The sequence below is a fragment of the Ligilactobacillus agilis genome, assembly GCF_025311475.1.
In the GTDB taxonomy this organism is placed as follows: Bacteria; Bacillota; Bacilli; order Lactobacillales; family Lactobacillaceae; genus Ligilactobacillus; species Ligilactobacillus agilis.
Window position 1 is genome coordinate 579,097 of the sequence record NZ_CP104397.1, and the last position, 461,373, is coordinate 1,040,469.

The 461,373-nt window shown below is 41.4% G+C and carries 446 protein-coding genes, 24 tRNA genes, 3 rRNA genes, 1 other RNA gene, 6 pseudogenes, 1 riboswitch and 3 other annotated features (2 of these 484 cut by a window edge); of the genes and pseudogenes, 404 read left to right on the forward strand and 76 right to left on the reverse strand.

Annotated features, from left to right (window positions below; genetic code table 11):
• From holB to N4597_RS02860, 10 genes are all read left to right on the forward strand, one after another.
• Window positions 1-989, forward strand: partial view of a DNA polymerase III subunit delta' gene (holB, locus tag N4597_RS02815; protein ID WP_202021785.1) — the 3' portion only. 7 nt of this gene lie to the left of the window's left edge; only the last 989 of its 996 coding nucleotides appear in the window; its start codon lies off the left edge, out of view; it ends in the stop codon at window positions 987-989.
• An 11-nt stretch (window positions 990-1,000) separates the two neighbouring features.
• Entirely contained in the window at window positions 1,001-1,333 is a 333-nt protein-coding gene (locus N4597_RS02820; RefSeq protein WP_050611651.1) for a DNA replication initiation control protein YabA, read from the forward strand.
• Window positions 1,333-2,217 (forward strand): 16S rRNA (cytidine(1402)-2'-O)-methyltransferase, encoded by an 885-nt coding sequence (gene rsmI / locus N4597_RS02825; RefSeq protein ID WP_260904521.1) that lies wholly within the window; start codon window positions 1,333-1,335, stop codon window positions 2,215-2,217. Before N4597_RS02820 ends, rsmI begins: the two co-directional genes overlap by 1 nt.
• 11 nt (window positions 2,218-2,228) lie before the next feature.
• Entirely contained in the window at window positions 2,229-2,957 is a 729-nt protein-coding gene (locus N4597_RS02830) for an acyl-[acyl-carrier-protein] thioesterase (protein WP_167589159.1), read from the forward strand.
• Between the two features lie 518 nt (window positions 2,958-3,475).
• Complete coding sequence (locus N4597_RS02835; protein WP_260904523.1) at window positions 3,476-10,198, forward strand: MucBP domain-containing protein; 6,723 nt, start codon at window positions 3,476-3,478, stop codon at window positions 10,196-10,198.
• A 595-nt stretch (window positions 10,199-10,793) separates the two neighbouring features.
• Window positions 10,794-11,195: a YSIRK-type signal peptide-containing protein gene (locus N4597_RS02840; RefSeq protein ID WP_260904526.1), complete on the forward strand. Its 402-nt coding sequence runs from the start codon at window positions 10,794-10,796 to the stop codon at window positions 11,193-11,195.
• 42 nt (window positions 11,196-11,237) lie between these two features.
• The gene (locus N4597_RS02845) at window positions 11,238-15,101 is read left to right on the forward strand and encodes a MucBP domain-containing protein (protein ID WP_260904530.1); all 3,864 of its coding nucleotides are present in this window, start codon (window positions 11,238-11,240) and stop codon (window positions 15,099-15,101) included.
• A gap of 199 nt (window positions 15,102-15,300) precedes the next feature.
• Window positions 15,301-16,326: a helix-turn-helix domain-containing protein gene (locus N4597_RS02850; RefSeq protein ID WP_260904531.1), complete on the forward strand. Its 1,026-nt coding sequence runs from the start codon at window positions 15,301-15,303 to the stop codon at window positions 16,324-16,326.
• Window positions 16,327-16,429: 103 nt separating this feature from the next.
• Window positions 16,430-16,576: a hypothetical protein gene (locus tag N4597_RS02855; protein ID WP_156313899.1), complete on the forward strand. Its 147-nt coding sequence runs from the start codon at window positions 16,430-16,432 to the stop codon at window positions 16,574-16,576.
• Window positions 16,577-16,601: 25 nt separating this feature from the next.
• Window positions 16,602-17,288: a PD-(D/E)XK nuclease family transposase gene (locus tag N4597_RS02860; protein WP_260904532.1), complete on the forward strand. Its 687-nt coding sequence runs from the start codon at window positions 16,602-16,604 to the stop codon at window positions 17,286-17,288.
• Window positions 17,289-17,354: 66 nt separating this feature from the next.
• Here N4597_RS02860 and N4597_RS02865 read toward each other — a convergent pair whose 3' ends face one another.
• The gene (locus N4597_RS02865) at window positions 17,355-19,994 is read right to left on the reverse strand and encodes an HAD-IC family P-type ATPase (protein WP_260904533.1); all 2,640 of its coding nucleotides are present in this window, start codon (window positions 19,992-19,994) and stop codon (window positions 17,355-17,357) included.
• Window positions 19,995-20,278: 284 nt separating this feature from the next.
• The gene (locus N4597_RS02870; protein WP_056976167.1) at window positions 20,279-21,256 is read right to left on the reverse strand and encodes an asparaginase; all 978 of its coding nucleotides are present in this window, start codon (window positions 21,254-21,256) and stop codon (window positions 20,279-20,281) included.
• Window positions 21,257-21,415: 159 nt separating this feature from the next.
• Here N4597_RS02870 and tsaB point away from each other — a divergent pair, with 159 nt between their 5' ends.
• Genes tsaB through tsaD form a run of 3 tightly spaced genes read left to right on the forward strand, consistent with a single transcriptional unit; the run spans window position 21,416 to window position 23,722 of the window.
• On the forward strand, window positions 21,416-22,141 hold the full coding sequence (gene tsaB, locus N4597_RS02875) for a tRNA (adenosine(37)-N6)-threonylcarbamoyltransferase complex dimerization subunit type 1 TsaB (RefSeq protein WP_089143917.1): 726 nt from the start codon (window positions 21,416-21,418) through the stop codon (window positions 22,139-22,141).
• Entirely contained in the window at window positions 22,116-22,697 is a 582-nt protein-coding gene (gene rimI, locus N4597_RS02880; protein WP_089143918.1) for a ribosomal protein S18-alanine N-acetyltransferase, read from the forward strand. The genes tsaB and rimI overlap by 26 nt, the downstream gene beginning before the upstream one ends.
• A 2-nt stretch (window positions 22,698-22,699) precedes the next feature.
• Window positions 22,700-23,722, forward strand: coding sequence for a tRNA (adenosine(37)-N6)-threonylcarbamoyltransferase complex transferase subunit TsaD (gene tsaD / locus N4597_RS02885; RefSeq protein WP_089143919.1), 1,023 nt, complete (start codon window positions 22,700-22,702; stop codon window positions 23,720-23,722).
• Between the two features lie 111 nt (window positions 23,723-23,833).
• On the opposite strand, the gene N4597_RS02890 is transcribed toward tsaD, so the two are convergent.
• Complete coding sequence (locus N4597_RS02890) at window positions 23,834-24,424, reverse strand: sugar O-acetyltransferase (protein ID WP_101812050.1); 591 nt, start codon at window positions 24,422-24,424, stop codon at window positions 23,834-23,836.
• A gap of 127 nt (window positions 24,425-24,551) precedes the next feature.
• Here N4597_RS02890 and N4597_RS02895 point away from each other — a divergent pair, with 127 nt between their 5' ends.
• The 4 genes and pseudogenes from N4597_RS02895 to N4597_RS02910 all read left to right on the forward strand — a co-directional run bounded on the left by N4597_RS02895 (window position 24,552) and on the right by N4597_RS02910 (window position 26,277).
• Entirely contained in the window at window positions 24,552-24,758 is a 207-nt protein-coding gene (locus N4597_RS02895) for a hypothetical protein (RefSeq protein WP_089143921.1), read from the forward strand.
• Window positions 24,759-24,766: 8 nt separating this feature from the next.
• Window positions 24,767-24,850: pseudogene (locus N4597_RS02900) on the forward strand (PLP-dependent transferase); the annotation flags it as partial.
• Window positions 24,851-24,947: 97 nt separating this feature from the next.
• A complete protein-coding gene (psiE, locus tag N4597_RS02905; protein ID WP_202021864.1) occupies window positions 24,948-25,376 on the forward strand; it encodes a phosphate-starvation-inducible protein PsiE in 429 nt (142 codons plus the stop codon).
• Between the two features lie 16 nt (window positions 25,377-25,392).
• Entirely contained in the window at window positions 25,393-26,277 is an 885-nt protein-coding gene (locus tag N4597_RS02910) for a YihY/virulence factor BrkB family protein (RefSeq protein ID WP_225440921.1), read from the forward strand.
• A 12-nt stretch (window positions 26,278-26,289) separates the two neighbouring features.
• Here N4597_RS02910 and recX read toward each other — a convergent pair whose 3' ends face one another.
• Window positions 26,290-27,081: a recombination regulator RecX gene (gene recX, locus N4597_RS02915; RefSeq protein WP_179211210.1), complete on the reverse strand. Its 792-nt coding sequence runs from the start codon at window positions 27,079-27,081 to the stop codon at window positions 26,290-26,292.
• A 117-nt stretch (window positions 27,082-27,198) separates the two neighbouring features.
• On the opposite strand from recX, the gene rlmD reads away from it, so the two are divergent.
• The 11 genes from rlmD (at window position 27,199) to pflA (ending at window position 40,493) form a co-directional block, all read left to right on the forward strand.
• Window positions 27,199-28,572 (forward strand): 23S rRNA (uracil(1939)-C(5))-methyltransferase RlmD, encoded by a 1,374-nt coding sequence (gene rlmD, locus N4597_RS02920; RefSeq protein WP_172586537.1) that lies wholly within the window; start codon window positions 27,199-27,201, stop codon window positions 28,570-28,572.
• A 106-nt stretch (window positions 28,573-28,678) separates the two neighbouring features.
• Entirely contained in the window at window positions 28,679-29,224 is a 546-nt protein-coding gene (locus N4597_RS02925) for a DUF402 domain-containing protein (protein ID WP_050610800.1), read from the forward strand.
• Between the two features lie 99 nt (window positions 29,225-29,323).
• Window positions 29,324-30,463 (forward strand): AI-2E family transporter, encoded by a 1,140-nt coding sequence (locus N4597_RS02930; RefSeq protein ID WP_050610799.1) that lies wholly within the window; start codon window positions 29,324-29,326, stop codon window positions 30,461-30,463.
• A gap of 58 nt (window positions 30,464-30,521) precedes the next feature.
• The gene (locus tag N4597_RS02935) at window positions 30,522-31,532 is read left to right on the forward strand and encodes an NAD(P)H-dependent glycerol-3-phosphate dehydrogenase (RefSeq protein WP_094127999.1); all 1,011 of its coding nucleotides are present in this window, start codon (window positions 30,522-30,524) and stop codon (window positions 31,530-31,532) included.
• Window positions 31,533-31,543: 11 nt separating this feature from the next.
• The gene (gene tagD / locus N4597_RS02940) at window positions 31,544-31,942 is read left to right on the forward strand and encodes a glycerol-3-phosphate cytidylyltransferase (protein ID WP_056976195.1); all 399 of its coding nucleotides are present in this window, start codon (window positions 31,544-31,546) and stop codon (window positions 31,940-31,942) included.
• 27 nt (window positions 31,943-31,969) lie between these two features.
• Entirely contained in the window at window positions 31,970-32,560 is a 591-nt protein-coding gene (gene lepB, locus N4597_RS02945) for a signal peptidase I (RefSeq protein ID WP_260904540.1), read from the forward strand.
• Between the two features lie 121 nt (window positions 32,561-32,681).
• Complete coding sequence (locus tag N4597_RS02950) at window positions 32,682-34,097, forward strand: ATP-binding cassette domain-containing protein (protein ID WP_192944344.1); 1,416 nt, start codon at window positions 32,682-32,684, stop codon at window positions 34,095-34,097.
• A 16-nt stretch (window positions 34,098-34,113) separates the two neighbouring features.
• The gene (locus N4597_RS02955) at window positions 34,114-35,427 is read left to right on the forward strand and encodes a hemolysin family protein (protein ID WP_089143927.1); all 1,314 of its coding nucleotides are present in this window, start codon (window positions 34,114-34,116) and stop codon (window positions 35,425-35,427) included.
• 10 nt (window positions 35,428-35,437) lie between these two features.
• Complete coding sequence (locus tag N4597_RS02960) at window positions 35,438-37,015, forward strand: peptide chain release factor 3 (protein WP_192944343.1); 1,578 nt, start codon at window positions 35,438-35,440, stop codon at window positions 37,013-37,015.
• Window positions 37,016-37,302: 287 nt separating this feature from the next.
• Window positions 37,303-39,561 (forward strand): formate C-acetyltransferase, encoded by a 2,259-nt coding sequence (pflB, locus tag N4597_RS02965; protein WP_089143928.1) that lies wholly within the window; start codon window positions 37,303-37,305, stop codon window positions 39,559-39,561.
• A gap of 140 nt (window positions 39,562-39,701) precedes the next feature.
• The gene (pflA, locus tag N4597_RS02970) at window positions 39,702-40,493 is read left to right on the forward strand and encodes a pyruvate formate-lyase-activating protein (protein ID WP_094131297.1); all 792 of its coding nucleotides are present in this window, start codon (window positions 39,702-39,704) and stop codon (window positions 40,491-40,493) included.
• A gap of 49 nt (window positions 40,494-40,542) precedes the next feature.
• Here the strand turns inward: pflA and N4597_RS02975 are convergent, their stop codons facing one another.
• Window positions 40,543-41,019: a hypothetical protein gene (locus tag N4597_RS02975; protein WP_239460440.1), complete on the reverse strand. Its 477-nt coding sequence runs from the start codon at window positions 41,017-41,019 to the stop codon at window positions 40,543-40,545.
• A 95-nt stretch (window positions 41,020-41,114) separates the two neighbouring features.
• On the opposite strand from N4597_RS02975, the gene N4597_RS02980 reads away from it, so the two are divergent.
• The 9 genes from N4597_RS02980 to fba all read left to right on the forward strand — a co-directional run bounded on the left by N4597_RS02980 (window position 41,115) and on the right by fba (window position 48,482).
• On the forward strand, window positions 41,115-41,864 hold the full coding sequence (locus tag N4597_RS02980; protein ID WP_260904546.1) for a CPBP family intramembrane glutamic endopeptidase: 750 nt from the start codon (window positions 41,115-41,117) through the stop codon (window positions 41,862-41,864).
• 50 nt (window positions 41,865-41,914) lie between these two features.
• A complete protein-coding gene (locus tag N4597_RS02985) occupies window positions 41,915-42,409 on the forward strand; it encodes a DUF1440 domain-containing protein (protein ID WP_204773069.1) in 495 nt (164 codons plus the stop codon).
• A 134-nt stretch (window positions 42,410-42,543) separates the two neighbouring features.
• Window positions 42,544-43,377, forward strand: coding sequence for a phosphate ABC transporter substrate-binding protein (locus N4597_RS02990; RefSeq protein ID WP_260904549.1), 834 nt, complete (start codon window positions 42,544-42,546; stop codon window positions 43,375-43,377).
• A 14-nt stretch (window positions 43,378-43,391) separates the two neighbouring features.
• Complete coding sequence (pstC, locus tag N4597_RS02995) at window positions 43,392-44,309, forward strand: phosphate ABC transporter permease subunit PstC (protein WP_089143932.1); 918 nt, start codon at window positions 43,392-43,394, stop codon at window positions 44,307-44,309.
• The gene (gene pstA, locus N4597_RS03000; RefSeq protein WP_056976209.1) at window positions 44,309-45,202 is read left to right on the forward strand and encodes a phosphate ABC transporter permease PstA; all 894 of its coding nucleotides are present in this window, start codon (window positions 44,309-44,311) and stop codon (window positions 45,200-45,202) included. The genes pstC and pstA overlap by 1 nt, the downstream gene beginning before the upstream one ends.
• A gap of 12 nt (window positions 45,203-45,214) precedes the next feature.
• Window positions 45,215-46,018 (forward strand): phosphate ABC transporter ATP-binding protein PstB, encoded by an 804-nt coding sequence (pstB, locus tag N4597_RS03005; RefSeq protein WP_191997410.1) that lies wholly within the window; start codon window positions 45,215-45,217, stop codon window positions 46,016-46,018.
• 12 nt (window positions 46,019-46,030) lie between these two features.
• Window positions 46,031-46,786 (forward strand): phosphate ABC transporter ATP-binding protein PstB, encoded by a 756-nt coding sequence (gene pstB / locus N4597_RS03010; protein ID WP_056976211.1) that lies wholly within the window; start codon window positions 46,031-46,033, stop codon window positions 46,784-46,786.
• A 19-nt stretch (window positions 46,787-46,805) separates the two neighbouring features.
• The gene (gene phoU / locus N4597_RS03015) at window positions 46,806-47,471 is read left to right on the forward strand and encodes a phosphate signaling complex protein PhoU (protein WP_094128017.1); all 666 of its coding nucleotides are present in this window, start codon (window positions 46,806-46,808) and stop codon (window positions 47,469-47,471) included.
• Between the two features lie 147 nt (window positions 47,472-47,618).
• Window positions 47,619-48,482, forward strand: a complete 864-nt coding sequence (gene fba, locus N4597_RS03020; RefSeq protein WP_050610789.1) for a class II fructose-1,6-bisphosphate aldolase — start codon at window positions 47,619-47,621, stop codon at window positions 48,480-48,482.
• 61 nt (window positions 48,483-48,543) lie between these two features.
• Here fba and N4597_RS03025 read toward each other — a convergent pair whose 3' ends face one another.
• Both N4597_RS03025 and N4597_RS03030 read right to left on the reverse strand, forming a co-directional pair.
• On the reverse strand, window positions 48,544-49,068 hold the full coding sequence (locus tag N4597_RS03025; RefSeq protein ID WP_082174156.1) for a DUF1836 domain-containing protein: 525 nt from the start codon (window positions 49,066-49,068) through the stop codon (window positions 48,544-48,546).
• 192 nt (window positions 49,069-49,260) lie between these two features.
• The gene (locus N4597_RS03030; protein ID WP_260904550.1) at window positions 49,261-50,412 is read right to left on the reverse strand and encodes an RNA-guided endonuclease InsQ/TnpB family protein; all 1,152 of its coding nucleotides are present in this window, start codon (window positions 50,410-50,412) and stop codon (window positions 49,261-49,263) included.
• Between the two features lie 451 nt (window positions 50,413-50,863).
• Here N4597_RS03030 and N4597_RS03035 point away from each other — a divergent pair, with 451 nt between their 5' ends.
• The 3 genes from N4597_RS03035 (at window position 50,864) to N4597_RS03045 (ending at window position 53,372) form a co-directional block, all read left to right on the forward strand.
• Complete coding sequence (locus N4597_RS03035; protein ID WP_260904554.1) at window positions 50,864-52,015, forward strand: RNA-guided endonuclease InsQ/TnpB family protein; 1,152 nt, start codon at window positions 50,864-50,866, stop codon at window positions 52,013-52,015.
• 195 nt (window positions 52,016-52,210) lie between these two features.
• On the forward strand, window positions 52,211-52,840 hold the full coding sequence (gene trhA, locus N4597_RS03040) for a PAQR family membrane homeostasis protein TrhA (RefSeq protein WP_167589665.1): 630 nt from the start codon (window positions 52,211-52,213) through the stop codon (window positions 52,838-52,840).
• Window positions 52,841-53,033: 193 nt separating this feature from the next.
• Window positions 53,034-53,372, forward strand: coding sequence for an ArsR/SmtB family transcription factor (locus tag N4597_RS03045; RefSeq protein WP_050610787.1), 339 nt, complete (start codon window positions 53,034-53,036; stop codon window positions 53,370-53,372).
• A gap of 129 nt (window positions 53,373-53,501) precedes the next feature.
• Here N4597_RS03045 and N4597_RS03050 read toward each other — a convergent pair whose 3' ends face one another.
• The 4 genes from N4597_RS03050 to trpX are packed head-to-tail and all read right to left on the reverse strand — an operon-like array spanning window position 53,502 to window position 56,858.
• Window positions 53,502-54,167, reverse strand: a complete 666-nt coding sequence (locus tag N4597_RS03050) for a ribonuclease H family protein (protein WP_260905201.1) — start codon at window positions 54,165-54,167, stop codon at window positions 53,502-53,504.
• Between the two features lie 38 nt (window positions 54,168-54,205).
• The gene (locus tag N4597_RS03055) at window positions 54,206-54,970 is read right to left on the reverse strand and encodes an ABC transporter ATP-binding protein (protein WP_260904557.1); all 765 of its coding nucleotides are present in this window, start codon (window positions 54,968-54,970) and stop codon (window positions 54,206-54,208) included.
• Window positions 54,967-55,863, reverse strand: coding sequence for an ABC transporter permease (locus tag N4597_RS03060; RefSeq protein ID WP_260904558.1), 897 nt, complete (start codon window positions 55,861-55,863; stop codon window positions 54,967-54,969). Before N4597_RS03060 ends, N4597_RS03055 begins: the two co-directional genes overlap by 4 nt.
• Window positions 55,860-56,858, reverse strand: coding sequence for a tryptophan ABC transporter substrate-binding protein (trpX, locus tag N4597_RS03065; protein WP_260904559.1), 999 nt, complete (start codon window positions 56,856-56,858; stop codon window positions 55,860-55,862). Before trpX ends, N4597_RS03060 begins: the two co-directional genes overlap by 4 nt.
• A gap of 399 nt (window positions 56,859-57,257) precedes the next feature.
• Between trpX and N4597_RS03070 the strand changes: the two genes are divergently transcribed.
• The 7 genes from N4597_RS03070 to N4597_RS03100 all read left to right on the forward strand — a co-directional run bounded on the left by N4597_RS03070 (window position 57,258) and on the right by N4597_RS03100 (window position 65,377).
• On the forward strand, window positions 57,258-58,103 hold the full coding sequence (locus N4597_RS03070; protein WP_260904560.1) for a PRD domain-containing protein: 846 nt from the start codon (window positions 57,258-57,260) through the stop codon (window positions 58,101-58,103).
• A gap of 53 nt (window positions 58,104-58,156) precedes the next feature.
• Entirely contained in the window at window positions 58,157-59,560 is a 1,404-nt protein-coding gene (locus N4597_RS03075; protein ID WP_260904561.1) for a L,D-transpeptidase, read from the forward strand.
• Window positions 59,561-59,661: 101 nt separating this feature from the next.
• Window positions 59,662-60,025: a transfer-messenger RNA gene (ssrA, locus tag N4597_RS03080) on the forward strand.
• A 465-nt stretch (window positions 60,026-60,490) separates the two neighbouring features.
• Window positions 60,491-61,879, forward strand: a complete 1,389-nt coding sequence (locus tag N4597_RS03085) for an amino acid permease (RefSeq protein WP_056976225.1) — start codon at window positions 60,491-60,493, stop codon at window positions 61,877-61,879.
• 106 nt (window positions 61,880-61,985) lie between these two features.
• Window positions 61,986-63,074 (forward strand): M42 family metallopeptidase, encoded by a 1,089-nt coding sequence (locus N4597_RS03090; RefSeq protein ID WP_260904563.1) that lies wholly within the window; start codon window positions 61,986-61,988, stop codon window positions 63,072-63,074.
• 75 nt (window positions 63,075-63,149) lie between these two features.
• Entirely contained in the window at window positions 63,150-63,875 is a 726-nt protein-coding gene (locus tag N4597_RS03095) for a response regulator transcription factor (RefSeq protein ID WP_167589668.1), read from the forward strand.
• Window positions 63,872-65,377, forward strand: a complete 1,506-nt coding sequence (locus N4597_RS03100; RefSeq protein WP_101811306.1) for a sensor histidine kinase — start codon at window positions 63,872-63,874, stop codon at window positions 65,375-65,377. Before N4597_RS03095 ends, N4597_RS03100 begins: the two co-directional genes overlap by 4 nt.
• A gap of 58 nt (window positions 65,378-65,435) precedes the next feature.
• Here the strand turns inward: N4597_RS03100 and N4597_RS03105 are convergent, their stop codons facing one another.
• On the reverse strand, window positions 65,436-67,586 hold the full coding sequence (locus N4597_RS03105) for an LTA synthase family protein (protein WP_260904566.1): 2,151 nt from the start codon (window positions 67,584-67,586) through the stop codon (window positions 65,436-65,438).
• A gap of 360 nt (window positions 67,587-67,946) precedes the next feature.
• Here N4597_RS03105 and N4597_RS03110 point away from each other — a divergent pair, with 360 nt between their 5' ends.
• From N4597_RS03110 to N4597_RS03120, 3 genes are all read left to right on the forward strand, one after another.
• Window positions 67,947-68,810 (forward strand): GRP family sugar transporter, encoded by an 864-nt coding sequence (locus N4597_RS03110; protein ID WP_089143956.1) that lies wholly within the window; start codon window positions 67,947-67,949, stop codon window positions 68,808-68,810.
• Between the two features lie 159 nt (window positions 68,811-68,969).
• Window positions 68,970-70,322 carry a glucose-6-phosphate isomerase gene (locus N4597_RS03115; protein WP_050610774.1) on the forward strand — a complete coding sequence of 451 codons (1,353 nt, stop codon included), beginning with the start codon at window positions 68,970-68,972 and terminating at the stop codon, window positions 70,320-70,322.
• Window positions 70,323-70,472: 150 nt separating this feature from the next.
• Complete coding sequence (locus tag N4597_RS03120; protein WP_094128069.1) at window positions 70,473-71,441, forward strand: Gfo/Idh/MocA family protein; 969 nt, start codon at window positions 70,473-70,475, stop codon at window positions 71,439-71,441.
• A 61-nt stretch (window positions 71,442-71,502) separates the two neighbouring features.
• Here N4597_RS03120 and N4597_RS03125 read toward each other — a convergent pair whose 3' ends face one another.
• Window positions 71,503-72,240: an MIP/aquaporin family protein gene (locus N4597_RS03125; protein WP_089144625.1), complete on the reverse strand. Its 738-nt coding sequence runs from the start codon at window positions 72,238-72,240 to the stop codon at window positions 71,503-71,505.
• A gap of 256 nt (window positions 72,241-72,496) precedes the next feature.
• Between N4597_RS03125 and cbpB the strand changes: the two genes are divergently transcribed.
• Genes cbpB through N4597_RS03140 form a run of 3 tightly spaced genes read left to right on the forward strand, consistent with a single transcriptional unit; the run spans window position 72,497 to window position 74,953 of the window.
• Complete coding sequence (gene cbpB, locus N4597_RS03130) at window positions 72,497-73,051, forward strand: cyclic-di-AMP-binding protein CbpB (protein ID WP_260904570.1); 555 nt, start codon at window positions 72,497-72,499, stop codon at window positions 73,049-73,051.
• Entirely contained in the window at window positions 73,032-73,742 is a 711-nt protein-coding gene (gene dapD, locus N4597_RS03135) for a 2,3,4,5-tetrahydropyridine-2,6-dicarboxylate N-acetyltransferase (protein ID WP_260904572.1), read from the forward strand. Before cbpB ends, dapD begins: the two co-directional genes overlap by 20 nt.
• A 56-nt stretch (window positions 73,743-73,798) precedes the next feature.
• Complete coding sequence (locus N4597_RS03140) at window positions 73,799-74,953, forward strand: N-acetyldiaminopimelate deacetylase (RefSeq protein WP_056976246.1); 1,155 nt, start codon at window positions 73,799-73,801, stop codon at window positions 74,951-74,953.
• A gap of 48 nt (window positions 74,954-75,001) precedes the next feature.
• On the opposite strand, the gene N4597_RS03145 is transcribed toward N4597_RS03140, so the two are convergent.
• On the reverse strand, window positions 75,002-75,910 hold the full coding sequence (locus tag N4597_RS03145; protein ID WP_056976248.1) for a mechanosensitive ion channel family protein: 909 nt from the start codon (window positions 75,908-75,910) through the stop codon (window positions 75,002-75,004).
• Between the two features lie 162 nt (window positions 75,911-76,072).
• On the opposite strand from N4597_RS03145, the gene N4597_RS03150 reads away from it, so the two are divergent.
• The gene (locus tag N4597_RS03150) at window positions 76,073-76,489 is read left to right on the forward strand and encodes a DUF948 domain-containing protein (RefSeq protein WP_050610812.1); all 417 of its coding nucleotides are present in this window, start codon (window positions 76,073-76,075) and stop codon (window positions 76,487-76,489) included.
• 15 nt (window positions 76,490-76,504) lie between these two features.
• On the forward strand, window positions 76,505-76,984 hold the full coding sequence (locus tag N4597_RS03155) for a hypothetical protein (protein ID WP_225363587.1): 480 nt from the start codon (window positions 76,505-76,507) through the stop codon (window positions 76,982-76,984).
• 49 nt (window positions 76,985-77,033) lie between these two features.
• On the opposite strand, the pseudogene N4597_RS03160 reads toward N4597_RS03155, so the two are convergent.
• A pseudogene (locus N4597_RS03160) lies at window positions 77,034-77,598 on the reverse strand (NADPH-dependent FMN reductase).
• 156 nt (window positions 77,599-77,754) lie between these two features.
• On the opposite strand from N4597_RS03160, the gene N4597_RS03165 reads away from it, so the two are divergent.
• Window positions 77,755-78,972 carry a transposase gene (locus N4597_RS03165; RefSeq protein ID WP_260904575.1) on the forward strand — a complete coding sequence of 406 codons (1,218 nt, stop codon included), beginning with the start codon at window positions 77,755-77,757 and terminating at the stop codon, window positions 78,970-78,972.
• Between the two features lie 141 nt (window positions 78,973-79,113).
• Here the strand turns inward: N4597_RS03165 and N4597_RS03170 are convergent, their stop codons facing one another.
• Both N4597_RS03170 and N4597_RS03175 read right to left on the reverse strand, forming a co-directional pair.
• A complete protein-coding gene (locus N4597_RS03170) occupies window positions 79,114-80,175 on the reverse strand; it encodes an LLM class flavin-dependent oxidoreductase (RefSeq protein WP_260904576.1) in 1,062 nt (353 codons plus the stop codon).
• A gap of 137 nt (window positions 80,176-80,312) precedes the next feature.
• Window positions 80,313-81,416: a M24 family metallopeptidase gene (locus tag N4597_RS03175; RefSeq protein WP_050610764.1), complete on the reverse strand. Its 1,104-nt coding sequence runs from the start codon at window positions 81,414-81,416 to the stop codon at window positions 80,313-80,315.
• A 210-nt stretch (window positions 81,417-81,626) separates the two neighbouring features.
• Between N4597_RS03175 and ccpA the strand changes: the two genes are divergently transcribed.
• The 7 genes from ccpA to N4597_RS03210 all read left to right on the forward strand — a co-directional run bounded on the left by ccpA (window position 81,627) and on the right by N4597_RS03210 (window position 88,314).
• Complete coding sequence (gene ccpA / locus N4597_RS03180; protein WP_050610763.1) at window positions 81,627-82,628, forward strand: catabolite control protein A; 1,002 nt, start codon at window positions 81,627-81,629, stop codon at window positions 82,626-82,628.
• A gap of 262 nt (window positions 82,629-82,890) precedes the next feature.
• Entirely contained in the window at window positions 82,891-83,697 is an 807-nt protein-coding gene (locus N4597_RS03185) for a (Fe-S)-binding protein (protein WP_089144478.1), read from the forward strand.
• Window positions 83,698-85,215 (forward strand): LutB/LldF family L-lactate oxidation iron-sulfur protein, encoded by a 1,518-nt coding sequence (locus N4597_RS03190; protein ID WP_050610761.1) that lies wholly within the window; start codon window positions 83,698-83,700, stop codon window positions 85,213-85,215. It abuts the gene before it with no gap.
• Window positions 85,208-85,939: a LutC/YkgG family protein gene (locus N4597_RS03195; protein ID WP_172577140.1), complete on the forward strand. Its 732-nt coding sequence runs from the start codon at window positions 85,208-85,210 to the stop codon at window positions 85,937-85,939. Before N4597_RS03190 ends, N4597_RS03195 begins: the two co-directional genes overlap by 8 nt.
• Before the next feature lie 122 nt (window positions 85,940-86,061).
• Window positions 86,062-86,937 carry a helix-turn-helix domain-containing protein gene (locus N4597_RS03200; protein ID WP_094128099.1) on the forward strand — a complete coding sequence of 292 codons (876 nt, stop codon included), beginning with the start codon at window positions 86,062-86,064 and terminating at the stop codon, window positions 86,935-86,937.
• 34 nt (window positions 86,938-86,971) lie between these two features.
• A complete protein-coding gene (locus tag N4597_RS03205; RefSeq protein WP_167589677.1) occupies window positions 86,972-87,502 on the forward strand; it encodes a VanZ family protein in 531 nt (176 codons plus the stop codon).
• Between the two features lie 83 nt (window positions 87,503-87,585).
• A complete protein-coding gene (locus N4597_RS03210; RefSeq protein ID WP_050610757.1) occupies window positions 87,586-88,314 on the forward strand; it encodes a YebC/PmpR family DNA-binding transcriptional regulator in 729 nt (242 codons plus the stop codon).
• Between the two features lie 161 nt (window positions 88,315-88,475).
• Here the strand turns inward: N4597_RS03210 and N4597_RS03215 are convergent, their stop codons facing one another.
• The 3 genes from N4597_RS03215 to N4597_RS03225 all read right to left on the reverse strand — a co-directional run bounded on the left by N4597_RS03215 (window position 88,476) and on the right by N4597_RS03225 (window position 90,883).
• The gene (locus N4597_RS03215; RefSeq protein WP_260904584.1) at window positions 88,476-89,633 is read right to left on the reverse strand and encodes a site-specific integrase; all 1,158 of its coding nucleotides are present in this window, start codon (window positions 89,631-89,633) and stop codon (window positions 88,476-88,478) included.
• Window positions 89,634-90,105: 472 nt separating this feature from the next.
• Entirely contained in the window at window positions 90,106-90,531 is a 426-nt protein-coding gene (locus tag N4597_RS03220) for an ImmA/IrrE family metallo-endopeptidase (RefSeq protein ID WP_260904586.1), read from the reverse strand.
• A 16-nt stretch (window positions 90,532-90,547) separates the two neighbouring features.
• Window positions 90,548-90,883 (reverse strand): helix-turn-helix domain-containing protein, encoded by a 336-nt coding sequence (locus tag N4597_RS03225; protein ID WP_260904588.1) that lies wholly within the window; start codon window positions 90,881-90,883, stop codon window positions 90,548-90,550.
• 214 nt (window positions 90,884-91,097) lie between these two features.
• Here N4597_RS03225 and N4597_RS03230 point away from each other — a divergent pair, with 214 nt between their 5' ends.
• The 13 genes from N4597_RS03230 to rbsK (N4597_RS03290) all read left to right on the forward strand — a co-directional run bounded on the left by N4597_RS03230 (window position 91,098) and on the right by rbsK (N4597_RS03290) (window position 99,268).
• Window positions 91,098-91,286, forward strand: coding sequence for a helix-turn-helix domain-containing protein (locus N4597_RS03230; protein ID WP_170092231.1), 189 nt, complete (start codon window positions 91,098-91,100; stop codon window positions 91,284-91,286).
• Between the two features lie 12 nt (window positions 91,287-91,298).
• Entirely contained in the window at window positions 91,299-91,448 is a 150-nt protein-coding gene (locus N4597_RS03235; protein ID WP_260904591.1) for a hypothetical protein, read from the forward strand.
• 3 nt (window positions 91,449-91,451) lie between these two features.
• On the forward strand, window positions 91,452-91,616 hold the full coding sequence (locus N4597_RS03240; RefSeq protein WP_204783747.1) for a hypothetical protein: 165 nt from the start codon (window positions 91,452-91,454) through the stop codon (window positions 91,614-91,616).
• 82 nt (window positions 91,617-91,698) lie between these two features.
• Window positions 91,699-92,055, forward strand: coding sequence for a hypothetical protein (locus N4597_RS03245; protein WP_260904595.1), 357 nt, complete (start codon window positions 91,699-91,701; stop codon window positions 92,053-92,055).
• Between the two features lie 3 nt (window positions 92,056-92,058).
• Complete coding sequence (locus N4597_RS03250; protein ID WP_260904597.1) at window positions 92,059-92,280, forward strand: hypothetical protein; 222 nt, start codon at window positions 92,059-92,061, stop codon at window positions 92,278-92,280.
• On the forward strand, window positions 92,273-92,569 hold the full coding sequence (locus N4597_RS03255; RefSeq protein ID WP_260904600.1) for a hypothetical protein: 297 nt from the start codon (window positions 92,273-92,275) through the stop codon (window positions 92,567-92,569). Before N4597_RS03250 ends, N4597_RS03255 begins: the two co-directional genes overlap by 8 nt.
• 124 nt (window positions 92,570-92,693) lie before the next feature.
• On the forward strand, window positions 92,694-93,185 hold the full coding sequence (locus tag N4597_RS03260; protein WP_260904603.1) for a hypothetical protein: 492 nt from the start codon (window positions 92,694-92,696) through the stop codon (window positions 93,183-93,185).
• A gap of 32 nt (window positions 93,186-93,217) precedes the next feature.
• Window positions 93,218-94,123: a primase alpha helix C-terminal domain-containing protein gene (locus tag N4597_RS03265; RefSeq protein WP_260904605.1), complete on the forward strand. Its 906-nt coding sequence runs from the start codon at window positions 93,218-93,220 to the stop codon at window positions 94,121-94,123.
• Complete coding sequence (locus N4597_RS03270; protein ID WP_260904607.1) at window positions 94,116-95,804, forward strand: phage/plasmid primase, P4 family; 1,689 nt, start codon at window positions 94,116-94,118, stop codon at window positions 95,802-95,804. Before N4597_RS03265 ends, N4597_RS03270 begins: the two co-directional genes overlap by 8 nt.
• Before the next feature lie 311 nt (window positions 95,805-96,115).
• Window positions 96,116-96,334, forward strand: coding sequence for a hypothetical protein (locus tag N4597_RS03275; RefSeq protein WP_260904608.1), 219 nt, complete (start codon window positions 96,116-96,118; stop codon window positions 96,332-96,334).
• Window position 96,335: 1 nt separating this feature from the next.
• Window positions 96,336-96,677 (forward strand): hypothetical protein, encoded by a 342-nt coding sequence (locus N4597_RS03280; protein ID WP_260904610.1) that lies wholly within the window; start codon window positions 96,336-96,338, stop codon window positions 96,675-96,677.
• A 95-nt stretch (window positions 96,678-96,772) separates the two neighbouring features.
• Complete coding sequence (locus N4597_RS03285) at window positions 96,773-97,165, forward strand: ArpU family phage packaging/lysis transcriptional regulator (RefSeq protein ID WP_260904612.1); 393 nt, start codon at window positions 96,773-96,775, stop codon at window positions 97,163-97,165.
• Window positions 97,166-98,359: 1,194 nt separating this feature from the next.
• Window positions 98,360-99,268: a ribokinase gene (gene rbsK, locus N4597_RS03290; RefSeq protein ID WP_260904614.1), complete on the forward strand. Its 909-nt coding sequence runs from the start codon at window positions 98,360-98,362 to the stop codon at window positions 99,266-99,268.
• Window positions 99,269-99,343: 75 nt separating this feature from the next.
• Here the strand turns inward: rbsK (N4597_RS03290) and N4597_RS03295 are convergent, their stop codons facing one another.
• Together N4597_RS03295 and N4597_RS03300 are read right to left on the reverse strand one after the other, a co-directional pair.
• Window positions 99,344-100,306 carry a sugar ABC transporter substrate-binding protein gene (locus tag N4597_RS03295; protein WP_050610755.1) on the reverse strand — a complete coding sequence of 321 codons (963 nt, stop codon included), beginning with the start codon at window positions 100,304-100,306 and terminating at the stop codon, window positions 99,344-99,346.
• 15 nt (window positions 100,307-100,321) lie between these two features.
• A complete protein-coding gene (locus N4597_RS03300) occupies window positions 100,322-102,298 on the reverse strand; it encodes a methyl-accepting chemotaxis protein (protein ID WP_225439723.1) in 1,977 nt (658 codons plus the stop codon).
• A 176-nt stretch (window positions 102,299-102,474) separates the two neighbouring features.
• Here N4597_RS03300 and comGA point away from each other — a divergent pair, with 176 nt between their 5' ends.
• The 12 genes from comGA (at window position 102,475) to N4597_RS03360 (ending at window position 110,810) form a co-directional block, all read left to right on the forward strand.
• The gene (gene comGA / locus N4597_RS03305) at window positions 102,475-103,443 is read left to right on the forward strand and encodes a competence type IV pilus ATPase ComGA (protein ID WP_089144486.1); all 969 of its coding nucleotides are present in this window, start codon (window positions 102,475-102,477) and stop codon (window positions 103,441-103,443) included.
• Window positions 103,379-104,446 carry a competence type IV pilus assembly protein ComGB gene (gene comGB, locus N4597_RS03310; protein WP_225439721.1) on the forward strand — a complete coding sequence of 356 codons (1,068 nt, stop codon included), beginning with the start codon at window positions 103,379-103,381 and terminating at the stop codon, window positions 104,444-104,446. The genes comGA and comGB overlap by 65 nt, the downstream gene beginning before the upstream one ends.
• A complete protein-coding gene (locus tag N4597_RS03315; protein WP_050610752.1) occupies window positions 104,443-104,733 on the forward strand; it encodes a prepilin-type N-terminal cleavage/methylation domain-containing protein in 291 nt (96 codons plus the stop codon). The genes comGB and N4597_RS03315 overlap by 4 nt, the downstream gene beginning before the upstream one ends.
• The gene (locus tag N4597_RS03320; RefSeq protein ID WP_056976152.1) at window positions 104,723-105,181 is read left to right on the forward strand and encodes a prepilin-type N-terminal cleavage/methylation domain-containing protein; all 459 of its coding nucleotides are present in this window, start codon (window positions 104,723-104,725) and stop codon (window positions 105,179-105,181) included. The genes N4597_RS03315 and N4597_RS03320 overlap by 11 nt, the downstream gene beginning before the upstream one ends.
• The gene (locus N4597_RS03325) at window positions 105,165-105,413 is read left to right on the forward strand and encodes a hypothetical protein (protein ID WP_167589680.1); all 249 of its coding nucleotides are present in this window, start codon (window positions 105,165-105,167) and stop codon (window positions 105,411-105,413) included. The genes N4597_RS03320 and N4597_RS03325 overlap by 17 nt, the downstream gene beginning before the upstream one ends.
• 13 nt (window positions 105,414-105,426) lie before the next feature.
• Window positions 105,427-105,867: a hypothetical protein gene (locus N4597_RS03330; protein ID WP_172576316.1), complete on the forward strand. Its 441-nt coding sequence runs from the start codon at window positions 105,427-105,429 to the stop codon at window positions 105,865-105,867.
• Complete coding sequence (locus N4597_RS03335) at window positions 105,857-106,132, forward strand: hypothetical protein (RefSeq protein WP_056976147.1); 276 nt, start codon at window positions 105,857-105,859, stop codon at window positions 106,130-106,132. The genes N4597_RS03330 and N4597_RS03335 overlap by 11 nt, the downstream gene beginning before the upstream one ends.
• A gap of 70 nt (window positions 106,133-106,202) precedes the next feature.
• The gene (locus tag N4597_RS03340) at window positions 106,203-107,213 is read left to right on the forward strand and encodes a class I SAM-dependent methyltransferase (protein ID WP_167589682.1); all 1,011 of its coding nucleotides are present in this window, start codon (window positions 106,203-106,205) and stop codon (window positions 107,211-107,213) included.
• A 146-nt stretch (window positions 107,214-107,359) separates the two neighbouring features.
• Window positions 107,360-108,721: an amino acid permease gene (locus N4597_RS03345; protein WP_056976143.1), complete on the forward strand. Its 1,362-nt coding sequence runs from the start codon at window positions 107,360-107,362 to the stop codon at window positions 108,719-108,721.
• A 100-nt stretch (window positions 108,722-108,821) separates the two neighbouring features.
• A complete protein-coding gene (locus N4597_RS03350; protein ID WP_260904624.1) occupies window positions 108,822-109,397 on the forward strand; it encodes a YutD family protein in 576 nt (191 codons plus the stop codon).
• Between the two features lie 11 nt (window positions 109,398-109,408).
• A complete protein-coding gene (locus N4597_RS03355) occupies window positions 109,409-110,185 on the forward strand; it encodes a TIGR01457 family HAD-type hydrolase (protein ID WP_260904626.1) in 777 nt (258 codons plus the stop codon).
• Entirely contained in the window at window positions 110,178-110,810 is a 633-nt protein-coding gene (locus N4597_RS03360; protein ID WP_172585959.1) for a TIGR01906 family membrane protein, read from the forward strand. Before N4597_RS03355 ends, N4597_RS03360 begins: the two co-directional genes overlap by 8 nt.
• A 46-nt stretch (window positions 110,811-110,856) precedes the next feature.
• On the opposite strand, the gene N4597_RS03365 is transcribed toward N4597_RS03360, so the two are convergent.
• The gene (locus tag N4597_RS03365) at window positions 110,857-111,501 is read right to left on the reverse strand and encodes a VTT domain-containing protein (protein WP_260905204.1); all 645 of its coding nucleotides are present in this window, start codon (window positions 111,499-111,501) and stop codon (window positions 110,857-110,859) included.
• A 98-nt stretch (window positions 111,502-111,599) separates the two neighbouring features.
• The gene (locus N4597_RS03370) at window positions 111,600-112,610 is read right to left on the reverse strand and encodes an NAD(P)/FAD-dependent oxidoreductase (protein ID WP_172585864.1); all 1,011 of its coding nucleotides are present in this window, start codon (window positions 112,608-112,610) and stop codon (window positions 111,600-111,602) included.
• A 124-nt stretch (window positions 112,611-112,734) separates the two neighbouring features.
• Between N4597_RS03370 and N4597_RS03375 the strand changes: the two genes are divergently transcribed.
• The 29 genes from N4597_RS03375 to leuS all read left to right on the forward strand — a co-directional run bounded on the left by N4597_RS03375 (window position 112,735) and on the right by leuS (window position 127,818).
• On the forward strand, window positions 112,735-113,316 hold the full coding sequence (locus tag N4597_RS03375) for a peptidylprolyl isomerase (protein WP_260904630.1): 582 nt from the start codon (window positions 112,735-112,737) through the stop codon (window positions 113,314-113,316).
• 120 nt (window positions 113,317-113,436) lie between these two features.
• The gene (locus N4597_RS03380; protein WP_050610740.1) at window positions 113,437-113,826 is read left to right on the forward strand and encodes a CvfD/Ygs/GSP13 family RNA-binding post-transcriptional regulator; all 390 of its coding nucleotides are present in this window, start codon (window positions 113,437-113,439) and stop codon (window positions 113,824-113,826) included.
• Between the two features lie 352 nt (window positions 113,827-114,178).
• Window positions 114,179-115,741, forward strand: a 16S ribosomal RNA gene (locus tag N4597_RS03385).
• Between the two features lie 71 nt (window positions 115,742-115,812).
• A tRNA-Ala gene (locus N4597_RS03390) sits at window positions 115,813-115,885 on the forward strand.
• 151 nt (window positions 115,886-116,036) lie between these two features.
• Window positions 116,037-118,954, forward strand: a 23S ribosomal RNA gene (locus N4597_RS03395).
• Window positions 118,955-119,037: 83 nt separating this feature from the next.
• Window positions 119,038-119,154: ribosomal RNA gene (gene rrf, locus N4597_RS03400) — 5S ribosomal RNA — on the forward strand.
• Together the 16S, 23S and 5S rRNA genes with 21 tRNA genes alongside form the textbook arrangement of a ribosomal RNA operon.
• A 7-nt stretch (window positions 119,155-119,161) precedes the next feature.
• Window positions 119,162-119,234 (forward strand) — tRNA-Asn (locus N4597_RS03405).
• 5 nt (window positions 119,235-119,239) lie between these two features.
• Window positions 119,240-119,311, forward strand: a tRNA-Glu gene (locus N4597_RS03410).
• 5 nt (window positions 119,312-119,316) lie between these two features.
• Window positions 119,317-119,389 (forward strand) — tRNA-Val (locus N4597_RS03415).
• Window positions 119,390-119,393: 4 nt separating this feature from the next.
• A tRNA-Lys gene (locus N4597_RS03420) sits at window positions 119,394-119,466 on the forward strand.
• 67 nt (window positions 119,467-119,533) lie between these two features.
• A tRNA-Thr gene (locus N4597_RS03425) sits at window positions 119,534-119,606 on the forward strand.
• A 3-nt stretch (window positions 119,607-119,609) separates the two neighbouring features.
• Window positions 119,610-119,681 (forward strand) — tRNA-Gly (locus N4597_RS03430).
• Between the two features lie 10 nt (window positions 119,682-119,691).
• Window positions 119,692-119,777, forward strand: a tRNA-Leu gene (locus N4597_RS03435).
• A gap of 17 nt (window positions 119,778-119,794) precedes the next feature.
• Window positions 119,795-119,868: transfer RNA gene (locus N4597_RS03440), tRNA-Arg, on the forward strand.
• 5 nt (window positions 119,869-119,873) lie between these two features.
• Window positions 119,874-119,947 (forward strand) — tRNA-Pro (locus N4597_RS03445).
• 19 nt (window positions 119,948-119,966) lie between these two features.
• Window positions 119,967-120,040 (forward strand) — tRNA-Met (locus N4597_RS03450).
• 15 nt (window positions 120,041-120,055) lie between these two features.
• Window positions 120,056-120,129: transfer RNA gene (locus N4597_RS03455), tRNA-Ile, on the forward strand.
• A gap of 21 nt (window positions 120,130-120,150) precedes the next feature.
• A tRNA-Ser gene (locus N4597_RS03460) sits at window positions 120,151-120,240 on the forward strand.
• A gap of 9 nt (window positions 120,241-120,249) precedes the next feature.
• Window positions 120,250-120,323 (forward strand) — tRNA-Met (locus tag N4597_RS03465).
• Window positions 120,324-120,337: 14 nt separating this feature from the next.
• Window positions 120,338-120,410, forward strand: a tRNA-Asp gene (locus N4597_RS03470).
• 83 nt (window positions 120,411-120,493) lie between these two features.
• Window positions 120,494-120,564, forward strand: a tRNA-Gly gene (locus N4597_RS03475).
• Between the two features lie 6 nt (window positions 120,565-120,570).
• A tRNA-Ile gene (locus tag N4597_RS03480) sits at window positions 120,571-120,644 on the forward strand.
• A 6-nt stretch (window positions 120,645-120,650) separates the two neighbouring features.
• A tRNA-Ser gene (locus tag N4597_RS03485) sits at window positions 120,651-120,738 on the forward strand.
• A 3-nt stretch (window positions 120,739-120,741) separates the two neighbouring features.
• Window positions 120,742-120,813 (forward strand) — tRNA-Glu (locus tag N4597_RS03490).
• An 11-nt stretch (window positions 120,814-120,824) separates the two neighbouring features.
• Window positions 120,825-120,898: transfer RNA gene (locus N4597_RS03495), tRNA-Met, on the forward strand.
• A gap of 14 nt (window positions 120,899-120,912) precedes the next feature.
• Window positions 120,913-120,985 (forward strand) — tRNA-Asp (locus N4597_RS03500).
• Between the two features lie 81 nt (window positions 120,986-121,066).
• Window positions 121,067-121,158: riboswitch (SMK box riboswitch) on the forward strand.
• Window positions 121,156-122,343 (forward strand): methionine adenosyltransferase, encoded by a 1,188-nt coding sequence (gene metK / locus N4597_RS03505; protein ID WP_260904634.1) that lies wholly within the window; start codon window positions 121,156-121,158, stop codon window positions 122,341-122,343. (Overlaps the previous riboswitch by 3 nt.)
• Before the next feature lie 227 nt (window positions 122,344-122,570).
• Entirely contained in the window at window positions 122,571-125,078 is a 2,508-nt protein-coding gene (locus N4597_RS03510) for a LysM peptidoglycan-binding domain-containing protein (protein ID WP_260904636.1), read from the forward strand.
• 38 nt (window positions 125,079-125,116) lie between these two features.
• Window positions 125,117-125,325 (forward strand) — a binding site (T-box leader).
• 75 nt (window positions 125,326-125,400) lie between these two features.
• Window positions 125,401-127,818, forward strand: a complete 2,418-nt coding sequence (gene leuS / locus N4597_RS03515) for a leucine--tRNA ligase (RefSeq protein ID WP_260904638.1) — start codon at window positions 125,401-125,403, stop codon at window positions 127,816-127,818.
• A gap of 61 nt (window positions 127,819-127,879) precedes the next feature.
• On the opposite strand, the gene N4597_RS03520 is transcribed toward leuS, so the two are convergent.
• Entirely contained in the window at window positions 127,880-128,176 is a 297-nt protein-coding gene (locus tag N4597_RS03520) for a hypothetical protein (protein ID WP_260904640.1), read from the reverse strand.
• Window positions 128,177-128,228: 52 nt separating this feature from the next.
• Entirely contained in the window at window positions 128,229-128,603 is a 375-nt protein-coding gene (locus N4597_RS03525; protein WP_260904642.1) for a TetR/AcrR family transcriptional regulator, read from the reverse strand.
• A gap of 208 nt (window positions 128,604-128,811) precedes the next feature.
• Here N4597_RS03525 and N4597_RS03530 point away from each other — a divergent pair, with 208 nt between their 5' ends.
• The 3 genes from N4597_RS03530 (at window position 128,812) to N4597_RS03540 (ending at window position 132,630) form a co-directional block, all read left to right on the forward strand.
• Window positions 128,812-130,152, forward strand: a complete 1,341-nt coding sequence (locus tag N4597_RS03530; protein WP_260904644.1) for an amino acid permease — start codon at window positions 128,812-128,814, stop codon at window positions 130,150-130,152.
• Between the two features lie 134 nt (window positions 130,153-130,286).
• Window positions 130,287-131,909 (forward strand): putative polysaccharide biosynthesis protein, encoded by a 1,623-nt coding sequence (locus tag N4597_RS03535; RefSeq protein ID WP_260904646.1) that lies wholly within the window; start codon window positions 130,287-130,289, stop codon window positions 131,907-131,909.
• Window positions 131,910-131,916: 7 nt separating this feature from the next.
• Window positions 131,917-132,630: a pseudouridine synthase gene (locus N4597_RS03540; RefSeq protein ID WP_260904648.1), complete on the forward strand. Its 714-nt coding sequence runs from the start codon at window positions 131,917-131,919 to the stop codon at window positions 132,628-132,630.
• A gap of 53 nt (window positions 132,631-132,683) precedes the next feature.
• Here the strand turns inward: N4597_RS03540 and N4597_RS03545 are convergent, their stop codons facing one another.
• A complete protein-coding gene (locus N4597_RS03545) occupies window positions 132,684-133,532 on the reverse strand; it encodes an NAD(P)H-hydrate dehydratase (RefSeq protein WP_260904649.1) in 849 nt (282 codons plus the stop codon).
• A gap of 100 nt (window positions 133,533-133,632) precedes the next feature.
• On the opposite strand from N4597_RS03545, the gene pepV reads away from it, so the two are divergent.
• Window positions 133,633-135,033 (forward strand): dipeptidase PepV, encoded by a 1,401-nt coding sequence (pepV, locus tag N4597_RS03550; protein WP_260904651.1) that lies wholly within the window; start codon window positions 133,633-133,635, stop codon window positions 135,031-135,033.
• 41 nt (window positions 135,034-135,074) lie between these two features.
• A complete protein-coding gene (locus tag N4597_RS03555) occupies window positions 135,075-135,389 on the forward strand; it encodes a hypothetical protein (protein WP_050611834.1) in 315 nt (104 codons plus the stop codon).
• A 327-nt stretch (window positions 135,390-135,716) separates the two neighbouring features.
• Here the strand turns inward: N4597_RS03555 and N4597_RS03560 are convergent.
• Together N4597_RS03560 and N4597_RS03565 are read right to left on the reverse strand one after the other, a co-directional pair.
• Window positions 135,717-135,801, reverse strand: a tRNA-Leu gene (locus N4597_RS03560).
• Window positions 135,802-135,872: 71 nt separating this feature from the next.
• Window positions 135,873-136,157, reverse strand: a complete 285-nt coding sequence (locus N4597_RS03565; protein WP_050611878.1) for a hypothetical protein — start codon at window positions 136,155-136,157, stop codon at window positions 135,873-135,875.
• A 185-nt stretch (window positions 136,158-136,342) separates the two neighbouring features.
• Here N4597_RS03565 and N4597_RS03570 point away from each other — a divergent pair, with 185 nt between their 5' ends.
• The 6 genes from N4597_RS03570 to N4597_RS03595 all read left to right on the forward strand — a co-directional run bounded on the left by N4597_RS03570 (window position 136,343) and on the right by N4597_RS03595 (window position 140,272).
• The gene (locus N4597_RS03570; protein WP_050611879.1) at window positions 136,343-136,633 is read left to right on the forward strand and encodes a hypothetical protein; all 291 of its coding nucleotides are present in this window, start codon (window positions 136,343-136,345) and stop codon (window positions 136,631-136,633) included.
• A gap of 66 nt (window positions 136,634-136,699) precedes the next feature.
• Window positions 136,700-137,149, forward strand: a complete 450-nt coding sequence (locus N4597_RS03575; RefSeq protein WP_056977288.1) for a universal stress protein — start codon at window positions 136,700-136,702, stop codon at window positions 137,147-137,149.
• 103 nt (window positions 137,150-137,252) lie between these two features.
• Window positions 137,253-137,594: a hypothetical protein gene (locus N4597_RS03580; protein WP_056977286.1), complete on the forward strand. Its 342-nt coding sequence runs from the start codon at window positions 137,253-137,255 to the stop codon at window positions 137,592-137,594.
• Window positions 137,595-137,630: 36 nt separating this feature from the next.
• Entirely contained in the window at window positions 137,631-138,029 is a 399-nt protein-coding gene (locus N4597_RS03585; RefSeq protein WP_260904656.1) for a hypothetical protein, read from the forward strand.
• A complete protein-coding gene (locus tag N4597_RS03590; RefSeq protein ID WP_260904658.1) occupies window positions 138,029-138,610 on the forward strand; it encodes an LOG family protein in 582 nt (193 codons plus the stop codon). The genes N4597_RS03585 and N4597_RS03590 overlap by 1 nt, the downstream gene beginning before the upstream one ends.
• Before the next feature lie 228 nt (window positions 138,611-138,838).
• The gene (locus N4597_RS03595) at window positions 138,839-140,272 is read left to right on the forward strand and encodes an APC family permease (protein WP_260904660.1); all 1,434 of its coding nucleotides are present in this window, start codon (window positions 138,839-138,841) and stop codon (window positions 140,270-140,272) included.
• Window positions 140,273-140,346: 74 nt separating this feature from the next.
• On the opposite strand, the gene N4597_RS03600 is transcribed toward N4597_RS03595, so the two are convergent.
• On the reverse strand, window positions 140,347-140,904 hold the full coding sequence (locus N4597_RS03600; RefSeq protein ID WP_167589411.1) for a nucleotidyltransferase family protein: 558 nt from the start codon (window positions 140,902-140,904) through the stop codon (window positions 140,347-140,349).
• A 259-nt stretch (window positions 140,905-141,163) separates the two neighbouring features.
• Here N4597_RS03600 and N4597_RS03605 point away from each other — a divergent pair, with 259 nt between their 5' ends.
• The 3 genes from N4597_RS03605 (at window position 141,164) to N4597_RS03615 (ending at window position 143,809) form a co-directional block, all read left to right on the forward strand.
• Entirely contained in the window at window positions 141,164-142,357 is a 1,194-nt protein-coding gene (locus tag N4597_RS03605; RefSeq protein WP_172584523.1) for an acetate/propionate family kinase, read from the forward strand.
• 164 nt (window positions 142,358-142,521) lie between these two features.
• Window positions 142,522-142,983, forward strand: coding sequence for a universal stress protein (locus N4597_RS03610; protein ID WP_050611887.1), 462 nt, complete (start codon window positions 142,522-142,524; stop codon window positions 142,981-142,983).
• Between the two features lie 22 nt (window positions 142,984-143,005).
• Entirely contained in the window at window positions 143,006-143,809 is an 804-nt protein-coding gene (locus N4597_RS03615) for a LicD family protein (protein WP_050611888.1), read from the forward strand.
• 44 nt (window positions 143,810-143,853) lie between these two features.
• Here the strand turns inward: N4597_RS03615 and N4597_RS03620 are convergent, their stop codons facing one another.
• Window positions 143,854-144,579 carry a deoxynucleoside kinase gene (locus N4597_RS03620; protein ID WP_167589413.1) on the reverse strand — a complete coding sequence of 242 codons (726 nt, stop codon included), beginning with the start codon at window positions 144,577-144,579 and terminating at the stop codon, window positions 143,854-143,856.
• A 268-nt stretch (window positions 144,580-144,847) separates the two neighbouring features.
• Between N4597_RS03620 and purE the strand changes: the two genes are divergently transcribed.
• The 15 genes from purE to purD all read left to right on the forward strand — a co-directional run bounded on the left by purE (window position 144,848) and on the right by purD (window position 160,938).
• Window positions 144,848-145,312: a 5-(carboxyamino)imidazole ribonucleotide mutase gene (gene purE, locus N4597_RS03625; protein ID WP_260905206.1), complete on the forward strand. Its 465-nt coding sequence runs from the start codon at window positions 144,848-144,850 to the stop codon at window positions 145,310-145,312.
• Window positions 145,305-146,432, forward strand: a complete 1,128-nt coding sequence (gene purK / locus N4597_RS03630; protein ID WP_167589414.1) for a 5-(carboxyamino)imidazole ribonucleotide synthase — start codon at window positions 145,305-145,307, stop codon at window positions 146,430-146,432. Before purE ends, purK begins: the two co-directional genes overlap by 8 nt.
• A gap of 9 nt (window positions 146,433-146,441) precedes the next feature.
• The gene (gene purB, locus N4597_RS03635) at window positions 146,442-147,737 is read left to right on the forward strand and encodes an adenylosuccinate lyase (RefSeq protein WP_056977268.1); all 1,296 of its coding nucleotides are present in this window, start codon (window positions 146,442-146,444) and stop codon (window positions 147,735-147,737) included.
• 82 nt (window positions 147,738-147,819) lie between these two features.
• A complete protein-coding gene (locus tag N4597_RS03640) occupies window positions 147,820-148,701 on the forward strand; it encodes an alpha/beta hydrolase (protein WP_260904668.1) in 882 nt (293 codons plus the stop codon).
• A 129-nt stretch (window positions 148,702-148,830) separates the two neighbouring features.
• Window positions 148,831-150,219, forward strand: a complete 1,389-nt coding sequence (locus N4597_RS03645) for a TrkH family potassium uptake protein (protein ID WP_089143993.1) — start codon at window positions 148,831-148,833, stop codon at window positions 150,217-150,219.
• Window positions 150,220-150,238: 19 nt separating this feature from the next.
• Window positions 150,239-150,889, forward strand: coding sequence for a potassium channel family protein (locus N4597_RS03650; RefSeq protein ID WP_050611899.1), 651 nt, complete (start codon window positions 150,239-150,241; stop codon window positions 150,887-150,889).
• 291 nt (window positions 150,890-151,180) lie between these two features.
• On the forward strand, window positions 151,181-151,903 hold the full coding sequence (gene purC / locus N4597_RS03655) for a phosphoribosylaminoimidazolesuccinocarboxamide synthase (RefSeq protein WP_094128395.1): 723 nt from the start codon (window positions 151,181-151,183) through the stop codon (window positions 151,901-151,903).
• Window positions 151,904-151,905: 2 nt separating this feature from the next.
• Window positions 151,906-152,154: a phosphoribosylformylglycinamidine synthase subunit PurS gene (purS, locus tag N4597_RS03660; RefSeq protein ID WP_050611901.1), complete on the forward strand. Its 249-nt coding sequence runs from the start codon at window positions 151,906-151,908 to the stop codon at window positions 152,152-152,154.
• On the forward strand, window positions 152,154-152,840 hold the full coding sequence (gene purQ, locus N4597_RS03665; RefSeq protein WP_260904674.1) for a phosphoribosylformylglycinamidine synthase subunit PurQ: 687 nt from the start codon (window positions 152,154-152,156) through the stop codon (window positions 152,838-152,840). Before purS ends, purQ begins: the two co-directional genes overlap by 1 nt.
• Window positions 152,833-155,055 (forward strand): phosphoribosylformylglycinamidine synthase subunit PurL, encoded by a 2,223-nt coding sequence (gene purL, locus N4597_RS03670; protein WP_260904676.1) that lies wholly within the window; start codon window positions 152,833-152,835, stop codon window positions 155,053-155,055. Before purQ ends, purL begins: the two co-directional genes overlap by 8 nt.
• Window positions 155,031-156,467, forward strand: coding sequence for an amidophosphoribosyltransferase (purF, locus tag N4597_RS03675; RefSeq protein ID WP_089143989.1), 1,437 nt, complete (start codon window positions 155,031-155,033; stop codon window positions 156,465-156,467). The genes purL and purF overlap by 25 nt, the downstream gene beginning before the upstream one ends.
• A 13-nt stretch (window positions 156,468-156,480) precedes the next feature.
• A complete protein-coding gene (gene purM, locus N4597_RS03680) occupies window positions 156,481-157,527 on the forward strand; it encodes a phosphoribosylformylglycinamidine cyclo-ligase (RefSeq protein WP_167589419.1) in 1,047 nt (348 codons plus the stop codon).
• Between the two features lie 4 nt (window positions 157,528-157,531).
• Window positions 157,532-158,107, forward strand: a complete 576-nt coding sequence (gene purN, locus N4597_RS03685; RefSeq protein WP_094128412.1) for a phosphoribosylglycinamide formyltransferase — start codon at window positions 157,532-157,534, stop codon at window positions 158,105-158,107.
• 14 nt (window positions 158,108-158,121) lie between these two features.
• Complete coding sequence (purH, locus tag N4597_RS03690; RefSeq protein WP_094128415.1) at window positions 158,122-159,660, forward strand: bifunctional phosphoribosylaminoimidazolecarboxamide formyltransferase/IMP cyclohydrolase; 1,539 nt, start codon at window positions 158,122-158,124, stop codon at window positions 159,658-159,660.
• A gap of 12 nt (window positions 159,661-159,672) precedes the next feature.
• Entirely contained in the window at window positions 159,673-160,938 is a 1,266-nt protein-coding gene (gene purD / locus N4597_RS03695) for a phosphoribosylamine--glycine ligase (RefSeq protein WP_260904681.1), read from the forward strand.
• Between the two features lie 72 nt (window positions 160,939-161,010).
• On the opposite strand, the gene N4597_RS03700 is transcribed toward purD, so the two are convergent.
• Entirely contained in the window at window positions 161,011-161,850 is an 840-nt protein-coding gene (locus N4597_RS03700; RefSeq protein ID WP_260904683.1) for an aldo/keto reductase, read from the reverse strand.
• A 139-nt stretch (window positions 161,851-161,989) separates the two neighbouring features.
• Between N4597_RS03700 and N4597_RS03705 the strand changes: the two genes are divergently transcribed.
• From N4597_RS03705 to rihC, 13 genes are all read left to right on the forward strand, one after another.
• Window positions 161,990-162,868 carry a LysR family transcriptional regulator gene (locus N4597_RS03705; protein ID WP_050611910.1) on the forward strand — a complete coding sequence of 293 codons (879 nt, stop codon included), beginning with the start codon at window positions 161,990-161,992 and terminating at the stop codon, window positions 162,866-162,868.
• Window positions 162,869-162,985: 117 nt separating this feature from the next.
• Window positions 162,986-163,195 (forward strand): hypothetical protein, encoded by a 210-nt coding sequence (locus tag N4597_RS03710; RefSeq protein WP_056977243.1) that lies wholly within the window; start codon window positions 162,986-162,988, stop codon window positions 163,193-163,195.
• Window positions 163,196-163,250: 55 nt separating this feature from the next.
• Window positions 163,251-163,321, forward strand: a tRNA-Gly gene (locus N4597_RS03715).
• 257 nt (window positions 163,322-163,578) lie between these two features.
• Window positions 163,579-165,276: an arginine--tRNA ligase gene (argS, locus tag N4597_RS03720; protein ID WP_260904687.1), complete on the forward strand. Its 1,698-nt coding sequence runs from the start codon at window positions 163,579-163,581 to the stop codon at window positions 165,274-165,276.
• A 1,007-nt stretch (window positions 165,277-166,283) separates the two neighbouring features.
• Window positions 166,284-167,201, forward strand: a complete 918-nt coding sequence (rbsK, locus tag N4597_RS03725; protein ID WP_260904689.1) for a ribokinase — start codon at window positions 166,284-166,286, stop codon at window positions 167,199-167,201.
• 170 nt (window positions 167,202-167,371) lie between these two features.
• On the forward strand, window positions 167,372-168,019 hold the full coding sequence (gene deoC, locus N4597_RS03730; protein WP_089143981.1) for a deoxyribose-phosphate aldolase: 648 nt from the start codon (window positions 167,372-167,374) through the stop codon (window positions 168,017-168,019).
• A gap of 17 nt (window positions 168,020-168,036) precedes the next feature.
• On the forward strand, window positions 168,037-169,224 hold the full coding sequence (locus N4597_RS03735) for a phosphopentomutase (RefSeq protein ID WP_260904692.1): 1,188 nt from the start codon (window positions 168,037-168,039) through the stop codon (window positions 169,222-169,224).
• 13 nt (window positions 169,225-169,237) lie between these two features.
• Complete coding sequence (gene deoD, locus N4597_RS03740; RefSeq protein ID WP_089143979.1) at window positions 169,238-169,939, forward strand: purine-nucleoside phosphorylase; 702 nt, start codon at window positions 169,238-169,240, stop codon at window positions 169,937-169,939.
• A 14-nt stretch (window positions 169,940-169,953) separates the two neighbouring features.
• On the forward strand, window positions 169,954-171,174 hold the full coding sequence (locus N4597_RS03745; RefSeq protein ID WP_089143978.1) for a NupC/NupG family nucleoside CNT transporter: 1,221 nt from the start codon (window positions 169,954-169,956) through the stop codon (window positions 171,172-171,174).
• Between the two features lie 5 nt (window positions 171,175-171,179).
• A complete protein-coding gene (locus N4597_RS03750) occupies window positions 171,180-172,460 on the forward strand; it encodes an NCS2 family permease (protein ID WP_260904696.1) in 1,281 nt (426 codons plus the stop codon).
• 14 nt (window positions 172,461-172,474) lie between these two features.
• Window positions 172,475-173,416, forward strand: coding sequence for a sugar-binding transcriptional regulator (locus N4597_RS03755; RefSeq protein ID WP_260904699.1), 942 nt, complete (start codon window positions 172,475-172,477; stop codon window positions 173,414-173,416).
• Window positions 173,417-173,449: 33 nt separating this feature from the next.
• Window positions 173,450-174,748, forward strand: coding sequence for a pyrimidine-nucleoside phosphorylase (locus N4597_RS03760; protein ID WP_260905207.1), 1,299 nt, complete (start codon window positions 173,450-173,452; stop codon window positions 174,746-174,748).
• A 14-nt stretch (window positions 174,749-174,762) separates the two neighbouring features.
• Window positions 174,763-175,668 carry a ribonucleoside hydrolase RihC gene (rihC, locus tag N4597_RS03765; RefSeq protein WP_260904701.1) on the forward strand — a complete coding sequence of 302 codons (906 nt, stop codon included), beginning with the start codon at window positions 174,763-174,765 and terminating at the stop codon, window positions 175,666-175,668.
• A 112-nt stretch (window positions 175,669-175,780) separates the two neighbouring features.
• On the opposite strand, the gene N4597_RS03770 is transcribed toward rihC, so the two are convergent.
• Complete coding sequence (locus N4597_RS03770; protein ID WP_260904703.1) at window positions 175,781-176,893, reverse strand: transposase; 1,113 nt, start codon at window positions 176,891-176,893, stop codon at window positions 175,781-175,783.
• A gap of 869 nt (window positions 176,894-177,762) precedes the next feature.
• On the opposite strand from N4597_RS03770, the gene N4597_RS03775 reads away from it, so the two are divergent.
• A complete protein-coding gene (locus N4597_RS03775; RefSeq protein WP_260904705.1) occupies window positions 177,763-179,172 on the forward strand; it encodes a C69 family dipeptidase in 1,410 nt (469 codons plus the stop codon).
• Window positions 179,173-179,255: 83 nt separating this feature from the next.
• A complete protein-coding gene (locus N4597_RS03780; RefSeq protein WP_260904707.1) occupies window positions 179,256-179,678 on the forward strand; it encodes a nuclear transport factor 2 family protein in 423 nt (140 codons plus the stop codon).
• Between the two features lie 104 nt (window positions 179,679-179,782).
• Here the strand turns inward: N4597_RS03780 and N4597_RS03785 are convergent, their stop codons facing one another.
• Window positions 179,783-180,604 (reverse strand): hypothetical protein, encoded by an 822-nt coding sequence (locus N4597_RS03785; RefSeq protein WP_260904709.1) that lies wholly within the window; start codon window positions 180,602-180,604, stop codon window positions 179,783-179,785.
• A 242-nt stretch (window positions 180,605-180,846) separates the two neighbouring features.
• Here N4597_RS03785 and pnuC point away from each other — a divergent pair, with 242 nt between their 5' ends.
• Entirely contained in the window at window positions 180,847-181,605 is a 759-nt protein-coding gene (gene pnuC, locus N4597_RS03790) for a nicotinamide riboside transporter PnuC (protein WP_089144467.1), read from the forward strand.
• Between the two features lie 54 nt (window positions 181,606-181,659).
• Here pnuC and N4597_RS03795 read toward each other — a convergent pair whose 3' ends face one another.
• The 3 genes from N4597_RS03795 to N4597_RS03805 form a co-directional block, all read right to left on the reverse strand.
• Complete coding sequence (locus N4597_RS03795; protein WP_172578835.1) at window positions 181,660-182,166, reverse strand: nucleoside 2-deoxyribosyltransferase; 507 nt, start codon at window positions 182,164-182,166, stop codon at window positions 181,660-181,662.
• An 81-nt stretch (window positions 182,167-182,247) separates the two neighbouring features.
• Entirely contained in the window at window positions 182,248-182,868 is a 621-nt protein-coding gene (locus tag N4597_RS03800; RefSeq protein WP_260904712.1) for an NAD-dependent epimerase/dehydratase family protein, read from the reverse strand.
• A gap of 18 nt (window positions 182,869-182,886) precedes the next feature.
• Window positions 182,887-183,717, reverse strand: coding sequence for an AraC family transcriptional regulator (locus tag N4597_RS03805; protein WP_094128479.1), 831 nt, complete (start codon window positions 183,715-183,717; stop codon window positions 182,887-182,889).
• 239 nt (window positions 183,718-183,956) lie between these two features.
• On the opposite strand from N4597_RS03805, the gene N4597_RS03810 reads away from it, so the two are divergent.
• The 10 genes from N4597_RS03810 (at window position 183,957) to N4597_RS03855 (ending at window position 195,627) form a co-directional block, all read left to right on the forward strand.
• The gene (locus N4597_RS03810) at window positions 183,957-185,888 is read left to right on the forward strand and encodes a PTS sugar transporter subunit IIA (RefSeq protein ID WP_260904715.1); all 1,932 of its coding nucleotides are present in this window, start codon (window positions 183,957-183,959) and stop codon (window positions 185,886-185,888) included.
• Entirely contained in the window at window positions 185,888-188,092 is a 2,205-nt protein-coding gene (locus N4597_RS03815; RefSeq protein WP_260904717.1) for an alpha-galactosidase, read from the forward strand. Before N4597_RS03810 ends, N4597_RS03815 begins: the two co-directional genes overlap by 1 nt.
• 4 nt (window positions 188,093-188,096) lie before the next feature.
• Window positions 188,097-189,539, forward strand: a complete 1,443-nt coding sequence (gene gtfA / locus N4597_RS03820) for a sucrose phosphorylase (protein ID WP_260904719.1) — start codon at window positions 188,097-188,099, stop codon at window positions 189,537-189,539.
• 105 nt (window positions 189,540-189,644) lie between these two features.
• Window positions 189,645-190,307, forward strand: a complete 663-nt coding sequence (locus N4597_RS03825; protein ID WP_260904722.1) for a DNA alkylation repair protein — start codon at window positions 189,645-189,647, stop codon at window positions 190,305-190,307.
• A 75-nt stretch (window positions 190,308-190,382) separates the two neighbouring features.
• Window positions 190,383-190,455 (forward strand) — tRNA-Gln (locus N4597_RS03830).
• Between the two features lie 385 nt (window positions 190,456-190,840).
• Window positions 190,841-192,295: an amino acid ABC transporter substrate-binding protein/permease gene (locus N4597_RS03835; RefSeq protein ID WP_260904724.1), complete on the forward strand. Its 1,455-nt coding sequence runs from the start codon at window positions 190,841-190,843 to the stop codon at window positions 192,293-192,295.
• Window positions 192,295-193,035, forward strand: a complete 741-nt coding sequence (locus tag N4597_RS03840) for an amino acid ABC transporter ATP-binding protein (protein ID WP_050611970.1) — start codon at window positions 192,295-192,297, stop codon at window positions 193,033-193,035. Before N4597_RS03835 ends, N4597_RS03840 begins: the two co-directional genes overlap by 1 nt.
• Window positions 193,036-193,093: 58 nt before the next feature.
• Entirely contained in the window at window positions 193,094-193,357 is a 264-nt protein-coding gene (locus N4597_RS03845; protein WP_056976570.1) for a hypothetical protein, read from the forward strand.
• 110 nt (window positions 193,358-193,467) lie between these two features.
• Window positions 193,468-194,685: an MFS transporter gene (locus tag N4597_RS03850; RefSeq protein WP_172579914.1), complete on the forward strand. Its 1,218-nt coding sequence runs from the start codon at window positions 193,468-193,470 to the stop codon at window positions 194,683-194,685.
• A gap of 102 nt (window positions 194,686-194,787) precedes the next feature.
• Window positions 194,788-195,627: a YitT family protein gene (locus N4597_RS03855; RefSeq protein WP_260904726.1), complete on the forward strand. Its 840-nt coding sequence runs from the start codon at window positions 194,788-194,790 to the stop codon at window positions 195,625-195,627.
• A gap of 81 nt (window positions 195,628-195,708) precedes the next feature.
• Here the strand turns inward: N4597_RS03855 and N4597_RS03860 are convergent, their stop codons facing one another.
• Window positions 195,709-196,038, reverse strand: a complete 330-nt coding sequence (locus N4597_RS03860; RefSeq protein ID WP_089145214.1) for a hypothetical protein — start codon at window positions 196,036-196,038, stop codon at window positions 195,709-195,711.
• Window positions 196,039-196,194: 156 nt separating this feature from the next.
• Between N4597_RS03860 and N4597_RS03865 the strand changes: the two genes are divergently transcribed.
• The 4 genes from N4597_RS03865 to N4597_RS03880 are packed head-to-tail and all read left to right on the forward strand — an operon-like array spanning window position 196,195 to window position 199,826.
• A complete protein-coding gene (locus N4597_RS03865) occupies window positions 196,195-196,884 on the forward strand; it encodes a histidine phosphatase family protein (RefSeq protein ID WP_050611975.1) in 690 nt (229 codons plus the stop codon).
• Window positions 196,871-197,899 carry a serine hydrolase domain-containing protein gene (locus N4597_RS03870; RefSeq protein WP_260904727.1) on the forward strand — a complete coding sequence of 343 codons (1,029 nt, stop codon included), beginning with the start codon at window positions 196,871-196,873 and terminating at the stop codon, window positions 197,897-197,899. Before N4597_RS03865 ends, N4597_RS03870 begins: the two co-directional genes overlap by 14 nt.
• The gene (gene manA, locus N4597_RS03875) at window positions 197,896-198,864 is read left to right on the forward strand and encodes a mannose-6-phosphate isomerase, class I (protein WP_260904728.1); all 969 of its coding nucleotides are present in this window, start codon (window positions 197,896-197,898) and stop codon (window positions 198,862-198,864) included. Before N4597_RS03870 ends, manA begins: the two co-directional genes overlap by 4 nt.
• Window positions 198,865-198,887: 23 nt before the next feature.
• Window positions 198,888-199,826 carry a nucleoside hydrolase gene (locus N4597_RS03880; protein WP_056976575.1) on the forward strand — a complete coding sequence of 313 codons (939 nt, stop codon included), beginning with the start codon at window positions 198,888-198,890 and terminating at the stop codon, window positions 199,824-199,826.
• Window positions 199,827-199,872: 46 nt separating this feature from the next.
• On the opposite strand, the gene N4597_RS03885 is transcribed toward N4597_RS03880, so the two are convergent.
• The 3 genes from N4597_RS03885 to N4597_RS03895 form a co-directional block, all read right to left on the reverse strand.
• Window positions 199,873-200,277 (reverse strand): NUDIX hydrolase, encoded by a 405-nt coding sequence (locus N4597_RS03885; protein WP_172579916.1) that lies wholly within the window; start codon window positions 200,275-200,277, stop codon window positions 199,873-199,875.
• 121 nt (window positions 200,278-200,398) lie between these two features.
• A complete protein-coding gene (locus tag N4597_RS03890) occupies window positions 200,399-201,100 on the reverse strand; it encodes a type 1 glutamine amidotransferase (RefSeq protein WP_172573370.1) in 702 nt (233 codons plus the stop codon).
• Window positions 201,100-202,449, reverse strand: coding sequence for a Mur ligase family protein (locus tag N4597_RS03895; RefSeq protein WP_260904732.1), 1,350 nt, complete (start codon window positions 202,447-202,449; stop codon window positions 201,100-201,102). The genes N4597_RS03890 and N4597_RS03895 overlap by 1 nt, the downstream gene beginning before the upstream one ends.
• Before the next feature lie 189 nt (window positions 202,450-202,638).
• Here N4597_RS03895 and N4597_RS03900 point away from each other — a divergent pair, with 189 nt between their 5' ends.
• From N4597_RS03900 to N4597_RS04005, 22 genes are all read left to right on the forward strand, one after another.
• On the forward strand, window positions 202,639-203,229 hold the full coding sequence (locus tag N4597_RS03900; RefSeq protein WP_172584355.1) for a thymidine kinase: 591 nt from the start codon (window positions 202,639-202,641) through the stop codon (window positions 203,227-203,229).
• A gap of 1 nt (window position 203,230) precedes the next feature.
• A complete protein-coding gene (gene prfA, locus N4597_RS03905) occupies window positions 203,231-204,316 on the forward strand; it encodes a peptide chain release factor 1 (protein WP_260904735.1) in 1,086 nt (361 codons plus the stop codon).
• Window positions 204,309-205,148 (forward strand): peptide chain release factor N(5)-glutamine methyltransferase, encoded by an 840-nt coding sequence (gene prmC / locus N4597_RS03910; RefSeq protein WP_260904737.1) that lies wholly within the window; start codon window positions 204,309-204,311, stop codon window positions 205,146-205,148. The genes prfA and prmC overlap by 8 nt, the downstream gene beginning before the upstream one ends.
• Window positions 205,149-205,162: 14 nt before the next feature.
• A complete protein-coding gene (locus tag N4597_RS03915) occupies window positions 205,163-206,173 on the forward strand; it encodes an L-threonylcarbamoyladenylate synthase (protein ID WP_170091548.1) in 1,011 nt (336 codons plus the stop codon).
• A gap of 80 nt (window positions 206,174-206,253) precedes the next feature.
• Window positions 206,254-206,883 carry a uracil phosphoribosyltransferase gene (upp, locus tag N4597_RS03920; RefSeq protein WP_050611985.1) on the forward strand — a complete coding sequence of 210 codons (630 nt, stop codon included), beginning with the start codon at window positions 206,254-206,256 and terminating at the stop codon, window positions 206,881-206,883.
• 516 nt (window positions 206,884-207,399) lie between these two features.
• A complete protein-coding gene (atpB, locus tag N4597_RS03925) occupies window positions 207,400-208,110 on the forward strand; it encodes a F0F1 ATP synthase subunit A (RefSeq protein WP_089145204.1) in 711 nt (236 codons plus the stop codon).
• A 16-nt stretch (window positions 208,111-208,126) separates the two neighbouring features.
• Window positions 208,127-208,348: a F0F1 ATP synthase subunit C gene (gene atpE, locus N4597_RS03930; protein WP_089145203.1), complete on the forward strand. Its 222-nt coding sequence runs from the start codon at window positions 208,127-208,129 to the stop codon at window positions 208,346-208,348.
• A 44-nt stretch (window positions 208,349-208,392) separates the two neighbouring features.
• Window positions 208,393-208,920, forward strand: a complete 528-nt coding sequence (gene atpF, locus N4597_RS03935; RefSeq protein ID WP_056976583.1) for a F0F1 ATP synthase subunit B — start codon at window positions 208,393-208,395, stop codon at window positions 208,918-208,920.
• Window positions 208,907-209,449, forward strand: coding sequence for an ATP synthase F1 subunit delta (gene atpH, locus N4597_RS03940; RefSeq protein WP_260904743.1), 543 nt, complete (start codon window positions 208,907-208,909; stop codon window positions 209,447-209,449). The genes atpF and atpH overlap by 14 nt, the downstream gene beginning before the upstream one ends.
• 26 nt (window positions 209,450-209,475) lie before the next feature.
• Window positions 209,476-210,987 carry a F0F1 ATP synthase subunit alpha gene (atpA, locus tag N4597_RS03945; RefSeq protein ID WP_089145201.1) on the forward strand — a complete coding sequence of 504 codons (1,512 nt, stop codon included), beginning with the start codon at window positions 209,476-209,478 and terminating at the stop codon, window positions 210,985-210,987.
• Window positions 210,988-211,005: 18 nt separating this feature from the next.
• The gene (locus tag N4597_RS03950) at window positions 211,006-211,944 is read left to right on the forward strand and encodes a F0F1 ATP synthase subunit gamma (RefSeq protein ID WP_089145200.1); all 939 of its coding nucleotides are present in this window, start codon (window positions 211,006-211,008) and stop codon (window positions 211,942-211,944) included.
• 24 nt (window positions 211,945-211,968) lie between these two features.
• Window positions 211,969-213,372: a F0F1 ATP synthase subunit beta gene (gene atpD, locus N4597_RS03955; RefSeq protein ID WP_260904747.1), complete on the forward strand. Its 1,404-nt coding sequence runs from the start codon at window positions 211,969-211,971 to the stop codon at window positions 213,370-213,372.
• A 15-nt stretch (window positions 213,373-213,387) separates the two neighbouring features.
• Complete coding sequence (locus N4597_RS03960) at window positions 213,388-213,810, forward strand: F0F1 ATP synthase subunit epsilon (RefSeq protein WP_089145199.1); 423 nt, start codon at window positions 213,388-213,390, stop codon at window positions 213,808-213,810.
• 136 nt (window positions 213,811-213,946) lie between these two features.
• Complete coding sequence (locus N4597_RS03965; RefSeq protein ID WP_050611997.1) at window positions 213,947-214,180, forward strand: DUF1146 family protein; 234 nt, start codon at window positions 213,947-213,949, stop codon at window positions 214,178-214,180.
• A gap of 75 nt (window positions 214,181-214,255) precedes the next feature.
• A complete protein-coding gene (murA, locus tag N4597_RS03970) occupies window positions 214,256-215,563 on the forward strand; it encodes a UDP-N-acetylglucosamine 1-carboxyvinyltransferase (protein ID WP_056976589.1) in 1,308 nt (435 codons plus the stop codon).
• A gap of 164 nt (window positions 215,564-215,727) precedes the next feature.
• Window positions 215,728-216,714, forward strand: coding sequence for a rod shape-determining protein (gene mreB, locus N4597_RS03975; protein WP_050611999.1), 987 nt, complete (start codon window positions 215,728-215,730; stop codon window positions 216,712-216,714).
• Complete coding sequence (yidD, locus tag N4597_RS03980; RefSeq protein WP_089144869.1) at window positions 216,711-217,001, forward strand: membrane protein insertion efficiency factor YidD; 291 nt, start codon at window positions 216,711-216,713, stop codon at window positions 216,999-217,001. Before mreB ends, yidD begins: the two co-directional genes overlap by 4 nt.
• 4 nt (window positions 217,002-217,005) lie before the next feature.
• On the forward strand, window positions 217,006-217,227 hold the full coding sequence (locus N4597_RS03985) for a DUF2969 domain-containing protein (RefSeq protein ID WP_050612001.1): 222 nt from the start codon (window positions 217,006-217,008) through the stop codon (window positions 217,225-217,227).
• A gap of 99 nt (window positions 217,228-217,326) precedes the next feature.
• Window positions 217,327-218,535 carry an FtsW/RodA/SpoVE family cell cycle protein gene (locus tag N4597_RS03990; RefSeq protein ID WP_094128557.1) on the forward strand — a complete coding sequence of 403 codons (1,209 nt, stop codon included), beginning with the start codon at window positions 217,327-217,329 and terminating at the stop codon, window positions 218,533-218,535.
• A 123-nt stretch (window positions 218,536-218,658) separates the two neighbouring features.
• On the forward strand, window positions 218,659-219,924 hold the full coding sequence (locus tag N4597_RS03995; protein ID WP_260904755.1) for a sensor histidine kinase: 1,266 nt from the start codon (window positions 218,659-218,661) through the stop codon (window positions 219,922-219,924).
• 1 nt (window position 219,925) lies between these two features.
• Window positions 219,926-220,663 carry a LytR/AlgR family response regulator transcription factor gene (locus tag N4597_RS04000; RefSeq protein WP_094128563.1) on the forward strand — a complete coding sequence of 246 codons (738 nt, stop codon included), beginning with the start codon at window positions 219,926-219,928 and terminating at the stop codon, window positions 220,661-220,663.
• 110 nt (window positions 220,664-220,773) lie between these two features.
• A complete protein-coding gene (locus N4597_RS04005; protein WP_260904758.1) occupies window positions 220,774-222,231 on the forward strand; it encodes a Cys-Gln thioester bond-forming surface protein in 1,458 nt (485 codons plus the stop codon).
• A gap of 147 nt (window positions 222,232-222,378) precedes the next feature.
• Here N4597_RS04005 and N4597_RS04010 read toward each other — a convergent pair whose 3' ends face one another.
• Entirely contained in the window at window positions 222,379-223,221 is an 843-nt protein-coding gene (locus N4597_RS04010; RefSeq protein WP_167589475.1) for a MurR/RpiR family transcriptional regulator, read from the reverse strand.
• Window positions 223,222-223,428: 207 nt separating this feature from the next.
• On the opposite strand from N4597_RS04010, the gene N4597_RS04015 reads away from it, so the two are divergent.
• The 5 genes from N4597_RS04015 (at window position 223,429) to N4597_RS04035 (ending at window position 228,840) form a co-directional block, all read left to right on the forward strand.
• On the forward strand, window positions 223,429-224,091 hold the full coding sequence (locus tag N4597_RS04015) for a ribose-5-phosphate isomerase A (protein WP_167589476.1): 663 nt from the start codon (window positions 223,429-223,431) through the stop codon (window positions 224,089-224,091).
• 5 nt (window positions 224,092-224,096) lie between these two features.
• Window positions 224,097-225,080: a Gfo/Idh/MocA family protein gene (locus N4597_RS04020; RefSeq protein ID WP_094128574.1), complete on the forward strand. Its 984-nt coding sequence runs from the start codon at window positions 224,097-224,099 to the stop codon at window positions 225,078-225,080.
• Between the two features lie 79 nt (window positions 225,081-225,159).
• Window positions 225,160-225,516, forward strand: a complete 357-nt coding sequence (locus tag N4597_RS04025; protein ID WP_050612003.1) for an arsenate reductase family protein — start codon at window positions 225,160-225,162, stop codon at window positions 225,514-225,516.
• A complete protein-coding gene (locus N4597_RS04030) occupies window positions 225,504-226,655 on the forward strand; it encodes a hypothetical protein (RefSeq protein WP_167589478.1) in 1,152 nt (383 codons plus the stop codon). Before N4597_RS04025 ends, N4597_RS04030 begins: the two co-directional genes overlap by 13 nt.
• Before the next feature lie 112 nt (window positions 226,656-226,767).
• A complete protein-coding gene (locus N4597_RS04035) occupies window positions 226,768-228,840 on the forward strand; it encodes a methyl-accepting chemotaxis protein (protein ID WP_167589479.1) in 2,073 nt (690 codons plus the stop codon).
• 58 nt (window positions 228,841-228,898) lie between these two features.
• Here N4597_RS04035 and N4597_RS04040 read toward each other — a convergent pair whose 3' ends face one another.
• The gene (locus N4597_RS04040) at window positions 228,899-229,624 is read right to left on the reverse strand and encodes a gamma-glutamyl-gamma-aminobutyrate hydrolase family protein (RefSeq protein WP_089144873.1); all 726 of its coding nucleotides are present in this window, start codon (window positions 229,622-229,624) and stop codon (window positions 228,899-228,901) included.
• 270 nt (window positions 229,625-229,894) lie between these two features.
• Between N4597_RS04040 and sufC the strand changes: the two genes are divergently transcribed.
• The 5 genes from sufC to sufB are packed head-to-tail and all read left to right on the forward strand — an operon-like array spanning window position 229,895 to window position 235,035.
• The gene (sufC, locus tag N4597_RS04045; RefSeq protein ID WP_050612007.1) at window positions 229,895-230,674 is read left to right on the forward strand and encodes a Fe-S cluster assembly ATPase SufC; all 780 of its coding nucleotides are present in this window, start codon (window positions 229,895-229,897) and stop codon (window positions 230,672-230,674) included.
• 13 nt (window positions 230,675-230,687) lie between these two features.
• On the forward strand, window positions 230,688-231,968 hold the full coding sequence (gene sufD, locus N4597_RS04050) for a Fe-S cluster assembly protein SufD (RefSeq protein ID WP_204783371.1): 1,281 nt from the start codon (window positions 230,688-230,690) through the stop codon (window positions 231,966-231,968).
• Entirely contained in the window at window positions 231,949-233,187 is a 1,239-nt protein-coding gene (locus N4597_RS04055; protein WP_260904772.1) for a cysteine desulfurase, read from the forward strand. Before sufD ends, N4597_RS04055 begins: the two co-directional genes overlap by 20 nt.
• Window positions 233,174-233,620 carry a Fe-S cluster assembly sulfur transfer protein SufU gene (sufU, locus tag N4597_RS04060; RefSeq protein WP_050612010.1) on the forward strand — a complete coding sequence of 149 codons (447 nt, stop codon included), beginning with the start codon at window positions 233,174-233,176 and terminating at the stop codon, window positions 233,618-233,620. Before N4597_RS04055 ends, sufU begins: the two co-directional genes overlap by 14 nt.
• On the forward strand, window positions 233,620-235,035 hold the full coding sequence (gene sufB, locus N4597_RS04065; protein WP_162258666.1) for a Fe-S cluster assembly protein SufB: 1,416 nt from the start codon (window positions 233,620-233,622) through the stop codon (window positions 235,033-235,035). The genes sufU and sufB overlap by 1 nt, the downstream gene beginning before the upstream one ends.
• Before the next feature lie 96 nt (window positions 235,036-235,131).
• Here sufB and N4597_RS04070 read toward each other — a convergent pair.
• A pseudogene (locus N4597_RS04070) lies at window positions 235,132-235,449 on the reverse strand (tyrosine-type recombinase/integrase); the annotation flags it as partial.
• 592 nt (window positions 235,450-236,041) lie between these two features.
• On the opposite strand from N4597_RS04070, the gene N4597_RS10720 reads away from it, so the two are divergent.
• From N4597_RS10720 to tpx, 19 genes and pseudogenes are all read left to right on the forward strand, one after another.
• Entirely contained in the window at window positions 236,042-236,329 is a 288-nt protein-coding gene (locus N4597_RS10720; protein WP_313958051.1) for a site-specific DNA-methyltransferase, read from the forward strand.
• The gene (locus N4597_RS04075) at window positions 236,274-237,893 is read left to right on the forward strand and encodes a site-specific DNA-methyltransferase (protein WP_313958052.1); all 1,620 of its coding nucleotides are present in this window, start codon (window positions 236,274-236,276) and stop codon (window positions 237,891-237,893) included. Before N4597_RS10720 ends, N4597_RS04075 begins: the two co-directional genes overlap by 56 nt.
• Window positions 237,886-240,597: pseudogene (locus N4597_RS10740) on the forward strand (DEAD/DEAH box helicase family protein). Before N4597_RS04075 ends, N4597_RS10740 begins: the two are co-directional and overlap by 8 nt.
• A 115-nt stretch (window positions 240,598-240,712) precedes the next feature.
• Complete coding sequence (locus N4597_RS04085; RefSeq protein WP_050612017.1) at window positions 240,713-241,126, forward strand: hypothetical protein; 414 nt, start codon at window positions 240,713-240,715, stop codon at window positions 241,124-241,126.
• A gap of 40 nt (window positions 241,127-241,166) precedes the next feature.
• Window positions 241,167-242,006 (forward strand): ATP-binding protein, encoded by an 840-nt coding sequence (locus N4597_RS04090; RefSeq protein ID WP_260905208.1) that lies wholly within the window; start codon window positions 241,167-241,169, stop codon window positions 242,004-242,006.
• Window positions 242,007-242,063: 57 nt separating this feature from the next.
• On the forward strand, window positions 242,064-242,942 hold the full coding sequence (locus tag N4597_RS04095; protein WP_260904777.1) for an IS982 family transposase: 879 nt from the start codon (window positions 242,064-242,066) through the stop codon (window positions 242,940-242,942).
• A 993-nt stretch (window positions 242,943-243,935) separates the two neighbouring features.
• The gene (locus N4597_RS04100) at window positions 243,936-245,138 is read left to right on the forward strand and encodes an ISLre2 family transposase (protein WP_260904779.1); all 1,203 of its coding nucleotides are present in this window, start codon (window positions 243,936-243,938) and stop codon (window positions 245,136-245,138) included.
• Window positions 245,139-245,465: 327 nt separating this feature from the next.
• Window positions 245,466-246,212 (forward strand): esterase family protein, encoded by a 747-nt coding sequence (locus N4597_RS04105; RefSeq protein ID WP_260904780.1) that lies wholly within the window; start codon window positions 245,466-245,468, stop codon window positions 246,210-246,212.
• 18 nt (window positions 246,213-246,230) lie between these two features.
• Window positions 246,231-247,409 (forward strand): ATP-grasp domain-containing protein, encoded by a 1,179-nt coding sequence (locus tag N4597_RS04110; protein ID WP_260904781.1) that lies wholly within the window; start codon window positions 246,231-246,233, stop codon window positions 247,407-247,409.
• 11 nt (window positions 247,410-247,420) lie between these two features.
• Window positions 247,421-248,146 carry a gamma-glutamyl-gamma-aminobutyrate hydrolase family protein gene (locus N4597_RS04115; RefSeq protein WP_089144879.1) on the forward strand — a complete coding sequence of 242 codons (726 nt, stop codon included), beginning with the start codon at window positions 247,421-247,423 and terminating at the stop codon, window positions 248,144-248,146.
• A 202-nt stretch (window positions 248,147-248,348) separates the two neighbouring features.
• The gene (locus tag N4597_RS04120) at window positions 248,349-249,746 is read left to right on the forward strand and encodes an RNA-guided endonuclease TnpB family protein (RefSeq protein WP_260904782.1); all 1,398 of its coding nucleotides are present in this window, start codon (window positions 248,349-248,351) and stop codon (window positions 249,744-249,746) included.
• A 227-nt stretch (window positions 249,747-249,973) separates the two neighbouring features.
• A pseudogene (locus tag N4597_RS04125) lies at window positions 249,974-251,322 on the forward strand (glutamate--cysteine ligase); the annotation flags it as partial.
• 148 nt (window positions 251,323-251,470) lie between these two features.
• Window positions 251,471-253,084, forward strand: a complete 1,614-nt coding sequence (locus tag N4597_RS04130) for an amino acid permease (RefSeq protein ID WP_050612024.1) — start codon at window positions 251,471-251,473, stop codon at window positions 253,082-253,084.
• Window positions 253,085-253,134: 50 nt separating this feature from the next.
• Entirely contained in the window at window positions 253,135-253,971 is an 837-nt protein-coding gene (locus tag N4597_RS04135; RefSeq protein ID WP_260904783.1) for an alpha/beta hydrolase, read from the forward strand.
• A gap of 71 nt (window positions 253,972-254,042) precedes the next feature.
• Window positions 254,043-254,927 carry a DMT family transporter gene (locus N4597_RS04140; protein ID WP_260904784.1) on the forward strand — a complete coding sequence of 295 codons (885 nt, stop codon included), beginning with the start codon at window positions 254,043-254,045 and terminating at the stop codon, window positions 254,925-254,927.
• A gap of 119 nt (window positions 254,928-255,046) precedes the next feature.
• Window positions 255,047-255,892: an aminoglycoside phosphotransferase family protein gene (locus tag N4597_RS04145; protein ID WP_172579932.1), complete on the forward strand. Its 846-nt coding sequence runs from the start codon at window positions 255,047-255,049 to the stop codon at window positions 255,890-255,892.
• Between the two features lie 158 nt (window positions 255,893-256,050).
• The gene (locus N4597_RS04150) at window positions 256,051-257,205 is read left to right on the forward strand and encodes a D-alanine--D-alanine ligase family protein (RefSeq protein ID WP_050612028.1); all 1,155 of its coding nucleotides are present in this window, start codon (window positions 256,051-256,053) and stop codon (window positions 257,203-257,205) included.
• Window positions 257,206-257,309: 104 nt separating this feature from the next.
• Window positions 257,310-258,476, forward strand: coding sequence for a hypothetical protein (locus tag N4597_RS04155; RefSeq protein ID WP_167589302.1), 1,167 nt, complete (start codon window positions 257,310-257,312; stop codon window positions 258,474-258,476).
• A 117-nt stretch (window positions 258,477-258,593) separates the two neighbouring features.
• The gene (tpx, locus tag N4597_RS04160; RefSeq protein WP_050612030.1) at window positions 258,594-259,088 is read left to right on the forward strand and encodes a thiol peroxidase; all 495 of its coding nucleotides are present in this window, start codon (window positions 258,594-258,596) and stop codon (window positions 259,086-259,088) included.
• Between the two features lie 85 nt (window positions 259,089-259,173).
• On the opposite strand, the gene N4597_RS04165 is transcribed toward tpx, so the two are convergent.
• Complete coding sequence (locus tag N4597_RS04165; RefSeq protein ID WP_260904787.1) at window positions 259,174-261,705, reverse strand: M1 family metallopeptidase; 2,532 nt, start codon at window positions 261,703-261,705, stop codon at window positions 259,174-259,176.
• Window positions 261,706-262,121: 416 nt separating this feature from the next.
• Between N4597_RS04165 and N4597_RS04170 the strand changes: the two genes are divergently transcribed.
• The 10 genes from N4597_RS04170 (at window position 262,122) to N4597_RS04215 (ending at window position 271,439) form a co-directional block, all read left to right on the forward strand.
• A complete protein-coding gene (locus tag N4597_RS04170) occupies window positions 262,122-263,318 on the forward strand; it encodes an MFS transporter (protein WP_260904789.1) in 1,197 nt (398 codons plus the stop codon).
• Window position 263,319: 1 nt separating this feature from the next.
• The gene (locus N4597_RS04175; RefSeq protein WP_260904792.1) at window positions 263,320-263,583 is read left to right on the forward strand and encodes a chorismate mutase; all 264 of its coding nucleotides are present in this window, start codon (window positions 263,320-263,322) and stop codon (window positions 263,581-263,583) included.
• Window positions 263,580-264,749: a chorismate synthase gene (gene aroC / locus N4597_RS04180; protein WP_260904794.1), complete on the forward strand. Its 1,170-nt coding sequence runs from the start codon at window positions 263,580-263,582 to the stop codon at window positions 264,747-264,749. The genes N4597_RS04175 and aroC overlap by 4 nt, the downstream gene beginning before the upstream one ends.
• Entirely contained in the window at window positions 264,749-265,285 is a 537-nt protein-coding gene (locus tag N4597_RS04185; RefSeq protein ID WP_172586163.1) for a hypothetical protein, read from the forward strand. Before aroC ends, N4597_RS04185 begins: the two co-directional genes overlap by 1 nt.
• A 2-nt stretch (window positions 265,286-265,287) precedes the next feature.
• Window positions 265,288-266,592 carry a 3-phosphoshikimate 1-carboxyvinyltransferase gene (gene aroA / locus N4597_RS04190; RefSeq protein ID WP_260904798.1) on the forward strand — a complete coding sequence of 435 codons (1,305 nt, stop codon included), beginning with the start codon at window positions 265,288-265,290 and terminating at the stop codon, window positions 266,590-266,592.
• Window positions 266,593-266,596: 4 nt separating this feature from the next.
• Window positions 266,597-267,688, forward strand: a complete 1,092-nt coding sequence (locus tag N4597_RS04195) for a prephenate dehydrogenase (RefSeq protein ID WP_260904800.1) — start codon at window positions 266,597-266,599, stop codon at window positions 267,686-267,688.
• Window positions 267,689-267,693: 5 nt separating this feature from the next.
• Window positions 267,694-268,200, forward strand: coding sequence for a shikimate kinase (locus N4597_RS04200; protein ID WP_089144359.1), 507 nt, complete (start codon window positions 267,694-267,696; stop codon window positions 268,198-268,200).
• A gap of 42 nt (window positions 268,201-268,242) precedes the next feature.
• Window positions 268,243-269,715 carry a glycerophosphodiester phosphodiesterase family protein gene (locus N4597_RS04205; protein WP_260904802.1) on the forward strand — a complete coding sequence of 491 codons (1,473 nt, stop codon included), beginning with the start codon at window positions 268,243-268,245 and terminating at the stop codon, window positions 269,713-269,715.
• A gap of 17 nt (window positions 269,716-269,732) precedes the next feature.
• Window positions 269,733-270,278 carry a DNA-3-methyladenine glycosylase I gene (locus N4597_RS04210; RefSeq protein WP_225439471.1) on the forward strand — a complete coding sequence of 182 codons (546 nt, stop codon included), beginning with the start codon at window positions 269,733-269,735 and terminating at the stop codon, window positions 270,276-270,278.
• 156 nt (window positions 270,279-270,434) lie between these two features.
• Window positions 270,435-271,439 carry an Abi family protein gene (locus N4597_RS04215; protein WP_260904805.1) on the forward strand — a complete coding sequence of 335 codons (1,005 nt, stop codon included), beginning with the start codon at window positions 270,435-270,437 and terminating at the stop codon, window positions 271,437-271,439.
• Window positions 271,440-271,528: 89 nt separating this feature from the next.
• On the opposite strand, the gene N4597_RS04220 is transcribed toward N4597_RS04215, so the two are convergent.
• The 3 genes from N4597_RS04220 to N4597_RS04230 form a co-directional block, all read right to left on the reverse strand.
• Window positions 271,529-272,032 (reverse strand): universal stress protein, encoded by a 504-nt coding sequence (locus tag N4597_RS04220; RefSeq protein WP_170091558.1) that lies wholly within the window; start codon window positions 272,030-272,032, stop codon window positions 271,529-271,531.
• A 96-nt stretch (window positions 272,033-272,128) separates the two neighbouring features.
• A complete protein-coding gene (locus N4597_RS04225) occupies window positions 272,129-272,413 on the reverse strand; it encodes a hypothetical protein (RefSeq protein ID WP_260904807.1) in 285 nt (94 codons plus the stop codon).
• 291 nt (window positions 272,414-272,704) lie between these two features.
• Window positions 272,705-273,985 (reverse strand): replication-associated recombination protein A, encoded by a 1,281-nt coding sequence (locus N4597_RS04230; protein ID WP_260904810.1) that lies wholly within the window; start codon window positions 273,983-273,985, stop codon window positions 272,705-272,707.
• A 128-nt stretch (window positions 273,986-274,113) separates the two neighbouring features.
• Here N4597_RS04230 and N4597_RS04235 point away from each other — a divergent pair, with 128 nt between their 5' ends.
• Window positions 274,114-276,156: a hypothetical protein gene (locus tag N4597_RS04235; protein WP_260904812.1), complete on the forward strand. Its 2,043-nt coding sequence runs from the start codon at window positions 274,114-274,116 to the stop codon at window positions 276,154-276,156.
• A gap of 36 nt (window positions 276,157-276,192) precedes the next feature.
• On the opposite strand, the gene N4597_RS04240 is transcribed toward N4597_RS04235, so the two are convergent.
• The 3 genes from N4597_RS04240 to N4597_RS04250 all read right to left on the reverse strand — a co-directional run bounded on the left by N4597_RS04240 (window position 276,193) and on the right by N4597_RS04250 (window position 277,966).
• Window positions 276,193-276,636 carry a YueI family protein gene (locus N4597_RS04240; protein WP_260904814.1) on the reverse strand — a complete coding sequence of 148 codons (444 nt, stop codon included), beginning with the start codon at window positions 276,634-276,636 and terminating at the stop codon, window positions 276,193-276,195.
• 62 nt (window positions 276,637-276,698) lie between these two features.
• Window positions 276,699-277,307: a 30S ribosomal protein S4 gene (rpsD, locus tag N4597_RS04245; protein ID WP_050612044.1), complete on the reverse strand. Its 609-nt coding sequence runs from the start codon at window positions 277,305-277,307 to the stop codon at window positions 276,699-276,701.
• Between the two features lie 206 nt (window positions 277,308-277,513).
• Complete coding sequence (locus tag N4597_RS04250) at window positions 277,514-277,966, reverse strand: GAF domain-containing protein (protein ID WP_170091561.1); 453 nt, start codon at window positions 277,964-277,966, stop codon at window positions 277,514-277,516.
• Between the two features lie 142 nt (window positions 277,967-278,108).
• Here N4597_RS04250 and N4597_RS04255 point away from each other — a divergent pair, with 142 nt between their 5' ends.
• The 5 genes from N4597_RS04255 (at window position 278,109) to N4597_RS04275 (ending at window position 285,679) form a co-directional block, all read left to right on the forward strand.
• Window positions 278,109-279,809: a septation ring formation regulator EzrA gene (locus tag N4597_RS04255; protein ID WP_260905209.1), complete on the forward strand. Its 1,701-nt coding sequence runs from the start codon at window positions 278,109-278,111 to the stop codon at window positions 279,807-279,809.
• A gap of 5 nt (window positions 279,810-279,814) precedes the next feature.
• Window positions 279,815-280,231 carry an arsenate reductase ArsC gene (locus tag N4597_RS04260; RefSeq protein WP_260904817.1) on the forward strand — a complete coding sequence of 139 codons (417 nt, stop codon included), beginning with the start codon at window positions 279,815-279,817 and terminating at the stop codon, window positions 280,229-280,231.
• Window positions 280,232-280,346: 115 nt separating this feature from the next.
• Complete coding sequence (locus N4597_RS04265; protein ID WP_260904819.1) at window positions 280,347-281,495, forward strand: cysteine desulfurase family protein; 1,149 nt, start codon at window positions 280,347-280,349, stop codon at window positions 281,493-281,495.
• 17 nt (window positions 281,496-281,512) lie between these two features.
• The gene (thiI, locus tag N4597_RS04270) at window positions 281,513-282,730 is read left to right on the forward strand and encodes a tRNA uracil 4-sulfurtransferase ThiI (protein WP_260904821.1); all 1,218 of its coding nucleotides are present in this window, start codon (window positions 281,513-281,515) and stop codon (window positions 282,728-282,730) included.
• 37 nt (window positions 282,731-282,767) lie between these two features.
• Window positions 282,768-282,978: a binding site (T-box leader), on the forward strand.
• A 46-nt stretch (window positions 282,979-283,024) separates the two neighbouring features.
• Window positions 283,025-285,679, forward strand: a complete 2,655-nt coding sequence (locus tag N4597_RS04275) for a valine--tRNA ligase (protein WP_260904823.1) — start codon at window positions 283,025-283,027, stop codon at window positions 285,677-285,679.
• 57 nt (window positions 285,680-285,736) lie between these two features.
• Here N4597_RS04275 and N4597_RS04280 read toward each other — a convergent pair whose 3' ends face one another.
• Genes N4597_RS04280 through N4597_RS04290 form a run of 3 tightly spaced genes read right to left on the reverse strand, consistent with a single transcriptional unit; the run spans window position 285,737 to window position 286,950 of the window.
• Window positions 285,737-286,030: a hypothetical protein gene (locus N4597_RS04280; protein ID WP_056977723.1), complete on the reverse strand. Its 294-nt coding sequence runs from the start codon at window positions 286,028-286,030 to the stop codon at window positions 285,737-285,739.
• Between the two features lie 57 nt (window positions 286,031-286,087).
• Window positions 286,088-286,630, reverse strand: coding sequence for a biotin transporter BioY (locus tag N4597_RS04285; protein ID WP_390892652.1), 543 nt, complete (start codon window positions 286,628-286,630; stop codon window positions 286,088-286,090).
• A 14-nt stretch (window positions 286,631-286,644) separates the two neighbouring features.
• Window positions 286,645-286,950: a CHY zinc finger protein gene (locus N4597_RS04290; RefSeq protein ID WP_202021444.1), complete on the reverse strand. Its 306-nt coding sequence runs from the start codon at window positions 286,948-286,950 to the stop codon at window positions 286,645-286,647.
• A 158-nt stretch (window positions 286,951-287,108) separates the two neighbouring features.
• On the opposite strand from N4597_RS04290, the gene N4597_RS04295 reads away from it, so the two are divergent.
• From N4597_RS04295 to addA, 4 genes are read left to right on the forward strand one after another with little or no spacing between them, the layout of a single operon-like run.
• The gene (locus N4597_RS04295; RefSeq protein WP_260904831.1) at window positions 287,109-288,248 is read left to right on the forward strand and encodes an exonuclease SbcCD subunit D; all 1,140 of its coding nucleotides are present in this window, start codon (window positions 287,109-287,111) and stop codon (window positions 288,246-288,248) included.
• Window positions 288,248-291,337: an AAA family ATPase gene (locus tag N4597_RS04300; protein ID WP_260904833.1), complete on the forward strand. Its 3,090-nt coding sequence runs from the start codon at window positions 288,248-288,250 to the stop codon at window positions 291,335-291,337. The genes N4597_RS04295 and N4597_RS04300 overlap by 1 nt, the downstream gene beginning before the upstream one ends.
• A 12-nt stretch (window positions 291,338-291,349) precedes the next feature.
• Window positions 291,350-295,090, forward strand: coding sequence for a PD-(D/E)XK nuclease family protein (locus N4597_RS04305; RefSeq protein ID WP_260904835.1), 3,741 nt, complete (start codon window positions 291,350-291,352; stop codon window positions 295,088-295,090).
• Window positions 295,091-295,093: 3 nt separating this feature from the next.
• Window positions 295,094-299,176 carry a helicase-exonuclease AddAB subunit AddA gene (gene addA / locus N4597_RS04310; protein WP_260904837.1) on the forward strand — a complete coding sequence of 1,361 codons (4,083 nt, stop codon included), beginning with the start codon at window positions 295,094-295,096 and terminating at the stop codon, window positions 299,174-299,176.
• A 78-nt stretch (window positions 299,177-299,254) separates the two neighbouring features.
• Here the strand turns inward: addA and N4597_RS04315 are convergent, their stop codons facing one another.
• On the reverse strand, window positions 299,255-299,380 hold the full coding sequence (locus N4597_RS04315; protein ID WP_260905329.1) for a hypothetical protein: 126 nt from the start codon (window positions 299,378-299,380) through the stop codon (window positions 299,255-299,257).
• Between N4597_RS04315 and N4597_RS04320 the strand changes: the two genes are divergently transcribed.
• The 16 genes from N4597_RS04320 to N4597_RS04395 all read left to right on the forward strand — a co-directional run bounded on the left by N4597_RS04320 (window position 299,354) and on the right by N4597_RS04395 (window position 314,238).
• Complete coding sequence (locus N4597_RS04320; protein ID WP_260904840.1) at window positions 299,354-299,683, forward strand: helicase-related protein; 330 nt, start codon at window positions 299,354-299,356, stop codon at window positions 299,681-299,683. The genes N4597_RS04315 and N4597_RS04320 overlap by 27 nt on opposite strands.
• A 191-nt stretch (window positions 299,684-299,874) precedes the next feature.
• On the forward strand, window positions 299,875-300,084 hold the full coding sequence (locus tag N4597_RS04325) for a hypothetical protein (RefSeq protein WP_260904842.1): 210 nt from the start codon (window positions 299,875-299,877) through the stop codon (window positions 300,082-300,084).
• Window positions 300,085-300,232: 148 nt separating this feature from the next.
• A complete protein-coding gene (locus N4597_RS04330; RefSeq protein ID WP_260904844.1) occupies window positions 300,233-301,384 on the forward strand; it encodes an RNA-guided endonuclease InsQ/TnpB family protein in 1,152 nt (383 codons plus the stop codon).
• A gap of 194 nt (window positions 301,385-301,578) precedes the next feature.
• Window positions 301,579-301,818, forward strand: coding sequence for a hypothetical protein (locus tag N4597_RS04335; protein WP_260904847.1), 240 nt, complete (start codon window positions 301,579-301,581; stop codon window positions 301,816-301,818).
• 21 nt (window positions 301,819-301,839) lie between these two features.
• On the forward strand, window positions 301,840-302,439 hold the full coding sequence (locus tag N4597_RS04340) for a hypothetical protein (protein WP_260904848.1): 600 nt from the start codon (window positions 301,840-301,842) through the stop codon (window positions 302,437-302,439).
• Between the two features lie 172 nt (window positions 302,440-302,611).
• Complete coding sequence (locus N4597_RS04345; RefSeq protein ID WP_260904850.1) at window positions 302,612-303,187, forward strand: restriction endonuclease subunit S domain-containing protein; 576 nt, start codon at window positions 302,612-302,614, stop codon at window positions 303,185-303,187.
• A complete protein-coding gene (locus tag N4597_RS04350; RefSeq protein WP_260904852.1) occupies window positions 303,180-306,383 on the forward strand; it encodes a type I restriction endonuclease subunit R in 3,204 nt (1,067 codons plus the stop codon). The genes N4597_RS04345 and N4597_RS04350 overlap by 8 nt, the downstream gene beginning before the upstream one ends.
• Before the next feature lie 71 nt (window positions 306,384-306,454).
• Window positions 306,455-307,648: a restriction endonuclease subunit S gene (locus N4597_RS04355; protein ID WP_260904854.1), complete on the forward strand. Its 1,194-nt coding sequence runs from the start codon at window positions 306,455-306,457 to the stop codon at window positions 307,646-307,648.
• A gap of 34 nt (window positions 307,649-307,682) precedes the next feature.
• Window positions 307,683-309,278, forward strand: coding sequence for a type I restriction-modification system subunit M (locus tag N4597_RS04360; RefSeq protein WP_204773341.1), 1,596 nt, complete (start codon window positions 307,683-307,685; stop codon window positions 309,276-309,278).
• A 119-nt stretch (window positions 309,279-309,397) separates the two neighbouring features.
• Window positions 309,398-309,820: a restriction endonuclease subunit S gene (locus N4597_RS04365; RefSeq protein ID WP_260904857.1), complete on the forward strand. Its 423-nt coding sequence runs from the start codon at window positions 309,398-309,400 to the stop codon at window positions 309,818-309,820.
• A 159-nt stretch (window positions 309,821-309,979) separates the two neighbouring features.
• A complete protein-coding gene (locus N4597_RS04370) occupies window positions 309,980-310,786 on the forward strand; it encodes a hypothetical protein (RefSeq protein WP_260904859.1) in 807 nt (268 codons plus the stop codon).
• The gene (locus N4597_RS04375; RefSeq protein ID WP_260904861.1) at window positions 310,776-311,540 is read left to right on the forward strand and encodes a hypothetical protein; all 765 of its coding nucleotides are present in this window, start codon (window positions 310,776-310,778) and stop codon (window positions 311,538-311,540) included. Before N4597_RS04370 ends, N4597_RS04375 begins: the two co-directional genes overlap by 11 nt.
• A gap of 10 nt (window positions 311,541-311,550) precedes the next feature.
• The gene (locus tag N4597_RS04380) at window positions 311,551-312,213 is read left to right on the forward strand and encodes a hypothetical protein (RefSeq protein WP_260904863.1); all 663 of its coding nucleotides are present in this window, start codon (window positions 311,551-311,553) and stop codon (window positions 312,211-312,213) included.
• A gap of 5 nt (window positions 312,214-312,218) precedes the next feature.
• Complete coding sequence (locus N4597_RS04385) at window positions 312,219-312,545, forward strand: type II toxin-antitoxin system RelB/DinJ family antitoxin (protein WP_239460505.1); 327 nt, start codon at window positions 312,219-312,221, stop codon at window positions 312,543-312,545.
• 228 nt (window positions 312,546-312,773) lie between these two features.
• Complete coding sequence (locus N4597_RS04390) at window positions 312,774-313,307, forward strand: restriction endonuclease subunit S (RefSeq protein ID WP_260904866.1); 534 nt, start codon at window positions 312,774-312,776, stop codon at window positions 313,305-313,307.
• Between the two features lies 1 nt (window position 313,308).
• On the forward strand, window positions 313,309-314,238 hold the full coding sequence (locus N4597_RS04395; protein ID WP_204773481.1) for a site-specific integrase: 930 nt from the start codon (window positions 313,309-313,311) through the stop codon (window positions 314,236-314,238).
• Here the strand turns inward: N4597_RS04395 and N4597_RS04400 are convergent.
• The 4 genes and pseudogenes from N4597_RS04400 to N4597_RS04415 form a co-directional block, all read right to left on the reverse strand.
• Window positions 314,239-314,742 (reverse strand): annotated as a pseudogene (locus N4597_RS04400) (restriction endonuclease subunit S); the annotation flags it as partial.
• A 136-nt stretch (window positions 314,743-314,878) separates the two neighbouring features.
• Window positions 314,879-315,655, reverse strand: a complete 777-nt coding sequence (locus tag N4597_RS04405) for a helix-turn-helix domain-containing protein (protein ID WP_260904869.1) — start codon at window positions 315,653-315,655, stop codon at window positions 314,879-314,881.
• Window positions 315,656-316,194: 539 nt separating this feature from the next.
• Complete coding sequence (locus N4597_RS04410) at window positions 316,195-316,458, reverse strand: DUF2922 domain-containing protein (protein ID WP_260904871.1); 264 nt, start codon at window positions 316,456-316,458, stop codon at window positions 316,195-316,197.
• Window positions 316,459-316,479: 21 nt separating this feature from the next.
• Window positions 316,480-316,680, reverse strand: coding sequence for a DUF1659 domain-containing protein (locus N4597_RS04415; RefSeq protein WP_056977747.1), 201 nt, complete (start codon window positions 316,678-316,680; stop codon window positions 316,480-316,482).
• A gap of 244 nt (window positions 316,681-316,924) precedes the next feature.
• Between N4597_RS04415 and N4597_RS04420 the strand changes: the two genes are divergently transcribed.
• The 5 genes from N4597_RS04420 (at window position 316,925) to N4597_RS04440 (ending at window position 321,233) form a co-directional block, all read left to right on the forward strand.
• Window positions 316,925-317,251 (forward strand): hypothetical protein, encoded by a 327-nt coding sequence (locus N4597_RS04420; RefSeq protein ID WP_094128704.1) that lies wholly within the window; start codon window positions 316,925-316,927, stop codon window positions 317,249-317,251.
• A gap of 6 nt (window positions 317,252-317,257) precedes the next feature.
• Window positions 317,258-318,487 (forward strand): DnaB helicase C-terminal domain-containing protein, encoded by a 1,230-nt coding sequence (locus tag N4597_RS04425; protein ID WP_260904876.1) that lies wholly within the window; start codon window positions 317,258-317,260, stop codon window positions 318,485-318,487.
• Window positions 318,480-318,971 (forward strand): hypothetical protein, encoded by a 492-nt coding sequence (locus N4597_RS04430; RefSeq protein ID WP_056977753.1) that lies wholly within the window; start codon window positions 318,480-318,482, stop codon window positions 318,969-318,971. Before N4597_RS04425 ends, N4597_RS04430 begins: the two co-directional genes overlap by 8 nt.
• 482 nt (window positions 318,972-319,453) lie before the next feature.
• Window positions 319,454-320,182: an IspD/TarI family cytidylyltransferase gene (locus N4597_RS04435; RefSeq protein WP_172573426.1), complete on the forward strand. Its 729-nt coding sequence runs from the start codon at window positions 319,454-319,456 to the stop codon at window positions 320,180-320,182.
• Window positions 320,183-320,186: 4 nt separating this feature from the next.
• The gene (locus tag N4597_RS04440) at window positions 320,187-321,233 is read left to right on the forward strand and encodes an NAD-dependent epimerase/dehydratase family protein (RefSeq protein WP_260904879.1); all 1,047 of its coding nucleotides are present in this window, start codon (window positions 320,187-320,189) and stop codon (window positions 321,231-321,233) included.
• Window positions 321,234-321,641: 408 nt separating this feature from the next.
• On the opposite strand, the gene N4597_RS04445 is transcribed toward N4597_RS04440, so the two are convergent.
• On the reverse strand, window positions 321,642-322,823 hold the full coding sequence (locus N4597_RS04445) for an MFS transporter (RefSeq protein ID WP_242073293.1): 1,182 nt from the start codon (window positions 322,821-322,823) through the stop codon (window positions 321,642-321,644).
• A 132-nt stretch (window positions 322,824-322,955) separates the two neighbouring features.
• Between N4597_RS04445 and N4597_RS04450 the strand changes: the two genes are divergently transcribed.
• From N4597_RS04450 to N4597_RS04490, 9 genes are all read left to right on the forward strand, one after another.
• On the forward strand, window positions 322,956-323,732 hold the full coding sequence (locus N4597_RS04450; RefSeq protein WP_260904884.1) for a TrmH family RNA methyltransferase: 777 nt from the start codon (window positions 322,956-322,958) through the stop codon (window positions 323,730-323,732).
• Window positions 323,733-323,852: 120 nt separating this feature from the next.
• Window positions 323,853-324,362 carry an HD domain-containing protein gene (locus N4597_RS04455; RefSeq protein WP_204783410.1) on the forward strand — a complete coding sequence of 170 codons (510 nt, stop codon included), beginning with the start codon at window positions 323,853-323,855 and terminating at the stop codon, window positions 324,360-324,362.
• A 90-nt stretch (window positions 324,363-324,452) separates the two neighbouring features.
• Window positions 324,453-324,800, forward strand: coding sequence for a winged helix-turn-helix transcriptional regulator (locus tag N4597_RS04460; protein ID WP_056977769.1), 348 nt, complete (start codon window positions 324,453-324,455; stop codon window positions 324,798-324,800).
• Between the two features lie 44 nt (window positions 324,801-324,844).
• Window positions 324,845-325,038: a binding site (T-box leader), on the forward strand.
• A gap of 46 nt (window positions 325,039-325,084) precedes the next feature.
• A complete protein-coding gene (gene pheS / locus N4597_RS04465; RefSeq protein WP_094128734.1) occupies window positions 325,085-326,131 on the forward strand; it encodes a phenylalanine--tRNA ligase subunit alpha in 1,047 nt (348 codons plus the stop codon).
• Between the two features lie 6 nt (window positions 326,132-326,137).
• Complete coding sequence (pheT, locus tag N4597_RS04470; RefSeq protein WP_260904889.1) at window positions 326,138-328,549, forward strand: phenylalanine--tRNA ligase subunit beta; 2,412 nt, start codon at window positions 326,138-326,140, stop codon at window positions 328,547-328,549.
• Between the two features lie 84 nt (window positions 328,550-328,633).
• Window positions 328,634-329,812: an endolytic transglycosylase MltG gene (gene mltG / locus N4597_RS04475; protein ID WP_192944162.1), complete on the forward strand. Its 1,179-nt coding sequence runs from the start codon at window positions 328,634-328,636 to the stop codon at window positions 329,810-329,812.
• Between the two features lie 21 nt (window positions 329,813-329,833).
• Window positions 329,834-330,478 (forward strand): uridine kinase, encoded by a 645-nt coding sequence (gene udk / locus N4597_RS04480; protein ID WP_094128742.1) that lies wholly within the window; start codon window positions 329,834-329,836, stop codon window positions 330,476-330,478.
• A gap of 12 nt (window positions 330,479-330,490) precedes the next feature.
• A complete protein-coding gene (gene greA / locus N4597_RS04485) occupies window positions 330,491-330,961 on the forward strand; it encodes a transcription elongation factor GreA (protein ID WP_050612076.1) in 471 nt (156 codons plus the stop codon).
• A gap of 82 nt (window positions 330,962-331,043) precedes the next feature.
• On the forward strand, window positions 331,044-331,802 hold the full coding sequence (locus N4597_RS04490) for an NADPH-dependent oxidoreductase (protein WP_094128750.1): 759 nt from the start codon (window positions 331,044-331,046) through the stop codon (window positions 331,800-331,802).
• A gap of 71 nt (window positions 331,803-331,873) precedes the next feature.
• Here N4597_RS04490 and N4597_RS04495 read toward each other — a convergent pair whose 3' ends face one another.
• Window positions 331,874-334,180, reverse strand: coding sequence for a transglycosylase domain-containing protein (locus tag N4597_RS04495; RefSeq protein WP_260904896.1), 2,307 nt, complete (start codon window positions 334,178-334,180; stop codon window positions 331,874-331,876).
• Between the two features lie 172 nt (window positions 334,181-334,352).
• Between N4597_RS04495 and motA the strand changes: the two genes are divergently transcribed.
• The 3 genes from motA to N4597_RS04510 are packed head-to-tail and all read left to right on the forward strand — an operon-like array spanning window position 334,353 to window position 338,079.
• Window positions 334,353-335,120, forward strand: coding sequence for a flagellar motor stator protein MotA (motA, locus tag N4597_RS04500; RefSeq protein ID WP_050612079.1), 768 nt, complete (start codon window positions 334,353-334,355; stop codon window positions 335,118-335,120).
• Window positions 335,121-335,132: 12 nt separating this feature from the next.
• Window positions 335,133-335,975, forward strand: a complete 843-nt coding sequence (locus N4597_RS04505) for an OmpA/MotB family protein (RefSeq protein WP_202021685.1) — start codon at window positions 335,133-335,135, stop codon at window positions 335,973-335,975.
• A gap of 52 nt (window positions 335,976-336,027) precedes the next feature.
• A complete protein-coding gene (locus tag N4597_RS04510) occupies window positions 336,028-338,079 on the forward strand; it encodes a methyl-accepting chemotaxis protein (protein WP_260905212.1) in 2,052 nt (683 codons plus the stop codon).
• Window positions 338,080-338,143: 64 nt separating this feature from the next.
• Here N4597_RS04510 and N4597_RS04515 read toward each other — a convergent pair whose 3' ends face one another.
• Both N4597_RS04515 and N4597_RS04520 read right to left on the reverse strand, forming a co-directional pair.
• The gene (locus tag N4597_RS04515) at window positions 338,144-338,731 is read right to left on the reverse strand and encodes a LysM peptidoglycan-binding domain-containing protein (protein ID WP_056977791.1); all 588 of its coding nucleotides are present in this window, start codon (window positions 338,729-338,731) and stop codon (window positions 338,144-338,146) included.
• 70 nt (window positions 338,732-338,801) lie between these two features.
• Window positions 338,802-339,914: a hypothetical protein gene (locus N4597_RS04520; protein WP_260904899.1), complete on the reverse strand. Its 1,113-nt coding sequence runs from the start codon at window positions 339,912-339,914 to the stop codon at window positions 338,802-338,804.
• 477 nt (window positions 339,915-340,391) lie between these two features.
• Here N4597_RS04520 and flgB point away from each other — a divergent pair, with 477 nt between their 5' ends.
• The 44 genes from flgB to N4597_RS04740 all read left to right on the forward strand — a co-directional run bounded on the left by flgB (window position 340,392) and on the right by N4597_RS04740 (window position 377,127).
• Window positions 340,392-340,775 (forward strand): flagellar basal body rod protein FlgB, encoded by a 384-nt coding sequence (gene flgB / locus N4597_RS04525; RefSeq protein ID WP_056977795.1) that lies wholly within the window; start codon window positions 340,392-340,394, stop codon window positions 340,773-340,775.
• Between the two features lie 12 nt (window positions 340,776-340,787).
• Window positions 340,788-341,204, forward strand: a complete 417-nt coding sequence (gene flgC, locus N4597_RS04530; protein ID WP_260904904.1) for a flagellar basal body rod protein FlgC — start codon at window positions 340,788-340,790, stop codon at window positions 341,202-341,204.
• A 13-nt stretch (window positions 341,205-341,217) separates the two neighbouring features.
• Window positions 341,218-341,532 carry a flagellar hook-basal body complex protein FliE gene (gene fliE / locus N4597_RS04535; RefSeq protein ID WP_050612086.1) on the forward strand — a complete coding sequence of 105 codons (315 nt, stop codon included), beginning with the start codon at window positions 341,218-341,220 and terminating at the stop codon, window positions 341,530-341,532.
• A 20-nt stretch (window positions 341,533-341,552) separates the two neighbouring features.
• Window positions 341,553-343,172 (forward strand): flagellar basal-body MS-ring/collar protein FliF, encoded by a 1,620-nt coding sequence (fliF, locus tag N4597_RS04540; RefSeq protein ID WP_260904907.1) that lies wholly within the window; start codon window positions 341,553-341,555, stop codon window positions 343,170-343,172.
• Entirely contained in the window at window positions 343,172-344,173 is a 1,002-nt protein-coding gene (gene fliG / locus N4597_RS04545; protein ID WP_260904909.1) for a flagellar motor switch protein FliG, read from the forward strand. The genes fliF and fliG overlap by 1 nt, the downstream gene beginning before the upstream one ends.
• Window positions 344,160-344,915: a FliH/SctL family protein gene (locus tag N4597_RS04550; RefSeq protein ID WP_260904911.1), complete on the forward strand. Its 756-nt coding sequence runs from the start codon at window positions 344,160-344,162 to the stop codon at window positions 344,913-344,915. Before fliG ends, N4597_RS04550 begins: the two co-directional genes overlap by 14 nt.
• On the forward strand, window positions 344,905-346,230 hold the full coding sequence (fliI, locus tag N4597_RS04555) for a flagellar protein export ATPase FliI (RefSeq protein WP_260904913.1): 1,326 nt from the start codon (window positions 344,905-344,907) through the stop codon (window positions 346,228-346,230). Before N4597_RS04550 ends, fliI begins: the two co-directional genes overlap by 11 nt.
• 18 nt (window positions 346,231-346,248) lie before the next feature.
• Entirely contained in the window at window positions 346,249-346,671 is a 423-nt protein-coding gene (fliJ, locus tag N4597_RS04560; protein WP_094128793.1) for a flagellar export protein FliJ, read from the forward strand.
• Window positions 346,672-346,683: 12 nt separating this feature from the next.
• Entirely contained in the window at window positions 346,684-347,868 is a 1,185-nt protein-coding gene (locus N4597_RS04565) for a flagellar hook-length control protein FliK (RefSeq protein WP_260904916.1), read from the forward strand.
• Window positions 347,869-347,889: 21 nt separating this feature from the next.
• The gene (locus tag N4597_RS04570) at window positions 347,890-348,348 is read left to right on the forward strand and encodes a flagellar hook capping FlgD N-terminal domain-containing protein (RefSeq protein WP_260904918.1); all 459 of its coding nucleotides are present in this window, start codon (window positions 347,890-347,892) and stop codon (window positions 348,346-348,348) included.
• Between the two features lie 39 nt (window positions 348,349-348,387).
• A complete protein-coding gene (locus tag N4597_RS04575) occupies window positions 348,388-349,305 on the forward strand; it encodes a flagellar hook-basal body complex protein (RefSeq protein WP_050612094.1) in 918 nt (305 codons plus the stop codon).
• 16 nt (window positions 349,306-349,321) lie between these two features.
• The gene (locus tag N4597_RS04580) at window positions 349,322-349,540 is read left to right on the forward strand and encodes a flagellar FlbD family protein (protein WP_172579433.1); all 219 of its coding nucleotides are present in this window, start codon (window positions 349,322-349,324) and stop codon (window positions 349,538-349,540) included.
• Window position 349,541: 1 nt separating this feature from the next.
• Window positions 349,542-350,048, forward strand: coding sequence for a flagellar basal body-associated FliL family protein (locus N4597_RS04585; protein WP_172579432.1), 507 nt, complete (start codon window positions 349,542-349,544; stop codon window positions 350,046-350,048).
• 17 nt (window positions 350,049-350,065) lie between these two features.
• On the forward strand, window positions 350,066-350,440 hold the full coding sequence (locus N4597_RS04590; RefSeq protein ID WP_094128805.1) for a flagellar biosynthetic protein FliO: 375 nt from the start codon (window positions 350,066-350,068) through the stop codon (window positions 350,438-350,440).
• Window positions 350,430-351,212, forward strand: a complete 783-nt coding sequence (gene fliP, locus N4597_RS04595) for a flagellar type III secretion system pore protein FliP (RefSeq protein WP_371864167.1) — start codon at window positions 350,430-350,432, stop codon at window positions 351,210-351,212. The genes N4597_RS04590 and fliP overlap by 11 nt, the downstream gene beginning before the upstream one ends.
• Window positions 351,213-351,230: 18 nt before the next feature.
• Window positions 351,231-351,494, forward strand: coding sequence for a flagellar biosynthesis protein FliQ (fliQ, locus tag N4597_RS04600; protein ID WP_050612098.1), 264 nt, complete (start codon window positions 351,231-351,233; stop codon window positions 351,492-351,494).
• A gap of 4 nt (window positions 351,495-351,498) precedes the next feature.
• The gene (fliR, locus tag N4597_RS04605) at window positions 351,499-352,260 is read left to right on the forward strand and encodes a flagellar biosynthetic protein FliR (protein WP_167589354.1); all 762 of its coding nucleotides are present in this window, start codon (window positions 351,499-351,501) and stop codon (window positions 352,258-352,260) included.
• 4 nt (window positions 352,261-352,264) lie between these two features.
• The gene (locus N4597_RS04610; RefSeq protein ID WP_260904924.1) at window positions 352,265-353,335 is read left to right on the forward strand and encodes an EscU/YscU/HrcU family type III secretion system export apparatus switch protein; all 1,071 of its coding nucleotides are present in this window, start codon (window positions 352,265-352,267) and stop codon (window positions 353,333-353,335) included.
• Window positions 353,336-353,351: 16 nt separating this feature from the next.
• Window positions 353,352-355,433 (forward strand): flagellar biosynthesis protein FlhA, encoded by a 2,082-nt coding sequence (flhA, locus tag N4597_RS04615; protein WP_056977821.1) that lies wholly within the window; start codon window positions 353,352-353,354, stop codon window positions 355,431-355,433.
• A 12-nt stretch (window positions 355,434-355,445) separates the two neighbouring features.
• Complete coding sequence (locus N4597_RS04620; protein ID WP_260904928.1) at window positions 355,446-356,162, forward strand: sigma-70 family RNA polymerase sigma factor; 717 nt, start codon at window positions 355,446-355,448, stop codon at window positions 356,160-356,162.
• Complete coding sequence (locus tag N4597_RS04625; RefSeq protein ID WP_172579430.1) at window positions 356,155-356,862, forward strand: flagellar hook-basal body complex protein; 708 nt, start codon at window positions 356,155-356,157, stop codon at window positions 356,860-356,862. Before N4597_RS04620 ends, N4597_RS04625 begins: the two co-directional genes overlap by 8 nt.
• 6 nt (window positions 356,863-356,868) lie before the next feature.
• On the forward strand, window positions 356,869-357,642 hold the full coding sequence (locus tag N4597_RS04630) for a flagellar hook-basal body protein (protein ID WP_172579429.1): 774 nt from the start codon (window positions 356,869-356,871) through the stop codon (window positions 357,640-357,642).
• A gap of 26 nt (window positions 357,643-357,668) precedes the next feature.
• Window positions 357,669-358,376, forward strand: a complete 708-nt coding sequence (locus N4597_RS04635) for a cell division ATP-binding protein FtsE (protein WP_260904931.1) — start codon at window positions 357,669-357,671, stop codon at window positions 358,374-358,376.
• Between the two features lie 121 nt (window positions 358,377-358,497).
• The gene (locus tag N4597_RS04640; protein WP_172576029.1) at window positions 358,498-359,787 is read left to right on the forward strand and encodes a methyl-accepting chemotaxis protein; all 1,290 of its coding nucleotides are present in this window, start codon (window positions 358,498-358,500) and stop codon (window positions 359,785-359,787) included.
• 18 nt (window positions 359,788-359,805) lie between these two features.
• Window positions 359,806-360,312, forward strand: coding sequence for a chemotaxis protein CheW (locus tag N4597_RS04645; protein WP_260904934.1), 507 nt, complete (start codon window positions 359,806-359,808; stop codon window positions 360,310-360,312).
• Window positions 360,302-360,793 (forward strand): chemotaxis protein CheD, encoded by a 492-nt coding sequence (locus tag N4597_RS04650; protein WP_056977835.1) that lies wholly within the window; start codon window positions 360,302-360,304, stop codon window positions 360,791-360,793. The genes N4597_RS04645 and N4597_RS04650 overlap by 11 nt, the downstream gene beginning before the upstream one ends.
• A 15-nt stretch (window positions 360,794-360,808) precedes the next feature.
• Window positions 360,809-361,837, forward strand: coding sequence for a protein-glutamate methylesterase/protein-glutamine glutaminase (locus N4597_RS04655; protein WP_260904937.1), 1,029 nt, complete (start codon window positions 360,809-360,811; stop codon window positions 361,835-361,837).
• 6 nt (window positions 361,838-361,843) lie between these two features.
• On the forward strand, window positions 361,844-362,614 hold the full coding sequence (locus N4597_RS04660; protein ID WP_167589362.1) for a CheR family methyltransferase: 771 nt from the start codon (window positions 361,844-361,846) through the stop codon (window positions 362,612-362,614).
• A gap of 18 nt (window positions 362,615-362,632) precedes the next feature.
• Window positions 362,633-364,696, forward strand: coding sequence for a chemotaxis protein CheA (locus N4597_RS04665; RefSeq protein ID WP_260904938.1), 2,064 nt, complete (start codon window positions 362,633-362,635; stop codon window positions 364,694-364,696).
• On the forward strand, window positions 364,696-365,286 hold the full coding sequence (locus tag N4597_RS04670) for a chemotaxis protein CheC (protein ID WP_094128835.1): 591 nt from the start codon (window positions 364,696-364,698) through the stop codon (window positions 365,284-365,286). The genes N4597_RS04665 and N4597_RS04670 overlap by 1 nt, the downstream gene beginning before the upstream one ends.
• Before the next feature lie 14 nt (window positions 365,287-365,300).
• Entirely contained in the window at window positions 365,301-365,663 is a 363-nt protein-coding gene (locus N4597_RS04675) for a response regulator (protein WP_050612113.1), read from the forward strand.
• An 18-nt stretch (window positions 365,664-365,681) separates the two neighbouring features.
• A complete protein-coding gene (locus N4597_RS04680; RefSeq protein ID WP_056977845.1) occupies window positions 365,682-366,074 on the forward strand; it encodes a chemotaxis protein CheW in 393 nt (130 codons plus the stop codon).
• A 38-nt stretch (window positions 366,075-366,112) separates the two neighbouring features.
• Window positions 366,113-367,129 (forward strand): flagellar motor switch protein FliM, encoded by a 1,017-nt coding sequence (fliM, locus tag N4597_RS04685; RefSeq protein ID WP_094128838.1) that lies wholly within the window; start codon window positions 366,113-366,115, stop codon window positions 367,127-367,129.
• Entirely contained in the window at window positions 367,129-368,349 is a 1,221-nt protein-coding gene (fliY, locus tag N4597_RS04690; RefSeq protein ID WP_172579427.1) for a flagellar motor switch phosphatase FliY, read from the forward strand. The genes fliM and fliY overlap by 1 nt, the downstream gene beginning before the upstream one ends.
• 122 nt (window positions 368,350-368,471) lie before the next feature.
• Window positions 368,472-368,756 (forward strand): flagellar biosynthesis anti-sigma factor FlgM, encoded by a 285-nt coding sequence (gene flgM / locus N4597_RS04695; RefSeq protein ID WP_056977851.1) that lies wholly within the window; start codon window positions 368,472-368,474, stop codon window positions 368,754-368,756.
• A gap of 2 nt (window positions 368,757-368,758) precedes the next feature.
• Window positions 368,759-369,133: a hypothetical protein gene (locus N4597_RS04700; protein ID WP_056977853.1), complete on the forward strand. Its 375-nt coding sequence runs from the start codon at window positions 368,759-368,761 to the stop codon at window positions 369,131-369,133.
• Window positions 369,134-369,143: 10 nt separating this feature from the next.
• Window positions 369,144-370,715: a flagellar hook-associated protein FlgK gene (flgK, locus tag N4597_RS04705; RefSeq protein ID WP_260904941.1), complete on the forward strand. Its 1,572-nt coding sequence runs from the start codon at window positions 369,144-369,146 to the stop codon at window positions 370,713-370,715.
• A 5-nt stretch (window positions 370,716-370,720) separates the two neighbouring features.
• Entirely contained in the window at window positions 370,721-371,659 is a 939-nt protein-coding gene (gene flgL / locus N4597_RS04710; RefSeq protein ID WP_172576024.1) for a flagellar hook-associated protein FlgL, read from the forward strand.
• Window positions 371,660-371,734: 75 nt separating this feature from the next.
• Window positions 371,735-372,193 carry a hypothetical protein gene (locus N4597_RS04715; RefSeq protein WP_056977860.1) on the forward strand — a complete coding sequence of 153 codons (459 nt, stop codon included), beginning with the start codon at window positions 371,735-371,737 and terminating at the stop codon, window positions 372,191-372,193.
• A gap of 5 nt (window positions 372,194-372,198) precedes the next feature.
• On the forward strand, window positions 372,199-373,824 hold the full coding sequence (gene fliD, locus N4597_RS04720; protein WP_260904944.1) for a flagellar filament capping protein FliD: 1,626 nt from the start codon (window positions 372,199-372,201) through the stop codon (window positions 373,822-373,824).
• 16 nt (window positions 373,825-373,840) lie between these two features.
• On the forward strand, window positions 373,841-374,149 hold the full coding sequence (locus N4597_RS04725; protein ID WP_094128853.1) for a hypothetical protein: 309 nt from the start codon (window positions 373,841-373,843) through the stop codon (window positions 374,147-374,149).
• A 15-nt stretch (window positions 374,150-374,164) separates the two neighbouring features.
• Window positions 374,165-374,545, forward strand: a complete 381-nt coding sequence (fliS, locus tag N4597_RS04730; RefSeq protein ID WP_094128856.1) for a flagellar export chaperone FliS — start codon at window positions 374,165-374,167, stop codon at window positions 374,543-374,545.
• A gap of 15 nt (window positions 374,546-374,560) precedes the next feature.
• Entirely contained in the window at window positions 374,561-375,592 is a 1,032-nt protein-coding gene (locus N4597_RS04735) for a glycosyltransferase (protein WP_094128859.1), read from the forward strand.
• 17 nt (window positions 375,593-375,609) lie between these two features.
• Window positions 375,610-377,127 carry a CDP-glycerol glycerophosphotransferase family protein gene (locus tag N4597_RS04740; protein ID WP_260904950.1) on the forward strand — a complete coding sequence of 506 codons (1,518 nt, stop codon included), beginning with the start codon at window positions 375,610-375,612 and terminating at the stop codon, window positions 377,125-377,127.
• Between the two features lie 68 nt (window positions 377,128-377,195).
• On the opposite strand, the gene N4597_RS04745 is transcribed toward N4597_RS04740, so the two are convergent.
• The 5 genes from N4597_RS04745 to N4597_RS04765 all read right to left on the reverse strand — a co-directional run bounded on the left by N4597_RS04745 (window position 377,196) and on the right by N4597_RS04765 (window position 381,251).
• Window positions 377,196-378,353 carry a site-specific integrase gene (locus N4597_RS04745; protein WP_192944142.1) on the reverse strand — a complete coding sequence of 386 codons (1,158 nt, stop codon included), beginning with the start codon at window positions 378,351-378,353 and terminating at the stop codon, window positions 377,196-377,198.
• A gap of 90 nt (window positions 378,354-378,443) precedes the next feature.
• Window positions 378,444-379,901 (reverse strand): TerB N-terminal domain-containing protein, encoded by a 1,458-nt coding sequence (locus N4597_RS04750; RefSeq protein WP_192944141.1) that lies wholly within the window; start codon window positions 379,899-379,901, stop codon window positions 378,444-378,446.
• A 67-nt stretch (window positions 379,902-379,968) separates the two neighbouring features.
• The gene (locus tag N4597_RS04755; RefSeq protein ID WP_260904954.1) at window positions 379,969-380,460 is read right to left on the reverse strand and encodes a hypothetical protein; all 492 of its coding nucleotides are present in this window, start codon (window positions 380,458-380,460) and stop codon (window positions 379,969-379,971) included.
• A gap of 12 nt (window positions 380,461-380,472) precedes the next feature.
• Window positions 380,473-380,931, reverse strand: a complete 459-nt coding sequence (locus N4597_RS04760) for an ImmA/IrrE family metallo-endopeptidase (RefSeq protein ID WP_260904956.1) — start codon at window positions 380,929-380,931, stop codon at window positions 380,473-380,475.
• A 5-nt stretch (window positions 380,932-380,936) separates the two neighbouring features.
• Window positions 380,937-381,251, reverse strand: coding sequence for a helix-turn-helix domain-containing protein (locus tag N4597_RS04765; RefSeq protein WP_260904959.1), 315 nt, complete (start codon window positions 381,249-381,251; stop codon window positions 380,937-380,939).
• 228 nt (window positions 381,252-381,479) lie between these two features.
• Here N4597_RS04765 and N4597_RS04770 point away from each other — a divergent pair, with 228 nt between their 5' ends.
• From N4597_RS04770 to N4597_RS05000, 47 genes are all read left to right on the forward strand, one after another.
• Window positions 381,480-381,689, forward strand: a complete 210-nt coding sequence (locus tag N4597_RS04770) for an XRE family transcriptional regulator (RefSeq protein WP_192944137.1) — start codon at window positions 381,480-381,482, stop codon at window positions 381,687-381,689.
• A 15-nt stretch (window positions 381,690-381,704) separates the two neighbouring features.
• Complete coding sequence (locus N4597_RS04775) at window positions 381,705-382,430, forward strand: phage antirepressor KilAC domain-containing protein (RefSeq protein WP_260904962.1); 726 nt, start codon at window positions 381,705-381,707, stop codon at window positions 382,428-382,430.
• A 12-nt stretch (window positions 382,431-382,442) separates the two neighbouring features.
• A complete protein-coding gene (locus N4597_RS04780) occupies window positions 382,443-382,724 on the forward strand; it encodes a hypothetical protein (RefSeq protein ID WP_242073439.1) in 282 nt (93 codons plus the stop codon).
• 2 nt (window positions 382,725-382,726) lie between these two features.
• Window positions 382,727-382,885 carry a hypothetical protein gene (locus tag N4597_RS04785; RefSeq protein ID WP_260904965.1) on the forward strand — a complete coding sequence of 53 codons (159 nt, stop codon included), beginning with the start codon at window positions 382,727-382,729 and terminating at the stop codon, window positions 382,883-382,885.
• A complete protein-coding gene (locus N4597_RS04790; RefSeq protein WP_260904966.1) occupies window positions 382,878-383,189 on the forward strand; it encodes a hypothetical protein in 312 nt (103 codons plus the stop codon). Before N4597_RS04785 ends, N4597_RS04790 begins: the two co-directional genes overlap by 8 nt.
• 169 nt (window positions 383,190-383,358) lie before the next feature.
• Entirely contained in the window at window positions 383,359-383,616 is a 258-nt protein-coding gene (locus N4597_RS04795; RefSeq protein WP_094075271.1) for a hypothetical protein, read from the forward strand.
• 15 nt (window positions 383,617-383,631) lie between these two features.
• Window positions 383,632-384,522: a phage recombination protein Bet gene (gene bet / locus N4597_RS04800; RefSeq protein WP_260904970.1), complete on the forward strand. Its 891-nt coding sequence runs from the start codon at window positions 383,632-383,634 to the stop codon at window positions 384,520-384,522.
• Between the two features lie 3 nt (window positions 384,523-384,525).
• Window positions 384,526-385,377: a PD-(D/E)XK nuclease-like domain-containing protein gene (locus tag N4597_RS04805; protein ID WP_260904972.1), complete on the forward strand. Its 852-nt coding sequence runs from the start codon at window positions 384,526-384,528 to the stop codon at window positions 385,375-385,377.
• Window positions 385,378-385,440: 63 nt separating this feature from the next.
• Window positions 385,441-386,379, forward strand: a complete 939-nt coding sequence (locus N4597_RS04810; protein ID WP_260904974.1) for a DnaD domain-containing protein — start codon at window positions 385,441-385,443, stop codon at window positions 386,377-386,379.
• 1 nt (window position 386,380) lies between these two features.
• On the forward strand, window positions 386,381-386,524 hold the full coding sequence (locus N4597_RS04815; RefSeq protein ID WP_260904976.1) for a hypothetical protein: 144 nt from the start codon (window positions 386,381-386,383) through the stop codon (window positions 386,522-386,524).
• A gap of 11 nt (window positions 386,525-386,535) precedes the next feature.
• Window positions 386,536-386,754 carry a hypothetical protein gene (locus N4597_RS04820; RefSeq protein WP_260904977.1) on the forward strand — a complete coding sequence of 73 codons (219 nt, stop codon included), beginning with the start codon at window positions 386,536-386,538 and terminating at the stop codon, window positions 386,752-386,754.
• On the forward strand, window positions 386,755-386,913 hold the full coding sequence (locus N4597_RS04825) for a hypothetical protein (RefSeq protein ID WP_260904979.1): 159 nt from the start codon (window positions 386,755-386,757) through the stop codon (window positions 386,911-386,913). It abuts the gene before it with no gap.
• 3 nt (window positions 386,914-386,916) lie between these two features.
• Window positions 386,917-387,117 carry a hypothetical protein gene (locus tag N4597_RS04830; protein ID WP_260904981.1) on the forward strand — a complete coding sequence of 67 codons (201 nt, stop codon included), beginning with the start codon at window positions 386,917-386,919 and terminating at the stop codon, window positions 387,115-387,117.
• A 13-nt stretch (window positions 387,118-387,130) separates the two neighbouring features.
• Window positions 387,131-387,592 (forward strand): hypothetical protein, encoded by a 462-nt coding sequence (locus tag N4597_RS04835; RefSeq protein ID WP_094075280.1) that lies wholly within the window; start codon window positions 387,131-387,133, stop codon window positions 387,590-387,592.
• Window positions 387,585-387,833, forward strand: a complete 249-nt coding sequence (locus tag N4597_RS04840; RefSeq protein WP_172577015.1) for a hypothetical protein — start codon at window positions 387,585-387,587, stop codon at window positions 387,831-387,833. The genes N4597_RS04835 and N4597_RS04840 overlap by 8 nt, the downstream gene beginning before the upstream one ends.
• Window positions 387,802-388,260: a DUF1064 domain-containing protein gene (locus N4597_RS04845; RefSeq protein WP_260904984.1), complete on the forward strand. Its 459-nt coding sequence runs from the start codon at window positions 387,802-387,804 to the stop codon at window positions 388,258-388,260. Before N4597_RS04840 ends, N4597_RS04845 begins: the two co-directional genes overlap by 32 nt.
• Before the next feature lie 278 nt (window positions 388,261-388,538).
• Window positions 388,539-388,667 carry a hypothetical protein gene (locus tag N4597_RS04850; RefSeq protein ID WP_260904987.1) on the forward strand — a complete coding sequence of 43 codons (129 nt, stop codon included), beginning with the start codon at window positions 388,539-388,541 and terminating at the stop codon, window positions 388,665-388,667.
• Window positions 388,668-388,745: 78 nt separating this feature from the next.
• Window positions 388,746-389,201 (forward strand): ArpU family phage packaging/lysis transcriptional regulator, encoded by a 456-nt coding sequence (locus N4597_RS04855; protein ID WP_260904989.1) that lies wholly within the window; start codon window positions 388,746-388,748, stop codon window positions 389,199-389,201.
• A gap of 320 nt (window positions 389,202-389,521) precedes the next feature.
• Window positions 389,522-390,031: a Panacea domain-containing protein gene (locus N4597_RS04860; RefSeq protein ID WP_260904991.1), complete on the forward strand. Its 510-nt coding sequence runs from the start codon at window positions 389,522-389,524 to the stop codon at window positions 390,029-390,031.
• Window positions 390,032-390,034: 3 nt separating this feature from the next.
• Entirely contained in the window at window positions 390,035-390,661 is a 627-nt protein-coding gene (locus N4597_RS04865) for a hypothetical protein (RefSeq protein ID WP_260904993.1), read from the forward strand.
• A 563-nt stretch (window positions 390,662-391,224) separates the two neighbouring features.
• Complete coding sequence (locus N4597_RS04870) at window positions 391,225-391,866, forward strand: DUF4417 domain-containing protein (protein WP_260904995.1); 642 nt, start codon at window positions 391,225-391,227, stop codon at window positions 391,864-391,866.
• A complete protein-coding gene (locus N4597_RS04875; protein ID WP_204759764.1) occupies window positions 391,856-392,257 on the forward strand; it encodes a hypothetical protein in 402 nt (133 codons plus the stop codon). The genes N4597_RS04870 and N4597_RS04875 overlap by 11 nt, the downstream gene beginning before the upstream one ends.
• Window positions 392,258-392,410: 153 nt before the next feature.
• A complete protein-coding gene (locus N4597_RS04880; RefSeq protein ID WP_260905000.1) occupies window positions 392,411-392,905 on the forward strand; it encodes a helix-turn-helix domain-containing protein in 495 nt (164 codons plus the stop codon).
• Entirely contained in the window at window positions 392,898-394,205 is a 1,308-nt protein-coding gene (locus N4597_RS04885) for a PBSX family phage terminase large subunit (RefSeq protein ID WP_260905002.1), read from the forward strand. Before N4597_RS04880 ends, N4597_RS04885 begins: the two co-directional genes overlap by 8 nt.
• Before the next feature lie 12 nt (window positions 394,206-394,217).
• Entirely contained in the window at window positions 394,218-395,759 is a 1,542-nt protein-coding gene (locus N4597_RS04890; protein ID WP_260905004.1) for a phage portal protein, read from the forward strand.
• A 6-nt stretch (window positions 395,760-395,765) separates the two neighbouring features.
• On the forward strand, window positions 395,766-397,412 hold the full coding sequence (locus N4597_RS04895; RefSeq protein ID WP_260905006.1) for a phage minor capsid protein: 1,647 nt from the start codon (window positions 395,766-395,768) through the stop codon (window positions 397,410-397,412).
• Between the two features lie 5 nt (window positions 397,413-397,417).
• Complete coding sequence (locus tag N4597_RS04900; RefSeq protein ID WP_260905008.1) at window positions 397,418-397,699, forward strand: hypothetical protein; 282 nt, start codon at window positions 397,418-397,420, stop codon at window positions 397,697-397,699.
• Window positions 397,686-398,021, forward strand: a complete 336-nt coding sequence (locus N4597_RS04905; protein WP_390892656.1) for a YjcQ family protein — start codon at window positions 397,686-397,688, stop codon at window positions 398,019-398,021. Before N4597_RS04900 ends, N4597_RS04905 begins: the two co-directional genes overlap by 14 nt.
• 122 nt (window positions 398,022-398,143) lie before the next feature.
• Window positions 398,144-398,710 (forward strand): phage scaffolding protein, encoded by a 567-nt coding sequence (locus tag N4597_RS04910; RefSeq protein ID WP_260905010.1) that lies wholly within the window; start codon window positions 398,144-398,146, stop codon window positions 398,708-398,710.
• A gap of 17 nt (window positions 398,711-398,727) precedes the next feature.
• Entirely contained in the window at window positions 398,728-399,600 is an 873-nt protein-coding gene (locus N4597_RS04915) for a capsid protein (protein WP_260905012.1), read from the forward strand.
• Window positions 399,601-399,611: 11 nt separating this feature from the next.
• The gene (locus N4597_RS04920) at window positions 399,612-399,998 is read left to right on the forward strand and encodes a head-tail connector protein (RefSeq protein ID WP_260905014.1); all 387 of its coding nucleotides are present in this window, start codon (window positions 399,612-399,614) and stop codon (window positions 399,996-399,998) included.
• Entirely contained in the window at window positions 399,995-400,342 is a 348-nt protein-coding gene (locus tag N4597_RS04925) for a minor capsid protein (RefSeq protein WP_260905016.1), read from the forward strand. The genes N4597_RS04920 and N4597_RS04925 overlap by 4 nt, the downstream gene beginning before the upstream one ends.
• Entirely contained in the window at window positions 400,342-400,758 is a 417-nt protein-coding gene (locus tag N4597_RS04930) for a minor capsid protein (RefSeq protein WP_260905019.1), read from the forward strand. The genes N4597_RS04925 and N4597_RS04930 overlap by 1 nt, the downstream gene beginning before the upstream one ends.
• The gene (locus N4597_RS04935) at window positions 400,718-401,146 is read left to right on the forward strand and encodes a minor capsid protein (protein WP_260905021.1); all 429 of its coding nucleotides are present in this window, start codon (window positions 400,718-400,720) and stop codon (window positions 401,144-401,146) included. The genes N4597_RS04930 and N4597_RS04935 overlap by 41 nt, the downstream gene beginning before the upstream one ends.
• 2 nt (window positions 401,147-401,148) lie before the next feature.
• Complete coding sequence (locus N4597_RS04940) at window positions 401,149-401,655, forward strand: phage tail tube protein (protein ID WP_034983055.1); 507 nt, start codon at window positions 401,149-401,151, stop codon at window positions 401,653-401,655.
• A 47-nt stretch (window positions 401,656-401,702) separates the two neighbouring features.
• On the forward strand, window positions 401,703-402,137 hold the full coding sequence (locus N4597_RS04945) for a hypothetical protein (RefSeq protein ID WP_260905025.1): 435 nt from the start codon (window positions 401,703-401,705) through the stop codon (window positions 402,135-402,137).
• A 2-nt stretch (window positions 402,138-402,139) separates the two neighbouring features.
• Window positions 402,140-402,751, forward strand: a complete 612-nt coding sequence (locus N4597_RS04950; RefSeq protein ID WP_260905027.1) for a bacteriophage Gp15 family protein — start codon at window positions 402,140-402,142, stop codon at window positions 402,749-402,751.
• A 16-nt stretch (window positions 402,752-402,767) separates the two neighbouring features.
• Entirely contained in the window at window positions 402,768-407,078 is a 4,311-nt protein-coding gene (locus N4597_RS04955; RefSeq protein WP_260905029.1) for a tape measure protein, read from the forward strand.
• Window positions 407,065-407,778 (forward strand): distal tail protein Dit, encoded by a 714-nt coding sequence (locus N4597_RS04960; RefSeq protein WP_260905031.1) that lies wholly within the window; start codon window positions 407,065-407,067, stop codon window positions 407,776-407,778. Before N4597_RS04955 ends, N4597_RS04960 begins: the two co-directional genes overlap by 14 nt.
• Window positions 407,778-409,889, forward strand: coding sequence for a phage tail spike protein (locus N4597_RS04965; RefSeq protein WP_260905033.1), 2,112 nt, complete (start codon window positions 407,778-407,780; stop codon window positions 409,887-409,889). The genes N4597_RS04960 and N4597_RS04965 overlap by 1 nt, the downstream gene beginning before the upstream one ends.
• Before the next feature lie 50 nt (window positions 409,890-409,939).
• Entirely contained in the window at window positions 409,940-412,414 is a 2,475-nt protein-coding gene (locus N4597_RS04970) for an SGNH/GDSL hydrolase family protein (protein WP_260905036.1), read from the forward strand.
• Between the two features lie 68 nt (window positions 412,415-412,482).
• Window positions 412,483-412,794 (forward strand): hypothetical protein, encoded by a 312-nt coding sequence (locus tag N4597_RS04975; RefSeq protein ID WP_260905038.1) that lies wholly within the window; start codon window positions 412,483-412,485, stop codon window positions 412,792-412,794.
• A 3-nt stretch (window positions 412,795-412,797) separates the two neighbouring features.
• Window positions 412,798-413,094, forward strand: coding sequence for a hypothetical protein (locus tag N4597_RS04980; protein WP_260905040.1), 297 nt, complete (start codon window positions 412,798-412,800; stop codon window positions 413,092-413,094).
• A complete protein-coding gene (locus N4597_RS04985) occupies window positions 413,087-414,367 on the forward strand; it encodes a LysM peptidoglycan-binding domain-containing protein (protein WP_260905043.1) in 1,281 nt (426 codons plus the stop codon). Before N4597_RS04980 ends, N4597_RS04985 begins: the two co-directional genes overlap by 8 nt.
• Before the next feature lie 345 nt (window positions 414,368-414,712).
• Window positions 414,713-415,456 (forward strand): NTP transferase domain-containing protein, encoded by a 744-nt coding sequence (locus N4597_RS04990; protein ID WP_260905045.1) that lies wholly within the window; start codon window positions 414,713-414,715, stop codon window positions 415,454-415,456.
• 140 nt (window positions 415,457-415,596) lie between these two features.
• A complete protein-coding gene (locus tag N4597_RS04995) occupies window positions 415,597-415,842 on the forward strand; it encodes a Rossmann-fold NAD(P)-binding domain-containing protein (RefSeq protein ID WP_313958055.1) in 246 nt (81 codons plus the stop codon).
• 248 nt (window positions 415,843-416,090) lie between these two features.
• Window positions 416,091-416,657, forward strand: coding sequence for an NAD/NADP octopine/nopaline dehydrogenase family protein (locus tag N4597_RS05000; protein ID WP_172579419.1), 567 nt, complete (start codon window positions 416,091-416,093; stop codon window positions 416,655-416,657).
• Between the two features lie 162 nt (window positions 416,658-416,819).
• Here the strand turns inward: N4597_RS05000 and N4597_RS05005 are convergent, their stop codons facing one another.
• From N4597_RS05005 to N4597_RS05015, 3 genes are all read right to left on the reverse strand, one after another.
• Window positions 416,820-418,526, reverse strand: a complete 1,707-nt coding sequence (locus N4597_RS05005) for a hypothetical protein (protein ID WP_260905050.1) — start codon at window positions 418,524-418,526, stop codon at window positions 416,820-416,822.
• Between the two features lie 189 nt (window positions 418,527-418,715).
• Window positions 418,716-419,459, reverse strand: a complete 744-nt coding sequence (locus N4597_RS05010) for a hypothetical protein (protein WP_172576993.1) — start codon at window positions 419,457-419,459, stop codon at window positions 418,716-418,718.
• Window positions 419,446-420,567: a glycosyltransferase family 4 protein gene (locus N4597_RS05015; RefSeq protein ID WP_172579417.1), complete on the reverse strand. Its 1,122-nt coding sequence runs from the start codon at window positions 420,565-420,567 to the stop codon at window positions 419,446-419,448. The genes N4597_RS05010 and N4597_RS05015 overlap by 14 nt, the downstream gene beginning before the upstream one ends.
• A gap of 126 nt (window positions 420,568-420,693) precedes the next feature.
• Between N4597_RS05015 and N4597_RS05020 the strand changes: the two genes are divergently transcribed.
• From N4597_RS05020 to N4597_RS05055, 8 genes are all read left to right on the forward strand, one after another.
• Window positions 420,694-422,193 carry a glycosyltransferase gene (locus tag N4597_RS05020; protein WP_172579416.1) on the forward strand — a complete coding sequence of 500 codons (1,500 nt, stop codon included), beginning with the start codon at window positions 420,694-420,696 and terminating at the stop codon, window positions 422,191-422,193.
• Window positions 422,194-422,197: 4 nt separating this feature from the next.
• Window positions 422,198-424,105, forward strand: a complete 1,908-nt coding sequence (locus N4597_RS05025) for a tetratricopeptide repeat-containing glycosyltransferase (protein WP_172579415.1) — start codon at window positions 422,198-422,200, stop codon at window positions 424,103-424,105.
• A 12-nt stretch (window positions 424,106-424,117) separates the two neighbouring features.
• Window positions 424,118-426,346, forward strand: coding sequence for a tetratricopeptide repeat-containing glycosyltransferase family 2 protein (locus tag N4597_RS05030; RefSeq protein WP_225436899.1), 2,229 nt, complete (start codon window positions 424,118-424,120; stop codon window positions 426,344-426,346).
• Window positions 426,347-426,457: 111 nt separating this feature from the next.
• A complete protein-coding gene (locus N4597_RS05035; RefSeq protein WP_172576007.1) occupies window positions 426,458-427,357 on the forward strand; it encodes a flagellin N-terminal helical domain-containing protein in 900 nt (299 codons plus the stop codon).
• Between the two features lie 235 nt (window positions 427,358-427,592).
• A complete protein-coding gene (locus N4597_RS05040) occupies window positions 427,593-428,480 on the forward strand; it encodes a flagellin N-terminal helical domain-containing protein (protein ID WP_056977890.1) in 888 nt (295 codons plus the stop codon).
• Between the two features lie 111 nt (window positions 428,481-428,591).
• On the forward strand, window positions 428,592-430,556 hold the full coding sequence (locus tag N4597_RS05045) for an ROK family protein (protein WP_260905061.1): 1,965 nt from the start codon (window positions 428,592-428,594) through the stop codon (window positions 430,554-430,556).
• A complete protein-coding gene (locus tag N4597_RS05050; RefSeq protein ID WP_172579413.1) occupies window positions 430,553-431,608 on the forward strand; it encodes a tetratricopeptide repeat-containing glycosyltransferase family 2 protein in 1,056 nt (351 codons plus the stop codon). Before N4597_RS05045 ends, N4597_RS05050 begins: the two co-directional genes overlap by 4 nt.
• An 11-nt stretch (window positions 431,609-431,619) precedes the next feature.
• A complete protein-coding gene (locus N4597_RS05055) occupies window positions 431,620-432,171 on the forward strand; it encodes a helix-turn-helix domain-containing protein (RefSeq protein ID WP_167589394.1) in 552 nt (183 codons plus the stop codon).
• 133 nt (window positions 432,172-432,304) lie between these two features.
• Here the strand turns inward: N4597_RS05055 and N4597_RS05060 are convergent, their stop codons facing one another.
• The gene (locus N4597_RS05060) at window positions 432,305-434,266 is read right to left on the reverse strand and encodes a transglycosylase domain-containing protein (RefSeq protein WP_260905065.1); all 1,962 of its coding nucleotides are present in this window, start codon (window positions 434,264-434,266) and stop codon (window positions 432,305-432,307) included.
• A gap of 130 nt (window positions 434,267-434,396) precedes the next feature.
• Between N4597_RS05060 and lspA the strand changes: the two genes are divergently transcribed.
• From lspA to pyrE, 11 genes are all read left to right on the forward strand, one after another.
• Complete coding sequence (lspA, locus tag N4597_RS05065) at window positions 434,397-434,846, forward strand: signal peptidase II (protein ID WP_260905067.1); 450 nt, start codon at window positions 434,397-434,399, stop codon at window positions 434,844-434,846.
• Window positions 434,839-435,744: an RluA family pseudouridine synthase gene (locus N4597_RS05070; RefSeq protein WP_056977901.1), complete on the forward strand. Its 906-nt coding sequence runs from the start codon at window positions 434,839-434,841 to the stop codon at window positions 435,742-435,744. The genes lspA and N4597_RS05070 overlap by 8 nt, the downstream gene beginning before the upstream one ends.
• 172 nt (window positions 435,745-435,916) lie before the next feature.
• Window positions 435,917-436,456: a bifunctional pyr operon transcriptional regulator/uracil phosphoribosyltransferase PyrR gene (gene pyrR, locus N4597_RS05075; protein WP_050612151.1), complete on the forward strand. Its 540-nt coding sequence runs from the start codon at window positions 435,917-435,919 to the stop codon at window positions 436,454-436,456.
• A gap of 137 nt (window positions 436,457-436,593) precedes the next feature.
• A complete protein-coding gene (locus N4597_RS05080) occupies window positions 436,594-437,883 on the forward strand; it encodes a solute carrier family 23 protein (protein ID WP_056977903.1) in 1,290 nt (429 codons plus the stop codon).
• A 6-nt stretch (window positions 437,884-437,889) separates the two neighbouring features.
• Window positions 437,890-438,834 carry an aspartate carbamoyltransferase catalytic subunit gene (locus N4597_RS05085; protein WP_167589402.1) on the forward strand — a complete coding sequence of 315 codons (945 nt, stop codon included), beginning with the start codon at window positions 437,890-437,892 and terminating at the stop codon, window positions 438,832-438,834.
• On the forward strand, window positions 438,834-440,117 hold the full coding sequence (locus N4597_RS05090) for a dihydroorotase (RefSeq protein ID WP_260905072.1): 1,284 nt from the start codon (window positions 438,834-438,836) through the stop codon (window positions 440,115-440,117). The genes N4597_RS05085 and N4597_RS05090 overlap by 1 nt, the downstream gene beginning before the upstream one ends.
• Window positions 440,118-440,119: 2 nt before the next feature.
• The gene (locus N4597_RS05095; RefSeq protein ID WP_050612154.1) at window positions 440,120-441,208 is read left to right on the forward strand and encodes a carbamoyl phosphate synthase small subunit; all 1,089 of its coding nucleotides are present in this window, start codon (window positions 440,120-440,122) and stop codon (window positions 441,206-441,208) included.
• Complete coding sequence (gene carB / locus N4597_RS05100; RefSeq protein WP_056977911.1) at window positions 441,201-444,386, forward strand: carbamoyl-phosphate synthase large subunit; 3,186 nt, start codon at window positions 441,201-441,203, stop codon at window positions 444,384-444,386. The genes N4597_RS05095 and carB overlap by 8 nt, the downstream gene beginning before the upstream one ends.
• Before the next feature lie 12 nt (window positions 444,387-444,398).
• The gene (locus tag N4597_RS05105) at window positions 444,399-445,334 is read left to right on the forward strand and encodes a dihydroorotate dehydrogenase (RefSeq protein ID WP_050612156.1); all 936 of its coding nucleotides are present in this window, start codon (window positions 444,399-444,401) and stop codon (window positions 445,332-445,334) included.
• The gene (pyrF, locus tag N4597_RS05110) at window positions 445,324-446,040 is read left to right on the forward strand and encodes an orotidine-5'-phosphate decarboxylase (protein ID WP_094129076.1); all 717 of its coding nucleotides are present in this window, start codon (window positions 445,324-445,326) and stop codon (window positions 446,038-446,040) included. The genes N4597_RS05105 and pyrF overlap by 11 nt, the downstream gene beginning before the upstream one ends.
• Window positions 446,040-446,663, forward strand: a complete 624-nt coding sequence (gene pyrE / locus N4597_RS05115) for an orotate phosphoribosyltransferase (protein WP_089144767.1) — start codon at window positions 446,040-446,042, stop codon at window positions 446,661-446,663. Before pyrF ends, pyrE begins: the two co-directional genes overlap by 1 nt.
• A 196-nt stretch (window positions 446,664-446,859) precedes the next feature.
• Here the strand turns inward: pyrE and N4597_RS05120 are convergent, their stop codons facing one another.
• Both N4597_RS05120 and N4597_RS05125 read right to left on the reverse strand, forming a co-directional pair.
• On the reverse strand, window positions 446,860-447,702 hold the full coding sequence (locus tag N4597_RS05120; protein ID WP_260905078.1) for a pyruvate, water dikinase regulatory protein: 843 nt from the start codon (window positions 447,700-447,702) through the stop codon (window positions 446,860-446,862).
• A 105-nt stretch (window positions 447,703-447,807) separates the two neighbouring features.
• Window positions 447,808-448,002, reverse strand: a complete 195-nt coding sequence (locus tag N4597_RS05125) for a hypothetical protein (protein WP_260905080.1) — start codon at window positions 448,000-448,002, stop codon at window positions 447,808-447,810.
• 217 nt (window positions 448,003-448,219) lie between these two features.
• On the opposite strand from N4597_RS05125, the gene N4597_RS05130 reads away from it, so the two are divergent.
• A complete protein-coding gene (locus N4597_RS05130; protein ID WP_089144765.1) occupies window positions 448,220-448,441 on the forward strand; it encodes a type II toxin-antitoxin system Phd/YefM family antitoxin in 222 nt (73 codons plus the stop codon).
• Window positions 448,442-448,517: 76 nt separating this feature from the next.
• On the opposite strand, the gene tnpA is transcribed toward N4597_RS05130, so the two are convergent.
• Window positions 448,518-448,958 (reverse strand): IS200/IS605 family transposase, encoded by a 441-nt coding sequence (gene tnpA / locus N4597_RS05135; protein ID WP_094051126.1) that lies wholly within the window; start codon window positions 448,956-448,958, stop codon window positions 448,518-448,520.
• A 65-nt stretch (window positions 448,959-449,023) separates the two neighbouring features.
• Here tnpA and N4597_RS05140 point away from each other — a divergent pair, with 65 nt between their 5' ends.
• The 11 genes from N4597_RS05140 to N4597_RS05190 all read left to right on the forward strand — a co-directional run bounded on the left by N4597_RS05140 (window position 449,024) and on the right by N4597_RS05190 (window position 458,728).
• A complete protein-coding gene (locus N4597_RS05140) occupies window positions 449,024-450,370 on the forward strand; it encodes an RNA-guided endonuclease InsQ/TnpB family protein (RefSeq protein WP_260905083.1) in 1,347 nt (448 codons plus the stop codon).
• 283 nt (window positions 450,371-450,653) lie between these two features.
• Window positions 450,654-451,016 (forward strand): PIN domain-containing protein, encoded by a 363-nt coding sequence (locus tag N4597_RS05145; RefSeq protein WP_260905220.1) that lies wholly within the window; start codon window positions 450,654-450,656, stop codon window positions 451,014-451,016.
• A gap of 227 nt (window positions 451,017-451,243) precedes the next feature.
• Complete coding sequence (rpsU, locus tag N4597_RS05150) at window positions 451,244-451,429, forward strand: 30S ribosomal protein S21 (protein WP_003694124.1); 186 nt, start codon at window positions 451,244-451,246, stop codon at window positions 451,427-451,429.
• A 21-nt stretch (window positions 451,430-451,450) separates the two neighbouring features.
• Entirely contained in the window at window positions 451,451-451,894 is a 444-nt protein-coding gene (locus N4597_RS05155; protein WP_170091919.1) for a GatB/YqeY domain-containing protein, read from the forward strand.
• Between the two features lie 111 nt (window positions 451,895-452,005).
• Window positions 452,006-452,992 (forward strand): PhoH family protein, encoded by a 987-nt coding sequence (locus tag N4597_RS05160; RefSeq protein WP_089144763.1) that lies wholly within the window; start codon window positions 452,006-452,008, stop codon window positions 452,990-452,992.
• A gap of 6 nt (window positions 452,993-452,998) precedes the next feature.
• The gene (gene ybeY / locus N4597_RS05165; RefSeq protein WP_056977924.1) at window positions 452,999-453,478 is read left to right on the forward strand and encodes an rRNA maturation RNase YbeY; all 480 of its coding nucleotides are present in this window, start codon (window positions 452,999-453,001) and stop codon (window positions 453,476-453,478) included.
• Window positions 453,462-453,857, forward strand: a complete 396-nt coding sequence (locus tag N4597_RS05170; RefSeq protein ID WP_101812427.1) for a diacylglycerol kinase family protein — start codon at window positions 453,462-453,464, stop codon at window positions 453,855-453,857. Before ybeY ends, N4597_RS05170 begins: the two co-directional genes overlap by 17 nt.
• Before the next feature lie 18 nt (window positions 453,858-453,875).
• On the forward strand, window positions 453,876-454,778 hold the full coding sequence (gene era / locus N4597_RS05175) for a GTPase Era (protein ID WP_050612166.1): 903 nt from the start codon (window positions 453,876-453,878) through the stop codon (window positions 454,776-454,778).
• A gap of 14 nt (window positions 454,779-454,792) precedes the next feature.
• Window positions 454,793-455,551: a DNA repair protein RecO gene (gene recO, locus N4597_RS05180; protein WP_167588790.1), complete on the forward strand. Its 759-nt coding sequence runs from the start codon at window positions 454,793-454,795 to the stop codon at window positions 455,549-455,551.
• 78 nt (window positions 455,552-455,629) lie between these two features.
• On the forward strand, window positions 455,630-458,227 hold the full coding sequence (gene clpB, locus N4597_RS05185) for an ATP-dependent chaperone ClpB (protein ID WP_260905114.1): 2,598 nt from the start codon (window positions 455,630-455,632) through the stop codon (window positions 458,225-458,227).
• A gap of 129 nt (window positions 458,228-458,356) precedes the next feature.
• On the forward strand, window positions 458,357-458,728 hold the full coding sequence (locus tag N4597_RS05190; RefSeq protein ID WP_167588788.1) for a type II toxin-antitoxin system PemK/MazF family toxin: 372 nt from the start codon (window positions 458,357-458,359) through the stop codon (window positions 458,726-458,728).
• A gap of 73 nt (window positions 458,729-458,801) precedes the next feature.
• Here the strand turns inward: N4597_RS05190 and N4597_RS05195 are convergent, their stop codons facing one another.
• Window positions 458,802-459,782: an AraC family transcriptional regulator gene (locus N4597_RS05195; RefSeq protein ID WP_260905116.1), complete on the reverse strand. Its 981-nt coding sequence runs from the start codon at window positions 459,780-459,782 to the stop codon at window positions 458,802-458,804.
• A gap of 115 nt (window positions 459,783-459,897) precedes the next feature.
• On the opposite strand from N4597_RS05195, the gene rhaB reads away from it, so the two are divergent.
• Complete coding sequence (rhaB, locus tag N4597_RS05200) at window positions 459,898-461,352, forward strand: rhamnulokinase (RefSeq protein WP_260905118.1); 1,455 nt, start codon at window positions 459,898-459,900, stop codon at window positions 461,350-461,352.
• Window positions 461,349-461,373, forward strand: the 5' portion of a protein-coding gene (locus N4597_RS05205; RefSeq protein ID WP_260905120.1) for an L-rhamnose isomerase. 1,244 nt of this gene lie beyond the right edge of the window; 25 of the gene's 1,269 nt are visible here — the first part of the coding sequence; its start codon is at window positions 461,349-461,351; its stop codon lies beyond the right edge, outside the window. The genes rhaB and N4597_RS05205 overlap by 4 nt, the downstream gene beginning before the upstream one ends.

Genomic DNA, 461,373 nt, shown 5'->3' on the forward strand with positions numbered 1-461,373 from the left:
TAGAAGTAAGAAAAACGCAAACCCAATTAGTAGAGCACTTTACTAAGCTGGTGGCTAAACAACAGCTAGTGCATGCTTATTTATTTTCCGGGCCAGCCGGAGTCGGTAAGATGCAGCTGGCTTTGTATGTGGCCCAAGCGGTTTTTTGCCAGCAAAAGGAGGCAGGCAAGCCCTGTCTTAAGTGCCCAGAGTGTCGGCGGATTGCGGAAAATAACCACCCGGATGTGGTCCGAATTATTCCCGAGGGCTTGTCGATAAAAGTTGAACAGATTCGCTACCTTAAGACCGAGTTTTCTAAAAGTGGGGTTGAAGGTAAGCAAAAAATCTTTATTATCCAAGATGCTGATAAGATGACGGTTGGGGCTGCCAATAGTTTACTAAAGTTCTTGGAAGAACCTAGTGGTCAGGTGACAGCCTTCTTACTGACTAGTCATCTAAACCAAATTCTACCCACCATTATTTCCCGCTGTCAGTTAGTAGAGCTGTCGGCGTTGACGGTTAAACAACTGACAGCCAAGTTGGTAGAACAAGGACTGCCGCCAGACAAAGCACAGTTACTCGCGCACTTAACGGGCGACTTAAAGCTGGCTAAGCAATTAGCGGAGGACGATGCCTTTAACCAAGTCATTCAGAGCGTGTGGGAATGGTACCGCCTCATCTTAAAAAACGATTTACAGGCATTTGTACTTGTGCAAACTAAGTTAATGACTTATGCTGAAACTAGGGCCGAACAAGAAGTGTTGTTGCAGCTATTGGTATTGATTGTTAGGGATGCCATGTTATTGCATTATCAGCGCGATGATGAAGTGGCATTTAGCATGTACAAAACAGAATTGAGTCAACAAATTCTGCCATTAAGCGCGACTAAGTTGGTAGCGGCAATGGAACTGGTGTTAAAGTCCTGGCCCGAAATGGCGCTTAATGTTGCTTTTCAAAATATTTTAGAAGAATTAACCTTGAATTTGTGTAATTGTTACCATCAGCGATAAGGGGTGATTTTGTGGATAAACGTGAGATTTATGACAGTTTTGAAAAAATGGAACAACAAACCCGCACTGTCAGTGAGATGTTAAGTAAGATAAAGGAAGAACTTACTCAAGTTTTGGAAAAAAATGCGGAATTAGAAATTGAAAATCAACACTTACGCGAACGCCTGCAAGAAATAGAACTGCCCCAACATAAAGAGGAACCGGGCTTATCTAAATCACGCCAAAACTTAGAAAAACTCTATAAGGAAGGATTTCATGTCTGCAATGATATGTATGGTTCACGGCGGGTTAACGATGAACCATGTATTTTTTGCCAGGATGTGATTTACGGTGAAAGGCATTAATGTTGATTGAAAGGACAAGTAGCTTTAAAGGGGTAACCACTAGTGGCCGCTTATACCTAGTACCGACACCTATCGGTAACCTAGGTGATATGTCTCCCCGGGCGGTAACGACCCTTCAAGAAGTGGATTTAATTGCGGCCGAAGATACCCGTAACACAGCTAAATTATTAAATTATTTCGAGATTAAAACGCCCCAAATCAGCTTTCACGAACATAATACCGTGGAGCGGATTCCGTTGTTGGTAGATAAGCTACTGGCAGGGCAAAATCTCGCTCAAGTTAGTGATGCGGGGATGCCGTCAATTAGTGATCCAGGCCAAGAACTAGTCAAGGCTTGTATAGAAAAGCAAATTCCGGTTGTACCCTTACCTGGGCCTAATGCCGCTTTGACCGCCTTAATTGCTTCGGGAATTACCCCCCAGCCCTTTACCTTTTATGGGTTCTTGCCCCGTAAAAACAAGGACCTAAAGGCAGAACTAGCGACGTTAGCTAATGAGCGCTATACCTTGATTTTTTATGAAGCACCGCACCGCTTGAAAAAGACCCTTAAGGCATTACTCGAGGCCTTCGGTGGGGATCGTCAGGTTGTTTTATGCCGGGAGTTAACTAAGCAGTACGAGGAATTCTTACGGGGGGATTTACAAGCTGCTTATGATTTTAGCTCTACCGAGGAAGTTCGGGGGGAATTTGTCTTAATTGTTGCGGGTAATTCGATGCCTAACCAAGCTGAGCAAGTAGAACAAGACACAAATTTAAGTTTAAAGGCACAGGTAGAAGCATTGGTGGCAACTGGTTTGAAGCCCAACGCCGCCATCAAAGAGGTTGCTAAACGCAATAACTTAAAAAAACAGGTTGTCTATAACGACTACCATGAAATTGATTAGGGGTGAACTAAGTGGCACAAGAGTTTAGTGAACAACACCGGGTTGTTTATTACGACACTGAGGTAACCGGGGAAATGGGAATCGGTAAGCTAGTCGATATGATGATGCTAGCTTCAGAAGATCACAGCGACTCAGTTGGGGTTACCACCCAAAAAGTCTTGGGTTTAGGTCTAGGCTGGGTAATTACCCAACACCTATTAGAAGTTAAACGACTGCCCAAGACCAATGAAGTGGTCACGGTAAGCACCAAGGCAGCCAGTTATAATCCGTATTTTTGTTACCGGGACTTTTGGGTAGAGGCAGCTGATGGTGAAATGTTAGCCAAGATGCACACGGTCTTCGTCTTAATGGATCAAGCCAAGCGCAAGATTACCCGGATTTTACCCGAATTAGTAGCTCCATTTGAATCGGAATACACTAAGAAAATTGAGCGCAATCCCCTACCTATGGCCCCTAAACAACCAACTGCGAGCCATGATTATGGGGTCCGCTTTATGGATATTGACAGTAACCACCACGTCAATAACGTTCACTACTTTGACTGGATGCTAGACGTTTTGGGAGCTGACTTCCTAACTAGTCACCGGCTCAAAAAGATGAACATTCAATATAAACAAGAGGTTCGTTATGGTCAGGTAGCTACCAGTGAGGTAGAAATAGCAGACCTAACTAGCTACCATCAAATTAAGGTCGGGCAAGACCTCTCCTGCGTAGCCCAATGTGAATGGGACTTACGTTAATAAGTAAGTAATAATCGGTTTATCTAAGTAGATAGACCGATTTTTTTATAAAAATGGGTCAAAGTCTAAAAAGTGTCTCTTTTTCAAATTATATTTTGATTAAAAATACAAGGTATATACAAGTTATTTTACCTAAGATAAAGTGTTTATAAATGAAGGTTTTGGAAAATGATATTTTTTTAATTTTACGAAAAAGAATACAAGTTGGATAGATTTTGGACAATTTTTATTGCAGTCTTGACTTGTCTTAGTTATAATAACAACTGTTGTTAGGTTATATAGCTTGTTTGCTTTTATGAGGGTAAAAGTGACGGCTAATTAGGATTTTTCTAAATAAGAGTAGTAACTACTCTATGCATTAGTAACAATTTAATCGTATAAGGTGAATAAGACCAAGCAACTCCTATTACTCATCTATTACAATTGAATCAAGCTGATACATAGGGTCTTTTTTCACGCTTATTTTAATATTTTTATTATTAATTTGATAAGTTATTTATTATTGAGGTTTAGAAGGGATGGAAAGTATGTTTAGGGATAAGTCAAATAAGGACTTAAAGTTTGCGATTAGGAAAAAGAAAAACGGTGGCGGCGCGGCCTCCTTTATCATCGGCAGTGTTGTGCTTGGTGGGTTAATGGTTTCGGGCATCACTAATGCCAGTGCTGATACAACCACTACGCCAGACAGCACTTCAGCTAGCACAACTAGTGCGGCGAGTTCAAGTGCAACTGATAAAAACGAGGTTACTTTAAATAGCACTGCGACCCCAGCAACCGCCAGCTCAGAAGAAACTAGTGCAGCCGAAACGACGACTGCTGCGCCAGCTAGCGAAGTAACACCTGATTCAAGTGTAGCTACGACTGCAACTGATACTAGCGCTTCTTCGGCTACCGCTACTTCAGAAGAAGCCCCAGTTGAAGAAGGGAAAGTGGTTGTTAAGTACGTTGATGAAAGTGGTAACCAAGTGGGGATGCCTAAATTGTTGGCAGGCAACGTTGGTGAAAGCTATGACACCACCGCCGTTGAATTACCATCTGGTTATGCTCTAGCCGGTAGCACGAGCGTTGAAAATGCTACGGGTACATATACTAAGGACCCAATTACTGTAACTTACACAGTTAAAAAGATTTCTAATACTGAAGCGGCTACACAAGCCTTAGATAGGGTGGCAGCTGTTTCGGCTGACCAATTAGCGACTAACAAGGTTTCAATCAGTAACGTCCACTTTAATAAGAGTGTGGTTAAAGAATCACAGGGCTTAGACATTGACTATGCTTACGACTGGACAGGTAAAGGCTTAGTCAAGGGTGATACCCTAGTTTCTGAAATGCCAGCTGCATTCACTTCCATCACCAAGTTAGTAGAAACGCCATTTTATTCCGGCAACGATGAAATTGGGGTCTTAGTGTTAGATTATACTAACCACAAGATTTACACCCGTTTTACCGGGGAAATGGACCCTAACAAGATTTACAACGGTAGCATCAACATTGCTACTTTCGTAGACCGTAATCACTTCAAAGAAGTTGAAAATGATGAAATGGTTCAGTTACAAATGCCAGATGGGACAACGGTTGAACGGCCACTGCACGTTACTTTTGACGCAGCAGTAAATAGTCCGCAATTAACCTTAGTGTCTGTTTATGCTAACGAATCAAAGGATAATCCAGACAAATCAATGGATGTTAAGTGGGCTACAACGATTAACAAGGCTGGGATTGACTTAAACGAAGCCGTGGTTTACCTAAGTCCAGATACGGTTTTAGGAATCAACCCAGAGTTTACCAAGAAAGTCTATGACCGTGAAGGAAATCTAATTGGGGATCCAAGTTCCTCATACAAGGCTATCAACCCCGAATACGATGGTAACGCTTTATATAAAATCAATAAGGATAGTATTGAGGTTTATGAGGCTAACATCCATGACAGTATGGGCTACGAAGTCACTAAGAAGTTAGTAGCCGGAACGGACTATAAGCTTGTTGAAGATAGCTCCAGCCCCAATGCCTATGTAATCGAATTTATCGGAGATTATGTTAAGACTAACAAGTCCTTTGTGATTACTTACGATGGGCGGGTAGCTGATAGTAGCAGTGACCGGGTAGCTATTAACCAAGCGGTAACTGATTCTCTCCTAGCTTACTACGAAGGTCCATATAATAAATATACAAAAATGTATGATGCTCCTTTCAATGCCACTTGGAATGAAGCTGCAATTACGGTTAACAATTCATCCGTTAAAGGTGGAGCTCAAGACATTACTGGGTCCGTAACTGTAGTTCACATTGACGCAAGTACGGGGAAAGTCTTGAAGACTGAAGACTATGCCAAGACTACGGATGGTCAAGTTGCTCATGACGCTAAGCAAGGTACGGGCTACGTTACTGCCCCAGAAGAATTTGCCGGCTACAAGTACACAACGATGGGCTACCAATCTGCCCCAGCGGAAGGAATTGTTAAGCAAGGAATCCAACGGGTGGTTTACCTCTACGTTCCAGCCGACAAGAAGGGATCAGTTGACGTTGTTCACAAGACCACAGACGGTCAAATTTTGGCTGACGTTAAACCGGTGGTGACAGACGTTAACGTTGGGACTGCCTATGACACTGAAAAAGGTAACTTTAACGGTTATCACTTTGTTGGCATGGCTGAAGATTCAGCAGCTGCTGACGGAGTAGTTTCAGAAGGAATCAAGCACGTTATCTACCTTTACGAAAAGGACGTTACTCCAGAAGTGAAGAAAGGTAACGTAGATGTAACATATGTTGCCGAAGACGGTACGGTTCTAGAAGCAACTAGTGACGTAGTTAAGGACGGGGAAATTGGTTCAAACTACGAAACAAGCGAAAAAACTTTTGATGGTTACCACTTCGTGCGGATGGGTGAATTCTCAGCCGACAAGACTGGTCAAGTAGAAGAAGGAACTAAACACGTTGTTTATGTTTACGCTAAGGACCCAGAAGAAAAGAAGGGCTCCGTAGATGTTAAGTACATCACTACTGATGGCAAAGTGCTTGAAGATGTAGCTTCAGTTAAGGATAACGCTCCAGTCGGTGAAGATTATACAACTGAAGAAAAGAGCTTCGATGGTTACCACTTTATTGGGATGGACAAGACTTCTGATCCAGCAACAGGTGTAGTAGCGGAAGGTACCAAGCACGTAATCTACGTTTACGAAAAGGACGTTACTCCAGAAGTGAAGAAAGGTAACGTAGATGTAACATATGTTGCGGAAGATGGCAAAGTTTTAGAAGCAACTAGTGACGTAGTTAAGGACGGGGAAATTGGTTCAAACTACGAAACGACAGAAAAGAGCTTCGAAGGTTATCACTTTGTACGGATGGGTGAATTCTCAGCCGACAAGACTGGCCAAGTAGAAGAAGGAACTAAACACGTTGTTTATGTTTACGCTAAGGACCCAGAAGAAAAGAAGGGCTCCGTAGATGTTAAGTACATCACTACTGATGGCAAAGTGCTTGAAGATGTAGCTTCAGTTAAGGATAACGCTCCAGTCGGTGAAGATTATACAACTGAAGAAAAGAGCTTCGATGGTTACCACTTTATTGGGATGGACAAGACTTCTGATCCAGCAACAGGTGTAGTAGCGGAAGGTACCAAGCACGTAATCTACGTTTACGAAAAGGACGTTACTCCAGAAGTGAAGAAAGGTAACGTAGATGTAACATATGTTGCCGAAGACGGTACGGTTCTAGAAGCAACTAGTGACGTAGTTAAGGACGGGGAAATTGGTTCAAACTACGAAACGACAGAAAAGAGCTTCGAAGGTTATCACTTTGTACGGATGGGTGAATTCTCAGCCGACAAGACTGGCCAAGTAGAAGAAGGCACTAAACACGTTATTTATGTTTACGCTAAGGACCCAGAAGAAAAGAAGGGCTCCGTAGATGTTAAGTACATCACTACTGATGGCAAAGTGCTTGAAGATGTAAGCTCAGTTAAGGACAACGCCCCAGTCGGCGAAGACTACACAACTGAAGAAAAGAGCTTCGATGGTTACCACTTTGTAGGGATGGATAAGACTTCTGATCCAGCAACAGGTGTAGTAGCGGAAGGCATTAAGCATGTCATCTATGTTTACGAAAAGGATGTTACTCCAGAAGTAAAGAAGGGTAACGTTGACGTAACATACTTGGCTGAAGACGGTACAGTTTTAGAAGCAACTAGTGACGTAGTTAAGGACGGAGAAATCGGCTCAAACTACGAAACAACTCAAAAGAGCTTTGACGGTTACCACTTCGTGCGGATGGGTGAATTCTCAGCTGACGCTACAGGTAATGTAGAAGAAGGCACTAAACACGTTGTTTATGTTTACGCAAAGAACCCAGAAACACCAGCAGAAAAGAAGGGTAACGTAGATGTTAAGTACATCACTAAGGATGGCAAAGTGCTTGAAGATGTAGCTTCAGTTAAGGATAACGCCCCAGTCGGCGAAGACTACACAACTGAAGAAAAGAGCTTCGATGGTTACCACTTTGTAGGGATGGATAAGAGTTCTGATCCAGCAACAGGTGTAGTAGCGGAAGGTACAAAGCACGTTATCTATGTTTACGAAAAGGATGTTACCCCAGAAGTGAAGAATGGTAATGTTGACGTAACATATGTTGCGGAAGATGGCAAAGTTTTAGAAGCAACTAGTGACGTAGTTAAGGACGGGGAAATTGGTTCAAACTACGAAACGACAGAAAAGAGCTTCGACGGCTACCACTTTGTGCGGATGGGTGAATTCTCAGCCGACGCAACAGGTAATGTAGAAGAAGGAACTAAGCACGTTGTTTACGTATATGCTAAGAACCCAGAAACACCAGTAGAAAAGAAGGGCTCCGTGGACGTTAAGTACATCACTAAGGATGGCGAAGTGCTTGAAGATGTAACTTCAGTTAAGGACAACGCCCCAGTCGGTGAAGACTACACGACCGAAGAAAAGAGCTTCGATGGATATCACTTTGTAGGGATGGATAAGAGCTCAGATCCAGCTACTGGATTAGTAGCAGAAGGCACAAAGCACGTCATCTATGTTTACGAAAAAGATGTTACCCCAGAAGTGAAGAAGGGTAACGTTGACGTAACATACTTGGCCGAAGATGGTACTGTCTTAGAAGCAACTAGTGACGTAGTTAAGGACGGAGAAGTTGGATCAAACTACGCTACCGAAGAAAAGAGTTTCGAAGGTTACCACTTTGTACGGATGGGTGAATTCTCAGCTGATGCAACAGGTAAGGTAGAAGAAGGAACTAAGCATGTTGTTTACGTATATGCTAAGAACCCGGTAACACCAGAAGTGAAGAAGGGCTCCGTGGACGTTAAGTACATCACTAAGGATGGTGAAGTACTTGAAGATGTAAGCTCAATTAAGGACAACGCTCCAATTGGTGAAGACTACACAACTGAAGAAAAGAGCTTTGACGGTTATCACTTTGTAGGGATGGACAAGACTTCTGACCCAGCAACAGGTGTAGTAGCGGAAGGCACCAAGCATGTCATCTATGTTTACGAAAAGGATGTTACCCCAGAAGTGAAGAAGGGTAATGTTGACGTTAAGTACATCACTAAGGATGGCGAAGTACTTGAAGATGTAGCTTCAGTTAAGGATAACGCTCCAGTCGGTGAAGATTATACAACTGAAGAAAAGAGCTTCGATGGTTACCACTTTGTAGGGATGGATAAGACTTCTGATCCAGCTACCGGTTTAGTTGCAGAAGGCACCAAGCATGTCATCTACGTTTACGAAAAGGATGTTACTCCAGAAGTAAAGAAGGGTAACGTAGACGTAACATATGTTGCGGAAGATGGCAAAGTTTTAGAAACAACTAGTGACGTAGTTAAGGACGGAGAAATCGGCTCAAACTACGAAACAACTCAAAAGAGCTTTGACGGTTACCACTTCGTGCGGATGGGAGAATTCTCAGCCGACAAGACTGGTCAAGTAGCAGAAGGCACTAAACACGTTGTTTATGTTTACGCAAAGAACCCAGAAACACCAGAAGTAGAAAAGGGTTCAGTAGATGTAGTTTACGTAGATGAACAAGGTAATGTCTTACCAGGCGGTGAATTAGCAAGCATTAAGAAGGATGCCCCAGTTGGTGAATCCTATACTACTGACCAAAAGACCTTTGAAGGTTACACATTTAACCGGATGGGGACTGGTTCGGCAGATGCTGAGGGTAAGGTAACTGAAGGTGTTCAACATGTCGTTTATGTTTACACTAAGAATCCAGAAGTAACACGTGGAACAGTAACTGTAACTTACGTAGATAAGAACGGTAACCCACTGCCAGGCGGTGAAAAGACAACCGTTAAGAACGACGTGCCGGTTAGAGAAGACTACACGACAGAAGAAAAGACTTTTGACGGTTACCACTTCGTAGGGATGGATAAGAATTCTAATCCTTTCGAAGGTAAAGTAACAGAAGGTACTAAGAACGTTATCTATGTCTACGAAAAAGATCCTGTGAAGAAGGGGTCAGTGGATGTTAAGTACGTAACTGTAGATGGTGAAGTACTTAGCGACACTACTCCAGTAGTTACTGACGTAGAAGTAGGAACAGACTACAGTACACTTCAACTAGACTTCAACGGCTATAAGTTCGTGAAAATGGCAGAAGGTTCTGCGCAAGCAAACGGCCAAGTAGTTGAAGGGAACCAACATGTTGTTTATGTTTACACACGTCTAATCAATACCTTACCAAGTAAGGATGAAGAAACACCAACTCCAACAGAAGCGAAGAAAGGTTCAGTAGACGTTAAGTATGTAACAACTGATGGGACTGTCTTGCAAGATGTAACTTCTGTTAAAGAAAATGCCGAAGTTGGTACAAACTACGAAACAACGGCATTAGAATTTGCCGGCTACAAATTAGTTGGTGTGGCAAAAGATTCTGACAGTACTTCTGGTCAAGTGACTGAAGGTGCTAAGCACGTCGTTTACGTTTACGAAAAAGTAACGCCAGTCTTAACTGATAAGCACGAAGATAAAGAAACACCAAGTACTTCAACTCAAACAGAGCAAAAACCAGTTAAGGAAGCACCAGCAACTCCAGTTGCAGCTAAGTTAGTAACTAAGAAGCAAGTAGCTTCAAAACAAGCAGACACTAACAAGCAAGCCTTACCACAAACAGGTGAAACTCAATCTGAAACTAATGCAACTGTTTTAGGAGCATTGGCATTAGGATTAGCTGGTATCTTTGGTTTAGGTGCTAAGAAGAAAGAAGATAGAGACTAATTGAATAGATGATGTCTTAAGTAGGATTTAAGCTAGTAAAGTGGCTTAAATCCTACTTTTTTATATTTGTAATCAAAATGTAATATTTTTAGCGAAAATCTGTCTAGGCAAGTGTTGAAAAAGTGGAAAATACTTTTATATAAACCTAAAAAAACTTATCTATTTTTTGAAACGTTTACATAGCGCAAAATCAATATTTCTAAGTGTTTTTTAAGCAGAAATACTTAGACAGTAAATTTTTTGACTTGTATAGATAACTTGTCTGTTTTTCTACAAACATAGCTAGACAAGTTGCTGATTCTTTACCTTTAAAAAGTAAGGATTTCGTATTTTTAAACATTTTATAAACGATTATAAAAGGATTTACTTGTTGATTTTACGGTTTTTAAAATAATAGACTTTAACAACAATTACCATTCACATATATTGATATTAAAAGTTGAAAAAGCTTACTTACACATGTACAATGACCTTGTTGATAAGTTAAATTAGATAGTTAATTAGGTATCGCCGAAAAAACTTTAAGAACAGTTCTGCAGAGTGTGCTACGGGACTTTTAATTTAATGATTAGGGTATATATTGAAAGGAATGAATATGATGTTTAGGGACGAGTCAGAAAAGCAGTTGAAATATGCTATCAGGAAAAAGAAAACAGGTGGGGGTGCAGCCTCATTTGTAATCGGCAGTGTTATCTTTGGTGGGATGATGTTGGGGACTATGACCGCTAATGCTGACACGGTAGCTACTAATGATACTAGTAACGATGCTGTTACTAACCAAACGGGGACAGATTCTACAGCTGACGCAACGACTACTTTAAAAGCTACAACTACCCCGGTGGCAACTGCTAGTTCGGAAGGTAACTTAGAAAGCACAGCTGCTGCTGCAACTGACGAAAACACAACCAGTACGAAGCCAGTGAATACAGCTACAACTAGTGAGGCTACTAGTAAGGTAGAGACTGCAAGTTCAACGAGTGAGGTAGCTTCAAGTTAAGCCGATAGCACAAGCACCGCAAGTGAAGAAGCTTCGAGTGCGGTGGCTAATACTAACGATAAATTACAAGCCAGTGAAACAAGCACCCCACAAGCAAGTGGGACTGATTTGACTAGGAGAGCAATCGCCGCTGAAAATACCGAGACTAACGTAAATAACAAAGTTAATATTACCAATGTGACTTTCAATAAAGATGAAGTAGTAGAGTCTGAAGGAACTGATATTAACATCTCCTTTGATTGGGAAGCCCAAGGGTTACATAAGGGAGACACTATGGTTGTGCCAATGTTTGAGGGGTTTGACTCTATTACTAAGGAAGTTAAATACAACTTTAGTAGCGATTCACTTTCAAATATGGGGACTTTAGTTTTAAACTACAATGAACATAAGATTTACGTTGAATACACTGGCGACATTGATCCTAATAAGATTTATCGGGGAACAATGAATATTGGGACTTTTGTAAGTAGAAATTATTTCAAAAATGAAAAAAATGAGGCACAAATTAATATTCCGCTTCCTGATGGAACCAGTATTAGCAAAACTTTAAAGGTTAACTTTGACCAGGCTAAGGAATGGGATGATGCCTATGCGGCAGCTATCAATGAGACTTTGTCAGAGGATAAGACCCGTGCTGATGTTAGTTGGGTTGTAGAAGTTAACCCTAAAAAGAAGGCAATGCAATCAACGGCGGTTTATATCACTCCTGACAATATCGATGATGTAAAACCATTTTATGTTGATGGTAAGTTACAGTCAGCAAGTATTTACTATACTTCAGCACAAAATCCGTACACTTTAGATCCTGATTCAATTATGGTTTATGAGGCAAACATTACTCCAAGTTTAGGTTATACTAAGGGAAAGAAACTGGTCTTAGGTACTGATTATGAAATCTTGCGTGGAGCATATGATGCCAATACTAGGAGTCAGAAAGATAATGTGTGGATTGTCCGTTTCAAAGGAAAGTATGACGTAATCAACGGTGATCAATTTGTAATTGAGTATAATACTCACTATGATAATTTGGACCCAACTCTTGAGTCCACTACTGGTGACCGAGCAGTAGCGATTGGTACTGACGTTGAAGCCAATAATTTGATTAGATATTTTGATCCAAATAATTCAGTAATGAACTTTAAGGGCGGGATTATTTATGCCAAGGTTAGACTAATTGATTCTAGTATGACTAGTGTAGAAGGTGAAAACATCACTGGGTCTGTCATCGTGGCTCATATTAATGGAAAAACTGGTGAATACTTAAAACCGGAAGCATATGTTATTAATGGGGGTACTACTCTAAAAGACGTAAAGCAGGGTACACCTTATACAACTAGCCCAGAAACTTTTGATGGTTTTACTTTTACAAGGATGGGATATGATTCAGCTCCTGCAACTGGGACAGTCAATAACTCCGTACAAAGAGTAGTTTATGTTTACATGCCCGATGAATTAAAGGGTTCTGTAGACGTTAAGTACGTAGACCGTACAACTGGTGAAGTATTGCCATTTGCTGATGCAGCTTTAACAACAGTTAAAGATAATGCTCCAGCGGGAGAAAAATACGACACAGATAAGAAAGACTTTGCCGGCTATACTTTTGTTGGGATGACTGAAGACTCAGCTGCGGCTGATGGCAACGTTGAAGCAAATAAGACCTTACACGTAATCTACGCTTACGACAAGAACCCAGAACCAGTAGTGGAAAAAGGCTCGGTTGATGTAGTTTATGTGGATGAACAAGGCAATGTTTTACCAGGTGGTGAATTAACAGATGTTAAGACGGATGCCCCAGTTGGCGAAAAATACACCACTGAACAAAAGGCCTTTGATGGTTACACATTCAAGCGGATGGGTACAGGTTCAGCTAAAGCCAATGGTGAAGTCACTAAGGGTGTTCAACACGTAATCTATGTCTACACTAAGGACGAAATACCAGAAGTGAAGAAAGGTAACGTGGACGTAACCTATGTAACTGAAGACGGCAAGACTTTGAAGGCAACCGAATTAGTCTTCAAGGACGCACAAGCAGTAGGTACTGATTACAAGACTGAACAAAAAGAATTCACAGGTTACCACTTTGTGCGGATGGGTGAATTCTCAGCTACTAGAAATGGTAAAGTAACCGAAAACCTTCAACACGTCGTTTACGTATATGTTGCGGACCCAGTAGAAAAGAAGGGTTCGGTAGATGTTAAGTACGTAGACCGTGCAACTGGTGAAGTATTACCATTTGCTGATGCAGCTTTAACAACAGTTAAAGATAATGCTCCGGCGGGAGAAAAATACAACACAGATAAGAAAGACTTTGCCGGCTATACTTTTGTTGGGATGACTGAAGATTCAGCTGCAGCTGATGGTAACGTTGAAGCAAATAAGACTTTACACGTAATCTACGCTTACGATAAGAACCCAGAACCAGTAGTGGAAAAAGGCTCGGTTGATGTAGTTTATGTGGATGAACAAGGTAATGTTTTACCAGGTGGTGAATTAACAGACGTTAAGAAAGACGCGCCAGTCGGCGAAAAATACACTACTGAACAAAAGGCCTTTGATGGTTACACGTTCAAGCGGATGGGTACAGGTTCAGCTAAAGCTAATGGTGAAGTCACTAAGGGTGTTCAACACGTAATTTATGTTTACACTAAGAACCCAGAAGCACCAAAGACAGGTTCAGTAGACGTTAAGTTTGTTGATAAGACAACTGGCGAAATGATTACAGGTACTAGTGTTGAAACTGTTAAGGACGGCGCTCCAGTGGGTGAAGGTTACTTCACCACACCAAAGGACTTAACTAAGCAAGGTTATCAATACGTAGGTGTTCGTGAAGGTTCAGATGACCCAGCCGGATTAGTCGCAGAAGGCACTAAGCACGTCGTTTACGAATATGAAAAGATTCCAGCACCAATCGTGAAGAAGGGTTCGGTAACGGTAACGTACGTAGACAAAGATGGCAATCCACTCCCAGGTGGTGAGGAAACCACAGTCAAGCATGACGTTCCAGTTGGCGAAGACTACACAACGGAAGAAAAAGACTTCCCAGGCTACCACTTCGTAGGGATGGACAAGACCTCAGACCCAGCTAATGGTAAGGTAACAGAAGGAACTAAGCACGTAATCTACATCTACGAAAAGAATCCAACTCCAACGGTAGCAACTGATAAAGAGGAAGAACAAAAGGGTTCAGTAACGGTAACGTACGTAGACAAAGATGGCAATCCACTCCCAGGTGGTGAGAAAACCACAGTCAAGCATGACGTTCCAGTTGGCGAAGACTACACAACGGAAGAAAAAGACTTCCCAGGTTACCACTTCGTAGGGATGGACAAGACCTCAGACCCAGCTAACGGTAAGGTAACAGAAGGGACTAAACATGTAATCTACGTCTACGAAAAGGACCCAACCCCAACGGTAGCAACTGATAAGTCCGAAGAAAAGAAGGGCTCAGTTGATGTTAAATACGTTGATACTGAGGGGAATGTTCTTGAAGGACCTAACTCAGTAGTTAAGGATGGGTTAGTAGGTAGTGACTACAATACTAGTGGCAAGACATTTGCTGGCTACAAACTAATCGGGATGGAATTAGGCTCAGCAAGTGCTAATGGCAAGGTAATTGAAGGTACGCTTCATGTTATCTACCTCTACCAAAAGGTAACGGCTGATGTACCTACAACACCAACAGCTACTTCTGAAACTCCAACTGTAAATAAGGTTCAACCAAGTGTGACTGCAAGTGTTACTCCATCTGCGGCTCAAACTAAGCTTGAAAAGCAAAGTGCTACTCAAGAAGCTTTACCACAAACTGGTGAGACTAAGCAAAATTCATCCATGTTAGGTGTAATTGCTTTAGGGTTAGCAGGTATGTTAGGATTAGGTTTCAAAAAAGAAGAAAAAGAGAACAAGTAATTAAGCTTAGAAGCTAAGTTGCCTCTCGAAAAGACAGACTTTAATTAAAGGTCTGTCTTTTTTTTGTGCTTAAAAAATCATGAGAAAAAATTCACCGAAAATTTAGCTAAAAAAAGAATTAATTGGGCAAGTTTTTGCGAATCATATATATAGAGGGGTAACTTTACCCACAATCAAAACTAAAACGAGGAATCTAGATATGACTAAGATTTTAAAACGAGAAGCCGATTATCCAATTACAATTCCAGCCAAGGTCCGCTTTGACTTGCGCTTAACTGCTAACGAGAAATTACTTTATGGGGAATTATATACTTTTGGTGGGATGGCAGGAACTTTTACGGTTTCCAACCAGCGCTTAGCAGCTTTATACCACGTGACGGTCAGGTCAATTTCAGCTTGGCTCAATAAGTTGGCTAAGTGTGGTTACATTGAACTTGCCAATTCTTTGGATAAAAACGAGCGGATTATCAGCTTTGTACCAGGAGTTGATCCGTTGGATAGGGATGGCTACCTTTATGATGAAGTAGCAGGGCGTAAAGAAGTAGTTGAAGCCGTGGCGGAACCATGTGATAAGTATGATTACACGGTTGATACTAAGGTTGATCCGGAAGTGATTGAAGCAGAGATGACCGAACGGTTTGGAGCCATACCTGACCATGTGACACCAGAACAAAGAGAACAGTTATTGATGGTAAGGGAGTCGCTTTATTACAAGCTCCATTCAAAGAATAGGCAACCTTATAATCAAATCCAAAATGTAGAATTGCGCCGGTCTATGTTCATTGATAGTGAAGTTAAAAAGGAATTCGACAAGTTAAAGAATCAAGGAGTTAAATTGACCATGGATGAAGAATACGTGGTAATAGACAAAGTGACTGCGAGAGCAACTAAACAATTTAATCAAGAACATGGCATTAATTGTGAGAAGGAAACTTCTATGGAAGAAAATTTCTACCCCCTAGAGAAGAAATCTTCTAGGGTAGAAGCAAACTTCCAGCAAGAAGATAATTTCCAGGGGTTAGAAAATGCTGATAATACTAGGGTAGAAGAAAATTTCATGGGGAAGAATACTTCTAGGGTAGAAAATAATTTCCAGTCTAAGTTAGATAATATTAATTCAATAGTGGATAAGATTATTGTCGGCTTCGCCGACATAATTAAAAATATAAATAAACTAAGTGATTTAAGAACTACTAAGAATTTAATTTCTAATCAATCGGCGTAAGCCGATTAATAATAACCACTCTTTAAGTAAAGTGGAATATCTAGGCTAGAAGAAATTTTCGTAGGTAGGACAGGAAAAATTTTTCCACTGGGGAGGAAGTAAAATGCAAGCAGCAGAAAAGTGGGCGCAAGCAACAATTACAGACAATATTATTTTTGGGTGGATTTTTAGTGAGCATCCAGAGTTGTTGGAAAAATTACTAAAGATTTGCTTGCCTGGCTTTAAAGTCAGGCAAAATAGTGAGGGTTAATCGAGAAGAGGTTACGAAAAAAGATTTGGTTTATTATGGTCCTAGGTTTGATATTTACGCCGAAGATGAGTTTGGCACGATTTATGATTTAGAAATGCAAAATAGTGATAAAGGCGATTTAGCAGAACGGATGTCAATGTATCAAGCGAGCCTGGAACGTGATGCACTCTTAGCAGGTGAGGATTTTAGGAAGAGGCGGCGGACGGTAGTAATTTTTATCTGTAATTTTGATGCATTCAAGAAAAGGTTGGCTGCTTATTACATCGGTTCTAAGGTACTCAACTGTTTAGAGCTTAAATTTGACAACAAAGAAACAAATGCTATAGTAAATTTAAAAGGTGAGTTAAGTGCTGAAAATACTGCCAGACAGGCACTTAATGCGTATTTTACAAAGCAAATTGTAAGTGATGAGTTTACAGCGCAAATAGATCAAGCCGTGCGAGCATTAAAGCAAGATTCGAAAAGGGGTGCAATCTACATGGAAGCAAAAGAATGGGTAGCAAGAGAAGTAGCGCGCGTTCGAACAGACAGTCTTGAGAAAGGCCGTGAGGATGGTATGAACCTCGCTTTGACGATAATGGCTACTATCCCTAAGCTAATAGCAGCTAATAAAACTCATGAAGAAATAATAACCACCTTAGTGACTAAGTACAACATAGATCAGGCCCAGGCGGAAAGCTATTATGAGCAAGTGATGGCGCTTAGGGCCTAATAAGTAGATTAGTAGTGAAAAACCCTCTTTTCTTGTACCTAAGCAAGAAAAGAGGGTTAAGCTAGATTAACGGTGAGATTTTAAAAATTTTTTTAGTTCAGCTAGGAGAAGAATTAGGGCTGAAAAGCCGCCAATTACACTCCATTCGAGTAGAGATAAGGCTGTAACCTTAAAGGCTGTCTGCATAAAGGGCACGTAAGTTAAGAAGAGTTGGAAAGCTAACATGAGGGCGATGATTGCCCAGGCAGGTTTATTTTCTAAACTAGCCTTGCTGAAAGCTGGTTTGGGGGTTCTAATACTAAAGAAGTAGCAAATTTTACTAATGACAATCGTATTGACAACCATGGTGGAAGCACTAAGTTCACTAACTCCTAGTCGTAAGAACCATTCGTAGCCAATTAAGGCGAAGATAGCCATTAGACTGGAAACAAAGGCAATCTGCCATAAATCGGCCTTGGAAAACATTTTTTGAGTTCGTGAACGAGGGGGCTGATTCATTAGCCCACTTTCTGCTTGCTCAAAAACAAAGGCAAATTGAATGGTGATGGCAGAAACAAGGTTAATCCATAACAGTTGTGCTGGTTGGAGGGGAACTTCTTGGCCGGTTAGTATCGAAAAGGCAACGATTAGTCCTTCGGCAAAGGAGGTCGGAAGTAAGAAGAGAATACTCTTCTTGATATTGGTGTAAATTTTGCGGCCTTCCTTGATAACCGTGGCCATTGTAGCAAAGTTGTCGTCTGCCAAAATCATATCGGCTGCATCCTTGGCAACGTCGGTTCCCTTGATTCCCATTGCAATACCGATGTCTGCCTTTTTTAGGGCGGGGGCATCATTGATTCCGTCGCCCGTCATTGCGGTTACTTGGCCTTGCTCTTGCAGGGCCGAAATAATCTCTAATTTATTTTGAGGAGTCGTTCGTGCGAACACTTGGTGGTCTAAGGCAGCTTGTTGTTTTTCTTCTTGGGAAAGGCAGTCCCACTCGGCTCCCGTGAGGGCTTTGATTTTGCCTGGTGCTAGCCCCAATTGTTGTCCAATCGCTTGAGCCGTTTTGGGGTGGTCACCAGTAATCATCTTCACGGCCACTCCGGCTTGATTCATTTTTTTAAGGGCGGTGACTACTTCTGGGCGCGGAGGATCTTGTAAGGCAGCCAAGCCTAACCAGGTAATTCCGGCTGCAAGCTGCTCATGGGTAACCTGTTTTTGCTTAGTAACTGACTTGTAGCCCAGGGCGATAACCCGTTTGCCTTTTTGGGACCAGGCGTTAGCACGTTTGGTCCACAGTGCTTGGTCAAAGTTTGAATTGCCTTTTTGCGCCATGGGAATTAGTTTGTCGGGGGAGCCCTTAACGAAAATCAGCTGTTCTTTTTGAGAATTTTCAACCAGGCGGGCGATGTAACGGTAATCCGAGTCAAACGGCAATAAATCTAGGCTGTGGTAAGTAGGAGCTGAGCTTTTTAACTTATGGTAAAGGGTTAAAAAGGCCCCGTCAGTTGCTTCCCCATTAATCGTCCAGCCGGATTCAGTTTGCTTGAGGATGGTGTCGTTGGCCTGGTAACCAGCTGCCAGCAGTAATTCCAAATTAGGGGTAAGTTGCGCTTTTGTTCCAGCGTGCAGAAGTTGTCCCTCTGGAGCGTAACCACTACCAGTTACTTGATACTGATTATCATCAACCCACAGGTCGGTAACGGTCATTTCATTTTTAGTTAGGGTCCCCGTTTTATCGGTGGCAATGACGTTAACTGAGCCTAAGGTTTCAACGGCCGGCATGGACTTAATGATGGTTTTTTGCTCTTTAGCGAGTTTGCTAACCCCAAAGGCCAGGATAACTGAAGTTGTAGCGGGCAGTCCTTCCGGGATGGCCCCCACAAGCATTGCCACTACGGCCAAGGCTAGGGCAGGGAGCGAGTAGATTTTCAGCATCAACCCGATGACAAAAACCACTAGGGAAATAATAATTGAGAGGTAGGAGACTACTTTACCTACCCCATCAATTTCTTTGATAAGTGGGGTTTTACTACTTTTAATTTGGGCTACTTCTTGAGAAATCTGCCCGATTTCGGTTTCATTAGCCGTAGCGACTACAATGCCAAGGCCACTCCCGGTGATGACGGAGGTTGAGGCAAAGGCCATGTTAGTTCGCTCCGCTAGGGGGACATTATTTGCGCTTAAAGCTAGCGGTGTTTTAGTAACCGCGGTTGTTTCACCAGTTAGACTGGCCTCTTCAATGCGCAAATTGTCTGCTTCCACAATCCTTAAGTCAGCGGGAACGTTGTCACCAGCTTCTAAGAAGACAACGTCACCTTTGACTAAGTCGCTGGCAGCAACGTCTTGACGGGTGTGGTCACGATAAACCGTTGCATTTTGGGCTAGCAGTTCCTTAATTTTAGCTAAGGCGTTAGCGGCGCTGGTTTCTTGAAAGTAACCGATTAGAGAGTTGATGATGACCACTGCTAAAATCACCACGGCATCGGTGTAATGGCCAATCATTAGGGTCAGCAAAGATGATAGGAGGAGAATATAAATTACGATGTTGTTAAATTGGCGTAAGAATATTTTCCACTTAGGTGTTTGTTTGCTTACTAACACGTTAGGACCATCAGCGGTTAATTTACTGTGAGCTTGGGCAGAAGTCAAGCCGGCCCTGAAATTTTCTTGCTCATAGTTAGTAGCTAGTTGCTTGATATCGACTTGGTAAATTTTTTTCATTAGTGAGTTCAACCTTTCAAAATTTAATCAGTGTGACAGTCAATTAGGTGAACTCACTCACGTTGAGAATAAAAACAAAGTTTAGGATTCGTTTTTAATTTAGACAACCTCTCTTTCTAAGTAATTTAACTAAATTAATTGTAGCATCTTTTTTTAAAAACGAATGGTATTTATAACTTTTTTAAAAGATAGTTAAGGATAAATTAACTAAGTTACTTAGCAAAAAAAGTAACAGCGCTGAAAGCCAAATGGTTTCAACGCTGTTAAAATTAGTTATTAAGTTTTTAGCTAACTGCATCACTAACGAAGTGCTTTAAGGCACTGCCAGCTAAGCCGGCGCTTAATCCGACTAACAGTTTAATTCGGGCTTTTTGACCGTTAAGACCGTGACAGAAGGTAACGCCTAGCTTCTTTAGCTGAACGCCACCCCCTTCGTAGTCATAAACGTCCTGGGCGACTCCGTTAAAGCAACGGGACACTAGGACGACCGGAATGTTTTGGTCTAACAATTTTTGGAGGCTAGGTAAGACCTTAGGCGGAAGGTTACCGGCACCTAAGGCCTCAATTACAACCCCCTTGGTGGTGGCTTGGCTTGCTAAAAAGTCTAAGAAATCAGGCTCCATTCCGGCGTAGGCCTTGACTAAAAAGACTTGTTCACAGACATGGTCAATCGGCAGGGCAGTGTGGCGGAGGAGTTGTTCGAAGAAACGCACCTTGTGCTTAAAGACTAGTCCGATTGGCCCAAAAGTAGGGGTTCTAAAAGTGGCCACGTTAGTTGTGTGGGTCTTAGTAACGTAGCGGGCGGTATGAATTTCATCGTTCATAACCACTAAGACACCCTTGCCCACCGCCTCGTCACTGGCTGCAGTTAGGATAGCCGTTTGGAAGTTATGGAGGCCGTCGGAACCAATTTCGTTAGCTGAACGCATTGCCCCAGTTACAACCACGGGAATGTCGCTCGTAACGGTTAAATCGAGGAAGTAAGCTGTTTCTTCTAAGGTATCCGTTCCGTGAGTAATGACTACCCCAAAGAAGTTGTTGTTAGCCGCGTCGTTAATTCTTTGAGCAAGGCTAAGCATTTCTTTAGGACTCATGTGGGGTGAGGGAAGGTTAAAGGGATTTTCAACCACCAAGTCTAATTGGTCGGTGAAGGCTTCGCTAAATTTATTAAGGGGATTTTCTGCTCCAGGAGCAACGGCACCATGTTCATCTTCTGACATGGCAATGGTACCGCCAGTGTGTAAAACTAAGATTTTTTTCACAAAAAATTCCGCCCTTTCTTAATGGATTTTCATAAACAAAATTATACTCAGAAACTGAATGATTGTCGATGAAAATTGTCATTTTTGCCGGTACAAACTTAATGCTAAGTATGTTAAGATAATGATTGAAATTTGATAGTATAGAAGGAATTTTTTACAATGAAAATATTGGCGATAGATACTTCCAATAAGCCACTGAGTGTGGCGGTGTTGGAAGATCAAGAGCTGTTAGCAGAAATAACAACTAATGCACAAAGAAATCACAGTATCACCTTGATGCCCTTAATCAAGGAAGTGTTACAACGAGCAAACATTAAGGTAGCAGACCTGGACCGAATTGCGGTTGCTCAAGGTCCTGGTTCTTATACTGGCTTAAGAATTGGGGTTACAACAGCTAAGACCTTAGCCTTTACCTTAAACAAGGAATTGGTTGGGGTTTCCAGTTTGAAAACTCTAGCGGCGGCTTATCCTAACACCGAGGCGTTACTAGTCCCTGTGTTTGATGCCCGCAGAGAAAATGTATTTGCGGCTGCCTATCAATGGCAAGCAGGTCATTTGGTTGAGGTGATAGCGGAAGGTCACTATGCCTTTGCTAACCTCTGCCAACGCTTAGCTGACTTTAACCAAAAAGTAATCTTTATTGGAAGAGATAGTCAAAATTTTGCGTCTAATTTAAAGGCTAGTGACTTGGATTACCAGCTAGCAAGTTCTAATTTTGCTTACCCACGTGCAATGGAGGTTGCCTTGCTGGGTCAAGTTGCCACGCCAGTAGCCATTCAAACTTTTGTCCCTAATTATCTACGGTTAACGCAAGCGGAAATGCAATGGTTAGAAAAACATCCGGAAGGGAAAGCACACGATGAGTCCTATGTTGAAAAAGTTTAAACGGTTAGTAACCAAGGTTTTATACGGTGAAAGTGAACAGGTGGTGGAGTTTAACAGTCGGACGGATGAAGTAGAAGGAATACACTACTTGATTTGCCGTGCGATTGTCCCCGATATTCCCGAGATGTTAGCTATCGAAAAATCTGTGTATGAGGGCAATACCCCTTGGGATTTCGAGACCTTTAAGGCTGAGTTAAGCAAACGTAAAACCACTTTATACTTAGTCGCTCGTTATGAAGACGAATTGGTAGGTTTTGCTGGGGTGGACTTTAAACGGGCTAACGGTGAAGCTCACATAACTAATGTAGCAGTTACACCCGAGCACCAAAATCGGGGCTTAGGAAGCAAGTTGTTACGGGTCTTAATCGAAAGCGCCCGGAAACAAGAGTGTCAAAACATTGTCTTAGAAGTTAAGGCAAGTAACGATAACGCCCAAAAGGTTTACCAGGATTTAGGCTTTAAGATATTAAACCGCAAGAAGAATTATTATACTGAGGAACAAGAAGACGCGTTAACCATGCGCCTTGATTTAGTTCCAGCAATGGGAAGAGGATAGAAATGGCAGAGAGAAATTTAATTTTGGCCTTTGAATCAAGCTGTGATGAAACCAGTGTGGCCGTAATTGAAAATGGATCTAAAATTCTAGCAAATATTGTGGCTACCCAGATTAATAGCCATAAGCGCTTTGGAGGGGTGGTCCCAGAAGTTGCTAGTCGGCATCATATCGAAGCAATTACCCTCTGTGTGGCTGACGCTTTAGAGCAAGCTCAGGTTAGCTATGAGGACCTCGATGCGGTGGCGGTTACTTATGGTCCCGGCTTGGTGGGGGCTTTGTTGGTAGGGGTAGCTGCAGCTAAAGCAGTGGCCTTTGCCCATAATTTGCCCTTAATTCCTGTTAACCATATGGCGGGTCACATTTATGCCGCCCGCTTTGTTAGCCCCCTAAAGTTTCCAGCCTTAGCGCTGTTGGTTTCTGGGGGGCACACGGAGTTAGTTTACCTAGCGGGGCCAACCGATTTTAAGATTATCGGTGAAACACGGGACGACGCTGCCGGCGAAGCCTACGACAAGGTGGGCCGCGTCTTAGGGTTGAGTTACCCATCCGGTAAAGAAATTGATGAGTTAGCCCACCAAGGGCACGATAGCTTCCATTTTCCCCGGGCAATGGAAAATGAAGACAATTTCGACTTTAGCTTCAGTGGCTTAAAGAGTGCCTTCATCAACACCGTTCACCACGCAGATCAGGTGGGAGAAAGTTTAGATAAGGCTGACTTGGCAGCTAGTTTCCAGGCTAGTGTGGTTGACGTATTGGCCCATAAGACTGTCAAAGCGTTGAGAAAGTTTGACGTTAAGCAGCTAATTTTAGCCGGGGGTGTAGCTGCTAACAAGGGATTGAGAGCACGCTTAGACCAAGAATTAACTGCCTTTCCCGAGGTGGAATTGATTAAAGCTCCCTTGAAATTATGTGGCGATAACGCGGCTATGATTGGGGCAGCCGGTTATGAAGCTTATCAGGCCGGGATTAGGGCGGACCTAGACTTAAACGCCGAACCAAGCTTAGAATTTGAATGGCTTGACTAATTAGCTTTTGAATAGCACATAAAGATGGAGGAGTCCACGAAGACTAACACTTCGTGGGCTCCTCCATTTTCCTATAGGGTGAGATAATCTAAAATATTGAATAAGATGCTTTTATAGCCGGTCATACGAGCGAGTCTTATCTGCCTCAGTAATAGGGCGAATGACCTTGCAAGGGTTGCCGACTGCCACACAGTTGTCGGGGATGTCTTTGGTTACAACGCTGCCTCCGCCGATAACGACGTTAGAGCCAATCGTAACCCCAGGCATTACCTGCACCCCGCCCCCAATCCAAACATTATCGCCCACGGTGATTGGGTAAGCATATTCAAGGCCGGCGTTTCTGCGCTCGTAATCAAGTGGGTGGCCAGCCGTGTAAAAACCACAGTTAGGGGCAACAAAAACATTGTCGCCAAAGGTAACCTTTGCCCCGTCAAGGATGACCAAGTTATGGTTAGCGTAGAAATTTTCCCCCAATTCGATGTTATAACCGTAGTCGCACCAAAATGGGGCGGTGATGGTGTAGTTGTCCTTAGTTTTGCCTAGCAATTTTTGCAAGAGTTGCTTACGTTCAGCCCGTTGGCTAGGGCGCAAGTGGTTATAATCGTAACAAAGTTCCTTGGCAAAGGTGCGCTCTTTAATTAGTTCGGGAGCATAGTTAGCATCGTAGAGTTGTTGGTTAAGCATTTTTTCTTTTTCGGACATAGGAGTAGCCTTCTTTCGTTTTAGTTTAAAAACATTATACCAAAACGTTTTCAAGCAAGATAGTTGGTCTTTTTTTATTAAAATAGTATAATTATTTTCAAAAAGAACATTAAGTGGTGATCTTATTATGGAAAGGAAAAAGTTTAGGGACAGTAAGATTTATCAGTTGTTTGTTAAGTTGAATTCGAAAGATTTTGGTAACTTATTGGATCAAGTCAAGATTCAAAGGTATGAACAAGAAGAACTTAGAAAAAAGGGTGGTTTGCGCCTTCACTTTGAAAAAGAGTATATTGACGCTTTTAACGGGATACGGGAGCGGCGTAAAAGAGATTAAAAAAAATTGATGAATTAATCAGGCTTTCAGTAGGAATTGAGGCTAAAGAGGACTTATTAGCAGATTTAAAGCAAGCCCTCGCTCACAGTTAATAATGACAGGCGTTTCCAAAAAGGGGACGCCTTTTTTGTCGTCACCTAGTCGAAGTGGTAAAATTAAGGCACAAGCTGTTAGTGAGGTGAAAATTAAATGAAGAAATTGGCCGAAAGATTTGAGCAGTTGACCCAAATGCTTGCCCAATTTTTTAATGGGCTAAGCGTGATTGTGATTGCCTTATTAGGGTTAATTCTCTTAGTGCGAATTGGCTTGGAACTTAAGGTGTTAGTGAGTTTGTCTTTGAAGTTAGATGCCGCCAATAACTTTTATCTAATTATGGATAAGATTGTGGCCTTCTTTATTTTGTTTGAATTTTTTGCTATGATTATCAGTGCTTTAAAAAATAAGGGCCACGTCTCAATTACCTTGCTGATGGGCTTGGGACTGACGGCTTTGTTACGGAACTTACTAATTATTCATGATGACTACCTAGACATTATCTTAAACGTGGTGGGTATCTTGTTGTTAGTGGTCGGAATGGCTATCTATCGGCATTACGTTCACCAAGATAGTGATCAGTAGTAGAATTGAGGTTTATGTGACTAAGATAAATTCATTTTTTAAATTATTTTTTGAAAGGTTTGTGGATAGTAATATCAATAACGCCGCCATTGTGATTGCTTATAACGCCTTGTTGGCCATTTTTCCCACGGTGATTTTGGTAGGGAACCTCTTACCCTTATTAAACCTAAAGGCGGATACGATTATGAGTTACCTACAAACCGCCGTGCCACCGACGATTTATAAGACCTTAAACCCGCTAGTGCGGACCTTTTTGACTTCTGGTTCTGGGGGAATTGCCTCAGTCAGTGCCTTAGTTGCCATTTGGGCCGCTAGTCGGGGGATAAACGCCCTCAAACGGGCAATCAATGATGCCTACGGGGTTGATAGTCAAAGTGCCTTTATGACCCGGATTGTTTCGATTGCAATTATTTTTGTCTTCGCCATTTTTTTAGTGGCACTCTTTATTTTCTTTAGTTTCGGGCAGCTGGCCTTAGAAAAATTAAGCCCCATCCTAAACCTGCCCCTGTCCTGGTTAGATACTTTTCGGAGCGTGAAGTGGCCGACAACAATCCTGGGGATTTTTGCCATCCTGTGTTTAATTTACCGCTTCTTGCCCAATGCCAAGGTGCACTGGCGCTGTATCTTTCCCGGGGCGGTGTTAGGGACTGCGGGTTGGATGTTAATCACCCAAGGTTTTTCGATTTACGTTTACTACTTTGCCCAAAGGGTTTTATCCTATGGGGCTTTAGGAACCTTTATCGTCTTATTGTTTTGGCTCAACTATTCGGGCTGGACAATCCTATTAGGGGCGGTTGTTAATGCCAGTTTGGAATACTGCCTGTACGGTAAGGTTACTCCGCGCCGGCCAACCTTTAGAAGAATTTTAGATAACGTTATTCCTAAAAAAGACAACAGCTAGTGTTGTCTTTTTTTATTCGGCTAACTCAGCCAGGACTTTGTCAATTTCATCCAGGTTAAAGCCCTTGCGATAGAGGGCCTGCTTGGTCTTTAGTTGGCGGGTTTTAAGGTCAAAGCGTTGGTAACGGCGCCAAGCTTTTTTGGCTTGGGTGGTTAAGGCTGCTAGTTCTTGGTTAGGATCAACCTGTAAGTCGAGCTGTTCAAGGGCTGAGTTGGCAACGCTAGCGCTAAACCCCTTGGTCATGATGCCAGTGATAATTTTATTTTGCCGGATTTTTAGGGGACTTGCTTGGTGTCTTTTAGCCAGCTTTTGGCCTAGTTTTTTGGCGTTGGCAACCTGGGCTTCCAGCGGAAATTCAAGCAAGGCCCGGTCGATTAGGTTTTCGCCAATGCCTTTTTGGCGGAGTTTTTGGCGGATGACCGTTGGGCCCTTGTCGGAAAGGTTAGCTTGGGTCCGGACGAAACTGTTGGCATAGACCTGGTCGTCTAATAGCCGCAAGTCGAGCAGCTTAGTGAGCACTTCTTTGATGGTAGGTTCATCGATTCCTAATTCTTTAAGGTGGTCGCTAAGCTCCTTTTGGGTCCGGAGTTGGTGACTGAGGTAGTCTAACGCCTTGTTATAAGCTTTGGCTTGTAAGTCAGCACTGGTAATTTGGCTGAGCAGTTGTTTATCGATTTCCATCCCCTTAGCCAGTTGATACTTGATGAGGACGGACTCGGCTACGGGAAAAGCGTAGGTTCCATCGAGGTAGATATTGTAGCGGCCAGCCTTTTTTTGAGCTTGAATTAAAGTGATTTTAGGCAAAATAAAACCTCCGTTCGTCTTTTGCTCTTATTATAAAAGGCTAGGCCCCTAATGTGCAAGGAAAATTAGTCCATGCTATAATTTTGTTAAGCATTTTAGACGAGAGGAATTTTTACTTTGGAGAAAAAACAAGTTGTAGTGAAAACGGGCCAAAAGGTAGTGTTAACCATTAAACGCCTCGGAATTAATGGGGAAGGTATTGGCTATTACAAGCGCAAGATTACCTTTGTTAAGGGGGCCTTACCAGGAGAGGTAATCGTCGCCAAGGTCACCAAGGTCCACCCTAAGTATTTAGAGGCTAGTTTGGTTAAAATCGAAAAGCCAAGTCAAGACCGGGTGGAACCGGTGGATAAGTACGATGTCGGCGGGATTGAATTAGAACATTTGGCTTACCCGGCGCAATTAGCCTTTAAAGAAGATGTGATTAGGCAGGCCCTAGAAAAATTCAAGCCTAAGGGTTATCAAGACTATGAATTACGACCAACCTTAGGGATGGATTACCCCTATGCTTATAGAAATAAGGCGGCCTTTCAGGTTAGAAAAACCAAGTCAGGCCAGGTAATCGCCGGCCTCTATCAGGAGGGCAGTCACCGCTTAGTCGATTTGCCGACCTTTAGTAGCCAGATGCCGTTAACGATGAAAATCATGCGGACCTTAGTAGATTTACTAGCCAAATGGCAAGTACCTCTTTACCAAGAACGCCAACACACCGGAATTTTAAAGACAATTATTGTGCGCGAGTCCGTGGCTAAGCAGAACGCCCAGGTGGTGTTAGTTACACGGACAAGTAAGTTTCCGCAGTTAAATAACCTGGTGGCAGACATTAAGAGTCAACTGCCCGAGGTGGTGTCCATCATGCAAAATATCAATCCGCAAAAAACCTCCTTGTTGTGGGGCGAACAAACGCTAAAGATTTACGGCCAAGACTATTTAGAAGAGCGGTTAGGTGAAGTGGAATTTAGGCTGTCTGCCCGGGCCTTCTTCCAGTTAAATCCGAGCCAAACCAAGGTCTTGTACGATCAAGTGAAACAGGCTTTGGACTTACAAGCTGACGAAAGCCTAATTGATGCCTACTGTGGGGTTGGGACGATTGGCTTGTACGTAGCGCCGGCAGCCAAAGCGGTTTACGGGGTGGATATTATCCCCGAGGCCATTGAAGATGCCCGCCAAAACGCAGCCTTATCTAACCGGTCAAACGTAAACTACGAGGTTGGGGCAGCTGAAAAGGTTATCCCAGCCTGGGTTAAGCAGGGGGTTAAACCGGACGCGCTAGTGGTCGATCCACCACGGACAGGACTAGATGCCCAGTTGATAAAAACTATTTTGCAAGTTAAACCGGCAAAATTTGTCTACGTCTCCTGTAATCCATCTACCTTAGCGCGCGACTTAGTGGCCCTAAGCAAGGTTTATCAGGTTGACTACATCCAATCGGTCGATATGTTTCCGCAGACGGCCCGGGTTGAAGCGGTTGTAAAACTAAGTAAGCGTTAATATTTGATTTGCGCCAAGATTTCTTTAGGCAATTTAAAAGATGTTTGGTATAATAAAACTGATATCGGTGTAACTTACACCTGTGTTTATAGAAAGCAGGGGTTATATGCGTCATTCAAATGGACCTAGAGAAGGCGAATTTATTACCATTAAGAGTTATAAACACGACGGTAGTTTACATCGAACGTGGCGAGATACAATGGTTCTCAAAACTAGTGAAAATGCACTGATTGGCTTAAATGACCATACCTTGGTGACTGAGGCCGATGGAAGAAGATGGGTGACCCGCGAACCTGCTTTGGTTTATTTTCATAAACATTATTGGTTTAACATTGTGACGATGATTAGGGATAATGGGATTTCTTATTATTGTAATTTGGCGTCGCCCGCTTACTTAGATCGAGAAGCATTGAAATATATAGATTATGATTTAGATGTCAAAGTCTTTCCGAATGGCGAAAAGAGATTATTAGACGTTGACGAGTACGAGGAACATGGTGCTAAGTGGCACTATTCTACTAAAACGGATAAAATTTTGAAGCATAACGTTCGGACGCTAGTGGACTGGATCGACCACGGGAAAGGGCCGTTCTCAAAAGAATATGTTGAGATTTGGTACAACCGCTACTTAGAATTGTCGCGTCGACAGTAATGCCGGTTTATAACAAGATGACTCGTAATAATGGTAATTAGTTGTTGGTAATTATTGTTATTACGAGTTTTTTATTAGCAGAAGGGAGTAGTTAGTTTGATGTTTGATAAGAAGAAAAAAGCCCGCCTAATGTATTGGTCATTAGAATTATTATTAGTAGCGGGTTTGATTTTCATGTGTAGTCGATTAGATTTTTTATTTAAACCGATTGGGACCTTTATTTCGACCCTATTTGCGCCGATTATTATTTCAGGGTTCTTGTTTTATCTCTTGAACCCAATTGTAAATTTATTAATGAAGGTGCGCTTTAAACGGTTTAAGGTGGGACGAACGTTAGCGGTGGCGGTGGTCTTTTTGCTATTGATTGCCCTAATCGTGCTCTTGTCTGCGTCGGTAATGCCTAAAATTATCGGCCAGTTCCAAGAGTTGATTGCTAAAGTCCCAGCCTATATTAAGGAAGCGCAGAAGCTAATTTTAAGTCTTAATCAACAAGAAAATTTACCAACCTGGTTAAAGAATTTAGACCTAGATAGTTATATGAAGCAGTTAGAAGGTTCGCTGTCAGAAATGATTAAGAAGTTTGCCTTCTCATTAACCAGTGGCATCGGCTCTGTCATCGGAGCGGTGGCCAACGTGGCGGTGACCTTAGTGACCGTGCCGTTTATCGTCTTTTACATGTTAAAGGATGGGCCTAAATTACTGCCAAATATCAAGAAGGTCTTTAGCCCTAGACATGCTGATGCAATCGAAAACTTATTGGGACAAATGAGTGCGACAATTGCTAAGTATATTTCTGGGCAAGCAATCGAATGTTTAGCCGTTGGAACGATGAGCGTGATTGGTTATGGGTTAATCGGCCTGCCTTACGCCTTAATTATCGGGATATTTGCGGGGATAACTAATATTATTCCTTACCTGGGTCCATATATTGGCTTAATTCCCGCTTTATTTATTGCCAGCACCCATTCACTTAAGTTATTAATCTTAGTGGTGATTGTTTGTGTGGTGGTCCAACAGATTGATGGTAACTTAGTTTATCCAAACGTAATTGGCAAGTCGCTAGAAATTCATCCCCTAACAATTATTTTGCTACTGTTAGTGGCCGGTAATTTGGCCGGCTTGTTAGGAATGATTTTAGGGGTGCCGGTTTATGCGGTGGCTAAGGTCATTATTAAGTATTTTTATGACATTTACCGCTTACGGACAAGCGAAGACACTAAGTCTCAAAACATGGATTAATTCAATATGTTATAATAGGCAAGAAATAAAATATCTTTAAAATAGTAGGTGTAGTAAAATGACAGAAAAAATTGCGGTTTTAGGAGCAGGTTCATGGGGTAGTGTCCTCGCTAAGGTTTTGGTAGAAAATGGACATGAAGTGGCTCTTTGGTCTAACTCCCAAGCTCAAGTTGATGAGTTAAACCAACAGCACACCAACGCTAAGTATTTACCTGATTTAATTTATCCAGAAGCTTTAAAGGCAACCACTGACTTAAAGGCAGCGGTTAAGGATGCCGGCACAGTTTTATTTGTAGTGCCAACTAAGGTCATCCGCTTGGTGGCCCAACAATTAATCGAAGTTTTAGAAGAATTGGGCACTAAGCCTTTGATTGTACACGCAAGTAAGGGCTTGGAATTAGGCAGTCACAAACGGATTTCAGAAGTGATTGCCGAAGAAATTCCTACTAAGTATCGCAGTGGGATGGTAGTCTTATCAGGCCCAAGTCACGCTGAAGAAGTAGCTCGTCAAGATATTACATTAATTACCGCGGCCAGTGAAGATTTAGCCAATGCTAAGAAGGTGCAAGCCTTATTTATGAATGATTACCTCAGAATTTATACCAACAGTGACGTGGTGGGGGTTGAAACTGGGGCGGCCTTTAAAAACGTAATCGCAATCGGAGCCGGGGCTTTACACGGTTTAGGTTATGGTGATGATGCCAAGGCGGCCTTAATGACCCGGGGCTTAGCAGAAATCAGTCGCCTGGGGGTAAGTTTTGGCGCCGATCCTTTGACCTTCATCGGTTTATCTGGTGTAGGTGATTTGATTGTAACTTGTACCAGTGTCCACTCACGCAACTGGCGTGCCGGTGATCAGTTAGGTCAAGGCAAGTCCTTAGAAGACGTAATTGCTAACATGGGGATGGTTATCGAGGGAATTAATACCTGCAAGGCTGCCTACGAGTTAGCACAACAAAAGGGAATTGAGATGCCAATCACCCAAGCAATCTACAATGTTTTATATAAACAAGCTGACATTAAGTCAGAAATTGCTAACCTCATGCAACGTGAAGGCAAAACCGAATAGGTGGTGTCTAAGTGAAGAAGGTATTAACTTATGGAACCTTTGACCTCCTACATCGGGGCCACGTACGCTTATTGAAGCGGGCGGCTGCCTTAGGTGATTACTTAATCGTTGGGTTGTCTACTGATGAGTTCAATGCCATCAAGGGAAAAAAGGCCTATACGAGTTATGCAGATCGTAAGTACATCTTAGAGGCAATTCGCTATGTTGATGAGGTTATCCCCGAACGTGACTGGGAACAAAAGGTAAAAGATGTTCAGGCAAATCAGGTTGATATTTTTGTGATGGGTGACGACTGGCAGGGGAAATTTGATTTTCTGAAGGACTACTGTCAGGTGGTTTACCTACCACGTACCCAGGGAATTTCGACTACTAAGATAAAAGAAGACTTAGAGAAAAAAGGTCGTGGATAAGACTATTAGCGGGACAAAGGGGATTTTATGATTAAAATTAAAGAAATAGTCGCAACGCTCATCCCAATTATAATAGGTGGTCTGATTGCCTTAGTAATCAAAACGTTTCTAGTAACGGCAATTAGTGTGGATGGCAGTTCGATGGCCCCTAATTTATATGCCAATGAAACGGTGGTCTTGTTGCGTCATGCGCAGGTTAAAAGAAATCAGATTGTGGTTTTTAAAGCCGCTGGGGTAGATAAAAATAACCACTACCTAAAGCCCAATACGCTGTATATCAAGCGGGTAATTGGGATGCCGGGTGACCGTATTAGGTACAGTAAGCAGGGTAACCTTTATATTAACGGCAAGTATCAGGCCCAAAGCTACATCAGCCCCTTACAACGCAAACTGGGAACGACCTTACTAAACCCGGGGATTAAACCAGCTAAGGGAATTCGCTTGGGGTCTAACCGGACTTTTAAGGTGCCGGCTAAAACCTACTTTGTATTAGGGGATAATCGGACCATTTCTAACGACAGTCGTTACTATGGCTTTGTTCCCGCTGAAAAAATTCAAGGGGTGGCTAAGGCCCTCCCCTGGTCGCGGAATCATCAATTAGTTAATAGTTATAAATAAGAAGCAAAAGGTGGGGCAAGTTTGTCTCACTTTTTTGGCTTAATGATGATTAATTGACCATAGCTAAAAAGCTTGGTAGTATTAGAAAGATAATGAATTAGAAGATAATCAGGTGAATTCAATGGCAAAATTAGAAATAAAATACATTACTAAAAGTGCCCCGATGTTAACTGATAGTAAGGATAATAAAGGTGCTCCCGTTAAGTTTTGGGAACTGCGGGGAATTAGGATGGATATTTCAGCCGGGGAAGCCGTGGGCTTAATCGGGATGAATACCGCTAGCAAGTCCTTGTTGCTCCAAATTATTGCGGGTAACGTTAAGCAAACCACAGGCTTTATCACGACTAAGCACCCCATTAACCTTGCTAGTTTAAGTGAAATTGATAACAGTCTTTCTGGCTTAGAAAATATTCGCAAGGTCATTAAGCAAAAAGAAGTGGACGAATTGAAGGGCAACCACCTAACCAACGCGGTGATTAACTTTATCGACTTTGGTCAGTGGCTCTACCAACCGGCAAGCAGCTATTCTTTAGGAATGAAGGCGCGCTTGGCCTTAGGGTTAGCACTGTTTATTGAGCCTAAGGTAGTCTTGATTGACGAAGTATTAGGCTTATTAGACCGGCCGTTTTTCAATAAAGTCGCCCAAAAAATCCAAGACCTTAAAGATGTGGGCTGTTCTTTTATCATCGCTGACACTAAGCAACTGTATATGGAACAGTTTTGTGAACGAACTATGTGGCTCCAATTTGGGCAGGTCCAAGACTTTGGGCCCACTAAGGAAGTCTTAGAACAATTTACCTTTGCCCAAGAATGGTTTAACTCTTTAAGTTTGCCCGAACAAAATGAATACTTGGCAGATAAGCAGTTCGAGCAGGTTCAATTTGACGTTAATAAGGTTTACGAAGAATTCAAGGTAGAACAATTTAAACACGGCTATACCCGTAAGGACGAACCCCGGATGCGTAAGGCCTTCTTTGTGGAACGGGGGTTAGACCCAGTCGTGGTTGAACAAGATCAAAAGGACAAACAAGTACAGTCTAAGCAACCTAAAACAAGCTCTAATTTTACGGCCTGGGCTTTAGGAGCGCTAGTAATTTTAATCTTGGCTGGGGGGACCACTTACTGGTGGCATGCACACCAAAGTACCTCTACCAGTCAAGTTGCTAAAAGTAAGCAGAGTAGCTCTAAGTCAAGCAAGCTGACGTCATCACAGTTAGCGGCCTCTCGCAAAGCGGCTTCTTCTGTTAAAGCTGCCGAGGAAGCTTCTAAGCAAAAGGCTTCAGCCAGTCAAGCACAAGCAGCTGCCAAAAAATCTTCCGAAGATGCAGCTAAGGCGGCTTCTTCGGCGGCAGCGGCTTCCTCGTCATCACTAGCAGCTAAGCGTGCCAACGCCCAAACCATTGAGGTAGTCGATGGCGATACACTGGAAAGTCTAGCTGAAAAGTATGCGACGACGGTGTCTGAGATTCAAAGCCTCAATGACTTAGGTTCAAGTAATACGATTAAGACTGGCGACACCTTGTATGTGCCTAAATAATCTGTGAGGTGACAAAATGATATCTGACTTCGCGAGAATAGCGTTGGCGCTGTTTGCAATTATCTGGTCCTTTCTGGCACATGCGACTGTTAAGGCCAGCCAACTCCTAGACGCGCATAACCAAGATTCACTGAGGGTATTAGCGGATAAATTTCCTAAAAAGCAAGCCAAACTAGCTAGGCTAGCTGATAATTTGGCTGACTATAGCCTGCGCTTATTTGTAGCCAAGGGCTTTCTTTACCTTTTAGGGGTGGTGCTAGTTGCTTCACTAGCGGCCAGTTACGTAGGCTTTAATGTTTGGTGGGTGCTCGCAATTACCTTAGTTGAAACCTACTATTTTGTTTGGCAAGATGGCCGGGCTCAGGCACTAATTTCCGAGCGGTTTAAAAATTACGTCGGGTTTGCCTACTACTTGGGTCTGCTGTTTGCGCCGTTAACTTGGCTAGTGGAACTCTTATTGCCTAAAATCAAGGTACCAGTCGAAAGTAAAACTAATTCTTGGAAGGAAATTGTTCACCAAATTGAGCTAGGTCACAATAGTGGTGAGCTAGACAATGATGAATTTGAGATGATTGACGGGGTTATCTCCATGCACGAAAAGATGGCTAAAGAAGTCATGGTGCCAAGAATCGATGCCTTCATGATTGACATCACTAACGATAACGAACGAAGCATCGACAATATCATCGAAATGAATTACTCCCGGGTCCCAGTTTACCATGAGGATAAGGATAATATTGTTGGGGTAATTCACATCAAAAAACTCCTCAAGGCGGCTAGACGCTATGGCTTTGACCACATTACGATTAGACAGGTGATGCAACCTGCCTTCTTTGTGCCAGAAACAATCATGATTGATGAATTACTGTTTCAGATGAAGAAGTCGCAAAACCAATTGGCAATTCTCCTTGATGAATACGGTGGGGTCGTAGGGCTGGTAACACTGGAGGATTTATTGGAAGAAATTGTTGGTGAAATTGAAGATGAGACCGATGAACCGACTGAAACGGTTAAGCAGTTAAGTGAAACCGAGTTTTTAATTGATGGCAAGATGCCGGTAGATGATTTTAACGATGAGTTTGCCGCCCACCTCGAAACGACGACCGCCGATACCATCGCGGGTTATGTTATTGAGCAACTGGGCTTCTTCCCTGAAGAGGGGCAGGTTTTAAATGTGCGCACACCGGAAGGCATTATTTTAGAAACTCACCAGGTGATTGATGGCACTAGGATTGCCGAGATTAAGCTCAGGCTGCCCCAACAGTTAGCCAAGCTTTACGATAAACGGATTTTAGAACAGGCCAAATTAGATGAAAAATTAGGAAATTAGTGAGGTAATAATGGATACACAAACTTTAAAACAAGCAGTTGAAAAACGCCGGACCTTTGCGATTATTTCGCACCCCGATGCGGGGAAAACAACCATTACTGAACAGCTCTTGCTCTTTGGGGGAGTTGTTCGCCAAGCCGGGACGGTTAAGGCCAAAAAGTCGGGGAACTTTGCAAAGTCCGACTGGATGGAAATCGAAAAGAAGCGGGGAATTTCGGTTACTAGTTCCGTAATGCAATTTGATTATGCCGGCAAGCGGGTTAACATCTTGGATACCCCCGGGCACGAAGATTTTTCTGAAGATACTTACCGGACGCTCATGGCCGTTGACTCAGCCGTGATGGTAATCGACTCTGCCAAGGGGATTGAGCCCCAAACCAAGAAGCTCTTCAAGATTTGTAAGATGCGGGGAATTCCTATTTTTACCTTCATCAACAAGTTGGACCGGGATGGACGCGACCCAATGGATCTAGTGGCAGAATTAGAAGAGGTCTTAGGCATTGAAGGTTACGCGATGAACTGGCCAATCGGGATGGGCAAGGGTCTCAAGGGCTTGTATGATATTTACAATAACAGAATTGAGCTTTACCGGACAGAAGACAAGGGGGAATCATTCTTGCCTTTAGACGAAGACGGTAAGCTAGCTGTTGCTAACCCCTTGGAAGAAGAAAGTATCTACCAACAAGTGTTAGAAGAAGTTGAATTAATTAAGGGCGCCGGAAGTGAATTTGACGCTGATAAGATTGCTCACGGTGAGTTGACCCCAGTCTTTTTCGGCTCGGCCTTGACTAATTTCGGGGTAAAAACTTTCTTAGATGCTTACCTACAGTTTGCCCCTGCTCCAAGTGCACATAAAACGGAGGCAGGCACTGAGGTAGCTCCTACTAGCGAGAATTTTTCCGGCTTTATCTTTAAAATTCAAGCCAATATGAATCCTAACCACCGTGACCGGATTGCCTTTGTCAGAATCTGTTCCGGTGAATTCGAACGGGGAATGGACGTTGTCTTAAACCGGACTGGTAAAAAGATGCGCCTATCTAACTCAACTCAATTTATGGCTGATAGCCGGGAAACAGTTGAAACCGCGGTGGCCGGTGATATTATCGGTCTGTATGATACTGGTAATTTCCAAATTGGGGATACGATTTATACGGGTAAAAAGGCACTTCAATACGAAAAGCTACCACAATTTACCCCCGAACTCTTTATGCGGGTTACGGCTAAAAACGTAATGAAGCAAAAGTCATTCCATAAAGGGATTCAACAATTAGTGCAAGAAGGAGCAGTCCAACTTTACCAAAGTTACAGTACGGGTGACTATATCTTAGGGGCCGTTGGGCAACTACAATTTGAAGTCTTTCAATTCAGAATGGCTAATGAATACAATTCGGAAGTTCTTATGACTCCGATGGGGCATAAGACGGCCCGTTGGATCAATCCAGACCAATTGGATGAGAAAATGTCCAGTTCAAGAAACCTATTGGTCAAGGATCGTTATGGGGCACCGCTATTCTTATTTGAGAATGACTTTGCCGAAAGATGGTTTAAGGATAAGTATCCTGACGTAGAGTTAACAAGTAAATTGTAAGCAATATAAAAACTTTTTAGACAAAAACAACCTCCAAAGTGGGGTTGTTTTTCTTTTGGAATAAAGTTTGGTTAGTATGCCAATTTAGGAATAGTATAAGTTTTAAGATTAGAAAGGTTAAAGCAAAATTTAATAATTTCAAGAAAGCGCTTTAGGTCGGGCTTGAGCGCCTCTTTAAAGATTGTGAAAGATTTAATTGTTATAATTTTTATTGAAAAAAACTAGTAAAAGGTATAGTATAAATCTTGTAAGAAAACGCTTTATTTTTGATTTGGAGGTAATCACATATGTTAAAAGTTGACGAGAGATTAGACAATAAAGCATGGGACGGTTTTAAAGGCGGCGATTGGCAAACAGAAATCGACGTTCGTGACTTTATCCAAAATAACTTTACTCAATATAATGGTGACCAATCCTTCTTGGAAGGTCCAACCGAAGCAACCACTAAGTTAAACGATCAATTAGTTGATTTGAAACTTAAGGAACGGGCTGCTGGTGGCGTTTTAGAAGCAGATACCAAGATTGTGTCAACTATCACCTCCCACAAACCAGGCTACTTAGACAAGAGCCTTGAAAAGATTGTGGGTGTTCAAACAGATAAGCCAATGAAGAAAGCCTTAATGCCATTTGGTGGGATTCGGATGGCTAAGGATGCTTTGGAAGCTTACGGTTTGAAGTTAGACCCAGAAGTTGAATACATCTTTACTGAATTGTCCAAGACGCACAACCAAGGGGTCTTCGATGCTTACAATGCTGACATTCGCCGGGCACGTCACAACAAGATTATTACTGGTTTACCAGATGCTTATGGTCGTGGTCGGATTGTCGCTGACTTCCCACGGGTAGCTTTATACGGGATTGACCGCTTGATTGCCGCTAAGATTGAAGATTTAAACAACTACGGCGACGGTGAAATGACTGATGACGTAATCCGGATGCGGGAAGAAATTTCTGACCAAATCAAAGCCTTAAAAGATATGAAGAAGATGGCCGAATCATACGGTTATGACATTTCTCAACCAGCTCAAAATGCGCAAGAAGCAATCCAATGGTTATACTTTGGTTACTTAGCAGCTATTAAGCAACAAAACGGGGCTGCAATGTCAATCGGTCGGATTGATGCCTTCATCGATATCTACATTGAACGTGACTTAGAACGGGGCGTATTAACTGAAAAAGAAGCCCAAGAATTAATCGACCAATTCACAATGAAGTTACGGATGGTAACCTTTGCACGGACACCTGAATACAACTCCCTCTTCTCTGGTAACCCAATTTGGGCAACCCTATCATTAGCAGGGATGGGCTTAGATGGTCGTCACCATGTTACTAAGACAGCCTTCCGCTTCTTGAACACATTACACAACATGGGAGCTGCTCCTGAACCAAACATTACTTTACTTTGGTCAGAAAACCTACCTGAAACCTTCAAGAAGTATGCAGCTAGTGTTTCCATCGATAGTTCAACCATTCAATACGAAAATGATGATTTAATGGTTAAGACTTGGGGAACAGACTACTATGGTATTGCTTGCTGTGTTTCTGCACAACCAATCAAAGATGGGGTTCAATTCTTCGGTGCCCGGGCAAACTTAGCTAAGACAGTTCTTTATGCTATCAACGGTGGTAAGGATGAATTAACTAAGCAACAAGTTGGTCCTAAGTATGAACCAATTACATCTGAATACATTGACTATGATGAATTTATGGCTAAGTTCGATGACATGTTAGAATGGGTTGCCGATGTTTATGTAAACGCCTTGAATGCAATTCACTACATGCACGACAAGTATTACTATGAATCAGCTCAATTAGCCTTGAAGGATACCCGCTTAGACCGGACCTTTGCTACCGGGATTTCAGGTTTATCAGTAGCCGCTGACTCAATTTCTGCTATCAAGTACGGTCACGTTAAGGTTATCCGTGATGAAGATGGCATGGCAGTTGACTTCGTTGCTGAAAATGACTTCCCACGTTATGGTAATAACGATGATAGGGTAGATGACATTGCTAAATTCTTAGTTAAGGATCTTTACACTAAGATGAACAAGCATCACCTATACAGAGGGGCTAAGTTATCAACATCTGTTTTGACTATTACTTCTAATGTTGTTTATGGTAAGAATACTGGTTCTACTCCTAACGGCCGGAAAGCCGGCGAACCATTTGCCCCAGGTGCTAACCCAGCATACGGTGCAGATACATCCGGTGCCTTAGCTTCATTACTTTCTGTTGCTAAGATTCCTTATCGTTACGCAACCGATGGTATTTCTTACACATTCGCCGTAACCCCACAAACATTAGGTCATGACGAAGCTGCCAAGGAAAATACCTTAGTAAATATGATTAGTGGTTACATGAAGAACGATGGTCACCACTTGAACATCAACGTCTTCAACCGTGACACATTGCTAGATGCTCAAGCACATCCAGAAAAATACCCAACGTTAACAATCCGTGTTTCTGGTTACTGCGTATACTTCGCTGATTTAACTAAGGAACAACAAGACGATGTTATCGCAAGAACATTCCACTCATCACTTTAAGATGAAAGGTAACGTTGGCTGATAATTAAGGACAACGAATGGTGAGTTTGTTCATCATTCGTTGTTTTTGTAAGAAGGAAACTAGATTTATGAGGGTGGTATAAGTGAGAGAAAAAAATCCATTATTAAAGCCAGTGCCAATGCGGGACGGGCAAGTTGAAGGTTATGTTCATTCAATCGAAACCTTTGGGGCAGTCGATGGGCCCGGAATTAGGTTTGTGGTCTTTATGCAGGGTTGTCATATGCGCTGTAAGTTCTGCCACAACCCAGACACTTGGAAGACCAACGTTGGTACTAAGATGACTTCTGATGAAGTCTTAGAACAAGCCTTACCTTATAAGGCCTTCTGGGGTGATCAGGGGGGGATTACCTTGTCAGGGGGGGAAATCCTCTTGCAGATTGACTTTGCCTTAGAACTATTTACCAAGTGCAAGGAACTAGGAATCAGCACTTGCTTGGATACTTGTGGGCAACCATTTACTAGACGGCAACCTTGGTTTGATAAGTTCCAAAAGCTAATGGATGTCACCGACATTTTGTTGGTAGATATTAAACATATCAACTCGGATGAACACAAGCGGTTAACAGGTTTTCCAAACGAAAATATCTTAGACTTAACCCGTTATCTATCAGATATCGGCAAACCGGTTTGGATTCGGCACGTCCTAATTCCGGGTATCACCGACGTTGATAAGTACCTAATGGAACTCGATGCTTATATCAAGACCCTCCATAACGTTGAAAAGGTAGAAATTTTACCTTACCATACCATGGGTGTTCATAAGTATCATGAAATGGGAATTAAGTACCGCTTGGAGGGGGTAGAACCTCCTACCGAAGACCGGGTCAAAAACGCCCAAGAACTCCTGCACTGTGATGATTACCGGGGCTATCTCTCCTGGCGTCCAGGGATTAAGACCTTTAATCCTTAAGCAACATTAAAAAACTGCCTCCACTAGTTTAGTGGGGGCAGTTTTTTGGTTAGTGCTTAGATGAAGCTAATTTACGCTTGCTGTAATGGTAAAGCCAAAAGCAAGGTCCGGCTAGTAAAAAGAGGATGCTCATAAGCAAGGCCTTACATAAATTGTAGGCCCAATTTAAGGCATTGTCATAGGACATAGTGTAAGGCGACAGGTACTCGTAGGGGTTAACGTTAACCCCATCAGATGACCACTTTTTTCGCTTTGAGTGAGCCGCTAAATCTTGGTGGTAAAAATCTAAGGCCCTAGTCTTATAAGACTTGAAATTTTCCGGCTGGGAAATAAAAACTAGTGGGTGAAGTAACCGAAACCACGGTAGTAATAACAGGTTAAACCCAAAGTAAAGTTGACTGAGCCTAAAATGATAAGACAAATCGGTAAAGTCAAGTTCGCGCCGATAAATAAGGATGGCTAAGAAGGCCAAGCAACCAGTTAAAAGATAGGCTAATAATCTCAGTGATAAAAATAAGTATTTCATACGATGTCCCCTTTAATTAAAATAAAAAAACAATTATACTAGTGATTGTTAATTATTTTATAATTTAATTATAACAAATTAAGGGGTGTGATTAAATGGGAGAAAATCGGTGGTCGTTTGGAAGACAGTTATACTGGGGGCTAATCTTTTTTCTAGGCTTTGTTTTTTTAAGTCTTTTTTTCTTTGACGAAAGTGAGCGGTTTAAAAATTTGTTTGAACTAAGTTTAGGCTTACTAGCGGTGTTAGTGGCCTGTTACAGTAAGCGGGGCTTGAAAATTTTAAAGTACAGGCCAAGCTTTGGACGTCAAACTAGGTGGTTACAATGGTTAGGCCTAGGGTGTTTGCTTTACATGATGCTAGTCGGACATGTCTTTAGCAGCATTTACGCCCTCTTTTTTGACCGTCACTTCTTAGATGATACGTTAATTGCCCTGGGGGCAGCTACCTTGGAAGAAGGAATTTGCCGGGGCTTTTTACTGAGTGGCTTTTTGGGCTTAGCGGTTTATTATGGCTTTAAACGGAAGTTAGTCTGGGCTAGTTTTGCTGCGGCAGTGACTTTTAGTGGCTTTCACTTAATTAATTTATTGGGCACACCGGTTACGGTTGTTAGCCAGCAATTATTTTATAGTCTAGCGATGGGGGTCTTTTTAGCGGCTAGTTATTTTGCGACCAATAATTTGCTAGTTCCGCTTGGAATCCACTTCTTACTGGATTGGGGGCCTAGTTATAATTACCAGCCCCAGCCAAGTTCCTGGCTGACCTTACTGGCGGTCTTTTTACCCTTGCTGCTAGTTTCAAGTTGGTATCTGGTTGTTTTAGATCGGCAAGTCAGTGATTACTTCTAGTTAGTAAACTTGTTATAATAGGGGTAGCAAATCTAGAAAGGGGCATAGCTATGCAAAAGAGTCTAAAAAATACCTTGGTGGCCGGGTTAGCGGCGGGGTTGATTTCTGGTTTAGTTAAATTAGGCTGGGAAAATATCTTGCCACCAAGAACGCCGCAACGTGATGCCGTTAACCCACCGCAAACATTTTTACAACAATTAGGGATTCCAGCCAAGGTCACCCAGTCGACTTACAGCTACTCTGGCCACCAAATGCCTTGGGCTAGCTTTTTAGTTCACTTCGGTTTTTCGGTAACCTTTGCGACCACTTATGCACTCGCATTGGAAAAGAAGGTGACCTGGTTAACCAAAAAGCAGGGACTACCCTTTGGGGTGGCAATGTGGATTGCCTTTCACTTGGTAATCATGCCGGCAATGAAGACTATTCCGGCTGCTAAGCGCCAACCGCTAGCAGAACACGTCTCGGAAATCTTAGGCCACATGTTTTGGATGTACACCAACCACGAGGTGGCTAAGGAAATTCTTGACCGCTTGGATAGAAAATAAGGACTTAATAAACAGCCGTAAGAGGCTGTTTATTTTTTTTGCGTAAATTTTCTTTACATAATCTTTACACAAGCCCCCAAGAGCCTTTACATAAGTCAGGTATGATGAAGGTGACAAAGAAAGGAAGAAGGCTCATGAAAAAAATAGTGCAAATTACAGCGCTTAGCCTGTTTTTAGGGCTTTTTTTAAGCGCTTGTGGTAACGAAAATAAGATTAAACAAGTAACGATTGTGGGGTCGACGGCTTTACAACCGATGGTAGAAGTGGCTGCAGAAGAATATCAAACTCATAATGAAGGAATCAGTATTACCGTTCAAGGTGGTGGCTCTGGAACTGGTTTGAGCCAAGTCCAAGCCGGGGCGGTAACGATTGGTAACTCTGATATTTACGCAGCCGAACAGCCGGGGATTAAAGCAGATAAGCTAGTTGATCATAAGGTAGCTGTTGTAGGGATTGGCCCAATTGTCCACAAGGGGGTTGGGGTAAAAAACGTCAGCATGGAGCAGCTGGCTGGAATCTTCACAGGTAAATATACTAACTGGAAACAGTTAGGCGGCAAAGACCAGGAAATTATTGTTATCAACCGGGCACAAGGAAGCGGAACCCGGGCCGCCTTTGAAGGTAAGGTGCTGCCTAAACAAAAGGCCCTTAACGCCCAAGAACAAGAGTCAAGTGGAACCGTAGCCAAAATGGTGGCGGCTACTCCGGGCGCAATCAGTTACGTGGCCTTTTCTTATTTTAAGGACAACGTGACGGCGCTAGCGGTTAACGGGATAAAGCCAACGGACCAAAACGTGATGACTAATACGTGGAAAATTTGGGCTTATGAGCATATGTATACCAAGGGTCAGCCTGATTTACAAACAAAAAAGTTCTTAGATTACATGCTCTCAAAAGAAATTCAAACGAAGGTAGTTAAAAAACTTGGTTATATTTCCATCAACGAGATGAAAGTTAAAGCAGACTAGGGGTGAGGATGAAGATGGACAAGATTAAAGAAAAAATTACCAGTAACTCAAAGGAAACTCGGCAAGAATTGCGGGGCAAAATCTTAACTTATAGTGCCATTGGCCTAATTATTTTAGTAGTATTAGCAATTTTTATCTTTGTAGCTTCTAAGGGGTTAGCGACCTTTATCCAAGATAAGGCTAGTTTAAAGACCTTTTTAACGACGACTACCTGGAACCCTAATGTCTTAGGGGCAGACGGCAAACCCTTAGTCGGAGCTTTACCAATGATTGCCGGTTCATTTGGGGTTACCATTTTAGCCGCCTTATTGGCAACCCCTTTTGCGGTGGGAACTGCTTTGTATATGACGGAGCTTGCCGGCAAACGGGGACGGGACTTCTTGCAGGTCGTAATTGAATTATTGGTCGGCATTCCTTCGGTTGTCTATGGTTTTATCGGCTTAAACGTAGTCGTTCCCTTCGTTAGAAATCATTTTGGCGGTTCGGGCTACGGAATTTTAGCCGGGGCGGTGGTACTGTTTGTAATGATTTTGCCAACGGTAACCTCGATGACAGTCGATGCCTTAAAGGCGGTTCCCAAGCACTATAAGTCAGCCTCCTTGGCCTTGGGTGCCACCCAGTGGCAAACCATCTATAAGGTGTTATTACGTGCAAGTATCCCCGGAATTTTGACGGCGGTAATTTTTGGAATGGCGCGGGCCTTTGGGGAAGCTTTGGCGGTACAAATGGTAATCGGTAACGCCTCCTTACTACCAACCAGTTTGTTGAACCCAGCTTCGACTCTAACTAGTGTCTTGACAATGGGAATTGGTAATACCGTCATGGGGACAACTGCTAATAATGCCTTGTGGTCCCTAGCCTTAGTGCTCTTGTTAATGTCACTACTATTCAATGTCTTAGTTCGCTGGGTCGTTAGAAAGAGGAAGATGTAATGAATGCAAAACTACAAAATAAAATTGCTTTAACCATTATTAAATTAATCGCAGGAATTGTGGTCTTAATCTTGGCCTTTTTAATCGGCAAGATTTTACTCGAGGGGCTCCCCCACATTTCTTGGCAATTCTTGACTTCACCTGCCAAGGCCTTTGAAGCCGGGGGTGGGGTTGGAATTCAGCTCTTTAATTCCTTTTACCTCTTGGTGTTAACCCTCTTAATTTCTTTTCCGATTTCACTAGGGGCAGGGATTTACCTTTCCGAGTATGCCCCTAAAAATGCCGTGACTGCTACGGTGCGGATGGCCATCGAAGTCTTGAGTTCCCTTCCTTCCGTGGTGGTTGGCTTGTTTGGCTTCTTGTTATTTGTGGTCCAATTTAAATTTGGCTACTCAATTTTATCCGGGGCAATTGCCTTGACCTTTTTTAACTTGCCACTACTAACTAGAAATATTGAGGAATCTTTACAAGCAGTGCCTAACCTCCAGCGGGAAGCGGGGTTAGCCCTTGGTTTGTCAAAGTGGCGGACGGTCAACAAGATTATTTTGCCTGAGGCTTTACCTGGAATTGTAACTGGGATTGTTCTTAGTGCTGGTCGAATCTTCGGTGAAGCGGCTGCCTTAATCTTTACCGCCGGGCAGAGTGCAACTAACGTTGATTTTACAAATTGGAATCCATTTGCCTCAAATAGTCCCCTTAATTTGATGCGACCAGCGGAAACTTTGGCAGTGCACATTTGGAAAATTAATTCGGAAGGGATTATGCCCGATGCCGACGCTGTTTCCGCGGGTGCTTCCGCAGTCTTGATTATTGCAGTGCTAGTCTTTAACCTGGGGGCCCGATTCTTGGGCAATTACCTCTATAAGAAGTTGACAGCAGCGGCTAGCAAGTAAGGAGTGATTTTTTTGAATCAATATGACTTAAAGCAAAACTATATTTTACCTTTACCAGAGCCAGAACATGAAATTGCCTTAGAAACCAAGAACTTAGAGGTTTTTTACGGAGCTAAGCAGGCCTTTTTTGAAGGCAACCTAAAGTTTGAACGCTATAAAATTACTTCCTTAATTGGAGCTTCGGGCTGTGGCAAGTCGACTTACTTACGGTCACTAAACCGGATGAACGATGGCATCGGTACGGTAAAGGGACAGATTTTATACCGGGATTTAGATATCAACGGTCCAGACATTAATGTTTACGAGTTAAGAAAGCACATTGGGATGGTTTTCCAACGGCCTAACCCCTTTTCTAAATCAATCAAGGAAAATATTACCTTCGCCTTGAAGGAAAATGGCCTCAAAGATAAGGAAAAGTTGGCGGAAATTGTAGAAGAGAGTCTTAAAAAAGCCGCTTTGTGGGATGAGGTCAAAGATGATTTAAATAAGAGCGCGCTTGCACTGTCAGGGGGCCAACAACAACGCCTCTGCATTGCGCGGGCAATCGCGATGTCACCAGATATCTTGCTGATGGACGAACCGTGCTCAGCTTTAGACCCGATTTCAACCTTGAAGGTAGAAGAAACAATGTTGGAACTAAAGAAGAACTACACCATCATTATCGTGACCCACAATATGCAACAGGCCTCGCGGGTGAGTGATTACACGGCCTTCTTTCACATGGGCCACGTCCTAGAGTTTGATAAGACCAAGAAAATTTTCACTAATCCAACCATTCAAGCGACTGATGATTACGTTTCAGGGAATTTTGGTTAGAAGGGATAGCAAATGACAGAATTAATTACAACCCAAGACGTGCACCTCTACTATGGAAAAAAAGAGGCGCTCAAAGGAATTGATTTAAATTTTCCAGATAAAGGAATTCATGCCTTAATCGGACCGTCTGGTTGCGGTAAGTCGACCTACCTACGGTGTCTAAACCGGATGAATGATTTAATTGAAAATGTTAAAATTACCGGGAGCTTTAAATTAGCCGGCCAAGATATTTATGGGCCTAAGACGGACTTAGTTGAACTGCGAAAGCAGGTGGGGATGGTCTTTCAACAGCCTAATCCCTTCCCATTTTCAATTTACGAAAACGTTACTTATGGTTTGAGGTTAGCCGGGATTAAGGATAAGCAACTCCTAGATGAACGGGTAGAAACAAGCTTGAAGCAAGCTGCCGTTTGGGATGAAGTTAAGGATAACCTTAATAAAAGTGCCTTAGCGCTCTCAGGGGGGCAGCAACAACGGGTCTGCATTGCCCGCGTGTTAGCCGTAAAACCCCAGGTGATTCTACTAGACGAGCCGACTAGTGCACTTGACCCGGTGTCCAGCAATTTAATCGAAGACATGTTGTTAACTATTAAGGATGACTACACTATCATTATTGTGACCCACAATATGCAACAGGCTTCTAGAATCTCGGATACAACCTCCTTCTTCTTAAACGGGGAGTTAATTGAAACAGGCAAGACCAAGCATGTCTTTTTAAATCCTAAAAAACAGGCAACAAATGATTATCTCAGTGGGCGCTTTGGCTAAATAGAAAGGAACTAAGTAGATGAGACGGATGTTAGATCAACAGATTGATAATTTAAAAAAAGAATTTACGACCATGAGCTTGAATGTAGAGGCTGCCATTAAAAACAGCCTGTTAGCTTTTGCGGAGCAAGACTTAGAATTGGTGCAAGAGGTGATTGCTAACGATGAGACCATCAATGCCCAGGAAATTCACTTAGAAAAGCAATGCACCCAGGTAATCGCCCTCCAACAACCTGTGGCTAGTGATTTGCGGTTAATTATTGCCATGCTAAAAGCCAGCTCTGACTTAGAACGGTTAGGCGACCATGCAATCAGCATTGCTAAGGCTACCAACCATTTTGAAAATGAACAGCGTGATGAAGCTATCGACGCGACGGTAATCGAAATGGGGCAAGCAATCCAAGCGATGCTGGCTAAAATTATTCGCGCCTATGAAAATTTAGACACTAAGCAGGCAATCGAAATTGCTAATCAAGACAACGAAATCAATGACTACTTCAAACGAATTAGAAAGTTATCGCTAACGGAAATTCACAACGACACTGACTTTGCCGAAAGTGGGATTGATTACCTAAATGTGGCTAACCACCTCGAAAGAATGGGCGATTACATCATTAACCTGGCTGAATGGATTTTTTATGCGACTGAGGGTAAGATTACCGAATTAGGGCGTAACGATTTGTAAGGGGTTTGACTTTCAAATTAAAAATGAAAAAATGACAAAAATAGAGAAAAACTTATAAAAATGGTACGTTCACTTACAAAAATGTGTTAAAATAAAGACGTGCTCATAAGAGTAATTTTAGATGTAAACTTTTTAGGAGGCTGTTTTATGTCATTCGTAAACGGTAACGAAATCTTTACTGCTGCCCGTCAAGGTCACTATGCAGTAGGTGCTTTTAACACAAACAACTTGGAATGGACACGCGCTATCTTAAAGGCTGCCCAAGAAAAGAACACACCTGTTTTAATTCAAGTTTCAATGGGTGCTGCTAAGTACATGGGTGACTACAAGTTAGTTAAGACTTTAGTTGAAGAAGAAATGCGTGTAATGGGTATCACTGTTCCTGTTGTTATGCACTTAGACCATGGTAACTACGAAGCTGCTAAGGCATGTATCGAAGCTGGTTACACATCAGTTATGTTTGATGGCCACGACTTACCATTCGAAGAAAACTTGGCTAAGACAAAGGAAATTGTTGAATTAGCACACGCTAAGGGTATTTCTGTTGAAGCTGAAGTTGGTTCAATCGGTGGTGAAGAAGACGGTATCATCGGTGCCGGTGAATTAGCTGACGTTGAAGAAGCTAAGCAAATTGCTGCTTTAGGCGTTGACTACTTAGCATGTGGGATTGGTAACATCCACGGTAAGTACCCAGAAAACTGGCAAGGTTTAAACTTTGACCGTTTGAAGGAACTTGCAGACGCTATCGACACACCACTTGTATTACACGGTGGTTCCGGTATCCCTCAAGAACAAGTTGTTAAGGCAATCAAGATGGGTGTTTCAAAGGTTAACATCAACACAGAATGCCAATTAGCATTTGCTGACGCAACTCGTAAGTATGTTGAAGCAGGTAAGGACTTAGAAGGTAAAGGTTACGATCCTCGTAAATTACTTGCACCTGGTACACAAGCAATCGTTGACACTGTTAAGGAAATCATCGACTGGCTTGGTACACCAGCAGTTAAATAATTAAGATTTAACTGATTAAAAATTGCCCCGGTTAGTAGCGCTACTAGCCGGGGCAATTTTTTTATTCACGCTGGTGTTGCTGATGCTGAAGTTCGATTAGGCGGCTAGAGATTAATTTATAAATCACCGCCCGGACAGCGAATTGGACCGTGAAATTAATCACGCTGTCACTGGCATCAACCTGGAGAATCTTTTCTTCTTGCTGTCTGACCTGAATTAAAGTGCTATTAAAAACAGACGCAAAGTGATTGTAGGCCTCCTTTACCGTGCTTTGTGCGATGACCTCCCGAATGCTTTTTTTAATAATTTCAAGCGAGTAAACATTTTTTAAGAGGCTAATTACAATTAACTCCGCGATGTGTTCGGGTTGGTACTTTTTCTTGATGGGGCGGGCCATCAAACCTTTTTTGACATAGCTATTAACCATTGATGAGGTAATGGGACTATCTGTAAGGTTGTCTAAATAACGATTACCCAAGCTAACCAGTTGATCCATATAAAGTTCAAAGTCTGGAAACTCCTCCCAGGTCGGTAGGTTGGGCGCTTGAAAATTTTTAAGCCAGTTGGCTAACATAACTGTATCCATAAGAATTTCTGCTACATAAAATGTGAACAAATATAATCAAATATAGCAAATGATTATATCTGAGAAAGAATATAGTTTTCCTTTCCTAATTTTATTTACTACCGTCAACACCAGTATTCCCATATCCCAACTCGGGGGTAATGACAGTGACTGACTCTTGTAGCTTAAGGGTGTAGCCCACCCCGTTAATTTTTATAGTAAGGCAAGTAAATTTCTCACGGCATTTTCGTCTCTGTCCATAACTGCCCCGCAGTCATAACAAATATACTCGTTATGTTTGGTTTTGTGTTTCTTGTTGCCGTCAAGTCCGACTTTATCTTTACCGGTCTTGACATGGCCACAAGCAGAACAACGCTGAGTACTTGGATAGTAACGGTTTGCTAGGATTAGCTCCTTGCCATACCATTTACACTTATATTTTAAAACTTGCTTGAAATAGCCAAACATTGATCGGTGTAAGCCTTTAGACGCAACGTGACTCATTTGCATCTGCTTAACTGCTAAATCTTCGATGGCAATTCGGTCATAATTATCGACTAGCATGGTGGTAAACTTTTGGACAATATCATGTTGGATATTGGCAACTTTGCGATAATCACGTTGTAACTTGGCTTTCGTCTTAACGTAATTATTTGCTTGGGTTGCTTTCTTTCCGTTTGCCACCCGTTTTCTAGCTAAGAGGCGTTGGTAATGCTTAATGCGTTTGTACAAAGCCTTTAAGTTGTTAGGCAAAGTTTTGACTTGGCCTTCGGTATAGTCAAAGTGACCAACATTAGCGTCAACGGCTGTCTTTTGTCCGGTCTTAGTTTTCTTCGTCACCTTAACTTCAAAGGGTAAGCTCGCCCAGTACTTACCGTTTTCACGATAAATCGAGACGACTTTTAAATCACCATTTAAGTCGTCAGCGCCCTTAAAACTAATATCAGCCCAGGCTTTAATCCCCTGCGGCTTATCCAACCGTAACTTACCGTTAACAATCTGAGCCCGGTCCGTCTTAAAACCCTGGCGGGCTGTCTTTTTAGACTTAAACTTTGGTTTGCCCCAATCCGGTAATGACTTTTTAAAAAAGTTTTGCCAAGCTTTACCTAAGTCAGAAATAGCTAGCTGTAAACACCGGGCCGACAGTTGATACTGCCAATCTTCCTTGTTGGCAACTAATTCATCGCGAACCTTGTGGGCGCTTGGCCGAAGCTTTTTATCGTCTAAAATTAACGAAGCGTCATATATGTCATTCCATAAAGATAAGCCTTGATTCCAACAATACCTGCGATAGTCACATAAATCATCGAGGACTTGCTTCATAGTTTGATTAGGATATAGCCTAACCTTTTGTACGCATAGCATAAACTCACCTCCTATTACAGAGATGATAACACTTTCTTAGCTAAACTTCAAAACATAAGTTCTAGAACGTATCAATCCCACATTTTTACTTTCTGATTGATTATATTAGCCGTTATTTGATTATGTTTTAATATATTTTTATTAACAGTTGAACCCTCCCGTAAGTTTACTTAAGTAAAGTATACCATAAAATCACCTTTATAAAGATTTAAACTTTATATCTAGACTAATAGTCTAGGTTATATTGAATTTAGATTTAATTTGTTTTAAAATAAAGGCAGTAAGAGGACGGGAGGAGTTTAACTGTTACCAAAAATATAGAATATTGTAGAAAACAATAGAATTATAGTCAATCAGAAAATAAAAAATGTAGGATTGATAGGTTCTAGAACTTATGTTTTGAATTTTATTTAAGAAAGTGCTATCATCTCTGTAACAGGAGGTGAGTTTAATGCTACGTGTACAAAAAGTTAGGCTGTATCCTAACGAAATCATGAAACAAGTGCTTGGTGATTTATGTGATTATCGCAGATATTGTTGGAATCAAGGCTTAGCTTTATGGAATGATATGTATGATGCCTCCTTAGTTTTAGGAGATAAAGAATTACGTCCAAGTGAACGTAAAGTCCGGGACGAATTAGTTGCTAACAAGGAAGATTGGCAGTACCAACTGTCAGCTCGTTGTTTACAGCTAGCCATTTCTGATTTAGGTAAAGCTTGGCAAAACTTCTTTAAGAAGTCATTACCGGATTGGGGAAAACCAAAGTTTAAGTCTAAAAAGACGGCCTGTCAGGGTTTTAAGACGGATCGGGCTCAGATTGTTAATGGTAAGTTACGGTTGGATAAGCCGCAGGGGGTTAAAGCCTGGGCTGATATTAGATTTAAAGGCGCTAATGATTTAAATGGCGAGTTAAAAGTCGTCTCGATTTACCGTGAAAACGGTAAGTACTGGGCTAGTTTACCCTTTGAAGTTAAGGTGACGAAAAAAGCTAAGACCGGACAAAAGACAGCCGTTGACGTTAATGTTGGTCACTTTGACTATCCTGAAGGTCAAGTCAAGACCTTGCCTAACAATTTAAAAGCTTTGTACAAACGCATTAAGCATTACCAACGCCTCTTAGCTAGAAAACGAGTGGCAAACGGAAAGAAAGCGACCCAAGCAAATAATTACGTTAAGACGAGAGCCAAGTTACAACGTGATTATCGCAAAGTCGCTAGTATTCAACATGATATTGTTCAAAAGTTTACCACCATGCTAGTCAATAATTATGATCGCATTGCCATTGAAGATTTAGCTGTTAAGCAGATGCAGATGAGTCACGTCGCGTCTAAAGGCTTACACCGGTCAATGTTTGGCTATTTTAAGCAAGCTTTAAAATATAAGTGTGAATGGTATGGCAAGGAGTTAATCTTAGCGGACCCTTACTATCCAAGTACCCAGCGCTGTTCTCAGTGTGGTCATGTCAAGACCGGCGCAGATAAAGTCGAGCTTGACGGCAACAAGAAACACGGGACGAAACATAACGAGTATGTTTGTTATGAGTGCGGGGCAGTTATGGAGCGAGACGAAAATGCCGTGAGAAACTTACTTGTTTTACTGTAAAAATAAACGGGGTGGGCTACACCCTTAAGCTACAAGAGTCAGTCACTGTCATTACCCCCGAGTTGGGATATGGGAATACTGGTGTTGACGGTAGTAAATAAAATTAAGAAAGGAAAAACTATATTCTTTCTAATAATGTAGAAGAAGCGACACTTTCTTCTATGTTATTCTACATTTTATATAGCAGGTTTTATAATGGATCGAAAATCGCAAATTATCAATGAAGTTTTAAGTGCAGTTTCACATGGAATTGGGGTGGGGTTAAGCATTGCCGGCCTAGTCTTTTTGATTATTAAGGGGGTAGCATCAAACAGTGGTCAAGCCTTGTTTGCCTACCTAGTTTATGGTATCTCCTTATTAGGCTTGTACAGCTTTTCGATGCTCTTTCACAGCCTCTATTTCACCCGGGCGCGGCGCTTATTTCAGATTTTTGACCACTGTGGGATTTTCCTCTTAATTGCTGGGACCTACACTCCATATTGCTTATTAGCAATCAAGGGGAACTTGGGTTTAGGTTTACTGATCATTATTTGGTTACTAGCTATCTTTGGAATTATTTACCATATCTTAGCTAAAAAAAGGTTGCAGTGGATAGAAACCTTAACCTTTGTGATTATGGGTTGGCTGTGCCTAATCGGGGCGCGGCCACTAGCCCAGGCTTTAGGCAGCCATGGCTTAACCTTATTAGTATTCGGGGGGATTGTCTTTACCTTAGGGGCGCTAGTTTATAGCATAAAGGGAGTCAAGTATGCCCACGTTTACTGGCACTTCTTTGTGATGCTGGGGTCCTTGTTGATGTTCTTTTCAATATATTACTATATTTAATATTAGTGTTATCATTTCCATAAACTTAGTTGCAAAAAAGATAATTAATTATTGATTGATTATTTTAAAAGCTTGGTAGTTGCATAAAAATTTTGCAAAATATTTATATTTACGAATGTAAACGCTTGCCATCGAATTGGAAATATGCTAGGCTAAACTTAAAGTTAGGTAGCTCTGAGAGGAGATGGGGTCAATGCCAGTAGTAAAGCTGACAGCAAAACAGGAAACTGTTTTAGATCGTTTTGTAAATGAAATCAATGTTTTGAATGCATTAGCTGACGTTAAGCGGCAGCAAATTATTGTTATTTTGTGTAAACATGAAAAGGAAGGCTTGACCGTAACAGATATTACCAACCAGATGGAGATTACTCAGCCAGCTGTTTCACATCATCTGAAGATTTTACGGGAAGCAGGGTTAGTATCATTTAGAAAAAATGGCCTACAAAGTGTCTACTATCTAACGGTCAGTGAACCACTTAAGAATTTGGAAGAGGTAGTACACGCTTTGAGAACCGAGATTGTAGAAGCCTAAATTTGCTACCTAATAAAAAAGCCAGGACATGACTTATCAGCTAAGGTTGATAGTGATGTCCTTTTTTAAGCACACAAAAAAGAGTCAAGCTAGTTAAAAGCTATCAGCTAACTAACTAACTTGACTCTTTTACATTTGATCCATAGTCTGATTTAATAAATAATCAACCCGATTATTTCCCGGGTTATTTGCATGGCCCTTAGTCCAAGTATAATAAGGGGTGGAGAAGTTAGGTAATAAGGTGGCAACCTCTTGCCAAAGCTCCTTATTTAGGACTGCATTTCCGTCTGCTTTGCGCCAATTCCGGCGTTGCCAAGAAGTAAGCCACCCCTTAGTGAGACTGTCTAATACGTAGCGAGAATCTAAGACAAATTCCAACGGTTCATGATTCAGCCCCAGCGCTAGTAATTTTTTAAGGGCTTGGAGAAAGGCCATGATTTCCATCCGGTTATTGGTGCTACCATACTCACCGCCGCTTTCCTCATAGCTTCCCGTTGGGGTGTTAATCAAGTAGGCCCAAGCAGCCTTATCATCTACCTTAACATGCTGGCCTAATTTGTTGCCATGGTTACGTGAGCCTCCGTCCGTATAAACTTGAATCGCCGCCTTTTTAAGGCTAGTGGATGGTTGGGTAGTGCTTGACTCCGCATTTAGCCAGTTAAGTGCAGCAGTTTTATCAGTAAACCCCTTAAAGCGGGCATTAGGGAAGCCGCTTACCTGTTTTTGACAGTCAGGCCAGCTGGTAAAAATCCCAGTTTGCCGTCCACGTTTGACCGCGTAAAATTTCCCCACGATAATCTTCCTTTCACTTTATAAGATAAATATATTATACCTTAAAGGTCAGTGAAATAGGAAAGGACTTCTTGTTCACTTAGTTTGGCCCGGGCTGCTCCGGCAACATCTAAGACAACCTGACCGTTGTTTAAAATGATGGTACGGTTACCATACTTCAGGGCATCCTTAAGCTGGTGGGTAATCATGATACAAGTTAACTTTTCGGCTTGTACCACCTCATCTGTTAAGGCTAGTAACTGTTTTGAGGTGTTAGGATCGAGGGCAGCTGTGTGTTCGTCTAACAATAATAACTCCGGCCGGTTAAGGGTGGCCATCAAGAAGCTCAGTGTTTGTCTTTGCCCACCAGAAAGCGAACCGGTAGCGGTGTTTAAGTGTTCGCTCAGTCCGTTTGGCAACTTAGCCGTCAAGCTTTCAAACTCTTGGCGGTGTTGTTTGAGGTGGCGGAGGCGTAAAGTTCGTTTTTGGCCCCGCTTATAGGCCAGCAGGAGGTTTTCTGCGACAGTCATTCTAGGGGCGGTTCCCATTTTAGGGTCTTGAAAAACCTGGGCAATGTATTGGGCACGTTTTACCTCGTTGAGTTTAGTCAAATCCTGACCCTTGAGGCTAATGGAACCCTGATCTGGACTTAGGGCCCCGTTGATTACGTTTAAGAGGGTCGACTTACCGGCCCCGTTGGTACCTAAGAGGGTGATAAAGTCCCCTTGATTTACTTGTAGCGAAAGATTTTTTAGGATCTGGCGTTCTTCACTAGTTCCCTTGTTGACAATGGTGGAAATATTATTTAACTCCAATAATGCTGTCATGGCTTTTTAACCCCCTTAGAAATAAGACCAGTTAGATTTAGTTTACGTTCAATTAATGGTAGCATTAAGCACAGTGCTAAGACTAGGGCTGAAAGTAGCTTAAAGTCGTTAGTGCTAAAGCCGAGTTGCAAGACGATTAGGAGGACAAACCGGTAGAAGATACTACCAATCACAACGGCAATTAGGCGGGCCGTTAAGGAGAGTTCATCAAAGGCGACTTCCCCAATAATGATTGCCGCTAAGCCGATAACGATTGTTCCAATCCCCATGTTAACATCAGCGTAGCCGTTATTTTGCGCGATTAGCCCACCGGCTAAACTAATCAGGGCATTAGAAATCATCAACCCTAAGATTTTCATGGCGTCGGTGCTAATCCCTAAGGAGCGCGCCATCTTTTCGTTATCGCCGGTAGCGATGAAAGCTTGTCCTAAATCGGTGTTTAAGAAGAGGGCTAACAGGCTGATAACAATCAAAACAACGATAATCCCTAAAAAGACGCTGTTAAATCCTTCTGGCAGTGAGTTGAAGAAGCTGATTGTTAAAATAGTTGGCTTATTTAAAAGACCAACCGTGGCTTTACCCAGGATGCGTAAGTTAATTGAATAAATTCCGGTCATTACCAAAATTCCGGCTAGTAAGATAGGAATCTTTCCCTTAGTGTAAAGCAAGCCGGTAACTAAGCCGGTGAGTAGGCCCGCGCAAAGGGATAGTAAGGTAGCAGTTAGTGGTGAAGCCCCGTGGATTAGGGATGCGACACAGACACTAGCTCCAAAAGGAAAGGTCCCTTCAACGGTCATATCGGGGAAGTTGAGGATACGGAAGGTTAAGAACAGTCCCAAGCCTAAGATACCCCAGATTAGGCCTTGACCGATAGCTGATACAATTAATGTCATTTATAGATTACCCCTTTCTTTTCTGCTTGCTTGATTAAGTCTTGTGGAATATTGATGCCAAATCTTTGAGCCTGGCTGAGGTTAAAGGCGTAGTCACCTTGGGTTACGTGTTGAATTGGCATTTGGTTGGGCTTTTTGCCCTTAAGGATTTGGGCAACTAACTTACCAGTCAAGCGGCCAATATCGTATTGACTCACACTGTAGGTTGCGACCGCGCCGGATTTAACCATGGTTGCTACTGAGGCAAAAACTGGAATTTTAGCAGCGTTGGTATTTTTCAAAAGGGCTTGGATTCCAGAAGCAACCGTGTTATCAGTTGGGACGTAAACGGCTTGCACTTCGTGGGCCATAGTGGCAGCAACCTGATCAATATCGTTGGTGGAAGTGATGGTATAAGTTTTAACCTCGATGCCGGCTTTTTGGGCTAGCTGTTTGAATTCCTTAAATTCTGCGGTAGAAGAATCATCGCTAGAAGTATAAATTCCCCCGATAGTTTTTAGGTTAGGCATTAACTTCTTAATCAACTTTACTTGTTGAGCAACAGGTTCAATATGTTGGGTCCCAGTAATATTGCCATTATCGCTAGGGTTTGTCAGGCTTTTGACTAAGCCGGAACCAACTGGGTCACTAATTGCCCCCATAACAATTGGGGTCTTAGTTGTGACGTGAGCTAATGATTGGGCGGAAGGCGTGGCGATTCCGACCATCACGTTGACTTTTTCGTTGGCGAAGCAGTCGCTCATAGACTTAAGGTTACTTTGATCACCTTGAGCGTTTTGGTAATCAATTTTTAGATTTTTACCAACCACATAGCCATTTTCCTTTAGGCCAGCGATGATACCTTTATGGATAGAATCCAAGGCTGGGTGGGTCATTAATTGTAAGATCCCTACGGTGGGGGTCTTAGCTGCCTGGGTGGCTATCTTTTGTTCATGGAAGAAAGCAAAGGTTAAGAACGCTACCAAGGCGATAATTGTAGTAATTAAACGTTTCATAGAAATTCTCCTTTGTCATAGTATTAAAAAAGAGCGCCCCCGTTGCTACGGGAACGCCCTGTTTGTTCCCCGCACATCGGACTGTGCGGGTTTAGTGAAAAGTTAACCAGCACAGATACGCTCTGAAAAGGTCGTATCCGTACTGAGACGAAAACAACCTACTGCTGGTTTTGCCAACGAGTATTCAAATTTTGCTTAAAGTTGTTTAACATCATAACTCTTCTCCTCCGTTACTTGATACTGTAATCATAAAAGGCAGACTAAAAATTGTCAAGCACTAAAATTAAAACAACCTAAAAATTATCATTTGTTAGTCATAAAAAGTGTTAGTTACCGCTATCATAGCTACTTTTCTATGGTAAAATAGTAGGTAACTATTAAATTGATTGGGAGGACATGATGGATTTTATTAAAAATTTCAATAATAATGCCGCCTTGGTGGCTGATCAGGCTGGCAACGAGTGGATTGTCCTTGGTAAGGGGGTGGGCTTTGGTCAAAAGCTAGGCCAACCTATTGATGAAGCTAAAATTGAAAGGCGTTTCAAAGCGGCGGGTTCTGACGATACTACGCTCGCAACGATTAAAAGCGTTAGTCCGCTAACCCTAGAAGCAACGAGTGCGGCAATTAAGTTGATTGAGGCAGAGTCGTCAATTAGATTTGATAACTTTCAATACCTGGCCTTAGCCGATCACATTGACTTTGCAATTATTCGCTCGGAAGGCGGAATTGACATGGAAGACCGCGCTTTACGCTGGGAGGTAAAACGTCTATTTAAGCAAGAATATAGCCTAGCTAAACGGGTGGTTAAACTAATTAACGGCCTAACGGGGGCGTCTTTACCGGCAAGTGAAGAGGTGTTGATGACCTATCACCTGGTTAATGCAGAATCCGATGGGGCTAAGGTTCAAGATACGATGAAGATTACCAAGCTAATAGTTGGCATTGTAGATATTGTCCAATATCAGTATGGGCTGACCTTGGATGTGGAGTCTTTTAATTACACCCGCTTTATCGGTCATTTGCGGGCCTTTATGGTCCAAAGGTTAAGTAACGCACGTCCATACGGGGCAGAGTTAGACGGTGAATTGTTAGCCTTAATGGAACAAAAATACCCCCAGGCAGCTGTTACGGTTACCCGCATTGATAATTTTTTACAGACTAAGATGGGGTGGACCCTTAACCCAGATGATCGGGTCTATTTAATTTTACATGTTTGGCGGGTAACACATAGGCAAGAACAGTGATTAGAACGCTTGTTTATTTTGTAAAAATATTGTAACATATGGGGTAGCTACTAATGCTAAAGAGGGTGGAGATTATTAATAAGAAAGTTAAAGTTATTGGTGCTAGTATAGTTGCTTTAGTTGTACTTGCTCTAGGGGGCCTAACTTGGTACCAGCACACTCATTTTAATTCACAAGTTACAATCAACGGCACGAAAGTGGGGGGCTTAACGGCTGACGCTGCCTTAAAGAAGTTACGCTCGGTTTCATTGACGAATGCGATTTATCTAGATGGTAAGTTGTTTTATCAAGGCCAAAAGACGGCGGCCGGGTTTACCGCCAGTGATTTAGGGGCGGTCAAAAAGGTCTTAAAAAAGCAGGTAACTTTGTTTCCAACTAAGGCGGCTAAAGACTATGAAATAGCTCCAAGCAAGATTAGTAATTACCGCAAGGTTACTTTAAAACAAGAGCTTAAGGCAAAGTTAGAAAGTGAAAATTTAAAGCGGACTAAGGCTCAAGATGCTTATGCAATCCTAAAAGACGGCAAGGTTTCGGTGGTGCCAGCTAAAAAGGGAAATCAATATGATGTTGCCAAGATTTTAAAGGAATACGACCGTATTAGTTACAGTTCCGACTTAAAATTGCGGGTGCAATACCTACAGCCACTCAGTGCTAAGAGTCAGGAAGTAAAGACCGAACAAACTAAGTTAGCTGAATTAGCTGGGCGCAAAGTGGACTACCAGGTGCAAGATAAGCATTATGAATTGAAGGCTAACGAAATGTTAACCTCAGCTCGCTATGTTGATGGGAAGTATCAATTTGATACAGCCGCGTTAAAGAATAAGGTTAATGAGATTAACCAAGCCCAGGCTACTTTAGGAAAGACCTTTACCTTTACCACCAGCACGGGCAAGACGATTCAGGTGCCGGGTAAGACTTACGGCTGGGCCTTACGGGATAGCGATGCAATCGCAAGTATTACCAAGGCTTATGAAACCGGCAAGACGAGTTTAAATGCCGTTAATGATATTTATGGAATCGGCTACCTGACCTATGGGACGGGGTATGATACCACCCTTAACGGGGGCTTAGGTAATACCTACGCCGAGGTGTCTATTGCAGATCAACACGTTTGGTTATATAAGAACGGCCAACAAGTGGCATCCATTGACGTAGTTACAGGTAAGAAGTCGACCGGCGAAGACACTCCGACAGGTGTTTGGTACATTATGTACAAGCAATCACCATCTGTTTTACGCGGAAGCAGTGCCGGTTCTGGTTCTTACGAAGTAAAGGTTAACTACTGGGCACAATTTACAAATTCTGGCTGTGGTTTTCACGATGCTAGTTGGCGGAAAAATTGGGCTAAAGATGCCTATATTAGCGATGGTTCCGGTGGTTGTGTGAACGTAAAGCCAAGCGAGATGCCTAATATCTATAATAATCTCAGCCAAAAAGAAGCTGTAATTATTTACTAAGTTAAACACTAGGACTTAACAGATTATGTTGAGTCCTATTTTTGTGCTAGGGCTTTTTAGTTGCATTCCGTGCTAATTAGGGTATAATAACTACTTGTAACGGGGATGTTTTGGATTCGACAGGTATAGGTCGAGCTTAAACTGCGTTTGGTTTTGCACACCTAATGTGCTCAGTTAAAATATAACTGCAAAAAATAACACAAACTCTTACGCTTTAGCTGCCTAATCGCAGTTGCGTAAATCCACCTGCCATCGTCCATGTGTCAGTGTTGGGTTTTATAATTAGTGGACTTACGCTTAATGCTCCCACCTGAAGTGTTGAGAAGAGTTTAATCAGGTTAGCTTTTAATGTTAGCCCTGTTGCTTGGCGGAATTAAGGGTGAAGCTTAAATGAAGTAACTATGAGCGTAGACGTTTAAGTGGCGATATGCTTGGACGCGGGTTCAATTCCCGCCATCTCCATTTTAGAGGTTTGAGACGTTCTAAACGTTGTTATATCAAGCTTTAGGTTTTATAAACGTTTGGTAATGTAATGCTTTTTTAGGAAAAAGTATGCCAAAAGTATCCTAACAATTATAATAACTTGCCCTGGTGAGGACCGTATGTTTTAGGTACGGTCCTTTTTTGTTAGTCAGCCTTGTTATGACTTTATAGTTGGCTGAGAAAAAATAATTCTTGCAGCCATTACATTTTAATGTTATTCTAATAAGGTATTCAAAGTAACGGAGGTTGTGCAAATGTCATATCGCTATAAAGTTAAAGTTAATACAACCACCACCTCAACCACAATTTAAGGCTGGTTGAGTTATTTTGGAGTTTAGATTTTAAATAGAAATTACCAAGTCAACGAAAACCGCCAAGGAAAGTTAATTAAGTGGAGGTTTTGGTTGGCTTTTTTGTATTTCAACTTAGAGAAATGAGGAATTATCTATGAGTAAGGATAAAAAGGTCGCTAACCATAGCGGCTTAAATCGGTCTTTATCTTCGGGCCAGATGGAAATGATTGCGCTCGGGGGAACAATCGGGGTAGGTTTATTTATGGGCTCGACTTCGACAATCAAGTGGACGGGACCGTCAGTGCTATTAGCCTATGCGGTAGTCGGAGTGGTCTTGTATGCAGTGATGCGCGCCTTGGGAGAAATGATTTATATTAGCCCTGGTACAGGTTCATTTGCCGATTATGCTACCCACTATATCCACCCGTTAGCCGGTTATTTGACCAAGTGGAGCAATATTTTTCAGTACGTGGTGGTCGGTATCAGTGAGGTAATCGCGGTTACTCAGTATCTGAATTATTGGTGGCCAAACTTGCCTGACTGGGTTTCCGGGCTGGTGGTTGTCGTAACTTTGACCTTGGCTAACCTAGCTTCAGCTAAGGCCTACGGGACCTTGGAATTTTACTTTGCGATGATTAAGGTGGTTACGATTGTCTTAATGATTATCCTGGGCCTATTGGTTATCTTCTTAGGGTTGGGAAATGGCTGGCATCCAGTCGGGTTGGCTAACCTATGGCAACATGGTGGCTTCTTTACCGGTGGCTTTAAGGGCTTTATGTTCTCCTTGTCAATCATTGTTGGTTCTTATCAAGGAATTGAATTATTAGGGATTACTGCTGGTGAGGCGCAAAATCCTAAGCATGCCATCGTGGCTTCAGTTAAATCGATTGTCTGGCGGATTTTGATCTTTTATATTGGGGCAATTTTTGTAATCGTAACTATCTATCCGTGGAACCAGCTAGCCGCGGTGGGTTCACCGTTTGTAGAAACTTTCACTAAAGTCGGGATTGCCGGAGCGGCCGGGATTATCAACTTTGTGGTACTAACAGCGGCTATGTCAGGGGCCAACTCAGGGATTTATAGTTCCAGCCGAATGCTTTATAAGCTAGCCCTTGATAAGGAGGCACCGGGAGTATTTGCTAAATTATCTAAGCATATCGTTCCTAACGTAGCAATCTTAACCATTTCTGGCGGGATTTTGATTGGCTTTGTCCTCAACATTGTATTGTCGTTACTAAGCAAGTCATCTGAAAACCTCTTTGTGATTGTTTATAGTTCCAGCGTGTTACCAGGGTTAGTGCCATGGTTTGTAATTTTACTGTCTGAATTACGGTTTAGACGCCAAAATCAGGCTAGTCTAGTGGATCATCCTTTCAAGATGCCACTTTATCCCTGCTCTAACTACTTAGCGATTATTTTCTTATTGGTAATCGTACTCTTTATGTTTATTAACCCAGATACCCGGGTGTCTGTTTCCGTCGGGGCGGTCTTTTTATTAGGCTTATCATTGCTTTACTATGTTAAGCATGGCCGGCAAAAATAACTAAGTTTGAATGAACCTCTTGCATTTTGAGCGGAGGTTCATTTTTTGCTTAAGTTTCTTCATGGTATAATTTAGGTGACTTAATTTAAAAGTGAGGTTTTTGCAAATGGAAAAAGCAGCTCAAATTCAAATGTTAACGGACTTTTCAAATGCTAATGCCGTTCCTGGTTTTGAACATGAATTTGTTAAGATGTTTGTTGACCGCATCGAACCCTATGCAGATATCGAAATTGACGGCATGCTTAACGTCTATGCCAGCAAGAAGGAAAATCAAGGCAAGCGGCCGGTAATCCAGCTAGATGCCCACTCGGATGCGGTCGGGTTTATGACCCAAGCCGTACGTCCTAACGGCTTATTGAAATTTGTCCCCCTAGGTGGTTGGGTAAAGTACAATATTCCTGGGACTAAGGTTAAGGTTAGAAATAAAGAGGGCGTCTATATTCCGGGGGTAGTGGCCACTAAGCCACCGCATTTTATGGCGGCCGGAGAGGGGGATAAGGTTCCAGAGATTGCGGAAATGCAAATCGATGTCGGTTCGTCGTCGCGCAAAGAAACGCTGGAAGTCTTCAAGATTGATACTGGCTGTCCAATCTTTGTGGACGTCGACTGCCAATACAACGAACAAACCGAAGTCTTTTTTGGTAAGGACTTCGATGATCGCTTTGGGGCAGCCGTCATGGTTAATTTATTGGCGGAACTTCAAGGTAAGCAAACCAACCTAGATGTAGTTTGTGCACTTTCCTCCCAAGAAGAAGTCGGGTTACGAGGAGCTTACGTAACCGCTCGAAAGATTAAGCCGGACGTAGCCATTGTGCTAGAATCATGCCCAGCTGACGATACCTTTGAGCCAGACTGGCTATCACAAACGGGAATGAAACGGGGGCCAATGTTAAGGGACATGGATAAAACCTTTATCCCTAACCCGATTTTCCAACAGTATGTGTGTGAGCTAGCGGACCAAAGAAAAATTCCTTACACCCGGTCTGTAAGAACTGGGGGCGGTCAAGATGGAGCGGCCATTTATTACGAAAATGGAGCACCTACGATTGTAATTGGGATTCCGGTTCGCTATGAACACTCACCATATTGCTTTGCTTCTTATCAGGATTATCAAGCTTCGCTGGCCTTGGCCTTAGCAATCGTTGAGGATTTGACGGTTGAGAAGTTAGCCAGTTTTAAACAACCACGGTTGTAAAATTTCCTAAAAAAGACATATATTTTTAATAATTTTTGGCTAAAATAAGCTAGATAGAGAAGAGAGGGGACGTTTATGAAATTATTAATGGTCGAAGATAATAAGTCTGTTTCTGAAATGATGTCGATGTTTTTTAAAAAGGAACAATGGGATGTTGAGTACGCCTATGATGGCGAAGAAGCAGTCGAAAAGTTTAAGCAGGATCCAGATAGTTGGGACATGATTACGCTTGACCTAAACTTACCTAAAAAAGACGGGATGCAAGTGAACGCTGAAATTCGGGCAATTTCCAAAACGGTTCCGATTATTATTTTGACTGCCCGTGATTCGGAAAGTGACCAAGTTTTAGGCTTGGAAATGGGGGCTGATGATTATGTAGTCAAACCCTTCTCACCGATTACCTTAATTGCGCGGATTAAGGCTTTACACCGGCGGGCTGAAATTCCTAGTGTCAAAGTGGCTAACGTTCTTAATGACACCGAGGTTTACGACGTGGTCACAGATCACTTTAAGCTTAATACGAAGACGCGTGAAGCTTTTTTGTTTGATAAACAGATTAATGATTTAACACCCAAAGAATTTGATTTATTAAAGACCTTAGCCCAAAAACCAAGACAGGTCTTCTCCCGCGAACAGCTATTACAATTGGTCTGGGATTATGAGTACTATGGGGATGAACGGACCGTTGATGCCCACATTAAGAAATTACGGCAGAAGTTAGAAAAGGTTGGTCCACAGGTAATCCAAACCGTCTGGGGGGTCGGTTATAAATTCGATGATTCTGAGGTAAAACTTAAATGAAATTAATCTATCAACAAATGTTGGCCTTCTTTGTGGTCATTATTACTTTGTTGGTAATTTTAGGGGCCTCATTTTTCCATTTAATGAGAGAAAATGTCTACCAATCTACTTGGCAACAAATGGAGACCTACGCTTATAGTCTGAAGAGTACTTCCTTGAAGTTAGTCGACACTTCTAAGGGTGAACAAATCGCCCTAAATGTTAGCAACTTGGAAATCAGTGAGTTACTCCTTCAAAACCAAAAGGTTCACTTCACAATCTACACCGGACGTGATAAGGTCCTGTACCCTTTGGACGGGTTTCAGTCAGTGATTTCTAAAACTGATTGGCAAAAACTGCAGGCGGGGCAAATTTTGCGGCGGCGCAAGGATATTGGGGATCGAAAAAAGGTTAACCAAAAACAGTTGAGCACGTCCCAAAAGAAACTGAGTTCTGCCCAAAAACAGCTCCCTAATTGGGGTAAGCAAGTTATCACAACCGATGTCTTCGTACCCTGTTTTAACTCGCAAGGTAAGTTAGTGGCAGTTATTTCAGTCGGGGCAATGGTTTCTAATATCGAATCAAGTATTAAGGAAATCCAAAAGAGCTTGATTTATGCCCTGCTAGTTTCGGCGCTTCTAGGGATTTTAATTAGTTATATCCTGGCTCACTATAGTACCAAACGGATTAGCCGCTTACGTAAGGCCAGTCACCAGATTGCCGGGGGTAATTTTGACGTTCAGATTGAAAATAACGGCCGTGATGAGCTTGATTATTTGGCCGCCGATTTCAATAAAATGGCTAGCTCATTAAAGGAGTCGCAAGAAGAAATTAAGCGGCAAGAAGAACGGCGGCGCCAGTTTATGGCTGACGCGGCCCATGAAATGCGGACCCCACTAACTACGATTAACGGTCTCCTAGAAGGATTAGCTTACGATGCCATTCCTGAAGAAAGCAAGGGTCAGAGTATCGAGTTGATGCGCAATGAAACCAAGCGCTTAATTAGGCTAGTTAACGAAAATTTAGATTATGAAAAGATTCGGAGTGGGGCGATTAGCCTATCGAAATCTAAATTTGATGCGGTTACCGTAATTCATAACCTGGTTGAGCAGTTACAACAAAAGGCCCAAGAAAGTAATGATCGCTTTGAGTTAGCCTTGCCTAAGCAGTTAGAGGTCTACGCTGATTATGACCGCTTCGTGCAAATTTTATTTAACGTGATGCAAAATGCGGTCCAGTTTACCGATGATGGGGTGATTAATATTAGCGCTGAACGTGGCTTTAATGAAGTCATAATCCGGATTGCTGATACTGGAATTGGAATGAGCCAAGAGCAGTTGCGCAATATCTGGGAGCGTTATTACAAGGCTGACCCATCACGTAATAATACCAAGTATGGAGAATCCGGCTTGGGCTTAGCGATTGTTCACCAGCTAATGCAGTTACACCAAGGTAAAATCGAGGTAACTAGTCAAGAGGGAAAGGGGACGACCTTTAGCTTAACTTTCCCTAGTCCTAAGTAATTAGGCAATCAAAAAAGAAGGAATTCTAAGAGCAATTCTTAGGATTCCTTCTTTTTACTTATTGTGCAGCAGCCTGACTGCTAGCAGTGGAGGCGCTAGCGTCAGTACTAGTGTCGCTTGCTTCTTGATCAGTGGTCTTTAACTCGGGGGCATCAGAGTTATAAAGGTTGGCAGTAGTTTGGTTGCCCTTTTGGCTCCAAAGGCTGGTAGAGTTATTACCTAGGATTTGTTGGAGCTTTTCGAGTTGGCTTAACTGCTTTTTATAGTTGTAATTTTGCGGATTTACTGGGGTAAAACCTGCTGGAACATAGAAGCGCAGTAGGTTTTTGTTATTGAGCGAATCAGACAAAGCTAACTCAGTGCGGACCTTTTGTTTATCGGCCTTGAGCTCCTGTTTAAGTTTATTGGTAGGGTGGGTGATTACGGTCCCACTCCCATTTTGATAAATGGTAGAGCCAACAACTGTGTACTTAGGGGTGACAAAAGTCCCGCTTCTAAAGGCTACTACTTGATCATGGTTTGGTGAGAATAAGTCGGTTCCAAATTGGACGTACTTCGAACTGTCAATTCCTAGGAGGTGGAGAAGGGTTGGTAGTACGTCAATTTCGCCCCCGTATTGCTCTTGAATTCCTCCGGTAGTGATACCAGGAATATGAATCATAAATGGTACGCGTTGCATTTGGGCATCGTCATAGTCGGACCAGGTGGTGGCAGACTTGCCTAGTAGTGGGGCCAGTTTTAGGTTGCGGGAATCAGAAATGCCGTAGTGGTCTCCGTAAATAACGATGATGGAGTTATTGTAGAGGCCTGATTCCTTTAGGTAGTTAAAGAACTCGTTTACAGCTTGATCTAGATAATGGGCCGTTACAAAGTAATTATCAACCGTGCTATCCCCGGTGTTAGCTGCTTTGAAGCTAGTGTTTTTCTTGTCTAATTCAAACGGGAAGTGGTTTGAAACGGTAATGAACTTAGCATAGAAAGGTTGTTGCAATCTTTCTAAGTATTTAACCGAGTCGTGGAAGAGCAGTTTATCTTTGAGACCATACTCAGTGAGGTTATTAGAATTAGTATTGTAATAAGAGGCATCAAAGAAATATTGGTAGCCCATGTTCTTATAGGTATTGTCCCGATTCCAAAATGAACCCACATTACCATGGAAAACGGCGGAACTGTAGTTACCCTCTTGGTTTAAAATCGCTGGGGCTGCTTGGAAGGTGTTATCACTACCGAGGGTGGTAAATAAGGAGCCTTGTGGCAGCCCGTAGGTGCTAGTTTCAAGCATATTTTCGGCATCGGAAGTTTTTCCCTGCCCCACTTGGTTAAAGAAGTTGGCAAAACTATAAGTTTCGTTGCCGTTGTAGAGGCTGTTTAAGAAAGGAGTAACCTCTTTGCCATCTAACTTATAGTTGATTAAAAATTGCTGGAAGCTTTCTAAGTGGATGACAATCACGTTTTTTCCCCGGGCAATGCCAAACAAGTCCGGGTTAGGTTTGGCGTAATGTTCCTTAGTAAAAGTTAAAACCTTATTTAAATCGGCACTCTCTGCGTCGCTTCTAGCTTGGTTGGTCTTAACGGTTTTAAGGCCATCGTAAACCGTGTAGGCGTCAAGGCCCAGGTACTTAACGAGGTAAACCCGGTCAAAGGTCCGTCCTAATAGCTGGGGCCGCGAGATCTCGGCCAAAGTCAAGTTGAAAAAAAACATTAGACAACCCAAGGAACTGATAGCCACGGCCGTCTTGCGTGCTACGGGCTGAGGGTCGAGTTTGATTTTCTTGGTAATTAATGCCCCTAAAATCAACACTAAATCTAAAATTAAGATAAGGTCAGCCGGTTCCAGTAAAGCTAGTGAACTAGTACTCAGCCCATTTGAAACTGACGAGTAACCGAAAATAACGTTAAAGGTCATAAAGTCGGTAAATTCGCGGTAATAAATCACATTAAAAATGATGAGGGCGCTGTTGGCAATGTAAATTAAAACCATGGTTAGGTACGAAAGTAAGGTTCGGTGTACATACAAAGCCAATCCGAATAACAGCATGGTGGTTGCAAGGGGGTTGATTAAAAGGACCAACCATTGGTAGGGAGTAGCTACCCCTAACTTAAAGTCCATACAGTAAACAATGATGGTTTTTAACCAAAAAAGTCCGACTAGGAAGGTAAAAAAGCCCTTGCGCGTATTTAGAAATTCACTAATTTTTTTTAAACGCACGGTTATAAACCGTCCTTTCCAAAAGAATGTCACCTAATTTTAAACCAAAAAAGAATTTTAAGTCAATTAAGCTTGGGGGACTTACTGAAGTCTTAAAAAATTAGCGATGAAAACAAATGATAAATTTTCATTTTGCGGGTCGATTTAAATAAATGTGAATTAGTCACAAGAAATGACAGTTGGTAAACTAGGGCTATTTAAAACGCTTGTGAAGAAAGTTCTTGAAAATACTTTCTTGTGCGTCATTAAAGCGTTAAAGCGGTAAATTTAAGACTTGAAATTAGGGGGCAGAAACTGATAAAATATTTTTTTGTTATGACAAGAGAGAATGCATAAGAAGAGAAAAGAGAGGAACTTAATATGTTAATTGCGCTAATTCCAGCTTTAGCTTGGGGAAGTGTTGGCTTAATTTCCGGTAAATTAGGTGGAAATGCCAACCAACAAACACTTGGAATGACTTGGGGGGCTTTGGTCTTCTCAATTTTAATGACGCTATTTTCCTGGCAACACTTTATTAGTAGTAATAGTTTAAAACTATGGTTGGTCGGAATTGTTTCAGGTTTATTTTGGAGTTTAGGTCAAAACCAACAATTCCACGCGATGAAGGCGGTCGGAATTTCTAAGGCTGTGCCAATTTCAACGGGGGCCCAGTTAGTGTCTAACGCCTTGGCCGGGGCTTTGTTGTTCCATGAATGGACAACCGGCCGGCAACTATCGCTAGGGACAATCGCCTTAGTGGTATTGGTATTAGGGGCAACGTTAACAGCCTTAAAGGATAAGAGTGTCGCAACTGATAATACCGTTAAAGAAAATTGGGCTTTAGGTAGCCGGGCGTTAGTCCTATCTACCCTTGGTTATTTGGGTTATACAGTAGTAGTAACTTGGGCAAGCGTTGATACTCAGGCAATGGTGTTACCACAGGCTTTAGGGATGGTTGCTGGTGCTTCGGTCTTTGCTTTAGGTAAAGATGCCTTCGAAGTGGCTACCTTCAAAAATATTATTACCGGTTTAGTTTGGGGAACAGGGAACTTCTTCATGTTCATGGCGACTGCGGCCGTCGGGTTAGCAATTAGTTTTTCCTTCTCCCAAATGGGAATCGTCATTTCCACCTTCGGTTCAATCCTCCTATTAGGTGAACATAAGACGAAAAAAGAATGGCTATACGTATGTCTAGGCTCAATTCTAGTAATTGCCGGTGGGATTATCTTAGGACAATTGAAATAAAGTTGCAGAACTCCGCTCAAGTGTAGCGGGGTTCTTTTTTCTTAGTTGTTAAGTATTTTTAAGGAAAAATAATAATTTATCGTCAATTTGTGCTTTAAAAATTGTGGGTATAATTGTATAATTACTTCTGTAGATAACATTTACTAAGGAGAGATCTAAATGGCTCATATTTCATTTGATAGCTCAAATTTAACTAAGTTTGTTAACCCTAACGAACTTGGTGAAATGCAAGCTTTAGTTACAGCAGTTGATAAAGAATTACGTGAAGGTACTGGTGCAGGTAACGACTTCCGTGGTTTCTTAAACTTACCAGTTGACTACGATAAGGAAGAATTTGCACGGATTAAAGAAGCGGCTAAGAAGATTCAATCAGACTCAGATGTTTTGGTTGTAATCGGTATCGGTGGCTCATACTTAGGTGCCCGGGCAGCAATTGAATTCTTACACCACTCATTTTATAACTACTTACCAGCTGAAAAGCGGAATGCACCACAAATCTTCTTTGCTGGTAACTCAATTTCATCATCATATGTTCATGACTTATTAGACTTAATCGGGGACCGTGACTTCTCAGTTAACGTAATCTCCAAGTCTGGTACAACTACTGAACCTTCAATCGCTTTCCGTGTCTTTAAGGAAAAATTGGTTGAAAAGTATGGTCAAGAAGGTGCACGCGAACGGATCTATGCTACAACAGACCGGGCACGTGGAGCTTTGAAGACCGAAGCTGACGCAGAAGGTTACCAAACATTTGTCATTCCTGATGATGTTGGTGGTCGTTTCTCTGTATTGACACCAGTTGGGTTATTACCAATTGCTGTTTCAGGCGCAGATATTGATAAATTAATGGCTGGGGCAGCCCAAGCTCGTGAAGACTACGCTGATGCTGACTTAGAAAAGAACGAAGCATACCAATACGCAGCTTTACGTAACATCTTATACCGCAAGGGTTACACTACTGAAATCCTTGAAAACTACGAACCATCCTTACAATACTTCTCAGAATGGTGGAAGCAATTGATGGGTGAATCAGAAGGTAAGGATCAAAAAGGTATCTACCCTTCATCAGCTAACTTCTCAACAGACTTACACTCATTAGGTCAATACATCCAAGAAGGACGTCGGAACTTAATGGAAACTGTTGTTAAAGTTGGTAAGCCAAACCATGACGTGGCTATTCCTAAGGAAGAAGAAAACTTGGATGGTTTAGGTTACTTAGAAGGTAAGTCAATGGACTTCGTTAATACTAAGGCCTTCCAAGGGGTTGTTTTAGCTCACACTGACGGTGATGTTCCTAACATGATCGTTAATATTCCTGACCAAACAGCTTTCACTTTAGGTTACACAATCTACTTCTTTGAAATTGCTGTTGCTATTTCAGGTTACTTAAATGGCATCAACCCATTCAACCAACCAGGGGTTGAAGCTTACAAGAAGAACATGTTTGCTTTACTTGGTCGCCCAGGTTATGAAGAATTAACTGCAGAATTGACTAAGCGTTTAGAAAAATAAGCTGCTTTTAAAGCTCAAGCTAAAGGTCCTCAGGCTTTTGGCTTGGGCTTTTTTTAGTTGACCTGGCAAAGAAAAGACTTGAAATTACTAGGCTTTTAGCGATTAGCTTGGTACAATAGAGATTAATAAAGGATTATAGAGGTGACGAGAATGGCACAAATTTCTTATGGCATTTTAGGTGCAAGCCAGCCGGCAACAGAATTTGTCAAGGCAATCGAACAAGTTGAAGAAGCTAAAGTGGTAGCCATTGCCGGCCGGAGTCTTGCCGATGCGCAAAAACAAGCTGAGAGGTTGGGACTTGAGCGAGCATATGGTAGTTATGAAGAGTTATGTGAAGTAAGTGATGTAGATGTAATCTACATTCCTAAGTATAACCGGGCCCACTACGCTTGTGCTAAGTATGCGCTCGAGCATGGTAAGCATGTTTTGATGGCACAACCCTTTACTAGACACAAGGTGGGGGCCGGAGAATTATTCCAGCTAGCTGCCAATAAGAATTTGCTATTGATGGAAGAACAAAGTGTACTCTTCTTGCCGTTAATGCAACGGATTAAGGCGGAAGTGGCTAAGGGGACGATTGGTAAACTGCGGTTTATCGAAATTAAACGTTACCTTAAGCTCGCTAACAATAACGACTGGCTCCAAGACTTAGCGGCTGGTGGTGGGGCTTTAAATGTAGGTGGGAGTAACCCCTTAGAACTGGCGGCCTACTTAACTGATGGTGAAGTATCAGAGTGGGCTGGGTTTGCTGAAAATAATATTGGTGAAGCCGACCGCTCCGCCAGCTTGACTTTTAAGGTAGCTGACTTGTTAGTCAATGCCTTTGTCACCACCGAATTAACCGGTGAAGATAAGCTAACCTTGGTGGGAACAGACGGAAAGATTACCGTTCCTAATTATACTGAAGCTAAGGTTGCTACAGTTGAAACAACTAGTGGGACAAACCAGTTAGTAGATCAAAACTACCAGTCAGGCTTAGCTTACCTATTAGCTCACTTCAATGAGTGTTTAGCTAAGGGATTAGTTGCTAGTCCACTTGTAACGCCTGCTCAAACTATTAAGGCATTAACAGTCATCGAAGACCTCTATCAAAGATGGTACGGTGATCCTTTAAACTAGGATAAATAAAAGGCCCACGCTAATTTCTAGCGTGGGCCTTTTAGTAGGTTAAATTAAAATCTTAAAGACCAAAAACAGCCTTGTAAAGTAAAGCGGCACTAATACCGGCACAAATAGGTGCAAGCACTGGTACCCATGAGTAATCCCATTGGGAAGAACCTTTGTGCTTCAGTGGAAGTAAGGCGTGCACAATCCGGGGACCAAGGTCACGAGCAGGGTTTAAGGCTGGACCAGTAGGACCACCGAATGAAGTAACTAATACCATCACTAATAGACCGATGCCGATGAAGCCTGCACCTTGGTTACCGTGAGCAAAAATTGGTGAGTGGGTAATTGCTAAGGCAGCAAAAACTAATGTGAAAGTCCCAAAGTATTCGTTCACAAACCCATTTAAGCGGCTCTTAGAAGCGTCGATAGTTGAGAAAGTTCCTAAGATAGCTTCAGGATTTTCTGTGAGGTCGTAGTGAGGTTTAAAGCAAGCAACAATAACTAATTGGCCGACCATTGCCCCTAAGAACTGAACGGCGATGTAAGGAAGAACTTCGGACCAAGGGAAGTCGCCGGCAAAAGCTAACCCTAAAGTAAAGGCAGGGTTGATGTGGTTACCAGAAACAGATCCAAACATTAAAGCGGGAATCATAACCGCAAACCCGTAACCAACAGCGATTGTCATCCAACCACTCCTGGAACCCTTAGTACCATTTAATTCAACGTTGGCAACAGAACCGTTACCTAAAATAACCATGATAGCTGTCCCAAAGAATTCGGCAGCTAATCTTGCTGTTAATGCGAAATGCATATGAGCCTCCTATATAAATATGTATAAACTTGATAATTATGTAACAATGAAATAATTACTCATACTATCATAATAAGGGACTTAGTTAATGTCAATAAGCTTTCTAAATTATTTGCAAAGTTTTTCGAGAAAAAGTTAACATTTTCACAAAAAACTTTGAAAAAGATCTTGTTAACATAGAAAAGCAAGGTGTTTAGACTTGTAATTTTATTTAAATACCATAGAATATAAAGTAGTAGCCTAAGGGGGTTTTTAGATGATAGCGAAAGCGGTAGAAGAAATGTTCAGCCAGCGCAAGGGAGGATATTTAATCCCGGCTGAAATAGTGGCTAATGTTTCTGAAACTAATAATTTAAATCATGCTTTATTGGTATTAACCAAGGTGAAGTATGCAAAGATTCCGGTTTTAGATAAAGAGCAACGGGTTACGGGCTTGCTTTCCTTAGCGATGATAACCGAGACCATGCTAGGCTTAAATGGGATTGACCCTAGCCGGCTAAACCGGATGACTGTTAAAGAAATAATGCAGACCGATTTTCCTAAGATTCAGGCGCCATATGATATTGAAGAAATTCTGCACCTGTTGGTGGATCAACCCTTCTTAACGGTAGTTGATCAGGCGGGCGTTTTTTTAGGAATTATTACCCGGCGGGAAATTATGAAGGAAGTCAATTACTTTGCTCATGATTTAGAAAAGCAATATCTAATTGAACCTAAGGCAGGCTATCTAGAGGAAACAAAAAACACGGGGACTAAGGTAAAACTAGTTGTTCCCAAGAGGAGGAGTTCTAGTGCCAAAGTTAGACGCTAATGAAATTATTCGGACGATTGCGGAATCTAAAAAGCAAACGCCGGTTAAGGTTTTTGTTAAGGGCAAATTAAATGAATTAGAGGTACCAGCAAGCATCGATGCTTATCTAAACGATAAAGCTGGGGTCTTATTTGGGGATTGGCAAGAAGTTGAAGCCTTTTTAAAGGCTAACCAAGCTAAGATTACTAATTACCGGGTTGAAAATGATGGGCGCAACACTGGGGTGCCTATGATTGATAAAAAGCAATTTAATGCCCGGATTGAACCAGGTGCAATTATCCGTGACCAAGTTGAAATCGGAGATAACGCCGTGATTATGATGGGGGCCGTTATCAACATTGGGGCCGAAGTCGGTGAAGGTTCAATGATTGATATGGGGGCTATCCTTGGTGGCCGGGCCCTAGTTGGTAAGCACTGCCACATTGGGGCCGGCACGGTCTTAGCTGGCGTGGTAGAACCACCTTCTGCCCAACCAGTTACAATCGAAGATGATGTTTTAATTGGGGCTAACGCAGTAGTCCTAGAAGGTGTTCGGGTCGGAAAGGGTGCAATTGTTGCCGCTGGTGCAGTTGTTACTAAAGACGTTGAACCTCACACTGTGGTTGCAGGTACTCCTGCTCGTAAGATTAAGGATGTTAAAGACGTTGCCGGCGATAAGAAGGAAATCGTTGACGACTTACGGAAACTTTAAGACTAGAAGTGGGATGTTAAGCAGTCCCACTTTTTTTAAATAAAGAAGGGTTAATGATGGCATTTACAGCTGAAGAACTAATTAAAATTAGACGACAACTACACCAAATTCCAGAAATTGGGATGGAAGAATTTGAAACTTCCGCTAAGTTAATGGCAATCATCAAGTCATTGCCACAAACTTTTTTGGAAATTAAGACTTGGAAGACCGCAATCTTAGTTCATGTTCAAGGAAAGAATCCTAGCAAGACGATTGGCTATCGGACTGATATTGATGGGCTACCAGTGACAGAACAAACCGGCTTGCCATACGCTTCCAAACACGCAGGCCGAATGCACGCGTGTGGTCATGACATCCACATGACGGTGGCGCTTGGGATTTTAAGCCACTTTGCGGAGGTTCAACCAGAATGTAACCTAACTTTTCTTTTCCAACCATCCGAAGAAATTTTAAGTGGTGGTAAGCAGGTTTATGAAAGTGGGGTCATGGATGAATGGATGCCTGATGAAATCTATGCCTTTCACGATAACCCCCAATTACCTGCGGGGACAATCGGTTGTCGGTTGGGCACCTTGTTTGCAGGCACTTGTGAAATTCATGCCACTTTTACCGGCAAGAGTGGTCATGCTGCTTACCCACACATGGCTAATGATATGGTTGTTGCTGGGGCACAATTTGTCAACCAAATTCAGACAATCGTTAGCCGCAATGTTGATCCAATTCAAGCCGGGGTGGTGACTCTCGGCCACTTTGAAGCTGGGACAACTGGTAACGTGATAGCTGGTAAGTGCCAAATTGATGGGACGATTAGGGCGCTGACCCAAGTAAATAATCGCTTGATTCAAAAGCGAGTAGAAGCAATTGCCAAGGGGGTTGCCCAAGCCTTTGACTGCCAATTGGATTTGAAATTAGAACAAGGTGGCTATTATCCGGTTGAAAATAATGACCAGACGACTAAGGCTTTTATCGACTTTATGCAAGCCAACCCAGAGGTCGACTTTGTGGAAACCCAACCGGCTATGACCGGGGAAGATTTTGGCTTTTTACTCTCTAAAATTCCGGGAACCATGTTTTGGCTAGGGGTGGATAGTCCTTACTCACTTCATTCTGAATACTTGGCTCCTAAGGAAGAGGCAATTTTTGCAGGGGTAAAGGCAATGGTGGCTTACATTGAACACCGCCAAACCGAAGTTTTTGCGGCCAAATACTAGGCTATAAAAAATCTGACCCATCCTCATTGTGGGGATGGGTCAGGTTTTTTATTTACCGGCTAAGTTTAAGGGGCTAGTGGGAATTACAAAGCCATTGCTTCTTAACACTTCTAGATAGCGCTCTAAAAAGGCACTTTGAATTGCAAACTGGGCGCCATTTTTAGTATAAATGGCAATTCTTAAGACCATGCGCCCGTTGCCGCTGTCAAAGGTGCCTAAAATGTTAGGACCACTGGTAATGTCAGGGTAGTTAGGCTTTAATTCCTCATTCACCTTGGTTACTAAGGCAATCATTTCCTTAATTTCTTTTTTAGGATCAAGTCCAATTTCAATTAAAGCCCGCATATCGTTACGCGAGAGGTTACTGATGATGGTAATGCTACGGTTAGGAATAAAGTTCAAAGTACCGTCATAGCCTAAGATCTGGGTAGTTCTTAGCCCCACTGAGTGAACGGTACCTTCGATGGTTCCAATCTTAACGCTATCTCCGACCGCTAGTTGTTGTTCTAGGAGAATAAAAGCCCCAGTAATTACGTCGCTGACGAATCCTTGGGCCCCTAAACCTAAGGCAACTGATAAAATTCCAGCCCCGGCTAGGAGGGTTCCGACAGGGACACCTAGAATTGATAGGATTGCGTAGAGATAAAAGAAGAGAATCGTATAGTGGAAAATATTGCGGGTCAACGAATAGACCGTTTCGATACGATTGCTAGCCAGGTTTTGGACAAAACGGGTGTGTCTAAAACTTCGTTTAATAATGCTTTTGCCAATGAGGTTAAGCAAGATGAAGAGTAACGAAACTAGCAGTAGCGCGATGGTAGTAGAGACGACTTTTCCAATAATAGCGTCCCAATCAATATTAGCAACATACCGAGAAAGAATGTTGGTTTGCTTACTAACTTGTTTACTAACGTCGCTAGTTACTCCGGCTGTTAAGAGAATAGTATTAAGTTGCACAAATGACACCTGCCTAAAAATAATCTTAATTCTAATGATAGCAAATCTAAGGGCGAGAAGAAACATTAAGAATTTGAGAAACTAACTGGCTGCAATTTGAAGTTTTAGGGTAAGAATGATATCCTAAAATAGGTAAATAAAATGCGGAAAGTGGGAAAAAGTATGGTTTTAACATTTGGACAATTAGCAGGTTTAATTGCTGCAGGAGCATTTTTAATACTAGTAATCGCCTTATGCTTTGTGCTCAAAGGTTTAATTAAGACCCTGGAAGAAACAACTAAAAGCATTGGGGCGGTGACCGAGGATATTAACGGCATCTCTAAAGAGTTGGAACAGTTAGTAAATAAAACTAATACTTTGATGGATGATGTTAATCAAAAAAGTGCCAAGCTAGATCCACTTTTTGAAACAATGGCAGAATTAAGCGAATCTGTTTCAGATTTAAATGCTGCTAGCCGGAATGTGGCTGAAAGGGTAAGTGGTTCGGCTAAGGCTGCGACCCAGGCTTCAATGGCTTTTAGACTAGGAAAGCAAGCACTTAAGTTTTATAATAAACATAAGAAGAATCCGACAGACTAGAAGTGGAGGTAATTGATGATGAAGAAAACTTTCTTACTAGGTTTAGGTGCGGTTGCAGGTGCATCTTTTTTACTTTCTAAAAAGGTTACGGAAGAACAACGTGAAAAGATTGCCCTAAAACTGGATGAAGCATTGCTAGATGGACGAGAAAAAGCGCTCAAGTACGATCGCTATTTGCGCGACTTCTTACAAGCTAACAGCTTAGATTTTGCTCCTTTAAAAGATAAGGTTTTGGCCAAGACTGATGCTTTAAAGGAAAATGAGAAAATGACGGACGCAATTACTTCTTTGAAGCAAGCAACTACTGAATTGCGCGAACATTTAAGAGCTGCTAAGGAAGAGTTAGCAGAGGAAGACTTAGCAGAGGATATGCAAGACGACATCATAATCGATGGTCGTTCAGCTTTTGGAGAAGCTAAAGATGTTGCTGATTTTGAAAGCGAGCACCCAACCGAGGTCTTTTATCCTAAAAAGAGTACTGAAGTAACAGACTAAGTGAATTAAAAAGAGCACGTTTACTGATTGCAGTAAGCGTGCTTCTTTTTTAAAAGAGGGCATCCTCTTGTTTTTGGCGGAGGCTTTTAAAGGTCTCCACCATCAAGACAGTATCTTCTACCAATTTATCCAGTCTGAAGATAATATCATGGTTGATAATTTCATTCCGGTAGAGATCTTGGCCTTCTACAAACACAATCTCAGGTAAAACCTGGGCTTTCATGTAGGATAGAATTGGCTTTAATTGCATTTCAGCTACTAGGTAGTGTTTAGGAGAGCCGGCTGTAATGACTAGGGAGACAACTTTATCCCTAAGGGCTTTTTCAGGTAGGAGGTCAAAAATATTTTTGACGGAGCCGGGGATAGCAGCTTGAAAAATAGGACTGCCAATAATTAAAGCGTCTGCGGCCATAATCTTAGTGGTAACTTCTAGGGTGTCGCCACTGTACTCTAAGTAGTTACGACCGTCACTAAATTGGATATCTTTTTTAGCGAGCTCGATTAGCTCAAAGTCAATTTCACTAAAATCAGTGGCCATTTTTTTTGGCGACGTAGTTCATGACCGTTAAAGTTTTTTTACCAACGACTGAACCAGCAAGGGCTACAATTTTCATTAATTTAGGGCGGGATACCAGTGGTTTTAACCACTGGAGGGATAGCCCTCACTTTAGATTCGTTAGAATCTACTTTTTACCCTTTCGCCTCCTTATGATGTGTATTTACCGAACAAAAGTGCTATAATTATTAGTGAAGAAAGTGAGGTGAACCTAATGGAAACACAAGTTACTGTTAAAGTAAAATTAAATCTTGCCAATGCAGATATTGCTTCGAGTTTTACTAACACGATGGAGCAATATCGCTTGGCTTGTAATTACGTTTCTGATTACATTTTTAATCATGATTTTGATATGAAACAAAGCCAATTAAACAAAGTTTTGTATACTAATTTACGTAGTCTATTTATGCTTAAATCGCAAATGGCTCAATCTGTAATTAGAACCGTAATTACCCGTTATAAAACAGTTAAAACTCAAATGATACGTAACCCTTATAAGTACCAAGATATTAATACTGGTGAATGGTATCGTGAAACGCGAGATTTAACCTGGTTACAAAAACCAATCGCCTTTAACCGACCTCAAGTAGATTTACAACGTAATCGCGATTGGTCCTATTTGAGTAGCGGTCAGTTATCGATTAACACCCTTGATGGTCGGGTTAAAGTTAACCCGATTTGTCACGGCTTTGACCAATACTTTGATGGCACTTGGAGCTTTGGTTTAGCCAAGTTACTTAAAACTGGTGGTAAGTGGTATTTACACATTTCAGCTACTAAAACGGTGGCTGATTTTGATAACCAAACTGTAAAGCACGTAGTTGGTATTGACCGTGGTTTACGCTTTTTAGCTACTACTTATGACGAACAAGGTCAAACTGCCTTTTTTGACGGCAAGGCTGTGATGCGTAAACGGGCTAAATATCAAAAGTTACGGGCTAAATTACAAGCTAAAGGCACTAAGTCAGCTAAACGGCGTTTAAAGAAATTATCCGGACGAGAGAACCGTTGGATGACCGATGCTAATCATCGGCTGTCTAAGACACTGGTCCAAAAAGTTGGTGCTAACACCTTATTTGTCTTAGAAGATTTAACAGGTGTTTCTTTTGAACGCACTGATTTACCTAAAGCTTTACGTAATCAAAATAAATCTTGGGCTTTTTACCAATTAGCACAATTCTTGACTTACAAAGCTCACTTAAATAATAGTGAAGTGATTGAAGTTTCGGCTAAGTATACTTCCCAACGTTGTCCTAAATGCGGAACGATTAAAAAAACTAACCGGAATCACGATTTACATGAATATCACTGCTCTAATTGTGGTTATCGCTCTAATGATGACCGCTTAGGCGCAATGAATATCCAATTATTGGGTACGCAATATATTAGTGGGCAAGAACAACCTAAATTTGAATTAACAACTAACGCGTAAACGTGTTAGTTAAGTGGGTGCTGTCAACCACCCAATGATGTAGTCACGCATAGTGTGGGAGCAATCAATTGCGTTATGACCACTGACCGTAAGGTCGTGAACTACAAGCCTCTCACTTTAGTGAGGGGTAGTTGACTTTAATCACTTCCTCGTATATTTCTTGATGGCAGGTAGGATGTCCTTACCAATAATTTCAATATTTTTCATAACTTTTTCAAAGGGAAGACCACCAAAATCAATTTGAGCCATGTAACGTTGGTGTCCAAATTGTTCATATTGGTAGAGAATTTTTTCAATAATGGCTTGGGGACTACCGATAGCCATTACATCTTGAATTTTAGCTCCGTTAGCAAATAGGCGCTTGTTAAAGCCGGTTCCATTAGCGAGGGTAATGCCCTTATCAACGTAAGGGTAAAATTCGCGTAAGGCGGTCTTGGTGTCTGCGGCCGCGTAGAAAAGTCCGGTGGTAGCAACCGGAAAATCGGTTGGTTGATAACCACTAAGGCGCAAGCTTTGGCGGTAAGCATCAACGGAGCGTTTAAAGATGGCAACAGGTCCGCCTAACATTGCGATGGCCATAGGCACGCCCTGCATCCCTGCTTTAATGGCGCTTTCTGCCGGCCCACCGACTGCCCGCCAGATAGGGAGTTTGTCGTTTAACGGGCGTGGTAGAATTTCTGCATCATGGAGTGGTGCGCGAAAATTACCTTTCCAAGTAACCTTCTTTTCTTGATTTATCTTTAGTAATAATTCAAATTTTTCTTCAAACAATTCTTCGTAATCACTAACGTTGTAGCCTAACAGTTCAAATAAGCCTAAACGCGAGGCCCGGCCACCGATAATCTCGGCCCGTCCGTTAGATAAAAGGTCGATGGTTGCAAAGTTCTCATAGATTCTTACCGGATCTGAAGTTGACACGATAGTAGCAGCTGAACCAAGCTTAATTTTAGAGGTAGCTTGAGCGACTGCCCCTAATAAAACGGCATGAGCTTGGCCCACAAAATATTGTTGGTGACTTTCGCCGATACTAAAAAAATCAAGGCCAGCGTCTTCTGCCAACTTGGCTTCTTGGATAATTTGATTAACCCTTTCTTTAGCTGAAACCCGCTCGCCGGTGAGCGCATCAGGCATGTGATCACCTAGAGAATAAAGGCCAAATTCCAGTCCAGTTTTGGGGTTAATACGATAGTCAGTCATGGACATGCTAATCCCTCATTTCTTTTACTTACTTTTTGTAAGTATTATACCAAATGATTTGTGTTTGTAAAGGGAAAAATAAAATAACCTCAAATTAGCATTGGCTTGCTAGTTTGAGGTTATTTCAATAATGCTTAATTGAATTATTTAACGGGTAGGGTAATTAAGTCCTTAGGATAGTGGGTAAACGGTTCTACCCCGGTATCGGTAACGTAAACGCAGTCTTCAATTCTAACTCCGGCTACGCCTGGGATATAGATACCTGGTTCGATGGAGAAGCACATACCAGGTTCTAATTCCATATTATTTCCTTCCATAATTGATGGAAATTCGTGGTCACTTTGGCCCATTCCGTGACCAAGTCGGTGGATAAAGTATTGACCATAGCCAGCTTTGTCAATCACATCGCGGGCAATTTTATCCAGCTGGGCGGCGGTCATCCCTGGTTTAGCAGCAGCTTGGGCGGTCAATTGAGCTTCTAAGCAAACATCGTAGATTTCTTTTGACTTAGCATCAATTTGACCAAAGGCTACAGTTCTTGAAGCATCGGATACAAAGCCCTTATAGACGGTCCCAAGGTCGAATAAACAAAGTTCGTTAGGACGAATCTTGTCTGCCTTAGGGGCGCCGTGTGGGTCAGCAGCGTTAGCGCCACTTTGAACGATGGTATCAAAACTCATGTGGAGGATACCTTTTTTCTTCAAGGCATATTCAATTTCGGCCACAATATCTTGTTCTGTCTTATCTTGGGCTAAGGCATTGAAGCCCACTTCAAAAGCAAAGTCAGCCCATTTACCAGCGACTTTTAATAATTCGATGTCTGCTGGGGTCTTGTAGAGTTTTTCGTGTTCGATTAAAGGACTGATATTGCCTGTAAAATCGGCGCTAGGGAATTGTTGTTTGAAAGCCTCGTAACGTTCAACAGTTAAGTTACCCTTTTCAATTGCCCACTTAACTGGATTACCAGCGGTTTGAAGAATGTGGTCCTTGATTAAAGCAAAAGGATTTTCATGGTCGAGGTAACCATAGACAGGATATTTCCAGCCCACTTCTTTTACAGCTTCGACCTCTAAGGCAGGTGCAAAAATGAAAGGATCTTTATCAGGGAAGATAAAGAGGGCTAACACCCGTTCAATGGGGTCACTGCCGAAACCTGTAAAGTATTGGATGTTCTTGTAATCGCTGACGTAAGCAATATCATAGTCGTTTTCAGCCAGCCATTGTTGGACCTTAGTTAAATGTGACATGAGGGTCACTCCTTTTATGTAAGTTTTACTAACTACCTCATTATAGCACACTAGCATTAGGCCCGTTAATTTTTGAAAAGCTAGCCGAATTTTTTGAAAATAATTATGAAAACTTGGCTTGAAACGCTTGCATTTTATGGTGAACTTTGATAAATTAAATAAGGCATTATGAAAGAAGTTATGAAAAATAAATTTTGGAGGAAAGCTAACATGGAAAAGCAAACCATCACTATTTATGATGTTGCGCATGAAGCAGGCGTTTCAATGGCAACTGTTTCTCGGGTTGTTAACGGTAACCCTAACGTTAAGCCCGCTACAAGAAAAAAGGTTTTGGAAGTAATCGATCGCTTAGACTACCGGCCTAATGCAGTCGCACGGGGATTAGCAAGTAAAAAGACAACTACTGTTGGGGTAATTATTCCCGATGTGACTAACGTTTACTTCTCATCATTAGCTCGCGGGATTGATGATGTGGCTGCAATGTACAAGTACAACATTATCTTAGCCAACTCAGACGGTAATCCTAAAAAAGAAATTCAAGTGTTGAACACTTTATTGGCTAAGCAAGTTGACGGTATTATCTTTATGGGTAATAACATTACTGATGATTTACGCGCTCAGTTTGAACGTTCTAAGACGCCAATTGTTTTAGCGGGTTCTGTGGACCCTAAAGAAGAAGTTGAAAGTGTACACATTGATTATGTGGCGGCCGTCGAAGAAGCTGTTTCTGACTTGATTAATCATGGTAACAAGCGGGTGGCCTTCATTTCTGGACCACTTTCAGACCCAATCAATGGTCAATACAGACTTAAAGGTTACAAGAACGTTTTAGCTAAGCATGGGATTGAATATGATCCAGAATTAGTCTTTGAAACAGACTATAGCTATCGGTCTGGCGAAATTTTATGGCCTGCGATGGTAGCTGCTAAAGCAACAGCCGCTTTTGTAGGTGACGATGAATTGGCTGCCGGGGTTATCAACGGTGCCCAAGATGCTGGGGTTAAGGTTCCAGATGAATTTGAAGTTATTACCAGCAACAACTCTAAGTTGACTGAAATCATTCGGCCACAAATGTCTTCCATCACCCAACCACTTTACGATATTGGGGCGGTGGCAATGCGTTTCTTGACTAAGATGATGAACAAGGAAACGGTTGAAGAAAAGACGATTGAATTACCATATGGCTTTATCAAGCGCTCTTCAACTAAATAAGCATAGCTAAGGTTAGATTATGGATTGAAAGTTTTTTAAGGCTTTCAATCCATATTTTTTTGTCCAAGCTAATAAATTGTTTCAAAAAGCAAGTAGTCTAATGTGAAATATTCTTATATGGAATATTTTTTGGGTAGAAAATATTGTTATAACAAGCATAAGTTTAATGACACTTGTGAATTTAAGAGTTATAATAAAGTTGCATTTAGGTTAGAATCATTCTAAAGGGGGTGACTAGCTTCTATTTGGAGGCTAGATAATCATGAAGAAACCAAAAGTTTGTATTTTTTCTACTTGCTTAGTTGATTTACTCTTTCCTAAAGTTGGGATTGCGATGGTCGAAGTGCTAGAACGCCTAGGTTGTGAAACCGTCTTACCGGAGAAACAAATATGTTGTGGACAACCAACTTATAACAGTGGCTACTCTAAAGCAAGTATAAAAACCTTTAAAAATGAAATTGATGCCTTGTTAAGTATCGACGCCGATTATATTGTGGGCCCTTCAGGTTCCTGCGTCTTTATGATTAAAGAGTACAAGGATATCTTTAAAGACGATCCAGAATATGGACCTAAGGCCGCAGAAATTGATAGTAAAATTTATGAATTTACCCAATTTATCTACCGGGTATTAGGCATTTTGGATTGCGGGGCGCAATTAGATGCTAAGGTAACGGTTCACCGTTCTTGTCACATGACTCGGTTAATTGGAGAGAGAACCGCGCCCTTTGTCCTATTAGACCACGTTAAGGACCTCAAACGGATTCCTTTAAAAAATGTGCAACTATGTTGTGGATTTGGGGGAACTTTCTCCGCCAAAAGGCCAGAATTGTCTGTAGAAATGGTTGACGAAAAGGTAAAAAATATCATGGATACCGATGCCGAAATTTTAATTGGAACCGAAGAATCCTGCTTGATGAATATCGCTGGCCGGATGAATCGCTTGGGGCATCAAATTAAGGCTATGCATATTGCCGAGGTTTTGAACCACAACGTCGATCCAAGTAGAATTAAGTATATCTCAGATACTGACCACGTTGTGGTTCCAGCTAATGGAGAAGGGGTGTTTTAAATGGGAATTTCAACAAGCAATAAGCCTTACCTAGAAAGAATTGCGGACGCTAAGAGCGATAAGTTCATGCAAGCTGCTGTTGCTAAGGCCCAAGATGCCCAATTCATTAAGCGGACAAAAGCGCGGCGTGAGATGGGGAACTGGAACGAATGGCGCGATTTAGCAGAACAAATTCGCCAACACGTTTTAAAGTATTTACCAGATTACCTGGAAGAATTTGCGGGTAACGTTGAAAAACAAGGGGGTCACGTCTTTTTTGCCCAAACCGAAAAGGAAGCGCGTGACTTTATTAAGGAGCTAGTAATTAAAAAGCAAGCTCATAACGTTGTTAAGTCTAAGTCAATGGTGACAACTGAAATTGATTTAGATAAGACCTTGCAAGACATCGAGGGAGTCAATGTTTTGGAAAGTGACTTGGCTGAGTTTATCCTCCAAGAAGATAATTGGGATGAACCAACGCACATTGTTTTTCCAACCTTGCATAAAAATCGTGATCAAGTTCAAGCCGAATTTAAAAAATTAGGTTACACCGGTGATAACGACCCACAACATGAAGCCCGGTTTGTTAGGGGCTATTTGCGAGACTACTTCATGAAAGCCGACTTCGGTATTACGGGCTGTAACTTTGCGGTTGCGGATAAGGGGATTATTAATCTAGATACTAACGAAGGAAATGCGGATTTAACCATGGCTTTACCTAAGACACAGGTGGTCGTAATGGGGATGGAACGCATTGTTCCTTCTATGAAGGAAGCCGAAGTTTTAGATAATATGCTTGCCCGTTCAGCTGTAGGTCAGAAGTTAACGACTTACTGTACTTTTTCTGGTAAACAAGTTGCCGGTGAAGTCGATGGTCCGGAAGACTTTTGGGTAGTTATTTTAGATAATGGGCGCTCTAACGCTTTAGGCACGGAATTTGAGCCAATTTTACAATGTATCCGTTGCGGTGCTTGCATGAATGTTTGCCCCGTTTACCGACATATTGGGGGAAAAGGTTATGGCTCGATTTACCCTGGGCCTTTAGGCAAGGTGTTATCACCAATTTTGGGTGGTTATGACCAATTTGAAGACCTGCCTTACGCTTGTTCCTTGTGTGCTGCTTGCAGCGAGACCTGCCCAGTAAAGATTCCGTTACACAATTTGATTAGAAAACACCGGATTGTTGAGATGGATGACAAACACTTAGATCATAGTATGACTAACTTAATCATGAAGGTGATTGGAACGGGGACGGGCTCACCATTCTTATTCCAATCTGCTTTAAAGATGGAGCACTTTGGGTTGGGGATGTTTGGTAAGGCCCAAGATGAAAAAGATGTCAGTGGGACTATCTATGAGAATGGTAAAATTAAGCATTTACCTAAGGTAGCGCCTAAGTTAGTTAAGGGTTGGTCTGATATTCGTGATATTCCAGTACCACCTAAAAATAAGGACAATTTCCGCAACTGGTATAAGAAGCACCAACCAGTTGAAGTAGCAATTAGGGTTAAGCAAAAGGGAGATGAAAGTGATGACTAATTTATTAAGCCAAGCTAATAGCAAAGAAAATCGTGAAGCTTTTTTAGATAGGATTGCGAAAAAAGCTGGGCGGCCTCGTCATCAGGTTAAAGCTTTCACTCCGTTAAATGATCTCCCCGAACAAGTTTTAGCAGGTAAAAGTGGAGTAGAATTGCTAACAATCGCTAAAGAAAACGCCGAGGAAGTTAATGCTAAGGTAGTTGTGAAAAAGCGGGCTGAATTGGAAGACTTTCTGAAGGATTATGCCCAAGAAATTGGGGCTAAACGGCTCTTGCTACCGGGGGTTACACCGGCTAAATGGCAAGAATATCAGCTAGACCACTGGGCAAAGGCAACCGGGATTGAGCAAACAGATTGTTGGTCCACCGAGTTGAGTCGAATGGAAAATGAACAACTAGCTAATCAAGCTGATTTAGCGGTCGGCTTTGCGGATTACTTAATTGCTAACACAGGCACAATCACCGTGGTTGTTAGTCCTGAACAGGGACGGGGCTTTAATTTCTTACCAGAACATTATTTGGCCTTGGTTCCTAAGAGTGGCTTAGTTGCTTCAACTAGGCAGGCGGTCACTAAGTATGAACAACGCTTGGCAGCGGGGAGCTTAAAAACATCAGCGATTAACTTTATCTCTGGTCCCTCAAATTCCGGTGACATTGAAATGGAACTGGTAGTAGGGGTACACGGACCATTGGATTGTACCTACTTAGTGGTAGAAGACTTATAATACTAGTAATTAACCTAGCACCTTAGTTTTTAGGGGCTAGGTTTTTTTAGTTTAGTCAAAGATAACTTGTTAGACTTACCTAGCGACTTTTGGCTATAATTGGATTCTAGGTAGGTGACATGATGAATATTCAGAAATTTGTTGCACAAAGGAAAAAATTAGGACTAACACAAGTAACTTTATGTCAAGGAATCTGTACTCAAGCGACCTTAAGCAAATTTGAAAGGGGGAGCCAACTCCCCTCTCTGGCTATTTTGACCCAACTGTGTGCTAGGCTAGGCCTGGGGTTAGATGACCTAGATGACAGCGAAATATTGACTTTAAGGACAATCAAGGCTAGGCTAGCAGAGATTGAAGAAAACCTAATGGTTGAAGATTTCCCTAAAGTTAAGCAACTTTTAAAAAAGATTGATGTTAGCCAAATAAAGACTAAGGAAGAAGTACTACGTTACTATCTCTTAGAGGGAATGACTAACGTGTTAACTAACCAACCTTTGGGACGGGTAACAGCTTCCTTTAACCCAATTTTAAAGGCGTTAGACACTAAAAATTTGAGTCTGTACGTTTATTTGGCTTATTTGGGTGAAGGAATTTTTTATATGCGCCACGATGCTTCTAGGCAGGCGCACTTCTTTTTTCATAAGGTTGAGCGCTTCTTTAATAAGTTACCTAAAAAATTAGGGGACGAGTTGACCTACGCGTACCTAACGATGGCTTACTTTTTAGCGGAATACCATTCATTAATGGCCGACTTTGAGGAAAGTAACCACTTGATCAAATTGGCTTTAGCTAAGTGTGCTAGTAGCCATAGAACCTACTATTTGCCCCGCTTAAAACTATTAGAAGCAGAAAATAATTTAAACTTGAAAAAAGATAGCCAAGTGATTTTAGAAGCGTTAGAAGATGCCCGCGCCTTTGCTCGCCTAAACAATAATAATGCGGTCCAACTTCAGGTGGCAGCCTTGCTTCGTAGCTATCAGCGGCTAGTTTTGGATTAAAGATTATGTCATAATGTTTATGAGGTGAAAGAAGATGACGTGGATACCAGTCTTAGTTTTATGTTTGCTGGTAATAGTAAGTTTTAACCGAATTTATTTTTTTAAAAAGTGGACGAGTTGGCAAAAAATAACTTTATACTCAGCGCTAGTTTACAGTATCACGGTGGTGTGGCTAACTTTTTATCCAGCTGGGATGGCCTTTTTTGCTGGTAGCTATAAACCAATTAAATATTTTGGTAACGTAGCTTACAACCTCGTGGCACTTAAATATTTTGACGGGGGGTTTGTAGAAAATGTCTTGATGACCGTCCCCGCGGGAGTATACTTGCGACTAGCCAAGCCCAAGTTAAGTTCAGTCCAATTAATTGGCTGGGCATTACTACCTGGCTTAGCGATTGAATGCTGTCAGTTTATAAGTGATATGGCGGTCAATCTTCAGCGCGTAGTTGACATCGATGATCTGTGTGCCAACACATTAGGGGTATTACTAGGTTTTGTGCTCTTACAATTACTGGAACGTACCAGCCTAAAAAAACTAATTATTAAATTGTCTTTAGCTAATTAAGGATTGCATGAGCGTCATTAATTTGTTATTATGAAAGTTGGCATGATAGCCAAATTTGAAATAATCGGAAAGAGGTATTAGAAATGTCAGGACATTCAAAATGGCATAACATCCAAGGCCGCAAAAACGCCCAAGATGCAAAACGTGGAAAAATTTTCCAAAAAATATCACGAGAAATCTATATGGCTGCAAAGAGTGGTGGTCCTGACCCAGACTCTAACCCACAATTGCGCTTAATGATGGATAAGGCTCGTGCTGCCAACATGCCTAAAGATAACATTAAACGGGCACTAGACAAAGCTACTGGTGCCGGTGGTGAAAACTACGAAGAAATTACTTACGAAGGTTACGGTCCTGGTGGGGTAGCTATCTTAGTTCACACTTTAACAGATAACCGCAACCGGACTGCTTCTGCTGTACGGACAGACTTCAACCGTAATGGCGGTGCCTTAGGTGAAACAGGTTCTGTTAGCTTTATGTTTGACCGTAAGGGTTACATTGCGATTGCACGCGAAGAATTAGACGTTGACGAAGATCAAATGTTTGAAGATATCTTAGAAGCAGGGGCTGAAGATATGCAAGCTTCAGATGATGTTTTTGAAATCTATACAGATCCTAAGTCATTTGCAGAAGTACGTGACGCCTTAGAAAAGAAATATGATTTAGCAACCGCTGAATTAACAATGATTCCCCAAAATACAGTTCCAGTTCCGGAAGATAAAGTGGAACAATTACAACGTTTAATTGATCGGCTTGAAGATGAAGACGACGTATCAGAAGTCTTTACTGCCGCTGAATTTCCAGAAGATTAATTAATTATTTAAGCACTAAGGAGAGTTTATTTTGCTCTGCTTGGTGCTTTTTAGTTTAATGAAAGAAAGATAATTTCCTTTTAATTATCTTTTTTTATAGAACACCCCCAAAGTAAGGCTTTTTGGCGGCTGCCTTGCTTTGGGGGTCTCTTTTAGGGTCTCTAACTGCCTAAGTTTACATACTTAGCGAACTCATCCCCTAAGCGGTCTTGTTTTTCTTTGGTTACATGGGTGTAAATGTTTAGCGTTGTATTAATATCAGAATGCCCCAACCGTGCTTGTACTTGCTTAACGTCAACACCGGACGCAAATAATAGGCTTGCATGGGTATGCCTGAAGCCGTGTAATGTAATTGTTGCCAAGTTGGCTTTAGTTGCAATTTTTAAGCTATGTTTTCTAATGTTATCATTTCGCAAATAGCTATTTTTGCGATTGCTAAAAATTAATTGGTCGTTGCCTAGGGTGTTAATGCCTAGCTTTAGAAAGTCTTTTCTTTGCCTTAGTTGCCATTCTTTAAGCGTGCTTACTGTTTCATCATCTAAGCTTATAACCCTAGTCCCCGCCTTGCTTTTAGGTGTTTGTATGGTTTGCTTGTTTTCCACAACGGCTAATGTTTTATTTATTGTTAGTTCATTAGTTTTAAAATTCAAGTCTTGCCATGTTAAAGCTATAAGCTCCCCGGTACGAATACCAGAATAAGCGAGCAACCGGAACAAGGTGTAATATTTCAAGCTTAACGGTTTGGCCGTGCTTAGAAACTTAGCTAACTCTTTGCGATCATAGAAATTAGGGTGTTTATTTAAATCTGGTATGCTTGCTTGTTGCTTGGGCCTAATAACGTATTGCATTGGGTTATTATCCCTAATGCCTAACCTGATAGCATAATCTAGCACCCGCTTTACAATGCTATTAATTTGGCCAACAATGACAGGCGCATAATTATAAATTTCGTTGGTAAAGGCTTGGCATTGTTGCAAGGTGATTTTATTTACAAGCATCCCCCCAAAGTAAGGCATTATATAATTTTTAGCCTTAATTTTAGTCATTGCATAAGTTGAGGGCTTAACTGTTGTCTTGTATAGTTGCATCCAATCATTTAGCAGCTCCCCAAATTTAACCCGTTTAGTCGGCCTGGTTAGCTCCCCGACACTGTTTAGGTATTCTAGCTTTAGCAGCTCTTTTTTTGCGTCCTTAGTGCTTGTAAACCCTGTTCTTTTGATATACCGCTTTTTACCTGTTAACTCATCTATACCCGCATAATATCTAAATTTATAACGCACTTCATTTTTAGCATTACTATATTTAATTATCTTAGTCATTTTTCTTTCAGTCCTTCACTGTTTATTGATCATTACCCCGCTTATATAAACTTAGATAGGACATGTATTTTTTAGATATGTACGGCCTGGAGCTTGGTAAATCTTGGTATTTTTTAGGGATGCACTACTAAAATAAACCTTAGCAAAACTTAGTATTTGGCCAAGGGTGTAAAGCTTTTCGACATTTTTGTCGAAAAGTCTTGAGCGCCCTAGTTATGAACATTTTTGTACTAAACCGGGTTAGAGTTTTGGGGGTTTAGCGATTTGAAATGCCTAAACCCTTTAAGCACTGAACGGAATTTTACGCTGAGTTAATTTTTAAAGTGCTAAGCTGAATTTTCAGCCGAGTTAATACCGGATAAAGTCAGTTTTAAAGCCGTTTAAGGTTAGCATTTGTTAACATTTTGGCCCGGCTTTGGGTTGGCCAAGTTAAAATAATTTGAGGTTTTAGGATTTTAAACCCGTTAACCTACTAGCCGTGTTTGGCTGATAGGTACAGGCCTAGCGTTTCGTTTACTGTTTCAATTAGGGCCGTTGGGATGCCAAAACTAGCCATAAAATTAACCATGTTTGTTACTGGTATATCGTTGCTATTAGCATAATCTAACAACAGCTTAACCGCCCCAACGTTGGCAACCTTTTCTATCTTGGAATGACTGGAAAAGCTAGCATGATAGAAAGCTAGATCATAGCTAGAGCCGTTTAGAACGTGCGCTATTTCGTGCGCAAACTGTAAAGGCAACTCTTTGCCATTGTGGAAATTCATGTTTAAGACAATGCACCGGGCTTTCAGGCTAGCGCTAGAGGGTGTAAAGGCGCTTAGACGATTTTCAAAAATAACCCGGATGCCATTCTTAGCACAAATATTTTTCAAGTATGCCATTAAATCACTATCCATTTAACAAGCATCCCCTTTATAAATCGTTACGGGTACTATTCATAAGCCGTTGTATTAGCTTTAAATCTTCTGGAGGTATTGGCTTACCTTCATAGGTTAAAATAACGTCATCGTTTTTCAGGTCTACCACGTTGGCGCCCTTGTCTTTGCCCTTGCTTGGGCTTGCATCCCTACCAAGTAAATAATCAGTGCTGACATTGAAATAATTTGCGACTTTTTCCAGTTTATCGCTAGGGGCTTTTACGTCCCACTTGTTAATAGCGCCGTTGCTAAAGCCTAATTGCTTTTCTAATTCTCTAATTGAAACACCTTTAAGCCTAGCTAATTCTTTTATTCTCTGGTATATAGTCATATCTACCGCCCTACTTTCATTCTAATTAAGAAAAATAAGCTATACTTTTTGTTGACATGTAGAAAAATAGGCTATATATTATTAGTGTAGTCGGTCAAACTACTATATTTTTTTACATGCTATACAATTTATAGCTATTCTTTTTACTTACATTGTAGAATAATACGCTACATTTTACAATATATAGCTAAAATTTTTAGAGGAGTGAAGAAAAATGTTATACACACGCATTAGGCAACTAGCAACTAAGCAAGGTTATTCAGTGCGCAAGATTGAAAGTATTTTGGGCTTTAGTAATGGGACTTTGAGAGCTTGGGGACAGAAGAACAATGCACCGGCTAGGAAATTAAAGCGAGTTGCTGACTTGTTGGGCGTAACTGTTGACGAGCTTTTAAAAGATTAAGGGGGCTTAGGGATGCAAAAAGTTTATAAAAAGATTTATAAATATTCCGGGCTTGTTTGCTTGGGGAGTCTAACCGCCTTGGATAACTTTTATTTAAGGCTTGCGCTTATGGTTGCGACAATCATTTTATTTAATTTAACGCTCAACAGCGAGGAGGGTTAAACCATGAACATAGTTAAGAACATAGGCATTTTTATATTAGGCTTTAGCTTTTCTAGAAATGATACAGCCGGCCTATTTTTAGCTTTTATAGGCTTGGCATTAATAGGCCTTTGGCATGCTTTCCAACCTGATTACAGAGAGCAAGAACAAGGCAACACGGCCAAATAACAAGCATCCCTAAAACCTAACAAAACTTAACTTTTGGGATGGATTACCCCGCTTATATAAATTTAGATTGGAGGCTTTAACCATGATGAAACTAACACCACCCCAACCAGAGCAAGCACCACAAGCGCAACAAGTAACACCCGTAGCGGTTTATTTGACTGATGAACAATTTAACAAGTTTCTTAATGGGATGCTTGCAACTTTGAACACTGAATTAATTAAGGCCGTTGTAAAAGAGGAGATTAAGCAAGAAAAAGCGTGCGCCCCTTACGTAAATAAAACCGACTTTTCTAAATGGTCGGGCTACTCACAAAGTGCAATAAAGAAATTCATTAAAAACGGCTTACCAGTTGCGCAAGTTGGGACTATTAAAGCAATCGGCAAAGAAACATTTAAGCAATTCATGAAAGAACATGAACAGCTATTAGAGGAGGTTTAAAGCATGGATACTTTTGACGCAGCGGACAAAATAGCTTATTACGCAACAGAACTAAATAACATTACAAGTTTAATGGGCATTAACTTAGCTAATTCAGATATTAGCAAAGGCAACGAACTAGAAAGAATTACATTCTTAACAGAATACACGCACCAAATAGCAAACGAATTAGACGCATTAAGCAAGGACATTATAAACGATATTAGGAGTATTAAGCATGAGTAACAAGCTAACAGACAAGCAAAAGCAAATACTAGCATTAATACCGCGTGGAATTAATGCACCGATTAAGGCCAAAGAGATAGCAGCTAAAACGGGTTTAGACGTGCGAACAATCAGAGAAAACATTTCTAATCTGATTATATACCAAGGCTTTAAAATCGGAGCTATACGGACGGGGAGGGAGCAAGGCTATTTCATCGCAACGACTAAGCAAGAAATAGAAATAGCGGTTAGGCCCTTACAAGCACAAATTAACAACATGAACAAGCGTATAACAGCATTAAAAAAATAAGGACAACAAAAAACCACTTACAAGGTTAGCCGCCGCCGTAAGTGGTAAAGAAAAAGAGTCTAGATAAAAAGCATATAGTAACACTTTTTCTTGATTATAACATATAAAAACGGAGGTTTTAAGCATGATAAACATTACTAGCAAGGTTGCGAGCATTTTATTTAGTTTAGAGGAGATGGAAAAGCTTTATAAGCAAATAAAAAAACTTGGGGGCGTAGTGGATGAGTTAACCGCTGAACTGGAGCAGGAAGAAGAAACAACGAAATTTTACAGACTTAAGGGCCGTTACACGCTAGAATGCTTTAAATCTGAGATGAAAAAACACGGCGTAAAATCAAGCAAAATAAAGGGGGTTAATACTTTAATTTGTGATGGTGTAACGTTGGTCGGGCCTTGGTCGTTTATTGCAAAAATACGTTATAGGGACAATCTAGCAAGCAAATATAACACCTTACTAGACAAACACAAGGCGTATTATAGGCAGATTATTCAGGCATTAAAAGAGTTAGAAAACATTACGCCTAACGATTTGGTTTATAGTCGGTTAACGGTCCCCGAGTGGATAGACATAAACGAGTTTACCAAAAAAGCCCGTGCGCTGGTAGCTGAACACTAGCGAAATATAAAACCAGTTTAGGAGGTGAACCCATGCTATACACTCAACGAGGCCTTAAAACTAACGTAATGACACCCTACCCCAAGGGGTTGGCCTACTTGTTAGATCATTACCAGCCCGAAAGAATTACCCTAGGGGATGGCTTAAACAAATACAAGGCAAATTGTATTTATTACGCCTTTGCTGGAGAACTAAAGAACAGCATCCGAAAAAATGCCAATGTAGTAAATAGAACGGCGGTAGCTATTGACTTAGATTTTATTGCTGAAGGACTAGACGACTTCACATTATACGATAGCTTAAAACTCAATTTAAATTTTAGCTGGTGGTTATACCCGACTATTTCAAACGGATTTAAGGGCTTAAGATACAGGCTAATTATACCGCTAGCAACGCCAATTAATAGCGAAGATGATTATAAAACGCTAGTAACGTTAGTTAGTTACGCTTTAAAAGAAAAAGGCATTTTAACCAGGGTGGACCCTAGTAATAAGACTTGGGCCCAACTCTTTGGGCTCCCCGTTGCTAACCAACATTACCCGGCTAGTTTGGACTTAGTGAGATCTAAACCCGGGGAACTTTTCCCAAGCGACGGGGAGACGTTGGCAACATTCAAAGACTTTCTAAAAACAGAGGGAATAAAAGCAAGCTCAAGTTATAGCCCGAGCGTTGGCCGAATAAGCAGCAAGAAAAAGACGTATACCGCTAAGCTGCTAACCGACTTTATCCAGGGAATAACCGAAGGCAATCGAAATAATAAAATGCTGGAGCTAGCGAGCTACTTAATTTGCATAGGCTTAGACAACAGCAACAACATTTATAATTTCTTGCAAGTCATGAATGCTAATTACATTACTCCCCCTTTGGATAATAAGGAACTAACCAGCATTTTAAAAAGTGCTATCAAGTTAACAAGGAGGACTAACACGGATGGTTAAAGTTGATATAAAAAAACTACCTAAGGAAACACAACAAAAATTAAATGAACTGATGCCAAGGGTTGAGAGTAAAGAAATAATTCTAGAGCAGCTAAAGAAAAAGCATCCCAAACGGTACGGAACTAACCCGGGCTTATATGAGAAACTAGCCGAAGAGGAGAACGCCCGCCAAGAAAGAATTTTACAAAACAGCGCCAAAACCGCCCGAACCCCTGAAACAATGCAAGAATTAGAACAAATTCTAAAAGCCGAGGGGGAACTTTGGAGGGATGAACACGCCAAAATAAACGATAACACGGGGGAAATAAAAGCGCCCCAAGTACCAGCTAGAATAATAGCCGATATTTTAGAAAAGCATCTAAATTTAACCCTGGTGGGTGGTAGTTCTAAAGAGATAGACAAAGCCATCCCTTATTTTTACGATCTAGACGAAGGAATTTATATTAGTTTAGCGCGGCCTTTAGAAAAGCTATGCTTAGCGGTAGAACGTCGGGCCAATTCTAAGGAGCGGCGCGAAGCTATCGAGTATGTAAGGCTAGAAGCCCCCAGAAATGAGCTAACCACCGACAAAACTAAAATAGTTTGCAACAATGGCATTTACAATACAAAAACAAGGCAGCTAGAACCGTTTAGCCCTAAATATTTTTTTACGGCCAAGATTAAGACTAACTACAACCCGGACGCAAAAGAGCCGGTTATAAATGGCTGGAGCGTGAGGGGATGGCTTCACGAAATAGCCGGGGACGATGAAACTAAACTAAAATTATTATGGCAACTAATCGCAAGCACGATTAACAGTAATTACTTACAGCCTTACGCATTTTTCTTAATTGACGACGGACGCGGCCGAACCGGTAAGGGTACATTTCAAGAGTTTCTAATGGCTTTAGTTGGCCCTGGTAACTATGCAAGCTTGAAATTAATTGAGTTTGAAAATGATTTTAAGCTTGCTCAAGCAATCGGTACCGCCCTAATCATCGGGGACGATAACAACCCGAACGAGTTTCACGAAGACAACAGCAAATTTAAAAGCATGGTAACCGGGGACATTGTTCTAATTAATCCTAAAGGCTTACCACCATACACGGCCAAAAGTCACGCCCTAATAGTTCAGTCAATGAACGGTAGGCCCAAGCTGCTAGACACTACCGGGGGAAATCTAAGACGATTTAAAATTATAAAGTTCTTGCACCAGTACGAAGATACACCCGAGGGGCGCCGGGTCAAAGATGACTATATAAAGCGCCGTGAAGTGCTTGAATGGACGTTAAAAGAAGCCGTTAAGGTAGATATAGAAAACCTAGTAGACACAAGCGAAAGTGTTTCAGAGGTGGAAAAAATACGCACTGAAAACGATCCAATAGCCTACTTCATAGAAAATTATTTCACTGAACTAAAAAGCGCCCGCATCCCAATAGCATTTTTATTTAAGTTCTTTCAAGCAACGCAGAAATACGAAACAGGCCGAACGGGAACAACCACGCAAAGAGGATTTACAAGAAAACTAACTAAGTGCTTGCCTGCTGGTTGGGGGTACGATCGCAAAAATATGTATGTAGGTGATTGCTGGAACAGCGAGGATTTAGAAACTTTGAAAAAGTATTCTAGCCCTATTGCTTACGAGTACAAGAGAACGGAAAAAAGAAGTAAAGATTACCAGCCGATTGTTTATAAAATATGATTTACCGACAAAAAACCGACATTATTTTTTACTTTGTCGGTATGCTAAACCCTTGATAAATAAAGGAATACTGACAAAACAGACAAAACAGACATAAAAATAAAATTAACATAAAGAAAAATATATAAGTAACGTGTATACGTATATTTATATAAAAAGAACTAGAAAATTTTGTCGGTTTGTCTGTATTGTCGGTAAATCTTACAGCCCCAAGGGTTTAAGGGTACAGACATAAAAATAAATTTGTCGGTATTTGTCGGTTTAGGTTAGAAAGGCAACCAGGCAAGAACCAAAACGGAGGAATAAACAAGATGGAAAACTTAGAAGCAGCTAGAAAATTAACAGACATAGCGGAGAATTTAAAGGCATTAACTGGAATGATGGCACTAATTGACATTAGCAACAGCCAAGTAAAAAATTTCTTCATAAATGCAACGTTAAGCACTGTAATAGATAGCCTAAGAAATCAAACCGAAGCCATTTCTAGCTTGAGGGATGAATTAGTAGTGCTAGACGGGGAGGAAGAATAAAGTGAATAACAGCAGGGAAACACTTCAAAAAATAACAATCTTTTACCAAGGTTGTCAAAGGCTAGATACTAATGTAATCGCATTGGCTAAGCTACAAGCAGGCATACAGGCAAGCGACAACACCAAGAACGTTAAAACGTTTAGGAAAATCTTGCAAGAAACTATGTTATGGGTGTTAGATCTAGCTAAGTTTATGGATGCACTACTATACGAGCTAAAACAATCAAACAACGGCGCTTATAGGTGTTTAGCCCAATCATTGCGTGATAGGACCAAGGAACTATACAGCACCTTAAACGAGTTCAAAAGCTGGATAGATGAATTAACACCATCCCAAAAGTAAAGAAAAAAGAGCCCTACCCCGAAGAGCACGGCCCAAGAACTGAGTTATTAGAATGACTTACTTAATAATATCATGTAAGTTAGGGGATGGCTAACGTGGACGAGCAAGCGACAGTTAGGCGGGTTAAAGATTTTTTTAGGGATGATTATAAACGAATGAAATTACTAGCTAATGCACCAGTTTTACAAGGCGTTAGCTATGATAAAACACCCGTTACCAGGTCAAAAAGTAATTACATTGAGGATCTAGCAATAAAGAGAGTAGACGCACAAAATAAATTGAAATTAGTAATCTATGCTATTAGCTGCCTGAATGAATTTGAAAAAATTGTTCTGGAGGATAAACTAATAAAAAATCTAAGAAATTGGCAAATAGAGGAGAAAATAGGGTACGGCTCAACTAGGATTTACGAACTGTACCACAAAGCTTGTATTAATTTTGCTGCTACTTTAGCCATGATTAGCGATATAGATTTGATAATAAATTAAGGGATGCACCCATTAAAGCGGGTTGCATCCCTTTTTTGCACCCTAAAACCCGGTTAAATTATCGGAGCAAAACCGGAGAAAATCGGAGTTTTTGGGAGTTTTGAAATGACTATATCGCTTTATATATCAATGTTTAGAGCGGTTAAGGCATTTTTAATTATACGTTTTACTAATTTAACAATCGGAGTTATTTTTGCACCCTAAAAATGATGGTAAATGATGGCAAATGTTGGCATTTTTTGAAAGTTGCAACCAAGGAAGATATTCAAGCCCTAATTGAATTTGCTAACGAGCAACTAAAAGAACGTTTTTAAGTCTAGCTATCCCCGTAATTCTCAAAAAAGAGAAACACGAGCAAGGTTTTTCCGAAAAAACGGAAATATTGGGGCTATTAGCCAAATTTGACTAACAGGGTAGTAAGGTCTGAAAACCTGTTAAAACCTGACATTAAATCTTATACCCCCGGGCTTTTACCTAAATCAGAAGAGCGCACACAGTCCCTCTTTTGTGTTTTACAACCACTTTTTCAATTTTTACCCTAGGGGGGGTAGCCGTATTTTTTAAAATCACCACTTTTTTAAATTTTTACCCGGGGGATGCTTTCCGGAAATTTCCGGTTTTGAGGGTTATTTAAAATTAAAAAGCATGCTCAAAAGGCCGTTATATAGATAATTGCAAGCCATGCAAAAAACTGGAGCAACGGAAATTAATTACTTGGTAAAACTTGGTAGAATACTAAGAATTACTAAGGTTAGAACTTATCAAAACTTAACATTTTACGAACGTTAAAATTATGGCCAAGCTTGATACATCAACAAAAGACTAACATTTACAATATCAGAAAAACTCAATACTACTTTTTACTACTTTCTGCACGAGTGAGAAAACAATAAAAAAAGGCGTCAACTTAACGGCCTATGTATCAGATCTAAATTTATATAAACGAGGTAATGAACTATTTAAGGGGGCTCTTTTTGGGTCTCTTTTTTAAGTCAATTCAAAACCACTTAAGTTAATAGTTAGTGTTAGGAATTGCATTAAATCAACGTTTAAAACTGTTTAAGTGTAATTAAATTATTATCCGTTTAATTTCCTTTTAATTAAAGTTAAATTTTGCTAGCGTCAATATGGGCAATAGGATAAGATAGAGGTAAGTAATACCTTTTACATAGAGTCAGACTGGGAGGGATTATCATGAATAAGGTAACGGTTCTAGGAAGTTTAAATGTTGATACCATCTTGAAAATAAACAGATTACCTAAGCCAGGCGAAACGATGCAGATGAACTCTAAGCAAAATGCTGGTGGTGGTAAAGGCGCTAACCAAGCGATTGCAGCTGCAAGATGTGGCGCCAAGACAAGCTTTATCGGTAAAATTGGTAATGATGCAAACGGAGCGATGATGTTAGAGCTCCTAAAGGAAGCAGAAATTGACACGGACGCTATTACATATTCTGCCAGCGGAACGGGCCAGGCTTTCATCTTACTCCAAGAAAGCGGGGAAAATAGCATTCTTGTTTATGGGGGGGCTAACCAAGAATTAAGCCTTGAAGATATTGACCAAGCTCAGGCTAAAATTGCCGCAAGTGATTTTTTAATTACGCAATTTGAAACACCGCTAGCCGGGGGTGAATACGCATTTGAGTTGGCCAAAAAGGCAGGGGTAAAGACGATTTTAAACCCAGCCCCAGCTAAGCAGGTTCCACCTGAAATGTTAAGCTTAACCGATTTGATAACCCCAAATGAAACCGAAGCGCAAGCCCTAACAGGGATTGAGGTTAAAGACGAAGTGTCTTGTCAACAAGCCGCCCAAAAATTACAGTCATTAGGGGTAAAAAATGTTATTATTACCCTTGGTTCTAAAGGGGCCTTCTATCAGACAAAAACCACCCACGGCTTTGTTCCTGCCTTTAAGGTCCAAGCAGTCGATACTACCGCGGCAGGAGACACTTTCCTAGGTTCCTTAAGCTCACAGCTAGACACTGATTTTACTAACATTGAAGCTGCGATTCGCTTTGCCAATAAGGCGTCTTCTTTAGCGGTCCAAAAATTAGGGGCCATTCCATCAATTCCAACCTACGCTGAAATTAGCGCCAATAACTAATTTAGTTGATAATACCAAAATGCGGATTCCTTGTTTTTACAAAGAATCCGCATTTTTAATTTATTAATGGGCTAATTAATAGTTAGCCACATTTTCGGCTGTTACACCTTCGAAACTAGTATAGACATACAAGTCATCATCACTGGCCCCTTTAAGGTCGGTGACTTTTTTCTTGTTGGCCAATAGTAAGGCGGCCTTGATGATGGTCTTTCCTTGGGAGTCAGCAGGTTGGTAGGCCGAGAAGGCTAGCTGGTTGTCTTGAATCGACTTTTTACCAGCGGCAGAAAGGTCGACCCCGCAGACGATTGGTAATTTACGCTTAGCTTGCTTAAAGGCGGCAATCGCACCTAAGGCCATATCATCATTGTTAGCTACCAAAGCATCACATGGTTGGTTGGTCTTTAAGAAGAGTTCGGTTAAATGCTGAGCCGTTTTAAGATCCCACTTACCATTGTCTAAAAAGACGTAGTTAACGTTTTTACCAGCCTTACGTAGGGTGTCTTGAAAGGCGCTAGTTCTCTTTTCAGCGGCCAAACCACTAGGTCCCCTTAAGATGGCAACGTTGATAGTATCTTTATCACTCGTTTGTTTTAAGACATAGTTGGCTTGCAGCTTACCGGCCAGTTCTTCGTTAGGACCAACATAGATATCTTGGTTAGGCTTAAGTACGCTTTTTTCTGGCTGTAAGTTGTAAAAAATAACGGGTGTTTTACCGGCAATGGCAGTGATTTCTTGAGAATTATTGGCTTCAACAGGCCTGATTAAGATGGCCGCGTAATTCATTTTGGCAACCTTTTTAACCTGAGCAATTTGGGTATCACTAGAATCATTGGCATTGTAGATATCGACTTCCATCCCATTTGCCTGAGCATTTTCCTTCATTGACGCAATCAATTTTTTACTAAAGGTATCGTTTTTAGTGTAAGTCATAATCGCAATCTTTTTACCGTTTCCGTCAGCTTGGTCATGACCACAGGCAGCTAAGAAGAAACTAGCACAAGTCAGGATTAAGCAGAGACTAAAAAATTTCTTAAGCATTGTTATCTTCACCTCTTAAACTTTGAAATGTTTAACTTGGTTAGCCAAGTCTTTAGCAGTTTGAGCTAATTGTTGAGCTTCCTTAGCCACAACCTTGCTATTACCTGAGATGTTCTTAGCTTGGGCGAGAGTGGTTTCTGAAGTAGCTAAAATTTCATCTGAACTAGCCGCTTGTTCTTCGGAAATAGCGGCCGCGTTAGTGGCGACTTCTTCAATTCCATTAATTCGTTCAACCACTTGGCTAATCATGTTACTTGTTTCGTGAATATTTTGGAAAATAGTATCAAAACTATCAACGGCAGTATTGATTAGGACGGCACTGGAATTGATGTCGTTTACGCTATCGCCAGCTTGCTTAACGGTGTCGCCTACGAGGTCGTTGACTTCCTTGATTAAATCAGAAATCTGTGACACGGAGTTAGCACTACTCTTAGCCAGGTTATTAATTTCGGTAGCTACGACCGCAAAACCTTTACCTGCTTCCCCGGCCCGAGCGGCTTCGATGGAAGCATTGAGTGATAAGAGGTTAGTTTGGTGGGCAATTTCCCCGATAATTTTGACGATATTAACGATTTCACCGGAAGCAGTCCCCACTTTATTGATAGATTCTTGCAGGTTAGTAACAGAATTTTGGATGTTATCGAGGGCAACGACAACTTGTTTCATATCCTCACGACTGTGTTCGGATACTGAAACGGTATCTTCCATTTTGACCTTAACCAAGTCACTATTGTCTTTAGTATCTGTCACCACTTCGGCTAGTTGGCTAGCGTTTTTGGCAATATCGTTAACGGAAATGGATAACTGGTCAACGGTCATGTTAAGTTCATCCATAGATTTTGATTGAGTTTCAGAGGCATCGTTCATTTCATGAGCGACCTTTTCGCTACCAGTTGCTTGGGTTTGTAGGCTGGTAGAAATTTGACTAATAGCTTTAATCATTTGCCGCATGTAAACGATGAATTTATCAACGCTCTTGCCCATTTCTGCAATTTCGTCATTTCCTTTAGTATCTACGTCGACTGTAAAGTCACCGTCAGCCATGGCGGTAATAACTTTAGTCATCTTCTTGACTGGTTTAATTGTCCGGTTAGTAACTCGTTCAACGACGATACACATGATAATTAAGGCCACAATACTGATGGCAATCATGATTAAGCGTAACTTAGAGAGGTTAGCCAAAACAACTTTAGTAGGGATGTAAGAAACTAAGACCCAGTTGGTTCCAGCAATGGTGTGGAAGGCAGTAAAGTCTGCCCCGAGTGTTTGGGTGTTATAGTTACCATGGTCTATTTGCTTAGCCGCTGCCTTATAAATGGCAGGTTGGTCGCTACTTCCGACCTTTTGAGCAACGAAGGCTGAGTTACGGTCGGCCATGACCTTCATAGTATCTTTGTTAACTAAGAAAGCTTGGGCGCCTTCCATCGAAATATTTGAGTTGACGATGGTTGAAATCCGGTCAAGGGTAAAGTCTGCTCCTAAAATCCGGAGGTTATTTGAACCATCATCGATTAAACCGGTCGCACTGATGACCTTGTGGCCGCCAGCAACGTAAGGGTCGCCAAAAGTCATGTTAACGTGGCTTAACCCTTCCTTAAACCAGGGACTGTTAACGGCGTTAGTGGTGTTTTTAGTTGACTTAGTCGCCTTAATAACAGTGCCATTTTGATCAGCAATGTAAAGGCCGTCAGGGGAATTGGTGTTGAAATTGTAGTAACCGTTAACAATTTTTTGCAACTCTGCGTCTTTAGGGTGAGCTTGTTCAATCGCCCTTTTAGCAGCGTTAAAGGATGAGAGGTTTTCGTTCATCCAATTTTCGATGCTAGTCCCTTGTTTAGCAACGGATGTTTCCAATAGTTGTGTGGCATTTTGCTTAATCATCATTGCGGAAACATTGTAGGCGATGATGACTAAGGCGACAATCATTGCACAGGTGATGGGAATAATTGCCAGTAATAATTTAGCCTTGATAGAGAAATTTTTATTTTTCATCAAGATTTTGCCGCCTCCTAAAAAATAATATCTACTTACATACTTTTATATCGGCTAAAAGAATAGAAAAATAAAGGTCAATCTACATAATTAGAAATCTATAATTAATAATTAATTAATTTTTTAAGGATAAAATGCGCTTATTTTGCGTATCTAAATAGTGAGGGGGTAAAAATATGCAGAGTGAATTAAGAACAATTCTGGCAAAGGCAATCAAGCAAAGGGCTAGTGATATTTACTTTCTACCTAAAGATGACTACTTTAGCGTTGGTTTTTCACTAGCCGGCAAGTATTGTTTCCAAAGCAAGCTGCCATTAGTTGTTGGCCAACAGTGCTTGAATTACCTGAAGTTTAAGGCGGATATGTCATTAAGTGAGCAAAGGCGGCCTCAATTAGGGGCCTGGGTGTACAAGTGGCAAGGGGAGGTGATTTTTTGCCGCTTATCTACGGTGGGTGATTTTTTGAACCGGGAATCGCTGGTGATTAGGTTGATATATGACGGAGTTAAGCAACAACAAGGCTACTTTTTTTCAGATCAGTGGGAGCTGGTTAGGACGGCTTGTCAAAAGCGGGGGATGATTATTTTTGCGGGGCCGATGGGTTCTGGTAAGACCTCGGCAATGTATTATTTTGCAAGGCAGCTGCAAGATAAGCAGGTGCTTTGTATCGAGGATCCTATTGAAATTTACGAGCCCGATTTTTTACAGCTGCAAGTAAATGACAAGGCCTTAATGGGTTATGCCGACTTATTAAAGGTAGCCTTACGCCACCACCCAGACGTGTTTATCATTGGAGAAGTACGCGATGAAGGGACGGCTCAAGCGGTGGTTAGGGCAGCTTTAAGTGGGCACTTAATTTTAACGACGGTTCACGCGCAAAGTGCCTTAGGAGTAGTGGAACGTTTAGAAAATCTAGGGTTGAGTCGCGCCGATTTAAACCAAACGGTACAGTTAATTTCGTACCAACGTTTGATACCGACTTGTGATGGGAGCGTCAAGGTGTTATTTGATCAAGTCGATAATCAGACACTGTTAACGGCTAAACCGACCCAAAGGATGTCGACAGAATGGGGGCAACGTCTTGAAAAGTGTTACCAAAACAAATGGATTAGCTTGGAAACCAAAAAGAAGTACCAAGCAGGTTAAGCGCTGGACTTTAAAAAAGCAGGCGGATTTTTTCAGTCTCTTGGCCGATTTACTTGCGGCGGGTTTTTCCTTAAAACAAGCAATGAGTAACTTAGTGATTTTAAATAATAAGCAAGGCTCGGCTTTAACTGAAATCTTGGCCAAATTAGAGGAGGGGCAGCAGTTGAGTTTAGCTTTAAAGGATTATGTGTCCCAGGCAACCTACTACCAGTTATTGATAGCTGAAAGACATGGGCAGTTAGATGAAAGCATTGCTCAGTTAGGTAAACTTTTAAAAAGGCGGATAGCTCAAAGGGCAAAATTGCAATCCCTACTAATCTATCCCCTATTACTATTGGGCTTATTAGTGCTGATAATTGTTGCTGTGCATGTTTGGTTGCGACCGGAGCTTGCACAATTTGGGATGATGCCTAATCCTGCAGGCCAAATTAATTGGGTAAAGCTAAGTGGGTATTGTTTAGCGGTGATTTTAGTAATAGTTGGGGTGTATTTAGGCAAGTTATTTTGGTGGTGGAAAAAGCAACCAACGTTAACTAAGCACCATTGGTACAGTCAACTCCCTTTGATAGGTAAGTTTTACCGCCAGTACAGTTACTATTACTTGAGCTTCAATTTAGGTTTGCTCTTACAAAGTGGGATGGACTTTCAACAAATTTGTTATTTTTTAGGAGACTTTGATAAGCAGTCGTTGCTGTATCAATTAGGTTTGCAATTAAGGTTATGGTTAGAAAAAGGAGATGAATTAAGGGAATTTATTGCTCTTTATCCGTTTATCCCGCCAGAGTTAGTCTTCTTTTTTAGTAAAGGGCAAACCCAAGCGGAGTTGAGTAAGGAGATTTTACTTTATTCACAGCTAGCGTATCAAAAGTTATTAAGACAGTTGGATAATTTAATTAACCTAGTACAACCCTTGTTATTCTTAGTGATTGCAGCCATTATTATTGGCACCTACCTAGCAATCTTATTACCTTTATATCGGAATATGGGAGGACTTTACAGATGAGAAAAAATTCTACAAAATCAGCTTTTACCTTGATTGAAATGGCAGTGGTACTATTTATCATCAGTTTATTATTACTGATTGTGATTCCAAACGTTAGTAACCAAAAGAAGCACGCGGGTAGCATTAGCGATGAGGCCTTAAAAACAGAGTTGACCACGCAAAGGCAGCTGTATTTAAGTGATAATCCCGAAGCCACTAGTGTAAGCCTTGAAGAACTACAAGCGGCTAATTATTTAACTGCTAATCAGGTAAAACAAATTAGGGAGCATAAGTTAGATGAAGGTTAAACATAACAAGCAAGCCTTCACCCTAATTGAAATGATAATTGTTCTGGCTTTGGTCTCAGTGCTACTACTGATTGGCTTTTTTCCAGTCAAAACAATGATAGCTTCTTATCAAGAACAACAATTTTGGCGGACATTTAACCAGGCTTGGTCTAAAACGGCTATAACTGCCGAGAGGAAAGGGTGTGTTGCGGAAGTAGCATTTCATAGTAAGGAAATAGAGTTTAGCGACTATGCTGAAAATACTAGGGGGCAAAAGCGGCACAGTCAAATTATAACATTGCCTCCTAGTCTCCAGGTTTTGACTAAGTTTGCTTACGCTGATTTTTATAAAAATGGGGGGACTAAGTTCATGAAGGTCGTGTTTTATTCTAAGCTTCACCAAGTAAAGTATACATTAATCCCACAGGTGGGATATGGAGGGAGGTATCGGCTTGAAGTTACGAAGTAAACAAGGTTTCATTTTAGCGGATAGTTTAGTCGGATTATTAATAGGCATTATAGGGATGAGCATCTTTATCGGCGTGCAAACTCAATTTGAACCACTCAGAAAAGATGCGGTTCGTGAGGCAATTAACTATCAAAGTTTAGCTGATAAAAGTGAACAGCAGTATTTAGCCAGTAAACAAGGGGGGCTAGATAAGATTGTGGTTAATGGAGTTACGGTCCAAAAAGAGGCATAAGGCCTTTACTTTATTGGAAACTATTATCGCCTTAGTGGTCACTAGTATTGGTTTGAGTTTATTTATGGGATTTATGCTTAACCTAAAAAGCAACCTAAGTAGTGTCCGCCAAGATGATTTAGCCCAAGTCGAGCAATTAGTGAGCGTGTTAAAGACTCGCGGCTTGTCCTTGGAATATAAAGGAACGTCGTTTGGTAACGTTGTTTTTTACAGTCCCCCTCGTCAAGCTAATTACCAACTTAAGTATGAGCGCAATAAGATTTGGCTAAATCAAGATGGACAAGGATATATGCCCCTGTTGTTTGATGTAGAAGCTTTTAAAACTAAGTGGCATGATGAAAATTATACGCTTGATCTAGAGGTTAAGTTACACGGAAAGGTGATTAAACGTGAAGTGGTCTTTGCAAAAGCTAAGCCTCCCAAAGAAAAACAGGCCCCTAAAAATGAAGGCTAATCTATTGTTAAGCGGGGCGTTACTGTTAATGCTCATCAGTAGCTTATTATTGGGACAGTGCCTGTACTATCAGTTTCAAATACAACTTTACAGGCAAATTAGCTATGAGAGCCAAGCAAGGTCGATTTATAATTTGGCCAGGATTAATCGGTTACAACCAAAGGAGCAGCTACAAACAAATTTAGGGAGGGCTGCTAACCAAGGAAACGATTATCGAATAACATTGAAGAATGGGTGGATTTATACTTATCCTGCAGCCGACTAGGGCTTTTTCTTGAAAATCAAGGCAATAATCGTTAAACTTATACAAGGAAAATTTGTATGAGGTGACAATTGTGGGAATTGAGAAAATCGAGCAAACATTTACGAGCTTAAAAGAAGCGGTGGCATTACTTAAAAAGGAACTACAAGTTAGTTATCTGGACGCTTTAATTGAAACAGGGGACAACTTATTGGCCAAAGAAGTTCACGTCGAAGACGGCCTTCCTACCGCTGAAGTAAAAACGCGGCTAGAAGAGTTATATGCTAACGCTCAATTGGCCGGTCTAACTACCGAACAGCGGCGGCAAGTAATGCAATTACTGCTACTTCAAGCTTACAAGCAAGAAAAAATTCAAGCTAACCACCAAATGACTCCGGACACGATTGGCTTTTTGGTGGAATATCTTTTGGAAAAGGTCTTGCCTAAAAAACAAGGGCTAGCTTTGTTAGATTTAACTGTAGGTACCGGCAACCTCTTAACGGCCATTCTTTCAAAGTTAAATCAAAATGGCTGGCCTAAGATTCAAGCTTACGGAGTAGATAATGACGATACTTTAATCACCTTAGCTAGCATGGCCACTCAGATTGAACAAATCTCGGTTGATTTATTTCACCAAGATGCATTAGATGGCTTATTGTTACCGAAGGTTGATGTAGTAGTTAGTGATTTGCCAGTGGGCTATTATCCCTTGGATGAACGGGTAACTCAGTTTAAAACGCGGGCAAAAAAGGGTCACTCATACGTGCATCACTTGCTGATTGAGCAAGCTGTTAACCAGTTGAAACCGGCTGGCTTTGGAATCTTTGTGGTGCCTAAAGGCTTATTTGAAAGTCCTGAGGCTAAGGGGTTGTTAGATTATATTCAAGCTAATGCCTATTTGCAAGGGATGTTGAACTTACCTCAAGATTTATTTGCAAGTAAGCGGGGGCAAAAGGCGATTTTATTATTGCAAAAGCATGGAAGTGGCGCTAAGCAGGCTAAGCAAATCTTATTAGGAGACTTCCCTAGTTTTAAGCACAAGGAGCAGTTCCAAGCCTTCTTAGGGCAGATTGATCAATGGGAAAGAAATAGTTTGATGAAATAAATTCACTTATAGATGAAATAGTTGAGTTTTACTACACGTAATATCTATGTTAGGCTAGTAGTTGTAAACTTCAAGGGACTTGCTTGTCCGCCGGAGTTTAAAACTATTAGTTTTTTTGTATATAAGATGAAACGTGAGGAGAAATCATGGCACAAGAAGAATATGCACGTAAATTGAAGAGTAGGCACATTCAGTTGATTGCCTTAGGGGGAACGATTGGAACCGGCTTGTTCTTAGGATCAGGTAAATCTATCCACTTAGCCGGACCATCGATTGTTTTGGCTTACCTATTAACTGGGGGAATTTGCTTCTTATTAATGAGGGCAATGGGAGAATTGTTGCTTTCGGATTTAAAAACCCATTCTTTTATTGACTTTATTGCTAAGTATCTAGGAAAAGAAGTCGGTTTTGTGGCTGGCTGGACTTACTGGATCTGCTGGATTACTATTGCGATGGCCGATGTTACCGCAACTGGGATGTACATTCAGTATTGGTTTCCCGATATACCTAGATGGTTGCCAGGCTTAATTGCGATTGCTATTTTGTTAGGCTTGAACTTGATAACAGTTGGTTTATTCGGGGAAACCGAATTTTGGTTCGCGTTAGTTAAGATTTTGGCTATTGTTGCCTTAATCATGGCGGGAATTGTCATGGTGATTGTAGGGTTTAAAACACCGCTAGGTCACGCTAGCTTAGGCAATTTAGTTAATTATGGTGGCTTTTTTCCAAAGGGTATCAAGGGCTTTTTAATGTCATTTCAAATGGTGACGTTTGGCTTTATCGGGATTGAGATGATCGGCGTTACTGCTTCTGAAGCAGAAAATCCAACTAAGGTAATTCCTAAGGCAATTAATGAAATTCCAACTAGAATTATTATTTTCTACGTTGGCTCACTGTTAGCGTTAATGTCAATCTATCCTTGGACTAAGATTTCCACTACTGATAGTCCCTTCGTTCAGGTTTTTGGTGATATCGGAATTAGTGCGGCTGCCGGGGTGATTAACTTTGTGGTCCTAACAGCGGCAGCCTCCGCTTGCAATAGCTCACTCTTTTCAACTGGGCGGATGCTATTTTCCTTGAATTATGGTAAAGAAGGAAAGTTCGCGCGAAAAATGAGTAGTCTTTCCAGAACACAGGTGCCTGCAAACGGGTTGATATTTTCTGCGGCGGTAATTGCATTAGCAGTAATTGCAGAATTTATTGTCCCTAACGCAAGTGTGGTATTTACCTTTATCTCTAGCGTGGCGACCGTATGTTTCCTATTTATCTGGGGAGCAATTGTCTTGGCACACTTGCGCTACCGGAAGAGCTTGCAAAGACAAGGGTTAGAAAATCCAGTTAGCTTTAAGTTACCCCTCTTTCCAGTAGCTAATTACTTAATTTTATTATTCCTAGCATTTGTAGGGGTCATCATGTGCTTTGATCAAACTACTTTTTATGCGCTATTGGCGGCATTAATTTGGTTTGGCGGCCTGTATATGGCACTCCGTCTTCAAAGGACAAAATAAACTGTAATATGGGAGCGTTCGGCATTTTAGGCGGAGCGCTTTTTTTTAGCCTAAATTCGGTGTAAAATTGAAAATAAATATTATTTGAGGAAGTGAGTGTTTGAATTCTGAAAAGAAGGTTCGGCGTGAAGCGCAGTTAGCAAGAAAAGCCGAGACAATCAAAGCCTTTGCTAGTGAAATAAGGATGCAAAGCGAAACAGAAATGACGATAGACGGTCATCCTTATGTGTTATTGTTAAACTATCGTCAGGGCTTTCAAATTGAAAAGCTTCAAGAACGGTTTAGCCAAATTTTAACTAAATATGATTATATTGTTGGTGACTGGGGTTATGATCAGTTACGCTTGCATGGTTTTTATGAGGTCGGTAGCAAGAAGGGCAGCCCTAGTCAAAATATTGACCGCTTAGAGGATTACTTGTATGAGTACTGCAATTTTGGCTGTGCCTACTTTGTCTTGCGAAATTTAGATGTTCAAAAGCCTGAACCGATTCCGGCAAGTGCCAAAAAGAAGCCGGCTAACCGCAAGGCGCGTGAACGACGCTATAAGGATAAGGCCTACTTAGAAGAACGGGTTTACCCGTTAAAGAAGAGGCCCCGGAAATTTAAGCCAGCAAGGGCTAATAATGTCAAGAAACCAGGTAAAAAACGGCATTTTACAATTAGACAGAAAGGTTAAGAAAAAGCATAATGAGAGATTACAAGGGATATTTGATTGATTTAGACGGTACAATTTATAAAGGAAAAATTAAGATACCGGCAGCTAAACGGTTTGTTGAGCAACTCCAGACAAGAAAGAAGGACTTTTTATTTGTAACCAATAATAGTACTAAAAGTCCGGAGGAAGTAGCTACTAATTTAGCCACCAATTTCGATATTCATGTTAGCCCTGAAAACATTTATACAACGGCGTTAGCGACAGCTGATTATGTGGCTGATTTAGATGAAAAGAAGCGAACAGTTTATCCGATTGGTGAATTAGGGTTAAAGCAAGCCCTATTAGATAAGGGTTTTCGCTTTGAGGAATACCAGCCAGATTATGTGATTGTGGGGCTTGATTATGACGTGACCTACCACAAATTTGAATTAGCAACTTTAGCCATTAAGCGGGGGGCTAAGTTTATTGGGACTAACGCAGACACTAACTTACCAAATGAACGGGGCTTGGTTCCAGGTGCTGGGTCAGTTATTGCTTTGGTTGAATGTTCGACCCAACAAAAGGCAACTTACATTGGTAAACCTGAACCAATTATTATGGAAAAGGCCCTTAGAAAGATTGGGTTGTCCAAAGATGAAGTAATTATGGTAGGCGATAACTATATGACTGACATTAAGGCGGGAATTAATTTTGGCATTGATACGCTCTTAGTCTACACCGGAGTTTCTACCAAAGAACAAGTTGCCAAAATGGACGTTAAGCCGACTTATGAACTGGATTCCCTGGATGAGTGGAGTTTTGATGAATAAATTAAAACTAACAGAGGGCTTACTATTGGTAGTGTTTTATTTAGCAATTTTCAGTGCTTGTATTGCCATTACCATTAACTTTAGGGGCTTATATTACTACTTTGTTTGGCACCAAGATTTAGGTTCAAAAGTAGGGCTCAGCAATCACCAGTTAATAACAACTTATCAACGCCTGTTAGCTTACTTAAATTATCCGTGGGTGCAGCAATTAGATTTAGGTCTGCCAACTTCTTTTAACGCCATGCACCACTTTACCGAGGTCAAGGCCTTGTTCTTTAAAAATTATCTGATTCTAGCTACTAGTTTTCCAGTTAGTTGTTGGTGGTTAAAAGGCCTGTGGCAAAAGCGACGGTTATTTATCTTGATTACCCCATGCTATTACTTGCTTTCATTAGGGGTGGTCGTATTGACACTCATGGTTACTAACTTTAATAAATTTTTTGTTACCTTTCACCGGTTACTTTTTGCAAATAATGATTGGTTGTTTGACCCTAAGTTAGACCCAATTATCAATGCGTTGCCTGCCTCTTATTTTTTGGCCGCTTTTAGTTTATTTATCTTGTTAGTATTTATTTCCTTAGTAGGAATTATCGGGATTGCTAGATACCAGTTAAAACACCTATAGAACAAAAAAACCTGTGCATCATTGAGCTGCACAGGTTTTTTAATAATTAGGCTTTTTGACCAAGTCGACTTTTTATAAAGGTGATAACTGCTGGTAGTAAGGAAACAAGAATGATTCCCAAGACAATCATTGAGAAGTGTTCTTTGACTAGCGGGAAGTTACCGAAGAAATGACCGCCCCCACAACAAAGGGCAACCCAAGCGGTAGCACCTGCCAAGTTATAGCGAATAAACTGGCTATATTTATAACCACTGGCTCCGGCAACAAAGGGAGCAAAGGTTCTGATAATTGGCATGAAGCGGGCTAAGGTAATGGAGATGCCCCCGTGTCTTTCAAAAAACTTTTCGGTTTTGGTGATATTTTCTTCTTTGATAAAACGCCCAAAGAAGGGGTGGCTGGTAATGGATTTACCAATAGTATGGCCAATAAAGAAGTTTAATGAATCCCCAGCAACAGCAGCTACCCAAAAAAGGACAACGAAGATTCCGGTGTGCAAGTTGTAAATTGGGTTAGCGGATAGTGCACAGGCTGCAAATAACAGCGAATCACCAGGTAAAAATGGCATGATTACCGCCCCGGTTTCGATAAAGATGATAGCAAAGACGATTAGATAGGTCCAACTACCAAAAGTGTTAACGATAGTAACGAGGTGCGTGTCAATGTGTAATACGAAATCAATAAAGAGTTGAATGATATTCAAGGTTTAAGTACTCCTTTGATATAGTAGTTAAGCAGTTACTGCTTTTTTAAGTTTACTAGAAAGTTAGCCAAAAATAAGTTAAGTTTCTCTTATTTTTTCTGAGCCTGGTTAAATGCTTTAATAAGCTGAGTGCTATGGGCGGGTTGTCGTTTTTCTGGATAGACGTAGAGCAGAGCATTATTAATGGCATTGGGTGCTTCACCCAGGCCGGTTGCAATTAGGTCAATTTTACCTTCATGATAAGCACTGTCACCGATAGCATAGACACCTGGAATATTAGTTTCTTGTGCTTGGTTAACCTTAATTGCGCGGTTTTGCATTTCAAGCCCCCAAGAGGAGATAATTTTATTATCGGAAACAAAACCGTAATTAACCAGTAAATGATCAACCGTTATGGCTTTAGTTTCTTGGGAGCGAACTTTTTGCAAGGTAATAGTTAGTTTATCGGTTGCAGCTGGTGAGAGTTCTTTAATGGTATAAGGAGTCTCAAAGTTAGTTTTAGTTTCCTTTAACTTGGCTAAATTGCTTTCGAGTGCCCTAAATTTGTCACGCCTATGAATTAAATGTACTGATTTGGCCTGAGGGTATAAGGTTAAAGCCCAATCAATCGCAGAATCCCCGCCACCAGCGATGGCTAAGTCTTTGCCAGCAAAAGTTGTCGGGTCTGTGACAAAATAGCGTAGCTGCTTGCCTTCTAGTTGGCTAGCATTATCAAGTGTTAACCTCCTGGGTTCGAAGGCACCGATTCCGGCAGCGATTATAATTGAGCGAGAGTAGGTGGTTCTTTTGCTAGTTTTAATCAGAAAACCTTCAGGAGTTTTTTCAAAGCCAAGGACCGTTTCGCCCAGGAAAATATCAGGCTTAAAAGCTAGTGTTTGCTTTTCAAAGTTTTTAATTAAGTCCTCGCCACTAATTTCATAGAAGCCAGGAATATCATAAATCTTTTTAGCAGGGAAAAGGGTACTTACTTGTCCCCCTAATTGATCGAGACTTTCAATGATTTGGGTTTTTGCTAGACGCATACGAGCATAAGTGGCGGCAAATAAACCAACGGGGCCGCCACCGATGATAGTAATATCGTAGTATGCAGTTTCAGTCATTATCTAGAAAACATTCCTTTCGTAAAAATAGTAGATACGCTATAAGATTAGCATAAAAAGTAAGTAAAGGAAAACGTAAAGTATGGTATACTAATTAGGTATTTATAATTGGAAGGAGATTTTTATGTATCCACAATTGAACTTAGCTGCAGTTGAAGGACCAGTAGCAACATTTAAGACTAATAAAGGGGATTTTGCGATTAAGTTATTTCCTAAGCAAGCCCCTAAAACGGTTGAAAACTTTTTAGGTTTAGTAGCTAAAAATTATTATGATGGCATTATTTTTCACCGTGTAATCAAAGACTTTATGATTCAAGGTGGGGACCCAACTGGAACCGGAATGGGTGGTCAAAGTTTATGGGGTGCGCCTTTTGAAGATGAATTTTCTAATGAGTTATTTAATATTCGGGGGGCACTTTCAATGGCTAATGCCGGCCCGGCGACAAATGGTAGTCAATTCTTTATAGTTCAAAACCAAAATATACCTGCTCAAATGGAAGAACAAATGGTAGCCGCTGGTTATCCTAAAGAAATTATTGAAGCTTATCGGCAAGGTGGGACCCCATGGCTTGATCACAGACATACTGTTTTTGGTCAAGTTGTTTCGGGAATGGAAATTGTTGATGAAATTGCAAATGTTGAAACGGGGATTCAAGATAAGCCTGTAGAAGATGTTGTGATTAAGACGATTGAAGTTAGCGAATAATTTACTTAGAAGTTAGTTTAAAGGAGGTAGTTAACAATTGTTAGCTGCCTTTTTTATTATTCAAGATAATTTTATGTTATTATGATATTTGGAGACTAAGTTTGATAGGTGGTGGAACACGTGGATTATAAAATTGGGATGATATTGGAAGGAAAGGTAACCGGGATTCAAGCTTACGGTGCCTTTGTTTCATTGGATGCTCAGACGCAAGGTTTGATTCATATTTCAGAATGTCATCATGGGTATGTAGACAATATAGAACATTTTTTACAAGTAGGGCAAAAAGTTCGGGTAATCATCATAGATATCGATGAGTACACTGGCAAAATTTCCCTATCTGTTCGGTGTTTAGAAAAGCCGTTTGATTTTTCTAAAGCCAACAAGAGGGTGCATTACCAACATAAAAAGTTTTGGACAAACAAGCATGCCCAAGAGGGATTTGCTCCAATTGCAGAAAGGCTAGATGGTTGGGTGAAACAAGCACTGGTTGATATTGATGCAGGTAAGTAATTTTTATTAAAATAATGCTTGACGGGCCAAAATAATCTTGCTATTATATTTTTTGTTGCTGATTTGAAATAATTAGTTTTGAGTAAAAATAGTTCTTGACAATCAGCTTTGCTTTTAAGTAAAATATAGAAGTTGTCGCTATTAAGAAATTATTTTTTAAAAGATAATGCTTGACATTAAAAATGATGATTGATATCATATAATAGTTGTCATTGCGATAACGAATTGTTAATGAGTAGATCTTTGAAAACTGAACAAAGTTTTAGACAAACCAAATGTGTAGGGTCAGTTGGAAACAACTGCAAAACATTTGCGAAGTCAATTCGCTAGTATAAAAATGAGTCACAAATTCTAAAATGAGAGTTTGATCCTGGCTCAGGACGAACGCTGGCGGCGTGCCTAATACATGCAAGTCGAACGCTTTTTTCAATCATCGTAGCTTGCTACACCGATTGAAAATTGAGTGGCGAACGGGTGAGTAACACGTGGGTAACCTGCCCAAAAGAGGGGGATAACACTTGGAAACAGGTGCTAATACCGCATAACCATGATGACCGCATGGTCATTATGTAAAAGATGGTTTCGGCTATCACTTTTGGATGGACCCGCGGCGTATTAACTTGTTGGTGGGGTAACGGCCTACCAAGGTAATGATACGTAGCCGAACTGAGAGGTTGATCGGCCACATTGGGACTGAGACACGGCCCAAACTCCTACGGGAGGCAGCAGTAGGGAATCTTCCACAATGGGCGCAAGCCTGATGGAGCAACGCCGCGTGAGTGAAGAAGGTCTTCGGATCGTAAAACTCTGTTGTTAGAGAAGAACATGCGAGAGAGTAACTGTTCTTGTATTGACGGTATCTAACCAGAAAGCCACGGCTAACTACGTGCCAGCAGCCGCGGTAATACGTAGGTGGCAAGCGTTGTCCGGATTTATTGGGCGTAAAGGGAACGCAGGCGGTCCTTTAAGTCTGATGTGAAAGCCTTCGGCTTAACCGAAGAATTGCATTGGAAACTGGAGGACTTGAGTGCAGAAGAGGAGAGTGGAACTCCATGTGTAGCGGTGAAATGCGTAGATATATGGAAGAACACCAGTGGCGAAAGCGGCTCTCTGGTCTGTAACTGACGCTGAGGTTCGAAAGTGTGGGTAGCAAACAGGATTAGATACCCTGGTAGTCCACACCGTAAACGATGAATGCTAAGTGTTGGAGGGTTTCCGCCCTTCAGTGCTGCAGCTAACGCAATAAGCATTCCGCCTGGGGAGTACGACCGCAAGGTTGAAACTCAAAGGAATTGACGGGGGCCCGCACAAGCGGTGGAGCATGTGGTTTAATTCGAAGCAACGCGAAGAACCTTACCAGGTCTTGACATCTTTTGACCATCTTAGAGATAAGATTTTCCCTTCGGGGACAAAATGACAGGTGGTGCATGGCTGTCGTCAGCTCGTGTCGTGAGATGTTGGGTTAAGTCCCGCAACGAGCGCAACCCTTGTTGTCAGTTGCCAGCATTAAGTTGGGCACTCTGGCGAGACTGCCGGTGACAAACCGGAGGAAGGTGGGGACGACGTCAAGTCATCATGCCCCTTATGACCTGGGCTACACACGTGCTACAATGGACGGTACAACGAGTCGCAAACTCGCGAGGGCAAGCTAATCTCTTAAAGCCGTTCTCAGTTCGGATTGTAGGCTGCAACTCGCCTACATGAAGCCGGAATCGCTAGTAATCGCGAATCAGCATGTCGCGGTGAATACGTTCCCGGGCCTTGTACACACCGCCCGTCACACCATGAGAGTTTGTAACACCCAAAGCCGGTGGGGTAACCTTTTAGGAGCTAGCCGTCTAAGGTGGGACAGATGATTGGGGTGAAGTCGTAACAAGGTAGCCGTAGGAGAACCTGCGGCTGGATCACCTCCTTTCTAAGGAAAATTACGGAAACCTACACGGGGTTTAAAACTTTGTTTAGTTTTGAGAGTTCTACTCTTGAAATGGGGCTTTAGCTCAGTTGGGAGAGCGCCTGCTTTGCAAGCAGGAGGTCATCGGTTCGATCCCGTTAAGCTCCATTGATGGCGTAAGCTATCGAACTTGTTCTTTGAAAACTAGATATTTATTCTATTTCTTATTTAATGAAAAACCGAGAAAACACCGCGTTTTAAAGAGTTAAAACAAGAATTAGTTCTTAATCGCAAACTCATAGCTTAAATTATTAAGCGAGGTTAAGTTATTAAGGGCGCATGGTGGATGCCTTGGCACTAGGAGCCGATGAAGGACGTGACTAACTGCGATATGCTTCGGGGAGTTGTAAGTAAACTGTGAACCGGAGATTTCCGAATGGGGCAACCCAGCAGGCCTAACGGCCTGTTATCGCTAAGTGAATTCATAGCTTAGTTGAAGGTAGACGTGGGGAACTGAAACATCTAAGTACCCATAGGAAGAGAAAGAAATTCGATTCCCCCAGTAGCGGCGAGCGAAGAGGGAAGAGCCCAAACCGAGAAGCTTGCTTCTCGGGGTTGTAGGACTGGACTTTAGAGTTACCAAGAGATTTGATAGTTGAATGATTTGGGAAAATCAGCCAGAGAAGGTGAGAGCCCTGTAAACGAAATTAAGTCTCCTCTGTCCAGGATCCTGAGTACGGCGGAACACGTGAAACTCCGTCGGAATCCGGGAGGACCATCTCCCAAGGCTAAATACTACCTAGTGACCGATAGTGAACCAGTACCGTGAGGGAAAGGTGAAAAGCACCCCGGGAGGGGAGTGAAAGAGTTCCTGAAACCATGTGCCTACAAGTAGTTAGAGCCCGTTAATGGGTGATAGCGTGCCTTTTGTAGAATGAACCGGCGAGTTACGTTAGCATGCGAGGTTAAGGGGGAAAACCCGGAGCCGGAGCGAAAGCGAGTCTGAATAGGGCGCTTTAGTATGTTGACGTAAACCCGAAACCAGGTGACCTACCCATGTCCAGGTTGAAGGTGCGGTAAAACGCACTGGAGGACCGAACCCGTGTATGTTGAAAAATGCTGGGATGAGGTGTGGGTAGAGGTGAAATTCCAAACGAACTTGGAGATAGCTGGTTCTCTCCGAAATAGCTTTAGGGCTAGCCTCGGAGTAAAGGATAGTGGAGGTAGAGCACTGTTTGGACTAGGGGCCCGTCTTGGGTTACTGAATTCAGATAAACTCCGAATGCCACATATCTATATCCGGGAGTCAGACTGCGAGTGATAAGATCCGTAGTCGAAAGGGAAACAGCCCAGACCACCAATTAAGGTCCCTAAATATGTGTTAAGTGGAAAAGGATGTGGAATTGCACAGACAACTAGGATGTTGGCTTAGAAGCAGCCATCATTTAAAGAGTGCGTAATAGCTCACTAGTCGAGTGATCCTGCGCCGAAAATGTAACGGGGCTAAACACATTACCGAAATTGTGGATGTGTCCGTAAGGACACGTGGTAGGAGAGCGTTCTAAGGGCGGTGAAGTCAGACCGTAAGGACTGGTGGAGCGCTTAGAAGTGAGAATGCCGGTATGAGTAGCGAAAGGTAGGTGAGAATCCTACCCACCGTATGACTAAGGTTTCCTGGGGAAGGCTCGTCCTCCCAGGGTTAGTCGGGACCTAAGCCGAGGCCGAGAGGCGTAGGCGATGGATAACAGGTTGAGATTCCTGTACTAGTTAAACTTGTTTGAACAATGGAGGGACGCAGGAGGCTAGAGATGCGCACTGTTGGATATGTGCGTCCAAGCAATAAGTCTGTTGGTGAGTCAAATGCTTACCGACTGAGGACAAGTTGTGATGGGGAGCGAAATTAAAGTAGCGAAGTGATTGATGTCACACTGCCGAGAAAAGCTTCTAGTTAGAGTTTAATTACCCGTACCGCAAACCGACACAGGTAGTCGAGGAGAGTATCCTAAGGTGAGCGAGAGAACTCTCGTTAAGGAACTCGGCAAAATGACCCCGTAACTTCGGGAGAAGGGGTGCTGAGCGCAAGCTCAGCCGCAGTGAATAGGCCCAGGCGACTGTTTATCAAAAACACAGGTTTCTGCAAAATCGTAAGATGAAGTATAGGGGCTGACGCCTGCCCGGTGCTGGAAGGTTAAGAGGAGTGCTTAGCGCAAGCGAAGGTGCGAATTGAAGCCCCAGTAAACGGCGGCCGTAACTATAACGGTCCTAAGGTAGCGAAATTCCTTGTCGGGTAAGTTCCGACCCGCACGAAAGGCGTAACGATCTGGGCACTGTCTCAACGAGAGACTCGGTGAAATTATAATACCCGTGAAGATGCGGGTTACCCGCGACAGGACGGAAAGACCCCATGGAGCTTTACTGTAGCTTGATATTGGGTGTTTGTACAACTTGTACAGGATAGGTAGGAGCCGTAGAAGTCGGAACGCTAGTTTCGACAGAGGCGCTGGTGGGATACTACCCTCGTTGTATGAACACTCTAACCCACGCCGGCAATCACGGCGGGAGACAGTGTCAGGTGGGCAGTTTGACTGGGGCGGTCGCCTCCTAAAAGGTAACGGAGGCGCCCAAAGGTTCCCTCAGAATGGTTGGAAATCATTCGCAGAGTGTAAAGGCATAAGGGAGCTTGACTGCGAGACCTACAAGTCGAGCAGGGACGAAAGTCGGGCTTAGTGATCCGGTGGTTCCGCATGGAAGGGCCATCGCTCAACGGATAAAAGCTACCCTGGGGATAACAGGCTTATCTCCCCCAAGAGTCCACATCGACGGGGAGGTTTGGCACCTCGATGTCGGCTCATCGCATCCTGGGGCTGTAGTCGGTCCCAAGGGTTGGGCTGTTCGCCCATTAAAGCGGTACGCGAGCTGGGTTCAGAACGTCGTGAGACAGTTCGGTCCCTATCCGTCGCGGGCGTAGGAAATTTGAGAGGATCTGTCCTTAGTACGAGAGGACCGGGATGGACATACCGCTGGTGTACCAGTTGTTCTGCCAAGGGCATCGCTGGGTAGCTATGTATGGATGAGATAAACGCTGAAAGCATCTAAGCGCGAAACTCGCCTCGAGATAAGATTTCCCATTCCGTAAGGAAGTAAGACCCCTGAGAGATGATCAGGTAGATAGGATGGAAGTGGAAGTGCGGTGACGTATGAAGCGGACCATTACTAATCGGTCGAGGACTTAACCAAGTAAAAAACGTAAGTTTTTTCGGAAAGTTCAAAGAAAGAGAATAAAATCTAGTTTTGAGAGAACAAGTTCTCTTAAAAAATAGTGCGGTGACGATGGCATGAAGGCTACACCTGTTCCCATTCCGAACACAGAAGTTAAGCTTCATAGCGCCGAGAGTAGTTGGAGGAACGCCTCCTGTGAGGGTAGGACGTTGCCGTGCGTATTATTCCGGTATAGCTCAGTTGGTAGAGCATCTGACTGTTAATCAGGGTGTCGACGGTTCGAGTCCGCCTACCGGAGTTAATGGCCCGTTGGTCAAGTGGTTAAGACACCGCCCTTTCACGGCGGTAACATGGGTTCAAATCCCGTACGGGTCACTTATGGAGGATTAGCTCAGCTGGGAGAGCGTCTGCCTTACAAGCAGAGGGTCACAGGTTCGAGCCCTGTATCCTCCATCTTGAGTCGTTAGCTCAGTTGGTAGAGCATCTGACTTTTAATCAGAGGGTCGACAGTTCGAGCCTGTCACGACTCATAAAAATAAAAAAAACTATTGACTTAAGAAATTATATTTGTTAATATAATATGGTCAGTTAATTGATGCCGACTTAGCTCAGTTGGTAGAGCATCTGATTTGTAATCAGAGGGTCGGGCGTTCGAATCGTCTAGTCGGCATATGCGGAAGTAGTTCAGTGGTAGAACATCACCTTGCCAAGGTGGGGGTCGCGGGTTCGAATCCCGTCTTCCGCTCTTACATTATGCCGGGGTGGCGGAACTGGCAGACGCACAGGACTTAAAATCCTGCGGTGAGTGATCACCGTACCGGTTCGATTCCGGTCCTCGGCATTTTGTTTTTTATATATGCACCCATAGCGCAACTGGATAGAGTGTCTGACTACGAATCAGAAGGTTGCAGGTTCGACTCCTGCTGGGTGCATTCATCGGGAAGTAGCTCAGCTTGGTAGAGCACCTGGTTTGGGACCAGGGGGTCGCAGGTTCGAATCCTGTCTTCCCGATAGGATACTTAATTAGAATCGCGGTGTAGCTCAGCTGGCTAGAGCGTCCGGTTCATACCCGGGAGGTCGGGGGTTCGATCCCCTCCGCCGCGATATCCAATAGAGCTTGGACCTTTAGCTCAGTTGGTTAGAGCAGACGGCTCATAACCGTCCGGTCGTAGGTTCGAGTCCTACAAGGTCCATTGTTTCTTATTTTACATCATGGAGGATTACCCAAGTCTGGCTGAAGGGAACGGTCTTGAAAACCGTCAGGTGGGTCAAACCACGCAAGAGTTCGAATCTCTTATCCTCCTTTTTATTATCGCGGGATGGAGCAGTCTGGTAGCTCGTCGGGCTCATAACCCGAAGGTCGTAGGTTCAAATCCTGCTCCCGCAATTATTTAGATATTTGGTCCATTGGAGTAGTGGTTATCTCGTCTCCCTGTCACGGAGAAGATCGTCGGTTCAAATCCGTCATGGACCGTAAGTTATATTCAAAAATTAAAAAATATAACTTGCTTATTTTTAAAAAATGTTATATAATAACATGGTGTTATTCGTTAACATGCGGGTGTAGTTTAGTGGTAAAACCACAGCCTTCCAAGCTGTTGTCGCGAGTTCGATTCTCGTCACCCGCTTATTATGGGCCTATAGCTCAGCTGGTTAGAGCGCACGCCTGATAAGCGTGAGGTCGATGGTTCGAGTCCATTTAGGCCCATATATTGGAGAAGTACTCAAGTGGCTGAAGAGGTGCCCCTGCTAAGGGTATAGGTCGGTAACACGGCGCGAGGGTTCAAATCCCTCCTTCTCCGTATGGCCCGTTGGTCAAGTGGTTAAGACACCGCCCTTTCACGGCGGTAACATGGGTTCAAATCCCGTACGGGTCACTTTTTATTATCGCGGGATGGAGCAGTCTGGTAGCTCGTCGGGCTCATAACCCGAAGGTCGTAGGTTCAAATCCTGCTCCCGCAATTACTTAGATATTTGGTCCATTGGAGTAGTGGTTATCTCGTCTCCCTGTCACGGAGAAGATCGTCGGTTCAAATCCGTCATGGACCGTTGTGACTTTAATTTTTAGTCATCCTCATTGAGGGTGACTTTTTTTATGCTTTAATTTTATTTAATGGTATGTTAAACTTATGAAGTTACAATACAATTCCCGATAGGATTCATAATTATTGTGAAGATGCCTTGTAACCAAATAATTTTAATTAATGGGGGAATATATAATGTCAGAAAGACGTTTATTTACTTCGGAGTCCGTTTCAGAAGGACATCCAGATAAAATTGCTGACCAAATTAGTGATGCGATTTTAGATGCTTTATTGGCCAAGGACGCGGATGCACGCGTAGCCGTTGAAACTACTGTAACAACAGGATTAGTTGTAGTTGTTGGTGAAGTTTCAACTAGCGCTTATGTCGATATTCAAAAAGTTGTTAGACAAACGATTAAGGATATTGGCTATACTAATGGTAAGTATGGTTTCGATGGTGATAATTGCGCGGTCCTGGTATCAATAGATGAACAATCACCCGATATAGCTCAAGGGGTGGACGCCTCTTTGGAAACAAAGAATGGCCAAGTTGATCCTTTAGACCAAATTGGTGCCGGTGATCAGGGAATGATGTTTGGTTATGCAACCGATGAAACTCCTGAAATGATGCCATTAGCAGTTGCACTTAGTCATAAGCTAATGCGTAAAATTGCTGCTTTGAGAAAGAGTAACGAATTACCTTACCTTGGACCAGATGCTAAGGCGCAGGTAACAATTGAATACGGAGAAGATAATAAACCTGAACGGGTCGATACAGTTGTGCTGTCAACACAACATGATGAGGATACTAAGTTAGACCAAATTCGGACAGATGTAATTGAAAAAGTAATTAAGACGGTTATTCCAGCTGAATTACTTGATGAAAAAACAAAATACTTTGTGAACCCAACTGGACGTTTTGTAATTGGTGGTCCTCAGGGTGATGCAGGTCTAACTGGGCGTAAGATAATTGTTGATACTTATGGTGGTGCGGCCCATCATGGTGGTGGTGCCTTTTCTGGTAAAGATGCAACTAAGGTTGACCGTTCTGCTAGCTATGCGGCTCGCTACATTGCCAAAAATATTGTTGCTACTGGTTTAGCCAAGGAAGTTGAAGTTCAAATTGCTTATGCTATCGGAGTAGCGCAGCCTGTTTCAATCGCAGTTAATACATTTAACACTAGCGATATTGCCAACGATAAGTTAGTTGAAGCGATTAGAAAGACATTTGACTTGAGACCAGCCGGGATTATTAAGATGTTGGACTTAAAACGACCAATTTACAAACAAACGGCTGCTTATGGTCACTTTGGTCGGACCGATATTGACTTACCTTGGGAAAAGACAGACAAGGTTGCTAAATTACAAGAATTATTAAAATAAGCGCCAGCACTTCTGATTAGAAGCTTGCTATTAGAGGATTCTAGGGTTTCCTAGAATCCTTTTTTATAGCTATTATAAAAAGGGAAAATTTACTTTGTTAACTTTATTACAACTTTATTACAAGTAAACGTTTTTTAAACATTTTGAAATTTAGACAGATATAATAGGAATTGAGACGATAATTTAAAATGCGAGAGTGTAGTTGACTAGATGGAGGTTTGGTGAGTATGAAAACAAGAAAAGATCGGATTTTGGCAGCTAAAAATGAACAACTAGCCAAAAATTTGAAATCAATCAAAAAGGCGACCACTTACATTGGAACCACAGTTATTATGGGGACTGCGGGTCTAGCTTTGAGTAAGACGAAAGCTGCGGCTGATACAGTAGTTCAAGCCGATGCAAGTAGCGCTAATACTACTAGTACAACTACTACGATGAGTAGTTCAAGCGCCGCTAATGCAAGTAGTACAAGCTCCTCAGTAACAACGACGACTGCGACTACGAACAATGAAGCTACAAGCTCTCAAGCAAGCTCAAGCAGTAATGTGACTACTGAGAGTAGCAGTAGCCAGGCAAGTAGCGCTGTGTCGCAAGCGCCAGTTGTAGCTGCACCACGGGTCTTAGCAAGTAACTATTCAGGTTACTCCTCTAAGGTGGCTAATTTCCTTAATAACGTTGCTCCTTCTGCTCAAGCAATAGCTGCGCAAAGGGGACTGTACGCCTCAATGATGATTGCTCAAGCCGCCCTTGAAAGTGGCTGGGGAACAAGCAGTCTTTCAACTAATGCTTACAATTTATTTGGGGTAAAGTGGAATGGTTATGGCGCCTACATTAATATGCCCACCCAAGAGTTTTACGGCGGTGCTTATCACACTGTTTATGCGAAGTTTCAACGGTATTCAAGCTATGCAGAATCATTAAATGCCTACGCTAATTTAATTGTGAGTCACTTTCCAAATTCTACTAAGGCAAACGCATCGTCCTATGCAGTAGCTGCCAACAATTTACGCAATGGGGTTTATGGAACTTATGCAACTGCACCTAACTACGCTTCTAGCCTGATTAACTTAATCCAGCAGTATGATTTGACAAAATATGATACGCCAGGTAGCACTACCAGTGATAGTAATAGTGGTAATACAAGTTCTACGCCAAATAACGTGGTGGCAACAAGTTCATATACAGTTAAGGCTGGTGACACGCTGTATGCCATTGCCAGTCGTTATGGACTTTCAGTGGCTTCGCTAAAAGCGTTGAATAATTTGAGTTCTAACCTAATTCATGTAGGACAAACTTTGAAGGTGAGTGGAACAACTTCTACTAACCAAAGTAATCAAACTAGCTCGCAAACTTCAAATAATAACGGGGCTACAAACAGCGGTAACCAAAGCGGTAGCTATACGGTTAAGGCCGGTGATTCCTTGTGGGGGATTTCGCATAAATATGGGATGAGTATAGATAGTCTAAAGAGTTTAAACAACCTAAGCTCAAACTTCATCTACCCGGGCCAAGTGCTAAAGGTAGGTCAAAGTAATAATCAAAGTAACACGACCAGCAAGCCAAGTGCATCTCAAAGTACAAACAGCGGTAGCTATACGGTTAAGGCCGGCGATTCCTTGTGGGGAATTTCGCATAAGTACGGGATGAGCATAGATAGTCTAAAGAGTTTAAATAACCTAAGCTCAAACTTCATCTACCCAGGGCAAGTGCTAAAGGTAGGCCAAAGTAGTAATCAAAGTAACACGACCAGCAAGCCAAGTGCATCCCAAAGTACAAATAGCAGTAACCAAAGCGGTAGCTACACGGTTAAGGCCGGCGATTCCTTGTGGGGGATTTCGCATAAGTACGGGATGAGTATAGATGGTCTAAAGAGTTTAAACAACCTAAGCTCAAACTTCATCTACCCAGGGCAAGTACTAAAGGTAGGCCAAAGTAGCAGTCAAAGTAACACGGCAAGCAAGCCAAGTACATCCCAGAGTACAAACAGCAGTAACCAAAGCGGTAGCTACACGGTTAAGGCCGGCGATTCCTTGTGGGGGATTTCGCATAAGTACGGGATGAGTATAGATGGTCTAAAGAGTTTAAACAACCTAAGCTCAAACTTCATCTACCCGGGCCAAGTACTAAAGGTAGGCCAAAGCGGTAGTCAAAGTAACACGGTAAGCAAGCCAAGTACATCCCAGAGTACAAACAGCAGTAACCAAAGCGGTAGCTATACGGTTAAGGCTGGCGATTCCTTGTGGGGGATTTCGCATAAGTACGGGATGAGTATAGATGGTCTAAAGAGTTTAAACAACCTAAGCTCAAACTTCATCTACCCGGGCCAAGTATTAAAGGTAGGCCAAAGTAGTAATCAAAGTAACACGGTAAGCAAGCCAAGTGCATCTCAGAGTACAAACAACAGTAGCCAAAGCGGTAGCTATACGGTTAAGGCTGGCGATTCCTTGTGGAAGATTGCCACTGAGCACGGGTTAACGATTGCTCAACTGAAGTCATTGAATAATTTGACCTCTAACACGATTTACGTAAATCAAAAGTTGACTGTCACTATGAAAAAATCTGTAAATGATGTCATCCCAACTACTAAAGCCCCAACTCAGGGTTACACGGTTAAAGCCGGTGACTCCCTATGGCAAATTGCTTCTGCACACGGCACAACAGTTAACCGGCTAAAAGCCTTGAATAAATTGAATTCAGATTTGATTTATGTTGGCCAACATCTACGGCTAAATTAACTTGCAATTGCAACTTGATTTTGCTAAGATAATGACAACACTAAACGTAGATAAGGACTAGTAGTTAAATGGACTAATCCCAGAGAGTGTGTGGTAGCTGAGAACACACATTAGTTATTTAACGAACTCACCTTAGAGTTTCTAAACTGAACCTAAGTAAGTTTAGACGGTATTTCCCGTTATGAAATTGAGTGCCAGTTGTGAGAAGGCTGGAATATAGGTGGTACCGCGAAATTTCGTCCTATATGGGTTTTAGGCCCGTATGGGACTTTTTTGTTTTTAGCTGCGTTTAGGAATTTAGAAAGTGAAAGGAAGAGTACAAATGTCTTACAATCATAAAGAGATTGAGAAAAAGTGGCAACGTTATTGGGAAGAACATAAGACTTTCAAAACGACCGAAGAAGAAGCCAAGCCAAATTACTACGCGTTAGATATGTTCCCATATCCATCAGGCCAAGGCTTACACGTAGGTCACCCAGAAGGGTATACAGCAACGGATATTATTTCAAGAATGAAGCGGATGCAAGGATATAATGTCTTGCACCCAATGGGTTGGGATGCCTTTGGGCTGCCAGCTGAACAATATGCCTTAAATACTGGTAATTCTCCGCGGGAATTTACTAAGAAAAATATTAATAATTTCCGGCGCCAAATTAAGTCCTTGGGGTTGTCTTATGACTGGGATCGTGAAGTTAACACCACCGACCCTGCCTACTATAAATGGACTCAATGGATTTTTGAACAATTGTACAAGCGTGGCTTAGCTTACGAAGCAGAAATTCCTGTTAACTGGAGTCCAGATTTAGGAACAGTTGTTGCTAACGAAGAAGTTATTGATGGTAAGACAGAACGTGGTGGTTTTCCTGTTATCAGAAAGCCTATGCGGCAATGGGTTTTGAAAATTACAGCCTATGCAGACCGGTTGATTGACGATTTGGATGACTTGGATTGGCCGGAAGCAATCAAGGAGCAACAAAGAAATTGGATTGGGCGTTCAGTTGGTGCAAGTATTAAGTTTACTTTAGAAAATGACGCCGAAACCAAGATTGAAGTTTTCTCAACTAGACCAGATACTATTTTTGGGGCGTCATGTTTGGTTTTAGCTCCCGAACATGATTTAGTAGCTAAGCTAACAACTAGTGAACAAAAAGCAGCGGTAGATGCTTACATCGATGAAGTGGCTCATAAATCTGATTTGGAAAGAACCGACTTAGCTAAAGACAAGACAGGGGTCTTTACTGGTAGTTACGTAATCAATCCGGTTAACGGCCAAAAAGTTCCTGTTTGGATTGCTGATTATGTCTTGGCCTCTTATGGTACAGGGGCAATCATGGTGGTTCCTGCTCATGACGAACGCGACTATGAATTTGCTAAGAAATTTGACTTGCCAATTACCCCTGTTATTGAAGGAGGCAACATCGAACAAGAAGCTTACACTGGTGAAGGTAAGCACATTAATTCCGACTTCTTAAATGGCTTAAATAAAGAAGATGCGATTGCCAAGGCAATAGCATGGTTGGAAGAAAAAGGTATCGGTGCTAAGAAGGTTAACTATCGACTACGTGACTGGACATTCTCACGCCAACGTTATTGGGGTGAACCAATCCCTGTCATTCACTGGGAAGATGGCGAAACAACACTAGTCCCTGAAGAAGAATTACCATTGTACTTACCTGCAACTAATGACATAAAACCATCTGGAACAGGTGAAAGCCCACTAGCTAACCTTGAAGATTGGGTTAATGTGGTAGATGAAAACGGACGTAAGGGTAAACGTGAAACTAATACAATGCCACAGTGGGCTGGTAGTTCCTGGTACTTCTTGCGTTACGTTGATCCTCATAACCACGAAGCAATCGCTGATAAGGCTAAATTAGAAAAATGGCTTCCAGTTGATTTATATGTTGGTGGCGCTGAACATGCGGTCTTGCACTTGTTGTATGCTCGCTTTTGGCATAAATTCCTTTATGATTTAGGAGTTGTTCCTACTAAAGAACCATTCCAAAAGTTGGTTAACCAAGGAATGATTTTAGGAAATAACCACGAAAAGATGTCCAAGTCAAAAGGAAACGTAGTCAACCCAGACGATATTGTAGAACAATATGGTGCAGATACTCTTCGGTTATACGAAATGTTCATGGGCCCATTAGATGCTTCAATTGCTTGGAGTGAAGACGGCTTAAACGGAGCTTACAAATTTGTTAATAGAATTTGGAATTTGATTATTGATGATGAGGATAAATTACGTGACCGCATCACAACCATTAATGATGGTAAGTTAGATAAAGTCTATAACCAAACGGTTAAGAAGGTAACTGAAGATTACCAAGCCCTTCACTTTAATACAGCTATCTCCCAATTAATGGTCTTCGTAAATGATTGTTATAAGGCAGATTCCTTACCATTGGAATATGTAGAAGGATTCGTTAAATTAATTGCGCCAATCGTGCCACACATTGCTGAAGAATTGTGGACGAAGTTAGGCCACGTTGGAAGCATTGCTTATGCTAAGTGGCCAACTTATGATGAAAGCAAATTAGTTGAAAATGTAGTCGAAATTGTGGTTCAAGTAAACGGTAAGGTAAGACAACACTTACAAGTGGCTAAGGATGCTAGCCGGGAAGAATTACAGACTTTAGCACTAAATGACGACAAGATTAAGCAAGAACTTGCTGGAAAAGAAGTTAAGAAAGTAATTGCTGTTCCTGGCAAGCTAGTTTCAATCGTAGTCGCTAAATAACAAGAATTACTAATACAAATCACCGCAGAGAAACGGGGTAACCGTAATCTGCGGTGGTTTTTTAGTTAGAGTAAATAAGATTGTTTAAGTATTCGACCAATTTGCGGGGATCTTCAACCCCAATAACAATCCGATCATACTCCTCATTTCTTAGTTGAATAACGACTGGCGTACTTGAGGTCCTAATGTTAAAAAATAATTTTTCTTGTTGATTATAGAAAGTTCCGGTGTAATAAAGGCCAGGAACGGCAGTCCAGGGAGATCTAATACCTTTAAAGTCTTTTAAAATTCCTGGGTCGATGGTTGCACCAACGATATGGTTAAAAGGAATGGCTAGCTTGCTTTTAAGGGCTAACAATTTACTAATTCCACGGGGGGAGATGGTTAAAGTCTGATTTTGAAAAGTGAGATTATTTTCTATGAGGGACACATCCTTTCGTAAGAACGGCTTCACCAATTAAAGTTGGGAGGTTAGTTGAAGTTTGAGTAGTTAGCCATTCACTTACAAGTTGATTAATTTCTAAGTCATGTGCAGTTAATTCCATTAACGCAATAATGATGAGATTAAGAGTGGTATTGAAATTTGCTTTCACCTCGATATTTTGCTTGAGTACAGCTACGAACATTCCCCGTTTACTACCAAACGTAGAATAGAGGCTACCTCTTAAAAGCCCGGTTGCTTTAACTAAGTCGTCAAGTGAAGTACCTTCGTAGCCATAAGTTATAAAAGTCTCACCAATAGCGGTTAGGACATCTTGTTGATTAAATTTCTTTTTTCTTCCCATACCCTTATGTTAATTATTTTTGACTAATTAGTCAAGTATTGAATTGACTGGTTAGTCAAAAATAAGTTGTGCAACAAAAAGTGAATATTGTTATGCCTAAAAAAATATTTATTCGGAAATATGCTTGCCACTGGGACTATTTTTTTATAAAATGGTAGGTACAATACAAAAATTTTCTGAAAATCCCAAATTATAAAGGAGCTTTTCCATGAAAAATGAATTATCACGAGCTCTAACCCACCGGCATGTGCAAATGATAGCAATTGGTGGTGCAATTGGAACAGGGTTATTCTTAGGGTCAGGATCGGCGATTCAAAAGGCCGGTCCAGCTTTAATTTTAGCTTACCTAATTGCTGGTATTTTTTGCTTTTTTATGATGCGCGCAATTGGTGAGTTGGTCTTATCAGATACAACCAAAACATCTTTTATCGAATTTGTCAGGCAATATTTAGGAAGTCGATTTGAATTTATTATTGGCTGGACCTACTGGCTATGTTGGATTAGTTTAGCGATGGCTGATTTAACGGCTAGTGGAATCTATATTCGTTATTGGTTTCCCCAAGTGCCCCAGTGGTTAACGGCTTTAATTATTATCCTAGTCTTGTTAGCCTTTAACCTCTTTAGCGTTGGATTGTTTGGAGAATTAGAGACTTGGTTTTCCAGCATCAAAGTATTAGCTATTATGGCCTTGATTGTAACTGGGCTAATCTTATTATTCACTTCTGCTGATATTGGCGGGCACCATGTGACAATTATGAATTTGGTTAATCATGGCGGCTTCTTCCCTAAAGGAACCTTGGGCTTACTGGCAGCATTTCCAATGGTTATCTTTGCCTTTACCGGTATTGAAATGGTTGGCTTAACTTCTGGGGAAACGGCTAATCCAGAGTATGATTTGCCACGGGCAATTAACAATTTACCAATTAGAATTGGCCTTTTTTACATTGGGTCAATGTTTGTTCTAATGTGCATCTATCCTTGGAACGAAATTGTAACTAGTTCAAGTCCGTTTGTTCAAGTTTTTGAGGGAATAGGAATTAAGTTTGCGGCAGCAATTATTAACGTGGTCGTTTTGACGGCGGCACTTTCTGCATGTAATAGTGCCATTTTTAGTACCAGTCGGACTTTATTTGTGCTTGCCAACGGTAAAAAGGCGCCTAAAGCGCTAGGGGTTACTAATAATCGGAGTGTGCCAGTTAAAGCGTTACTATTTTCATCTAGCGTACTATTTTTGATTGTTATTCTAAATTACATTTTGCCTGCGACAGTTTTTGAGATTATTTCCGGTGTGGCAACGGTTAGCTTTGTTTTTGTTTGGATTGCCCTAGTATGGTGTCATTATAAGTATCGTAAAGCTAATCCAAAGAAAAAAACGGTCTTTCCTATGCCGCTTTTCCCAATAACTAACGTATTGACAATCATCTTCTTTATCGGAGTCTTAGTGCTATTGGCATTTAATACGAGTACGTTGATTTCGCTGCTGTTTTCTCTAGTATGGTTTTTAGCGCTAGCAGTGGCATATAGCATCTTAAAGAAAAAATTAAATTAACCCAAATTAAACATGGTTGGGAGAAATCCCTGCCATGTTTTTTATTTAGGGCTAGTGAAGCGCTTATTGCTAGCTAAAATAAAAGAGTGTAAAATTGACTAGTATATATCTAAGAAAGTAGGCTCGGCTTTTTTATGAAAAATAAACAAACACTGAGTGCCAAAGAGAAGATGTTACGTGGCTCTGCCTGGATGACAGCCGCGAGTATTTTTTCACGAATATTAGGCGCAATATATATTATTCCTTGGTATGCATGGTTTGGTGAACACCGCCTGCAAGCTAATGCTTTATACGCAAAGGGCTACACGGTCTACGCTGTTTTTTTAATGCTTTCGACAGCGGGGATTCCCTCTGCGGTTGCTAAGCAAGTTGCACACTATAATTCGTTGAATGAATATGAGATTGGGCGGCGCTTATATAGAAAATCTTTTGTAATAATGCTTTTGCTGGGAATAATTATGGGAGGAATTCTATGGGGAGCAGCTCCGGTGTTAGCGGCCGGGGATATGAGGACTGTACCAGTTTTTCGCTCATTAGCGACGGCGCTGGCAATTATCCCACTGATGAGTTTAACGCGTGGCTTCTTTCAAGGCTATCAAGATATGGCCCCTTCGGCTCTTTCCCAGTTGGTTGAACAGGTTATCAGAGTCTTTTATATGCTGGTAACTGCCTTTATTATTATGAAGGTTATAAATGGTTCCTACCAAACGGGGGTAGTTCAATCCACCTTTGCGGCCTTTGTTGGGGCCGTTGGTGGTATTTTAACATTGGCTTACTGCTATTTAAAAAAGAAGGGGGAGTTTGACTATTTACGTGCTAATAGTAGTAATTCACTAGAGGTTTCTGATGGGCAGTTAATAAAGGAATTACTAGCCCAGTCGCTGCCCTTTATTTTTATTGGGATTGCCACCAATTTATATAATTTAATTGATCAATATACTTTTCCTTGGGTAATGTCTAAGGTTAGCACCTATAGCAGTAATTACATTGATGAAATGTATGCCTTATTTGCTGCTAACGCTAATAAGTTAATAATGATTGTTGTTTCCCTAGCAACAGCCTTAGCCGCAACGGCAATCCCCCTATTAATAGAATTTGTAACCAAGGGCCAAAAGCGGGATGCTAAAAAACAGTTGGACGACTCGTTAGAATTATTCTTTTTCATAATGCTACCGAGCGCTTTGGGAATGGCGGCCGTAGCAAGGCCACTGTACATTGTTTTTTATGGTTATAGTGCATATGGAATTGCAGTCTTAAAGATTGCTGCGTATACGGCAATTACACAGGGATTGTTAATTGTGCTTGCTAGCCTGTTACAAGGTTTATATGAAAATAAACGGGCCGTGGCCTACGCTATTTGTGGCTTAATTGTTAAGCTAGTAGTTCAATTTCCTTTGACCGCCAAACTGGAAGCGTTTGGGCCCTTAGTTGCTAGTGGAATTGGAATGAGTTGTTCTATTTACTTAATGTTACGCTATTTACGGCGTGGCTATGGCATGAATTTTAAACGGGTTCAGCATACTTTTAACGCTTTGATGATTTTAAGTTTGGCTATGTTTGTAGTAGTAGTTAGTTTAAACTTTTTATGGACGACCCTGTTTGATAGTGAAAGTCGGATAGTAGCTATATTAGAACTAATAGTAACTGCAGGCAGTGGTGGTTATGTCTACGTATACCTTACATTGAAAACACATATGGCCGACAAAATTTTAGGTCCACGGGTAGCAAGACTAAGACAGCTTTTAAGAATTAGGTAGGTGTGATATGAGGTTAGATAAGTTTTTAGCAGCTAGTGGAGTTGGGTCAAGGTCAGAAGTAAAGCAGCTTTTAAAGCAAAAGCGGATAACCGTGGCTGGCAAAGTAGTAACTAGTCCCAAAATCCAAGTCGAAGCAGATAGTCAGGTTGAATTAGACCATCAACCAGTTAACTATCAAACAAATTACTACTTGCTTATGAACAAACCCAAGGGGGTAATCACCGCCACTACTGATAAGAGCCAAAGGACGGTTATAGATTTATTAGGAGCGGAGGAACAAAAATTAGGCCTTTTTCCAGTGGGACGATTAGATAAAGATACAACGGGATTGTTATTATTAACAACTGATGGGGAGTTAGCCCATAGGCTGTTAGCACCCAAAAAGCACGTAAGTAAGGTGTATCAAGCTAAGATTGAAGGGATAGTGACTGACCAAACGGTTGCTAGGTTTGCTAAGCCATTAACCCTAAAAAATGGAGAGGTTACTAAGCCAGCTAAGTTAGAAGTAATTAGCAGTCAAAAAGACGCAAATATTTCCCGGGTAATAATTGAAATTACAGAAGGAAAGTATCACCAAGTAAAGCGGATGTTTGCGGCGGTGGGGATGCATGTTTTGGAGTTACACCGTTTAAAGATGGGACAACTAGAATTACCAGCAGACTTAAAGCCTGGCCAGTATCGACCACTGACAAAAGAAGAGTTAGCCTCACTGACTAAGTAATAATTAATGGTGCTAGAAGTAACAACTAACGGTTACTTCTAGCACCATTTTACTTAGCCCTTGATTGTGCAATTCATAAAGTGGGGTAGTTCCGCTATAATGGCGCTAGGTAAGGTTACGTAGTTATTTACGCCTAACTTGCTAGCGACAGCGCTATGGGTGTACACAGCTGCATCGATAACGTCTGTTAAGGGGGCACTGCTAAATTGTCCTAAAAAAGCGGCTAAAATCCCGGTTAAAGTATCCCCCATTCCACCAGTAGCCATATATGGGCCACCTATCGTTAATTGGTGGGGAGTATCGCACTCGGAATGATAAATTTCAGTATGGTATTTTTTTAGAATTACGGTTTGGCCTAATTTAAGTTGAGCCTGCTTATTTTTTAAGGGAATCTGGTCAGCAATTTTGATTTGACTCAGCCGCTGCCATTCCATTTCATGTGGAGTAAAGATGGCTTGGCCCTTTTTTAAATAGGTTAGTAGGCCAGGATTAGCTGCCAACAGAGTAATAGCTGAACCATCAATAATTATCAACTGGTCTGGTGTGAGGTTACTTAAGACTAACTGACAAATATTTTGGGCAAGTTTATCTAAGCCTAAACCAGGGCCAAGAACGATAACATCGGCTTTGGTTAGGTTCTCTAAGAGGTCTGAAAAATCACTATAATCAACAAACATGGCTTCGGGGAGGCGAGTATGCAGGGCATTTAGGTTGTGTTTATCCGTGGCGCATGTTACCAACCCAGCCCCAGCATAAACACAGGCACTAGCTGACATGATAATTGCTCCACCTAAGTTATAGTTACCACCAATTGTGATAATACGGCCGTAATTTCCCTTATAGCTGTGCAGGGGGCGGGGGCGAATAACTTTATTTAAGATAGTTTGTTTAATTTGTTCCATAAAAAATCCTCCGTTTCAAGATAAGTATAGTCTAGTTTTAGGCGCAAGTCTTGGAAAATGTGGTAAAATATGTTCTGTAGACTTTTAAAGGAGTGATTAGATGGCTATTGATTGGCAAGCTGAAGTCGCAAAACGTAAAGACGATTTATTGAACGACTTAAAAACAATGTTAGAAATTGAAAGTGTTCGTGATGAAAGTATTGCGACTGCAGATGCTCCGTTAGGTCCAGGACCTAAAGCTGCATTAGACAAATTTTTAGAAATTGGGAAGCGCGACGGCTTCGAAACAATGGAATTAGATGGACTTGCAGGTCACATCGCTTATGGTCAAGGGGACGAAACTTTGGCTATTTTAGGTCACGTTGACGTAATGCCTGCAGGTAAGGGCTGGGATACTGATCCATTTAAACCAGTTATTAAGGATGGACGTCTCTATGCACGGGGTGCTTCCGATGATAAGGGACCAAGTATGGCAGCTTATTATGGATTAAAGATTGTTAAGGAATTAGGACTACCAGTTAATAAGAAGGTTCGCTTTATTCTTGGAACTGATGAAGAAAGTCAATGGCGGGGAATGAGCCATTACTTTGAAAAGATGCCGGCTCCTGACTTTGGTTTTTCACCAGATGCTTTCTTCCCAATTATTAATGGGGAAAAGGGGAATGTATCCTTCTTCATTAATTTTGCTGGTTCTAATGGTGATGCGGAAGTTAAACTTGTCCACTTTGAAGCAGGCTTACGTGAAAACATGGTTCCCCGTGATGCTAAGGCTGTCTTAGCTGGAATTAAGTTAGAAGATGTTGAAGCTGTATTTGCTGACTTTGTAGCTGCTAATCCAGTTAGTGGCCAAGCTTACAAAGAAGCTGGTAATGTTGTCTTAGAATTAATTGGTAAGGCTGCACACGCCCAAGAACCAAGAAATGGTGAAAATGCCGGAACTTACTTAGCAACTTTCCTAGCTAACTATAACTTAGCCGGCGATGCTAAAAACTTCATTGAATTTACCGCTAAGTACTTACACAAAGATTCACGGATGAACGCTCTAGGTGCTACCTTTAGTGATGAAATCATGGGTGATTTGACAATGAACTCTGGGATTTTTGCATTTGATGAAAACAAGGGCGGTAAAATCACTTTGAACTTCCGCTTCCCTAAGGGGATGGATGAAAATGATATCAAGGCTAGCCTAACTAAGGCTACGGCTGCGATGAATGTAACGATTGATCAAGGGCGTGTACAAGTGCCACACTATGTTTCCCCTGAAGATCCATTGGTTAAGACCTTGTTGGGTGTTTATGAACGCCAAACTGGTCAAGAAGCACATGGAATGGTCGTTGGTGGCGGGACATATGGTCGCTTGATGAAGCGTGGGGTAGCCTTTGGGGCAATGTTCCCTGGGGTTCCTGATACAATGCACCAAGCTAACGAATTTATCCCTGTTGATGATGTTTTGCGTGCAGCAGCAATTTATGCCGAAGCCATTGCAGAATTAGTTAAATAATCTTTTAGAAGCCAAACTCTAGTCGAGTGAGGCTTCTTTTTTTGAAAAAAGGAATTGAAAGTTGTATCATGAAGATGAAAGCTAAGAAAGGGGTTGCAATTATGGCTGAAAGTAAGAGTACTTTTATCAAGAAATTATTAGATAATGTGATTGCTAGTGACGAGTTAAGTAAGACATATGCGGTTCCTAGTAAAAGGGAGCAGTTGGCATTGAAGATTGATAATCGTGTAACCGAAAAATTATTAGCTACTAACCATTTGGAAAAGATGGTGCGGACTTTAATTAGAAAACGGTCTAAGTCAACGCAAAAAGAGATAGTTAATATCACCTTGAAAAATTACCGGATTTTTTTGTAACTGGCACTCAACGTCCTTGCGGGGGCGCGTTTTTTTTACCCTAAAATGACATTGCATCATGAGGACAACAACGAGACAACATTTATATTTTGAAGACAAAATTGGCTTGCATAAAGTTAGGATTGAAGTAGTGAAAAATAATATACATGATACCTACAAATTATATTTAGTCCTTAATGTCTCACGGAGATAAGTGGCTTACTTTAATTTCGTCGCCATTTCGTCGCGGAATTTTTAAAATTATTGTTTTTGAGTGCCAAAGCAAAAATAAAAAGCCGGTACTAGCGGGGATTATCGCCGTTAGTACCGGTAAAAAAAACTAAATTATGCCGCTGGCAGGAGTCGAACCTGTACTCGGATAAACCGAACAACGACCTGAACGTTGCGCGTCTGCCAATTCCGCCACAGCGGCAAAATGCAAGTGTCTAAAAAGACTACCTACTTAATATACTACAAAGCTAAACAAAAGAAAAGGGTCCTAAGTTATTTTTTGCGTGGAAAACTAATAACGGTACCGTATCCATGAAGCAACATGTATTTTGGTCCAACTGAAACGCGGACAATCTCGGGGATAAAGCGCACTTCGATAACGGCATCCCCATTTAAAGCGGTGGCTCGTTTGGCCAAGCGTCGTTTAATTTCTTCGTAGAGTTCATCGTATTGATCAACCTTGTCAATTTCTTCAGCGAGCAAAGTTTTCTTGATTGTAGCGTTTACAATTCCTTTGATGGCATAAGTCCGATTAATTCCCCCGGTGGTTAGAAACATAAACACCCTCCATTCTTTAAAAATACCTTAAGTTAAATTTTAATAGAATTTAGGATATCTTACAAGCCTAATCTTGGTAAATAATATAAAAAATAATAGATTTATGAGGGCTATTATTGATTTTTTAGAATTAATAGCATAAAATTAAGTTAAAATGAAAGCGTAAACACGAGGGGTGGAGTATTATGGCCAAGGATTTCTTACATTACTATGTTCAAAGAGCAAAAATATATAGAGATGAAGCGCAACGAGCAATTACTTGCACAACGTTAGATGAATACGAACGGGCTGAAATCATCAAAAAGACGTTATTGCGGTCGGTAACAGCTGAGTTGGCAAATTTATCGACGGAGATAAGCGCTTATTATGAGCTACTGGAAGCCATTCAGACTTATAGTCAAAAACAGCCAGAGCTAGTGTTGGAGTTAACTTATATTAGAACGGCTTGTCAAAAATTTATTGATAGTTATGCTTAGATATTTAAATTAATTAATGATATACTATAGGTGTAGATAGTTAATTAAATAAAGGGGGCTTACATTATGTTAAGACAAGAATATAAAACCATTCTAGTTCCTGTAGATGGGTCTGCAATTGCAGAGAAGGCGCTGGTTACGGGAACTGAAATTGCAAAAAGAAATAATGCCCACCTCGATATCTTAAATGTTATTGACTTAAAGCAATTCTCTGTTAGTTTTGGGGGCATGATTGATGCTAACGGGGACGTTGTTTACCAATCATTTGAGGATGTAGAAAAATATCTTGAAGGTTTAAAGAAGCATGTGGAGGAACAAGGCGTGACGGATGTTGCTATCCACGTTCGCTTTGGCTCACCAAGAAATGTGATTGCACGTGATTTCCCTAATGATCATGAGACAGATTTGATTGTGATGGGACCAACTGGTCTTAATCCAGTCGAAAGAGTGTTGGTGGGAGCAGTTAGTGATTATGTCATTAGGACAGCTGCTTGTGACGTTATGATTGCACGCTAATTACTTAGTTAGGATAAGGATAGGCATTTATGGTGCCTATCCTTATTTTTTAGGTTAAATGTGGTAACATTAAATATGAAAAATTGTCGTAGTAGGTGAGATAATGTTAGGCGAAGTTATCAAATGGATAATTTATGTTTTATTAGTAGTTTTGTTGAGCTATAATATTTATTTAAGCGTGGAGATGACCAAGTTTAAACGCAGGAGTTTAGTTCGCTCAGTAGAAGAATTGTCGCAAATGGAAACACAAATGATAGCTGAACTAAGTAAGACTAAACGAAAGTGGTCATTGCTAGAACAGACTTTATTTTTGATAGCCATCTTTATGGCGTTTAAGGGTAAACAAATAGAAGTAGCCTTTTTTATAGATTTATATACGGTTGCCTCCATTGTAACTAACAAGCTAACTTATCAAATTTTTAGGATTTTAGCTCTTAAAGATTAGGTATAATCAAACTAAAAAAATAATTAGGTGAGAAAGATGTTAAGTTTAAAGGATTATGGTATTGCGCTGGCTAAGGGATTATTACCTTTAGTGGTGGCAATTGCGTTAGTTAATTTAATAAATGCAAGTAACTGGCAGTATCTCTTAAATTATTATGTGATTTGTAATTATCTAACCTTCTATCCATATAATTTAAATCAAGCTAAGCCACTTGAAAATGAGCAACCGGCAGAACAACCGCTAAGACGGAGCAAAAGCAAGCCGGCATCAGAAGGGTTACGAAGAAGCCATGATGATAGGACTGCTGGTGATAAGGCTAGCGAAATCTTAAGTAGTTGGGTGTTAGCCTTTGGTAAGCACCTCTTATTGTTACTAGTGGCCCCAGGCTTATTTATCTATGGTTTATTATTTTCAAACGAAGTTGGTGAATTCTAATGGATAATATTTGTGTTTTTTGTGGTTCTAATCTAGGTAAACTTACTGAATTTGAACAGCAGCTAAAGCAATTAGCGACTTATTTGGTTGAACATAAGAAAACTTTAGTCTATGGCGGTGGAAGACTAGGTTTAATGGGAGCCCTATATCAAGATGTAGTCACTGCTGGTGGAAAAGTGATAGGGGTTATTCCTGCAGTTTTAGAAAAACACGCAGTCGTAGCGGATAAAAATACAAACCTCATTCACGTTAAAGATATGAGTGAACGCAAGCAGAAGTTCGTTGAGTTAGCGGATGTGTTCGTTGTTTTTCCAGGTGGGTTAGGAACAATGGAAGAATTCTTTCAGGTTTACTCCTGGGCTCAATTGGGCTTGGTGACTAAACCAATCGTTTTAGTTAACATTGGGGGATACTATGATAAACTATTAGCCTTCTTAAAAGATAGTGTCAAACAGGGATTTATGCCCCAAGCCAACCTAGATGCCTTGATTGTGGTTGAAGAGGTTACGGCGGGTTTAGCGGCAGCCAAAAACTTCGAGTATCACCAAGCCAATAAGTGGCAGGATGTTTCCCAAAGATAAAGGTAACAGGTATTTCGAACTTAATTTCAATCTAGTTTGTAAATCAAAGAAAAATTAGAGCTTCCTAGAAGGGTTATGACTACTAAAGTAAGGGTTTTAGTTTTGAAAAATATATAATTATAAGAAAAAAACTGAAACTTTTAACCGTTGACTCATTTTATTTAACTTGCTATAATAACTTAATAAATTTACAAGTTAGTTTTAAATTATGGAAGGGACTTGATTGAAATGAAAAATATTTGGAAACGTATGATGGCTAAGGAGGATCCGTCGGTTTATAAAGCCAAGGATGCTCACTTGCTACAAGTATTGACCACTAAGGATTTCTTAGCTTTAGGGGTCGGAACAATCGTCAGTACTGCCATCTTCACTTTACCTGGGGTAGTAGCGGCTAAGTATGCTGGTCCAGCTGTTGCTTTATCCTTCCTAGCAGCTGCCGTCGTCGCCGCTTTAGTGGCTTTTGCTTACGCCGAAATGGCTTCAACCATGCCTTTTGCTGGTTCTGCTTACTCTTGGATTAACGTTGTTTTTGGAGAATTTTTTGGTTGGGTAGCTGGCTGGGCTTTGTTGGCCGAGTATTTTATTGCGGTTGCCTTCGTTGGTTCAGGGCTGTCGGCTAACTTTAGAGGTTTAATTGAACCGTTAGGCTTTAAGTTACCTGCCGCCTTGTCCAACCCATTTGGTAGTAATGGTGGGGTAATTGATATTATTGCGGTGGTAGTGTTATTACTGATTGCGTTTTTGATTTCACGGGGTGTTTCTGAAGCGGCCCGGGTTCAAAATGCACTAGTTATTTTGAAAGTTTTAGCTATTTTATTATTTATCGTTGTTGGTGCAACTGCAATCAAGTTTAGTAACTATACACCATTTATTCCAGTCCACCACACTAACCCAGATGGAACACCATTTGGGGGTTGGCAAGGTATCTATGCAGGGGTATCTTCCATCTTCTTGGCTTACATTGGGTTTGATTCAATCGCTGCTAATGCTGCAGAAGCTAAGAACCCGTCTAAGACGATGCCACGGGGGATTTTAGGTTCCTTATTAATTGCGGTGTTATTATTCGTGTCAGTTTCCTTAGTTTTGGTAGGAATGTATAAGTATACTAACTTTGCTGATAACGCTGAACCGGTTGGTTGGGCTTTACGTAATGCGGGTCATCCGGTGGTAGCGACAGTTGTTTCATCCATCGCCGTTTTAGGGATGTTTACTGCCTTAATCGGGATGATGTTAGCTGGTTCCCGGTTACTTTATTCCTTTGGACGTGATGGAATGTTACCTAGTTGGTTAGGCAAGTTAAATAAAAACCAGTTACCTAATAATGCCTTATTGACCTTAACTGTAGTTACGGTTATTTTAGGGGCGGTTTTCCCATTTGAAACTTTATCTCAGTTGGTTTCTGCCGGGACTTTAATTGCCTTCATGTTTGTTTCACTAGGAATTTACGCAATTCGGCCCCGTGAAGGAAAAGATTTACAGATACCAGGCTTTAAGATGCCATTTTACCCAGTTTTACCTGCAGTTGCTTTTCTAGGAGCGTTAGCAGTTTTTTGGGGCTTAGATATTGAAGCTAAGGAATACGCTGGTTACTGGTTCATTTTAGGTGTGATTATCTACTTTAGTTATGGGATGTCACATTCAATCCTAGCTAAGAAAAAGTAATTAAAACTTGTTAAAAAAGAAGCTACGTACTTCGTGATTCTTGACGAAGACGTAGCTTTTTTAGTGGGTCAGTTTTAGGCGAGGGTAAGTTGTGGCCAAATAGTTAACCAGTTTTTACGTTCGACCCGTTTATGAAATTGAGCTAGTTTAGTTGGGTCGGTTAAGAAGTTAGGACTAGCAACTAGTTTAAACTCGAACAAATCGTTAAGACCATAGGGAGCGATAATACTGACCTTACCTTGAAAATCAAGGTTAACCCCAACGGCTGAAGCAGTTTCGGGAAAGGCAGCAATCACGTCTGGGAGAGCCTGTCCGTTATGGTGATAACCGGCGTGGGGATTGATTTGACTGAGGTTATTTAGACTCCAAAGATACTTTGAATAGCTTTGGTTTAAGCGGGTAGTAAGTACTTGGTGTTCTTCTGCGCTTTCAAATTGAGCGTTATAGAAAATATCTAAATTACCTAATTTTAAATTAGTTTCCCGTTGCATCAGTGAATTCCAAACCAAAGTCCTAACAGAGCCTGCGCAGAGGTAAGCTTGTCCTAGGTGAAATTTGCGGAGGATTGCAAAAATTTCGTTAATTTCAGGGTTATTGATAAGTAATTGCTCTAGTTGTTCTTGATATTTCATTAGTGAAGATAATTCCCTTCTATTTCTGTCGTCTCTTACCCTTTATTGTAGCATTTTTGAAATTCAGTAACATGATTTTCTGAAAATAATTAACAATCAACAAATAATGCTTATCTTAACGATAACTAAAGGGAAGGATGCTGATAAAAAACGTGCAAAACTGAGCAAATTTTGCTATATTAAAACTATGTAAAATGGGTTAGCACTTTAGATAGAATCGTAATTTTTATAAAGGTGCTACTATTTTGGAGGAGTATATGTGAAAAAAATTCTAGCAATCAACTCTGGAAGTTCTAGTTTAAAATTTAAATTATTTGAGATGCCTGCGGAAAAAGTTCTAGCAGCGGGTTTAATTGAGAGAATTGGGTTTAAGGATGGGGGCGTGACCCTTAAATACGGAGCTGGTCAGGTATATACCGAGACTAGAAAGGTAAGTGATCACCGTGTGGCGGTTGACCTTTTAATGGATTTATTAATTGAGTTTAAGATTATTGAAGATTACGGTGAAATTACTGGAATTGGTCACAGGATTGTGGCTGGCGGTGAGTACTTTAAGGAATCAACAATCATTGATGACGAAGCGGAAGCTAAAATTGAGCAGCTAATTCCGCTCGCTCCTTTGCATAACCCCGCTCACTTGGTGGGAATTAGGGCTTTTAAGAAAAAATTACCCCAAGCTTTAGAGGTTGGCGTCTTTGACACCGCCTTTCACCAAACTATGCCAGAAGAAAACTTTATCTACAGTTTGCCTTACGAATGGTACCAAAAATATAATGCTCGTCGTTATGGGGCCCATGGCACAAGTCATCGCTATGTTGCGCAAGAAGCGGCTAAGTTAATGGGAAAGCCACTCGCAGATTTAAAATTGATTACCTGTCATTTGGGCGCGGGGGCGTCGCTTACAGCCATTAAGGATGGTAAGTCTTTTGATACGTCAATGGGCTTTACCCCCCTATCAGGGGTAACAATGGCTACGCGTTCTGGAGATGTGGATCCATCTTTATTATCGTATTTGATTGAAAAGGACCCTGAGATAGCTGACATGGATGAGATGGTTGACCGGCTCAATCATGAAGCTGGTTTACTGGGCATTTCAGGAGTTTCTTCGGATATGAGGGACGTATTAGCTGCGGCTCCTAGTAACCACCGGGCGCAATTAGCAGTGGATATTTTTGTTAAGAACATTGTTAAATATATTGGCCAGTATATCGCTGAAATGCAAGGCGTTGACGGGATTGTTTTCACGGCTGGAATCGGAGAAAATTCACAGCCAGTTCGTTCTTTGGTAATGAAGCGTTTAGCTTACTTAGGGATTAAAGAGGATGTAGTAGCAAATGCAACCTTTGGTAAAAATACCTTTGTTTCTACTCCCGATTCTAAGGTGAAGGTGATGCGGATTATGACAGACGAGGAATTAGTAATTGCAAGGGATGTGCAAGCGTTAGCTAGGTAGCTATTATTTTGACCTTCAAGTATCTAGAGTGAAAAGTTAGATGCTTGAAGGTTTTTAGTTAGAGCGTACTTAGAAAAGCTGTATCGAACTAATTTTATGTTATAATACAAGTGAGAAACAGAACTGGTTAGTAAGGTAACTAATTTGTAAAGGGAGCGGTCTTTATGAAAAAATATCAAGTTATCTTAGTCGGAGTTGATGGCTCAAAGAATGCCAAGGAAGCAGTTAACAAGGCGCTTGAACTAGCTAAATATTCTGATGCTAAGTTGGTGTTAGCTTCAGTCATAAAACCTTATGTTTCTGTTGGGTTTGGTGGTCCTGGCTTAGAAGTTGACTCTAATTCAGATGATCAAATGACTAATGAAGAGCGAAAGCATCGGGAAGAGATGTTACAAAAATATGCAAAGGAGGCTAGCCAAGCAGGGGTAACTGCTGAGACGGTGGTAGTGATTGGTTCACCTAAAGAAGAATTAGCAAAGAATTTGGCACAGCAATATCAAGCTGATTTAATCATTGTCGGGGCCACCGGCTTAAATCGGGTTGAACAAGTCATGATTGGGTCAACCGCAAGTTATGTGGTTAGGGCCTCCAAGCGGGATACGCTGGTAGTTACTAGTCAAGCTTAGGCAAATGAAAGGATGTTGTTAGGTGGAAATTGCAGCGGTGCACGAAGTTGAGTTGGCTTTGTTGGCAGAGTTTAAACGCATATGTGATCAAAATAAGCTTAACTACTTTTTAATTGGGGGAACTTTATTGGGGGCAGTTAGGCATCAAGGGTTTATTCCTTGGGATGACGACGTTGACATTGGGATGTTACGGAGTGATTATGATAAGCTACTTAAAATTTTGCCCCAGCAACTGAGTAAAGATTACTATTTTTTGCAAACACCATGGTCTGATCCTCACTACGCTTTAAGTTATGCCAAATTACTAGATGAACGGTTTATCATTCAAGAACGGTTTAACTATAATAATGCGAGAAGTGGTTTATTTATTGATATTTTTCCCTTTGATACTATTCCAATGGGAAAAGTCGAGCGAAGCTTACAGATGGTTAACTTTAAGGTGGCCAATGATCAATTATTGTTAAAACTCAATTACAGTCTAATTCCGATGCCAGAGCGAATGGTTAATTCGGCTAAGGAAAAGGTTATTAGTAAACTAGATGAAATTGAGCAACTAAAGGCTAAACGAGAAGAGCTTATGCGCCAGTATAATGTTGACGACTTGTTGCCAGAAGTAAAGAATCTAGCTTCTCAGTATAGCTATGAGAAGGAAGTTTTTGCTAAAGCGGAATTAAGAAAATTAGTGTTACTCGACTTTGAAGGCTTAAAGCTTAAAGCCCCGCAAAGTTACGCTGCCATTTTAACTCAAATGTATGGTAATTATCAGAAATTACCACCACTAGAACAACGGACAAGTAAGCACCTCAGTAATATTAAAGAACGCTAAAAAGCGGATTCCATGTTTTTGACATGGAATCCGCTTTTGTATTGCTAAGCACGGGCCGCTTTTAGGCGTGCAAATTCAGACTCGCTTAATTGGCCTAGTTCAACTAACTTAGTTTCAATTAAATTTAAGACATAGTTGCGGTCTGACTGATTTTCAACAAAATCGTATTTATCGCCATCGATAATTAAAAGTGGAGATCCCTTAAAATCTTGTTCCCACTTAGCATAATACTTGAGTAGTCGTTGGTAATAATCGACGAGAGAAGGGTCACTAGAAATCTGTTCGTATTCACGTCCACGTTTTTCAATCCGCTTAATCATTGTTTCGTAGGAAACCTTGATAAAAACGGTTAAATCACTAGCCTCTTCTTGGCTGACCTGTTCTAGTTCGGCTAACATGTTGGCCAACAATTCTTGGTAAATTTCGTATTCAATGGCAGTAGCGTTGCCCATATCAGTGTTCATCTTCATAAACATGGCGTCCTCATAAATGGAACGGTCTAAAATAGCGTTATGACTAGCACGGGCTTCCTTCATCATTTTAAAACGACGATTTAAAAAGAATGTTTGAAGTAGGTAAGCGTAAGGATTAGTTGCATCCTTTTGACCAGCCTGTCTTTTTTTAGCAGCCAACTCATTTCCTTTGTAAAAGAGGGGTAAGACGGGATTGTCGCTAACTGGTTCAAAAAAGGCCCGACTTCCTAGTTCTTGGGCGAGTAGTTCGGTCAAACTTGATTTGCCTGATCCGATAATTCCGGCTAAGGTAATCACAAAAAAGCCTCCTTAAAGACATACTAACAATAATTTTACAGAGCTTAAGTGTTAAACACAAGCCATCTAATTAAATATTTATTATCTGTGGTAAAGTTCGCACTTATTGGCATGAACAAACCAAACACGAACGTTCGTCAAGATAAATTACGTACGAATATAAAAATTAAATTAAAATAGTTCGAATTTTCTTTGACAATTAAGTTGGGCTTTGTTATTCTTAAGACGAGTAGGAGGGATTGTTGTGTCAGCACAAATCGCAATTGTTATGGGAAGTTCTTCTGATTGGGCGACCATGAAAGAAGCTGCCAAAATTTTAGATCAGTTTAATGTTAGTTACGACAAACAAGTTATTTCCGCACACAGAATGCCTAGGGAAATGTTTGCTTTTGCGCAAGGAGCAGTGGCTGCTGGAGTTAAGGTTATCATTGCAGGTGCTGGTGGAGCTGCGCACTTACCGGGGATGGTAGCTGCTAACACGCCCTTACCAGTAATTGGGGTGCCGGTTCAGTCCCGCGCTTTAAACGGTTTAGATTCGCTGTTATCAATCGTGCAAATGCCGGCTGGCATCCCAGTAGCTACAACTGCTATTGGGGTAGCCGGTGCTAAAAATGCGGCCTTACTAGCCCTACAAATTTTAGGGATTAGTGATTCCGCAGTTCAAGCACAAATTAATGACTACCGCCAAAAAATGCACGATCAAGCTCAAGAAAGTGGTGACCAACTTGTCTAATTATATTGAGCAAGGACAAACCATTGGTATTATAGGTGGCGGCCAGTTAGGTCAGATGCTAGCTTTTGATGCTAAGCAAGCTGGAATGAAGGTAATTGTTTTAGATCCAGACGAAACCTGTCCTACCGGGCAAGTTTGTGATAAGCAGATTGTGGCTGCTTACGATGACATTGCTGCCATTGAAAAGCTAGCTGAATTGGCCGATGTTTTGACCTATGAATTTGAAAATGTTGATTTAAACGCCCTAGAAGATGTGGCAGATAAGGTATCAATCCCCCAAGGGACGGAGCTTTTACGGATTACCAAGGATCGATTGCGGGAAAAGACCTTCTTGAAGGAGCATGGGCTTAAGGTAGCTCCCTTCAGAAGTGTTGCTACTGAAACTGATTTAAAACAAGCTTTGGCAGCCATTGGCTATCCAAGTGTGTTGAAAACATGTCAGGGTGGTTATGATGGCAAGGCTCAAGTTGTATTAAGAACTGAAGCCGATTATGCCCAAGCACAGGAACTTTTACAAAAAGGGCAGTGTATCTTAGAAGGATGGGTTGCCTTTGAAAAAGAGTGCTCTGTAATGGTTGGACGCAATCTGTTAGGCCAGGTGACAGTTTTTCCGGTTAGCGAAAATATTCACCGGAACCAAATCCTTCATGAAAGTATTGTCCCCGCTAGAATTAGCACTACTCTTCAAGAACAAGCGCAAAAGATGGCGGTAACGATTGCTAAGGGACTGAATTTGTGTGGAATTTTAGGAGTAGAGCTGTTTGTTGGTCAAGATGGTCAATTGTATGTAAATGAACTGGCGCCCCGGCCACATAACTCAGGCCACTATTCGATTGAAGCCTGTGATTTTTCACAATTTGCAATTCATAACCGGGCCATTTGTAATTGGCCGTTGCCACAGGTCAAATTATTAAAGCCGGTAGTGATGGTTAATGTTTTGGGGCAACACTTAGAGCCTAGCCGGCAGTTAATTAAGCAAAAGCCAGCTTGGCATTTCCATGATTATGGTAAAGCCGAAAGCAGGGTTGATCGTAAGATGGGTCACATTACTATTTTGACTGATGACCTGGAAGCAACCCTAGCTGAGATTAAAGCAACTAAAATTTGGGATAAAGAATAGGAGAACACAATGATTTCAAGATATACCCGCCCAGAGATGGCAGCCTTATGGACAGATGAAAAGAAGTATGAATGTTGGTTAGAAGTGGAGTTAGCTGCTGATGAAGCTTGGTCCAAATTAGGCCACATTCCGGCTGAAGATGTTGAAAAGCTACGAAAGAATGCCAAGTTTGATATTAACCGCATTGCAGAAATTGAGGCTGTCACTAAACACGATGTAATTGCCTTTACTAGGACAGTATCTGAATCTTTAGGTGATGAAAAGAAGTGGGTTCACTACGGCTTAACAAGTACCGACGTGGTTGATACAGCCTACGGTTACCAACTAAAACAGGTTAATGACCACCTCCGTAAAGACTTAGCAGAATTTAAGGAAATTATTGCTAACCAAGCAAGAAAGTACAAGAATACAGTTTGCATGGGGAGAACTCACGGGGTGCATGCAGAACCAACCACTTTTGGCTTGAAGTTAGCCCGGTGGTATTCAGAAATCAAGCGGGATATTGAACGGTTTGAACATGCGGCTGCTGGAGTGGAAGCTGGTAAAATTAGTGGGGCCGTTGGAACCTTTGCCAACATCGATCCCTTTATCGAAGAATATGTTTGCAAGAAGTTAGGGATTCGCCCACAAGAAATTTCAAGTCAAGTCCTTCCACGTGACTTACATGCCGAATACCTTGCAGCTTTGGCATTGATTGCAACTAGCCTAGAAGAATTTGCAACCGAAATTCGTGGCTTGCAAAAATCAGAGACACGTGAAGTGGAAGAGCACTTTGCCAAGGGACAAAAGGGTTCCTCAGCTATGCCACATAAGCGTAACCCAATCGGGTCCGAAAACATCTGTGGTCTTGCTAGGGTAGTCAGAGGCCACATGGTAACAGCTTATGAAGACGTTGCTTTATGGCACGAACGTGACATTTCTCATTCATCAGCAGAACGGATTATCTTACCAGATACAACCATCCTGATTGACTACATGCTGCACCGGTTTGGAAATATCGTTAAGAACTTAACCGTCTTTCCAGAAAATATGAAGCGCAACATGGACCGGACCTTTGGTTTGATTTACAGTGGCCGGGTCTTACTTAAATTAATTGACACAGGAATGAGTCGGGAAGCCGCCTATGATTTGATTCAACCTAAGACCGCGCAAGCTTGGGATGAACAACGTCCATTTAGGCCGTTATTAGAAGCAGACCCAGAAATCACTGGTCGTCTTTCCAAGGAAGATTTAGACGATGCCTTTGATTATCACTGGCACTTAAAGCATGTTGATGATATCTTCAAACGAGTAGGACTAGAATAGCTATTTACACATATCGCTTAACGGCTTGTTAAGCGATATGTTTTATTTTATGATGAAAATAAAATCTAAAGGGGGCTTTTTAATGTATTATCACGAAATCAATTTACGTCCGGACAACCCGCAAGCTGGGATGAAACTATATCTGCTTGACGAAGAAATTACCCATAAAAAACACCGTAACCGCCCGTTAATGGTTATTTGTCCAGGGGGAGGCTACCTGTCGTTAGCACACAAGGAAAGTGAGCCAGTGGTAGCCCGCTTTTTAGGGTTAGGCTTTAACGTAGCATTGGTTAATTATTCTGTTTACTTCAAGCAAAGACCGGATGAAAGTCAGCCCGCAATTGTTAATGAGGATTATCGTGTAAAAGATTCCTTACTAGATTTAGTTGCTAGCTTGAATTTAGTTGAACAGCATGCTGCGGAGTGGTTTATCGACACTAGTCGTGTTTATTTACTTGGTTTTTCGGCTGGTTCTCACTTAGTAACGAGTTTGGCGGAACGATACTTGGATAAGCAGTGGCGCCGGGAAGTTCAATTAAAAATAACTTTTAAAATTCGTGGCTTGTTATTATCTTACCCAATGTTGTCTGCAAACGCAGTGCACGTTAAAGAACAGGCGCACTTCGACGAGCTGATGGCAAAAGAAAGTTTAGCACAGTTAGACTTAGTGACCCAGGTTAATGCGCAAATGCCCCGGACTTTCATCTGGCAAGGTAACGAAGATTTAGCGGTCAGCCCACTTGAAACGAGTAGATTTGTGGTGAAACTTCAAGAGGCTGGGGTTGCCTGTGAATACCATCTCTTTGCAACGGGTGGTCACGGCTTAGCTTTGGCCGACCGGACCAGTGCAGTCTTTGCTAGTGATATTCAGCCTAACCTAGCGGCTTGGGTTGAATTGGCCAGAGTTTGGCTAGCTCAAGATGAGCCTGCAACAATCCACTTATACCCAGATAATCGCGAATAACTACCCAGCACCTAGTGGCATAAAGCTGCTAGGTGCTTTTTTATTGATTCGCAAGCCGTAACCCAAACTTTAGGGGCGGTATTTGTTATAATGTTAATATTGAAGATATTTTGAAGATAGGAAGATAGCATGTATTCAAGAAGAAAAACGAAACAAAAGCATATTTTTTCGCGGGTACAGGTCATCACGCTTAGCTTTTTAGTAGCAATCTTAATCGGAACCGGCTTATTGATGCTTCCTGTAATGAGTGTGACTGGCAAGGCGACCCCTTTTGTTGACGCAATGTTTACGGCCACAACCAGTGTTTGTGTGACGGGTTTGGTGACGGTTACGACTGCAAGCCACTGGTCAGCACTGGGGCATTTGGTGATTTTATTGTTGATTCAGCTAGGTGGTCTAGGGACGATTACCTTGATGTCACTAGCATTTTTTGCAACCGGGCGGCGAATTTCGTTGCAAAATCGCTTGCTGATGGCTGATGCCTTTAATTTAGATAACAACCAAGGTATTGTGCGCTTTGTCATTCACGTCATTCGTGATTCTTTAATAGTTGAGGCAATTGGGGCTTTAGCTTATGCCTGTTATTTTGTTCCTCATTTTGGTTTGGGGAGAGGAAGCTGGTATGCTATTTTTCACTCGATTTCGGCCTTTTGTAATGCCGGCATCGACCTACTAGCCCCTAATAGTTTAATAAACTATGCTGGTAACTGGTGGTTAAACTTTGTGACGATGTTTTTAATCATTTGTGGTGGCTTAGGCTTTACTGTTTGGAATGAATTAGGCCATGGTTTGGTAAACCAATATCGTTATCGAAAAAAAGGTCGGGGAAAAAGGTTAAAAACAACTCTCTCTCAGCATAGTAAGGTAGTTTTATTAACGACTGCTATCTTAATTTTGGGTGGGGCTGTTTTGTACTACCTATTCGAGCACAATAATCCAGCAACTTTAGGTAAAGTTGGGACCGCTCAGGCGATGTTAGAAGCTTTATTCCAGTCAGTAACTACTAGGACGGCTGGGTTTGTAACAATCTCCCAAGCTGATTTAACGATTCCTTCAGTAATGTTGACCGTCTTTTTGATGTTTATCGGGGGCTCGCCAACGGGGACCGCCGGTGGGGTGAAGACGACCACCTTGGCAGTAATTATGTTAGAAGTCAAGGCAATCATTAAGGGTGAAGAAGATGTGATTTGCTTTAGACGCCGGATTGGACGCCAAACAATCAGAAAGGCAATTGCAATTACCGTTATTAGTGTGATTGTTAGTGTGATGGCGGTTTTATTAATGTATTTCATCCAGCCTGGTGATATGACCGACAATATCTTTGAAGTTTATAGTGCCCTGGGAACGGTCGGGATTAGTCGCGACTTAACCCCAGACTTGACGACCGCTGCTAAATATTTAATCATTGCTTGTATGTATTTAGGACGGGTTGGTCCGGCCTCAATTTTACTGGCGCTAACTAAACGGGAACATCAAGCTGACATTAAGTATGCAGCCGGAAATATTCGGGTAGGTTAAAGAAGAAAGGATAGAGTAGATGGATAGATCATATGCGGTTTTTGGTTTAGGAGAATTTGGACGGAGTGTTTGCCACGAGTTAATGGAACTAGGCGCTGATGTCTTAGCGGTTGATAGAAACGAAGCGCAAACAACTGCGATTGCAGATGACGTTACGATGGCCGTGGCAATTGATTGTTTAAATGAAATGGCCTATGAAAAATTAGGGCTTAATAATATGGACGGCGTGGTCGTTTCGATGTCTGGTAACCTCGGGGCTTCGATTATGGCGATTATGGCCGCTAAGGATGCCGGGGTGCCTTTGGTCATTGCCAAGGCTTCGGATGATACCCAACGAACAATTTTTCAAAAGGTTGGCGCTAACCGCGTCGTGATTCCAGAACGTGACGGAGCCGTTAGGGCTGCACGTAACCTATTAGCCAAGAATTTCTTAGACTACATTGAACTGTCGGATAAAATTTCGATTGTTGAAATTAACGTTAAGCGAGAATGGCTTAACCAGCGCTTAGCTGACTTAAACCTCCGCTCGCGTTACGGCTTAAACGTTATTGCTGTCCGACGTGATGGAGAATTGTTGACGGATATTGGCCCCGATGCCACCTTCATCATGGGAGATACCATTTTAGTGGTAACGGATAAGCAGGACTTAGGATTGGAACGGGGGAAATAGTACTGCGTGCATTGTAGTTTTTAGATAGAGTAAGTTTATCAAATAAAGCATAAAGGAACAATCGTTTTTGACGATTGTTCCTTTTTTATAGGTTGATATAGTGGTTTGGGTTGTGTAAAATTATTATTTTTTAGTTAAAAGCGTTTGAAAACTACAAAAAAGTTTTCAATATTCGTGTTTTGTTCTTGACGGCGGGCTTTAAAATTGATAATCTTAGGAAGAAATGACGAAGGTTTACTTTCGTTAAAGATTTAAAATTCGCTTTTTGAACAAAGGAGTCGCTGAAAAATCATGTCTGAATTGATTTATACTGGCAAAGCCAAACAAATGTGGACCACAGAAGATGAAGATGTTTTACGAGTTGTTTATATGGATCAAGCTACAGCCTTGAATGGTAAGAAGAAAGATCAAATTAAAGGTAAGGGACAAGTTAATAACCAGATTTCTACCTTAATCTTTAATTACCTAAAGGCTAAGGGAATTCCAACTCACTTTATAAAGAAGCTTTCTGAAACAGAAGAGCTGGTCAAAAAAGTGACTATCGTTCCCCTAGAATTTGTAACTAGAAATATTGCCGCCGGCCACTTTGCAAGCCGGTTTGGTGTTAAAGAAGGAACACCTTTCAAGCAACCAGTCGAAGAAACATACTATAAGAGTGATGAACTAGACGATCCTTTTATGAATGAATCACAGGCCTTGGCCTTAGGAATTGCCACTAAGGCAGAACTTGATTACATGTGGGAATTGTCTCGGAAGGTTGACCAGTTACTCATTCCTTTGTTTGCAAAGGCAAATTTACAGTTAGTCGACTTTAAATTAGAATTTGGGCGCTTGGCTGACGGGACGATTGTTTTGGCAGATGAATTTTCACCAGATAATTGTCGCTTGTGGGATTTAACCACTAAAGCCCACATGGATAAAGATGTCTACCGTCGAGATTTAGGTGATTTGACTCCAGTTTATGAAGAAGTATTAACTCGGTTAGAAAAAGTTTTAGCTAAGGAGGCTAACTAAAAATGGTTGAAGTTAGAATTTACGTCACATATAAGCAATCAGTATTTGATCCCCAAGGTGAAACCATTACTGACGCAATTCATGCGCTCGGACATGATGAAGTTCAAAAAGTGAAGGTTGGTAAGTTTTTTGATGTGACCCTTGACCCAAGTAAGAAGGATATTGATCAAGCTGTTAAGGAAATCTCGGAACAATTGTTGGTTAACTTTAACCTTGAAACATACCGTTACGAAGTGATGGAGGAAGCTTAATGAAATTTGCAGTCATTGTTTTTCCAGGTTCTAACTGTGATATTGATTTATACGAAGCTTTAAAGACGGTTTGTCACGCCGAAGTTGAATATGTTTCTCACAAAGAAACTAGTTTGGCTGGGTTTGATGCGGTGATGGTTCCAGGAGGCTTCTCTTATGGAGACTACCTTAGATGTGGGGCAATTGCGCGCTTTGCTAATATCATGCCGGCGTTGATTGAATTTGCTAAGGCGGGTAAGCCCGTGTTTGGAACTTGCAATGGGTTCCAAATTTTAACGGAAGCTGGGCTTTTACCTGGTGCCTTGAAGCAAAATGACAGCTTGAAATTTGTTTGCAAGACGGTCGCCTTAGAGGTGAATAACCAAACGATGTTTACCTCTGAGTACGCTGATAAAGAAGTGATTAAGTTACCAATCGCGCACGCTGATGGTTCATACTATGCTGATGAAGAAACTCTGGCTAAGCTAGAAGCTAACAATCAAATTGCCTTCCGCTATCATGGCGAAAATCCTAACGGTAGCTTGCATGATATTGCTGGAATTGTAAATGAGCAGGGTAATGTTTTAGGGATGATGCCTCACCCAGAACGGGCAGTGGAAGCTTTACTAGGTAACGAAGACGGACTACGCCTTTTTAAATCAATTTTAAAACATGGGCACCAAACGGAGGAAGTAGTAAATGGCTAAAGAATTAACACCCCAAGAAATTAAAGATCAAAAGCCTTACTTAGAATGGGGTTTAACAGAAAAGGAATACGACTATATTGCTACTGAATTGTTAGGACGCTTACCTAACTACACTGAAACTGGCTTGTTTGCGGTAATGTGGAGTGAACACTGCTCTTATAAAAAATCCAAGCCGGTCTTACGGTTGTTCCCTAATAAGAATGAACGCGTATTACAAGGGCCTGGTGAAGGTGCAGGGATTGTCGATATCGGTGATGGCCAGGCAGTTGTTTTCAAAGCCGAAAGTCATAATCACCCTTCTGCTGTTGAACCTTACGAAGGAGCTGCGACTGGTGTTGGGGGAATTTTACGTGACATCTTTAGTATGGGGGCCCGTCCGATTGCTTCCCTAGATTCTCTGCACTTCGGAGAAATTGACCGACCCCGAACTAAATATTTAATTAACGAAGTGGTCGCTGGGATTGGTGGCTACGGTAACTGCATGGGGATTCCAACCGTTGCTGGGGAAATGACTTTTGATGAGTGTTACACTGGCAATCCGTTAGTAAACGCGATGAGTGTTGGGTTGATGGACCAAAAGGATATGCAAAAAGGCCGGGCAACAGGGGTTGGCAACGCCGTAATGTACGTTGGGGCTAAGACTGGTCGTGATGGCATTCACGGGGCCACCTTTGCGTCCGCTGATTTTGCTGACGATAAGGAAACACAACGGTCTGCTGTTCAAGTGGGCGATCCGTTTATGGAAAAGCTTTTGATGGAAGCTTGCTTAGAATTGACTAGCCAACACGCTGACTGGTTAGTGGGTATTCAAGATATGGGTGCAGCCGGGATTGTGTCTTCGTCTTGTGAAATGGCCTCTAAGGCTAATAGTGGCCTCGAATTAAACCTAGATTACGTGCCCCAACGTGAAGCTAACATGTCAGCTTACGAAATTATGTTAAGTGAGTCTCAAGAACGGATGCTTCTTTGTGTTAAAAAGGGGCATGAAGAAGACGTCCAGGCTATCTTTAAGAATTATGACTTGGAAGCAGTCGTAATCGGCCGGGTAACAGCTGGACATGACTACGTGCTAAAGCACCAAGGACAAGTAGTAACTAACATCCCAGTTTCAACCTTAACTGATGATGTTTTGGAAGAACCTAGCCAAGAACGGGTACCCGCACGGTTAGCAAACGCAGACACTGAAAAGTGGCAACCAGAAATTAGCGATGCAAGTGAGACCTTGAAAAAGTTATTGGCCCAACCAACTATTGCCTCTAAAGAGATGTTTACTCAAACCTATGACTCCCAAGTGCGGACTAGTACGGTGGTAGGACCTGGTAGCGATGCGGGGGTTATCCGGATTCGGGGAACGAAAAAGGCCCTAGCGATGACAACCGATGGTAATGGGCGCTTTGTCTACCTTGACCCTAAGGTTGGTGGTAAGATGGCGGTTGTTGAAGCAGCCACTAACGTTATCTCAAGTGGGGCCTTACCACTAGCGATGACTGACTGCTTAAATTATGGTGACCCTAACGATCCAGAAATTTACTATGAGTTACACCAATCGGTTCAAGGAATGGCTGATGCTTGCTTAGCTTTAGATACACCCGTTATTTCTGGGAACGTTTCCCTTTATAACGAAAACAATGGGGAAGCAATTTACCCAACGCCGATGGTCGGAATGGTTGGTTTGATTAAGGATGTTAATTACGTGATTCCATCCTTTGTTCAAACTGCGGGTGACTTGGTTTACTTAGTAGGTCAAACTGGTGATGATTATGCCGGGTCAGAATTACAAAAGTTATTGACCGGTAAGATTAGTGGTTCATTAGCTGACCTTGATTTGGCTGAGATTAACGCTTACCTTAAGAAGTTATTGCAAGCAATGGAAACAGGACTGGTTAAGAGTAGCCATGACCTTAGCGAAGGTGGGTTAGGTGTAGCCTTAGCCGAAACAGCCTTTAAGACTGACTTAGGCCTAGACTTAGACTTAGCCTTAACTAAGGCACAATTATTTAGTGAAACTGCTGGTCGGTTGGTAGTAACAGTTGCCAAGGAAAAACAAGCAGCCTTTGAAGAATTGTTGGGACAAGCAGCTAGCTTAGTAGGACAAGTTACAGCAGAGCACAAGTTAGTGGCTAAGTTAAGTGATGGTCAGTTGCAACTCGATTTAGCTGAGGGTCAAAAAATTTGGGAGGAGGCCATTCCATGTCTTATGAAATCAAAGGCTTAAACGAAGAGTGTGGAATCTTTGGGGTTTTTGGAACTCCTAATGCTAGTGCCCTAACTTACTTTGGCCTTCATAGTTTACAGCACCGTGGGCAAGAGGGGGCCGGGATTGTCTCTAGTGATGGCCAGCGTTTACACCAATACCGGAATCGGGGCTTGTTGGCAGAAGTTTTTGCAGATCAAAAAGACCTTGACCGCTTAGTGGGCCAATCCGCAATTGGCCATGTTCGGTATGGAACCAGTGGTAATAATTCAGTTGCTAACATCCAACCCTTCTTATTTAGATTCCATGATGGTGATATTGCCTTAGCTCATAACGGCAACCTGACTAACGCTAAGTCATTGAAATATCAGTTAGAAGACCAAGGGGCCGTTTTCCAATCAACTTCTGATACAGAAATTTTAATTCACCTTATCCGGCAAAAACGGGAATTAGGCTTTATAGATGCATTAAAGGCGAGTTTAAATGAAGTCAAGGGTGGCTTTGCGTTCTTATTGTTAAAGAAGGACTGCTTAGTGGCTGCCCTAGACCCCAATGGGTTTCGCCCTTTGAGTATTGGTCAGTTAGAAAATGGAGCTTACGTGGTCGTTAGTGAAACCTGTGCTTTAGATGTTATTGGGGCCAAGTTCGTCCGCGACGTGCTTCCAGGTGAGTTAATCATTATCGACAAGGATGGCTTAAAGATTGACCACTATACTAAAGACACCCAGTTAGCAATTTGTTCAATGGAGTATATCTACTTTGCCCGTCCAGATTCAATTATTCATGGAGTAACTGTTCACAACGCCCGAAAGAAAATGGGCCGCTTGTTAGCTAAAGAACAGCCAACAGTGCAAGCTGACATGGTTATCGGGGTGCCTAATTCTTCCTTATCCGCGGCTTCGGGTTACGCAGAAGAAGCAGGCTTGCCGTATGAAATGGGTCTAATCAAAAATCAATATATTGCCCGGACCTTTATTCAACCAACTCAAGAATTACGTGAGCGGGGAGTTAAGATGAAACTCTCGGCTGTGCGCGGGGTAGTTGAAGGTAAGAGCGTAGTGGTGGTCGATGATTCGATTGTGCGGGGAACAACCTCAAAACAGTTAGTGAAATTGATTCGGGATGCCGGTGCTAAGGAAGTTCATATGCGGATTGCTTCACCTCCTTTGAAGTTTCCATGTTTTTATGGGATTGATATGTCGACCCGGGCGGAATTAATGGCGGCTAATCACAGTGTTGAAGAAATGCGCCAAATTATCGGGGCTGACAGTCTAGGCTTCCTCTCGATTCCGAGTTTGATTAAAGCAATTGACCTACCGGATGCGGGTGACGCCCCTAATGGTGGCTTAACGGTTGCATATTTTGATGGTAATTATCCAACGCCTCTATATGACTATGAGGAAGATTACCTAAAGTCGCTAAGACAAGGCTGAAAGGGTGTAAAAAATGAGTCGTTATCAAGAAGCTGGCGTTGATGTTAACGCCGGGTATGAATTAGTCAGAAAGATTAAAGCGGATGTAAAGTCTACCGCCCGTTTGGGAGTCATGGGGACTGTGGGTAGCTTTGGGGGGATGTTTGATCTTAGTAGCCTTAACGTCAAGGAACCGGTCTTAGTTTCGGGGACAGATGGCGTTGGTACTAAACTGATGATAGCTCAAATGCTAGCTAAGCACGATACAATCGGAATTGACTGTGTGGCTATGTGTGTCAATGACATTTTAGCGCAAGGAGCAGAACCCTTGTATTTCTTAGATTATATCGCTACCGGGCATAATGACCCCGAAAAAATGGCGGCGATTGTAGCGGGGGTAGCCGAAGGGTGTCGGCAAGCAAACTGTGCTTTAATCGGGGGAGAAACTGCCGAAATGCCTGATATGTACGCTGAAGACGAGTATGATTTAGCGGGCTATTCAACTGGGGTGGCTGAAAAAAGTCAGCTTTTAACGGCCGCTTTGCCCCAAGCAGGCGATATTTTAGTGGGCTTACCATCTTCGGGCCTGCACTCCAACGGTTACTCGCTAGTAAGACAAATCATCTTTAAAGGTGCCGGTTTAGCTTTAACTGCTAAGCCAGCAGAGCTTTCAGGCAAGACCTTAGGTGAAGTGTTACTCGAGCCAACTAGAATTTATGTTAAGGCAATTTTACCTTTAGTTAAAGCGGGCTTAGTTAAGGGCATCAGCCATATTACCGGGGGTGGATTGATTGAAAACCTGCCGCGGATGTATGGGGATGATCTCAAGGCGAAAGTGGATGCGACTAGCTGGCCTAAGCTACCAATCTTCACCTACTTGCAAAAGTTAGGTCAGCTTAGTGAGCAAGATTGTTATGAAACCTTTAATATGGGAATTGGTTTAGTCTTGGCCGTTTCGCAAACAGATTATCCTAAGGTAAGCCAAGCCCTAAGTCAAGCTGGTGAAGCTCACTATCAAATCGGGCAGCTAGTCGAACGGCAGGCTGATGAAGATAAAATTTCAATTGAGAAATCGAGGTAGGATTATGCGGGTGGCAATTTTTGCATCGGGAAATGGTTCCAATTTTGAAGTGCTGGCACAAAAATTTCAACAAGGCCAAATGGCTGGTGAATTGGTACTATTATTTTGTGACCATCCTGATGCCTATGTAGTAAAAAGGGCTGAGAAGTTCCAAGTTCCAGTAGAAACATTTACGGTTAAAGCTTGTGGGGGAAAGCAAGCTTATGAAGAGCGAATTTTACAGGTTTTAAAGGATTATCAAGTCGACTTTATCGCTTTGGCTGGTTATATGCGGGTAATTGGACCTACTATTTTAGCCGATTATGAAGGAAGAATTATCAACCTTCACCCGGCTTACTTGCCAGAATACCCTGGACTCCACTCGATTGAACGGGCTTTTGCCGATAAGAAAAAGCAAACTGGGGTAACAGTTCATTATATTGATTCCGGGCTAGATTCGGGCCCAATTATTGCCCAAGAACACGTAGCTATTCTTCCAACTGATAGTCTAGCCAGTCTAGAAGAGCGGATTCATGCCTGTGAGCACCGCTTGTATCCGCAAGTTCTACAAACAATTTTAGCAAATCAAGCCAATAACTAAAGGGGTTATAAAAAATGAAACGAGCATTAGTTAGCGTATCTGATAAGAGTAACTTAGTAGATTTTGTTAAGACCTTAGTTGCCAATGACTATGAAATTATCTCAACTGGTGGGACTAAGAAGGTGTTAGACGAAGCTGGTCTTAAAACCATTTCGGTCGAAGACGTAACTGGTTTTCCCGAAATTTTAGACGGCCGGGTAAAAACCTTAAACCCATATATTCACGGGGGCTTGTTAGGCCGGCGTGATTTGCCAGCTCACTTAGAAAAAATGGCTGAGTTAAAGATTAAGCCGATTGATTTGGTCTGTGTCAACCTTTATCCATTTAAAGAAACAATTCAAAAACCAGGTGTGACCTTAGCTGATGCGATTGAAAACATTGATATTGGTGGTCCAAGCATGGTTCGGTCCGCAGCTAAAAACTACCAAGCAGTAACAATCGTGGTGGATGCAGCTGACTACAAGCAAGTTGCTGAAGAAATTGCAGCTAACGGGGATACAACTTTGGAGACCCGTCAAAAATTAGCGGCTAAAGCATTCCGGCATACAGCCGCCTATGATGCCTTGATTGCTGACTACCTCACTAAGCAAGCGGGAATTAGTGCACCCGAAAAGTTGACTTTAACTTACGACCTTAAAGAAGAAATGCGTTACGGCGAAAATAGTCACCAAAAAGCTTACTTCTATGAAGATGCCTTACCAGAAGCTTACTCCATTGCCCAAGCTAAACAACTTCATGGTAAACAATTATCTTACAATAATATTAAGGACGCTGACGCAGCCATTAGGATTGCTAGAGAATTCAGTCAACCAACTGTGGTGGCCTTGAAGCATATGAATCCATGTGGGATTGGCCAAGCTGATAACCTAGAGCAAGCCTGGGATTTAGCCTATGAAGCTGACCCAATTTCAATCTTTGGGGGCGTAATTGTCCTCAACCGTCAAGTTGACTTGGCCACTGCTGAAAAGATGCACAAGCTCTTCTTGGAAATTATTATTGCCCCAGGCTTTGACCAAGATGCTTTTGAAGTTTTAGCTAAGAAAAAGAACTTACGCTTACTTCAATTAGACTTTGACCAAAAAGATACTGCCCAAAAACCAGAGGTGGTTTCTGTTTTAGGTGGTTTATTAGTCCAAGACCAAGATGTTTTAGCAGAAGACGTCAAGGATTGGAAGGTGGTCACCAAGGTGGCTCCAACTGAGGAACAATTAGCTAGCTTAATGTTTGCTTGGAAGGCAGTTAAGCACACTAAGTCCAATGCGATTGTGGTTGCTAACGGTGAACGGACACTAGGAATTGGGGCAGGCCAGCCTAACCGGATTGATTCAACCAAGATTGCCATCAAGCATGCGGGGGCTGCCTTAGACGAACATGCTGTGTTAGCTAGTGATGCCTTCTTCCCAATGGATGATTGCGTTGAATACGCTGCTAAGCATGGGATTAAGGCCATCGTTCAACCTGGTGGTTCAATTCGTGATCAAGATTCAATCGAGATGGCCGACAAGTATGGGATTGCCATGGTAACAACGGGTGTCCGTCACTTTAGACATTAATGAGGTAGGAAGATGACCAAAAAATTACGCTTATTAGTAGTAGGTGCTGGTGGACGTGAACATGCAATCGCTAAAAGCTTAGCACAAAGTTCATTGGTAGAAAAAGTTTTCTGCGCTCCTGGTAACGTGGGGATGGCTAGTGACAAGATTGAGGTTGTCAATATTGGTGAGTTGGAATTCGATGCCTTAAAGGGTTTAGTAGCAGAAGAACAAATTGACTGGACTTTTGTCGGGCCGGAAAATGCTTTGGTAGCCGGAATCGTAGATTCCTTTGAAGCCGATGGCTTAAAGATTTTTGGCCCCAACAAGGAAGCAGCCCAACTTGAAGGCTCTAAAGATTACGCCATGCGGTTTATGGACCAATACCAGATTCCAACGGCTAAATTTGCAACCTACCAATCTTCAGAAGCTGCCATTGCAGGTCTTAAGGATTTTAGTGAACCAATCGTAATTAAGGCTGATGGCTTAGCTGCTGGTAAAGGGGTAGTGATTGCTCCTAGCAAGGACGAAGCTGAAGCTGAGATTAGGTTGATGTTTAAAAAAGGCCAAAAGCAAATTGTCTTAGAAGAATTTTTAGCAGGGGATGAGTACTCACTCTTTGTGTTAATTGGTAAATCTGGTTACCGGATTTTACCAATGGCTCAAGACCACAAGCGGGCTTTTGATCAAGATAAGGGGCCTAATACTGGTGGGATGGGTGCCTATAGTCCGGTACCACAACTAGCAAAAGTAGATTACCAGTGGATGTTAACAGAGGTGGTCGAACCAACGATTGCTGGTTTGAAGCAAGCTAACCTTAATTATCAAGGGGTGCTCTACATCGGGATGATTCTAACCGCCCAGGGTCCTAAGGTAATTGAGTATAACGTCCGGTTAGGTGATCCGGAAACCCAGGTGGTCTTACCCCGCTTAGCCACTGATTTTGCTGAGTTAATTAATGCTTTTGTAACTGAAGCTAATCTTCCAGAGGTTAAGGTTAAACCTAACGCTTGTTTAGGGGTTGTTTTGGCAGCGGCAGGTTATCCGCAAGCGCCCCTTAAAGGCCAAGCAATTTCCTTACAGTTGGCTGACGAAAGCTTAGACATCGACTATGCTAACGTGACTGGCAGTCTAGACGACTTGAAAGGAGCTGGGGGACGGATTTTGACCGTGCTTGCAAGTGCGCCTTCGCTAGCAGAAGCTCAATTGAAAGTTTACGAATGCCTCAATAGTCAAGTTCAAGCGGAAACATTCTACCGTAAGGATATTGGCTTTAGGGCGACTAAGGCTTCATTTTAAAACAACTTAAGATAGTGTAAAAAACTCCTCCGGTGCGAATCTACATTCCAGTCGGAGGAGTTTTTTGGGAATTTAAAATTCTTGGTAAACAGCAGGGTCTTGGTTTTTAAGCCGACCGTTAGGTTTGTCTAGCTCAGTAATGGCTGCCAGTTCTTCAAGGGTTAACTCAAAGTCGAAAATATCTAAGTTAGCCAATTGGTGCTTAGGAGAGTTGGCTTTAGGAATAATCCCTACCCCTAGTTGGAATTCCCAGCGTAAAATAACTTGGGCAGCAGATTTATGGTGTTTGTCAGCAATAGCGTTAATGACAGGTTCTTGTAAAACAGAACTGGCCCGCCCTAAGGGACTCCACGCTTGAGTGAAAATTCCGTGGGCTTGATCATATGCCCGTTGGCTAGCTTGGGACCAGTATGGGTGCAATTCGATTTGGTTGACAGCCGGAGTAACGCCAGTTTCAGCTACCAAGCGTTCCAAGTGTTCAGGCAAAAAGTTGCAGACTCCGATTGAACGAACGAGGCCAAATTTTTGAGCAGCAATTAAGGCTTGCCAAGCTTCGACATAGTGGTCTTCTTTAGGGTTAGGCCAGTGAATTAGGTAGAGGTCATAATAATCTAGTCCGGCCCGGTAAAGGGATTCCTGGATGGTGGGGATGGCTTGATCGTATGTTTGGTGTCTGCCCGGCAGTTTAGAGGTTACGAAGATGTCTTCACGTTTAATGCTAGAACGTCTGATGGCTTCCCCCACGGTCCCCTCATTTTCATAATTAAAGGCTGAATCCAGTAAGGTATAGCCGTTGCTTAAGGCGCTATTAATAGCGTTGACACCTTGAGCTCCGTTTAGTTTGTAGGTTCCAAACCCAAGTACGGGGATTTGGTTGCCGTCATTTAAGGTCTTAGTAGGAATTTTAGTCAAATTAATCACTCCCCATAATATATTGTGCAAATGTTTTCACGCCTTAATTATACCACCACTAGCAAAAATGATATGCTTAAGCCCCTGCTATTTTTGCTATAATTGGTTGTGACATTAGATAAAAGAAAAGAGGGATAGAATGGCAGATTTTACCTACCAGGTCTTTAGTGAAGTAGCTAAGCAAAAAACGTTAGTGGCTGCGGCCAAACAATTACAGGTGACGCCGTCGGCGGTTAGTCACTCCTTGGCGGGGTTTGAAAAACAATTAGGCTTTCCCTTATTTGTACGCAACCGTAACGGGGTTAAGCTAACACCCGATGGGGCTAAAATTTTACCGATTGTTCAAGAACTATTAAACACGGAGGCTAAGCTGGCCGAAGAAGCGGCCCGGATAAATGGACTTAACCAAGGGCAAATTAGGATTGGGGCCTTCAGTAGTGTCTGCATTAACTGGTTGCCCGATATTATCAATAGCTTCAAGCAAACCTACCCTGAAATTGAAATCAGTGTCCGCCAAGGGACTTTTAACGAGGTGGTTGAACAAGTCCGCTTGGGGACGCTTGACCTTGGGTTTAGTGCCTTACCTATTAAAGAGAATTTAGAAGTAATAGCCTTACACCAAGATCCAATCTACTGTATTGCCCCAGTCGGCTTTAAACCTCGCAATGGCAAAACAATTACCCAAGAAGACGTAGTTAATGAGGAATTTATCCTCCAGCAAATTGACTATGACCGTGATACCAAGCGGGCGCTGGATGCCTATAACGTCTCCGTCAACTCGATTCAGTACAGTATCGATGACGCTTCTATCATTGCCATGGTCGAAAGTGGTTTGGGCCTGGGAATCTTACCTGACTTAGCCTTGCAAAATTTAGCTGGTAAAGTGCAGACCTATCCTTTTTCTAAGGAATTTTACCGGACAATCTGTTTAGTGGCCCATACCAAAAGTCAACAAACTCCTTCAACCAAGGCCTTCATCAAGACGGTTCAAGAGTATATCAAGCAACGATATGCTTAATAGCTAACTAATTTACTGTTATTTTTAAATTTTTCCTTAGTTAGCCCGTTTTTTACTTGCATCTGGAAAAGAAATTTGTTAATATTCATGGGAAATTGTTGAACGCGAGGTGACATAATGGAAACAAAGATTGAAGTTGGCGATAAGGTCAAATGCAAAAAATTTGGTTCGCTAAAGCATGATTTCATTGGCTCAGTCGAAAAGAAATATGAAAATTCAGCCGTAGTCGCAATCTTGGAACATGATAACGAAGATAACGTGGCCGTAACTGATTTTCATAACCGAGCAGTTGTCCGTTTTGACTGCATGAAAAAAATTTCTGCTTAATTAAAAAAAAAACGTGACATTAACAAGAATCTATGCTATAGTTATTCTTGTTGATGCGGGTGTAGTTTAGTGGTAAAATCCCAGCTTCCCAAGCTGATGTCGCGAGTTCGATTCTCGTCACCCGCTTAACTGACATCTCCGTTTTACGGGGGTGTTTTTTATTAACAATTCGATGATAGAAGAAAAGTAACCTAGGTAACTTCTTAGCGAGTCTGGGAGGGTGAAAGCCAGATAAGCCAACTAGGCCAAGCGCGCTTCTTAGAATTACAAGTAGATAATGAAAGTGGATTGCTAATCAAGTAGAGTGGTACCGCGGGAAATTCTCGTCTCTTACGTTTAACGTGAGGGGCGTTTTTTATGGTCAATTTTTTAAGGAGGATTTTATGCAAGATTATAAGTTACAAGTAGCTAATGCAATTAGCGAAGCCGTTGACGGTCAATTAAGTCAAGATGAAATTTTAAGTAAAATTGAAATTCCTAAGGCATTGAATTTGGGTGACTATGCCTTCCCAGCCTTTGTCTTATCTAAGGTATTAAGAAAGGCCCCCCAAGCAATCGCGGCTGAATTGGTAGAAAAAATCGATCAAACTGGCTTTGAAAAAATTGAAGCGGTTGGTCCTTATGTCAACTTCTTTTTAGACAAGCAAGCTTACGCTAAGGCAATCTTGGCAGAGGTTTTAGCTGCTAAAGAAGACTTTGGTAACCAAGACCTAGGGGCCGGGCGGCAAGTTCCGATTGATATGTCTTCTCCTAACATTGCTAAGCCAATGTCAATGGGGCACTTACGTTCAACTGTAATTGGTAACTCAATTGCTAACTTGATGGCTAAGGTTAACTACAAGCCAGTTAAAATTAATCACTTAGGTGACTGGGGGACCCAATTTGGTAAGTTAATGTGTGCTTACGAAATGTGGGGAAGCGAAGCTGAAATTAAGGCTGACCCAATTGCAACCTTACTTAAATACTACGTTCGTTTCCACGAGGAAGCAGAAGCTAAGCCTGAATTAAATGACCAAGCACGTCATTGGTTTAAGCGACTAGAAGATGGGGACGCAGAAGCTACCCGCCTATGGAAGTGGTTTAGGGAAGAATCCCTCAAGGAATTCATGGAAGTTTACGACGAATTAGGAATCAGCTTTGATTCCTACAATGGGGAAGCCTTCTACAACGACAGGATGGATGAAATCGTTGAATTGTTAGAAGAAAAGCACCTACTTAAGGAAAGTCAAGGGGCACAAATTGTTGATTTAGACAAGTACAACTTGAACCCAGCTTTAATTAAGCGGTCTGATGGTGCGACCCTTTACATCACTCGGGACTTAGCAGCTGCCTTATACCGGAAACGGACTTATGACTTTGCACAATCTCTTTATGTAGTAGGGAATGAACAAACTAACCACTTTAAGCAATTAAAGGCAGTTTTAAAGGAAATGGGTTATGATTGGTCCGACGATATCCACCACATTCCATTTGGTTTGATTACTTCTGGTGGGAAGAAGTTGTCGACTCGGGCTGGACGGGTAATCTTACTGCAAGAAGTGCTTAACGATGCGGTTAACTTGGCTACTAAGCAAATTGAAGAAAAGAACCCTACTTTGGCTAACAAGGCTGAAGTTGCCCACCAAGTTGGGGTCGGAGCGGTTGTCTTCCACGACCTTAAGAATGAACGCTTGAATAACTTTGACTTTGATTTGGAAGAAGTTGTGCGCTTTGAAGGTGAAACAGGTCCTTACGTTCAATACTCACGTGCACGGGCTATGAGTATTTTAAGAAAAGCAGGGGTGGATGCTGATGCCGTAACAGGTTCATATGACTTAAACGACCCTGAAGCATGGGAAACACTCCGCTTATTAGGAGACTTCCCAGCAATCGTTAAACGGGCGGTGACAGAATATGAACCATCTGTTGTGGCTAAGTATGCAATTCATTTAGCCAAGGCCTTCAACAAGTACTATGCTCACTCACGGATTTTAGCCGATGATGAGCAAAAGCAAGCACGGTTGGCAATGGTTGCCGCCGTGGCGACTGTCTTGAAGGAAGCCCTTCGTCTTTTAGGTGTCGGTGCTCCTGACGAAATGTAAATTAGTAAGTATGAGTCATCCTTGAGGGTGGCTCATTTTTTTGTAATAAATTTGTTAAAAAAGGATTTGTTAGTTATTTTAAGGATTTAGAGGCTAAAAAACGAATCAAATCCTTAAAACTGAAAAAATAATCCTAAGCTGAATATACAAGGATAGCCACAAAGAAATTTATAAAATTTAAATTATAGATACCATACGAAAGGCTAGGTAGCCTAAAAGTTGTGGCAAATCTAAAATCTGTTAGTGAAAAAATGAACTGAAAGTCAACTTGCCTATTTAAATGTATATACAAGCGTTAAAAAACACTCTGAAATTAAAACGCTACCAATGATTTTTGTTTCCGTTAAAAGCTTATTATAGCGGGGATAATTTTAATTTACTTTCTAAAATTTATAGTAAATTTGAAAGGTAACGCTAGTAGGCAGGCCACCCTTAACCAAGAAATGCTGACCTACTTTAATGACGGGACCGTCACCGGTAAATTTAGTGCCGCTTTAGACCGAGCTGTTAGAGAAGTTAAAAATGACGCAAAGAAGGACGTGCTGAAGAGCGCATGGAAACTATCAAGGGTTTAGTCAAACTTAATTTTACCAAAGAACAAATCATTGATTTTTTGATTTAAAATTTTAATCTAAATCAACAAGAGGCTAGCCAAGCCTATAATCAAGCCACGGCTACAGCTTAACTAAACACTAACTATTCCTGCTAAAGCTAACCTTTTATTGTTTTTTCGCCAGACTCTGGGTACGAATGACTTCGAACCCGGAGTTTTTTTGTGAGAATTTTTCTAAAAGGAAGGTTTTTAGATTCAAAGTTAGCAAAAAGATCCTAGAAAGGCACGCTGATTTCGTAGAGTCCTTTGAAAATATTGCCCCAGCGTTTTAGACAAAGTCTTTTTAATTATAATTCCGAAAAAGACTTGCGTTTATCTTAAGAAAGCGTTACCATTAGTTTGTAATAATTAAAAGGTTTTACGTAGTTTTATTAAGTAGAAAGTAGTGATTAGAATGGCTAACAAGATTGCAGTTTTAGGCAGTATTAATATCGATACCACTTACCGGGTTAACGAATTTCCTAAACCAGGGCAAACTATCCAAGCTCTAAGTAAGAGTTCAACCGGTGGAGGCAAGGGCAATAACCAAGCAGTAGCTGCTGCTCGCTCAGAAGCGCAGACCTATTTCATTGGGATGGTCGGAACTGACGATGAGGGCAAATTTATGCTAGAAAATTTAGCAGAAGAGGGAATCAATACTGATTTAATCAGCCAAAATAAAGAAATTGGTACCGGGACGGCCCTAGTTACTTTAAACTCAGCCGGACAAAATGACATCATGGTTTACGGTGGGGCCAACCAAGCAATGACTACCGAGGTTTTAACCGGAAGTGAGGCAGTGCTGGCACAAGTCGACTTTTTGCTAGCACAAAATGAAACTCCCCAAGAAGTAACGCTAGCGGCTTTTAAATTAGCTAAGAGTCTAGGAGTGACAACTATTTTTAACCCAGCGCCAGCAGGTAAAATTATGCCGGCTCTTTTGGAATACACCGATATCATTATTCCTAACGAAACTGAGTGCCAAGCACTAACAGGAAGTGAAATTACGGATGAGGAAAGTATGCAGGCAGCTGCGAACGCCTTTAAAGAAATGGGGGTAGGTACGCTTTTAATTACGCTGGGCTCAAAGGGTGTTTATTACTCTACCCCAAGTTCTCAAGGCTTAGTTCCAGCTTTCAAGGTGCAAGCACTCGACACGACCGCGGCCGGTGACACTTTTATCGGGGCATTAGCATCCCAACTAAGCAAAGACTTGAGTAATATTGTTCCTGCCTTAACTTATGCCCAAAAGGCCTCTAGTTTGGCTGTTCAAAAGATGGGGGCGGCTTCGTCGATTCCTAGTGCAGAGGAGATTTTGGCACAACTTAAATAACCTGTAGTATCAAGAATAAATTGGAGTAAGTGTATTTTTTTGCTCTATTTTTAAAAGGTTTTACCATTAAAATAACTAGTTTTGTTTTTACAAAATTTCAAAATAAAAGTTTACAAAAGTTCAAACATGAGTTATTATGAAATCGTTATCAAAATAAAGGAGATGCTTTCATGAATTTAGCAAAGTACATTGATCACACTATTTTGGCGCAAGATGCTACTAAGGTGGACGTAGATAAGATTATTGCAGAAGCTAAGGAATATAACTTTGCTTCTGTTGTAGTAAATCCGTATTGGGTAGCTTATGTAGCTGATAAACTCAAAGGAACTGGAATTAATACAGTTACGGTAATCGGATTCCCTTTGGGTGCTAATACAACGGCCACTAAAGTCTTTGAAGCAAATGAGGCGTTAAAAAACGGTGCAGATGAAATTGACATGGTTCTTAATGTGGGTGAATTAAAAGCTGGAAATAATGATGCTGTCTACCATGATATTAAAGAAGTTGTTACTGCGGGCCACAATCTAGGCAAGAAGGTGAAGGTAATCATTGAAACCTGCTTACTAACAGATGATGAGAAAGTCTTAGCTTGTGAACTTTGCAAAAAGGCTCAGGCTGATTTTGTTAAAACTTCAACTGGTTTTTCAAAAGCAGGGGCCAAGGTAGAAGATGTAGTACTAATGAAGCGAACGGTTGGTAATGACTTAGAAGTCAAGGCTTCAGGTGGAATTCATAGCAAAGAAGATGCGCTAGCAATGATTGAAGCCGGTGCAAGTCGATTAGGTGCTAGTTCTGGGGTTAAGATAATGAACAGCTAAAGAATGGAGGTAAGGGTATGAGATTTAAGAGAGTGTTTACAGTAGTCATAGATTCAGTTGGTATTGGTCAAGCAAGTGATGCGGCTCAATTTAACGATGAAGGTGCTGATACATTAGGACATATTGGAGAATTTTGGCAAACGAATTTAAAACTTCCTAACTTAGAAAAATTGGGATTGGGTAATATTAGAAGTGAAAATCCACTTAAGGGAATTAAAGTAGTTACCAATCCTATGGGCTACTACGGTAAGATGCACGAAACCTCGGTTGGAAAAGATAGTATGGATGGCCATTGGGAAATGATGGGTTTGCCAGTAACAGAGCCATTAGGTTTCTTCCCCCAAGGTTTTCCGGCTGAATTAATTGATAAGATCGAAAAATTTAGTGGTCGCAAGGTAATTGTAAATAAACCATATTCCGGCACAGAGGTTATCCATGATTATGGCGAAGAGCAGCTAAGGACAGGTGCACTGATTGTTTATACTTCAGGCGATTCTGTTTTACAAATTGCGGCTAATACAGCGGTTATTTCCCTAGATGAATTATATAAAATTTGTGAGTATGTTCGGTCTTTAACAGTGTCTAAATACCGGATTGGAAGAATAATTGCTAGACCATATGTTGGTGATAACAAGGACAATTTTAAGCGGACGGCAGACCGCCATGATTACACCCTTGAACCAACTGATTTAACAGATTTAGATAGATTAAAAAATGCAGGCTTTGATGTGTTAGCAGTTGGAAAGATTAATGATATTTTTTCAGGACATGGTATTACTCAAGGAGTACACACGAGCAGTAACCACGAAGGAATGTTAATGACCATCGCTAATGCCAAGAAAGATTTTAATGGATTTAGTTTTACTAACTTAGTTGACTTTGATGCGATGTATGGACATCGGCGTGATTGTAAAGGCTATGGCCAGGCGTTAATGGAATTTGATCAGGATTTAGGGAATCTAATTGAACAGTTAAATGAAAGCGATTTATTAATAATAACTGCTGATCACGGAAATGATCCTGGTTTTAGAGGGACTGATCATACTAGAGAGTACGTACCGTTGTTGGCTTACAGCCCAAGTTTGGTAAAAAGTGGTTCCTTAGGAATTAGACAAACATATGCTGATTTAGGAGCAACTATTTTAGCTAATTTTGGCGTTGAGGGTAATGGAATTGGTAAAAGCTTTTTGGATGAATTGAAGTAAGGGGCGATTTTAAATGAGTACACATATTGAAGCTAAAGTTGGAGATATTGCTCCGATCGTGTTGTTGCCAGGTGATCCTTTAAGAGCTAAATATATTGCGGAAACCTTTTTAGAAAATGCGGTTTGTTATAACACTGTTCGTAATGCTTTTGGTTATACGGGGATGTATAAAGGCCAGCGAGTTTCTGTTCAAGCAACTGGCATGGGCATTCCGTCTATTTCAATCTATGCGAATGAGTTAATCAATGAATACCATGTAAAAGTTCTTATCCGGGTGGGAACATGTGGAGCAATGGATCCTAACGTTCATGTTAGGGATGTTTTAATTGGACAAAGCGCTAGCACAGACTCAGCTATTATTAAAAATATATTTGGAAGGGATATTTATTATGCCCCCACTGCTAACTTCGAATTAGTTCAAAAGGCATATTTAGCAGCACAAACAAACCAAATTGCGGTAAAAGTTGGCAATATTCTGTCAGAAGATCGCTTTTATAATGATGAGATAGATCGGCAAAAGTTAATTGATTATGGAATTTTGGCCTCCGAAATGGAAGCAGCTGCTCTATATACAATAGCAGCTAAAAACAAGGTAGCTGCTTGTGCTGTATTGACTGTAAGTAATCACATTATGACTGGTGAGGAAACTAGTGCACAGGAAAGAGAGCGTTCGTTTAATGACATGATTAAAGTGGCTTTAGAAGCTACTCTATAGGAGGGGCAGAAATTATGTATTTAGCTATTAATATTTTAGGGTTAATTGTCTTCTTAGCAATTGGTTATTTATTTTCAAAGGATCGTAAGAATATTAAGTGGAAATCTATTGGAATTATGGTTGCGTTAAATTTAGTTTTAGCCTGGTTTTTGACAGGATTTCCAATTGGACGAATGATTGTTAAGGGAGCTTCGGATGGATTTAATGCCTTAGTACAGGTTTCTTACATAGGGATTGCCTTTGCCTTTCCAGATTGGGTACATGTTAAGCAGATGAATTTCTTCACTAGTTCATTGTTACCCATTTTAATGATTGTTCCTTTGTTTGATATCCTAACCTACATAGGGGTATTACCTTGGATTATTAAGTGGATTGGACGTGGGTTATCCAAAATTACCGGGCAACCAAAGTTTGAGTCATTCTTCTCTGTGGAGATGATGTTTTTAGGGAATACGGAAGCATTGGCGGTATCCTCATTGCAACTAAAACAGATGAGTGCGCCAAGAAACCTAACGCTAGCGATGATGTCAATGTCATGCGTAACTGCTTCTATCATTGGTGCTTATACTAGCATGATGCCTGGTCAGTTTATTTTGACAGCGATTCCAATTAATGTTATCAATGCTTTAATTGTAACAAATATGTTAAATCCGGTAACTGTAACTCCCGCTGAAGATACCATCGCTAAAATTGGTGGTTCAGCGAGTGAGGGCGAAGATAGTACAGGAGAACGCGAGCCTTTCTTCTCTTTTCTTGGGGATTCAATTTTAGGCGCTGGTAAACTAATTTTAATCATTGCAGCAAATGTTATCGCGTTTGTCGCTTTAGCTGCACTAATTGATAAGTTATTGGGCTTAATAAACTCTCACCTAAGTTTAGAAAATATTTTGGGAGTAGTAATGTTCCCACTAGCATGGTTGATGGGCTTGAATGTTCATGATACTTTCCAATTTGCTCAGTATATGGGAACTAAGTTAGTTACAAATGAGTTTGTGGTCATGGGACAAGTAACCAATATTATTGATAGCTTTGCACCTCATTATAAAGCAGTGTTGACTGTCTTCTTAACTTCATTTGCAAATTTCTCAACGCTCGGAATGATCATTGGTTGTTTCAAAGGCTTAGTCAATAAAGAAAAGAATAATCTAATTGCTAAAAATGTTGGCTATCTTTTGTTATCAGGTATTTTGGTATCGCTTTTATCCGCAGCTACAGTCGGAATTTTTGTGTGGTAATTATGATGATTAAAGAGAGAATAAAGCTTAATTTAACAACTGTAAAAAAGGATATTATTGCTGGTATTACTAGTTTTTTTGCAATTTCATATATCGTTATTGTCAATCCATTAATTTTGAGCGACGCAGGAATTCCTGCCAATTTAAGTGTATTTGCAACGATTTTTTCTTCGGTGTTGGGATGCTTGATAATGGCACTATGGGCTGACTCTCCGATAATTATAACCCCTGGTATGGGAGTTAATGCATTTTTTACTTATACCGTTGTAGTGGGGATGAAGTTGGATTGGCAACAGGCTGTTGCAATTTCGATTTTCTCAAGTCTGATTTACCTCCTAATTGCTTTTAGTAAGGTTAGTGATTATTTGGCGGCTAAAATCCCAGCTAGCTTAAAGACGGGTATTACCGTTGGGATTGGTTTATTCCTAGTAACAATCGGTTTAGAAAAAGCCCACCTAATAAAGTCGGGGGGTAAGCAAGCTCTATTAGCTCCGGGTAATTTAACTGATCCGACGGCACTATTATCTTTGGCTGGGTTAATAATAACCTTGATTTTCTTTTTAAAAAAAATTCCAGGTGGCTTTATTTTAGGGATAATCAGCACGAGTTTAATTGCCCTTGTTTTAAATATTAGCCAGGAAAAGACGACAGATATAAGCCTTAGCCAGCTGGGCAGTTATGGACAACTTCTTTTTAAAGGGGATTTTAGTCAGTTTTTGTCACTTAAATTTTTATTGGCGGTTTTTTCCATGACGATGATATTAGTTTTTGAGTCAATGGGAATTTTAGAGGGACTATTGACTGACAAATCAAAGTTTAAACGTTCGTTTCAAGCCAGTGCGGTCGCCACGTTCATGTCAGGTTTTCTTGGAACTAGCCCAACTGTTGCTGCAGCAGAAAGTGCCTCAGGGATAGAAAGTGGTGGTAAGAGTGGAGTAGTTTCGCTGACAGCAGGGTTATTATTCTTAGCATCACTTTTTGGAATTTCTTTACTGGCATATGTACCTGAAGCAGCTATTGCACCGGTAATTATTATTACTGGGGCATTAATGATGAAAAATTTAGCTTCTATAAACTATAATGACTTTACAGATTGGTTTCCTTCGTTTTTAATAATTGTATTGATACCTTTAACGGGTTCAATTTCTACAGGCTTAGCTTTTGGATTTGTTAGCTACCCACTAGTTAAATTGATTGTAGGTAAACACGTTGAGGTAGAACCGATACTTTATCTATTAGGAAGTCTATTTTTAATCGAATTAATTTGTAATGCTGTTTTAGTTTAAAGGAGTGCATGAACATGAGTAAAACTGATGATAAGTCGAAATTGAAGAAGGCTTTAGAAGTAGCAAGGCTTTATTATGAAGCCAAACTAGGTCAAGTCGAGATTGCAGAAAAACTTGGAATTTCACGGCCGACAATTTCACGCTTGCTTCAGTTTGCTCAAGAAGAAGGAATTGTTCAAATAAAAGTAGTGGATCCTTTTTTCAGTATTAGTAAGTTAGAACAACAATTATGTAAGAGATACGACTTAAAGCAAGTAAAAATAGTTTATGCAGATGAAAAAAATTTACAAGAACAACTAGGGAAAAAAGCAGCCAGCTATTTGGAAGAAATAGTCACTGATGACGACATTATTGGCGTTAGTTGGGGAAAAACAATGAACGAAGTAGCTAGGTCGCTGAAAATTCAAAGTGCGACGGGAGTTAAGGTTGTAGAACTAAAAGGTGGTATTACCTATACACCCACTCCGATTTACATTGAACGGGTATTAAAAAATTTTGAACGGGCTTTTAATACCACGGCTTATAAAATGCCATTACCGGTTGTTTTTGAAAATAAACAGACGCATGATATTGTTTTGCAAGATCGTTATATAAAACAGCTAATCGAGTTAGGAAAGCAAGCTAACATAGCTTTATTTACGGTCGGAACCGTCAGAGATGATGCTTTACTTTTCCAAACTGGTTATTTTAACAAAGCAGAAATAAGAAAAATCCAAGCTAATGCTTGTGGAGATATTTGTTCTCGTTTTTATGATGAACAAGGGCAGATAGCTGTTGAAGAGATCAATAATCGAACAGTTGGAATTAAGTTAGAAGACCTAAAGAATAAAGATTACTCAATTTTAATTGCCGGTGGTAAACGAAAATATCAGGCAATAAAAGGTGCACTTATAGGTGGATATGCGAACTGTTTAATTACAGATGTTGAAACAGCTAAAACCTTACTTAGTGAATAGATATCTCCCTAAATCACGGGAGGAATTATAATGATTCGAATGGTAGATGTTATTGATCATAAAAGAAATAAACACCCTTTGAGTAAAGAAGAAATTATGGCTTTTGTGGAAGGTTACACTCAAGGAAAGATACCAGACTATCAGGCTAGTGCACTGTTGATGGCAATTTACTTTAACGGAATGACCTCAGAAGAACAAGCTAATTTAACCATGGAGATGTTAGCTTCTGGTGATAAGCTTGATTTAAGAGATATTCCTGGAATCAAGGTGGATAAGCACTCAACCGGTGGTGTGGGTGATAAGACTAGTATCCCGCTGGCTCCAATGATAGCTGCACTGGGAATTCCGGTTCCAATGATTTCAGGTAGAGGGCTAGGTCATACTGGTGGTACTTTAGATAAGTTAGAAGCAATCCCTGGCTTTAGGGTGGAACTCAGTGAAAGTGAGTTTAAAGAACAAGTAGCTAAAATAAAAGTAGCTATTGTAGGAGCTACAGGGAACGTGGCACCCGCCGATAAAAAGATCTATGCTTTACGCGATGTAACTGATACGGTTGACTCTATTCCTTTAATTGCAAGTTCCATTATGAGTAAGAAGATTGCTTCAGGAACAGATGCACTAGTATTAGACGTTAAAACGGGTAGCGGAGCATTTATGAAAGAGGAGCAGGATGCTACGGCCTTAGCTCACGCCTTAGTAGAGATTGGCAAGAGTGTAGGAATGAAGTGCATGGCGGTAATTTCGGATATGAATCAACCTTTAGGTAATATGGTTGGAAATTCGCTAGAAATTCAAGAATCTATTGAAATTCTAAAGGGGAGGGGGCCTAAAGATATTACTGACTTAGTCTTAACATTAGGGAGCCAGATGGTTGTTTTAGCTGGTAAAGCCGATAATTTAGAAACTGCTAGGAAGATGTTAGTTGAGGTAATTAATAACGGCGAAGCGTTAGCGACATTTAAAAAGATGATTACCGCGCAAGGTGGAAATTCAGCTGTAGTTGACAATTATAAGCTGTTACCACAAGCGCAGTATAAAATTGAATTACCTGCTAAGACAACAGGATATATTTCCAAAATGGTGGCGGATGATATTGGAGTAGCTGCCATGCTTTTAGGTGGTGGACGCCAATCAAAGGAAGATAAAATAGACTACGCAGTTGGACTTGAGTTGCATAAAAAAGTAGGCGATAGTGTTCAACGTGGTGACAGTATTTTAACTATTTACAGTAATAATGAAAACGTTGATAATATTAAGGATATTTTATATAATAGTATCAAAATTAGTGATGAGAGGACGCACTTACAACTAATTCATCAAATCATCAAATAAAGAAGGTAGTTAGTATGACCAAGATAATTTTTGATTGTGACCCAGGCATTGACGATGGGGTTGCACTAGCAGTAGCTCTAACAGACCCAGCGCTTGAACTCGAATTGATATCAACTGTTGCTGGAAATGTAACCGTTGACAAAACAAGCAAGAACGCTTTGAAATTAGTCGAATTTTTTAACAAGGAAGTCCCTGTAGCCGCGGGGGCTAAGAAGCCATTAATCAAGCAATACGAAGATGCCAGTCATATCCATGGCCAATCTGGAATGGATGGCTATGATTTCCCTGAACCTCAGCAGACGGTGACGGCCAAAGATGCAGTGGTGGCTATGCACGAATTGCTTCAAGCTAGCCCGGAACCACTGACGATTCTAGCCACCGGTGCTTACACTAACTTGGCCCTCTTACTGGCACAATATCCTGAAGACAAGGCGAAGATTAAGCAAGTCATCTTAATGGGCGGGACCCTTTCACGAGGCAATATGTCCAGTGTGGCCGAATTTAATGTTTATAGCGATCCCCAAGCAGCTGAAATTGTCTTTAAGTCAGGCCTTGATTTAGTAATGGTCGGCTTAGACGTCACCTTAAAAGGTCGAATTACTGAAGCCAGTCAACAAGCCATTGCTAAGTGTGGGCCAGCAGGGCAAATGCTTGATGGTATTATCAGTGCTGATGGTGATAAGACGGAAGCTGGGACGGCCATCCATGACCTCCAAACTGTCTTTTACCTCCAACATCCAGAGGCTTTTACAACCAAAGATTACTGGGTAGATGTTGTGACTGAGGGACCAGCCCTAGGCGCAACTGTTGCGGATGTTAGAGCAGCCTATCACAAAGAAACCAATGTCAAGGTTTGCTTAGACATTGATACAGACGCGTTTAATGAATGGTTTGTTAACAAAGTTAAGGACAATATGTAGTAAGTCTAAATATCACAAAGTCGCTCCTTATGTTGAATCAATCAGCATAAGGGGCGACTTTTGCAATGTTTGGCTCTGCCCAAAACTTTGAGTGCATCATTTTCAAAGAATTCTAAGAAATCAGCGCGATTTTCTTAGAGTTCTTTTTCTTTGGCTTGAAGTTCAACCAAAGAATGATGCGTTTCTTCATGTTGGTGAAATTGGGCATACCAAAACTAAGGCGTCTAAGTAACTTGATTTTACGGTTGATTCCTTCAATCGGGCCATTTGAGTATTTAGCAAATTTAGGATTAGCGGCATTCAAAACGTGGGCCAGATTTTTATCTGTTGTTAAGGTATTTAAGGGTTGAATTAAGTGATTATTGTCGATATTCTTAATGTTTTTAGGGTAAGCGCCCCCGTGTTTCTTAGTCCACTGAGCCTTTTGAACGCTAACTTGCTTAAAACTTTGTTTAAAGGCACGAAGGCAGCGAGCTAAAGTAAGGACATCATTACAGATAATGGCACGATGAAGTTTATGAATAACATTGTGTGATAGTAGTAATTCTTCTGATAATTCAAGAGCTTCACTAACAATTTGCGCATCAGTCATTGAACATTTAAGCTGTCTGCGATAGCGTGGATGTTCATTGTTAAGCTTGGCAGGGTCAAGAAGGAAAAGACGCCAATGACATTTGAACAGGTTGTATTCAACTGAAGGTTTGGCAAAGAGTTTCATCTTCTTAATGCGTTCATGATTAAAAGCTTGGTTAACCATTTTGATGATATGGAAACAATCTATGATAATTTCAGTATTAGGAAAGAGGCGCTCGGCAACACTAGAGTAATAAGCATTTAAATCGGTAGTGACCGTTTTAACCCTAGCCCTTTGGGCTAGAGAAAAGCCGTTAAAAAATTTTCCGATATTATAGCTAGACTTTCCAGGAAGTAGTGTGACCAAGGTATGTTTCACAGCATCAATGCAGATAAAAGACAGTTGGTTGTCGTTAGTTCTAACCTCATCAAAACATAGATGTTCGGGTAGTGAATCATGGAGGGTGAAGCTAGAGAGTGTAACTGACTCATTAAGGACGTTCACAACGGTAGAAGGGGTGTAACCGTGATATTCAACGGCTTTAGAGCCGCAAAAAATACAAGTAGGTCTTTGGGGAAATTTAAGTTTAGCCGGAACAAATAAGGCTCTATCAAACTTTTTATAAGGCTCAACATGTGGCATTTCATCCATGATTAGTTCTTTAGAAGTTATATTTAAGTAGAGATGATTAATTTGGTTGATTTCGTCCTGGTGTGATGAAAGTGTGTTATAATAATTTTCGAAGTTTATTTTGTGCATCCCCTTTAATATTTGTTTGGTCGCTTATATTATAAATGGAGAAAGCTCAGAATGGGCTTTTTTTGATATTTTTTCTCATAAAGAATGAAAAACTCTGGGTGCGAAATCGTTCACACCCAGAGTTTTGTGGAGACCCCCTTTTTTTAATGTCACTTTGAGTCTAACTCTGTTAGGCCATTTTTGTTGATTATTACGAACTAGCAATTCGAGTAATTAATTATGCTACTGACAACTTTAAATTAAAAATAGTCCCAAGCGCCGTATTAATTTATTGGCGCTTGGGACTATTTTTTGTAAAGAAATTATCTGGTAGTAAGGTTAACCCCTATTACACTATCTAATTATAGATAATTGGGGGCGAAAAACTATTAGAAAAAGCGACTTTAGATTTGAATTTCAGCCAAAAAGCAACTTTAGAGTTAATAGTTTTACTACATTAAGCTAAAGTTCGTTAGCTGAATCAATGCTGATTGATACTGCCTTAGCACTGTTAATGGCGGCAAAAGCGTCCTCAAAACTAACGCAATTAGTAGTTGAAGTTTCCCAAGGGACTAGTGCTATTTTAGAGCTAGCGCAAGTAAATAAACAACCGCTTGAGTTGAGCGCGGGTAAACACGTATTCAAATTATAGTAAGCTAGTTATTAATAACGAACCCTAGGTTAAACCAGTTAATGATTACCTAGGGTTCGGTTATTTTTTAAGTAGGATCAGTGAATGGGTGTATAATGAGTAAGTGAATATCCATAAGAGGTGAAGTTTTATGAAAGCAGCTGAATGTACTACAATTTTAGTGGGAAAGAAGGCCTCACTTGATGGCTCGACACTGATTGCGCGCAGTGAAGATGGGGGTAGAGAAATCTTACCTGAAAGTTTTAAGGTGGTCTTACCTGAGGATCAACCGCGCCACTATAAGAGTGTCCTTACTGGCTGTGAGGTTGAATTGCCCGGTGAACCTTTGCGGTATACCAGTGTTCCAGATGTACATGGCAAGTATGGCGTGTGGGCCGCGGCTGGAATTAATGAAGAAAATGTTGCAATGACGGCGACTGAAACGATTACAACTAATGCGCGGATTCAAGGGATTGACCCACTCTTAGTCGATGACGGCTTGGGCGAAGAAGACTTTGTTACCCTTACGCTTCCATACATTCATAGTGCGCGTGAGGGGGTCTTGCGTGTAGGTGAGTTACTGGCAAAATATGGAACCTATGAAATGAACGGTATGGCCTTTTCTGACAAAGATGAGATTTGGTACTTGGAGACGATTGGTGGACATCATTGGGCGGCTAGAAGAATTCCAGATGATGCTTACGTTGTGGCTCCTAACCGCTTTAATATTGACGAGTTTGACTTTGAGTCACCTGATTTTATGGCCTCTGCGGATTTGCAGGCTATAATCGCTGACTATAAGCTTAATCCAGATTTCGAAGGTTATAATTTACGTCACATATTTGGTAGTGCAACCGTCAAGGACACTCATTATAACAATCCGCGTGCTTGGTACGTTCAACACTACTTTGATCCTAACTCACAAACCACCCCGCTAGATCAGGACCAGCCGTTTATTGTACATGCCGATCGTAAAATTAGTGTTGACGACATTATGTTTTTGATGGCTTCTCATTATCAAAATACGCCGTACGATGTCTATGGAGACCAAGGTACAGCGGCGGAAAAGAAACGTTTTCGCCCAATTGGAATCAACCGTAATTTTGAAACGCATATTTTACAAATCCGTAATGATGTGCCGGCTGGGTTAGCGGGTGTGCAGTGGCTTGGTTTTGGGCCTAACACATTTAATGCAATGGTGCCATTTTACACTAACATTGTGGATACCCCTGCTTCTTTTAGGGACACAGGCTCAAAATTCAATTTGCAAAGTATTTTTTGGTTGAATAAGTTAATGTCGCAGTTGGGTGATACTAACTTTAAGCTTTACGGTGAGCTAGAGAGTGCATTTGAACAAAAAACCGTAGCTGCTTGCTATCAAGTTCAACACCAAACAGATAAACTGGCTCGAGAATTACAAGGCACCCAACTCCAAGCTTGCCTAACTAAGGCTAACCAAGAGATGGCAGATTTAACCTTTGCTAATACGGTTGAGCTTTTGGGAAAGATGGTTGAAGAAGGACATGCACATATGCAACTTAAATATGATTTACTTGATTAATTAGCCCAAATTGCATTAGAAATACCGGCGCCGTACTAATTGTAAGATTAGTTGGCGAGTTTAACTTAATGAGGTGGTTAGTTGTGAATCAAAGGGAAGAACTCATTCGGTTATGGTTTCAGATGTGGCTGCAAAAGAAAGATTTAGGAATTTTGAAGCTTTTTACGGCTAATGCCATTTATGTTGAAAGTTGGGGACCTAAGTATCACGGTAATGCAGAAATTAAGCACTGGTTTGATGAATGGAACACGCGTGGAACCGTGCTTTCCTGGGAGATTGGCCAGTTTTTCCATAAACAAAATCAAACTGTGGTTGAATGGCAGTTTAGATGTCAAATGAAAAACAGCGAAGTCACGGAATTCGATGGAATTTCGCTGCTTAAGTGGACTAAAGATAATAAGGTTCAGTTTCTAAAAGAATATGGCTGCAAAAGTGATAACTATGATCCTTACCAAGTGGCGGCGGATAGACCGCAATTTAGGGATGAAAAGGTAGACTGGCTGTAAGCATTGCTTAAGCTAAATTCTTAGCTGAACTATAAAAAACGTGATTATTAATAAATTAAAACAGGCTGTAAGGGCACATTGCTTACTTTTACAGCCTGTTTTTTTTAGTTATTGAATTCAGCTAGGTGTTTAGGGTCGACCTGTTCACTTCTAGAGGCAAGGGGACTCCAGTAGGTAAGGCCTTCGTTATTCAAGACTAAGCCCCATTGACCAGGGTTATTTGGTAAGTCGGTAAATTCAAAGAGGAAGTCCTTCTTACGCGGAAAGGCACTCGAAATGCTATCCAAGGTGTTGAAACCGTGTTTAGTGGTGATAATTAGCCCACTATCGACAATTGCAATTTGACTAAGAGTTTCTTTAGCGGTAACAAGGGTGTCTAAAATGATGTAGTCCCCAATACTTACACGCACATTGTCACTGGCTGAGAGAATGTCCTTTAAAGCCAATTGGTAGCTAGGGGCTAGTGCTAGTGGCTCCGTTAAATAATTCCAACTGGTTTGACCGTCCTTGTTGTGGGCAATGATAGTTGGAGCTTGAATAACCAAACGACCTTCTTCGTCGCTAGCACCTGGAATGAAGTCGACGACTAAGCCGCGGACGAGGATGTTTTGATTTTGGTAGTCGGTAAGGTTGGTTAATTGGTCAGTAGCTTTTAAGTTAGCATCCGCTAAGATGTAGCCTTGCAAAAGCCGGGCCAAAGCCTTGCGTTCAGGGTAAAGTTGGGCCGGGAAAGTGGCGATGTTAGTCGGATTATCACTTTGCTTAACCTTTTGTAGCAGTTTAGTTGCCTCATTTATGAACTGTTCTTGGGAGATAAAGTTCATAGGGGTAATGGCACTGTCCGTCTTTTTAATACCAGTTACTTTCCGTTCGTTAGCCTTTTTTTGGTGAAGTAATTTTTTATTACTGAGTTTCTTTTTTGCCATGATTAACCTCGTTTGCTAAAAGTTTCTAGTTAAAAGTATAAGGTCAAATTGCTGGTCTGTCTAGGGAAAATAAGGATTTTAGTAAAAGGGTTTTGCACAAAATATAGTGCCATTCTAAAAATAGAATACAATATGTAGTGGGAAGAGGCTTGTATTTACACTAAACCTTGGGTATAATTAAGCACGTTGTTTTGCAAAACTAGATTAAGCTTGATCAAATTTAGCATGAAGGGTAAGAGAAGATGTTTGCACGTTACTATGACGTTTTAACTAATTTTAGCAGTTATTCAAAAAATATTTTTAGAAAGGGCTACTTTGCGTGGTTATGGCAACAATGCCAAGGATGGGGAAGATTTTCTTATGGGTTGTTAGGCTTTAACTTTATCTTGCAAGTTATTTCTTTAGGACAGTCCTTTAAGCAAACGCCGCTACTAGCTGTAATTGCTTTTATTGGGGGGAACCTCTCAGTTGCTTGTGTAATCGGAATTTCTAACCGGTCAGGAATTCAGGGCTGGGCCGGGGCAATTTCTGCCTTAGCGATTGCAACGACGGGCTTTATTGCCGGTAATTACGCGACAGCCTTTGAACAATTAGGGTATTTAATCTTTTTGGATTTATTTTGTATCTTAGATCCTAAATGGAATGATGACATTCAAGTGGAAAAATTTGAATCAGGACTTGAGTGGATTAAATATGGCCTATTTTTCCTCGTAACTTGGTTAATAACCTACTTACTTTTTAGTTTGACAAGTGATCCGCGGGTCTTTTTAGATAGTTTAAACCTTGCAATGGCAATTACCGGTTCTTTGTTAGAATTAAACCGGAAAAGGGAGCAATTCTTTGTGTGGACGCTAGCATCCCTGTTTACGATTGCATTGTGGTTTCAAACGATGCTTCAAGGTGACGGCAACTTTGCGTTGATTTTTAGTTACAGTGTGTTCTTTTTGAACGATATGTATGCCTTATTTAGCCGTAAAGGCTGGTTTAGATTAGCTGAATAAAAATTACCCAGTAAGAATGGTGCTAAATTCTTACTGGGTAATTTTTTAGGCTAGTTAGAAGACCTTGAATGGTGGGAAAGGTTGAGCCATCGGGTGATTAAAGTTGAAATCTTTTAGGGGACTAAAGTCATTAGGCTCTAACCAGGTAGTTACTCCCCGCGCTAACATTAGGTTGGCCTCATAGGCTGACTTATCTTTTTTGGTGAAGGGGAGTAAGACGATAGGTTTATGGAGGGCGACGAACATGCCAATTTCCATGCAAATTCCTTCGTCAATTTGATCCATGTCGTATAAAGCAACGCAGACATCGGAAGTTCCTACCGCGTTGAGGTCGTTATTGTAAGTGGCAATTTGCCATTCGAGGCTGCCAAAGACACCAGCAGGATCGGAGTCTATCCGTGCGTCTTTATATTGGAAATCGAATGGTTGGTGAACAACGCCAACAGTCGGGTTAGCTTCTAGTTGGGCTAAAGCTTGGGGAATGCGGGCCCGTTGTTCTTCGTTGAAGAAGCTAGTAGCCAAGTAAATTTTGGTGTTAGCAACTGGGTCGGTATTTTTCAAAGTGAAAACTTCCTTTCAATAATAATCTAAACTAAGTTTAGCATGATTAGCCACTAAGGTTAATCAGTATTTCCCGGGAAATTAGGGAATTCGATTGCGTAAGGGTGAAGGTAAGCCGGTGATAATTCTTAAAATTTCGTGGGCAAAGGCTTGGCTACTAATAGGACGAATCTTAGTTAGCCAGTTAAAGTACCCAGTCCGTATTAGGTTAGCGATGATGAGGGCCGGGTAATAATTACTAAGCCGCTTTTTAGAATAAACAATTCCAGGAAAAACACAAACGGCCCGCTGACCCAAGCGATTGTAAGCGTAAAGTTCAACTTCCTTTTTAGTCACCAGGTAATCCTTTAAGAAAAAGGGGGCGTAGTTAGCAGAAACATAAAGGAAGTTACCGGAGGTGTTAGCAAGAGTGTCAATGAGTTTTTTAGCAGGTAAGACGCTACTAGTCTGGTAGGTTATTTGTTTACGGCGATTCTCAAATAAAATGCCGACGCAGTCAATAACCCAGTCAGAAGTTTCAATTAGTTGCTGCCATGACGTATCGGCTAGTAAGTTGACGGCGTGGTAAGTAACGCCTGGAATAGAGGTTGGTCGCCGGCCAGTTTGTGACAGGCTGTGTAGTTCATATTCGGGGTGGTGCCTAAGCTCTGTCAAAATGCTTTGGCCAACCAGGCCGGTTCCCCCTGCGACTGTAATTTTCATTTAAATTCCCTCCATAAATTAAGAAAAATGCTTACGGTAAGTGGACGGACTGTAACCACTGTAACGCTTAAAGGCCTTAGAAAAAGTGAAGGTATCATGGTAGCCAACGAGGTCGGCAATCTCTTGGATACTTTGGTTACTGGAGGTCAATTTACTTTTGGCATCTTCCATCCGCATTTGGGTCAACAACTTTTGGGGACTCGTGTGTGCAAATTTTTGAAACAAGTTATAAATATAGCTACGTGAAAGCGATAAGGAGACACAAAGGTCTTCAATGGTGCAGTTATAGGTGTAATTATTTTCTAAGTAACGGACGGCAAGTTCAAATTGTTGGGCGGGTCGATTTTGGCTAGGGTCGGTGTTAGTGTGAGGAAATTCGGTTACGAGGTGGTAAAACATCTCGTAAGTTAAGTTTTCAACTAGTAGGTTGTTAGCCAGACTAGTTTTTTGGTGGAGGACCTCAAACAACCTTTGAAAGCTTTTAGCAAAGTTAGATTGGCTGGTGGCTTTGAGGTAGTAGTTTCCCGCTAGCTTAGAAGCTGCAAAAATATTGGCAATCTTAATCCCAGTTAACCCAATCCACGCATAGTGCCAAGGATTGGTAAAGCTAGCTTGGTAAAAGCAGGCCACCCCCTTAGGGAGTAAGAAAAAGTCGCCCGCCTTTAGGCTAACGGTCTTGTGGCCAGCGACCGAAAAATCCCCCTGACCGGCTAAAATATAGTGGAGGACATAGTTGTCTCGAATATTATTTCCGCGAAAGGCGTAGCCAGGTTGACATTTTTCCTGCCCAAAAAACAAGATGTTACTTTCAATTCCGTTTTGACTAAGAGTGTAGTATTCGTTATTCATCTTTTCTCCTTAACTAAAAATTTACTATTAAAATTACTATCTATAAAATGTCAAAATAATTAAATCACCAGTAAACTATTCTTTTATTAACAAGGATTATACAACTAATATGTCAATTTGTATACTAGGTAAATTGGCAAATAATAGAAATTTACGACCATGGCTTTAGTTAAATGTAACCGTTATATTATAAGTGTGATCACGAGTAGGAAATTAGATTTAAATTTGGAGGCTAAGTTATGTCAACAACTAATAAAAAGATGAGTATGGGGCAACGGCTTGCCTATGCTTTTGGGGCATTTGGTAATGACGCCTTTTATGGCTTACTGTCAGGTTACTTAATTGTTTTTATCACGTCACACTTATTTAACACCGGTAATAAAGCCTTGGATAACCACATGATTTCACTGGTAACTTTGATTATCATGATCTTGCGTATTGTTGAGTTGTTTATTGACCCTTTTATTGGAAACGCTATCGACCGGACTAAGACCAAGTGGGGCCACTTTAGACCTTGGGTTGTTATTGGTGGGACTATCTCCGCGGTATTATTATTGCTATTATTTACGAGCTTAGGTGGATTATACGCTAAGAACGCCTTTGTTTACTTAGTTGTTTTTGCCATTATGTACATTACGATGGATATTTTTTATTCCTTTAAGGATGTTGGTTTTTGGTCAATGTTACCATCGTTAACAACTGATTCACGGGAACGGGAAAAAACAGCAACGTTTGCGCGCTTTGGTTCTACAATTGGTGGGGGCCTTGTTGGTGTGCTAGTTATGCCAGCGGTTATCTACTTTTCAGCTACCAAGACGACTTCAGGGGATAACCAAGGCTGGTTTGTCTTTGCAGCGATTATCTGTACGATTGCCTTAGTATCCGCTTGGTGTGTTGGTTTATTTACTCGGGAAGTAAATAGTGAAATTCGGGAAAATAAAGAAGATACTGTCGGGGTCTTTGGCGTTTTAAAGGCGGTTGCTCAAAATGACCAATTACTATGGATTGCGATTGCGTACCTCTTTTATGGAGTGGGTAATAATATTTTATGTTCTCTAGAGGTATATTACTTTACCTACATTATGGGCAAACCAACCTCATTTTCAATTTTATCAACAATTAATATCTTCTTAGGGATGATGGCGGCAGCCTTATTCCCAGTTTTGTCAAAGCGGTTCTCAAGACGGGCAGTCTTCACAGGTTCATTAACCACTATGTTGATTGCGATTGGATTATTTGCACTTTCGGGTAGTAACTTGTTAATGGTATTGGCTTCAGCAGTGTTATTTGCCTTTCCGCAACAAATTGTTTTCTTAGTAGTATTAATGATTATCACTGATTCAGTTGAATACGGTCAATGGAAGTTAGGTCACCGTGATGAATCCCTTTCCTTATCAATTCGTCCTTTAATTGATAAATTTGGTGGAGCTGTTTCTAACGGGGTTGTTGGTCAAATTGCAATCATGGCTGGGATGACAACCGGAGCTAGCGCTTCGACAATTACGGCTGCCGGAAGAACCAACTTCAAGTTGATGATGTTTGCGGTGCCCGCCTTAATGATGGTAATTGCTATCATAATCTTTTGGAAGAAAATCATCTTAACCGAAGCTAAGCACGCAGAAATCGTGGCTGAACTTGAAAAGACTTGGGGGAAAGATTTAAAGGAAGCTGATGTTGAAGCTACAAGCCAAGTTACTTCAAAAACACTTAAGCTTGCCAGTCCAATCGCCGGGCAATTAATGCCGTTGGCTGAGGTTAACGATCCTACCTTTGCCATGGGCGGTCTTGGTCAAGGGTTTGCAATTAAACCAAGTGATGGTAAGGTTTACGCCCCATTCGATGCTACGGTAAGACAGGTCTTTACGACAAGACACGCTGTTGGTTTGGTTGGTGACAACGGCGTGGTAATGTTAATCCACGTTGGGTTAGGTACCGTTGCTTTGAAAGGAACCGGTTTTATCTCCTATGTTGATACGAATCAACGGGTGAAAAAAGGTGACCAATTACTTGAATTCTGGCAACCAACCATTCAAAAAGCAGGGTTAGACGACACGGTAATTGTGACGGTAACCAATAGTCAAAGTTTTACAGACTTTGAATTAACACTTGCACCAGCAAGTTCAGTTGAAGCTTTAACTACGGTAATGGAACTTAAACGAGGTGAAGGATAATGACAAAACTAATTGAAGTTGATGAACAACAACAAATTTTTCATTTACACAATGAGCAAATTTCTTATTTACTAACGGTAGAAGCTGGCCAAACTTTAAGCCACTTGTATTTTGGTAAGCGGGTTAGGGGCTATCACGGACAATTAACTTATCCCCGGGTAGATCGTGGCTTTTCTGGTAACTTACCGGGAAGTGATGACCGGACTTTTTCTAAGGATACCCTTCCAAGGGAGTACAGTAGTGCAGGTGAAATGGATTACCACCTGCCGGCAACTGTGGTCCGGCAAGCAGACGGAGCTAATGCATTAAATTTACAGTACGTAGGTTACGCCGTTTTAGAGGGGAAGCCTAAGTTAGCTGGCCTTCCTGCCGCTTACGTTGAAGACGATTCCGAAGCTGAAACGTTAGTAATCACTTTACGAGACGAAGTAACTGGATTGGACTATCAATTAAGTTACACTATTTACCGGGCCTTGCCTGTAATTACCCGTTCCGTTAAGGTGGTAAACAATGGGACCCAAGCGGTACAGTTAGAAAAAGTGGCCTCCATGCAGTTGGATTTTGTTGACCGCGATTTTGAAGTTATTTCTTTACCGGGAGCGCATGTTAACGAGCGACATCCAGAACGGCGTCCTGTTTCCTTTGGAGTGCAAAGTTTTGAATCCCGGCGGGGAACTTCCAGTCACCAGATGAGTCCATTCATTGCCTTAGTTGATAAACAAACCGATGAATTTAGCGGTGATGCTTACGGCTTTAACTTTGTTTATTCGGGGAACCATAAGTTTAGCCTTGAAAAAGATCAACTAGCTCAACTTAGACTATTAGTAGGAATTAATGACTATAACTTTACTTGGAAGCTAGAGCCTAGCCAAAGTTTCCAAACACCTGAAGTGTTGATGGCTTACTCTGACCAAGGGTTAAACAAGATGAGTCAAACTTTCCACCAATTAATCGGCAAGCGGGTGGTTAGGTCTAAGTATCGTGACTTAAAGCGGCCAATTGTGGTTAATAACTGGGAGGCTACCTACTTTGACTTTGACGAAGAGAAACTTAAACCAATTGTAGCTGAAGCTAAGCAACTCGGGATTGAAATGTTTGTTTTAGATGATGGTTGGTTTGGACATCGCGATGACGACTACAGCAGTTTGGGCGACTGGCAAGTTTTTGCTAAAAAATTCCCGCAAGGGTTAGGCCACTTTGCTGATTATATTCACAACCAGGGGCTTAAATTTGGCTTATGGTTTGAACCAGAAATGATTTCCTACGATTCAGACTTATACCGCCAACACCCAGAGTATCTGATGCAAGTTCCTAACCGGGCTCCAAGTCCTTCAAGAAGTCAATATATCTTAGATTTGTGCCAAGCAGAAGTTCGCGACAACGTGGTCGAACAAGTAGCGACAATTCTGAGTCAAGGTCAAGTTGATTACGTTAAGTGGGATATGAACCGGCACTTATCGGATATTTACTCACTAAGCTTACCTGCAGACCGGCAAGGCGAAGTTTACCACCGCTATGTCTTAGGCTATTATGACTTGATGGAACGGTTGACTGCTAAATTCCCAGATGTTTTATTCGAAGGTTGTTCTGGTGGGGGCGGCCGCTTCGATGCAGGGGTAGCCTACTACATGCCACAAATTTGGACGAGTGATAATACCGATGCCTTAGCCCGCCTAACAATTCAAATGGGAACGAGCTTAGCCTTCCCACCTTCAATGATGACAGCTCATGTTTCCGCAGTGCCTAATCATCAGACTGGCAGGGTTACCCCATTTGAAACACGTGGGGCGGCTGCAATGAGTGCGGTCTTTGGTTATGAGCTTGATTTAACTAAGTTGACTTCTGCTGAAAAAGCTGCGGTTAAAGAGCAGATTGCTGCTTATAACCAAATGCGCGCATTAGTACTTGAAGGTAAATTCTATCGCCTTAAGAGTCCACTAGATAGTAATCAAGCCGCTTGGAACTTTGTTTCCGCTGATAAAAAGAAGGTTTTTGTGGCGGTCTTTAACGTCTTAGCCCAAGCTCAACCATACCTAACTAAGACTAAGCTAGCTGGGTTAGATAAGGATAAATGCTATCGCAATTTGGCGACGGGTCAGGTTTATGGCGGCGATGAATTGATGAACCTAGGTTTTTATGACCCCGTTGTTCGGCATGACTTTGCTAGTCAAACCTACCTATTTGAAGCAGTGACGGGGGAATAGTTGAATGACACTAGAAAATAAAGTAATGTTGATTACCTACCCAGATAGCTTGGGTAAGAACATTAAAGAGTTAACTGAAGTATTGACAGATGACTTTGGCGAAGCAATCGGTGGGGTTCATTTACTGCCGTTTTTCCCATCAACCGGGGACCGCGGGTTTGCGCCGGTTGATTATCAGCAAGTGGCCCCTGAATTTGGTGATTGGGCGGATGTGAAAAAGTTAGGTGAACGTTACTACTTGATGTTTGATTTTATGATCAATCATATTTCCCGGCAATCGCGTTATTACAAAGATTTTCAAGCTAAGGGTTCGGCTAGTGCTTACGCAGAACTATTCTTAAGTTGGGATAAGTTTTGGCCCGAAGGACGTCCAACCAAAGAAGACGTTGATTTGATTTATAAGCGTAAGGACCGGGCCCCTTATCAAGAAATTACCTTTGCTAATGGGCAACGTGAGAAGTTGTGGAACACCTTTGGTGAAGAACAAATTGATTTAGATGTCACTAGTGAAGTCACACAGAAGTTTATCAAAGACACGTTACGCTTTTTATGCGCACAAGGTGCAGACATTATTAGGTTAGATGCGTTTGCATACGCGGTTAAAAAATTAGATAGCAATGACTTTTTTGTTGAGCCAGAAATTTGGGATTTGCTGGCTAAGGTTAAGGCTGATCTTGCAGGGCACGGCGAGATTTTACCGGAAATTCATGAGCATTATTCATTACCATTTAAGATTGCAGAGCATGGTTACTTTGTCTATGACTTTGCCTTACCTATGGTGACTCTGTATTCACTTTATAGTGGGAAAACAGCCCAGTTAGCTAAGTGGTTAAAGATGAGTCCCATGAAGCAATTTACTACCTTGGATACCCATGACGGGATTGGGGTGGTAGATGCCCGTGATATTTTAAGTCCTGCTGAAATCGAGTATACTAGTCAAGAACTTTACCAAGTTGGGGCTAATGTTAAAAAGAAGTATTCTAGCGCTGAATATCATAATTTAGATATTTATCAAATTAATACTACTTATTATTCTGCCTTGGGAAATGATGACCAAAAATATTTCTTAGCCCGGTTGTTGCAGGTATTTGCACCAGGAATTCCGCAAGTCTACTACGTTGGATTGCTAGCGGGTGAAAATGACATCGAGTTATTGGAAAAGACCAAGGAAGGGCGCAATATTAACCGCCATTACTATAGTCGCGCCGAGGTTAAAGCTGAGATTGAGCGGCCGGTAGTAGCTGCGTTATTAAAACTCCTTAGCTTCCGTAACCGTGAAGCAGCCTTTGACTTGGAGGGTACAATTGATGTTACTTGTCCAAGTTCAAGTGAAATTGTGATTAAACGGCAAAATAAGGCCAAAACACGGACGGCGGTCCTAACGGCTAACCTAAAAACCAACGCTTATCAAGTTAAGGTTAACGACCAACTTGTAACCTTTGAATAGGTAAAAAATAGCTTAAGGTCACTAATGTAGCTAAAAGTTTTGCTACGTTAGTGGCCTTATTTTGGTATTATACTAAAAGAAAAGCAATTTCTAAGAGGTGAAAAGATGGGACAATTTGCAGACTTAAAGGCGCTTTTGGAAGCTAATGCCGATAAGGAAACAGCGCGTGGTCAAGCGGCGTATATGCGCAATCAATTCAAGTTCTACGGAATTAAGACTCCACAGCGCAGGAGCCTAACCCAAAATTTAATCAAGGCTGCTAAGCGGGCGGCTAAAGTTGAGTGGGACTTTTTGGATCAATGCTGGTTAGCCGAGCAAAGAGAATACCAATACTTTGTTTGCGACTATTTGAAAGCGGTGCAAGGGCAGTTGGTTTACGCTGATTTAAAGCGGTTGGAGTTGTATGTGCAAACCAAGCAATGGTGGGATACGATTGATGTTTTGGATACTGTCATTGGACAAATTGGGCTTAGTGATAAGCGGGTAGACCAGCTAATGTTGGACTGGTCCCAGGCTAGCGACTTTTGGTTGCGACGCATAGCGATTGATCACCAACGGGGCAGAAAGGAAAAGACTAAGCAAGAACTGTTGGCCAAAATTATTGATAACAATTTGAATAGGGAAGAGTTTTTTATTAATAAGGCGATAGGCTGGGCTTTGCGTGATTATTCTAAAACTAACCCACCATGGGTCAAAGAGTTTCTTGCAAGTAGGAAAAATGGCTTGGCTGAACTGAGTCTGCGGGAGGCAAGTAAGTATTTGAGGTAAGTGTTCGTCAATAAATCTAAAATCTCTTATTGACGAACGAATTGTTAGATACTATAATAATGGAGTTGATAATTTTGGGCATTCGCCAAATTGGTAAGGCAGTGGACTCTGAATCCATAATTTACAGGTTCGAACCCTGTATGCCCAATGACTCATATTTTGAGACCCTAGCTTTTGAAAGAGGCTAGGGTCTTTTTGTTTTACCTAAGAAGGGTTAATAAGAAAAATTAATTTTATTTTAATGTTATATTTTATGACTTTTATATGTAAACACAACTAACCTGTATAAACCTTGATTTTAAAGGATTTATGCCGAATTGTGACCTAACATGAATTGAGTTTTTTAAGGGTTGTTACGCTTAAAATTAGTAAAAAATAATAAAAGCCCTTGCTGATAAAACGTTGATATAATGGGATTTTCGCTTGAAATGTAACTTTTTAAAGAGTGATAAAATGAGAATATGTACCATTTTATTACAAAGGTGTGCTATAATATTTTATATACTAATGAAAGACAAGGGGAACATGGAATTATGAAGAAATTTTTCATTTGGCTTAGTTTCTTGCTGGGAATAACATTTATTACAACGCTTGTTGCCAAGCCCGAGCAAGTCTTAGCGGCCGAAAAAACATATACGATTGCAACTGATGTGACTTTTCCCCCATTTGTTTACGCAAATGCAGACAATAAATATGTCGGGATTGATATGGATTTAATTAAGGCGGTAGCTAAAGAAGAAGGGTTTAAGGTTGAAATTAAACCAATCGGGTTTAACGCTGCTATTCAAGCAGTCCAAGCTGGTCAAGTAGACGGAATGATTGCCGGAATGACTATTACCGATGAAAGAAAGAAGACGTTTGACTTTTCAACGCCTTACTACTCATCTGGAATTGTGATGGCAGTCAAGCCTGGTAGTGGGGTTACTAAGCTAACAGACTTGAAGGGGAAGAAAGTTGCAATTAAGACCGGGACTTCAGGAGCCGATTATGCTAACTCAATTAAAGAGAAGTACGGCTTTAAGACGGTAACCTTTGATGATTCAGACAATATGTACGATGATGTTAAAACAGGTAACGCGGCCGCCTGTTTTGAAGATTCCGCGGTGTTAGAATACGGGGTTAAGACTGGCCTGGGACTAAAAATCGTGACAAAGCCAACTAATACAGGTGATTATGGCTTTGCTGTTAAAAAAGGTGCCAACCAGGAATTACTAGCCAAGTTCAATCATGGCTTGGCTGCCCTCAAGAAGAACGGTACTTATGACAAGATCATTGCCAAGTATACGGGTAAGAAGGCCTTGGCCGATAAGAAAAATGCAGCTGGTGGACATAGCGAATATACAATTATGGGCTTACTAAAGCAAAATAAAACCACGTTATGGCATGGGGTTTTGGAAACCCTTTGGTTAACAATTGTTGGGATTGTGTTTGCAACTATCTTTGGGGTGATTATCGGTTTATTAGGGGTAGTTCCTAATAAGTTAGCTCAAGGTATCTCTACCACTGTAATCTACATTTTCCGTGGGTTACCATTAATCGTGTTGGCACTCTTCATCTATAACGGGGTTCCAAGTTTAACCGGTACTAAGGTTCCAGCCTTCATTGCGGGGGTTATTACCTTGACCTTAAATGAAGGAGCATATATCGGCGCCTTCGTAAAAGGTGGAATTGAGTCGGTAGACCATGGACAGATGGAAGCAGCTCGTAGTTTAGGTTTGCCATTTGGTAAAGCCATGAAGAAGGTTGTGTTACCACAGGGGATTAAATTGATGGTTCCATCATTTATTAACCAATTTATTATCACCCTGAAAGATACTTCAATTCTATCGGTAATTGGAATCTTAGAATTAACCCAAACTGGTAAGATTATTATCGCTAGAAACTTACAAGGATTCAGAATGTGGGCAATCATTGCCGTTATTTACTTGCTAATGATAACTATCTTGACATTGATTTCAAAATGGATTGAACGGAGGATGAAGAACTAATGACGGAATATAAAGTTGATGTAACAAACTTACAAAAAAGTTATGGTTCGAACCATGTTTTAAAGGGGATTGACTTTAAAGTTGCCAATAACGAAGTGGTCGTTTTAATCGGGCCATCTGGTTCGGGGAAGAGTACGCTGCTACGATGCTTAAATAAGCTGGAAGAACCAACCAGCGGTTCAATTGTGATTGATGGTCAAGATATTAGTTTACCATCGACTAATATTGATAAGGCGCGCGAAAATATTGGGATGGTGTTCCAACATTTTAACTTGTTCAATAACATGACTGTAGGCGAAAATATTATGTTAGCCCCAGTCGAACTAGGAAAAATGGACCGGCAAACTGCTGAAACTGAAGCGCGGCAGTTATTAGAAACAGTTGGATTATCCGACAAATTCGATGCAATGCCAGCGTCTCTTTCTGGGGGACAAAAGCAACGGGTAGCTATTGCCCGGGCTTTAGCGATGAATCCGGATGTGATGTTGTTTGACGAACCAACTAGTGCGCTTGACCCGGAAATGGTTGGCGACGTATTAGAGGTTATGAAAGAATTGGCCAAAAATGGGATGACGATGGTGGTAGTTACTCACGAAATGGGCTTTGCTAAAGAAGTGGCTGACCGGGTTGTCTTTATGGCTGATGGTTACGTAGTAGAGGAAGGCAAGCCAGAAGCAGTCTTCGACCATCCCCAACATGACCGGACGAAAGCGTTCCTAGATAAAGTTATTAACGTTTAAGTAATAAGGCTGCCGGACCCTACGGGGAGGTGGCCTTTTTTCGAGAGGAGTTTTTTGCATGATAAAGGTAATTTTAGTGATGCATGATCAAAACGGGGATTACTACAAGATGAATAAGACCTTTTTTGAAAGTATGCCTAAAGTCGGTGAATATATCTACAACACGGATGGGTTAGCCTATGTGGTAGAAGAGGTGGCTCAATTTGCGGGCTACGTTTCTAGCAAGGGCGCAATTGCAATTCTAGTAGTTCATCAAGCCGATGAAGACCACCCGGTAAGTAATTTATATGGGCTTGATATTGAACGTGATTTGGATGATTAATTTAGCTTTAGTAGTGTTTAACAAAAATTTATAAAAGTAGCGTGCAAGGTTAACTAATTGGTGTTAGGATAGTAGTTATCGACAGATTTATTGTGAAAGGATATGTTTTTATGGTAACTGAAGGTGAAAAGATGCCTTCGACCTGGCGCAAAACTTTTATCGCCCTTTGGTTTGGCTGCTTTATGACTGGGTTAGGTGCTTCAATGACGATGCCCTTTTTACCACTGTTTATTTCGTCAATTGGTAACTTTAGTCGGTGGCAACTAAATATCTATTCTGGGATTGCCTTTGCGGGAACCTTTTTAACCCAGGCATTAATTTCGCCTTATTGGGGGAGCCTGGCGGATCGGAAGGGGCGGAAGTTGATGTGTTTGCGTGCTTCCGGAGTAATGGCAATTACAATTTTCTTAACGGGGATGGCAGTTAATGTGTGGATGATAATCGCACTGAGACTAACCCAAGGGCTATTTTCTGGCTATATCAATAATGCGACTGCTTTTATCGCGGGAGAAACACCGCGGAGTAAGTCTGGGTCTGTGATGACCATGATTATGACAGCGGGTGTGACCGGTAACCTGTTAGGCCCTTTATTTGGAGGGGCATTAGCCGATACCTTTGGCTACCGAATTCCCTTTTATATTACCGGAGTTTGTATGGCCTTGGCCTTTTTGATGACACTATTTAATACGACGGAGCATTTTAAGCCTATTTCTAAAAAGGAAATGCAACCAATGAGACAAATGTTTGCGGACCTGGAAAAACCGGGCTTAATTATTATCATGTTCTTGACGACACTGATTGTACAGTCGTCACTGATGTCAATTTCGCCAATTATTAGTCTATTGGTGAAAGAATTAATGCATAATCACGGCAACGTTTCATTTGTGAGTGGGATTGTTGCGGCCACCCCAGGGTTTGGAACCTTATTAGTGGCTTCTTGGTTAGGACATAAGATGGATGCAGTTGGTCCTTTGAAGGTGTTGATGGTCGGTTTATTAGCTGCTACTCTGCTATTTATTCCAATGTTTACGACGGATTCCCCTTGGCTATTGGCCTTTTGGCGCTTTTTACTAGGGGTAGCTAATGCAGCCTTGCTACCGGCTGTTCAAACCGCGCTGACTATTAATGTTCCCGCCAAATCATTTGGCCGAATTTTTAGTTACAACCAGTCCTTTCAAGCTGCGGGTGGGGTGATTGGACCTTTGATGGGTTCGCTCGTATCCAGTGCGCTAGATTATCAATATGTTTTCTTAGTGACTGCTAGCTTAGTGTTTGTTAACTTATTATTGGTAGCTGGAGCTAAGGTTCAACAAATTAAAACTAAATAAAATCTTTTCAAACTGACTTTGCTAAATTTTACACAAGGTCAGTTTTTTGTTATGCTTATTATAAGAAATGTTTCTAAAAGGACAGACTGAAAGGATGTTTGAATGACAAATAGAATACGGAAATACCGCTGGGGACGCTGGTTAGTGTTTTTAGTTGCCTTAGAGATTATTGCTTTAAGTATTAACTTTTTTTACGCTCCTATAGACATTGCCGCGGGGGGAACGACTGGGATTGCCATCTTGGTGGAAGCAGTCTGGCAAATTGACAGGTCGTTAACAGTCTTAGTTTGTAACCTGGCCATGATTGTCTTGGCGGGGGTGTTCTTAGAGCGGAAAGTGGTTAAAAATATTACGGTAGGGAGTTTATTATTACCGTTACTAATGAAAATAACCCCGAGTTTTAAGGTGACCGATAATGAGTTGTTAGCCGTTATTATCGGTGGGGTGCTAATGGGCTTTGCGGTCGCGCTGCTGTATCGAGTAAACGCTTCTAGTGGGGGAACGACGGTCCCACCATTAATCTTAAAAAAATATTTTTACTTAGATACGGCTTTTAGCTTAATGTTAATTGATCTAACCGTCATTTTAATGAACGTTTTTGTAGCCGGCTTGAATGCTTTTTTCTTGGCTGCTTTTTCCCAAGTGGTGACTGCCTTAGTGATGCGCTATACGGAAGCTGGTTTGGACTTGAAATATCAAGTTCAGATTCTAAGTAACGACTTGCTTCCTCAAATTAAGGAAGCGTTGTTAGCAGAAAATAGTAGCTTGACTGTTTACGATGTGGTTGGTGGTTACAGCCAAACCCCACGCCAACAGCTATTGTTAATTGTAGATCGTCAGGATTACGGGCGGTTGATTACTAGTATCCACGAAATCGATCCGCAGGCCTTTATAGTAACCTCGCAGGTAACCAAGGTTCACGGCGGTAAGTGGGGAATGTGATTGTTTGTAAGTGAGTTAGTGAAGAAAATAAGCGCTGAAGGTGTGATATTGATGTCACCTTCAGCGCTATTAGTTTAAGCTTTATTCGTAGGATAATTCGATTAAGAAAACGTTACTGTCGATTAAGTGGCTGCTTGTTGCCCAAACTTCATGGTAGCCACTTGGTCGGTGACCACTTTGCTCCCAAAAATGATCTAATAAATTACCGTGTTGGGCTAAAAAGTCGTCTTGCAGGCGGTTAACCATCAAGCGGTTTTGTGGAAAATAGATGTCAGCGTCTGCTATCTGTAAATCATCCTTAATAAAAATTTGAACGACGTTATCGTATTTATTTTTAGCAAAGTAGAAAGCCTCAGGGTGTCGTCTCAAATAAGAGAGGACATAAAAAATAGAATCAGAGTTACTTGCCACGGGTTGCTCCCCCTTATACGTGCTTAGTTTTTCTTAATTGTAACATTTTTTTAGGTAAAGCTAAAATTGAAAACGGTTAACCTAAAGAAATAAATTTTGAAACCATCTAAGGCAAAGTATATAATTATTATGTGTAAGAAGAAAGGGGGGCTTTTAGTGGCGGTAGTACACTTTTACCTAGTAAGGCACGGACAGACCAAGCTAAATAAGAAGAGACGACTCCAAGGAGTGACCAACTCGCCGTTAACCAAAAAGGGGATTAGGATGGCCAAAAGGTTAGGTCAAGAGTTAAAGCAGATTAAGTTTGAAGCGGTGTATACGAGTGATTTGAAGCGAACACAAAAAACGGCTCAGTATATTATCGATGAAAACGAGGCCTATTACCCGCCCGTTTATCAAGATCCTGATTTACGTGAAATTAGCTTTGGTAAGTTTGAAGAGGCTAAGAATACTAAGATGATTCCCAAGGCCTTAAAAGCTTTGGGGTTACGGCGAATTTTGCAAGCGCTACTTAATGAAGAACATGTGGCTGAATTGACAGAGCTTTTCCGTTCCCTAGATGGGAATGAAGTGATTGAAGATGCTGATCACCTTACTTTGAGGATGACCCGTGCACTAACCAATATTGGAAATCAGTACCAAGATAAGGGAGGAAACATCTTAATTGTTACCCACGGGTTGATTTTGTCCAACTTTATTGAGAGTCTGGAAGGTGAGGTGCCCCTCTTTTTATTAGATAATTCACGGGCTAGTCGGGTTGACTATGAAAATGGCAAGTTTAAGGTTATATACGTTAACAGAATGAAGTTAGATGATAAGGGGATGGCTAAGGATGCTATATCCTAAAACCACTGCATTAATTCACGAGCTAGTCACAAAGCAGGTAGTTCCTGGGGTAAGCTATGCCTATTTACACCAAGGCCAACTTCAAACCGGGGTATTTGGTTTAGCCCAGTTAAAACCAACCAAAGAAAAGTTAAGACCGGGCATGTATTACGACTTAGCATCTTTGACTAAGGTCATAGGTACTACTACCGTAATTTTAAAGTTAATAGCCAGTGGTCGGCTGGGAGTCGATGATGCGGTTACCAAATATTTACCGGCCTTTAAGGACTCCCGGGTTACCATTAGGCATTTATTAACGCACACTTCGGCCATTAGTGGTTACATAAAAAATCGTGATGAACTAAGTCCTGCTGCCTTGTTAGCAGCCTTGCATCAACTTAAAGTTGGTAGCGATTTAGGGAGAAGGGTCGTTTACACGGACATTGGGCTGATTTTTTTAGGAGAAATCATAGAGAGCTTTTATCAGCAACCGGTCCAAAGGGTGATTGAAAAAGAAGTTCTAGCTAGGTTAGGATTGAGTCAAAGTACCTTTAATCCACCTCTAAGCTTAGCGGTTCCAACTGAATTGACGGCTAAACGTGGTTTAATTAGAGGGCAGGTGCACGACCCTAAGGCCTACACCCTAAAAGAGCATTGTGGTTCTGCTGGCTTGTTCATGACCTTACATGATATGGTTAAGTTTAGCCAGTGGCTCTTACAACCAGACTCTACGCCAGGGCCACTTGATTCTAAAATGGTAAGCGCTCTTTTTAAGGATTGGACTCCTAGTGGGCACGATGGTCGTTCGCTTGGTTGGGATTTACGGTACACTTGGCAAAACCAAGCTTGCCTTTATCACACTGGTTATACCGGGACGATGCTATTAATAGACCAGGCCAATCAAGATGCACTAATTTTGCTAACTAACCGGGTACACCCCGCTGGTAACAACCAGGCTTTTTTAGCCCAGCGTGAATTACTTTTGGGACAATATTTACGTGAAAAATATTTTTATGAAAAGGATGGAAGCAAATGACAGCACCACTATTTTTAAAACCTTATTTTCAAGAAAAAATGTGGGGTGGTAAGCGCCTCAAAACGGAATTTGGCTATGAAATTCCTAGTGACACTACCGGGGAATGCTGGGCAATTTCGGCTCACCCTCACGGACCGGCTGTAATTGAAAATGGCCCCTACCAAGGCTTGAATCTAGCTGAGCTTTGGCAACAACACCGGGAAGTTTTTGGAAACGCCAAGGGTGATGTTTTTCCCTTATTAACTAAAATTTTAGATGCACGTGATGACTTATCTGTGCAAGTCCACCCAGATGATGATTACGCATTAAAACATGAAGGTGAGTTGGGCAAAACGGAGTGTTGGTATGTTTTAGCTGCTGATGAGGGAGCAGAAATGATTTATGGTCACCACGCCCAAACTAAAGCAGAGTTAAAGCAACTGATTGAAGCTGGAGACTGGCAACACTTATTAAGACGGGTCCCAGTCAAAGCCGGCGACTTTCTTTACGTTCCTAGTGGGACCGTGCATGCAATCGGTAAGGGAATTATGGTATTAGAAACCCAGCAAAGTTCTGATACAACTTATCGCCTGTACGACTTTGATCGGGTTGATAAAAAGACGGGCCAAAAGCGTGAATTGCACTTACAACAATCAATTGACGTTATCAACGTTCCCCACGTTGACCCTAAGCTAAACTGTGAAGTGAAACAGGTGGCTGGAATTGAGGTAACGACCTTTGTAGATACTGACTTCTTTAAGGTTCAGCGTTGGCAATTAGCTGGTCAAGCCGGAAGTCTAATCCGCAATAGTGATGAACCTTATACCTTGGTTTCTGTGATTGCTGGTAGTGGCAAGCTAACCGTAGCCGGTATAGACTATGAGTTACAAAAGGGGCAACACTTTATCTTGCCAAATGATGTCAAAGAGTGGCAGCTAGAAGGAACGCTAACGCTAATTGCTTCCGTTCCAGGTAAGAAGGCCTAGCTTAGGAAAGGATAGAATTATAGATGAAAAAAGTATATTTTAGTCATGATGGTGGCGTTGACGACATTATTTCTCTCTTTTTACTCTTGCAGATGGAATCAGTTGACCTAATCGGGGTTGGTGTTATGGGAGCTGATTCTTACTTGCAACCAGCTAGTGAAGCTAGTCGCAAAGTAATTGATCGCTTTGCACCAACTAAGAAATTAGCAGTAGCTAACTCAAATGCCCGGGCAGTTCATCCTTTTCCAAAGGAATGGCGATTAGATGCTTACTCGGAGAATGCATTGCCAATTTTAAACGAGAGCGGTAAGATAGTAACTCCGGTAGCAGCTAAGCCGGCTCACTTGGATTTAATTGACAAACTAGAGGCTAGTTCAGAAAAGGTAACCTTACTATTTACCGGCCCCTTAACAGATTTAGCTATGGCTTTAGAATTAAAGCCGGTAATTGCCGATAAGATTGAAGAATTGCGCTGGATGGGAGGTTCGTTTTTGAAGGAAGGTAATGTGGCCGAACCCGATTGTGATGGTACCCAGGAATGGAATGCTTTCTGGGATCCAGAGGCTGTTAAAACAGTTTTTGATTCCAAGATTCCCCTAACAATGGTGGCACTAGAAAGCACTAATAATGTACCCTTGACTAATGATATTCGCCTTAGCTGGGCTAAAAACCGGCGCTACATTGGCCTTGATTTTATTGGAAATAGTTACGCCTTTGTACCGGAGTTACGCGATTTTCCTACTAACTCAACCTATTACCTTTGGGATGTTTTGACGACTTGCAGTCTATATAAGCCTGATTTGGTTAAGGAAAAAGAAATTAAGTGTGACGTTATGACCCAAGCACCTAGTGATGGTCGGACCTACTTAAGCGAAAATGGGCGTGAGGCTAAATTAGTATACGATGTTGATCATGATAGCTTTTTTGAAACGATTATGGAATTAGCTAAGCGTGCCCAGTAAGCACAACAAAGCAACTTCTAGCTTGCGTCAGAGGTTGCTTTGTTTTTTATTTGAGCAGGCTTTGTAAATAAGGAACAACATTTTCACCGGCTAAGTCGCCTAACCCGGTAATCCATCTGTACTGGTCATGCTCTTCAAAGTCTAGATTGACATCAGTTTTTGAATCTACCAGTAGGTGGGCGGCATAAACCAGTCTAGTAAACACTAGTTGTCCGTCTAAGTTGCTATCTTCATGGAGAATGTTTTCGAGTTCAATCTCTAATCCAACTTCTTCACGACATTCTCTAATGGCGGCCATTCTTGGTAATTCACCAACCTCGACCCGGCCGCCAGGAATGTCCCAATGAGCAGGGTAAACATTTTTTTGTCCGCGTTTAATCTTATTTCGCCTAATTACTAAGTATTTCCCATGAGCTTTGATGAGACTATGTGCGATTAACCTATTTTCCATGCGCTTTCCCCCGCGTAATTATAAGTGGTAAGTCCATAAATTATCGCACATCTTTTACGGTTTGGCTAGGGTTTAAGCACTAAAAATCCCCTAGGTTAGCGAGTTAACCTAGGGGAATGCCTTAGTCAATTTGCGCTAGCGTAGCTTCCGCTTGACTAAAATCAGCTTGAGGGTATTTACGTTTTAATGCTAGTAACAAAATTCGTTTGGCTAGATTATGATTTCTAGCTAAAATTGGCCCGTGGAAGTATGAACAAAAGGTGTTCTTATAGATTGCACCTTCAGTTTGATCCTGGCCATTATTACCGTGGCCGGTTAAGACTTTACCTAAAGGCCGTTCGCCAGCACCGAGGTAAGTGACCCCGTTATGGTTTTCAAAGCCAACGTAAACTTCACCAGTCTCTTCGTTTTTGATATCAATATCACCGATAAAGCGGTTATGGTCTTGGCTCTTTGTATAGTGAGGTAAGGCTGAGATACCTTCGATTCTCTGACCATTAGCGCCAATATAATACTGGCCTAAAAGCTGATAACCACCACAAATTGCTAAAACGGGGCCGTTATCTTCAATAAAAGAGGTTAGGGCAGCTTTTTTACTCTGAATGTCCTTAGAAACAATCACTTGCTCGTAGTCTTGACCGCCGCCAAACAAGGCTAAATCAAATTTAGTGGGGTCAAAAGTTTGGTCTAGGGAGACCACTTCTGAAGTTAGGGTGACGTTAATTTTTTTAGCGTAATAATTTAAAACTAAAATATTCCCGATGTCTCCGTAAGTGTTCATTAAATCACCGTATAGGTGGGCAACGTGTAATGAGTAAGTCATTATTCCATCCCTCCCTTAATATAACCTTCGCTTGCTAGTAGTTTACGTAACTGTAAGACGGCGGTATAGGTTGCAAGTACATAGACGTGTTTAGTAGGCATCTGTTTAACCTTGGCTAAAACGGCCTCTAATTTAGGCTCTTGGTCAAAGTTTGCCTCAGGTACACCGGCCACGCGCATTCTAAAAGTAATATCTTTATACCGCTCACCCCCGGTTAAAACGGCGGGAATCCGCTCAAACGGTAGGTCTTCGAAGCGACCATCCCAAATCCAGGAGGTGTCAATTCCGTCTGCATAGTTAGCATTTAATAAGACCGCTAAAGAAAAGGGTTCGGGGTCGGTTTTTATCATTTCTAAGACTTGATCAAGCCCGACGGGATTTTTGACTAGGATTAAAGTCAGTTCCTTATCAGCAAGCTTAATAACTTCTTGGCGTCCAAAAACCTTCTCGTCAGGATCGTCTAGGGCGGCTTGAATTAAGTCTGGGCTAACACCTAGGTGAGCTCCAACCGCAAAGGCGGCTAAGGCATTATAGATATTATAGGTCCCACCGATATGAAGCGTAAGCGGCTGGCCGTTTACTTCAAACTTGGAAGCTTGTGGGCTTTGGCTGATTAGCTTAGTAACTTTATAGGTTAACTCGGGCCGTTTAAAACCACAGTTAGGGCAGTAGTACTTACCTAGGTTGCTGTAAGTCAAATTTTTATAGGCCAAGATGCGTTGGCATTTGGGACACAGTAAGCCATCCGTATTGGCAGGGGCCTTTTGGTCGTAATCAGCGTGGTGGTCAAAACCATAGTAGATAACTGGGTTAGGTAACTCAACGCTATTGAAAATAGGGGCATCCCCATTGGCAATGATGGTGGCGTCTGGATGCATCCTCACCCCAGTTAAGATTTTTTCGTAGGTCGTGTAGATTTCACCATAACGGTCCATTTGGTCCCTAAATAAGTTAGTCAGCACAAAGGCGCTTGGTTTAATGTATTGAGAAATAAGGGGAACGTTAGCCTCATCCGTTTCTAGGACGGCTAAATTTTTGCCACTTTTGGCTTTCTTATGGGTCAAAAAGGCAGTTACGATTCCCTGTTTCATATTAGAACCGCTGGGATTAGTCAATAGGTTAGGGTATTTTTGTCTTAGTACCTTAACGGTTAAAGCGGTTGTCAAAGTCTTTCCATTGGTTCCGGTGATAATGACGATTTCATAATCTTTGGCTAAACTTTTTAGTACGTCCGGATCAAGTTGCAGGGTAATTTTTCCGGGTAAGGCAGTTCCGCCGTGCAAAAATTTGTGTAAAAACCAATATGAACTTTTACCAGCACTAATTGCTAGTGAACTTTTGATAGACATAAACATTCCTCATCTTGTTTTAACTTAATATCTAAATGTTAGCACATCTTAATTAATAAGCTAGCAAAAAGTTTTGATTATTAGCTATTTTTAAAAAAGCGGTGTTTCTTAGGGGATTTTTTCTATTTGTATTCACAGAAAGGTTAAGCTATACTAAAAAGGAAAGACTAAATTTGGGATGTGAAAAAAGTGGCACAGCTTTTTTTTCGTTATGGTGCGATGAATAGTGGTAAAACGATTGAGATTTTAAAGGTTGCCCATAACTATGAAGAACAGGACAAACAGGTAATTATATTAACAAGTGGCCTGGATGATCGTGACGAGGTTGGCTATGTTTCAAGTAGGATTGGAATGAAGCGCAAAGCCTTGCCGGTCTTTAGTCAAACTAACATTTATGACGAAGTAATTAAACATAATGCTGATGCAGATTGTATTCTAATTGATGAGGCGCAATTTTTACAAAAGCATCATGTGCTAGAACTGACTAAAATCGTGGATGAATTGGGAATTCCTGTTATGACCTTTGGCTTGAAAAATGATTTCCGTAATGAATTATTTGAGGGGTCAAAATATTTGCTGTTGTATGCCGATAAAATAGAAGAAATGAAAACGATTTGCTGGTTCTGCCAGAAGAAGGCAACGATGAATTTACGGGTGCATAACAATCAGCCAGTCTATGCTGGGGAACAAATTCAAATTGGGGGAAATGAGGCCTATTATCCAGTTTGCCGTCGGCATTATTTTAACCCTGATTTAGAAATGATGAGTAAAGGAGAATAAAATGGATAAATTATTTGACCGGTTACAAATGCTAGAAGACCGCTATGAAGAATTAGGTGAATTATTGTCGGATCCAGAAGTAATCGCTGATACTAAGCGTTTTACAGAACTATCTAAGGAAATGGCCGATTTACGTGAGACGGTTGAAAAGTATAACCAATATAAAGAAGTTAGCCAACGAATTAGCGACGACGAAGAAATGCTTAACGAAGGACTTGACGATGATGAAATGACAGAAATGGTCAAGGCTGAATTGGCTGATTCTAAGGACGAAAAGCAAGCCTTAGAAGAAGAAATCAAGATTTTGTTGATTCCTAAGGACCCTAATGATGATAAAAACATCATCATGGAAATTAGGGGGGCTGCCGGTGGTGACGAAGCCTCCTTATTTGCTAGTGATTTGTTTAATATGTATTCTAAGTATGCAGAACGCCAAGGTTGGTCAATCGAAGTTATCGATCGTAATATGACCGAAGTTGGTGGTTTTAAAGAAGTAGCCATGTTGATTAACGGTAAGAATGTTTACTCTAAGTTGAAATATGAAAGTGGCGCTCACCGGGTCCAACGGGTGCCTGTGACTGAATCAGCTGGACGGGTCCACACGTCAACGGCAACAGTGGTAGTTATGCCTGAAGCAGAAGACGTTGAGATTGAATTAGATCCAAAGGATATTCGGGTCGACGTTTACCGTTCATCCGGTGCTGGTGGACAGCACATCAACAAGACGTCTTCAGCCGTCCGGATGACCCACTTACCAACTGGGATTGTGGTGGCTATGCAAGACCAACGATCACAACAACAGAACCGTGAAAAGGCAATGAAAATCTTAAAGGCCCGGGTTTATGACTACTATGCTTCTCAAGAACAAGATGCCTATGATGAAAACAGAAAGTCAGCCGTTGGGACTGGGGATCGTTCCGAACGAATCAGAACCTATAACTACCCTCAAAACCGGGTGACTGATCACCGGATTGGTCTTTCGCTAAACAAGTTAGACCGGATTATGAACGGTGAGTTAGAGGATGTTATTGACGCCTTAATCCTCTTTGACCAAACTAAGGCCTTGGAGAAATTACAAGATGCCTAAGATGACCTATTTTAAAGCTCAGCAATGGGCTTTTTCTTTTAGTGCGGAGCATGGGTACTTAAAAGAGGATGTCGACTTCTTGTTACTAGGGCAACTGAATTGGACCTTAGCCCAGTTACTGAGTAATTATCAACGTGAGATGCCAGCTACCGCTTGGGAAAAGTTTCAGACTAACGTTAAAAAGATGTGTCAGGGCTACCCGCCCCAATATTTGCTAGGTAGTACCAGTTTTTATGGGCTTAAATTGCAAGTAACTCCGGCGACGTTAATTCCCCGTCCGGACACAGAAGAACTAGTTGATTTTATCCTAACGGATTTGCAAGCTAAAAAAGACTTACGGGTAGCTGACATTGGAACTGGCACAGGGGCGATTGGACTAGCTTTGAAGTCAAAAAAACCAAGTTGGGATGTAAGTTTAACTGATATTTCCGAAGCTGCCTTGGCGGTTGCTAGAAATAATGCCCATGCCTTGGGGTTAGACGTTGAACTGAAACAAGGTGATTTATTAACACCGTTAGTTGGACGCTACGATGTGATTGTGTCTAACCCCCCTTACATTCCTAAACGCGAAGCGGATTTAATGGACGAAAGTGTTAAACGCTATGAACCCGCGTTGGCTTTATTTGCGGCTAAAGATGGTCTAGCAATTTATGAACGTTTGGCTAAAGAAATCCGACCTTACTTGCAGCCTAAGGCGCGTTTATACTTAGAAATAGGTTTTAGCCAGGCTAAGCAAGTACAGGCACTATTTTTACAGGAATTTCCACGGGCACAAGTTACGGTTAAGCAGGATATAACCGGGCATGATCGGATGATTAAAGTAGAATTTTAAAAGAAGGGATCAACATGTTAATTACAAAAATATACCAACCAAGTGAGGTCAAACAAGCTGCAAAAGAATTAACCTTAGGAGAACTAATTGCCTTTCCAACTGAAACGGTTTATGGGTTAGGAGCTGATGCAACTAATGAACAAGCGGTAAAAAGGGTTTATTTAGCTAAGGGCCGTCCTTCCGATAATCCCTTGATTGTGACGGTTGCATCACGCGAAATGGTTAAGAAGTATACCGGTGAACTTCCCGAAGCTGCGGTTAAATTAATGGATAAATTTTGGCCGGGACCGCTGACGATGGTTTTTCCAATTAAAGACGGCAGTTTACCCAAAGCGGTTACTGGGGGCTTAAAGACGGCTGCCTTTCGGTGTCCAGCTAATCAGTTGACGCGGACTTTAATCGCTGAGGCCGGGGTGCCGTTAGTAGGGCCATCTGCTAATTCGTCTGGTAAGCCAAGCCCGACAACTGCTCAACATGTCTACCATGACTTAGAAGGAAGAATTGCCGGGGTCTTAGATGATGGTCCGACTAGTGTAGGGGTCGAATCGACTATTTTAGATATGTCTAGCAAGCAACCTACAATTTTACGGCCGGGAGCAGTCAGTCCGCAAGAAATCGCGGCTGTTTTGGGTCAGGAGGTTATTTCTGATAAACACCATGTAGGTCAAAATGAGGTGCCTAAGGCTCCAGGGATGAAGTATAAGCATTATGCACCGGCAGCCCAAGTGTTGATTGTGGCTCAAGACAAGTGGGATGCCGCCTTGGCTTGGGCAAAAGACCACGCAAATTCAGTTGGGATAATGGCTAGCCCGCAAGTTATTAGCCGGGCGCCTGGTTTGAATACGTATGATTTAGGAGCCGATGTAGTTACTGCCAGTCAGCATTTATTCGCTGGCTTGCGTTACTTTGATGACCAGGCCGAGGTTAAATGGATTTTAGCGCCAGCCTATCCAGAAGAAGGCCTGGGTGAAGCTTACATGAACCGGTTGAAAAAGGCAGCGGGTAATCAATTTTTTGAGGCATAATTAGGGATTTTTAACTGGTAATGTTTAGCGCTATCGGCTAAAATAGTTATGGTTTAAAATTTTTTTGAGGAGTGTTGAACGTGGGAAAATTTGAAGTTTTGGATCATCCTTTAATCCAACATAAGTTGACAATCATTCGGGACAAGAACTGTGGGACGCGTGAATTTCGTCAATGTGTAAATGAAATTGCTGAATTAATGGCTTATGAAGTTTCGCGGGACATGGCTTTAGAAGATGTTGAAATCGAAACCCCAATGGGTAAGACTGTGCAAAAGCGGTTAGCCGGTAAAAAAGTGGTAATTGTTCCCATTTTACGGGCTGGTTTAGGGATGGTTGATGGCATCTTAGAATTAATTCCTGCCGCTAAGGTTGGTCACATCGGAATGTATCGTGATGAAGAAACAATGAAACCACACGAATACTTTGTCAAGATGCCAGATGACTTAGAAAATCGTGAAATGTTTATCGTCGATCCAATGCTTGCAACAGGTGGCTCAGCTATCATGGCCGTAGATGCCTTGAAGAAGCGGGGCGCACGTTCAATTAAGTTTGTTTGTTTAGTGGCCGCTCCAGAAGGGGTCGAAGCTTTACGAGCAGCTCATCCAGATATTGATATCTTTGCAGCCGCTTTGGATGAAAAGCTAAATGAAAATAGTTACATTATCCCTGGCTTAGGGGATGCTGGTGACCGTTTATTCGGGACTAAGTAAGTATCTAAGTTGAGGTTTAAAGCTACAAACCGTACTAGGTTTGTGGCTTTTTTATTTGCTAAAAAATGAAATTTTTTGAAAACGAAACCAAGCTCTTATTTAAGAATGTGGTAATGGTTTCTATTAGTTATTAACTATTATACAGGGCGATGACGGCTAGAATAATATTTTTATAAAGCTAAAGCATATGCTAACTATAATATGTAAATTAAATAAAATATTTACTTATGTTAGGATATAAAAATAGATTATGCTTACTGGAGTAATTGGCTATAAGAAGCCGAATGATGGCTTTTTATGACTGGGATATACAAGTTTAGTTTTTTAATTAATTCTAAATAAAGCCCAATTAATAACCGGTTTACAGCGACAGAAAGCTAATTTTGCCTTTGTATTTTCATTGAAATGGTGGTATTATTTCATTTGTATTCAAGCTTTTCAAACTTGAATCTTTCTATCTTATTTTGGTTGATGTTTAACCATTTTTGACAATTTAGGAAAAGAGGTGAAACCCCGGTGGATGAAAAGACCCAAATCGTGACTTTTCTAGGGATTCCGTTTAACTTGTCCAACATTATTTCAGGAACTGTTGCGGCTATCCTTGTCTTTTGTTTGGTTTTTTGGCTTTCACGTAATATTCAAATGAAGCCAAGTGGGAGACAGAATCTCTTAGAATGGATTATCGATTTTACAAATGGCATTGTAAAAAGTGCGATTCCGGATGAAGCGGGAAAAAGCTATGGCTTGCTAGCATTTACACTATTTGTGTTTATCTTTGTTGCAAACCAGTTGGGCTTGGCAATTGAAGTTTCTTACAATGATTATAACTTTATGAAAAGTCCGACCTCAATGCCAATGACGACAATGACGCTAGCATTTATCGTATTCTTGCTAGCTCATTACATGGGTGTTAAGAAGTTCGGCTTTAAAGGTTACTTTGTGAATACGTTCATGAGTCCAATGAAAGCTTTGTTACCTATTAACATTCTCGAGCAGTTTACTAACTTTATTACCTTGGCGTTACGTCTTTATGGTAATATTTTCGCCGGTGAAATTTTGCTAACCCTGATTTATAAGTTAGCAAAGATTAATGCGTTTGTCTTTATTCCAGCTTCCGTGTTGGAATTAATCTGGCAAGGTTTCTCAGTCTTCATCGGAAGTATCCAAGCCTTTGTTTTCACAACGTTAACAATGGTATACATTTCACAAAAGATTGAAAAAGAATAATGAGGAGGATTCTCAAATGGGTTCATTAACATTAATTGGTGCAGGTTTAGCAGCTGCAGGTGCTGCAATTGGTGCAGGTATCGGTAATGCTTTAGTTATTTCAAAGATGCTTGAAGGTATGGCACGTCAACCTGAATTATCAGGTCAATTACGGACAAACATGTTCATCGGTGTTGGTTTGATCGAAGCTGTTCCTATCATGGCAATTGTTATCTCATTCTTACTTGTGTTCCAATAAACAAAGGACTTGTTTTAAATACTAAAGTAAGGAGGTGTCAATAGATGAATTCAACATTTCTTTTAGGAGCTGCTGAAGAAGGCTTTGCTTGGGGTGACTTCTTATTTTACCTAGTACTATTTATTATTTTGATGGCACTAATTAAGAAGTTTGCTTGGGGACCTGTAACCGAAATGATGGAAAAACGGGCCACTAAGATTGCAACTGATATTGATGCTGCAGAAGAATCACGCAAGAAGGCTGAAGATTTAGCTCAAAAGCGGGAAGAAGCCTTACAAGCTTCACGCACTGAAGCTTCTGAAATTGTTAACCGTGCTAAGCAAAACGGTGAACAACAAAAGGCTACCATCGTTAGTGCGGCTCATGATGAAGTTGTCACAATGAAGGCCAATGCTAAGAAAGATATTCAACAAGAACGTCAAGAAGCATTAGCCAGTGTCAAAAATGATGTGGCTGAATTATCTATTGAAATTGCTTCGAAGATCATTCAAAAAGAATTGAGTGCGGCTGATCAAAAAGCACTAGTAGATTCATACATCGAAGGGTTGGGGAAGCAAAATGGCATTAGATAATCCAACAGTAGCCCGTCGTTATAGCCAAGCCTTGTTTGAAGTTGCTCAAGAAAAAGGGCAATTGAAAGATTTAAGTTTGGAGCTTAATGAGTTAAAGAGGGGTTTACTTGCACAACCACAATTTATGACCTTTATGGCCAGTCCGGCAATTAAACCGGAAGCAAAGCTGGCTATGATAAATGCTATGACTGAGGGAGCATCTGCTTTGACTAAGAATTTAGTCATGATGGCTTATGATTACGGTCGGATTGCAAACCTAGTTGCAATTATTGATGCATTTAATAATTTATACGATGAATATGAAAAAGTAGTAAGGGTTAAGGTCACTACTGCGATTGAATTAGACAAAGAACAAGAAGACAAACTCAGTGATTCATTTGCCAAGCTTGTTGGTGCTAAGAAAGTCATCGTTAATCCGCAAATTGATGAGAGTATCATCGGTGGAGTTGTTTTACAATCGAAAAGCTATATTTATGATGGCTCGATTAAAACAAAGATTGAACGCATTAAGCGGTTATTATTGAAATAAGTAATTTTAAAAGAGGTGAGACTTTTATGAGCATTAAGGCTGAAGAAATCAGTGCTTTAATCAAGCAACAGCTTGCTGGTTATCAAGACCAATTAGAAGTTGCTGAAGTTGGTACTGTAACATACGTTGGTGACGGGATTGCCCGGGCCAACGGGTTGGATAATGCCTTATCTGGTGAATTGCTAGAGTTTGAAAACGGCACATACGGAATGGCTCAAAACTTGGAAGCCAACGATGTCGGGATTGTTATTTTAGGTGCTTATAAAGGTATTCGTGAAGGCGATACTGTTAAGCGGACAGGTCGAATCATGGAAGTCCCAGTTGGGGAAGAATTGATTGGCCGGGTTGTTAACCCATTGGGACAACCAGTGGATGGACTTGGTGAAATTAAGACCACTAAGACCCGTCCTGTTGAAAGAAAGGCACCTGGTGTTATGGAACGGCAATCTGTTGCTGAACCATTACAAACAGGGTTAAAAGCAATCGATGCGTTAGTTCCTATCGGTCGTGGTCAACGTGAATTGGTTATCGGGGACAGAAAGACTGGTAAGACTTCTGTTGCCATCGATACCATCTTAAACCAAAAAGACCAAGATATGATTTGTATTTACGTTGCGATTGGTCAAAAGGAATCTACTGTTAGAACACAGGTAGAAACCTTACGTCGCTACGGAGCAATGGAATACACTATCGTTGTTTCTGCTGGTCCTTCATCTCCTGCACCAATGCTATGGTTAGCACCATATGCAGGGGCTGCCATGGGGGAAGAATTCATGTATAACGGTAAGCACGTTTTGATTGTTTACGATGATTTATCAAAACAAGCCGATGCTTACCGGGAACTTTCCTTGATTTTACGTCGTCCTCCTGGTCGTGAAGCTTACCCTGGGGATGTCTTCTACTTACACTCTCGTTTACTAGAACGGGCAGCTAAGTTAAGTGATGAATTAGGTGGCGGTTCTATGACTGCCTTACCATTTATCGAAACTAAGGCCGGGGACGTTTCTGCCTACATTCCAACTAACGTTATCTCAATTACCGATGGACAAATCTTCTTGAATAGTGATAGTTTCTACTCAGGAATTCGGCCCGCAATTGATGCCGGGACATCTGTTTCCCGGGTTGGTGGGGCAGCGCAAATTAAGGCAATGAAGAAAGTTGCCGGGACCTTACGTTTGGACCTTGCTTCTTATCGTGAATTGGAATCATTTGCACAATTTGGTTCTGACTTGGATGAAGCAACTCAAGGTAAGTTAAACCGTGGTCGGCGGACAGTGGAAGTTTTGAAGCAACCACTTCACAAACCACTTCCAGTTGAAAAGCAAGTTGTAATTTTATACGCCTTAACACACGGTTTCTTAGATACTGTGGCTGTGGACGATATTTTACCATTCCAAGACCAACTCTTTGATTTCTTTGATGCTAACCATCAAGATTTACTTGCTGAAATCAAGACTAGTGGTCAGTTACCTGATACAGCTAAGCTTGATGCCGCTATCAAAGATTTTGCACAAACATTTCAAGCTAGTGCTAAATAGAAAGGGTGGTGAGAGCTGATGCCAGCTTCTTTGCAAGAAGTTAAACGTCGAATCGAATCAACTAAAAAGACCGGGCAAATTACCGGAGCCATGCAGATGGTCTCAACAGCTAAATTGAGTCAAATTCAAAAGCACGCTGTCAGTTACCAGGTCTATGCACAAAAGATTCGTAGTGTCATCACTCATTTGGCTAAGTCTCACCTATTAGACTCTGCTGCAACCGGCGAGAGTGAGACTAGTCAAGATGGCAAAATCAATACTTTGGGAATGTTAAAGCAACGTCCCGTCAAAAAAACAGGGGTTGTGGTTATCACTTCTGACCGTGGCTTAGTGGGCAGTTATAACAGCAATGTTATTAAGCAAACGATGTCATTGGTTAATAGTGAAGAACGCAACAAGGATAACGTAGTTATTCTAGCAATCGGTGGTACTGGTGCTGATTTCTTTAAGAAACGTGGCTATGAAGTAGGTTACGAATACCGGGGAGTAAAGGATATTCCAACTTTCCGGGAGGTACGGCCAATCGTTAATGCAATCGTTACAATGTATAGTAATGGTCAATACGATGAGTTGTATGTTTGCTATAACCACTTTGTTAACACCTTAACATCTGCCTTTCGTGCAGAAAAGATGTTACCAATTTCTGCTGAAAACATGGGGAGCGATGATTTTAATACTCCTGATGAAAATGGCTTGATGGCAGATTATGAAACGGAACCTTCACAAGATGCAATTTTAGAGGTAGTGTTACCTCAATATGCTGAAAGTTTGGTTTACGGGGCAATTTTAGATGCGAAAACATCGGAACATGCTTCTAGTTCAACGGCCATGAAGTCTGCTACTGATAACGCTAAGGATTTAATTGCAAGTTTAGAGTTGCAATATAACCGGGCGCGTCAAAGTGCAATTACGACAGAAATCACAGAAATTACTGGTGCACAGGCTGCCTTAGAATAAGAATAACAGGAGGAATTTAACGAAATGAGTCTTGGTAAAGTAGTTCAAATTATCGGACCTGTTGTCGATGTACAATTCCCTCTTAACGAAGCTTTACCCGACATTAACAACGCCTTACATGTTAAGCGTGAAGATGGCTCTGTCTTGGTCATCGAAGTTACGCTTGAATTAGGTGACGGTGTTATGAGAACAATCGCCATGGATTCAACTGACGGGCTTCAACGTGGAGCCAAAGTTGTTGATACTGGCGCACCAATTAGTGTTCCTGTTGGGGAAGATACTTTAGGACGGGTATTTAATGTTTTAGGTGAAACCATCGATAATGGCGAAGAATTTGCAGAAGATCACCGGCGTGATCCAATCCACCGTGATGCTCCTGCCTATGATCAATTAAATACAAGTACAGAAATCCTTGAAACTGGGATTAAGGTTATTGACTTACTTGCCCCTTACATTAAGGGTGGTAAGATTGGGTTATTCGGGGGTGCCGGTGTTGGTAAGACCGTTTTGATCCAAGAGTTGATTCACAACATTGCCCAAGAACACAACGGGATTTCAGTGTTCACTGGTGTTGGTGAACGGACCCGTGAAGGTAATGACTTGTACTTTGAAATGAAAGAATCTGGCGTTTTAGAAAAAACAGCTATGGTATTCGGACAAATGAATGAGCCTCCTGGAGCCCGGATGCGGGTTGCCTTAACAGGGTTGACAATTGCGGAATACTTCCGTGATGTTGAAGGTCAAGATGTGCTCTTGTTCATTGATAACATTTTCCGGTTTACTCAAGCCGGGTCAGAAGTTTCTGCCCTTTTAGGTCGGATTCCTTCTGCCGTAGGTTACCAACCAACTTTGGCAACTGAAATGGGTCAATTGCAAGAACGGATTACATCAACTAAGAAGGGTTCAGTTACATCTATTCAAGCGGTTTATGTTCCTGCCGATGACTACACTGACCCTGCGCCTGCAACTACATTCGCCCACTTGGATGCAACCACTAACTTGGAACGTGCCTTGACTCAACAAGGTATTTACCCAGCCGTGGATCCATTGGCTTCTACTTCTAGTGCCCTTTCTCCAGAAATTGTTGGGGAAGAACACTATCAAGTTGCAACCGAAGTTCAACATATCTTGCAACGTTACCGTGAATTACAAGATATTATCTCTATCTTAGGGATGGATGAACTTTCTGATGAAGAAAAAGTTATCGTTGCTCGGGCTCGGAGAATCCAATTCTTCTTGTCACAAAGCTTCAACGTTGCTGAACAATTTACTGGTTTGCCAGGTTCATATGTTCCAGTTGAACAAACGGTTAAGGGCTTCAAAGAAATCTTAGAAGGTAAGTACGATGACCTTCCAGAAGAAGCTTTCCGTTTAGTTGGACCAATCGAAGATGTAGTTGAAAAAGCCAAGAAATTAGCAAACCAATAAAGGGGGTAGCGTAAGATGGATGCTAAATCTGTTATTACCGTAAATATCGTTACACCCGATGGCAGTGTTTATGATGCGACTACAGACCTAGTTGTTTGCAAGACAACGGTTGGTGAAATTGGGATTATGCCCAACCACATTCCAACTTTAGCTGCCCTTGCGATTGATAGGGTTCGTGTTCGTAAAGGTGAAGAAAAGTTTGATGAAATCGCCGTTAGCGGGGGTTTTATGGAATTTTCCGATAACACTTTATCGATTGTGGCTTCAGCTGCAGAAAAAAGTGAAGATATTGATACTAACCGTGCACAACGGGCTAAGGAACGCGCTGAAAAGCGGATTGCACAAGCTAAGGAAAGTCACAATGTTGACGAACTGAAGCGGGCGGAAGTTTCCTTGCGTCGTGCTGTTAACCGGATTAGTATTTCTAGTCATAGATAGTTAGCTAAAAGGCATTGACCTTCCGGGTCGATGCCTTTTTTACTAAAGTTTAAGTCTTTACTTAAATTAGAAAATTTTAGTGACTAAAAGTAAAGTTTATGCTATGATTATCACGAATTCTTAACGAGGTAATGTTATGCAATATTATGGATATTTGGCGCTAATTACATTAGTGAGCCACTTTATTTTTATAACGTTAGCCTTTATGGGGTTTCAATCATTAAGGTTAGATCGTTACATTACACCAGAACGTCAAGGTAAATTTAAATTGGTCATAGTAATGCTATCCGTAGCAGTTGGTTTTGGTTGTAGTGAATTTTTCTTGAATTTTATTGATAGCGCACGCAACCTAGTCTACCTCATTAGCTAGATTGGCTGTCGGTAAATTTTAATTACAAAAAGCTGTAAAAGCCAGTATTAGTGCTGTGTTAATGGAGGAATTATCTTGGAAAAAATTATTGTTCGTGGTGGTCGTAGGTTGGAAGGCGAAGTAGAAATAGAAGGGGCTAAGAATGCGGTGTTGCCTATTTTAGCGGCTGCAATTCTTCCAACCAAGGGACGGACTGTGTTAACAAACGTACCTATTTTGTCTGATGTGTATACGATGAATAACGTTATTCGCTTTTTGAACGTAGAAGTTGGCATGGATGAGGCAAGTAAAACAATTGAACTTGATGCAACCGGTAAACTATCTTATGAAGCACCCTTTAAGTATGTTTCTAAAATGCGGGCTTCAATCGTAGTCTTGGGTCCACTTTTGGCACGGCTAAATCATGCCAAGGTTGCAATGCCCGGTGGTTGTGCAATTGGTTCGCGCCCAATTGATTTGCACTTAAAAGGCTTAGAAGCTCTAGGTGCTAAGATAAAACGGCATGATGGCTACATTGAGGCCAGCACAGATGGTTTAGTGGGGGCCAATATCTACCTTGATTTTCCAAGTGTTGGGGCTACGCAAAATATTATGATGGCCGCCACCTTGGCTAAGGGAACCACTGTAATCGAAAATGTTGCCCGTGAACCTGAGATTGTTGATTTGGCTAACATTTTAAATAAAATGGGGGCTAATGTAAAAGGCGCCGGAACAGAAACCATCAAGATTGTAGGGGTAGATGAGCTTCACGGAACTGAGCATGCAATTATTCAGGATCGGATTGAAGCAGGAACCTTCATGGTGGCAGCGGCTTTGACTAAGGGAAATGTACTTATCAAGGATGCCATCGCTGAACACAACATCCCGTTAATTTCTAAATTAGAAGAAATGGGTGTTACCGTTAAAGAAGAGGCAAGGGGAATCAGAATTATTGGCCCGGATAAGTTAAAGCCAGTAGTAGTGAAAACCTTGCCACACCCAGGGTTCCCAACGGACATGCAACCGCAGGTGTCCATTCTTCAGTTGGCTGCTAGTGGCACGAGTCTATTAACAGAAACAGTCTTTGAAAATCGCTTTATGCACTTAGAAGAACTGAGACGGATGAACGCTGACTTTAAGGTGGAGGGAAATACGGTTATCTTGTATGGACCAACTGACTTCAATGGTGCTGAAGTGGCTGCAACTGATTTACGGGCAGCTGCAGCTTTGATTTTAGCCGGCTTAGTGGCAAGAAACATTACCCAAGTAACCCACCTTCAATACTTAGACCGGGGCTACTATCACTTCCACCAAAAGCTAGCAGCTTTAGGGGCCGAAATTAAACGGATAAATGATGTTACTGGTGATGTAGAGTACCGGTTACAACGTGATTTGATTAAGTAAAAAAAACAGGTGTCTAACCACTGAAATAAGGCAAGTTCAGTGGTTAAACACCTTTTTGATTGACTTTTCAAGCGGTATTGGTTCATGTTATAATACTTTCGATGCATAAAAATATATGACAAGTGAATCCTAGTAAAATTAAAGTATTAAAGAGGAGTTTTAGTATGGCCAAAGATATCGGTATCGATTTAGGTACTGCCAATGTTTTAATAAACGTTAAGGGTAAGGGAATCGTTTTAAATGAACCCTCAGTTGTGGCGGTAGATACGATGAGTAATAGGGTGCTAGCAGTTGGCTCTGAGGCATATAAAATGGTGGGACGGACCCCAAGCAATATCCGGGCAATTAGACCCTTAAAAGATGGGGTAATTGCGGATTTTGATATGACCGAGCAAATGTTATCTTATTTCATCAAGAAATTAAATGTAAAAGGCTTTATGTCTAAGCCTAACATTATGATTTGTTGCCCAACTAATACCACTGAAGTTGAGAAAAAAGCCATTCGCCAAGCTGCAGAGAAATCTGGCGGGGGCAATGTTTATTTGGAAGAAGAACCCAAAGTAGCAGCGGTAGGTGCTGGTTTAGATATTTTTAAGCCACAGGGAAACATGGTAATTGATATCGGTGGTGGGACTAGTGATATTGCTGTCCTATCACTAGGTGACATTGTAGTCAGTCGGTCCTTACGTGTAGCAGGTGATAAGCTGAACCAAGATATTGTTACCTACTTACGCAAGAAACGGGGGCTTTTAATCGGTGAACATACGGCCGAAAAAATTAAGATTGAAATTGGGACGGTACTTAAAGGCCACCGCGATAAGGAAATGGAAGTGCGGGGGCGTGACGTGGTTAAAGGAATGCCTGAATCAATTACGGTTACTTCTGCCGAAATTGAAGAAGCTTTGCATGACACAATGATGTCCGTTATTATCGCTGCCCATGAAGTTTTAAGCCAAACTCCCCCTGAATTAGCGGCTGATATTATTGATCGGGGAATCGTTTTAACCGGTGGTGGTGCACTCTTAGATGGAATTGACGAATTATTCTCTAACCAATTACAAGTACCGGTGGTGGTAGCAGATTCACCGTTAGATGATGTAGCTGTAGGGACAGGCTACTTGTTAGATAAGGTGGAACAAACTGGTAAATGACAGTAAGTAAGCTTTTAAAAGGAATTTTAATTGGGCTGATAAGATTTTACAAAGGGTGGATATCTCCCTTATTTCCGCCTAGTTGCAGGTATTATCCGACTTGTTCAACCTATACTATTGTGGCGATTGAAAAGCATGGACCCATATTGGGGCTGATTATGGGATTTAGCCGTATTCTAAGGTGTAATCCCTTTGTTCCTGGCGGAATAGATTATGTTCCTGATAAATTTAGCTTAAGGCGTAATCCTGATAAAACTTACAGAGAAATAAAGAGCGATAAGGAGTAATCTCGTGTCAAAAAAAGATAAAAATATTCAAATTACTGAAGAAGAAAAGATGGTTAATGGTCAATTAGTCACAGAATTAACGGCTAAGAAAAGTAAGTTGGGGCAAGTAATTGCTGACCAAGATAAGTTTATTGCCGTGTTACCAAGTGGCGAGCGCTTTAATGTGAAGACAGAAAATGAAGCACTTGACCTATTGATTCGTGACTTCCACTTACATCGGGGTTAAAAGCTAAAAAAGCACTAAATTTGCCGGCTGATTATTGCTTCAGTCGGCAAATTATCTATAATAAGTAGTATTCAAATTTTAGTTAAAGGGGATTTTTCCATGCTAAAAAAACAATTTTTAAGCATGAAAGCTGACGATGATGCCAGGATTGACTGGGGAATTATCTTTTGTGTCTTGGTCTTGGCGGTAATTGGGATGGTGTCCATCTACGTTGCGGTTAAGCATGATACTAGTACTGCCAGCATCACCAGGGTAATGTTATCACAAGCAATTTGGTACACCTTAGGAGCGATTATCGTTATCTTTTTGATGCAATTTGATGCCGAACAACTTTGGAAAGTAGCGCCGGTAGCCTATGGAATCGGAATTTTTCTTTTGATTATGGTGCTGATTTTTTATAGTCGTTCCTATGCAGCCCTAACCGGGGCTAAGAGTTGGTTTGCACTGGGACCATTTACCTTTCAGCCGTCAGAAATTATGAAGCCAGCCTTTATTTTGATGATGGGGCGGGTTATTACCCAACATAATTCAGAGTATTATGAGCACACCATGAGAACGGACTGGTTGCTGTTGGGCAAGATGATTGCCTGGTTAATTCCGGTGGCAGTCTTATTAAAATTGCAAAATGACTTTGGGACAATGCTTGTTTTCTTCGCAATCTTTGGGGGGATGGTAATTGTTTCCGGGCTAACTTGGCGGATTATTGCCCCGGTAATCGCAATCGCTACAGTTTTAGGGTCGACTGCGATTTTCCTAGTAGTTTATAACCGCGCAATCCTAGAGAAAATTGGCTTCAAGGCCTACCAATTCAGTCGGATTGATTCATGGCTAGATCCCTCTGCATCAACTAACGGAACTAGTTATCAGTTGTGGCAAAGCATGAAGGCAATTGGTTCGGGGCAGCTTTTAGGAAAAGGTTTCAATGTTTCCAAAGTTTACGTTCCGGTGCGGGAATCAGATATGATTTTTTCAGTAATTGGTGAAAACTTTGGTTTCATTGGTAGTTGTCTATTGATCTTCATTTACCTCTTACTGATTTTCCAAATGATTCAGGTAACTTTTGATACCAAAAATGAATTTTATGCCTATATTTCAACTGGGGTTATCATGATGATTTTATTCCACGTGTTTGAAAATATCGGGATGAGTATTGGGCTATTGCCATTAACTGGGATTCCTCTTCCCTTCGTTAGTCAAGGGGGGTCAGCTCTATTAGGAAATATGATGGGGATTGGCTTTATTATGTCAATGCGCTATCACTACAAGAGCTACATGTTTAGTAACCAAGACGAGAGTGATTTTAAATAGAAATACAGTACAGGGTTATACTAACTACAAGATGGTTGGTATAACCCCTTTTTTGATGGTTTGTAAATTGAAAAGTTTTTGTTTAAAATATAAAAATGTAAATCTTTAGTTAAGGTGATTTAAATGGGAAACTATGTTTTGGGAATGATTTCGACTTTATTAATTGCGATAATAACTGTGACATATGTGAGTAAGATAAAGTTTGACTTAGCACATATTCTTTGTTTTACCTTATTGATGTTAGGTTGTATTCCAATTAAGATTAGCAACTTAATTATGATTTTAGGGGGAGTATTGATTACCCATCATCAAGATCAAGGAAAGAACCAATGGTTAAGGTATACGCTTTTTGTGATGTATGCTTTTGTTACAACTTGGATTTTACAAGTCATTTTGAATTTTTATGGGAGTCAGTTTGCTAGTTGGATTAATTACAATAATTATTTAGGGACATTCGTTTGCCAAAGTGTAGTTTTACTAATCCAATTAGGTGTTATTTATTTATTCAGAGATAGTTTAGAAATTTTAGCACTATCTCCCTCAAATAAAAAGAAGGGGGCGGAGATAGTTGCAATCGTCATTTTAGCCGTATATTTAGTGTATGGTTCTACCTTTGATAATGATTATAACAACTGGTGGATTAGCGCTTATGTAGTGGGATTGATTCTATTCTGGAGTTACGTTAGGGCACTGGCGTTACTAGAAACCAAACGTGAACTGGCTGAATTGAGAAATTTTGAATTGAAAAATCTTGAGAATTATGCAAATGAAATGGAAGAAGCCTATCAAAAGTTTAGAAGATTTAGGCATGATTATTTGAATATTCTACTTAGTTTAGATCAGGCCATAAAAAGCGGCAATCTAGGATTGATTAGACAAACTTATGACAAAGTACTAGCACCTAGTAAAGCAAAAATTAATATGGATTATTATGATTTTGGTAAGTTAAATCATATAAAAACGTCGGCAATCAAAAGTATTCTATACAATAAATTCAGCTATGCAACCCATGAAGGTATTAAGTTAGAAATTGAAATAATTGATGATGTCAAAGTTCAACGTACTAAATTATTGGATGCTGTTAGGATAATATCGATTTTACTAGATAATGCGATTGAAGCAGCCTTAGAAAGTAATACTCCTAAGCTATTAGTGGCCTACATAAAAGATGCTAATACTGAAAGAGTTATCATTGAAAATAGCATTGCCTTGGAAAGAGTCGAGCTAGCTCCTATTTTTAAAGAAGGTTACACGAGTAAAAGTGGTGATAGGGGGCAAGGACTAGCGACAGTTAAAAGACTTATTAGTCACTATCCTAATGTGGTTTTGAATACTAGTAGCCATGATTATAAATTCACTCAAGAGTTAATTTTAAGTAAGGAAGAATAGTATGCGGGTATTTATTTTAGAAGATGATTCATTACAGTCATTACGTTTACAGCAAATTTTAGCAAGTATTACAGATGAAGTTATAGTTCAAAGTTTTAAAAAGCCAGAGCAATTATTGGCTCACGTTAGTCAACCCGCTAAAGATAATGTCTATCTCTTAGATATTGAGATTGGGAAAGATTTATATAGTGGCTTTGAAACCTCACTATTGCTCAGAAGTATTGATAATTTAGGGACAATTATTTTTGTTACAACTCACTCAGAATTTATGCGAAAAACATATGAGTACAGGGTGGCTGCTTTAGACTTTATTGATAAATTCCAAACGGATATGGAAATTAGACAAAGATTACTAAGTGATTTTCGCTTGATTAAAGAGCGTCAAGCTTTGAGTGTGCAGACAAAAATGATTGATTTGGAAAGTGAGAATGATTTTTTACGGTTGCCCATTTCTGATATTTACTTTTTTGAAACGATTGACGACTTCACTAAAAGAAAGTTATCGCTTTATACTAAATCTCAACATCTAATTGTTAAGGGAAATTTAAAGCTAGTCGAAGCTAAGAGTGAGAGGTTTATGCGAGTGCACCGGTCATTTGTTGCTAATATAGATAATGTTATTAAATTAGATCGAAAAAAACGCCAACTTTATTTTAATGATAATACGTATTGTCTAGTCTCGCGTTCCAAGCTTGCAAAGCTAAGAGAAATTTTACAGACTAAATTTATAGAAGATTAGCTTGAGACCGTTTAGTGCTAAAAAATAACCGATTGGTGCGAAATATTAAGTAAGCTTAAAATTTTAGCTATAATAACAACTGAATTTCAAGAAAAGGAGGATTTTCCATAATGAAAATCAAGGGGAAGGTTGTTATTGGACTACTATTATTATTAGGTTTTGCTATTAGTTTTAAAGAACAACGAGTTTTAGCTGCTGACAATGACCGCTATTTGGCTTATGTCGGTCAAAGTCAGGATTCATTCGGAATGCCTATTTATGTTGAAAATATAAAAACAGGTAAAGTGGATGTGGCTTATTGTATCAACGAATCAAAAAAGCTACCTTATTCTGCTATTTATAACCGATTTGATGCAACTTCGGAGAGATTAATGGCGTTAGACAAACCGTTGGTATCACGGGAATTATTGCCAGGTATTATTAAAAGAATAATTTATAATGGCTACCCCTTAAACGCTACTAATCTGCAAGGCTCTTTATCTGATGGTGCTTTTAGAAGATTAACCCAGCTTGCAATTTGGCATTACAGTGATTCTTTTAATGTTGATGAGTCTGAGTTAACTCCACAAGAAAGATGGGTATATCATCAATTGATACAGGGAACTAATCTGGTGCCAGTCAATTTAAATTTGAATATCTATGTACGAGATGACAGTAGTTATCAAGATTTGTTAGGAACGAGTTTTGGCAAGTTACCTGAGCACCCACAGTTTAGCTCTAGTAGCATGGCGTCAAGCAGTACTAGCTCAAGCAGCACTAGTTCCAGTGAATCTTCAAATAGTTCTAGCTCGATAACTAAAGCAGAAAGTAGCAGTAGCACACCAACGGTTAGCTCCAGTAGCATGGCGTCAAGCAGTACTAGCTCAAGTAGCTCAAGTTCCAGTGAATCTTCAAATAGTTCTAGTTCGATAACTAAAGCAGAAAGTAGCAGTAGCACACCAACGGTTAGCTCCAATAGCATGGCGTCAAGCAGTACTAACTCAAGCAGCACTAGTTCTAGTGAATCTTCAAGTAGTTCTAGTTCGATAACTAAAGCAGAAAGTAGCAGTAGCACACCAACGGTTAGTTCCAGTAGCATGGCATCGAGTAGTACTAGCTCAAGTAGCACTAGTTCCAGTGAATCTTCAAGTAGTTCTAGTTTGATAACTAAAGCAGAAAGTAGCAGTAGCACACCAACGGTTAGCTCCGGTAGTACAACGTCAAGTAGTACTAGCTCAAGCAGCTCAAGTTCCAGTGAATCTGAATCTTCAAGCAGTTCCAGCTCGGTAAGCACTACTAATTCTAGCACCGAGAATTTAGTTAACCATTCTGAAGATATGTCAAGTAGCGGGAATAAGTCAAGTTCTGTAAAGTTAGCTAAATCGGATGCTAAGCAGGTAGTTACACAAAAGAGTTTGCCAACTAACAGCCAAGTTATTAGCAAACCACGACAAGATAGAAAATCAGCTCAAAAGCAAGTAAAATTACCTCAGACTGGTGAGAGTAGTGAACACTTCTTATGGTTAAGTTTGGCTGGTTGTCTCTTACTAATGGGGGCATTGTTTCTTTTTGAGCGTAAGTATAGGTAAATTATGAAGGTAAATTTCAAGAACAAGAATTGAGATTAATCAGAAAAAAAACAAAATAATTCACTTTGTTTTCGTATGGATGTTTTTAGGGAAAAAGCAACTTTTGAATCAAGTCCGGTTCAAAAGTTGCTTTTTTATTGGCTTAAATTAAATTTTCTTTTGAGCAACTAATTGCTCGTGAAATTCGATTTTAGCGAGTCGCTTAGGGTCGTCGGCAATCAAGAGTAAAAATAATACTTCAATTACACTGAGGGCGGCTAGGCGTGAAAAGTAGTACTGAGATTCCAAGACGCGTTGACGGACGGCGGTTTTAATATGGAAGTCAGCGTCTAAGGCAATCGGGGAGTCTTGTCGATTGGTAAGCGCAAGTACTGGCACATGTTTTTGGTGGGCAATCGTAATTTGACTTAATAATTCGCGGGATTCACCCGAATTAGAAATTGCAATTAGCAAGTCAGCTTCTGACAAGTTGATGGTTTGAGCAAGGGCTGTTTCGTATGAGGCGGTTGCGATAGCTAAAAAACCAATCTGATTGAATTTGTAGGCGGCATCTTCAGCTACGGGAAAAGTAGCCCCCTCTGCGCTAATCTGGATTAAACGCGCTTTTTTAATTAATTCAAGGATGGGTAAAATTTTTTTTGAGTCAAGTGGCAGCAGGGTATGGCGGATTTCTGCGACCTTATTAGCGCTAATCTTGTTTAGGCTGGCAGAAAAATCATCGAGGGAGACCTCCTTAAAGTAGTCGTCACGCTTAGAATCGGTTTGCGCTAGGAGAATCTTTAGTTGATGAAAGCCAACCAGGTCTAGATTTTTACAGAAGCGGGAAACAGAGGCAGTGCTGACTGCTGCTTTGTTAGCTAGCTCAGTGATGGTGTAATTAACGATTGCCTGGGGATTGTTTAAAATAACGTTGGCAATTTTTTGGTCACTTTCAGACATTGATGGGAGGTGGCTATTGATTTTATCGATGATATCAGTATTAAAATTCAAGCAAATCACTCCTTAATTTAAAAGTATCTAGGCTCGATCCTAGCAAAAATTGCTAAGAATAACAAGTTCCATGAAAATTTTTTTCCGTTTTTTAAAAAACAAGAAAATAATAATTGACAGTTTAGGGGCAAATGGTTATTATAATGTTGTAAAAAAATTTCATATTTTATTATTTTAAGAAAATATTTTACAAAGGAAGTGTGTTCGATGCAAACAATCGTTGACTTAGCGCTCCAAAAGCTAAGGCCCCAAATGAGTGTTAGTCTTGGGGGCGGAAGAAATGTGTTGGCTTTGACTGAAGAATTGGCCAAACAACCAAGTAAAAACTTGAAGCTTTATAGCCCGTCTGAGTTAACTAGAGCTTATGGCCAAAAATTAGGTTTAGAAATCTTAGCTAGTGAACAAGGACGGCATTTTGATCTTGCTTTTGATGGTTGCGACAGTATTGATTATCAATTTAACTGTTTAAAAAGTAAGGGGGGAATTCATTACTTTGAAAAAAGGGCTGCGCAAAAGAGTGATGAATATTTTATTTTGACACCAAAAACACGCCTTAACGAAACGTTAGATGCGCAGTTAGCTTTAAGTTTGGAAGTTAAACTAGAAAGGTGCTTTGAAATCCTAGCAGCAGCCCAACAATTAGGTTTAAGAGCTGAAATTCGTTTAGGCCAAGCTGTTGCAAGCTATGCTCGGACCCCTTTAGGTAATGTGTTAATTGACTGTTTTGCCACCGATTGGCAACAGATAAAAGATTATAATGAGCAACTGTTAGCTAAACCAGGGGTAGTTGCTAGTTCTTATTTTGAGGGACTAGTTACTGGGATTATTGCTAGCGAAGAAAATGGACAGGGAATAATTTTTACGAGGTGATGACAATGGCAAAGAAGTATAATTGGGGTTTAATTGGTACTGGTTGGATTGCGCACGAAATGGCAAATGCATTACAGGCAGTTAATGGTGAAATCTATGCTGCTTCAAGTCCTAACCAAGCTGAGTTAGAAAAATTCGTAAAAGAAAAGCAGGTAAGTAAAGCTTATTTAAAGGCGGATGATTTGATTAACGATGACCAAGTTGACATCGTCTACGTTGCCACCCCGCATACCTATCATTATGAATATATTAAAAAGGCGCTTTTAGCGGGTAAACATGTCCTAGCCGAAAAGGCGATGACCGTCAATTTGAAACAGTTCAATGAGGTTTATGAGTTAGCCCGTAAGCAAAATTTAATTTTAATGGAAGGCTTTACTCTTTACCATATGCCAATTTATCGGCAGGTTGCTGATTTAATTGCGCAAGGCAAGTTAGGCGAAATTAAGTTAGTTCAAGTTAACTTTGGAAGCTTGAAGGATTATGATCCTAGCAATCGATTCTTTAATAAAGAATTGGCTGGGGGAGCATTGCTAGACATTGGGGGTTATGCCACTGCCTTTGCCCGGATGTTTTTAAAGCAACAACCAAATAGCTTACTAACGACAGTTAAGTTTTTTGAAACCGGGGTAGATGAGCAAGCTGGAATTATTTTGAAGAATGCGGATGAACAATTAGCGGTCATGGCCCTTTCGATGCGGGCTAAGCAACCTAAGCGGGGGGTAATTTCTGGTACTAAGGGTTATGTTGAAATCAGTAATTATCCTCGGGCCACTAAAGCAGAAATCACCTACACTAAGGATGCCCACCAAGAAGAGTATCAAACTTTAACAGCAGGCAAGAGCGAAGAAGCCTTGAATTATGAAGTTTTTGCGATGCAAAAGTTTATTGAACAGGGTCATGATGAAGGTCAGTTAGAGCTTTCGCGAGATGTCGCCGAAATTTTAAATAGCATTCGGACTAACTGGGGATTAAAATATCCCTTTGACTAACTTGCCTAAGGATTGACTTTACCGGTGTTACTTTTAATTTCAAGCTAAACACAGTATAATTTCTAATGAGGTGATACCTATGAAGAAATTTTACTGTTACTCTCGGTGTTCAACTTGTAAGAAGGCCAAAAAATGGTTGGATGAGCATGGGGTAGTTTATGAACAACAGGATTTAGTGGAACTTCCTCCCACTAAGGAGGAATTATTAACCTGGATTAGTAATTCGGACCAAAACTTGCGTTACTTCTTTAACACGAGTGGCCAACATTATCGGCAGTTGGGGTTAAAAGATAAGGTGGCCCAGATGTCGGTTGCTGAAGCGGCTGAACTGCTGGCTAGTGATGGCAAACTCATCAAGCGGCCGCTGATGGTGGAAGGAACTAAGGTAACTTGTGGCTTTAAGGAAGACGTCTATCAAGCAACATGGCTCAATTAAAAGTGACACCTAAAGTTAATTGGGGTAGGAAGATACTGCTAGTCGCTTTAGGGTTAGCGTTATTAGGAAACTACTTACGGGGAACACAACTGCCGGTAGATGTTTCCGGCTTAAGTCCCTTAATCTTATTTAGAATTTCTCAATTAGGGGTTGGGTTAGCCACAATTAAAATTCTATTTATTGATGCCAACAGTTGGCGGTTTAAAGCCGGCTTTTTAGCTATGAGCTTATTTTTGTACTATGTAGGCTCTAACGCCCACTCACTGGATATCTTTTTTTACTTTGTGATTTTAGTGGCGGCTAAAGATGAAGACTATCGTTGGTTATTAAGGTGTTACTTAATCGAAGTAGCTGTGATAATGCTTAGCCTAGCACTCCTGACTTTTGGGGGAATACTTAATGATATGACCATGGTTAGACCTGGGGGAACGTTACGAATGTCATTTGGTTCCGTTACCCCCTCAGATTTTGCCGCCCACGTGTTTCACTGGCTAGTAGCTTATTTTTGTTACCGCAACTTTAAGCTCAGTTGGATAGAATATCTAGTCAGTCTAGTGGCTACCTGGGGAGTGTTTAGGTTTACGGGGACCAGGTTAGATTTAATATTAATGGCGGTCACGCTAGTTCTAGCTGTTAGCTACCCTAAGCTAAAGAAACTCATTAACTACCTTGATGGTTGGAGTTTAGGGGGCATTATGCTAGTGTACTTGGGCTTTAACCTAGCTATAAATTATTTGTTTACGCCTAAGTGGACCTGGTTTAGGAGGGTGGATGAACTTTTGTCTCACCGCCTAACTTACGGACAGCTAGCCTTGCAAAAACCGCTGACCTTATTTGGACGTTACTTTAGGGAAAATGGTAATGGTAAGTTTAACCCCCACCAACCGTATTTTTTCATTGATTCCTCCTTTGTACGCCTGCTAGCTATGCAAGGAATTTTATTGTTTACTTGCTTTGTTATCATGCTAATTTTTCTAGCCTGGCGGTTTAAAGCAGAACGAACTTACAGCCTCTTGATAGGCCTAGGGTTAGTCTTGTTGAGTGCTGCGATTGACCACCATTTGTGGGAACTATCCTATAATTTTATTTTTTTGGCTAGTTTAACGGATAATCAGCATTTTATAGTCAAAAGAAAGTAGTGACTTTTTCAACCGTTTGAAATAAGCACTACTATTTTTTTGTCTAAAGAGGCTAAAATATTTTTACTTTTGGCCGATATAGATAATGTACAAAAAGATGAAAGGGCTTAGAATGAGTATGAATAAGGAAGTACTGAAAACAAAATCTATTGGTAAGTGGATTTTATTTTTTCTAATTGTAGTTGGCCTAGTGCCGTTATTTACGATGTTAGCTGCATCTAACATAATTACCAAAAACGTCTTAATCGAGCGGAATAACCTCTCGAAGGTTAGTGCGGTTGATATGATTCAAGAGGAACGGACTCACCTCCAAAAATCAACTGAAAAGATGTTGATTGCTACTGCTAAGTATGGCGAATTTACCAGCGGCAACTTTGATAAACCAAAGTTGAAGACGGAAATGCAAAAGCTAGTTAGTGCTAACAGCTCGTTATTGGGGGCAACCGTGGCTGATCAGGCCGGTGAATTTGCTAGCACTATTAACTATCCGCAAGGCTATCAAGTGACTGAGCAAAATTGGTACCGCCAGGCAAAGCAAAACTTAAATCGCGTTGTGTGGACGTTACCTTATAAAGATCCTAAGTCAGGCGTCTTTGTAATCACAGCCGCTTATGGCTATAAGGCAGCTAATGGTAAGTTCTTCGTTATCAGTAGCAACGTTTCCTTTAACGATATTGAACGGCCATTAGGCCAATTGAAAATTGGTAAAACAGGGCGGGTAACTTTAATTTCCGACAAAGGAATCGCGCTAGCTTCTAAAGGGGCAATCGACGATGCTCACTACAGTCGGGGGAACGACTTAAGCAGCGATAAGATGTACCAAGCAATTGCTGCTTCAAGTAAACGTAAAGGTTATGTTCATGTTAAGGGTAATTCTAAGGTCATGGATATTTACTTTAATAAGGGAGCCGTCGGTAGTAAGTACTGGGCTTATGCTTACGTAATGAAAGATGACCTTAAAGCGGAATTACATTCTGTTTTAATCAGTGCCTCTATTATCGCCTTGGTAGTGGCGGTACTTGTCTTGATTTTAGCATTTATTATCAATGGCATCTTCAAGGAAATTGTTGGCCACATCCTGTCTTACTTCAGGGCGGCAGAAAAAGGAAAGATGAATCCAATTGAGGTTAAGCCAGCAACCAGCAGGAATTTTAAGGCTAGAGTAGCAGCTAAGCTTTACACCCCTGATGAACACGGCAGTGAATTTAACCAAATTTCTTATGGCTACAACAAAATGATTGCGGCCGTTGGGGGCTTGGTCAAGAAGGTTAAGGGCCAGGCTAATAATGTGGCTGAAAAATCAGACTCACTGTTGGAATTGTCAACTCAAACTGATAAAGCTATCGATGAAGTTGCACAAACCATTACAGGGATTGCTGAGGTTACAAGTTCACAGGCCCAAGAAACTCAGGAAAGTGTCACGAGGTTACACAATCTATCCGAAATTATTGAGCGCCTACATGCTAATGCGCAAACGATGAATGATGAAGCAGATAAATCTGCTAGTCTCAACCAAGCCAACATGGAGACGATGGATTCAGTTAACACCAACTGGAATCAAGAGTTAGTTGAGATGAAGGATTTATCCCAAAGTGTTCAGGATATGAATACAAGTATTCAAGATATTACTAAGATAATTGGGGTTATCAATGACATTTCACGGCAGACCAACCTCTTAGCGTTAAATGCTTCAATTGAAGCTGCCAGCGCTGGTGAAGCTGGGAAAGGCTTCTCGGTTGTGGCAACCGAAATTAGGAAGCTAGCTGAGCAAAGTGCTGCTTCAACTAAGGAAATTGAAGCAATCATTAATCAAATTAAGGATAAATCGCATGAAATGGTCACAAAGACCAATAACTCGATTGAAGGTGGCCAAAAACAGTCAGAATTGATTCAAGCAGCTATTAAATCAACGGCTGAAGTTTATAAGAGTAACCAAACAATGACTGAACAGGTCGCCCAAGTTGCCAATGCTTCGGCTGAAATTGAAGTAGTCCAAGGTAAGGTTCTCAGTCGCCTAGAAAATATCTCCGCTTCAACGGAAGAAAATGCAGCTGGGACCCAAGAAGTCTCCGCAAATGCAGAGGAGGTTTTAGCAACAATGGAGGAATTTACCTCTCACGTTGCTGACTTACATGACATTGCGGCTAAATTAAAGGCTGAAACTGATAAGTTGACGGTTAACTAAGTTACCATAAATAAATAAGCCACCCTTACTGGGGTGGCTTATTTGTTAACCTTAATAATTAATCCTTGGCTTGGCTAGCTTGAATGAGCCAGGCAAAGATAGCTAAAGCTTCCGGAAAGTCTTCAAATTGGGCTTCAGGATGCCATTGTACGGCTAGAAGATTTTGCTGCTTGTTAGTAACTGCCTCCACTAACCCGTCGGCACTGGTTGCTAAAGCCTGTAAGCCTGGGGCCAGGTCTTTAATAGCCTGGTGGTGGAGGGAGTTAACTAAGCCGGTATCGCCAAAGATATCATGGAGAGGGTTAGCAGGCTCAACTTTGATTGAATGGGTTGGCATTACCCAAGCAGTTCCGAATTGTTGGTGTTTTACCGACCAATTTGGATATTCGCTTAAATCTTGGTATAAACTACCGCCTAAAGCAACGTTGATGACCTGTAAACCCCGGCAAATTCCCAAGATAGGTAGTCCTTTGGCAAGGGCCGCTTTAATAAGGGCAATTTCTACTAGGTCTCGCTGATAATTAAGGCTACCCAATTTAGGGTGAGGTTCTTGACCGTAAAAGATAGGGGAGACATCTTGCCCGCCGGCAAAGACTAAGCCATCAAAGCGAGCAACAATCTCAGTGATATTATCTTCGTTGACCAAAGGAATAATAATAGGCAGTCCCCCAGCAGCGTGGACGGCGTTAGTATAGCCCTTGGGAGTATAGTTGATTGGCAGGTTAGCGTGTTCGACAATGGGGTTATCAAAGCTGTTACCAATTATCCCAATTAATGGTTTCATGAAAAATCACTCCAAAAAGAAAAGTTGTAGCTTAATTATAGAAGAAGAAGCTAAAAAATACCATTAATCAGTTTGTTTAAAAAAATTACAAGTAAAAATTGTTTAAAAATCAGATTGATTTAACCATATAACTATAACTTTATTTATATAGGGTGATAAAAGCCTATCAAACCCGCCTTAGCGCGCCTTTTAGCCATTGGTTGCGATTGCAAGCTGAGTTTGATTGAGCTAAAATTATAAATATTAGAAGAATTAGGGGGGCTAGATTTTATGTCTACACTTGAAGTAAAAAATTTACACGTAACAATTGACGGTAAGAAAATTCTCAAGGGGGTTAACTTGACCCTAAAAACAGGTGAAATCCATGCAATTATGGGGCCAAACGGAACCGGTAAATCGACCTTGTCGGAAGCAATCATGGGTAATCCAGCTTATGAGGTAACAGAAGGGGAAGTTTTACTCGATGGCCAAAATTTATTAGAACTCCCAGTAGACGAACGTGCCCGGGCCGGTTTATTTTTGGCAATGCAGTACCCAGCCGAAATTCCAGGGGTAACTAATGCCGAATTTATTCGCGGAGCAATTAACGCTAGACGAAGCGAAGATAATCCCATTTCAATTAGAAAGTTTCTAAAGAAACTAGACGAAAATATGGATTTCTTAGACATGTCTGAAGAAATGGCTGACCGTTATTTAAACGAAGGCTTTTCCGGTGGTGAAAAGAAACGTAATGAGATTTTACAGTTAATGATGATTGAACCTAAGTTTGCAATTTTGGATGAAATTGACTCCGGTTTAGATATCGATGCCTTAAAAGTTGTTTCTAAAGGGGTCAATAAGATGCGGGGACCAGAGTTTGGTTCTTTGATTATCACGCACTACCAACGGTTGTTGAACTATATCATTCCCGACGTAGTTCACGTGATGATGGATGGTAGAATCGTTGCGCAAGGTGGCCCTGAATTGGCTAAGCGCTTAGAAGACGAAGGTTATGCGGGTTTGCGTGATGAATTAGGTCTTGACATCAAGTTAACCGATGAAGATGCTTAAAGGAGGGATTGCGATGGATTTGACTAACTATCCCGAACTAGCAACTTATGCTAAGCAAGTTGCAGAACCTGCTTGGTTCACTGAAGAACGGTTATTAGCTCTACAGGCAAGTGAAACTTTAAAGATGCCTAGTTTTCAAAAAATCAAGTATCGTCACTGGCCGATTAACTTAACCAAGCAACTGGCCTATGAAGAAAGTAAATTAGAGGTGCCAGAAGAAATTGATCAAGCTAAGGCAACGGCCGTTCAAGTGGGGCAAACAACTAAGTTGTTAAATTTGAGTCCGGCTTTAAAGGAACAAGGTGTTATTATTTGCGACTGGCAAACGGCTTTAAAAGAACACGCTGATTTAATTCAAGCCTACTTCATGAAGAAGGCAATTAAATCGACAGAAAATCGCCTAACAGCAGAACACGTTGCCAAGTTGACGAGCGGTTTGTTGATTTATGTTCCCAAAAATGTAGTCTTAACGGAGCCGTTAGTGACTTATTTTGTTCAAGACGCCACGACCGGGGCTGATTACGTTCACCATGTTTTGTTGATTGCCGATACCAATAGTGAAGTTTCTTATCTAGAAAATATGTTAACTGTAGGCCAAAGTGAAAGTACCGCTAATATCATCGTTGAAGTAATTGCCTTGGACGGTAGCCATGTGAAGTTTTCAAGTATTGATCGCTTAGGTCAAAAGACTACGGCTTACCTAAATCGGCGTGGTTATCTAAAGCGTGATGCTAAGATTGACTGGTCATTAGGGATGATGAGCGATGGAAACATCGTCGGTGATTACGATTCAGAATTAGTTGGAACCGGGTCACATGCCGAAACTAAGGTGATTGCGATTTCAACCGGTAAGCAGGTTCAAGGGATTGATACCCGGGTAACCAACTACGGTAAAAATTCGATTGGTCACATCCTCCAACACGGGGTAATTTTGCAAAATTCCAATTTAATTTTTAATGGGATTGGGCACGTTATGAAGGGCGCTACGGGAGCGGATGCCCAACAAGAAAGTCGAGTTTTAATGCTATCAAGACATGCTCGGGGAGATGCTAACCCCATCCTCTTAATTGACGATAACAATGTGACGGCTGGTCACGCTGCAAGTGTGGGTCGGGTCGATGAAGAACAACTTTACTACCTAATGAGTCGGGGTTTGCCTAAACCAATCGCAGAACGACTAGTAATTCGTGGCTTTTTAGGCCCAGTTTTAGCAGCTATTCCGTCACGAGCAATTCAAATTGAATTAGAAAACATGATTGAAAGGAAGCTCGTAGATGGACAAAGAGATGAGTAAGTATCGGGCTGATTTTCCAATTTTAGGGCAAACGGTCAATGACGAAGATTTAGTTTACCTCGATAACGCTGCCACTAGTCAAAAGCCCCAGGCAGTCATTGATGCCATAGTTAATTATTACCGCAACGACAATGCTAACGTTCACCGCGGGGTGCACACTTTAGCCGAGCGGGCAACAGCCCAATTTGAAGCGGTGCGTCAAAAGGTGGCGCGGTTTATTAACGCTCCGACTAGTGAAGAAATTATCTACACGAAGGGAACAACCGAAGCCCTTAACTGGGTGGCCAGAAGTTACGGTGAACGTTTCGTTAAAACTGGAGATGAGATTGTTATTTCCTATGCTGAACACCATAGTAACCTTGTACCTTGGCAGGAATTGGCTAAACGAGTCGGCGCCACGCTAAAGTACCTAGAGCTAACGGCAGACGGGACAGTGGATTTGGCTAAAGCTGAGGTAACAATTACAGCTAAAACAGCGATTGTAGCCGTTAACCAAGCTTCTAATGTTTTAGGGGTAGCTAACCCACTAGCGCAACTAGCCCAGCTAGCCCACCAAAATGGTGCAATCTTAGTAGTAGATGGCGCTCAAGGTGCGCCCCATATGGTGACTGATGTTCAAAAGATGGGGGCTGATTTTTATGCCTTTTCTGGGCACAAGTTGTTGGCGCCAACCGGCATCGGAATTTTGTGGGGGAAAAGTGAGTTATTAGCACAAATGGCGCCCTTAGAATTTGGGGGCGAAATGATTGATTGGGTTGAATTAACGCAATCAAGTTATAAAAAGGCTCCCCTTAAATTTGAAGGGGGCACCCAAAATATTGAAGGGGTGATTGGTCTAGGCGCAGCGCTTGATTATTTAGAACAAGTAGGAATGGACAAGATAGCGGCTTATGAGCAGGAGCTAGTAGCCTATGTCTTACCTAAGCTCCAAGCAATTCCTGGCCTAAAACTCTATGGCCCTAAGGATCCTAAAAAGCATACTGGGGTAATTTCATTTAACCTCGATCAGATTCACCCGCATGACGTTGCGACTGCCTTAGATATGGAAGGAATAGCCATTCGGGCAGGACACCACTGTGCCCAACCGCTAATGCGCTATTTAGATGTTGCTGCCACAGCCCGAGCTAGTTTTTACTTTTACAATACTAAGCAAGATGCCGACCGTTTGGTTGAGGCCTTGCTTTTAACAAAGGAGTTTTTTGGCAATGGGACTATCTAAATTAAATAACCTTTACCGCCAAATTATTTTAGAACACTCACAGCATCCGCATCACCACGGACATTTACCCCGGGCTGACAAAAGTTTAGAGTTACGTAATCCGACTTGTGGAGATGTTTTGACCGTCGAATTGGCCTTAAAAGATGGCAAGGTTAGTGAAGTGGCTTTTAGTGGGACCGGTTGTACCATCTCACAAGCTTCTGCTTCATTAATGACTGATGAGGTAATTGGAAAAACCCCTAAAGAAATTGAAAAACAGGTGCTGTTATTTTCAAAAATGGTTACCGGTGAGGTAACGGATGAAGACCAATTAGATGAAGTGCTAGGAGATGCCAGTATTTTAGCGGGGGTAGCACAATTTCCAGCGCGGATAAAGTGTGCAACCTTGGCTTGGAAAGCAGTCTACCAAGTTCTAGAAAGTGAGGGAAAATGATGACAGAAGAAATGCCTAAATTAGGTGGCGAATACCAGTATGGGTTTAAAGATGACATTACCCCGGTGTTTACTACGGGTGAAGGTTTAACCGAAGAAATTGTGCGGGCAATTTCAGCCGCTAAAAATGAACCAGAGTGGATGTTAGAATTTCGCCTCAATGCCTATAAAATTTATCGCAAGTTAGAAATGCCGAAGTTTGGACCCGACTTATCCAAACTAGATTTTGAACACATTAATTATTTCAGACGTGATACCGATAAGGTGGCTAGAGATTGGGATGATGTGCCCGAAGATATTAAGAAGACCTTTGATCGCTTAGGGGTTCCTGAAGCTGAGCGTAAGTATTTAGCTGGGTCTTCGGCTCAATATGAATCAGAGGTTGTTTATCACAATATCAAAGAAGACTTTGAAAAAATGGGGATTATCTTCATGTCAACGGATGATGCTGTCCAAAAGTATCCCGAGTTAGTTAAGGAATACTTCGGTAAATTAATTCCGCCAGAAGATAATAAGATGGCAGCCTTAAATTCAGCGGTTTGGTCCGGGGGCACCTTTATTTATGTGCCTAAGGGCGTTAAAACTGATGTTCCAATTCAAAGTTACTTCCGGATTAATGAGGGGAATTCAGGCCAATTTGAACGGACCTTAATTATTGTTGACGAAGGTGCTAGCGTCAACTATGTAGAAGGGTGTACGGCTCCTAACTATTCTAAGGATAGTCTCCATGCGGCTGTAGTTGAGGTTAACGTTTTAAAGGATGCCTACTGCCGTTATACCACCATTCAAAATTGGTCCGACAATGTCTACAGTCTAGAAACCAAACGGGCCCAGGCACTAGAAAATGCCACGATGGAATGGGTTGATGGTAACTTAGGTTCTAAGGTAACGATGAAGTACCCAAGCGTCTACCTCAATGGTGAACACGCCCGGGGGACGATGCTATCAATCGCCTTTGCTGGGGCAACCTCCGAGGGTGAGGGAGTCGATTCTGATACCGGGGCTCGGATGATTCATAACGCTAAGCACACATCTTCATCGATTGTCTCCAAGTCCTTATGTAAGGATGGGGGCCGGGTTGACTACCGTGGCCAGGTTCGCTTTGAGCGCGATAGCGACGGCTCGTTTGCCCACGTCGAGTGTGATACCATCATCATGGATGATAAATCATCTAGTGATACCATTCCTTTCAATGAAATTCTCAACGGTAATGTCTCAATGGAACACGAAGCCAAGGTTTCAAAAATTTCAGAAGAACAGCTGTATTACTTAATGAGCCGGGGAATTTCTGAAGAAAAGGCCACTGAAATGATTATCATGGGCTTTGTTGAACCATTTACTAAGGAATTGCCAATGGAATATGCCGTAGAACTTAATCGCTTAATCGAATATCAAATGGAAGGGTCTGTGGGGTAATTTCTATATATAAGCTGTAAATGTTGTTAAATCAACATTTACAGCTTTTTCTTTTTGCCTAAAATTATTTTGGATGCGCTTTTGGGTACGTTTGAGTTACATGCCCATGAATTTAGCAAATCGATCCCCAGTTTCTTTGATGGATTGTGGTGTGACGTGAGCATAAATATTCATGGTTGTTTTTATATCTTTATGCCCTAAACGTTCTTGAACTTCTTTGATAGAAGCACCACTTTCAAATAGCAAACTACAATGAGTATGCCTAAATCCATGAGGGGTAATTTGTAAATCCATTGGTGATTTTTTGTAAATCCAATTTAGCCAGTCATTTACAGCTTGAGGGTAATATAAATTATTATCCTTAGTGGTAAAAACAAACTGTTCGGGTGAATTGGTATTATTGTGGAATAAGAGCTAATCATTTTGTGGTAGAAGTGGGGTATTCTGAAATGAGAGCAGGACTAATTTATTTAGTAACTGCCAATCATAAAGGGAATAGATGTGTGACAATGATAGCAGAAGATAATGAAAAATATTTAGAAATATGTTCAATGGAATAGATAATAAAAAATGAAGCTAGTACTTATGCTAGCTTCATTTTTGTTTGCTGATAATAATATTAAGTAGGTATTACTTGTTTCTAAAATTCTTTAGTTACAAATGATCTATCGTTGTTTATGCTAATCCATTACAATACTTTAGAATTAGTTAGCAATTATTTTAGTTATATTTCATTTGAGAAAGACCAAATTAATGAGGTGAATAGATATGCTGTTTTATATTGGAAGTATAACCCTAATAACTATACTTTTTCTGACTACTTGAGAATTTTAACTGTAGTCGAATTGTTATCTTTTTTTGAAGATTACTTTGAATAATGTGAATTCAATAATTATAACTCTTCTAAAAAGCAAAGATTACTCAAGAATTGCTATAAATAATAACCAAATATTTACCATAAAATGTTATTATAAAAGCACTAGACATGCATTATGTAGGAGGAATTATGGAAACAAAAATAAATCAAGCCATTAAATCAGTATTGCTGATGTTTGATGACAAATATTTTATTGGTGAGATCATCAATAAGCAAAAAGTAATTCAGGACTTAGATAATTATGATAAAGAATTAATGACAAAAATGTTGTCAAATGACGTTGTGAAAAGTAATTTTACAATGGCTATTAGTGATGCCATTATTTTTAATGTGAATAAATTAGTAGAATTATTTGAAACGAATGACTATTGGCAAGATTCTTATACAAAATATTCAAAAAATCGGGTTAACAGCTAATGGGAAATTTATTGATGAAGCAACAGAAGTCGTATTAGATTTTCCCTATAAAGATACGGTGTTAAAAGCTGGTATGACTAAAGAAGACTTAGCGAAAGATGATTTGAGACCAGATGAGCCATTTCTTAATGAAGTGATTGCTAAAGAAGAAATCGATGTTCTGCTAGATAAAAAATTATTAGTTAACGCTAAAAAATATGATGTAGAAGGTGAGCATTATATTTCTGGAATAACAGAAGAGGATAATCTAATTTTAAAAGGCAATAATCTATTGGCTCTTCATAGTTTAAAAGAACGTTATGCTGGCAAGGTTAAATTGATCTATATCGATCCACCTTATAATACCGGTGGGGATTCTTTTGTGTACAATGATAAATTTAATCATTCTACTTGGTTAACATTTATTTATAATAGACTATTAATAGGTTATGAACTCTTAAAACAGGATGGAGTGGTATTTATTAGTTTGGATGATAAAGAAGCTCATTACTGTAAGGTATTGGTAGATGAAATATTTGGCAGAGAAAATTTTATTGCGGATATAGCCCATAAATCAAGAGCATCAGTATCTAATGATAAGATTATTTCCTCAAGTAATAATCACATATTGATGTACGCTAAAAATGAGAGAATTGTTTTTCAGAATAAACATGATTATGGAATTGAAAATGATTTATCCGGTTTTAAACTTGAAGATGAAATAGATAAATATAAATTAGTTCCTGTTGATGGACCAGGCGGTGCAAAAAAGGGGAATCCGCATTATGAATTCTTAGGTATAAAGGGATATTGGGGATTTTCTGAAAAGAAAATGCAAAATCTTTTTGAACAAGGTAAAATCGTTAAGAAAGAGAAAACACTGACGCAAAAATATTATTTACAGGATGCAAAGAAGAAAAAGAAAACAATTACTACTTGGTGGGATGAGAACTTCTTGACTTCAAGTGCAACTTCAGAATTAACGAAATTATTTGGTGAGAAAATATTTAATAATCCCAAAAATGAGAATCTTATCAAAAGAATTATTGAGTTTTCTTCTGAAGAAGGTGATCTGGTTTTGGATTTCTTCATGGGTTCAGCAACTACTCAAGCCGTAGCCATGAAAATGAATCGTCGTTTTATTGGGATTGAACAAATGGATTATATTAATACAGTGTCCGTTCCTAGATTACAGAAAGTCATTGAAGGAGAACAAGGTGGGATTTCTAAAGAAGTTGATTGGCAAGGTGGTGGTTCATTCATCTATGCTGAATTAATGGAAAAGAACACAGGTTTCTTAATAGAAATTATCGAAGCAGATACTATGCAAGAACTACAAGCTATTTTTGAACGAATGAGTCAATCACCTGATATTGATTTTAGAGTAGATTTAGAAGAGGTTAAAGTGACATTGTGGGAACATTCACTTGAAGAACAAAAGAAAACCTTGATTAAAATACTAGATAAAAATCAGTTGTATTTCAACTATTCAGAAATAGATGATGCACACGTTCGAGAATTAGTGTCTGACTCAGATTATGCCTTTAATCAGAGCTTTTACAAGGAAGTGAATCAAGATGGCTAAGAAGACGAAAGAAACGTTTAAACCATTATCACTGCCTTTATATGATGAACTTGTTCAACTCGATCATAGTTTACTAAATGAAGCGTTAGGATGGACCACACCAACGTATTTAGCTGAAAATATGGTGCATACGTTTCGTGATTATCAGGAGTCTGCTTTACGTTATTTCCACTACACCATGACGAATAAAGTTTTCGAGTACCGCAGAATTAACCATGCATTGTTTAACATGGCAACGGGCTCAGGTAAAACAGACTTGATGGCTGGGTTAATCTTGTATTTGTATCAAGAACACGATTACCAGAACTTTTTATTTATTGTCAATACGAACAGTGTCTTAAATAAAACGATTGATAACTTAACGAATAAGCAATCTAATAAGTATTTATACAAGTCAGTGATTGAAATAGATGGGGAACGTTTGTCGCTTGTAAAAGTTGATGAGTTTCCGAAAAATCAAAGTAAAAATACGATTTATATTAAATTAGCCAGTGTGCAATCCGTTGCGAGTGATATTTTCACGCAAAGTGAGAACTCAATGGGAGCACAAGATTACGCTAGAAATAAAGTGGCTATTTTAGGAGACGAAGCGCATCACTATTCAGCGTCTACTAAGTCTGAAAAAGAAGCAGAACAATCATGGGAAAAAGCGATTAATACCATATTAAATGCTAATGAAGACAATAAGTTGTTAGAATTTACAGCGACAATTGATTTAGAAAACAAGAAAGTCTATGAGAAATACAAAGATAAGGTGTTATATCGCTATGGTTTAGATCGTTTTATTCAAGACCGTTATTCTAAGAATGTTAAACGAATTCAGTCCAGCAATACAGATGAAGAAAACATGCTGAATGTCGTGTTATTAAGTGAGTTTAGACGTCGCTATGCCTTTGAATTATATGGTACTTATATCAAACCAGTGATTATGTTTAAATCACAAAAAATTGATGCGTCAAATGAAGCAAACGACCTGTTTAATCAACTGATTGACAAGTTAACACCAGACTATATTTTAACGTTTCTTGAAAGACAAGCAAAAGTCATGTCTGAAGATCAAAGCGAGACGTTAGGTTTTGCCTATAATTATTTCTTAAAAAGTAAAGAAGACTTACCTCAAATTGTCAAAGAAATGAAGCGTGAGTTCTCACCAAGTCGCATTATTAACGCTAACGATAGTGATCGTGGGGCGGGAATGCTTGAAAAAGGACAATATGAAGCGTTAAATAGCTTAGAAAGTCCTAATAACTTATATCGTGTCGTGTTTGCGGTAGCGAAATTAACAGAAGGTTGGGATGTTTTAAATCTGTATGATATTGTCAGAATCAGTAATTATAAAGATACAAAAGGGGATAAGAAAACAACCATGGCTGAAGCCCAGTTAATTGGACGTGGGGCAAGGTATAATCCGTTTGAATTAGATGGCGAAAAATCTTATCAAAGACGATTTGAAGATGATAGCAATCCAAGTTTGATTTTAGAAACATTACATTATCATACAATCAATGAACCACAGTATCTGAAAAACTTAGTAGCTGCTTTAGATGAAATGAACTTACCAACGGGCGAAGATAAGAAAAACCCGCTATTAGATGTTAAAGTTAAACCCAAATTCAAGAAAACGGATGTCTAGAAATACGGTAAACTGTATTATAACCAATCTATTGAGTTATCGGATGATTACTATGACGGTTTAACTAAATATTCACTAGATAACCAAGAAGATATTGTCATTAATTGGTTATCTTCAGCAAAAGAAGTAAGCTACAAAGCGGATATGGTGTATGAAGATTATACAGATATGCACCAAATACCTGTTGAAATTGATAGACGATTCATAGAAAAAGCTATGAATCGTTTAACATTTTTCCATTTTGATAACCTTAAAAAATATATGCCATTATTAAATTCAAGAGAAGATTTTTTAGGAGAAAAATGGTTAAATATTACCAATCGTACAATATACGCAAACGTTCCAATGAAAATGACACGTCATGATTTAACAGCACAAGAAAAGCTGAGAATTGTTGAATTATATTTAGCAGAAGTGGCTCAAAAAATTAAGAAGAACTTTAACAGTCATAGGGGGACGAATAAATTCATTGGCTATCCAGTAAAAGACTATATGACGGATTATAAGAAACGTATTCCTAACTATGATACGTCTAAATTATTCATGGATAAAAACCCTCAAACAGTACAACGTTTTGTGATTGATGATGATTATTTTGTGTACGAATCAGCGATTATTAACTTAACAGAAAAACAATTGATTGATCGTATTGGGGAACGGGTACAAGAATTAAAAGAGCATTATTCAGAAGTTTACTTGATACGTATGGATGAAAACATGCATAGAGAATCAGCTAAAAGTGAAAACATGAAGCTACATGAGTTTAACCCTAACGCTAAAGATGTTCACTTTGAAGGCTTCCAACCAGACTTCATTCTATATCTTCAAAATGCCGACTTTTTCTTACAAGTCTTTATTGAACCAAAAGGTGGTAAAATCGAAGAACAACAATGGAAAGAAGACTTGTTGTTGTATATCAACGAGCATGAAGCAGAATTAGCCTTTGAAGATGAAATAGACGATGTTAAAATTAAAGGACTTAAATTCTACACAATCAATGACGGTAGAAATACCCTGAAACAACTCGCTCAAATTGCAATTGATGGGGAGTTTAGAGGGTTGAGTATGTAGTCAAACAAGTATAGTTTTATTGAGCTATACTTGTTTCATTTTTTTAATAATAATTTTTATAATGAAATTTAGTTCGATAAATGTTAACTTATTGTTTAAGAAAGGGTAATTTAAAATGGAAATAAAAGAAGTTTTAGATATATTAAATCAAGCGGACAATGATACCGAGTATTCTAAAGAAATTTTCAAAGCTTATGAAGAAGGCAAGCAAGATATAGAAATTATAAATAGTAAAACTGGTAATAGAAGAGACTGGCTTGTTATAGCAGATATTTATAACAAGGGTGACTACAGTCAAAAGTTTCATCTAAAAAATTATTTAGAATTTAAGTTAAAGAATGGATTGGATGAAACAGCTGATTTTAGAAAATCTTGTTATAGATATTTTAGAAATGCAGCATTAGTCTTGTATACAAGGGAAGTAGTGTTTGGAGAATCAAAAGAAGAAATTAAATTAATTTTTGAAAATGTTAAGAAGTTTTATAAAGATGGTGGAAAAATTAATAGTTATAGAGGACTAAGAAAATAGAGGTGAATATTATTTTATTTGAGGATGAAATACTAATCTAATATCTGAAAAAAGAGAAGGAACCTATTGGGATTTTAAACAGGAATACCACAAAAATAAAGCAAGACTATTACATGATATTATATGTTTAGCTAATAATATAGAAAATAGGGATGCTTACTTAATATTTGGAATATCTGATTTAGGATCAATAGTAGGTGTTGAATCAGATGAGAATAGAAAAAACCAAGAACATTTTATATCTTTTTTACATGGGAAAAAATTTTCAGGAGGGGTAATACCGTATGTTTTTTTGAAAACGTTAACTATTGATGGACACAAAGTTGATGCTTTAACTATTAAAAAATCAAATAAAGTTCCTTTCTATTTATCTGAACAATATAAAGATGGTAAAACAATCATTTCTGCTGGTAGCATTTATTTGAGAATTGAAGATCAAAATACTTCAATTAATTCTACTGCTGATCCGTTAAATACTGAAAAACTATGGAAAATTAGATTTGGATTATTACCCAATCCTTTAAATCAAATGAAAAGAATGTTAGAAGTGAAAACGGATTGGGTTGGAAATAAAAAGGGATATTATTTTCGAGAAGCACCTGAATTTACTGTCGTTGAAAATGTAAATTTAACAAATTCATATGAAAATAGTTCGATGCCTTTTTATGCATATAATCAGATGAATTCATCAAGTTCCTATTATCATTATGAGTGTAAATATCATGGGACTACTTTATATGATACACAAACTATAAGCCTTGATTCTGGCCGTTATCATACGCCTATTCCAGAATTTGGATTTATTGCTGTTGATAAATATAATCGAAATTCATTAAAATATAGATATTTTTTACTCGAATTGCTAGTTCGTAATAATTAACAAAAATGGCCTAACAGAGTTAGACTCAAAGTGACATTAAAAAAAGGAGTCCTAACCATGTTAAGCCAATCTCAGTTTAGTCCTAATTGTATTGATTTTCAAGTCCGTTTTTATCATCAACGTGCTCAATTTAAAATACTAATTAATCGGTTCGTCCCTCATTGTTTCATCGATCGTCGTAATGTTATTGACACTAAGCTTGCTGATGAAGGTTTATTAGCTCTAATGTGTCTTAAAGTTCATTATCAACTTACAACGTGGATGGCTCTCTATCGTCTGGTTAAGAATATCTTACCTGGATTAACAATGATTGAGTATTCTCGCTTCACCCGACGCATTAAACAGATGGGACCTGTATTACAGGTTATCCGTCAAGGATTATTATCCTGGACAAATCCGGGATCAGTCGCAATCATTGACAGTTATCCTCTACCGTTATGCCAATACGTTCGCAACTTTCATGCTAGTGTATTTGCTGGCTATGCTGATCTGGGCTACAACGCTACGAAGAAACAACATTTTTACGGTTTTAAGGTCCATATGGTCGCAACACCAGGTGGATTAATCCTCAATTATGTTGTAACACCCGCTTCGGTGTCTGATGTCAAGGTAGCTTTGACTGTAACCCAAGATTGTCCTTGTTCAAATATTTTGGCTGATGTTGGTTATATAAGCAAGGATTTGCGTACCGCCTTTGCACAAAGAGGTTATACCTTTTGGACACCATATCGATCAAATATGAAGGGAGCTAAGGAACACAATAATCCAGTTTTAAAACGGACCAGACGACTAATTGAGACGACCTTTTCAAAGCTCACTGCAGCAGGAAGTGAGCATACTTGTACTCGAAGTTTGGCCGGATTGCGAGCTCAAATTGAATCTATTATCATGGCCCATAATCTGAGAATTTTAGGCAATGGCAATGTTACAAACTAGCAATTCACGTATATTTTTTAGAAGATTCAATATTATTCAAATTACATATTTTTATGTTTGACGATTCTTCAAAAGAAGCTTATTATTCACGTCGAAGATTTCTAAGTGTAGTCCCAGTATTTGAATCCGAAAATGAAAGAAAAATTTTTGAAAAATATATAATAAATGATATATCCAATATATCAGAGGAATTACATACATTAAAAGAAGATGATTATTGGGAAGCAAATGATTCTATACAAAAATCATTAAATATTGGTAAATTTCTAGTTAAAAAATTGAAAATATTTAGGATGGAAAAGAGGTGAATTATTGTTTATGTGGGGTGGGAAAATTTTTGCCACTACTTCAAACAACTTCTCTACCTGCAAAATTGGATTCGTTTTTGGGTACGTTTTGATTACTATCAAGCAATATCATGTAGCAATAATATCAGTATTTTCTAATCAGAGAGTGCTGATATTATTGCTTTTATTAGTTAATTATCTCCCAAATTTCCATTGGAAGGGTCTGTGGGTTAGAAAATCCTTCATACTTAAAATGCCGCTATATCAAGGGTTATCATACCAATCTATTGATGATAATGGATATGTGGGGGCAACTGGTCAAAGATAGTGGCTCCATTGTTGATATGATTAGGGATTAAATCATCATTTTTTTAGAAATATTTGTAAAAAGACGTTCCCCGTTGTTGGTGTTTATGCCAACAGCGGGGAACTTTTTTGTAAGGCTAAAATCTTATTATTTTGCTCACCGATTAAAAAGCGTAACTGTTATCAAAAATGAGGCGATATTTTGACTGAAAATCCATATTTAGCTGAAACTTCTTTATTATTATAGCGGACGCTTAAAATTTTAACGTAAAAACCCCCCTAGTGGTATGATGAGGGTGTAGAAAATATCCAACTCGTCAACCACTAGGGGGTGTCTTTTATGACTAATTCAATTATACACTAATATTTAGAACCTGTAATTGAAAAATTAGTTGAAAATATGGAAAACTTATATCTCCAAACTTCTTCAAACCAAGATATAGAAATTAGTAAATTTTTCCACAGTATCAACGAAATTACCAACGAATTAGCTAGAGATGCCACTACTGTCTTGTTAGAGCGCAAAGACTACGATTTATGTAAAAATGGTCAACTTCAACGTGAAGGCTATACCTTAAAAGATTATCGCAGTCGAACTCTTACAACTACTTACGGTGCGGTTACTTTTACGCGTAGTTACTGGTTAGATTCTGAAACTAAAGAAAGTTTTACTCCCTTAGATACCCTATTCTTGATTCCTAAGCGTAAACGCTTTGATGTTGGAATCAGAAGTGATTTAGCGCAAAAGGCAGCTATGTTAGGCTCATACAATAAAGTAGCGCAAGAATGTGCCTTCGGCATTAGCCCGACTTCGATACGCAATTTTGTCTTGGAAATTCATGACGAATTAGAATCACATGAAATTGATTTTGTTGAAAAGGCAGAAAATTGTCCTAAGACAATTTATGTGGAAGCCGACGAAGATCATATTAAGTTTAGAGGTGGTAAATCTAAGTTTTTAAAACTAGTTTATGTTCATGAAGGATATGAAGAGGATAGTTCTGGGCGAAGAAAGTTACGTAATCCATGGTTTATAGCGGGACTCTATCCAGGAAGAGCTAACGAACGGTTATGGCAGAAGGTTTCAAACTATATTACTACTCGATATGGAAATGACGTTAAAGTTATCTATTCTAGAGACGGTGGTAGGTGGCTTAAAGCGGGAATAGACTGGCTACCTAACTGCACGCAGGTTTTAGACCTTTTTCATGCAGCCCAGGCCTGTAGTAAGATTACTAAAGGAGTCGATAATCTTGAATGGACGGAAGATAAGAACCCTGCTTTATTATGTGCATTGCACGGTGATCTAACAGGATTTCAGGCAATTGTTGACCAATCTTTGAATAGAGAAAATATTAGTGATAAACGAAAGAAAACGATAAATGAACAGGCTTTATACATAGAGGAACATTTAGAGAATTTACAACCATATAATTTAGATATAACCCCAGGAGACTCAACTGAGGGACACGTTAGCCATTGTCTATCTGCGCGTTGTAGTTCCCGACCTATGGTGTGGAGTCAAAAAGGAATAGATGCGCTAATTATGGTACGAATGATGTGTTACAACGGGGTAGATATCTTAGATTTTCGTAGAAAATAGCTAGTAAACACACGTAAAAAGTTACGTAACGATAGGTTAATAAAGCTAGATAGGCGTAAGCTAAAGAAGTATAAAACACAAAATACCAAGTACCACGAAGCCCTTCAAGTCAAGGTTTCTACTGATAATCCAAGATTACAAACACTGATTCATAACATCTGAAATATAAAATTATCCTAACCTTGATAAATCAACGTTAGGAGAGTATAACCCACAAAAATTTTATGCGGTCAAAGTTTCTAAAAATTAGATTTTGCCCTAAGTATGTGCTATTATAATTAAAAAACTGTAAGAGAAAAATGAAAAAACTTTACTGGGGGGATAAGGATGCACTTTGAAAGTCGCAGTCATTATAGTAGTAACTTAGGTAGGGAGATGGAGTTTAATGTTTATGGTCACGGTGGGAAAATTTTCTTAGTCTTTCCCTCCAGTGGTGGTAGCCAAAATGAGTATGCTGACTTTGGCCTGGTAAGTGCCTGTCAAACTTTCATTGACCAAGGGTTGGTGACCTTTTATACGCCTAATTCTTTTGATAATGAATCCTGGTTAGCTAAGGATAAGAGCCCGCATGAAATGGCGGCTGCTCACGATGCTTACGACCGCTACATTGTGGAAGAGCTGGTGCCGCTAATTAAGTACGACCGCAACTATTATGGTGCCTTAGGGGTAACTGGTTGTTCGATGGGGGCCCTTCATGCCGTTAACTTTGCATTGCGCCACCCGGATGTTTTTGATACCGTAATTGCTCAAAGTGGGGTTTACGATGCCCGCTTCTTTACGGGGGATTATTACGGAGACGAATTAGTTTACCATAATTCTCCGGTTGACTACTTATGGAACCTAGCTGATTCTTGGTTTTTAGATCAATACCGGCAAAATAACTACATTATCTGTATTGGTCAAGGAGCCTGGGAAGAAGTGGCTGACACTAGGAAACTAGAAGAAGCATTCAACGCTAAACAAATTCCGGCCTGGTTTGATTACTGGGGCTTTGATGTTGACCACGATTGGCCTTGGTGGCGTAAGCAGATGCCGTATTTTCTAACCGAACTAAGAGCTGCTGGCAAATTATAAGAATGGAAGTGATGATTAATGACAGCCCCACTTAATTTTATTGTAGTTTCACCCCATTTTCCGCCTAACTTTGAACCGTTTACCCTCCGGTTACATGAGACTGGCTTCAGGACTTTAGGGATTGGCGATTGTCCTTATGATCAATTGAGTCCGAGTTTAAAGACGGCCTTGACGGAATATTACCGGGTGGATGATATGGAAGACTATAAGCAAATGTATAAGGCGGTGGCCTACTTTGCCTTTAAATACGGCAAAATCGACCGCTTAGAGTCGCATAACGAATACTGGTTACTCCAAGACGCCAAACTCAGAACTGACTTTAACATTCCTGGTTATAAAAATGCCGACGTAGACGTCATTAAGTATAAGTCTAAGATGAAGGAAGTTTTTGTAAAAAACGGTATTCCGGCGGCTAAGGGTCAGTTAGTAAAAGATAAGGAACAAACTGAGCAGTTTATCAGCCAGGTAGGTTACCCGGTCATTATTAAGCCCGATAGTGGCGTGGGGGCCAGTGACACCTATAAGGTTAACAACCAAGCTGAACTAGAGTCATTCTTTACTAAAAAGCAGCCAGGGGTGGACTACTTTTTAGAGGAGTACCTCGAAGGAGAGATTGTTACCTTTGATGGCTTAACGGACCAAGATGGCAAAGTGGTTTTCTATTCGTCCATGGTTTACGGGCAACCAGCCTTAGAAACGGTCCTAGATGCATGTAATATGTATTTTTACGAGGCCCGCGAAATTCCCGCCGACCTAAAGGAATTAGGCTTAAAGAGCGTGGCCGCCTTCAAAATTACCGAGCGCTTCTTTCACTTTGAATTTTTCCGGACTAAGGACAAAAAACTATATGCCTTAGAACTTAACTGCCGGCCACCTGGAGGACCATCAATCGATTTGATGAACCATGCACACCAAATTGATCTCTTTAAGGCCTACGCAGTCCTAGTTAAGGAAAATCACTTTATTTATGGCAACGATTGTCCTTATAACAGTGTTTACGTTTCCCGCCGGAAGGGACCTGAGTATTTACACTCGGTAGCAGATGTTAAGACAAAGTATGCGGCTGAATTAAAGGATTACCAAGAAGTACCAGCGGGCTTTGCCGATATTATGGGAGACATCGGGTTTATCTTTAATACCAAAACAGTTGAACAATTAAAAGAAATTAGTGCCTACGTGCACGCAAGTAAGCAATAAGAGGTGTTTTTATGCGACCAAGAATAGCGGTACCTGCAGATACCATTTTTGATGCAACTAACGTTATCAATATGAGAAACGCGGCCTTTGCACCGCGACCAATTATTGAAGCGATTGTTAAGTCTGGAGGTGTACCAGTTATTTTTCCAAGCGTAGCTCCCAAGTATGTTAAAGATTATTTGGATTTATTTGACGGGATTATTTTTGCTGGTGGGGTTGATGTCGATCCTACCTTCTACCAACAAGAACCCCATCAAAATTTAGGGGCTACTTATTATAAGCGGGACGTGTTTGAAATTGAATTATGCAAACAAGCCTTAGCTGCTGGTAAGGCCATCATGGGAATTTGTCGGGGGATGCAATTAATTAACGTGGCCTTAGGAGGAAGTTTGTATCAGGATTTATCTGAAGATAAGAAAGCCTACTTGAAGCACTCACAAATTGCTCCTGGTAATATGCCCTCCCACCATGTTTCCACCAAAGAAAATAGCCGGATTAGGCAACTTGTCGGTGAACGGCCTTACGTTAATTCCCGCCATCACCAAGTTTTAAACCAAGTTGCACCCGGGTTAGTAGTTTCAGCTTGGGCGGATGATCAAGTTCCTGAAGCAGTTGAGTCCCTTGCTTCTGATCAAATTCTGGCCGTTCAGTGGCATCCAGAAAATATGTATAAGCACTATGATTATTCGCAAGCATTGTTTAATGATTTGATTGCGCGTTCGCAGCGGGCGCACTAGTTGTTTGTTTGGAAGGGAATGAGAGCAATGTTTAGTAAGGTAGGGAAAGTAATTTTTGATTATAAACCGGGCACAAACCTCTGATTTTAATCAGGGGTCAAGCCCGCTAAACTAACTTATTTTTACCATAACAGCCTTTAAGTTACCTTTTCATAGCTTCTGTATATTGCGATTCAATATTTCTTGAAAGGAGGTTACATAAATGGTTAAAAAGAAGCGTAATAAATTCGGATATACAAGACAATATCATATTTCTTTAAGCTATCAACAAATAGACTTGTACGAAAAGGCAATCAAAACACAAAATGAGTTATACCAATTTGCATTGAAATACTTGTATAAGACTTATGGTCGTAAACATATTGGCAGACCGTTGCCTTTTGGGCAAGGAATAAACTACCTTAATAATAAAATTAAGGCAATGTTTATCAACGAAAAGTATGAATTGAAACGCTGGAATGTTAAAAAACTAGGATTATCTTCACACGCTGCCGATGAGTTTTTGAAAACAATCTTCACTAATTTTTCTCAATATCGTAAGAGATTAGAACAAGCAGGGCAAATGTCAGCTGTGGAAAAATATAATCTCAGAATGAATATTACTAAAGATAAAGATAGGAAACATAAAAATCCTAAACATCGTTCATGGTATCGTAAAGGTTCAATGAATTTTCTACGGAATAATAACTCATTTAGGACAATTACTTCACAAAAATTACCTAATGGCAATACAAGATTGGTTTCATCACACCATTTAAATGTAGCCGATTTTGGAGAAATAATGGTATTTGAGAATTTAAAGCATCTTAATTTTGAAGAGATAGCTTTAACTAAGATTAAAAGATTACCAGATAATACATTTAGACTGCAAATAACCTTTACTCGTGAAAAGAAACGTATTTCTCAAAATAAAGTTGTTGGCGCAGATTGGAACATGTTTAACAATGAAGTGTTTAGAACTTCTGAAAATGAAACCATAGCAATACCTAAGGATATTGTGAAAAAAGCTAATGAATTAGAAGCAGCAAAAGATAACTTTAAATCTTTAAGAGACAGGGAATACAACAAGCGTGGTAAAACTACTTTATGGCAAAAATATCAACGTAAACAAGCAAAATTAAGTGCCAAAAGAGCTAATATTTTAACTGAAACATATAGAAAATTAGTTCACGAATTAGTAGACGAGTTCGATACTATCATCATCGAAAAAATAGATGCTTTTGAGATGAGAAAACGTAGTTGGTCACTGAATAAAGCGCAAAATACAGGTAAGAATAAGCGCTTAGCTTTAATCAAACCTTATGAATTAGCGAAGATTGTTGCATCATTGGTAAATAAACAAAATAAGACCCTTATTAAAGTGGATCCATATAAAACTAGCCAAGTAGAATATGGGACTGAATATGAAGAAAAACACGAGTTAAGAGAGACCAATAAAGATGGTAAACGTATATATGTTTCAGCATATACTGGTAAAGAAGTAGATAGGGATTATAACGCAGCCTTAAACATTAAGGAGTGGGGCTTACACCCAGAAAAACATGTAAAATTAAGAGATTATCCTAAATTAAAAGCAAGTAACTTGGTGGAAATAATTTAAAAAAACGAAGTTTTTTAGGAAACGGAACCAAATCCTACCGAACTAATAGCACAAAATTATGCGTATCACCCTGAGCGAGTCAAAATGGGTGCGATAATTAGTGAATATTATATATTTAGTATAGTGGCGGTATTTCCAGTCATTATAACTAGGTTCGGAGCGTGTATCGTTTTTTAATGTACACGTAATGTAATCGCGTGACGCGATTCCTGCGATTTTAATCGTAGGTAGTTCAAAACGAAGTAGTCGCTAAAACGTCAGATTTTAATATGGGGCTTGAAATTGAACAACACCGTGTAGATGAACAGGGTTATCTAAGCCAAGAACCCTATCCGGCTACGATTGGTGACGGGGCTAAGAATCCCTGGCTAACCAAAGATTTTTTAGAAGCAATGTCTGAGAGTGTAACCCCCGCAGCTGCTACTGCTTTAGACGCGTTACACTATCTCTACCGCATTAATAATTCCCTCAGGTCGGCCTTAGCGCCGGGAGAATTGCTGTGGCCCCTATCAATGCCACCTAAGTTACCGGCTGATAAAAGCACCATTCAGTTGGCCAAAACCACTCCGGAAAAAGATGCCTACCTAAAGGAATGGGCTAAGAGACGAAATTTTAGTTCGGGAACACCTTGTGGAGTGCATATCAACTTGAGTTTAAATCCGCGGGTGGTAGATACTGTCTATAATAATTTAAGGGGCCAGTTTGCTAACCGGATGCAAGCCCAAACTTACCTGTACACGATTATCGCCCAGGGCTTTATCCGTTACCGCTGGTTTTTAACCTACCTGTTTGGGGCGAGTCCGGTGGCTGAGGAGAATTTCTTCGAAAAAAACCAGGGGCCAACTAAGCCGGTCCGGAGCCTGCGTCAGAGTCATTATGGGTTTGGCACCCACTTTAGTGGGGATTATAGTAGTGTTCAAGCCTACGTTGATCGAATCGAGCAGGGGGCTAAGGAAGGTAAGTTGATTTCCGATTATGAATTTCATGGCTCGGTTAGGTTTAAGGGTGGCAGCAGCCTAAAAAAATGCCTGCAGAAGGTGTCGATTATATTGAGCTACGGATGCTTGATTTAGACCCATCTAGTTCGGTTGGGGTTAGGTCCGATACCTTACGGTTTGTCAGGTTACTAGCTAGTTACTTTGTAATGACGCCAGCTTTAAAACCAGCTGATGTTAACGAAGTGGTGGCACGGGCAGACAAAATGAATGAGGAAGTCTCCTTAGAAGAACCAGAAGCGGTAAGTAAATACCAGGCCTTAGCGCGGGCCTTTATGAAGCGGTTGGAGATTTTTGCCAATAAATTGCAGTTAGGTCCAGAGTATCAAGAAGTTTTACAGGATTTAGAAGATCGAATTGAAAATCCCTCAACTACTCCGAGTGCCCGCTTATTAAAGCACCTAAAAGATGGGTCCTTAGTTCCCTACGCCTTGGAGCGAGCTCAACGCTATCAGGATGCAGCCTTACAGTCCTTAAAGGTCTTTGCTGGGTTTGACAGTGAACAGATTCTTAGTGCGACTGAATTAAGTCAGCAACTATTTGAGCCCGATGCTAAAGCAACCCTAGCCAAAACTAAATAGTAATTAGGTCCATAATTTCTGTTCTTGTTGGTGAAATTATGGGCTTATTTGCCGTAGCTTAAAAACTTAATTTGCATTAACTATAGCTTTAGTTTATTATTTGTTAAGTAAAAATTTAAATTTTATTTAACAAATGGAGGAAATTTCAATGGATTCTAATGAAACGCACGGAAAGTATATCTCGTGGCCAATCTTGGCAATGATGGCCTTTGTCACTGTAATTGGGTTTGAAGATATTATGTATAACTTCAAAAACCAAGGGATGGGGGTCATTACTTCCTGGGTATTAATGCTCTTTTTATACGTTATTCCCTATGCCTTAATGGTCGGCCAATTGGGGTCTGTTTTTAATCATGAAGGTGGCGGCTTATCTTCTTGGATTCGGGGGACCAAGGGAGAATTTTTAGGTTACTTTACCGCCTGGACTTATTGGGCTGCTTCGGTTCCTTACGTAGTTGATTCGGCTAATTCGGTGGTAGTTGGTTTTGGTTGGGCCTTTACCGGCAGTGGCAAGTTCCAAGACACAATGTCTAACAGTACTTTTATGCTGTTATCTGCACTGATTTTTGTAATTTTTATTTTTGTCCAACGTCACCTAGCTCACTCGATGGAACTTTTAAGTACCATTGGGGGCTTTGCAATGTTTGGAATGACGGTACTGTTTGTGCTTTTGGCCTTTGCTGGGTTAATTAAAAACGGGGGCCACATGGCAACTCAGCCGATGAATATTCATACCATTGTCCCTAAATTTGACTTGAAATACCTCACCACGATTGGGATGCTGATTTATGCGGTTAACGGAAGCGAGTTGGTGGCCCCCTTTATTACGAGGATGAAACGGCCTCAAAAAGATTTTCCTAAGGCAATGATTACCTTGTCGATTATGACCGCCTTTTTGACTATTTGTGGTTCCTTTGCCCTGGGAATCTTCTTTGACGCTAACCACCTTCCTAACGATATGAAGATGAACGGGGATTACTACGCCTTCCAAGCCTTAGGAAAGCTGTATGGTTTAGGTAACTTCTTCATGTACCTTTACGCCTGGACATCAGTTATTTACATGTGTGCTTTACTAGCGGTCTTGTTAGACGCGATGACCAGAATGTTGATTGCCGATACTGGCAGCCAGTATATGCCTGCGTTTCTAAGAAAGACTAATAAAGAAGGGTTACCAATCAATGGCTACTTTTTAACCTGCTTCTTGTCGGCTTTTATCATGCTGTTAGGGGCCTTTTTACCTGAAATGAACGATATTTTCAACTGGCTCTTAAACCTTAACGGAATTATTTCGCCAGGAGTTACTTGCTGGATCTTTTATGCCTTTATGAAAATCCGGGCTAATTCAGCTAAATATCCTTCTAGCTACGTCTTCATAAAAAATGATAAGCTAGCTTGGCTTTGTGGCTTCTTATTACTAGCGGTGACAGCTATTGCGACCGTCTTTGGAATCTTCCCCCAAGATACTAGCCAGTTTAGTTCGACTTGGTGGTACGAATTAATCATCAATATTGTGGCCATCGTTGTCTTGATCGGACTAGGAGCGATTTTGCCTTCCATTCGGGCTAGAGAAGTTAAATACGGCCTTGCCTTTGATAGGTGGCAAAGAAATAGTTTAATTATTCTGTGCCTAGGTTCTATTACGCTAGGGGTCTGGTTAGGCGGTAGCCAGCTGGCTTTAAGAGGGCTCTGGATTTTTATTCAGGCACTGGTTGCGTTAGGGTTAATGTACTTGATTGGCCGGCGGCAACCTAAACAACATTAAGGAAAAAATTCTCCAGGTTTGCTATACTATTAAAAAACTAAGGGGGAGTCATGATGGCGCGGAAAGCTAATAATTACTATTTGGAATTAAAAACCCACTGGCTGGATTTGCCTTATTACCATGAAAAACGGCGGGTGCGGGTCTTATTACCTAAGGATTACCACAAGGAAACCTGGGCAACTTACCCGGTGTTATACCTCCATGATGGGCAAAATGTTTTTTATAGTCGGGAAGCTTTTGCCGGCTACTCTTGGAAACTAATTCCAACCATTAAGCAGAATATAGATTTACCCAAAATGATTATTGTGGGAATTGATAATCATGGCGAGAAGCGCTTGGATGAATACGGCCCCTGGCAAAGTGACCTACCAACTGAAGGACAAGCAGGTGGCGATGGCATGGCTTACGCTGACTGGGTAGTTAACACGGTGAAACCCTTTATCGACCATAAATACCGGACTAAGCCTGAGCGTCAAAGTACCTTATTAGCTGGTTCATCTATGGGGGGCTTAATCACGGCTTATATGGGGGCGGCTTACCCGGAAGTTTTTGGAACTTTAGGGGTCTTTTCACTTTGTTCTTGGTTTAGTCAGCGGGATTTTTTACGGTTTATTGCGAGTCACCCCTTAAATAAGCAGACCAGACTCTATATTCAAACGGGAACTAAGGAAGGCGATGAAGCGGACGCAGCCTTTATTTCCGATATGAACCAAGCCTACATTGATTGTGCTTTAAGCTACTACCAACGAACCCTTGAGGCCGGCTTACCGCTAACTCAGATTTGGTTACGAATTTTGGCTAATGAGACTCACTCTGAATACTACTGGGCTAAGCATTTTAAGGAATTTCTCAGCTTTGCTTTTGCTGACCAAAAATTTTGGCAATAATAGGTAGCGTCCAAGTTAAATTGTGCTATAATTTAACAGTTATTGCTATTCTTGATGAGAAGGAAAACGGTATGAGTGAGAAAAAGAAAGGATTTAGTCTTGCTATTATTGGCTGTATGTTTTGGGGTTTGTCAGGAAATGTAGCCCAGGATTTGTTTGAACAGGCCCACATAGAACCGATGTGGTTAGTCGGAATCCGCTTATTAGGAGCGGGGACCTTATTAGTTACTTGGTCACACTTAACCTTACCGACGGCTAAGGTTAAAGCCCTAAAAACGAGGGCGTACTTACCCCGCTTGGTTTGTTTTGCACTGCTGGGAATGATTCCCTCCCAGTTAACCTATTTTTTGGCAATCAAACACGGTAATGCTTCAAGTGCGACTATTTTACAGTTTTTAGGACCCTTGTTTATAATAATTTACCTGGCTTTAAAACAGTTACAGTGGCCACGCAGGGTTGATATCATTTCGATTGTGGTCGCACTAGTAGGTACGACTTTATTGGTAACTAATGGTAACTTAAACCAGTTAGCTTTAGAACCACTAGGATTATTTTGGGGAATAATGGCCGGCGTCTCGCAAGCCTCTTATACCCTGCTACCTAGCAAGTTGCTAGCTAGCTTTGATGCTAAGCTAGTGGTTGGTTGGGCCATGATTATTGGGGGCTTATGTTTTATTCCTACCCTGATAACAACCAAAGTGGCCGCGTTATCTTGGCTTAATTTGGCGGAAATAGCCTTCATTATCGTCTTTGGAACAATGCTGTCTTACCTATTTTATTTGAAGAGTACTAGCTATATTGCTCCCGCTACAACCGGTATGTTAAGCGCCTTTGAGCCTTTGACAGCTTCTTTAGTCGGTCTAGGCCTAGGGACGGTCCACTTTACCTTGATTGGAATATTAGGCGCCTGTTTGGTGTTATCGACCGCCTTTTTACAGTCGCTTGCTAGTAAATAATGCGTTTAGACTTTAAGTCTAGGCGCATTTTTTTAGCCTGATTTTTGGCTAAAAACTTGCTATTAGTTGTTGTTTGACTGTACAATTTAAGCAAGAAAAAGATTGTGGGGTAAAGTAATATGTTAGTGGATTTTTTAAATGAGTATTATCAAGCCAAGCTAGCAAATATTCATGATGTAGCGGGTAACCAGCACCTAGTTGGTTATAGTCAGCTTTATCGGTGTGATTTGTTTGTTAAAATTTTTAAGGCGGAAGCAATGTTTTATGCTGAACAACACGTTAACCAGGTTTACTGCCCAGAAATTTATTTAGACAGTGTAATTTTTGAAGATAACTATATTGTGGTTTTAAAAGACCGGCAGTTGACGGACATTGATAGTAATGAGGTAAAGGTGACCGAAAAAAAGGCGGAAGAGTATGGGCGCTTGTTAGCCAATTTCCACCAAAAACTCACCGGCAATGTTAGTGTCTACCATGACCAACGCAAGCTATCACAACGAATAAAAGCCTACGTTGATGCCTTGCAAGCAAGCCGGTATCAAGATGACATTAATCAGGCCTATGCATTATTGTTAGCCGATTTACCGACGGCAGATCGTGAGTATGAATTACTACCTAAGGTCGTTTTACATGGGGATTATAGCCTAAGAAACATTAAGGGTTACCAAGGTAAGGAAATCTTGATTGACTTTGAACGAGCTCACATCGGGGTTGCCTATGAGGACTTTATCAAGATTTTTTACAACGAGGTCCATAACGTTGATTTACGCCACGCCTTTATCCAAGGTTATAAGCAGGTAATGAACTTTGAAATTCCGCGTAGCGAGTTACAGCGCGCGCTTCTCTTTTTAATTGCCCTTGAAATTTGTGAATTCCATTTGAGCCACCATAAGGAAAAATTTGGGGATATGGCCCATAAAATGTTAGCTACGATTGAACGTGGGGATGCCGTTTTAAAAGTTTAAAGGATTTTTTAACAACTGGAAAAAGGCAGGGTTTTCATGGTAAAATCTTAGACAACGGGCGAAAAAGAAAAATTTTTCGTGCTTTAATCAATAACTTATCGTATAATAGAGAAGGCCGTATAATATAAAAATCATTATGAGATAGGACGGATATATAAATGGTAGCTAAAAAATTGCATGTTGCGTTGTTATTTGGAGGGAATTCATCAGAACACGATGTGTCAAAACGTTCTGCCCACAATATTTATGATGCCTTAGACAAGGACAAGTATGAAGTTTCAGTCTTCATGTTCACTAAGGATGGCTTCTTATTAGGAAATAAGGATTCAATGCGCATCTTCGATGGCGAAAACGAAGATGAAGTAGTTGCACAAGCGATTAAGGACGTTGATTTCTCTAATCCGTTGGCAAACGTGCAAAACTTATCTGAGGTTAAAGACGTTGATGTCTTCTACCCAGTTATTCATGGTAACATGGGGGAAGACGGAACGGTGCAAGGCCTCTTCCGCTTACTTAACAAGCCATGGATTGGAAGTGGGGTTGCTTCTTCAGCCGTTTCCTTTGATAAGGATTTAACTAAGCAATTATTGACCTTACACGGAATTAGAAATACCCGCTACGTAGTGGTGACACCTGAAAACCAAGCTGAATACCCATATGAAAAGGTAGCAGCCGATTTAGGTGAAACATTATTTGTAAAACCAGCTCGTCAAGGTTCTTCCGTGGGGATTTATAAGGTTCGTAATAAGGAAGAATATGACAAGGCGATTCAAGATGGCTTCCACTATGACTTTAAGGTGATGGTTGAAGAAGCAATCAAGAACCCACGTGAAGTAGAATGTTCTGTTTTGGGTAACCGTAAGGCAGATGCTTCCCAATTAGGGGCCATCAATATTCCTGAAGGCGATGACTTCTACGACTACAACAACAAGTTCGTTGATGCATCTGGAGTGGTCTTCCAATTACCAGTCAACCTACCAGAAAAATTAACTAAGGAAATCCAACAAATGTCCCTTGACGCTTTTAGAGTTTTAGACAACCGGGGGCTAGCACGGATGGACTTCTTGGTAGATGAAAATGACGTGCCATACTTTGGGGAAGTTAATAACTTACCTGGTTTTACTAACATCTCCTTATACCCACAATTATGGGCCTTATCAGGGATTTCATACGCTGAATTAATTGATAAGTTAATCCAACTTGCGATTGATGAATTCAATGATAATGCTAAGTTGCACTATGACTTCGTTGAATTAGGCCAAGAAAAAGTTGGTAAGGGCTTAATCAAAAAAGACGGTAGCAAGACTGAATAAGACTAACTACTGAGGCGGGCAATCTGCGGATTAGCCCGCTTTTTTGTTTTTAAGAATTATTCGTGGTAAAATATTTTGGTTAAGAAAGAAAGTGGGAGGAAATTATGAAGTTACATACAGTTAAAGCTTATGAACCATTAGCTCTTAACTTAGCCGCTGCTAAGGATAATATCTATCGTGACTTGGCAGCTAAAAGAAAGGTGGGCAAAGCTGGTCTTTTAGATTGGTACCTTACTAGTCAAAAAATAGCCGGACGTGAGTATCATCTCTTGGTGCAACCAGAAGCTAAACTTTATATACCTTTTACGCCCCAATTAGGCGATTACTTTGAAGATATTTTAAGGTTCATTTTACAACGGTTAGCGGTTACCGGTGAACAAGTGGAAAAAATGCACGCAGGCCTTTTTAATGGGCGGGGCGTTGAAGTAATGTTAAATGCTAGTGAACCAGAATTGGCATTTATCTCTGCAAATGAAGCTAAACTAAAACGCCTTTTGCCAGGGGAGTTAGCTGAGTTTAAGAGCCGCGATGCTCAAATTGGCTATTGTGCTTTATTGGGTTACTGGTTAAGTCACTTTGCAACTGAAAAGGAAGCCCTAGGTGAGATTACGATTAACCAGGTTTTAGGAAATTACTATCCAATCAAGATGAAAAAACCTAACAAGAAGTTTTCTTACGTAACCTTAGCTGCTAAGTATAAGGACTTTACGACTTGGGAAGCTGACTTAGGTTTAAGCAGTGACCAATTTGGGTTTGAACGCGTTAAAAAAGAAATTATGGCCAACAACAAGAAGGCGATTAACCAGTTTATTGCCCTAAACGCCAGTCACCTTAAGGACTGGGGTGGTAAAAAGGTAGTCAGAAGTTACCTAGAAGGTTACCTAAATGATCAGTTGTTTTTAGGTAATCAGTTGCGGACCGTTTTGACTAACGCGGCTGATTTTCCTCTGTATGTTTATAAGCAGGGGGAATATTTCCTAAACAGCAATCAACCGGCGGTAATGATTGGAGTTGTTTCTTGCCTCTATCAAAGCGTCTTACCATTCTTTGACTTCTTGATGCAATCAGGTGGGTTAGCCAAAAAAGATAATGAACGTCTGCAAGCCTCATTTGCTGACGCCTTATACTGGCTAAAGAATCTGCTACTAGCTGATAAAGACAAGGCCAAGCGGGCTAAGGAAGTTTTTGCAAAAATCCCAGCTGCTGAAATTGAACGTTTGCCTGTTGAAATCAAGGCTTGGTATCAAGAACTAGTCAAGGCTTTAAAATAAGGGTGAAAAAAATAAGCATCAATGCGATGCTTATTTTTTATGGGCTTAGTGCAGATAACTTGCATAAAATCTAGTTAGAGTCATATACTTGAGAAGAACAGAAAGGATGGATGATTTATGCAAGTAACATTTCATGGCGAAGCTTTAGATACTAGTGGCACCCCAGTTGCAGTTGGCAGTGACTTTCCGCAATTTAAACTTACAACTAAGGCTGGTCAAACCTTGACTAAGGATGAGTTAGCGGGCAAAGTGACTTTGATTAGCGTGGTACCTGATATCAATACGCGGGTCTGCAGCCTTTCAACTAAGAAGTTCAACCAAGAGGTAGATAAATTTAAGCAAGTTGCTTTTTACACCGTTTCAACTAATACTGTGGCCCAACAAGCTGACTGGTGTGCAGCCGAAGGAGTGGCTAAGATGGAAGTTGTTTCTGATGAGGCCAAGGATTTTGGGAAGGCAACGGGACTTTATATCGAGGCCAAGGGAATTGATGCCCGTAGTGTGTGGGTTTTAGACCAGGCTGGTAAGGTTGTCTACCGTGAATTAATTACTGAGCAAACTAATGAACCAAACTATCAAGCTGTCTTAGATTTTCTAACTAAACTAGCTTAAGTATTTTATTTAAAAAGCGCTAAAGATTACGGTTTTTCAACGTAAATCTTTAGCGCTTTGTTTTTAGAACGGAGTTGGATAAAGCTTAAGCAGTAATTTTAGCAAGTGCAGCCAAGAAGTTAGCTTGGTCAGCTTGGATTAAGTCGACCCGACTAGCAATTACTTTGGTATCCATGGTGATTTCGCGACTGATTTCGGGGTTAGTTAGCTTAGGTTCAAAGAAGGATTTGAATTCGGCTAACCGTTCTGCTGTGTGCAAGACCCTAGCGGTAACTGTTAAGTAGGTTGGAAATTCCATGTCTCCTCCCACCTTGGCTTCAAGCCAGCTCCACTCGTTTCTAAGCCAGTCCCAAGCTAATTGTTCCCCGCGAGGGTTAGCCAAAACGTTGACATACCAAGCCCGTAAATCTTGGGGTTTGATAACGTCAGCGTCTTCAAAGTGACTGACTAATTTTTCGAGTTGAGATTGCTTTTTAGTCTTAGTTAAAGCGGCCAATAAGTCTTGCTTAAAGCTACTGTCACTAGTTTTTTGGTAGCTTACCAGTAAGTTGTCAAAGAGTTGGTCGCTATTAAAGTTAAGTACCTCATTTTTTAGGACTAAGGCCCGAACGGCTACTGGCAAGGCTACTAGTTTAGCTTGGTTAGCCAAAAATAGGTCATGGGCAGCAGCAATGAGCTCAGCATTTTCGGCATATAAAGCGGCGTCTAAGACTAACGGTCTTACTAATAAATCATCATTGCTGTCACTGGCCTTGGCTTCTAACCCTAAGCGCTTAAGCTGAGCTTGGCTTAGGCTTGCTACTAAGGCTTTAAGGTCCTTTTCTCCTTGACTATTAGGGTTAACGAAGAACTTGAATTTAGCGATAACTTGGGATAAGGTTTCGGTTACAATCGCTGACTTAGAATCCTTAAGCTTCAAGAGTAATGGCAACAGTTCAGCGTGTGATTTGCGGCCACTTTCAGATAGGAGGCGTAGGTCTTGAAGCAATTGAAGTTGGTCGATGGCGCTGAGGGTATCGACCTCTGTTAAGATATCAGCTAATAATTCGTCACTGTAATCGACAACCAAGTGAGAAGTGTTACCGAGATTCAAGCGTAAGGCATGGCCCGCTTTAGCCCGCAACTCTTGGTAAGAACCAAGGTTAAGCTCTTTAGTTGTCAAGAGTTGTGGGGCGTCAAAGTTGGCGTGTAAAGGTACTTGCCAAAGGCGGTTTTGGTCTTGACCTTGGCCGATAAAGAATTGCTTTTGGCTGACAATTAGGTCGCCGTCAACGACTTTTAGGTCTAAGACAGGGTAACCAGGTTGTTCAAGCCAGGACTTCATGATAGCACCGATGTTTAAACCAGAAGCTTGGCCAAGGGCATCCCATAGGTCAGCACCAACCGAGTTAGCATATTGGTGGTCGGTAAAGTAATTTTTAAGTCCAGTTCTTAAAGCTTGGTCCCCAATTAAGGCCCGCACCATTACCAACAGTCGGGAGCCCTTGGCGTAAACGATAGCCCCATCAAAGAGGGAGTCAATTTCTGCGGGGTCTTTGATTTCAACAAAGACTGATTGAACCCCGTCAGTCGCATCACGTTGTAATGCTAACGGTGCTTCTGAGGTTTGGAATGCTTCCCAAATCTTCCAGTTAGGCTCGAGGGCATCGATGGCAACGTATTCCATCATGTTGGCAAAACTTTCGTTTAACCATAAATCTTCCCACCAATTCATGGTTACTAAGTCACCAAACCATTGGTGAGCTAGTTCGTGGGCAATGACCGTTGCGACCACCCGCTTAGTAGCCAGGGGAGTATTATCAGGATCTAAGAGCAGATAAGCTTCCCGGTAGGTGACTAGTCCCCAGTTTTCCATGGCCCCGGCAGAAAAGTCTGGTAAGGCTAGCTGCCAAGAATGAGGGAGGGGATAAGGAGTTTGATAGTAATCTTCGAAGAATTCGATTGAGCGCTTAGCGATATCTAGGGCAAAATCGAGTTCCTTAGCTTGGTGAGCCTTAGTTGCGAATACGCCAATTTCTACCCCGGACTTAGTTTCCGTTTTTTTAGCCTGCAAGTCACCAAAGGCAAAGGCCACTAAGTAAGTTGACATTTTTAAGGTAGGTGCAAAGTAGTGGACACCATCTTCCACTTGAACTTCCGGCATATTGCTGAGGACCGTTTCACCGGCTTGTTCATCAAACTTAATTGCCATCTCAAAAATGGCTTTAGCAGCTGGCTCGTCAACGCTAGGAAAGGCTTGGCGGGCAGAAGTAGTTTCGAACTGAGTCCCAATTAATTGTTTTTTAACCCCATCAACTTCGTAGTAGGAAGGATAAATTCCCATCATCGTATCCGTTAAGGCGGTATCATAGCTGACCTCTAGTTCAACGGGTCCGGTAGTTGGACTAGTAAAATTAACGGTTTCACTGTCATCGCTACTAGTAAATGCGACTGCTTGGCCATTAACCTTGACGGTCTTAATGTTTAGAAATTTTTGGTGTAGGGCCAAATCAGTTTTTAAAGCGCGTCCGCTAATCTTAGTGACCCCACTAATCTTTTTGGTTTGACGATTGATGTCAAAATAGAGTTGGTAATTTTTAGGAACGAAAACGTCTAATAAGTGAGCAACTTGTCCCATAAAAACCCTCCTTTATAATTAAGATTCACCTTATATGATACGCTCTTAAGTGATAAATTGCGAATGATTTATTTTAAAATTAGAACTTGACTATATTTTCAAATCATGTTTTAATGATTACAAGTTAAGAGGAAAGGAATTAATGACTATGACTTTAACTACTTTAAGATCATCTCAATCATATTATTTTGGCTTTGCTTATTTTAGGTAGGCTCGTATCTGCTTTAGGTACGGGCAAGGAGTTCGTACCTAGGCAAGGCTATCATTAGAGATGTCCATGCTAGGTAGGTAATCTAGCATGAGTCAAAATCATTAAAACCTAGAAAACGGTAAATAAATTTTAGACAAACAGGCTAGATTATAAGAACTTCTTGTAAGCTAGCCTGTTTTTTTAGCTTGTAAAGGAGGAATTGATTATGCAAATAGAATTAAGTAATGATGAAATTAAAATTAAGAAATTACGGTTGACGCTCAGTTTATACTTGAATTATTTCGTTCATGGGTTTGGTTTGATTATTTTAGCCCAAAATATGGTGGCCTTAAGTCAAGACTGGGGAACGCCCTTAAAAGTTGTCTCCTTTGTCATTTCTGGCATTGGAATTGGGCGGTTAATAGCATACCTAATTACAGGACCCTTGGCCGACGCTTTGAGTAGAAAGTTATTTATTTACATTGGCATGTTGTCATACTTAACCTTTGCATTAGGCATGGTAATGCACCCTAACTTGATAGTAGCTTACGGCCTAGCAATTCTAGCTGGGATAGCTAACTCAGCTTTAGACGCAGGGACTTACACAACCTTAGTAGAAATGAATAACGGTAAGGGGCACGGAACGGTTTTAATCAAGGCTTTTATGTCACTGGGTGAATTCGTATTACCATTGATCATCGCAACAATTCAACAACAAGCTTGGTGGTATGGTTGGTCATTTATTGTGATGGCGGCAGTGATTATTGTTAACCTAATTTTAATTGTCCCCTTAAAATTCCCTCAACCTAACCAAGTAGCTAGTGCCCAACAGGAATTTGCCCAAGCAGAAAGTAAAACGAAGCGTAACCTTCAAACAGGTTTGCTCTTAGTTTACGGATACACTTCCATGGCATTGATGATTTGGTTTACACAGTGGATTAGTTTATACGCCAAGGAAAGCTTGAACTTAGGAATTACGCAGTCGCAATTAATGATGTCACTGTATAGTGTAGGTTCAATCACCGGGGTGTTAGTCTTGTTCTTCCTGTTGCAAAAGGTTAAACGTAAATTAAATTTGATGTTGGTTTTAAATGGCGGAGCGTTACTTGCCTTGGTAGCCCTCTTATTAACCCCTAATCTACTAGCTATTCAAGTAGCCAGCTTATTGTTTGGTTTTTGTGCTGCTGGTGGGGTAATGCAGACAGGCTTGACAGTTTTTATGGATCTATTTCCTAAGCACCGTGGATTAGTCACGGGGATTTACTACTTCTTTGGTAGTATCGCTTCCTTCACGGTGCCCTTGATTACCGGGCTGTTATCAGATCAAGGAATTGCTACTGCCTTTGGAGGTGACTTAGTAATTGCAGCAGTTGGGCTGGTAATTGTAGGTTTGCTGAGATTAACAGCACGAAAGGAAGGCTAAAATGACTGAGCTAGATATTTTACGCACGCAGATTAATCAAGTCGATAAGCAAGTAGTTAGCTTGTTAGAGGAACGGTTCAAATTAGTGCGGGCAGTTGGTGAGTATAAACGCGCCCGCCATTTAGCCATTTTAGATGAAAAACGTGAGGCGGTGGTTTTACAAAAGGTGGCTAGCTTATGTCAAGACAAAAGCTTAGTTACTAGTTTACAGGTGATTTACCAAACGCTTATGGATCAAGCGAAGGAGCAGGAGGAAAACTTATGATGGAATATGTAACCGCAGGAGAATCACACGGCCCGCAACTAACAGGAATTTTAAGTGGGTTGCCAGCCGGCCTTAAGTTAGATATTGAACAAATCAACCGTGATTTGGCCGCCCGGCAAGGGGGCTATGGTAGGGGGAACCGGCAAAAAATTGAGCACGACCAAGTAGAAATTTTAGGTGGGTTGCGCCATAACCAAACTTTGGGTTCCCCATTGGCTTTGGCTATTAAGAACCGAGATCACTCTCACTGGAGTGAAATAATGAATCCAACTAGTCCGGCCGATGAGAAAAATACCCTCCGGCGGGTGGAAAAACCACGGCCGGGCCATGCCGACTTGGTTGGCGGAATGAAATACGGTCACCGGGATTTGCGCAACGTGTTAGAGCGTTCATCCGCCCGGGAAACGGCAATGAAGGTGGCTATCGGTAGTGTATGCCAACAATTATTGGGTCAATTAGGGATAGAGTTAGTAGGTTATGTCAAAGTAATTGGGGGGCATGATTTAGGAACAGCCCGAGCAGTAGACGTAGCTACGATAAAAAAACAAATCGAGGCTAATGACTTACGCATTTTAGCCCAAGAGCAAGTAGACTCGATTCATAACTTGATTGATGAAACCAGGCGGGCGGGTGATACCTTAGGGGGCGTTATTCAGGTTGTAGTAGAAAATGTTCCGGTAGGACTTGGTAGTTATACCAGTTGGGATAATAAGCTGGATGCTAAGTTAGCCCAAGCGGTAATGGGGATTAATGCTATCAAGGGTGTCAGCTTTGGGGATGGCTTTGACTTAGGTTATCAAAAGGGCAGTCAAGTTATGGATCAAATTACCTGGGATGAACAGCAAGGCTGGAGTCGCCTAAGTAATCACTTAGGTGGGTTTGAAGGGGGAATGACTAACGGGATGCCACTGGTTATAAATGCCGTTATGAAACCTATTCCTACCTTATACAAGGCCTTACAAACAGCTGATATTAATAGCAAGGAGTTAGTAAAGGCTAACGTTGAGCGTTCTGACACCACTGCGATTGTGCCTGCTTCGATTGTGGTTGAAAAAACGGTGGCAATCGAACTAGCACGGGTAATTTTGGCAACCTTTGAGGGGGCTAATCTATCTAGGTTGCAAAAAGCAGTGGCCGCTTACCGCCAGGAATTAGGTGCTTACTAATGGTGGAGGTAATCAATACTTTAGGGCCAAAGCAAACGGATAGTTACCGGGCAGGGCAGCACTATTTGAACCAAAAAAAGATTACGGGCCGGTTACAGCTTCATAGCAGTTACGAAGAGTTGTTAGGTAATTTAAAGCGGTTAGGTGGGCAACTTTTACTAATTCCCACAGCTTTTCAAGCAGCAACTGGTTCATTTTCCTGGGGAGATATTCATTATCGCTTCTTAGAAAAGTTAGACCTGTTGGATAGTTTTGTGTATGAGTTAGAGCCGGTGGTGTTGGTTAGGAAAATAGCAACGACTAGTAAGCGGGTCTATACTCACCGCGCGACTAAAGAACTGTTGCATGCATTACCGCTAGGAAAATTAGAAGTGGTGTATACCCCCTCTAAATACGAGGCGTATCAACGTTATTTAGTGGATGGTCGCTACGCTTTGACAAACAAGTACAACCTTATCTTAGGTCAAGGTGAGGTTGTCGAACAAGAATATCATGTCAAGATGATTTGGGCACTTTATCGAATAAAGGGTGAATGAGAATGGAAGTAACGTTACAACAAGCTAATAAAGGATTGCGGGGCAGTTTAGAAGTTCCAGGGGATAAGAGCATTTCACACCGGGCCATTATGTTAGGAGCATTGGCCCAGGGAGTAACGACAGTTAAAAATTTTAGTGATGGTCAGGACTGCTTGACTACGTTAGCAGCATTTAAAAAATTAGGAGTAGAGATTGATTTTGATACCCAGGCCAAAAAAGTAGTCATCAATGGGAGGGGCTTTCATGGTCTGAGGGCGGCTAAGGAAGCTTTAGATATGGGCAATTCTGGCACGACCACCCGGTTATTGATGGGAATTTTAGCTGCTAGTAGCTTTGAGACGAGTTTAGTGGGCGATCCGTCTTTAAGTAAGCGACCAATGGCACGGGTGACCGAACCGCTAGCTAAGATGGGGGCCAGCATAAAAATTAGTTCGCAGCAAACACTGCCAGCCTTAATAGAACCTAGCAGCTTAAAAGGAACGACGATTCGATTGGAAGTTGCATCCGCGCAGGTTAAAAGTGCCTTGATTTTGGCCGCCTTACAGGCAAAAGGCGAGTCTACAATTATTGAAAAACTACCAACGCGTAACCATACGGAGTTGATGTTAAAACAATTCGGGGCTAACATTGAAATCTTGGCTGATGGACTGACTATCAAAGTTCAACCGACTAAGGAATTACGTGGCCAAGAGCTAGTGGTGCCGGGGGATATTTCTTCAGCGGCCTTCTTTATGGTGGCAGCAGCGTTAACACCTAATTCTAAGGTAAAGTTAGTCAACGTCAGTCTAAATCCTACTAGAACGGGAATCTTGCGGGTGTTAGAGAAAATGAATGCTAACATGACGATTCAAGCCCGGCAAAGTGTTGGTGAACCCTTAGGGGACATTATTGTTGAAAGTAGTAAGTTAACGGCCATCAAAATTGGGCCCAAAGACGTTCCGGCCTTAATTGACGAACTACCGTTAGTGGCTTTATTAGCGGCGCATGCTGATGGAATTAGTGAGATTAGGGGGGCCGCGGAGCTACGTTTTAAAGAAACGGACAGAATTAAGACCGTTTGTCAGGAGCTAGGTAAGCTAGGGGTTAATGTTAAAGAATTGCAGGATGGGATGGTAATTGAAGGCCAGCCACAATTAAGGGTCACTGCTGATATTAGTTGGGATAGCCACGGAGATCACCGGCTGGGGATGCTGGGAGCGGTGGCAGCTTTAAGAAATCCGGGGCAGTTTAGACTGAAAAATTCACAAGCACTTGGGATTTCTTACCCGAGTTTTCTAACTGACTTAGCGAGTTTGATAGTGGGGTGACTTGATGATTAAGGTAGCAATTAAAGGTCTAGGGTTAATCGGTACTTCTTTGGCCTTAGCATTAAAAAAACAGACTGAGGAAGTAAAGATATATGGCTTAGACAAGCAGCAAACTAGTTTAGATTTTGCCTTAAGTCACGGAATCATTGATGAATGTTTAACAAGCTTAGCTGATTTAAGCGAGATTGATTACTTGCTGTTAGCCGGACCGGTATCGGTGATTATCGAAGATATACATAGCTTAAGGAATGCTAAGGTTAAAGCTGGGTTAGTGGTGTTAGACGTTGGTAGTAGTAAACAAAGTATTATGCAAGCTGCCACTACTTTACCACCCACCATTACTTTTATAGGCGGTCATCCTATGGCTGGTTCCCATAAAAGTGGGGTTCGTGCTGGGAGAAGTGACCTATTTGAGAACGCCTTTTTCTTTTTGCTCCCAACAAATGAGCAAAGCCAAGCCAAATTGGCATCGGTAAAAAGTTTACTGGCACCGACTAAGGCCAAGTGGCTTGAAATTACCCCCCAACGGCATGATTTGATTGTCGGTCAGATTAGTCACCTGCCTCATATTATTGCGGCTGGCTTGGTTAACCAAACCAATGAGCAATTTAAGCATGAACCGCTTGGCTTGCAGGTAGCGGCAGGAGGCTTTAAGTCACTTACGAGAATCGCGGCTGCTGACCCCACGATGTGGACGGCCATTTGTTTAAATAATCAGGCTGTGATTTTAAAAGAGCTGGCAGCTTATCAAGAAACGTTAGCGCAAATCAAGCAACAGTTAGTGCTTCGTGATGGCAAAGCAATCCAGAACTTTTTCGCACAAGCTCAGCAAGTACGGCGGAATTTAGAGCATAACTCTGAAAAGGGCAGTCACCCATATTACGATTTATTTTTAAATATCCCTGATCGTCCGGGTGAGATTGCTAAAATTACGCAAAGATTAGCGCAAGCAAATTTAAACCTAGTTAATATCCAAATCCTAGAAGTACGAGAAGAGGTTAACGGGGTGTTACACCTAACGTTTGGGCAGGCTGCCAGTTTAGAAACTGCGCGCAACTTATTAGCCGGTGAGTATGAACTAGTTGAACGGGAGTGATTGTAATGGAAATCGTGTTAATTGGTTTTATGGGAAGTGGCAAGACTACGATTAGTCAGCTCCTAGGAAAAATTTTAGCTAAACCAGTGGTCGATTTAGATCAAGCGATTGTTAAGCAAGCAGGTAGTGAAATTACGGAGATTTTTAACCGCCATGGTGAACAGTATTTTCGGCAGCTAGAACATGACTCGCTAAAAAGAATTATTACTGAAAGTGGGATTTTAGCAACTGGTGGTGGCACCCCACTTCGAGCGGATAATGCAGAAATTTTAGCGACTTCTGGAGCAAAAGTTATTTTGCTGGAAGCCAGTGGTGAGACGATTTTAGAACGGTTAAAAACAGATTGCTCACGCCCACTAGCTAAACAAATGGCTAAACAGCAGCTACTAGCCTTAAAGCAAGCCCGGCAAAGTCACTATCAGCAGTGTGCGGATTTGACGATTCAAACGGATAAGTTGACCCCTAAGGAAGTGGTAGCCAAAATTTTAGCTAGTTTAGAGACTGTCGTTTAGCCGGTTAATCTGCTAAGATAGTTAGTAAGTGAGGTGGTAAAAGTGGCTGAATTTAGGGTGAACCAGCGTTTGTTTGGAGTTGCCTTAGGAATTGTTCTTGTAGCTAGCCAGCTATTTACTTGCTCTGTCTTAGCGGTAGGGGTAGCTTTAATTTTTAGTCCATTGTTAGTAGGAGCAGTTAATTTTAGGCAAAAGCGGCAGGTCAATTACATCAGCTGGCTAATAACAATGCTAGCTTTAGGGATAATCGGCCTGCCTTTTTTAGGGCTTAGTACTTATTTTGACTTAACAACCCATTTACGCTTAGGTTGGCACTGGCTGGATTTTTTCACCAATAATCGGCGCTTGATGGTACCGGTGTTGGGACTAGGTTGTGGCCTACTCACCTTGGCCAGTTTGATTTGGGTAAAGCGGTTAGGCGAATTTAGCCCCCAAACCTTAGCCAAACGCTACTTAACGGGCGCCTTGTTAGTGGTTAGTGGCCAATTAATTCTGTCTTTTCTATTAATAAAATTAGGTCAAGTTGAAGATAGTCTAGCTTACCTAACCTTATTAGCGAGTGCTGCTTGGGTTTTGCATCTAGGGCTGGTCTATCTTTTTTATAGTTTCTTATTGACGGGTCACCTAGTTAGGTTAAGGCTGGGTAAATTAGGACTCTTAGGGATAGTCTGCGCGCTAAGCTTAGTTGGTTGGCAAACAAGGACTTATCTAAGTCAACCGTTAGCAAGGGGAGTTAAGGTGATTGCGCACCGGGGCGTGAATCAAGATAATGCCTTAGGTAACTCCACCTTGGCCTTGCAAAAAACTAAGCGGGAAGTAAAACCTAATCTAGTAGAAATGGACGTCCAAGCCACTAAGGACCGCAAGTTTATTGTTAGTCATGATGAGGATTTGAAACAATTAACTGGTAAAGCACTGGTGGTTGACCAAAGTAATTTAAAACAGTTAACGGGCCTCCGGGAACGCCAGGCAGGTAAGCAAGCCAAGCTGGTTAGTTTTACCACTTACTTAAGCGAAGCCAAGCGCTTGGACCAACCACTGTTAGTCGAACTAAAGGTCCCAAATAAAAATTACCGGCAAACTAACAGTGGCCAAGAATTTGGGCAAACCTTTGCTAATGAGCTGGCAGCTAGAGATCAAGTGCATAGCATGAGTTTGCGGGCTTTGTGGCAGTTAAAAGCGGTAAGTCCTAGGACTTCGGTGGGCTACGTTTTACCGATTAACATGTGGGGCTTGGTTTTGGGTCCCCTTGATTTTTATTCCGTCGAGCAAAACACCTTAACCCGGGGCTTGGTTTGGCAACTCCATCACAGGCACCAGCAGGTTTACGTGTGGACGGTTAACCGGCCAGCTGACATTAGGCGGGTGCTGGCTAAAGGAGTAGACGGAGTTATTAGCGACGATTCAAGCCAAGTAAAAAGAGAAATAAAGCGCTTGCGAAATGATAAGAAAAGTTTAAGATTAGCAAAATTTAGGGTGATTTTGAATGAATTTGGCTACGGTTTGCGTATATAGATAATGAGGTGATAATTATGCTGAAATGTCCGTGGGCTTACCTAAGTCCAGAAATGGAGGCTTACCATGATAAAGAATGGGGCAAGCCTTTATATGATGAACGTGCTTTATTTGAACTCTTATGTCTAGAACAACTGCAAGCTGGGTTAAGTTGGCAAACCGTCCTAAAAAAACGACCAGCCTTTAGGGAAGCCTTGGCTAATTTTGAGGTTGCCAAGCTGGCTAACTTTGACGAGCCGGACTTAGCCCAACTACTCGCCAATCCGGCCCTGATTAGAAATAGGCGTAAACTAGAAGCAATTTTAGCCAACGCCCGCTTGATTTATGATCAGCAACTATCGTTAGCCAAGCTATGTTGGGCTTACGTGGATGAAAAACCACTTATCAATCACTGGCAGTCAAGCGAGCAAGTGCCTGCTCAAACGGATTTGGCCAGCCAAATGGCTAAGGATTTAAAGCAGGTGGGCTTTAAGTTCGTGGGGCCGACTACGATTTATTCGTTTATGCAGGCTAGTGGAATGGTTAATGACCATTTAGAGTCGTGTCCCTGTAAGGAAGCCTAGTAACTAGTGGTGATTTGAAAATAATTGAGTGGGAAATCTAAATTGTGCTACTGATCCAGTGTCTACTTATTGACAATCTACCTATATTGTAGTATAAAATAGGTAGATCAAACCCCCCACGAAAAGGTGGGGCTTTTTTTTTAGGAGAATATTCGTATGAATATATGGCAGTTATCTTATGAGCAACAATTAGCTTTGCTTAAGTTACGAGGAATAGCTGAGATAAACTTAAATTATGTGGAATTATCAAAGTTAAGATTAAATAAAACACGGTATTTATCGTATCAAAGACAATTACGGTCCATTGAGAGTATAGGATATTATGTGATTAAGGAATATGCAAATCCATTTTATAATGGTAAAAGATATAACGGCATTAAGTTTGATGATATTGTCAATAGATATTTTTATGATAAACATCTAAAACAACATGTACTACAAGCGATAGAAACAATAGAAGTTGCTCTGAATGCTAAAATAGCGCATATTTTGGGAAATAGATGTGGGGCGTTTGGTTATTTAGATTTTAATAATTGGTGTCAGCTTAGTGGAATAAATGGATATTTAGGAAAAAATAAAAAGGTTAACAAATATCTGCTTCAAGATGAGGAGCTTAGATTTAAAAAGAAACTAGCAAACGCAGTAAGAAAGTCTAGTAATCCTGACATTATTGATTTTATTGGTACAACTCAAAATATATACCCTTCTGTATGGCTGATGGTAGGCATGCTAGATTTTGGTGGCTCTGTAAGAATTTTAAAGTTAATGGATGAAGAACTGAGGAAAGAAGTGGCTAAATATTTTAAGTTAAGTGAATATGATTTAATAAAATGGCTAGAAACTATTAACTTAATTAGGAATATTTGTTGTCACAATAGAAATTTTATAGATTTTTCTCTTAGAACTAAACCACCACTTAATGAAAAAATAAAACCATTTTTATATAGTCACTCAGAGAGAAAGAAAATCGTATACACTAATAAGGTTGCATTACCTATTTTGATGATTGTCTATTTAGTAAAGGCAATCAATCCTAGATATGACATAGGTAAATTAATGAAGAGTGTTCGGAAATTTGCTACTAGTGATAGCGAGGCACAAAAAATAGGTTTTGAAAATAAAAAGAGTATAGGGATAAAAAGGATTAATTTAAGTATCTAAATAAGATGAAACTTATAATTTTGCGTAAAAAAAGACCTCTGAGTTCTAGCTCAGAGGTCCTTTTTGATACCATCTCAATTAAATAATATTTAGTTCTTCTTTTGTTGGGCCTTACGTTGGGCTTTGCTTAGCGCTGGTTTATTTTCAAGATCAGTTCTAACAACAAGTACATCGCAATCGGCTACCCGGGTTACGTATTCGGTTACGGAACCGATTAAGAGCCGTTCGACGGCATTTAAACCAGTGGCCCCAATCATAATCAAGTCGATGTCTTTTTCCTTAGGTAAATCTTTGGCAATTACTACCTTAGGAGCACCGTATTCGACAGCGTAATCAATATTGGTTAAGCCGTCTTTTTTAGCATCTTCAACGTAACCAGCCATTGTTTTTTTAGCTGTATCAGTAACTTGTTCAACCATGGCAGTGTCGAAGCTAGAGATATTTTGGAAAGCACGGGTATCAACGACGTGAACAAGGTGGATGGCAGTGTCATTACCATTCCGTTTAGCAACATCGATTGCCTTCTTGAAGGCCAATTCAGCTTCGTAAGAACCATCAACGGGAACTAAAATGTTTTTATATCTTTGTAACATAAGACTCACCCTTTCTGTCTTCCTCACTTATATTTTACTTCATTTTGATATAAATGAAAAGTGAAACCAGTTACAAAATCATAAAAAATTATCGATTTAAAGGTAAGTTAGCATGATAAAAGACAAAATTGACACAAAAAATGCGGCACAAAGTACAATTAGTAGGGCCCACAGAATCTGACCAATGATGGTGATGAAAAGGCTAAGGGCTCCCAGTGCCAGTAAGATTAGGCCACAAATTTTTAAAACGCCCCCTAAGGTCGGGGTGCTTTCAGGGTGAAAGACTAAAAAGGGCTTACGTTGGTGGCCAAGTAAGTAGCCGCCCATAAAAAGTAAGATGGAACTGACAATGATTAATAAAATAATGGCAAGTATCTTCAAAATCAAAAATCCTTTCAAAAAAATCCAAAAGAAAAGAGCCAATTGCTTGGCTCCCAAAATCCGCTTATGCCGTTAATCATCCCAGTAGTTGCACCCGCTGTCGCAGGAAAATATATCCCTAGCTAGGCTTTTGTTACCCAAGTGAAATGGTCTAACAGCCACCAAGCAAACTCCGGATATCTAAGTCGTAAGTGTTCGGTCAACCATACGTAAAGGATAAGGCGTACACAGCAGATTTACTACCATCATCATAACATAGCTTTCAAACAAATTCAAACTACTTTGAAAGCGTTAACTAAAAGGGCGACCTTGTGCCTGACACAGTTTTAAGTACTGTTCCTTTAAGGCTTGTTCATAACGGCCGTTATCTTTAGGTTGGTAGTAGTGTTTTTGCTTTAGTTTACTTGGTAAATAGTCTTGTTTTACCCAGTCGTGTAAGTAGTCGTGGGGGTACTTATAATCTACACCCCGGCCGAGCTTAGCTGCCCCTTGATAGTGGCTATCTCTTAAGTGGCTAGGAATCTCACCGTAATTTCCTTTAGCCAAATCCGCTAAGGCAGCATCAATGGCAGTAATGGCGGAATTTGATTTCGGTGAAAGGCACAAATCGATTACGGCCACTGCGAGGGGAATTCTTGCTTCGGGAAAACCAATTTTTTCTGCTGCCGTAACGGCTTGGACGGTTCGGGCTGCCGCCTGGGGATTAGCTAACCCGATGTCTTCGTAGGCGATGGTCAACAACCTGCGACTAATAGAGGGGAGGTCTCCGGCTTCGATTAGACGGCCCATATAATGAAGGGCGGCGTCGGCATCGGAGCCACGAATTGACTTTTGGAAGGCGGAGATAACGTCATAATGGGCATCGCCATCCTTATCGTGAACCAGGGCCTTTTTTTGAACACATTCTTCAATTACACCCAGGTCGATGGTAATTAGGCCGTCAGCAGCCGGCGGCGTCGATTTAGCCGCTAGTTCTAGGCCGTTTAAAGCGCTCCTTAAATCGCCATGGGTGACTTGGCTTAAATGCTCTAGCGCCTCTGGGGTTAAGTTAATCTTAAGTTTGCCTAGGCCGTTTTTCTCATCGGTCAAAGCTCGGTTGATGGCTATTTTGACGTCTGCCGGGCTTAAAGGTTTGACTTCAAAGATTTGGGTCCGGCTGCGGATGGCTGGGTTGATTGAGATGTAGGGATTTTCGGTTGTCGCACCCACGAGAATAATCCGGCCACTTTCTAAGTGGGGTAAGAGGAAGTCTTGCTTAGGTTTGGTTAAGCGGTGAATTTCGTCTAAAAGTAAGATGACGGTGCCAGACATTTTGGCCTCCAAGACAACTTGTTCTAACTCCTTTTTAGAATCGGTGGCGGCGTTTAAAGTCCGAAAAGCGTATTTAGTTGAGCCGGCAATCGCGCTAGCAATGCTGGTTTTACCGGTTCCAGGAGGGCCGTATAAAATCATCGAGGATAGAAGCTTGGCTTCCACCATCCGGCGAATAATTTTACCTGGCCCCACTAAGTCAGCTTGCCCGACGACGTCTTCAATTTTTTGCGGGCGCATACGGTAGGCGAGTGGTTGCAAACAGGTCACTTCCTTTTGAGAATTTACTTATTATTTTAGCATAGCTTGGCTAAATCTGTTACTGACTTGCTTTACTATGGTTTTAGCTTTCTTTATAATAAGAGAAAAGAATAGCGAGGGATGATTTTGTGCAAGTAGATGCAATCGGAAACCAAATCCAAATTGATAATTTAACGGATGTCTTAGAAAATATCTCCTACCAATTAACTAAAAATGTTGAAGTTTTAGAGGCTAATGGTCAGTGGCTGAAAGCTGATAGCCTAAAAGAAAACCAGTACCTAAAGCAAAACCGCCACAGTGTCAGTCTAACAACTAATCCTAATTTAAACTTAGCTGAGCTTAAAAGCGAATTAAGGTTACTCACTGAGACCTTAAATAAGCAATTAACGAGGGGCCAAAAGGTATTTCCTTTTAGTCAGGCAAGTAAAAAACACCACGGTAGACAGCCGGGTTATAGTCTGAAAGTAGTTTTACCAGAAAATTTATTTAAATTGCTGTATACAAGTAAATTTAAGGAAACCAAGATTGATTACCTTAGTTTTCGTAACCAGGTCTACCTAAAATTAGCCCAACAATTAGTGGCTAAGCGTGCTTACATGACTTATCTTTTTGGGGCCACACCCTTTGCTTGGCAAGAAGGGGTTAGTGAAGAATTAAGCTCCCCAAAAAGAAGTGTGACTAACAGCTTAAACCAAGTCGAATTAAAGGAAGCTAATGCCCTAGATTACCTTAACCTGGAAAGCTATCTAGCAAGTAAAAGCAGTGCTAGTTTAACGAGCGATAATGTTAATTTGAATTTAATCGAAATTGATGGCAAGCAGACGATTGAAGCCTTACAAATCACAGGCCTTGATTTTAATCCCGTCAGCGAAACCTTAATCGAAGGACCCGCTTTAGAATTTTTAAATGTCTGTCTAGGTTATTTCTTAATGACCGAAGGAATCGGGGCGGAGGATTTAAAGGCAAGTTTGAGCCAGGCCCGGGCATTAAATCAAACCGTGGCTTCCGAAAATCCATTTGCCCCCAGTGTGGTTGCCGGTGAGTTACGCAAGTTTTTAGAGGAATTAAATCACTTTGCGAGCGCCTATTACTATCCAGGTTGGCAGCCAGCCTACACTAAGTTAAGAAAACGACTTGCTGATCCTAAGGCTAGTCTAAGTGCTAGCTTACTTAGGGCGCAAGGCGAGGCTGATTCTTTATACAGTCTGGCCTTAAGTGGGGACTTTAAAACTGAAACAGGTAAGCAAACGTTAAGTTACGAACTCCAAACAATGCTTACAGCCGTGATTATGACTAACCATAAGTTTCGAATTTTAAACCAGGAGCTAAGCCTCGTTCAAATTGATGAGACCATCTTACAAGCCGGGCTTAAAACCAAGGAAAATAGTGCCTTGTTGGAAGCAATGTGGGCAAATAAGCAGGTAAGTAAGCAACTAGTTTCTGCTGGAGGCTTTGAGACCTTAAAGGCTTGGCAGGTCAAGAGTCTGCAAGAACTAGAGACCTTAGCGCCTAAGTTAGCTGATAAGGCCCTTGCAATTAAGAGTGTCAGTGACCAAGCTGCTAAAGCCAGCCGACTCTTTAGATTGCCTCCTAGTTCAAAGCAGTTAAAGGCCAGTGTTCAAGCCGTGTTGAAGGAGCAAAAGCAAGCCCTCCTTGAACAAGTGGCTCCTGGTTCTACCTACCGGGCGTTAATTATCAAGGGTAAGCTGGTTAGTTTAGTTGAACGGATTCCAGCTAACGTAGTCGGTAATGGCCGGGCTAGCTTAAAGGAATTAATCGCAAGTAAGCACTTAATTTTGGGGCCAGTAGAACGTGAAACCTTGGCTAGCCAGGGAATAGGGTTAAATGATGTAATTGCTCGGGGAATTCAAGTGCTCTTACGTTATGATGCAACTGAGAATACGGGGGCCAGTCAAGTGGAAAGTTTGGCCGACCTAGATGAATCCTACCGTACTGCGATTGAAAAAATCGCTCAGATTTTAGGCATGAGTGAAGGGCAAATTGACTTAATTATCCCTAATATCTACCAAGCTTATCAACAAGAGCCAGGGCAGTTATACTTCTTGGGGGCCCACCGGCAAATTAACCTTGCCTTACACTTGCAGGTGTTAATGGCTGCTAATAAAGACTTACCGGCTACAATCTTAGATAAATTATTAAAAGCTAACTAAAAAAGAGGCGCACTCCTGATGGGGGTGCGCCTCTTTTTAGTCAAATAACTTCTGCCAAAAACTAGGGTGACTAGGCTTTATTGGTGCAGTTTCTTCCTGCGGATACTTTTCAGCAACGTCAATGACTTCAACGTGTAGGGCTTGACTTGGGCTAGCCAAAACTAAGGCATAGGGACTAGGGTTTTGACTAGCTTCGTCTGCCTTTAAAACCGTTTTTAACTCGTGTTGGCTAGCAAAACTGAGGAGTTTGTTTAGAGGTGTTTCGTTTAAGTCGCTCCTAATTGCCAACTGGTAGTCGGGGTGGGCTAGCATTTCATCTTTAAGTCGCGCCAGGTAAAAATCACTTTGGGCTTGGTCGTATGTTAGCGTCAGGCTAACGCGTTCCCTAAAGGTGCCGAGATAGCGTCTTTGCTCATCTGGCTTTAAGTGGGAGGTGCCGGCTAAGCTTTGGGTGAGGCGGTCTTCTAGTTGATCTGACATAAAACCATCCTTTCTATCAAAAAATGGGCCAAGAACAGCTCTTGACCCATTAATACTAAAAATTAAAGTTTGTTGTAGTATTCAACAACTAAGGCTTCGTCGATGTTTGCATCTAATTCATCACGTTCTGGTAAACGAACAAGTGAACCAGACATTGTGTTTTCATCAAATGAAACGAATGGTGCGCGCCCAACAACTGCTTCTAAAGCTTCCTTAACAACAGTTAAGTCCTTTGAACGTTCACGCAATGAGATAACTTGGCCTGGTGTTACTTCGTATGAAGGGATATCAACACGCTTGCCATCAACAGTGATGTGGCCGTGGTTAACTAATTGACGAGCTTGACGACGAGTAGTAGCTAAACCTAAACGGTAAACTACGTTGTCTAAGCGACGTTCCAAAAGAATCATGAAGTTGTCACCGTGCTTACCTTCGCGGATCTTACCAGCCTTCTTGAAAAGGTTAGCAAATTGACGTTCTGAAACACCGTAAGTCATGCGAAGCTTTTGCTTTTCGCGTAATTGTAAACCGTATTCTGAAAGTTTACGACGGTTGTTTTGACCGTGTTGACCTGGTGCGTATGGACGACGAGCTAATTCTTTACCTGTACCGGAAAGAGAAATACCTAAACGGCGTGAAACTTTCCAGCTAGGACCTGTATAACGTGACATTAAAAATTCCTCCAATAATTGTTTTGGAGTAAAATAATCCTTGTAAGTTTAGTATTCGTGCAGTTTATTTTGCGAGTTCACCCTTGCAGCCGAAGGGTTACTAACCGAACCAATTGGCAATAAACTGTTGACGAGCTTACCACTTACTGCTGCATTATTTTACACAAACGTTAGAATAACAAGAAGTGCTTGCTTTGTCAAGTCTTTTAGAGATGTTTTGCTAAAGCTTGTTCAAATTCGGCCAAAACGGCTTCATCTGCTTGACTAAAACGGTCTAGACTAGGTGAATCAATGTCTAAGACACCGATTAAGTCACCGGCTGCGTTGTGTAATGGAAGAACGATTTCGGAATTACTTGCTGAATCGCAGGCAATATGGCCGGCAAATTCATGGACGTTGGCTACCCGTAGCACTTCCTTGTTGGCAAAAGCCGTACCACAGACACCTTGACCAACTTTGATATGCATGCAGGCTACCTTACCTTGGAAGGGACCGAGAATTAATTCAGCAGCGTCAGCTTGATAAAGGTAAAAACCAACCCAGTTAATATCTGTTAGGCTATCATTTAAGAGGGCGGATGCATTGGCTAGGTTGGCCATTTGGTTTGTTTCCCCAGTTAAAAGGGCATCGATTTGTTGTGCAAGTAGTGATTGAGTCATAAAAATTCACCCCAAGATTAAGCTTTTTTACTATAGAAGATATGTTATAATCTATATATTAGGATATTGTATACTGCTTTTAATTTATGGGCAATAAATATGTTTTATAAGTGCAGAATAATTTGTGAAGGATGGGATTGTGATGGTAGCAGCTTTAGTAGCAATCGTTGTTTTGGCGGTTGTCATATACTTAGGGGCACTATATTTTCAAAGACTTAATAATGCAAGGATTAGTGCCATTGAAGATATTACTGCCAAGATAGAAGCTAATTCGCAAGAAGACGAGCTAGCTGCTATCAGTAAATTAAATTTGACCGGGGAAAGTTTGGCGGCCTTTGAAGAACTAGATAAGTCTTACCGGGCCTTAATCAACCGGGAATTACCGTTTTTAGTTGAACGCTTAAAAGACGTTAAGGAGGCCAATCAGCACTTTAGTTTTCCTACAGTTAAGTCAGATTTGGAAACGCTTGAAGCTAAGGGGACAGCTGCTAACATGGCCTTTACTAAGATTATCAAGCAGATTAAACAAATCAAACAACAAACTGACCAACATCAACAAAATATCGACAGCCTGCAGACCAAGTATCAAGAAATTCGTAAGAAATTATTGGCCAAGAATTTTTCCTATGGGCCGGCAATCACGCGCTTAGAAGCAGCTTTAGCTGATTTGGAAAAGGATTTTAAAGAATATGAAAATATTGCCGAAAATGGTGATTACGTTAAGGCTGATAAGGCTTTAGCCAAATTAAAAGATGACACCAAAACACTAGAAGTGGCGTTAAAGCAGATTCCGCCTATTTATCAAAAACTACATAACGTTTACCCAGACCAACTAACAGACTTAAAGGATGCCTTAGCTAAGATGCAGGAAGAAAAGTACCTCTTTAAAGAGGATATGACGGCTAAGTTGGCGGACTTAGATCAACAAAGCCAGGCGTTGACCACAGCTTTAACCAAGTTAGACTTGGAAACGGCGAAGCTATTAGAAAAAGAGCTCGGCCACCAGATTGAAGCAGCCTACACTGTTTTTGAAGAAGAGTATACCGCGCGCGAAAAGGTCGAAGCTAAGACCAAGTTCTACGCAGATTTTATCGAGCATGCAGAAAAACAAGAACGGCGCTTATCGTTAGAATTGGATCGCCTGGGGCAAAATTACACCTTAAACAATGATGAAAAGGCAAGGGAGCGCCAGTTAGCTGAACAATTAAAAGAAATTCACGCAGCCTATACTAGTTACCAAGCGGCCCTAATGACTGACGGGGTTATTTATAGTCAAATTTGGCAACAAATGGAACAAGCTTTTAATGACTTAAAGACCATCGAAGAGGAACAAGGCCGGATTAATGATGGGGTCGCTAACTTATGGAAGGAAGAAAAGCAGGCCTGGGAGGCTGTTAACCAGTTTAACTTGGATTTGGCCAAGTACCGGCGCGATTTAGAAAAATTGAACTTGCCGGGGCTACAAACCGAATACCTTGACTACTACTACCGGGTTAAGGATGAAGTAGAGGCTGTTTACCAATCATTAGACCACGTTAAAATTGACATGGCTGCGATTACCAAGGATTTAATAGATACGCAGGCCGATTTAGATGTCTTAGAAGAAAAGACCAAGGATATTGTCGACAGTTCGAGCCTCACGGAAGAAATGCTCCAATATTCTAACCGGTATCGTAATCGTTATCCGGAGGTGGCGCAAGCATACCAACAGGCTAAGAAGCTCTTTAGCGAAGACTATGATTACGTAGCGGCTTTAGATACGATTGCCCAAGCGGTCGATAAAGTGGAACCGGGAGCTTATGACAAGGTCAGCGCTCGTTATCATAAGCGCCAACAGGGGTGATTAAGATGGCCAAACCCAAGGTAGCATTTATTTGCGTCCATAATTCCTGTCGCAGTCAGATTGCAGAGGCCTTAGGCAAATTACTAGCTTCCGAAGTATTTGAGAGCTATTCGGCTGGGACGGTTAAAACAGCCTTAAATCCAGATGCTGTGCGATTAATGAGGTCTAAGTATCAGCTGGATTTGACGCAAAGCCAAACTTCTAAAACACTAGCGGCTTTACCAGCAGTAGACATTGTGATTACAATGGGCTGTAATGTAAGTTGTCCAGCGCTTCCCTGTCGTTATCGCGAAGATTGGGGGATAAGTGATCCCACCGGCAAAGACGACGCGACCTTTGAGGCAGTTATCGCTACAATCGAAGCTAAGGTACGCCAGTTAGCTAGGCGGATAACGGCCGGTGAATTTGAGAATGATGTTTAAAGGGACATAAGTTAGTGACTAGCTTTACTAAGTTGTGTCCTTTCTTCTTGCCAATTTACTTATTTCTAGTTAGAATGTGTTATGACTCTGATAAGAATAGATGAGAAGGTAGATTATGATTTATTTTGATAATAGTGCTACAACCAAGGTAGCACCGGCAGTATTAGAGACCTACACAAAGGTTAGCCAACAAATTTGGGGTAACCCCTCTTCTTTACACAAGATGGGGGAGCAGGCCTACCTTTTGTTAGAACAAGCGCGTAAGCAAATTGCCGATTTACTGGGGGTAATGCCAGGTGAAATTTTCTTCACTAGTGGCGGCACTGAAGGAGATAACTGGGTCATTAAGGGGACGGCCTTTGAAAAACGCCACTTTGGTAACCACCTGATTACTTCCCAAGTTGAGCACCCAGCGGTTTTAAACACTATGGCCCAACTAGAAAGACTAGGTTATGAGGTAACTTACCTCCCAGTCGATAAAAACGGGCAGGTTAACCCGGCTGATTTAAAGGCCGCCTTGCGTAAGGATACCATCCTAGTATCTATTATGGCGGTTAACAATGAGGTGGGGGCAATTCAACCGCTAAGAGAAATTGCTGCCATCCTGGAGGATTATCCACGGGTTCATTTTCATGTCGACGCAGTCCAATCCTTAGGTAAGGGTTTAGGTGAGCTTCTTTCCCTAGACCGGATTGACTTTTTGACCTTTTCGGGTCACAAGTTCCACGCCCCCCGCGGGATTGGTTTTATCTACGCTAAGGCTGGCCGGAAATTGGCTGCCTTAATGGCTGGGGGCGGCCAAGAACAAAACCAACGCTCTGGGACCGAAAACCTGCCAGCTATTGCAGCCATGGCTAAGGCTATTAGGTTGTTATTGACGGATGAAGAGGCAAAGGTTGCCAAGCAACAAGCGGTCAGAAAGATGATTTATGATCACTTGGCTAAGTTTGACAAGGTAACCATTTTTTCACAGCTGACACCTAACTTTGCCCCGCATATTTTATGCTTTACGATTGATGGGGTTAGGGGGGAAACTATCGTTCACGCCTTTGAAGAATTTGGAATTTATATTTCAACTACCAGTGCCTGTTCATCCAAGAAGAGGACAATTTCTGGGACTTTGGCGGCAATGAAGATTCCTGAAAAAATTGCCACCTCAGCCGTACGAATCAGCCTGGATGAAGCTAATAACGACAAAGAGGCTGCGGAATTCATTAAGGCTTTTGACATTTTATACAAACGCTTTGCAAAAATTAATTCATAAGTAGAAAGGGTATGACGATGCAATACACTGAAATTATGGTTCGCTATGGCGAGCTTTCAACTAAGGGTAAAAACCGGCGGAACTTCATTGACCGTCTGGCTACTAATGTGCGCCAAAGTTTTCATGATTTTCCTAACTTGGTAATTAAGGCCCACAGAGACCGGATGCACATGCACTTAAATGGTGAGGATGCAGACCAGGTAATGGCACGGCTCCGCCAAGTCTTTGGGATTCAAAACTTTTCTCCTTCGATTAAGGTTGACCGGAACATGGAAGAAGTCAAAAAAGTGGCCGCCCAAATTATGCAAGAAAAGTTTTTTGACGGGATGACCTTTAAGATTAATACCCGTCGCTCGGACCACCGCTTTATGTATGATACTAACGAGATTAATGACATGCTGGGTGGCTACATCTTGGAACACGTTCCTGGAATTAAAGTTAAGATGAAGGACCCCGATATTACTTTGCGGGTAGAAGTCCGCTTAAATGGGATTTTTCTTTCTTACGAAACAATTCAAGGAGCTGGTGGCTTGCCAGTAGGGACTGCTGGTAAGGGAATGTTGATGCTATCTGGTGGGATTGATTCACCAGTAGCCGGTTACCTCGCTTTAAAACGGGGAGTGGACATTGAAATGGTGCACTTCTTTAGTCCGCCTTACACGAGCGAACAAGCTTTGAATAAGGCTAAGGAATTAACCGCCAAGTTAACACCTTATGGGGGCCACATTAAGTTTATCCAAGTACCGTTTACAGAAATTCAAGAAACGGTTAAACACGATGTACCTTCTGGTTACTTGATGACGGTTCAACGGCGCTTCATGTTACGCTTAACTGCAGCGCTTGCGCAAAAACGGCACGGGTTGGCAATCTTTAACGGAGAAGCCTTAGGACAAGTGGCTTCTCAAACCCTTGAAAGTATGGCGGCCATTAATGACGTAACTACCATGCCAGTTTTACGGCCGGTGGTTTCAATGGATAAAAACGAAATTATCAAGATTGCCCAAGATATTGATACCTTTGACTTATCCATCATGCCATTTGAAGATTGCTGTACAATTTTTGCTCCACCTTCACCTAAGACCAAGCCTAAGATTGATAAAGCGCGGGCTTATGAAGCCAAGTTAGATGTTGATGGTTTGATTGAGCGAGCTTTGGCTGGAGTTGAAATCACTGAAATCAAGATTGGCAATACCTTCTTGAACCAGGAAGAAGAATCTTTTGCCCAATTGCTATAAAAGCTTGACGGCGGAGTGATTGACGTCTAAAATACTTTTATAAGCATTGAACAAGAGCAACCAAGAACTAGGTAACTTCCAGAAAAAAGTCCATTAGCTGCGAGGACTTAGTTATCATCTTGGTTGGTAGCTTGGGAGCTGTTAGCCTGAAAGTTTAGTAGGGTTAGCCGGATATCTATTCGTTAACTAGAAACAAGTGGGGCATAAAAGCCCAATTTAGGTGGTACCACGGCACTGTCGTCCTAAGTCGGATGGCAGGGCCGTTTTTTTATTGCCCAAGAAAGGAAGATCAAGATGGCTAAAGAAATGTCAACTAAATACGATCCTAGTCAAGTTGAACCAGGACGTTACCAAAAGTGGGTTGAAGCAGGTCTATTCAAGCCAAACGCTGATAAAAATGCTCACCCTTACTCAGTCGTAATCCCCCCTCCAAACGTAACGGGTAAGTTACACTTGGGGCATGCCTGGGATACGACCTTACAAGATTTAATTATTCGTCAAAAACGGATGCAAGGTTTTGATACCTTATGGTTACCAGGGATGGACCACGCTGGGATTGCTACTCAAGCTAAAGTTGAAGCCCGCCTAGCCGAAGACGGAATTTCCCGTTACGACTTGGGGAGAGAAAAATTCGTTGATAAGGTATGGGAATGGAAGGGCGAATACGCCGACATTATTCATAACCAGTGGGCTAAATTAGGCTTGTCCTTAGATTACGACCGGGAACGCTTTACCCTTGATGAAGGTTTATCTAAAGCTGTACGCAAGGTCTTTGTTTCCCTTTACAAGAAGGGTTTAATTTACCGGGGCGAATACATCATCAACTGGGATCCTAAGGCGCGGACCGCTTTGTCTGATATCGAAGTTATTCATAAAGACGACAAGGGTGCCTTCTACCACGTCAAGTATCCATTTGCTGACGGGACAACCTTTAATGGCAAGGACTACATCGAAATTGCCACCACCCGTCCAGAAACCATGATGGGGGATGTGGCTGTAGCGGTTCACCCTGATGACGAACGTTACAAAGATATTGTAGGTAAGACCTTAGTATTGCCACTCCAAGGTCGCCACATTCCAATCATCGCTGACCAATACGTTGATCCAGAATTTGGAACCGGGATGGTTAAGATTACGCCTGCCCATGACCCTAACGACTTTGAGGTTGGTAACCGCCACAACTTGGAACGCATCAACACCATGAATGAAGATGCAACCATGAATGCTAATGCCGGCAAGTATGAAGGCTTAGACCGGTTTGAAGCCCGCAAGGCGATTGTTAAAGACCTAGAAGATCAAGGTTACATGCTCCGGATTGAACCAATTGTCCACTCAGTTGGTCACTCAGAAAGAACTGGGGTCCAAGTTGAAGCCCGCCTATCAACCCAATGGTTTGTTAAGATGAAGCCCTTAGCAGAAGCTGCGCTAGCTAACCAAAAGACAGACGACCGGGTGGACTTTGTTCCTGGCCGCTTTGAAAATACCTTTACTCAGTGGATGGAAAATGTTCATGACTGGGTAATTTCCCGTCAATTATGGTGGGGTCACCAAATTCCAGCTTGGTACAATAAGCAAACTGGGGAAACTTATGTTGGCGAAGAAGCTCCGAGCGACATTGAAAACTGGGAACAAGATACTGATGTGTTAGATACTTGGTTCTCAAGTGCTTTATGGCCATTTTCAACAATGGGTTGGCCAGATGAAAAGGCCCCTGACTTTGAACGCTACTTCCCAACTAACACCTTGGTAACAGGTTATGACATCATCTTCTTCTGGGTTTCCCGGATGATTTTCCAATCATTGGAATTTACTGGTCGCCGGCCGTTTAAGCACGTTTTAATCCACGGGTTAATTCGGGATGAACAAGGGCGCAAGATGAGTAAGTCCCTTGGAAACGGGATTGATCCAATGGATGTCATCGATAAATACGGAACGGATGCCTTGCGGTGGTTCTTAACTAATGGTTCCACTCCTGGCCAAGATATTCGCTTCTCTTACACTAAGATGGACTCAGCTTGGAACTTCATCAACAAAATTTGGAACGCTAGTCGCTTCGTAATCATGAACCTAGCTGATGACACCAAGCCTGTCTTACCTCCTAAGAGCGAATGGCAATTAGCCGATAAGTGGATTTTAAACCGTTTGAACCAGACTGTTGCTGAAGTTACCCGCTTATTTGACAACTTTGAATTTGGGGAAGCGGACCGGGCCCTTTATAACTTCATTTGGAATGACCTTTGTGACTGGTACATCGAAATGGCTAAGGAAAACCTTTACGGTGACAATGCTAAGTTAAAGGCTAACACCCAAAATATTTTGTGCTACGTCTTAGATCAAACCTTACGCTTGATGCACCCAATCATGCCATTTGTTACCGAAGAAATTTGGTTAAGCATGCCTCATGATGGGCAATCATTGGTAACGGCAGCTTACCCAGTCTTTAAGGAAGAATTGGTTGACGAAGATGCTGACCGGCAAATGAGTGTCTTGATTGAATTAATTAAGGCGGTTAGAAATACCCGGGCTGAAGTTAATGCCCCAATGTCTTCTGCAATTGACTTGTTGATTAAGACCAAGGATGAAGAAGTTAAGGCCATGTTAGAAGCTAATAAGGACTACCTTGACCGTTTCTGCCATCCAAAGGAATTACAAATTAGTGCTGACGTAACTGCACCTAAGCTAGCAATGACTTCTGTTATTACTGGCGCCGAAGTCTACATTCCGTTAGGTGACTTAATTGATCTTAAAGAAGAAGTCGCTCGGCTTCAAAAGGAAGAAACTAAGTTAGTGGCGGAAGTAACTCGGGCCCAAAAGAAATTGGGCAACGAACGGTTTGTAGCCAATGCTCCTGCCGAAGTAGTTAATGCTGAAAAAGGAAAATTGGCTGACTACCAAGCTAAATTAGATGCAACTAAGGAGCGGATTGCCACCTTAGCTAAGGAAGCTTAATAATGATAAAAGTCCCGTTAACCTAACGAATGTTAGGCTAACGGGACTTTATGCTACTTACTTATTTGTTTCAATCGTAACCTTAATCCCCTTGGCTTTACCATCAAGGATGTCTAGGATAGCAGTGACTACTCGTAAACCATAGCGAAGAACTAAGGTGGTGAGGCGGAGTGCTAACTTCATGCTCATCCCAGCTAAAGTTAGGCTTAAGGCGGTCGCGTTTAAAAAGAAGCGACTGCCTTTTTCTTTAACTAAACGGAGAAAAACAGAGTCTTGACCGGTTTGTCTCAGGTAACTAGCCACCTTGTAAGCTTCGTCATACATTTCTTGTTCAAATTTGGATTGTGCCATAAAAATCCCTCCCGCGCTTTTTTCTTTAGCATAAGCGCGGGAGGGCTGAATGTCAACTTATTTTAATTTAGTGAGACGGTTAGCTACAATCAAGGTGATGATGGCTTTTAAGGTGTCGCCAGGAATAAAGGCTAGGTTAGCCAAAAGTGATTTTAAAATTGGCATGTGGCTATAAACTGCTAGGTAAATTGCACCAAAGGCATCAATGAACAAGACCCCAAACAGCCAAATCACCACAAATTGAAAGATGATACTTTGCTTAGGTAACTTGGCTAAGCAAAGGGCAATTAAAGCAGGGACAAAGAGCCAGGCAATCACGTAACCAGCGGTTGGCCCAACCAAGACCCCTTGGGTATTAACACCAGAAAAGGCGGGGAGAATAATCCCAATTAAAAATAAGAGCAAGATTGAAATCGTGCCGTCCTTAGCCCCTAAGATAACCCCGGCTAACATCACCCCTAAATTTTGCAGGACGATTGGGACTGGAATAAAGCCCAAGGGAATTGGTGGTAGGAAGCCTAAAACAACGACTACAGCCGTAATTAAGGCAATTTTAGTTAAACGAATGGCAGTAATATTAGTGCTACGAGTCATAAACATCCTCTTTTCTTAACTTATGCTTTGAAATAAATCTGGTGATGGAAGTGACAGTTAGGATTAAAAGCAGCCTGGCAATATGGACAATTCCCAAGTAGGTATTGACTTTTGCTTAAAAGGCAGGAACAGTTGCCACATAAGACGGGGTAGGGTTCACTTGAACTGCTAGCTACAAAATGATGGTCGGCAACTTCATCGTGGCAGCGGTAGCAGGCGTAGTATTTTTGGCAGGCGGCACACTTTAAGGCCACAATATCTAATTGGCTGTGGTAGTGGCGACAACGTCCAGCCTGGTCGGTTAAGGCCCCGTAAATTTTAATCATTAGCATCACCTCCATGCAGTTATCATAAACTAACGTAGATTTATTGTCAACCCGAAACATATTTAAAGTTAACAATAGCTAAAAGCGAACATATTTTCATTTCACGCTTGGATGGTGTATAATTTTAAGTAGAAATTTTATTTTGCGGGGTGAAGTTCGTGAAGGTCTTACACACAGCCGATTGGCATATCGGTAAGAAATTATATGAATACGATTTATACGCGGAGCAAGTAGCAGCCTTTGAACAGATTCGACAAATTGCGCGCCAAAAAAAGGTTGACGCAGTTGTAATTGCCGGCGACCTTTATGACCGGAGTGTTCCGAGCGAAGAGGCGGTGTCCGTCTTAAAACAGATGCTAGTTAAGTTAAATATTGAAGACAAACTACCCCTGCTAGCTATTAGTGGCAACCATGATTCTGCCCGGCGGTTAGGGGTTGGCGATGAGTGGTTTGAACATAACCAGTATTTTTTAAAAACGGAATTAGGGATAGACGCGAAGGGGCGGCGGACCTTAGAGCCGGTGGAGCTAGACAACTGCCAGTTTTTCTTGGTGCCTTACTTTAACCCTAAGGCCAGTCGCGCTTATTTTGAAGATGATAGCATTAGTACTATGGCGCAGGCAATGGCTAAAGTTGTGGCCGAATGTGAGAGTTACTTTAAGCCAGGGTTGGCCCATATCTTGGTGGGCCACTGCTTTGTAGCTGGCTCCAGCCGCGAAGACTCTGAGGTTAGTTCAACTGTCGGGGGCTTAGACGAAGTGCCGGCTTCTTTATTTAAAAATTTTGATTATGTTGCCTTAGGTCACCTACATAACCACCAAGCCTTATTGGCAGATAACGCGCGCTATGCTGGCTCCCCGGTGAAGTTTTCCTTGTCAGAGTTAACTAATCAAAAGGGAGTCTACATTTATGATACAGAGACCAACGACCGGGAATTTGTCCCCCTGAAAGATCCGACGCCGATGGTTTCACTAACAGGCAGTCTAGATGAACTCTGTCAACCAGCTAAGTATAATGAAGTGGCTGATCAAGCCTTTGTTTTTGTCAATTTGACCGACCGCCAGGTGATTGCTAATTTAGTCGAAAAGTTACGGGCTTGCTATCCCCGGTTAGTACATATTGAACGGCAAAATGGCTTGGAAGGTATCGTCCAAACCCCAAGCGTTGAGTTGCTAAAGGAGGCAAACAGTCCCCTAAAGATGACGGCGGCCTTTTTTGAACAAACCCAGGGGCTGACTTTAAGTGCCAACCAAAAGGATTACCTAGCCCAACTACTAGCAGAAATCGAGGAAGAATAATGAAACCACTAAAACTAATCTTAAAAAATTTTGGTCCTTACCTAGACGAAGAAATAGATTTTACCCGCTTTGAAGCCAGCCCGCTTTTTTTGATAAATGGTAAAACGGGTAGCGGGAAGACAACAATTTTTGATGCAATGACCTACGCCCTTTATGGCACCACTTCCGCCGCTGGAAAAACCGGGCGTGATGCCAAGGAGATGCGGTCTAAGTTTGCGGATGCTAAGGCTCAAACTAAGGTTAGCTTGACCTTTAGCCACCAGGGAAAAGTGTATCAGGTCGAACGGAGTATGAAGGAAAAAAAGACTGCTACTACCCTGGACACCAAGGTCGAGTTGAGCTTAATCGAACCTAAGCCGGCTAAACTGTTAGCTGCTAAAACTAGGGAAGTTGAGCGGCAGGTTACTGCTTTGATTGGACTAGATGCCAAGCAATTCAGCCAGGTAATTGTTTTACCCCAAGGGGAGTTTGATAATTTCTTAAAAGCTGATGCCAACCAAAAAGAAGCACTCCTAGAGCATTTTTTTGATACCGCAATCTATAAGCGCCTAGAAGAAAAGTTATTGGCCCAAAGTAAGGAATTAGAGGCTCAGTTGGAAAGCAGTAACCAGCTAATTAATAATCAGCTAGCAGCATACCCGGAATATGAGGTAAAAACGGCCCCGGAATGGCTAGCTAAAGTCACTGAGACTCTGGCAGCGTTAGAGGAAAGTAGTCAGCAAGAAGCTAGTGTGATTACCGGGCTGGAAGATAAGCAAACCAAGCTTAACCAACAGTTAGGCTTTCAAGAGCAGTTACACGCCCAGCTAGAAGCTAAGGAGACGTTAGTTAAAAGGCAGACCGAACTAGCAGCTACGCAAGCCGAGTTTGAGGCTAACAAGACCCGCTTAGATCAGCTCACCTGGGCTAAAGACCAGCTGAGTAACTGGCAATTATTCCAACAAAATCAAAGGGAGTTAGCAACTTTAAAGGAGCGGCACCAAAAAGAAGAGTTAACTCAAGGTGATTTGCAAGCTCAGTTAGCTGCCTTAGACCAACAGGCGCCAGCAGTTGCCAAAAATACTGCCGACTTGCAAGCTTTACGCCAAAAGGTTAGCTACTTAAAAGAAATTGAACCCCACTACGAAGCCTATGTAAATAAGCAATCCCAGCAACTAGCTTTAAAGCAAAACCTAACCAGTAAGCAGATTCACTATACTGACTTACAAGCTGACCTAAAAGCCGCCCAAACAACCGAACAAGCACTCCGCCAGCAAATCAGTAACCTTCCTGACCTTAAGCAACTTCAGGAAGAATTTTATCGAACTGAGCGCCAGCTAGCTAACCTGACTCAAGAGCGGACTTCGCTAACAAAGCTTTACCAGGCTTACTTAGACGCCCAGGCTAAGCTGACTAATACCAAAGAAGCACTGGCTAGTAAAAAAGCCAAGTTAGCGGTGGCTAAGGAAAAATTCACCACCTTAGACCAGGAATATACCAGCTTGCAGATTGTCCGCTTAACCCAGAAGTTGCAACCGGGCCAGCCTTGTCCAGTCTGCGGGGCTTTAGACCACCCGTTAGTTAGCCAGGGTCAGGTGGCCGACTTAGCTAAAGTTAAGCAGGTTGAAGGTGACTTGGAACAAGCCCAAGCAGACTTAACTAGCCTTCAAAGCGATTATAATCAGCTTGAAGGCCGGCTTAAAGTCCAAAAGCAAACTCATCTTGCTGCTCAAGCCGACTATCAAGCAGAGCTCAAGCAGGTGTTAGCCAACCATGGTTTGCAAGCAGGGGGGGAGTTAAAGCAGTTAGCAAATCAGTTCCAAGTCCAAAAGCAGCACTTAGAGTCAAACCTCAAGGCGGCCAGTGCTAGGGAAGCAGAACTAAAGGCTAAGCAAGCTGACAGTCAACAAAAAATTGACCAGTTAAACTTAAAATTAGAGCAAGCCCAAGCCGCGGTTACTCAGGCTCAACAAGATTTTCAAGCAGTTAATGACGAGTTAATCGGACTAAAGGCCAAGTTAGCTCCTGATTACCAAACCAAAGACCAAGTCCTTAGTGAACGCCAAAAACTAGAGTTAAGGTGTGCGCAACTAGACCAAGAGCTAACTAACTTTGAGCGTAACAAAAATCAAGTGAAAGAAGCGCTCCTAACCACTAAGACTAACCTTTCTAATCTGGAAGAAAACTTAGTTAAGACGCAAACTCAAGTCGCTAACTATCAGACCAGCCTAAAAGCTGCTATCGCCCAAGTTAACTTTGTGTCTAATTTTGATGACATAGGCTATTTGCTTAGTCACGCGGCTGAAAGCGAGGCTTTAAAAGCCCAGGTAACTGCTTACCAAAATGAGGTCAAATCAGTAACTGAGCAGCTGGCGGCAATAGAAAAACAATTAGCAGGCGTAACGGTCTTAGATTTAGAAGAACTAAGGGATAAGCTAGCCACAGTAAAACAAGACTTGCAAGTAAAAAGGACTGCTTTAGAGGAAGTAACACGGAAAAAAGAACGGCTGCATGATAGTTACGTGCAAGTTAAGCGGGAAGTAAGCAAGAACGAAGCCCTTTTAGCCAAGCTGGACCGCCTAAACCAATTAACGGCTCCAATTAGCGGCAAAGGGGTCGGTAAGATTGACTTACAGCGCTTTGTGCTCCAACAGTATTTCCAAAAAATCTTAGGCAACGCTAACGTTATTTTGCAAACGCTCAGTCAAGACCGCTACCTCTTTCAAATGACGACCACTCAAGCCAAAAGTGGGACCAAGGCGGGGTTGGTCTTAGATGTTGTTGATAAGATTAGCGGTGAGCGAAGGCGGACTCAAACCCTGTCTGGGGGTGAAAGTTTTGTGGCCTCACTAAGTTTAGCGTTAGGCTTGGCGGAGACGATTCAAGCAGAAAATGGCGGGGTTAGAATTGAAGCCCTCTTTATTGATGAAGGGTTTGGGTCCTTAGATACTGACTACCTGGCCCGGGCCCTTGATTACCTGCAGACTAAGGAAGGGGACAGCCGGATGGTGGGCATTATCAGCCACGTTCGCGAACTGCAAGAAAGTATTCCCGACCGCTTAGAGATTAATAACCGCAACGGCAAGAGTACCGTTAGTTACCATTTATAAGGAAGTGAGCAAATGGCTTTAGGTTTTATTTTAGGTGGAGCTGAAATTGACCATGAACAGGCAATCTTAGAACAGTTATTAGCCTGGCAAAAACAAGCTCCGAGTGAAAATTATTTTGTAATTGTGCCCGACCACATTAAATTTGAAACGGAAGTTAAGGTGTTAGAGTTTTTACGCCAACACTATTCTTCTGCTAAGGGCCTGTATGCCCAAACTAAGACCCAGGTCTTTTCTTTTAGTCGCTTGGCTTGGTACTTTATTAAGGACCAGCAAAGTGTTCAGGGACGACATCTGAGTCAAATGGGACTTACCATGCTGGTCCAAAGCATTTTAAGCCGGCTGGACAGCCTACATGTTTTTGCGGCTGAAAAAAATCAAGTTGGCTTTGCACAAAAACTAGCGCAACAGTTGTTGGAATTAAAACAAGGGGGAATTAGTCCCGACGATTTAGACAATTTGGTGGCTAACTTGCCCCAAGATCAAGCTAAGAGCATGGATTTACGGGCTAAATTAGCCGATATGGCCCTGGTTTACCGTCAGTTTGAACTAGAGCTAGGCGACAAGTATGTTGAAAGCAGCAAGGTTTTACAGAGCCTAAATGATTACCTCTTAGAAGCTGATTTGAGTCAAACTTCTTTTCTCATCAGTGGCTTTGATCAACTCTCCGCCCTCGAATTGCAATTACTAAAGACCTTGGTTAAAAGGGCTAAGGAAGTCCGGATTAGCCTGGTTTTGACTAAACAGGGCTTGGAGCAGGCTAGTGGGGACGATAATCTCTTTAACCGGCCTAAGCGGTTGTTTACGGCTTTGACTAACTGGGCTGATAAAAACCACTTGCCGCTAGCAGAGCTTAGCTGGCCTACAGTTAAGCGGCTTAGTCCGGATTTAGAGCGGCTAGGCAAATATTGGCAGACTAGTGTCAGCTTAAAAGCTAATAAGCCAGCTCCTTTAAGCTCAAAGGAGAGTGTGTCAGTGGTAGCCTTGGCCAACCGAATTGAAGAGGTCCGTTATGTAGCTAGTCAAATCAGGCAGGAGGTTGCCAAAGGAGAACGGAGGTACCGCGATTACATGGTACTAGCACCTGATTTAGCTGACTATGAAAATTTAATCGCACCAATCTTTAATCAGTACCAACTGCCGTTTTACTTAGACTTAAGTAAGGGGATGGGTAACCACCCGCTGGTGGAATTTTTAAATGCGCTGTTCAGCTTGGCCAAGCACCCTAATCTTTACAGCTATCACGATTTGATGCGGCTTTTAAAGACGGAGCTGTTTATTCCGCAACTATACGTTAGTGACGCAACCGGTCAGCTGGTCTTAAAGCAAGATCTAGCCACGTTTAGAGATGAGCTTGACTGGTTAGAAAACTACTTGTTAAGAACAGGTATCAGCAGCCGCAAGCGCTTCGAGGCAGACGATTTTTGGCTGGTAGAAAGGCTGCCCCTTAAACCTAACCAAAGTCAAGCTGAGCATGAGGCTGCCCAAAGAAAACTCCTCCACAACCAAAATGCTAACCTCCTTAAAACCCAGGTGGCTAAGTTATTGGCCAGCTTCTCTAGGGCACTAGCTAAGGTCAAAACCAACCGGGATTTTGCCCGGGTTCTCTACCAATTTCTAATTAAAGCCGGGGTTGATCAAAGTTTAGCTACCAGCCAAGCCCGGGCGCAAAAGCGTTTCGAGGAAGGTAAGCTAAACTTAGTGGGGATTAATGCCCAGGACGCCACGAGGCCAGAACAGGTCTGGAACACCCTGTGCGCTCTCCTAGATGAATATGTCTTAGCCTTAGGTGATCAGGACTTTAGCCTAAGTAACTTTAGCGAAATTTTAAACGCGGGCTTTAAGGCGGCTAAATACAAGCAGGTTCCGACAACGCTAGACCAGGTGACTGTTTCTAAGGCTAACTTAAGTCAGCGCCGTGACCGGCGGGTGCTCTTCTTTTTAGGGGCTAGTGACCAAGCCTTACCAGCTCGGTTTGAAAATAATAGCTTAATTTCCGAAGAGGAGCGCCAACTTTTGGCAAGCGGTGACTGGCTAGCGCGCGACCAATTTTTAGCACCGGGAGCAGAAATGGCCATGGCAGACGAACCTTACCAGGCTTACCTTAGCTTTTTGACGGCTAAAGACCGGCTAATCTTTACTTACCCCCAAAATGACGCTGACGGCCAGCTACTAGCTTGTTCGCCCTATGTCAAAAGAATCATGGCGGCCTTTGGACTGAAGGAGACAGACGTTAGAGATAGGCTGGCTGCCTTTTTAGGGACGCCGCGGACATTGCTGACCGATTTATTAACGCAAAGCCGGGCAGCCTTCCAAAACCAAGCCGACTTAGATTCACAGTGGCAGGCAATTTTAGCCTATGAGTTAGCTGTTAACCAAACTTTGACCTTAAAGTTACTTAACAGCCTAGATTATCACAACGAGATTTTGCCTAACACTAAGCCAAGTGCTGATGGGCACAAGCGACTTATTAAGGAGCTCTTAAAGGAGCTTTACCGTCGGGGTAAAAATGCTGCCTTGTTTGGTTCGGTTTCACGGTTGGAAAGTTTTTATGCTAACCCCTATGAATTCTTCTTGAAGTACGGTTTGCAGTTAGAAAAGCGCAAGGAATTTATGCTAAGTCCGGCTGACACGGGGACCTACTTCCATAATTTATTAGACGAGTTTATGCGCCTAATTCACGCTGATAAGACTTACCTCAAACGTTTGACCAGCCGCGAATTCGACCACTACATGAAGCGGGCGGTTACAAACGTTCAACAACAGGCTAAGGAGCAGGAAGGTTACTTGTTTGATGCTAGTGCGCGCCTTGATTTCTTGCGCCAGCAACTAGAAAGCCGTGCGTACCAAGTAGGGCAAGCCATTTGGAAGCAACGCCAGGATCAAGCAATCTACACGTTGGAAACGGAGGCCACCTTTGGTTTTCAAGCTAACGCCCAACTAGATGGGTTAGTCTTTCCAGCCGGAAAAAGGTTTGCCCAGGATGAAACTTTGAACTTACAGGGGCGAATTGACCGCTTAGACCTCGTAATCAGTGAGTTAAACCGCCATTACCTAAGTGTGGTTGACTACAAGTCCGGTAACACTGACCTTAAGTTAAAGGACTTTTTGACTAAGGCATTAAACGGCCTGTCGCTGCAACTATTAACCTACCTAGCCGTTTTGCAAAAGGATAGCAACCAGGCTAAGCTAAAACAACTCCTGTTAGAAATGGATCTTCCACCGGCAGAGCAGTTAGAGGTTGGAGCCACGACTTACCTCAACCTCTTTAGTGGCCGCTTGGCTTTTAAAGATTACCAACCGCTTTTGGAAAAGAAGAAGACCTTTGAAGACCTCTTTATGCAACAGTATCAATACAAGGGCTTATTTAGGTTGGAAGAAGATGCCGACTTTTTGTTGGCCTTAGACCAAAAATTAAAGGCTAAGCCGGCTAAGAGTTTGCCTTATAATATCAGTCACCAAAGTAGCGATAAATTTAAGGCCAACGGGAGCAGTCAGTTGCTAACCCTTGAGCAGTTGGAGCAGTTAGTGCAGTTAAACCTCCAAAAAATTGAACAGGCCAGACAAGAAATCTTTGGGGGCATTATCGACTTGAAGCCTTATAAGTTAGACAGTCAGACCGATGGCTTGCTGTATTCTGATTACCTGCCAATCATGTTGTTTGATCCTATGGTTGGTAATGAATATCGTAAGATTAAAACCTTAAGTACGGAAGAAGTCTGGGCTCAAATCAAACACGAACTGCAGAAAGGATAAGCGATGGAAAGTAAATTTGAAGGATATGCAACCAAAAACCAAATTCAAGCGGTAAAAAGTGAGGCCCAAAATATCTTGGTCTCCGCCTCAGCTGGGTCGGGTAAGACGGCGGTTTTGGTTGAACGGATTTTATACCAAGTTATTGGTCATTACCTGGCTGATGATCAAGCAGACGACGAGAGCCTCTTAGGAGAAGTGGCTAACCTCTTGGTGGTAACCTTCACTAATAAGGCTGCCAAGCAAATGAAGGACCGGCTGGAAAAAGCCTTACGGGAGCGGTTAAGCCAGGTGCAGGCTGCCTCACTTCCCGCCCATAAAAAGCAGCGGGCCAGCCAGCATATTTTAAAGCAGCTGCGGACGTTAAATCTAGCGGATATTTCCACCATGGATGCCTTTTGTTCCCGCCTGCTTAAGCGCTACTACTACGCCTTGGACCTGGATCCTAACTTTAGAATCTTAGCCGACCAGGCAGAAAGTCAGATGATTAAGGCCGACGTGTGGGAGCGTGTTCGGGAACAGGCCTACGCTAAGATGGGGCAAGAACTGGCCCAAAAGCAGCCAAGTGCTTTTTTTGCTGTTTACCAAACCTTTAGTAACGGGAAGGGTGACGAGGCGTTAACGGACGTAGTGATGAGCATCGATACTTACGCCAACGCCAGCGCCAACCCCGAAGCTTGGTTAGCTAACCTGGCTAAACTCTATCAATTCGATGCCCAGGCAGATTTGACCCAAAGTGATTTATGGCAAAATTATCTGGCACTTGATCTGAATAAGCGTCTGGCCAAGGTAAGTAGTGAGTTTACGGAGCTATTAACTGAGTTAACAGCTTTTCTTGAAGCCGCCAAACATTTTTGGCAAACCGACGTTTATGGACTCTACTATGAGGGCAAAGGGGCAGCTAAGGAAAAGAAATTTAGCGCCGATTTAGCTAAGCGGGAGCAAAAATTTGCCGACCTTTTAGCCGCTTATCAAGCTACCAGCCAGGCCTTAACCGCTTACCAAGCCCAGCTTACGACGGCTAATTACGACCAGTTACGAAGTGGACTTGACTTGAACTTTAGTTTTAAGCCAATTTTGCGCCAGGCGGGCAAAACGGCGGGGGATTTTCCCGAAAGTTTAGCTGCCAAATGGAATCAAGTCAAGGCTAAGAAAGATGAGCTTAAAACAGAGGTAGCCAAGATTAAAGCCAGCTACTTTATTTATTCTCAGGCCGACTTCAAAGCAATCTTGACTAAAAGCCAGCTAATTATTGGCGAGCTAGCTAGGTTAACCACTGAATTTAGAAGTGAGTTTGCTAAGGAAAAGACTAGACGCCACCTCTTAGATTACAGTGACATGGAACACTTAGCCTTGAAGCTCTTAACTGGTAGCCAGCCAGAACAAGTTAGGATTCAAGCCGGAATCAAGGCCCACTATCAAGAGGTAATGGTTGATGAATACCAAGATACCAATGAATTGCAAGAAGCACTGTTAACAGCGATTGCTGCCAGTCCTAATAGTTCTTACTTTATGGTGGGAGACGTTAAGCAATCGATTTACCGCTTTAGGCAGGCGGACCCAAGCTTGTTTATCAATAAGTACCAGACTTATCAAGCCGAGGCGGCTGCTGATGAGTTGATTATTCTGCCCCAAAATTACCGGTCGGCCGCAAACGTTACGGGCTTTACCAACTTAATTTTTAGCCAGATTATGGATGCAAGCCTAGGTGAAATCGACTATGACCAGGCAGCCCAATTAATTGCTGCTAACCAGGCTTACTCAAAAGAAACTAGCCAGGTGGCAACGGAATTGCTCTTGTACGAAACTAAGCAAGACGAAAGTGCTAGTCCAATCGCAAGCGACTTTGAACTCGATTCAAAAGAACAGGCCCAGGTGAATTTGATTGCCCATAAAATTCAGGAATTGGTGGGTCAGCAGGAATTTTATAACCGGGACAGTGGGCGAACAGAAACCCTTACCTACAAGGATATTGCCATTTTGGCTTCAACCCACGCCCAGGGGACCTTGATTGCCGAAGAATTTAAACGTTACGGCATTCCAGTTGAGGTCAGCGATACCGACAATTATTTCAAGACGACGGAAATCCAAATCATGCTGTCGCTCTTACGCATTATTGATAACCCCCACCAAGATATCTACTTGGTGGCCACCCTTCGCTCGCCGCTTTATGGCTTTGACGAAAACGAGTTAGCCTATTTGCGGATTGTCACGAGGGGGAGCGATTTTTACGGGACGCTAGTGGGCTTTAAGCAAACCTATGAAAATGCTAAGGACCAGTTGTTTAGGTTTAAACTCGATAATGACTTTGCCTTTGAAGACCAGTTGGCTAAAAAGGTTAACCATTTTTTGACCGAGCTGGAAGCCTTTAGAAAACTAAGTCGCAGTAGTGAGTTAGCACCTTTGATTTGGACAATTTACGAACAGACTGGCTTTTTAGAATATGTGGGTGGGATGCCTGGGGGCCCTCAGCGGGTAGCCAACCTCCACGCCCTGTATGAACGAGCTAGCCAGTACGAAGAAATCAGCTATAAGGGGATTTTCCAATTTCTCCGATTCATCGAACAGATGCAAAAAAATGACCAGGATTTGGCTGAACTAGAGGTTAAGGCCGACGACAACGCGGTCTCCTTTATGACGATTCATAAGAGTAAGGGGCTGGAATTTCCAGTTGTCTTTGTCATGGACCTTGGTCGGAGTTTTAACCTCGGTAGTGTGCAAAGAAATAATTACATTCTAGATGACAAACTAGGCTTGGGCTTAGCCTTAGTTGATGAAAAGCAAAATGAGCAAGCGGACTTACCGGAAAGCTTAAACGTGACCAGCCCGACCCCAGTTTATGAACTGATTAAGGCCCGGCAGTTGAAGTTAGCTTTGGCCGAAGAGATGCGTAAACTTTACGTGGCCTTAACCCGGGCCGAACAGCGGCTCTACTTGGTGGGACATGTTAAGGATGCGCAGGATGCCTTAGGCAAATGGCAACTGGCTAGCCAAAGTGATGAAAAGCTACTGGCAGAAGCTCAGCGGCTTAAGGGGCGGACTTACTTGGATTGGATTGGGGCGAGTCTAATGCGGATGCCTAACTTAGCCGACCGGATTAGCTTTGCGGGTAAACGGGAAGAACAGCTCGACTTACCAACTCCTAGCCCAGTGTTAGCAGACTTTAAGGAGGTTAACTTCAAGCTTGAATTTTGGAACGAAGCAGAGCTCAGCCAAATTTTAGTAGCAAGTGACCAACCAAAAGTAGACCAAGAGCTTTCCTTAAATCAATGGCTAGCTAAGCAAACTGCTGCAGCAAGTCAAGAGCCCGCTAGTGTCAAACAGGTAGCCGACTTTACCTATCCGCATGAAGCTTTGACACAGACCACTGCCTACCAGGCGGTTACCGACATTAAGCGCTTGTTCGATGATCCAGACAACAACTTAATGGAAAATATCGAGATTACCGATGTGACCGCGACGCGCCTTAACTACCGCCAAGCAGAGCAAGGGCAGGCAAGCCTTAACCTTTACGGCCAGGCCAACTTTAAGCAACCTGAATTCATGCAAACAGAAGTTAAGGTCAGTCCGGCTGCCGTAGGGACTGCGACCCACTTGGTTTTCCAAGAACTTGATTTAAGTCAGCCAGTTACTCTTGACGCAGTAGCGGCTACCATCGATAAATTGGTCCTAGCCAAGTTAATAACCACGGAAGTGGCTGCTTTAATCAATCAAAAAGCCATTGGGCGCTTTTATGAAAGTGACCTGGGGCAAGCGGTAATTGCAAATCGCGCTAGCCTTGAGCGGGAGCTGCCGTTTTCACTTCTTTACCCAGCGGGGCATTTATTTGAAGGGGTAGACCAGGCTAGCTCCGACCCAATCTTGATTCACGGGATTATCGACGGCTGTTTTGAAACACCAGACGGGCAGCTAGTGATTTTTGACTACAAAACCGATGCCATCAACGACTTCCAAACGCCTGAAAAGGTGGTGGCCCGTTACCGGGGTCAGTTAAACCTTTATAGCTTAGCTTTAGAAAGTATCAAGCACAAGAAAGTAACCCACCGCTACTTGTATCTAGTTGCTAGCGGTCAGGTAGTAGAAATTTAAAAAAACATCGTCGCTTAATCTTCAAATTAAGCGGCGGTGTTTTTAGTTAAGAACGAATTTAGGTCAGAAAAATAAAAATTATAAACAATTTTTTTGGACAAAGACAAGGTGGTCTTTAATCGTTGCTTGTTGCCATTTTAAGGCAATTTCTTTTCTAAGCTCCAAAAGCGCCTGGAATTGGTAGACCGTTTTAATAATGACCAAACCCAAGTCTTTTTAATTTCGCTTAAAGCAGGGGGGACAGGGTTGAACCCAGTTGGAGCTGATGTAGTTATCCACTATGATCCTTGGTGGAATCAGGCGGCGCAAAATCAAGCTACCGACCGGGCTCACTGGATTGGCCAAGTACATAAGGTGACGGTTTACAACTTGATAAGTAAGGGTACGATTGAAGAAAAGATTTTAGAGATGCAAGAAAATAAGCAACAACTAGCAGATAATATCTTAGGTAGTGACCAAGTAAATAGTTCTAACTTGAGTAAAGAAGATTTGCTAGGATTGTTGTAAAAATTTGGCTGGATGAGGGTTAAGTTTGAAATAACTTAGCTTTGGGCTGATGCTTGCCGTTTGGCAGGCATCTTTTTTTATAAAATTTTTCTCATTTTGCATTAATTGGCTAACTGCTTTGCGTATTTAAATAGTGAAGGGGAAAATATTTCTTTCCCCTGCAGATTTTTATATAATAAGGAGGAAAGCTAATGCTCTCACAAAAAGAAGCCCTTAGGCAAAAGTTTGCCCAGGCGGACTTTACTGATGACGTCATGTTTGGTTTAATAATGTCTCAGCCCGAAATTTGTAAGCGGTTCTTACAGGCGGTATTACCAGCCTATGATTTCGACCACATTAAGGTGACGCCCCAAAAGTATCTTAAAAATTTCAAGGAAAGTAAAGCGGGAGGAGGAGTTTAACTGTTACCAAAAATATAGAATATTGTGGAAAACAATAGGATTATAGTCAATCAGAAAATAAAAAATGTAGGATTGACGGATTATAGAACTTATGTTTTGAACGTTGTCTAAGAAAGTGTTATCATCTCTGTAATGGTAGGTGGGCTTAATGCTACGCGTACAAAAAGTTAGACTGTACCCTAACGAAACCATGAAACAAGTTCTTGATGATTTATGTGATTATCGCAGATATTGTTGGAATCAAGGCTTAGCTTTATGGAATGATATGTATGATGTTTCCTTAATTTTAGGCGACAAGAAGTTACGTCCAAGCGTACGTAAGGTTCGCGATGAGTTAGTCGCCAACAAGGAAGATTGGCAGTACCAACTGTCGGCTCGCTGTTTACAGCTAGCTATTTCTGACTTAGGTAAAGCTTGGAGTAATTTTTTCAAGAAGTCGTTACCCGATTGGGGTAAACCAAAATTTAAGTCTAAAAAGACGGCTCGCCAAGGTTTTAAGACGGACCGGGCTCAGATTGTTAACGGTAAGTTACGGTTGGATAAGCCGCCTGGAGTTAAAGCCTGGGCTGATATTAGTTTTAAGGGCGCTGACGACCTAAATGGTGATTTAAAAGTTGTCTCGATTTACCGTGAAAACGGTAAGTACTGGGCGAGCTTACCCTTTGAAGTTAAGGTGACGAAGAAAACTAAGACCGGACAAAAGACAGCCGTTGACGTTAATGTTGGTCACTTTGACTATACTGAAGGTCAAGTCAAGACCTTGCCTAACAGTTTAAAAGCTTTGTACAAACGCATTAAGCATTACCAACGCCTCTTAGCTAGAAAACGAGTGGTAAATGGAAAGAAAGCGACGCAAGCAAATAATTACGTTAAGACGAGAGCCAAGTTACAACGGGATTATCGCAAAGTCGCTAATATCCAACATGATATTGTTCAAAAGTTCACCACCATGCTAGTCAATAATTATGACCGCATTGCCATTGAAGATTTAGCAGTTAAGCAGATGCAGATGAGTCACGTCGCGTCTAAAGGCTTACACCGGTCAATGTTTGGCTATTTCAAGCAGGTTTTAAAATATAAGTGTGAATGGTATGGCAAGGGGTTAATCTTAGCGGACCGTTACTATCCAAGTACCCAGCGCTGTTCTCAGTGTGGTCATGTTAAGACTGGCGCAGATAAAGTCGGGCTTGACGGCAACAAGAAACACGGAACAAAACATAACGAGTATATTTGTTATGAGTGCGGGGCAGTTATGGAGCGAGACAAAAATGCCGTGAGAAACTTACTTGCTTTACTGTAAAAATAAACGGGGTGGGCTACACCCTTAAGCTACAAGAGTCAGTCACTGTCATTACCCCCAAGTTGGGATATGGGAATACTGGTGTTGACGGTAGTAAGTAAAATTAGGAAAGGAAAACTATATTCTTTCTGATAATGTAGAAGAAGCTACACGTTTTTCTATGTTATTCTACATTTTATATAGCAGGAAAATATATGGCTTTAGCAGGTGAATTTTGGGAGAATGTATGGGAAGATGCAAGAAAAGCAGGAAGGGAAGAAGGCAGGGAAGAAGGAAGAGAAGAAGGTCGTAAGGAAATAGTGCTACTCTTCGTTCAAAAGTTAGCAAAGGATGGACAGACCCAGCCGGAAATCATGACCTATTTAGAAACAGAACTGGGCTTAAGTGAAGATGAAGCCCAAGAGTACTACCAGCTGGCAATGACGAAGGCTTAGTAACTAAAAGGGAGTGGTGCTATGTTAGAACTAGGGAAAGGTTACCAGGTCGCGGCTGTTCAAGATTTAGCAGAGGGCTATGAACAAACGAGTGAGACCTATTTAACAGCAAATGTTGGGGTTAAAAAGCTAGTTGAGGTCTGCCAACATTTTATCGCCATTCACCCTGAGCCCCTATTTTTTATCTTGGAGTTGCCGGTAACAGCTGACCGGGAAGAAGAAGTCGCGCCCGGGGTGTTAACTGAAAGCCACCGGGACGTTTATTACCTCGATGGCTGTTCGCAGGAAGTTTGCCTGTGGCTGCTAGAACGGTACGGGGACTTGTTAATCAACGATGGCATGAGCAAGTTTGGTTTTGGCTGCCACCAAAGTCAAGATGAAATAATGTTAGGCCAGTACAATGTGGTGACGATTTACAGTCAACAGTTAGAAAATTACGCTGACTTTTTTGCAGCCCACGAAATTTTTCAGGTCAACCAGTTAGTAACAGCCTGGGATACCTTTAGCGCACAGACCCCGGGTAAGGCTGAACGAGCTGATTATCAAGGCAAGTCAGTCTATGATTTGCCGACTGAGTTAAAGGAAGTGGGAATGTATTTGGGTGAAACGCGGGCAGAGTAGGTGTAAAGTGAATCTAGTTAGTTAGAAGGTTAGGAAATATCTCCTAACCTTATTTTTGTAATTTTTTGAAATTACATTTAAAAAATACTTGTTTTTTGAAACGGACCTGGTATACTAAAATTGTAAGTTGGAAAAACTTAAAAAAGTAATTTTAAAAAGGCACGGTGATAACATGAAGATGACGGACTTAGTTAGCTTTAAACTGGGCTCACCGCAGTTTCGGATTAAGGAAACGTTGGCTAAGGAAGCGCCGCTTTACCAGATGTATAGTCAATTAGATTTGGAAGAGGATTTAGCGGGGGTGGTAAGTGACCACCAAGAAAATAAGCAGGTCAAAACCCTGGACGATGTTTCAACCTTAAAGACCAATGACTTAGTCTTTAGTTTGATTTCCGGTAAGGCGGCTTTAGTTAGTCCTGAACACGCAGGCTACCTTTACACGCAAAACTACCTGATCTTAGAACCGGATGAGCGCTTAGATGACAAATTTCTCTTATACCTCTTAAATGAGGATAAAGGTATTGCCCGCCAGTTGTGGTTAGGTTTGCAGGGTTCAATGGTTTTAAAGTATACCGTTAAGCAAATTAAGGATTTAAAACTTCCTAAACTTCCTAGTTTGTCTAAACAGGCAGCAATTGGGCAAGTTTACCTAAAACAAAAACACTTGCAGGCCGTTAAAAAAAGGCAGGCGGATAATGAATTAACTTTGCAATTAGCTAAGTTAGAGGAGGTATTAAAAAATGGATGAGCTTAAGTTTGAAAGTGAATTAATCCAATATCTAACACACGGGACCATCACTCATCCGGATGGACTTAGTGGCGAGTGCGTCGATGAGGGGATTGGGGATTACGTAGTCAAAACCAAACTTTGGAAATACGAACCCGAAATCAAAACCACAGAACAATTATGGGACAACTTCAAGGCAATTTTAGAGCAGCACAATCAAAATACTTTGGATCACCCCTTATCAGTGGTTGAGTTTAACCAGGTTAAGCAGATTATTTCTGATTTAAAAACGCCCTACCAAGCAGGTCAGTTTTTGTATGGTCTCAACGGAGTTTCTCAAATTGAAATTGATCTAGACGATGGCCGCCACGTCTTTTTAACCGTCTTTGATCAAAAACAAATTGGGGCAGGGGACACGGTCTACCAAATCGTCAATCAGATTAAGCGCCCGGCGGTAATTGCTGGGAAGCCCGAACGTCGTTTTGATACGACCTTGCTTATTAATGGTTTACCAATTATTCAAATCGAAGAAAAACGTGATACGCATGATGTTAACGAAGCACTAAACCAGATGCACCAATACATAGTTGAAAATCAGTACCACGATATTTACTCGACTCTGCAAATTTTGATTGCGATGACCCCTAATAACGTCAAATATATGGCTAATACTACCGCTGATAAGTTCAATAAGGACTTTGCTTTTAATTGGCAACGGAAAAATGATAACCGGATTGTGCGGAATTGGCGGGAGTTTGCCGATTCAATGTTATCAATTCCGATGGCCCATAAAATGGCGACTAACTACATGATCTTAGATGGAACTAAGAATAAGCAGATGTTAAAGGTGATGCGGCCTTACCAAGTTTACGCCACCCAAACGGTTATCAATAAGTTAAAGCAAGTTGACTTTAGTATGGGCAATAACAAGGTGGGCTACATTTGGCACACAACCGGTTCAGGGAAAACTATTACCAGTTTTAAGACGGCCTGGCTTGCCAGTCGGATGCCTAAGATTGATAAGGTGGTCTTTGTGGTTGACCGCATCGCTTTGACCCGGCAAACCTTTGAAAACTACCGGGCTTATGATCCTGATGCGGGTGAAGACTCGCTAGGTAGTGTTCAGGACACTAAAAAAACCACCGAACTTAATCGGCGGCTCAAAAGTAAAAACGACGGGATCATTGTGACCTCGGTCCAAAAACTCGATACCTTAGTTAAGCGCAAGTCGTTTAAAACTCCTAAGAAAAACATTGTCTTTATCGTCGACGAAGCCCACCGCTCAACCGGAGGCGATTCCTTTGCCGGGATTCAAAAGGCCTTTCCTAACGCAGCTTGGGTAGGTTACAGTGGGACGCCAATGTTTGATGAAACGACCAAGGGGTTACGGACAGAGGATATATTCGGTCCACTCCTTCACGCTTACACTATTAGGGAAGCTATTGCTGATCATAACGTCTTAGGCTTTAAGGTTGATTTTGAAACCACGATTGATGAAGAGCAAATGAAGGCTGATTATCTGCCAAAATTCTACAAGGAACATTATCCAAAGTGGAGCGACGAGCAAATCGCAGCCAAAATTGCTAACCTAACCCCGGCTGACATGGACGATGCGGTGGAACCAAGTTTTTATGATGAAAACCCCGACCACGTTCGCTTGGTGGTGGCAGATATTTTCAAAAACTGGCGCAACCGCTCTAATGATGGTAAATATAATGCCTTATTGACGACTCATGTTGGTGGGGGCAAGGCCAGCACCCCGATGGCTTTAATGTACTTTAACGAATTTCAGCGAGTTAACCAGGAACACCAAAAAACGGGGGACTTGACCCTCAAGGTGGCCGTAACTTTTAGCCAAAATACCAGCAATGGGGATGGCATGGTAAAAAACAATGAAGGGTTACACCAGGCTATCAAGGTTTACAACCGCCAATTTGGCACCAACTTTGGCTTAGACGATGTGGCAGGTTATACCCAAGACGTTACCAGCCGGTTAAATAAGAGTGCCAGTGACGGCAATTTCTTAGACCTAGTCATCGTAGTTGACCAACTCTTAACTGGATTTGATGCTCCGGAACTAAATACCTTGTATGTTGACCGGACTTTGAAAGGAGCTGGCTTAATTCAAGCTTACTCACGGAGTAACCGGATTGCTGACATGCAAGAAAAACCTTGGGGCCGGATTGTCAATTACCGCTGGCCTGGTCAAAATGAAAAGTTAATGAATGAAGCCTTGGCCATCTATGCTAATAAGAATTCTGCCGATTTGACCGACGAGGAACGCAGCATTAACAACCAAAAAGACGGAATTACCGCTCCAGAGTTTAAGGATGTCTTTAACGAGGTTAAAGAAACGGTTACGCGCTTAAGTGAGTTGACAGATGAATTCAACCAGCTGCCGGCTTCGGAAAAGCAAAAATATGAGATGCTTGACCACTTACGTGATTACAACGCCGGTATTGCTAAGTTGAAGCAATATGACCCTAAAGAAAGTGATGGCCAAGAAATTGGGTTTGATTACAACAATCCTGATGAGCTAATCACACAATTAGGGATGACTCCCGACCAAGAGGTCATGTTAAGCACAGTCTTAACCAATGAACTAAAGCAATGGATTGCCAAAAAAGAAGATGTCTCCCCTTATCAAATTGAATTAAAACTAACTCACATTAAGGATGTCAAGGTCAACTATGACTATTTAACCGAGTTAGTCGAAGACCTCTTGAATCAAGTTCACGAAGGCAAGACCAAAGAGGCAGAGGAAACCCAAGCCAAAATCAAGCAATTTGCCAACGGGCTTGACGATCGGTCCTATGCCAAGAAAATCCTTAACGCCGCCATGGCAATTCTTTCCGGCCACTTTCCTCCGGAAGATATGGACTTTAAGTATCCAGTCAAGTTAGATAACAGCGAACGCATCATTCAAACCGCCAATAACATTAGTTTGGACCGCCTCTTCTTGGATTTCCGTAATAAGTGGGGCATTACCGACCTACTAACCAGTGCCCAAATGCGGACGATGTTTAGCCGCCACCGCTACGGTCAACAAGATCTTGACGATACAGGTCAAATCCGCGACTTGCTAGCGCAAGCTGTTCTTAAATATAAGCAGCTGGCCCTTGACGCTGACGTTCAAAAGCTTTCCAAAATCAAGTATCGTAATGGTCTACGTGAAGCAATCTACAAGCTTGCTGACCAAATGACTGACGCAGAATAAGGGTCTCAGTCCCAATTTAGCTAAAAAAGCAAACTAAAAATCATAAATTTAAGCAAAGCGAGGCAAACTTTATGGACAAAGAAAAAATTGGTATACCTAAGCTCCGCTTCCCCGGATTCACTGGCGCTTGGGAACAGCGAAGACTAGGGGATTATCTTTCTATCCCGACAAAGGAACCAATAACAGACATTAATGAGTTAAAGTTAATGACTTTAAAATTAAATCTTGAGGGAATAACTTTATCAGCAAATAGAGAAACGTTAAAGCTAGGAGCTACCAAATACTATAAAAGACATGAGGGTCAGTTATTGTATGGAAAACAAAACTTTTTCCATGGCTCTATTGCGTTAATTCCCAAAGAAGCTGAAGGTTATGCTACATCTGGTGACGTACCTGCTTTAGATATTTCAAATGTAAATAGCAAATACCTTGTTGATTATATTAGTAGACCTAGTTATTTCAAAGCTAAAGAGGCGTTAGCTACCGGGACGGGGAGCAAACGAATACATGAAAAAACACTACTTAATTTCAAAATTGCCGTACCTTCTTTGGAGGAACAGAATGCAATAAGTGATTTTATAACTAACTATACAAATCTCATCGCCCTTCATCAGCGTAAGTTGGAACATTTGAAGCAGCAAAAAAATGGTCTACTTCAAAAGATGTTCCCTAAAAATGGTGAAAGTGTGCCAGACGTACGTTTCCCAGGATTTACTGACCCTTGGGAACAGTGGAAGTTGGGGGATTTTGGCAAAGTTGCAATGAATAAGCGTATTTTTAAAAATCAGACATCCGAAAAAGGAGATGTTCCTTTTTACAAAATTGGAACTTTTGGAGGTATTGCGGACTCATATATATCACATGAGCTATTTGAAGAATATAAGTCTAAGTACCCATACCCTCAAAAAGGAGATCTACTTATTTCAGCCTCTGGAAGTATTGGGAGAATTATTGAATATAAAGGTAAAGATGAATATTTTCAAGATTCAAATATTGTATGGCTTGATCATGACGGTAGATTATCAAATTCTTTTTTAAAGCAGTTCTACCATGTAGTTAAATGGCAAGGATTAGAAGGTAGTACTATAAAAAGACTTTATAACAAAAATATATTGGCAACTAAGATATCAGTACCAGCAATTTCTGAACAAAACAGAATAGGGAATTTTCTACAACAAATTGATTCTCTCATCGCCCTTTATCAACGTAAGCTCGAACACCTCGAACTTTTGAAAAAGGGATTGCTACAACAAATGTTTGTTTAAAAAATAATCGTTATAAAATAAGGAGTTATGCGACATGTCAGAAAATAAAGCACAAACTATAAAAAATAAATTATGGGCAATGGCCAACGAATTAAGAGGCAACATGGATGCTAATGAATTTAAGAACTATATTTTAGCCTTTATGTTTTACCGTTACCTTTCAGAACACCAAGAAGATTACTTGGTAACTAATAACGTAATTGATGTTCCAGCGGGGATGTCAGTTAATGAAGCTTACGCTAAGGAAGCAGCGGGAGAAGATCTAGCCGATTATTTAGAAGATATTTCAGCTACATTAGGTTATGCCATCGCTCCTAATGATACCTGGGCTAGTTTAAGTGAAAAGATTGCCAATTCAGAGGTTATTCCAAGTGATTACCAAACAATGTTTGATAATTTCAACAAGAATGCTAGTTTAAATCCAGAAGCTTTACAAGACTTTAGTGGGATTTTCAATGATATTAACCTAGGTGACTCAAGATTAGGGGCAAATACCACGGCTCGGGCTAAGTCATTAAATGGGATTGTTAAAATGATCGATGATGTTAAGTTTAAAGATGACGATGGTAAGGATATTCTTGGGGAAGTCTATGAATATTTAATTGGGGAATTTGCATCTTCAGCTGGTAAAAAGGGTGGCGAGTTCTATACCCCACACGAAGTAAGTAAGATTTTAGCTAAAATTGCGACTCACGGTGTTAAAGAAACGGGTGAAACCTTTGCAGTTTATGATCCAACTATGGGTTCGGGTTCATTGCTGTTAACAGTAGGTAATGAATTACCACATGGCAAGAAGACCGGTGCTATTAAGTATTACGGGCAAGAATTAAATACCACTACTTATAACATTGCCCGGATGAATTTGATGATGCACGATGTCAACTTTAATAATATGACTTTAAACAACGCTGACACATTAGATAGTGACTGGCCAGACGGTCCAGATGATCGGGGGATTGATCGGCCACGTTCATTTGATGCTGTGGTAGCTAACCCACCTTATTCTGCTAAGTGGGACAATGACAAGTCCAAGTTAAAGGATCCTCGCTTCAGTGATTATGGTAAGTTAGCCCCTGCTTCAAAGGCAGACTACGCCTTTATCTTACACAGTTTGTATCACTTGAATAACGAAGGAACTATGGCGATTGTTTTACCACACGGGGTCTTATTCCGTGGGGCGGCAGAAGGTACTATCCGTAAGACATTGATTGAAAAGAACTACCTCGATGCCGTAATCGGCTTACCGGCTAACTTATTCTATGGGACAAGTATTCCAACTACCATCTTAGTCTTTAAGAAGAACCGGAAAAACAAGGACATCCTCTTCATTGATGCCTCTAAGGAATTTGAAAAGGGAAAGAACCAAAATACCCTGTCGGAGGCCAACATTGATAAGATTGTGTCAACCTATGTAAACCGTGAAGATGTTGAAAAGTACGCGCATGTTGCTAGTCTTGACGAGATTAAGGAAAATGATTTTAATCTCAACATCCCACGCTATGTCGATACTTTTGAAGAAGAAGAACCTGTTGATTTGGATGAAGTCAAAAAGTTGTTGGCACAAGATGATGAAGAAATCAAGCAATTAGAAGCTGAAATTGCAGAACAATTAAAAATTCTAGGTGTTTAATTACAGCTTGATTGCGTTATGATTAGTGAGGAGCTGCTACATGGGAACAGCGAAGACTAGGGGATTATCTTTCTATCCCGACAAAGGAACCAATAACAGACATTAATGAGTTAAAGTTAATGACTTTAAAATTAAATCTTGAGGGAATAACTTTATCAGCAAATAGAGAAACGTTAAAGCTAGGAGCTACCAAATACTATAAAAGACATGAGGGTCAGTTATTGTATGGAAAACAAAACTTTTTCCATGGCTCTATTGCGTTAATTCCCAAAGAAGCTGAAGGTTATGCTACATCTGGTGACGTACCTGCTTTAGATATTTCAAATGTAAATAGCAAATACCTTGTTGATTATATTAGTAGACCTAGTTATTTCAAAGCTAAAGAGGCGTTAGCTACCGGGACGGGGAGCAAACGAATACATGAAAAAACACTACTTAATTTCAAAATTGCCGTACCTTCTTTGGAGGAACAGAATGCAATAAGTGATTTTATAACTAACTATACAAATCTCATCGCCCTTCATCAACGTAAGCAAAATTGAACAACTAACTTTCTAATTGTTCATATAGTAATTTTTAAATAGAGTAATATTTATAGATTTTGGTAAGCCATGCCAGTTGGTACTGGATTTCAGGGTTTGATTCCCTGCATGGCTATTTTCTTACTAGCAAGAAATTTTAGAAAAAGGAGGCTTGGCAAAATGACAAAACTTAAAAATAGACAAATAGAGAGATTTTTTAGAAATAAAGGCAATAGCAAACTATTAGTGACCGAAAATTGGTTGGTAGATAAAGGTGGGCAAAGTTCGTTTATGTTAGACTGGCGGTTATCGCCAAAACAAATTAACGAATTTCGTATTAAACAGGCAGAGATGTTTACAGCTAAAGAATACAGTGAATCATCATCAAGAATGTTACTGAATAACTATGATAAGACCGATATTGTTTGTATTAGCGGGATTGTGTCAGATGTTGTAGTTGATAAAGATTTTGTTTTAAAGAAAGATGGCAGTAATTTTAAGCAGAATAAAACACGGCTCTTGATTGATAATCCGTATATTGAGTGGGTAGTTACCAAGTATGGTAAGCAATGTGTGAGAAGAAAATTAGACAGCCACATCTGGTTTTACGTTGACGAAATTTTACACATGAACCCCAAAAAAGACAAGCTTACGGTATCTATCGGCGACATGATGATGATGGCTGGCAGGGTAAAAGAATACTACGGCAGGGGTGATTACGGCGTAAAAGCTATTAAGTACGGCCTAGGTGATTTAGTTTTAATTGATAGTGGCATGCAAGTTCGTTCGCGTGTTGATAAAGAAAAATATACAATTGTATCGAATTACCCACGCAAAGACGATTGGGTACTAAAATGTGAACGCAACTTGAATAGTGAAGCGAAGGGCAGAATTAGTGCCATTCGGTACCGAGAAAGCTTGTATCCGTCATATAAAGAAAGAATGACTATAAATAAGTTAAAGGTAGGTAGGAAGTTTGAAAAATAGTGAAGCGTTTGATATGCAACTGATGATGACAAGAAAAATTTTTAAAGTAGCAGAAACGAGCGAAAAGTTATTTAACTCAATACAAGTGCTAAGACCAAGATTATCAACGCCGGTCGATTATGACGAGGTGAGGGCTAAAGCAAATGAAAAGTACTTTGAAAAGTTATATTTTGCAACCGATTCCAACAGGTTGTATTACATTGATGAAGAGTCATTGGCCTTTATTAATGCTAACCCATTGGAGATTTTGCGAATACCAAGTAAGTTAATAAGCGTAGAGGAGATAATTGCTAAAAGTAGCAACGTAGCCAATGATTTGTATGCAAAAGTAATTTCCAATGCAGAGAAAACTCAAATAATGGTTATACTAGAGTTGCTTGAAGACAGATTAAGGGAGGTGCCGAATAGAAAAGAAATTTTCCGTGATTTGGTAGTTGGAACCCGAAAGAAAGCAGATGTGTCCTTCGCTGATTTTGATAGCCAATTCACGTCAAAACTGGGATATGAAGATCTTAAGGCAAAGGGTGAGACAGTAATCTATCGTGGTGAAAATATGTGGTCACAAAATTATCTATTTGCATATTCTTGGACAACGAGCAGAGAAAAGGCAGAATCGTTTGCTAATCGTTTTGAAGATGGTAAAGTATTGCAAGCTAAGATACCTAATAATAGGATTATCTATACGTATAAAAATGACGAAGAACATGAAGTATTGGTCAATTCAGATTACTTGTTGGAAGTAGTAACATTATAAGGTGGGTGAAATGAAAATGCGTTATACAGATGTTGAAGTTATGAAAGACGATTTAAAGAAAGAAATGATTAGACTGAATTTACAAAAGAATGCAAGCAAAACTGAGTATAATAAGCGTTACAATAAAGAAATTGCCCCAAGTGCAACAGGGGTTCTTAAGAGAACTGGTATGAAGTGGCAAGAATTGATGGCTGAATTTGGTTTTGCAAAGAAGAAACATGCGAATGGGAAGCATACAGTCGGAATTTCACGTAAGCATAGAAGATGGGACGAAGCAGATAAACGGGAAATTATAGCAAAAAGTTTATTGTGTATGCACAAATATAGACCAGCAGTTCTTAATGAGTTTCGTAAATTAGCACGCACAGAAGTGGGGGCTGGGATTAATACGATGAGTCAGCATGGTGTTACATGGAGTTTGTTATATCGTCTATATTACGAAAAGTATGGAGAATTTTTGAATCCAAATAACAGTATTAATTTCTATATCATGGAAAATGCTAAGCTGCTAAAGGCTGCCAAGAAGTTTATTAACGATAATGGTATTAAAACGCAGCAAGAGTATACGCAAAAAAGACAAGAGACCAATGATGAAGTACCTTCATATTACACCTTGCACAAGCTTTTAGACGAGCAAGAACTTTGGGTGTTATTTAATATTAGGGAGGTTTAAAAATAATGGGGGATTTTATGGAAGTTATATCAAATAAAGAAAACAGCGTCGTTACTAGAATTTATCCAGAATTAAAAGAACAAGCTGAGTCTGTATTAGATAAATTACAAGGTCCAACGGCAACGGCTATTAACATGTTTTCACAACAAGTAGTGAATTATCAGGAGATTCCGGTTGAAGTTACTACTAAAAAGGTATCAACAAACTATTCAACTTTAACTAAAGAGCAATTTAATAATGAGATTCAAAAGGGTTTTTCTGATATTGATAGCAGTGATATTTTCACGTCTGAAGAAGTTCAAGCAGAATTACTAAAGCGTAGAAGAGGTTAATATAGAAGAATGGAAGGGTATTTACTCTAATTAATACATATAATATCCTGAAAATTAGAAATTGCATGAAGAAGATTGATAAATAAAGAGCGCTGGTACAGACCAACGCTTTTTTAGTTATGCTCACAAGTTTTTCTGTTGCTTTAATGATGGAAGTATATAGTTTGAAGCATTATTCACAAAATTACGATATATTATACTTGGGAACAGCGGAAGTTGGGGGATCAAATGTATATCAAAGCTCGTATTGGTTGGCAAGCTTTGAAAAAAGATGAATATATGGAAACTGGTGATTTTTATCTTATAACCGGAACCGATATCGATGAATCCAGACATATTGTTGATTTAAGTCGTTGCTTCTACGTTTCAGAGGAACGCTATGATATGGACAAAAAGATTCAGTTGCAAAATGGAGATATTATTGTTACTAAGGATGGGACAATTGGAAAGGTTGCAATGGTTACAGATTTAGACAAACCTGCAACACTAAATAGTCATTTGTTTGTTCTTAGAGATTTAAGTGGACATTTAGATAAATATTTTTTACTAACGATCCTTAGTTCTGACATTTTTAAGTCATTTGTAGAAAGCACAAAGACAGGAAGCACATTAACAGGCTTACCTCAAAAAACTATTGTTAAGTTTAAATTTCAGATTCCAAGTATTCAAGAACAAAGAAAAATTTCTACACTTTTTAAGTCGGTCGATTCTCTCATCGCCCTTTATCAGCGTAAGCCTGATTACCAAAAATGGAGGTATTAGAATGATAACGAATAACTTTACATGTGAAAGTTTGTTTAAAGATTACTTTAGTTTTTGGATAAAACTCTATAAAGAAGGAGCCGTTCGACCAGTAACACTTGAGAAATATTGGAATAATCAGCGTCAGATTGCAAGAATTATTCCAGAGTTGCAGATGAAAGATTTTGACCGTAATGCTTACCAAGAATTATTAAATCAATACGCATTGACACATGAACGCCAAACGGTGATTGACTTCCATCACCAGGTAAAGGGTGCAATTTTAGATGCGGTGGATGATGGTTTGATAGATAGAGATCCCACTAGAAAGGCCATTTTTAAAGGTAAAGCACCTAGGGAAAAGAAGCCGAAGTATTTAAACCAATTTGAGTTGCATAGTCTTTTAGAGGATCTGGATTTGGGGATGGAAATCACCTGGGATTGGTTAATTTTATTGATTGCTAAAACGGGATTACGCTTTTCTGAGGCGTTGGGATTAACTCCAGCCGATTTTGATTTTGCGCGACAGACTATTTCAGTAAGCAAGACCTGGGATTATAAGACTAACACTGGTTTTCAACCCACTAAAAATAGGAGTTCAGTTAGGAAAGTACAGATGGACTGGCAGTTAGGGATGCAATTCCAACAATTAATCAGAAACTTGGATGATGATAAGCCAATCTTTGTTAACGGACCAGTTTGCAATTCGACTCCTAATAAGTGTCTAGAGCGTCATTGCAGAAAATGTGGTATTCCTATAATTTCAATTCATGGTTTAAGACATACGCACGCGTCATTACTCATGTTTGCAGGAGTTTCTATTGCGAGTGTTTCTAGGCGGTTAGGACATTCATCAATAACAACCACTCAAAAGGTCTATATGCACATTATCAGTGAATTAGAGAACCAAGATAATGATTTAGTAATGAGATATTTAGCAAGCTTAAGTTAGTTTCAACGTTTCAGGCTTACGTTGATAAAGGGCGATGAGAGAATCAATTTGTTGTAGAAAATTCCCTATTCTGTTTTGTTCAGAAATTGCTGGTACTGATATCTTAGTTGCCAATATATTTTTGTTATAAAGTCTTTTTATAGTACTACCTTCTAATCCTTGCCATTTAACTACATGGTAGAACTGCTTTAAAAAAGAATTTGATAATCTACCGTCATGATCAAGCCATACAATATTTGAATCTTGAAAATATTCATCTTTACCTTTATATTCAATAATTCTCCCAATACTTCCAGAGGCTGAAATAAGTAGATCTCCTTTTTGAGGGTATGGGTACTTAGACTTATATTCTTCAAATAGCTCATGTGATATATATGAGTCCGCAATACCTCCAAAAGTTCCAATTTTGTAAAAAGGAACATCTCCTTTTTCGGATGTCTGATTTTTAAAAATACGCTTATTCATTGCAACTTTGCCAAAATCCCCCAACTTCCACTGTTCCCAAGCGCCACGCTATTTACTTTGTGAATCTAGGTACAAGAACGAAAAGTAGCCTGTAAAATTTAGTTAATTATTTGTCTTAGCCAGAAAAGCCCATGCTTTTCTGGCTAAGTTATTACTAGTTTAAAATTTTGAATAATCATACTTCGCTAAAAGAAGCGGTTAAATCCGCTTCTTTTAGCAGGAGACTATTAAAGAAATTTACAATAGTGTTCTTTATTTCAACTATGAATTTGTTTAATAAGGGGTAAAGAAGCTTGGTAATGCCAAGCTTCTTTACCGCTAACTTACTTAATTGAAAACTAGTAAAGGGACTGGAAGTAAAGCTAGTTTTAATATTATTAGGCTCAGTCTTAAAGTTAGTTTTAACAACTCTGGATTCATTTCTATAGTCGGCTTTATTAGCAGTGGTGCTATTAGCAAATTCTTTATTAGCGTTTACTTTAAGAGGGGTGGAGATATTTGCTTGAGTGGGAGCTGGTTTAGCCTGGGAGACAAGGTTAGGGTTGTCTTTGAAGCCGGCTAAAAGTAGGGCGGTAAATTCGTCTGCAGGCAGGGGATTTCTGATGTAGTCGCGTTTAGGTGAAACTGAGTTAGTGGTAACTTTTTTAGCTTCCTTAGCGCTTGGACTGACTTCAGGGGTAGGTGTTTTTTGATGAGGGGTAGCTGGCAAGATTTTAAGTAGGCGGGGGATGGCTTTGATGACCTTGACGAGGCCGTAGTCGATTAGGGCTTTGAACCAGTGGGAGGCGGTGCATAGGCTGACGTTATAAAGAGTGGCGATTTCTTGGTTAGATAGGGCGCAGAGGGCGTTTTCGTCCATGCGGGCGGTTAGTTCGCTGTAAAGTAGTTTTTCGTTGGCGGTGAGGTTGTGATCGTAGCGGATGGTAGCGTCTAAAGTAGTTTGTAAGTTCATGAAAAATGCTCCTTGCTGTAAAATTTCTGGACGAACTGGGCGACAAAAGCGGCCAGTCGTTTAAACTGGTCGCTAAAACTAACGAAGGTAAGTTAGCAGGCCTAACAAGCTAACCCAAACCAAACTCAGGACTAAAGTTGTCAGCCAACTGAGTTCAAATAACCGGGGGGTCAGGGGCGTTGGTGTTAGCGTTTTGCCGGCCTTTATTATTGTGATAAATAACAGTCCCAATAGCAGTAATACCGCTAAGCAACTAGGCTCAAGGGACTGTAAAACCTTGGTGAGGTTTAAACGGACATCAAAATTAACTTGGGTAATAGTATGTTGCTTAATCATTCTTAGCAAGTTTAGCTAAGAGTAGATCTAACCCTAAACTGACCAAACATGCTAGTAGCAAGCAGATGATAAAACTAGGTAGGCCATAAAGGCAAGCCAAGCTTAAAAAACTGCCGAGCAAGAGGTGCGTGAGTTTGATTATTCCTGTCAGCTTCAAGACCTCCTTTCACGTGAAAAAGCCCCCAGGCTGGGAGCTAAAAAAATTAGGCTGCTGGTTGGTCTACCGGGCCTTGGGCAGCGGAGTAGACAATTTCTTCATCCTTGGTGATATAGGAAGCAGAAACAGGTGTCCCATATAAGGGGCTGGCAATTCCGTCGGCGTCAGTGGTTTGGAAAATATTTAAGGCAATAATTTGCTCCATGCAGTCCTTTAAAGTGGCTGCATCTAAATTAGTGTTAACGTTTTCAAATTTGAGGTGACGAACGGTGTGGTTAGGGGTTAAAAACTTCAAGTCTAAAATCTTCATGGTATCTTCCTCCTGTTAAAATTATTCTGCTAATTGGTTAACTTCAGTAACGGCGATGAATTTGACGTCATCTCCCGTTAGCTTTTCGACCAGCTTGCTAAAGTCGATTACCTTTTGATCATCAACATCCTTACCGATTGATGAGAAACTGCGGTGACCGTCGATTGCTTCTGCGTTGATAGTAGTTAAACGTAAACCCTTCTTTGTCCATTGTTTTTCCATAATGAAATCCTTCTCTCTTGATAATTTTTTGTAGCGGCTACGATTCCTATCTTACACTTAAATTCGACAAATACAAGGAATTTATTTTTTTATATCCTGTAAAATTTTTTATAAGTAAAAAATATTTGGATGTATATTATAAAAAAAGCATTGCATTTTTTGAAAAATGTTTTATTATAAAAATTGTGATTTGTGAAGCGTTTTCATAAATTAACAATGATCTTAAAATTAGGAGGAACTGAAAATGGAAGAAGAATTTATAACGATATTGCCAGCCCAAGTCCGCTACAACCGGGACCTTAAGCCAAATGAAAAGGTCTTGTACTCAGAGCTGTTAATAAAGTCATACCCTCTGGGATATTGTGAGATTAATAACATGGAACTGGCAACTAGCTTTCATGTTACCCGCCAAAGCATCTCTGGTTGGCTCAGTGATTTAGTACGGGCTGGTTATATTGAAATTAAAGTTAAGATTACTGATCCTAAGTTAGGCAGAATCGAGCGCAAGATCTATCCGCTAGTCAGCGCGGAGACCAGACAGGCCTTAAGTAAGTTATATGCGGAGGGCTAGTAGGGTATGTTTTCTGAGCAAATCGAAGAGCGAATAGTGGGCATCGCCTTAAAAAATCCTAATCTAGCTGATGATCCCGACTTTAAGAGTCGTTATTTTATGGGGGAGCGGGCCCAGGCAATAGCCGAGGCCCTGTGTGTTTTGCCTACTGAAAAACGCTCTTTAGCTAACATTTGGAATGAGTTAGATAATGGTTACAACCAGCACAACTATCCCATAAGTTACGATGACTTAGTAGCCTTAGAGGAATTAATTGCCGGTCAGGCCAGCTTTTATCGGGATTTACAGGTTGTTAAGCGTAACTACTTAGAAAATGCCCTCCAACAAGCAATGGTTAATTACAGCCAGAATCGTTCGCAGGATCACCTTGATAAAGTTAGTAGTATCATTGAGGCTTTAAATACGATTAATACCTGTGATAGTGGGGAGTTAACCGTAGCCAGTCAAGAATTTAGCGACCAATTAGCCGGTAAGGGTCCCAAGGCAATTAAGACTTTGCCCAAGCTGGATGTGCTTTTTAACGGGGGCTTGTCCGGAGCCAAGTTAATCGCTTTAGGAGCTAGACCGGGCCTAGGTAAAACAGCTTTTGGCTTAAATTTAGTTCAGGCCATCTTAGCCAATAATGCCGAGGCTCACGTCGATTATTTTTCCTTAGAAATGAGCAAATTAGAAATCTTCAAACGGCTTATTTCATTGCAAACGCAGATTCCCCACAGCTATTTAATCAATCCAACTAACCGTAAGCTCGACCGCATCAAGTTAGAGCAAGCCCAAGAACAAATTTTGGCTAGCAACTTACAGGTGTATGACTCACTTAGAACTTTAGGCAGTATTTTGGCGGTAATTCAAGCTCACGCTAGTCAGTATCGCCAGCAATATGTTGTTTTTATCGATTACCTCGGCCTAATAACGCTTGACCAACAGTACCAGTTAGACCGGTATCTATTAGTTAGTGAGATTACCCGTCAACTAAAGATGTGCACGCTTGACTACCAAGTCCCGATTATAATGCTGTCGCAATTGAACCGCGCCGTGGAAAGTCGCTTAAATAAGGCGCCCCAACTGGCCGATTTACGCGAAAGTGGTTCGATTGAACAGGATGCTAACTTAGTGGCCTTTTTATACCGGCCAGAAAAGGATTTACATAAGATCAACTTGATTATCCGCAAGAACCGGGAGGGCTGTTTAGGCGAACTAACTTTTAAATTTAAAGGGGAGACGATGACATTTGAATGATGAAACAATAGCTAAATATCGGATGAAGCTACCAATTCAGTTAGATATTCCAGAAGATCAATTAAATGCGCGCGAGTTCATCCGCCTAATTAAGAAACATAAGTTACAGGTAACCAAGGCAGTAGAAACACACCTGGCTTCTGCCTGTCGTTACCGGAATTTAATAAACGGCTTGAATAAAGAAAGCTACATTAAGAATTCAAATGGTTTTATGGCCAAAAAGCTAGTCGAACTTGATAAACTACGGGTGATAAGTATCTCTAACGCCCTCAGTGTCGCCTTTTACGAAAAAGAATTAGACTGTCGCTTAGTTGAGGATGCAGACGACTTCTTAAAGCTGACGAAGGTCAAGCACCAAGGCGATTTAGACAAGGTGAATGAATACGAGCAGTGCATTTTGAAACTGTCGCAAAACTACTGCGAAAGTTATCGCGTAATGGTTACCGAAGATTACATCGGGGGTAAGTTGCCGAAATTTGAGTGAGGGTTGAGGCAAGTATAAATAAAAAGAATCTAGTCCAGAAATAAATTATCCGCAAAGCAATATACTCTTAAGTTTTTTTAATTTTATGGTAGTTAGCTGCCTATATGTTTGTTGAAAAAACCAGATCTAAAAGCAACCGTCCTTACGTTGGCGATCTTAACAGGGGACGGTTGTTTAGCTATTTAGGAATTTTGGTGAGGTTTGCACCGAAGTATCGTTTAGGCAGTTTGGTTAACAATTTTTTGAAGCTGGCTATTATCCTTTTTAAAAGGTAAAGTCGTCTTAACCGCACCAGCCTTTAGTTGAGCTAGCTAATTTTCTAACGGTGAGAAGGAAGTTCCGAATTATTTATTTCGCCAAGAAAAGTATTGATTTAGAACCTGATAAGGCTAAGAAGATTAGTTACTTACGATGATGGACATCCTTTGGAAAAGGTGGTAAAACTATTGAATAATATTACTTTGTAAAGGAAGTCGATACTATTGAATATTGCTGCTATATTTGCTGGTGGAGTTGGAACAAGGATGCATACAAAAGAATTGCCTAAGCAGTTTTTAAAAATTCATGACAAGCCAATCATTATACGCACTTTAGAATTGTTTGAAGAAAATCCGGAAATTGATATGATTGTGATAGCCTGTGTGGAAAATTGGATTGGCTACTTAAATAAGTTAATTAGTAAATATAATTTACGCAAGGTACAAAGAATTGTTAAAGGCGGTAAGAGTGGTCAAGAGTCTATTTATAATATATTAAAAGCGGCTGAAGAATTGGGGGATAGAGATAAGGATATAGTTCTGATTCATGATGGAGTACGTCCACTTATTACACAAAAAACGATTTTCGATAATATTACTTCAGTTAAGAAAAATGGGTCTGCAATTACTTCAGTTAAGGTAAAAGAGACAGTATTAATTGTTGATAATGATGAATCCATAACCGAAGTTCCAGATAGAGCTACTTCAAGATTGGCTAGGGCACCACAAAGTTTTTACTTAGACGATATTTTGTCTGCTCACGAAAAAGCAATATCGGAAAATAAATTTGATTTTATTGATTCTTGTTCAATGCTCCAATATTATGGAAAGAAATTATATTTAGTTGATGGACCACAAGAAAACATTAAGATTACAACGCCGGATGATTTCTATACCATGCGTGCCTTATTAGATGCAAAAGAAAATGCGCAAATTTATGGAATAGGGGATTAGGATGATGAATGTACTAGATAAGGACTTACAACAATTATTAGCTTCAGATTTGGAATTTAACAGGTTTAAGGATACAAATTTTCTTATAACCGGGGCAACAGGACTGATAGGATCTTTATTAATCAAATCAATACTTTTTTTGAATAGCGAGAAAGACTTAAATGTAAAAGTATATGCAATTGTAAGAAACTTGGAGAAAGCTAAAGGTGTTTTTGGGGAATTATACAATAATGAAAGATTAGCTTTTGTTACCGCTAATTTGAATACAGATAGTATAGATGTAGAGGATAAGATAGATTATATAGTTCACGCTGCTGCAGTTACAAGATCAAAAATTCTAGTGGAGAAACCAGTAGAGGCTATGGAAACGGCAATTAATGGCACCAAAAAGATGCTAGAGGTAGCCAAAAGAGATAGAGTTCGTAAAATGGTGTATATTTCTTCTATGGAAATATATGGTAGGGTAGATTCTTCAAAAAAAGCTGCGGAGTTAGATTTGGGATATGTAGATTTGACTAACGTAAGATCAGGGTATCCAGAAAGTAAGAGAATGTGTGAGCTAATGTGTAATGCGTATGCAAGCGAATATAGGGTTAATGTGACTTCTGCCCGGCTTGCGCAAACATTTGGTGCCGGTATTTTGTCTAATGAAAATAGGGTTTTCGCTCAGTTTGCCAAAAGCGCAATAGATGATAAGGATATCGTATTACATACAGAAGGACTTTCTGAAGGAAATTATGTTTATACTATGGATGCAATTGAAGCTATTTTATTATTATTGTTAAAGGGGAAAAATGGGGAGGCGTACAATGTCTCTAATCCCAATAGTCATATTACGATAAAAGGGATGGCCGAGCTAGTTGCTCAAAACTTTTCTAAAGGTAGCAAAGTGATCATCGATATACCTGATGACAGTAAGAAGTATGGTTATGCCCCTGAAACACACTTATGGCTTGATGCTACTAAGCTGGAATCGCTTGGATGGAATCCTAAGAATAATTTAACAGAAAGTTATGCAAAATTGATCGAGTGGATACGAGAAAATAGCTAGTTAATGTGCAATGATTACTTGAATAATACGGAGATGAATTATTGGCTTAGCAAAAAGTAAAATTCTTTTGCAGAAAGGACGCTGATTTAAATTTTTGAAAGCGAATACTTGCTTTTTAAAAGCGACTTTGCTAAGATAATTACAAGCGTTGTTTCCAAGAGTTGCCACCACTAGCCTAGCTAGTCAAACGAAACTTTAAGGAGGCGATAATATGATGAGATGGTATTTAATCGATCTTGTTGTAGATGGTAAGCACACTAATGTTTTGGTGCAAGCCACATCTGTTGAAGAAGCAGAAAGAAAAAGCAAGCTGACAGCTTAATTAAAATGAGGATCAATTAAGATGGAAAAAATAAGCAATAGCTATTAAAAAGCACGTTTCTTAAATTAATAAGAAGCGTGCTTTTTTTAAGCAGATTTGGTTAGTAAGCCTTGGTAATAAAAGCTAAGTAGGCTAGCTAACAAAAAGGCGCCCAGGCCGAAAATAAAGGGTAGTTGGGTATTTAAATCGTAAAGCCCCCCGGCTAAAAAGGCGCCAATAATCATTCCCAAGGAGTTAATTGCCTGGTAAAAGCCCAAGACTAAACTCCGGTTAGCCTTAGTAGCTTGCATGGCAATCACGTCTTGTAAGAGTGGGGTGACGATGGCGTAAAAACCATAAAAGATGATGATTAGGCCAACGTAAGCCCAGATGCCTGGCAGAACTAAGGCTAGTAACAAGCTTAAGCTAGCCAAAAAGTTGATGACCACCAGGGACTTTTTGATGTTAGTTTTCTTCATTAAATACAGTCCCACCGTGGTGTTAGCCAGTAGGGAGATTAAGCCGACTGCCCCCTTAAAGAGGCCGTTATAGCTACTGTTAAGCTGATAGACGTCCTTTAAATAGTAATTAAAGGCTTGATCGACGGCGGTGTAGGCCGAAAAGACGAGGGTGGCAGCTAGAAAGATGATCACATAAGCCCAGTTCATAAACTGGCGGCTGGCTAAAAAGGCCCGAAAAGGGTTAGCCTCTTTCACTAACTGCCTTAAAGCCAGCGGTTGGTCAGTGGTTTTATCTGTTTCTAGCAGCCAGTACAAGCCACAGGCAGTCAAAAATAGTTGGATGATTTGCAGGTTTAAAATTAAGGGCAGTGACCAGGCTCCAACTAAGCCCCCGATAAAGTAGCCTAAAGCCCCGGCGACCGTTTGGATGGTCGCATTGATGGCCAGATTTTGACCCCGGCTGGCGTTGGTGGATTTATTGGTAATATAAGTTAAGGCCCCAACAAAGAAGGCACCGCAGGCCAGCCCGGCAATTAAGCGACCAACCAAGATCCAGCCAGCGCTAGTACAGTAGGCAAAAAAGATTTGCCCGAGCCCGTAACCGGCTGAACCTAAGGCCATCGTTAATTTAGAATTGATTAGGGCGCTAACTTTGCCCCAAAAAGGTGAGGCTAAAAACATCCCCAAGGCCATAAAAGCAAAGGCTAGCCCAAACATTGAGTCGTTAAACCCGAGTAACTTGAAGTAAGTCGGGGTTACCGGGTGGGCATACGACGAGGCCAGGCTAAAACAAATCATGAGCGCAAAAAAGGTCTTTTGCTTGGGCATAAAATTTCTCCTTTATAAAAACTTAACTTTTCTAGTTTAGCTGGTTTGGGGGCGAAAAAGCAAGTGTTAAGCCTATCTTTTTTAAGGCGAGTCTGTTAGGATGAAAGGTGACTAACAGGAAGGAAGTTTAAAATGGAATTTACAAAAGTTATTAAGGCCACAGGTAACCAACAGATTAAGGACCTGAAAAAATTGCATACCACTAAGGGACGCAAAAAGGCGGGCCGCTACCTCTTAGAAGGCTGGCACCTAGTTAAAGAGGCGTTGGCTAGTCAAGCGGACATCACGACCATTCTAGTTACCGCCGACTTCAAACACCTAGCTGAGTTAGAGGGTTTAAGTGGGATTGATTTGATTGAGATTTCACCGGAAGTAGCCCAAAGTCTCAGCGACGCTAAGAGTGCGCAGGGCATTTTTGCGGTTCTTTCGCTAGCTAAAACGGTCCCGGTTGAGCCCAAAACAGCAAGGGGGGCCTGGCTACTTCTAGACGGGATTCAAGATCCAGGTAACATCGGTACCATGGTCCGGACCGCGGATGCGGCTGGTTTTAGTGGGGTCGTCTTTGGAACTGGGAGCGCCGATTTATACCAATCCAAGGTCTTGCGGGCCATGCAGGGCAGCCAGTTTCACATTAAGCTAGCCCAAGGGGAGTTGCTTCCTTGGATTGAAGCCTTTCAAGCTAAACACTACCCAGTCTTTGGCAGTGAATTAAATGAAGCGGCCCGGCCCTATAATCAGGTTGGCAAGCACCAAGATTTTGCTTTGATTATGGGTAACGAGGGCAATGGAATGCAAAGACAGCACCTAGAGTTGACCGACCTTAACCTTTATATCCCGATTAAAGGGCAAGCGGAGTCTTTAAACGTGGCGGTGGCGGCCGGAATTTTAATGTTTGAACTGCTGGCCTAAAAAGATTAATTTTTTCTTAGCTTAGTATAAATCTGCTTGCAAAACGAGGCCGATATTGTAGAATGAAGGTGTAGGAAAGAGAGTAGGTTAGCAGTTTAAGAATAGAGGTAATCGGCTTATATGTTAAAAGAAACATGGCGTAACGACCAAGAGTACATGAGCTATGTCGGTGAATTGTTGGCAAAACCGGAAGTTCAAAAACTGGCTAATTATACCCAGCATCATTTTTCAACCCGGTTGCAACATGTCATTACGGTCTCTTATCTCAGTTACCGTTTGGCCAAGAAGTTTAACTTGAATGCAAGGGCCACTGCGCGGGCTGGAATTTTACACGATTTATTTTATTACGACTGGCGTGTAACCAAGTTTGACCGCGGGACTCATGCCTGGATTCACCCCCGGATTGCGGTTAGAAATGCAGAAAAACTAACCACGCTAAGTCCCTTAGAAAAAGACATTATTATTCACCACATGTTCGGGGCAACCATTTGCCCACCTAAGTCGTTAGAAGGCTTAATTGTTTCGTTGGTGGATAAGTATTCAGCAACTCAAGAATATTCTGAACACTTAATCCAAGAGTTTGAAGGGAAAATGCTTAAAAAATTTTCCTTTGCAAAAGTAAGTAAATAGTGTATCATAGGTATGAAGGCACTATTGTACGCTTTTAGGGTCTACTGGCAAGTGCTGGTAGACCTTTTTTGTAGATAAGGGGGTGAAGGCATGTCAACCGAGGTAGCAACAGCGCCAAACTTTAAGTTGTGTCCTAAGTTTGAAAAAACTTTTAATATCCTAGGTAAGAAGTGGAACGGTTTAATTATCGATGTCCTCTTGTCTGAAGGGCCACAACGGTTTAAGGATTTGGCTTCAAAGGTCGACAAATGTAGTGACCGGGTTTTGGTGGAACGTTTGAAAGAACTAGAAGCCGACGGGTTACTTGAGCGTGTCACCCAGCCAAACAGTTGTCGGGTTTTATACCAATTAACTGACCAAGGCCAAGCGCTAAGACCGGTGATGGAATCAATCCATACCTGGGCGGAAACTTGGTATTCACTAGCAGATTGTCAATAAGGCTTGACGAAATAGTTTTTTTTGCATACACTTAGACTGATAATAAAAAAACGGTGACGGAAACTAGTAAGTTAGGCGTTAGGTCAGAGAGGGATTGGGAGCTGTAAAAATCCTCCTAACTAATAACCGAATTTCACTTCCCGAGTTTACTTAGCAGTCGGATTCATGCCCGTTATCAGCATGACTTAAGTGTTGCGTAAGCAAAACAAGGGTGGTACCGCGAAGCCTCGTCCCTTTAGGGGGACGGGGCTTTTTTATCGTTTTAGGAAAGGAAGGCGGAATTGATGGATTTATGGCAAAAACTAGAAGAATTAAAAAAGACTAGTTTATCTGATATTCAAAAGGCTGATAATGAAAAAAAGGTTAACGATATTCGGGTTAGCCTCCTAGGTAAAAAGGGGGCGTTAACCGAAATCTTGCGGGGAATGAAGGATTTAAGCCCTGAAGACCGGCCTAAGGTAGGGAGCTTTGCTAACACCATTAGGGACGAATTAACCAAGGAAATCGCTAAGCAAGCCGAACAAATCGAAGTTGCGATGATGGCTAAGAAATTAGAAAAGGAAAAAATCGACGTCACCTTACCAGGGGTTCCGGTTAAGGAAGGCCAACCTCACATCTTGATGCAGGTGATTGACCAGTTAGAAAAACTCTTCTTAGGGATGGGTTATAAGATTGTAGACGGTCCTGAAGTCGAAGAAGACCACTATAACTTTGAGATGCTTAACTTGCCTAAGGATCACCCGGCTAGGGACATGCAAGATACTTTTTATATCACTAAGCAAATCTTGATGCGGACCCAAACTTCGCCAGTGCAAGCCCGGACCATGGAAAAACATGACTTTTCTAAGGGCCCATTGAAGATGATTTCACCAGGGAAGGTTTACCGGCGCGATACAGATGATGCGACCCACTCGCACCAATTCCACCAAGTTGAAGGGTTGGTCATCGACAAAAATATCACCATGGCGGACCTAAAGGGGACTTTAGAATTAGTGGCTAAGACCTTATTTGGAGCCGACCGTGAAATTCGGATGCGGCCAAGTTACTTCCCATTTACAGAACCATCTGCCGAAGTGGACGTTTCTTGCTTCAAGTGTGGTGGTAAGGGTTGTGCAGTCTGCAAGCAAACCGGCTGGATTGAAGTTTTAGGGGCCGGTATGGTACACCCTAACGTCTTAGAAATGGCTGGGGTCGACTCAAGTGTTTACGGTGGTTTTGCCTTTGGGTTAGGACCTGACCGCTTCGCCATGCTTAAGTATGGGGTCGACGATATTCGCGAATTTTACCTCAATGATGTTCGCTTCTTAAATCAATTCTCACAGAAAGGATAAAGTTAAATGAAAGTTTCAACGAAATGGTTAAATGAATACGTGCCTGTGAGTGATTTAGACCGCAGTGCCTTAGCTGAAAAAATTGCGCGGACGGCAGTTGAAATTGCTGCTGATTACCGCTTAGATGAAGGCTTAAAGAAAGTCGTGGTGGGTCATGTTTTGAGCATGGAAGCTCATCCCGATTCTGACCACCTAAATATCTGCCAGGTAGACGTTGGCCTAGACGAACCTTACCAAATTGTCTGTGGGGCACCTAATGTTTTTGCTGGGGCCAAGGTAATCGTGGCCTTACCTAACTCATGGATTGGTAACCACACTAAGATTAAAAAGTCCAAGATGCGTGGGGTCGTTTCTATGGGAATGATTTGCTCCCTCCAAGAATTAGGCTTTAGCGACAGCGTGGTGCCTAAGAAATATGCGGATGGAATCTACATCTTGCCAGCAGATGCACCGGTGGGCCAAGATATCTTTTCTTACTTAGGAATGGACGAAGACATTGTTGACGTTGATATTACCCCCAACAGGGCTGACCTCTTATCAATGCACGGGGTAGCTCATGAAGTGGCGGCCATCTATGACCGCAAGGTAAGTTTTCCTGAAGTAACGGTTGCTGAAGACCCTAACGACTCGGTGGCTAACTACTTAACGGTAACTGCGCCAAGCGAGCTTGCTCAAACTTACATGATGCGGGTTATCAAGGACGTTAAGGTTAAGGAAAGTCCAATCTGGCTGCAAAGTCGGCTTTGGAATGCCGGGATTCGGCCTTTAAATAACGTTGTCGATGTAACTAACTACATCTTACTTGATTACGGGCAACCACTACACGCTTTTGATTACGCCCAACTTAACTCCAAGCAAGTAGTCGTTCGCTTGGCTAAGGAAGGCGAAAAGTTAGTGACCTTAGATGGGCAAGAACGGACCTTAAAGGCTACCGACATGGTAATTACTAACGGGGACGTGCCGGTTGCTTTAGCCGGGGTCATGGGTGGTTTAGACAGTGAAGTTTCTGACCAAACCACAACGGTGGCCTTGGAAGCTGCGGTCTTTGATCCAAGCAAGATTAGAAAGACTGCCCGCAGAGAAAACCTTCACTCAGAAGCATCAACGCGCTTTGAACGGGGCGTTAACTTGGCTGACGTTCAAACTGCCTTGGATAAAGCAGCTAGCTTGATTGCCGAATTGGGGGCAGGCCAAGTTGTCAGCGGGATTGCAGCTGTCAACGACTTAGATTTAGCTGACAAGCAAATTGAAATCAGCGCCCCTAGAATCAACAAGGTTTTAGGAACGGATTTAAGCGTAGAGACAATTAGCAACATCTTTGCCCGCTTAGGTTTTGGGGTTGTGGCTAACGGTGCAGATTTAACGGTGACCGTACCGGTAAGAAGGTGGGATATTGAAATTGCTGCCGATTTAATTGAAGAAGTAGCCCGCCTTTATGGTTACGATAACCTCCCAACAACCTTACCAACCGGGGAAACGACCCCAGGCCATTACACTTATGAACAAAAAATGATTCGCCAAGCCCGCGCCCTCTTGGAAGGGGCCGGCTTATCTCAAGCTATTTCTTACGGCTTGACTACGGAAGCTAAGGCTAAGCGGTTTGCGCTTGAACCAGCCAAGTTAACTAAGTTAGACTTCCCAATGAGTTCGGAACACACCACGGTGCGGATGAACTTAATCAGTGGCTTGTTAGACGATTTAGCCTATAACGCTGCCCGGAAAAACGAAGACGTGGCCCTCTACGAACAAGGCCGGGTCTTCTTCAGGGATGAAGGCTCAGAACGGCCACGGGAAGTAGAACACATTGCCGGGGCAATTACCGGCTTGTTCCACCAGGCTAGCTGGCACGATGGCAAAAAGGCAGCCGACTTCTACCTAACTAAGGGGATTGTCGATTACCTTTTAACCAGCTTTGGTTTAGAAAACGTTAGCTACCAAGCAACGGCCGCGCATGATGAAATGCACCCCGGCCGGACGGCTGATATCTTTGTTGGTGATGAATTTGTCGGCTTCATCGGGGAAGTCCACCCAACCATCTTGAAGGAATACAAGCTTAAGCGGACCTACGTCTTTGAATTAGACCTCGCTAAGTTGATTTCTTTAGATAAGAAAGAACTAGTTTACCAACCAGTTTCCAAGTACCCAACCATTACTAGAGACATTGCCATGGCAGTCGCTAAGGAAGTTTCTAACGCTGCGATTGTTGAAACAATTGAGGCAAATGGCGGACCTTACCTTAAGGAAGTTAAACTCTTTGACCTTTATGAAGGTGAGCACATCGACTTTGGCTTTAAGTCACTTGCTTACACCTTAGTCTTTAACAACCCTGAAAAGACCTTGGTTGAAGAAGAAGTTAACCAAGCCTTTGACAAGGTAGTAACCGAACTAAAAGCTAAGTTTGACATTGTCGTTCGTTAATAAGCTAAAAGAGGCCCCCAAAAGGGTCTCTTTTCTTGTAGCTGAAGGGCTTTCTTGTTTGCGCGTATTGCGCCTAAAAAGTCCATGGGTTATAATAGGAAAGATGAATTTTTCCGTAAGGGGGCAAAAAAGAGCGTGGCTGATGATAAAAATAAGCAGGCGCCAATAGCTGGTGCACCTAAAAAGCGGGCTAAGGGAATTGTAATTGGGGTAGTAGTGGTAATCTGCGCCCTAGTGATTGCGATTTGTGGTTTTGGTTACCACTATGTCCAAGATTCACTAAAGCCGCTTAATCCTAAGTCACATAAGCTAATTCAAGTTAAGGTACCAGTAGGTAGTACCAATAAACAAATTGGAAGCTTGCTTGAAGAAAAGCATGTAATCAAAAACGGGATGGTCTTTGATTACTATGTGAAAACCAAGAAATTTAACGGCTTTAAGGCGGGTTATTACGTTTTACAACCATCAATGACTTTAAGCCAAATTGCTAAGAAGTTAGAAAAGGGTGGCTCTTCTACCCCACTGATTAATACCGGCAAGGTCTTAGTTAAAGAAGGGGTTACCGCCGATGAAATTGGAACAGTGGTTGAGGAAAATACTCGCTTTAAGAAGAAGGATTTCTTAGCGTTATTAAATGACCAAACCTTTGTTAACCAGTTAGCAAAACAATATCCAGAGTTGCTTTCTTCCGCGGTAAATGCTAAGGATACCCGCTATAAATTAGAAGGTTACCTGTATCCGGCAACTTACGTGGTGACTAAGTCCGTGAGCCTAAAAGACTTAGTGACCCAAATGGTGGCGCGGGCTAACCAGGCTTTAAGTCCTTACTATAGCCAGATTGCCGCTAAGAAGTACAGTGTCCAAGAGGTAATGACTTTAGCTTCCTTGGTTGAGCGCGAAGGGGTAACAGAGGCAGACCGTAAGGAAATTGCCGGGGTCTTCTTAAACCGACTCGACAAGGACATGGCGCTGCAAACTGATATCTCAGTCCTTTACGCCTTAAATGTCAAGAAGGCTAACGTTACTTACAAGGATTTAAAGGTTGATTCACCTTATAACCTCTACTTGAACAAGGGTTATGGACCAGGGCCATTCAACAATCCAAGTGTTGATTCGATTGAAGCTGTCCTAAATCCAAGTGACCGTGATAAAAACTACCTGTACTTTGTTGCCAATATGAAGACGGGTAAGGTTTATTACGCGGCAACTTACGCCGAACACCAGGCTAACATTAAAAAAATCGAAACCGAAAATGCAAACTAATTCCAAGGGAGAAAGAATTTCATGTCACAACAAGCAAGCAACAAGCGTCCGATTATAATTGGGGTTACTGGGGGATCCGGTAGTGGTAAGACCAGTGTATCCAAGGCCATCTTTGAACAACTTCACGGCCACTCACTTTTGATGCTCCAAGAAGATTCTTACTACAAGGCACAAGATGAAAAGCCATTTGAAGAAAGAACTAAGGTTAACTATGACCACCCAGATGCCTTCGATACTGATTTATTAATCAAACAAATTCATGAATTGCTAAACTGGAAGTCAATCGAAGTGCCCGTTTACGATTACGCAGCCCACACACGGAGTAAAGAGGTCATCAAGAAGGACCCTAAGGAAGTTATCATTGTCGAAGGGATTTTGGTCCTAAACGACCCCCGCTTACGGGATTTGATGGACATTAAAATCTTCGTAGATACCGATGACGATATCCGCATCATCCGCCGGATTCAACGCGACATCGAAGAACGGGGGCGGTCCTTACAATCTGTTATCGACCAATACTTGGCCACGGTTAAGCCAATGTACCACCAATTTATTGAACCAACTAAGCGCTATGCTGACATCATCGTTCCTGAAGGGGGCGAAAACCAAGTGGCAATCGATTTGTTAGTCACTAAGGTGCGCGACATTATTTCCAAAACTAATTAACGAGGTGTAACTATGAGTGAAAAGACATTTCCAATGACTTTGGAAGGAAAAGAAAAATTAGAAAAAGAATTAGAATACCTAAAGACAGAAAAGCGGGCTGAAATCATTAAACGCATCCAGATTGCGCGTTCTTTCGGGGATTTATCTGAAAACTCCGAATATGAAGCAGCTAAGGACGAACAAGCCTTTGTTGAAGGTCGGGTTAAAGAAGTTGAAAACATGCTTAACCACGCCGAAATCATCGATAACGGGGCAATCGATGCTGACGAAGTAGCCGTTGGTAAGACGGTTACCTTCCAAGAAGATGATGACGAACCAGAAACTTACCAAATTGTTGGGGCCGCTGAAGCAGATGCCTTTGCTGGTAAGATTTCTAACGAATCACCAATTGCTGCTGGCTTAATCGGCCACAAATTAGGCGAAACAGTTGCGATTGAAACACCCGGTGGGGTAATGAAAGTCAAGATTATTGACGTAAAATAAACCTGTTAAGCAGGCAAGGCGATTTGGCTTTGCCTGCTTTTGTTGTATAATTAACTTATCTTTTATTAGTGAAGGTGATTTGATGGAATTAAATGAAACCCTAAAAAAACAGCTAGACCACCGGACCATCCGGGCCTTTAAGGAACAAATCCTAAGCCAAGAACAACTAGTAACCTTGTTAGAAGTGGCACGCCATACTTCAACGAGCATGTTTATGCAGGGCTTTTCGGTAATGCACATTACTGATCCTAAAAAGCGGGCGGCTATCCGGAATATCTCGACTCAGCCTTACGTTGGGGCCAACGGTGACTTGTTTATTTTCATGGTTGATTTATACCGCAATTACCAGATTAGAAAGCAAACGGGGCATGACGCAGGTAGGGTCCATACCACCGATATTTTTTTACAAGCCTATGAGGACACTGTACTCGCCGTTCAAAATGTTTTAAACGCGGCTGAAAGCATGGGCTTAGGTGGGGTAATTTTAGGCTCAATCAATAACGACCCGGCCAAGTTAGTCGAAGTCTTGGACTTGCCTAAGTTAACCTACCCAGTTTTAGGCTTACAAGTTGGAGTCCCAGACCAAGCCCCCCAATTAAAACCACGTCTTCCCCTTGAATTTATCGCCTTTGGCAATGACTACCCCAAGGACTTTAAGGCAAGCGACCTCAAGGATTATGATGAAGTCGTTCAAACTTACTACGACTTGCGCGATGCCAACCGGCGGATAGATTCCTTTACTAACCAGGTTATTGGACCGAAGTTAAGCGTAGCATCTAAGAAACGTGACGAGCAAGTTAAGGTTTTAAAGGCCCAGGGCTTGTGTCTAGATTTTAACTAAAAAAGTGCTAGCAATCAATGACGGACAAGATTGATTGCTAGCACTTTTTTAAAGCTTTAGCTGTTATTTAATTAAGGCGTTAAAGTTTCCTCGCTGCTACTAGAGCTGGGGGTTAAACTGGCCTGGCTTGAAGAAGTCTGGCTGCTGCTAGTAACACTGGTTTGACTAGTTTGGCTACTAATCTGACTGCTGTTTGAGTTCAAACTGCTAGTGGCGCTAGAAGCACTGGCAGAGCTGAGTGAACTAGTTGCTGAGCTGGTGGTGGTGCTAGCAAAGCCGCCCAGGCTACTTGAACTTGACGCTGGGACGCTAAAGCTATCACTAGCATCGTCATCGTCTGCGGTTAGGTAGTAGTAAGTCTTACCGTTAATCACCTTAGTCGCAACGTCGCTAGGGCGGGCCCAGTCTTGGTTAGGCAGGCCTTGGGAAATGGCTTCGATTAGGTGGCGGTAAAATTCGATAGGTAACTGGCTTTGGGCCGGGGTTAGGTAGTGGTTAGGTTGGTAGGGGTTATCATACCCCATCCAAACGGAAACCGAAAAGTTTTTGGTGTAACCATTAAACCACGCGTCCATTAAGGCGTCACTAGGGAAGTTAGTAGTGACATCCGCCGGGTAAGCGTTGGTCCCGGTCTTGCCCGCCTGGTAGAAGTTAGGGATGCTGGCAGCCCGACCGGTCCCAGCTCCTGAGTAGATAACGTCTTTGAGCATGGCGGTAATCATGTAGGCGGTTGAAGCTTGCATGACCTGCTTTTTCTTGCTGGTAAACTTCCGCGTCTCACCGGCTGGCAAGACAATTTTGGTGATGTAACGCGGCTCATAGTAAGTTCCCCCGTTAGCAAAGGCAGCGTAGGCAGCCGCGTTTTGCAGGCTGGATGAAGGGAGGCCAATCCCGTTTTGGAGTTCCAAGTTGTTGGGGTAGGTGAAGCCCAACTGGCTAATGAAGTTTTGAGCCCGGGTGATTCCGACCGCCTCTAGGGCCCTAATAGCCGGAATGTTTCGTGACTGGATTAAGGCATCTTGCATGGTCATTTTACCTAGGTGGCGGTTATCGAAGTCATGCAACTCTTTATCAGTCCCAGCGTAGGTATAAGGACCATCGTCTAATTCGTGATAGGTCGGCCACTCCAGGTATTCGATGGCCGGAGCGTAGTCGAATAAAGGTTTAGCAGTCGAAGCGTTCGTCCGGCTGGTTTGGACGGCCCGGTTAAAGCCAAAGGTGACGTTATCAACCTTGCGGGCCCCAATCATCCCTAAGATAGCCCCGGTCTTAGGGTCGACTACACTGGCCCCAACTTGGAGCTGGTCATTAGGGTAGGCTAGCTCATTTGAATTGGCTAGCTGGTAAAGCTTAGTTTGGACCTGCATATCCAGGTTGGTATAGATTTTTAAATCACTCCGGTAAGGATCATAGCCAGCCTGCTTAGCGCTGCTTAAAACCTGTTTTAGGTAAGGGTCGGCTAAAATAGCCTTCTGGTTGGTTTGACTCTGAGCATGGCTAGCTTTAGGCACCAAGCCTGAGCTAATGTCTTCATTAATTGCCGCTAGGTAGGCTGGCTGACTAATTTTCTTGTTAGCCAACATGGCCTTTAAGACGGTGTTTCTCCGCTTGGTTGCCTTTTGCAAGTCGCTATAAGGGTTATAAGTCGAAGGGGCGTTGGGAATGCCCGCAATGGTTGCGGTCTGGGCTAGTGATAAGTCGGCCAAATCCTTACCGTAGTAGTATTTAGCCGCCGTTTGCATCCCGTAAATCCCGTTGCCCATAAAGACCTTGTTGACGTAAAACTTAAGGATGTCTGCCTTTGAGTACTGGTGGTCTAGCTGTAAGGCTAACCAGGCTTCCTGGGCCTTGCGTTTAAAGGTCTGATCAGATTTCTTGGTTGAAAAATAGGAGAGCTTGATTAGCTGTTGGTCTAAGGTACTGCCCCCCTGCAAGGCCCGGTCGGGGTGCTTTAAGTCGGCCACAGCTGCCCCTAAAATTCTGACTGGGTCTAAGCCGAAGTGCTTGTAAAAGTGGCGGTCTTCAATCGAAGTCACCGCGTCGGCTAGCTGGCTAGGGATTTCATTAGCCTTGACCGGTTGCCGCTTTTGCAGGCCCAGCGAAAAAATCTTCTGGCCTTGGCGATCGTAAATCGTAGTCGTCCCGCTACTGATTAGGTAGTTATTGTCTAAGGCAGGCGCTTGTCTAGCGTAAATAATAACTAAGCCGAGGACAAAGCAGATAAACACGATGGCTAAAAAGACCAGGCTGGCAATTAGGCGGCGGAGTCTTCCTTTCCAAGTAACCTTGCGCTTCCGCTTTTTAGGGCGCCTTTTTTTGACCGGCCGTTTTTTAGGTTGTGGCCGTCTTTTAGCCTGGCGTTGAGGTTTTTTTTCCATGATAAAAAATACTCCCATTAAAAGTCTGAATATACAGTAACACAAAAGCGCCCAAGAAAAAAGCTTGACAGCTGGAAAACGTTTTTTAGAAAAAAAGAAGTGGGTTTTTGCTTAAAAAAGTTTTTTTTTGACCGATTTAAATTATAGAGATGGATATTTAGGAGGAATTTTGATGGATTTTATGGTTGTTGTTGGGATCTTAATGGGGGTCATCGCCGTTTTAGGGGGGATGATCGTCAAGGGTGCCAACTTAATGGTTTTTGTTAACCCCGAAGCGTTACTAATTATTTTCGTGGGGATGTTTGCCGCCGTAATTAATTCCTACCCCTTAAGCGATATTAAGCGGATTCCCGGGATGTTTAAAGTTCTCTTTACTAACCGGGATTACAATCCAGTCGCTACGATTGAATCAATTGTAGAAATGTCTAATATCGCCCGCCGGGAAGGATTATTAGCGCTAGAGGAGCCGGTAAACCAAATCGAAAATGAATTTTTGAAGCGGGGCTTAGAAATGGTAGTTGATGGTATCGACGCCGAACAGATTGAAGAAATCATGTACACCGAAATCGAAGCAACTGAAGAAAGACACCATGCAGGTGCCGGCATCTTCAAGACCGCCGGGACGACTTCCCCAACCTTAGGGGTGTTGGGGGCTGTTATCGGTTTGATTGGGGCCTTAGGTGACTTAAGTGATGTCGATAAACTAGGGGAATCAATTTCTTCAGCCTTTGTGGCGACTTTATTAGGGATCTTCTTTGGGTACGTAATTATGATTCCGTTTAGTTCCCGTTTAGCCAGAAAGTCAGCAGAAGAAATTCAGGTAATGAATATTGCTTTAGAAGGTGTCTTGTATATTCAAGCTGGGCAATCGCCTAAGACCATCAAGCAAAAACTGTATTCAAAACTAGAACCAAAATTACGTCCAGAAGACGAAGAGTAGGAGTGATTGGAGATGAAAAGACGAAAGAAAAAGCGCGAGGAAGAAGAAGTCGGAGAAGGTTGGTTATTGCCTTACTCCGATATGATGACCTTACTATTATCCTTATTCATTGTGCTTTTCTCGATTGCCAAAGTGGACTCGCACAAGTTGCAACAGGTCTCAAGCGTCTTTAGTCAGATCCTTTCTAGTACAGGTTCAACCACGATTGCGACTAGTCAAGAGACGGCCATTGATAATGTGATTGACCTGGGGGATACCCCGAAAAAAGGTAAGGGGGGCGCACCTAACGTTAAAGGTGAAGCCAATGTTAAAAGCCAGGCTAACGTCAACACGATTAGCCAGGCGGAAAAAGCCGAGGCCCGCTTGCAAGCGGAAATGCAACAAAAGCAAACCTTTAACCAGGTTACCCAGGAGGTCAAAGATGAGCTGGCCCAGGCTGGGATTCAAGGTAATTCGACTGTAAAGCAGGAAAAAGATGGGATTCATATTAACTTGGATTCTAACATCCTCTTTGATTCGGGGAGTGCTGAGCTATCTGACCAGGTCCAAGCCGCTTTAAAAAAGCTGGTACCAACCTTAAAAAAGGTGCACACCTACCCCGTAATCATTGCCGGACATACCGACAACGTACCGATGGCTCATACTTGGCGCTACGCCTCTAACTGGGAGCTAAGTTCTGCGCGGGCAATTTCGGTCATGCATTTCTTCGTTAACAACGGGGCCTTCAATGAAGACGGGGTCTCGGTAGAAGCCTTTGCTGACACCAAGCCGGTTGCAAGTAACGATACCGCCGCCGGCCGGGCTAAGAACCGCCGGGTTGAAATTATCATTCAAAAAGCAAAAGACCAGTCCTAAAAGACAAGACGATATCCATCTAGATTATAAGTATTGAGAAGGAGAATAGTTGATGAATACTAAGGGCACCAAGAGTGTGGGGAGAATTATTATTGCCATCTTAATGGCGGTTTCCTTGCTGTCAATCATTATTCTGACAGCCGGAACTTACAAGAGCACTAAAGACTTACTGATTCAAAGAAATCAGCTGTCAGAAGAAAGTGCCGTAACGGTAGTTAACGATGAGGCCACTAACTTACGCCTCTCTGCCTTTAAAAAGGCTAAGGATATTCGTAAAAACGCGCTGTTTAACGGCGATTCTTACGATTTAGACCAGATTCAAAAGTTTATGGACAGCAACCAAACCGGGAATGACCGGATTGTCGGGGTCTACTTTAGTAATGACCAAGGGAAAATGATTTCTGGTTTACGAGAGATGCCTAAGAACATGGATACGCGGACAAGACCTTGGTATAAGGGGGCTGTTGCCCAAGAAGGAACTGTTTACTGGTCCAAGCCTTACAAGGATATTGCCAGTGGCCAATACGTTGCCACTGCTTCGTTAGCTTTTAGAAACAAAGCTAACCAACTAGGGGTGATTGGGGTCGACATTTCCTTTAGTGCGATTAACAATACCATCAAGCATTTAAGCATCGGTCGGACTGGGTCTGTGACGATGATGACCCGCCAAGGGGACGTTATGTCTTCCGAAGGGAAGGGCAAGAAGTACCAAGATGGGACAAACATCGCTAATTCCGAAGTTTACCAAGCAATTAAAAACTCACCTAAGTTATCAGGTTTTGTTCAACTAAAGGATGGTAATAAGGTATCAGCAGTTTACTTTAACAAGATTAGAGCTAACTCAACATTGTGGACCTTTGCCTTTGTGGATAAAGACGATTTAGCTGTAGAAACCCGAGCTTTAATCAGAAACTCAGCAATCTTAGTTGTCGTTATGTTAATAGTGGTCTTTGCCATTTCCTTCTTCTTAACTAAACAGATTAAGGGAATACTTGACAAGTTTGGCTCCTTCTTTGACAAGGCGTCTAAGGGTCAGTTGGCTAAGATTCCAAGTATTAAGGCCGGCCACAAGGCTAGTTTAGTTGATAAGTTTACCAACCCGGATGCAAATGGCTATGAATTTAACCGACTAGCGGTTAGCTACAACCAAGTGGTTGATGGGATTAGCGCCATGGTTCATAGTTTGCAATCTGAAAGTCAACGGGTAGATGAAATGGCCGCTTCTCTTTTAGAACTTTCCCAACAAACTAGCAAGGCGACCGAAGAAGTTTCCCAAACGATTACTGGGATTGCCGAAGTCACGAGTACCCAAGCGGCTGAAACCGCCCACGGGGTTGATCAGCTTCACAAGTTGGCGGAAACAATTAACGACATGCGCCAAAGCATCGTGCAATTACACGACCAAACTAACGATTCCAGCGCCCTAAACCAAGAAAACATGGACACCATGGACAAGGTTCACGCTAACTGGAACAACGAATTAGCAGAGATGAAGCAGTTGATGGAAAGTGTTAATGACATGAGCGCTAACGTCCAAAACATCAACCAAATCATCAATGTCATTAACGATATTTCCCGCCAAACTAACCTGTTAGCACTTAACGCTTCGATTGAAGCCGCTAGTGCCGGGGAAGCCGGGAAAGGCTTTGCCGTGGTGGCCGCTGAAATCCGCAAGTTGGCCGAACAAAGTAAGGAATCGACGGCTGAAATCGAAAAGATTATCGAAACTATTCGTCAAAAATCAGACGAAATGGTGGCCCAAACTAATAACTCAATTGAGGGTGGACAAAAGCAAACCGACTTAATCCTCTCTGCAATTAAGTCAACCACTGCTGTTTACCAAGGTAATAACCAAATGACTACTGAAGTTAACACCTTAGATACAGCTAGTGCAAGCATTGAAAAGGCGCAAGAACAAGTCTTGTCCAACCTGGAAAATATTTCCGCTTCTACCCAAGAAAACGCAGCCGGGACCGAAGAAGTTTCTGCTAACTCCGAAGAAGTCCTCGCTACGATTGAAGAATTTACTGGCCACGTAGCCGATTTAGCTAACATTGCTAAGGAATTACGCAAAGAAACAAATAAATTTAAAATTTTAGACTAAACTAAACAACCAAAATAAGATAGAAAAAAGGCACTGAAGATTTCAAATCTTCAGTGCCTTTTAATTAATACCAATTATGGCTAAGCCAGTGTTCCTTAGCCTTAACCCAGGAACCATAGCGGTTATGAACGTAGTTATTAGCGGTTTTTTCTTGGTTAGCTGGAGATAGGTCGCCCTTGAGGTAGGCGAGGTCTAACTGATACTTACCATAGTATTTTCCGTTTTTCGCCGTGTAACTGCCACTTGATTCGTGGGCGGCAATCCAAGCACGAGCTTCTTCTTCGGCCTGGCTAGCCAGGCTAGGTACGGTTGAATTAGCCTGGCTGGTAGTTGCATTAGCCACCGTAGTCACGGTGCTAGCCTGACTTTGGTTAGCCTGCACTGGAGTGCTTGCTTGGCTTGAACTTAAGTTGATGACCTGGCCAGGGTAGATCAAGTCAGGGTTTGTAATGTGATTGACTTTGACTAGCTGTTCCGTGGTTAAATTGTGGTCGGCAGCAATCTGGCTTAAGGTGTCGCCTGCCTTGACCGTCACCTGGGCTTGGTTAAGCTGCTGGCTAAAAGCAACTTGCTGGCTGCTTAAATCTTTTTTAAGCGCCGAGTTAGGAAACAGGCCGGTGATTGTTGCCAACTGACTTGCTGAAACTTGCACGCAAAAATTCCTCCTTTTGGCTACCAATTATAAGCCAAATGCTCAGAAAAAAATAGGACAAAATTTTTTCTTAATCCCGCCGGGTCCGTTGGTAAAAGAAGCCGGCCGAAAAAAGGGCAAAAGCTGCCGCTAGCAGGGAATAAAGCCAACTGGTGGCGCTATGGTGCTTTTCTTTTTTAGCAAACTTAGCCTGAGGGGCGGTATAGCTAGCTAGCTTACCGTCGCCTTTAGTTTGACTGGCACTAGGCTTTTTAGTCTGGGCTGCCTTGGTTTGCTTAGCCACGGGGAGCGGCGTTGTGGGGCTAGCTTGGACTTGGTAGTTGGGCTGGCTAAAGCTGATTTGCTTTGGACTAGGTGGAAAGCTGACGCTGGTTCTTTGCTTAGCCGTCCGTAAGGTAAGTGGTTGTGAAGTTAGGTGTTGCTGGCTGGTTTTTAACTGGTTAGTCAAGTTGGTAACGGTAGTTTGTTCTTGACTAATTAAGCTAGCTAATGTGCTGTGAAACCGAGCTACCAACTGGACTTGCTTAGCTTCTAGTTGGTTTAACTGGCTAGTAAGTAAGTTAAGCTGGGCCATCATGGTCGCTAACTCTTCTTTAAGGTTAGCTAATTTGGCGGCTAGCTCGGTTAAATTAGCCTCCAAGTTTGCTTGGGTCTTGGTTAGCTCAGCTAGCTGGTCAGTAATTTGCGCAAGCTTAGCGGTCAGCTCAGCTATTCTGGCTGTTAATTCATCTGGCTGGGCGCTTGCATTTGCTAACTGTTCCTTAAGGTCAGCTAGTTCCTGGGTCAACTCAGCTTTGTTAGCACTTAAGTCTTGGAGTTGGAGCTTGACGGCGGCTAAGTGGTCGTTAAGTTGGGCTTGGTTGACTAAAGTTTGGTCTAAGTCGGTTTGCTTAGCAGCTAGCTGGGTCTTTAGCACGCCAATTTGCTTAGTTAAATTGGTGATGGCCTGGCTGGTTGTTAGCCACTCTTGGTAAGTTGCTTGTAAGCTAGGGTAAGCTACCCCGGGATCTAATAAGCCTTGGGTTTGGCTTAGTCTTGTTTGAAAGCTAGTCAAAAAACTTAGCCGCTGTTGGTGAGCGTTAAGATTTTGACTAATGGTTTGCTTAAGTGGACTAGCAAGCACCGTGGTTGGTAGGGCTAACAATAACAACCCAGCCCCACCCAAATAGGCTTTAGTCTGCATAAAAATTCCTCCCTAAAAGTCAATAAATTAATAATAAAATAAAGCGGAAACAAAAAGCAAACCAAAAACGTTTACACAAACTTAAGTTCTAAAATAATGTATATACAAATGTCAAAAAATACAAAAATATTAAAAGCTAAAATAACTAAAATATATTAATGTATATAATTATTTTTTGGATAATATCTGCTACATAAACTTTTATTTAATTAGTTTAGTAAAAAAATAACCCGATTAACCCCTTATGAAATCAAGGATTATCCGGATAAATCAAAAGCAAAAGCTTAAACCTATTTCTAACTATACTAATGGTAATGATAATTTAATTATTGTCAATAAAAAGATTGATTTTGCGCTAAGATTTTTATTGTAAAACCCAACTTTCTTGTATATACTGAAAATATAACGGGGACTTAGAAAAATAACCAAATAACTAAAAACTGTTTAGCTTTTGGTTGGTAAGAAAGGTGGGATTAAATGGTCGCAAGCGAGAGCACTTATAGCTTATTAAGACAAGCAATGGCTGTTTCTAATCAGCGGGCAAGCTTGATTTCCTCAAACATTGCTAACGTCAACACGGCTAATTACAAGGCAAAACAGATTGTCTTTGAAAGCCAGCTGGCCGATGCCACCCAAGGTTTAGCCTTAAACCGGACCCATAAGGCGCATATGGGTTACCTAGGGGCAAGCCAAGGAGCTTATGTAACTGCTAATAATACCGGCGCAGTTAAGGAAAATGGAAATAATGTCGACCTGGATAGTGAGATGGTTAACCAAGCGATGAACACTATCTACTACGAAGCTTTAGAAAAGCAAATTTCAGGCCGACTATCAATGCGCAATTACGTAATTAACAATTAAGGAGTTATTTAAGTGAGTATTTTTAATGGATTACAAATTAATGCTAGCGGGCTAGCCCTCGAACGCTTGAAACTAGACACGGTTTCGACTAACATCGCTAACTTAAATACTAACCAGACGAGAAACTCGGCTGCCTACCATGCTAAGTCGGTGGTTTTTTCCGAGAATATGAAAACAAGTCTTAATAACGGGCCGACATCTTCAGGGGTTAAGGTGCTAGGGATTGATGAAAACCTGGACCGTAACCTAAAGTATGATCCAACTAATGAAGTGGCTGACGCTAATGGTTACGTAGAGCAATCAAACGTTAACCTCTCAGACGAAATGGTTAATATGATTCAAGCGATGCGGACTTATGAAGCCAATGTGTCTGCACAAGAGGCCAATAAATCGATTTTGACTAAGGCCCTTGCAATTTCGAAGAATTAGGGAGGAATAAGCGATGAATCTTGGAGCAATCGATCCAAGTTTGGCGGCCTACCAGGCTAATTTAGGCCAGAGTTTAGGTTTAACTAAGGAGCAAGCAACTAGTGCCAAGCAAACCTTCAGTGACTACTTGGATAAGTCAATGGCCAGTCTAAACCAGTCGATGGCCGTAGTTAACGACGGAACTAAGGACCTTGTTTCCGGAAAGGCCGAAGACTTGGGCCAAATCATGGTAAACATGACCGAAGCTCAGTTGAACTTACAAACGGCGGTTCAGGTTAGAAATAAGGTTATTACAGCCTACAACGATCTTAAAGAAATGCAATTTTAGTTGACCGGGAGGATATGTAAGTGGATAAAGTGAAAGATAGCTTGGCTAACCTCGGGCAACGGTGGCGTGACTTAAGTCGCCTGGCACGGATTGCAATTATTTTAGGTTTGGTTAGTCTCCTGACGGTTGGGGGGATTATCTACTACCTCCAGACTAAGGTTGACTACGGGGTTTTATTTTCTAACCTCAGTCAGGCGGACGCTGGCAAAATTACCGAACAGTTAGAAAAAGAAAACGTGGCCTATAAGTTGGCCGACAATGGCTCAACCATCTTAGTTGATAAAACAAAGATTGACCAAGAACGAATTAACCTGGCGATGAATAATGATTTGCCTAACACGTCTAAGGGCTTTGATTTGTTTGATTCGACTAGCGTAATGACGACCGACCAGGATAGAAAAATTCTCTACCAACGGGCCTTACAAGGGGAATTGCAAAACGCAATTCAATCCTTAGACGCCGTTTCAGCCGCCAAGGTCATCTTGGTAATGCCAAATAATAGTAGCGTCTTTAGTGATAGCAGTGACAATAACAAAGCTAAGGCCTCAATAACCTTGACCTTGAAAAACGGCACGATTTCTAACCAAGCCGTTAGGGGGATTGTTTCCTTAACGACTGGTGCCGTTAACGGCTTAAGTCCTAGCAACGTGAAGGTAGTTGACTCGAACGGAAACGTCTTAAATTCCGATACGGCTAGCGGAGACGATAATACGGGTGGCAGCTCTAAATACATTGCCATGCAAAACAAATACGCTAGTCAGTTAGAAAAGAAGATCAGAAGCTTGTTACAACCAACTTTAGGCGACACGAGCTTTACCGTTTCGGTTAACGCTAGTTTGGATTTTAACGCGGTTGAAAATAAGACGACGACCTATGCTAACCCGCAGGTTCGTTCGGAAGCAACCGCGGCCGGTGGGGATGCCGCTACGGTTTCATCAGCTCAGACCGCTAATGAAGCCAGCAACGTAGCTAACGTTACTAACCAACAAAATGGCAATAACGCTAGCTCCTCTGCTAGCTATAGTCATACTCAAAATAACGAGTTAGACACGAGTGTGACTAAGACAATCCAGGCTCCCGGCACGGTTAAACGGCTGACGACTTCTGTCTTAGTTAACCGGCGCTTGAGTCGGAAGAACCGGGCTGACATTACCCGGGCAGTGCAAGCAGCCATTGGCTTTGATGCTGGCCGCGGGGACGCGATTGTTGTGCAGGGAATGACCTTAAATAACAAGCGTAAAACAACGGCGAGACCTAAGGCCACGACCGATAACAAATCCTTCCCATGGTTATACCTAGGAATTGGGGGCGTTATTTTAGCCCTAGTTATCGGCGGACTAACCTTCTTTATGATTAGACGCCGGCGGGCCGCTGAAGAAGAATACTATGACGATGATTACGATGTCGATGTCAGTGACGAAGAAACACCGGCAACTACTGAACAGGCGGATGAAGTTGAAACACCAGCACCAAGTCCAGTGGTCGAAGAGCCTAAGGTTTCACCAGAAGTTCAAAAACAACTTGACAGGGATGAACGGGCTCGCAATTACGCTATGGAAAATCCTGAGGTTGCTGCCGACTTAATCAAGGCCTGGATGAAGGATGAAACTAACCGCAAGGCAAAGAGAGGAGGTAAATAATGGCAGAGATGGACGGCTTTAAAAAAGCGGCAATTTTGATGATTTCATTGGGGACGGAAACCTCTTCGCGGGTCATGAAGCACTTACCGGCTGACGTGATTCAAAAGGTCAGTTACGAAATTGCTAACACGGATGTGGTTAGTCCTGAAGAAAAAGACCAAGTATTAAACGACTTTGTTAATACCGCCCAAGCCCGACAATACGTCTTGGATGGGGGGATTGACTACGCTAAAAACGTTTTAAAACAGGCTTTAGGTCCCCAAAAAGCCAAGGAAGTCATTGATTTACTCACGCAGATTCAATACCGGGAGCGGCCTTTCAATATCGCTCGTAAGGCGGATGAACAGCAGCTAGTCAACCTCTTGTTAGATGAACATCCGCAAACCATCGCCTTGGTTTTATGTTACATTCAACCTGATAAGGCGGCGCGGGTTTTATCCGAGTTTCCCAAGGAATTACAGGTCGATGTGGCCGAAAGAATCGGGACGATTTCTTCAACCTCACCTAAGATTATTCACCGCATTGAAAAGGTGATGGAAAGTAAGTTCTCAACTTTAATCGAAAACGACTCCGAAAAGGTTGGGGGTGTCAAGGCCTTGGTAGATATCTTAAACTCTGCCAGCCGGAGCACCGAAAAATCTATCCTGGGCGACTTGGAAAAGACCCAGCCTACTTTGGCCGGCGAAGTCAAAGCCAGCCTGTTTACCTTCGAAGATATCGTTACCTTGGACAAGATGGACGTTCAAAAGGTATTACGCGATGTGGCCAACGATGTCTTAGCCTTAGCGCTTAAAGGTTCTAATGATGACATTAAGAACTTCATCTACGAAAACCTTTCTAACCGGGCAGTTGATAACTTGAAAGAAGAACTCGAATTCATGGGTCCAACCCGCTTGTCTGCTGTTGAAGAAGCCCAACAAGAAATTGTGGGGGTTATTCGCAAGTTAGACGAAGCCGGTGAGATCTACATCGGAAGAGGTGAGGAGGATGCCGTTGTATAACAACGTGGTTAAGCAAGGCGCACTCTTAAATGGCAAGAAAGCTCCGATTGTAACGGCCCAGCCTAAAAAGCCCCCCCAGCAAGCCGATTTGTTGGCTGACGGCAACCTTACTCCGGAGGAGTTAGAGCTAAAGCGCCAGTCTAAACGCCAGGAAGCTAAGCTCAACCAACTCCGCAGTGAAATTATTAGCCAAGCTCAGGCTGAAGCCCAGCAAATTAAAGACCAAGCCCACCAGGATGGTTTTGAAAGTGGGCAAAAAGCGGGCTATGAGGCTGGTTACCAGGAGGGCTTAACCGAGGGTAACAAGGTTGCTAGCGAAATTGTTAACCAGGCCCAGGCTAATTTAGAGGCTGCTAATAAAGAAGTGAAAGACTTCGTTCAAACTGAAAAGCAGGCCATCATCAACTACGGGATTAAGATTGCGGAAGTGTTACTCAAATCAGAACTTAAGGCTGATTCAAGTAAAATCTTGGCCTTGCTCGAGCCGATTTTGTTTGAACTAGAAAAGCCCGACCAGGTGATTATTGTTAAGGCTCACAGCCGTTATCACCAGGATTTAAACCAGCGCTTGGAAATTATGAAGCAAAATAGTAACGTCCGCTATGCCATCCTGGATGACAATAGCCTCGGAATTGATAAGGTTGTGGTCGAATCGGATGAAGCCTTGTTAACCTTAGACATTCATGAAGAGTTGGAGAATTACTTTAAAGCATTAATTGAGAAGGAACAAAATGAAAATTGATTTTGACGAATTAACTAACGAGGCCCGCCTCCACCGTTTTTATTCTAAGTACGGTAAGGTTGCCGAGGTGGTCGGTTTGATTATCAAGGCCACCGGCTTAGAGGTTTTTGTGGGGGAGATTTGCGAAGTGCAGGTTAAAAACTCCCACAAGGTCGCGCTAACAGAGGTAGTGGGCTTTGTTAAGGATACGGTCTTATTGATGCCACTCGATAACCTAGAAGGCATCGGGCCTGGTTGTATAGTCAGGGCGACTAAGAAGACACTGCAAGTCAAGGTGAGTGATGGTTTACTTGGCCATACCTTAGATGGCTTAGGCCGCCCCTTTGATCTAAGTGATGTCGATACAAGTTCTTTAGTCGATTATCCGGTTATGCAAGATTCGCCAGATCCCTTTAGGCGCCAGCCCATCGCTAACATCATGAGTACCGGGATTCGGGCCATCGACGGCTTACTAACCGTTGGTGAGGGTCAGCGGATTGGGATTTTTGCCGGAAGTGGGGTGGGGAAATCTACCCTGCTAGGGATGATTGCTAAATACTGCCAGGCCGATGTGATTGTGGTCGGCTTGATTGGTGAACGGGGCCGCGAAGTCTTGGAATTTATCCAAAAAGACCTAGGGGAAGGTTACCAAAAGTCAGTGGTCGTCTGTGCGACCTCCGATATGCCGCCGTTAGTTAGGTTAAAGGGAGCTCACACAGCGACTGCGATTGCGGAGTATTTCCGTGACCAAGGTAAAAAGGTGGTCTTGATGATGGATTCCGTTACCCGCTTTGCCATGGCCCAACGTGAAATTGGCCTGTCGATTGGCGAACCACCGACTACCAAGGGTTACACCCCCTCTGTTTTTGCCGAGTTACCCAAGTTGCTTGAACGAAGCGGGATGTCTGATAAGGGGTCAATTACCGCCTTTTATACGGTCCTAGTCGATGGCGATGACATGAACGAGCCGATTGCCGACGCGGTCCGGGGGATTTTAGACGGGCACATCATCTTATCACGTAAGATTGCGGCCCAAAACCACTACCCGGCCATCGATGTTCAAACCAGTCTTAGCCGGTTGATGAAGGGGTTAGTCAGTGAGCAGCAGAGTAAGGATGCCAGTGCCCTGCGCGAAAACTTAGCCGCCTATGCGGACGCCAAGGATTTGATTGACATTGGGGCCTATAAAAATGGCTCTAACGCGGTCACCGACTTTGCCATTAAAGTTCACCACCCGATTGATAGTTTCTTGAAACAAGAAGTTAGCGAGTACTCAAGTTATGAAGAAACCGTCACGAAGTTGCACCAGTTATTTGATCAGACGTCAGTCTTATAAGCATAGAGGGGAATCGGAATGGAAAAATTTCAGTTTTCTTTAGAAAAAGTTTTAACCTACCGGCAACAATTAGAGCAAGAAGCTAAGCTTGAATTTGCGGCGGTTCAACGACAAGTCAACGAGCGCGAAGCCAAGTTAGACCAGATTGCTAAGGAACGAGCGCAAATGCTAACTGTCCCTGAACAAACATTGGGGCGCATGCAAGTCCAGCACCGCTACTTGGCCCAACTTGAACAGGTCAGTAGTGAATTAAAGCTTGAAGTTGACCAACTGCAAGGTAAGCTGGACCAGGCTTTGGATGGCTATGTTAAAGCCCAACAACAACGCAAGGTAATCGAAAAGCTCCGGGCTAAAAAGGAAGCCGAGTATCAGCAAGCGTTCCGGCAAGCTGAACAAAAACAGCTAGATGATCTAGCTAACCGCAAGCAATTAATCAGTTAAGGAGGTGAGTTAATGCTAAAAAATATCCCCCTAAATGTTGCTAACCAAACTTTAGGGACGACAGGTAATGACGACCAGACTACCCCGCTGGTAACCAGTGAGCAGGTCTTGGACTTTAGTAAGTTACTGGCCCAAGTAACAACTGAAACAAAGCCAGTGTCGTCACCGTTAGAAGAAACAACTAACCAGCAACAAGCCTTAGATCAAGCCCAAGTAAAAGATGCACTAGCGCCTAAGGAAGTTGAGGTGGTACCACTAGCCAGTTTAACTAATGCTAAGACTAACGCCCAGTTAGAGTTAGAAGAACTAGGGCAAAAGCAGGCTGCAGTTGAAAAACAGTTACCAGCCGCTACGACTAATGACCAAGTGAAGCCAGTTAAGGTGGCAGTTACAATTGCTGGTAAACAAGCGGACCTTCAGCCAGTTGATTTAGGGCAAAAGCCAACTACGCAGCTAAGAGAGCAACCGTTAGCCGTTCAGTTAGAGGCTGAGCCAGTTCAACCTGACTTAAAGCTAAAGCCTAATTTAACGGCCGTAAAGGTTAAGCAAAGTCTGACTAAAATAAGTGGTCAGGCTGATGAGCAAGTTGACTTGGGGCAGTTAGCCCTCTTAACTAGTGCAGCCTTTAAGGAAAACCTAGCGGTTGCTAATGGTCAGACTAATCTGAAAATTAACCTGCCTAGTCAAGTTCAAGAAATTAGCTTAACCACCGGCCAAACTAAGGAATTGGACAGCCTGGCTAATAAAATCGTCGCGGGCTTAAAGAGTGAAAATTTGAACGACCACAAGACCTTAACTCTGCAGATTAAACCAGAAAAGCTAGGGAAGATGGAAGTTAAATTTAAGGCGACAGCTGAGAACTTTACACTTGAATTTAAGGTAGAAACTAAGGAAACTAAGGCCATCTTAGAAGCTGTTTCAGATAAATTACAAAAGATTATTGATAAGCAGCTGAGTCCGACTTTTAGTCAGGCCTTGAACCTGCAAGCTCCAAGCGAAGTTTTAAAGGTTAGTCCAAGCCAAACTGCCAGTGAGATGACTTTGGGTCAATTTGACTTTGACCAGGGTCAATCACAACAACGGCAATTTGGTCAAACACACCAGGCTAAAAAAGCAAGTCCCAAGCAAGCCGTAACTTTGGTAGAAGATAGTCCTGCTAATCCCCAAGTTACTGGTCAGGTTAGCATTTTAGTTTAGTAAATAATAGAGGAGAAAGTTATGGATGTTGCTAATTTAAGTGATGCGGTAGCTTCATTAGCTACTAATCCTAATTTAAAATCGGCAAGCCAACAAGCACTTGCCAAGAGCAATTCTAAGTTAGATATGGAAGCCTTCTTAAAAATTATGGCTGCTTCGATGAGTAATCCTTCCTTTAGTGGGGATTCATCTTCTGGCGGTGCTAGCGGGGCGACCGATTACGTTTCCCAGTTAGCTCAGTTTTCAGTCTTACAAGAGCTAACCGACTTAGAAACAACCATTGCTCAATCAGCTGCCATTCAGCAGCAACAACAAGCCTTTGCCCTGATGGGTAAGGAGGTAATGCTAAATGACGGTCAAGGCTCAACAATCGAGGGCACTGTTAGTGGTGTTCAATTTTCAAAGGGTTATGCCAAGTTAATGGTTAATGGTCAAGCCTACTCAATGGGGAATTTAATCCAAGTAGGCGATGCCAAGTAAATTATAGTAAATAATTAATAGTAGAGGAGATATTAATTTATGTTACGTTCACTTTTCTCAGGTGTTAGTGGGATGAAAAACCTACAAACCGATTTAGATATTGTCGCTAATAACATTGCTAACGTTAATACGACCGGGTTTAAATCCAGTCGGGTTCACTTTGCAGATACTTTTAGCCAAACAGTTGCTTCTGCATCAGCACCAACTCGGGGTAACGGGGGGACTAACGCTAAGCAAGTCGGTTTAGGGGATCAAGTTGCTTCGATTGATACCAACATGACATCTGGGTCAACCCAATCTACTGGGATTGCCACTGACTTTTACATTACTGGTAGTGGCTTCTTTATGGCTAAGGATGCTAGTTCCGGGCAAACTTACTTTACCCGTGACGGGGCTTTCCAACGTGATAGTGCTGGTAACTTGGTTAACAGTAATGGTTATTTAATTCAAGGGGTTAATACGGTGGCTAACCCAATCTTATATGCTAACTATAACGAAAATAGTTTAACAACCCCAACAACAGTTAATGCCACTCAAGGGATTACAATTCCCCCAACTTTGACCTACCAAGGCCAAAATTATAGTTTTAATAGTTTCTCCGTTGATAGCAACGGGGTGGTAACTGGTGAATACAAGAATACCACTAATACTGATGCCGACGCCCAAAAGTTTGTTTTAGGGAAATTTTCACTTGCAACCTTCAACAACGCGGCCGGGTTAGAAAAGCAAGGAAACAACTTGTATTCAGCTTCTAATAACTCAGGGACACCAATTGTTGGTGACGTTGGTCAAAACGGGGCCGGAACCGTTCAATCCGGGGCCTTGGAAATGTCAAACGTTGACTTATCAACTGAATTTACCAATATGATCATCGCTAACCGGGCTTACCAAGCCAACGCGCGGATTATCACTACTTCAGATGATATCTTGCAAGAATTAGTTAACCTTAAGAAATAATTAGGGGTGGACGCTTGTGATTAGATTGACCAGTTTTAAGGGGAAGACATTTTATTTAAATCCTGACCTCTTATATAGAATTGACGAAACACCGGACACTGTTTTGACCTTGACAGACGGTAAGAACTTGATTGTTAAGGAGACTGCTAGTGAGGTGGTAGCTTTAATCATCACTTACCGGCAGAAAATTTACCGCCAACCGGTAACTAATTTAGTGGAAAAAGTAGGGGATTAAAATGGCAAAAAATGCACCAAAAACAGAGGAACAACCGGAAGCAACACCAAAGAAAAAGGGGAATAAGCTAGTTTTGATTCTGGCCTTCATTTTATTAGCAGCCGCTTTTGGTTTTGGGGGCTCATACCTAGCAAACAAGTATATCCTGCCTAAAAAGGCGGAGGCTGCTAAAAATGACAAGACAACCATCTCTAAGGATGAAGTGTTAGTTCCAATTTCTAAGTTTGTGGTTAACCTTTCGGGCAATAACAACAATAACTATCAATACATTCGCTTAAAGGTATCTTGCCTGGTAGCCGACAAGGATGCAAGCGAAAACTTAACTAAGTCAATGCCCCTAGTTCGCGACAGCATCATCAGCGTGCTTAATTCTAAGACGGCCAATGACTTGTTAGACGCTAACGAGGGGATTAATAATTTAAAGACGGCTATCAAAGATAAAATCAACCAGGAATATGGGCAAACGATTGTTAAACAGGTTTATATAACGGATTTAGTAATTCAATAAGTTAGAGGGGTCAGTAAATGGAAATGGCGTTAGCAGTAGTTAGGTTAATTATTGGACTAGCGGTGGTCATCTTTTTAATTAACGTTTTAATGCGCTATTTAAATAAGTATACCACCCAAAATAATGACAGCTTGCGGCTGGTTTTGCGGGTAGCCCTTTCTAAAAATCTTAGCTTAGGAATCGTTGAGATTTTAGGGGCTTACTACGTGGTCAGCATGTCTGAGCAAAAGTTAGAAATTATTCGCCAGCTAGACGCTGAGGAAATCGAGCAACTAGAAGCTAACCTAGCCCAAAAGCAGGCGGCAAACGAACAGCAGGTAGAAAAGTTCAAAGAAATTTTTACTAAGGCCAAGTTAACGGTCAGAAAGGATCATAAGGATGATGAAGATTAAGGCGCGTCCAAGCAAGGTTTACCTCCTAGCGCTTGGACTTAGTTTAGGTTTGTTACTGATGGGGCTTTTTCCTGAGGCCATCCACGCGGTAACGACTAACGAACTATCGTCTGAACTAAATAAGGCTTTAGGTGGTACCAGTGACACCAAGACGACGATTAACACCTTCGTCATGCTGACCCTTTTGTCTTTTTTACCGATTGTTTTGGTAATGACGACTTCGTTTACCAGAATCATCATGGTCTTATCCTTTACCCGGTCGGCTTTGGGGACGCAAACCAACCCGCCTAACCAGGTGCTAATGGGCTTGGCCTTGTTTTTGACTCTCTTTACGATGAAAACTACCTACACTAATATCTACCAGGACGCATACAAGCCCTATACTGAAAATAAAATTTCGCAAACCACGGCCTTGAGTCGGGCGGAAGGCGAGATGAAAAAATTCATGTATAAGCAAACCCGCTCCAAGGATATTAAGTTGTTTTTAGACTTGGCCAAAGACAAGCACCGCTACCGCAAGGCCCAGGACCTGCCCTTGGTCAGCTTGGTTCCAGCCTTCGTAATTTCCGAGATGAAAACGGCCTTTAGCATCGGCTTTTTGATTTACATTCCCTTTTTGATTATCGACATGGTGGTCTCCAGTATCTTGATGTCGATGGGGATGATGATGTTATCACCGGTAATGATTTCACTACCGTTTAAGTTACTGTTATTTGTCCTAGTCGACGGTTGGTATTTGTTGGTCCAGTCACTAGTGGCAGGATTTCATTAGGAAAGAAAGGAGTAGGCGATGACAATTTCACTCGTGTTAACACTGATTCGGGAGGCATCACTAAGGATTTTAGTGGTTTCCGGTCCGGCCTTAATCGTCTCGATGATTGTCGGCTTGATTATTTCAATTTTTCAGGCCACCACGCAAATCCAGGAGCAAACCTTAACCTTTGTGCCGAAGTTATTTGCAATTTTTATAACAATCATCCTGGCAGGCAACTTCATGATTACGGTCTTGCTGGAATTTACCCGGTACGTGTTTCGGATGATCAGTCAGCTTTAAGAAGATGGACTTTGTACAAATATTAGGCTTGATTTTGTGTCGGATTTCGGCCTTCATCGTCTTAGCCCCCTTGTTTTCTGAACGGGGCTTTCCCAGGATGGCCAAGTTAATCGTGGCTGTCTGTCTGACCGTGGCTGCCTTTCCAGAGGTTACGACTAGTTACCGGGCAGTCTCGGGTGGCTTGTATTTACTGTTGGCTTTAAAGGAAAGCTTGTTTGGAATGGTGATGGGTTATATCAGTAAGCTCGTCTTTGACGCGGTCACCATGTCCGGGGTCTTCATTGACTTTCAAACCGGCCTTACGATGGCCCAGGCCTATGACCCGACCTTTCAGGTACAAAATTCGACCTACGGGAAAATTTATAACTGGATGGCAATTATGGTCTTTTTTGCCTTAAACCTTCACTTATTAATGATTAAAGGGGTTATGTATTCCTTTGAGATGATTCCCTTAGGGACGGCCAACATTTTAACCGGGTCGGTGATTGAAGGGATTGTCAAACTGTTTGTTAAAGCCTTTGCGATGGCAATCAGTTTAGCGGCCCCTTTGGTAGTGGCGGTCTTGGTGGTCGACGTTGTCTTAGGGGTAATCGCGCGGACCATCCCACAAATTAATGTCTTGTTATTGGGGATGTCAATCAAAACGATTGTGGCCTTAATTTTGTTTTTACTGGCCCTCCCTAACGTCGTTGACTTTTTACAGGCCAACTTACCGGCGGCCTATACCAACATTGTCGATTTAGTCAAAGCTTTAAAAGGACGGTGAGTAAGTGAATAACGATAAGTCTGATAAGACCGAAAAGCCCACCCCCAGACGGATTCGGGAGGCGCGCAAGGAAGGCCAGGTTGCCAAGAGTCAAGATTTAGGCGCAGCCGCCGTCCTCTTGGGCTTAGCCGGCTTCTTCATTCCGGCCTGGCAGTTTGTTATTCAAAACTACCTGCCCTACATGGTGGCTTCGCTGCAAAACCTAACCATTTACCAAGCGCAGATGAATGACCTACCTAAGGTGGCTGTACAAGCAATTTGGCTGGTGGTTTTGGGTTCGTTGCCCTTTATGGCGATTTCTCTAGGGATTGGTCTTTTTATCAACCTCGTTCAAACCCGGCTTAATTTCAGTGTCAAGGCCATAAAGCCGGACTTTAAAAAACTCAACCCGCTAACCGGGGTTAAAAATATGTTTTCCATGCAGGCCTTGATGAACCTGGCTAAAACAATTGCCAAGTTAGCCGTGATTGTTTACCTCTGTGTTAAAAAGTACCAGGCGGCAATTTCGACAATCGCCCAGCTAAGCCAAATGGAAATGGGGCAGATTTTATACTTCGTCTTGCACTTTGCCCAGGAATTGATGCTCCAAATTGCCTTGGTCTTCTTGGTTTTAGGCGGACTAGACTATATTTATCAACGCCATAGCTTGATGAAACAGTTGAAGATGTCTAAACAAGAGATTAAGGAAGAAGTTAAGCAAAATGAAGGGGATGCCAATATCAAGGCCCAACGCAAGGCGAAGTACCAACAGCTGCTCCAAAATGCGATTGCTAACGTTAAGGATGCAACGGTGGTCATTACCAACCCGACTCACTTTGCGGTGGCCATCCAATACGAAAAAGATGGCTTAGGGATTCCCCAAGTCATTGCCAAGGGGGCAGACGAGATTGCCCAGAGAATGAAGGCAGAAGCCAAGAAGTTAGACGTACCGATGGTGGAAAACGTCCCCCTGGCCCGGGGCTTATACGCCAAAGTTAAAGTCGGCGACGTGATTCCGGACGAGTTCTTTGGGCCGGTGGCCGAAGTCTTAGCCTTAGTTTACCAATTAGAAGAGGAAGCTAAGCATAAAATTTAAGGAAGGAAGTTTGTAAGTGGCAGGACAAAGCAAGAAAAAAGCTAAAGGTAATAAACTCCTCGCGGCGGATATCATTATTTCATTTGTAGTCGTAGGGGTGATTGGGTTAATCATCATTCCTTTACCGGCGGCGGTCTTAGACGTTTTAATCGTAACCAACATGGCGATTGCGATTAACATTTTACTAATTACCTTGTTTGCAAAGTCTGTCTTGGAATTTGCAACCTTTCCCACCTTACTGTTGATTACGACGATGTTCAAGTTGGGCTTGAATATGGCCTCCACCAGGTTGATTTTGACCGATGGTTCTGCCGGGAAGGTGATTGCGGCCTTCGCAGACGTGGTGGCCGGGAGTAATTACATTGTCGGAATTATCCTCTTTATCATCATCATGGTCGTGCAGTTGGTCGTGGTAACTAATGGGTCCGGCCGGGTAGCCGAAGTTTCTGCCCGCTTTACCTTGGATGCCATGCCCGGTAAGCAAATGGCGATTGACGCCGACTTAAACAGTGGCTTAATCACGGAAGAACAGGCTAAAAACCGGCGGAAGGATTTGCAAAGGGAAGCCGATTTTTATGGGTCCATGGACGGGGCCAGCAAGTTCGTTAAGGGTGATGCCATCGCCGGGATTTTAATCGTCTTGGTTAACCTTATCGGTGGCTCGATCATCTTTAGCGCCAACGGCTCAATGTCAATCGTTGATGCTCTCGGGCAGTTTGGTAAGCTCTCCATCGGGGACGGCTTGGTGTCATCGATTCCGTCGCTGTTGATTTCGATTGCGTCTGGGATTATCGTGACCCGGTCTGGCAATGACGGCTCCTTTGGGAAAGACATTGCCGCCGATGCCATCAGGAACCCCAGCCTGTTTAGGATTGCCTCTGCTATCCTAATTATCTTAGGCTTGGTGCCGGGTTTTCCAACCATCCCCTTCATGGTCTTAGGGGTCGGCTTGCTGGTAGCTTCGACGATGATTACTTCTAACGAAGAAAAGAAGCAGGCGGCCTTTAGGCGGGAACAACAAAAGCTGGCCTTAGCAAAACGTAAGTCTAGCCAGGAAGAAGACGAAGACGTGGCCTCCTTCCAGGTTGAGCCAATCGCAGTCGAAATCGGCTATGGCTTGGTGTCATTAGTCGATAAATCGCAGGAAAATAGCTTGATGAAACAGGTGGTGGCGATTAGAAAGCAAACCGCCCATGAACTCGGGATTTTGGTTGCCCCAGTGAGAATCCGCGATAACCTCTATTTGGACGCCAATAATTACTCGATTAAAATCCGGGGCAATGAAGTGGCCTTTGGTGACGTCTATCCAGACAAGTACATGATTATCTCTAACGGACAAGACGAATTCCCATTCCAAGGGATTCCTACCAAGGAACCGGCCTTCAAGCTCGACGCCTTATGGATTGATGAGGCCGATAAGGAACAAGCCGACTTGCAAGGCTATACGATTATCGAGCCGTTAACCGTGATTGCTACCCACTTAAAAGAGGTCATTTACGGTCACGCTTCAGAGTTACTAGGACGCCAAGAAGTTAAGACCTTGCTTGAAGGAATCAAGGCGGCCAATAACGTCGTCATCGATGAGTTAATTCCTGATATTTTACGCCTCGGTGAGGTCGAAAAGGTCTTGCAAAACCTGTTGGATGAAAAGATTCCAATTAACGACTTAACCACGATTTTAGAAACCCTGGCCGACTATGGGACCGTTACGAAGGACACAGAAGTTTTAACCGAATACGTGCGTCAGGCCTTAAAACGGACGATTGCTAACAAGTATTCAGAAGACGGCCGGACCTTAAACGTAGTGACGGTTCACCCTAAGACCGAAGAAATGATTGCCCAAAGCATCCAAAAGACGGCCACGGGCTCTTATCCGGTCTTAAACCCAGATGCGGTTAACCAGGTTTTACAGGCGGTAGACAAGGTCCAAGCGCAACTGGCAACCAAGGAGCAATCCTATGTAATCTTGACCTCGCCAAAGATTCGGCTAGCCTTCCGGAAGTTAATTGCCTTTAACTTCCCTGATTTAGCCGTCGTCTCGTTAAACGAGGTTCCTAATGAAATCACGATTGAGGCCGTGGGCATGATTGAAGTATAAGGAGGGATGGATATGTATGAAGTTGATTTGGAAAGCCAGGTCTTAAAGTACCTGCCGTTAGTTGAGCGGATTGCCAGCCGGATTTCTGTAAAAAATACCAACTATGAGTATGAAGATCTCTACAATATCGGGGTCATTGGCTTAATCGACTCCCTTAAAAAGTATGATCCCTCTAAGAAAGTCCCCTTTGGTGGTTATGCTTCAATTCGAATTAAGGGGGCAATCATCGACGAAGTCAGACGCCATTCCAAGTTGCCCCGCTACAAGATGAATTTAATCAACGAATACTACCGGGCCAAAGAGGAACTAGAAAGCCAAGCCCAACACACTGCCAGTGACGAAGAAATTGCCGCTAAGATGGGCATCGATTTGAACCAGTTAGGTGAGGTCTACGACAGTATGCACTACCTGGCTTCGGTCTCCTTAGAGGGAACCATGTTTTCCAAGCAAGAAGACCAGATTCATCTAGCCGACTTATTGGAAGATCAAACTGCTACTGACGCGGAAGAAAACCTGCTAGTAGCTGAGCAAAAGCAAATCTTAGCCAAGGCGATTAAGCGGTTGACTGAAAGGGAGAAGCTAATACTAAGTCTCTACTACCAAGAAGAGGCCACCCTTAAGGAAATTGCGGCCGTACTAGACATTTCCATCGCCCGGGTCTCGCAGTTACACGGCAAAGCGATTGCTAAATTAAGGGCCTATATTCAAAAGGAGCTAGAAAATGATTAGAGGATTAGATACACTGCGCGCCGACTTTAACGTCTTACAAGCGCGGCAGCAAAACTTAAGTAGTAATGTGGCTAACGTTAATACTAGTGGCTACCAGCAAAAGCACTTATTTCAAGCGGCCCTAGCAGACGTTAGGTTACACAATTATGAAAATGGGCCCCAAAATGACCAATACAATGGCTTGTTTGGGGGGATTAGTTGGCACAACCAGATTAGTGGTGCCAAAATCGACACCACGATGGGGGCGTTGAAGCACACCGAGCGCCCGACTGATTTTGCGATTAACGGGGACGGCTACTTCGTAGTCCAAGGCCCTAATAACCAACAACTTTACACCAAGAACGGTAACTTCCGCTTAAACCAGCAAAACCAACTGGTGACCCAGGAAGGCTACCCGGTTTTAGGCGCTAACGGACAAGCGGTAACAGGAACAGCTAACCCCAACTTGATGGTGGTAACCTTTAACGACAATAACAATATCCAAAATCTAGGGGCTACTTACTACACCACCACCGGGGGTGTTAGTCAGGTGCAAAACCTGCAGGTGCAAGCCGGCTACTTGGTCGACTCTAACGTCTCAATGGCAGACGCGATGACCGAAATGATGCAGACGGTGCGTGAATTTCAGTCGAGCCAACAGGTCCTAAGTGCCACTAACCAGACTTTGGACAAGGCCGTTAATAATTTAGGGAAGGTGTAATAACTAATGGGAATCAATAACTTATTTGCCACTAATGTTACCGGCGTAACCGGCTTACAAAGACAACTTGATATTATTGCTAATAACGTGGCTAATTCAACCACCACCGGCTATAAGGCCCGCCAAGCTTCTTTCCAAGAACTGCTAAACCAGGATATAAAAGCCGGCGTTGATCCGGCTAGCCAACCGTTGGGGTTAAACGCCGGCCTTAACGTTACTAACCAAGCACCTGATTTTAAGCAGGGTAACCTAGAAGAAACCGGCCGCCAAACCGATTTAGCCTTAAATGGCCCGGGCTTTTTTGGTCTACGAGACGCTAACGGTAACCTCTACTTGAGTCGGGACGGGGCCTTTTCCTTTGATAGCGACCAAAATTTAGTTTCGGCACAAGGCTTAAAGGTGGAGCTAAACGAAAGCCTGCCCAAAGCCCAGTGGCCTAAGGGAACTTTACAAATTGGGCGTGACGGGCGAGTCTACATTAAAGAACAGAATCAAACCACTGCGGTGGGGCAGTTAGTTTTATACCAAGCCCAAAATAACGAGGACTTACTAAGTGTCGGTAATAATTTATACCAAGTAGCCCCAGGGCGGACTTTACAGTCGAATTTGACCGGGGCTAACGTCGGGGCGGTCATTCAAGGCAGCCTTGAAAGTGCCAACGTCGATTTGGCGGCAGAAATGTCCAATTTGATTATTGCCCAACGGTCTTATTCAATGAATACGCAGATGCTAAAGGCCAACGACGAATTATGGGAAGCAATTAACGCTTTTAGTCGCTAGCTTTAGGGCGCACGGGGGAAGAGAAGATGATTAGGTTTAAACAAGTTAGCAAGACTTATGGTGAAAATTTAGCTTTACGCCAGGTCAATTTTGAAATCAAGCAAGGTGAGTTTGTCTACTTAATCGGGCCTTCGGGTGCGGGCAAGTCAACCATCATCAAGCTGTTGACAAGGGAAGAACTGGCAACCAGTGGCCAGGTAATCATTGGCAACACGGATCTAAGTAAGCTCAAGGCCCAACACGTCTATAAGTTGCGCCGCCAACTAGGCATCGTCAACCAGCAAGATGTGTTCTTAGAAAACCGGACCGTTAAGGAAAACTACCAGGCCGTTTTGGGGGCGACTGGGGTGGCTGAAACGGAGTGGTTGGCTAAGATCAAGCGGACCTTAGATCTAGTGGGTTTAGCCGCATATTTAGACGCTTACCCCCGGCAATTATCGGTCGGGCAAAAAAAGCGGGTGGCCATCGGGCGCGCCATGCTCAACCGGCCGAAGATTTTACTAGCCGATGAGCCGACTGCTAACTTGGATCCTAAGACGGCCATTGACATTATGCGCTTGTTTTTTAGGATTAACCGGCAACAAACCACGGTCCTAATGGCGACGCACGATAGTACCATCGTTAATACCTTTGTGCGGCGGGTGTTAGAACTGGAAGAGGGTAAATTAATTAGGGACCAAGCTGCTGGAAACTATAACGTTTTCGGAAATCCAAATGATATTTATATTTTATAATTAAACGCTTAACTATTTGCCAAAACAGCCGATTAAATAAGTGGAAGGTTGTTTAAGAATTACTTAAACTAATTCTAGAATTGAGCGTGTATACACAAGTATACGAGAAAGGATTTTTGCCATGCAAAATGTATTTAGTCGTTTCAAAAAGATTAATGGAAAGTCGTTTATTCCGGTTGGGATTACCCTGTTAATCCTGGTTTGTTGTTATTTCTTCGTGATTAGTGGCAACGCCGATTTAGCTGCTAGTTTCTGGATTTTTAGTCTAGTCGTCTTGATTCTTCAAGCCTTAGGGATTTGTCTAGCCAAGATGTATTTTACGGGCGCAACCGACCAATCAATCGCTAACTTAGAAGACAAGATTGCCAAGGTTTCCCAGGGGGATTTACGCGACCTAGAATCAATGGTCACAGACGATAAGGATTCCATCGCCGGCCGGGTGCAAACTTCCCTTTTAGGGATTGCTAACGCCTTTAAGGGAATGGCAATTGGGATGAAGGAAGAAACTAAGGAAATCGAGCAAATGGTCACTAAGTTGGGGAATTTGACCGACAATGCTAAGGCCTCCATCTCGGATATTCGCGATAGCGTCGCTGATATTGCCGACAAGTCAAACCGCCAAAACTCCGAAACAGACCAAACGGTTGAATACATCAACCAACTTGCAGATGATATCGATAGCATCAACGCTGATATTAGCCAAATGGTAGCCCGGGCCGACCAATCACGGGAAAGCAACGAACGCAACTTCAATTTGATGCATGACGTTGCTACTTCTTGGCAAGAAGACCACCAAAATCAAACCCAGATTGTTAAAGAAATGGATAACATGAACAAGGATATCCAAAGCATTGGTAACATCGTTAACTTGATCAACGACATTTCTGAACAAACCAACTTACTAGCCCTCAACGCTTCCATCGAAGCTGCCCGGGCTGGGGAAGCTGGTCGCGGGTTTGCCGTGGTGGCCGATGAAATTCGCTCATTAGCTGAACAATCCAGCAAGTCAACCAAGGATATTAGAGAAATCATTGAATCTATCCGGGACAAGTCAGAACACATGACAAATGACATTAACCGCTCTTACAAGAAGGGCCAAGAACAAAGCCAAGACATTGAAAAGGCCATCGGGGCAACACGGGAAATCACTGATTTGGTTAATAGTTTCAATACGAGTCTAGATTCAATCAAGGGTCGGATGACTGATGTGATTGAACAAAAAGACGTCGTAACCGAAGCTTCACAACAAGTGATGGACTCAATGACCTCGATTTCCGCCTCAACCCAAGAAGTTAATACCAACGTTGATGACTTCTACAAGATGGTCCAAGAACTTGAAAAAGATGTAGCTCACCTAAAGGATGCATCCGAAATCAAGAAATTAAACGCAGCCGCATTTATTACTGACTAGGCTAAGGGGGAAGAAGCTGTGGAACAATACATTGTGTTTACAAGTCATGACCAGTTATTTTGTTTACCGGTGACGGTGGTTAGAAGAATCGTGGAGGCGGAAAACTTTGTGCCGATTCCAGACGTACCTGCTTACATTTTGGGCGTCTACGAATACGAAGAACAAATGCTACCTATCATTGACTTAAAGGCCAAGTTATTTAACGACCCCACCGTTAAAAATACCGAAAATAAGGTTATCTTATGCCAATGGCAAGAACAAACCATCGGGATTTACGTTGAGTCAATTCGCGGCATCATGATGCTTGAAGACACCGACTACGAACGAGAATTGACCAAGGCTAAACTCAAGCGCGGCTACATTGGCAAGTTTTTGAAACTCGATGATGAAGTGGTTATCTCACTTGAACTAGAGTACCTCTTCAATAACGAGCAAGCCCAGGAGTTAATGGATTCCGTGGACCAAGCCAAGGAAGATCAAATCTTAAACCAGCCAGCAAAGGATACTGAGGACGATGATCAATAGTTCTTTGCGGGTCGGAATTGCCGATTATAAGGTAGCTAAAGCCCCGAATAGTTTGATTACAGTGGGGCTGGGTTCATGTGTGGGGACCTTTATTTATGACGAACGTTCTGGCGTCGGCGGGCTTAGCCACATCATGTTACCCGATAGTTCACTTTATACGGGCAGTTTAGCCTTGAATCCGGCTAAATATGCCGATACCGCCTTAGAGTTGATGGTAAAAGAATTAAAGCGTAAGGCTCCTTATGGACGCTTTAAGGCCAAAATCGCTGGGGGAGCTAACATGTTTGACTTTAATAAAACTCTAAAAAACGGTAATGTCGGCAAGAGAAACGTAGAGGCAGTGGAAGCAGAGTTAAGTCGGCTCCACATCCCCTTAATCGCTGAAAATGTCGGCGGTAACTCTGGCCGCACGATGCGGGTTAACCTTGAAACCTTCGAGGCGACAATTAGTATCGTGCACCATGATTCAATCATTTTATAAATAGGGGGGATTGTAATGATTAGAATTTTAGTGGTAGATGATTCAGCCTTCATGCGCAAGGTGATTACAGATTTAATTGCAAAGATGCCCGGCACCGAGCTAGCAGGCGTTGCCCGCAACGGGAAAGCGGCAGTCGATTTTGTTAAGGCTGATAGCGAGTTAGACCTAGTCTTAATGGACGTGGAAATGCCTTTGTTAAACGGCTTGGAAGCCTTAAAACAAATTAAGCAGTTCAGTAGCGTGCCGGTGGTTATGCTTAGTGCTTTGACCAACCAGGAGGTAACGATTGAAGCCTTAGAGTCCGGGGCGACTGACTTTGTCGAAAAACCTACCAACATCATGGCCATTAAAGACGACTGGATTAGGGAATTTTTTGCCAAGATTAAGGCGGCTAGTCGCCAACAAAGGCGGCCGTTAAGTCGGAGACGGGAGGTGGCACCTACCGCTACGACCAGTGGCCAGGTTAAGTCTAGCCTTGAGTTACGCCGGAATTTAAAGGCGGTCGTAATTGGTTCCTCAACCGGGGGGCCACGGGCACTCTTACACTTAATTACCGCGCTCCCGGCCCGGCTTGCGGTACCGGTTATCATCGTTCAACACATGCCTAAGGGCTTTACCAAGACCTTTGCGGAAAGAATGGATGCCGAAGCCAAGCCCAAGGTTAGCGAGGTTAGCGACGGGATGCTCTTGAAAAACGAGGTTTACTTAGCTCCCGGTGATTATCACATGGTCATTAAAGATGGGCGCTTGCATTTAAACCAAGAGCCAAAAATGCATGGGACCCGGCCGGCGGTTGACCCTCTGTTTGACTCAGCGGCTGCCTATTACGGCCAAAACTTAGTCGGCATCATCCTAACTGGGATGGGCAAAGACGGGGCAGAAGGAATGGGGACCATCCTAGCTAAGGGGGGTTACACGATTGCCCAAGACAAGGACTCCTGTGTCGTCTTTGGCATGCCACGAAGCGCCATTGAAAAAGGTGTGGTTAACGAGGTCTTAAGCCTAGACCAGATTCGGGTAAAATTAGAGGAATTAGTGAGGTAGCGGCAGATGAGTGAACTAAACTTTGAATTTTTCAATGACTGGGTGGAAAAAAAGCTCGGGATTCAATTAAATTCTTACAAGCAAAAGCAAATGCAGCGTAGAATCGGTAACATCATGCATACGACGGGGGCTAAGACTTTAGAAGAGTATGCCCAGATTCTTACTAGGGACAAAGCTGCGCGGGATGCCTTTGTAGAACATTTAACCATCAACGTCACGGAATTTTATCGCAATAAAGAGATTTTTGAGAGTTTTGAAGAAACGGTTAAGCAAATTATCTTGCCTAAATACAAAATGCCTAAGATTTGGTCGGCCGCTTGTTCTATCGGAGCTGAGCCTTATACCCTGGCAATGATTTTAGACCAAAATCAAATTAAGGGTAAGATTGTTGCCACCGATATCGATAAGGTCATCTTGGACAAGGCTAAGGCCGGGACCTACAAGTTAGCCGAACTAAAAAATCTTGCGCCTAAAGTTTTAGAGCGCTACTTTACTAAGCAGGATAATCTTTACGAGATTAAGCCCCAGATTAAGAAGTACGTAACCTTTAAGCGGCATGATTTATTAAAGGATAGTTATGAACCAAACTGTCATATCATCGTATGCCGCAACGTGACAATTTACTTTAACTCAGATGCTCGTGATGAGGTTTACCAAAAGTTTAGTGACGTCTTGATGCCAGGGGGAATTTTATTCACCGGGGCGACCGAGACCATCTCTAACTGTGAGCAATTTGGTTTAAAGAAGGTTGATTCCTTTATTTATCAAAAAATCTGATTACGAGGAGGAAAAATAATGGCTGACGACAATAGTGTTTATCGTGACCTCTTCTTTGAAGAAAGTGACGACAACTTACAAGCACTAAATGACAATATTTTAGAGTTGGAACAAGAACCCGATAACATTGACTTAGTTAACAATATTTTCCGGGTGGCCCATACTTTAAAGGGAATGTCTGCGACGATGGGTTACGATGTCATGACTAAGTTAACCCACAAGATGGAAGATATTTTTGATTTATTCAAGTCTGGCAAATTAAAAGTGACTAGCGACCACGTGTCCTTGATCTTTAAATGCTTGGATAAACTGCAAGAACTAGTTGATGATTTGCGGGACGATAAAGAGTTAAGCGAAGAGCAAATCACCGACCTGTGGAATGAACTTGATCAAGTTGAAAAAGGGGTTGAAGGCAAAACACCGGCGGCCCAAGCGCCTAAGGAAGAACAAGCTAGTGACGGCCTGAAAGAGCTGACGACTGACTTTGAAAAGGTTGAGGAAGCTGACTTAGACGTGATTAAAAAGGCTAAAGCCGAGGGCTACAATGCCTTTGCCATTGCGGTCAGAATCGATGCGGGCTCGCTATTAAAGGGGCCGCGGGTCTTTTTAGTCATGGAAAAACTAGACCAAGAAGGCGACGTTATCCACTCCGAGCCAAGCACTGATATCTTAGAAGCCGGCGACTTTGAAACGGACTTCAAGTTAATCTACTTAACTCACGACAGCAAGGAACAAGTGGAAGAAAACATCAACTCCAACAGTGAGATTGACCAGGTGATTGTAGAAGACTTTGACTTAGAAGCTAAGCCAGCAGCTGCTGAAGCCGAGGAAAAGGAAGTAGCTAAAAAAGAAGCGCCTAGCCCCGCTAAGGAAGCTAAGCCTAAGGCGGCGCCGAAAAAAGCGGCTAAAAAAGATGCCCACCACAATAACCGTAATCAGTCAATTAGGGTTGACCTAACGCGGCTAGACAACTTCTTAGACCTCGTGTCTGAATTGGTGGTTTACAGAAACCAACTAGAAGACGCTGGCAAGCGCAACAACGCTGATGAAGTTCGTGATTCGATGGAACAAGTTTCCCGCCTAACGTCAGAGTTACAAGACTTAGTTTTAAAAATCAGAATGCAACAAGTCAGCGTGGTCTTTAGCCGCTTCCCCCGGATGATTCGCGATTTGGCTAACGAATTAAAGAAGGACATGGAGTTAGTCATCATTGGGGAAGAAACCGAGTTGGATAAGACGGTGGTTTCTGAATTATCCGAACCAATGATTCACCTGCTCAGAAACTGTGCCGACCACGGGATTGAACAACCTGAAGTCAGAGAAAAGCTCGGCAAGCCGCGGAAGGGTAAGATTACGTTGGCCGCCTACCAAGAAGGTAATAAGGTCATCATCACCTTAGAAGACGATGGAAAAGGTTTAGACCCTGAAGCCATCAAGGCTAGCGCTGAACGCAAGGGGATTAACACCGAGGGCATGAGCGAACGCGAAATCCAAATGTTAGTCTTCCACCCTGGCTTTTCAACCGCTAAGAAGATTACCGACATCTCCGGCCGTGGGGTCGGGTTAGACGCCGTTCAAAACAAGATTTCTGAACTGGGCGGGTCGCTAGAAATGGAAAGTCAAGTCAACGTCGGGACCAAGGTTACTATTAAGTTGCCGTTGACCTTATCCATCATCCAAGCCTTGATGATTTCAATTTCTAACGAAGACTTTGCCGTGCCGTTAGACGTGGTTGAACGGGTTGTGATGATTAAAGAAGAAGACATCTTACAAACCCAACAACAAGAAGTCTACCGCTTCCAAGATCAGTTAATTCCAATCGTGCGGACCAACCGCCTGTTGGGCATGCCTGAAATTGAAAGCAAGAAAAAGTTTGCAATCATTGTGAAAATCAATAAGCAATACTATGGCATCTTGGCCGACGGTTTGATTGGCCAACAAGAAATAGTTATTAAGAAGATCGACCAAATGTTGATGAACATCAACAAGTACCAAGGGGCAACCATCCTCGGGAACGGTTCGATTGCCTTAATCTTAGATGTAAACGCAATTTGCAATGCACAAAAGGTGGCGAATAGCTAGTGGCGTACTCAGAAATTGAACTCGATGGCCTAAAAGAAATTGTTAACGTTGGGGGCGGCAACGCTGCGACCAGTATCTCCCAAATGATTAACTCGCGGGTGGATATGGATGTGCCTGAAGTAGAGGTTATGGCTTATGACGAGCTCTATCAAAAAATCATTGCCGACGACGTCGAAATGCACGCCGTTTTGAGTAAGATTGTTGGTGATATTGACGGGGCCTTGTTATTTGTGATTGCCGATGAATCGGGTCAAAAGATTGCGAAGATGATGCTTGGCTCAGACGATAACCCAAGTAATGAAATCATTGCCTCAGCGGTCACCGAGTTGACTAATATTTTATTTAACTCATTTTTACGTGCGATTGGAGACATGTTGCAGATTCAACTCATTGCCAGTCTGCCAATTTCAAGGTATGATTTTTTTGGAGCGATTATCTCTAGTGCCTACATGGCCTTTGACCATTATGATGAACAAATCCTTGTTATTCATAATGAATTTACTTATAATAATGAAAGCCTAGACGCATCTTTATTCCTGATTCCAGGTGAAGGTGTCTTAGATAAGATTTTTAAAGCATTAGGAATTTGAGAGGAGAAATTTAAGTGGCAAAATCAGTATTAATCGTAGACGACGCGGTCTTCATGCGGATGAAGTTAAAGGATATCTTGGAAAAGAATGGTTATGAAGTAGCTGGTGAAGCGCAAAACGGCCAAGAAGCCTTTGAAAAGTACCAAGCAACTAAACCAGATTTAGTAACGATGGATATTACCATGCCTGAAGTAGACGGGCTTGAAGCTTTGAAGATGATTAAGGCCAGTGACGCTAACGCCAAGGTCGTAATGTGCTCAGCCATGGGGCAACAAGGGATGGTTATGGATGCAATTCGCGCTGGCGCGGTTGACTTTATTGTGAAGCCTTTCGACACTGAACGGGTAATTCAAGCGATTGATAAGGCCCTTTCCTAATTTTGGGGGTAACTTATTATGCAAATGATTCTTTTTAAAATGCAGGGCCAAAATTACTTAATCTCTGCAGACGACGTTGAAGAAGTAGTTGATACAATTCAGATCACTAAGGTACCCCTAGCTTCAAACTGGATTAAGGGTTTGATTAACTTGCGGGGGACGGTGGTAACGGTCGTCGGTTTGGCCGAATTATTAGGTATTCCTTCTTCTGATAATAACCTTAACATCTTAATCATGAAAAATGGTGAGGAACGAAAGGGCTTATTGATTGAAGAGGTAATTGAGGTCTTAGACATCGACCCAACGGAAATTCAACTTGGTTCTGACCAAGACGAAAAGCATATCAAGGGTGTGATTGCTTTTCCAGATAAGGTTGCCAACATTGTTGACGTAACGGACGCAATCTTCTAGACTTACTATGAAATAGAAATTGAATGGGGAGGGTTATTGTGGATCAAGTATTGTCCCAGCAAGAAATCGACGCCTTGCTGAACGCCATGAGTAGTGGCACGCTCGATGAACAAAAAATTGAAGAGGAAGCTCAAGAAGCTGCGAAAGTTAAAACCTATGATTTTAGGCGGCCGACGCGCTTAACTAAGGAATATATTAATACCTTACACATGGTCTTTGACGATTTTGCCAAGTTAAGTGGGACCCTCTTAGCTTCACAACTGCGGACCAGTGTCAATCTTAAGGTGGCAGCCATTGAACAGGTTTCTTATGATGAGTTTATTCACTCCATCGCTCGGCGGACACTAATTGGTCTTTTTCACTCGGATCCAATGAAGGGTTCGCAGATGATTGAAATTAATCCTCAACTGTGTAATTTTTTGATTGAACTCCTCTGTGGGGGGCAAGAGATTGGTAGTGATGAGGCAAATGCCAAACGCGACATTGAGATTAGGGAAAACTTCACGGACATTGAGTTATCGATTCTAGAAGAAGTGGTTACGGACTTAATGGGGGTTTACCAACAAGTTTGGAAAGATATTGTGGAATTTAACCCTGTCTTAGATACCATTGACACTAACCCCCAGCTGTTACAGACGATGTCGCCTAACGAGCCGGTAGTCCTAGTGACCTTTACGGTTGATCTGTTGGATAGGAGTACCTTTATTAACCTCTGTATCCCGTATATCTTTTTTGAAGGGATCTTAGATAAACTAAGTATCAGGAACTGGTTTGACTCAAGTAAGGATAACGATGAGGATGATTCAGCTGAACTCAAGCGCAACTTAAATGGGGTGGAGATGACCATCGAAGCTATTTTAGGAGGCGCCAAGATGGATTTAGCCGACTTCTTAAACCTAGAGATTGGTGATGTCATTAAACTAGATAAGAAGACCTCTGAACCAGTTGAGACTTATATTGGTGAACAGCCATTTTACACGACTAAGCTTGGGAAGCTAAGCAACGGTCAATTTGCAGTAGAATTAATAGATAAGATGGAAGGAGAAGAAGATTAATGAGTGATACCCTATCCCAAGCTGAAATTGATGCTTTGATGAACGGCGGTGCAACAGCTGAACCCGAAAAACCAGCGGAAACAAAGGAGGAGCCGGCAAGCTCAGAGGCAAGTCAAGTCCAAGCAAGTGAAGCCAGCGCTGAGGCTAGCGGTTTAGATGAACAAGCTAAAAGCGACCTGATCGGGGAAGTTGGTAATATCTCCATGTCCCAAGCTGCTACCACCTTGTCTTCAATCTTAAACCACCGGGTGTCAATCACCACTCCACGGGTAACCAGGGTCCGCTTTAAGGACTTAATCGATGGCATCAAGGCGCCTAAGGTGGCCACCACGGTCGAATTTAAGGAAGGCCTGACCGGGGTTAACTTGATGTTGCTTGAAGTGCACGATGCTAACGTGATTGCCAACTTGATGATGGGCGGCGACGGGACGCCGGAAAACGAAGAGTTTACAGAGTTAGAATTATCTGCGGTGGCAGAGGCGATGAACCAAATGATTGGTTCGGCGGCCACTTCGATGGCGACCATGATTAGCACTAAGGTCGACATCTTACCACCTAAGGTTAACTTGTGGGATGAACCAGGTAATACCAAGTATGATTTCATCGTCGATGACGAGGTTATCTACAAGATTTCCTTCTCCTTAAACGTTGACGGCTTGATTCAAAGTGAAATTATGCAGATCTTCACCGACCAAATGGTAGATGATATCGCCCAAGCGATGTTAGCCGATAAGGCGACCGTGGTTGATAACCGGGAAACTGCTACTAGTCAAAGTGAAGAAAGCAAGAGTCAGGCTCCAGCTGCTAGCCAGGCGCCAAGTCAGGCTCCAAGTCAAGCTTCAAGTCCAGCCCCAGCGCCGACACCAAAACCAACTCCAAAGCCTAAGCACCAAGAGCCGGTAGAAGTTCAAAGTCCAGAGTTCCAAAACTTTGAACCAACCCAACCGGCGGCTGAATCAAACGACAACTTGGATTTAATCATGGATATTCCGTTGAATCTAAGTGTGGTTTTAGGGCGGAGCAAAAAGACCGTCCGTGATATCTTGAGCTTTAATACGGGTTCGGTTATCGAGCTAGATAAGTTAACCGATGAACCACTAGAAATCCTGCTTAACGGTAAGTTAATTGCCACCGGTGAGGTAGTGGTCATTAATGAAAACTTTGGGGTGCGGATTACAGACATTTTGTCTCCCCAACAACGGCTTGATTACATGCGTTAATAATTTTTTCAAAAGATTTTCAAAAAAGGTTAAACTTAAGGGTTTAACTTTTTTTTATTCTGCCGATATAATATAGTGAGGATATTAAATTCAGTAGCAAAGTTTGGAAGGAGGCAGTTGATATGAATATTCGTGGTGATTATAACAATTATCGCAATCTCTATGTAAATAAAGCAAAGCCGGCCTATTCCACGGCTGCTAGCCAAGAACCTGTGATGGGTTCCAAAGCAGCTAACGTTGAACTTTCTGAAACTGCTAAGAAATTAGGCCAACAAGAAACAAAGCAAAGTGGGACCTTTGATCAAGCTAAAGTCGACCGGCTCAAGGCTGCTATCGCTGACGGCAGTTATGAATTATCGGCTGAAAAAATTGCTGATAGCATGTTGCAAGCGATGAAAGGAAAGTAAGCATGGAAGAAAAGGAATTTTACCGGCAACTCAGTCAGTTTAAGCGCCTCTTGCTTAAGGAAAAACAAGCCTTGATTAAAAACGAGGGCCAAAAAGTGGCTGACTTGTTGCCCCAAAAAGAAAAGTATCTTCCCAGCTTACAGACTTATACCGGACCACTCGGAGAACAAACCAAGTCATTATTAAGGGAAATCAAGGAGTTACAGGAGACTAACTTACTTTTGACCAAGCAGGCACTTAGCTTTGGTGAAAACTTAATGAAGTCAATTCGGACTAACTTAAAGTCAGACCAGGCTAACGTCTACCAGGATCAAAAGCGGAAGAATCCTTACCAACAACGACCCACTAATTCATATATCATAGACAGTCAAGCGTAGGAGGTTAGGTATGGTTGGTTTATTTGGAACATTAGGAACAGCAAGTAGTGGTTTAAATGCCAGTGACATTGGCTTACAAACGGCTGCTAATAACATTTCAAACGCGGGTACGGAAGGGTATTCGCGGCAAAGGGTTAACTTACATACTAAACTACCTTACACTTTGGCCGGGGTCGGTTCGATTGGGACTGGGGTTAAAGTTGATGGGGTTAAGCGGGATGTGAGTGACTACATTCGCCAACAGATTCGGGTGGCAACGTCTAAGCAGGCTTCGGCGACCCAGCGATCTACCACCTTGGGTAACCTGCAAGACATTTTAAACGAGCCCTCGGATAACGGGGTCATTAACCAGTTGGCTAACCTTTCTAAGGCCTGGACCTCAGTGGCTAACGACCCGGAGATGACGACCACTAAGAGTGTGGTTTTAGAGCACGCCTCAAGTTTTGTGGACGCCATTCACAACATGGCCTCATCGATTACGGATCTAAAGAATACGACCGTTAACGGGGTAGCCCAGGCGGCCTTAGACTTCAACAAAAAATTAGAAACCTTAAACGAACTAAACACCCAGATTTATAATTCCTATGCCATCGGGGAAACGCCTAACACCTTATTAGATAGCCGGGACCAAGTTCTTAAGGAATTAGCCGGCTTGGCCGATATTTCCACGGTGACCGATGAATATAACCGGGTATCCGTTTACCTAGGTGAAAATCCTCAGGCAGAAAACGTGGTCTTGGATTCAGCTACTAAGCAGGTAAATAACCTTAGCGTGGTAAGTAATAGCCAGGCGGGTAAGTCGTCAGTAATCGTTGATGGTGACATTACCGGTAAGCAGGTAGAATTAGCCGGGGATTATCCTGCTGGGACCTTGTTAATCCTAAAGCAAAATGCTAGTGGAGCTTACAGTATCTCTAAGGAAGCCCAGGTGGTCGAAGGGGACTTAGGTGGTTACCAAGACGCCTTGGCAGAAATTAACTCGGCGATGACGGAGTTAAATAATTTCACCAACACCATCGTCAAGACAGTTAACCTTGTTTACAATTCTAACGGTACGATCAGTCCCGGTAAGGCCGGTCTTTATGACGGCTTCTTTACTTTGGCAACCGACAGCCAAAACCCGGCGGTTGACTTTGAGGTTAACAAGAGCTTACTGGCTAACCCGGCGCTATTAAAGACCGGGACGACGACGGCCAGTGGGGATAGTAGCATTGCGACCGCCATTGTGGCTGCCTTTGCGGCGCCGATTCCAACCGATGGTAGTGACGCTAGCGTTTTGGCTGCCTATGACCCAGCTAACTTGCGCTTCAAGACCAATACCAGTGGTTCAACCTACGCAACCCGTTTTAACAACATTGTGACTACCAACGGGATTGCCAAGCAAAAGGCCGATAACACCCAGGCGGCACAAGATACCCTGTTGAACAGTTTGAACCAACAAGATCAATCTGTTTCCGGGGTTTCGATTAACGAAGAAATGGCCGACGTGATTCGCTATCAAAATGCCTTCCAAGCTAATGCCCGGATGATGCAGGTGGTAGCAGATTGTTTAGATACTTTAATTAATAAGACGGGGGTTTAAGCTAAATGAGAATTTCTAGTAGCATGACTTATACGAACTTCTTGAATAACTACCAGGTTAACGCCAACACCATGCAAGGCACCTTAGACCAACTGGCATCTGGGAAAGTGGTTAACAAGGCCTCGGATAACCCCTTGTTAGTTTCAAAGATTATGGACTCAAAGGTGGCCTTGGCTAACAATGCGGCTTATGCCAACACGATTGCCGACGCCAAGTCCTGGACGGAAAACCAATACAGCGTCCTAAACCAGGTGACCAAGTCGATGAACCGGATTATCACCTTGATTACCGCTGCGGCCTCTTCGACCAACGGAATTGATGAGTTAACCGCCCACAAGCATGAAATTAACCAGGATTTACAAAACATTGTCGACTCCTTAAACACCAGTTACGGTGGCAAGTACATCTTTGCCGGCAAGAACACTGACACTAAACCCTTTGAAATGCAAAAGGATGCAAACGGGGTGTTAACTGGAATTAGTTACGGTGGTACTAAGGACGGCTTACCCCGTGAAATTTCCGCCGGGGTGACGGTTGATCTCTTTGCCGACGGCAGCAAGTTTATGCAGGTGACCGATAAGGAAGGCCAAACGACTAACTTAACCGATTTTGTGGCTAACTTGATGAACGCATTGGGCAACAATTCTAGCCAAAGCATCGATCAAGCTAAGTTAGGAACGGAGCTCTTAAGCCAAGCACAAGCATTTTACGATAACTTCACGACCGTGCAGACGACCGTTAGTGCTAAGGAGACCCGCTTGCAGGCAGCGGCTAGCCGAAACGAAACTGAAAAGACCAACCTGTCGACCCAGTTATCGGATGAACAAGATGTGGACTACGCCGAAGCTTACATGCACTACCAAAATCAAATGGTAGCTTATAAGGCCACCTTAGCAGTCGGCACAAAGATTTTACAAACAACTGTCTTGGACTACATGAGATAAGGTCCGTGATTAGGAAGTAAAGGGTAACTTTTCATGGCAACATGAGGGGTTGCCCTTTTTTAGTGGGGTGGGCAGATGAATAATTATAATATCGACAGAGTCGAGCGGGCTGAGCGGATGGTCAATGAGATTGCGGCGGTTGAAAAGATTCAAAAAATTGCCGATAGTCAAAATAACCAGGTCGAAAATCAGCTCCGCGACGAAGCGGTGGGCGAACAACGTTTAAGCCAACCGCCAATAAAAAAGACTAAAACCCAAAAAAGGCTTAAACATTCAGTGACTTCAACCGATATAGATAATGTTGACTTAGATGATGAATTCTTGTTAGAAATCATCAGGCGCTTACGGGACCGGTTTAAGTTAGCGGACTTAGACTTAGACCTCCGGCTAGAGAGAACCCTGCCTAGACAAGTAGCCTTATTGGTTAAAAGCAAGCAAGAATTGATCAAAATACTAAGTGTAGCGGAGCTAGTAGCTCTATATCGGCGAGAGAGTTTTAGTAAACAGGGAATTTCGTTAGACGAGAAAGGATGATTTATATGGCAACCAGTTCAATTTCAGCGGCAACCAGTTCAGCTTTTAGTGCTGCCACTAGTAACCTTAACAAAAGCACAACCGACACGGATAAGACAACTAGCAAGTCAAGCCTTACTAAGGCAACCGATGCTAGTATTAAGAACAATTTAGGAAAGTACACTGGGGTAACCTTAGACGTTATCGACCAGTTGATTGAAGCTGACCCGCTGTCAACTAGAAAGTCGAGCGACGAGGATTTAATTAAGAACTTGAATGAACAAACGACCGCTTGGAAAAACATTAGCGCCTCTTTGAGTGACTTAAAGACCGCGTTAAATTACTTAAAAGACGACGACCAATACTATACCAAGGCCACCAGCAGTTCTAACCAAAATGTGGCAACGATTAGTGCCTCAACGGAGTCGGGGATAGGTTCTTATTCAATTAAAGTTAGCCAACTAGCAACTTCCATGAAGATTTCCGGGGGGATTCCTGCTGTCTTAGGGACAACCGACGCCGACAGTAGCCAAAAGCTTAATCTAACTGGCTCATTAAACTTGACTTCAAGTGTAGGAACGGCCACGTTAAATATTAACGACAGCCAAAACATCAACGACATTGCAACTGCGATTAACAAGTTGACGGTCACAGTTAAAGATGACAAGGGCAAAGACGTCGTTAAGTCTCTAGGCATCACCGCGACCGTGGTGGCTAACCACTTGATTTTACGCTCAGTGGCAACTGGTAAGGACAACACCATTTCGGTTTCTTCCACCGACGGGACCGCTGATAGTTTAGGACTAGGGAGCCAAGCTCACAGTGTGGCCGGGCAAGACGCCGTTTATAACATCGACGGTTATGACCTAACCAGCGCCTCTAACACAATCACCAACGCCATTAACGGGGCAACGATTACGCTAACCGGCCTGTCCGCTAAGGAAGCTGACGGAACCTTGGCCGATACGACCTTAAACGTAACCCACGATACGACTTACCTCGAAGCCGCGGTAGAAAACTTCGTTAACAAGTACAACGCGACGATGAAGTATCTAAACGACTATGCTAAGATTGATACTTCGACCGATAACTTAGATGAAAAGCAAAACGGGGTCTTAGAAGATGATAGTGCCGCTAGCCGCTTGAAGTCTGAATTAGCCCGGCTAGCAGTTTCTTTAGGGGTCGATACAGATAGCAAGACTGGTCAAAAGATTGATACCGGAATGACTTCTAGCAAGTTAGGGATTAGTGTCGATCGTGATGGCATTATGAGTATTGATGCCGAAAAATTAACTAAAGCAATTGACAGTGGCAACGGGATTGAAACTATTAAGAACTTCTTTTATAATACAACTGGTCGAATTAGTAAGGAAGAACATGGTTACGTCACCGGCTTTTTGGAAACAATTAAGGCTTATAACGAACCTGATTATGTTAAGAATACCAAAGGGATTATCAATGATAAGCTAGAAATGTACAGTAAGCAGATTAAGGATTTAAATTCTGACGTGACTGACCTTGAAACCCGGTTAGCTACAAAACGGGAAAGCTTGATTAACCAGTATAGTGCGGTTGATGCTGCTATGGAAAAAGCTGAGGCCATGTTAAAACAAATTGATGACTGGTTCAAGACAGACGACAATAATAAGTAATAGTCGGAGGTAGCCGATGGATGAACAACAAGCGGTCAAATTAATTTTAGCCTCACTAGCCGCTTTTGACGGGAGCGCTCAGATGGCTTTAGAGATTGTTAACCAGCTAGAGCCCTTGTTTGCCCAGCTGCAAACCAGGCCACCTCAGCTATCAGAAGCTGAGTTGCGCCAACTAGAAGCGGGTTATAACCACTTGATTGCGGTATTAGCAGCAGAAAGACGAAATTTGAGTAAACAGTTAAGTGAGCTGAGTGGTCCTAAGCAAAAACGGATTGTCAATGCTTACAGTAAACATATGAAATCTTCAATGAAAATGACTTTTTAAGAAAGGATAAAACAAATGGTTTATGGATATGGTCCCAAGGCAGGGAAGGCTGATTACCTTAAGACCCAGGTTTTAAGTGCGAGTCCAGCTAAATTGACATCGATGCTATTTGATGGTGCCATTAAGAGTATCAAGTTAGCCCAAATTGCCATTGAACAACACGAAATCGAAAAGGCTCATAATAATATTATGAACGCTGAAAACATTATCTACGAATTAGCTAACTCAGTTGACACTAAGGTTGAAGGTGAATTACCAGGACAATTATTATCACTATATGACTTTATGAACAGTCAGTTACAGGAAGCTAATATTAAAAAAGACAAGCAAAAATTAGACAGGGTGTTAGATATGCTAACGACTTTATCTAACTCTTGGAAAAAGATTGCTGAGTAGGAGGGAGAAAAGATAATGTGCAAGATGGACCTAGCGATTTGTATTTTAACTAAGGATGAAGACGATAAATTACGGCGTTGCCTAGACTCTGTCAAAGACGTTGGCGCCGAGTTAATCGTCATCGACAGTGGGCAAAACGAAAGCACCAAGGCCTTGTGCCAGGAACTTGCTGCCGAATATCACCCCTATGACTGGGCGGATAACTTTGCCTTAGCCCGCAACTATGCCCTAGAGCAAACTCTTAGCAACAACATCTACTTCCTTGATAGCGATGAATGGTGGGCAAAAGAGGATGTGGGCTTTAACACGTCCAAGTTACTCAAATACTTTAACCGTCCTGACCTCGCGGAAGCTATTGGGACAGCCACAATCATTAATCACCGTCAAAAAGACGACGGCAGCGAAGAAGAAGTCGGTCAGTTAAAGCAGCGAGCCTTTAATAAGTCTTACTTTCGTTACGATAAGGAAGTTCGGGTTGATGAGGTCTTGAGTTCAACTTTAGGCTTTGATAGTTTAGCCTTCAATTTAGTCAATGTAACGAAAGTCCACCACGACGGCTTTTTAACCGCAGAAAGCCGTACTAAAAAGAGTGCCCAAAAGTTAGGGCTAGCCTTAAAGGATTTAGAAGCTCATCCGGGCGATAACAAGTACTTGTTGACTTTAGCTGACTGTTACCAAGAAGGTGGCCAAACAGAGGCAGCTAAATTAATCTATAATCAAGTTGTTTCAGCAACAACAGGTCGCGATGGTGCAGAACTCTACCAAACGGTAATTGAAAATGAAAAGATGCTAGTAAATTCACCTGATTACCACTTTATGGCTGGTGAAATTTATGGGATGCATCACGAAGATGCTAAAGCCCAAGCACATTTCGCTAAGATTTTAGCTTTACAAGATGAGGGCATCGATAGCACCTATGTTCCGGTTGCTCATTATTTTATTGGTAAGTTAGCAGAGGCAAAGGGAGACTTTGAAACAGCTAAAAAGCACTATCGGCTAAGCGGTGAATATCCAGATGCAATTGATGCCTTAGCGGCAATTTTATAAGTAAAGAAGGTAAACTGGTGAACACTCGTGATAGTAAGGAAATTCTTAATTTAATTACAACTTTAGAGGAAGCCAACGAGTATTTAGCTTCGAGTGAAGAAATAGGCCTCGAACTATTAAAACAAGTAATAACTAACTGTTTGACTGCTAGTGAAAATATTAGCCAAACGTTACAAACATTTGGAGAAGATATAAGCTATCAAGCTGAGTTGACTACTTATCAAAGGCTGTTGCAAAACTTTTTAGCCAATATCAGTCAAGCAGGTGAATTAGCCTACCCGGCTCAAACAATTGGAGAATGCTTAGCTAAGCTGACTGCTAAGTTAAGTGCTAAGCATAAAAAGCAGGTAGTCTTTTTGCCTTATAAGGCCTCGATGTGGGATTCGTTAGCGACGATTTATGAGGCAGCTTTAGCGGATCCAAATTGCGAGGCGTATGTAGTCCCGATTCCTTACTTCACTAAGGACGAGCATGGTAAGTTAAAGGACCTTCATTACGAAGGAAATTTGTTTCCTAAGGAAGTTCCAATCACTTCCTGGCAGGATTATCCTTTAGCAAAAAAGCGGCCAGACATTATTTATATTCATAATCCTTATGATGATGATAATTTAATCACCACGGTCTTACCTGCCTTTTATACGGATAAGTTGAAGCAGTACACAGACTTACTAGTTTATGTACCTTACTTCGTGAGTTTACATGAACGTAAGCACTATGAATACGCCTTAAATAAGGGAATTGAAAATGCTGACGTGGTTTTTATCCAAGATGAGGTGGTCAAAGCTGGCTATCAAGGGGCCTGGAAAAAGTTTGCCCAGGAAAATCCGACTTATCCTAAGGAGAGCTTAGAGCAAATTTTAGCTAAGATGGTGGCTTTAGGAAATCCCAAGTACGATGCCTTAAACAAAACTAATCCAAGCAACTACCCTTTACCTAGTGAATGGAAGCAAAAAATCTATCGACCAGATGGAAGTAAAAAGATCGTGGTTTTTTATAATACTACCATTATTGATTTAAATGCCTCGGGGCGACAGATGCTAGCTAAGTATGCGGATGTATTTAACTTCTTTTTGAAGCACCAAGCTGATTATACCCTTCTTTGGCGCCCGCATCCACTTTTGATTGATGCTATTCGCTCCCAGCACCCTGACTTGCTAGCTGATTATTTACAGTTAGCAAGTCAATTTAAGGAAAGTCAGCTGGGGATTTATGACGATAGTCCTGATTTTTATTTAGCTTACACTTACGCTGACGCTTTTTATGGCGATATGTCAAGTATGGCAGAACTATTCCGGAAGCTAAATAGACCGGTAATTAAACAAATTCCTACTTATCCAACTGAGCAGGTGCCAGCTGAGTTTGATTTAAACTTGGTAAAAGAGCACCTGGCCAAGCAAAAGTGTCTGGCGGAAGGAAAGTTGCCATTGGCTAAGTTGCCAGCTTGTTTAGCAGCAAATACTCATAGTCAAAAAACGACAGACTATCATTTTGGTTTAGACATTCATCGTTATGTTATGAATTTAGCTAATTCATAACATTCCAGAAAGAGCGCTTATATAAAGGTGTTTGTGAACATTAAAATACGGTTGACCCAACTTTTGACCTAACTTTCTAGATAATTTGCAAATTTTTCCACCGTTTCTTGCTTCTTTTGCTGTGTAACGTGTGAGTAAATATTTAAAGTTATTTGGACATTCTTGTGTCCTAGTCGCTCTTGCACATCTTTAATATTTAGCCCCGCCTCAAGCAACAGCGTAGCATGAGTATGCCTAAATCCGTGTATCGAAATTCGGCGCAAGTCTGGGTTCTGATTATAGAAAGTATTAATTCGACTATTAGCTACTGTTGTGCCGGCTATTCGGTTATCGTGTGTCGGAAACATTAGCTGTGAGTCTGAAAGGGCATTAACTCCTCTAGCTAACAAGAATTTAGCTTGCGTTGTTTTCCAGGCTTTAAGAGCTTTTAAAGTTTCATCATCGATAAAGATAGTACGGGTGGATTTTTCAGTCTTAGGTTCTGCGATAAAGTTTAAGTTATTGCGTGAGTCGCGCGATACGGTCTTGGTAATGCTTATTGTGTGTTCATTAAAATCTATATCGGACCAGTTCAAAGCTGAAATTTCACCGGAGCGGATACCTGAGTATGCTAATAATCTAAAAAACGGATAAAAAACAGGGTTAGACGAAGCTTTAGCCCGATCAAGGAATAACTTCAACTCATCTTTAGAGTAGAAGTTATTTTTTGTATTATGCACCTTAGTAGAGTTTTCGAGTGGTTTTGGATAAACAACTAATGCAAACGGATCTTTTTCAATCAGCTCAAGTCGTATACCATAATTTGTGACAAGTTTTAAAACCGACAATAACGTCTTATAAGACTTGAACTCTTTAGCTAATTCGTTGACGACATCTTGAGCCCACAATGCGTTTAGTTTTGATAGCTTTAAATCGTCATACTTTTTAAAATGATTAGAATAGGTCCGGTAACGATGACCAGAAGTAGCTGCTTTCACTGACGGTTCATATACTGCCCACCATTTTTCAAACAATTCGCCTAGCGTTATGTCTTGGTTCTTAGTCTTGAACTTTCCTGCATCAAATTCAGCCTTAAGTTGAGTCAAGGCTTGTTTTGCCTCCCTAGCTGATGAGAATCCGCGCCTGGTGGTGTCTATCCGCTTTCCTGTCAAAGGGTCTGTTCCCAAATAAACCTTGAACATGTATTTTGTCTTACCTTTACTTTTGTAACTCTTTATTGTCGCCATGATGATTCACTCCTTTATAAATAAAAACTGATGTTCTTTTGGATATATTTTTAAACCCGCTCAGAAAGGCGGGCTTCTTACATTAATTCTTTACTCATCATAAGATGTTGCCAAACTAATTAATGTAGTGACAAATTGATAATCATATTTAGTATTTGGGATAGTTATACCCGTAGATTTATCAGATGCTGTATGTTTTGTATAGAAAGTAGATGCTTTTTTTAACCTTACTTCTAAATCTTCTGTTGAACCATTGTAAACATTAAAAATAGAGTCTTTCCATAAATCTATACCATTTTGCAGTATATATACTTCATCAGAATACCTTTTCTGTTTTCTATACATTATCGATAATTTTTCGCAAACTTGAGTTGGAGAAAGCTCAACTAGTGTTAACCATAGTTTTTCTGCCTCATCCCAATCACCGTACTTATAAGCTAACTCACCCTTCAAAAAAGTTTCATCGTACAAAAAGAATCTATATCTCTCTAACATATTTAAAGCGCCATTTTTATTTACAGATGAACGTGCTATTGACAATGCTTTATTTTTATCAAACGTATTATTTTTAGTTGAATCAGTTAAGGCTTGTTTAGTGTTGTTGATAGAATTTTGTGTAGCTACAGGATATCCAGTCCTAACATTTATTTCTTTTTTTGTGGTTTTGTTAATACGCCTATAACTATTATTTTTTCTAAGTCTTTTTTTAGTTCTGTCATGTGCTAAATATAGAAGAGAGCATAACTCTGTCCCTATATCAGAATTAACTATATCAGGGAAGTGTACGTCTCTGGCAGGTAAAGAAAAATTGGCCAACATTAAATTCATAGACGGAATTTTATTATTTATTCCGGAAAAAATGAATTCAGAACTATGGTATTTCTCTTCTAAAACTTGTAATAACTCAGCTTTAAAAACATCATAATAGTTATCAATATACCTTTTTTCTTTGTATCCTAATACGCGAGAAAAATCTATAATTTCAGATGCAGTTAATTTTCCATCATAAACGATCTTTTTAGTAAGAACAAAAAAATCAGGAAACATACTTGTATCTAAAGTATCAAAAAAACTATAGAGTTTATATTTTGAAATAGCATATATGATAGAAGTACTGGAATAATGGATAAAAGATTCATTATCAATGACTTTTTGAAGAGAATTTATTTCCAGTAATACTTCTTTAACATACTCACCATCGTATAATCTTCTTTCTAAAGAGTATAGATATAGAAATGCATATCCAATATCTTTTGGGCGGTTACGTTTTACAAGCCAATTTAAAAAATAAAATCGTTGGTTTGGTTTAAGCGTCTCATACGATGGATAATATGACAGTTTCTCTAAATTATGAAGATTTTCGGATATTGGTAGTTTTATATCAATAGCAGAAGGTTCGTCAGTATAGGTATCAATATTTTTCTTAGGACCATTTTTTAAATACATAAATTTTAATACTTCATTAGGAATGTTAAGAAAATAGTTTGGTAAATAAATTTCATTTTTATCTTTTCTAAAAAATGAATTTAAAATATTAAAAAAACTCATTACATACACCTCCTTATACGGTAGTAGCTATAATCAATATAGTTGAGTTCAGGTGGTTAACTGTAGACTATTCAACGATTTTCATGCCGCCGCCAACTTTAGAGCGTGCAAGAATATTATTAGTTTCGTCAACTACGGTTACACCAGGAATGGGTTGATTTGTGAATGATGAAATTTTATTAGTATCGTCGTCTAGTCCATCAGAAAAAGTCTTTTTATCAGTGCTGGACAGGTTAAGCCACTGATCTTTGTTTACTGTATACTTGACTCCGTAAGCACCCGGATAAGTAACTTTTGTAATAGTTAATGTGTCGCCAGTTTGTTGATTGAGATTGTTTACCATCGTTTCAACGCTTTGCTTGAAGGACTTACTTAATTTACTTTTTGTCTTCTTAGCTGCTTTTTTCTTTTTAGTGTGTTTTTTAGATTTTTTGTCTTTGGTTACTTTTTTAGCAGAAACTTGATTAGCATTTGTAACATAAAAAATCGAATTTAGATTAGATGTACCAATAGTAATTCCCAAAGTTAAAAGTGTAATATATTTAATAGATTTTTTCATAGTTAATTTCTCCTATTCCAATTCTTTGATTATTAATCCGTTTGTTAAATCGAATTCATAACCTATAAATTTAAAATGTAGTCCCAATTTTCTTCTATACATATCTAAGGATTCAAGTAGATATTGTTCACTGATGTCGAAGAAATCAGCTACTTCATGTAAAGTTTCGAATCCTTGACGATAGCAAACTATTAAACCGGATAGACTAACTAATTTTTGATAACCCCAGTCACGTGCTTTACGTTCTTGCTTCGCTTGTTCAAGTTTGTTTTCAGTATCGACAATATCACCAGCGCTAGTCTCATAGTGCCCTATCTCTTCCGCTACAGTTTCAAGTTGTTTCCTATAGCTATTATCCTTATTTATAAAGATAGTATTGTTGTGAATGAACCCAGCTAGCTTTTGAGGCATCTCAATATGTAGATAAGTTAGTTGGGGATAGCTGGCAGTCAATTCTTCTAATGTGTTCAAAAAAATCACTTCTTATTATTTTTCTTTGTAAATTCAATGAAATTAATGATTTGAGTCATTTCTTCATCAGAAACACCACTATCAATATGAGCTGCGATTAATTCAGCTTGGCTAGAAGTTCCATTCTTGCTGTCTCTCCCTAGAAGATAATCGGTAGAAACACCAAAGTAGTCGGCAACTTTAGCTAGATTTTCTGCTTTTGGGGAACTTGCATCCCACCTTCGTATTTGTCCGTTTGAAATTCCAGTTGCTCTTTCAATTTCTGCGATAGTGACACTTCTTTCCGATGCTAATTGCTTTATCTTGTCTAGAAGTCCCATAAAATCAGCCTTTCTATAGCTTTAAAACTAAATAGCGAGTTCTCTATTGACAATTAGCGTAAACTCTATTATAGTATTCATTGTAAGTTGATTAGTAATTAAATAATATAGTGCATCGCTGAAATAAATAGAGAACGAAAGCTTATTAGTAAGCTTATTTAATTATACCTTTATAATAGCGTAAACTCTAATTCTAATCAAGACTTTTAGATAAAAAGAGGTGATTATATGGGAAATTTATCATTCCAAGAAAAAATGACAATACAGTTAATGAGAAACAAGCAAGCTGGTCTTAGCCCTCGTACACAAGCGGACATAGCTAATAAGTTTGGATTAAGTCGCATGTATGTCGGAACAGTCATTAAGGAAATTCAGCATGGGAAAAAAGCTGATGAGTGGCGAAAAAAGTTTGCTGAATATGCAGGCATGAAAATGTAGAGGGAGGGAAGAATAATGAAAGGCTTAATTGAAGTAAAAACGAAAGGCGATACACAAGTTGTGTCAGCTAGAGATTTACATGAAGGTTTAGGCGTCAAAACAAGATTTAGTCAATGGGTTAAGCAAAATTTCAAGCATTTCCGTAATGGCATTGATTTTGAGGGCGTAGTTGTAACTACACCCTTCAATCCTAATTATCCAAATGGTAAAAAGCAGGAATTACAAGATTATGCCTTGTCGGTGGAGATGGCCAAGCATATTGCAATGATGGCAGGCACTGAAAAAGGGTACGAAATCAGAGACTACTTCATCAAGGTAGAAAGAGCATGGAACAGTCCAGAAATGGTGATGAAGAGGGCTTTGGAAATTGCAAACGTTAAGGTCGAGCAACTTGAAGCCAAGCTAGACGAAGTCAAGCCACAAGTGCTATTTGCAAATGCGGTATCGGTTAGCGACACACCTATTTTAGTTGGCGAACTAGCCAAGATTTTGCACCAAAACGGTATTAACGTAGGTCAGAATCGCCTTTTTAAGTGGTTACGTAAAAATGGCTACTTAATCAGCAGAAAAGGTACAAGTTACAATATGCCAACACAAAAATCGATGGAGCTAGGGTTGTTCAAAATCAAAGAAAGTGCAATTACACATAGTGACGGACATGTAACGATCACTAAGACACCTAAAGTTACAGGTAAGGGGCAGATTTATTTTGTAAATAAATTTCTTAGTGATGTGGCCTAGGAGGTGAGTCAAATGGACTTATTGAGTGAACAAATTAAAGCTGAAATAAAGTTAATTGTTAAAGAGGCGGTTGAAGATGTTCTTGCTGAAAAGAGCTTAGTTAAACCGCAAGTACCGCAAGGGGCATTGGTATTTAATCGCAAGGAAGCTTCAAAGCGCTTAGGGGTAGCACCTGCAACCTTTGACAAGCTACGTGCTGAGATTGGCTATGTTAAATATCCAGGCGTAGCCAAAATCATGTGGTCGGACGAAGCATTGCAAGAATATGTGAGGAAATCAGAGAGGAAGATTTAGTTATGAAATGGGAATACATTGTAGCAGCGTTTTTAATCGGCATGGCTATTTGCCAGTCTAACTGGTATATAGCTCACTTTTTGCTGATAGCAGGATTAGCTTTAATCGCTTTAAGGGTCATGATGGATCCATGGCCAGAGGGAGGTGAAGACGATGAATAAAATCATTAAAAGTTATCACTACTACATCATTAATAAAGATTACGCCTTAAAGAAACTGGGTGTAACTGCTCCGACATCGGAATCAGAAATACCAATTTTAGATGAAAGCGAATTTGAAGCTTTGAAGTATTCTTTAGAGTCAAACGATAGGTTATCTGACAGTTTATATGACTTGTGCAGACTATATTGCAGCAGACTATGTTACGCAGACAAGATATCAGATGATTCTTTCGAAAAGCTGACTAGGATTTTAGTTAGCGAAAAACGTTTTTTAGTTGAGGTGTTTGAGCGTGTGGATTCCTAATTCGATTGTTACCCTGATTGTCCTAGGCGCGCTCTACAGCTTGATTTTTGAACGTCCTAAGAGCAATCACTTTGAGAATAAAAAAGCGCCCAGAGGGCAATCTGAGCGCAAAACAAACAAATAAAAAACATTAAAATTCGTGATTATTGTATCACGAAAAGGAGCAGTTATGAAAGAAAAAAGAGTGTTTGTTAAAACTAATGTTGGTTTTGGCAAAGAACGACTAGCTGTTCAAGAGGAGCAGCTAATCGGTAACCTTGATAGGATGTTTAATTTTCGTGTGGTAGAAGCAGACGGCCGGACACATGAGAGAGGCAACATCTGGGAACAAATTATGTTCCCTAGAGACGTGGCCGAAGCTGAAAGCTTACATCTAACGGATGCAGTTAGCTGGTTCAAGAAGATTGAAGAAGTCAGAAGTAAATAAAAGGAGAGAAATAACATGAATACTAGATATGAAAGTCCAAACTACGCTACACAAGCACAATATACACAACAAGGGTCACAGACAGCAAATACACCACAAGTAGTTAATCAAGAACACTCAGTCACATTTCAAGCTAATGGCGAGGATGTCAAGCTTGCGCCAAGCACGGTAAGGAATTATCTCGTATCCGGAGATGGTAAGGTTACAGATCAAGAAGTAGTGATGTTCATTAACTTGTGCAAGTATCAGCACTTGAACCCATTCTTGAATGAGGCCTACATTGTTAAGTTTGGCTCGCGACCTGCACAACTAATTACCTCTAAAGAGGCATTTATGAAACGAGCCGAAGCTAATGAACACTTCCGCGGAAGTAAAGCTGGGGTGATTGTCGTTCGTAATAACCAAATTATCTACTCACAAGGTGCTTTTGCTCTGCCTTCTGACACCATCGTAGGTGGTTGGGCTGAAGTTAAACGTGATGACCGCGAAGAGCCAATTCATATCGAAATCTCATTCGACGAATTCAATAAGAAGCAAGCGACTTGGAAAGATATGCCTGCAAATATGATTCGTAAAACAGCTTTAGTCAATGCTTTACGCGAAGCATTCCCAGATTCTCTCGGTTCGCTTTATACGGAAGATGACAAGTCAGAAACAGCAAGTGTGGTGCCTAATCAAGCAGAACACAAACAAGCTCAGAAGGAAAGTGCAGCTAGCTCTTTAATTAGTAAAGCTTTGAGCAAGTCTCAAACTAAAAAAGAACCTGCAAAGCATATTGAGGCTAAAGAGGCCGTGCCCGTTACTGAAATGTCAGAAAAGCGTGACCCAAGGGATTCTGAAGAAGAACAAATTGACATTTTTAAAGACCAAATCGAACGCCAAAAAGCAGCCAAGGAGGCAGAATAACAGATGAAATTGACAGCAGAAAACTACTACAGCAACGAAGCTAACCGTCACTATTTAAGCAAGAGTATTTTTACTGACTTCGAGAGATGTGAAGCTGCTGCCTTAGCTAAGTTGAACGGTGACTGGGAGCCACAGAGAGACGAAAAAGCGCTCTTAGTAGGTAATTATCTACATTCATATTTTGAGAGTCCAGAAGCCCACCAGGCATTCTTAAACGAAGATAAGGGCAACGGTACGAATGCAGACAAGATGATTGCCAAGACAGGCAAGAACAAAGGAAAACTAAAGGCTGATTTCCAAGTTGCTAATGCGATGATTGACCGGCTTAAAGCAGATGAAGCTTTTAATCAATTATACATTCCAGGTCAAAAGGAAGTTATTGTCACTGGTGAAATTCACGGTGTCCCATGGATGGGGAAGATTGATAGCTTAGATCTTGAAAATGAGTTCTTTTATGACATTAAAACCTCTAGAGATTTGCATGAAGGAGCCTGGGTTAAGACTCAAGAGGGACGCAATATCAAGGTTCCGTTTGTTCAAGCTTTCAGCTATGACCTGCAAATGGCAGTTTATAGAGAACTAATTAGACAAACATTTGGTGTTACTTGTCAGCCGCTGATTTTCGCAGTCAGCAAACAGACACCATGTGAACTGATGGGAATTACTTTTGACGGTGATGACGAGCAAGCACTTTTAGATGCAGCTTTAGAACGAATCGAAGAAAAACAAACTCATATCAAAGCCGTTATTGACGGTAAAGAAGAGCCAGTTGGTTGTGGTAAGTGCGAATATTGTCGCGGTAAATCAACGATTAGCAATAACCTAGTAGGTGCTACACAGATTAGCTTGGGATAGAATAAACAGCCAGTATGCTTTAGCGATGCCGGAAGGGTGGGAAGCCCTAGGAAGGAGGAAAAAATGAAGGTCAAAAAGATATATCAAAAGAAATTCACAACGGTTGATAACACGGTTCTTAATGATGTTGAACTTAGTTGGAAAGCAAAAGGTCTCTTTGTTTATCTCTGGTCTCAAGCTGACGGTTGGGACTTCTATGAGTCAGAAGTCGTTAACCACTCGACGGATGGTATTGCAGGTCTGAAGACGGGGTTAAAAGAACTCGAAGCAAGAGGATATTTGAGGCGTGAAAGAAAAAGGGATAAAAAGGGTCTGCTTAGAGAAAACGAATGGGTGTTGTCTGAGCAACCTATGTTAGAAAATCCTATGTTGGATAATCCTACATTGGAAAATCCTACGTTGGATAAACCTACGTTGGATTATCCTACGTTGGAAAATCGCACACTAACAATAACTAATAACAACAATACTAATAATAACAATACTAAAGAAACAATAACTAATTATAACAATAACAACAATAACAAAGAGTCTGCTGTTGATGATGATGAACAAAAGCAGATAGACTTTGCTGAAGTGCAGACGGCTTATCAACTTAATTTGAGACCTAGAAACGGCATCCCATCAAAAATTAATATTGAATTGAGTAAGTATACTAAAGAGCTTGGTCATAAGTTAGTGATTTATGCGATTGAAAGAGCTGTAGCACAGATTGCTAACCCTTCGTGGGGATACATCAAAGCTATTCTAACCAGTTGGAAGAAAGCGAAGGTAACAAGTATAGATGACGTTAAGAAGTTAGATGAATCTTATCGGCAACGGAAAGCACAGCAACAACAGAATCGCTTTAAGAACGGACGACGGGTAGTACAAAAAGAGAGCTTACCGGACTGGGCTCAACCTGATTATCAAGAAAAGGACACGCCTGATGATCCAGCTAAAAGTAAACAAATTGCAGAAATGATGGCTAAGATTAACGCACGTAGGAAGGAAGTTCTTTGAGATGATGAGTTGGATTATAGCAGTGAGCCAGTACCTGCTGTTGGTATTTCTACTAGCAATCGCAGTTGCTTTAACGCTGACGGCCACGCTGTTTTTAACAATTGTGATTAGGGAGATCATTCATATTATTCAAGAACGATTTTAGGAGGGATAGCTATGTATACGAATTTAGATGACTTTAGTCTTGATTTGAATATGCTGCTAGGCGTTTATGACGATAAACGTTTTAAGTTTAAAATGTCTGATGAATTGCGCTCAAGCTTAGTTGCTAGTGATTTAAGAGTAGTTGACGAGTATTTAAACAAAGCCCAGACGGCGCTTGAGGAGGCTGTTTCGGTGATAGATGATCTAGAAGCAGGTCTTGAGGTGTCGTAAATGAGATGTAAATGGAAAGTAATCGTGCGTGGCGAAGGGCAAGGTTGGGAGCACTTGAACCTAACTGAAAATCAAGCGGAAATGATTGTTGAGAGTTGTCCGCCTGATTACTTTGCCTACATGCTGCCGATGTGTATGTTTGACGAATGGAGGAAATAAAAAATGGACGAGTTAGCAAAAGTACGTTTATCGTTTATGAACAGCAATGTAAATACCGTTACTTACATCAAAAAAAGTGATTGTTATGGACTTACAAAACGGAACAGAAATGACCGGTTTATCGAAGATTATGAAGCGAGCGGTAAGCCAAGCGGTGTGGTGAATCTGGACCAAGTAATCCACGTGGCGTACTTAGATGATTAATGGAGGGATAACGGTGATTAAGTATTATGCAGTTTTATATGGAAAGCTTATAGAATGCAAGGTTTCAAAAAAGACTATTGAGGAAACATATTACAAGTTGAGCCCTAGTGAGTATCAATATCTTAATAGCATTTCTTCAGGAATAAATTATGAATATGACGAAGCAACTGTAGAGCTTATGAAGCAGATATTACATGCCGGAACTCTTCATGTTTTAAGCAAGTTAAAAATAATTAGTGCAATTACAGCCCGTGAATTCATTGTTGAGCAAAAGCTAAATTATGTTCATGTGTTACCTGGGAATAATGGTTACTTGAATGTACAATCAGATAACATTTTCCTTGGCGATTTAGAAGAACGAGATGATACTCAAACTATCTTTGATGAATTGGAAATTAAAAAGATGAGGCATGACGGTCGCTTCAGAGGAATTGATTTCGACCATTGCTTAGAAGAGGTGAAATACGATGACTAACGAAGAGAAGCTAAAGAAGCAGCTGCAAATTACAACGCTAGCTATAGTACGAATGCAAGATAAGGCTTTAAACTTATCTTACATGGTCCAAAAAGAAGACGTTGACAAGCGCAATGCCTTTGATGATTTATTAGATTGGATAGCAAGGACAAGTGTCAAAGCACAAAAGGCGGTTATATTAGTTGAAAAAGAATACAAGGAGGCAAGCGATGACAGCAAGGCGGAAGGTAACGAGCGCTAGCCACTTCGGCAAGAAATCAACCGTGGATGGTTACAAGTTTGACTCACAAAAGGAGCTGGACTTCTACCTGCGTTATATCAAAAACAGCGGTTATGAGTTTGAAGTGCAAAAGAATCTAGTGCTAGTCGATAAATTCCCGCTGGGCTCGCATAACGTACGCTCTGTGAGTTATAAAGCGGACTTCGTAGTTCTAGACGGTGGCCTAATAAAACACGTCTATGACGTTAAAAACGGCTTTAACAGTTATGCGATAGATGACAAGAGTCAACTAAAATTCAAGCTAGTCGCTCAGAGATATCATGTGCCAGTTGAAGTTGTAGTGCTCCGTAAGCACGATTTCAGAGTAGGCGTGCTAGGAACTACTAAGAAAATTGAAACTCAAGTAAAAACCAACATTGACTATGAGTATAGCGAGTTGATTGGATGAAAATTGATAAAGATTACGGCCTAGTAAGTTGCGGTTACGAGCTCAAAATTATAGCCGAGTTGAATCGTAAGACTGGCCGTAAAAAACGCTCTAAGAGTCTGAGAAGAACGCATAAAAGAAAGTACACAAGGAAAGTTGAATTGGAGTGTAGAGATGATTGACGAATATATAACCTTACGGATTATGTTTGAAATGTTTAAAGACGCTTTAGCGTTTATAGCTGCGGTGGTTGGCTTAGGCTGCTGGGCCTATTACAAATTTTGGAGAGGGAAGAGAAAGTGAAAGATTACTTAGTTTACGTTGAGCTTAACGGAATTTGGACTAATCTGCTAATTAAAGCTACGAATTGGGAAGAGGCTGAGCAGTTAGCGGAATTAGAAGTTAGAAAAGTAAGTGTAGAAGCCTAACAAAAAAGCCAAGGCAACGACTAGCAGCCTCGGCATGTTCTCAAATATATCAACAATTTATTATATCATAAAGGGAGCGTGCTGGGCTTGGAAGAATTAACAATACCCGGAATGAAGATTATAGATTATGATAGAACGGCCGATAACGTGTCGCAATTCTTAACGGACGGACGATACTATCCAAGACTACATAGGATGTGTCAGCAAGCAAGTCCAGATCATCTGCAAAGTCCAAGTTTAAGCGGCATGCCTGGCGGTGGAAGTGTTGGCAATAGCAACGAGGAGAAACTAGTGAAATATCTGTATGCTAAATCAATTGTTGACGGCGTTAGTCAAACCTATGACAAAGGTTCGTTTGAATTAAAAGTCGTCCTGGACAATGTATTTGGTAGAATTTCAGCAGTCGATGCGATGGCGAAGCTTCATTTTGAAAACACTAGATATTATCAAGTGAAGAAGAGAGCGTTAAATGAGTTTGCTGACGGTTTAGAGATGAAGGTTAATTGTCCTGACTTGCATGTATACGTTAAGTAAAAAAATTTTAACACTATATATAGTATTGCGCATAATTTGTATATTATTTTAGTGCTAAATTGAATTATCAAAATACAATATATTGTGCTTTGACTAAAATGTAACTATGTTGACGCGTATAAAAGTATATCCTATAATGTACATATAGAGATCAATCCCTTCCGTTCCACAATTAGGTGGCAGATACGTTCTGAAGACGGAAGGTTTTTTTGTAGGTGATTTAAGCCATTGTCGCTAAATATGATGCTGACAACTAAATAGTGTCAAGGCATATTACTTAACAACATGTGATATAATTTTATTGAAAGGAGTGGATAACGATGGAAAAAATTGAATTACAAAGTCCCATAGCTGTGGCTAATTTTATAATTGAAGTTGCTAATGAAAAAGAAAATCCAGTTACGAATTTGAAACTCCAAAAAGTGCTATTCTTTTTACAGGGGTATTGTTTAGCCGAATATAATTCTCCTCTAATAGATGGAAATTTTTCTAAGTGGCAATACGGACCGGTGGAAGAAGAAGTTTATCAAGAATTTAAATATTTCGGGGCATCACCAATAAATTCGAAAAGTACTCAGTTGCGTATGGATAGTGGAAAAATTGAATTTTATTGCGAAGAAATTAGCATGTCAGATAACTTGCTAAATAAGATAAAAGAAATCGTAGAACAAATAATAAAAAAGGAACCATGGCAATTGGTTCGATTAACGCATGATGATCCAAGTTGGAAAAATTATGAAGATAAGATAAGGAGTCGTACTGCTGAGGATTATACCAACGAAGAAATAAAAGATTGTTTCAAAGCTAATCAGGAAGTGTTAGGTGTGTAGATTTTGAACCACAAGAGCTTAATTCATGACATAATTGACTTGTTTGTCAGTTTTTACGATGGTGAAAAAAGTGAAAAATTAGAAAGTTTCCTTTATGATCTCTCGAAAAGAGAACATATTTGTAAGAATTACTCAGCGATAAGTAAAGTTATATACAGTTTGAGTCCCGAAAACTTAGAAAAATTAGAAATATTTTGTGGGATTAACTCTAATGACAGTATTAGCAGTTTCAATTTTGAGGGTTATTTAGATTCTATGAAGTTGAATGAAAAGGATAAGGATAATTTACAACACTTCGAGCGACATATAGTCTTAAGTTGCTTACAAAGACAGTATATTGATGATATTACTAAAGATGTTTCTACCGAAGTTGATAATGCGAAATCAAGAGTAACTCGAATATATTCTGAGTTTGTCGGAATACTTGGTGTTTTTACAGCCCTGTCCTTTGCTTTAATGGGTTCAGTGCAAGTGTTTGGTAATATATTAAAGAATATAGATAATCCAACTATAGGGAATGTAGGTTATGTATTAATAGTTGGTGGAATTTACCTAATACTTATTTACTTAGTAATAATGACTTTGTTTATTGGAATGGGAAAAGTATTTAATAAAGATTCAAAGTACTAATTTGATAAATGTTTTACAGGGTGCATTATATCTGTATCAGTTGTGTTAATAGTAGCTGGATTAATTCTTGTTTTGATTGGATAAAATTTCAAAAGAAAGTTAATTAACAAAATAAAAAAGTTCCTAGGGAACGACTAGGAACAAGACGATATACTGATAGACGCAATTTCAGTATATCGTCTTTTTTTATATATGTAAATGGAACAAAAGTTTAATTTAGTAAAAAAGTGTAGAACGAGTGTAGAAACAGTGTAGACTAAGTGAACGTTTTACGTGCTATTATGTTAGTGTGCGATAGCACGAAAATGTTGGTTTTTCGTAATGAAATCATTCCGCCATGAATGATGTCCCTCCTTTGAGAATAGAGCATAATGTGAGCACGTCATGATGTATGCGGGTGGCCACTGCCCTATAGTGGCATTATGCAAGCTCCAGCTTAAACGCATCGGGTGGCTGGGTTAGAAAACTCGCGTGGTGCAAATCCACCGGCTTGCTTTTGCTAATAGTATTTCAAGTCTAGCTATATTGCTAGGCTTCTTTTTATTAGATGGAGGTAGAGTTGCTTGAGTAAAGAAACAAATCGCCAATATAATTTAGATATTTACGATTCATTTGAAGTTGTCGGCATTTATGATATGCCGGTACTACGTAAGGTGGAGCATGTTCCAAAGGGTTTATTAGGTTTCAACTACGCCGGATCATCTAAAAAATACGAAGCAGGTATTCATTTTTTTCTAGATGATTATCAATTTGAAAGGTTATGGCGTAGTCCACAGACCTACATAAACATGTTAAGTAAGTTTGACTGTGTGCTGACTCCTGATTTCAGCTTATATACTGATATGCCTAAGGCGATGATGATTTGGAATACATATCGTTCAAGATTAATTGGTCAATTAATGCAGAAAGCAGGAATAATTGTAATTCCAACTGTATCATGGGCAGATGAAACAACTTTTGATTTTTGTTTTGATGGCTTACCACAAGAAAGTACTTTAGCAATTAGTACAATAGGAGTTAAACAAAATCAAAGTAAATATAAAGTGTGGCAATTTGGAGTAAATGAGATGATAAAGCGTTGCAGACCAAAAAAGCTAATGATTTACGGTGGCAAAGTAGATTATCAATTTCCTAAAAACATAATTACTAAATATTATGAAAATAAAAATATTAGTAGATTAAAGAGGTTAGGTAATGGGCGGTAGAGGTGCAGCATCTGGTATAAGTGATAAAGGAAGAAAGTATGGAACTGAATATCATTCAGTGTTAAAAAAGGATAACATAAAATTTGTTAAGTATAATTTTGGGAGTACTACTTCTCCATTAGAAACTATGTCTGCTGATAAAAAAAGAATATATGCAACTGTTAACAATCAAGAAAAAGTTAAATTTATTACAGGATATACACAAAATGGAAAGTTAGCTTGGCAAATAGACGTTAGTGGGAAAGGACACTATAAGAATGGTAAAAAAATAGAAACTCCTCATATTCATATTGGGACTAATCATGTTGACGCAAAAGTATATTCATTAAATAAGAGGCAAAGAAAAATAATGCATAAAGTATTATTTGCATGGTATAATAGAGAAAAATGAAGGCGAAGTAGTTTAACAAGGGGAAAACAACAATCATTTAGTTGATTGGTAGATGTAAGTGCAATTCTTACCCGCCTTCATATTACTATAAGCATCCAAGAGATTGGGTGCTTTTTTTGTGCTTAAAAATTGAATGGAGGTGGGTGATATGGTGTGAAGAAAAGTAGTAAGAAATTTCCAAAAATTTCCGGTATTGGCCCTTTTTTTGAATTAGATGGAAGACGTCAAAGAGCTGTAATAGCAATGATTGAGGAAGATTTAACAGATGAAGAGCTTGGAAAAATTGTAGATAGAACAGCACGAACTGTTAGAAATTGGAAAAATGATGATCTAATCATAGCAGCTAAAGAACAGTATATAAAAATAACAGCTAAGAGGAAGTATGTCCCAGATGCAATGAAACGTTTGTATTACTTGATGATTAATGCTAAATCAGAAATGGTACAATTGCAGTCTGCAATTACTATTCTAAAAATGTCAGGTATGATGTCTGATAACAGCACACCAGAGCTAGATAATGCTAAGGTACGTAAAGCAGACGCAGAAGCAGATATCGCGCGTTGGAAGGCTGATGAACTTACTGGCAAAAACAAGGCAGATGATTCTACTGTTTTAGTTGATGATATAGGGGATGCAGAAGATGAGTAAGGTTATTAAAATGACTGAGATGGTTAATCCACACTTCTACAAATTATGGACTACTAAAAAATCATATATCATTGCTAAAGGTGGCCGTGGTTCATTTAAATCATCTGTTATTAGTTTGAAGTTAGTTACATCAGTTAAGAAGTGGACGCAGTTGCGCAAAAAAGTAAATGTTGTGTGCATTCTGGCCAACAAGTCAGATTTACATGATACAGTTTACAGTCAAATTATGTGGGCTTTAGACATTCTTAATTTAAGTGATGAGTACAATTACTACAAATCACCATTAAGAATTACACATAAGTTAACAGGCAGTACGTTTTATTTCTATGGTGCTGATAATCCACATAAGCTTAAATCTAACAAGGTAGATAATATTATTGCTGTTTGGTTTGAAGAAGCAGCAAATATGAAAGGTGTAGATGTGTTTGATCAATCTATACCTTCTTTTATTAGACAAAAGCCAGATTATGTTGATGATGTAAAAGTTTATTTCTCATACAATCCACCACGTAATCCTTATGAGTGGATTAATGACTGGGTAACTGCTAGAGAAGAAGACCCAGAATATTTGGTTGATACGAGCACTTACTTAGATGATGAATTAGGATTCACAACAGAGCAGCAATTAAAGTTGATTGAGAGTTATAAGAATAATGATTATGACTATTATCGTTGGTTGTATCTGGGTGAAGTTATTGGACTTGGTACTAATATCTACAATATGGATAATTTCAAAGCATTAAAAGAATTGCCAAGTGATGATTACATTACAAAATGGTTCTGTGCTATTGACTCTGGTCATGAAGTATCTGCTACTACATTTGGTGCTTATGGATTGACTAGAAAAGGTAATGTAATTTTATTGGATACTTATTATTACAGTCCACAAGGCAAGGCTCATAAAAAGCCGCCTAGTGAGTTATCTAAAGACTTGTATTCATTCATCAATAAGTTGGCCAAACAATTCAAAAAGCCGGCAACTAAATTAACAATAGATTCTGCTGAAGGAGCTTTAGATAATCAGTTCTACAATGATTACGGAGTACATCTTCATAAGGTAGCAAAATTGAAAAAAGTAGACATGATAGACCGTGTGCAAAATATAGTTGCTCAGGGTCGTTTTTATTATCTAGATACTGAGTCAAATAAGATTTTTATTGAAGAACATAGAAATTACAGGTGGGATGAAAAAACTTTAAATAGTGACGATCCTAAAGTTATCAAAGAAGAAGACCATACATGCGACCAATTTCAGTACTTTGTGCGAGATAATGAACGCTTGCTAGGTCTGAAATATTAAGGTGGTGGAGTGATGTCATTAATTCAACAAATAAAAGATTTGTTTAGGAAAGGAGGTGCCAAGTTAGGAATGGTAAAGAGTTTAACTAACATTACAGATGATGATAGAGTTTCAATCGATCCAATGGAGTACGAACGAATAAAGTTGGCCAAGTTGTATTACAAGGATGATTTACCAAAAGTTAAGTATCGTAATTCATACGGCGAATACAGAAAACGTCCGTTGAGTTCTCTAAACGTGACTAAGTTAGCATCTAAGAAATTAGCGTCAATTATCTTTAATGAGCAATGTTCCTTATCATTAGAAGATGAAGCAACAAACGAGTTCATCAATAAAGTAATTCAAGATAATAAGTTTAATATGAGATTTGAGCAACGCTTAGAAACTGCTATTTCTTTAGGAGGTTTAGCTGCTAGACCCTATGTTGATGATAATGATGTTATTAGAATAGCTTGGGCTAATGCAGACCAATTCTATCCATTACGTAATAACACTGATGATATCTCTGAATGTGCTTTTGCAAGTCGAACAGTTAGAACTGAGAATGATAGAAATGTTTATTATACGTTGCTTGAATTCCATGAATGGGACGATGCTAAGACTTATCACATAACAAACGAGTTATACCGCTCTTATCAATCAGATGTAATTGGAGAACAAGTAGCGCTTGAAACTTTATATCCTAATTTAGCACCAGAATTAACCTTTACTGATGTTATTACTAAACCGTTATTTGCATATTTCAGAACACCAGGAGCTAATAATAAGAACTTGGATAGTCCACTTGGCGTTGGTATTGTAGATAATTCAAGAAATGTAATAGACGCTATCAATCGAACTCATGATATGTTTGTACATGAAGTCAGGATGGGAAAACGTAGAATTGCAGTTCCTGCTGAAATGTTGAAACCTACTGGCAATTTATACGGAGATGAAGTAGATGACGCTCATCCAGTTCTATTTGATAAAGACGAAGACGTTTATCAAGGAATGTATGGAGATACAGACAAGCTGAGTGTAACGGACTTAACTTCTGATATTCGTTCAACTCAATTTAAAGAGTCTATTGATTATTTCTTACGTGAGTTTGAGCAACAGATTGGTTTTAGTTCTGGTACATTCTCTTATGACAGTCAAGGGGTTAAAACAGCTACTGAAGTTGTCAGTGAGAATTCTGCAACTTATCAAACACGTTCTAGTTATCTTACTCAAGTAGAATTATTTTTAAATCAGTTAGTTAATGCAATTCTTGAAATAGCTAGTGTAGGACAGTTCTTTTCTGACGGTAAGCCTAGATGGACTGGTAATGTAGAAGATGTTGAATTATCCGTACATTTTGATGATGGTGTGTTTATTGATAAAGACAAGCAACGTGCTGATGAGATGCAGTTAGTTGCTGCAGGAATTATGCCAAAGCTTGAATATTTAAAGCGTAATTTTGGTTTGAGTGAAGAGAATGCTCAAAAATGGTTAGCTCAAGTTAACAATGAACAACCAGACTTTTCTCAAGGGGCATTTCAAGAGCCAATAGATGGAGATAGCAACGAGGTGTAGTTGTTTATGGATTCAAAACAGAAACTAGACCAAGATACAAATAACATTGCTAATCTCTATTCTAATTTAGAAGACCTGATATTTACTGAAATTATCAAAGTGTTACAACGTGGGCACTATGAGAATGTAACACAAGATAATGTTGTTCAGTGGCAAGCACAGCAGTTATCACAAATGGGAGCATTAACCAAGAGAGTAATTGATTTAATGGCAGACTTTGACGGTATCTCACCTAGTGAAATTGAAACTATCTTAAAACAAGATGGCTATGAGATATTAGATGAAGTTAGTCAAGAGTTAAACTATAGTGGGCAAAAGAGTCAGCCCATCAGTGATGAGAGTTTCAACATGCTTGATTCAATGGTTAGACAAACAACAGATACTTTAAACAATACGATTAATCAAACTCTGCTTAGTCGTAATTATGGTGTTAATCCTGTTATGCGTACTTACCAGGAAATCTTAAAACGCTCAACGATTGAAACTGTAACTGGACTTAAAACTCATGACAGAGCAGTCAAAGATGCTATTTACCAACAATTAGATAAAGGTATCGAAGTTATGAGAGATAAGTCTGGACGTGCATGGTCTCTTGAAGGTTATACACGTATGGTACTTACGACAACAGCTAATAGGACTTACAATGATTTACGAACTAAACGAATGCAAGAGTTTGGCCAAGTCTTGTGTTTGATGTCTAGTCATCCTAACAGTCGTGAAGCATGTGCTTATATTCAAGGTAAGGTAGTCAATATAGTTCCAACTGATGATCCTAATTACAATGACAAGTATGATTCAATCTATAATCATGGCTACGGTGAGCCTGCTGGAACATTGGGAATTAACTGCAGACACAAATTATTTCCGTTTACTCCAGGCGTCAATGTTAATAACATGACCCAGTATAACCCTAAAGAAGCAATTAGGAACGGTAATTTGCGTCAAAAGCAACGCTACTATGAACGCTCAATCAGAGATGCCAAGAAGCGTTTGAAAGCTGCAGAAGAGCTTGGTGATATTGACAGGGTCAACCAAACTAAGACGTTGCTTAGAGCACGTCAATCTAAGCTACGGGAGTTTATTAAGGCAACTAACGCTAATAGTAATGTGCCAATTTTGACCCGTGATTACAATCGGGAAAGCGTAGTTGGAACGGACGCTAGACATATTAACTATATTAACCAACATCGTGCAAAAGAATTAGCCGCGTTGAAAAAGAAGTACGGTCCTCATGGGTTCCCAAAAACAGCCCAAGAATACCAACAGTTGTTGTATAATGAAGATACAGGGCAGGCGATGCATGCTTATGTTAACGCACGTAAGCAGCACACAGTGGAACCTGTGGTTAGCTATACGGATTACATTCACGCTAAAAAGCGGTTAGACGAAGAAATTGTTGGTATGACAACCTCAACAGGTCAAGTAATTAGGTCGTATTCAGACCACACATTTGACCGGATCTTTGGCGTCCGTAAAGATCCACATGGTAAGCGTCGAATTGGTGTTTCAATTCATGAAATGAAGGAAATGTTTACTGAAGGTCGTGTCAAACGTAATGATGAACGCCTTTCTACAACATTCCATACCGTTCATGGATATGTTGTAGTTAACGATAAAGGAAAAATAGTTACGTTAGTGCCAAGAAAGGGTTGATAGTCATGGGGAGACCGTTAAAATTTAGAAAAAGAGACTATTTTTGGATTAAGAATAGATTTCCAAAGTTTTATAAGCTATTAAAGGATACAGCACATATTGTTAATGATGAGGTTTATGTTGAAACGGTAACTCAAGCGGAATACGACATCATTTTTGATGGAACGGCTGATGTCATTATGGACGAAATCGACCCGGAAAAAGGTGAGCTAACTAAAGATGGTTTGCGCTTTGAAGAGGCATGGGACTATGCTGATAGGGAAGGTGTTCCGTTTGGCGAAAAATGACTATTTTGTTGTAATGTACCGATTGATGATGTATTTGTACAATTGTTTGAAGAGTGATCAACAGGTTGATTTGAGCAAGATAACACCCGAATACCTAGGAATCAATGCAAGATACTTTCAATATATTTTGATTAATTTAGTTAATGATGGGTACTTAATGAAGGACTCAACTTACGAAGATATGAATGGATTAAATATCACACAAGATATTATGATAAGCCCTAAGGGAATTGCTTATTTGCATGAAAATAGTACGATTGCAAAAGTCAAACGTTCTATCAAAGGTTTATCCGATATTGTAGGTAATGTTAATCCGCTTTAAGGCACTAGCATTCGCTGGTGCTTTTTTGTTTCGACCTGAGCACGTCGTAAAACTGCTTTTTTGTATGCAATCAATCAGCGTGGAGCGTTCCACGTAAAATAAAAACGATAGGAGAGATTGACATGAAACGTGAAGATTTAAAGAAATTAGGCTTGAGTGATGAACAAATTGAAGGTGTAATGTCTGCTCATGGTAAGGATATTACTAGCTTACAAGAAAAAGTAAATGGATTAACTAACGAACGTGATGGATTGAAGTCACAACTTGATGAACGAGATCAACAGTTAGTCGATTTACAAAAGAATTCTAAAAATGTTGATGATTTAAACGAGAAAATCAAACAACTACAAGCAGATAATCAAAAAGTCAATGAAGATTGGCAAAATAAGTTAGCCACTCAAACTAAGAACTTTAGAATCGAAACAGCATTACGTGAAGCAAAAGCTAGGAACGTAAAGGCAGTTTTACCATTCATTGATACTGAAAAAGTAACTGTTGATGGAGATAACTTGAAAGGGTTAGATGAGCAAATTAAAGCTATTCAACAAAGCGACAGTTACTTATTTGATGAAGGTAAGCCAGAACCAAGGATTAATATCGGCGGTGCCTTTAACAATGGTGAAAATGGAACTGATGGTAAAGTTGATCCAGTAGTTTCTAGCATTGCAGCACGTATGAAATCAATTTAGAAAGGATATGATATCAAATGACAGTAGTTTTAGATCAAAAAGATTTATTGAAGATTGATGAAGAGTTTGGAGCAGATTCTCAACTCTGGCAACCACTGCAAGGTGGCGCTAAGTCTATCACAGCTGCAGACTTTACAGGGGTTAAGACAGTTCGTATTAACAAGATGGATGGTTTTGCAGACGCAACAAAATATAAACGTAACCAAGACAACGCACGTAACAATGTTAACGTTACAAAAGAAACTCTTGAATTGACACAAGAAGATTGGATTGGATATGACCTAGATCAATTGGATATGTCCGAAAACGGAGCTTACACAGTAGCTAATGTTGTTCGTGAACATAACCAACGTATCACAATTCCACACCGTGATAAGTTCCTAGCACAAAAGATTTATGATACAGCTAAGTCTGGCGGCAAGTTAGTAACAGATACAATTGATTCTAAGAATGCTTTAGCAGCATATGATGAAGTAGAATCCTACATGATTGATAATCAAATTCCTGGTGGTTGGTTAATGTTTGTTTCTACTAAGTACTACAAAGCATTAAAGAATGCTGATGGTGTATCTAAGACGTTCTCAGTTAACCAACAACAAATTAACGGAATTAACCGTCGTGTTGCTCAATTAGACGGTGGAACACCAATCTTAACCGTTGCTAAAAATCGTATTCAAGGTTTAACAATTCCTGATACAGTAAACTTCTTAGCAGTTCCAACGTTCGCGATTGCTCCAATTGTTAAATACGATACAGTAGATGTAATTTCTCCAGACAATGACCGTGCAGGTTATCGTTGGACAATTAAAGGATTATCTTACTATGACGCATTAGTCTTTGAAAATGCTAAGAAATCTATCTATGTTGCAGCTGAAACAGCTAAAGGTTAAAGGTGATGTAAATGGCTTATCTAACTTACAATGAATATGTTGAGCTTGGTTACAGGCTGGATGAAGATGTGTTTAATGACCTTGTAAAAGGTGCAGAACGTATCATAGATTTAGCCACAAGCGATTTTTATAAGGTTCATGATATATTAGTCGATAAGTCAAAAAGACGTGTAGAAACGTTTAAAATGGCTATCTGTGAGCAAGTAGATTTTATGCATGCAACTGGTATTAGTAAGAGTTATGATTTAGCTCAAAATGAATTTACCAGTATCACAGTAGGTAGATTATCTTTGAGCCCTGCCGGTAATGTAGGGTCAACTATGAAGAGTGGCCTATGTACAGAAGCATGTAATCTATTAGGAAGATATGGCTTATTATATCGAGGTGTACACAGATGATACCTAGAATTGATAAAAGATTATGTAATCAAAGTATCACTTTAAAAATTCCAGTTGGGGAATTGGATAAATACGGTAAACAAAAAACAGAAGCAGTTGAGGTAGAACATGTACTTGTACAACCACAAACAATCTATTCAGGCGATAGCAACAATCGTAGAATTACGGCTAATGCTATTGTCTTTTTGTTTGCCAAAATTTCTAATCCGTTACCTAGATTAGATAGGGATAGCGTTGGAAATAAGTTAATCTTTGAAGGTAAGGAATACACAATTACCAATATTGTAGATAATCGTGAGCCTTACAGTAATGATGTTTATTCTTATGAATTGGAGGTGTTGTAATGGCGGTAGTGGTATCAGTTCATGGTAAAGGTTTTGAACGCTTTTCTGAGCAAGCTTTAAATCGTGGGCTTTACAATTTCACTAATCAAATGGCAATGGATATGGATGACTTTGTTCCATTTAAGCAAGGTAATTTATCAAGGTCAGTTCATGCAAAAGATGATCATGTACATTTATCAAAGACAGTTCATGTGCAAGATAATCATATTACCTATACAACACCTTACGCTAAAGCTCAATTCTATGGCTATATTAACGGACATCCGATTACTCACTGGACAACAAGTGAGCATCCACAAGCAACATCTAGGTGGGATTTAAAGGCGAAGAGCTTGTATTCTAATGAGTGGACCAAGGTATTTAAGCAAGGCTTACTTGACGGGAAGGAAGTTGAATATCATGGACCTAAAGGATAGATTGACAGACTGCATTAACGCTAACGTAAATCTGCCGGTTAAGTTGTATCAGTCGTATATGACTAATAAAACAAGTCCAGAATTACGCATATATGACTTGCCATCAATTACTGTTGATGAAGATTATGCAGGCAATCGGACAGAAGAATTTATCTTTGAAATTGCAATGCGTAGTAATGATGAAGAGCTAATTAATCAAACGTTATGGGATATCTCTAAATATATTTCAGATTATGATTTCGATTTAGTTAGTCAGAATAACAGTTTTAGTTTCAATAAATTGGAAGTAACAACGTTCCCTCATATTGTGTCAGCTGATACAGAGGGTAATGTTGTTTATTTGTTTAATTTTAAAGTTACAGTAGATACTTATAAGGAGTGTGATTAGTTATGGCAGAAGCACCAGAAAAAATTGGTTCTTTTATTCTTAATCATAAAGTAAAAATGGAAATTGATACTGCAGGCAATAAAGATATGTCTGCTTTAGAGAGTGCTAAGTGGGCTCGTTTAGCTGCAGGTATTAATAATGTAACACCAGCAGAAAACGATACGACAACAAATGATGAGTATTATGACGGGGAAGGCTTTGGTACATCTGATGTGACGTCCAAGCGATATCAATTCACTATTGCTGGCCACCGTTTAAATGGAGATCCTGCTCAAGACTATATTGCAAGTAAGCAATTAGAAATTGGAGATTCTTTAAAGACCTTATTTAAGTTCACTTATCCAGATGGATCTTACATTGTTGGTGTAGTTACATTAACCAATATTCAAGCAACAGGTGGTGCTCCAGGTGCTAAGCAAACATTTAGTGTAGTTCCTGTATTTAATGGGAAGCCTAAATATGTTAGTGCAGAAGACGCTAAAAAAGAACAAGGCGGACCAACATTATAAATAAAATAAACAGAGACGAGTAATGTGAGACGATTGGAGGAAATAAAATGCCAAGTATTAATTTAGATGAACGATTAAACCTAGATACTAAAGTAGATGTTACAGTGGCTGAAAAAGAATATTCTTTAGTTTTGAATGATGAATTATCCGTTAAAATCTCAGATGTTCAACTTGAATTGAGCAAACGAATTGAAGATTTAACTGACATGCCAGAAGAAAAGTTTAAAGAAATGTCGCTAGATGAACGTAAAAAATTAGTGGTTAATACTATGCATGATGGACGTGAAGATATTTTTAAGGCTATGGATAGAATCTTTGGTACTGGTGAAGGTAAACGAATTTACGATTACTACAATCAATCTACTAGAGCAATCAGTAAGATTATTGCTGCAATTGATGATGTTTTGAATGATAAATTAAAAACTAATAAAAATCGTAAAGAAAGACGTGCAGAAAAATATACTAAGAAAAGACGTGGTTAGTCATGTTATCTCTGACTGAACCATTAAAAAGTTCATACACGTATCAAGGCAAAGAGTATCAAATAGATTTGAGCTTTGACAACGTGATTAGAATGTATGACTTGCTTGAAGATGATACTTTCCAAGATGCAGAAAAGATTGTAATTGCATTTGAAATGTTTTTTGGTTTTGAGCCTAAAGACGCTGAATTTGCTATGAAAGCAATTGATGAAATTACAGGCTACATATCTAAGTCTGCTTATGGTAATGATCCTGTTGAAAGTAATGTAGTTTCAAGTGAAATTAATACTCAGAAATTATTCTCTTATACGCAAGACGCAGGGGCAATCTATGCAAGTTTTAAACAACAATACAATATTGATTTAATTGCAGAGCAAGGGGAGATGCACTGGGATGTGTTTAAAGCGCTATTCGATGGTCTAGATGAGAATACGTATTTTAGAAAAATCCTAGATATACGTAGAAAAGATGTCAGTGACTTACAAGGTAAAGAATTGACAAGTGCAATAGAGGCACAAAATTATTACGAACTTGACGAAAATAAAACAGTTGAAGCACAAGAGGCAAAAGTGGCCAGTTTTGCAGATTCATTGAAAGCTTTAGCTCAGTCTTAGAAAGGAGGTTAATCAGATGGCAGCAGATAGTACAGTTAATATTGATGTTGTTTTAGGTGGTAAGGATAAGTTCATTTCTGATACTAAGGAAATTAATGATATTGTAAAAAGTATCGGAAAAGATGCAGGAAATGAATTAGAAAAAGATTTATCTGATAATTTAGATAAATCCAAGGATAAAGCAAAGCAAACGCATAATGATATTGAAAAAGAATTTAATACTCCTATCAAGACTAAATTTGATGCCGATGACACACCTTTGAAACGTAAGACTGAGGAAGTCGAAACTAAATTACGTAAAGTGCCCAAAGAAGTTATTACTAAGATAACAGCAGACGCAAAGGAACAAGGAATTGATAACTTCGGTAAGCTTTTAAGAAAATTACCTAAGCAAGTTAGAACAGAGTTATTGGCCTCAGCACAAAAAGGTGAAGTTATTAACTATGAAGAACTACTACGTAAGGTGCCAACCAAGATTGTTACTCATGTAAAGTTAAATGATAATGCATCGGTTGGGCTACGTTCATTGCGTAGAGAAGCCGATGAGACTAAGGAGAGCTTTAGTAGGTTGAAAGATATCATGATTGGCTCATTCGTAGGTGGCTTAGCCGTTTCTGGAATTCAAGCGATAAAAAATGGGCTAACTGAAGCTACTAAAGCCGGTATGGAATATAATAGGGAACAAGATACGATGCGGACTGTTTGGACCGCGTTAACTACCCAAGCTCCTGAGGATGGTAAAAAGCTTGTTGAATTTATCAATGACTTATCACAGCATTCCATTTACGCGGCTGACACTATTAACAAAATGGCTCAATCTTTCTACCATGTGCGCTCCAATGTTGAAGAAACTAAATCATGGACTAATTCATTTATTGCATTAGGATCTACAATGCATATGACTAACGAACAGTTAGCTGAAGCATCTGAGATGTTTGCAAAAATTGAGGCCGGCGGCAAAGCTAGTGCAGAAGACTTAAACGTTATGATTAATAGGTTCCCTATGTTTGGTGAAGCCATCCAAGAAGCTACAGGTAAATCAATGAAACAGCTTCTAGAATTATCTGCACATGGTAAATTAACGGCTGATGAATTCACTAAAGCAATTGATTTTTTAGGTGAAAAATATAAGTCCGGTACCGAGGAAGCCATGACATCATTTCAAGGGATGTCTATGTTTATCAAGTCTAGATGGCAAACACTCTGGGGAGAAGTGACACAAACTTCTTTTAACATGAGTAAGAAGAACTTAGAAAATATTAGGGATCTACTTTCAGACGATATGATGAAAGTATATGCTCAAGCATTAAGTGATGCATTTTCAGTTGTGTTATCTAGCGTAGCATCAGTAATAACTTTTATACATGATAATAAAGGTGAAATTATTGCGATTCTAGGTAATTTAAAACAAATTGCGACTATTATTGGCGAAACGGTATGGGATACGTTTAAAAAAGTCATTGGTGAGATAGCTGATGCTTTAGGGATAGCGCACGATAAAGGTGATGATGCGCAAAGTGTACTATCTGAAATAAATGGTATCTTAGTTAAAATAATCGAACACCAAGAAGAACTTAGAACTTTTATAAAGGTTTTAATGGGGTTATTTGTAGCTAAAAGGGCGTGGAGTATGGTCTCTGCTTTAACAAGCTACTATAAAGTTTTGAAAGATATTATAGGCTTAGGCGGATTAAGTGGACTGGCCAAAGGCATAGGTGTAGGCGCTGATAAATTATTTGGTATTCAGCGTGGTGGCCAAGAAGTAGCTGAGGCGGTTGCTAAGTCTACTGTTGAGAAAGTGGGACCAAGAACAATAGCTAATGGTGCTAGAACTGCTGCACAAGTTGGTCAACGAACAGCAGTAAGAGCAGCGGAGAAAGGTATCATTGCAAGAACAGCATCTAGAATTCCAATGGTTGGTTCTTTAATTGCTGGTGGTACTGAATTAATTGGTATCAATAAAAATAATAAGAACGAAAAAATTGGAAGAGCTGTTGGAGCAACTGGCGGTACTGCTGCCGGTGGTGCTACTGGAGCTTGGATTGGTGGAGCAATCGGTTCCATTGTTCCTGGTGCTGGAACTGCTATAGGAGCTGGTGTTGGTAGCCTGGTGGGCTCTACTGTTGGTGGAATGCTCGGTGCTAAAGGCGGTGGCTCAATTGGTAAGAACTTTACTAAAATCAAGGAAGATACAGTTAAGGTATTTGATGAACTAAAAACAAGTGTAACCAAAAAAGCGGCTGATATGGGCAAAGGAATAGCTAGTGGTTTTGAAAAAGCCGTTAGTGGGATAAGCAAGATTTTCAACAAAATTAAGAAACCTATTTTAAAAGTATTTGACTCTCTTAAAAAAGGTTTGCAGAAGACTGCTAAAGCTATTGAGGTAGTAGTGCTTGCTCCATTTGTTTTATTAAGTGCTGCAATTATAAAGACCTGGCAAAAGATAGAAAAACCAGTCATGAAAGTAGTCAAGAGTCTTAAAAAAAGTATTGAAGCAGCATGGACATCCATTTATAAAAGTACCGTCAAAGTTTGGAATGGAATTACTAAAGTAATCTCTGATGTTTGGAAACCATTGAGTAAAGCTATAAGCAAAAGTTTAAACGCTATAGAAAAGTTAGTAAGTAGCACTTGGTCTGTAATATCTAAAGTAACTAGTAAAACCTGGAATAGTATCAAAAATATTGTGCTTGATGTAGCTGAGGCGATTTGGAAACCGTTAAGCAAAGCTTTCAGTAGGATAGTTGATATTGTTGGTGACGCCTGGAGTGCTATTCTGAAACTTACTAAACGTATTTGGTCTAGTATTTTAGACAAAGTTTCAGATATCCTAAGTGGAATTTGGAAAGTTATTAAAAGTAAGTTTAACGATATTAGAGATACTGTTTCAGGAGTTTTAGATAAAATTAAATCAAAGTGGGACAACGTTTGGGATGGAATTAAGCAAAAAGTTTCGGAAGTTTGGGAAACAATCAAGGACATTGTTCACAAAGGCGTAAAGGCTATAGGCGGTTTTTGGAATACCGGTGCTAATGGATTAGAGAAAGTAGCTGGTTTCTTTGGTGCTAAAATTTCAGTACCTAAGTTCAAACAAGGTAGTTCTGGTCCAGTGGCTAGGCCAATGCTAGCAATGGTAAATGATCAAGAAGGGCCACTACATAGAGAAGCAATCTTTAGACAAAATGGCAAAGTCGAAATACCAGAAGGACGTAATGTATTAACTATGTTGCAACCAGGTGATTCAGTTATGCCTGCTAAAGAAACAGCTGAAATGTTTGGCATACCTAGATTCGAAGGTGGTTTTGGTAATTGGTTTGGTAAAGCTTGGAATTACGCATCTTCAAAAATCAGCAAATTAGAAGATATGATTGACGACAAGATTGACGCTATCACGGACGCTCTAAAGAATCCGTTGGGAACGTTGCTTAATATTTACTCAAGGGGAAAGAATACCGCTAAATCATTCTGGCATAACTTTGGTGATTCTGGAGCTAAACTAATTCCTCATTGGGGAGAAAATTGGTTCAAGAATTTACTTACGAAGTTAAAGGATAAGTTAGATGAAATTGGTGGTGATGGACATGTTAGCGCCTCACTGATTAAAAGAGCAGCCTCTAAGATGCACGTTGATGTAAGTAGCGGTGACATTGCTCGGATTATGAATGTTATTCAGCATGAATCCGGAGGTAACGCCAAAGCAATCAACTTATGGGACGTTAACGCCAAAGCTGGCCACCCTTCAAAAGGGATCTTGCAATTCATTGACAGGACTTTTAATCACTATGCCATGCCTGGACACCATAATATTTGGAAGCCATTTGACCAGCTTTTAGCGATGTTTAATGACTCTACGTGGAGACGCGACCTAACTTTAGGCGGTTGGGGGCCCACGGGTTCACGTCGATATGCTAATGGTGGTTGGGCTGATAAACCGTCCGTTTTTGGCGAAATTGACGGAGAGCCTGAAATTGCTATCAATCCTGCAAGAAGTACTGCTGATAATCATATCGTAGAAGCTATTAGGGCCAGAGCTGCTAAAAATCCTAATAGTATGAGCGCTAAGTTAAATCGGATAATCCAAACTGGGGCGATGGTTGCTCCGACTGCTAACATTAGCAACATTTCGGAAGATAATACTAGCATTGAAATTAAGGATTACTCAGATAAACTTGATAAAATCAATAAAAAGTTAGAAGATATCTTGAATAAACGACTAGTTGTAGATGGCTCAAGCTTTGCTCCGGCTTACGAAGCGTACGGAACTACATCTAGAACTAGGAGACAAACTTTTAACAAGAGAGGAGTCGCTGTCAATGCAAGCATGTGATTACGGATTTAATTTTAATGGACATCACTCAAGTGAATTTGGATTGAAAGTGTTGATGGGGAAACAAGAAACCTTGCCGGAAAAGCGTAAGGTAACAGTGACAGTCCCGTATCGCTCGGGAATAGTAGACCTTAGTGGTGCGTACGGTAATGCGGTATTTGAAGAAAGAACAGTCACATATCCGTGTAGAGTATATGTTGGAACTACTGATTTATATGCAATGCATACAGAGTTGGCAAAAATTGAAGAATGGCTCATGAGTACAAATGAAAAAACTAAACTCTATGATGATGCAATGCCGGACAGGTATTTTATGGCAGAAGTTCAAGCTGCACCGGCATTTACTCAAAATGCAGTATTTGTAGATCTTACAGTTACTTTTCAATGCGAGCCTTTTAAATACAAAGAACAATTTGATGATTTATGGGATTCTTTCAATTTCGATTTAGATGTTGCACAAGAGACGCATTATAAGGTTACTGCTGAGGCGCCATTTAAAGGGAGTTTAATCAATAGTGGAATTATCGACAGTGATTTAACATTACGTGTAAAAGGTAATTTGACGATTAAAATTAACAATCAGAATTATATCTTTGATAGGGATATGGTAAGCGTAGTTACCTTACCCGTTGGAGACAATACATTTGAAATTTCGGGAAACGGAACCTTAGATATTGATTGGATAGAAGGGATAATTTAATGGTAGCAGGAGGATATTTAGTTACTTTTAAAAGTAACTGGGATGATGGTGAGGTTGTCTTGAATAGTCCTAATGTTGGTTACAATAATAGACTTCTAGCTGCTACTGTAACTAAGGATATTTCATCGTATGATTCTTTTACATTTTCAATTCTACCTAATCATAAATACTATAATGACTTAAATATCTACAGCACATTTGTAAAGGTATATCGCCCGGTCGAAAATGATAAGCTAATTTTTGAAGGGAGAATTATCAATATTAGCGATAGTATGGATGAATCGGGTGTTTTAACTAAAGAAGTTACATGTGAGGGGCTAGAGGGCTTTCTACATGATAGCATGCAGTCGTTTGGTGAATATCACAACTTATCACCTAAAGACTTTTTGCAGAAGCTGATAGATAGGCACAATGCTCAAGTTGATTCTTTTAAGAAAATAGCGTTAGGGAGTGTGAATGTTACAAATTCTACTGATAATGTTTATAGGTATACAGAAGATGATAAAGATACTTACGACACTATCCAAGATAAATTAGTTAGTAGGTTAGGTGGGGAAATAAAACTTCGTCACCAGGATGGGCAGTTATTTTTAGATTACGTTCAGAGATTCGGCCGCCATTCTACACAGGAAATAACTTTGGCAAAAAATTTATTATCGTTAACTCGAAACGTAAGCGTAGAAGAGTTTTGGACTGTTCTAAAACCCCTAGGCGCGAGCATCGATAGGGATAATCCTAATGGAGATTATACTGATGCCAATACCGCGATTCCTAGAATAACAATCAAAGATGTAAATAATGGTAATGAATTTATCAGAGATGAAGAAATGGTCAAAGAATTTGGAGTTATCATTAAACAAAAGACCTGGGATGACGTAACTGATCCTGGAAATTTATTATCAAAGGGGCAGAATGAGGTACAAAATCATTCTGCTTTTTCTTTGCAATTACAAGTTTCATATGTCGATTTAGCATACGTAAACCCAGAAAAATTTGTAACACTAAATTGCGGTGATGACGTTCGAGTTAGAAGCATTATTCAAGGAATAGATTTCAATCAACGAATTGCTAGCATGACGATTAACTTGTTGGATTTAGCAAGTAGTTCAATCACGTTGGCACCACAGTCATTGAATGTCACTTCTTATGATGCAATTCTTCAGAAACAAGCCTTAGCTGATAAAGATATGATTAAGCACCTTGAATATGCTAATAGACAGAATAAAACTGTGATAAGCACCTTGAAGAATGACATCAACAAATTAATTGAAGAAAACAATCAGCTAAGGCGTGATGCTTTAGTCCGCCAAGGGTCAGGGCAGACGGTGGCCAGTGGACCTACTGAACCAGTCAATGGAGATTGGGGACCAGTTATCAAGCATGCGGCACGATTGATGAATGTCAACATTGATGATAGTGGTGTGAATTTAGTTAAAGCTCAAATTAACCTTGAGTCAAGCGGAAATGAAAAGGCGTTAGGTGGAGATGACGGACTATCAGACGGTAGAGCGTCCGGACTATTGCAGTTTAAACCTAGAACATTCAATTATTACGCTTTAAATGGTCATAAAGACATTTGGAAAGGATTTGAACAATTACTGGCATTCTTTAACATACCAAATGCCTTATCACAAATAACAGGTACTCATGGTTGGAGTCCATCAGGCTCGCCACGTTATACAGACGTTCCTAATAAGGAAGTCAGTGGTGGAGCTAAGAAACTACAGGATACAGCACGTAAGTATTTAGGTGTTCCTTACGTTTGGGGCGGGAATCGTCCTATTGGTTCAAGCCCAATGAGCGGAATGGACTGCTCAAGTTTCGTTGCGCAAGTTTACAAGGACTTAGGCATAGGCATTCCTGATTATGCAGTAACTACATCACTTGAATCAATGGGACACGAAATACCCCGCGCGCAAGTTCAGGCGGGGGATATGGGCTTTTACGGTTCGCACGGTGCAAGTTATCACATCACGCTTGCTTTAGATAACAAAAAAATGATTTACGAACCTGCACCAGGCCAATCGTGCATGGAGCAGGATATAGACGCTTATCCACCCACATGGTGGGTAAGAAACGACCAAATGGCACGAATAGTTGCCGGTGGATAGACTTTTTGGAAGTCTATTTTTTATACATTTTTTAGAAAGGAAAATAAAAAATGACTAATTACTCAAATTCGCGTTGGAAAGAGCGTGGTTCTTTTGATAAGGATATCTTGCATTCATATCAAGATATTGTAGATGCTATTCGAACAGCACCTTACGGGATTGATACACGTGAGGCGATGGCTCAAATGTTAATGTTCTTGTACTCAACCATTCAATCAATAGGTGATAGCTTTAATATCGATATGTCACCAACAGATACATTTGCCACTTTAGAAAAGCTTAGAGAAAAGTACCCTAATGGTCAACAAGGTGTGTTTGTGGTGCAAGATACGGGGCACTGGTATTTTTGGTCAGAACTTGATGATCTTTGGAAAGATGGCGGTGTATATCAATCAGTTGGCATTAGTAATGATTTACAAAAGATTGTTGATCATGGTTATAAATCTAATATGGTGACGATTAATGCAAAGAATTATACGGTAGCTTTACCAGATTTAAATGATGCTGAGATTAATAGTGTATATAGATTAGACTTTGACGCAGGAACAACTGAGCTGCCGTATCATGTCCCAATAAAACAGTGGCCTGATTACTTTAATAATGCTATTTTAATTGTGACTGAACAGCCACATGCACAGATTATGTATATTGCTAATGATGTATTTGTACGATACGTTGGTCGTGATTATGCGTGGACAGATTGGTATAGTGTTAGCGGATTTAATACAGGAAATATTACGATTAATTCGACAGATGATTTAGCAGACCTAAATAATTTAATGGTTGGGAAAATGGTGTCTGTATCAACAGCTGCTGCAAAGACTGTAGCTAATACACCAACTGATAAAAAATTTAATGTAATTACATTTGCTTCACGTATTTTTGGTGAATACGAGCATAGTCAATTAGCTTACGATATATATAATAATTGGTACGTTCGCTCACAAGATAGTGCTAATAATTGGAGCGATTGGACTAAATTATCATCTGAACTAGCTATTGATGCCGTTCGTGAAGAATATTTTTCTAAGTACGAAAATCAAAATGTAATTTGGCAAAGAAAAAATAATAAAAACGTTGTGATGGATACGTGGATTGATGATAAAAACGAAGTGCAAAAGTATAATGGATGGTGCTATACAAATTATTACACACCGGTTAGGCCAAATACCAACTATCTTTTTATAGCCAAAGACTCAACTAATCTGAATTATCAGGTAGTTGGGTTAGATTCAGTTTATATCTGTTTGTATGATGAAAACGGGAAATTCATCAAACAAATTTATACTAAAACAACTTCTAATGGTAAATTTAATACGGGGGAAGCTTATTATCTAAGATGGTCTATGTCTTATAAACAATATAACGACCAGCAGTATCCATCCTTAATCAAAGGAGAGGTATTACCCAAAATTTTATTGCCATTAACGCCGTCGGATTATTCAGATAGTACACTTTTGGCAACTGCGCAAAGTGATTACGAGTTAGTTCCGACCCAAAATATTTACAAAATGAATAGTTTGCCATTGTATTTGTATTCCGATAATTTGGTTAGAAATTCTGTTGAAAATGTTCAAGTATACTTATACGATAACCTCAGCAATACTATTAAACGAAATGCCATGGAAAACGGCTGGGTAATACCAGCTAACCAAGGAAACGAAGTATTGCAATATAATAATGAATTTTACGGTATAAAAGGAAAGTCACCTAATTCATATTGGCATTATGACAATGATGTTTTCACTAAAAAGACTACCATTCGTGAATATGGATTACCAGATGCTTACGGAGATGGGCAAAACGTTAATGTGTTGATTATTGGTGATAGTTTAACAAATGCAAATGTATATGTTGATAGAGTTGGAGAATTAGCAGCTAAAGATACACATACCACTATCACCTTACTCGGGACTCGTGGCGAAACTTACAAGCATGAAGGACGTGGCGGTTGGAGTGCAGCATATTATTGTACCAAAACAAACTTCAACACATACGATAATCCATTTTTAAATCAGTCAGGAAAATTCAGTTTTGAATATTACGCTGCTAAAAATAATATTACAAAATTGGACGTAGTTTTTATTAATTTGGGCACAAACGATGTAAATTATAATGATGTGACATCAGACCCTGAGTTCGCAAAAGATTTAGAGTATTATCAACAAATGATTGATTCTATTAAGCAGACATTTCCTAATGTAAAAATCGTACTAGGCTCAACGATTACTCCTGCTAGATACAAAGGAGCTAATGTGCATATTAAAACTAGACGTCAAGAATGGAATGACAAAATTCTTAACTTATGCTTGACCAAAGGCTATTACTACATGCCGTGGTGGTTAGTTGTTGATCCTATCAACGATTTTAAATATGAAGAAGTTCAAATTGACGAATACAATGCAGCAACGATTAAGAAAGTAGCTGACAATACTCATCCAGCAGATTCTGGATATAAAAAAATGGGTGATTTGGTCTATGCAATGATTAAGAAGGTAGCTGAAGACATTAGGACAGGAAAATAAGTTTAAGCGGTGGGTGGGAGGTAGAATTTCTTCTGAAAATAGAGTATATAAATCAAGGAAGTGACTATATGCATACATTGCTAGGATATTCATGGGCGGAAATAGCGTCAATTTTGGCAGTTATTTCCGTCCTTTTTAGTTCGGTGTACTGGTTGATAAATCATGGTAGCAAGGCTTTCAACAAGAATATAAACTCAGCATTAAAGCCCTTTTCTGAACAGTTAAGAACTTTAAATGCTAACATTCAAAAACTTAATGCTAGCTTTGATAAGCAGCAAGCAAATTTTGAACGTTTAGAAAAGAGAGTTGATGAGCATGATAGAAGACTTGATAGGCATCATGAAAAAATTAATGCGTTATTTGGGAAAAGGGGACGATGATAAATGAAAAAGGTATTTTTAGATAAAGAAGGTAAGTTGAATCGAAAAACAGTTACTTCTTTGGTGTTGCTGCTAATCGTTTTAGTTCAGCAGCTGTGTGCGATTTTTAATCTTAAATTCACAGGTGATCCATCGCGGATTATGGACTTGGTTAATACTTTGCTGACCATCGGCGGTATCCTAGGTCTAGTCGATGGCGTAACTGTTGACACGGAAACAGTCAAGTCTATTGACAAGACTGCGAACGAGGCTTTAAAACTCGCGTCTCAGCACCAAGGGAAAGGTGGTAAGCATGATTAAATTAAATAGAAAGTGGCTCTTAAGTCTAACCATTTTGGTTGGGCTTTTTTTAATGCCAGTAACAGTGAATGCTGCTAGATATTATGGGGTTGATGGTTCTAGGTATCAAGGCAACACTCTAAAAAAAGTAACGCCTGAAGATAGCTTTGCTATTTCTCAAATTGGAGGTTACTATAATGGAACATTTATTCCACAAGGAACTTATCAATCACAAGTGGCAAGTGGGATTGCAATGGGTTTGCGGATGCACACATATATCTATATGGAAACCGGTGCTAATCAGAATCAAACAAAGGCGATGCTTGATTACTACTTGCCTAAAGTACAAACACCTAAGCAAAGTATTGTTGCTTTAGATTATGAAAGTGGTGCTAGTGCTGATAGGGAGGCTAACACAAATAATGTGCTGTATGGGTTGCGTAGAGTTAAAGAAGCTGGTTATACTCCAGTGCTTTACTCATACAAGCCTTATATCTTATCTCACTTAAATCGTCAACGTATTACGGCTGAATTTCCTAACTGTTTATGGGTAGCAGCATATCGTGACTACTCTGTAATGACTAGACCTGATTACAATTATTTCCCATCCATGCCCGGGATTAACATGTGGCAATTCACTTCTACTGCGATTGTTGGGGGATATGACTACAACGTTGACTTGCTAGGTATTACCTTGAATGGGTATAAGAACGGCAACGTTGAACATCCTAAGAGTGAAACAAAAGCGATTGAGCAAGGCCAAAAAGCTGATAACACTCCTAAGAGTGCTATTCAAGTTGGCAACACTGTTCGTGTTAAGTTTGGTGTAAAACGCTGGGCCAACGGTGTTGGTATGCCAAGTTGGGTACAAAGTAATACTTACAAGGTGCAAGAGGTATCAGGTAGTAAACTATTGTTAGGTGGCATTATGTCATGGATTAATGCTAGCGATGTAGAAATTATTAGTGTAGCCAATAGTAATCCAAGCGTTACAGGTACTATTTACTATGTAGTAAAATCTGGTGATACTTTAGGTGGGATTGCTAGTCGCTATGGAACAACTTGGCAAATGTTACAAGCGTTGAACGGTTTGAGCAATCCTAATTGGATTTATCCAGGACAACGTTTGAAAGTAACAGGTAGCGTATCTAGTCAACGAACTTACATCGTGCGCTACGGTGATACTTTAAGTGGTATTGCTGCTAAGTTAGGCACTAGCGTTTATAACCTGCAAAGTAAGAACGGAATTCGTAATGCCAACTTAATCTTTGTAGGTCAAACATTACACTACTAATAATATTTATTGCTCACTTCCTGCGTGATATGCGGGAGGTGGGCTTATTTTTTTGCAATTTAATAGATTGAACAAGTAATTGCATAAAAAATGAATGTTTAAACAAAAATACCCCTACCGTTTTGGCAGAGGTGTTTTGACCCAAAATTGACCTAATAATTTTGTACTCTAACAAACATTAATGAACTTTTGACTTTTAAAAATTGCCTTTAATCAGCTTAAAAATAGCTTAATAATTCTAGTTGAAATACCAGTGCGATTTTTAGCTAATAAATAATTAAGACTTTAAGTGGGGTACATTTTGTGAACCCACTTTTTTAGTGTTTAGTGGAAAGAAAGATTTACATGATTTCGCGTGAGCAATTTAGGCTGTTAACCGCCCTAGAAAAAAATGGCCCAATCAAGGCGGATAAAATAACCGCTCCAAGTGTAGCTGAGCTATTAGCTGGGAGATTGTTAGTTAAGCAGGATGATTTATTTGAAATAAGTCCGATTGGAATTGAAAAACTCGAACCTTATCAAGTTAAGCAGGCTATTATTATGGCAGCCGGCTTTGGTTCCCGGATGTTACCAGCCACCAAGGATACTCCTAAGCCCTTGGTAGAGGTTAACGGTAAGCGAATTATTGAGACCTTGCTAGACGCTTTGGTTGCCGCAGAGATTAAAGATATTACCATCATCGTTGGCTACCAGCGGCAACAGTTTAAGAGCTTGTTAGCAAACTATCCCTTTTTAAAGTTTGTTACCAATGATGATTACGTCAACTGCAATAATATTTCTTCAATGATGAAGGTCTTAGACCGCTTAGATCGGGGGACTTATATTTGTGAAGCGGACCTATATGTAACTAACCCAGCCATAATCAGCAAGTATCAGTACGACAGTAACATCCTCGGCTATTATTGCCAAGAAACGACTGACTGGTGCTTTAAGCTCCAAGCTGGTTACGTGACTGATTACCGGCAAGGCAATACGGATCGTTACAATGAATACGGAATTTCTTACTGGACAAAAGAAGACTGTGCCCAGTTAAGGCAGGACTTACCTGCGGTTTACGCTCAGCCAGAGGGTTCCCAGCAATTTTGGTAATCAGTCCCCTTGAAGTGGTGTCAGGCAAACTATCAAGTTCGCCTTAGGGAGTGTCAAAAAGAAGACATTGTGGAAATTGACAGCTACCAGGAATTACTCCAAATTAGACAAAAGCAGGTGAGCTAATGTAGGTAACAATTATTGGGGTGGGCAACGTCGGCACGCAACTGGCGGTTCATTACGCCAGTCGGGGAGCCACGGTCAAAATTTATAGTTCTAAGCCCCAACTCTTTAAAAAGGAACTACAAATTATTGATAACGCGGGGACTATCTTAGCTAAGGGCAGTCCTCAGTTGGTGACGGATTCACTAGCAGCAGCCGTTAGTGGTAGTGAGCTGATTTTAATAACCGTGCCAGCTTTTTTGGTGGCCAGGCTTGCTAACTAATTCCCCAGCTAAAGGCCGGCATGAAGGTGGGGTTAATTCCCAGCAGTGGCGGTGGGAAGCTGGCCTTTAAGGAAGCTTTAGCCAAGGGCGTAGTAATCTTTGGCTTACAACGAATTCCTAGCGTCGCCCGGTTGAAGTAATATGGGCACATTGTAGTTGCCAGTGGCTACCGACCTAGCCTTCACTTAGCTTCCTTGCCCCAACAAGCAAGTGTTGACTGTTGTTGCTTAATTAGTTGGGGATTAGGGATGCCCTGCTATCCGCTTGCTTCTTACCTAAACCTAACTTTAACGCCTTCTAACCCCATCTTACATACCAGTCGCCTGTATCGGCTTTTTAAGGATTATCGACCAGGTAAAGTTTACAAGCACTTGCCACTTTTTTATGAAGACTGGGATGACGAAACGACTAGATTATTATTTAAATGCGATGCCGAGGTCCAGGAATTATGTCAGCACTTAAGTGAGTTTGATTTAAGTGGGATAAGGTCTCTCAAGGAACACTATGGTCAAGTAGAAGTGGCGGCATTTAGTGCCAAAATCCGCTCGATTGCTAGTTTCAAAGGGCTAAAAACCCCGGGGCTAGAAACGGCTGGCGGTTACCTGCCGGATTTTTCTTCCCGTTACTTTAGTGCTGACTTTGCCTTTGGGCTCAAGCTAATCTTACAGGTTGGAAACTTAGCGCAAGTGGCGCTACCAACTTGCCAAATGTTAATGACTTGGTATGAGTCCTTACCACTCAAACACCAGGAAGTGTCCTGTGCGCGCTATGGGCTTAACACGCGGGCCGATTTGGTGGCTTTTTACGGTCAATAGCGTTGGTTTGAAAAATTAGTGTATTAATGCACAAATTCGGTGTCAGTGTAAACTTAGGTTTATTCTCTTGCTTAGGCTGAAAAGCAACTGCTTTACGTCCATCTGTAATAAAAAAACAGCCTCGAATTGAATTCAAGCTCAATTCGAGGCTGTTTTTATGGCTTATTTTAAATCGTGGTTGGTAAACTTGCTTACGTTACCGATGCTTTGACCGTTAACAAGGTTGGCCTTGAAGCTGACGTGATCGCCGCTTCTGAGTAGGTTAGCCTTTGCGAAGTCGTCGGTATCAATCGTGTAGACTACCGTGCTATTTTGTAAGGTAAACATTACCTTATTTTTATTGGATACAATGGCCACCCGGTCGATGGTCCCCGTAAGCCGCTTTAACTTACTCTCTGGTGTATTAGTCGCCTTAGTGCCGCTATTTACTAAGGCCTGCCTGAAGTCATCGAGGGCACTGATTGGCGAAGTCCCCGTACCGTAGATAGATTGATCTTCGGCGTCGAGGTAATAGTAGCCCCTAATTGCATAGGTTTTGTCCAGGATGGTCATAATCCAAGTAGGGCGGCCGTCGATGTTATATAAAATCGGCATGTTAGCAGTCCATTGTTGGGCCTTATAATTTTGGTTGGCATTACTCTTGGCTCCAGAACTATCCATGATGCCATTAGCCTTATAGTAGGTTAACTGGCCGGTCCGGGCGTTAACCATGGAGTAGCCAAGGGCAGAATCGGATTTGGTATTTGGGTTAGTAAAGTCGGTGAAATAACTAATTGTCCCGTTGGCGTTAAAGATGGAGGTGACCCCATCTTCCGGGCCGTTATTAGTTGGCTCTTTCATATCAGTTTTACCTAGGAACTGATTCCAAAAACCGTGCTGGTAGCTGCCGTAGTTATTATTTAACTCGGCGGCTACGTCTGAGGTAATGCCTTCGTCAACGAATTTTGGTAAGTTAGATAGCTTGTAGGTCTTAGTTGTACCCGTAACGGCGTTCATCACAATTACCCGGAGCTTCTGATAATTAATCCGGTGGCTTAAAAAGGCTGACTTATAAACGGTTTCCACCCAGTAAGGGTTACCGTCGTTGTCGATTTCTAGCTGCGCCCCACCGTCACCGAGTTTTAACCACTGGGGGTTATTGCGGTAGAGTTTTCTTTCGGTATCCCGGCCAAAGTAGGCACTGGTGGTGTATTTATAAGGTTTATGGATGAATTTTGGGGTGGCGTTTTGACTAGTGGCGTCAATCATAAAGTAGCCCGGAATCGTCTTAGCCTTAAGCATGGCAAAGAAGCCTTGGTATTCAACAGGTACGATGTAAACCGCCTTACCGTGGAGGTATTGCGCCTGAACAGTCCCCGCAATTTTATAATACTGACTATTAGGCAGGTCGGAAACCGATTTTCTCACCCGGTTAAGAACAGTCTTAGGAGCTAAGGCAATTGGAGTCTCTCCCCGCTTGAAGGTCGGCGCCTGCTTAGAGCTGACTTGTTTAACTGAAATCGAGTCATAAGTAGGTTTGACCGACAGGATGGAATGCAACTCGCCACCAGCCGCAATTAAGAGGCTGAGTGCGACCAGGCTAGCTGGCAAAGTGGTGGCAACCCAATTCTTTACTTGCTGATCAGCTGTAACTTTGCCGCTAATAGAAGTTAACATTAAGTAGATTCCGCCCCAAACGGCGTTGCCTAATAGGAGCGACAGCAAGTTTCTGGATGGTAGCAGGAAGTAGACTAAAGTAAATACTACTAACATTTCTAGTAGCAACAAAACTAGTGAGGCTAGTAGTTGCTTTTGATTTTCCCAAAACAGTGCTCTACATATAAAAATGATAATGGCCAGGCTACTGTACATTAAGGTCATGGCTAACATGAGGATAAGCCCCCTTTAATAAATTATTTAGTTAATTATAGCATAATTTTAAAATAAACAGCCCAACTTCGATAACAATCAAAGTCGGGCTGAGTAATAGGTTAGAACTTACAACATTTACATCATTTCAATCAATGGTTAGCTAATTTTTAATACTATTTTCCAAATTTCAGAATTTTGCCTAAGTTGTCAATCTAGGGTACTTAAAGTCTCATTTTTTAGTTGGTTAATTTGTTCAATCAACTCGATACTAGCAAGGTCAAGGTAATCGTAATAGCGGTAATAGTCAGCTTCTAAAGCCAGGATAGCCGCTAACTTATCTTTAGTCGTTAGGGTTGTTAGCAATTCTAAGCGCCTGTTGAAGTCGGTTCTTAATTCTTGAGCTTGTTTTTCCGTACCAAGAATTCCTTTAGTTTGGCCCAATCTTTCCAGTTGTAACTCAGTAGCTGTTAGTTCAAAGAGGTGGCCGTCACGGTTGAGCTTAGCCTTTAGGGCAGCCAAGCTAGCAGCATCAAAGTTAAAATCGGGTCCTAAGATTAAACTAGAAATATAGGGAAGCTGATTTAAAGTATCCCACTGTTGGGGGAGCAAGTTATAAGTTTGCTGGTTAGTACTAGCAATCGTTTGCTTTTGATTAGTTGTTAGGTGAAAAAAGAGGTTTCGGTTGTTGAAGGTGTGGGCGATTTGACTCAACAAGGCGTCGAATTTATGGCTATTAGCCACAATAATTTGCGGACTGGGTGAGGAGCGCAGGTAGCTAAAGTATTGTGTTATTAGCCTTTTGGCTAAACTAAATTCAGTTAGCGCTTTAAGTTGTTGACGCAAATACTCCAAACCTTGCTGATAAAGCTTATCTTGTTCCACCCTTCCTAAAGGAGAATAAGATTGACTGTAATATTCAAAGCGGTAGTAATCTAAGTTAGTTATTGTCATTTAAGTTACCTCGAACTTTTAATAGGGTTTCTAAGCGGCTGACTTGCTGTTCATAGCTTAATTCAGCTTGAACGTAGGCCCGGTTTAGTGTAAAAGCTTGTTGGCATAACTTGGAGTCAGACATTGCCTGTTTTAATTCAGCGGATAAGGCTACTAAATCATCATGATCAAAGCTAGCCCCGGCTTCAGGTGCAAAGGTATCTTGCCATGCATCAATCTTAGAGGTGATCAGGTAGCAGCCGTTTCGGAGGGCTTCTGCGACCACGTTAGGACTACCGCCTTCAAGATAAGAGGCGGTTACAAAGATTTTTGCTTTGGCATAGTAGTCTTCTAAAAGTTTTTTATCGGTAATCGGCCCAGTCAATAGTAGTTGCTTTTCTAAGTGAGGATTTAACCGGTAATAGTGTTCAACTAAGGATTTAATGGCTGGTTCATAAGTTCCAATCAAAATTAAGCGCCAATCCGGAAATGACGGTGCTAATTGGGCAAAGGTCGTAATTAGTGCGGGGGTATTTTTTCTGCCCGTTTCTTGGCGCCCAACGTTTACAATGAGTTCTTCTTTGGAGTTAAAAGTAAGGTGGTGATTGAAGTCGACATCCCGGCTACCGTTTCTGAAGAGGTCGATGGGCCGGCGCCATTTTTTGGCAAGGTAGTTTTGCATGGCAACTCCTTCGCAGGTGATAATGTCACAGTGGTGAATCAAGTAATCATACTGAGGATTATCAAGATTGATTAGATTATCTACCCAGTAACTATTAGCATCCGCCTTTAAAATAATCTTACCTTGGTAATGCTCCTTAAAATATTTTACAACCGGATAGTAGGTGGCGTACATGCCAAATAAGAAGAGGACATCAATCTCGTGGGGATAATTTTTAAGGTAGTCAACTAGGTAATCGGCCCACTGTTCTTTAGGACAAGTAGGTGCAATATCGAATCTAAGCCCGGGTAATTGATTAAGGTAGGTAAATTCTTCTTTTTGGGCAGTCATCACGGTGACATCATAGCCTAGGTGGGTCATAAAAGTATAAGGAATTAAGACGCAATCTTTTAGGAGCTGCTCATTGCGGTAGGCCACGTAAGGGCAAAGTGCGACTAAATTTTTCATATGGAATCTCCCTCGTAATATGCTTTCTAAAATATATATCGGTTATTATGGGTTTTTGTTTAAATTTTATTTTTTTTAGCCGATAAAATAATATAGAGATTAAAGAAGAAGAGGTGGAAAAATTCGATGCGAGTATCAGTTTGTATTATTGCTAATCAGTTACGGGGGGTAAAAAAGTGTCTAGATTCGGTGGTAAAGTGGGGGACAGAAATAGTGTTAGTAAATACTAACCCTAGCTTGACAGCTTTGAAGTTATTAGCTGACCAGTACCAGTGTAGCTATTACACTTACGACTGGAATGATGACTTTGCTGCAGCCAGGAATTTTGCGGCTAGCCAAGCTCAGTACGACTGGATTATGACACTGGATAGTGATGAATACCTACTGACGGGGTCACCCTTACCGTTTTTCATGGAAAATGATTTAAGTAAGACCGTGGGCACGGTAGCGCGAACAAGTTTTACTAGTAGTGATGAGCAAACGGGAGTCAGCCATGAAATTGAGGCTAGGTTATATTCACGGAAATATTTTAAGTATCAAGGACTAGTTCATGAGCAATTAGTCTTAAGAACGGCTACCCCGATAGAGATTGATTATGTTTCAAGTAGGATTGGGCTGGGGCACACTGGTTATCACAATCCGCTAGTGCTAGCGGCTAAATCATATCGCAATGAACAGTTATTAAAAAAAGAATTACTTACCAAACCTAAAGATGCCTACATTTACTATCAGTTAGGACGAAGTTATCTAGTGAGAAAGGAGTATGAGTTAGCCCTAGCGGCTTTTAAGAAGTCCTTAGCTAACCAAGTTCAAGCTAAAACTTATAGTTTAGACTGCTTGAAGGGTTTATTGACCACTTATCAAGCGTTAAAGTTGAATAATAACTTAGTAGCCGCTGCCAAGGCTTACCGGTCCTTGTATGAAGGTGATGGTGATAGCTTTTACTTTATTGCAGGCCTCTTTAGCCTAGCTGGCTTGTATAATCAAGCTGCTAGTTATTATGAAACCTGTCTGAGTTTGAATAACTCCCAATTTGCTGAGCGTAGGGCGGATGGTTATCAAATCTGGTTGAAGTTGGGGGAGGCTTATAGGAAGGCCAAAGCAATTGAACAAGCCGAGTACTGTTACCAACGTGCCAGTGATAAGATGGATGTAGACACCCTAATGCTGACAGGTAATAGCTATTTCAAGCAGGCTAACTATGAGCAGGCCAGCATGTTTTACCTTGCGGCTCTAAAACATGATCCCCAGGGCCTAACCTTACTAGAACTAGTTTGCCAGCTCTGTTTGACCTATTTGAAGGTTAAAAATTATGATCAGGCTTTAAAGGCCGCCTTAATCTTTAAGGATGAACTCAATGGTCAAGCGGACTATTTATTTACGCTCGGTAATATTTACCTGGCACAAGGAAAATTTGAGGCGGCGCTAGAAAACTATCGGCTGACGGTTTTACGGGGTAATTCACGGGACGAAGGCATTAATAGTTGGTTATCTTACTACAACCAAGGGGTAATTTATGAGTACCAAAACAAATTAGGCCTAGCACAAAAAGCTTACCAAAAGTGTCGCAACTATGAACCGGCCAAAAAACGCCTGCAAAATTTGTACCCGACTAAGAAAGGATAAAAAGATGGACTTATCTGTATGTATCATTACTAAGAACGAAAATGAAAAGTTAAAACGTTGCTTAAAGTCACTTGCCTTTCTAAAGGCAGACATTGTGGTGGTTGACACCGGTTTTAATGATGAAACTAGAAAAATAGTTACGGAACTAAATGGCCGTTACTTTACCTTTGAATGGTGTGACGATTTTTCAGCGGCGCGAAATTACTCTCTAGAGCAAGCTTATTACGACGACATTATGGTGATTGATAGTGATGAATGGTTAGATGAAAAGGAGATGACTTTTAATAAGGCCGCCTTAGAGTCATTTATTCGCCGAGATTTATATACCCTTGCTTGTTGTTATCAGGTTAATATCGAACCCAATTTAGCCTATGGTGAATACCATGCGGTGGTACCCCGGATTTTTTCTAAGAAGTATTTTCATTACGAAGGTAAGGCCCACGAACAACCAGTACCTTTGATGAAAGATGTAAATAGTCGCACGATTACGGTTGAATTGAAGATGTACCATGATGGTTATGCAGGAGCTGGGGTGGTTAAAGCTAAGTCTAAGCGTAATCTTGCTTTACTTTTACAGGATTTAAAAAACGATGAACATAATATTTACCTGCTTTTCCAAGTCGGCATGAGCTACTTAAACTTAGAACAATATGAGCTAGCACTAAAATACTTTGAAGAAGAGTTAGCTAACCGCAATTTTAATTATAGCTACGTTTATGCCTATGATGTTTGCTATGGGTATTTAAAAGCTCTTTTAAACCTGGGCCAAACCGACTTAGTGTTAGCTAAGCTTACTTATTTTGCTAAGAAATTTCCAAATTTAGCAGATTTTTGGTATGACGCGGGTGACTTTTATTTGAAACTAAACCGAATCAATCAGGCTGTTGAAGCTTTCAGGCGAGCAGTAAAGTGTAGTCAGGTCACCTTAGTTGGAAAGGATGGGGACTTTGCCTACTATAACTTAGGTAAAATCTATGCTTATTTAGGAGATTTTCAGCAAGCTAGTTACTACTATAAACAATGTTCTGCTGACTTTGGACCTGCTCAAACAGAACTATTGGCACTTAGACAAAGGCAATTTAGTCAAGCGGTAACAGTTTATATTTTAGACACGCTTAAGGATGAAAGGGCATTGATAAAGACATTAACCAGTTTGGAAACCCTTCCCTTTACTAAACTAGTCTTGAGTCAAAAAGCTTATCCGCAAGCTATTTTAGGTAAGAGTAAGTTGGTCCAGCTAGAACCAAGCGCATTGAATGAGTACCTCAAGCAAACGACTAATTATAGTTTAGTACTGTACAGTGGTGAAAGCTTAGTTGACTTAGATTTAGGTAAATTAAAAGCAGTTTTAGAATCTAAGTTAGCTCTTAGTGGTTATGGACTAGTCTTTAGCCCTAATCAAGTAAAGGTGCTGGGGTATCGGAGTTTCTATCATGAGTTACGGCTAGCCACAGGAACAGCTCATGAATTTCAAGCTGGTTTACTACAAGCGACTTCAGATACAAAGGAAGTGCTAATTCCGCTAACGATTGAAAGTCCAATTGAGGTCCGCGCTAGTTTAGACTTTAGTAAAACAAGTAGTGTTTATGCCACCTTACTATTTATTGAAGGAAATTATACCAATGCTTTAAAATACTATCAATCTTACTTAAAAGACTGCGATTATGGACTAGAAGAGAGTTTGCACAGTGTGGCTAATGCCATATTAGCGAGTGTTTTTAGCGACCAAATTGATTGGTTAGAGCCTTATTTAGAAACGTGGACGCAGTTTTACCAAAACTTTGCTATTTATCAATTTAGCTTGGGACATTATTTGAAAAAAATAGGTAAAAAACAAGCAGCACAGCAAGCTTTTAGGGAAGCCAAACGCCTGGCTAATTCCTTAAACCCAATTATTAATGAAGAGGATTAGGGGGAAAAGAAAATGAGTGATGAGTACCAAGCAGGGTTAGATGCTTTACAGGCTGGCAAAGTTCAGCTAGCCAAAGAGTTGTTTGCAGCTAGTGATGATGAAAGGGCAAGTGGTGAGCTAGCTAAACTAGCTACTCGGCAAAAAGACCAGTTGATTTCTGCTTGCCTAATTACTAAGAATAATCAAAGGACATTAGCAGAGTGTTTAGCTTCTCTGTATCGGTATAATTTTGAAATCGTAATTGCAGATACCGGTTCGACTGATAAAACGGTTGAGATTGCCCGCCAATTTACAGATAAGGTCTACCACTTTGACTGGGTGAATGATTTTGCTGCCGCCCGAAATTTTGCCGCTAGTAAGGCCAGCTTTGATTACATTTTAACTTTAGATAGCGATGAACGCTTAGTTGGTGGTAGCAAGGAGGAGTTACAAGATTTCTTTATTAACACTGATACTAAAAAGACGGTGGGACTGTATAAGGTTGTTAATATTTTAAGTAGTGGCAAAAAGCAAAACCAAGTGATAAACAATGTAATTCGGGTTTATGATCGACGCTACTGTAAATACTACTATCGAATTCATGAACAGGTTGGCTTGATTGCTGACGAAAGTGCTTTATTGGATACTAAGGTGTTAAAGTTTAGGACAATTCATTATGGGTATCAAGATGAAAAACTCTTGCAAAAAAAGAGTCAACGGAATGTAGAATTGTTACTAGCACAACTGGCAGTAACCCCCGACCATGTTTATTTTATTTATCAGTTAGCCAAAAGTTACTACATTTTAAAGAATTATCAGCAGTCGTTTGAATACTTTGCTAAGTTCTTTTTAATGCAAAAAAATTACCACCTTCAGTGGGTGAGGGACGGAATTGACGCTTACCTTAAGCTTTGTATTAAAACTAAGCGCTATGACAAGGCTTTAGAGTGTGTTAACTTATGCCAGGAACAGTGCCAAGATTCTTTTGATATGCTTTGCATCTTTGCAACGGTTTACGTTGTCACCGATGATGATGAACAGGCAATAAGAGCTTTAAAAAAAGCATTGACGCTCGCTTCGCCAGATAAGGGTGAATTTGGTTGGACCACAGCAGATGCTTGTAAGGATTTAGCTAAAATTTATGAGCGTCAAGGTAGGTGGGTTTTAGCTAAGGAAATGCTTACTAAGGTCGGGGATGAAAAGCTCAAATTAAATCTAGATCAGCAACTGACAGTAGTTGTTTTGGTCGATGAAGAAACAACCAAGCTAACAGCTTGTTTACAATCACTGGCGGTTTTAAGGGCGAACTATCTTATCCTTGTAAGGGGAGCCAATCCGCAAACGATTACGTTAGCTCGTCAGTATAGTCAAGCTGTATATCACTTTAGTGGGCAAGAAGATGAGTTAGGGAATTACTGTTTAACTAAGTTAACTACGGATTATGGGCTCATAGTTCATGCTAATGAAAAGCTACTTGGAGCTGACCCGGATGTTTTAAAGCAAATTACTAGTAAAAAAGCCGCCATTGTGGGGCGGGTACGGATTAAAGTTCCGGTTAAGGGTGATGAATTCGGACGGCAAACTCATGAGTTAAGACTCTTAGTTAAGTCTTATTCTAAGTTTAACGGCCCTAACCTAACCGATATCAGTAGTAGAAAGCCTAGGCAGTTACTGAAACAAGTCGAGTTACCTTTAATCTTGGCTAAAAATTTGACCTATGAAGCTTATTACCAAAGCGAAGTAGCTAAGCAAACTAGGCTTAAAGCTAGTTTAAAGCAAAAACCTAATCCAACTGCAAGCTTTGAGTTAGCAGAAAGTTACTACCACTTTGAAAATTATGAGGCCGCTAGTCAAGCTTACCTCGACTTTTTAAGTGGTCCGCTTGAACTTGCTAAAGAAGAAACGCTAACGGCTGTCACTAATTTAATTTCGGCCTTAATAGAAGTTAAAGACTATCAAGGAGCATTTAACATAGTTACTACCTTTAACCCCTATTATCAAGGTCTATCTGATTTTCAGTTTGCAGCTGGACTGGCTTATATGAATATAGGTCAGTTTGCAGACGCTTTGACAGCTTTTGAGAATGCTAGAAAATTAGCTAATTCAGATTCTTTAGGCATTAATACCTACCTAAGTTACTATCAACAAGGGGTGATTCATGAAGCTATGGGAAATAAGCAACAGGCCTTGGGAGCCTATCGGTTAGCCGGTAAATATGAATTAGCTAAGGCGGGAGTAGAGCGCTTACTAAGAAAAAAATAATTTTTTTTGTAAAAAAGGGTTTAATAAAATTATTTGCTGCCGATATATATACATGTAAGGAGTTAAACAACTCTAACTAACAACAAACATTTGATTAGGAGGAACTTCATTATGCGTATTAATACAAATACTGCCGCAATGAACACATATACAAAGTACTCAGCAGCTGCTAACGCTAAGGCAAATGCCTTAGAAAAATTATCATCTGGCTCACGGATTAACACAGCTGCAGACGATGCTGCTGGTTTAGCAATCTCAAACAAGATGACTGCTCAAATCAGTGGGATGAAGCAAGCACGCTCAAACGCTCAAGATGGGATTTCCCTTCTTCAAACAGCAGAAGGTGCGCTTGAAGAAACTCAAAAGATGTTAAACCGGATGCGTGACCTTTCCCTTCAAGCATCAAACGGAACATTACAATCAGAAGACCGTCAAGAAATCGCTTTGGAAATGAACACTTTAGTTTCTAACATCGATGCTATCAGCAAGAACACTAAGTTTAACGGCTTAGGTCTTTTCGGTACAGGTGCAGCTTCAGGTTCAGGTGCTTCAGCTGCTGCAACTTCAACTAGCTTTAAGTTCCAAGTAGGGGCTAACTCAGGTGAAACAACTTCAGTTACAATCCAATCAATGGATTCAGCCTCACTTGGTTTATACAGTGTGGCTTCCCAAGTTGCTTCCCTTGCAACTTCTGGTAAGTCAACTGCCTTTGCAGCTTCATTTGCTGGGACAACTGCTTTAGGTAAGTTAGATGCTGCTATCAAGAAAGTTTCTGACCAACGTGCTCAATTAGGTGCTGCTCAAAACGGTTTATCTCATACGGTAAACAGCTTGGAAGCAACAACTACTAACTTATCAGCCGCTAACTCACGGATTAAAGACGTTGACATGGCACAAGAAATGACTAGCTACACAAGTTCAAATATCTTGTTGCAAGCTGCAACATCAATGCTTTCACAAGCAAACTCAATGCCACAATCAGTATTGACATTGTTACAAAACATCGGCTAATTATTAGCTTAAAACTTATCGAAAGGCTTAACCCAAAACGGTTAAGCCTTTTTTAATAATAGTGGAAAATTTGTTTTTGTCGTGCTTTGTTTCACTAGGAAACTGGACTATTTAAAAATCTCAAAAATAATTAAAAAAAGGGCTTTAAGATTTTTCTTTTCAACCGATATATATACATGTAAGGAGTTAAGAACTTCTAGCTAACAACAAACAAACTCATTAGGAGGCAATTATTATGCGGATTAACACAAACACTGCTGCAATGAATACTTACACAAAGTACTCAGCAGCCGCTAATGCCAAGGCAAGCGCCTTAGAAAAATTATCATCTGGTTCACGGATTAACACAGCTGCAGACGATGCTGCTGGTTTAGCAATCTCAAACAAGATGACTGCTCAAATCAGTGGGATGAAGCAAGCACGCTCAAACGCTCAAGACGGGATTTCCCTTCTTCAAACAGCAGAAGGTGCGCTTGAAGAAACTCAAAAGATGTTAAACCGGATGCGTGATCTTTCCCTTCAAGCATCAAACGGAACTTTACAATCAGAAGACCGTCAAGAAATCGCTTTGGAAATGAATACCTTAGCTTCTAACATTGACGCTATTAGCAAGAACACTAAGTTCAACGGCTTAGGTCTCTTTGGAAAAGATGGTGCAGCTTCAGGTACAGCTGCTACAACTACTAGTTTCCAATTCCAAGTAGGGGCTAACTCAGGTGAAACAACTTCAGTTACAATCCAATCAATGGATTCAACCTCACTTGGTCTTGCTACTTTAGTAAAACAAGTTGGTTCATTGGCTAAGGGTACTCAAGCTTCATTCGCAGCTTCATTTGCTGGGACAACTGCACTTGGTGACTTAGATAAAGCTATCAAGGCTGTTTCAGACCAACGCGCTCAATTAGGTGCTGCTCAAAACGGTTTATCCCATACAGTTAACAGCTTGGAAGCAACAACTACTAACTTGTCAGCCGCTAACTCACGGATTAAAGACGTTGACATGGCGCAAGAAATGACTAGCTACACAAGTTCAAACATCTTGTTACAAGCTGCAACATCAATGCTTTCACAAGCAAACTCAATGCCACAATCAGTATTGACATTGTTACAAAACATCGGCTAATTAAAAGGCTAACTTGTCCTTTGGGGCATAATGACTTGTTAATTACAACTAGGGACAGGGAATTTTTCCTGTCCCTTTTTATATCAAAGTTTAATGAAAGGAACAGAGTTCATGGAAACAGACTTACTGGCGGTATCGGCTTGTATCATTACTAGAAACGAGGCGGAAAAGTTGAGGCGCTGTTTAGCTTGTCTAAGCAAATTGGTGGCTGATATTGTTGTGATAGACACGGGCTCGCAAGATGAAACGGCAGCCGTGGTGGCTGGAGTTGAAGTTGCCCGCTATTTTTATTATGAATGGCCGGATGATTTTTCCCTGGCGCGAAATTACGCCCTAAAGCAGGCTAAGTATGATCAAATCCTAGTGATTGATAGCGATGAGTGGTTTGCGAGCGCTAAGCTTGAACAAGTTAGGACTCAAATTGCGGATTTCTTTGCCAAGGCAGATTTGAGGACGGCGGTGGGCTCCTTTGTCCGGCTTAATCAGACCGAAAGTGGTTGGCAAGCTAGCCAATACTTGGTGACCCGGCTTTTTTCTAAAAAGTACTTCCGCTACCAAGGTAAGCTGCATGAACGACCAATGCCTTTGGCAGGAGAAAAGAAGCGTAAGGAAGTTAAGCTTGAACTGGAGCTCTTGCACGATGGTTACCTTAAGCCGGAAGTGTTTGAGCAAAAGGCTAAAAGAAACTTGTTGCTCTTGTTAAAAGAGCAGGGCTTACCGGCTGAAGCGGCTAAAAATCCTTACGTCTTATACCAGGTGGCCCAAACTTACCGCCAGACCGGGCGCAAGCGGATGGCCTTAGTCTATTTTCGCTGGTGGTTGTTGGCGGAAACTAATGTTGGCCAAAGCTACTTTCAAGCCGGCTTGGCAGCTTACTTGGAGTTACTTTTAGAGTGCGAGCAAGTTGAGTTTGCTTCCCAGCTACTGACAGCCTTTGGCGATTTGCAGTTGGATGCTGATAATTCCTACTTGGCCGGGGTAATTTATAGTCAGGTACATGACTTTGACAAAGCGGTTGCCCACTACCGGCAAGCGCTGGCATTAGGAAACGCTAAGCAAGCGGACCGCTCCGGGCAATTAGGCCAGTTGATGTTGGCTAACGCCTTGGAGTTAAGTGGTAAACCTAACGAGGCAGTGGTGCATTACTTTGCGGCCAGGTTAAACGGCCTAAGTGACCTCAAGCGCCTAAAGGAACGGCAGTTGGTGGCCGACTACTACTTGGCTTTGGATTTAGGGCAAAGTCACCTTAAGTTGGGCTTGTTTGATGAGGAAGGAAACTTAGTTGCTTCTCGAATCGAAGCGGTACAACTTAAAAATTACCAGCAAGTTGAAGCCACCGTAATGACCATCATTGCTAATTACCAGTTTCTTATCAGCGGAGTTGGCATTGCCCTGTTTGGCCGGGTTAATACGCAAAAAGGCACGATTGGCTTGGTAACGCCACTAGGCTATGAACAGCCCTTAGTTGAGCGTTTAGAAGCTAAATTTAACTTACCCGTAGTGGTAATTAATGATGCCAAGGCCGCGTTGTTAGCCGAGCAGACTATGGGGAGCCTAAAAGCAGTCTCTGATGGGGCCTTAGTTACCTTAGGGACTAGTATTGGGGGCGGAGTTATTTTGGCTAACCGCATCCACGAAGGTCGCCACCAGCTAGCCGGAGAGTTTTCCTACCTGGTACAAAATAAGCGCTTCTTATCCGAGTCCGCTTCGGCTGTCAAATTAATGACCGCCTTGCGGGATTTGCTGGGGGCAGCTAAGGAGATGACGGACCACCAGGTCTTTTTGGCCGCCCTAGAAAATCCCCTGGCTAAGGAACTGATTCAGACTTATAGTTATAACTTAGCCACCGTCTTGGTCAACCTGCAGGTCAGCTTTGACTTAGAACGGATTGCCATCGGGGGTGGCTTAGGCCAGGAAGAAAAGTTAATCACACTACTTAACCAGTCCTTCCTGGAAATTATGGGCAGCTTGCCAAACAATCCACTTTACCGGCCTGAATTAGTAGCTGCTAAGCTGGGTAATCAGGCTGGTTTGTATGGGGCTTATCAACTGCTAAAAGAGAGGATGAAACGATGAGGGTATCAGTTTGTGTTATTACTAAGGATGAAAGTAAAAAGTTAGCTCGGTGTTTAGAGTCCCTTAAAAGCTTGCAGGGGCTTGTGGCAGAAGTCTTGGTCTTAGATACCGGCTCTAGCGATGACAGCGTCCAAGTAGCTGAAAGTTTTGGAGTTAGGGTTTACCAACAAGAGTGGCGGGAGGACTTTGCTCAGGCTAGAAACTACCTAGCCCAGCAGGCTAAGTGCGACCTAGTTTTATTTTTAGATACTGATGAATGGGTGGCAGGGGTAGATGTTCCAGCCTTAGAAGCGCTTTTAGCTCAAGTTGATTTGCAGCACACAGTGGGGCGACTAGTACGCTTGAACTTAAATCAAACTAGTCAGACCCAGTCGTTAGAACCTAGGTTATACTTAAAAAGTTACTTTAACTTTAAAGGAAAAATCCACGAACAAGTCAACAGGCAGGATGGGGGTCCGGTCTACTACCAAGATATTCCCTTGGTTATCAAGCACGATGGTTATGCCAGCCAGGAGTTGTTGTTAGCTAAGGCCCAACGGAATTTAGACTTACTCTTAGCTGAATTAGCCAAGCAGCCTGATGATCCCTACCTGCTTTTCCAGGTAGGCAAGTCCTATTACAGCCAAAAGAACTTGGAGCTAGCCCAAAAGTATTTTGAAGCGAGCTTAAAGTTAAAGCCAGCTTATAGTTTAGGTTATGTTTTTAACTGTTTAGAGTGTTTGGTTTTAATCTTACTAGCCACTGAGCAGGTAAGTGCAGCGCAACGATGGCTGGCTACTTACCCAGAATACGAACATGACGGCGATTACATTTATTTACAGGCCCTAAGTTTTTTTGTAGAAAAAAACTATGATTTTGCTAAGAAATACTTTAATTTAGCCCTCAAACAGCCGATAGTAAAAGTAGCGGGTCGAAATAATTTTTTAGCTCACTACTATCTAGGGTTGGTTTACAAAGAGGAAGGCGCCCTGGGGTTAGCTAAGCAGCATTTAAGCTTAGCTGCAGATAAATTTTCACCTGCAAAAGAGGAATTGTTGCAATTATTGCAATAGGAGGAATTATTGTGGCACACAAAGGATATCGGTATACGCTTGATGAAAAGCTCCGTTACATTAAGTTGGTCAAAAAGGGTGCCACTACCATTGCAGTTGAAAAAGAATATGGAGTTGACCACCATAATCTTAACCGGTGGTTAGAGCGCTATGACGAACACGGAGTGGATGGGCTCTTACCCCGGCCTGTAAAGAGGTATTCGACTGAGTTTAAAATGTTAGTGGTAAAAAAACACCTGGAGGGTGCTTCGCTAGGCCAACTACGCCAAGATTATGATATTTCCAATGAGGGGGTAATCCAGCGGTGGGTTAACCTTTATTCGGACGGTAAGCGCTTAAAAATTAAGAAAAATAAGCAGGCCAAGGGTAAGCAATCGCGTAAGACGACTTTAGCCGAACGCTTAGAAATTGTTAACTGGACGATTGATAACCATTATAACTATAATTTGGCGGTGGAGCACTTTAACGTTTCCTACACCCAAGTTTACTCTTGGGTCCGGAAGTTTAGCGACGGTGGTAAGACCGCCTTGGTTGATCGGCGTGGTAAGCGTAAGAATGGCTAACTAAGAGAGAAAAAAGATGTCAGCGTTGTAGCTGGCATCTTTTTTAGTTAAGGAAAGAGGCTGGGAGAAGTCTAAAATTTAAAAACCGTTAGAAATCACATTACTAAAATGTTAATTTCTAGCGGCTTTTAATTTATTTAGGGGCGTAATAGGTTTGGTTATTGGCCTTAATGGTCTTGACGCTAGCTGGCTTAGTCCACTGCTTGTTAACCTGACCTTGGGCAAGGTAGGTCATAATATCTTGGTAGAACTTTTGGGCAATCTTGCTGTCAGCTTCTGAAAGGTAGTGACCTGATTCGTAAGGCTTATCATAACCGGTCCAAACTGAGATGGAGTAGTTTCTGCTATAACCATTGAACCAGGAATCCATTAAAGCATTATCGGGGAAGCTGGCTGGTTTTAAGTCGCTAGGGTAAGCGTTAGTCCCGGTTTTACCAGCTTGGTATAAACCATAGACGGCCGCATCATGGCCAGTTCCGCTTGGAGAGCTAATGACCTGTTCGAGCATCTTGGTTACAATATAAGCAGTAGAAGCTTTCATAACCCGCTTAGGCTTAGTCTTAAAGCTCTTAGTTTGGCCATTAGGTAATTCGATGCTGGTGATGTAGCTTGGTTGGTAATAATAACCACCGTTAGCAAAGCAAGCGTAGGCCGCGGCGTTTTGCAGGCTAGAAGATGGCAGGCCAATCCCGTTTTGTAATTCGAGCTTGTGCTTGTAAGTAAAGCCTAACTGTTCAATAAAGCTTTGGGCCCGCTTCATACCTACCGCCTGCAAGGCCCGGATGGCAGGGACGTTTCGGGATTGGACCAGGGCTTCTTGCATGGTCATCTTCCCGAGGTAATTACCGTCAAAGTCGTGGAGGACCTTATTGGTGTCTGGGTAAACGAACTTGCTGTCGTCTAGTTCGTGCTGGCTAGACCAACCTAAGTACTCGATGGCAGGTGCGTAGTCTAACAGGGGTTTAGCGGTGGAAGCGTTAGACCTGGTAGCTTGAACGGCCCGGTTCAAGCCAAAGGTTAGCTCGCCTTGCTTTCTGCCCCCAATCATGGCCACAACCGCCCCGGATTTAGGGTTGATGACGCTAGCCGCTACTTGCATTTGGTCGTTAGGATATTTTAGCTGGTCGGAGTTAGCTAGCTGGTAGAGCCGGTGTTGGGCGGCGGTGTCGAGGTTGGTGTAGACCTTTAAAGACTTTTCGTAAGGATCGTAGCCCTTAGCCCGTAAGTCGGCCACGACCTCTTTGAGGTAGGCATCTGCCCACAGGGCGTGTTTATGACTAGTTTGGTTTCTTTGACTGTCATAAGCTAATAAGCCGGCAGTGATTGGCGTTGCCATCGCCTTTTGGTAGGCGCTGTTAGAAATCTTTTTAGTTTGCAACATGGCCTTTAAGACCTGATTTCTTCTTTGGGTCGCTAAGGTTTGGTTAGCGTACGGGTTATAAGAAGAAGGGGCATTAGGAATTCCGGCTAACAGGGCGGTCTGAGCCAGGCTCAAGTCCTTGAGTGGCTTGCCATAGTAATACTTAGCCGCCGTTTGCATCCCGTAAATTCCATTACCCATAAAGACCTTATTAGCATAGAGGGCGAGGATTTCTTTTTTAGAGTAAATCCGGTCTAACTCAACTGCTAGCCAAGCTTCTTGAATTTTTCGTTCCAAAGTTTGGTCGGCTTTCTTGGTAGAAAAATAAGAAAGCTTGATTAACTGCTGATCTAAAGTACTACCACCTTGGAGGCTATTATCGCTTGCTTTAAAGTTAGCTAGGGCCGCGCCGAAAATCCGGATGACGTCAAGCCCGTGGTGGCTGTAAAAGCGCCGGTCTTCAATCGAAGTAATCGCTGCGCTGGTTTGACTTGGCAGCTGATTAGGCTTGATGACTTCACGGTCGTCTACCCCTAAGGAAAGAAGCTTTTTACCTTGACTATCATAAATGGTAGAAGATGCGGTGCTGGTAACGTAAGCGCTGGTCAGTTTCGGTGCCTTTAAAATATAGTAACCACATAAACTTATCCCGCAGATAAGCAGTAGTAAGCAGATGACTGCCAGGCTATACCCAACTTTTTTTAAAAGTGAGGTCGGTGTGTGTTCTTTTGTCATAACTTTACCCCTTTGAAACAACTTTTTCAGTTATTACTTTAGCATAAGATGGAGATTTAGGGAAATTGCTATTTAAGGCTTAACACGGTATAATTATAACTTAAGAATAATTTAAAAAAGGGGCATTGCTATGCCGATTTATATTTGTTTAAGTCTAGCCGTGGTCCTCTTAGATCAGTTGATTAAGTATTCTGTCGCCACGACTTTACCACTAAATACCAGTCAACCAGTGATTTCTGGTTTGGTCTCGATTGCCCACATTAGAAATTATGGGGCGGCCTGGAGCATGCTAATCGGGCAACGGTGGTTTTTCATCATCATTTCACTGGTGGCTGTGGCGGTAATTGGTTACTACCTAAAGAAAAAGTGGACTAACTGGGGGTATGGCTTAGGGCTAGCCCTCTTATTAGGAGGAACTTTAGGTAACTTTATCGACCGCCTGCGTTTGGGTTACGTTGTCGATATGATTCAGCTAGACTTCATAAACTTTCCAATTTTTAACGTCGCTGACTGTGCCTTGACTTTAGGGGTAATAGTCTTGATTTTGACGATGATAAAGGATGAACAACTCAATGATTGAAGCAGTAGTAGAAAACGAAAGCGGGCGCTTAGATAAGGTGGCCAGCCAGCTTTTTGGCAACTTTTCTCGCTCGCAGCTTAAGGAACTCTTGGCAAGTGGTAACTTGTTGGTTAACGGCCAGCAAAAAAAGCCTAAGTATCAGGTTAAGCCAGGAGATAAGCTAACCTTAGTGGAACCCGAGGTTAAGCAGTTAGATTTAGTAGCTGAAAAGATGGATTTGGACATTGTTTACGAAGACGATGATGTCTTGGTGGTTAACAAGCCCCAGGGGATGGTAGTTCACCCTTCGCCAGGCCATGAAAGCCACACTTTAGTGAACGCCTTATTGTACCACTGTCCACTTTCGACCATTAACGGTACCTTTAGGCCGGGGATTGTCCACCGAATTGATAAGGATACCTCTGGCTTATTGATGGTCGCAAAAAACGACTTGGCTCACCAGTCACTGGCAGCCCAGCTAAAAAATAAGACCAACACCCGGGAGTACTTGGCCTTGGTTCACGGTAACATTAAGGAAGCTGAGGGCACGATTGATGCACCACTAGGTCGTTCGCCTAAAGACCGTAAAAAACAGGCCGTAGTCGCAGATGGCCGCCCGGCAATTACCCACTTTAAGGTTTTAGACCGCTTTGGTGATTACACCCTAGTGGCCTGTCGGCTTGAAACAGGACGCACCCACCAGATTCGGGTGCACATGAAATATATTGGCCACCCCTTGGCAGGCGATCCACTCTATGGACCTAAGAAGACCTTGCCAGGAGCCGGGCAGTATTTACACGCAGCCAAGTTAGGCTTCAAGCACCCGGTTACGGGAGAAGAGCTCTTATTTGAAGCGCCGCTACCGCCTTATTTTGCAGAAATGCTAAAAAAACTTGACAAGCGCCGTAAAATAAATTAACATGAGTACAACAAAAGAAGTAATCCTTTAAAATTAGTCCCGTGAGGCTAAGAAGGCAGAGTCTTATATGAGTACGGAAATACAAGGCATACGTCTAGGCACCTTAGTCACACACTGATATTGTTGGCTAAGGTGCTTTTTTTAAGGATTGAGGTCTAAAGGAGGAAACATAATGGCTAAGGAAATCTATGATTCAATGGCAATGAAACGGGCGTTAACCCGGATGACCTATGAAATCATTGAAAAAAATAAGGGGATTGATAACCTCGTTTTGGTGGGGATTAAGACCCGGGGAATTTACTTGGCAAAAAGAATTGCTGCCCGCCTAAAACAACTTGAAGGGGCAGACGTTGCAGTGGGTGAACTTGATATTTCTTTATACCGTGATGACCGCCACGTCGCTACTACTGACCAACCAGTTGTTAAAGACGCTAAGTTAGCAGTTGATATTACCGACAAGCATGTCATTTTGGTCGATGACGTTTTATTTACTGGCCGGACCATTCGTGCGGCTTTAGACGCCTTGATGGACAAGGGGCGTCCTAAGAAGATTAACCTAGCCGTGTTGGTTGACCGGGGCCACCGGGAATTACCAATTCGGGCTGACTTCGTTGGTAAGAACATCCCCACTTCCTTAAATGAACAAGTTGCCGTATACGTTGAAGAAGTCGATGGTAAAGATGGCATTGATTTAAAAGATTTAACTGAATAACTAACCGTTTAATTGACTCCAGAGAGAGCAAAAGGGTTACTACCTTAACTATGTTAGGGTAACTTTGTGCAAACCTGGGTCAAAAGTAATTGATCTAGGTTTTTTTATTAAGCAAATGAAGGGAAGAATTAGTTTTTATGACTAAGAATAATACAGAATTTAGAAACGACGAGGCAATCTTGGATGTGCAAGATAAGCCGAGCTTTCAACACTGGTTGGTTTTATCCATCCAACACTTATTTACCATGTTCGGGTCAACCGTTTTGGTACCCTTACTAATCGGTTTAAATCCAAGCATCGCCTTATTTAGTTCAGGTTGCGGGACCTTAGTTTATATCCTTTGTACCAAGGCCAAGATTCCAGCTTACCTAGGTTCAAGCTTTGCCTTTATCGCCACCATGCAATTATTAATGAAAGATTATGGCTACCCAGCCGTTGGTCAAGGGGCAATCGCAGCCGGTTTGGTTTACGTAATCGTCGCCTTAGTTATCTCTAAGTTTGGCTCAAATTGGGTTGATAAAATCCTCCCCCCAGTGGTAGTTGGGCCAATCGTAATCGTGATTGGGTTATCACTTGCCACTACCGCTGCTAACGATGCCATGCTTCACAACTCCAACTATGATTTGAAGTACTTCGCGGTGGCCCTCTTTACCTTGGCGGTCACCATCATCTTCAACATGTTCTTGGGTGGGTTCGCTAGCATGATTCCGGTCCTTTTAGGGATTATCTGTGGCTACATCCTAGCCGTCCTAGTCGGCATCGTCGATTTTTCAAGCGTTGCGCAAGCTAAGTGGTTCTCACTTCCAGCCTTTGACGTGCTCGGGGTTAACTACCACTTCAAATGGTACCCAGCCGCCATCATTACCATGGCGCCCATTGCCTTCGTGACTATGACCGAACACATGGGACACGTAATGGTTTTAAACAAATTGACTAAGCGGAACTTCTTTAAGAAACCAGGGTTACACAGAACCTTGCTAGGGGACGGGCTTTCCAGCGTCTTGGCCGGGTTTGTCGGGGGACCTCCAACAACTTCTTACGGTGAAAACATCGGGGTGTTAGCCATGACCAAGGTTCACTCAGTTTGGGTCTTAGGTGGGGCAGCCTTGTTTGCAATCATCTTCAGTTTTGTCGGCAAGATTTCCGCCTTGATTCAATCAATCCCAACCCCAGTTATCGGGGGAATCTCCTTCCTCTTATTTGGGATGATTGCTTCTAACGGGATGCGCATCTTAGTTGATAATAAGGTGAACTTCGAATTAAAGCGCAACTTAGTTATCACCTCAGTGATCTTAGTTGTCGGAATTGGTGGAACTTACCTCAAGTTAGGTGATTTTCAATTAACCAGCATTGCTTTATCAACCTTATTTGGAATCATCTTAAACTTAGTCTTACCACAACAAGCAGTTAGTGAACGCAAAAATTAAGGAGCGATAATCGTGGTCAGTTTAAAACATTTTGTTAGTGTTGAAAATCTAGGCGAAACGGAGGTAATGGCTCTCCTAAAGCGGGCGCAGGAATTTAAGGCCGGCAAGCAACTTGAGTTAAGTCAGCCGGTCTATGCGGTCAACATGTTTTTTGAAAATTCAACCCGGACCCACACTAGCTTTGAAATGGCAGAAAGTAAGCTAGGTCTTAAGGAGTTGGCCTTTAATCCGGCCCAATCCTCAGTCAATAAGGGGGAAAGCCTATATGATACCCTCTTGACGATGGATGCTTTGGGGGTGGATTTAGCAGTAATTAGGCACTCAAAGGATAATTACTACCAGGAACTAATCGACCTTAAGGCAGACCAACACTTAAATCTCGGTATAATTAACGCTGGGGATGGCAGTGGTCAACACCCCTCCCAATGCTTACTCGATATGCTGACGATTTACGAAGAATTTGGACACTTTGCCGGCCTAAAGGTAGCCATCATCGGCGACATTACTAATTCGCGGGTGGCTAAGAGCAACATGCAACTTTTGACCAGGCTAGGGGCAGAAGTGTACTTCTCGGGGCCTAAGTATTGGTATAGCCATGAATTTGATAGCTACGGCCAGTATCTAGATGTTGACGAACTTTTACCCCAGATGGATGTCGTGATGTTGTTGCGGGTCCAACACGAACGCCACGCTGGTGATCAAAATGAAGCCGACTTTTCCGCGGCTGCTTACCACGAAAAATACGGACTTAACCAAGCGCGCTACGCTAAGTTGAAACCACAGGCAATTATCATGCACCCCGGTCCGATTAACCGGGACGTTGAGTGGGCCAGTGAACTGGTCGAAGCAGATAAATCTCGCTTTTACCAGCAGATGCAAAACGGAGTCTTTATCCGGATGGCAATGATTGAAGCGGTAATGCGCGGCAGAAAGTTAGGGGGGCTTAACTAATGAAGACTTTATTACAAAACGGCTTAGTTTACCACGACGGCCAACTTACTAATCAAGATGTATTAATTGAAGGAGACAAAATCGTAGCTTTGGGCCAAAATTTAGGTCAACTAGCACCCGACGCCAAGGTGCTTGACGTCAGTGGCAAGTTGGTGAGCCCAGGCTTAGTCGATGTGCACGTCCACTACCGGGAACCGGGCTTTACCCACAAGGAAACGATTAAAACCGGTTCGGCTGCGGCAGCTCACGGGGGCTACACAACAGTTTGTGCGATGCCAAACCTAAATCCGGTCCCTGATCAACCTGAGTTACTAAGCCAGTTAGTTGAAAAGAACCAAGCTGACGGCAAGGTGCATATTAACCAATACAGTGCCATTACCAAGGGTTTGAAAAGCGAAGAGTTAGTCGACTTTAAGGCGATGAAAGAAGCCGGGGCCTTTGCCTTTAGTAACGACGGGTGCGGGGTACAAACCGCTGGCGTGATGTACCAAGCGATGAAGCAAGCGGCTGCCTTAGACATGGCAATTGTTGCCCACGTTGAAGATAACTCCCTCCTTTTCGGTGGGGTAATGCACGCCGGCAAGCGGGCCGAAGAATTAGGCTTACCAGGTATCTTAGGCATCAGCGAGTCATCACAAATCGCCCGCGACTTGTTGCTAGCCAAAGAAACGGGAGTTCATTACCATGTCTGCCACGTTTCTACCAAGGAAAGCGTAGAGTTAGTTCGCTTGGCTAAGGCGCACGGAATTAACGTGACCTGTGAAGTAGCTCCCCACCACTTACTACTAGCCGACGAAGATATTCCTGCCAACGACGGTTACTACAAGATGAATCCCCCATTGCGGGCTAAGGAAGACCAGACGGCGCTAGTGGCCGGCCTATTAGACGGGACGATTGACATGATTGCTACCGACCATGCCCCTCACAGTATTGACGAAAAGACCGGTGATATGAAGCAGGCGGCCTTTGGAATTACCGGGAGCGAAACGGCCTTTGCCTTACTTTACACTAAGTTTGTCAAGCCAGGCATCTTCAAGCTCGAACAACTAGTAGATTGGATGAGCCTAAAGCCTGCGCAGGCCTTTAAGCTAGCAGCCGGCAGCCTACTACCAGGGAGCTTGGCTGACATTGCCGTGTTTGAATTAGACCAGGCATCGGAAATCAAGGAAAGTGATTACCTCTCAATGGGGGTTAACACTCCGTTTACAGGTCAAACAGTTTATGCCAACACTTATTTGACCTTAGTGGCAGGGCAAGTTGCTTATCAAAAGGAGGCTAGATAAAAATGGAACGTTATTTAATTTTAGACGACGGGACGGTCTTTAAGGGCGAAGGCTTTGGTGCCAAGAATACTACCACCGGGGAAGTAGTTTTTACTACCGGGATGACCGGTTACCAAGAAGCGGTCACGGATCAATCTTACGCCAATCAAATTTTAGTATTTACTAACCCCTTGATTGGTAACTACGGGGTTAACCTAGATGACTATGAATCCTTAGAACCTAACTGTAAGGGGGTTATTTGTCGCGAGGTAGCGCGGGTTTCGACTAACTGGCGCAAGCAAGACAGTTTCCCCCATTTCTTAGAGCAAATGAACATCCCCGGCATCAGTGGGATTGATACGCGGGCCTTAACTAAGAAGTTACGCGAACACGGGACCATGAAGGGCAGCATCATTGATGCGACTGATAACTTAGAACATGCCTTTGACCAACTGCATGCGACCGTTTTATCTGACCGCCTAGTTGCCCAGGTTTCAACCACTAAGCCTTACCCTAATCCAGGCAATAAGCACAACATCGTGCTCGTGGACTACGGCAGCAAGCACAGTATCTTACGCGAATTAGCGGCCCGGGATTGTAACACCATCGTGCTGCCATATACAGCGACGGCCGAAGATATTTTGCGCTTAAAGCCAGACGGCGTGTTACTTTCAAACGGCCCGGGGGACCCAGAGGTTATGAAGGACGCCGTTGAAATGATTAAGGAAGTCGAAAAGCACCTGCCAGTCTTTGGGATTTGCTTAGGCCACCAATTATTAGCCCTAGCTAACGGGGCCAAGACCTTTAAGATGAAGTTTGGTCACCGGGGCTTTAACCACCCGGTAAGAGAAATTGCTACCGGCCGGATTACCTTTACCTCCCAAAACCATGGCTACGCGGTCGATCCTGCCTCAATTGACAATACCCAGTTGATTGTGACCCATAAAGAAATCAACGACGGGACGGTGGAAGGAATTAGACACAAGTATTACCCTGCCTTTTCCGTTCAATTCCACCCAGACGCAGCACCAGGCCCATCCGATGCGGTTGATATTTTCGATGACTTTATGCACATGATTGACATTAAGAAAGGGGAAAAGACGAATGCCTAAGCGGACAGATATTCATAAGATTATGGTGATTGGCTCAGGTCCAATCATTATCGGCCAAGCGGCTGAATTTGATTATTCAGGAACGCAAGCTTGTATGGCCTTACGTGAAGAAGGCTATGAAGTAGTCTTGGTTAACTCTAACCCCGCTACCATCATGACCGATACCGAAATTGCAGACCGGGTGTACATTGAACCACTAACAGTCGAATCAGTTTCTAGAATCATGCGCCAAGAATTTCCGGACGCACTCTTACCAACTTTAGGGGGCCAAATCGGCTTGAACCTCGCGATTGCCCTTGCTAAGACCGGGATTTTAGACGAGTTAGGGATTCAGTTACTAGGAACTAAGCTTGCTGCTATTGATCAAGCCGAAGACCGGGAAAAATTTAAGCAACTGATGCAAGACTTAAACGAACCAGTTCCTCCTTCTAAAACGGTGGGAACGGTGGCTGAAGCCCTTGAGTTCGCTAAGGAATGCGGCTACCCCGTAATCGTGCGGCCTGCCTTTACCATGGGGGGCACCGGTGGTGGTTTGTGCGATAACGAAGCCCAGTTAAAAGAAATTGTGGCTAACGGTTTAGACCTATCCCCAGCTACCCAATGTTTGATTGAAAAATCAATTGCTGGTTTCAAAGAAATCGAATACGAAGTAATGCGGGATAGCGCCAATAACGCGATGGTCGTTTGTTCGATGGAAAACTTCGACCCAGTTGGGATTCACACCGGGGATTCAATCGTGTTAGCTCCGACCCAAACCTTATCAGACCGGGAATACCAAATGTTGCGCGACTGTTCGCTAAAATTAATCCGGGCTTTAAAGATTGAAGGGGGCTGTAACGTTCAGCTAGCCTTAGACCCTAATAGTTTTGACTACTATGTCATCGAAGTTAACCCCCGGGTTTCCCGTTCGTCTGCCTTAGCTTCCAAGGCAACTGGTTATCCCATCGCCAAGATGGCGGCTAAGATTGCGGTGGGCTTGACGCTAGATGAAATCATCAACCCGGTTACAGGTACAACTTACGCCGAATTTGAACCAGCCTTAGACTACGTGGTAGCTAAGATTCCACGCTGGCCATTCGATAAGTTTGCCAAGGCTAACCGGAGATTAGGGACCCAGATGAAAGCGACCGGTGAAGTCATGGCTATCGGGCGTAACGCCGAAGAAGCCATCCAAAAGGCCGTCCGCTCCCTAGAAATCGACGAAAAGGACCTCTTAGCCGACTACGTTCGTGCTGCCAGCGATGACACCTTAGAAGAAAAGATTGTGCACGCTCAAGACGACCGGATCTTTTATCTAACCGAAGCCTTTAGACGGGGCTACTCCTTAGAAGAAATTCATGAGTTAACTAAGATTAACCTTTACTTCCTAGATATCTTGAAGCACATTACCGAACTAGAAGTTGAGATTTGCAAGCATCCTCATGATGCTCGGACCCTCAAGCAAGCTAAGCGTTACGGCTTTAGCGACTACACCATCGCTAAGTTGTGGAATGTTAGCCCAGCAGAAGTCCGGGCCTTCAGAAAGGCTAAGCAAATCCTGCCAGTTTACAAGATGGTTGATACTTGTGCGGCTGAGTTTGAATCCCATACCCCTTACTTCTACAGTTCCTATGACCAGGAAAATGAAAGCCAAGTCAGCGACCGTAAATCGGTGATCGTAATCGGTTCTGGCCCAATCAGAATTGGTCAGGGGGTCGAATTTGACTACGCTACCGTGCACAGTGTTAAGGCCCTCCAAAAATTAGGCTACGAAGCAATCGTTATTAACTCTAACCCAGAAACGGTTTCAACCGACTTCTCTGTTTCAGACAAGCTCTACTTTGAACCCCTCACCTTAGAGGATGTTTTAAACGTTATCGACTTAGAACAACCTGAGGGGGTAATCGTCCAATTTGGGGGGCAAACGGCCATCAATTTGGCTGAAGGCTTAGAGCAAAATGGGGTCAAGGTCTTAGGGACAACCGTTGAGGACTTAGACCGGGCCGAAGACCGCGAGTTGTTTGACCAAGTAATCAATGAACTTGGTTTGAAGCAACCAATTGGTAAGACCGCAACGACTCACGAAGACGTTTTGAAGTCCGCCCAAGAAATTGGTTACCCAGTCTTAGTGCGGCCAAGTTATGTTTTAGGTGGTCGGGCAATGGAAATCGTTTATAACGAAACCGAATTAGAAGAATACTTGGCCCAAAATGCTCCCGCTGAAATTGAACACCCAATCTTGGTCGACGCTTACCTGGAAGGACTAGAAGGCGAAGTGGATGCCATCTGCGATGGTAAGGACGTCTTGTTACCAGGAATCATGGAACACATTGAACACGCCGGGGTTCACTCCGGGGATTCGATGGCGGTTTACCCACCACAAAGCTTTAGCCAGGCGGTCAAAGATCAAATCGTGGACGCAACTAAGAAGTTAGCGGTAGCCTTGAAGTGTGTCGGGATTATGAACATCCAATTTATCATCCACAAGGGCGAAGCTTACGTCTTAGAAGTTAACCCACGTGCTAGCCGGACCGTACCATTTTTAAGTAAGATTACTGGGGTGGAGATGGCGCAAGTTGCAACCCGGGTCATTTTAGGTCAAAGCTTGCAGGAACAAGGCTTTGAAAGCGGACTTTACCCTGAAAGCGACACAATTCACGTCAAAGCCCCTGTCTTCTCCTTTAGCAAGTTAGCCGACGTTGACAGCTTCTTAGGCCCTGAAATGAAGTCGACTGGGGAAGTCATGGGTAGTGACCATACCTTTGAAAAGGCCCTTTACAAAGCCTTTAGTGGGGCCAAGATGACCTTGCCAGATAACGGGACCATCCTACTTACAATCGAAGACCAAGATAAAGATGAGGTCTTACCACTAGCCAAGCGCTTTAGTAAGATTGGCTACCGGATCTTGGCAACCAGCGGGACCGCAAGCTTCTTGCGCGAAAAGGGATTGCACGTCCTAACCGTAAGCAAGATTGACCAAGCAGATGCAGACCACGAAGGCATTTTAGAGGTACTGATGGCCGGCAAAGTCGATTTAGTAATCAACACCATGGGCCATGACCAAGAAGTTGCTTCCGACGGCTTTGTCATTAGACAGACTGCCATCGAACACAACGTGCCGTTAGTAACATCGCTTAACACGGCCGATGCCTTGCTGAAGGCCTTAGAAAACCGTTCATTTGCAACAGATGCACTTTAAGGAGGAAATATCATGCGTTTAGCCGTAAACTTACCAGGATTAAATTTGAAAAACCCAATTATGCCAGCCAGCGGGACCTTCGGGTTTGGGGATGTCCCTAGTGCCAAGAAGTTTGATCTCAACCAACTAGGGGCCTTGGTAATTAAAACCGCCACGGTCGAACCCCGGGTTGGTAACCCTGACCCTAAGATTGCCGTAATCGATAACGGGGTCCTAAATGCGGTGGGCTTGCAAAATCCTGGGATTAAAGCGGTGGTCAATGAAAAATTACCTGCTTTAAAAGCTAAGTACCCGGACTTGCCAATCATTGGTAGCATTGGGGGTTCCACTGTTGCCGACTACGTACAAGTAGCTAAGGAATTGTCGGACTCACAGATGGTATCCGCCTTGGAACTAAACATCTCTTGTCCTAACGTTCACGAAGGGGGGATGGCCTTTGGAACCAGTCCAGAGGTGGCCCGGGAGTTGACGGAAAAGGTTAAGGCCGTAGCGACCGTGCCGGTTTATGTTAAGCTTTCTCCAAACGTGACAGACATTGTGGCAATCGCCAAGGCCGTTGAAGCCGGTGGGGCCGATGGGTTGAGCATGATTAACACGGTCTTAGGGATGCACATCGACGTTAAGACTAGAAAGCCGGTCTTAGGCAACGTAATGGGTGGTTTTTCAGGTCACTCAATTAAACCAATTGCTATTCGGATGATTTACCAAGTGGCTCAAGCCGTCGATATTCCTATTATTGGGATGGGGGGCGTTCGTTCCTGCGACGACATCATCGAAATGTACTTGGCCGGAGCGTCAGCCGTTGAAATCGGGACGGCCCACTTCTACGATCCGCTAATTTGCCCACACCTAATTGAAAAATTACCTGCTAAGTTAGACGAACTTGGCATTAGTAGTTTAGAAGAATTACGGGCCCAAGTAAGAAAGGAACTGAAACATGAAAATTAAGCGACCATTAATTGCCTTAGATTTTCCAGATGGCCAGGCAGCCTTGACTTTCTTAAAGCAATTTCCTAAAGACGAACAGCTCTTTGTCAAGGTCGGGATGGAACTGTTTTACAGTGCCGGTAGTGACTTGGTGTTACAACTTAAGGATTTAGGCCACGATGTCTTTTTGGATTTGAAGTGCCACGACATTCCCCATACGGTTGAAAGTGCGATGCGGGTTTTAGGTAAGCTGCATGTCGACTTGACTGACGTTCACGCTGCCGGTGGCTTGCAGATGATGCAGGCTGCCAAGGAAGGGCTATTAGATGGGGCCGCTGGCTACAAGGTGCCTAAGTTAGTTGCGATTACCCAGCTAACTTCTAGTGACGAAGCCCTAGTGAAAAATGAACAGCTCTCAGCGGTTAGTTTGAACGAAAGCGTCCTAAACTACGCCCGGTTAACTAAGAAGGCTGGCTTAGACGGGGTGGTTTGTTCGGCCCACGAGGCAGCCGCCATCAAAGCGGCTACTAGTCCTGATTTCTTACGGGTAACCCCGGGAATTAGACTGGCGGATAATAGTAAGGACGATCAAAAGCGGGTCATGACCCCTGACCAAGCCGCTAATAACGACGCTAGCGCAATCGTGGTTGGGCGCGCCATTACTAAGGCCGCCGACCCCGTAGCTGCTTATGACTTGGTTAAGAAATTATGGGAAGGTGAACAATAGTGGAAACAATTGCAAAGGATTTACTAGACATTAAGGCGGTTAAACTCTCTCCGCAAGCTCCGTTTACTTGGGCTAGTGGCATCAAGAGTCCCATTTATTGTGATAACCGCTTAACCATCAGCTATCCAGCCATCAGAAAGGCGATTGCTAAGGGAATTGCGGCCTTGATTAAGGAAAAGTGGCCGCAAGCAGAAGTAATTGCGGGGACGGCGACCGCTGGCATTCCCCACGCTGCTTGGATTGCAGCCGAGTTAGACCTACCTATGGTTTACGTCCGCTCTAAGCCTAAGGACCATGGGCGCGGCAAGCAAATCGAAGGGGTCTTACCTGCAGGTGCTAAGACCATTTTGATTGACGATTTAATCTCAACTGGTGGCAGCGTCTTAAAGGCGGTAGCGGCAGCCCGCAACGAAGGTGCTGATGTAATCGGGGTTGCAGGTATCTTTAGTTACCAATTGGCAGCAGCCACAGAAAACTTTGCCAAGGAAAAATTAGAATTTGTAACCTTAACCAATTACGGTGAACTATTAGACGCAGCTATTAAGGCCGACTATGTTTCAGCTGACCAACGCAGCGTCTTAGAACAATGGCGGCAAGATCCAGCTCACTGGACCGGTGCCTAAGTAACAAAAAAGAGCTCAAAAATGAGCTCTTTTTTAGTTTGCCTAAGTTAAAGTAAGGCTGGTAACCAGCTAAGAGTGACTAGATTAGCCAAGACTCGGATAAATTCATGCTCTAATTTGGCTGTGGTTTAGTAATCATGCATAGCAAGTAAAAACTGGGCACGAACATCCTTCGTACCCAGTGAGTCTAGTAAGGTTAAACTTGTTGATTGTCACCGATGGCGTCAATCTTATTTTGAGCTAGACTCTCAATGATTAGCGTCGCTGTTTCCTCAATCGACTTGTGAGCGACGTTAATCTGTAAGCAACCCAACTTGCGGTATAAGTCGGTGGCAAAGTCTAATTCAGCCTTGATGTTATCGACGCTTGAGTAGGCGGTGTCGGGATTCAATCCGTATGAAATCATCCGGGCCCGGCGGATGTCATTTAAGACCTCCACGTCGTTGGTGAGTCCAAAGATCCGGTTTTTATCCACTTGATAGATTTCATCTGGAATCTTGGTCTTAGGCACCAAAGGTAAGTTGGCCACCTTATAACCCCGGTTGGCTAAATAAAGGGACAGGGGAGTCTTAGAGGTTCTAGAAATTCCCAGTAAGACGATGTCAGCCTTGGTGAAACCGCTAGGATCCTTACCGTCATCGTAGTTAACCGCAAATTCAATCGCTTCAATGCGGTTAAAGTACTCTGTATCGGTATTATGATTGATGCCCGCTTTATGAAGGGGTTCTAGTCCGGTTAAATTCGCCATGGTATTTACCAAGTCGGAAATAGCGTCGATGCAAGCCAGGTTATTTTCCTTACAAAAATCGTTGGCTAAAGCGGACAGCTCTGGTTCTACAAAGGTATGAACAATAAAGGCTTGGTTGCGTTTAGCCTTGTTCAAAATCCCTTGCAAAATTGAGCTGGTTCTGATTAGGGGGAACTTTTCTACTTGGAACTTAGCGTCAGGAAATTGGACTAAAGCCGCTTGGGCTAGGTTAAAGGCAGTCTCCCCTAAGGAATCGGAAATGATATAAAGATTTACTTCTTTTTGGGTCATGAAATCACTCTTTCTTTCTGTAATAAAGCGCTTTTACAATAATAATTATACAATAGGAGTAAATAAAAGCATAGTAAGAAACGAAAAATCTAGGTTAGTGAGTAGTTAAATGGTTGTAAGCCTATGCATAAAATTTTTCTCGGTGAATAAAATACCTGCTAATGATTGAATAGCTGCTGCAATCAATACGCTGGCCAACAATTCAGAAACGGTATCAACTAAGCAGGTTGATAAGTCAGCTGTAACGTTGACTACTACTGATGAAACAGGGATTACTAGTAGTTCGATAACTAATGACAAAATTCAAACTTTGACAGAACAAACTATGATTTTGCATAAGATTATTGCGGCTCTGTCCAAAACTCTAGGTGCGAAATCGTTCACAGCCAGGGTTTTTGTGGAAACCCGATTTTTTTCGATGTGATTATAGCTATTTTTCGATTTTGGTTAGCTATTATCTATTATAATATAAATATTAGCTAACATGTGATATAATTAGCTTATGGAGGTGATTTACATGGTTCAAGTTACAGCAACAGAATTAAAGAATAATCTTGGTAAATACTTGAAAAAGTCAGAATTTGAAGATGTATATGTTACTAAAAATGGTGTAATTGTATCAGTTTTATCCAATCCAAATCAAAGTAGATTGCAACTGTTAAATGATTTAAAAGGTATTGCTCCTGATATAAATATGACAGATGATGAGTTGCGAAATGAAAGAATTAGTGAAATCTGATGGCAAAAGTCTTAGTTGATTATAAAACGGACGCAAACCTCTGATTTTAATCAGGGGTCAAGCCCGCTAAACTATCTTATCTATTTTTACCATAATAGCCTTTAAGTTGCCTTCTCATAGCTTCTGTATACTGCGATTCAATATATTTTTCTACAACTTCTTTACTCATATCACCTAAAGTCCCCATATAATAACTAGGCGACCACAAATGTCCACCCCACAATAATTTTTTAGTTTCAGGATATTGTTTAAACCATATTCTAGCTGACGCTCCTTTAAGATTTTTAACAATATTAGATGGAGCGTATTTAGGTTTAAAAGAAATTAACATGTGTACATGGTCTGGCATAACCTCTAGTTGACTAACAGTTACTTCTGAAATAGCTGCTTGTCTTTGTAAAATAGCTTTCATAGCGGCTACTTTTTCTTGAGTGTCAAATATTTTTCTGCGGTACTTAGTAACGAAAACTAAGTGAAAGTTGAAGTTATAAACGTATCCTTCTTCATGTATAATCATTTACATACCACCCTTTTAGTATTACAATAATTATAACATATATTTCTTGAAAGGAGGTTACATAAATGGTTACAAAGAAGCGTAATAAATTCGGATACACAAGACAATATCATATTTCTTTAAGCTATCAACAAATAGAATTGTATGAAAAGGCAATCAAAACACAAAATGAGTTATACCAATTTGCATTGAAATACTTGTATAAGACTTATGGCCGTAAACATATTGGCAGACCATTACCTTTTGGGCAAGGAATAAACTACCTTAATAATAAAATTAAGGCAATGTTTATCAACGAAAAGTATGAATTGAACCGCTGGAATGTTAAAAAACTAGGATTATCTTCGCACGCGGCTGATGAGTTTTTGAAAACAATCTTTACTAATTTTTCTCAATATCGTAAGAGATTAGAACAAGCAGGGCAAATGTCAGCTGTGGAAAAATATAATCTCAGAATGAATATTACTAAAGATAAAGATGGAAAACATAAAAATCCTAAACATCGTTCATGGTATCGTAAAGGTTCAATGAATTTTCTACGAAATAATAACTCATTTAGGACAATTACTTCGCAAAGATTGCCTAAGGGCAATACCAAATTGGTTTCACCACACCATTTAAATGTAGCCGATTTTGGAGAAATAATGGTATTTGAGAATTTAAAGCATCTTAATTTTGACGAGATAGCTTTAACTAAGATTAAAAGGTTACCAGATAACACATTTAGACTACAGATAACCTTTACTCGTGAAAAGAAACGTAGTTCTCAAAATAAAGTTGTTGGCGCAGATTGGAACATGTTTAACAATGAAGTATTTAGAACTTCTGAAAATAAAACCATAGCGATACCTAAGGAGATTGTGAAAAAAGCTAATGAGTTAGAAGCAGCAAAAGATAAATTTAAATCTTTAAGAGATAGTGAATACAACAAGCGTGGTAAAACTGCTTTATGGCAAAGATATCAACGTAAACAAGCAAAATTAAGTGCCAAAAGAGCTAATATTTTAACTGAAACATATAGAAAATTAGTTCACGAATTAGTAGACGAGTTCGATACTATCATCATCGAAAAAATAGATGCTTTTGAGATGAGAAAACGTAGTTTGTCACTGAATAAAGCACAAAATACAGGTAAGAATAAGCGCTTAGCTTTAATCAAACCTTATGAATTAGCGAAGATTGTTGAATCATTGGTAAATAAACAAAACAAGACCCTTATTAAAGTGGATCCATATAAAACTAGCCAAGTAGAATATGGAACTGAATATGAAGAAAAGCACGAGTTAAGAGCGACTAATAAAGACGGTAAACGCATATATGTTTCAGCATATACTGGTAAAGAAGTAGATAGGGATTATAACGCAGCCTTAAACATTAAAGAGTGGGGCTTACACCCAGAAAAACATGTATAATTAAGAGATTATCCTAAATTAAAAGCAAGTAACTTGGTAGAAATAATTTAAAAAGATTTTTTTAGGAAACGGAACCAAATCCTACCGAACTATTGGCACAAAATTATGCGTATCACCCTGAGCGAGTCAAAACGGGTGCGATAATTAGTGAATATTATATATTTAGCATAATGGCGGTATTTCCAGTCATTATAACTAGGTTCGGAGCGTGTATCGTTTTTTAATGTACACGTAATGTAATCGCGTGACGCGATTCCTACGATTTTAATCGTAGGTAGTTCAAATTCTTTTAAATAGACAGAAATTTGTTGACGCTAGTTATAATGCTGTTTCTAGTTTAATAAGGCAAGGTGATACGGTTTATACTACAGCTAAAGCGATGACAGATATTTTTTATATTGTGCATCATTCTTTACATGACAATGATAAGACCAAAGAAGTATTGTTGAAACTTAGTAGAGTTTATCAAATTCTTGATACTAAAGAAAAAGATACTCTAAAGGCTATTACTTCTGATGTAACTGATTATGAAGATGCCGTTATGGTTGAAACAGCTATCTCTAATGAAGTAGATTTTATCTTAACAAGGAATATTAAAGATTATAGGAAAGCTAAGATAAAAATTGTTAGTCCAGCAGACCTATAATAAGACTAAGTATCCTTTTATGTTAATATGTAGAATACTTTTTAATAGCAAGTTTTATAATGAACTTAGCCACTAGTTGTTAAATTAGAGTTTTTTATTTGAAATCTTTTTCAATCTATTATTGACGTTAAAACTATGTTTAGATATAATAGAAAAGAACTGTTGAAGTTTGTGTACTTATACAATTTAAGACGGTTACATTTAAGCTCGGAGGGAGGGAAACAACCATGTCAAAAACAGTCGTTCGTAAAAACGAATCTCTTGATGACGCTCTTCGTCGCTTCAAACGTTCCGTTTCAAAAACAGGTACTTTGCAAGAATATCGGAAACGTGAATTTTACGAGAAGCCAAGTGTAAAACGTAAGAAAAAGTCCGAAGCAGCTCGGAAGCGTAAAAACAAGCGTCGTTTCTAGTTTCTAGAGGAGGCATAAGTGATGAGTCTATTAGAGTCATTACAAAAGGATATGGTCGCTGCTATGAAGGCTAAGGACAAGACTAAGTTAAGCACTGTCCGGATGCTTAAGGCAGCGGTAACTAACGAACAAATTAACGTTGGCCATGATTTAACTTCTGATGAAGAAGTTAGCGTCTTATCTCGTGAGTTGAAGCAACGCAAGGATTCTCTTGAAGAATTCAAGGCTGCCGGACGTGACCAAGCAGTTGCTGATTTAGAAGCAGAAATTGCGGTCGTTGAAAGTTATTTGCCAGAACAATTGAGCGTTGATGAAGTAAAGGCCGTTGTTGAAGAAACGATTAAGGCGGTTGGAGCAACATCGAAAGCTGATTTTGGTAAAGTAATGGGCGTCTTGATGCCTAAGCTCAAAGGTAAAGCTGACGGTAAGTTAGTTAATGCTACTGTCAAAGAATTATTGCAATAATTTGACACGAGAGGTTGGAAGAAATTCCAGCCTTTTTCTTTTGCTTTTGTCACCCTTATTAATGTGTTAAAATAAGCCTATAAGTACGGTTTTTAAAGAGGAGACGTTTTTTTGACAGTAGAGAAACTAACGGAAAAAGAATTTCAACTAGCTAATCCTAACTTGCAACTAGGCTTGTTTGGGATTAATGATAGTAACCTCAGGCTTTTAGAAGAGGGAAACGACGTCTTAATTAAGCCTTTCGGTGATCGCATCAAGATTGAGGGTAAGGCCGATGACGTTGCCACTGTAATTGAAATTATGCGCCAGCTTGAGGCCTTGTTAATGCAGGGAATTCATTTAAGCGCCGCCGACATTGTTTCCGCCCAAAAGATGGCGGAGCGGGGAACCTTAGAGTATTTCCAAGACCTGTACACCGATACCTTGCTTAAGGATAACCGGGGGCGGGCAATTCGGGTTAAGAATTACGGCCAGCGTCAATATATTCAAATGATTAAAAATAATGACTTGACCTTCGGGATTGGGCCAGCCGGAACAGGGAAAACCTATTTAGCGGTGGTGATGGCGGTGGCTGCTTTGAAGCGCCATGAAGTGGACCGCTTAATCCTAACCCGGCCTGCGGTTGAAGCCGGCGAATCACTAGGTTTTTTACCAGGGGACTTAAAGGAAAAGGTTGATCCCTACTTGCGGCCCATCTATGATGCCCTCAATTCAATTCTAGGGGCTGAGCATACCGAGCGCTTGATTGAACGCGGGGTAATTGAAATCGCCCCCCTAGCTTACATGCGGGGCCGGACCTTAGACAAGGCCTTTGTAATTTTGGATGAAGCGCAAAATACCACCCGCGCTCAAATGAAGATGTTTTTAACCAGGTTAGGCTTTGGCTCAAAGATGGTCGTTAACGGCGATAAGACGCAAATCGACTTACCTAAAGGCCATAGCCAGTCAGGCTTAGTTGACGCTGAAAAGACTCTCCAAGGAATAAATCACATTGGCTTTGTTCACTTTGACGCGGCCGACGTGGTTAGACACCCCGTGGTTTCAGCAATCATTAACGCCTATGAACAGCAAAAACAAGTTGACGAAAAGAAAGGGTAAGGTTAGATGGATTTAGAAGTATACGATGAAACGCAAAAGGTTAGTCCAGAGATGATTCAATTGATTAAGGACGTTTTAGATTTTGCGGGTAACTACATTTCTTTACCTGCTAATACCGAAATGTCCGTAACGTTGATGGACAACGAGCGCATTCATGAAATTAATAAGGAATACCGGGGGGTTGATAAGCCAACCGATGTGATTAGTTTTGCGATTGAAGAAGAAGATCCAGACGAATTACCAATCATCTTACCGGAAGATAGTGACTTTGAGATTCCTAAAAACATTGGGGATATTATGGTTTCTATGGATAAAGTTTACGAACAAGCCGACTACCTAGGCCACTCACCCGAGCGTGAACTGGGCTTTTTGGTAGTCCATGGCTTCTTACACCTCAACGGCTACGACCATATGAAGGCTGAAGACGAAAAGGTAATGTTTGGCCTCCAAAGGGAAATCTTAGACGCTTATGGCCTCAAACGGTAGCCCTAATAACTGGAAAAATCGCCACTTCTATCAGGCGTTAAAGTATGCCTTGGTCGGATTAGTGACCGCTTATCAAGAAGAACGTAACGTCCGCTTCCATACACTAGCCGTCATCTTGGTCGGGGTGTTAGGCTGGTATTTTAAGGTGAGCGGCAGCGAGTGGCTCTGGTTAGTCCTAGCGGTTTTTGCGGTTTTATCAAGTGAGATTTGGAATTCAGCCTTAGAAAATGTCGTTGATTTGACAACGGGAGGTAAGCGCGACCCGCTCGCCAAAAAAGCCAAAGATATGGCAGCGGGGGCAGTCTTACTGGCGGCTATTTTCGCCTTAATCGTCGCCGCGGTTATCTTCCTACCTAAAGTAATGATGTTATTTTATTAATTGAGAAGGGGTTTTTTTGTGACAGATACATTTCACTCAGGTTTTGTTGCGATTTTAGGTCGGCCTAATGTAGGTAAGTCGACTTTTTTGAACCAAGTTATTGGTCAAAAGATTGCCATTATGAGCGACAAAGCCCAAACAACGAGAAATAAGATTCAAGGAATTTACACTGATGACCAGGCCCAAATTGTCTTTATTGACACACCTGGGATTCATAAGCCGCATTCCCGCCTAGGAGACTTCATGGTGGAATCGGCTCTGTCAACTTTAAATGAGGTCGACGCCATTTTATTTATGGTCAACGCTACCCAAAAACGGGGCCGGGGTGATGACTTTATCATCGAACGGTTAAAGAATGTTAAAAAGCCAATTTATTTGGTGATTAATAAAATTGACCAAATTCACCCAGACAAGTTACTTGAAATCATGGATGATTACCGGCAAACCCTCGACTACGCAGAGGTCTTCCCAATTTCTGCTTTACAGGGGAATAATTGTCCCGAATTGGTGGCCTCTTTAATTGAGACCCTCCCGGTCGGACCTCAATTCTACCCAGCCGATATGGTAACCGACCATCCGGAAAGATTCATTGCCGGGGAGTTGATTAGAGAAAAGGTCCTGGAGCTAACGCGTGAAGAAGTACCCCACTCTGTGGCGGTAGTAGTTGACCGCATCAGTAGGTCAGACGAAGAAAAGGTTCAAGTCCAAGCAACTATCATTGTCGAACGTAATAGCCAAAAAGGGATTATCATTGGTAAGGGTGGCAAGATGCTTAAAAATATTGGTGTCAAGGCCCGCAAGGATATTGAACTAATGTTAGGGGACAAGGTGTACCTGGAATTATGGGTGAAAGTAATGCCTAACTGGAAGGACCGGCAAATCGACTTACGTTCACTAGGTTATAAGCAAGACGACTATTAATTGCGGGTGATAACATGGCCTTACACCAAGGAGAAGAATTTCGGGGGATTGTTGTTTCCCGTAAAAACTACCGTGAGCGTGACATGCTGGTGAAAATCTTGACTGACCGCTTTGGCTTTAAAACCTTTTTTGTCCGCGGGGTTGCTAAGCGGGGGTTCAGCATGGGGGCAGCTATCTTGCCCTACGCTTACGGAACTTACTTAGGTTCAATTAGCGACGAAGGCCTGTCCTTTATCACCAACCCCAAGGAAGTCGAGCAGTTTAAGCAACTCAGTCAGGATATTGAACTCAACGCTTACGCTGCTTACATTTTAGGGCTAGCGGAGCAAGCCTTCATGGGGCAATACAACCCCAGCTGGTATCTAAATGTCTACCAGGCTTTAAGTCTGATTGACCAGGGCTTTGACCCCGCGGTAATTACCAACATTATGGAGGTCCAGTTTTTAGCCTGCTTTGGGGTTATGCCTAACTTGCGGACCTGTGTAATCTGCCAGCAAGCCACCGGAGCCTTTGATTACTCTGAAAGTTATGGGGGGCTCTTGTGTGAAAAGCACTGGTATTTAGATCCCCACCGGCTCCACTTGGACCAGCGGACGATTTACTTTTTACGGCTTTTTTCAGCGGTTGATTTGAGTAAAATTAATTCAATTGAATTAGAAGCCAAAACAAAGGTCAATTTGCGCAAGACCTTAGATGAAATTTATCGTCAACAAGTGGGTGTTTACGTAAAGGCTAAACGTTTCTTAGATCAAATGGCCAAATGGCACTTATAAATTGCGATTCATCTTTCTTTATCTAAGTCCCTAAAAGCGGTAAAATAGGGGTGACAGATTGAGGAAGGTGATTTTTTTATGAATAATGAGCAATTAACTCAGGCAGTTCAAGACGCGCTTGCTCAAGCTCAAGGAATTGCCCAAGTCAGAAAGCATCAAGAGATAGACATTGCTCATCTCTTTAAGTTTTTAATCCAACCAGGGGAGATGGCCCGTGATATTTATCATGAAGCTGGAGTTGATGTTGCTAAGCTGGAAGCCGAAATTGACCGCCAGTTGGATCAAATTGCGGTGGTTGAAGGTAACGTTAGCTACGGCCAAAACCTTAGCAGTAACCTGTATGCGCTACTACAGGAGGCAGAAAAACTGCGCCAAGAGTTTGGTGACGATTTCATTGCCATTGACACCTTATTGGTGGCGTTAATGACTTTGAAGTACCAGCCATTAAGCCAATACTTGCAAAAGCAAGGGCTGGATTTAGCCAAAATTAAGGCGTTAGTTTTGAAATTACGTGGGGGTGAGAAAGTGACTTCAAAGAATCAAGAGGAAGGTTACAAAGCCTTAGAAAAATATGGAGTTGATTTAGTAAAACAAGTGCGGTCCGGTAAACAAGACCCAATCATTGGTCGGGATAGTGAAATCCGGGATGTTATTCGGATCTTATCTCGTAAAACCAAGAATAACCCGGTTTTAATTGGTGAACCCGGGGTCGGGAAAACCGCGATTGTCGAAGGTTTAGCCCAACGAATCGTTAGAAAAGACGTCCCAGAAAATTTACGGGACAAAACCATCTTTTCCTTGGACATGGGTTCACTGATTGCCGGGGCTAAATACCGGGGCGAATTCGAAGAACGTTTGAAGGCTGTGTTAAAAGAGGTAAGTAAGAGTCAAGGTCAGATTATCCTCTTCATCGATGAAATTCATAACATCGTTGGCGCCGGTAAAACCGAAGGTAGTATGGATGCCGGCAACCTCTTAAAACCAATGCTAGCCCGGGGTGAGTTGCACTTGATTGGGGCAACTACCCTCGATGAATACCGGCAGTATGTCGAAAAGGATAAGGCCTTAGAGCGGCGGTTCCAAAAGGTAATCGTCCAAGAACCAAGCGTGGAAGATACGATTTCAATCTTGCGGGGCTTAAAGGAACGCTACGAAATTCACCACGGGGTTAAGATTCACGATAACGCCTTGGTGGCCGCTGCTACCTTAGCCAACCGTTACATTACCGACCGCTTCTTACCTGATAAGGCTATCGACTTGGTTGATGAAGCCTGTGCGGAAATTAGGGTTGAAATGAACTCGGTCCCTAACGAATTGGACCAGGCTAACCGCCACTTATTACGGCTACAAGTCGAAGAAAGTGCCCTTAAGAAAGAAGACGACCCAGCATCTAAAAAGCGCTTGGAGGAAATGCAGGCTGAATTAGCTCAGACCAAAGAGGAAGTCCAAAAATTGAAGTTACGCTGGGAGACTGAAAAGAAGGATATCCAAGCAATTTCTGACAAGAAAGAAGAATTGGACAAGGCCCACCATGACCTAGAAGCCGCAACTAACGAGGCAGATTACGAAGAAGTGGCCCGCCTCCAAAATGCGGTTATCCCGGCTTTACAAAAGGAGTTACAGACTTTAGAAACTGCTAACCAGGCTGAAGGCAAGTTGGTCGAAGAATCTGTTACCCAAAACGAAATTGCCAGCGTCATTTCCCGCTTAACCGGGATTCCAGTAGCTAAGTTAGTCGAAAGCGAGCGCTCCAAGTTACTTAACTTGCCAGCAAGCCTTCACCAGCGGGTGATTGGTCAAGATGAGGCGGTTGACGCGGTAGCTAACGCTGTCTTGCGGGCACGTGCCGGCCTTCAAGACCCAAGTAAACCACTAGGTTCCTTCATGTTCCTTGGCCCAACCGGGGTAGGGAAGACCGAGTTAGCCAAGGCTTTGGCCGAAAACCTCTTTGATTCAGAAAAGCACATGGTCAGAATCGACATGAGTGAGTACATGGAGAAATACTCCGTTTCCCGCTTGGTCGGGGCTGCTCCCGGCTACGTTGGCTATGAAGAAGGGGGCCAGTTGACCGAAGCAGTACGGCGTAATCCTTATACGATTGTCCTTTTAGACGAGGTTGAAAAGGCTCACCCAGATGTCTTCAACATCTTACTCCAAGTCTTGGATGACGGTCGCTTAACCGACAGCCAAGGCCGGACGGTTGACTTTAAGAACACCATCTTAATTATGACCTCTAACCTTGGTTCAGACATTCTCTTGGACCGGGCTAACGAAGAAGCTAAGGTCGATGACCAAACCAAGCAAGCGGTCATGCAGCTGGCCCGGCAACACTTTAAGCCAGAGTTTCTGAACAGAATCGATGACATCATCATGTTCACCCCACTAGGGCTTAATGCCATTGAAGAGATTGTCGAAAAATTCATTACCCAATTGTCTAAGCGCTTGGCCAACCAAGATATTAGCCTAGAAATTAGTGCCCCAGCGAAGTTGTGGATTGCTAAGACTGGCTACGATCCAGCCTACGGGGCCCGGCCACTAGAACGGTTCATCACTAACCACGTCGAAACTCCACTGGCTAAGGAAATCATTGCCGGTAAGGTCATGCCGCACTCAAAGGTAACCATTACTTTAGGTCAAGATAATAACTTAATTTTTGCGACGGAAACAACCGAATAAGGATTAATATAATAAGGCTCTGAGGAAGCTTATTTCTTCCATAGAGCCTTATTTTAGTATATTTAATGTGTATATTTGATTTAGGATATAATCCACGAGAGGTTAGACCGGTAGGGAGGGAAAAATTCAATGATTGAAGTTCATCAAGGCGATATTATTGTGGTTGATGCAGAATCCCATGCCGGTCGAGAAATGGGTGGTCATAATGTGGTTGAAGGTAATATCAGACGACATTTTTTGGTAGTTAGTCGTTATGAGTACAATAGACGCTCAAATTTAGTTTGTGGTTTAGCAATAACACATAAGCATGTTGATTCACCTTTTAGGTTTCCAATTGTTGATTTTGAAAGTGGGACTAATGGGGATGCGTTATTATTGCAATTATTGACATATGATTTTGTAGCTAGAAATGGCAAAGTTATTGGTCATATTCATGATGAAGGTCAACTTAATCGTATTATTAAGCAAGTAAGTAATATTTTTTCAAAAGAAATAGGCTAGTTTATAAATTGACACAAAAGCCCTAACCAATTTTTATGGTTAGGGCTTTTGTGCATTTTCTTATACTTGAATACTAGTCAAAGATAGCTGAGGCTTGCTTGCGGCTTTGCTTAGGACTGACGTGGTAATAGGCTAGGTACTTCTTGTAAAAAAACGACCGGTTACTAATCCCTACCTGTTCGATGATGGTATTGACCGGCAAGTTAGTTTTAGTTAGCAGTTTGTGCGCTTGCATCAACCTTTGCTCAGTTAAGACGGCGGAAAAAGTTTGCCCAATTTCGGCTTTAAAGAGGTTACTGAGGTAGTTGCGGTTATAAGAATAGCGCTTGGCTAGCTGGGTTAGTGAGATTGTTTGGTAGTCGCTAGCGATGTCAGCCAAAAGCTGTAAGGCCAACTTTTTTTGCGCACTTTCCTTAGGGCTAGGCTTGATGCTTAAGCTTCTAATCAACTGGCTGATGAGAATGTTGAGGTAGGATTTGATAACTAGTTCGCTAAACTCAGCTTGCTCATAATACTCAGTAATGATTTCATCTAGGAGCTGACTAATTTTAGGATTAGCTTGGTGGGAAAAGACAATGAAATCGGGTTTACTGCTAGCCTTAGCAAGTAAGAAATTAACCAGGACGTTATGTTGGCCCTTGAGTTCCTTTAGGAGGTCGACGCTTAGGTTATTGTTTTGAAATAAAATGTTGATTAACAAATCGTTTTCTCCTAGGGCTTGAATGGAATGAGAGGTGCCGACATCTAGGAGAATTAGGTCACCCTGGTTTAAAGTGACCGTTTTGCCGGCAATCACTTCCTGAGCCTGACCCCGTAAAACGTAATTCATCTCAAAGAAGGTATGCTTGTGGTTAGGATAAGCCGCAAAGCGATTGTGCTTGCTGAGGTAAATATCTTGATTTTTGAAAAAGTAGTTGGTTAAAGTCCGACTACTTTTTTCTTTGGAGTCAAAAGCGGCTTGGGGCAAGTCTTCGACAAAGGTTTGGGTTTTGCGTTGCTGCTCCTCTAAGGGCGTAAGTGCTAGGAGCTGGTTTAAAAGTTTATTATTAATCATAAGTCACCTGTAAATTTGTTACTTTTTTAGTGGATATATGTCATTGTAGCACCTTTTTGTAGCGGTTACAATTAACTTGTAAAATGATAACGGAACTTAAAGAAGGTGTACTAATGTGAATAAACACTATATTGCTGTTGATATTGGTGCTTCCAGTGGCCGCTTAATGTTGGCCAACTTGGAAAATGGAAAAATGACACTAACAGAAATTCACCGCTTCAAAAACGGCTTTAAAAAGATGGCTGGTCACGACCGCTGGGACATTGATCATCTGGGAGCCGAAATTGTTGCCGGCTTAGCTAAAGTCAAACAAGCCGGAATTGACGAGGTGACCCTAGGAATTGATACCTGGGCCGTCGATTATGTCTTGGTAGATGAAGCGGGGCGCAAGTTAGCGGACCCGATTTCCTACCGGGATTGCCGGACTAAAGACGCGATTACCGAGCTGACGGCTAAGATTTCTAAGGAAGAGATTTACCGTAAAACCGGAATTCAGTTTCAAGAGTTCAACACCCTGTACCAGTTGTATCGTGAAGACCAAGCCCTATTAAAACAGGCGGCCAAGATTATGTTGGTGCCCGACTACTTGGGCTATGTCCTTACCGGTAAGGCCGTTACAGAGGTTACGAATGCCTCTACCACGCAAATGTTAAACTTGCGGGCGGGCTTATTTGATAGTCAGCTGCTAAGCGAATTGGGCTTACAGGCAGATAAGTTTGCTCCCTTAGTCGATGCGGGCACCTACCTTGGGCCCATTAAAGCCGAGTTAAGAACCAAATATGACTTACCGCAAGTTAGGGTTGTTACGGTTGCTAGTCACGATACGGCTAGTGCAGTGGTAGGCACGCCGGCTGCGGGTGATAACTGGGCCTTCTTATCTTCTGGAACTTGGTCACTACTGGGCACTGAACTTAGGGTGCCCGAAAATGGTGAGCAAGCTTACCTAGCAAACTACACTAACGAGTGGGGGGCTTATGGGACCTACCGTTTCTTGAAAAATATTATGGGGATGTGGATGGTGCAATGCATTGCTAAAGAGTACCAGGGTCGTTATTCTTTCTCACAGTTGGCGCAGCTAGCTAGCCAGGTCGAACCCTGCCAGCAATTTATCGATGTCAACGACGACCGGTTTTTGAACCCACCTAGTATGATTGAAGCTCTCCAAGCCTACTGTCATGAACATGGTCAAAAAGTCCCCCAAAGCCCGGGCGAACTGGTCATGGCCGTTTACTCTAACCTAGCCCTTTATTATGCCGACCAGCTAAGCCAGCTAGGACAAATCTTAGGGAAGCAACTGACTACTTTAAATATCGTGGGGGGAGGCTCTAACGTCGCCTTATTAAACCAGTTAACCGCCGACTTAGCCGGAATTAAAGTTATTGCCGGCCCGAGTGAGGCGACCGCAGTCGGTAATATCTTAGTTGCCATGATTACTGACGGGGAGTTAGCCGACTTGCCAGCGGCTAGAAAGTTAGTGAGGGATTCATTTGCTTTAAAGACCTATCAACCTAAACACGATTACGCCCAAGCTTTAGTTGGGTATCAACATTTCAAGGAGGAATTACGATGACAAATGAACAAGCAATCCACC

Coding starts and splice junctions, on each gene's coding strand:
- N4597_RS02840 (WP_260904526.1), top strand. CDS start 10,794: ATGATGTTTAGGGACGAGTCAGAAAAGCAGTTGAAATATGCTATCAGG.
- N4597_RS04590 (WP_094128805.1), top strand. CDS start 350,066: ATGGAAATGGCGTTAGCAGTAGTTAGGTTAATTATTGGACTAGCGGTG.
- N4597_RS04805 (WP_260904972.1), top strand. CDS start 384,526: ATGAAATTGACAGCAGAAAACTACTACAGCAACGAAGCTAACCGTCAC.
- fliP (WP_371864167.1), top strand. CDS start 350,430: ATGAAGATTAAGGCGCGTCCAAGCAAGGTTTACCTCCTAGCGCTTGGA.
- N4597_RS03590 (WP_260904658.1), top strand. CDS start 138,029: ATGGATAATATTTGTGTTTTTTGTGGTTCTAATCTAGGTAAACTTACT.
- N4597_RS05030 (WP_225436899.1), top strand. CDS start 424,118: ATGAGTGATGAGTACCAAGCAGGGTTAGATGCTTTACAGGCTGGCAAA.
- fliI (WP_260904913.1), top strand. CDS start 344,905: ATGAAAATTGATTTTGACGAATTAACTAACGAGGCCCGCCTCCACCGT.
- N4597_RS04105 (WP_260904780.1), top strand. CDS start 245,466: ATGCACTTTGAAAGTCGCAGTCATTATAGTAGTAACTTAGGTAGGGAG.
- N4597_RS02890 (WP_101812050.1), bottom strand. CDS start 24,424: ATGTCCGAAAAAGAAAAAATGCTTAACCAACAACTCTACGATGCTAAC.
- N4597_RS03825 (WP_260904722.1), top strand. CDS start 189,645: ATGGGACAATTTGCAGACTTAAAGGCGCTTTTGGAAGCTAATGCCGAT.
- N4597_RS03705 (WP_050611910.1), top strand. CDS start 161,990: ATGGCAGATTTTACCTACCAGGTCTTTAGTGAAGTAGCTAAGCAAAAA.
- purD (WP_260904681.1), top strand. CDS start 159,673: ATGACCAAAAAATTACGCTTATTAGTAGTAGGTGCTGGTGGACGTGAA.
- N4597_RS03240 (WP_204783747.1), top strand. CDS start 91,452: ATGAACATAGTTAAGAACATAGGCATTTTTATATTAGGCTTTAGCTTT.
- N4597_RS03810 (WP_260904715.1), top strand. CDS start 183,957: ATGTCAACAACTAATAAAAAGATGAGTATGGGGCAACGGCTTGCCTAT.
- N4597_RS04055 (WP_260904772.1), top strand. CDS start 231,949: ATGGACAAAGAGATGAGTAAGTATCGGGCTGATTTTCCAATTTTAGGG.
- fliY (WP_172579427.1), top strand. CDS start 367,129: ATGAGTGATACCCTATCCCAAGCTGAAATTGATGCTTTGATGAACGGC.
- N4597_RS04450 (WP_260904884.1), top strand. CDS start 322,956: ATGGAATTTACAAAAGTTATTAAGGCCACAGGTAACCAACAGATTAAG.
- N4597_RS02985 (WP_204773069.1), top strand. CDS start 41,915: ATGCAAAAGAGTCTAAAAAATACCTTGGTGGCCGGGTTAGCGGCGGGG.
- N4597_RS05195 (WP_260905116.1), bottom strand. CDS start 459,782: ATGATTAATAATAAACTTTTAAACCAGCTCCTAGCACTTACGCCCTTA.
- N4597_RS02850 (WP_260904531.1), top strand. CDS start 15,301: ATGACTAAGATTTTAAAACGAGAAGCCGATTATCCAATTACAATTCCA.
- atpH (WP_260904743.1), top strand. CDS start 208,907: ATGGCATTAGATAATCCAACAGTAGCCCGTCGTTATAGCCAAGCCTTG.
- N4597_RS04165 (WP_260904787.1), bottom strand. CDS start 261,705: ATGGGACAAGTTGCTCACTTATTAGACGTTTTCGTTCCTAAAAATTAC.
- N4597_RS04150 (WP_050612028.1), top strand. CDS start 256,051: ATGGTAGCTAAAAAATTGCATGTTGCGTTGTTATTTGGAGGGAATTCA.
- N4597_RS03805 (WP_094128479.1), bottom strand. CDS start 183,717: ATGAATAACGAATACTACACTCTTAGTCAAAACGGAATTGAAAGTAAC.
- N4597_RS03345 (WP_056976143.1), top strand. CDS start 107,360: ATGGCACAAGAAGAATATGCACGTAAATTGAAGAGTAGGCACATTCAG.
- N4597_RS03315 (WP_050610752.1), top strand. CDS start 104,443: ATGAGAAAAAATTCTACAAAATCAGCTTTTACCTTGATTGAAATGGCA.
- N4597_RS03850 (WP_172579914.1), top strand. CDS start 193,468: ATGGTAACTGAAGGTGAAAAGATGCCTTCGACCTGGCGCAAAACTTTT.
- motA (WP_050612079.1), top strand. CDS start 334,353: ATGGATTTTATGGTTGTTGTTGGGATCTTAATGGGGGTCATCGCCGTT.
- N4597_RS03600 (WP_167589411.1), bottom strand. CDS start 140,904: ATGAAATATCAAGAACAACTAGAGCAATTACTTATCAATAACCCTGAA.
- pstA (WP_056976209.1), top strand. CDS start 44,309: ATGAATGCAAAACTACAAAATAAAATTGCTTTAACCATTATTAAATTA.
- N4597_RS04025 (WP_050612003.1), top strand. CDS start 225,160: ATGAAGAAATTTTACTGTTACTCTCGGTGTTCAACTTGTAAGAAGGCC.
- rpsU (WP_003694124.1), top strand. CDS start 451,244: ATGTCAAAAACAGTCGTTCGTAAAAACGAATCTCTTGATGACGCTCTT.
- fba (WP_050610789.1), top strand. CDS start 47,619: ATGTCATTCGTAAACGGTAACGAAATCTTTACTGCTGCCCGTCAAGGT.
- N4597_RS04810 (WP_260904974.1), top strand. CDS start 385,441: ATGAAGGTCAAAAAGATATATCAAAAGAAATTCACAACGGTTGATAAC.
- N4597_RS03030 (WP_260904550.1), bottom strand. CDS start 50,412: ATGCTATGCGTACAAAAGGTTAGGCTATATCCTAATCAAACTATGAAG.
- N4597_RS04860 (WP_260904991.1), top strand. CDS start 389,522: ATGGAAAAAATTGAATTACAAAGTCCCATAGCTGTGGCTAATTTTATA.
- N4597_RS04745 (WP_192944142.1), bottom strand. CDS start 378,353: ATGGCGACAATAAAGAGTTACAAAAGTAAAGGTAAGACAAAATACATG.
- N4597_RS04565 (WP_260904916.1), top strand. CDS start 346,684: ATGCTAAAAAATATCCCCCTAAATGTTGCTAACCAAACTTTAGGGACG.
- N4597_RS03255 (WP_260904600.1), top strand. CDS start 92,273: ATGAGTAACAAGCTAACAGACAAGCAAAAGCAAATACTAGCATTAATA.
- N4597_RS03785 (WP_260904709.1), bottom strand. CDS start 180,604: ATGGCAAAAAAGAAACTCAGTAATAAAAAATTACTTCACCAAAAAAAG.
- fliD (WP_260904944.1), top strand. CDS start 372,199: ATGGCAACCAGTTCAATTTCAGCGGCAACCAGTTCAGCTTTTAGTGCT.
- N4597_RS04420 (WP_094128704.1), top strand. CDS start 316,925: ATGGAAGAAGAATTTATAACGATATTGCCAGCCCAAGTCCGCTACAAC.
- N4597_RS03275 (WP_260904608.1), top strand. CDS start 96,116: ATGGAAAACTTAGAAGCAGCTAGAAAATTAACAGACATAGCGGAGAAT.
- N4597_RS03950 (WP_089145200.1), top strand. CDS start 211,006: ATGCCAGCTTCTTTGCAAGAAGTTAAACGTCGAATCGAATCAACTAAA.
- N4597_RS04250 (WP_170091561.1), bottom strand. CDS start 277,966: ATGACTCAATCACTACTTGCACAACAAATCGATGCCCTTTTAACTGGG.
- N4597_RS05130 (WP_089144765.1), top strand. CDS start 448,220: ATGGTTCAAGTTACAGCAACAGAATTAAAGAATAATCTTGGTAAATAC.
- N4597_RS04570 (WP_260904918.1), top strand. CDS start 347,890: ATGGATGTTGCTAATTTAAGTGATGCGGTAGCTTCATTAGCTACTAAT.
- N4597_RS02950 (WP_192944344.1), top strand. CDS start 32,682: ATGGCAAAATTAGAAATAAAATACATTACTAAAAGTGCCCCGATGTTA.
- N4597_RS05040 (WP_056977890.1), top strand. CDS start 427,593: ATGCGGATTAACACAAACACTGCTGCAATGAATACTTACACAAAGTAC.
- sufC (WP_050612007.1), top strand. CDS start 229,895: ATGTCTACACTTGAAGTAAAAAATTTACACGTAACAATTGACGGTAAG.
- N4597_RS03710 (WP_056977243.1), top strand. CDS start 162,986: ATGGAAACAAAGATTGAAGTTGGCGATAAGGTCAAATGCAAAAAATTT.
- N4597_RS04100 (WP_260904779.1), top strand. CDS start 243,936: ATGGAAAACTTATATCTCCAAACTTCTTCAAACCAAGATATAGAAATT.
- N4597_RS02895 (WP_089143921.1), top strand. CDS start 24,552: ATGGAAAGGAAAAAGTTTAGGGACAGTAAGATTTATCAGTTGTTTGTT.
- udk (WP_094128742.1), top strand. CDS start 329,834: ATGTCACAACAAGCAAGCAACAAGCGTCCGATTATAATTGGGGTTACT.
- metK (WP_260904634.1), top strand. CDS start 121,156: ATGTCAGAAAGACGTTTATTTACTTCGGAGTCCGTTTCAGAAGGACAT.
- N4597_RS03960 (WP_089145199.1), top strand. CDS start 213,388: ATGGATGCTAAATCTGTTATTACCGTAAATATCGTTACACCCGATGGC.
- fliG (WP_260904909.1), top strand. CDS start 343,172: ATGGCAGAGATGGACGGCTTTAAAAAAGCGGCAATTTTGATGATTTCA.
- N4597_RS04275 (WP_260904823.1), top strand. CDS start 283,025: ATGGCTAAAGAAATGTCAACTAAATACGATCCTAGTCAAGTTGAACCA.
- N4597_RS04665 (WP_260904938.1), top strand. CDS start 362,633: ATGGCTGACGACAATAGTGTTTATCGTGACCTCTTCTTTGAAGAAAGT.
- N4597_RS03845 (WP_056976570.1), top strand. CDS start 193,094: ATGATAAAGGTAATTTTAGTGATGCATGATCAAAACGGGGATTACTAC.
- N4597_RS04460 (WP_056977769.1), top strand. CDS start 324,453: ATGTCAACCGAGGTAGCAACAGCGCCAAACTTTAAGTTGTGTCCTAAG.
- N4597_RS05170 (WP_101812427.1), top strand. CDS start 453,462: ATGGCCTCAAACGGTAGCCCTAATAACTGGAAAAATCGCCACTTCTAT.
- N4597_RS04700 (WP_056977853.1), top strand. CDS start 368,759: ATGGAAGAAAAGGAATTTTACCGGCAACTCAGTCAGTTTAAGCGCCTC.
- N4597_RS02960 (WP_192944343.1), top strand. CDS start 35,438: ATGGATACACAAACTTTAAAACAAGCAGTTGAAAAACGCCGGACCTTT.
- N4597_RS03770 (WP_260904703.1), bottom strand. CDS start 176,893: ATGGATGAAATGCCACATGTTGAGCCTTATAAAAAGTTTGATAGAGCC.
- N4597_RS03375 (WP_260904630.1), top strand. CDS start 112,735: ATGTATCCACAATTGAACTTAGCTGCAGTTGAAGGACCAGTAGCAACA.
- argS (WP_260904687.1), top strand. CDS start 163,579: ATGCAAGATTATAAGTTACAAGTAGCTAATGCAATTAGCGAAGCCGTT.
- N4597_RS03035 (WP_260904554.1), top strand. CDS start 50,864: ATGCTACGTGTACAAAAAGTTAGGCTGTATCCTAACGAAATCATGAAA.
- N4597_RS03360 (WP_172585959.1), top strand. CDS start 110,178: ATGAATAAATTAAAACTAACAGAGGGCTTACTATTGGTAGTGTTTTAT.
- N4597_RS03535 (WP_260904646.1), top strand. CDS start 130,287: ATGAAAAATAAACAAACACTGAGTGCCAAAGAGAAGATGTTACGTGGC.
- purH (WP_094128415.1), top strand. CDS start 158,122: ATGAAACGAGCATTAGTTAGCGTATCTGATAAGAGTAACTTAGTAGAT.
- N4597_RS03120 (WP_094128069.1), top strand. CDS start 70,473: ATGGCACAAATTTCTTATGGCATTTTAGGTGCAAGCCAGCCGGCAACA.
- N4597_RS03155 (WP_225363587.1), top strand. CDS start 76,505: ATGATGAAGAAAACTTTCTTACTAGGTTTAGGTGCGGTTGCAGGTGCA.
- N4597_RS03205 (WP_167589677.1), top strand. CDS start 86,972: ATGACGTGGATACCAGTCTTAGTTTTATGTTTGCTGGTAATAGTAAGT.
- N4597_RS04910 (WP_260905010.1), top strand. CDS start 398,144: ATGAAACGTGAAGATTTAAAGAAATTAGGCTTGAGTGATGAACAAATT.
- N4597_RS05020 (WP_172579416.1), top strand. CDS start 420,694: ATGCGAGTATCAGTTTGTATTATTGCTAATCAGTTACGGGGGGTAAAA.
- N4597_RS04875 (WP_204759764.1), top strand. CDS start 391,856: ATGGGCGGTAGAGGTGCAGCATCTGGTATAAGTGATAAAGGAAGAAAG.
- N4597_RS04175 (WP_260904792.1), top strand. CDS start 263,320: ATGACTGAGCTAGATATTTTACGCACGCAGATTAATCAAGTCGATAAG.
- N4597_RS04965 (WP_260905033.1), top strand. CDS start 407,778: ATGGTAGCAGGAGGATATTTAGTTACTTTTAAAAGTAACTGGGATGAT.
- N4597_RS03370 (WP_172585864.1), bottom strand. CDS start 112,610: ATGACTGAAACTGCATACTACGATATTACTATCATCGGTGGCGGCCCC.
- N4597_RS04445 (WP_242073293.1), bottom strand. CDS start 322,823: ATGCCCAAGCAAAAGACCTTTTTTGCGCTCATGATTTGTTTTAGCCTG.
- trhA (WP_167589665.1), top strand. CDS start 52,211: ATGGATCGAAAATCGCAAATTATCAATGAAGTTTTAAGTGCAGTTTCA.
- N4597_RS04210 (WP_225439471.1), top strand. CDS start 269,733: ATGCTGAAATGTCCGTGGGCTTACCTAAGTCCAGAAATGGAGGCTTAC.
- N4597_RS04885 (WP_260905002.1), top strand. CDS start 392,898: ATGAGTAAGGTTATTAAAATGACTGAGATGGTTAATCCACACTTCTAC.
- N4597_RS05005 (WP_260905050.1), bottom strand. CDS start 418,526: ATGTTAGCCATGACCTTAATGTACAGTAGCCTGGCCATTATCATTTTT.
- flgB (WP_056977795.1), top strand. CDS start 340,392: ATGGTCGCAAGCGAGAGCACTTATAGCTTATTAAGACAAGCAATGGCT.
- N4597_RS03235 (WP_260904591.1), top strand. CDS start 91,299: ATGCAAAAAGTTTATAAAAAGATTTATAAATATTCCGGGCTTGTTTGC.
- N4597_RS04115 (WP_089144879.1), top strand. CDS start 247,421: ATGCGACCAAGAATAGCGGTACCTGCAGATACCATTTTTGATGCAACT.
- N4597_RS03025 (WP_082174156.1), bottom strand. CDS start 49,068: ATGGATACAGTTATGTTAGCCAACTGGCTTAAAAATTTTCAAGCGCCC.
- N4597_RS04325 (WP_260904842.1), top strand. CDS start 299,875: ATGCTCTCACAAAAAGAAGCCCTTAGGCAAAAGTTTGCCCAGGCGGAC.
- N4597_RS03355 (WP_260904626.1), top strand. CDS start 109,409: ATGAGAGATTACAAGGGATATTTGATTGATTTAGACGGTACAATTTAT.
- sufB (WP_162258666.1), top strand. CDS start 233,620: ATGACAGAAGAAATGCCTAAATTAGGTGGCGAATACCAGTATGGGTTT.
- N4597_RS04940 (WP_034983055.1), top strand. CDS start 401,149: ATGGCAGAAGCACCAGAAAAAATTGGTTCTTTTATTCTTAATCATAAA.
- N4597_RS03150 (WP_050610812.1), top strand. CDS start 76,073: ATGGTTTTAACATTTGGACAATTAGCAGGTTTAATTGCTGCAGGAGCA.
- N4597_RS03060 (WP_260904558.1), bottom strand. CDS start 55,863: ATGACATTAATTGTATCAGCTATCGGTCAAGGCCTAATCTGGGGTATC.
- N4597_RS03115 (WP_050610774.1), top strand. CDS start 68,970: ATGGCTCATATTTCATTTGATAGCTCAAATTTAACTAAGTTTGTTAAC.
- manA (WP_260904728.1), top strand. CDS start 197,896: ATGACAGCACCACTATTTTTAAAACCTTATTTTCAAGAAAAAATGTGG.
- N4597_RS04795 (WP_094075271.1), top strand. CDS start 383,359: ATGAAAGAAAAAAGAGTGTTTGTTAAAACTAATGTTGGTTTTGGCAAA.
- N4597_RS04415 (WP_056977747.1), bottom strand. CDS start 316,680: ATGGAAAAACAATGGACAAAGAAGGGTTTACGTTTAACTACTATCAAC.
- atpE (WP_089145203.1), top strand. CDS start 208,127: ATGGGTTCATTAACATTAATTGGTGCAGGTTTAGCAGCTGCAGGTGCT.
- N4597_RS04370 (WP_260904859.1), top strand. CDS start 309,980: ATGACAAAACTTAAAAATAGACAAATAGAGAGATTTTTTAGAAATAAA.
- N4597_RS03295 (WP_050610755.1), bottom strand. CDS start 100,306: ATGCTTAAGAAATTTTTTAGTCTCTGCTTAATCCTGACTTGTGCTAGT.
- N4597_RS03250 (WP_260904597.1), top strand. CDS start 92,059: ATGGATACTTTTGACGCAGCGGACAAAATAGCTTATTACGCAACAGAA.
- cbpB (WP_260904570.1), top strand. CDS start 72,497: ATGATAGCGAAAGCGGTAGAAGAAATGTTCAGCCAGCGCAAGGGAGGA.
- N4597_RS04955 (WP_260905029.1), top strand. CDS start 402,768: ATGGCAGCAGATAGTACAGTTAATATTGATGTTGTTTTAGGTGGTAAG.
- N4597_RS05025 (WP_172579415.1), top strand. CDS start 422,198: ATGGACTTATCTGTATGTATCATTACTAAGAACGAAAATGAAAAGTTA.
- N4597_RS04195 (WP_260904800.1), top strand. CDS start 266,597: ATGATTAAGGTAGCAATTAAAGGTCTAGGGTTAATCGGTACTTCTTTG.
- purS (WP_050611901.1), top strand. CDS start 151,906: ATGGTTGAAGTTAGAATTTACGTCACATATAAGCAATCAGTATTTGAT.
- gtfA (WP_260904719.1), top strand. CDS start 188,097: ATGACACTAGAAAATAAAGTAATGTTGATTACCTACCCAGATAGCTTG.
- N4597_RS04335 (WP_260904847.1), top strand. CDS start 301,579: ATGGCTTTAGCAGGTGAATTTTGGGAGAATGTATGGGAAGATGCAAGA.
- N4597_RS03170 (WP_260904576.1), bottom strand. CDS start 80,175: ATGTCCATGACTGACTATCGTATTAACCCCAAAACTGGACTGGAATTT.
- N4597_RS04390 (WP_260904866.1), top strand. CDS start 312,774: ATGTATATCAAAGCTCGTATTGGTTGGCAAGCTTTGAAAAAAGATGAA.
- N4597_RS04185 (WP_172586163.1), top strand. CDS start 264,749: ATGGTGGAGGTAATCAATACTTTAGGGCCAAAGCAAACGGATAGTTAC.
- N4597_RS04575 (WP_050612094.1), top strand. CDS start 348,388: ATGTTACGTTCACTTTTCTCAGGTGTTAGTGGGATGAAAAACCTACAA.
- addA (WP_260904837.1), top strand. CDS start 295,094: ATGGAAAGTAAATTTGAAGGATATGCAACCAAAAACCAAATTCAAGCG.
- yidD (WP_089144869.1), top strand. CDS start 216,711: ATGACAGTAAGTAAGCTTTTAAAAGGAATTTTAATTGGGCTGATAAGA.
- N4597_RS04130 (WP_050612024.1), top strand. CDS start 251,471: ATGGATTCTAATGAAACGCACGGAAAGTATATCTCGTGGCCAATCTTG.
- N4597_RS03190 (WP_050610761.1), top strand. CDS start 83,698: ATGGGAATTTCAACAAGCAATAAGCCTTACCTAGAAAGAATTGCGGAC.
- N4597_RS05000 (WP_172579419.1), top strand. CDS start 416,091: ATGCCCTGCTATCCGCTTGCTTCTTACCTAAACCTAACTTTAACGCCT.
- flgM (WP_056977851.1), top strand. CDS start 368,472: ATGAATATTCGTGGTGATTATAACAATTATCGCAATCTCTATGTAAAT.
- tsaB (WP_089143917.1), top strand. CDS start 21,416: ATGAAAATATTGGCGATAGATACTTCCAATAAGCCACTGAGTGTGGCG.
- N4597_RS04035 (WP_167589479.1), top strand. CDS start 226,768: ATGAGTATGAATAAGGAAGTACTGAAAACAAAATCTATTGGTAAGTGG.
- N4597_RS03165 (WP_260904575.1), top strand. CDS start 77,755: ATGGAAACACAAGTTACTGTTAAAGTAAAATTAAATCTTGCCAATGCA.
- N4597_RS03225 (WP_260904588.1), bottom strand. CDS start 90,883: ATGACTATATACCAGAGAATAAAAGAATTAGCTAGGCTTAAAGGTGTT.
- N4597_RS05035 (WP_172576007.1), top strand. CDS start 426,458: ATGCGTATTAATACAAATACTGCCGCAATGAACACATATACAAAGTAC.
- ybeY (WP_056977924.1), top strand. CDS start 452,999: ATGGATTTAGAAGTATACGATGAAACGCAAAAGGTTAGTCCAGAGATG.
- N4597_RS04750 (WP_192944141.1), bottom strand. CDS start 379,901: ATGAGTTTTTTTAATATTTTAAATTCATTTTTTAGAAAAGATAAAAAT.
- N4597_RS03595 (WP_260904660.1), top strand. CDS start 138,839: ATGAAAAATATTTGGAAACGTATGATGGCTAAGGAGGATCCGTCGGTT.
- N4597_RS04110 (WP_260904781.1), top strand. CDS start 246,231: ATGACAGCCCCACTTAATTTTATTGTAGTTTCACCCCATTTTCCGCCT.
- purQ (WP_260904674.1), top strand. CDS start 152,154: ATGAAATTTGCAGTCATTGTTTTTCCAGGTTCTAACTGTGATATTGAT.
- N4597_RS04155 (WP_167589302.1), top strand. CDS start 257,310: ATGAAGTTACATACAGTTAAAGCTTATGAACCATTAGCTCTTAACTTA.
- purL (WP_260904676.1), top strand. CDS start 152,833: ATGGCTAAAGAATTAACACCCCAAGAAATTAAAGATCAAAAGCCTTAC.
- N4597_RS03870 (WP_260904727.1), top strand. CDS start 196,871: ATGCTATATCCTAAAACCACTGCATTAATTCACGAGCTAGTCACAAAG.
- phoU (WP_094128017.1), top strand. CDS start 46,806: ATGAGACGGATGTTAGATCAACAGATTGATAATTTAAAAAAAGAATTT.
- N4597_RS04015 (WP_167589476.1), top strand. CDS start 223,429: ATGCAAACAATCGTTGACTTAGCGCTCCAAAAGCTAAGGCCCCAAATG.
- pnuC (WP_089144467.1), top strand. CDS start 180,847: ATGTTTGCACGTTACTATGACGTTTTAACTAATTTTAGCAGTTATTCA.
- flgL (WP_172576024.1), top strand. CDS start 370,721: ATGAGAATTTCTAGTAGCATGACTTATACGAACTTCTTGAATAACTAC.
- pstC (WP_089143932.1), top strand. CDS start 43,392: ATGGACAAGATTAAAGAAAAAATTACCAGTAACTCAAAGGAAACTCGG.
- N4597_RS04830 (WP_260904981.1), top strand. CDS start 386,917: ATGGACGAGTTAGCAAAAGTACGTTTATCGTTTATGAACAGCAATGTA.
- N4597_RS03230 (WP_170092231.1), top strand. CDS start 91,098: ATGTTATACACACGCATTAGGCAACTAGCAACTAAGCAAGGTTATTCA.
- N4597_RS04815 (WP_260904976.1), top strand. CDS start 386,381: ATGATGAGTTGGATTATAGCAGTGAGCCAGTACCTGCTGTTGGTATTT.
- N4597_RS04510 (WP_260905212.1), top strand. CDS start 336,028: ATGAATACTAAGGGCACCAAGAGTGTGGGGAGAATTATTATTGCCATC.
- N4597_RS03125 (WP_089144625.1), bottom strand. CDS start 72,240: ATGCATTTCGCATTAACAGCAAGATTAGCTGCCGAATTCTTTGGGACA.
- N4597_RS04635 (WP_260904931.1), top strand. CDS start 357,669: ATGATTAGGTTTAAACAAGTTAGCAAGACTTATGGTGAAAATTTAGCT.
- lepB (WP_260904540.1), top strand. CDS start 31,970: ATGATTAAAATTAAAGAAATAGTCGCAACGCTCATCCCAATTATAATA.
- N4597_RS04360 (WP_204773341.1), top strand. CDS start 307,683: ATGTCAGAAAATAAAGCACAAACTATAAAAAATAAATTATGGGCAATG.
- N4597_RS04970 (WP_260905036.1), top strand. CDS start 409,940: ATGACTAATTACTCAAATTCGCGTTGGAAAGAGCGTGGTTCTTTTGAT.
- N4597_RS03835 (WP_260904724.1), top strand. CDS start 190,841: ATGAAGAAATTTTTCATTTGGCTTAGTTTCTTGCTGGGAATAACATTT.
- N4597_RS04095 (WP_260904777.1), top strand. CDS start 242,064: ATGTTAAGCCAATCTCAGTTTAGTCCTAATTGTATTGATTTTCAAGTC.
- N4597_RS04790 (WP_260904966.1), top strand. CDS start 382,878: ATGAATAAAATCATTAAAAGTTATCACTACTACATCATTAATAAAGAT.
- N4597_RS04220 (WP_170091558.1), bottom strand. CDS start 272,032: ATGTTACAAAGATATAAAAACATTTTAGTTCCCGTTGATGGTTCTTAC.
- N4597_RS03245 (WP_260904595.1), top strand. CDS start 91,699: ATGATGAAACTAACACCACCCCAACCAGAGCAAGCACCACAAGCGCAA.
- N4597_RS04290 (WP_202021444.1), bottom strand. CDS start 286,950: ATGATTAAAATTTACGGGGCCTTAACCGACCAGGCTGGACGTTGTCGC.
- N4597_RS03750 (WP_260904696.1), top strand. CDS start 171,180: ATGATTAAAGAGAGAATAAAGCTTAATTTAACAACTGTAAAAAAGGAT.
- prmC (WP_260904737.1), top strand. CDS start 204,309: ATGCCTAAGATGACCTATTTTAAAGCTCAGCAATGGGCTTTTTCTTTT.
- purB (WP_056977268.1), top strand. CDS start 146,442: ATGATTTCAAGATATACCCGCCCAGAGATGGCAGCCTTATGGACAGAT.
- N4597_RS04825 (WP_260904979.1), top strand. CDS start 386,755: ATGAGATGTAAATGGAAAGTAATCGTGCGTGGCGAAGGGCAAGGTTGG.
- N4597_RS04000 (WP_094128563.1), top strand. CDS start 219,926: ATGCGGGTATTTATTTTAGAAGATGATTCATTACAGTCATTACGTTTA.
- sufU (WP_050612010.1), top strand. CDS start 233,174: ATGGGACTATCTAAATTAAATAACCTTTACCGCCAAATTATTTTAGAA.
- N4597_RS03575 (WP_056977288.1), top strand. CDS start 136,700: ATGTTAAGACAAGAATATAAAACCATTCTAGTTCCTGTAGATGGGTCT.
- fliQ (WP_050612098.1), top strand. CDS start 351,231: ATGACAATTTCACTCGTGTTAACACTGATTCGGGAGGCATCACTAAGG.
- N4597_RS04305 (WP_260904835.1), top strand. CDS start 291,350: ATGGCTTTAGGTTTTATTTTAGGTGGAGCTGAAATTGACCATGAACAG.
- fliE (WP_050612086.1), top strand. CDS start 341,218: ATGAATCTTGGAGCAATCGATCCAAGTTTGGCGGCCTACCAGGCTAAT.
- N4597_RS03745 (WP_089143978.1), top strand. CDS start 169,954: ATGTATTTAGCTATTAATATTTTAGGGTTAATTGTCTTCTTAGCAATT.
- greA (WP_050612076.1), top strand. CDS start 330,491: ATGAGTGAAAAGACATTTCCAATGACTTTGGAAGGAAAAGAAAAATTA.
- N4597_RS03510 (WP_260904636.1), top strand. CDS start 122,571: ATGAAAACAAGAAAAGATCGGATTTTGGCAGCTAAAAATGAACAACTA.
- rbsK (WP_260904614.1), top strand. CDS start 98,360: ATGAATAAGGTAACGGTTCTAGGAAGTTTAAATGTTGATACCATCTTG.
- pheT (WP_260904889.1), top strand. CDS start 326,138: ATGAAAGTTTCAACGAAATGGTTAAATGAATACGTGCCTGTGAGTGAT.
- atpF (WP_056976583.1), top strand. CDS start 208,393: ATGAATTCAACATTTCTTTTAGGAGCTGCTGAAGAAGGCTTTGCTTGG.
- N4597_RS03530 (WP_260904644.1), top strand. CDS start 128,812: ATGAAAAATGAATTATCACGAGCTCTAACCCACCGGCATGTGCAAATG.
- N4597_RS03215 (WP_260904584.1), bottom strand. CDS start 89,633: ATGACTAAGATAATTAAATATAGTAATGCTAAAAATGAAGTGCGTTAT.
- purE (WP_260905206.1), top strand. CDS start 144,848: ATGGGAAGTTCTTCTGATTGGGCGACCATGAAAGAAGCTGCCAAAATT.
- N4597_RS04350 (WP_260904852.1), top strand. CDS start 303,180: ATGGATGAGCTTAAGTTTGAAAGTGAATTAATCCAATATCTAACACAC.
- N4597_RS04765 (WP_260904959.1), bottom strand. CDS start 381,251: ATGGGACTTCTAGACAAGATAAAGCAATTAGCATCGGAAAGAAGTGTC.
- N4597_RS04265 (WP_260904819.1), top strand. CDS start 280,347: ATGATTTATTTTGATAATAGTGCTACAACCAAGGTAGCACCGGCAGTA.
- carB (WP_056977911.1), top strand. CDS start 441,201: ATGCCTAAGCGGACAGATATTCATAAGATTATGGTGATTGGCTCAGGT.
- N4597_RS03755 (WP_260904699.1), top strand. CDS start 172,475: ATGAGTAAAACTGATGATAAGTCGAAATTGAAGAAGGCTTTAGAAGTA.
- N4597_RS03200 (WP_094128099.1), top strand. CDS start 86,062: ATGAATATTCAGAAATTTGTTGCACAAAGGAAAAAATTAGGACTAACA.
- N4597_RS04075 (WP_313958052.1), top strand. CDS start 236,274: ATGACTATTGGCAAGATTCTTATACAAAATATTCAAAAAATCGGGTTA.
- N4597_RS04140 (WP_260904784.1), top strand. CDS start 254,043: ATGAGTGAGAAAAAGAAAGGATTTAGTCTTGCTATTATTGGCTGTATG.
- N4597_RS03650 (WP_050611899.1), top strand. CDS start 150,239: ATGGATAGATCATATGCGGTTTTTGGTTTAGGAGAATTTGGACGGAGT.
- tnpA (WP_094051126.1), bottom strand. CDS start 448,958: ATGATTATACATGAAGAAGGATACGTTTATAACTTCAACTTTCACTTA.
- N4597_RS04985 (WP_260905043.1), top strand. CDS start 413,087: ATGATTAAATTAAATAGAAAGTGGCTCTTAAGTCTAACCATTTTGGTT.
- N4597_RS03260 (WP_260904603.1), top strand. CDS start 92,694: ATGATAAACATTACTAGCAAGGTTGCGAGCATTTTATTTAGTTTAGAG.
- N4597_RS04900 (WP_260905008.1), top strand. CDS start 397,418: ATGGGGAGACCGTTAAAATTTAGAAAAAGAGACTATTTTTGGATTAAG.
- N4597_RS03645 (WP_089143993.1), top strand. CDS start 148,831: ATGTATTCAAGAAGAAAAACGAAACAAAAGCATATTTTTTCGCGGGTA.
- N4597_RS04215 (WP_260904805.1), top strand. CDS start 270,435: ATGAATATATGGCAGTTATCTTATGAGCAACAATTAGCTTTGCTTAAG.
- N4597_RS03300 (WP_225439723.1), bottom strand. CDS start 102,298: ATGAAAAATAAAAATTTCTCTATCAAGGCTAAATTATTACTGGCAATT.
- N4597_RS04120 (WP_260904782.1), top strand. CDS start 248,349: ATGGTTAAAAAGAAGCGTAATAAATTCGGATATACAAGACAATATCAT.
- N4597_RS04300 (WP_260904833.1), top strand. CDS start 288,248: ATGAAACCACTAAAACTAATCTTAAAAAATTTTGGTCCTTACCTAGAC.
- purN (WP_094128412.1), top strand. CDS start 157,532: ATGCGGGTGGCAATTTTTGCATCGGGAAATGGTTCCAATTTTGAAGTG.
- N4597_RS04655 (WP_260904937.1), top strand. CDS start 360,809: ATGATTAGAATTTTAGTGGTAGATGATTCAGCCTTCATGCGCAAGGTG.
- N4597_RS03185 (WP_089144478.1), top strand. CDS start 82,891: ATGAAGAAACCAAAAGTTTGTATTTTTTCTACTTGCTTAGTTGATTTA.
- N4597_RS04005 (WP_260904758.1), top strand. CDS start 220,774: ATGAAAATCAAGGGGAAGGTTGTTATTGGACTACTATTATTATTAGGT.
- N4597_RS03175 (WP_050610764.1), bottom strand. CDS start 81,416: ATGTCACATTTAACTAAGGTCCAACAATGGCTGGCTGAAAACGACTAT.
- sufD (WP_204783371.1), top strand. CDS start 230,688: ATGGATTTGACTAACTATCCCGAACTAGCAACTTATGCTAAGCAAGTT.
- pyrF (WP_094129076.1), top strand. CDS start 445,324: ATGAAAATTAAGCGACCATTAATTGCCTTAGATTTTCCAGATGGCCAG.
- mltG (WP_192944162.1), top strand. CDS start 328,634: ATGGGTTATAATAGGAAAGATGAATTTTTCCGTAAGGGGGCAAAAAAG.
- N4597_RS04660 (WP_167589362.1), top strand. CDS start 361,844: ATGAGTGAACTAAACTTTGAATTTTTCAATGACTGGGTGGAAAAAAAG.
- N4597_RS04980 (WP_260905040.1), top strand. CDS start 412,798: ATGAAAAAGGTATTTTTAGATAAAGAAGGTAAGTTGAATCGAAAAACA.
- N4597_RS04975 (WP_260905038.1), top strand. CDS start 412,483: ATGCATACATTGCTAGGATATTCATGGGCGGAAATAGCGTCAATTTTG.
- N4597_RS04255 (WP_260905209.1), top strand. CDS start 278,109: ATGGTAGCAGCTTTAGTAGCAATCGTTGTTTTGGCGGTTGTCATATAC.
- N4597_RS04920 (WP_260905014.1), top strand. CDS start 399,612: ATGGCTTATCTAACTTACAATGAATATGTTGAGCTTGGTTACAGGCTG.
- N4597_RS03840 (WP_050611970.1), top strand. CDS start 192,295: ATGACGGAATATAAAGTTGATGTAACAAACTTACAAAAAAGTTATGGT.
- rihC (WP_260904701.1), top strand. CDS start 174,763: ATGACCAAGATAATTTTTGATTGTGACCCAGGCATTGACGATGGGGTT.
- N4597_RS03540 (WP_260904648.1), top strand. CDS start 131,917: ATGAGGTTAGATAAGTTTTTAGCAGCTAGTGGAGTTGGGTCAAGGTCA.
- N4597_RS04425 (WP_260904876.1), top strand. CDS start 317,258: ATGTTTTCTGAGCAAATCGAAGAGCGAATAGTGGGCATCGCCTTAAAA.
- N4597_RS02935 (WP_094127999.1), top strand. CDS start 30,522: ATGACAGAAAAAATTGCGGTTTTAGGAGCAGGTTCATGGGGTAGTGTC.
- N4597_RS04410 (WP_260904871.1), bottom strand. CDS start 316,458: ATGAAGATTTTAGACTTGAAGTTTTTAACCCCTAACCACACCGTTCGT.
- N4597_RS04085 (WP_050612017.1), top strand. CDS start 240,713: ATGGAAATAAAAGAAGTTTTAGATATATTAAATCAAGCGGACAATGAT.
- N4597_RS04520 (WP_260904899.1), bottom strand. CDS start 339,914: ATGCAGACTAAAGCCTATTTGGGTGGGGCTGGGTTGTTATTGTTAGCC.
- N4597_RS03220 (WP_260904586.1), bottom strand. CDS start 90,531: ATGGATAGTGATTTAATGGCATACTTGAAAAATATTTGTGCTAAGAAT.
- N4597_RS04240 (WP_260904814.1), bottom strand. CDS start 276,636: ATGTCAGATCAACTAGAAGACCGCCTCACCCAAAGCTTAGCCGGCACC.
- bet (WP_260904970.1), top strand. CDS start 383,632: ATGAATACTAGATATGAAAGTCCAAACTACGCTACACAAGCACAATAT.
- N4597_RS03265 (WP_260904605.1), top strand. CDS start 93,218: ATGCTATACACTCAACGAGGCCTTAAAACTAACGTAATGACACCCTAC.
- N4597_RS04950 (WP_260905027.1), top strand. CDS start 402,140: ATGTTATCTCTGACTGAACCATTAAAAAGTTCATACACGTATCAAGGC.
- N4597_RS03995 (WP_260904755.1), top strand. CDS start 218,659: ATGGGAAACTATGTTTTGGGAATGATTTCGACTTTATTAATTGCGATA.
- N4597_RS04915 (WP_260905012.1), top strand. CDS start 398,728: ATGACAGTAGTTTTAGATCAAAAAGATTTATTGAAGATTGATGAAGAG.
- N4597_RS04925 (WP_260905016.1), top strand. CDS start 399,995: ATGATACCTAGAATTGATAAAAGATTATGTAATCAAAGTATCACTTTA.
- deoC (WP_089143981.1), top strand. CDS start 167,372: ATGAATTTAGCAAAGTACATTGATCACACTATTTTGGCGCAAGATGCT.
- N4597_RS03855 (WP_260904726.1), top strand. CDS start 194,788: ATGACAAATAGAATACGGAAATACCGCTGGGGACGCTGGTTAGTGTTT.
- N4597_RS04030 (WP_167589478.1), top strand. CDS start 225,504: ATGGCTCAATTAAAAGTGACACCTAAAGTTAATTGGGGTAGGAAGATA.
- N4597_RS04505 (WP_202021685.1), top strand. CDS start 335,133: ATGAAAAGACGAAAGAAAAAGCGCGAGGAAGAAGAAGTCGGAGAAGGT.
- N4597_RS03095 (WP_167589668.1), top strand. CDS start 63,150: ATGAAATTATTAATGGTCGAAGATAATAAGTCTGTTTCTGAAATGATG.
- N4597_RS05120 (WP_260905078.1), bottom strand. CDS start 447,702: ATGACCCAAAAAGAAGTAAATCTTTATATCATTTCCGATTCCTTAGGG.
- leuS (WP_260904638.1), top strand. CDS start 125,401: ATGTCTTACAATCATAAAGAGATTGAGAAAAAGTGGCAACGTTATTGG.
- N4597_RS03915 (WP_170091548.1), top strand. CDS start 205,163: ATGTTAATTACAAAAATATACCAACCAAGTGAGGTCAAACAAGCTGCA.
- N4597_RS03525 (WP_260904642.1), bottom strand. CDS start 128,603: ATGGGAAGAAAAAAGAAATTTAATCAACAAGATGTCCTAACCGCTATT.
- N4597_RS04145 (WP_172579932.1), top strand. CDS start 255,047: ATGTTAGTGGATTTTTTAAATGAGTATTATCAAGCCAAGCTAGCAAAT.
- N4597_RS04735 (WP_094128859.1), top strand. CDS start 374,561: ATGTGCAAGATGGACCTAGCGATTTGTATTTTAACTAAGGATGAAGAC.
- prfA (WP_260904735.1), top strand. CDS start 203,231: ATGGATAAATTATTTGACCGGTTACAAATGCTAGAAGACCGCTATGAA.
- N4597_RS04620 (WP_260904928.1), top strand. CDS start 355,446: ATGTATGAAGTTGATTTGGAAAGCCAGGTCTTAAAGTACCTGCCGTTA.
- N4597_RS04135 (WP_260904783.1), top strand. CDS start 253,135: ATGATGGCGCGGAAAGCTAATAATTACTATTTGGAATTAAAAACCCAC.
- N4597_RS03045 (WP_050610787.1), top strand. CDS start 53,034: ATGCCAGTAGTAAAGCTGACAGCAAAACAGGAAACTGTTTTAGATCGT.
- N4597_RS03140 (WP_056976246.1), top strand. CDS start 73,799: ATGGCATTTACAGCTGAAGAACTAATTAAAATTAGACGACAACTACAC.
- N4597_RS04040 (WP_089144873.1), bottom strand. CDS start 229,624: ATGAAACCATTAATTGGGATAATTGGTAACAGCTTTGATAACCCCATT.
- N4597_RS04990 (WP_260905045.1), top strand. CDS start 414,713: ATGATTTCGCGTGAGCAATTTAGGCTGTTAACCGCCCTAGAAAAAAAT.
- N4597_RS04780 (WP_242073439.1), top strand. CDS start 382,443: ATGGACTTATTGAGTGAACAAATTAAAGCTGAAATAAAGTTAATTGTT.
- N4597_RS05015 (WP_172579417.1), bottom strand. CDS start 420,567: ATGAAAAATTTAGTCGCACTTTGCCCTTACGTGGCCTACCGCAATGAG.
- aroC (WP_260904794.1), top strand. CDS start 263,580: ATGATGGAATATGTAACCGCAGGAGAATCACACGGCCCGCAACTAACA.
- N4597_RS03775 (WP_260904705.1), top strand. CDS start 177,763: ATGAAAGCAGCTGAATGTACTACAATTTTAGTGGGAAAGAAGGCCTCA.
- N4597_RS04455 (WP_204783410.1), top strand. CDS start 323,853: ATGTTAAAAGAAACATGGCGTAACGACCAAGAGTACATGAGCTATGTC.
- rpsD (WP_050612044.1), bottom strand. CDS start 277,307: ATGTCACGTTATACAGGTCCTAGCTGGAAAGTTTCACGCCGTTTAGGT.
- aroA (WP_260904798.1), top strand. CDS start 265,288: ATGGAAGTAACGTTACAACAAGCTAATAAAGGATTGCGGGGCAGTTTA.
- N4597_RS03570 (WP_050611879.1), top strand. CDS start 136,343: ATGGCCAAGGATTTCTTACATTACTATGTTCAAAGAGCAAAAATATAT.
- N4597_RS04365 (WP_260904857.1), top strand. CDS start 309,398: ATGACTTTAAAATTAAATCTTGAGGGAATAACTTTATCAGCAAATAGA.
- N4597_RS05105 (WP_050612156.1), top strand. CDS start 444,399: ATGCGTTTAGCCGTAAACTTACCAGGATTAAATTTGAAAAACCCAATT.
- N4597_RS03090 (WP_260904563.1), top strand. CDS start 61,986: ATGGAAAAAGCAGCTCAAATTCAAATGTTAACGGACTTTTCAAATGCT.
- N4597_RS04725 (WP_094128853.1), top strand. CDS start 373,841: ATGGATGAACAACAAGCGGTCAAATTAATTTTAGCCTCACTAGCCGCT.
- N4597_RS04385 (WP_239460505.1), top strand. CDS start 312,219: ATGGGGGATTTTATGGAAGTTATATCAAATAAAGAAAACAGCGTCGTT.
- mreB (WP_050611999.1), top strand. CDS start 215,728: ATGGCCAAAGATATCGGTATCGATTTAGGTACTGCCAATGTTTTAATA.
- N4597_RS05050 (WP_172579413.1), top strand. CDS start 430,553: ATGAGGGTATCAGTTTGTGTTATTACTAAGGATGAAAGTAAAAAGTTA.
- N4597_RS04495 (WP_260904896.1), bottom strand. CDS start 334,180: ATGGAAAAAAAACCTCAACGCCAGGCTAAAAGACGGCCACAACCTAAA.
- pepV (WP_260904651.1), top strand. CDS start 133,633: ATGGCTATTGATTGGCAAGCTGAAGTCGCAAAACGTAAAGACGATTTA.
- N4597_RS04755 (WP_260904954.1), bottom strand. CDS start 380,460: ATGAAAAAATCTATTAAATATATTACACTTTTAACTTTGGGAATTACT.
- N4597_RS04770 (WP_192944137.1), top strand. CDS start 381,480: ATGGGAAATTTATCATTCCAAGAAAAAATGACAATACAGTTAATGAGA.
- N4597_RS04840 (WP_172577015.1), top strand. CDS start 387,585: ATGACTAACGAAGAGAAGCTAAAGAAGCAGCTGCAAATTACAACGCTA.
- N4597_RS03735 (WP_260904692.1), top strand. CDS start 168,037: ATGAGATTTAAGAGAGTGTTTACAGTAGTCATAGATTCAGTTGGTATT.
- tpx (WP_050612030.1), top strand. CDS start 258,594: ATGCAAGTAACATTTCATGGCGAAGCTTTAGATACTAGTGGCACCCCA.
- N4597_RS04380 (WP_260904863.1), top strand. CDS start 311,551: ATGAAAATGCGTTATACAGATGTTGAAGTTATGAAAGACGATTTAAAG.
- N4597_RS04330 (WP_260904844.1), top strand. CDS start 300,233: ATGCTACGCGTACAAAAAGTTAGACTGTACCCTAACGAAACCATGAAA.
- fliR (WP_167589354.1), top strand. CDS start 351,499: ATGGACTTTGTACAAATATTAGGCTTGATTTTGTGTCGGATTTCGGCC.
- N4597_RS03085 (WP_056976225.1), top strand. CDS start 60,491: ATGAGTAAGGATAAAAAGGTCGCTAACCATAGCGGCTTAAATCGGTCT.
- N4597_RS02925 (WP_050610800.1), top strand. CDS start 28,679: ATGCGTCATTCAAATGGACCTAGAGAAGGCGAATTTATTACCATTAAG.
- N4597_RS04550 (WP_260904911.1), top strand. CDS start 344,160: ATGCCGTTGTATAACAACGTGGTTAAGCAAGGCGCACTCTTAAATGGC.
- N4597_RS04490 (WP_094128750.1), top strand. CDS start 331,044: ATGGAATTAAATGAAACCCTAAAAAAACAGCTAGACCACCGGACCATC.
- N4597_RS04170 (WP_260904789.1), top strand. CDS start 262,122: ATGCAAATAGAATTAAGTAATGATGAAATTAAAATTAAGAAATTACGG.
- pstB (WP_056976211.1), top strand. CDS start 46,031: ATGACAGAATTAATTACAACCCAAGACGTGCACCTCTACTATGGAAAA.
- atpA (WP_089145201.1), top strand. CDS start 209,476: ATGAGCATTAAGGCTGAAGAAATCAGTGCTTTAATCAAGCAACAGCTT.
- N4597_RS02980 (WP_260904546.1), top strand. CDS start 41,115: ATGGGAGAAAATCGGTGGTCGTTTGGAAGACAGTTATACTGGGGGCTA.
- N4597_RS03055 (WP_260904557.1), bottom strand. CDS start 54,970: ATGACAGCATTATTGGAGTTAAATAATATTTCCACCATTGTCAACAAG.
- N4597_RS05080 (WP_056977903.1), top strand. CDS start 436,594: ATGACTAAGAATAATACAGAATTTAGAAACGACGAGGCAATCTTGGAT.
- N4597_RS02835 (WP_260904523.1), top strand. CDS start 3,476: ATGGAAAGTATGTTTAGGGATAAGTCAAATAAGGACTTAAAGTTTGCG.
- thiI (WP_260904821.1), top strand. CDS start 281,513: ATGCAATACACTGAAATTATGGTTCGCTATGGCGAGCTTTCAACTAAG.
- psiE (WP_202021864.1), top strand. CDS start 24,948: ATGAAGAAATTGGCCGAAAGATTTGAGCAGTTGACCCAAATGCTTGCC.
- N4597_RS03565 (WP_050611878.1), bottom strand. CDS start 136,157: ATGTTTCTAACCACCGGGGGAATTAATCGGACTTATGCCATCAAAGGA.
- N4597_RS05155 (WP_170091919.1), top strand. CDS start 451,451: ATGAGTCTATTAGAGTCATTACAAAAGGATATGGTCGCTGCTATGAAG.
- fliS (WP_094128856.1), top strand. CDS start 374,165: ATGGTTTATGGATATGGTCCCAAGGCAGGGAAGGCTGATTACCTTAAG.
- N4597_RS03800 (WP_260904712.1), bottom strand. CDS start 182,868: ATGAAAATTACAGTCGCAGGGGGAACCGGCCTGGTTGGCCAAAGCATT.
- N4597_RS04020 (WP_094128574.1), top strand. CDS start 224,097: ATGGCAAAGAAGTATAATTGGGGTTTAATTGGTACTGGTTGGATTGCG.
- flgK (WP_260904941.1), top strand. CDS start 369,144: ATGGTTGGTTTATTTGGAACATTAGGAACAGCAAGTAGTGGTTTAAAT.
- N4597_RS04585 (WP_172579432.1), top strand. CDS start 349,542: ATGGCAAAAAATGCACCAAAAACAGAGGAACAACCGGAAGCAACACCA.
- pheS (WP_094128734.1), top strand. CDS start 325,085: ATGGATTTATGGCAAAAACTAGAAGAATTAAAAAAGACTAGTTTATCT.
- N4597_RS04280 (WP_056977723.1), bottom strand. CDS start 286,030: ATGGCACAATCCAAATTTGAACAAGAAATGTATGACGAAGCTTACAAG.
- N4597_RS02865 (WP_260904533.1), bottom strand. CDS start 19,994: ATGAAAAAAATTTACCAAGTCGATATCAAGCAACTAGCTACTAACTAT.
- N4597_RS04945 (WP_260905025.1), top strand. CDS start 401,703: ATGCCAAGTATTAATTTAGATGAACGATTAAACCTAGATACTAAAGTA.
- N4597_RS05090 (WP_260905072.1), top strand. CDS start 438,834: ATGAAGACTTTATTACAAAACGGCTTAGTTTACCACGACGGCCAACTT.
- N4597_RS03195 (WP_172577140.1), top strand. CDS start 85,208: ATGACTAATTTATTAAGCCAAGCTAATAGCAAAGAAAATCGTGAAGCT.
- pyrR (WP_050612151.1), top strand. CDS start 435,917: ATGGCTAAGGAAATCTATGATTCAATGGCAATGAAACGGGCGTTAACC.
- N4597_RS03210 (WP_050610757.1), top strand. CDS start 87,586: ATGTCAGGACATTCAAAATGGCATAACATCCAAGGCCGCAAAAACGCC.
- N4597_RS05095 (WP_050612154.1), top strand. CDS start 440,120: ATGGAACGTTATTTAATTTTAGACGACGGGACGGTCTTTAAGGGCGAA.
- rimI (WP_089143918.1), top strand. CDS start 22,116: ATGAGTCCTATGTTGAAAAAGTTTAAACGGTTAGTAACCAAGGTTTTA.
- N4597_RS04960 (WP_260905031.1), top strand. CDS start 407,065: ATGCAAGCATGTGATTACGGATTTAATTTTAATGGACATCACTCAAGT.
- N4597_RS03640 (WP_260904668.1), top strand. CDS start 147,820: ATGTATTATCACGAAATCAATTTACGTCCGGACAACCCGCAAGCTGGG.
- N4597_RS03815 (WP_260904717.1), top strand. CDS start 185,888: ATGACAAAACTAATTGAAGTTGATGAACAACAACAAATTTTTCATTTA.
- N4597_RS02975 (WP_239460440.1), bottom strand. CDS start 41,019: ATGAAATACTTATTTTTATCACTGAGATTATTAGCCTATCTTTTAACT.
- rsmI (WP_260904521.1), top strand. CDS start 1,333: ATGTTGATTGAAAGGACAAGTAGCTTTAAAGGGGTAACCACTAGTGGC.
- N4597_RS05060 (WP_260905065.1), bottom strand. CDS start 434,266: ATGACAAAAGAACACACACCGACCTCACTTTTAAAAAAAGTTGGGTAT.
- N4597_RS04260 (WP_260904817.1), top strand. CDS start 279,815: ATGGCCAAACCCAAGGTAGCATTTATTTGCGTCCATAATTCCTGTCGC.
- N4597_RS04715 (WP_056977860.1), top strand. CDS start 371,735: ATGAATAATTATAATATCGACAGAGTCGAGCGGGCTGAGCGGATGGTC.
- N4597_RS04200 (WP_089144359.1), top strand. CDS start 267,694: ATGGAAATCGTGTTAATTGGTTTTATGGGAAGTGGCAAGACTACGATT.
- N4597_RS03110 (WP_089143956.1), top strand. CDS start 67,947: ATGTTAATTGCGCTAATTCCAGCTTTAGCTTGGGGAAGTGTTGGCTTA.
- N4597_RS10720 (WP_313958051.1), top strand. CDS start 236,042: ATGGAAACAAAAATAAATCAAGCCATTAAATCAGTATTGCTGATGTTT.
- N4597_RS04785 (WP_260904965.1), top strand. CDS start 382,727: ATGAAATGGGAATACATTGTAGCAGCGTTTTTAATCGGCATGGCTATT.
- N4597_RS03270 (WP_260904607.1), top strand. CDS start 94,116: ATGGTTAAAGTTGATATAAAAAAACTACCTAAGGAAACACAACAAAAA.
- N4597_RS04930 (WP_260905019.1), top strand. CDS start 400,342: ATGGCGGTAGTGGTATCAGTTCATGGTAAAGGTTTTGAACGCTTTTCT.
- N4597_RS03075 (WP_260904561.1), top strand. CDS start 58,157: ATGCTAAAGAGGGTGGAGATTATTAATAAGAAAGTTAAAGTTATTGGT.
- lspA (WP_260905067.1), top strand. CDS start 434,397: ATGCCGATTTATATTTGTTTAAGTCTAGCCGTGGTCCTCTTAGATCAG.
- N4597_RS03545 (WP_260904649.1), bottom strand. CDS start 133,532: ATGGAACAAATTAAACAAACTATCTTAAATAAAGTTATTCGCCCCCGC.
- rbsK (WP_260904689.1), top strand. CDS start 166,284: ATGGCTAACAAGATTGCAGTTTTAGGCAGTATTAATATCGATACCACT.
- N4597_RS03100 (WP_101811306.1), top strand. CDS start 63,872: ATGAAATTAATCTATCAACAAATGTTGGCCTTCTTTGTGGTCATTATT.
- ccpA (WP_050610763.1), top strand. CDS start 81,627: ATGGAAAAGCAAACCATCACTATTTATGATGTTGCGCATGAAGCAGGC.
- N4597_RS04775 (WP_260904962.1), top strand. CDS start 381,705: ATGAAAGGCTTAATTGAAGTAAAAACGAAAGGCGATACACAAGTTGTG.
- comGA (WP_089144486.1), top strand. CDS start 102,475: ATGCAGAGTGAATTAAGAACAATTCTGGCAAAGGCAATCAAGCAAAGG.
- N4597_RS04680 (WP_056977845.1), top strand. CDS start 365,682: ATGCAAATGATTCTTTTTAAAATGCAGGGCCAAAATTACTTAATCTCT.
- N4597_RS03335 (WP_056976147.1), top strand. CDS start 105,857: ATGAAGGCTAATCTATTGTTAAGCGGGGCGTTACTGTTAATGCTCATC.
- trpX (WP_260904559.1), bottom strand. CDS start 56,858: ATGAAACGTTTAATTACTACAATTATCGCCTTGGTAGCGTTCTTAACC.
- N4597_RS04630 (WP_172579429.1), top strand. CDS start 356,869: ATGGGAATCAATAACTTATTTGCCACTAATGTTACCGGCGTAACCGGC.
- N4597_RS04285 (WP_390892652.1), bottom strand. CDS start 286,630: ATGTTTATGACTCGTAGCACTAATATTACTGCCATTCGTTTAACTAAA.
- N4597_RS05010 (WP_172576993.1), bottom strand. CDS start 419,459: ATGACAATAACTAACTTAGATTACTACCGCTTTGAATATTACAGTCAA.
- N4597_RS02990 (WP_260904549.1), top strand. CDS start 42,544: ATGAAAAAAATAGTGCAAATTACAGCGCTTAGCCTGTTTTTAGGGCTT.
- tsaD (WP_089143919.1), top strand. CDS start 22,700: ATGGCAGAGAGAAATTTAATTTTGGCCTTTGAATCAAGCTGTGATGAA.
- N4597_RS03965 (WP_050611997.1), top strand. CDS start 213,947: ATGCAATATTATGGATATTTGGCGCTAATTACATTAGTGAGCCACTTT.
- N4597_RS04405 (WP_260904869.1), bottom strand. CDS start 315,655: ATGAACTTACAAACTACTTTAGACGCTACCATCCGCTACGATCACAAC.
- N4597_RS03320 (WP_056976152.1), top strand. CDS start 104,723: ATGAAGGTTAAACATAACAAGCAAGCCTTCACCCTAATTGAAATGATA.
- purM (WP_167589419.1), top strand. CDS start 156,481: ATGAGTCGTTATCAAGAAGCTGGCGTTGATGTTAACGCCGGGTATGAA.
- N4597_RS03895 (WP_260904732.1), bottom strand. CDS start 202,449: ATGTCTATCAAAAGTTCACTAGCAATTAGTGCTGGTAAAAGTTCATAT.
- N4597_RS03070 (WP_260904560.1), top strand. CDS start 57,258: ATGGATTTTATTAAAAATTTCAATAATAATGCCGCCTTGGTGGCTGAT.
- N4597_RS04650 (WP_056977835.1), top strand. CDS start 360,302: ATGATCAATAGTTCTTTGCGGGTCGGAATTGCCGATTATAAGGTAGCT.
- N4597_RS04845 (WP_260904984.1), top strand. CDS start 387,802: ATGACAGCAAGGCGGAAGGTAACGAGCGCTAGCCACTTCGGCAAGAAA.
- N4597_RS02855 (WP_156313899.1), top strand. CDS start 16,430: ATGCAAGCAGCAGAAAAGTGGGCGCAAGCAACAATTACAGACAATATT.
- N4597_RS03580 (WP_056977286.1), top strand. CDS start 137,253: ATGTTAGGCGAAGTTATCAAATGGATAATTTATGTTTTATTAGTAGTT.
- N4597_RS05045 (WP_260905061.1), top strand. CDS start 428,592: ATGGAAACAGACTTACTGGCGGTATCGGCTTGTATCATTACTAGAAAC.
- N4597_RS05070 (WP_056977901.1), top strand. CDS start 434,839: ATGATTGAAGCAGTAGTAGAAAACGAAAGCGGGCGCTTAGATAAGGTG.
- N4597_RS02955 (WP_089143927.1), top strand. CDS start 34,114: ATGATATCTGACTTCGCGAGAATAGCGTTGGCGCTGTTTGCAATTATC.
- N4597_RS02930 (WP_050610799.1), top strand. CDS start 29,324: ATGTTTGATAAGAAGAAAAAAGCCCGCCTAATGTATTGGTCATTAGAA.
- N4597_RS03885 (WP_172579916.1), bottom strand. CDS start 200,277: ATGGAAAATAGGTTAATCGCACATAGTCTCATCAAAGCTCATGGGAAA.
- N4597_RS03585 (WP_260904656.1), top strand. CDS start 137,631: ATGTTAAGTTTAAAGGATTATGGTATTGCGCTGGCTAAGGGATTATTA.
- N4597_RS04640 (WP_172576029.1), top strand. CDS start 358,498: ATGCAAAATGTATTTAGTCGTTTCAAAAAGATTAATGGAAAGTCGTTT.
- clpB (WP_260905114.1), top strand. CDS start 455,630: ATGAATAATGAGCAATTAACTCAGGCAGTTCAAGACGCGCTTGCTCAA.
- N4597_RS03890 (WP_172573370.1), bottom strand. CDS start 201,100: ATGACTTACTCATTACACGTTGCCCACCTATACGGTGATTTAATGAAC.
- N4597_RS04820 (WP_260904977.1), top strand. CDS start 386,536: ATGTATACGAATTTAGATGACTTTAGTCTTGATTTGAATATGCTGCTA.
- N4597_RS03990 (WP_094128557.1), top strand. CDS start 217,327: ATGCTAAAAAAACAATTTTTAAGCATGAAAGCTGACGATGATGCCAGG.
- N4597_RS04395 (WP_204773481.1), top strand. CDS start 313,309: ATGATAACGAATAACTTTACATGTGAAAGTTTGTTTAAAGATTACTTT.
- atpD (WP_260904747.1), top strand. CDS start 211,969: ATGAGTCTTGGTAAAGTAGTTCAAATTATCGGACCTGTTGTCGATGTA.
- N4597_RS04440 (WP_260904879.1), top strand. CDS start 320,187: ATGAATGTACTAGATAAGGACTTACAACAATTATTAGCTTCAGATTTG.
- N4597_RS05140 (WP_260905083.1), top strand. CDS start 449,024: ATGGTTACAAAGAAGCGTAATAAATTCGGATACACAAGACAATATCAT.
- N4597_RS04895 (WP_260905006.1), top strand. CDS start 395,766: ATGGATTCAAAACAGAAACTAGACCAAGATACAAATAACATTGCTAAT.
- N4597_RS04345 (WP_260904850.1), top strand. CDS start 302,612: ATGAAGATGACGGACTTAGTTAGCTTTAAACTGGGCTCACCGCAGTTT.
- deoD (WP_089143979.1), top strand. CDS start 169,238: ATGAGTACACATATTGAAGCTAAAGTTGGAGATATTGCTCCGATCGTG.
- N4597_RS03880 (WP_056976575.1), top strand. CDS start 198,888: ATGAAAAAAGTATATTTTAGTCATGATGGTGGCGTTGACGACATTATT.
- recO (WP_167588790.1), top strand. CDS start 454,793: ATGGCCTTACACCAAGGAGAAGAATTTCGGGGGATTGTTGTTTCCCGT.
- N4597_RS03610 (WP_050611887.1), top strand. CDS start 142,522: ATGAAAAAATATCAAGTTATCTTAGTCGGAGTTGATGGCTCAAAGAAT.
- N4597_RS04890 (WP_260905004.1), top strand. CDS start 394,218: ATGTCATTAATTCAACAAATAAAAGATTTGTTTAGGAAAGGAGGTGCC.
- pflA (WP_094131297.1), top strand. CDS start 39,702: ATGCGGGACGGGCAAGTTGAAGGTTATGTTCATTCAATCGAAACCTTT.
- pflB (WP_089143928.1), top strand. CDS start 37,303: ATGTTAAAAGTTGACGAGAGATTAGACAATAAAGCATGGGACGGTTTT.
- N4597_RS05190 (WP_167588788.1), top strand. CDS start 458,357: ATGATTGAAGTTCATCAAGGCGATATTATTGTGGTTGATGCAGAATCC.
- purF (WP_089143989.1), top strand. CDS start 155,031: ATGTCTTATGAAATCAAAGGCTTAAACGAAGAGTGTGGAATCTTTGGG.
- N4597_RS04340 (WP_260904848.1), top strand. CDS start 301,840: ATGTTAGAACTAGGGAAAGGTTACCAGGTCGCGGCTGTTCAAGATTTA.
- fliJ (WP_094128793.1), top strand. CDS start 346,249: ATGGAAAAATTTCAGTTTTCTTTAGAAAAAGTTTTAACCTACCGGCAA.
- N4597_RS04355 (WP_260904854.1), top strand. CDS start 306,455: ATGGACAAAGAAAAAATTGGTATACCTAAGCTCCGCTTCCCCGGATTC.
- N4597_RS04625 (WP_172579430.1), top strand. CDS start 356,155: ATGATTAGAGGATTAGATACACTGCGCGCCGACTTTAACGTCTTACAA.
- purC (WP_094128395.1), top strand. CDS start 151,181: ATGTCTGAATTGATTTATACTGGCAAAGCCAAACAAATGTGGACCACA.